The 461373-nt window shown below is 33.0% G+C and carries 486 protein-coding genes, 6 tRNA genes, 1 other RNA gene and 1 pseudogene (2 of these 494 cut by a window edge); 264 read left to right on the forward strand and 230 right to left on the reverse strand.

The features are described 5' to 3' along the window. Positions 1–129, forward strand: partial view of a primosomal protein N' gene (priA, locus tag DNJ73_RS02720; protein ID WP_158466177.1) — the 3' portion only. The gene continues 2106 nt to the left of window position 1, outside the view; only the last 129 of its 2235 coding nucleotides appear in the window; the start codon falls outside the window, past its left edge; the stop codon is at positions 127–129. A 15-nt stretch (positions 130–144) separates the two neighbouring features. Here the strand turns inward: priA and DNJ73_RS02725 are convergent, their stop codons facing one another. The 3 genes from DNJ73_RS02725 to DNJ73_RS02735 form a co-directional block, all read right to left on the reverse strand. After that, positions 145–1236 carry a DUF3153 domain-containing protein gene (locus DNJ73_RS02725; RefSeq protein ID WP_158466178.1) on the reverse strand — a complete coding sequence of 364 codons (1092 nt, stop codon included), beginning with the start codon at positions 1234–1236 and terminating at the stop codon, positions 145–147. Beyond that, complete coding sequence (gene argB, locus DNJ73_RS02730) at positions 1237–2082, reverse strand: acetylglutamate kinase (protein WP_374027161.1); 846 nt, start codon at positions 2080–2082, stop codon at positions 1237–1239. A gap of 61 nt (positions 2083–2143) precedes the next feature. Further along, positions 2144–2707, reverse strand: a complete 564-nt coding sequence (locus DNJ73_RS02735; protein ID WP_158466180.1) for a DUF2854 domain-containing protein — start codon at positions 2705–2707, stop codon at positions 2144–2146. A 53-nt stretch (positions 2708–2760) separates the two neighbouring features. Here DNJ73_RS02735 and DNJ73_RS02740 point away from each other — a divergent pair, with 53 nt between their 5' ends. Continuing rightward, the gene (locus tag DNJ73_RS02740) at positions 2761–2952 is read left to right on the forward strand and encodes a hypothetical protein (protein WP_158466181.1); all 192 of its coding nucleotides are present in this window, start codon (positions 2761–2763) and stop codon (positions 2950–2952) included. Between the two features lie 6 nt (positions 2953–2958). Here DNJ73_RS02740 and DNJ73_RS02745 read toward each other — a convergent pair whose 3' ends face one another. Continuing rightward, positions 2959–3396 (reverse strand): single-stranded DNA-binding protein, encoded by a 438-nt coding sequence (locus DNJ73_RS02745; RefSeq protein WP_158466182.1) that lies wholly within the window; start codon positions 3394–3396, stop codon positions 2959–2961. 31 nt (positions 3397–3427) lie between these two features. Here DNJ73_RS02745 and DNJ73_RS02750 point away from each other — a divergent pair, with 31 nt between their 5' ends. Then, the gene (locus DNJ73_RS02750) at positions 3428–4237 is read left to right on the forward strand and encodes a precorrin-6A/cobalt-precorrin-6A reductase (RefSeq protein ID WP_158466183.1); all 810 of its coding nucleotides are present in this window, start codon (positions 3428–3430) and stop codon (positions 4235–4237) included. Between the two features lie 16 nt (positions 4238–4253). Beyond that, complete coding sequence (cutA, locus tag DNJ73_RS02755) at positions 4254–4577, forward strand: divalent-cation tolerance protein CutA (protein WP_158466184.1); 324 nt, start codon at positions 4254–4256, stop codon at positions 4575–4577. An 18-nt stretch (positions 4578–4595) separates the two neighbouring features. On the opposite strand, the gene DNJ73_RS02760 is transcribed toward cutA, so the two are convergent. From DNJ73_RS02760 to DNJ73_RS02775, 4 genes are all read right to left on the reverse strand, one after another. Next, positions 4596–5597, reverse strand: a complete 1002-nt coding sequence (locus tag DNJ73_RS02760; protein WP_158466185.1) for an adenosine kinase — start codon at positions 5595–5597, stop codon at positions 4596–4598. A 40-nt stretch (positions 5598–5637) separates the two neighbouring features. Continuing rightward, positions 5638–6951: an adenylosuccinate synthase gene (locus DNJ73_RS02765; RefSeq protein ID WP_158466186.1), complete on the reverse strand. Its 1314-nt coding sequence runs from the start codon at positions 6949–6951 to the stop codon at positions 5638–5640. A gap of 95 nt (positions 6952–7046) precedes the next feature. Then, positions 7047–7481, reverse strand: coding sequence for a photosystem II protein Psb27 (gene psb27, locus DNJ73_RS02770; RefSeq protein ID WP_158466187.1), 435 nt, complete (start codon positions 7479–7481; stop codon positions 7047–7049). Positions 7482–7536: 55 nt separating this feature from the next. Next, the gene (locus tag DNJ73_RS02775; protein WP_158466188.1) at positions 7537–9321 is read right to left on the reverse strand and encodes a proline--tRNA ligase; all 1785 of its coding nucleotides are present in this window, start codon (positions 9319–9321) and stop codon (positions 7537–7539) included. Positions 9322–9495: 174 nt separating this feature from the next. Here DNJ73_RS02775 and DNJ73_RS02780 point away from each other — a divergent pair, with 174 nt between their 5' ends. From DNJ73_RS02780 to lepB (DNJ73_RS02800), 5 genes are all read left to right on the forward strand, one after another. Further along, positions 9496–9957 carry a resolvase gene (locus DNJ73_RS02780; RefSeq protein ID WP_158466189.1) on the forward strand — a complete coding sequence of 154 codons (462 nt, stop codon included), beginning with the start codon at positions 9496–9498 and terminating at the stop codon, positions 9955–9957. Between the two features lie 103 nt (positions 9958–10060). Beyond that, positions 10061–10357 carry a hypothetical protein gene (locus DNJ73_RS02785; protein WP_158466190.1) on the forward strand — a complete coding sequence of 99 codons (297 nt, stop codon included), beginning with the start codon at positions 10061–10063 and terminating at the stop codon, positions 10355–10357. Beyond that, complete coding sequence (locus DNJ73_RS02790; RefSeq protein WP_158466191.1) at positions 10299–10823, forward strand: inorganic diphosphatase; 525 nt, start codon at positions 10299–10301, stop codon at positions 10821–10823. Before DNJ73_RS02785 ends, DNJ73_RS02790 begins: the two co-directional genes overlap by 59 nt. Positions 10824–10880: 57 nt before the next feature. Beyond that, positions 10881–11228 (forward strand): Spx/MgsR family RNA polymerase-binding regulatory protein, encoded by a 348-nt coding sequence (locus DNJ73_RS02795; protein WP_158466192.1) that lies wholly within the window; start codon positions 10881–10883, stop codon positions 11226–11228. Positions 11229–11324: 96 nt separating this feature from the next. After that, entirely contained in the window at positions 11325–12002 is a 678-nt protein-coding gene (gene lepB, locus DNJ73_RS02800; protein ID WP_257473341.1) for a signal peptidase I, read from the forward strand. Here the strand turns inward: lepB (DNJ73_RS02800) and DNJ73_RS02805 are convergent. Beyond that, positions 11977–13251: a dihydroorotase gene (locus DNJ73_RS02805; protein WP_158466194.1), complete on the reverse strand. Its 1275-nt coding sequence runs from the start codon at positions 13249–13251 to the stop codon at positions 11977–11979. The genes lepB (DNJ73_RS02800) and DNJ73_RS02805 overlap by 26 nt on opposite strands. 4 nt (positions 13252–13255) lie before the next feature. Further along, positions 13256–14584 (reverse strand): histidine phosphatase family protein, encoded by a 1329-nt coding sequence (locus tag DNJ73_RS02810; protein ID WP_158466195.1) that lies wholly within the window; start codon positions 14582–14584, stop codon positions 13256–13258. A 110-nt stretch (positions 14585–14694) separates the two neighbouring features. On the opposite strand from DNJ73_RS02810, the gene DNJ73_RS02815 reads away from it, so the two are divergent. The 4 genes from DNJ73_RS02815 to DNJ73_RS02830 all read left to right on the forward strand — a co-directional run bounded on the left by DNJ73_RS02815 (position 14695) and on the right by DNJ73_RS02830 (position 19479). After that, the gene (locus DNJ73_RS02815) at positions 14695–16041 is read left to right on the forward strand and encodes a CPBP family intramembrane glutamic endopeptidase (protein WP_158466196.1); all 1347 of its coding nucleotides are present in this window, start codon (positions 14695–14697) and stop codon (positions 16039–16041) included. An 84-nt stretch (positions 16042–16125) separates the two neighbouring features. Continuing rightward, positions 16126–16590, forward strand: a complete 465-nt coding sequence (locus tag DNJ73_RS02820) for a hypothetical protein (RefSeq protein WP_158466197.1) — start codon at positions 16126–16128, stop codon at positions 16588–16590. 8 nt (positions 16591–16598) lie between these two features. Then, positions 16599–18389 (forward strand): peptidoglycan D,D-transpeptidase FtsI family protein, encoded by a 1791-nt coding sequence (locus DNJ73_RS02825; RefSeq protein WP_158466198.1) that lies wholly within the window; start codon positions 16599–16601, stop codon positions 18387–18389. Between the two features lie 91 nt (positions 18390–18480). Then, on the forward strand, positions 18481–19479 hold the full coding sequence (locus DNJ73_RS02830) for a transaldolase (protein WP_158466199.1): 999 nt from the start codon (positions 18481–18483) through the stop codon (positions 19477–19479). Here the strand turns inward: DNJ73_RS02830 and DNJ73_RS02835 are convergent. The 5 genes from DNJ73_RS02835 to DNJ73_RS02855 all read right to left on the reverse strand — a co-directional run bounded on the left by DNJ73_RS02835 (position 19474) and on the right by DNJ73_RS02855 (position 23959). Beyond that, positions 19474–20616, reverse strand: coding sequence for an NAD(P)/FAD-dependent oxidoreductase (locus DNJ73_RS02835; protein ID WP_158466200.1), 1143 nt, complete (start codon positions 20614–20616; stop codon positions 19474–19476). The two genes, DNJ73_RS02830 and DNJ73_RS02835, sit on opposite strands and share 6 nt — an antisense overlap. After that, positions 20613–21161: a ribosome recycling factor gene (gene frr, locus DNJ73_RS02840; protein WP_158466201.1), complete on the reverse strand. Its 549-nt coding sequence runs from the start codon at positions 21159–21161 to the stop codon at positions 20613–20615. Before frr ends, DNJ73_RS02835 begins: the two co-directional genes overlap by 4 nt. Before the next feature lie 53 nt (positions 21162–21214). Beyond that, positions 21215–21928, reverse strand: coding sequence for a UMP kinase (gene pyrH, locus DNJ73_RS02845; RefSeq protein WP_158466202.1), 714 nt, complete (start codon positions 21926–21928; stop codon positions 21215–21217). 97 nt (positions 21929–22025) lie between these two features. Next, complete coding sequence (gene cobO / locus DNJ73_RS02850; protein WP_158466203.1) at positions 22026–22718, reverse strand: cob(I)yrinic acid a,c-diamide adenosyltransferase; 693 nt, start codon at positions 22716–22718, stop codon at positions 22026–22028. Positions 22719–22798: 80 nt separating this feature from the next. Beyond that, positions 22799–23959, reverse strand: a complete 1161-nt coding sequence (locus DNJ73_RS02855) for a site-specific integrase (RefSeq protein WP_158466749.1) — start codon at positions 23957–23959, stop codon at positions 22799–22801. Between the two features lie 71 nt (positions 23960–24030). On the opposite strand from DNJ73_RS02855, the gene hemH reads away from it, so the two are divergent. From hemH to DNJ73_RS02870, 3 genes are all read left to right on the forward strand, one after another. After that, positions 24031–25206, forward strand: a complete 1176-nt coding sequence (hemH, locus tag DNJ73_RS02860; protein ID WP_158466204.1) for a ferrochelatase — start codon at positions 24031–24033, stop codon at positions 25204–25206. 143 nt (positions 25207–25349) lie between these two features. Continuing rightward, positions 25350–27116, forward strand: a complete 1767-nt coding sequence (gene ilvB / locus DNJ73_RS02865; RefSeq protein WP_158466205.1) for a biosynthetic-type acetolactate synthase large subunit — start codon at positions 25350–25352, stop codon at positions 27114–27116. 17 nt (positions 27117–27133) lie between these two features. Then, positions 27134–27481: a nuclease gene (locus DNJ73_RS02870; protein ID WP_158466207.1), complete on the forward strand. Its 348-nt coding sequence runs from the start codon at positions 27134–27136 to the stop codon at positions 27479–27481. Between the two features lie 32 nt (positions 27482–27513). On the opposite strand, the gene pgeF is transcribed toward DNJ73_RS02870, so the two are convergent. The 3 genes from pgeF to DNJ73_RS02885 form a co-directional block, all read right to left on the reverse strand. Then, a complete protein-coding gene (pgeF, locus tag DNJ73_RS02875; protein WP_158466209.1) occupies positions 27514–28272 on the reverse strand; it encodes a peptidoglycan editing factor PgeF in 759 nt (252 codons plus the stop codon). A gap of 61 nt (positions 28273–28333) precedes the next feature. Further along, entirely contained in the window at positions 28334–29221 is an 888-nt protein-coding gene (locus DNJ73_RS02880) for a Tab2/Atab2 family RNA-binding protein (RefSeq protein ID WP_158466210.1), read from the reverse strand. An 8-nt stretch (positions 29222–29229) separates the two neighbouring features. Continuing rightward, complete coding sequence (locus DNJ73_RS02885) at positions 29230–30525, reverse strand: S1 RNA-binding domain-containing protein (protein WP_158466211.1); 1296 nt, start codon at positions 30523–30525, stop codon at positions 29230–29232. 103 nt (positions 30526–30628) lie between these two features. Between DNJ73_RS02885 and DNJ73_RS02890 the strand changes: the two genes are divergently transcribed. The 5 genes from DNJ73_RS02890 to DNJ73_RS02910 all read left to right on the forward strand — a co-directional run bounded on the left by DNJ73_RS02890 (position 30629) and on the right by DNJ73_RS02910 (position 35156). After that, complete coding sequence (locus DNJ73_RS02890) at positions 30629–31426, forward strand: creatininase family protein (RefSeq protein ID WP_158466212.1); 798 nt, start codon at positions 30629–30631, stop codon at positions 31424–31426. Between the two features lie 74 nt (positions 31427–31500). After that, entirely contained in the window at positions 31501–32226 is a 726-nt protein-coding gene (locus DNJ73_RS02895; RefSeq protein WP_158466213.1) for an aldehyde oxygenase (deformylating), read from the forward strand. Between the two features lie 144 nt (positions 32227–32370). Then, positions 32371–33411: a long-chain acyl-[acyl-carrier-protein] reductase gene (locus DNJ73_RS02900; protein ID WP_158466214.1), complete on the forward strand. Its 1041-nt coding sequence runs from the start codon at positions 32371–32373 to the stop codon at positions 33409–33411. A gap of 20 nt (positions 33412–33431) precedes the next feature. Beyond that, the gene (locus DNJ73_RS02905; protein ID WP_158466215.1) at positions 33432–34421 is read left to right on the forward strand and encodes an acetyl-CoA carboxylase carboxyltransferase subunit alpha; all 990 of its coding nucleotides are present in this window, start codon (positions 33432–33434) and stop codon (positions 34419–34421) included. Between the two features lie 27 nt (positions 34422–34448). Next, positions 34449–35156 carry an SDR family oxidoreductase gene (locus DNJ73_RS02910; protein ID WP_158466216.1) on the forward strand — a complete coding sequence of 236 codons (708 nt, stop codon included), beginning with the start codon at positions 34449–34451 and terminating at the stop codon, positions 35154–35156. Between the two features lie 29 nt (positions 35157–35185). Here DNJ73_RS02910 and DNJ73_RS02915 read toward each other — a convergent pair whose 3' ends face one another. Further along, positions 35186–35860: a phosphoribosylanthranilate isomerase gene (locus tag DNJ73_RS02915; RefSeq protein ID WP_158466217.1), complete on the reverse strand. Its 675-nt coding sequence runs from the start codon at positions 35858–35860 to the stop codon at positions 35186–35188. An 80-nt stretch (positions 35861–35940) separates the two neighbouring features. Here DNJ73_RS02915 and DNJ73_RS02920 point away from each other — a divergent pair, with 80 nt between their 5' ends. Continuing rightward, entirely contained in the window at positions 35941–37161 is a 1221-nt protein-coding gene (locus tag DNJ73_RS02920; protein WP_158466218.1) for a site-2 protease family protein, read from the forward strand. Here DNJ73_RS02920 and DNJ73_RS02925 read toward each other — a convergent pair. Continuing rightward, positions 37152–37901 (reverse strand): lipoate--protein ligase family protein, encoded by a 750-nt coding sequence (locus DNJ73_RS02925; protein ID WP_158466219.1) that lies wholly within the window; start codon positions 37899–37901, stop codon positions 37152–37154. The genes DNJ73_RS02920 and DNJ73_RS02925 overlap by 10 nt on opposite strands. 266 nt (positions 37902–38167) lie before the next feature. Between DNJ73_RS02925 and DNJ73_RS02930 the strand changes: the two genes are divergently transcribed. Continuing rightward, the gene (locus DNJ73_RS02930; RefSeq protein WP_158466220.1) at positions 38168–38572 is read left to right on the forward strand and encodes a hypothetical protein; all 405 of its coding nucleotides are present in this window, start codon (positions 38168–38170) and stop codon (positions 38570–38572) included. 68 nt (positions 38573–38640) lie between these two features. Next, entirely contained in the window at positions 38641–39654 is a 1014-nt protein-coding gene (locus DNJ73_RS02935) for a protochlorophyllide reductase (protein WP_158466221.1), read from the forward strand. 15 nt (positions 39655–39669) lie between these two features. On the opposite strand, the gene bchL is transcribed toward DNJ73_RS02935, so the two are convergent. Then, positions 39670–40560, reverse strand: a complete 891-nt coding sequence (bchL, locus tag DNJ73_RS02940) for a ferredoxin:protochlorophyllide reductase (ATP-dependent) iron-sulfur ATP-binding protein (RefSeq protein ID WP_158466222.1) — start codon at positions 40558–40560, stop codon at positions 39670–39672. A 360-nt stretch (positions 40561–40920) separates the two neighbouring features. On the opposite strand from bchL, the gene DNJ73_RS02945 reads away from it, so the two are divergent. Next, entirely contained in the window at positions 40921–42177 is a 1257-nt protein-coding gene (locus DNJ73_RS02945) for a ferredoxin:protochlorophyllide reductase (ATP-dependent) subunit N (protein ID WP_158466223.1), read from the forward strand. 4 nt (positions 42178–42181) lie between these two features. Beyond that, positions 42182–43759: a ferredoxin:protochlorophyllide reductase (ATP-dependent) subunit B gene (locus DNJ73_RS02950; protein WP_158466224.1), complete on the forward strand. Its 1578-nt coding sequence runs from the start codon at positions 42182–42184 to the stop codon at positions 43757–43759. Between the two features lie 12 nt (positions 43760–43771). On the opposite strand, the gene DNJ73_RS02955 is transcribed toward DNJ73_RS02950, so the two are convergent. After that, positions 43772–44137 carry a hypothetical protein gene (locus DNJ73_RS02955; RefSeq protein WP_158466225.1) on the reverse strand — a complete coding sequence of 122 codons (366 nt, stop codon included), beginning with the start codon at positions 44135–44137 and terminating at the stop codon, positions 43772–43774. A 101-nt stretch (positions 44138–44238) separates the two neighbouring features. Here DNJ73_RS02955 and DNJ73_RS02960 point away from each other — a divergent pair, with 101 nt between their 5' ends. After that, a complete protein-coding gene (locus tag DNJ73_RS02960; RefSeq protein ID WP_158466226.1) occupies positions 44239–45015 on the forward strand; it encodes a BMC domain-containing protein in 777 nt (258 codons plus the stop codon). Here the strand turns inward: DNJ73_RS02960 and DNJ73_RS02965 are convergent. Continuing rightward, complete coding sequence (locus DNJ73_RS02965; protein WP_158466227.1) at positions 45012–45602, reverse strand: non-canonical purine NTP pyrophosphatase; 591 nt, start codon at positions 45600–45602, stop codon at positions 45012–45014. The two genes, DNJ73_RS02960 and DNJ73_RS02965, sit on opposite strands and share 4 nt — an antisense overlap. A 160-nt stretch (positions 45603–45762) precedes the next feature. Next, positions 45763–45993, reverse strand: coding sequence for a hypothetical protein (locus DNJ73_RS02970; protein WP_187152596.1), 231 nt, complete (start codon positions 45991–45993; stop codon positions 45763–45765). Here DNJ73_RS02970 and DNJ73_RS02975 point away from each other — a divergent pair. The 9 genes from DNJ73_RS02975 to DNJ73_RS03015 all read left to right on the forward strand — a co-directional run bounded on the left by DNJ73_RS02975 (position 45959) and on the right by DNJ73_RS03015 (position 53709). Next, positions 45959–46270 (forward strand): BMC domain-containing protein, encoded by a 312-nt coding sequence (locus tag DNJ73_RS02975; RefSeq protein WP_011130577.1) that lies wholly within the window; start codon positions 45959–45961, stop codon positions 46268–46270. The two genes, DNJ73_RS02970 and DNJ73_RS02975, sit on opposite strands and share 35 nt — an antisense overlap. Positions 46271–46342: 72 nt before the next feature. Then, positions 46343–47755, forward strand: coding sequence for a form I ribulose bisphosphate carboxylase large subunit (locus DNJ73_RS02980; RefSeq protein WP_158466229.1), 1413 nt, complete (start codon positions 46343–46345; stop codon positions 47753–47755). Between the two features lie 100 nt (positions 47756–47855). Beyond that, the gene (locus DNJ73_RS02985; protein ID WP_036906978.1) at positions 47856–48197 is read left to right on the forward strand and encodes a ribulose bisphosphate carboxylase small subunit; all 342 of its coding nucleotides are present in this window, start codon (positions 47856–47858) and stop codon (positions 48195–48197) included. Positions 48198–48296: 99 nt separating this feature from the next. Then, positions 48297–50684, forward strand: a complete 2388-nt coding sequence (locus tag DNJ73_RS02990; RefSeq protein ID WP_158466230.1) for a CsoS2 family carboxysome shell protein — start codon at positions 48297–48299, stop codon at positions 50682–50684. Between the two features lie 7 nt (positions 50685–50691). Then, complete coding sequence (locus DNJ73_RS02995) at positions 50692–52251, forward strand: carboxysome shell carbonic anhydrase (RefSeq protein WP_158466231.1); 1560 nt, start codon at positions 50692–50694, stop codon at positions 52249–52251. Further along, on the forward strand, positions 52252–52527 hold the full coding sequence (locus DNJ73_RS03000) for a carboxysome peptide A (protein WP_011294514.1): 276 nt from the start codon (positions 52252–52254) through the stop codon (positions 52525–52527). Next, positions 52527–52778: a carboxysome peptide B gene (locus DNJ73_RS03005; RefSeq protein ID WP_158466232.1), complete on the forward strand. Its 252-nt coding sequence runs from the start codon at positions 52527–52529 to the stop codon at positions 52776–52778. The genes DNJ73_RS03000 and DNJ73_RS03005 overlap by 1 nt, the downstream gene beginning before the upstream one ends. Positions 52779–52825: 47 nt before the next feature. Beyond that, a complete protein-coding gene (locus tag DNJ73_RS10250) occupies positions 52826–53374 on the forward strand; it encodes a BMC domain-containing protein (protein ID WP_158466233.1) in 549 nt (182 codons plus the stop codon). Positions 53375–53445: 71 nt separating this feature from the next. Beyond that, complete coding sequence (locus DNJ73_RS03015; protein WP_158466234.1) at positions 53446–53709, forward strand: 4a-hydroxytetrahydrobiopterin dehydratase; 264 nt, start codon at positions 53446–53448, stop codon at positions 53707–53709. Here the strand turns inward: DNJ73_RS03015 and DNJ73_RS03020 are convergent. The 3 genes from DNJ73_RS03020 to gloB form a co-directional block, all read right to left on the reverse strand. Next, complete coding sequence (locus DNJ73_RS03020; RefSeq protein ID WP_158466235.1) at positions 53706–53936, reverse strand: DUF3136 domain-containing protein; 231 nt, start codon at positions 53934–53936, stop codon at positions 53706–53708. The genes DNJ73_RS03015 and DNJ73_RS03020 overlap by 4 nt on opposite strands. Positions 53937–54000: 64 nt before the next feature. Continuing rightward, positions 54001–54429 (reverse strand): RidA family protein, encoded by a 429-nt coding sequence (locus DNJ73_RS03025; protein WP_158466236.1) that lies wholly within the window; start codon positions 54427–54429, stop codon positions 54001–54003. 43 nt (positions 54430–54472) lie between these two features. Beyond that, positions 54473–55228 carry a hydroxyacylglutathione hydrolase gene (gene gloB / locus DNJ73_RS03030; RefSeq protein WP_158466237.1) on the reverse strand — a complete coding sequence of 252 codons (756 nt, stop codon included), beginning with the start codon at positions 55226–55228 and terminating at the stop codon, positions 54473–54475. A gap of 50 nt (positions 55229–55278) precedes the next feature. On the opposite strand from gloB, the gene hisG reads away from it, so the two are divergent. From hisG to DNJ73_RS03045, 3 genes are read left to right on the forward strand one after another with little or no spacing between them, the layout of a single operon-like run. Further along, on the forward strand, positions 55279–55941 hold the full coding sequence (hisG, locus tag DNJ73_RS03035) for an ATP phosphoribosyltransferase (RefSeq protein WP_158466238.1): 663 nt from the start codon (positions 55279–55281) through the stop codon (positions 55939–55941). Continuing rightward, positions 55928–57724, forward strand: a complete 1797-nt coding sequence (locus DNJ73_RS03040; RefSeq protein ID WP_158466239.1) for an ABC transporter ATP-binding protein — start codon at positions 55928–55930, stop codon at positions 57722–57724. The genes hisG and DNJ73_RS03040 overlap by 14 nt, the downstream gene beginning before the upstream one ends. A gap of 14 nt (positions 57725–57738) precedes the next feature. Further along, positions 57739–58281 (forward strand): GNAT family N-acetyltransferase, encoded by a 543-nt coding sequence (locus tag DNJ73_RS03045; protein ID WP_158466240.1) that lies wholly within the window; start codon positions 57739–57741, stop codon positions 58279–58281. 23 nt (positions 58282–58304) lie between these two features. Here the strand turns inward: DNJ73_RS03045 and DNJ73_RS03050 are convergent, their stop codons facing one another. Both DNJ73_RS03050 and DNJ73_RS03055 read right to left on the reverse strand, forming a co-directional pair. After that, a complete protein-coding gene (locus DNJ73_RS03050; RefSeq protein ID WP_158466241.1) occupies positions 58305–59009 on the reverse strand; it encodes a TIGR04283 family arsenosugar biosynthesis glycosyltransferase in 705 nt (234 codons plus the stop codon). Beyond that, on the reverse strand, positions 58958–59698 hold the full coding sequence (locus tag DNJ73_RS03055; protein ID WP_158466242.1) for a TIGR04282 family arsenosugar biosynthesis glycosyltransferase: 741 nt from the start codon (positions 59696–59698) through the stop codon (positions 58958–58960). The genes DNJ73_RS03050 and DNJ73_RS03055 overlap by 52 nt, the downstream gene beginning before the upstream one ends. 222 nt (positions 59699–59920) lie before the next feature. Between DNJ73_RS03055 and dnaA the strand changes: the two genes are divergently transcribed. Next, complete coding sequence (gene dnaA / locus DNJ73_RS03060) at positions 59921–61324, forward strand: chromosomal replication initiator protein DnaA (RefSeq protein ID WP_158466243.1); 1404 nt, start codon at positions 59921–59923, stop codon at positions 61322–61324. Positions 61325–61358: 34 nt separating this feature from the next. Here dnaA and DNJ73_RS03065 read toward each other — a convergent pair whose 3' ends face one another. After that, positions 61359–62600, reverse strand: coding sequence for a glutathione S-transferase N-terminal domain-containing protein (locus DNJ73_RS03065; RefSeq protein ID WP_158466244.1), 1242 nt, complete (start codon positions 62598–62600; stop codon positions 61359–61361). A gap of 41 nt (positions 62601–62641) precedes the next feature. Between DNJ73_RS03065 and gorA the strand changes: the two genes are divergently transcribed. After that, complete coding sequence (gorA, locus tag DNJ73_RS03070) at positions 62642–64003, forward strand: glutathione-disulfide reductase (protein WP_158466245.1); 1362 nt, start codon at positions 62642–62644, stop codon at positions 64001–64003. 14 nt (positions 64004–64017) lie between these two features. Here gorA and DNJ73_RS03075 read toward each other — a convergent pair whose 3' ends face one another. Beyond that, the gene (locus DNJ73_RS03075; RefSeq protein ID WP_158466246.1) at positions 64018–65112 is read right to left on the reverse strand and encodes a calcium/sodium antiporter; all 1095 of its coding nucleotides are present in this window, start codon (positions 65110–65112) and stop codon (positions 64018–64020) included. A gap of 148 nt (positions 65113–65260) precedes the next feature. On the opposite strand from DNJ73_RS03075, the gene pyrC reads away from it, so the two are divergent. The 6 genes from pyrC (at position 65261) to DNJ73_RS03105 (ending at position 68407) form a co-directional block, all read left to right on the forward strand. Further along, positions 65261–66325 carry a dihydroorotase gene (pyrC, locus tag DNJ73_RS03080; protein WP_158466247.1) on the forward strand — a complete coding sequence of 355 codons (1065 nt, stop codon included), beginning with the start codon at positions 65261–65263 and terminating at the stop codon, positions 66323–66325. 141 nt (positions 66326–66466) lie between these two features. Next, positions 66467–66553 (forward strand) — tRNA-Leu (locus DNJ73_RS03085). Positions 66554–66573: 20 nt separating this feature from the next. Beyond that, the gene (gene ndhL / locus DNJ73_RS03090; protein WP_187152539.1) at positions 66574–66825 is read left to right on the forward strand and encodes an NAD(P)H-quinone oxidoreductase subunit L; all 252 of its coding nucleotides are present in this window, start codon (positions 66574–66576) and stop codon (positions 66823–66825) included. A 3-nt stretch (positions 66826–66828) separates the two neighbouring features. Further along, on the forward strand, positions 66829–67161 hold the full coding sequence (locus DNJ73_RS03095) for a DUF3007 family protein (RefSeq protein ID WP_158466249.1): 333 nt from the start codon (positions 66829–66831) through the stop codon (positions 67159–67161). 83 nt (positions 67162–67244) lie between these two features. Then, positions 67245–68045 (forward strand): tryptophan synthase subunit alpha, encoded by an 801-nt coding sequence (gene trpA / locus DNJ73_RS03100; protein ID WP_158466250.1) that lies wholly within the window; start codon positions 67245–67247, stop codon positions 68043–68045. A 92-nt stretch (positions 68046–68137) separates the two neighbouring features. Beyond that, positions 68138–68407, forward strand: a complete 270-nt coding sequence (locus DNJ73_RS03105) for a YciI family protein (protein ID WP_158466251.1) — start codon at positions 68138–68140, stop codon at positions 68405–68407. Here DNJ73_RS03105 and DNJ73_RS03110 read toward each other — a convergent pair. The 5 genes from DNJ73_RS03110 to hisIE all read right to left on the reverse strand — a co-directional run bounded on the left by DNJ73_RS03110 (position 68383) and on the right by hisIE (position 71507). Then, entirely contained in the window at positions 68383–68733 is a 351-nt protein-coding gene (locus DNJ73_RS03110; RefSeq protein WP_158466252.1) for a c-type cytochrome, read from the reverse strand. The two genes, DNJ73_RS03105 and DNJ73_RS03110, sit on opposite strands and share 25 nt — an antisense overlap. 12 nt (positions 68734–68745) lie before the next feature. Then, positions 68746–69087, reverse strand: a complete 342-nt coding sequence (locus DNJ73_RS03115) for a hypothetical protein (protein ID WP_158466253.1) — start codon at positions 69085–69087, stop codon at positions 68746–68748. Then, positions 69084–69449 carry a YkvA family protein gene (locus DNJ73_RS03120; RefSeq protein ID WP_158466254.1) on the reverse strand — a complete coding sequence of 122 codons (366 nt, stop codon included), beginning with the start codon at positions 69447–69449 and terminating at the stop codon, positions 69084–69086. Before DNJ73_RS03120 ends, DNJ73_RS03115 begins: the two co-directional genes overlap by 4 nt. A gap of 2 nt (positions 69450–69451) precedes the next feature. Further along, positions 69452–70375 carry a sigma-70 family RNA polymerase sigma factor gene (locus DNJ73_RS03125; RefSeq protein WP_158466255.1) on the reverse strand — a complete coding sequence of 308 codons (924 nt, stop codon included), beginning with the start codon at positions 70373–70375 and terminating at the stop codon, positions 69452–69454. A gap of 484 nt (positions 70376–70859) precedes the next feature. Further along, positions 70860–71507 (reverse strand): bifunctional phosphoribosyl-AMP cyclohydrolase/phosphoribosyl-ATP diphosphatase HisIE, encoded by a 648-nt coding sequence (gene hisIE / locus DNJ73_RS03130; protein WP_158466256.1) that lies wholly within the window; start codon positions 71505–71507, stop codon positions 70860–70862. A 78-nt stretch (positions 71508–71585) separates the two neighbouring features. Here hisIE and DNJ73_RS03135 point away from each other — a divergent pair, with 78 nt between their 5' ends. Further along, a complete protein-coding gene (locus tag DNJ73_RS03135; RefSeq protein WP_158466257.1) occupies positions 71586–72059 on the forward strand; it encodes a 6-carboxytetrahydropterin synthase in 474 nt (157 codons plus the stop codon). 47 nt (positions 72060–72106) lie between these two features. Here the strand turns inward: DNJ73_RS03135 and clpB are convergent, their stop codons facing one another. The 10 genes from clpB to DNJ73_RS03185 all read right to left on the reverse strand — a co-directional run bounded on the left by clpB (position 72107) and on the right by DNJ73_RS03185 (position 82920). Continuing rightward, positions 72107–74698 (reverse strand): ATP-dependent chaperone ClpB, encoded by a 2592-nt coding sequence (gene clpB / locus DNJ73_RS03140; protein ID WP_158466258.1) that lies wholly within the window; start codon positions 74696–74698, stop codon positions 72107–72109. A gap of 124 nt (positions 74699–74822) precedes the next feature. Then, positions 74823–75047 carry a Nif11-like leader peptide family natural product precursor gene (locus DNJ73_RS10265; protein WP_158466259.1) on the reverse strand — a complete coding sequence of 75 codons (225 nt, stop codon included), beginning with the start codon at positions 75045–75047 and terminating at the stop codon, positions 74823–74825. A 95-nt stretch (positions 75048–75142) separates the two neighbouring features. Beyond that, positions 75143–75493: a plastocyanin gene (gene petE / locus DNJ73_RS03150; RefSeq protein ID WP_158466260.1), complete on the reverse strand. Its 351-nt coding sequence runs from the start codon at positions 75491–75493 to the stop codon at positions 75143–75145. A 54-nt stretch (positions 75494–75547) separates the two neighbouring features. After that, the gene (locus tag DNJ73_RS03155) at positions 75548–76534 is read right to left on the reverse strand and encodes an NAD-dependent epimerase/dehydratase family protein (RefSeq protein ID WP_158466261.1); all 987 of its coding nucleotides are present in this window, start codon (positions 76532–76534) and stop codon (positions 75548–75550) included. Then, positions 76531–77589: a uroporphyrinogen decarboxylase gene (hemE, locus tag DNJ73_RS03160; RefSeq protein WP_158466262.1), complete on the reverse strand. Its 1059-nt coding sequence runs from the start codon at positions 77587–77589 to the stop codon at positions 76531–76533. The genes DNJ73_RS03155 and hemE overlap by 4 nt, the downstream gene beginning before the upstream one ends. A gap of 161 nt (positions 77590–77750) precedes the next feature. Further along, positions 77751–80018 carry a 1,4-alpha-glucan branching protein GlgB gene (glgB, locus tag DNJ73_RS03165; RefSeq protein ID WP_158466263.1) on the reverse strand — a complete coding sequence of 756 codons (2268 nt, stop codon included), beginning with the start codon at positions 80016–80018 and terminating at the stop codon, positions 77751–77753. Between the two features lie 56 nt (positions 80019–80074). Beyond that, positions 80075–81652: a CocE/NonD family hydrolase gene (locus DNJ73_RS03170; protein ID WP_158466264.1), complete on the reverse strand. Its 1578-nt coding sequence runs from the start codon at positions 81650–81652 to the stop codon at positions 80075–80077. 8 nt (positions 81653–81660) lie between these two features. Beyond that, positions 81661–81930: a hypothetical protein gene (locus DNJ73_RS03175; protein ID WP_158466265.1), complete on the reverse strand. Its 270-nt coding sequence runs from the start codon at positions 81928–81930 to the stop codon at positions 81661–81663. Between the two features lie 65 nt (positions 81931–81995). After that, complete coding sequence (locus DNJ73_RS03180; protein WP_257473308.1) at positions 81996–82394, reverse strand: DUF4332 domain-containing protein; 399 nt, start codon at positions 82392–82394, stop codon at positions 81996–81998. Then, on the reverse strand, positions 82387–82920 hold the full coding sequence (locus tag DNJ73_RS03185) for a Ycf51 family protein (RefSeq protein ID WP_307613569.1): 534 nt from the start codon (positions 82918–82920) through the stop codon (positions 82387–82389). Before DNJ73_RS03185 ends, DNJ73_RS03180 begins: the two co-directional genes overlap by 8 nt. Before the next feature lie 73 nt (positions 82921–82993). Here DNJ73_RS03185 and DNJ73_RS03190 point away from each other — a divergent pair, with 73 nt between their 5' ends. From DNJ73_RS03190 to DNJ73_RS03205, 4 genes are all read left to right on the forward strand, one after another. Further along, the gene (locus tag DNJ73_RS03190; RefSeq protein WP_158466267.1) at positions 82994–86959 is read left to right on the forward strand and encodes a translocation/assembly module TamB; all 3966 of its coding nucleotides are present in this window, start codon (positions 82994–82996) and stop codon (positions 86957–86959) included. A 150-nt stretch (positions 86960–87109) separates the two neighbouring features. Continuing rightward, on the forward strand, positions 87110–88426 hold the full coding sequence (locus DNJ73_RS03195) for a glutamate-5-semialdehyde dehydrogenase (protein WP_158466268.1): 1317 nt from the start codon (positions 87110–87112) through the stop codon (positions 88424–88426). Next, positions 88423–88812 (forward strand): dihydroneopterin aldolase, encoded by a 390-nt coding sequence (locus tag DNJ73_RS03200; protein WP_158466269.1) that lies wholly within the window; start codon positions 88423–88425, stop codon positions 88810–88812. The genes DNJ73_RS03195 and DNJ73_RS03200 overlap by 4 nt, the downstream gene beginning before the upstream one ends. After that, positions 88813–89415 carry an esterase/lipase family protein gene (locus tag DNJ73_RS03205; RefSeq protein ID WP_158466270.1) on the forward strand — a complete coding sequence of 201 codons (603 nt, stop codon included), beginning with the start codon at positions 88813–88815 and terminating at the stop codon, positions 89413–89415. It begins immediately after the preceding gene. Here the strand turns inward: DNJ73_RS03205 and DNJ73_RS03210 are convergent. From DNJ73_RS03210 to DNJ73_RS03240, 7 genes are read right to left on the reverse strand one after another with little or no spacing between them, the layout of a single operon-like run. Next, positions 89412–91523, reverse strand: a complete 2112-nt coding sequence (locus DNJ73_RS03210) for a M3 family metallopeptidase (protein ID WP_158466271.1) — start codon at positions 91521–91523, stop codon at positions 89412–89414. The two genes, DNJ73_RS03205 and DNJ73_RS03210, sit on opposite strands and share 4 nt — an antisense overlap. 17 nt (positions 91524–91540) lie before the next feature. After that, positions 91541–93094, reverse strand: coding sequence for an NAD(P)H-quinone oxidoreductase subunit 4 (locus DNJ73_RS03215; protein ID WP_374027156.1), 1554 nt, complete (start codon positions 93092–93094; stop codon positions 91541–91543). A 57-nt stretch (positions 93095–93151) separates the two neighbouring features. Further along, positions 93152–94099 carry a homoserine kinase gene (thrB, locus tag DNJ73_RS03220; protein WP_158466273.1) on the reverse strand — a complete coding sequence of 316 codons (948 nt, stop codon included), beginning with the start codon at positions 94097–94099 and terminating at the stop codon, positions 93152–93154. Positions 94100–94110: 11 nt separating this feature from the next. Beyond that, on the reverse strand, positions 94111–95154 hold the full coding sequence (locus DNJ73_RS03225) for a glucokinase (protein ID WP_158466274.1): 1044 nt from the start codon (positions 95152–95154) through the stop codon (positions 94111–94113). Positions 95155–95177: 23 nt separating this feature from the next. After that, positions 95178–97103, reverse strand: coding sequence for a threonine--tRNA ligase (thrS, locus tag DNJ73_RS03230; RefSeq protein ID WP_158466275.1), 1926 nt, complete (start codon positions 97101–97103; stop codon positions 95178–95180). Positions 97104–97109: 6 nt separating this feature from the next. Beyond that, positions 97110–98123, reverse strand: coding sequence for a tryptophan--tRNA ligase (gene trpS / locus DNJ73_RS03235; protein ID WP_158466276.1), 1014 nt, complete (start codon positions 98121–98123; stop codon positions 97110–97112). Then, on the reverse strand, positions 98124–98654 hold the full coding sequence (locus DNJ73_RS03240; protein ID WP_158466750.1) for a hypothetical protein: 531 nt from the start codon (positions 98652–98654) through the stop codon (positions 98124–98126). It abuts the gene before it with no gap. Positions 98655–98884: 230 nt separating this feature from the next. Here DNJ73_RS03240 and DNJ73_RS03245 point away from each other — a divergent pair, with 230 nt between their 5' ends. The 5 genes from DNJ73_RS03245 (at position 98885) to DNJ73_RS03265 (ending at position 104133) form a co-directional block, all read left to right on the forward strand. Beyond that, positions 98885–100240, forward strand: a complete 1356-nt coding sequence (locus DNJ73_RS03245) for a YcjF family protein (RefSeq protein ID WP_158466277.1) — start codon at positions 98885–98887, stop codon at positions 100238–100240. A gap of 74 nt (positions 100241–100314) precedes the next feature. Further along, complete coding sequence (locus tag DNJ73_RS03250) at positions 100315–101280, forward strand: metal ABC transporter substrate-binding protein (RefSeq protein WP_158466278.1); 966 nt, start codon at positions 100315–100317, stop codon at positions 101278–101280. Beyond that, complete coding sequence (locus tag DNJ73_RS03255; protein ID WP_158466279.1) at positions 101280–102077, forward strand: metal ABC transporter ATP-binding protein; 798 nt, start codon at positions 101280–101282, stop codon at positions 102075–102077. Before DNJ73_RS03250 ends, DNJ73_RS03255 begins: the two co-directional genes overlap by 1 nt. Further along, positions 102070–102942: a metal ABC transporter permease gene (locus DNJ73_RS03260; protein ID WP_158466280.1), complete on the forward strand. Its 873-nt coding sequence runs from the start codon at positions 102070–102072 to the stop codon at positions 102940–102942. Before DNJ73_RS03255 ends, DNJ73_RS03260 begins: the two co-directional genes overlap by 8 nt. Before the next feature lie 12 nt (positions 102943–102954). After that, positions 102955–104133, forward strand: a complete 1179-nt coding sequence (locus DNJ73_RS03265; protein WP_158466281.1) for a DUF4336 domain-containing protein — start codon at positions 102955–102957, stop codon at positions 104131–104133. On the opposite strand, the gene DNJ73_RS03270 is transcribed toward DNJ73_RS03265, so the two are convergent. Both DNJ73_RS03270 and lepB (DNJ73_RS03275) read right to left on the reverse strand, forming a co-directional pair. Beyond that, the gene (locus DNJ73_RS03270; RefSeq protein ID WP_158466282.1) at positions 104130–104474 is read right to left on the reverse strand and encodes a DUF760 domain-containing protein; all 345 of its coding nucleotides are present in this window, start codon (positions 104472–104474) and stop codon (positions 104130–104132) included. The two genes, DNJ73_RS03265 and DNJ73_RS03270, sit on opposite strands and share 4 nt — an antisense overlap. A gap of 62 nt (positions 104475–104536) precedes the next feature. Next, on the reverse strand, positions 104537–105103 hold the full coding sequence (gene lepB, locus DNJ73_RS03275) for a signal peptidase I (protein WP_158466283.1): 567 nt from the start codon (positions 105101–105103) through the stop codon (positions 104537–104539). Between the two features lie 63 nt (positions 105104–105166). Here lepB (DNJ73_RS03275) and menD point away from each other — a divergent pair, with 63 nt between their 5' ends. Genes menD through murF form a run of 4 tightly spaced genes read left to right on the forward strand, consistent with a single transcriptional unit; the run spans position 105167 to position 110832 of the window. Beyond that, a complete protein-coding gene (gene menD, locus DNJ73_RS03280) occupies positions 105167–106963 on the forward strand; it encodes a 2-succinyl-5-enolpyruvyl-6-hydroxy-3-cyclohexene-1-carboxylic-acid synthase (protein WP_158466284.1) in 1797 nt (598 codons plus the stop codon). Positions 106964–106976: 13 nt separating this feature from the next. Then, positions 106977–107870, forward strand: coding sequence for a 1,4-dihydroxy-2-naphthoyl-CoA synthase (gene menB / locus DNJ73_RS03285; RefSeq protein ID WP_187152541.1), 894 nt, complete (start codon positions 106977–106979; stop codon positions 107868–107870). A gap of 49 nt (positions 107871–107919) precedes the next feature. Then, positions 107920–109389, forward strand: coding sequence for a glycogen synthase GlgA (glgA, locus tag DNJ73_RS03290; protein WP_158466285.1), 1470 nt, complete (start codon positions 107920–107922; stop codon positions 109387–109389). A gap of 45 nt (positions 109390–109434) precedes the next feature. Next, on the forward strand, positions 109435–110832 hold the full coding sequence (gene murF / locus DNJ73_RS03295; RefSeq protein WP_158466286.1) for a UDP-N-acetylmuramoyl-tripeptide--D-alanyl-D-alanine ligase: 1398 nt from the start codon (positions 109435–109437) through the stop codon (positions 110830–110832). Between the two features lie 14 nt (positions 110833–110846). Here the strand turns inward: murF and glmU are convergent, their stop codons facing one another. The 4 genes from glmU to DNJ73_RS03315 are packed head-to-tail and all read right to left on the reverse strand — an operon-like array spanning position 110847 to position 116090. Next, positions 110847–112187 (reverse strand): bifunctional UDP-N-acetylglucosamine diphosphorylase/glucosamine-1-phosphate N-acetyltransferase GlmU, encoded by a 1341-nt coding sequence (glmU, locus tag DNJ73_RS03300; protein ID WP_158466287.1) that lies wholly within the window; start codon positions 112185–112187, stop codon positions 110847–110849. A 36-nt stretch (positions 112188–112223) separates the two neighbouring features. Beyond that, positions 112224–113120, reverse strand: a complete 897-nt coding sequence (locus DNJ73_RS03305; RefSeq protein WP_158466288.1) for an MnmC family methyltransferase — start codon at positions 113118–113120, stop codon at positions 112224–112226. Positions 113121–113134: 14 nt separating this feature from the next. Continuing rightward, positions 113135–114469 (reverse strand): 3-phosphoshikimate 1-carboxyvinyltransferase, encoded by a 1335-nt coding sequence (gene aroA / locus DNJ73_RS03310; RefSeq protein ID WP_158466289.1) that lies wholly within the window; start codon positions 114467–114469, stop codon positions 113135–113137. Between the two features lie 55 nt (positions 114470–114524). Then, positions 114525–116090: a UbiD family decarboxylase gene (locus DNJ73_RS03315; protein ID WP_158466290.1), complete on the reverse strand. Its 1566-nt coding sequence runs from the start codon at positions 116088–116090 to the stop codon at positions 114525–114527. 64 nt (positions 116091–116154) lie between these two features. Between DNJ73_RS03315 and DNJ73_RS03320 the strand changes: the two genes are divergently transcribed. Genes DNJ73_RS03320 through sds form a run of 5 tightly spaced genes read left to right on the forward strand, consistent with a single transcriptional unit; the run spans position 116155 to position 120616 of the window. Further along, positions 116155–116883, forward strand: a complete 729-nt coding sequence (locus DNJ73_RS03320) for a 2-phosphosulfolactate phosphatase family protein (protein ID WP_158466291.1) — start codon at positions 116155–116157, stop codon at positions 116881–116883. A gap of 29 nt (positions 116884–116912) precedes the next feature. Then, positions 116913–117737 (forward strand): carbon-nitrogen hydrolase family protein, encoded by an 825-nt coding sequence (locus DNJ73_RS03325; RefSeq protein ID WP_158466292.1) that lies wholly within the window; start codon positions 116913–116915, stop codon positions 117735–117737. Next, entirely contained in the window at positions 117737–118822 is a 1086-nt protein-coding gene (locus DNJ73_RS03330; protein WP_158466293.1) for an N-acetylmuramoyl-L-alanine amidase, read from the forward strand. Before DNJ73_RS03325 ends, DNJ73_RS03330 begins: the two co-directional genes overlap by 1 nt. Before the next feature lie 2 nt (positions 118823–118824). Further along, positions 118825–119622, forward strand: coding sequence for a glutamate racemase (gene murI / locus DNJ73_RS03335; protein ID WP_158466294.1), 798 nt, complete (start codon positions 118825–118827; stop codon positions 119620–119622). A 22-nt stretch (positions 119623–119644) separates the two neighbouring features. Continuing rightward, positions 119645–120616, forward strand: a complete 972-nt coding sequence (gene sds / locus DNJ73_RS03340) for a solanesyl diphosphate synthase (RefSeq protein ID WP_158466295.1) — start codon at positions 119645–119647, stop codon at positions 120614–120616. On the opposite strand, the gene DNJ73_RS03345 is transcribed toward sds, so the two are convergent. Further along, positions 120597–121298, reverse strand: a complete 702-nt coding sequence (locus DNJ73_RS03345; RefSeq protein WP_158466296.1) for an HAD family hydrolase — start codon at positions 121296–121298, stop codon at positions 120597–120599. The genes sds and DNJ73_RS03345 overlap by 20 nt on opposite strands. A gap of 91 nt (positions 121299–121389) precedes the next feature. On the opposite strand from DNJ73_RS03345, the gene acs reads away from it, so the two are divergent. Then, a complete protein-coding gene (acs, locus tag DNJ73_RS03350; RefSeq protein ID WP_158466297.1) occupies positions 121390–123366 on the forward strand; it encodes an acetate--CoA ligase in 1977 nt (658 codons plus the stop codon). Positions 123367–123368: 2 nt separating this feature from the next. On the opposite strand, the gene DNJ73_RS03355 is transcribed toward acs, so the two are convergent. Continuing rightward, on the reverse strand, positions 123369–124094 hold the full coding sequence (locus tag DNJ73_RS03355) for a DUF1350 family protein (protein ID WP_158466298.1): 726 nt from the start codon (positions 124092–124094) through the stop codon (positions 123369–123371). A 135-nt stretch (positions 124095–124229) separates the two neighbouring features. Between DNJ73_RS03355 and DNJ73_RS03360 the strand changes: the two genes are divergently transcribed. The 7 genes from DNJ73_RS03360 to DNJ73_RS03390 all read left to right on the forward strand — a co-directional run bounded on the left by DNJ73_RS03360 (position 124230) and on the right by DNJ73_RS03390 (position 129332). After that, a complete protein-coding gene (locus DNJ73_RS03360; protein ID WP_261792583.1) occupies positions 124230–125072 on the forward strand; it encodes a 3'-5' exonuclease in 843 nt (280 codons plus the stop codon). 153 nt (positions 125073–125225) lie between these two features. Next, positions 125226–125438, forward strand: coding sequence for a hypothetical protein (locus DNJ73_RS03365; RefSeq protein ID WP_257473309.1), 213 nt, complete (start codon positions 125226–125228; stop codon positions 125436–125438). Between the two features lie 127 nt (positions 125439–125565). Next, positions 125566–126837: a histidine--tRNA ligase gene (hisS, locus tag DNJ73_RS03370; protein WP_158466300.1), complete on the forward strand. Its 1272-nt coding sequence runs from the start codon at positions 125566–125568 to the stop codon at positions 126835–126837. Between the two features lie 21 nt (positions 126838–126858). Next, positions 126859–128262, forward strand: a complete 1404-nt coding sequence (locus DNJ73_RS03375) for a nucleotide sugar dehydrogenase (RefSeq protein ID WP_158466301.1) — start codon at positions 126859–126861, stop codon at positions 128260–128262. 170 nt (positions 128263–128432) lie between these two features. Next, complete coding sequence (locus DNJ73_RS10145) at positions 128433–128558, forward strand: hypothetical protein (RefSeq protein WP_257473310.1); 126 nt, start codon at positions 128433–128435, stop codon at positions 128556–128558. 66 nt (positions 128559–128624) lie between these two features. Continuing rightward, a complete protein-coding gene (locus tag DNJ73_RS03385; protein WP_158466303.1) occupies positions 128625–128951 on the forward strand; it encodes a TIGR02450 family Trp-rich protein in 327 nt (108 codons plus the stop codon). Positions 128952–129089: 138 nt separating this feature from the next. After that, positions 129090–129332, forward strand: coding sequence for a hypothetical protein (locus DNJ73_RS03390; protein WP_158466304.1), 243 nt, complete (start codon positions 129090–129092; stop codon positions 129330–129332). A gap of 50 nt (positions 129333–129382) precedes the next feature. On the opposite strand, the gene DNJ73_RS09740 is transcribed toward DNJ73_RS03390, so the two are convergent. Beyond that, positions 129383–129547, reverse strand: a complete 165-nt coding sequence (locus DNJ73_RS09740; protein WP_187152597.1) for a hypothetical protein — start codon at positions 129545–129547, stop codon at positions 129383–129385. Between the two features lie 375 nt (positions 129548–129922). On the opposite strand from DNJ73_RS09740, the gene DNJ73_RS03395 reads away from it, so the two are divergent. The 3 genes from DNJ73_RS03395 to DNJ73_RS03405 all read left to right on the forward strand — a co-directional run bounded on the left by DNJ73_RS03395 (position 129923) and on the right by DNJ73_RS03405 (position 133091). After that, positions 129923–130975 carry a chlorophyll a/b binding light-harvesting protein gene (locus DNJ73_RS03395; RefSeq protein WP_158466305.1) on the forward strand — a complete coding sequence of 351 codons (1053 nt, stop codon included), beginning with the start codon at positions 129923–129925 and terminating at the stop codon, positions 130973–130975. Between the two features lie 401 nt (positions 130976–131376). Continuing rightward, complete coding sequence (locus DNJ73_RS03400; protein WP_158466306.1) at positions 131377–132762, forward strand: sodium/glutamate symporter; 1386 nt, start codon at positions 131377–131379, stop codon at positions 132760–132762. Between the two features lie 71 nt (positions 132763–132833). After that, complete coding sequence (locus DNJ73_RS03405) at positions 132834–133091, forward strand: hypothetical protein (RefSeq protein WP_158466307.1); 258 nt, start codon at positions 132834–132836, stop codon at positions 133089–133091. 18 nt (positions 133092–133109) lie between these two features. Here the strand turns inward: DNJ73_RS03405 and DNJ73_RS03410 are convergent, their stop codons facing one another. Beyond that, a complete protein-coding gene (locus tag DNJ73_RS03410) occupies positions 133110–133775 on the reverse strand; it encodes a glutathione S-transferase (RefSeq protein WP_158466308.1) in 666 nt (221 codons plus the stop codon). Positions 133776–133923: 148 nt separating this feature from the next. On the opposite strand from DNJ73_RS03410, the gene DNJ73_RS03415 reads away from it, so the two are divergent. Continuing rightward, complete coding sequence (locus DNJ73_RS03415) at positions 133924–134472, forward strand: GIY-YIG nuclease family protein (protein WP_158466309.1); 549 nt, start codon at positions 133924–133926, stop codon at positions 134470–134472. A gap of 383 nt (positions 134473–134855) precedes the next feature. Here DNJ73_RS03415 and DNJ73_RS03425 read toward each other — a convergent pair whose 3' ends face one another. Together DNJ73_RS03425 and crtL are read right to left on the reverse strand one after the other, a co-directional pair. Beyond that, a complete protein-coding gene (locus DNJ73_RS03425; RefSeq protein ID WP_158466311.1) occupies positions 134856–135569 on the reverse strand; it encodes an SDR family NAD(P)-dependent oxidoreductase in 714 nt (237 codons plus the stop codon). Beyond that, a complete protein-coding gene (gene crtL, locus DNJ73_RS03430; protein WP_158466312.1) occupies positions 135566–136852 on the reverse strand; it encodes a lycopene beta cyclase in 1287 nt (428 codons plus the stop codon). Before crtL ends, DNJ73_RS03425 begins: the two co-directional genes overlap by 4 nt. A 285-nt stretch (positions 136853–137137) precedes the next feature. Between crtL and DNJ73_RS03435 the strand changes: the two genes are divergently transcribed. Then, entirely contained in the window at positions 137138–138157 is a 1020-nt protein-coding gene (locus DNJ73_RS03435; protein ID WP_158466313.1) for an SDR family NAD(P)-dependent oxidoreductase, read from the forward strand. A gap of 14 nt (positions 138158–138171) precedes the next feature. Here DNJ73_RS03435 and DNJ73_RS03440 read toward each other — a convergent pair whose 3' ends face one another. After that, positions 138172–139188 carry a mechanosensitive ion channel family protein gene (locus DNJ73_RS03440; protein WP_158466314.1) on the reverse strand — a complete coding sequence of 339 codons (1017 nt, stop codon included), beginning with the start codon at positions 139186–139188 and terminating at the stop codon, positions 138172–138174. A gap of 65 nt (positions 139189–139253) precedes the next feature. Further along, positions 139254–139862 carry an isochorismatase family protein gene (locus DNJ73_RS03445; protein WP_158466315.1) on the reverse strand — a complete coding sequence of 203 codons (609 nt, stop codon included), beginning with the start codon at positions 139860–139862 and terminating at the stop codon, positions 139254–139256. Positions 139863–139997: 135 nt separating this feature from the next. Here DNJ73_RS03445 and DNJ73_RS03450 point away from each other — a divergent pair, with 135 nt between their 5' ends. Then, positions 139998–140462, forward strand: a complete 465-nt coding sequence (locus DNJ73_RS03450; protein WP_158466316.1) for a Fur family transcriptional regulator — start codon at positions 139998–140000, stop codon at positions 140460–140462. 11 nt (positions 140463–140473) lie between these two features. On the opposite strand, the gene arsS is transcribed toward DNJ73_RS03450, so the two are convergent. Continuing rightward, complete coding sequence (gene arsS / locus DNJ73_RS03455; protein ID WP_158466317.1) at positions 140474–141418, reverse strand: arsenosugar biosynthesis radical SAM (seleno)protein ArsS; 945 nt, start codon at positions 141416–141418, stop codon at positions 140474–140476. Between the two features lie 90 nt (positions 141419–141508). Continuing rightward, positions 141509–142708, reverse strand: a complete 1200-nt coding sequence (stpA, locus tag DNJ73_RS03460) for a glucosylglycerol 3-phosphatase (protein WP_158466318.1) — start codon at positions 142706–142708, stop codon at positions 141509–141511. A gap of 163 nt (positions 142709–142871) precedes the next feature. On the opposite strand from stpA, the gene DNJ73_RS03465 reads away from it, so the two are divergent. Genes DNJ73_RS03465 through DNJ73_RS03485 form a run of 5 tightly spaced genes read left to right on the forward strand, consistent with a single transcriptional unit; the run spans position 142872 to position 148631 of the window. Further along, positions 142872–144413: a hypothetical protein gene (locus DNJ73_RS03465; protein WP_158466319.1), complete on the forward strand. Its 1542-nt coding sequence runs from the start codon at positions 142872–142874 to the stop codon at positions 144411–144413. Between the two features lie 8 nt (positions 144414–144421). Further along, positions 144422–145585, forward strand: coding sequence for a phosphotransferase (locus DNJ73_RS03470; protein WP_158466320.1), 1164 nt, complete (start codon positions 144422–144424; stop codon positions 145583–145585). Between the two features lie 55 nt (positions 145586–145640). Beyond that, positions 145641–146336 carry a hypothetical protein gene (locus DNJ73_RS03475; RefSeq protein ID WP_158466321.1) on the forward strand — a complete coding sequence of 232 codons (696 nt, stop codon included), beginning with the start codon at positions 145641–145643 and terminating at the stop codon, positions 146334–146336. A 53-nt stretch (positions 146337–146389) separates the two neighbouring features. After that, positions 146390–147715, forward strand: a complete 1326-nt coding sequence (locus tag DNJ73_RS03480) for an O-acetylhomoserine aminocarboxypropyltransferase/cysteine synthase family protein (RefSeq protein WP_158466752.1) — start codon at positions 146390–146392, stop codon at positions 147713–147715. 22 nt (positions 147716–147737) lie between these two features. Then, positions 147738–148631, forward strand: a complete 894-nt coding sequence (locus DNJ73_RS03485) for a homoserine O-succinyltransferase (RefSeq protein WP_158466322.1) — start codon at positions 147738–147740, stop codon at positions 148629–148631. A gap of 32 nt (positions 148632–148663) precedes the next feature. Here DNJ73_RS03485 and DNJ73_RS03490 read toward each other — a convergent pair whose 3' ends face one another. Further along, a complete protein-coding gene (locus DNJ73_RS03490; RefSeq protein ID WP_158466323.1) occupies positions 148664–149932 on the reverse strand; it encodes an FAD-binding oxidoreductase in 1269 nt (422 codons plus the stop codon). A gap of 86 nt (positions 149933–150018) precedes the next feature. On the opposite strand from DNJ73_RS03490, the gene DNJ73_RS03495 reads away from it, so the two are divergent. Next, positions 150019–151074 carry a sirohydrochlorin chelatase gene (locus DNJ73_RS03495; protein WP_158466324.1) on the forward strand — a complete coding sequence of 352 codons (1056 nt, stop codon included), beginning with the start codon at positions 150019–150021 and terminating at the stop codon, positions 151072–151074. A gap of 395 nt (positions 151075–151469) precedes the next feature. Beyond that, positions 151470–151739: a DUF2811 domain-containing protein gene (locus DNJ73_RS03500; protein WP_158466325.1), complete on the forward strand. Its 270-nt coding sequence runs from the start codon at positions 151470–151472 to the stop codon at positions 151737–151739. Here DNJ73_RS03500 and DNJ73_RS03505 read toward each other — a convergent pair. Continuing rightward, positions 151729–153372 carry a GMC oxidoreductase gene (locus DNJ73_RS03505; protein ID WP_158466326.1) on the reverse strand — a complete coding sequence of 548 codons (1644 nt, stop codon included), beginning with the start codon at positions 153370–153372 and terminating at the stop codon, positions 151729–151731. The genes DNJ73_RS03500 and DNJ73_RS03505 overlap by 11 nt on opposite strands. A gap of 391 nt (positions 153373–153763) precedes the next feature. On the opposite strand from DNJ73_RS03505, the gene DNJ73_RS03510 reads away from it, so the two are divergent. Then, a complete protein-coding gene (locus tag DNJ73_RS03510) occupies positions 153764–154234 on the forward strand; it encodes a pentapeptide repeat-containing protein (RefSeq protein ID WP_158466327.1) in 471 nt (156 codons plus the stop codon). Between the two features lie 8 nt (positions 154235–154242). After that, entirely contained in the window at positions 154243–156336 is a 2094-nt protein-coding gene (locus tag DNJ73_RS03515) for an ArnT family glycosyltransferase (protein ID WP_158466328.1), read from the forward strand. 37 nt (positions 156337–156373) lie between these two features. On the opposite strand, the gene DNJ73_RS09745 is transcribed toward DNJ73_RS03515, so the two are convergent. From DNJ73_RS09745 to DNJ73_RS09755, 5 genes are all read right to left on the reverse strand, one after another. Then, on the reverse strand, positions 156374–156544 hold the full coding sequence (locus DNJ73_RS09745) for a hypothetical protein (RefSeq protein ID WP_011295219.1): 171 nt from the start codon (positions 156542–156544) through the stop codon (positions 156374–156376). 626 nt (positions 156545–157170) lie between these two features. Then, positions 157171–157257: transfer RNA gene (locus DNJ73_RS03520), tRNA-Ser, on the reverse strand. A 94-nt stretch (positions 157258–157351) separates the two neighbouring features. After that, positions 157352–157534, reverse strand: a complete 183-nt coding sequence (locus DNJ73_RS03525; RefSeq protein WP_158466329.1) for a hypothetical protein — start codon at positions 157532–157534, stop codon at positions 157352–157354. A 15-nt stretch (positions 157535–157549) separates the two neighbouring features. Further along, positions 157550–157711, reverse strand: coding sequence for a hypothetical protein (locus DNJ73_RS09750; RefSeq protein ID WP_187152543.1), 162 nt, complete (start codon positions 157709–157711; stop codon positions 157550–157552). A 168-nt stretch (positions 157712–157879) separates the two neighbouring features. After that, positions 157880–158044: a hypothetical protein gene (locus DNJ73_RS09755; RefSeq protein WP_187152544.1), complete on the reverse strand. Its 165-nt coding sequence runs from the start codon at positions 158042–158044 to the stop codon at positions 157880–157882. Between the two features lie 706 nt (positions 158045–158750). Between DNJ73_RS09755 and DNJ73_RS03530 the strand changes: the two genes are divergently transcribed. Further along, positions 158751–159098: a hypothetical protein gene (locus DNJ73_RS03530; protein ID WP_158466330.1), complete on the forward strand. Its 348-nt coding sequence runs from the start codon at positions 158751–158753 to the stop codon at positions 159096–159098. 476 nt (positions 159099–159574) lie between these two features. Continuing rightward, positions 159575–159769 (forward strand): hypothetical protein, encoded by a 195-nt coding sequence (locus tag DNJ73_RS03535; protein WP_158466331.1) that lies wholly within the window; start codon positions 159575–159577, stop codon positions 159767–159769. A 38-nt stretch (positions 159770–159807) separates the two neighbouring features. On the opposite strand, the gene DNJ73_RS03540 is transcribed toward DNJ73_RS03535, so the two are convergent. Both DNJ73_RS03540 and nrdJ read right to left on the reverse strand, forming a co-directional pair. Continuing rightward, entirely contained in the window at positions 159808–160071 is a 264-nt protein-coding gene (locus DNJ73_RS03540) for an RNA recognition motif-containing protein (protein WP_158466332.1), read from the reverse strand. Between the two features lie 151 nt (positions 160072–160222). Then, entirely contained in the window at positions 160223–162559 is a 2337-nt protein-coding gene (gene nrdJ / locus DNJ73_RS03545; protein ID WP_158466333.1) for a ribonucleoside-triphosphate reductase, adenosylcobalamin-dependent, read from the reverse strand. A 112-nt stretch (positions 162560–162671) separates the two neighbouring features. On the opposite strand from nrdJ, the gene DNJ73_RS03550 reads away from it, so the two are divergent. The 3 genes from DNJ73_RS03550 to DNJ73_RS03560 are packed head-to-tail and all read left to right on the forward strand — an operon-like array spanning position 162672 to position 165804. Then, entirely contained in the window at positions 162672–163355 is a 684-nt protein-coding gene (locus DNJ73_RS03550; RefSeq protein ID WP_158466334.1) for a class I SAM-dependent methyltransferase, read from the forward strand. Positions 163356–163390: 35 nt separating this feature from the next. Continuing rightward, on the forward strand, positions 163391–165058 hold the full coding sequence (locus DNJ73_RS03555; RefSeq protein WP_158466335.1) for a peptide chain release factor 3: 1668 nt from the start codon (positions 163391–163393) through the stop codon (positions 165056–165058). Positions 165059–165114: 56 nt separating this feature from the next. Continuing rightward, complete coding sequence (locus tag DNJ73_RS03560) at positions 165115–165804, forward strand: CPP1-like family protein (protein ID WP_158466336.1); 690 nt, start codon at positions 165115–165117, stop codon at positions 165802–165804. A 4-nt stretch (positions 165805–165808) separates the two neighbouring features. On the opposite strand, the gene hslO is transcribed toward DNJ73_RS03560, so the two are convergent. Next, positions 165809–166708 (reverse strand): Hsp33 family molecular chaperone HslO, encoded by a 900-nt coding sequence (gene hslO, locus DNJ73_RS03565; RefSeq protein WP_158466337.1) that lies wholly within the window; start codon positions 166706–166708, stop codon positions 165809–165811. Positions 166709–166724: 16 nt separating this feature from the next. After that, positions 166725–167351: an ABC transporter ATP-binding protein gene (locus tag DNJ73_RS03570; RefSeq protein ID WP_158466338.1), complete on the reverse strand. Its 627-nt coding sequence runs from the start codon at positions 167349–167351 to the stop codon at positions 166725–166727. A gap of 115 nt (positions 167352–167466) precedes the next feature. On the opposite strand from DNJ73_RS03570, the gene DNJ73_RS03575 reads away from it, so the two are divergent. The 3 genes from DNJ73_RS03575 to DNJ73_RS03585 all read left to right on the forward strand — a co-directional run bounded on the left by DNJ73_RS03575 (position 167467) and on the right by DNJ73_RS03585 (position 169494). Continuing rightward, entirely contained in the window at positions 167467–167916 is a 450-nt protein-coding gene (locus tag DNJ73_RS03575; protein ID WP_158466339.1) for a DUF3531 family protein, read from the forward strand. Between the two features lie 6 nt (positions 167917–167922). Continuing rightward, a complete protein-coding gene (locus tag DNJ73_RS03580) occupies positions 167923–168687 on the forward strand; it encodes a 16S rRNA (uracil(1498)-N(3))-methyltransferase (RefSeq protein WP_158466340.1) in 765 nt (254 codons plus the stop codon). A gap of 63 nt (positions 168688–168750) precedes the next feature. Then, positions 168751–169494, forward strand: a complete 744-nt coding sequence (locus DNJ73_RS03585) for a TIGR00297 family protein (RefSeq protein WP_158466341.1) — start codon at positions 168751–168753, stop codon at positions 169492–169494. A 4-nt stretch (positions 169495–169498) separates the two neighbouring features. Here DNJ73_RS03585 and DNJ73_RS03590 read toward each other — a convergent pair whose 3' ends face one another. Genes DNJ73_RS03590 through DNJ73_RS03610 form a run of 5 tightly spaced genes read right to left on the reverse strand, consistent with a single transcriptional unit; the run spans position 169499 to position 174569 of the window. Beyond that, positions 169499–170146, reverse strand: a complete 648-nt coding sequence (locus tag DNJ73_RS03590; protein ID WP_158466342.1) for a GDSL-type esterase/lipase family protein — start codon at positions 170144–170146, stop codon at positions 169499–169501. A 24-nt stretch (positions 170147–170170) separates the two neighbouring features. Further along, the gene (locus DNJ73_RS03595; RefSeq protein ID WP_158466343.1) at positions 170171–171721 is read right to left on the reverse strand and encodes a PhnE/PtxC family ABC transporter permease; all 1551 of its coding nucleotides are present in this window, start codon (positions 171719–171721) and stop codon (positions 170171–170173) included. Between the two features lie 6 nt (positions 171722–171727). After that, positions 171728–172462 carry an ATP-binding cassette domain-containing protein gene (locus tag DNJ73_RS03600; RefSeq protein WP_158466344.1) on the reverse strand — a complete coding sequence of 245 codons (735 nt, stop codon included), beginning with the start codon at positions 172460–172462 and terminating at the stop codon, positions 171728–171730. Beyond that, complete coding sequence (locus tag DNJ73_RS03605) at positions 172459–173370, reverse strand: putative selenate ABC transporter substrate-binding protein (protein ID WP_158466345.1); 912 nt, start codon at positions 173368–173370, stop codon at positions 172459–172461. Before DNJ73_RS03605 ends, DNJ73_RS03600 begins: the two co-directional genes overlap by 4 nt. A 20-nt stretch (positions 173371–173390) precedes the next feature. Continuing rightward, positions 173391–174569 (reverse strand): pyridoxal phosphate-dependent aminotransferase, encoded by a 1179-nt coding sequence (locus DNJ73_RS03610; protein ID WP_158466346.1) that lies wholly within the window; start codon positions 174567–174569, stop codon positions 173391–173393. A gap of 91 nt (positions 174570–174660) precedes the next feature. Between DNJ73_RS03610 and DNJ73_RS03615 the strand changes: the two genes are divergently transcribed. The 4 genes from DNJ73_RS03615 (at position 174661) to DNJ73_RS03630 (ending at position 178274) form a co-directional block, all read left to right on the forward strand. Next, positions 174661–175074: a lactoylglutathione lyase gene (locus tag DNJ73_RS03615; RefSeq protein WP_158466347.1), complete on the forward strand. Its 414-nt coding sequence runs from the start codon at positions 174661–174663 to the stop codon at positions 175072–175074. Then, positions 175071–175634: a uracil-DNA glycosylase gene (locus DNJ73_RS03620; protein WP_374027157.1), complete on the forward strand. Its 564-nt coding sequence runs from the start codon at positions 175071–175073 to the stop codon at positions 175632–175634. Before DNJ73_RS03615 ends, DNJ73_RS03620 begins: the two co-directional genes overlap by 4 nt. 76 nt (positions 175635–175710) lie before the next feature. Next, positions 175711–176910: a (E)-4-hydroxy-3-methylbut-2-enyl-diphosphate synthase gene (gene ispG, locus DNJ73_RS03625; RefSeq protein ID WP_374027158.1), complete on the forward strand. Its 1200-nt coding sequence runs from the start codon at positions 175711–175713 to the stop codon at positions 176908–176910. Positions 176911–176966: 56 nt separating this feature from the next. Continuing rightward, a complete protein-coding gene (locus DNJ73_RS03630) occupies positions 176967–178274 on the forward strand; it encodes a S41 family peptidase (protein ID WP_158466349.1) in 1308 nt (435 codons plus the stop codon). Here DNJ73_RS03630 and DNJ73_RS03635 read toward each other — a convergent pair whose 3' ends face one another. Continuing rightward, positions 178275–178832 carry a DUF1543 domain-containing protein gene (locus tag DNJ73_RS03635; RefSeq protein ID WP_158466350.1) on the reverse strand — a complete coding sequence of 186 codons (558 nt, stop codon included), beginning with the start codon at positions 178830–178832 and terminating at the stop codon, positions 178275–178277. It abuts the gene before it with no gap. A 9-nt stretch (positions 178833–178841) separates the two neighbouring features. Next, positions 178842–179813, reverse strand: a complete 972-nt coding sequence (nadA, locus tag DNJ73_RS03640; RefSeq protein WP_158466351.1) for a quinolinate synthase NadA — start codon at positions 179811–179813, stop codon at positions 178842–178844. A gap of 62 nt (positions 179814–179875) precedes the next feature. Between nadA and DNJ73_RS03645 the strand changes: the two genes are divergently transcribed. Continuing rightward, a complete protein-coding gene (locus DNJ73_RS03645; RefSeq protein WP_158466352.1) occupies positions 179876–180712 on the forward strand; it encodes a TIGR04168 family protein in 837 nt (278 codons plus the stop codon). 42 nt (positions 180713–180754) lie between these two features. On the opposite strand, the gene DNJ73_RS03650 is transcribed toward DNJ73_RS03645, so the two are convergent. After that, on the reverse strand, positions 180755–181558 hold the full coding sequence (locus DNJ73_RS03650) for a TPM domain-containing protein (protein ID WP_187152545.1): 804 nt from the start codon (positions 181556–181558) through the stop codon (positions 180755–180757). Positions 181559–181587: 29 nt separating this feature from the next. Here DNJ73_RS03650 and DNJ73_RS03655 point away from each other — a divergent pair, with 29 nt between their 5' ends. Next, positions 181588–182793, forward strand: coding sequence for a class I SAM-dependent methyltransferase (locus DNJ73_RS03655; protein WP_257473316.1), 1206 nt, complete (start codon positions 181588–181590; stop codon positions 182791–182793). Here DNJ73_RS03655 and aroB read toward each other — a convergent pair. Beyond that, positions 182786–183898, reverse strand: a complete 1113-nt coding sequence (gene aroB, locus DNJ73_RS03660; protein WP_158466353.1) for a 3-dehydroquinate synthase — start codon at positions 183896–183898, stop codon at positions 182786–182788. The two genes, DNJ73_RS03655 and aroB, sit on opposite strands and share 8 nt — an antisense overlap. A 286-nt stretch (positions 183899–184184) precedes the next feature. Here aroB and DNJ73_RS03665 point away from each other — a divergent pair, with 286 nt between their 5' ends. Together DNJ73_RS03665 and ssrS are read left to right on the forward strand one after the other, a co-directional pair. Next, positions 184185–185330 carry a 5-(carboxyamino)imidazole ribonucleotide synthase gene (locus DNJ73_RS03665; protein ID WP_158466354.1) on the forward strand — a complete coding sequence of 382 codons (1146 nt, stop codon included), beginning with the start codon at positions 184185–184187 and terminating at the stop codon, positions 185328–185330. A gap of 19 nt (positions 185331–185349) precedes the next feature. After that, positions 185350–185530: non-coding RNA, 6S RNA (ssrS, locus tag DNJ73_RS03670), on the forward strand. A gap of 86 nt (positions 185531–185616) precedes the next feature. Here the strand turns inward: ssrS and DNJ73_RS03675 are convergent. Beyond that, positions 185617–185952 carry a hypothetical protein gene (locus tag DNJ73_RS03675; RefSeq protein ID WP_158466355.1) on the reverse strand — a complete coding sequence of 112 codons (336 nt, stop codon included), beginning with the start codon at positions 185950–185952 and terminating at the stop codon, positions 185617–185619. 224 nt (positions 185953–186176) lie between these two features. After that, positions 186177–186395 carry a hypothetical protein gene (locus tag DNJ73_RS03680; RefSeq protein ID WP_158466356.1) on the reverse strand — a complete coding sequence of 73 codons (219 nt, stop codon included), beginning with the start codon at positions 186393–186395 and terminating at the stop codon, positions 186177–186179. A 1149-nt stretch (positions 186396–187544) separates the two neighbouring features. On the opposite strand from DNJ73_RS03680, the gene DNJ73_RS03685 reads away from it, so the two are divergent. The 3 genes from DNJ73_RS03685 (at position 187545) to DNJ73_RS09765 (ending at position 188254) form a co-directional block, all read left to right on the forward strand. Next, complete coding sequence (locus DNJ73_RS03685; protein ID WP_158466357.1) at positions 187545–187724, forward strand: hypothetical protein; 180 nt, start codon at positions 187545–187547, stop codon at positions 187722–187724. An 89-nt stretch (positions 187725–187813) separates the two neighbouring features. After that, positions 187814–187960, forward strand: a complete 147-nt coding sequence (locus DNJ73_RS09760; protein ID WP_187152546.1) for a hypothetical protein — start codon at positions 187814–187816, stop codon at positions 187958–187960. 150 nt (positions 187961–188110) lie between these two features. Next, on the forward strand, positions 188111–188254 hold the full coding sequence (locus tag DNJ73_RS09765) for a hypothetical protein (RefSeq protein ID WP_187152547.1): 144 nt from the start codon (positions 188111–188113) through the stop codon (positions 188252–188254). Between the two features lie 188 nt (positions 188255–188442). On the opposite strand, the gene DNJ73_RS09770 is transcribed toward DNJ73_RS09765, so the two are convergent. Continuing rightward, on the reverse strand, positions 188443–188619 hold the full coding sequence (locus DNJ73_RS09770) for a hypothetical protein (protein WP_187152548.1): 177 nt from the start codon (positions 188617–188619) through the stop codon (positions 188443–188445). Positions 188620–189029: 410 nt separating this feature from the next. Here DNJ73_RS09770 and DNJ73_RS09775 point away from each other — a divergent pair, with 410 nt between their 5' ends. Next, positions 189030–189185, forward strand: a complete 156-nt coding sequence (locus DNJ73_RS09775; protein ID WP_187152549.1) for a hypothetical protein — start codon at positions 189030–189032, stop codon at positions 189183–189185. A 78-nt stretch (positions 189186–189263) separates the two neighbouring features. Here the strand turns inward: DNJ73_RS09775 and DNJ73_RS03690 are convergent, their stop codons facing one another. From DNJ73_RS03690 to DNJ73_RS03700, 3 genes are all read right to left on the reverse strand, one after another. Next, positions 189264–189725 (reverse strand): hypothetical protein, encoded by a 462-nt coding sequence (locus DNJ73_RS03690; protein WP_158466358.1) that lies wholly within the window; start codon positions 189723–189725, stop codon positions 189264–189266. A gap of 225 nt (positions 189726–189950) precedes the next feature. Further along, positions 189951–190361: a DUF1824 family protein gene (locus tag DNJ73_RS03695; RefSeq protein ID WP_158466359.1), complete on the reverse strand. Its 411-nt coding sequence runs from the start codon at positions 190359–190361 to the stop codon at positions 189951–189953. 203 nt (positions 190362–190564) lie between these two features. Then, positions 190565–190756, reverse strand: coding sequence for a hypothetical protein (locus DNJ73_RS03700; RefSeq protein ID WP_158466360.1), 192 nt, complete (start codon positions 190754–190756; stop codon positions 190565–190567). A 456-nt stretch (positions 190757–191212) separates the two neighbouring features. Between DNJ73_RS03700 and DNJ73_RS03705 the strand changes: the two genes are divergently transcribed. The 5 genes from DNJ73_RS03705 (at position 191213) to DNJ73_RS03725 (ending at position 194683) form a co-directional block, all read left to right on the forward strand. Further along, positions 191213–191482, forward strand: coding sequence for a DUF1651 domain-containing protein (locus DNJ73_RS03705; RefSeq protein ID WP_158466361.1), 270 nt, complete (start codon positions 191213–191215; stop codon positions 191480–191482). Between the two features lie 417 nt (positions 191483–191899). Next, a complete protein-coding gene (locus DNJ73_RS03710; RefSeq protein ID WP_158466362.1) occupies positions 191900–192364 on the forward strand; it encodes a nucleoside 2-deoxyribosyltransferase in 465 nt (154 codons plus the stop codon). A gap of 150 nt (positions 192365–192514) precedes the next feature. Then, complete coding sequence (locus DNJ73_RS03715; RefSeq protein ID WP_158466363.1) at positions 192515–193348, forward strand: hypothetical protein; 834 nt, start codon at positions 192515–192517, stop codon at positions 193346–193348. Positions 193349–194014: 666 nt separating this feature from the next. Continuing rightward, positions 194015–194218, forward strand: a complete 204-nt coding sequence (locus DNJ73_RS03720) for a hypothetical protein (RefSeq protein WP_158466364.1) — start codon at positions 194015–194017, stop codon at positions 194216–194218. A 129-nt stretch (positions 194219–194347) separates the two neighbouring features. Beyond that, positions 194348–194683 carry a hypothetical protein gene (locus tag DNJ73_RS03725; RefSeq protein ID WP_158466365.1) on the forward strand — a complete coding sequence of 112 codons (336 nt, stop codon included), beginning with the start codon at positions 194348–194350 and terminating at the stop codon, positions 194681–194683. Positions 194684–194715: 32 nt separating this feature from the next. Here DNJ73_RS03725 and DNJ73_RS03730 read toward each other — a convergent pair whose 3' ends face one another. The 4 genes from DNJ73_RS03730 to DNJ73_RS03740 all read right to left on the reverse strand — a co-directional run bounded on the left by DNJ73_RS03730 (position 194716) and on the right by DNJ73_RS03740 (position 196184). After that, positions 194716–194982 carry a hypothetical protein gene (locus DNJ73_RS03730; protein WP_158466366.1) on the reverse strand — a complete coding sequence of 89 codons (267 nt, stop codon included), beginning with the start codon at positions 194980–194982 and terminating at the stop codon, positions 194716–194718. Between the two features lie 187 nt (positions 194983–195169). After that, positions 195170–195565 carry a hypothetical protein gene (locus DNJ73_RS03735; protein WP_158466367.1) on the reverse strand — a complete coding sequence of 132 codons (396 nt, stop codon included), beginning with the start codon at positions 195563–195565 and terminating at the stop codon, positions 195170–195172. A 79-nt stretch (positions 195566–195644) separates the two neighbouring features. Next, positions 195645–195821 (reverse strand): hypothetical protein, encoded by a 177-nt coding sequence (locus DNJ73_RS09780; protein ID WP_187152550.1) that lies wholly within the window; start codon positions 195819–195821, stop codon positions 195645–195647. A gap of 147 nt (positions 195822–195968) precedes the next feature. Then, the gene (locus DNJ73_RS03740) at positions 195969–196184 is read right to left on the reverse strand and encodes a hypothetical protein (protein WP_158466368.1); all 216 of its coding nucleotides are present in this window, start codon (positions 196182–196184) and stop codon (positions 195969–195971) included. Positions 196185–196402: 218 nt separating this feature from the next. On the opposite strand from DNJ73_RS03740, the gene DNJ73_RS03745 reads away from it, so the two are divergent. Next, on the forward strand, positions 196403–197614 hold the full coding sequence (locus DNJ73_RS03745) for an NAD(P)/FAD-dependent oxidoreductase (RefSeq protein ID WP_158466369.1): 1212 nt from the start codon (positions 196403–196405) through the stop codon (positions 197612–197614). 460 nt (positions 197615–198074) lie between these two features. After that, entirely contained in the window at positions 198075–198629 is a 555-nt protein-coding gene (locus tag DNJ73_RS03750) for a DoxX family protein (protein ID WP_158466370.1), read from the forward strand. A gap of 12 nt (positions 198630–198641) precedes the next feature. Here DNJ73_RS03750 and DNJ73_RS03755 read toward each other — a convergent pair whose 3' ends face one another. After that, on the reverse strand, positions 198642–198956 hold the full coding sequence (locus DNJ73_RS03755; protein ID WP_158466371.1) for a hypothetical protein: 315 nt from the start codon (positions 198954–198956) through the stop codon (positions 198642–198644). Positions 198957–199215: 259 nt separating this feature from the next. Here DNJ73_RS03755 and DNJ73_RS03760 point away from each other — a divergent pair, with 259 nt between their 5' ends. Next, the gene (locus tag DNJ73_RS03760; RefSeq protein WP_158466372.1) at positions 199216–199419 is read left to right on the forward strand and encodes a hypothetical protein; all 204 of its coding nucleotides are present in this window, start codon (positions 199216–199218) and stop codon (positions 199417–199419) included. Between the two features lie 142 nt (positions 199420–199561). After that, positions 199562–199768 carry a hypothetical protein gene (locus DNJ73_RS03765; RefSeq protein ID WP_158466373.1) on the forward strand — a complete coding sequence of 69 codons (207 nt, stop codon included), beginning with the start codon at positions 199562–199564 and terminating at the stop codon, positions 199766–199768. Positions 199769–199792: 24 nt separating this feature from the next. Here DNJ73_RS03765 and DNJ73_RS03770 read toward each other — a convergent pair whose 3' ends face one another. Genes DNJ73_RS03770 through mnmH form a run of 3 tightly spaced genes read right to left on the reverse strand, consistent with a single transcriptional unit; the run spans position 199793 to position 202315 of the window. Then, the gene (locus DNJ73_RS03770; protein ID WP_158466374.1) at positions 199793–200869 is read right to left on the reverse strand and encodes an AI-2E family transporter; all 1077 of its coding nucleotides are present in this window, start codon (positions 200867–200869) and stop codon (positions 199793–199795) included. Between the two features lies 1 nt (position 200870). Further along, complete coding sequence (gene psb28, locus DNJ73_RS03775) at positions 200871–201221, reverse strand: photosystem II reaction center protein Psb28 (protein ID WP_158466375.1); 351 nt, start codon at positions 201219–201221, stop codon at positions 200871–200873. A 41-nt stretch (positions 201222–201262) separates the two neighbouring features. Next, positions 201263–202315: a tRNA 2-selenouridine(34) synthase MnmH gene (gene mnmH, locus DNJ73_RS03780; protein WP_158466376.1), complete on the reverse strand. Its 1053-nt coding sequence runs from the start codon at positions 202313–202315 to the stop codon at positions 201263–201265. A gap of 39 nt (positions 202316–202354) precedes the next feature. On the opposite strand from mnmH, the gene DNJ73_RS03785 reads away from it, so the two are divergent. Both DNJ73_RS03785 and DNJ73_RS03790 read left to right on the forward strand, forming a co-directional pair. After that, entirely contained in the window at positions 202355–203071 is a 717-nt protein-coding gene (locus tag DNJ73_RS03785) for a GUN4 domain-containing protein (protein WP_158466377.1), read from the forward strand. Between the two features lie 126 nt (positions 203072–203197). Next, complete coding sequence (locus tag DNJ73_RS03790; protein WP_158466378.1) at positions 203198–203590, forward strand: ATP-binding protein; 393 nt, start codon at positions 203198–203200, stop codon at positions 203588–203590. Between the two features lie 4 nt (positions 203591–203594). On the opposite strand, the gene DNJ73_RS03795 is transcribed toward DNJ73_RS03790, so the two are convergent. The 3 genes from DNJ73_RS03795 to glnA all read right to left on the reverse strand — a co-directional run bounded on the left by DNJ73_RS03795 (position 203595) and on the right by glnA (position 206513). Further along, positions 203595–203852 (reverse strand): DUF6439 family protein, encoded by a 258-nt coding sequence (locus tag DNJ73_RS03795; RefSeq protein WP_158466379.1) that lies wholly within the window; start codon positions 203850–203852, stop codon positions 203595–203597. A 38-nt stretch (positions 203853–203890) separates the two neighbouring features. Then, positions 203891–204952: a class I SAM-dependent methyltransferase gene (locus tag DNJ73_RS03800; protein ID WP_158466380.1), complete on the reverse strand. Its 1062-nt coding sequence runs from the start codon at positions 204950–204952 to the stop codon at positions 203891–203893. A gap of 139 nt (positions 204953–205091) precedes the next feature. Further along, positions 205092–206513, reverse strand: coding sequence for a type I glutamate--ammonia ligase (gene glnA, locus DNJ73_RS03805; protein WP_158466381.1), 1422 nt, complete (start codon positions 206511–206513; stop codon positions 205092–205094). A gap of 235 nt (positions 206514–206748) precedes the next feature. On the opposite strand from glnA, the gene DNJ73_RS03810 reads away from it, so the two are divergent. Then, the gene (locus DNJ73_RS03810) at positions 206749–207909 is read left to right on the forward strand and encodes a pyridoxal-phosphate-dependent aminotransferase family protein (RefSeq protein ID WP_257473317.1); all 1161 of its coding nucleotides are present in this window, start codon (positions 206749–206751) and stop codon (positions 207907–207909) included. Here the strand turns inward: DNJ73_RS03810 and DNJ73_RS03815 are convergent. After that, positions 207892–208404: a nucleoside deaminase gene (locus DNJ73_RS03815; RefSeq protein ID WP_374027159.1), complete on the reverse strand. Its 513-nt coding sequence runs from the start codon at positions 208402–208404 to the stop codon at positions 207892–207894. The two genes, DNJ73_RS03810 and DNJ73_RS03815, sit on opposite strands and share 18 nt — an antisense overlap. Positions 208405–208514: 110 nt before the next feature. Here DNJ73_RS03815 and DNJ73_RS03820 point away from each other — a divergent pair, with 110 nt between their 5' ends. After that, positions 208515–209885: a pyridoxal phosphate-dependent decarboxylase family protein gene (locus DNJ73_RS03820; protein ID WP_158466383.1), complete on the forward strand. Its 1371-nt coding sequence runs from the start codon at positions 208515–208517 to the stop codon at positions 209883–209885. Positions 209886–209997: 112 nt separating this feature from the next. On the opposite strand, the gene DNJ73_RS03825 is transcribed toward DNJ73_RS03820, so the two are convergent. From DNJ73_RS03825 to DNJ73_RS03835, 3 genes are read right to left on the reverse strand one after another with little or no spacing between them, the layout of a single operon-like run. Further along, positions 209998–211551 (reverse strand): DUF697 domain-containing protein, encoded by a 1554-nt coding sequence (locus tag DNJ73_RS03825; protein WP_158466384.1) that lies wholly within the window; start codon positions 211549–211551, stop codon positions 209998–210000. 10 nt (positions 211552–211561) lie between these two features. Beyond that, the gene (gene lspA, locus DNJ73_RS03830) at positions 211562–212062 is read right to left on the reverse strand and encodes a signal peptidase II (RefSeq protein ID WP_257473318.1); all 501 of its coding nucleotides are present in this window, start codon (positions 212060–212062) and stop codon (positions 211562–211564) included. Then, positions 212059–212568: a biotin transporter BioY gene (locus tag DNJ73_RS03835; RefSeq protein WP_257473319.1), complete on the reverse strand. Its 510-nt coding sequence runs from the start codon at positions 212566–212568 to the stop codon at positions 212059–212061. Before DNJ73_RS03835 ends, lspA begins: the two co-directional genes overlap by 4 nt. 167 nt (positions 212569–212735) lie before the next feature. Here DNJ73_RS03835 and DNJ73_RS03840 point away from each other — a divergent pair, with 167 nt between their 5' ends. Further along, entirely contained in the window at positions 212736–212957 is a 222-nt protein-coding gene (locus DNJ73_RS03840; protein WP_158466386.1) for an NAD(P)H dehydrogenase assembly family protein, read from the forward strand. A gap of 20 nt (positions 212958–212977) precedes the next feature. Here DNJ73_RS03840 and DNJ73_RS03845 read toward each other — a convergent pair whose 3' ends face one another. After that, positions 212978–214186, reverse strand: coding sequence for a M16 family metallopeptidase (locus tag DNJ73_RS03845; protein WP_261792584.1), 1209 nt, complete (start codon positions 214184–214186; stop codon positions 212978–212980). 41 nt (positions 214187–214227) lie between these two features. Then, positions 214228–215460 (reverse strand): M16 family metallopeptidase, encoded by a 1233-nt coding sequence (locus DNJ73_RS03850; protein WP_158466388.1) that lies wholly within the window; start codon positions 215458–215460, stop codon positions 214228–214230. A 372-nt stretch (positions 215461–215832) separates the two neighbouring features. Here DNJ73_RS03850 and DNJ73_RS03855 point away from each other — a divergent pair, with 372 nt between their 5' ends. From DNJ73_RS03855 to DNJ73_RS03905, 11 genes are all read left to right on the forward strand, one after another. Further along, a complete protein-coding gene (locus tag DNJ73_RS03855) occupies positions 215833–216558 on the forward strand; it encodes a phycocyanobilin:ferredoxin oxidoreductase (RefSeq protein ID WP_158466389.1) in 726 nt (241 codons plus the stop codon). 2 nt (positions 216559–216560) lie between these two features. Then, complete coding sequence (locus DNJ73_RS03860) at positions 216561–217472, forward strand: efflux RND transporter periplasmic adaptor subunit (protein WP_158466390.1); 912 nt, start codon at positions 216561–216563, stop codon at positions 217470–217472. Next, entirely contained in the window at positions 217469–218644 is a 1176-nt protein-coding gene (gene devC / locus DNJ73_RS03865; protein WP_158466391.1) for an ABC transporter permease DevC, read from the forward strand. The genes DNJ73_RS03860 and devC overlap by 4 nt, the downstream gene beginning before the upstream one ends. 32 nt (positions 218645–218676) lie before the next feature. Beyond that, entirely contained in the window at positions 218677–219369 is a 693-nt protein-coding gene (locus DNJ73_RS03870; protein WP_158466392.1) for a DevA family ABC transporter ATP-binding protein, read from the forward strand. A 37-nt stretch (positions 219370–219406) separates the two neighbouring features. Further along, positions 219407–219562 (forward strand): hypothetical protein, encoded by a 156-nt coding sequence (locus tag DNJ73_RS03875; protein ID WP_011293689.1) that lies wholly within the window; start codon positions 219407–219409, stop codon positions 219560–219562. An 85-nt stretch (positions 219563–219647) separates the two neighbouring features. Then, positions 219648–220580 carry a glycosyltransferase family 2 protein gene (locus DNJ73_RS03880; protein WP_158466393.1) on the forward strand — a complete coding sequence of 311 codons (933 nt, stop codon included), beginning with the start codon at positions 219648–219650 and terminating at the stop codon, positions 220578–220580. Between the two features lie 135 nt (positions 220581–220715). Further along, complete coding sequence (gene rpsB / locus DNJ73_RS03885) at positions 220716–221408, forward strand: 30S ribosomal protein S2 (RefSeq protein ID WP_158466394.1); 693 nt, start codon at positions 220716–220718, stop codon at positions 221406–221408. Between the two features lie 72 nt (positions 221409–221480). After that, positions 221481–222137: a translation elongation factor Ts gene (gene tsf, locus DNJ73_RS03890; protein ID WP_158466395.1), complete on the forward strand. Its 657-nt coding sequence runs from the start codon at positions 221481–221483 to the stop codon at positions 222135–222137. Between the two features lie 2 nt (positions 222138–222139). Further along, on the forward strand, positions 222140–223360 hold the full coding sequence (locus tag DNJ73_RS03895) for an adenylate cyclase (RefSeq protein WP_158466396.1): 1221 nt from the start codon (positions 222140–222142) through the stop codon (positions 223358–223360). Further along, on the forward strand, positions 223333–225873 hold the full coding sequence (gene recG, locus DNJ73_RS03900; protein WP_158466397.1) for an ATP-dependent DNA helicase RecG: 2541 nt from the start codon (positions 223333–223335) through the stop codon (positions 225871–225873). The genes DNJ73_RS03895 and recG overlap by 28 nt, the downstream gene beginning before the upstream one ends. Positions 225874–225980: 107 nt before the next feature. After that, a complete protein-coding gene (locus tag DNJ73_RS03905) occupies positions 225981–226736 on the forward strand; it encodes a M15 family metallopeptidase (protein WP_158466398.1) in 756 nt (251 codons plus the stop codon). Here DNJ73_RS03905 and DNJ73_RS03910 read toward each other — a convergent pair. Then, positions 226673–228472: an NADPH-dependent assimilatory sulfite reductase hemoprotein subunit gene (locus DNJ73_RS03910; RefSeq protein WP_158466758.1), complete on the reverse strand. Its 1800-nt coding sequence runs from the start codon at positions 228470–228472 to the stop codon at positions 226673–226675. The genes DNJ73_RS03905 and DNJ73_RS03910 overlap by 64 nt on opposite strands. Positions 228473–228991: 519 nt before the next feature. Between DNJ73_RS03910 and glyS the strand changes: the two genes are divergently transcribed. Further along, positions 228992–231154 carry a glycine--tRNA ligase subunit beta gene (glyS, locus tag DNJ73_RS03915; protein WP_158466399.1) on the forward strand — a complete coding sequence of 721 codons (2163 nt, stop codon included), beginning with the start codon at positions 228992–228994 and terminating at the stop codon, positions 231152–231154. Positions 231155–231174: 20 nt separating this feature from the next. On the opposite strand, the gene chlP is transcribed toward glyS, so the two are convergent. Next, positions 231175–232509 carry a geranylgeranyl reductase gene (gene chlP, locus DNJ73_RS03920; RefSeq protein WP_158466400.1) on the reverse strand — a complete coding sequence of 445 codons (1335 nt, stop codon included), beginning with the start codon at positions 232507–232509 and terminating at the stop codon, positions 231175–231177. 137 nt (positions 232510–232646) lie between these two features. Here chlP and DNJ73_RS03925 point away from each other — a divergent pair, with 137 nt between their 5' ends. From DNJ73_RS03925 to ccsB, 7 genes are all read left to right on the forward strand, one after another. Next, a complete protein-coding gene (locus tag DNJ73_RS03925; protein WP_158466401.1) occupies positions 232647–233357 on the forward strand; it encodes a M15 family metallopeptidase in 711 nt (236 codons plus the stop codon). A 134-nt stretch (positions 233358–233491) separates the two neighbouring features. Next, positions 233492–235297 carry a translational GTPase TypA gene (gene typA / locus DNJ73_RS03930; protein WP_158466402.1) on the forward strand — a complete coding sequence of 602 codons (1806 nt, stop codon included), beginning with the start codon at positions 233492–233494 and terminating at the stop codon, positions 235295–235297. Beyond that, positions 235294–235677 carry a DUF309 domain-containing protein gene (locus DNJ73_RS03935; protein WP_158466403.1) on the forward strand — a complete coding sequence of 128 codons (384 nt, stop codon included), beginning with the start codon at positions 235294–235296 and terminating at the stop codon, positions 235675–235677. Before typA ends, DNJ73_RS03935 begins: the two co-directional genes overlap by 4 nt. A 154-nt stretch (positions 235678–235831) precedes the next feature. Then, positions 235832–237388: a hypothetical protein gene (locus DNJ73_RS03940; protein ID WP_158466404.1), complete on the forward strand. Its 1557-nt coding sequence runs from the start codon at positions 235832–235834 to the stop codon at positions 237386–237388. Positions 237389–237463: 75 nt separating this feature from the next. Continuing rightward, positions 237464–238189, forward strand: coding sequence for an LPS export ABC transporter ATP-binding protein (gene lptB, locus DNJ73_RS03945; RefSeq protein WP_158466405.1), 726 nt, complete (start codon positions 237464–237466; stop codon positions 238187–238189). Positions 238190–238195: 6 nt separating this feature from the next. Then, a complete protein-coding gene (locus tag DNJ73_RS03950; RefSeq protein ID WP_158466406.1) occupies positions 238196–239383 on the forward strand; it encodes an LptF/LptG family permease in 1188 nt (395 codons plus the stop codon). A 37-nt stretch (positions 239384–239420) separates the two neighbouring features. Further along, complete coding sequence (gene ccsB / locus DNJ73_RS03955) at positions 239421–240368, forward strand: c-type cytochrome biogenesis protein CcsB (RefSeq protein WP_158466407.1); 948 nt, start codon at positions 239421–239423, stop codon at positions 240366–240368. Between the two features lie 18 nt (positions 240369–240386). Here ccsB and rpe read toward each other — a convergent pair whose 3' ends face one another. After that, positions 240387–241139: a ribulose-phosphate 3-epimerase gene (gene rpe, locus DNJ73_RS03960; protein ID WP_187152551.1), complete on the reverse strand. Its 753-nt coding sequence runs from the start codon at positions 241137–241139 to the stop codon at positions 240387–240389. Positions 241140–241339: 200 nt separating this feature from the next. Here rpe and glpX point away from each other — a divergent pair, with 200 nt between their 5' ends. The 7 genes from glpX (at position 241340) to DNJ73_RS03995 (ending at position 248396) form a co-directional block, all read left to right on the forward strand. Further along, positions 241340–242344 carry a class II fructose-bisphosphatase gene (gene glpX, locus DNJ73_RS03965; protein ID WP_158466408.1) on the forward strand — a complete coding sequence of 335 codons (1005 nt, stop codon included), beginning with the start codon at positions 241340–241342 and terminating at the stop codon, positions 242342–242344. 30 nt (positions 242345–242374) lie between these two features. Further along, positions 242375–243700, forward strand: a complete 1326-nt coding sequence (locus DNJ73_RS03970) for a glutamyl-tRNA reductase (protein WP_158466409.1) — start codon at positions 242375–242377, stop codon at positions 243698–243700. Positions 243701–243805: 105 nt separating this feature from the next. Further along, the gene (locus DNJ73_RS03975) at positions 243806–245101 is read left to right on the forward strand and encodes a glucose-1-phosphate adenylyltransferase (protein WP_158466410.1); all 1296 of its coding nucleotides are present in this window, start codon (positions 243806–243808) and stop codon (positions 245099–245101) included. Positions 245102–245262: 161 nt separating this feature from the next. Then, positions 245263–246681, forward strand: coding sequence for an NADP-dependent phosphogluconate dehydrogenase (gndA, locus tag DNJ73_RS03980; protein WP_158466411.1), 1419 nt, complete (start codon positions 245263–245265; stop codon positions 246679–246681). Between the two features lie 5 nt (positions 246682–246686). Beyond that, positions 246687–247403 carry a 6-phosphogluconolactonase gene (gene pgl, locus DNJ73_RS03985; protein WP_158466412.1) on the forward strand — a complete coding sequence of 239 codons (717 nt, stop codon included), beginning with the start codon at positions 246687–246689 and terminating at the stop codon, positions 247401–247403. 35 nt (positions 247404–247438) lie between these two features. Continuing rightward, a complete protein-coding gene (locus tag DNJ73_RS03990; RefSeq protein WP_158466413.1) occupies positions 247439–248014 on the forward strand; it encodes a CIA30 family protein in 576 nt (191 codons plus the stop codon). Further along, on the forward strand, positions 248001–248396 hold the full coding sequence (locus tag DNJ73_RS03995) for a coat protein (protein WP_158466414.1): 396 nt from the start codon (positions 248001–248003) through the stop codon (positions 248394–248396). Before DNJ73_RS03990 ends, DNJ73_RS03995 begins: the two co-directional genes overlap by 14 nt. A 1-nt stretch (position 248397) precedes the next feature. Here the strand turns inward: DNJ73_RS03995 and ilvD are convergent, their stop codons facing one another. From ilvD to DNJ73_RS04010, 3 genes are read right to left on the reverse strand one after another with little or no spacing between them, the layout of a single operon-like run. Then, complete coding sequence (gene ilvD, locus DNJ73_RS04000) at positions 248398–250068, reverse strand: dihydroxy-acid dehydratase (RefSeq protein ID WP_158466415.1); 1671 nt, start codon at positions 250066–250068, stop codon at positions 248398–248400. Positions 250069–250099: 31 nt separating this feature from the next. Beyond that, on the reverse strand, positions 250100–250399 hold the full coding sequence (locus DNJ73_RS04005; RefSeq protein ID WP_158466416.1) for a hypothetical protein: 300 nt from the start codon (positions 250397–250399) through the stop codon (positions 250100–250102). Between the two features lie 24 nt (positions 250400–250423). Continuing rightward, the gene (locus tag DNJ73_RS04010; RefSeq protein WP_158466417.1) at positions 250424–251041 is read right to left on the reverse strand and encodes a uracil phosphoribosyltransferase; all 618 of its coding nucleotides are present in this window, start codon (positions 251039–251041) and stop codon (positions 250424–250426) included. Between the two features lie 71 nt (positions 251042–251112). On the opposite strand from DNJ73_RS04010, the gene DNJ73_RS04015 reads away from it, so the two are divergent. The 5 genes from DNJ73_RS04015 to purQ all read left to right on the forward strand — a co-directional run bounded on the left by DNJ73_RS04015 (position 251113) and on the right by purQ (position 254072). Further along, the gene (locus tag DNJ73_RS04015) at positions 251113–251625 is read left to right on the forward strand and encodes a pentapeptide repeat-containing protein (protein ID WP_158466418.1); all 513 of its coding nucleotides are present in this window, start codon (positions 251113–251115) and stop codon (positions 251623–251625) included. Positions 251626–251645: 20 nt separating this feature from the next. Further along, positions 251646–252722, forward strand: coding sequence for a cobalamin biosynthesis protein CobW (gene cobW, locus DNJ73_RS04020; protein WP_158466419.1), 1077 nt, complete (start codon positions 251646–251648; stop codon positions 252720–252722). Between the two features lie 142 nt (positions 252723–252864). Continuing rightward, positions 252865–253050, forward strand: coding sequence for a hypothetical protein (locus DNJ73_RS04025; protein ID WP_158466420.1), 186 nt, complete (start codon positions 252865–252867; stop codon positions 253048–253050). Between the two features lie 91 nt (positions 253051–253141). Next, positions 253142–253414 (forward strand): phosphoribosylformylglycinamidine synthase subunit PurS, encoded by a 273-nt coding sequence (gene purS / locus DNJ73_RS04030; protein ID WP_158466421.1) that lies wholly within the window; start codon positions 253142–253144, stop codon positions 253412–253414. Positions 253415–253418: 4 nt separating this feature from the next. Next, the gene (purQ, locus tag DNJ73_RS04035) at positions 253419–254072 is read left to right on the forward strand and encodes a phosphoribosylformylglycinamidine synthase subunit PurQ (RefSeq protein WP_158466422.1); all 654 of its coding nucleotides are present in this window, start codon (positions 253419–253421) and stop codon (positions 254070–254072) included. 72 nt (positions 254073–254144) lie between these two features. On the opposite strand, the gene DNJ73_RS04040 is transcribed toward purQ, so the two are convergent. The 16 genes from DNJ73_RS04040 to hisA form a co-directional block, all read right to left on the reverse strand. Continuing rightward, positions 254145–255212, reverse strand: coding sequence for a class I fructose-bisphosphate aldolase (locus DNJ73_RS04040; RefSeq protein ID WP_158466423.1), 1068 nt, complete (start codon positions 255210–255212; stop codon positions 254145–254147). Between the two features lie 145 nt (positions 255213–255357). Further along, entirely contained in the window at positions 255358–256458 is a 1101-nt protein-coding gene (locus tag DNJ73_RS04045) for a Gfo/Idh/MocA family protein (protein ID WP_158466424.1), read from the reverse strand. 21 nt (positions 256459–256479) lie between these two features. Further along, complete coding sequence (locus DNJ73_RS04050) at positions 256480–256884, reverse strand: hypothetical protein (RefSeq protein WP_158466425.1); 405 nt, start codon at positions 256882–256884, stop codon at positions 256480–256482. After that, positions 256877–257761 carry an acetyl-CoA carboxylase, carboxyltransferase subunit beta gene (gene accD, locus DNJ73_RS04055; protein WP_158466426.1) on the reverse strand — a complete coding sequence of 295 codons (885 nt, stop codon included), beginning with the start codon at positions 257759–257761 and terminating at the stop codon, positions 256877–256879. The genes DNJ73_RS04050 and accD overlap by 8 nt, the downstream gene beginning before the upstream one ends. Before the next feature lie 518 nt (positions 257762–258279). Continuing rightward, the gene (locus DNJ73_RS04060) at positions 258280–259182 is read right to left on the reverse strand and encodes a phosphoribulokinase (protein WP_158466427.1); all 903 of its coding nucleotides are present in this window, start codon (positions 259180–259182) and stop codon (positions 258280–258282) included. An 88-nt stretch (positions 259183–259270) separates the two neighbouring features. Continuing rightward, complete coding sequence (gene leuB / locus DNJ73_RS04065; RefSeq protein ID WP_158466428.1) at positions 259271–260350, reverse strand: 3-isopropylmalate dehydrogenase; 1080 nt, start codon at positions 260348–260350, stop codon at positions 259271–259273. A gap of 24 nt (positions 260351–260374) precedes the next feature. Continuing rightward, on the reverse strand, positions 260375–261427 hold the full coding sequence (gene lpxD / locus DNJ73_RS04070; RefSeq protein WP_158466429.1) for a UDP-3-O-(3-hydroxymyristoyl)glucosamine N-acyltransferase: 1053 nt from the start codon (positions 261425–261427) through the stop codon (positions 260375–260377). A 46-nt stretch (positions 261428–261473) separates the two neighbouring features. Further along, positions 261474–262556 carry a glutamate 5-kinase gene (gene proB / locus DNJ73_RS04075; protein ID WP_158466430.1) on the reverse strand — a complete coding sequence of 361 codons (1083 nt, stop codon included), beginning with the start codon at positions 262554–262556 and terminating at the stop codon, positions 261474–261476. Further along, a complete protein-coding gene (locus tag DNJ73_RS10270; RefSeq protein WP_158466760.1) occupies positions 262553–263074 on the reverse strand; it encodes a YqeG family HAD IIIA-type phosphatase in 522 nt (173 codons plus the stop codon). The genes proB and DNJ73_RS10270 overlap by 4 nt, the downstream gene beginning before the upstream one ends. Beyond that, on the reverse strand, positions 263062–263598 hold the full coding sequence (locus tag DNJ73_RS04085; protein WP_158466431.1) for a DUF3727 domain-containing protein: 537 nt from the start codon (positions 263596–263598) through the stop codon (positions 263062–263064). The genes DNJ73_RS10270 and DNJ73_RS04085 overlap by 13 nt, the downstream gene beginning before the upstream one ends. Before the next feature lie 65 nt (positions 263599–263663). Then, entirely contained in the window at positions 263664–264098 is a 435-nt protein-coding gene (gene ruvX, locus DNJ73_RS04090; protein ID WP_158466432.1) for a Holliday junction resolvase RuvX, read from the reverse strand. Further along, complete coding sequence (locus DNJ73_RS04095) at positions 264095–265132, reverse strand: hypothetical protein (protein ID WP_257473320.1); 1038 nt, start codon at positions 265130–265132, stop codon at positions 264095–264097. Before DNJ73_RS04095 ends, ruvX begins: the two co-directional genes overlap by 4 nt. 20 nt (positions 265133–265152) lie before the next feature. Continuing rightward, positions 265153–266250 carry a hypothetical protein gene (locus tag DNJ73_RS04100; protein WP_257473321.1) on the reverse strand — a complete coding sequence of 366 codons (1098 nt, stop codon included), beginning with the start codon at positions 266248–266250 and terminating at the stop codon, positions 265153–265155. Between the two features lie 123 nt (positions 266251–266373). After that, the gene (locus DNJ73_RS04105) at positions 266374–266931 is read right to left on the reverse strand and encodes a thylakoid membrane photosystem I accumulation factor (protein ID WP_158466433.1); all 558 of its coding nucleotides are present in this window, start codon (positions 266929–266931) and stop codon (positions 266374–266376) included. Between the two features lie 69 nt (positions 266932–267000). Beyond that, positions 267001–268602 carry a DUF3685 domain-containing protein gene (locus tag DNJ73_RS04110; RefSeq protein ID WP_158466434.1) on the reverse strand — a complete coding sequence of 534 codons (1602 nt, stop codon included), beginning with the start codon at positions 268600–268602 and terminating at the stop codon, positions 267001–267003. 130 nt (positions 268603–268732) lie between these two features. Then, positions 268733–269503, reverse strand: coding sequence for a 1-(5-phosphoribosyl)-5-[(5-phosphoribosylamino)methylideneamino]imidazole-4-carboxamide isomerase (hisA, locus tag DNJ73_RS04115; protein ID WP_158466435.1), 771 nt, complete (start codon positions 269501–269503; stop codon positions 268733–268735). 93 nt (positions 269504–269596) lie between these two features. Between hisA and DNJ73_RS04120 the strand changes: the two genes are divergently transcribed. Then, entirely contained in the window at positions 269597–270514 is a 918-nt protein-coding gene (locus DNJ73_RS04120; RefSeq protein WP_158466436.1) for an NAD-dependent epimerase/dehydratase family protein, read from the forward strand. Here DNJ73_RS04120 and pgsA read toward each other — a convergent pair. After that, positions 270486–271055, reverse strand: a complete 570-nt coding sequence (pgsA, locus tag DNJ73_RS04125; protein ID WP_158466437.1) for a CDP-diacylglycerol--glycerol-3-phosphate 3-phosphatidyltransferase — start codon at positions 271053–271055, stop codon at positions 270486–270488. The genes DNJ73_RS04120 and pgsA overlap by 29 nt on opposite strands. A 212-nt stretch (positions 271056–271267) precedes the next feature. On the opposite strand from pgsA, the gene DNJ73_RS04130 reads away from it, so the two are divergent. Beyond that, entirely contained in the window at positions 271268–271879 is a 612-nt protein-coding gene (locus tag DNJ73_RS04130; RefSeq protein ID WP_158466438.1) for a PCC domain-containing protein, read from the forward strand. Between the two features lie 117 nt (positions 271880–271996). Beyond that, the gene (locus tag DNJ73_RS04135) at positions 271997–272884 is read left to right on the forward strand and encodes a GNAT family N-acetyltransferase (protein WP_158466439.1); all 888 of its coding nucleotides are present in this window, start codon (positions 271997–271999) and stop codon (positions 272882–272884) included. A 14-nt stretch (positions 272885–272898) separates the two neighbouring features. Here the strand turns inward: DNJ73_RS04135 and DNJ73_RS04140 are convergent, their stop codons facing one another. The 3 genes from DNJ73_RS04140 to nth all read right to left on the reverse strand — a co-directional run bounded on the left by DNJ73_RS04140 (position 272899) and on the right by nth (position 274525). Then, positions 272899–273102: a hypothetical protein gene (locus DNJ73_RS04140; protein WP_158466440.1), complete on the reverse strand. Its 204-nt coding sequence runs from the start codon at positions 273100–273102 to the stop codon at positions 272899–272901. Positions 273103–273123: 21 nt separating this feature from the next. After that, the gene (locus tag DNJ73_RS04145) at positions 273124–273792 is read right to left on the reverse strand and encodes an SDR family oxidoreductase (protein ID WP_158466441.1); all 669 of its coding nucleotides are present in this window, start codon (positions 273790–273792) and stop codon (positions 273124–273126) included. A 79-nt stretch (positions 273793–273871) separates the two neighbouring features. Beyond that, the gene (nth, locus tag DNJ73_RS04150) at positions 273872–274525 is read right to left on the reverse strand and encodes an endonuclease III (RefSeq protein ID WP_158466442.1); all 654 of its coding nucleotides are present in this window, start codon (positions 274523–274525) and stop codon (positions 273872–273874) included. Positions 274526–274707: 182 nt separating this feature from the next. Here nth and DNJ73_RS04155 point away from each other — a divergent pair, with 182 nt between their 5' ends. Both DNJ73_RS04155 and DNJ73_RS04160 read left to right on the forward strand, forming a co-directional pair. After that, positions 274708–275769 carry an ABC transporter ATP-binding protein gene (locus DNJ73_RS04155; RefSeq protein ID WP_257473323.1) on the forward strand — a complete coding sequence of 354 codons (1062 nt, stop codon included), beginning with the start codon at positions 274708–274710 and terminating at the stop codon, positions 275767–275769. A 165-nt stretch (positions 275770–275934) separates the two neighbouring features. Further along, on the forward strand, positions 275935–276486 hold the full coding sequence (locus tag DNJ73_RS04160) for a ferritin (protein ID WP_158466763.1): 552 nt from the start codon (positions 275935–275937) through the stop codon (positions 276484–276486). An 18-nt stretch (positions 276487–276504) separates the two neighbouring features. Here the strand turns inward: DNJ73_RS04160 and DNJ73_RS04165 are convergent, their stop codons facing one another. From DNJ73_RS04165 to DNJ73_RS04175, 3 genes are all read right to left on the reverse strand, one after another. Continuing rightward, positions 276505–276786, reverse strand: coding sequence for a pilus assembly protein (locus DNJ73_RS04165; protein WP_158466444.1), 282 nt, complete (start codon positions 276784–276786; stop codon positions 276505–276507). 6 nt (positions 276787–276792) lie between these two features. After that, the gene (locus DNJ73_RS04170; protein ID WP_158466445.1) at positions 276793–277389 is read right to left on the reverse strand and encodes a Crp/Fnr family transcriptional regulator; all 597 of its coding nucleotides are present in this window, start codon (positions 277387–277389) and stop codon (positions 276793–276795) included. Positions 277390–277676: 287 nt separating this feature from the next. Next, positions 277677–278735 carry a chlorophyll a/b binding light-harvesting protein gene (locus DNJ73_RS04175; RefSeq protein ID WP_158466446.1) on the reverse strand — a complete coding sequence of 353 codons (1059 nt, stop codon included), beginning with the start codon at positions 278733–278735 and terminating at the stop codon, positions 277677–277679. 253 nt (positions 278736–278988) lie between these two features. Between DNJ73_RS04175 and DNJ73_RS04180 the strand changes: the two genes are divergently transcribed. Then, positions 278989–279714, forward strand: a complete 726-nt coding sequence (locus tag DNJ73_RS04180; protein ID WP_158466447.1) for an AhpC/TSA family protein — start codon at positions 278989–278991, stop codon at positions 279712–279714. A 4-nt stretch (positions 279715–279718) separates the two neighbouring features. Beyond that, entirely contained in the window at positions 279719–279934 is a 216-nt protein-coding gene (locus DNJ73_RS09785; RefSeq protein WP_187152552.1) for a transcriptional regulator, read from the forward strand. A gap of 3 nt (positions 279935–279937) precedes the next feature. On the opposite strand, the gene DNJ73_RS04185 is transcribed toward DNJ73_RS09785, so the two are convergent. The 4 genes from DNJ73_RS04185 to DNJ73_RS09790 form a co-directional block, all read right to left on the reverse strand. Further along, positions 279938–280741, reverse strand: a complete 804-nt coding sequence (locus DNJ73_RS04185; protein WP_158466448.1) for an ABC transporter ATP-binding protein — start codon at positions 280739–280741, stop codon at positions 279938–279940. A 31-nt stretch (positions 280742–280772) separates the two neighbouring features. Then, a complete protein-coding gene (locus DNJ73_RS04190; RefSeq protein ID WP_158466449.1) occupies positions 280773–282107 on the reverse strand; it encodes a Rieske (2Fe-2S) protein in 1335 nt (444 codons plus the stop codon). A 193-nt stretch (positions 282108–282300) separates the two neighbouring features. Further along, positions 282301–282492, reverse strand: coding sequence for a hypothetical protein (locus tag DNJ73_RS04195; RefSeq protein WP_158466450.1), 192 nt, complete (start codon positions 282490–282492; stop codon positions 282301–282303). A 107-nt stretch (positions 282493–282599) separates the two neighbouring features. Next, positions 282600–282770: a hypothetical protein gene (locus DNJ73_RS09790; RefSeq protein WP_187152553.1), complete on the reverse strand. Its 171-nt coding sequence runs from the start codon at positions 282768–282770 to the stop codon at positions 282600–282602. Between the two features lie 335 nt (positions 282771–283105). On the opposite strand from DNJ73_RS09790, the gene galE reads away from it, so the two are divergent. Both galE and DNJ73_RS04205 read left to right on the forward strand, forming a co-directional pair. After that, positions 283106–284155, forward strand: a complete 1050-nt coding sequence (gene galE, locus DNJ73_RS04200; protein ID WP_158466451.1) for a UDP-glucose 4-epimerase GalE — start codon at positions 283106–283108, stop codon at positions 284153–284155. Between the two features lie 252 nt (positions 284156–284407). Beyond that, complete coding sequence (locus DNJ73_RS04205; protein WP_158466452.1) at positions 284408–285454, forward strand: hypothetical protein; 1047 nt, start codon at positions 284408–284410, stop codon at positions 285452–285454. Between the two features lie 75 nt (positions 285455–285529). On the opposite strand, the gene DNJ73_RS04210 is transcribed toward DNJ73_RS04205, so the two are convergent. The 6 genes from DNJ73_RS04210 to DNJ73_RS04235 all read right to left on the reverse strand — a co-directional run bounded on the left by DNJ73_RS04210 (position 285530) and on the right by DNJ73_RS04235 (position 292447). After that, positions 285530–286255 carry a restriction endonuclease subunit S gene (locus tag DNJ73_RS04210; protein ID WP_158466453.1) on the reverse strand — a complete coding sequence of 242 codons (726 nt, stop codon included), beginning with the start codon at positions 286253–286255 and terminating at the stop codon, positions 285530–285532. A gap of 1 nt (position 286256) precedes the next feature. Continuing rightward, positions 286257–287831, reverse strand: a complete 1575-nt coding sequence (locus DNJ73_RS04215) for a hypothetical protein (protein ID WP_158466454.1) — start codon at positions 287829–287831, stop codon at positions 286257–286259. Between the two features lie 21 nt (positions 287832–287852). Next, entirely contained in the window at positions 287853–289622 is a 1770-nt protein-coding gene (locus DNJ73_RS04220) for an ATP-binding cassette domain-containing protein (RefSeq protein ID WP_158466455.1), read from the reverse strand. Positions 289623–289652: 30 nt separating this feature from the next. Then, positions 289653–290741: a Gfo/Idh/MocA family protein gene (locus DNJ73_RS04225; protein WP_219045857.1), complete on the reverse strand. Its 1089-nt coding sequence runs from the start codon at positions 290739–290741 to the stop codon at positions 289653–289655. A gap of 108 nt (positions 290742–290849) precedes the next feature. Beyond that, positions 290850–291575 (reverse strand): class I SAM-dependent methyltransferase, encoded by a 726-nt coding sequence (locus DNJ73_RS04230; RefSeq protein WP_158466457.1) that lies wholly within the window; start codon positions 291573–291575, stop codon positions 290850–290852. 161 nt (positions 291576–291736) lie between these two features. After that, a complete protein-coding gene (locus tag DNJ73_RS04235; protein ID WP_158466458.1) occupies positions 291737–292447 on the reverse strand; it encodes a class I SAM-dependent methyltransferase in 711 nt (236 codons plus the stop codon). Positions 292448–292512: 65 nt separating this feature from the next. On the opposite strand from DNJ73_RS04235, the gene DNJ73_RS04240 reads away from it, so the two are divergent. Together DNJ73_RS04240 and DNJ73_RS04245 are read left to right on the forward strand one after the other, a co-directional pair. Further along, positions 292513–293223 carry a methyltransferase domain-containing protein gene (locus tag DNJ73_RS04240; RefSeq protein WP_158466459.1) on the forward strand — a complete coding sequence of 237 codons (711 nt, stop codon included), beginning with the start codon at positions 292513–292515 and terminating at the stop codon, positions 293221–293223. 10 nt (positions 293224–293233) lie between these two features. Further along, the gene (locus DNJ73_RS04245) at positions 293234–293995 is read left to right on the forward strand and encodes a hypothetical protein (protein ID WP_158466460.1); all 762 of its coding nucleotides are present in this window, start codon (positions 293234–293236) and stop codon (positions 293993–293995) included. 26 nt (positions 293996–294021) lie between these two features. Here DNJ73_RS04245 and asnB read toward each other — a convergent pair whose 3' ends face one another. Next, positions 294022–295833 carry an asparagine synthase (glutamine-hydrolyzing) gene (gene asnB, locus DNJ73_RS04250; RefSeq protein WP_158466461.1) on the reverse strand — a complete coding sequence of 604 codons (1812 nt, stop codon included), beginning with the start codon at positions 295831–295833 and terminating at the stop codon, positions 294022–294024. Positions 295834–295942: 109 nt separating this feature from the next. Between asnB and DNJ73_RS04255 the strand changes: the two genes are divergently transcribed. Beyond that, on the forward strand, positions 295943–297007 hold the full coding sequence (locus tag DNJ73_RS04255; RefSeq protein ID WP_158466462.1) for a glycosyltransferase family 4 protein: 1065 nt from the start codon (positions 295943–295945) through the stop codon (positions 297005–297007). A 62-nt stretch (positions 297008–297069) separates the two neighbouring features. Here DNJ73_RS04255 and DNJ73_RS04260 read toward each other — a convergent pair whose 3' ends face one another. Continuing rightward, positions 297070–297957: a sulfotransferase domain-containing protein gene (locus tag DNJ73_RS04260; protein ID WP_158466463.1), complete on the reverse strand. Its 888-nt coding sequence runs from the start codon at positions 297955–297957 to the stop codon at positions 297070–297072. 90 nt (positions 297958–298047) lie between these two features. On the opposite strand from DNJ73_RS04260, the gene DNJ73_RS04265 reads away from it, so the two are divergent. The 10 genes from DNJ73_RS04265 (at position 298048) to DNJ73_RS04310 (ending at position 309755) form a co-directional block, all read left to right on the forward strand. Further along, positions 298048–298635 carry an acyltransferase gene (locus DNJ73_RS04265; RefSeq protein WP_158466464.1) on the forward strand — a complete coding sequence of 196 codons (588 nt, stop codon included), beginning with the start codon at positions 298048–298050 and terminating at the stop codon, positions 298633–298635. A gap of 189 nt (positions 298636–298824) precedes the next feature. Beyond that, the gene (locus DNJ73_RS04270) at positions 298825–300162 is read left to right on the forward strand and encodes a nucleotide sugar dehydrogenase (protein ID WP_257473324.1); all 1338 of its coding nucleotides are present in this window, start codon (positions 298825–298827) and stop codon (positions 300160–300162) included. Positions 300163–300171: 9 nt separating this feature from the next. Next, positions 300172–301413 carry a hypothetical protein gene (locus DNJ73_RS04275; RefSeq protein ID WP_158466465.1) on the forward strand — a complete coding sequence of 414 codons (1242 nt, stop codon included), beginning with the start codon at positions 300172–300174 and terminating at the stop codon, positions 301411–301413. A gap of 42 nt (positions 301414–301455) precedes the next feature. Further along, complete coding sequence (locus DNJ73_RS04280) at positions 301456–302457, forward strand: glycosyltransferase family 2 protein (RefSeq protein ID WP_158466466.1); 1002 nt, start codon at positions 301456–301458, stop codon at positions 302455–302457. A gap of 5 nt (positions 302458–302462) precedes the next feature. Continuing rightward, entirely contained in the window at positions 302463–303731 is a 1269-nt protein-coding gene (locus tag DNJ73_RS04285) for a glycosyltransferase (protein ID WP_158466467.1), read from the forward strand. 31 nt (positions 303732–303762) lie between these two features. Next, entirely contained in the window at positions 303763–304794 is a 1032-nt protein-coding gene (locus DNJ73_RS04290; RefSeq protein WP_158466468.1) for a thiamine pyrophosphate-dependent dehydrogenase E1 component subunit alpha, read from the forward strand. Positions 304795–304796: 2 nt separating this feature from the next. Continuing rightward, on the forward strand, positions 304797–305807 hold the full coding sequence (locus DNJ73_RS04295; protein WP_158466469.1) for an alpha-ketoacid dehydrogenase subunit beta: 1011 nt from the start codon (positions 304797–304799) through the stop codon (positions 305805–305807). Positions 305808–305877: 70 nt separating this feature from the next. Next, entirely contained in the window at positions 305878–306981 is a 1104-nt protein-coding gene (locus tag DNJ73_RS04300; RefSeq protein ID WP_158466470.1) for a DegT/DnrJ/EryC1/StrS family aminotransferase, read from the forward strand. A gap of 2 nt (positions 306982–306983) precedes the next feature. Further along, entirely contained in the window at positions 306984–307715 is a 732-nt protein-coding gene (locus DNJ73_RS04305; protein WP_158466471.1) for a sugar transferase, read from the forward strand. Between the two features lie 528 nt (positions 307716–308243). Then, entirely contained in the window at positions 308244–309755 is a 1512-nt protein-coding gene (locus DNJ73_RS04310; RefSeq protein ID WP_187152554.1) for a polysaccharide biosynthesis protein, read from the forward strand. 80 nt (positions 309756–309835) lie between these two features. Here the strand turns inward: DNJ73_RS04310 and DNJ73_RS04315 are convergent, their stop codons facing one another. The 6 genes from DNJ73_RS04315 to DNJ73_RS04340 form a co-directional block, all read right to left on the reverse strand. After that, a complete protein-coding gene (locus DNJ73_RS04315; protein WP_158466473.1) occupies positions 309836–310990 on the reverse strand; it encodes a polysaccharide biosynthesis/export family protein in 1155 nt (384 codons plus the stop codon). Between the two features lie 34 nt (positions 310991–311024). Next, complete coding sequence (locus DNJ73_RS04320; RefSeq protein WP_158466474.1) at positions 311025–312698, reverse strand: GumC family protein; 1674 nt, start codon at positions 312696–312698, stop codon at positions 311025–311027. 103 nt (positions 312699–312801) lie between these two features. Beyond that, positions 312802–314682: a hypothetical protein gene (locus DNJ73_RS04325; protein ID WP_158466475.1), complete on the reverse strand. Its 1881-nt coding sequence runs from the start codon at positions 314680–314682 to the stop codon at positions 312802–312804. Between the two features lie 128 nt (positions 314683–314810). Continuing rightward, positions 314811–315800 carry a methionyl-tRNA formyltransferase gene (locus DNJ73_RS04330; RefSeq protein ID WP_158466476.1) on the reverse strand — a complete coding sequence of 330 codons (990 nt, stop codon included), beginning with the start codon at positions 315798–315800 and terminating at the stop codon, positions 314811–314813. After that, entirely contained in the window at positions 315800–316495 is a 696-nt protein-coding gene (locus DNJ73_RS04335; RefSeq protein WP_158466477.1) for a hypothetical protein, read from the reverse strand. The genes DNJ73_RS04330 and DNJ73_RS04335 overlap by 1 nt, the downstream gene beginning before the upstream one ends. A 78-nt stretch (positions 316496–316573) precedes the next feature. Then, positions 316574–316963, reverse strand: coding sequence for a hypothetical protein (locus tag DNJ73_RS04340; protein ID WP_158466478.1), 390 nt, complete (start codon positions 316961–316963; stop codon positions 316574–316576). 226 nt (positions 316964–317189) lie between these two features. Here DNJ73_RS04340 and DNJ73_RS04345 point away from each other — a divergent pair, with 226 nt between their 5' ends. Then, positions 317190–317384, forward strand: coding sequence for a hypothetical protein (locus DNJ73_RS04345; protein ID WP_158466479.1), 195 nt, complete (start codon positions 317190–317192; stop codon positions 317382–317384). A gap of 1 nt (position 317385) precedes the next feature. On the opposite strand, the gene DNJ73_RS09795 is transcribed toward DNJ73_RS04345, so the two are convergent. The 7 genes from DNJ73_RS09795 to DNJ73_RS04380 form a co-directional block, all read right to left on the reverse strand. Further along, on the reverse strand, positions 317386–317997 hold the full coding sequence (locus tag DNJ73_RS09795; protein WP_187152555.1) for a hypothetical protein: 612 nt from the start codon (positions 317995–317997) through the stop codon (positions 317386–317388). 203 nt (positions 317998–318200) lie between these two features. Next, positions 318201–318887: a histidine phosphatase family protein gene (locus DNJ73_RS04355; protein WP_187152556.1), complete on the reverse strand. Its 687-nt coding sequence runs from the start codon at positions 318885–318887 to the stop codon at positions 318201–318203. 613 nt (positions 318888–319500) lie between these two features. After that, a tRNA-Met gene (locus tag DNJ73_RS04360) sits at positions 319501–319577 on the reverse strand. Between the two features lie 52 nt (positions 319578–319629). Then, on the reverse strand, positions 319630–320592 hold the full coding sequence (locus DNJ73_RS04365; RefSeq protein ID WP_158466481.1) for an asparaginase: 963 nt from the start codon (positions 320590–320592) through the stop codon (positions 319630–319632). Positions 320593–320594: 2 nt separating this feature from the next. Continuing rightward, positions 320595–321092 (reverse strand): CGLD27 family protein, encoded by a 498-nt coding sequence (locus DNJ73_RS04370; protein WP_158466482.1) that lies wholly within the window; start codon positions 321090–321092, stop codon positions 320595–320597. After that, entirely contained in the window at positions 321085–321459 is a 375-nt protein-coding gene (rsfS, locus tag DNJ73_RS04375; protein ID WP_158466483.1) for a ribosome silencing factor, read from the reverse strand. Before rsfS ends, DNJ73_RS04370 begins: the two co-directional genes overlap by 8 nt. Then, on the reverse strand, positions 321452–322087 hold the full coding sequence (locus DNJ73_RS04380) for a DUF3318 domain-containing protein (RefSeq protein WP_158466484.1): 636 nt from the start codon (positions 322085–322087) through the stop codon (positions 321452–321454). The genes rsfS and DNJ73_RS04380 overlap by 8 nt, the downstream gene beginning before the upstream one ends. Before the next feature lie 120 nt (positions 322088–322207). On the opposite strand from DNJ73_RS04380, the gene carB reads away from it, so the two are divergent. Next, positions 322208–325516, forward strand: a complete 3309-nt coding sequence (gene carB, locus DNJ73_RS04385) for a carbamoyl-phosphate synthase large subunit (RefSeq protein ID WP_158466485.1) — start codon at positions 322208–322210, stop codon at positions 325514–325516. 224 nt (positions 325517–325740) lie between these two features. Continuing rightward, positions 325741–326844 carry a magnesium-protoporphyrin IX monomethyl ester (oxidative) cyclase gene (gene acsF, locus DNJ73_RS04390; protein ID WP_158466486.1) on the forward strand — a complete coding sequence of 368 codons (1104 nt, stop codon included), beginning with the start codon at positions 325741–325743 and terminating at the stop codon, positions 326842–326844. 16 nt (positions 326845–326860) lie between these two features. Here acsF and DNJ73_RS04395 read toward each other — a convergent pair whose 3' ends face one another. The 3 genes from DNJ73_RS04395 to DNJ73_RS04405 all read right to left on the reverse strand — a co-directional run bounded on the left by DNJ73_RS04395 (position 326861) and on the right by DNJ73_RS04405 (position 328005). Further along, the gene (locus DNJ73_RS04395) at positions 326861–327247 is read right to left on the reverse strand and encodes a 2Fe-2S iron-sulfur cluster-binding protein (RefSeq protein WP_158466487.1); all 387 of its coding nucleotides are present in this window, start codon (positions 327245–327247) and stop codon (positions 326861–326863) included. A gap of 7 nt (positions 327248–327254) precedes the next feature. Then, positions 327255–327590 (reverse strand): hypothetical protein, encoded by a 336-nt coding sequence (locus tag DNJ73_RS04400; protein ID WP_158466488.1) that lies wholly within the window; start codon positions 327588–327590, stop codon positions 327255–327257. 196 nt (positions 327591–327786) lie between these two features. Next, positions 327787–328005 (reverse strand): hypothetical protein, encoded by a 219-nt coding sequence (locus tag DNJ73_RS04405; protein ID WP_158466489.1) that lies wholly within the window; start codon positions 328003–328005, stop codon positions 327787–327789. 135 nt (positions 328006–328140) lie between these two features. Between DNJ73_RS04405 and DNJ73_RS04410 the strand changes: the two genes are divergently transcribed. Both DNJ73_RS04410 and DNJ73_RS10150 read left to right on the forward strand, forming a co-directional pair. Further along, positions 328141–329022 (forward strand): NAD(P)-dependent oxidoreductase, encoded by an 882-nt coding sequence (locus DNJ73_RS04410; protein WP_158466490.1) that lies wholly within the window; start codon positions 328141–328143, stop codon positions 329020–329022. 72 nt (positions 329023–329094) lie between these two features. Continuing rightward, positions 329095–329223, forward strand: a complete 129-nt coding sequence (locus DNJ73_RS10150) for a hypothetical protein (protein ID WP_257473326.1) — start codon at positions 329095–329097, stop codon at positions 329221–329223. On the opposite strand, the gene DNJ73_RS04415 is transcribed toward DNJ73_RS10150, so the two are convergent. Next, on the reverse strand, positions 329215–329619 hold the full coding sequence (locus DNJ73_RS04415) for a hypothetical protein (RefSeq protein WP_158466491.1): 405 nt from the start codon (positions 329617–329619) through the stop codon (positions 329215–329217). The genes DNJ73_RS10150 and DNJ73_RS04415 overlap by 9 nt on opposite strands. Before the next feature lie 96 nt (positions 329620–329715). Between DNJ73_RS04415 and DNJ73_RS04420 the strand changes: the two genes are divergently transcribed. The 3 genes from DNJ73_RS04420 to DNJ73_RS04430 are packed head-to-tail and all read left to right on the forward strand — an operon-like array spanning position 329716 to position 332298. After that, entirely contained in the window at positions 329716–330714 is a 999-nt protein-coding gene (locus DNJ73_RS04420; protein WP_158466492.1) for an ATP-binding cassette domain-containing protein, read from the forward strand. Next, complete coding sequence (locus DNJ73_RS04425) at positions 330711–331508, forward strand: ABC transporter permease (RefSeq protein ID WP_158466493.1); 798 nt, start codon at positions 330711–330713, stop codon at positions 331506–331508. Before DNJ73_RS04420 ends, DNJ73_RS04425 begins: the two co-directional genes overlap by 4 nt. Position 331509: 1 nt before the next feature. Then, entirely contained in the window at positions 331510–332298 is a 789-nt protein-coding gene (locus DNJ73_RS04430) for an ABC transporter permease (protein ID WP_158466494.1), read from the forward strand. Between the two features lie 59 nt (positions 332299–332357). Here DNJ73_RS04430 and DNJ73_RS04435 read toward each other — a convergent pair whose 3' ends face one another. Then, on the reverse strand, positions 332358–333671 hold the full coding sequence (locus tag DNJ73_RS04435; protein ID WP_158466495.1) for an NRAMP family divalent metal transporter: 1314 nt from the start codon (positions 333669–333671) through the stop codon (positions 332358–332360). 149 nt (positions 333672–333820) lie between these two features. Between DNJ73_RS04435 and DNJ73_RS04440 the strand changes: the two genes are divergently transcribed. Next, on the forward strand, positions 333821–334327 hold the full coding sequence (locus DNJ73_RS04440; RefSeq protein WP_158466496.1) for a josephin: 507 nt from the start codon (positions 333821–333823) through the stop codon (positions 334325–334327). A gap of 7 nt (positions 334328–334334) precedes the next feature. On the opposite strand, the gene DNJ73_RS04445 is transcribed toward DNJ73_RS04440, so the two are convergent. Next, positions 334335–334721: a phosphoribosyltransferase gene (locus DNJ73_RS04445; protein ID WP_158466497.1), complete on the reverse strand. Its 387-nt coding sequence runs from the start codon at positions 334719–334721 to the stop codon at positions 334335–334337. Between the two features lie 631 nt (positions 334722–335352). On the opposite strand from DNJ73_RS04445, the gene DNJ73_RS04450 reads away from it, so the two are divergent. Then, positions 335353–335640, forward strand: a complete 288-nt coding sequence (locus DNJ73_RS04450; protein WP_158466498.1) for a hypothetical protein — start codon at positions 335353–335355, stop codon at positions 335638–335640. Here DNJ73_RS04450 and DNJ73_RS04455 read toward each other — a convergent pair whose 3' ends face one another. Both DNJ73_RS04455 and DNJ73_RS04460 read right to left on the reverse strand, forming a co-directional pair. Then, the gene (locus tag DNJ73_RS04455; RefSeq protein ID WP_158466499.1) at positions 335641–336039 is read right to left on the reverse strand and encodes a cytochrome b6f subunit family protein; all 399 of its coding nucleotides are present in this window, start codon (positions 336037–336039) and stop codon (positions 335641–335643) included. It lies immediately after the preceding gene. Positions 336040–336164: 125 nt separating this feature from the next. Then, positions 336165–336359 carry a hypothetical protein gene (locus DNJ73_RS04460; RefSeq protein WP_158466500.1) on the reverse strand — a complete coding sequence of 65 codons (195 nt, stop codon included), beginning with the start codon at positions 336357–336359 and terminating at the stop codon, positions 336165–336167. A 153-nt stretch (positions 336360–336512) separates the two neighbouring features. Here DNJ73_RS04460 and DNJ73_RS04465 point away from each other — a divergent pair, with 153 nt between their 5' ends. Beyond that, positions 336513–336722, forward strand: a complete 210-nt coding sequence (locus DNJ73_RS04465; RefSeq protein ID WP_158466501.1) for a hypothetical protein — start codon at positions 336513–336515, stop codon at positions 336720–336722. Between the two features lie 51 nt (positions 336723–336773). Further along, positions 336774–337547, forward strand: a complete 774-nt coding sequence (locus DNJ73_RS04470; RefSeq protein ID WP_158466502.1) for a sulfite exporter TauE/SafE family protein — start codon at positions 336774–336776, stop codon at positions 337545–337547. Between the two features lie 12 nt (positions 337548–337559). On the opposite strand, the gene DNJ73_RS04475 is transcribed toward DNJ73_RS04470, so the two are convergent. Continuing rightward, on the reverse strand, positions 337560–338747 hold the full coding sequence (locus tag DNJ73_RS04475) for a glycosyl transferase (protein ID WP_158466503.1): 1188 nt from the start codon (positions 338745–338747) through the stop codon (positions 337560–337562). A 71-nt stretch (positions 338748–338818) separates the two neighbouring features. Here DNJ73_RS04475 and DNJ73_RS04480 point away from each other — a divergent pair, with 71 nt between their 5' ends. The 4 genes from DNJ73_RS04480 (at position 338819) to DNJ73_RS04495 (ending at position 342894) form a co-directional block, all read left to right on the forward strand. Next, the gene (locus DNJ73_RS04480; RefSeq protein ID WP_158466765.1) at positions 338819–340570 is read left to right on the forward strand and encodes an alpha-amylase family glycosyl hydrolase; all 1752 of its coding nucleotides are present in this window, start codon (positions 338819–338821) and stop codon (positions 340568–340570) included. A gap of 4 nt (positions 340571–340574) precedes the next feature. Then, entirely contained in the window at positions 340575–341375 is an 801-nt protein-coding gene (yedP, locus tag DNJ73_RS04485) for a mannosyl-3-phosphoglycerate phosphatase-related protein YedP (protein WP_158466504.1), read from the forward strand. Then, positions 341375–342385: a uridine kinase gene (locus DNJ73_RS04490; protein ID WP_158466505.1), complete on the forward strand. Its 1011-nt coding sequence runs from the start codon at positions 341375–341377 to the stop codon at positions 342383–342385. The genes yedP and DNJ73_RS04490 overlap by 1 nt, the downstream gene beginning before the upstream one ends. Positions 342386–342516: 131 nt before the next feature. Continuing rightward, positions 342517–342894: a GIY-YIG nuclease family protein gene (locus tag DNJ73_RS04495; protein WP_158466506.1), complete on the forward strand. Its 378-nt coding sequence runs from the start codon at positions 342517–342519 to the stop codon at positions 342892–342894. 266 nt (positions 342895–343160) lie between these two features. Here DNJ73_RS04495 and DNJ73_RS04500 read toward each other — a convergent pair whose 3' ends face one another. Further along, positions 343161–343442 (reverse strand): hypothetical protein, encoded by a 282-nt coding sequence (locus DNJ73_RS04500; protein WP_158466507.1) that lies wholly within the window; start codon positions 343440–343442, stop codon positions 343161–343163. Positions 343443–343528: 86 nt separating this feature from the next. Here DNJ73_RS04500 and DNJ73_RS04505 point away from each other — a divergent pair, with 86 nt between their 5' ends. Together DNJ73_RS04505 and DNJ73_RS09800 are read left to right on the forward strand one after the other, a co-directional pair. Then, positions 343529–344365, forward strand: a complete 837-nt coding sequence (locus DNJ73_RS04505) for an undecaprenyl-diphosphate phosphatase (RefSeq protein ID WP_158466766.1) — start codon at positions 343529–343531, stop codon at positions 344363–344365. A gap of 66 nt (positions 344366–344431) precedes the next feature. Further along, positions 344432–344590, forward strand: coding sequence for a hypothetical protein (locus DNJ73_RS09800; RefSeq protein ID WP_187152557.1), 159 nt, complete (start codon positions 344432–344434; stop codon positions 344588–344590). Positions 344591–344608: 18 nt separating this feature from the next. On the opposite strand, the gene DNJ73_RS04510 is transcribed toward DNJ73_RS09800, so the two are convergent. The 6 genes from DNJ73_RS04510 to DNJ73_RS04530 all read right to left on the reverse strand — a co-directional run bounded on the left by DNJ73_RS04510 (position 344609) and on the right by DNJ73_RS04530 (position 348092). Next, a tRNA-Pro gene (locus DNJ73_RS04510) sits at positions 344609–344682 on the reverse strand. 34 nt (positions 344683–344716) lie between these two features. Further along, positions 344717–345049 (reverse strand): hypothetical protein, encoded by a 333-nt coding sequence (locus DNJ73_RS04515; protein ID WP_158466508.1) that lies wholly within the window; start codon positions 345047–345049, stop codon positions 344717–344719. Positions 345050–345086: 37 nt separating this feature from the next. Next, the gene (locus tag DNJ73_RS09805) at positions 345087–345251 is read right to left on the reverse strand and encodes a hypothetical protein (protein ID WP_187152558.1); all 165 of its coding nucleotides are present in this window, start codon (positions 345249–345251) and stop codon (positions 345087–345089) included. Positions 345252–345253: 2 nt separating this feature from the next. Next, positions 345254–346000, reverse strand: coding sequence for a peptide-methionine (S)-S-oxide reductase MsrA (msrA, locus tag DNJ73_RS04520; RefSeq protein WP_158466509.1), 747 nt, complete (start codon positions 345998–346000; stop codon positions 345254–345256). A 4-nt stretch (positions 346001–346004) separates the two neighbouring features. Then, positions 346005–346250, reverse strand: a complete 246-nt coding sequence (locus DNJ73_RS04525) for a hypothetical protein (RefSeq protein WP_158466510.1) — start codon at positions 346248–346250, stop codon at positions 346005–346007. A gap of 96 nt (positions 346251–346346) precedes the next feature. Beyond that, a complete protein-coding gene (locus DNJ73_RS04530) occupies positions 346347–348092 on the reverse strand; it encodes an ABC transporter ATP-binding protein (protein ID WP_158466511.1) in 1746 nt (581 codons plus the stop codon). Between the two features lie 73 nt (positions 348093–348165). Here DNJ73_RS04530 and DNJ73_RS04535 point away from each other — a divergent pair, with 73 nt between their 5' ends. The 9 genes from DNJ73_RS04535 (at position 348166) to DNJ73_RS04575 (ending at position 358345) form a co-directional block, all read left to right on the forward strand. Next, the gene (locus DNJ73_RS04535) at positions 348166–348477 is read left to right on the forward strand and encodes a DUF3288 family protein (protein WP_158466512.1); all 312 of its coding nucleotides are present in this window, start codon (positions 348166–348168) and stop codon (positions 348475–348477) included. A 112-nt stretch (positions 348478–348589) separates the two neighbouring features. Next, entirely contained in the window at positions 348590–349627 is a 1038-nt protein-coding gene (gene trpD, locus DNJ73_RS04540; protein WP_158466513.1) for an anthranilate phosphoribosyltransferase, read from the forward strand. A 29-nt stretch (positions 349628–349656) separates the two neighbouring features. Further along, a complete protein-coding gene (gene carA / locus DNJ73_RS04545) occupies positions 349657–350811 on the forward strand; it encodes a glutamine-hydrolyzing carbamoyl-phosphate synthase small subunit (protein ID WP_158466514.1) in 1155 nt (384 codons plus the stop codon). Between the two features lie 69 nt (positions 350812–350880). Then, positions 350881–351228: an STAS domain-containing protein gene (locus DNJ73_RS04550; RefSeq protein ID WP_158466515.1), complete on the forward strand. Its 348-nt coding sequence runs from the start codon at positions 350881–350883 to the stop codon at positions 351226–351228. Continuing rightward, a complete protein-coding gene (locus DNJ73_RS04555; protein ID WP_158466516.1) occupies positions 351225–351629 on the forward strand; it encodes a Mini-ribonuclease 3 in 405 nt (134 codons plus the stop codon). The genes DNJ73_RS04550 and DNJ73_RS04555 overlap by 4 nt, the downstream gene beginning before the upstream one ends. A 9-nt stretch (positions 351630–351638) precedes the next feature. Then, positions 351639–352811 (forward strand): 23S rRNA (guanosine(2251)-2'-O)-methyltransferase RlmB, encoded by a 1173-nt coding sequence (rlmB, locus tag DNJ73_RS04560; RefSeq protein ID WP_158466517.1) that lies wholly within the window; start codon positions 351639–351641, stop codon positions 352809–352811. 225 nt (positions 352812–353036) lie between these two features. Continuing rightward, positions 353037–353267, forward strand: coding sequence for a DUF1816 domain-containing protein (locus DNJ73_RS04565; RefSeq protein WP_158466518.1), 231 nt, complete (start codon positions 353037–353039; stop codon positions 353265–353267). A 30-nt stretch (positions 353268–353297) separates the two neighbouring features. Beyond that, entirely contained in the window at positions 353298–354758 is a 1461-nt protein-coding gene (gene gatA / locus DNJ73_RS04570) for an Asp-tRNA(Asn)/Glu-tRNA(Gln) amidotransferase subunit GatA (protein ID WP_158466519.1), read from the forward strand. A 68-nt stretch (positions 354759–354826) separates the two neighbouring features. Further along, complete coding sequence (locus DNJ73_RS04575) at positions 354827–358345, forward strand: DNA polymerase III subunit alpha (RefSeq protein ID WP_158466520.1); 3519 nt, start codon at positions 354827–354829, stop codon at positions 358343–358345. Positions 358346–358354: 9 nt separating this feature from the next. On the opposite strand, the gene DNJ73_RS04580 is transcribed toward DNJ73_RS04575, so the two are convergent. The 5 genes from DNJ73_RS04580 to DNJ73_RS04600 are packed head-to-tail and all read right to left on the reverse strand — an operon-like array spanning position 358355 to position 361157. Then, positions 358355–358795: a PAM68 family protein gene (locus tag DNJ73_RS04580; protein ID WP_158466521.1), complete on the reverse strand. Its 441-nt coding sequence runs from the start codon at positions 358793–358795 to the stop codon at positions 358355–358357. Positions 358796–358822: 27 nt separating this feature from the next. After that, positions 358823–359092, reverse strand: coding sequence for a 30S ribosomal protein S15 (gene rpsO / locus DNJ73_RS04585; RefSeq protein ID WP_158466522.1), 270 nt, complete (start codon positions 359090–359092; stop codon positions 358823–358825). Positions 359093–359145: 53 nt separating this feature from the next. After that, entirely contained in the window at positions 359146–359820 is a 675-nt protein-coding gene (ruvA, locus tag DNJ73_RS04590) for a Holliday junction branch migration protein RuvA (RefSeq protein ID WP_158466523.1), read from the reverse strand. Between the two features lie 43 nt (positions 359821–359863). Continuing rightward, a complete protein-coding gene (locus tag DNJ73_RS04595; RefSeq protein ID WP_158466524.1) occupies positions 359864–360247 on the reverse strand; it encodes a glycine zipper 2TM domain-containing protein in 384 nt (127 codons plus the stop codon). A gap of 7 nt (positions 360248–360254) precedes the next feature. Further along, complete coding sequence (locus tag DNJ73_RS04600; protein ID WP_158466525.1) at positions 360255–361157, reverse strand: DMT family transporter; 903 nt, start codon at positions 361155–361157, stop codon at positions 360255–360257. Positions 361158–361205: 48 nt separating this feature from the next. Between DNJ73_RS04600 and dnaG the strand changes: the two genes are divergently transcribed. Both dnaG and DNJ73_RS04610 read left to right on the forward strand, forming a co-directional pair. Continuing rightward, entirely contained in the window at positions 361206–363233 is a 2028-nt protein-coding gene (dnaG, locus tag DNJ73_RS04605) for a DNA primase (RefSeq protein ID WP_158466526.1), read from the forward strand. Between the two features lie 26 nt (positions 363234–363259). Next, positions 363260–363559, forward strand: a complete 300-nt coding sequence (locus DNJ73_RS04610; RefSeq protein ID WP_158466527.1) for a hypothetical protein — start codon at positions 363260–363262, stop codon at positions 363557–363559. Positions 363560–363573: 14 nt separating this feature from the next. On the opposite strand, the gene DNJ73_RS04615 is transcribed toward DNJ73_RS04610, so the two are convergent. From DNJ73_RS04615 to DNJ73_RS04635, 5 genes are all read right to left on the reverse strand, one after another. Beyond that, the gene (locus DNJ73_RS04615) at positions 363574–364032 is read right to left on the reverse strand and encodes a serine hydroxymethyltransferase (RefSeq protein ID WP_158466528.1); all 459 of its coding nucleotides are present in this window, start codon (positions 364030–364032) and stop codon (positions 363574–363576) included. Between the two features lie 88 nt (positions 364033–364120). Then, positions 364121–365398 carry a Y-family DNA polymerase gene (locus DNJ73_RS04620; RefSeq protein WP_158466529.1) on the reverse strand — a complete coding sequence of 426 codons (1278 nt, stop codon included), beginning with the start codon at positions 365396–365398 and terminating at the stop codon, positions 364121–364123. A 10-nt stretch (positions 365399–365408) separates the two neighbouring features. Further along, complete coding sequence (locus DNJ73_RS04625) at positions 365409–365846, reverse strand: LexA family protein (RefSeq protein ID WP_158466530.1); 438 nt, start codon at positions 365844–365846, stop codon at positions 365409–365411. A gap of 66 nt (positions 365847–365912) precedes the next feature. Next, complete coding sequence (locus DNJ73_RS04630; RefSeq protein ID WP_158466531.1) at positions 365913–366350, reverse strand: 23S rRNA (pseudouridine(1915)-N(3))-methyltransferase RlmH; 438 nt, start codon at positions 366348–366350, stop codon at positions 365913–365915. A gap of 15 nt (positions 366351–366365) precedes the next feature. After that, on the reverse strand, positions 366366–366731 hold the full coding sequence (locus DNJ73_RS04635) for a hypothetical protein (RefSeq protein WP_158466532.1): 366 nt from the start codon (positions 366729–366731) through the stop codon (positions 366366–366368). A gap of 115 nt (positions 366732–366846) precedes the next feature. Here DNJ73_RS04635 and rsmA point away from each other — a divergent pair, with 115 nt between their 5' ends. The 6 genes from rsmA (at position 366847) to secF (ending at position 372675) form a co-directional block, all read left to right on the forward strand. Next, positions 366847–367707, forward strand: a complete 861-nt coding sequence (gene rsmA / locus DNJ73_RS04640; protein WP_158466533.1) for a 16S rRNA (adenine(1518)-N(6)/adenine(1519)-N(6))-dimethyltransferase RsmA — start codon at positions 366847–366849, stop codon at positions 367705–367707. Then, positions 367697–368656: a 4-(cytidine 5'-diphospho)-2-C-methyl-D-erythritol kinase gene (gene ispE / locus DNJ73_RS04645; protein WP_158466534.1), complete on the forward strand. Its 960-nt coding sequence runs from the start codon at positions 367697–367699 to the stop codon at positions 368654–368656. Before rsmA ends, ispE begins: the two co-directional genes overlap by 11 nt. After that, a complete protein-coding gene (locus tag DNJ73_RS04650; RefSeq protein ID WP_158466535.1) occupies positions 368643–369008 on the forward strand; it encodes a DUF3082 domain-containing protein in 366 nt (121 codons plus the stop codon). The genes ispE and DNJ73_RS04650 overlap by 14 nt, the downstream gene beginning before the upstream one ends. 194 nt (positions 369009–369202) lie before the next feature. Further along, a complete protein-coding gene (locus tag DNJ73_RS04655) occupies positions 369203–370192 on the forward strand; it encodes a pyruvate dehydrogenase complex E1 component subunit beta (protein WP_158466536.1) in 990 nt (329 codons plus the stop codon). 2 nt (positions 370193–370194) lie between these two features. Continuing rightward, complete coding sequence (gene secD / locus DNJ73_RS04660) at positions 370195–371688, forward strand: protein translocase subunit SecD (protein WP_158466537.1); 1494 nt, start codon at positions 370195–370197, stop codon at positions 371686–371688. A gap of 21 nt (positions 371689–371709) precedes the next feature. Then, entirely contained in the window at positions 371710–372675 is a 966-nt protein-coding gene (gene secF, locus DNJ73_RS04665; RefSeq protein WP_158466538.1) for a protein translocase subunit SecF, read from the forward strand. A 285-nt stretch (positions 372676–372960) separates the two neighbouring features. On the opposite strand, the gene DNJ73_RS04675 is transcribed toward secF, so the two are convergent. Next, on the reverse strand, positions 372961–373158 hold the full coding sequence (locus DNJ73_RS04675; protein ID WP_158466539.1) for a hypothetical protein: 198 nt from the start codon (positions 373156–373158) through the stop codon (positions 372961–372963). Between the two features lie 147 nt (positions 373159–373305). Here DNJ73_RS04675 and DNJ73_RS04680 point away from each other — a divergent pair, with 147 nt between their 5' ends. Together DNJ73_RS04680 and DNJ73_RS09810 are read left to right on the forward strand one after the other, a co-directional pair. Then, entirely contained in the window at positions 373306–374955 is a 1650-nt protein-coding gene (locus DNJ73_RS04680) for an ArnT family glycosyltransferase (RefSeq protein WP_158466540.1), read from the forward strand. Between the two features lie 47 nt (positions 374956–375002). Then, positions 375003–375146, forward strand: coding sequence for a hypothetical protein (locus tag DNJ73_RS09810; protein WP_187152559.1), 144 nt, complete (start codon positions 375003–375005; stop codon positions 375144–375146). A gap of 6 nt (positions 375147–375152) precedes the next feature. Here the strand turns inward: DNJ73_RS09810 and DNJ73_RS04685 are convergent, their stop codons facing one another. Beyond that, positions 375153–375551, reverse strand: coding sequence for a hypothetical protein (locus DNJ73_RS04685; protein ID WP_261792585.1), 399 nt, complete (start codon positions 375549–375551; stop codon positions 375153–375155). Positions 375552–375720: 169 nt separating this feature from the next. Between DNJ73_RS04685 and DNJ73_RS04690 the strand changes: the two genes are divergently transcribed. Continuing rightward, positions 375721–375990, forward strand: coding sequence for a hypothetical protein (locus tag DNJ73_RS04690; RefSeq protein WP_158466541.1), 270 nt, complete (start codon positions 375721–375723; stop codon positions 375988–375990). Positions 375991–376287: 297 nt separating this feature from the next. Here DNJ73_RS04690 and DNJ73_RS04695 read toward each other — a convergent pair whose 3' ends face one another. Further along, positions 376288–376590 (reverse strand): DUF2103 domain-containing protein, encoded by a 303-nt coding sequence (locus DNJ73_RS04695; protein WP_158466542.1) that lies wholly within the window; start codon positions 376588–376590, stop codon positions 376288–376290. Between the two features lie 113 nt (positions 376591–376703). Here DNJ73_RS04695 and petN point away from each other — a divergent pair, with 113 nt between their 5' ends. After that, positions 376704–376805, forward strand: coding sequence for a cytochrome b6-f complex subunit PetN (gene petN, locus DNJ73_RS04700; protein WP_158466543.1), 102 nt, complete (start codon positions 376704–376706; stop codon positions 376803–376805). A 138-nt stretch (positions 376806–376943) separates the two neighbouring features. On the opposite strand, the gene psb29 is transcribed toward petN, so the two are convergent. Further along, on the reverse strand, positions 376944–377549 hold the full coding sequence (psb29, locus tag DNJ73_RS04705; RefSeq protein WP_158466769.1) for a photosystem II biogenesis protein Psp29: 606 nt from the start codon (positions 377547–377549) through the stop codon (positions 376944–376946). An 86-nt stretch (positions 377550–377635) separates the two neighbouring features. On the opposite strand from psb29, the gene clpP reads away from it, so the two are divergent. Next, a complete protein-coding gene (gene clpP, locus DNJ73_RS04710) occupies positions 377636–378226 on the forward strand; it encodes an ATP-dependent Clp endopeptidase proteolytic subunit ClpP (protein ID WP_158466544.1) in 591 nt (196 codons plus the stop codon). 9 nt (positions 378227–378235) lie between these two features. Here the strand turns inward: clpP and ftsH (DNJ73_RS04715) are convergent, their stop codons facing one another. The 3 genes and pseudogenes from ftsH (DNJ73_RS04715) to pyk form a co-directional block, all read right to left on the reverse strand. Beyond that, complete coding sequence (ftsH, locus tag DNJ73_RS04715) at positions 378236–380158, reverse strand: ATP-dependent zinc metalloprotease FtsH (protein ID WP_158466545.1); 1923 nt, start codon at positions 380156–380158, stop codon at positions 378236–378238. A 143-nt stretch (positions 380159–380301) separates the two neighbouring features. Beyond that, positions 380302–381531 carry an ABC transporter permease gene (locus DNJ73_RS04720; protein ID WP_158466546.1) on the reverse strand — a complete coding sequence of 410 codons (1230 nt, stop codon included), beginning with the start codon at positions 381529–381531 and terminating at the stop codon, positions 380302–380304. A 35-nt stretch (positions 381532–381566) separates the two neighbouring features. Beyond that, positions 381567–382994: pseudogene (gene pyk / locus DNJ73_RS04725) on the reverse strand (pyruvate kinase); the annotation flags it as partial. A 78-nt stretch (positions 382995–383072) separates the two neighbouring features. Between pyk and DNJ73_RS04730 the strand changes: the two are divergent. Further along, the gene (locus DNJ73_RS04730; protein WP_158466548.1) at positions 383073–383402 is read left to right on the forward strand and encodes a nucleoside triphosphate pyrophosphohydrolase family protein; all 330 of its coding nucleotides are present in this window, start codon (positions 383073–383075) and stop codon (positions 383400–383402) included. A gap of 12 nt (positions 383403–383414) precedes the next feature. On the opposite strand, the gene DNJ73_RS04735 is transcribed toward DNJ73_RS04730, so the two are convergent. Genes DNJ73_RS04735 through ilvA form a run of 3 tightly spaced genes read right to left on the reverse strand, consistent with a single transcriptional unit; the run spans position 383415 to position 385840 of the window. Then, positions 383415–383717, reverse strand: a complete 303-nt coding sequence (locus DNJ73_RS04735) for a YggT family protein (RefSeq protein ID WP_158466549.1) — start codon at positions 383715–383717, stop codon at positions 383415–383417. Between the two features lie 23 nt (positions 383718–383740). Continuing rightward, positions 383741–384247, reverse strand: a complete 507-nt coding sequence (scpB, locus tag DNJ73_RS04740; protein ID WP_158466550.1) for an SMC-Scp complex subunit ScpB — start codon at positions 384245–384247, stop codon at positions 383741–383743. Between the two features lie 48 nt (positions 384248–384295). Further along, entirely contained in the window at positions 384296–385840 is a 1545-nt protein-coding gene (ilvA, locus tag DNJ73_RS04745) for a threonine ammonia-lyase, biosynthetic (protein WP_158466551.1), read from the reverse strand. A 119-nt stretch (positions 385841–385959) separates the two neighbouring features. On the opposite strand from ilvA, the gene dxs reads away from it, so the two are divergent. Further along, positions 385960–387846 (forward strand): 1-deoxy-D-xylulose-5-phosphate synthase, encoded by a 1887-nt coding sequence (gene dxs / locus DNJ73_RS04750; protein ID WP_158466552.1) that lies wholly within the window; start codon positions 385960–385962, stop codon positions 387844–387846. Positions 387847–387914: 68 nt separating this feature from the next. Here the strand turns inward: dxs and psaK are convergent, their stop codons facing one another. From psaK to DNJ73_RS04790, 8 genes are all read right to left on the reverse strand, one after another. Continuing rightward, a complete protein-coding gene (gene psaK, locus DNJ73_RS04755; protein ID WP_158466553.1) occupies positions 387915–388175 on the reverse strand; it encodes a photosystem I reaction center subunit PsaK in 261 nt (86 codons plus the stop codon). 70 nt (positions 388176–388245) lie between these two features. Then, positions 388246–388584: a DUF3593 domain-containing protein gene (locus DNJ73_RS04760; RefSeq protein ID WP_374027160.1), complete on the reverse strand. Its 339-nt coding sequence runs from the start codon at positions 388582–388584 to the stop codon at positions 388246–388248. Positions 388585–388586: 2 nt separating this feature from the next. Next, complete coding sequence (locus DNJ73_RS04765) at positions 388587–388895, reverse strand: DUF2499 domain-containing protein (protein WP_158466555.1); 309 nt, start codon at positions 388893–388895, stop codon at positions 388587–388589. After that, positions 388888–389442 carry a peroxiredoxin gene (locus tag DNJ73_RS04770; RefSeq protein ID WP_158466556.1) on the reverse strand — a complete coding sequence of 185 codons (555 nt, stop codon included), beginning with the start codon at positions 389440–389442 and terminating at the stop codon, positions 388888–388890. The genes DNJ73_RS04765 and DNJ73_RS04770 overlap by 8 nt, the downstream gene beginning before the upstream one ends. A gap of 18 nt (positions 389443–389460) precedes the next feature. Further along, positions 389461–389697, reverse strand: a complete 237-nt coding sequence (gene rpmB, locus DNJ73_RS04775; protein ID WP_158466557.1) for a 50S ribosomal protein L28 — start codon at positions 389695–389697, stop codon at positions 389461–389463. Between the two features lie 45 nt (positions 389698–389742). Then, positions 389743–391647, reverse strand: a complete 1905-nt coding sequence (htpG, locus tag DNJ73_RS04780) for a molecular chaperone HtpG (RefSeq protein WP_158466558.1) — start codon at positions 391645–391647, stop codon at positions 389743–389745. Positions 391648–391777: 130 nt separating this feature from the next. Continuing rightward, a complete protein-coding gene (locus DNJ73_RS04785) occupies positions 391778–392953 on the reverse strand; it encodes an ATP phosphoribosyltransferase regulatory subunit (RefSeq protein ID WP_158466559.1) in 1176 nt (391 codons plus the stop codon). A 36-nt stretch (positions 392954–392989) separates the two neighbouring features. Continuing rightward, a complete protein-coding gene (locus tag DNJ73_RS04790; protein ID WP_158466560.1) occupies positions 392990–393862 on the reverse strand; it encodes an inositol monophosphatase family protein in 873 nt (290 codons plus the stop codon). Between the two features lie 215 nt (positions 393863–394077). On the opposite strand from DNJ73_RS04790, the gene DNJ73_RS04795 reads away from it, so the two are divergent. Further along, positions 394078–394164 (forward strand) — tRNA-Ser (locus DNJ73_RS04795). Between the two features lie 37 nt (positions 394165–394201). Here the strand turns inward: DNJ73_RS04795 and pstB are convergent. Genes pstB through pstC form a run of 3 tightly spaced genes read right to left on the reverse strand, consistent with a single transcriptional unit; the run spans position 394202 to position 396905 of the window. Next, positions 394202–395005, reverse strand: coding sequence for a phosphate ABC transporter ATP-binding protein PstB (pstB, locus tag DNJ73_RS04800; RefSeq protein ID WP_158466561.1), 804 nt, complete (start codon positions 395003–395005; stop codon positions 394202–394204). Positions 395006–395036: 31 nt separating this feature from the next. Next, positions 395037–395951: a phosphate ABC transporter permease PstA gene (gene pstA / locus DNJ73_RS04805; RefSeq protein ID WP_158466562.1), complete on the reverse strand. Its 915-nt coding sequence runs from the start codon at positions 395949–395951 to the stop codon at positions 395037–395039. Next, positions 395952–396905, reverse strand: coding sequence for a phosphate ABC transporter permease subunit PstC (gene pstC / locus DNJ73_RS04810; RefSeq protein WP_158466563.1), 954 nt, complete (start codon positions 396903–396905; stop codon positions 395952–395954). A gap of 150 nt (positions 396906–397055) precedes the next feature. Between pstC and dnaK the strand changes: the two genes are divergently transcribed. The 5 genes from dnaK to DNJ73_RS04835 all read left to right on the forward strand — a co-directional run bounded on the left by dnaK (position 397056) and on the right by DNJ73_RS04835 (position 401864). Further along, positions 397056–399056: a molecular chaperone DnaK gene (dnaK, locus tag DNJ73_RS04815; protein WP_158466564.1), complete on the forward strand. Its 2001-nt coding sequence runs from the start codon at positions 397056–397058 to the stop codon at positions 399054–399056. Continuing rightward, positions 399040–399969, forward strand: a complete 930-nt coding sequence (locus tag DNJ73_RS04820; RefSeq protein ID WP_158466565.1) for a DnaJ domain-containing protein — start codon at positions 399040–399042, stop codon at positions 399967–399969. The genes dnaK and DNJ73_RS04820 overlap by 17 nt, the downstream gene beginning before the upstream one ends. Positions 399970–400025: 56 nt before the next feature. Continuing rightward, positions 400026–400418: a DUF3110 domain-containing protein gene (locus DNJ73_RS04825; RefSeq protein ID WP_158466566.1), complete on the forward strand. Its 393-nt coding sequence runs from the start codon at positions 400026–400028 to the stop codon at positions 400416–400418. Further along, positions 400415–401341: an N-acetylmuramic acid 6-phosphate etherase gene (gene murQ / locus DNJ73_RS04830; protein WP_158466567.1), complete on the forward strand. Its 927-nt coding sequence runs from the start codon at positions 400415–400417 to the stop codon at positions 401339–401341. The genes DNJ73_RS04825 and murQ overlap by 4 nt, the downstream gene beginning before the upstream one ends. Before the next feature lie 82 nt (positions 401342–401423). Further along, positions 401424–401864: a peptidylprolyl isomerase gene (locus tag DNJ73_RS04835; protein WP_158466568.1), complete on the forward strand. Its 441-nt coding sequence runs from the start codon at positions 401424–401426 to the stop codon at positions 401862–401864. A 15-nt stretch (positions 401865–401879) separates the two neighbouring features. Here DNJ73_RS04835 and ribBA read toward each other — a convergent pair whose 3' ends face one another. After that, on the reverse strand, positions 401880–403565 hold the full coding sequence (gene ribBA / locus DNJ73_RS04840; protein WP_158466569.1) for a bifunctional 3,4-dihydroxy-2-butanone-4-phosphate synthase/GTP cyclohydrolase II: 1686 nt from the start codon (positions 403563–403565) through the stop codon (positions 401880–401882). Between the two features lie 87 nt (positions 403566–403652). On the opposite strand from ribBA, the gene argC reads away from it, so the two are divergent. Continuing rightward, the gene (argC, locus tag DNJ73_RS04845; protein WP_158466570.1) at positions 403653–404732 is read left to right on the forward strand and encodes an N-acetyl-gamma-glutamyl-phosphate reductase; all 1080 of its coding nucleotides are present in this window, start codon (positions 403653–403655) and stop codon (positions 404730–404732) included. Here the strand turns inward: argC and purN are convergent. Further along, positions 404716–405414 (reverse strand): phosphoribosylglycinamide formyltransferase, encoded by a 699-nt coding sequence (purN, locus tag DNJ73_RS04850; protein ID WP_158466571.1) that lies wholly within the window; start codon positions 405412–405414, stop codon positions 404716–404718. The two genes, argC and purN, sit on opposite strands and share 17 nt — an antisense overlap. A 284-nt stretch (positions 405415–405698) precedes the next feature. Between purN and DNJ73_RS04855 the strand changes: the two genes are divergently transcribed. Then, positions 405699–407297 (forward strand): glucose-6-phosphate isomerase, encoded by a 1599-nt coding sequence (locus tag DNJ73_RS04855; protein WP_158466572.1) that lies wholly within the window; start codon positions 405699–405701, stop codon positions 407295–407297. A 2-nt stretch (positions 407298–407299) separates the two neighbouring features. On the opposite strand, the gene leuS is transcribed toward DNJ73_RS04855, so the two are convergent. Beyond that, positions 407300–409888 carry a leucine--tRNA ligase gene (gene leuS, locus DNJ73_RS04860; RefSeq protein WP_158466573.1) on the reverse strand — a complete coding sequence of 863 codons (2589 nt, stop codon included), beginning with the start codon at positions 409886–409888 and terminating at the stop codon, positions 407300–407302. A 135-nt stretch (positions 409889–410023) separates the two neighbouring features. Here leuS and dapF point away from each other — a divergent pair, with 135 nt between their 5' ends. The 4 genes from dapF to DNJ73_RS04880 are packed head-to-tail and all read left to right on the forward strand — an operon-like array spanning position 410024 to position 413943. Further along, positions 410024–410878, forward strand: coding sequence for a diaminopimelate epimerase (gene dapF, locus DNJ73_RS04865; protein ID WP_158466574.1), 855 nt, complete (start codon positions 410024–410026; stop codon positions 410876–410878). Positions 410879–410890: 12 nt separating this feature from the next. Further along, positions 410891–412072, forward strand: a complete 1182-nt coding sequence (locus tag DNJ73_RS04870; protein ID WP_158466575.1) for a cysteine desulfurase family protein — start codon at positions 410891–410893, stop codon at positions 412070–412072. A 7-nt stretch (positions 412073–412079) separates the two neighbouring features. After that, positions 412080–412703, forward strand: a complete 624-nt coding sequence (locus DNJ73_RS04875; protein ID WP_158466576.1) for a DUF1995 family protein — start codon at positions 412080–412082, stop codon at positions 412701–412703. 4 nt (positions 412704–412707) lie between these two features. Next, positions 412708–413943, forward strand: coding sequence for a D-alanyl-D-alanine carboxypeptidase (locus DNJ73_RS04880; RefSeq protein ID WP_158466577.1), 1236 nt, complete (start codon positions 412708–412710; stop codon positions 413941–413943). Here the strand turns inward: DNJ73_RS04880 and coaD are convergent. Next, positions 413940–414416 (reverse strand): pantetheine-phosphate adenylyltransferase, encoded by a 477-nt coding sequence (coaD, locus tag DNJ73_RS04885; protein WP_158466578.1) that lies wholly within the window; start codon positions 414414–414416, stop codon positions 413940–413942. The two genes, DNJ73_RS04880 and coaD, sit on opposite strands and share 4 nt — an antisense overlap. A gap of 67 nt (positions 414417–414483) precedes the next feature. Between coaD and DNJ73_RS04890 the strand changes: the two genes are divergently transcribed. From DNJ73_RS04890 to DNJ73_RS04905, 4 genes are all read left to right on the forward strand, one after another. Then, positions 414484–414966 (forward strand): flavin reductase family protein, encoded by a 483-nt coding sequence (locus tag DNJ73_RS04890; RefSeq protein ID WP_158466579.1) that lies wholly within the window; start codon positions 414484–414486, stop codon positions 414964–414966. An 18-nt stretch (positions 414967–414984) separates the two neighbouring features. After that, positions 414985–416907, forward strand: a complete 1923-nt coding sequence (gene uvrC, locus DNJ73_RS04895; RefSeq protein ID WP_158466580.1) for an excinuclease ABC subunit UvrC — start codon at positions 414985–414987, stop codon at positions 416905–416907. Positions 416908–416999: 92 nt separating this feature from the next. Then, complete coding sequence (hemJ, locus tag DNJ73_RS04900) at positions 417000–417563, forward strand: protoporphyrinogen oxidase HemJ (protein ID WP_158466581.1); 564 nt, start codon at positions 417000–417002, stop codon at positions 417561–417563. 5 nt (positions 417564–417568) lie between these two features. Further along, positions 417569–418228, forward strand: coding sequence for a PHP domain-containing protein (locus DNJ73_RS04905; protein WP_158466582.1), 660 nt, complete (start codon positions 417569–417571; stop codon positions 418226–418228). Positions 418229–418233: 5 nt separating this feature from the next. Here the strand turns inward: DNJ73_RS04905 and cobN are convergent, their stop codons facing one another. Next, entirely contained in the window at positions 418234–422007 is a 3774-nt protein-coding gene (cobN, locus tag DNJ73_RS04910; RefSeq protein ID WP_158466583.1) for a cobaltochelatase subunit CobN, read from the reverse strand. A 71-nt stretch (positions 422008–422078) separates the two neighbouring features. Here cobN and DNJ73_RS04915 point away from each other — a divergent pair, with 71 nt between their 5' ends. After that, entirely contained in the window at positions 422079–422993 is a 915-nt protein-coding gene (locus tag DNJ73_RS04915; protein WP_158466584.1) for a branched-chain amino acid transaminase, read from the forward strand. A 63-nt stretch (positions 422994–423056) separates the two neighbouring features. Beyond that, complete coding sequence (gene metH, locus DNJ73_RS04920; RefSeq protein WP_158466585.1) at positions 423057–426605, forward strand: methionine synthase; 3549 nt, start codon at positions 423057–423059, stop codon at positions 426603–426605. Positions 426606–426638: 33 nt separating this feature from the next. On the opposite strand, the gene DNJ73_RS04925 is transcribed toward metH, so the two are convergent. Continuing rightward, positions 426639–426866: a hypothetical protein gene (locus DNJ73_RS04925; protein ID WP_158466770.1), complete on the reverse strand. Its 228-nt coding sequence runs from the start codon at positions 426864–426866 to the stop codon at positions 426639–426641. 501 nt (positions 426867–427367) lie between these two features. Between DNJ73_RS04925 and DNJ73_RS04930 the strand changes: the two genes are divergently transcribed. Continuing rightward, positions 427368–428240, forward strand: a complete 873-nt coding sequence (locus DNJ73_RS04930; RefSeq protein WP_158466586.1) for an ATP adenylyltransferase — start codon at positions 427368–427370, stop codon at positions 428238–428240. Here DNJ73_RS04930 and DNJ73_RS04935 read toward each other — a convergent pair. Continuing rightward, complete coding sequence (locus tag DNJ73_RS04935) at positions 428224–428403, reverse strand: hypothetical protein (RefSeq protein WP_158466587.1); 180 nt, start codon at positions 428401–428403, stop codon at positions 428224–428226. The genes DNJ73_RS04930 and DNJ73_RS04935 overlap by 17 nt on opposite strands. 183 nt (positions 428404–428586) lie before the next feature. On the opposite strand from DNJ73_RS04935, the gene DNJ73_RS04940 reads away from it, so the two are divergent. Further along, complete coding sequence (locus DNJ73_RS04940; RefSeq protein ID WP_158466588.1) at positions 428587–429633, forward strand: molecular chaperone DnaJ; 1047 nt, start codon at positions 428587–428589, stop codon at positions 429631–429633. Positions 429634–430317: 684 nt separating this feature from the next. Here DNJ73_RS04940 and pheT read toward each other — a convergent pair. Further along, positions 430318–432792, reverse strand: a complete 2475-nt coding sequence (gene pheT, locus DNJ73_RS04945; RefSeq protein WP_158466589.1) for a phenylalanine--tRNA ligase subunit beta — start codon at positions 432790–432792, stop codon at positions 430318–430320. A gap of 117 nt (positions 432793–432909) precedes the next feature. On the opposite strand from pheT, the gene rpmG reads away from it, so the two are divergent. The 5 genes from rpmG (at position 432910) to lptC (ending at position 436938) form a co-directional block, all read left to right on the forward strand. Continuing rightward, positions 432910–433107 (forward strand): 50S ribosomal protein L33, encoded by a 198-nt coding sequence (gene rpmG, locus DNJ73_RS04950; protein WP_011823694.1) that lies wholly within the window; start codon positions 432910–432912, stop codon positions 433105–433107. Between the two features lie 27 nt (positions 433108–433134). Continuing rightward, positions 433135–433356 (forward strand): 30S ribosomal protein S18, encoded by a 222-nt coding sequence (gene rpsR, locus DNJ73_RS04955; RefSeq protein ID WP_011293874.1) that lies wholly within the window; start codon positions 433135–433137, stop codon positions 433354–433356. Positions 433357–433387: 31 nt separating this feature from the next. Next, positions 433388–434659 carry a ribonuclease catalytic domain-containing protein gene (locus DNJ73_RS04960; protein ID WP_158466590.1) on the forward strand — a complete coding sequence of 424 codons (1272 nt, stop codon included), beginning with the start codon at positions 433388–433390 and terminating at the stop codon, positions 434657–434659. Positions 434660–434735: 76 nt separating this feature from the next. Beyond that, positions 434736–436274 (forward strand): methionine--tRNA ligase, encoded by a 1539-nt coding sequence (gene metG, locus DNJ73_RS04965; RefSeq protein ID WP_187152560.1) that lies wholly within the window; start codon positions 434736–434738, stop codon positions 436272–436274. After that, a complete protein-coding gene (gene lptC / locus DNJ73_RS04970; protein WP_158466592.1) occupies positions 436261–436938 on the forward strand; it encodes an LPS export ABC transporter periplasmic protein LptC in 678 nt (225 codons plus the stop codon). The genes metG and lptC overlap by 14 nt, the downstream gene beginning before the upstream one ends. Here lptC and DNJ73_RS04975 read toward each other — a convergent pair. Beyond that, positions 436924–437541, reverse strand: coding sequence for a cofactor assembly of complex C subunit B (locus DNJ73_RS04975; RefSeq protein WP_158466593.1), 618 nt, complete (start codon positions 437539–437541; stop codon positions 436924–436926). The genes lptC and DNJ73_RS04975 overlap by 15 nt on opposite strands. A 133-nt stretch (positions 437542–437674) precedes the next feature. Here DNJ73_RS04975 and DNJ73_RS04980 point away from each other — a divergent pair, with 133 nt between their 5' ends. Further along, complete coding sequence (locus DNJ73_RS04980; protein WP_158466594.1) at positions 437675–438232, forward strand: bifunctional adenosylcobinamide kinase/adenosylcobinamide-phosphate guanylyltransferase; 558 nt, start codon at positions 437675–437677, stop codon at positions 438230–438232. Next, complete coding sequence (locus DNJ73_RS04985; protein WP_158466595.1) at positions 438229–438732, forward strand: tRNA (cytidine(34)-2'-O)-methyltransferase; 504 nt, start codon at positions 438229–438231, stop codon at positions 438730–438732. The genes DNJ73_RS04980 and DNJ73_RS04985 overlap by 4 nt, the downstream gene beginning before the upstream one ends. Before the next feature lie 2 nt (positions 438733–438734). On the opposite strand, the gene DNJ73_RS04990 is transcribed toward DNJ73_RS04985, so the two are convergent. Beyond that, the gene (locus DNJ73_RS04990; protein WP_158466596.1) at positions 438735–438920 is read right to left on the reverse strand and encodes a hypothetical protein; all 186 of its coding nucleotides are present in this window, start codon (positions 438918–438920) and stop codon (positions 438735–438737) included. Between the two features lie 232 nt (positions 438921–439152). Between DNJ73_RS04990 and DNJ73_RS04995 the strand changes: the two genes are divergently transcribed. Continuing rightward, positions 439153–439335 carry a hypothetical protein gene (locus DNJ73_RS04995; protein ID WP_158466597.1) on the forward strand — a complete coding sequence of 61 codons (183 nt, stop codon included), beginning with the start codon at positions 439153–439155 and terminating at the stop codon, positions 439333–439335. A gap of 2225 nt (positions 439336–441560) precedes the next feature. Here DNJ73_RS04995 and DNJ73_RS09815 read toward each other — a convergent pair. After that, a complete protein-coding gene (locus DNJ73_RS09815; RefSeq protein WP_187152561.1) occupies positions 441561–441716 on the reverse strand; it encodes a hypothetical protein in 156 nt (51 codons plus the stop codon). 702 nt (positions 441717–442418) lie between these two features. On the opposite strand from DNJ73_RS09815, the gene DNJ73_RS05010 reads away from it, so the two are divergent. From DNJ73_RS05010 to DNJ73_RS05025, 4 genes are all read left to right on the forward strand, one after another. Beyond that, positions 442419–442625: a hypothetical protein gene (locus DNJ73_RS05010; protein ID WP_158466600.1), complete on the forward strand. Its 207-nt coding sequence runs from the start codon at positions 442419–442421 to the stop codon at positions 442623–442625. Positions 442626–442640: 15 nt separating this feature from the next. Next, a complete protein-coding gene (locus tag DNJ73_RS09820; RefSeq protein WP_187152562.1) occupies positions 442641–442781 on the forward strand; it encodes a hypothetical protein in 141 nt (46 codons plus the stop codon). A 158-nt stretch (positions 442782–442939) separates the two neighbouring features. After that, entirely contained in the window at positions 442940–443062 is a 123-nt protein-coding gene (locus DNJ73_RS10155) for a hypothetical protein (RefSeq protein ID WP_257473328.1), read from the forward strand. A 1188-nt stretch (positions 443063–444250) separates the two neighbouring features. Then, positions 444251–444324: transfer RNA gene (locus DNJ73_RS05025), tRNA-Met, on the forward strand. 64 nt (positions 444325–444388) lie between these two features. On the opposite strand, the gene DNJ73_RS05030 is transcribed toward DNJ73_RS05025, so the two are convergent. Then, the gene (locus tag DNJ73_RS05030; protein WP_158466602.1) at positions 444389–444802 is read right to left on the reverse strand and encodes a hypothetical protein; all 414 of its coding nucleotides are present in this window, start codon (positions 444800–444802) and stop codon (positions 444389–444391) included. Positions 444803–444924: 122 nt separating this feature from the next. On the opposite strand from DNJ73_RS05030, the gene DNJ73_RS05035 reads away from it, so the two are divergent. Continuing rightward, positions 444925–445521: a peroxiredoxin gene (locus DNJ73_RS05035; RefSeq protein WP_158466603.1), complete on the forward strand. Its 597-nt coding sequence runs from the start codon at positions 444925–444927 to the stop codon at positions 445519–445521. A 15-nt stretch (positions 445522–445536) separates the two neighbouring features. Here DNJ73_RS05035 and ftsH (DNJ73_RS05040) read toward each other — a convergent pair whose 3' ends face one another. After that, positions 445537–447264 carry an ATP-dependent zinc metalloprotease FtsH gene (ftsH, locus tag DNJ73_RS05040; protein ID WP_158466604.1) on the reverse strand — a complete coding sequence of 576 codons (1728 nt, stop codon included), beginning with the start codon at positions 447262–447264 and terminating at the stop codon, positions 445537–445539. Positions 447265–447437: 173 nt separating this feature from the next. Here ftsH (DNJ73_RS05040) and rpmF point away from each other — a divergent pair, with 173 nt between their 5' ends. Beyond that, the gene (gene rpmF, locus DNJ73_RS05045) at positions 447438–447617 is read left to right on the forward strand and encodes a 50S ribosomal protein L32 (RefSeq protein WP_158466605.1); all 180 of its coding nucleotides are present in this window, start codon (positions 447438–447440) and stop codon (positions 447615–447617) included. Positions 447618–447623: 6 nt separating this feature from the next. On the opposite strand, the gene DNJ73_RS05050 is transcribed toward rpmF, so the two are convergent. Both DNJ73_RS05050 and DNJ73_RS05055 read right to left on the reverse strand, forming a co-directional pair. Beyond that, positions 447624–447953, reverse strand: coding sequence for a DUF565 domain-containing protein (locus tag DNJ73_RS05050; RefSeq protein WP_158466606.1), 330 nt, complete (start codon positions 447951–447953; stop codon positions 447624–447626). A 4-nt stretch (positions 447954–447957) separates the two neighbouring features. Beyond that, on the reverse strand, positions 447958–448704 hold the full coding sequence (locus DNJ73_RS05055) for an HAD-IA family hydrolase (protein ID WP_158466607.1): 747 nt from the start codon (positions 448702–448704) through the stop codon (positions 447958–447960). Positions 448705–448751: 47 nt separating this feature from the next. Between DNJ73_RS05055 and recJ the strand changes: the two genes are divergently transcribed. Next, complete coding sequence (gene recJ, locus DNJ73_RS05060) at positions 448752–450641, forward strand: single-stranded-DNA-specific exonuclease RecJ (RefSeq protein WP_257473329.1); 1890 nt, start codon at positions 448752–448754, stop codon at positions 450639–450641. Between the two features lie 3 nt (positions 450642–450644). On the opposite strand, the gene psb30 is transcribed toward recJ, so the two are convergent. Then, entirely contained in the window at positions 450645–450728 is an 84-nt protein-coding gene (gene psb30, locus DNJ73_RS10275; RefSeq protein WP_158466772.1) for a photosystem II reaction center protein Ycf12/Psb30, read from the reverse strand. 312 nt (positions 450729–451040) lie between these two features. Here psb30 and DNJ73_RS05070 point away from each other — a divergent pair, with 312 nt between their 5' ends. The 9 genes from DNJ73_RS05070 (at position 451041) to fmt (ending at position 459748) form a co-directional block, all read left to right on the forward strand. Then, on the forward strand, positions 451041–451394 hold the full coding sequence (locus DNJ73_RS05070; protein WP_158466773.1) for a TMEM165/GDT1 family protein: 354 nt from the start codon (positions 451041–451043) through the stop codon (positions 451392–451394). An 8-nt stretch (positions 451395–451402) separates the two neighbouring features. Beyond that, positions 451403–451696 (forward strand): TMEM165/GDT1 family protein, encoded by a 294-nt coding sequence (locus DNJ73_RS05075; protein WP_158466608.1) that lies wholly within the window; start codon positions 451403–451405, stop codon positions 451694–451696. Between the two features lie 81 nt (positions 451697–451777). After that, positions 451778–454087: an RNB domain-containing ribonuclease gene (locus tag DNJ73_RS05080; protein WP_158466609.1), complete on the forward strand. Its 2310-nt coding sequence runs from the start codon at positions 451778–451780 to the stop codon at positions 454085–454087. Next, a complete protein-coding gene (locus DNJ73_RS05085) occupies positions 454088–454696 on the forward strand; it encodes a flavin prenyltransferase UbiX (RefSeq protein WP_158466610.1) in 609 nt (202 codons plus the stop codon). Next, positions 454693–455247, forward strand: a complete 555-nt coding sequence (locus DNJ73_RS05090; protein ID WP_158466611.1) for a hypothetical protein — start codon at positions 454693–454695, stop codon at positions 455245–455247. The genes DNJ73_RS05085 and DNJ73_RS05090 overlap by 4 nt, the downstream gene beginning before the upstream one ends. Positions 455248–455314: 67 nt before the next feature. Then, positions 455315–455770 (forward strand): DUF2996 domain-containing protein, encoded by a 456-nt coding sequence (locus DNJ73_RS05095; protein ID WP_158466612.1) that lies wholly within the window; start codon positions 455315–455317, stop codon positions 455768–455770. A 134-nt stretch (positions 455771–455904) separates the two neighbouring features. After that, positions 455905–457350, forward strand: coding sequence for a TldD/PmbA family protein (locus DNJ73_RS05100; RefSeq protein WP_261792587.1), 1446 nt, complete (start codon positions 455905–455907; stop codon positions 457348–457350). A gap of 2 nt (positions 457351–457352) precedes the next feature. Then, on the forward strand, positions 457353–458741 hold the full coding sequence (locus DNJ73_RS05105) for a TldD/PmbA family protein (RefSeq protein ID WP_158466614.1): 1389 nt from the start codon (positions 457353–457355) through the stop codon (positions 458739–458741). Further along, positions 458738–459748 (forward strand): methionyl-tRNA formyltransferase, encoded by a 1011-nt coding sequence (gene fmt / locus DNJ73_RS05110; protein WP_158466615.1) that lies wholly within the window; start codon positions 458738–458740, stop codon positions 459746–459748. Before DNJ73_RS05105 ends, fmt begins: the two co-directional genes overlap by 4 nt. Here the strand turns inward: fmt and DNJ73_RS05115 are convergent. Continuing rightward, on the reverse strand, positions 459745–460467 hold the full coding sequence (locus tag DNJ73_RS05115; protein WP_158466616.1) for a TerC family protein: 723 nt from the start codon (positions 460465–460467) through the stop codon (positions 459745–459747). The two genes, fmt and DNJ73_RS05115, sit on opposite strands and share 4 nt — an antisense overlap. 84 nt (positions 460468–460551) lie before the next feature. Between DNJ73_RS05115 and DNJ73_RS05120 the strand changes: the two genes are divergently transcribed. Together DNJ73_RS05120 and mfd are read left to right on the forward strand one after the other, a co-directional pair. Next, the gene (locus DNJ73_RS05120) at positions 460552–461220 is read left to right on the forward strand and encodes a hypothetical protein (RefSeq protein WP_158466617.1); all 669 of its coding nucleotides are present in this window, start codon (positions 460552–460554) and stop codon (positions 461218–461220) included. Positions 461221–461288: 68 nt separating this feature from the next. Beyond that, positions 461289–461373 carry the 5' portion of a transcription-repair coupling factor gene (mfd, locus tag DNJ73_RS05125; protein WP_158466618.1) on the forward strand. The gene runs 3422 nt beyond the window's last position, so 85 of the gene's 3507 nt are visible here — the first part of the coding sequence; it begins with the start codon at positions 461289–461291; the stop codon falls past the right edge of the window.

Consider the following 461373-nt stretch of genomic DNA (forward strand, 5'->3'; position numbering starts at 1 on the left):
AGCCGTTGGCAACTGCTTTTATACGGTCCTGAATCAAGTCAAATTCCACTTCCTTATGGATCTGAATTATGGAAAGATTTGCCAAAAGGAGTAAGTCTTTCTATTGACCCTGATCCTCTTCAGCTTTGAAATGTGGAAACTTCGCTAAGGTGGCAGTTCAGGAAAACCGAATCCCATATTGAGACGAAATGTTTGAAGGAATAAGCTTATTAAAATCAGAGAAATTATTAAGATAAGCCCAACTGCAATTTGGTTCCATTTCCAATAGGAAACCTCTAATTGATTAATCTGTCCGATTTTAAGAGGTAATGATGTTAGCCCTTTTTTAAAGATAGGTTCTAGAGGTTGAGTTTTGAAGTTATTTTTATTTTGAATGCCATGTATTATTAAATTTAATTTTAATCCAGGAACTTTTGGAAGTTCTCTTAAGTCAAAATAAATTTTCAAATTTTGATTGGCGCCAATTATCCAATTTCGATTAGTTGTAGTTAGTTCAGGTTTATTAATATTGAATCCGCTGGTATTTGAAACTACTGAGGTTATTTGTTGAAGTAATTCATTTGCCTCTTCAAATCGAATAGTAGGTGATTCAAAATGTTGTTTATTTCCTTCGGCTTGGATTTTAAAAACACTATTTTCTTTAGCAAGATTATCTGCAAATTCTATTTGCCATGGAATTGATTTGCTAGAAATGCTATCAATATCAAGTGAAATTTTTAGTCGATTTGAACTAGTAATACTCAAGTTTGTTGATATATCAACACAACCACTCAAGAGAAAGGCTAACAACGAAATGATTAATAAAGTTATTATTGAAAATCCAAAGTCTAGGTTTTTGGTTGGACCAGTTGGAGGATGATTAACTTTTTTCTTTTTTCTTTTTGGTTTTCTAGATGATGACTTTAAAGATGACTCCATCTCTATTTTTGGTATTTCTACAGACCAGTTTGAAGGCCTTGGTAATGACGGTGCATCAAGTATTGAAAGGAGTTGTTTAGACTGTTGACGAACATTCGCATCTTTGCTATTGATTAAAGTCTGACAAATATTAATTGCATTTTGTTCATCACCTAGACCCATATAAGCAGTGACTTTTAGGAGTCTTAATTGTGATCCGATTGGTGTAGCTGTTGAGAAGGATAAAAGTAAGGGATCTATTATTTTTATGCAAAGATTATAATCACCTTTATCAAGGGCAGCTTCAGCAGCTTTTATAGCCGAAGCTGAGTTTGACATTTAACCTCTGCCCATAACCATTGTTCCAATACCGGCATCAGTGAATACTTCTAATAAAAGGGCATGAGGAGTTCTTCCGTCAATAATGTGTGCAGCATTGACACCTTGAGCGAGTGAGCGAATACAACATTCAACTTTTGGTTTCATGCCTTCTTTAACGATGCCTTGATCAATTAATTCTCTAGCTTCTGATAGACGTATCTTTTCTATTAAAGAAGACGGATCATTTGCATTCCTTAAAATACCAGGAGTATCTGTCAAAAGGATTAATTTTTCAGCACATAGTGCTGCTGCAAGTTCTCCAGCAACAGTATCAGCATTGATATTATGTGATCTGCTATCAGAGGAGTTGGCGACACTTGAAATGACAGGGACATATCCTTCTTCGAGGAGTGGACTTAATACTTTTATATTTACTTTTGCAACTTCTCCCACAAGCCCATGGGTTCCACCCCCAAAAGGTCTTGCTTCAATTAATCCCCCATCTATACCGCATAGTCCAACGGCTAAACTTCCGTGATTATTAATTCCACTTACTATCTGTTTATTGACTCTCCCTACAAGAACCATTTCAACTATGTCCATGGTTTTAGTGTCGGTAATACGCAGACCATCAAGAAAAACTGGCTTTATTCCTAATTTTTCTAACCATTGGTTGATTTCTGGTCCTCCACCATGAACGACTACTATTTGAACTCCAACAGATGCTAAGAGAGCGATGTCTCTTAAAACAGCATTCTGAAGTGATTTGTCTACCATAGCTGCGCCACCATATTTGATTACGATCCTTTTGTTTGCAAAACGCTGAATGTAAGGAAGTGCCTCGCTTAAGACAGAAACTCTCATTGAGTCTTTGTCACTAAAAGGCTTATTAAAATTTTTAGCTGAGCTAGTTTTTTGCTCTTTTCTATTCATTTTCTTTTTGATTTTCTTCTTGTTTTGGTGGAAGTAGGGTTAGATCAATTTCACCAGGTGTGGGGCAAAATAATTCAGCACATAAACCTTTAGCAAAAAATCTTCCTAACCGCTCTTTTTTATCATTCCATCTTTCTAAAGGTACGCCAGCCATTTCAAACCTCATTCGTAAGCCATAATTACCATCTTTAACTAATTCTTCTATTTCAATTAGTTGGGGTGGATTATCGATATCCCAAAGCTTTAATACTCTAAGTGATGCTTCAAGCTGGCAAGATTGCCCATAACGCCATCTGGTCACATCTTTAATTAATTTGCCCAGTTCTTCAGGGCCCTTTTCTCTTTCTTTGGCAAATTTATTTGCAGAAACCACTCTTAGGGCAGGAGGCACTTCAGTGGTTTTTAGTGATATGCCAATTAGAAAAATTGGTACTCCGTAGAAGAAAGTCGGAACACTTAGGTTTGTTGCATCAGTGAAATAGGCTGTTAAGCCTATTAAAGAGAGGGAAGCTCCTCCTATGGTGATGAGATTCCCCGGTGAAAGAAGTTTATTCATGAATGTAATTTTGGCTAAAATCTAGGGCAGATGTGTTTTAAGGAGACAGTCTTATGGCCTCACACACTCACAAATTTAATGAGTTAACTGAACTTGTTGAAAAATTAAATAAGGATAGGTCTTTGATCCTTGAACAATTAGATAAAGGCAGCTGGCCTGAATTTAGACCTGATCTGGCTGCGTTGGAGAGAGAGTTAGGTCATCTCTTGACTAGGGCTAATGAATACATTGAAGAAAATTCCTAATCCAATCTAGAATGGAATATCATCTGTATCAGGTATTAATGGTGAGCTATCCCATTTGACACTTTCGTTATTTGAAGAAGTTGCAGAATTGTTTTTTTGATTTGACTGGGTTTTGGAAGGAATTGATGAAAGAGCTATGTTTGTTGAAAGTGGGTGGATTCTAGAAAGAGTAAATTCAGCTTGTTTTTCTTTTGTACCATCTTGTCTAGTAACTGAATTCATTCTTAAGCGTCCTTCTATTACTAATTTAGAATTGACTTGAACTTTGTTTTGCAGTTCTTCTGCTAATTTCCCCCATCCAATAACTTTTATTGAGCTTGGAGGATCATCAGCACGAAGACTGTCGAACTCAGCTTCGATTTCGGCTAATGGAGTTTTGTTGTCTTGGGTAAAGCGAACTGTTGGGGCCTTTTTAACCAAAACCTCAAGCATACAATGATTCATTCTTTCTCTTTAGTTATTGAGGTTTATTTTGATGGATATAAGGAAAAAATGCCAGCCACATCTTTGGTTGTTAACAGGAACAGGTGAAGGTCATGCCTTTGCTAAGTCTTTATTAAAAGAAGGTTGGAAAATCACTGTGAGTGTTGTGTCGGAGAGAGCTTCAATCCCATATGAAAAATTAAATTTAGAGAAAATATTAATCGGAGCTTTGATAAGTGAGGAAGATATTCGAAGTGTAATTTTTAATGCAAGAAATAATCATGGTGGATTTCATTGTGTCATAGATCTTACTCATCCATTCGCTTTAAAAATAACATCGGCCATCTCAAATGTTTGTAAGCAACTAGATCAACCATTTATAAGATATGAAAGACCAAAAAATAAGATTTCAAATGCATTCCTAATAAAAAAATTTAGTGATTTGGGTAATTATAATTTAAAAAATAAATCTATTTTGCTGGCCTTAGGTGTTAGAAGCCTTCGGGAAGCATTGCTTCTTTTAAGAGATTCAGGAGCTAATGTATATGCAAGAGTTTTAGCTAATCCAGAGAGTATAAAAAAAGCTTTGTCTTCATCAATTATCCACACAAATTTTGCAGTTCTCAATCCATCAGGTTCAAGTAATGGAAAAATTGAACAAGCACTTATAAGACGGTGGGCTATAGATGGAGTTATTTGCAGGCAATCAGGAGGAGCTAATGAAATGTTATGGCATCGAATTTGTTCAAGTATTGGTATTGACCTTTGGTTATTGGAGAGACCATGTAAATATGAAAATATTAATTCAATAGATAGCTATGACAAATTAAGTGAAAAATTAAAATCTATTAATATGTTATGAAATAGATTAGAAATTCATGGTTTATTCTGATTTTAGTCAAGGAATTTACTTGATAATAACCACTGAAGCAGATAAAAAAAAAGCATATAAGATGGCGAATGTACTTTTGGAAAAGAAATTAATACCTTGTGTAACATTTAAGCAAGTAGAATCACATTTTTGGTGGGCAGGAAAAATAAATCAATCAAAAGAAGTACAATTAATAATTAAGTGTAAGGAGGAAAACCTAAATAAAGTTTGCAATAAGATATCTCAATGCCATAGCTACGAAGTACCAGAAATAATTTATTTCCCTGTTTCAGCTAATAAAGATTTTCAACAGTGGGTAAATTCTTTTTGATAATGAACTGCTTAGACATTACAAATGTTTGTTGATCAAATTTAAAAGATCAGTATTTGATCGAGAACCTAACTGTGTAACTATCTGTCCTGCGCAAATAGATCCAATTTTTGCAGATATTGCTGGATCTAGATTATTTGCTAGTCCTTTTAAAAAACCTCCAGCATAAATATCGCCTGCACCTGTAGTATCAATAGCATTGCCATGAATATAAGGATCTATAATTATTTCTTTTCCATTTACAATTAGAATTGAACCGTTTTTGCCTAATGTTATTGCAGTGATTTCACATTTTGGTTTCAATTTCTCAATTGCTAATTTTAGATTAGAAGTTTTATATAGTGATGTTATTTCTTCTTCATTTGCAAACAGTATATCAATGTAATCTTCAACTAGCTTTATAAAACTTTCTCGATGTCTATTCACACAAAATGAATCAGAAAGAGATAAAGCAACTTTTCTGCCTGCATTTTTAGCTATCTCTGCAGCTTTTATAAATGCATTTTTAGCGGCGGGGTTGTCCCACAGGTATCCCTCCAAATAAAGTATTTTAGCTTCTCTGACAATAGAAAGGTCTAGATCATTAGGTTCTAGTAAAACTGAAGCGCCTAAGTAAGTGCACATAGTTCTCTGAGCGTCTGGAGTAATAAAAATCAGACACCGTGCCGTTGATGGGCCTGCTGAAGAAGGTGGAGTCTTGTAAATGGTTCCAGTTCTTGAAATTTCTTCTGTAAAGATTTCTCCAAGTTTGTCATTTCTTACTCTTCCAATGAAAGCTGCCTTGCCTCCAAGTTGGGATACACATGCTAAAGAATTAGCAACAGAACCCCCTGATTTTTGGATACCATTGTTGACTATTTCATAAAGTTCTTTTGCTTTATTTTCATCAATCAAGGTCATTGAACCTTTTTTGAAAGATAGTTTTTCAAGAAGAGAATCATCTATTTTCGTCAATACATCAACAATTGCATTTCCAATACCTACAACGTCAAGAGAGGATTCGTTTATTCTTTCTTTCATCAAATTAATTTTTTAAAAATAAAAGTTGAATTCGCTCTTTTTAGGAATTTAGAAGAGCTCTTTTAGGTCCATGAATAGGGTCTTCAATGACAATTGTTTGATCTCTGTTAGCTCCTAAGGAAACTATTGCTATGGGAACTTCCATAAGCTCAGCAAGGAATCTTAAGTAACTCATTGCAGCAGGGGGAAGATCTTCTAGGCGACGACAATTTTCTGTAGAGCACCTCCAGCCAGGGAGCTTTTTAAGAATTGGCTTACATTTTTCAAAATCTTCAACACTACTTGGAAAATAATCAATTCTCTTACCATTAAGTTCATATGCGATACATACATCAATCTCATCAAGTTCATCTAAAACGTCCAGTTTAGTAATAGCTAGACAATCTAATCCATTAACCTCAACTGCGTATTTCCCAATTACGCCATCAAACCAACCACATCTTCTTCTTCGCCCTGTAGTAGTTCCAAATTCCCCCCCTCTATCACAGAGTTGATCATTAATACTTCCTTGCAATTCTGTTGGGAAAGGCCCTTCGCCAACTCTAGTTGTATAGGCTTTAGCAACTCCAATAACTCTATCAATAAGTGTAGGACCTACTCCAGCGCCAATACAGGCCCCTCCTGATACCGGATTAGATGAAGTTACAAAAGGGTAGGTACCGTGATCAAGATCTAAAAGAGTTCCTTGAGCGCCCTCAAATAATATATTTTTCTTTTTTCTGGCTGCTTGATGAATAGTTCTATTGCAGTCAACAATATGTTTTTGTAGCTGTTTTCCATAGCTTAAATATTCTTCAATTATTTCATCAAGGATTAATGGTTCAATTCCATAAATTTTTTGTAGCAATCCATTTTTCTCAGCTAAAGGGACTTTTAATCTTTCTTGAAGCTTTTCCCTGCTAAGTAGGTCAATAATTCTGATTCCGTTTCTTTGAGATTTGTCTGCATATGTTGGCCCAATTCCTCTACCAGTAGTACCTATTTTTTGGAGACCTCTTTTCTTCTCCATTGCCATATCAAGAAGCCGATGATAGGGCATGGTTACATGGGCAGTTGAGGCTAGTTTTAGTCCTGATATATCTATATCGTTATCCTCAAGCATTTTTATTTCTTTAATCATTACTTTTGGGTCAACAACTGTTCCTGACCCAATAAGACAAATCGTGTCTTGATACAAGATCCCGGAGGGTATTAAATGCAATTTGAGAACTTTGTTCTCTACAACAATTGTATGACCAGCATTCACACCACCTTGATAGCGAACAACAACATCTGCGGAGCGACTAAGCAAATCGGTGATTTTGCCTTTACCTTCATCACCCCACTGAGCGCCTATGACTACAACATTTGCCAAGGAAGAAAACTCGGCTCGAAACCGATTTACTTTAGAAGATCCAAGATTTGCAGACCGCCCTACCCTGAGTCAAAGAAATGAATTAAAGATTATCTTTAATTATTTCTAAGTGCTAATTTCTCTGCTTTGGATAATTCTTTGTTTAATCTATCTTTGAGATTTTCGGGAACTGGTCTGTTTGCGAAAGTTTTGTAATGACCTGATAAAGCGTTTAGTGCAGTTTGCATTGTTGTAAAGGTATCAGAGGTATTTACTTGAGATCGATTTCTATATCTAGAAATGTAATCGCTTATTAGAAAAACAGCTTCTTTTTCTGCTTCTGAAAGACCTTTATCTTCTTTAGGTAAAGTTATGGTTTCTTTTAAAACTGAGGAGACTGAAATAGTGTCTTTTGCAAAGTCTCCAGTCATTAGTGTTTTAGCTGCATTCACTTCTGAAGCGAATTGAAAGAGTATTAGGCATAAGCCAAGGCAAATAGCCAAAGCTGCCCTCACCATCCTGGTGGAGAGGTGATGAAAGGCAGAAATCATTTTTATTTTGCAGTTACATGAGACTCTAGAGTCCTTTGGGCGAAATTTATAGTTTTTACTTATTAAATTCTTCTGAAAGCTTTTTTAAAATAGATACTTGATCAAATGACTCTGTAAGTTTGGTTTTTCTATTGTGTAATTCAACTCTGCCAGAATTAGCTTCTCTCCCAACAACTATTCTCCATGGAATGCCAATAAGGTCTGCATCTTTAAACTTTGTTCCAGCCCTCTCATCTCTATCGTCAAGTAATGCATCAATTCGATTGTTTATTAACTCTTTGTATATTTCCTCAGCTAAATTTCTTTGATTAATATCCTTAATATTGGCAATTATAATTATCACCTCAAAGGGTGCAATTGATACTGGCCAAATAATACCTGAATCATCATGGTTTTGTTCTACTGCTGCTTGAGCTAATCTTGAAATTCCAATACCATAGCATCCCATCCAGAATGGTTTTTCTATGCCTTGATCACTGGTAAAATTAGCATTTAGTGATTTGGAGTATTTAGTACCTAATTGAAAAATATGGCCTATTTCTATTCCTCTACATTCTTTTAATTTTTGATTTTTATCATGGAAACACCTATCACCGGCTTTGGCTTTTCTTAAATCACATGTCTGCTGATTTGTATTAAGTAAATCCCAATTATAAAATACTCTATGTTCATCCTCAATATTATTTCCACATATAAAAATTTTAAGATCTTTGGCCGAAAAATCAGCAAGCCTTATAAATTTTTTTTCCCATACTTTGGCATTTGAGAGAACATTATCATTGAGATCGGGCCCTATAAATCCAAATGGGATATTTAAAATACCTTCTTTTAGCAGATCATCATTTGAAATAGCTCTAATTTCTAAAACGTTTTGTTTTAAATTATGACTTATTTCATTCGAAAGTTTTACAATATTTAACTCTTGGTCACCTCTAATACTAATAAGAACCGGGTATTTTTTATTGTCATCACAGGTTGCAATATAAGCTAGAACCTTTATGATTTGAGTAGGATGAAAATCATTATGATTGCATAATTCCTCTATCGTTTTTTGATTATAAGTTTTAATTATTGCAGGTTTTTTATTAATATCTAATAATTTTTCTTCGTCAATAATTGAAACTGCTTTTTCTTCGTTAGCCCCATAATTCCCATCAGAACTTATTAAAATCAAGTCTTCTCCGGTTTTAGCTGTAACCATAAACTCTTGAGAAGCAGCTCCTCCAATAGCACCACTATCAGCATCTACGCAAACAAAATCTAGGCCACATTGTGTAAAAATATTTTCATAGGCATTTTTCATATCTATGTAAGTGGATTTTAAATCATTCTCATTAGCATGAAACGAGTAAGCATCTTTCATGATGAATTCTCTGCTTCTCATTAATCCAAATCTCGGTCTAATTTCATCTCTAAACTTTGTTTGTATTTGAAATATATTTATTGGTAATTGTTTGTAAGAATGAATAGTTTGAGAAATTATTTGTGTTATTACTTCTTCATGAGTTGGTCCTAATCCAAGCTCTTTACCTTGTCTATCTTTTAAGCTGAACATAATGCCTTCTCCTTCTGTATAAGACTTCCATCTGCCACTCTTCTCCCATAATTCTGAAGGCTGTAGTTGAGGAAGAAGAGTTTGAAGACAGCCTTTTTTCTCCAATTCTGCTTCAACAATTAAGGTTATTTTTTTTAAAACTTTCCAAAGCAATGGCATATATGCATAAATACCTCCTGTGAGCCTCCTGATAAAACCTCCTCTTAAAAGTAATTGATGTGAAGTGATATCTGCTTCGGCAGGGACGTCTCTGAGGGTTGTAAGCATTAGGCGGGAGACGCGCATAAGCCTAAAATGTGAATCTTTCTGACATTAGTACTTCGAGCGAAAGCGAGAAGAAGATCAACATTGATTGTGCGGGAATCATGTTGTTTTTATAAAGTGTTCAAATGTACGTGGTGATAATTTGATTCATCTGCTAACTTCTCTCACATATTTCTTTAGACGCATCCTTTGGCAATGTTTAACGGTTCAGTAAATTCAGGCATTAACGGAAGAGCAGAGGAGTCTATAGATAAAGTATTGAATACAGTTGCCAACTCAGCAGACTCATTATTAACAATTGATGAAGTTCAAAAAACGTTGAATAGATCCAGAGCTTCTGTATACAGATATACAAATACCGACACAAGAAATCTTAATCCACCATTCAATCCCAAAAAATTAAATACAGAATTTAGAAGTGATCAAAAAGATCAATTGCTTTTTCATCCTAATGAAGTTGCTCGATTCGCAAAAGATATTCTTAGAATTAAGGAAGTAACTGTTGAAATATTTAATTCACCATCTTCAGAAACTCAAAATACTCTAAATGCAATACTTGAGGAATTAAGGATTATTAGAAATCAACTAGAAGGGAATTCTGAAATTAAACAAACTATTCCAAATCATCTAAAAGATACTGATAGAAAGGCTGCTTAGTTTTCTTGAATGTGGGATAATATTTATATAATTATCATCTGAATTAAATTCTTTAATTGATTTACGCACATTCTACTAACGGTTGATCTATTAAAAACCTTGCATGGATTTGGAACCTCATTTAATTAAGAAGCAATCTTCAGAGATTGATTCTTCCTTTTTCAATAAAGAAACTGATCAACTTTCTTCTGATGATGAAGATCCTTACAGTTTTAATAGTACCTCAACTTCTTTAATTGGTTTAGCAATAGTATTTGTAATGTTAGGCATTCCATTACTAGCAGTTATCAGTGAAAGACCAGATACACAAAAAAGTATTATACCGACTTCCATAAAACAGAATGGACTTGAGTCATCTTCCCCCATCACCATCACCTGGATTAGTAAATCTAGTTGTTGAGATTCCAGCTGGAAGTAGAAACAAATATGAATATTTTAGCTCTGCGGGAATTATGGCTCTTGATAGAGTATTGCACTCTTCAGTCAGATATCCTTTTGATTATGGATTTATTCCAAATACTCTTGCTGAGGATGGGGCGCCGCTTGATGCAATGGTTGTAATGGAAGAACCAACTTTTGCAGGTTGTTTGATCAAGGCTCGACCTATTGGAGTCCTTGATATGCATGATTCGGGGGCTTATGATGGCAAGCTTTTATGTGTTCCTACAGCCGATCCAAGACAAAGAGAAATAAATACTATTAAGCAAATAGCTCAGAACCAATTGGAGGATGTGGCTGAGTTTTTTAGAACCTACAAAAGCTTGGAGGGGAGAGTGATTGTAATTGACGGATGGAGAGATTTTGATGCTGTTGATGATTTATTGAAAAGCTGCATAAAGGCTCATCAATATGATCAAGGAAAATAATAATTATATTAATTTGATTTTTTTTTATTAACTTACTACTCTAATATTTTCAGAAATTTGAAATTATTTAGTTATTCTTCATGTTCTACTTGTCGGAGAGCTATTAAATGGCTTGAAAATAACGACATTCCCTTCGAATTAATTGATATTTTAGGGATTCCTCCTACTAAGGCAATGCTTGTCTCTGCAAGTGAGGTATATGGGGGAAGAAAATATCTTTTAAATACAAGTGGGCTGATATATCGGACAATTGGCTCAGAGGTTGTTAAGAAAATGAGTGATAAAGAATTTTTTGAGAAACTTTTTATAGAACCTAGATTAATAAAGAGACCTTTTTTATATAAGTCTAATAAATGCCTTTTAGTTGGATTTAAAGAAGAAAAGTGGGCTGAAAAATTATTATGAAATTTATATTAGGGCTAGCATTGACTTAATTAAGTAGTTTATAGAAATAAAGTAAGCTATATATTTAATATTCATAAACTAGTGCAGCCAAATCATTTGAACTTAAGGAAACAAAATAAGAAATCATGGTGGCGTTCTTTCTTTGATACGTGGGGACCTGTTTCTCTAACTGTTCTTTTATATGCTGGTATTCGTCATTTTGTCGCAGAAGCTAGATATATCCCGTCTGGCTCAATGCTTCCTGGATTGAAGGTGAATGATCGACTTATTGTTGAAAAAATATCTTTGCGTAACAGAGCTCCTTTTCGTGGGGAAATAGTAGTGTTTAACTCACCGTATTCTTTTGATAAGAAATTGATAGCTGATAGGAAAAAACAACTTCCGTCTGAATTTAAATGTTCTTTAATAACCTTCCCATTGATTTCATGGATACCTACTTTGAGAGATAGGGCTTGTGATGCTTATATCAAACGTGTAATAGCTGTAGGAGGTGATCGTCTCTTGATTAATGAAAATGGAACTCTTGTCTTAAATGATAAATCGATAGATGAACCATATGTTGAATACTTTTGTCCAAAAAAAGACAAATTTAATCTATGTCGTCCGATTACTACAATTGTTCCACAAGGACATATATTTGTATTGGGTGATAATCGAGCTAATAGTTGGGATAGTCGGTTTTGGCCATCGGGAGGATTCTTACCCGAGAAAGAAATAATTGGCAAGGCAACCTGGCGTTTTTGGCCTATTAGTCGTTTTGGTAAACTTGATTAATAAGCCCACAATCTATAACTTTCCCGCATATCTTATGATCTTTCATCGGTTGATTGGTAGCGGTTGTTAAATTATTTTTTTCATTAGATTGGACCCATTCTTTTTCAGGGTCAAACAATAACCATCGGTTACTATCTAAACTTAATTTTTCTTCAGGTTGGTTCATTACTTTAGATGGACCAAAACTTAGTTTTTCCCATAATTTCTCTACTTCCCAACCTGACTTCCTTATTAATTGATCCCAGAGCAAAGGCAGGACTAAGTTGTATCCACTAATACCTTTTTTTCTTCTATTTGCAGGCTGCTTGGTTTCCGAATCATCTGTAGGGGTGGAGTGAACAGATATTGCTGTTAAAACATTTTCTTCTAATCCTTTTATGAGTGATGCTCTATCTTTTGGAGATCCTAATGAGGGTGTTACGCTCCAACCAATGTCAAAAGGAGAAAGATAGGAGTTGTCGGTTACTAGATGCCACCATTGGACAGTTGTTAGTGGATTTAAGTAAGCATCCTTAAGTTTTGAAACACCTTCAGAAGTTGATATATTCATTAATCGCAGAGCAATATCAGGATATTGCTTGTGAAGCTCTAGTAATTGGACAAGAGGAAGAATTTCACTTTCGATAGGGTCAGGAGGCCAGCCTGCTCTTAGTGTATCTACGCTTTCCCTAGACATTCCTTCTGCTTGAAGGGATATATCTCTTGGTGCTAAAAGTACAGGCGATTTTTTCATTTCTCCAAGTGAAAACCCTTGCTTAAGAAGTTCTATGGGAGGAGTGAAATCGTCATCAGCTAAGCCAATGGCTCCATTTTGTAGTAGATCAGAATGTTTAGAGAGGGAAATCCCTTTTCCACCTAGACTAAAAGCTCCCCATATATGAATTAAAACCTCGCTATTGATAGTTTTTAAAGAAATAATTGATTCAATTTGATCTCTCCATAAATTACTTCTTGGCAAAATTCCTAATTGGCCATATCCAGCAACTGTTGCTTTTTTGATTAGTGTATATATATTCTCTGCTTTCCCTTTAAAAGGAGATTCCAAAAACGAGTGAGGGTCAACGAGGCAAGGTGCTAGAAGCATATTTTTAGCATTTTTTGGCTTTATATTTAAAAGTTCCGCATTTTGAAGAGCTTTTTTACCAAATGCTTTGATTACGCCATCTTTTATTAAAACAGTTTGATTCTTTAAAGTTGATCTGGATCCTTCAAGTGTTTGAATATTTTCGAAAAGATAACTACTTTTCATTAAATTAAAGCGCTCCAATAGCTGTTGTGTCGATAATCCCCCCTAAGTGAGAAGTAACATTTAGGCAAGCTATTTGATCTGGTTGCCCTTCTTTCTCGGAGATATCAATAACTGTAATTCCACCATTTCCTTGTTTGATCATCCAAATTTCAGATGGCGTTAAACCCAAGAGATGGCAAAGAATGGTTTTGTTTACTGCATCGTGAGCAACAACCAATGCAGTTTCATTGTCTTTAAGATCTTTACATATTTCTACCCAACCAGTAATGGATCTTGTGGAGACTTGATTTATATTTTCTCCTTCAGGCATTTGGACTTCTTCAGGAGAGATTTTCCATGTTTCAAGAAGATCTGGCCAGTCGGACTTAATCTCAGACTCTAGTTTTCCTTCCCATTTGCCGTGACCAATTTCTTTAAGGTTATCTTTTAGAGAGATTTCAATTCCTGGATGTTCTTTTAGAATTATCTCTGCTGTTTCTCTTGGCCTTGAGAGAGGACTACTAAAAGCTTTTTGAATAGAAATATGTTTCATAAATTCTCTTGCAGCATTGGCTTGTTCTTTTCCATTCTGATTCAAAGGAATGTCAATTTGTCCTTGGAACCTCCCTTGCTTATTCCAATTTGTTTCACCATGTCTCACTAAAATAATTCTTTTTTTACTATTATTTTTTGGAAGACTAGGTTTTAAATGGGCGATATTATTGAGACATTGAATTTGAACTTGCCTATCTTCCCAATTATTAAAGTCAATATTACAAATTGAGATCGAGGTGTTGTCTAATTTAATTCTTCTGAATCCTTTTGACGGCTCATTAATTAATTTGAGTATTAAGCATCTAAGAATTGCATTATGGGCAACAATTAAAATTGTTTTATTAGAATCACAAAAAGACTTAAATATTGACTTGAGAAAATTTTCTGCTTGGGTTAAAAGTTCTTTAATTGGCTGAAATTTAGAACCGTCTTCTCTATTTATAGTTAGTTCTTTTGGTTCTTTTTCCCATATTGCAAACTTATCAGGGTGAAGATTCTTTAGTTCATTTTTTGTTAACCCACTCCAGGGACCCAGGTCAACTTCTAAAAGATCATTCGTGTAAGTTGCTTGAAGTTTACTTTGATGTTGTTTGATAATAATTTTTGTAGTTTCTGAAGCTCTTTGTAAAGGAGAGCTGTAAACCGCATCTATTGGAATAGAAGAGATTATTTTTCCGGCTGCTTCTGCTTGCGATTGTCCCTCTTTAGTCAATGTTGAAAGGTCGTTTCTTCCTTGAATACGACCTTCCTTATTAAAACTACTCAATCCATGACGGACAAAAATTAGACGCAATGTCATTAAATAAAGTGTCTTCTAGATAATTATGGTATTAGCCATGGGGCCAATCTAATGTTCTTTTAGTAAAGATAGAAGTCTTTCTCCATGTCAGTTTTTACAAGTTGATTCTTATGGGACAAGCCAAAATTGGTTGGAAATGGGCTATAGCTCTATTTTCATTGCTTTTAACTGTTCTTATTTGGCGTCAAGGCTTGAAAGAAAGCTTTGATCGTCCATCAGTAGCACCAAGGATTTCATTGATGCAAACTGAAATGGCTGTGTCAGCTTCTTCCTCAGTACCTGAATCGATTAAAGATATATTTTTAGATTCAGAACCTCAAAAAAAACTTTATCAAACTCTTAAAAATATTTCTTTTGAACAAATTGATGATAGACAGAGGTTGTTGCTAGCTGTTCTTGAAGAGTCTGAGAGTGAGCAAAAACTAATATTAAAGAAAGACTTTAAGGATAAAAACTTTGAGACTGTTAAGAAATACTTACTAGATAGAAATAAAGGTAAAGAATTAGATGAATTTCCTGATTCTAATGAGATAAATTTAGATCCTTTACTTTATCAGACCTCTTGCTTAAGGCTTGGATTCTCTGAGGCAAAATGTATTAATAAAAGATATAATTCAAGAGTTGCTTTAAGGCTATTAACTTCTCAGCTATTACCATTTATTGCTTCTTTTCTAGGGACAATATTATTGATTAATTATATTTTGGTTTTTTTAAGAAAGAAAAATACTCAATGGCCAGAAATTATCGCTCCTCCTTTATCACTAATAGATATGGTTCTTTTAATTTCCGGTGGTTTTGTAGTTATTGGCGAGGTTGTTTTTCCTGCACTTGTAATACCAATAACTGATTTATTATTTAATAATTTATCCTCTCCTCTAAAAGATTCTTTAAGAGTACTTATCGGATACTGCTCAATGACTATAGGTCCTTTATTAATTATTAGATATCAATTAATGGGCATTGTTTCTTCAAAAACAGAAGGAGGATGGTTGCAATGGAAAATCAAACCTATCAAAGAAGGAATTCTTAAAGCACTTGCTGGATGGCTAATGATTATGCCTTTGGTTTTGCTTGTTGGGTGGCTAATGAATGAGGTTATAGGGGACCAAGGTGGTAGCAACCCTTTGTTGGAACTTGTTTTAAGTAGTGATGAATTTATCCCATTATTCTTTCTGTTGATTACAACGGTTGTTTTGGCTCCAGTATTTGAGGAGCTGGTTTTCAGGGGTGTTCTTCTTCCTGTATTAGTATCCAAGGTTGGCAAAATTAGCGGAGTTTTATTCAGTGCTCTGATCTTTGCTTTGGCTCATCTAAGTGTAGGAGAATTACCTCCTTTATTTGTTTTAGGTGTTGGTCTTGGATTAATGAGATTGAGTTCAGGAAGGCTGTTCCCTTGTGCTCTGATGCATTCTTTATGGAATGGAGTAACTTTTGCTAGTTTGATGTTGGTAGCTTGATATTAAATAAACAAAATATCAGCATTCCAGGTCTTGCAGTTGCTTGATCAAGGTGTTTGACTTGAACTACTTTCGAATTTTGAATTGGTTAGTCATACTCTATATGAAAAAAAAGTAGGACAATTTCAAAAAAAGAAGTTGCCAATTGTTTTTTCAAATAGTTTTTTTTCTTCAAAAAATGTACAGAGGAAATTTCCAATTCATACTGCTCTTCATATTGTTCTAGATGGAGCATTGGTAGGTGTACTTATAACAGTAGCGATAATGTCATCTGTTGCTCTTCATTCTCAATATCTTTGGACTAAATCTTATACCAAGCTTGAGAAAACTAGAGACTTGAATCGAAGGATATTGGAATCAACTTCAATTCTTGAGGGGTACCTATTGAAAAATCAAAAGTTGTCTAGATATTTAGTTCCTACTAAAGCTGAAGATCTTATTTATTTGGAGAGACCAAACCCACTAAATCCAAAATCTTTAGCTAAAAAGACATTCAAAAAAAGATTCTTAGAAAGAATTTCTTTCTTTCCTGTTAAGTCAGGTTATTGATAATACACATGACAAATTTTAATTCGAGAGATAAGAGAATGGGATTTAAGGTGAAAACTCTTTCGCCTCTATCTGGTTATCGGTTTAGAATTGTCTTTTTTATCTTGTGCCTTGGACTTGGAGGCCTTTTTTTTAGAGTAGGTTGGATTCAATTATTGCAGTCTGAAGAATTAAAAGCTAAAGCACGAGTAGTTCAAACTGAAAAGAAGAGCCCTCTTGGTACACGTCGATCTATTTTAGATCGAAATGGAAAACTAGTAGCAATAGATGAAAAACGTTTTAAGCTTTGGGCTCATCCTAGATATTTTAATTTTCCAGGTGATTCATATGGAACTGTGCGTAAGCCAGTAGAGGTGGCAAAACTTCTTTCTTTACCACTATCTAAAAGCGTAGATGATATTTTAAAGGATTTTGGGAATTATTCTTCTGGGGTAAAGCTTGCCGATGGGTTAACTCAAGAAAAAGCTAATGAAATTAAGAAACTTGGAATTAGTGGTATTGATTTAGAGGCTTATCCACAAAGACTTTATCCTCATGGATCACTTTTTGCAAATGTAGTTGGTTTTTTAGATTTAGATAGAAGACCTCAGGCTGGATTAGAGTTGAGTTTAGATAGAAAACTGAGACGTTTAGAAAAAACAAGTGTACTTAGCAAAGGTGCTGATGGAACACCTTTGCCTATTGGGATTAAGCGTGGTGTATTTGATGAAGACCAATTGAATTTGCAACTAACTTTAGATGTAAGACTTCAAGAGGTAGCCGTTAAAGAAATTTCAAAGCAAGTAAAGGAGTGGAATGCAAAAAAAGGTGTAGTAATAGTTATGAATATTGATAGTGGAGAATTGTTAGCATTAGCTTCTGCTCCAAGTTATGATCCTAATAAATACTGGGAATATTCACCATCTCTTTTTAAAGAGTGGTCAGTTCAGGAATTATTTGAACCTGGTTCTACTTTTAAACCTATCAACTTAGCACTCGCATTGGAAGAGGGCGTCATAAACCCAAATGGAGAAATAAATGATGATGGTCTAGTTACTGTTGGAGGTTGGCCACTCTCTAATTGGGATCGTAATCCCAATGGAATATTGAACTTTGCTGAGGTATTACAAGTCTCAAGTAATGTAGGCATGGTAAAGATTATGAGAAAATTAAATCCAACTAGTTATTGGCAAAGATTAAAACAACTAGGTATCGACGAGATGCCAGAGACTGATTTGCCTGGTGCAGTTGCTGGACACATAAAATCTAAGCAGATATTTGTCAATCAACCGATTGAACCTGCAGTTGCTTCATTTGGGCAGGGCTTTTCGATTACCCCTCTTAAGCTTGCGCAATTACACGCATTGATAGCTAACGGAGGAAAACTTGTTACTCCTCATATCACTAAAGGGTTGAAAGGTGATTACCAATCCTTTTCTACTCGCCTTCCAGAATCTAAACAGGTGTTAACACCAGAAGCCACTAAGACGGTTCTTGGATGGATGGAAACAGTTGTTGAGAAAGGAAGCGGTATAGAAGCAACTGTTCCCGGTTATCGAATTGGGGGAAAAACAGGTACGGCGCAAAAATCGCAGGATGGTAAAAACTATGATTCAAAAATTTGTAGCTTTGTTGCAAGTCTTCCTATTGATGACCCTAGATTTGTTGTTTTGGTGGTAGTTGACGAACCTCAAAAACCATTTGCTTATGGTTCAACCGTAGCAGTTCCTGTGGCCAAAAAAATCATTGAGACTTTGCTTGTTATTGAACAAATACCTCCAAGTACTGGGAGAATTGAGAATTTGGCAAAAAAAAGCTAAGAGATGGCTAAGTTTTGCTTGAAAACTCAATAGAGGGTGAAATCCATAAAAAATATAGCTAGTCTATTACTCATGAAAGACGTTTTTAATTATGCAATCCCTTCTTGAGAAGTTATCTTCAATGACTGTAGTAGTTGCTGATACTGGTGACCTTGAGGCGATTAAAAAATTTCACCCCAGAGATGCCACCACAAACCCTTCTTTGATTTTGGCGGCCGCACAGATACCTGCCTATCAAAATTTGATTGATAAAGCCCTGACTAATTCTAGAGAAATGTTGGGGACCGAAGCCTCAAATAGCGATGTAGTTAAAGAAGCTTTGGATGAATTATGTGTTGTCTTTGGGAAAGAGATTTTGAAATTAATTCCTGGTCGTGTCTCAACAGAAGTTGATGCAAGACTGAGTTTTGATACTGAGGCCACTATTTTGAAAGCTAGAAAAATAATTGCTAAATATAATCAAGCAGGTATTTCTAATGATCGTGTTTTAATTAAAATAGCTTCTACTTGGGAAGGTATTAAGGCCGCTGAAGTATTAGAGAAAGAAAATATTCATTGCAATCTAACTTTATTGTTTAATTTTTATCAAGCTGTTGCATGTGCTGATGCTGGTGTGACTTTAATATCTCCTTTTGTTGGTAGAATTTTAGACTGGTATAAAAAAGCTACAGGAAAAGATTTTTATCCAGGAATTGAAGATCCTGGTGTAATTTCGGTTACTAAAATATTTAATTACTTTAAGTCAAATGGTTATAAAACAGAAGTTATGGGGGCAAGTTTCAGGAATATTGAAGAAATCACAGAGCTTGCTGGATGTGATCTCCTAACGATTTCTCCTAAGTTGCTTCAGCAACTTAATGAAACTTATTCTGACTTGCCTATTAAGCTAAATGCACAAAACCCTTTAGTAATTGATGAGAAGATTCATCTAGATCAAACATCTTTTGAACTTATGATGGCTGGAGATAAAATGGCGACCGAAAAACTTACCGAAGGAATAAAAGGTTTTAGTCAAGCAATTGAGAAATTAGAGAATCAATTGAATGAAAGAATTGAGTTAATTGAAGAAGGAATTGCCCTTGCTTTATGACCTTGACTTTTGAAAGATTAATCTGTTAATTACTCTTTTTGCAATGTCTTCGTAGCTCATCTCACCAGAAAGAATTTGAGCAATTCTTTCTGGTGCAGTGGGTCTTTTAACTCCTAACTGATAACCGACTTTAGGAAAACGATAAAAAACTTGAGAAATTCTTTTTCCCCAAGCCATCGAATTGCCCCAGTTCTTTTTCATATTATTAGTGTAATTATCTAAATTATTAATTTCTCCATCTAACCAATTAACAAGACAGTTTGCGGCTTCATATCCGCTCATCAAGGCCGGTCTTAATCCCTCTGCTAAAAAAGGATCACATAATGATGCAGCATCACCAACAAGAAGAATTCCGTCTCCGCTTAAATTATTGTGGCCATTCCATATTCTCAATTTTTTCTCTTGACCAGTTACATCACAGGGCTCAAGTCCTAGATCAGGAAGAAAAGATTTTAGGATTTTATCAATGGGAATTGAATTTTTACTATCTAGAAAAGTTCCTATTCCAATATTTATTTCATCCTTTAATGGAAAGGCCCATGCGAATCCATTTTTTACGAGACCAAATTCGAATCTGGCAGTTTCACTTCTTAATTTTCCCTTTCTTTTAATTCTTCCTGAGAAAGTGGAAGCAAATTTCAGATTCTTTGGACCTAAATTAAAAGTTTTTGGCCACTGTGATTGGGATCCATCAGCAATAACAACTGCCTTGGCCTCTATTTGTCTCCCATCAAGAGCTGTTATTTGCCAAATATTAGAATTCTTTTTTATTATTTTAACGACGATAAAAGTAGTTAATATATTACAGCCAGAATTTAGTGCTTGACCTAATAAAAACGAATCGAGATTTTCTCGTTTGAGAATCCAAAAAGGAGAATCGCCAGAGAGCTCAGCAACAACCTTGTCAGTATTGCACCAACTAAATTCTACATTTGTTATTACTTCCTCAACAATTGACATAAGGTTAAAAGGAAACCATTTTTGTACTGCAGCAGACATCCCCCCCCCGCAGGTCCTTTCAGCAGAGGAATTGTTTTTTTCAAGAATACATACGCTTTTACCTTTATAGGCTAGATGAAATGCTGTTGTACATCCAGATGCACCCCCTCCAATAATGGCAACATCAATAATTGTCAAACTTTTAATATCTCAGCTTCTTTTTCTGCAAGTTTTTTTTCAATATCATTAATAAAGTGATCAGTCTCTTTTTGAATTGTTTCTTGTTCATCTCTGCTTTGATCTTCAGAAAGGTCACCGTCTTTTTCTGATTTTTTTACTTTTTCTATTGCATCACGACGTATATTTCTAAGGGCAACTTTTCCTTCTTCTGCATACTTGGAAGCAAGTTTACAAAATTCTTTTCTTCTTTCTTCAGTTAGAGGTGGAACATTTATACGGATTATTTTTCCATCATTATTGGGAGTGAAACCTAGATCACTTGTCGCTATAGCTTTTTCAATTGTGGCCAGTGAACCTAAATCGAATGGTTGGATTGCAATTGTTTGGGAGTCAGGTGTTGAGATGGTCGCAAGAGACTTTAGTGGTGTTTCGGCCCCATAGTATTCGACTGTTATTCTGTCTAATAATGATGTATTAGCCCTTCCAGTCCTTATGGTATTAAAGTTTCTTTGAGCAGCTTCTACAGATTTACCCATTGTGTGTTTAAGCTCTTTGTTTGACATTTTGATTTAAGTTATGGGGAAATTGATTATTAAAAAGGTTCAAAATTATGGTGTTAACTTGAATTAGATATTCTTGATCCAATTGGCTCACCTGAAATAGCCTTAGCGATATTTCCTGGCTGGAAAATATTAAAAACAACTATGGGTATTTTATTGTCTTTGCAAAGAGCAATAGCAGTACTATCCATTACTTCAATTTCGTTAGTTAAAACATCTTGAAAGGTGAGATTTTCATACTTGACGGCATCAGGGAATTTTTTTGGATCTCGATTATAAACTCCATCAACTTTCGTTGCTTTGAAGACAACCTCAGCGTTTATTTCAGCGGCTCTGAGGGCCGCAGTTGTATCAGTAGTAAAGAAAGGATTTCCGCATCCACCTCCAAATACAACTACCCTTCCTTTCTCAAGATGTCTGATAGCTCTCCTTCTAATATAAGGTTCTGCAATCTGTTGCATGTCAATAGCAGATTGGACTCTCGTAGGTACCCCTGCTCTTTCTAGTCCATCCTGAAGTGTAATTGCATTCATGACAGTAGCAAGCATTCCTACATAGTCAGCAGTAGCTCTATCCATTCCAGCGGCTGATCCTTTTAACCCTCTGAAAATATTCCCACCCCCAACTACTATCGCTATTTGCGTACCATTTTCTGCTACTTTTGAAACATCTTTGGCTATAGATTGAACAATTTCAGGATCAATCCCATAAGGTTTTTCTCCCATAAGAGCTTCACCACTGAGTTTTATAAGTGCTCTAGAGTATGTCATTAAAAATCAATATCCAATTGACAGTAGCAAGTTCTGAGAGAACGTCTTGATATCTGTATTGGATCCCTTGAGATGGAAATATTTTCAAGATTCAAATTTAGTACTCAATTCCTTCTTGTGCCTTTACCCCTTGCTCTCTAAAAGGATGATGGATTAATTTCATCTCAGTCACTAGATCAGCTGAATCGATTAATTTTTTTGAAGCGCCTCTTCCAGTTAGGACCACATGAGTAAGCTCAGGTCGCATTTTTATACCTTCTATAATTTCCTCTTCATCTATATATCCAAGTTTTATAGCAATAATTATCTCATCAAGTATTACAAGTTTATAGCTAGAATCTTTAATATAGGAGAACGCTTTTATCCAACTTGATTGAACTAATCGTATATCTTTATTTCTATCTTGTGTCTCCCAAGTGAACCCTTCTCCATATGCATGAAACTTTAAATTTCCTCCGAATTTTTTGAATGCCAATGACTCTCCAGGCTCCCAGCCGCCTTTAATAAATTGAATTATCGCAACTTTATGGTTATGACCAAGAGTTCGTATCCCCATACCCAAAGCTGCTGTTGTTTTACCTTTCCCTTGGCCAGTATTAATTATTATAAGACCTTTTTCTTTTTGTCTTTCTTTTAATCTTTGTGTTTGAACTTCCTTCCTTTTTTCCATTCTTTTACGATACTTTTCTTCGCTAATTTCTGGTATTAAATTACCACCCATTCCTATTTCTTCTGCATTCTTATCTAGGTTATTAAGTCTTGAATTTTGACTGGGAACCTTTTGATTCATATCCTTAGGTTAAATTTTAAAAGTTAATAAAAATAATAATAAAAGAATATGATATCTATAAATATTAATTATTCACTTTGTTAATATTTGACTCTAGATAAAGCACTGTCAACAGCAAGTTGCTGATCTCTTTTTGTTATCCAATGATGATAAGTTTTTGTATGGATCGAAACTGAGTGACCCATCATTTTCGCAGCTACTGTATTAGGAAGACCTATTAAAATTGTTCTAACTGCCCATGCATGCCTTAAATCATAGGGAGTAAAAGAAATTTTATATCTTCTAAATTGTTCAGATACCCTCCTTCCGATATGTTGAAGAGTGGTATCTTTTAAATCTGTTTTAATATTAGGGAGTAAATCTGATGTATTAGTTATATTATCCAACTCAAATAAACTAACCCATTCAGGGTGAAATGGCCAAACTTGATGTTCTCCTGTTTTTGTATTAGGGAAAACTCTAAGTATTTTATCTGCATCTTTTTTTAAGCAAGATAAATCACTAAAGAATACTTCATGATTTCTTAGCCCATAGGTAGCCATTAATCCAAAAACAAACCTCCATTTTGGATTTGGGATTAAATGAAAGCTATTAATGATTTCATCGTCACTAGGCAATTCTCTGAAATTAGATTCGTGAATTCCATACCCGCTTTGAAGTTGTTTCCAATTCTCAGGTAGTTCTAAATTGAGATGTCTTGCTAAAGCGCTTAAAGCGATGCCACATTGTTGCCTACTACGAGAATTTTCCTTGTAACTTAAAAGGATTTTCATCAGAAGTCCCTCGCCTAATTTAAGGTTGGATTGATTACTTACTCCAATTATTCTGTTCATATATGGTTTGTAAGCAGACTGCCAAGTGCTGATCATGCCTGCGGGTGATTTGCTTTTAGATGTATCAGAAAAAAATTTTTTTTTAAAGCTTTCTATTTCATTGACTATGTTTTGATTGTTACTTTTTGTTGAAGAGATAGTTTTTTCTTTTATCCAATGAGACCAGCTAAATTGATTTTTTTTGAGTTGAAAATCAATTAATTCTATTGCTTTTTTAGCTTCTTCTAAACCGTTAATGTCGAATGGGAGTTTAAGACTTACTCTTTGAACTTTTGAAAGATTTGGAGATTTCTTATCAGGCAATGAACCACGAATATTTAAAACTTTACCTCTTTTTTCAATTTTTAGAGTGATTCCCTTTGATTCAAGATCCTGATTGATATCTAGTAACTTTTGATTCGCGTCCATCATCCTGTAAATTTAGCTAGCCTTACCTTGATAAGGGTTTTTATAACCTTTTATAAGGAGTTTTTTCTAAAATGGCTCGGGTTGGTGTCCTCTTACTAAATCTCGGAGGTCCTGAGAGGATTAAGGACGTTGGACCATTTTTATATAATCTATTTTCTGATCCAGAGATAATTCGTTTACCAGTTCGTGCTTTTCAGAAACCTTTGGCTTGGCTTATTAGTTTATTACGAAGTAGCAAATCGCAAGAAGCTTATAGGTCAATTGGAGGTGGATCTCCTTTGCGCCGTATCACAGAGCAGCAAGCAAGAGAACTCCAAAGTTATCTTAGAAACCTAGGAATAGACGCAACAACATATGTCGCCATGAGATATTGGCACCCATTTACTGAGTCAGCTGTAGCGGATATAAAGGCTGATGGTGTAAGCGAGGTTGTTGTGTTACCTCTTTATCCCCATTTTTCAATAAGTACAAGTGGATCTAGTTTTCGAGAGCTCAAAAGGTTGAGAGATAGTGATTCTGAATTTGAAAAATTATCTATTCGTTGTATTCGGAGCTGGTTTGATCATCCAGCTTATGTATCTTCAATGGCAGAATTAATAAAGGGACAAATCCAAGCTTGTGATTTACCCGAAGAGGCCCACGTTTTTTTTACTGCCCATGGAGTGCCCAAAAGTTATGTAGAAGAAGCTGGTGATCCTTATCAAGATCAAATACAAAACTGTTCACTTTTGATTATTGACCAGCTTGAAACTTCACTTGGATTTAGTAACTCTTTCTCACTTGCTTATCAAAGTAGAGTAGGGCCAGAAGAATGGCTAAAACCATATACTGAAGACATTTTAGAAAAGCTAGGAAAATCAGGTGTCAAGGAACTTGTTGTTGTCCCAATTAGTTTTGTAAGTGAACATATTGAAACACTCCAAGAGATTGATATTGAGTACAAAGAAATTGCTAATAAAAATGGCATTGTTAATTTTAAAAGAGTCCCAGCACTTGATACTTACCCGTTGTTTATTGAAGGATTAGCTGATCTGGTTTCTTCTTGCTTAAGCGGCGAAGGAATTAGTTTAGAGGAAGCATCAAAATTGCCAGAAAGAGTAAAACTTTATCCTCAAGAGAAATGGCAGTGGGGATGGAACAACAGCTCTGAAGTATGGAATGGAAGAGTAGCAATGATTGTTTTTCTTTGCTTTTTGTTGGAATTAATAATTGGTGATGGACCTTTACATCAAATAGGCTTGTTGTGAAGAATTAAAATAACTTTAAGTATTAATTAACTACTAGTCTGAATAGTTCTTAAACAAAGAGAATTTAATTAATTTTTGCTTAACTTAGATTAATTGAAGTTATGCATACTAAGATTTATTGTTAACTGAGATTTTGTTCTGCCGTGACCCTGACTTCTGCGCCTAATGATATAGGAGATTCAGGCAAAATAACTCAATACGAGATGTCAGGAGCTGATGCACTGATGGATTCTCTTCGTAGACACGGAGTTGATACTATTTTTGGCTATCCAGGTGGTGCAATCCTTCCAATATATGATGCAGTTTTTAAAGCAGAGCAGGAGGGCTGGTTAAGACATATTCTTGTTCGACATGAGCAGGGGGGGACTCATGCTGCAGATGGTTTCGCAAGATCCACCGGAAAAGTAGGTGTTTGTTTTGGTACATCTGGACCTGGTGCTACAAATTTAGTCACAGGGATAGCTACGGCGCAAATGGATTCTGTTCCTTTAGTTGTCATAACAGGACAAGTCCCAAGACCAGCTATCGGTACTGATGCTTTTCAAGAAACGGATATTTTTGGGATAACACTCCCCATTGTTAAGCATTCATGGGTTGTTAGAGATCCTTCTGAAATTGCAAAAGTTGTTGCTCAAGCCTTTCTCATCGCCTCCTCAGGTAGACCAGGTCCTGTTTTGATTGATATACCAAAGGATGTTGGACAAGAGTTGTTTGAATATCGACCTGTTGAGCCAGGTTCAATAAAGCCTGCAGGCTTTGAACTTCCATTTGCTCCAGAACATAAAGCAATAAGTGAAGCTTTAGATTTAATTGAAAATGCTGAGCAACCACTTCTTTACGTAGGAGGAGGTGTTATCTCATCTGGAGCACATGAAACACTTGCTGCGATCGCTAATAAATATCAAATCCCCGTAACAACAACTTTGATGGGTAAAGGAGCGTTTGATGAACGTGAACCTCTATCAGTTGGGATGCTTGGAATGCATGGAACAGCTTATGCAAACTTTGCTGTAACTGAATGTGATTTGTTGATTGCAATTGGAGCAAGATTTGATGACAGAGTTACAGGTAAATTGGATACTTTTGCACCAAGAGCAAAAGTAATTCATTTTGAGATTGATCCAGCTGAAATAAATAAAAATAGAATCGTTGAAGTTTCCGTCCTTGGTGACGTTGGTATTAGTCTTGTGAAATTATTAAATCTTAGTAATCAAAGGAAAATTAATCCAAAAACTTCTAACTGGTTGAACAAAATTAAAAAATGGAAGAATGATTTTCCTTTGATTAAACCGCCTAAAGAAGGAGAGATTTATCCACAGGAAGTATTAATTGCATTGAGAGATTTAGCACAAGATGCTTTTATTACTACAGATGTTGGGCAACATCAAATGTGGGCTGCTCAATATTTGTTGAATGGACCAAGGCAATGGATTAGCAGCGCCGGGCTTGGAACAATGGGTTATGGAATGCCCGCTGCAATGGGAGTAAAAGTTGCTTTACCTGAAGAGCAAGTTATCTGTATCGCTGGAGATGCAAGTATTTTAATGAATATTCAAGAACTCGGAACTATTGCCCAGTACAAGTTGAATTTAAAAATAATTATTATCAATAATCATTGGCAAGGCATGGTTAGACAATGGCAAGAAAGTTTCTATGATGAAAGATATTCTGCTTCTAACATGTCAGTTGGGGAGCCTGATTTTATTTCATTATCTCAGGCTTTTGGAATTGAGGGCGTTGTAATCTCTGAAAGGGATCAGTTAATACCTCAACTGCAGAGAGCCTTAGCAAGTGAAGGACCTGTTCTCGTTAACGTAAATGTGAGGAAGGGTGAGAATTGTTATCCAATGGTGCCACCAGGAAAAAGTAATGCTCAAATGGTTGGAATACCTGATATAAATAGAGAATGAAAAATTAGATTTAGCTAATGAATAAGTTTCTTATGAAAATTGTTGTGTTATTAATATCTTTTTTTTGTTTTTTATCTAAGGTCTATGCTGCCGAAATTTTGCAAGTAAGTAGTTCTTCTGTTTTGCTAATCGGAGATCATAATCGAACTTACACTGTGAAAATAGCTTGTACGGAGGTTAGTCCTGATTTAGAGGAAAGATCGATTATTTGGTTGAGAAAACAATTACCTAGACATACAAAAGTAAACCTAAAACCTAAAGGGTCAGAAGATGGGGTGTTAATAGCAAAAGTTATTCCATTTAAGAGTAATATTGATATAGCTGAGGAATTTATAAATGAAGGACTTGCGACAAATAAATGCTAAATTTAATTAAGGTAATACATTTATAATTATTTCTATGAATATATACAACTCCATTGCCTTAGCTTTGTATTATTTCTTCTATATGAATTAAATAGTTTTGGATTTGAGTAAGTGCAAAGTCTGTTCAGATCGATTTGAGATTGTTTTATACCTTCGTTATATAGTTGTAATATAGCAGCAGCTTGTATATCGATTAATAACCTATCAGGATTAGGGTCTTTTCTATATAAATTTAATTCTTCTTCTTTAGGCCCTTCGATTTTATATAAATAACTCTCCATATATCCTTTCCCTGTTAGCTCAATAATTAAATCCTCAACATCTTTAGTCATAACTTGATAATTATCTCCTTTAATAGATGGTCCAAGGGCAATAATTAGATTGCTTTTCTTCGCCCCTAAAGCCGTAAAAATTTTTAATAATTTTGAGATAATATGTTTTTTAATACCTTTTAACCCAGAATGGCAAGCAGCAATTTGCCTTGTCTTTTTATCTGCAATTAGTATTGGTATGCAATCTGCTGTATATACCCATAAACTTTGAAATTTTTTTTTGGTTATTAGACAATCAGCAAAATTAGATTCTAAATCTAATGTGTTATTTACTTGAAGAATTTTATTACTATGCACTTGCTTTAAATAGTTAATATTTGAGACTAAGTTTAGTTCATTTTGCAATTCGCCTGGTTTGTTCTTTTTATGTCTTTTTGTAAAAAAAGCATTTATAAAACCATGTTCTTTTAATAGACTAGATTGAAAATATTTTGTATTATTGTAATTTATTAATTTCATTAATTTTATACTTCTTAGATAAGGTCAAATTAAGTTTTATCTTGGAAAAATATAATAATAATTATCCAATATCTCGTAGCATCCAAAAACCGTCAAGCGAGTTTTGTTCGGAACTTTTTTGGACTGAAATAAATTGAAGTCCATCAGCATCTAGCTTCGAACTTGAAAAATTATTTTCAATAGCCTTTTTTGCTTCTTCTTCGACATCCGTGACGAGCCACCTATCAGCTTGCCCAGCTTCTAGAATTATTTGTGTTCCTTCAATTAATAGTTTTACTGGTTCAAGTCCCCCAAGCCATGCTGCGAGAGCCAAGGACCTGTTTGAACTAAAAAGTCTAATACCAGGAATAGAAATATTCTCTTTAATTGATTCTTTTATGGGAATTAAATTTGAAAACTCTATTTCCCATTCATCAGCCTCTCTAAGTGTGTTAATTGAGAGTGAAGCAAAGCTCCAAGAGTCTCCTCTTACTTCCTCAGGTAATGGTATTGCTTGATTTTTGATTGGGTCCGATGGAGGTGCGAGGTTAACACCTATGTATCCTTTTTGTTGAGGATAAAAATTTCTTTCTCTATCAATAAGCCACTCCAACAAGGTATATGTTCTTTTACTCGATATAAGTTCAATGCCAACTTGATCTGCTGCACGTTTTATCATTGTTTTCATAGATGATCGCCAACAACGTAATACAGAAGGTGTTTCCCATCCTTGAGAATTGGCTTCATTAATAGCTTCTTCTAAGGCTTCTTTTAACCAAATTGAATTAACACTTGATGCGGGACATATTTTTTCCCATTTAAATGTTTTCTTATCTTTGAAATCATTTGTACTTGTTATAAGCAATTCCCATCTTTTTTTTCCATTTTCATCTAATATTGGTCTGGAATAAAAGTCAATTTCCCAGTCTGTTTTTTTTAAATTAGATTCCTTGGGTACACTTATAATCATTATTTTAGTTATGAAGGTAAATTGATATTTTTTTCTTCTTTTTGTGGTTCAACTTTTTCTTTGTTAAGACTATTTCGAGCTTTAATTGCTCTCTCCTCTGCTTCCTCCATTACTTTTGATTTATCAGTAATAAGTTCTCCTGGAGGACCTTCTAAAATTGCCGTATTTAATCCAATACGTCCACGCGAGGGATCTAAATCAGTTATCAAAGCTTTAATGGATTCACCAGTTTGAAAAACTTCTCTAAGACTCCTCATGCTTCCATTCGTAACCATTGAATGATGTAATAATCCGCTGACGCCTTTTAAATCTACAAAGAAACCATAAGGTTTAATTGTTAAAATTTCACCTTCGATAAGTTGTCCAATTTCTAACTCAGAAAATCTTGATGCAATTGCGGCTTTCTTTTCTGAAAGAACAAGTTTTCTTCTCTCTGGATTTACCTCTAAAAAAGCTGCATTAATTGTTTTTGAAACAAGCGATTGATGATTCTCTCCATCTTCAAGTTGAGATCTGGGAATAAAACCTCTTAATCCTTCGAAATCACACGTAACTCCTCCTCGGTTAAAACCATTAATTTTAACTCGAATTACTTTCCCTTCTTTTGCAAGATTTTGAACTTTGTCCCAGCTTTTTCTTAACTCTAAAGCCCTGCAACTGATTGTTACCATTCCATCTGCATTTTGTTCCCTAGTAACAAGGACTTCTACTTCTAAACCTTTTGGGAAACGCTCTTTTAAATTTGTAATTACACCTAAACCACATTCATTTTTAGGCATGAAGCCAGGAGCTTTTCCCCCTATGTCGACATAAATACCATCACTTTCAATTGCAATAACTGACCCTTTAGCAATTTCACCTGTAGTACCTATCGGTTGATTTTCTTCTAATGCTGCTAAAAACTCATCTTCGTCAAAATCAAATTCATCAACTTTTCTTTCTTGTTTTTCAAAAGCCTTTTGTTCATCAAAAGAGTTAACTTTTTTGATTTTAGAATTACTTTCTTCTGATCTTAGTAAATCTTCCATCGTCATAGCTGGAAAACTTTCGCTAGGACTTTCCTCGAGTACTTTTTTCGACTCAGGAGCTTTTTTTAGACGAGAAATGTTTTTTTCGACTGGAACTTTGTCAACTAACCTTTTATCTTTAGTTTGTTCAGAGAAATCTTTCTCAGATGGATTTTCACTAATGATCTGTTCATCAGTCTTCCGACTAATATGCATAACCTGCAATGGCTTGCGAGGTGTATTGTTTGCCGGCCTTGGGGGAGTAGCTTTTTTAGGCTGAGGATCTGACCCGGCCATAATATCCCTTGGTAATAAGTGAATCATTCTTACAGTCAAGGGTAAGTTGTTTTTGAATTAATAGGAGATTTCTATCATTTTTCAAAATCGTCGATTTGAACATTTGACCTGGCCTGAAGCTTCAAAAGCCGCTTCAGAGAAAGGATCTACATTGGTTTGGCCCTTTGGAGCATGTGAACAGCATGGACCACATTTACCTTTAATTACTGATACTTTTTTTGCAGAGAATATTTTAATAAAGACCCTAGAAGGATTGCCAAGAGAAATGCCGATATGGATGATGCCATCTCAATCAATTGGTTTCTCTCCTGAGCATCAGGCTTTTCCTGGAACTTTATCTTTATCGGCAAATGTTTTGCTTTCACTTGTTAGTGATGTTGGTAAGCAGATAGCTTCTATGGGATTCAAAAGATTAGTCTTTTTTAATGCTCATGGAGGACAAATAGGATTGCTTCAAGCTGTTTCCAGGCAATTAAGAATTCAATGTCCTTCTTTAGCAGTACTGCCTTGTTTTATTTGGAGTGGAGTCCCTGGCTTAGATGATCTTTTGCCTGATAAAGAGGTTGAGGAAGGTCTTCATGCTGCATTGGCAGAGACAAGTCTTATGTTGCACATGGCTGGAGATTTAGTTCGCAATGATTCTTACTTAGAAAAAGAAATTTCTAATGGTGAGATTGTTGCAACTCCAAAAGGTTGGAGCCTTGAGGGTGCGTCTCCATGTGCATGGCTTACAGAAGAATTGAGCTCTTCTGGGGTTATTGGGGATGCAAGTTCTTCAAATGCCAAATTGGGTGCCGCTTTGGAAAATGCACTAATAGATCACTGGAAGTCCCTATTTACAAGCCTTTTGGATAGTGATTGGCCACCAAATATGTCAGAAAAACCTGTTTCTAGCAGTTAAGATGTGGTAACTGAACTACCATTTTGTATTTATTTCTGTAAGATCACTCAGATTGATAAATTTCTAATAGATCTATGCAAGCTCTTGCATCCGACAATTTAACAGTAGAAAATAAAGAGTTAAGCTCTGACTCTCTTCCAGATTTCACTTCTGAATCTTACAAAGATGCATACAGCAGAATTAATGCAGTTGTAATTGAAGGTGAGCAAGAAGCGTATTCCAATTTTCTTGATCTAGCTAAGATGATCCCAGAGCACGCTGAAGAGCTTATAAGGCTTGGGAAGATGGAGAAAAAGCATATGAATGGTTTTTGTGCTTGTGGCAGGAATCTTGCTGTTAAGCCTGATATGCCCTTTGCAAAAACATTTTTTTCAAAACTCCACAATAATTTTATAGAAGCTTTTAAAGCTGGAAATACAACTACTTGCCTTCTAATTCAGTGCATTTTGATTGAATCTTTTGCTATATCTGCTTATCACGTTTACATTCGTGTGGCTGATCCTTTTGCTAAAAGAATTACTGAAGGTGTTGTTCAAGATGAATACTTGCATTTGAATTATGGTCAGGAATGGTTGAAGGCCAATCTTGACTCCGTGAAAAAAGATCTTATGAAGGCTAATAAAGAAAACTTGCCATTAATTAAATCAATGCTTGATGAAGTTTCTAATGATGCTGAAGTTCTTCATATGGATAAGGAAGAGTTAATGGAAGAATTTATGATTGCTTATCAGGACTCTCTTCTTGAAATAGGTCTAGACAATAGAGAAATTGCAAGAATGGCTCTTGCAGCAGTAATTTAAGATTTTAATTTTACATATTTCTCCTTTTATCAATTCCTCAAGAATTTAAACTTCTTGAGGAATTCTTTTTTTTGTCACCTTGGTGGTCTAACCTTCAATCTTGAATAAATAGTTAGTTTCAATTTTGATCTTGCTCGGTACCAAATGTTTGGGCTAATTGGACATTCAACAAGCTTTGAAGATGCCAAGCGCAAGGCATTGGGCTTGGGGTATGACCATATCGCTGAAGGGGATTTGGATGTTTGGTGTACTGCTCCACCTCAGTTGGTCGAGCACGTAAAGGTTGTAAGTGCCATAGGAAAGACAATAGAAGGGGCTTATATAGACTCATGCTTTGTTCCTGAGATGCTCAGCCGCTTCAAGACTGCTAGAAGAAAAGTTCTAAATGCAATGGAGTTAGCTCAAAAAAAAGGGATCAGCATCACCGCTCTTGGAGGATTTACATCAATAATTTTTGAGAATTTTAATTTGCTTCAGAATCAACAAGTTAGAAATACAACTCTTGATTGGCAAAGATTTACCACTGGTAACACGCATACAGCTTGGGTTATTTGTAGACAGCTAGAGCAAAATGCACCTCGAATCGGAATTGATTTGAGTAAATCTAAAGTAGCTGTTGTTGGTGCAACTGGTGATATCGGTAGTGCGGTATGTCGCTGGTTATCTAATCGAACTGGTGTTTCAGAACTTTTATTAGTAGCTAGACAGCAAAAGCCACTAGTTGAACTTCAATCTCAACTTGGAGGAGGGAGAATTCTTACTCTTGACGAAGCTTTACCCGAGGCAGATATTGTAATTTGGGTTGCAAGTATGCCCAAAACTTTAGAAATTGATCCAACTAAAATTAAACGACCTTGCTTGATGATTGATGGTGGATACCCTAAAAATTTAGGGGAGAAGTTCTCTGGTTCTGGCATTCATATTTTAAAGGGAGGAATAGTTCAATTTTTCAAGGATATTGGCTGGAGCATGATGGAATTGGCAGAGATGGAAAATCCTAAAAGAGAAATGTTTGCTTGTTTTGCTGAAGCAATGCTTCTTGAATTTGAGGAATGTCATACAAATTTCAGTTGGGGAAGGAACAATATCACTCTTGAAAAGATGGATTTTATAGGTAAGGCATCTGAAAGACATGGATTTTCCGCAGTTGGCTTGAAATCAAATATTCAGACATTAACCGTCTGATTATTTGATTTTTTTTTTTCATGGCTAGACGTTTTCTCCTCGAGTTTGAAAAGCCTCTTGTAGAGCTGGAAAAGCAGATTGATCAAATTAGAGAATTAGCAAGAGATTCAGAGGTTGATGTAAGTCAACAACTCCTGCAATTAGAGACACTGGCTGCAAGAAGGAGAGAAGAAATATTTAATGCACTTACACCGGCTCAAAAGATTCAAGTAGCTAGACATCCTCAAAGGCCTAGCACGCTTGATTACATTCAAATGTTTTGTGATGACTGGGTAGAGTTACATGGAGATAGAAACGGCACTGATGACCAGGCGCTCGTAGGGGGGTTAGCACGAATTGGAGAAAAATCTGTCCTTATTATCGGTCAACAAAAAGGTAGGGATACAAAAGAGAATGTCGCTCGTAACTTTGGAATGGCTAAGCCAGGAGGATATAGAAAAGCTTTGAGGCTAATGGATCATGCAGATCGATTTAATTTGCCGATAATATCTTTTATTGATACTCCTGGGGCTTATGCAGGGCTCCTAGCAGAAGAACAAGGCCAGGGTGAGGCAATTGCTGTGAATTTGCGTGAAATGTTTAGATTGAAAGTACCGATAATTGCAACTGTAATTGGGGAAGGTGGCTCTGGAGGTGCTTTGGGAATAGGTGTAGCAGACAGGTTGCTTATGTTTGAGCATAGTGTTTATACAGTTGCAAGTCCTGAAGCTTGTGCCTCGATTTTATGGAGGGATGCTGGTAAGGCGCCCGAAGCAGCATCTTCCCTGAAAATTACTGGACCTGATCTTTTGAAGCTAGGGATTGTCGATGAGGTCTTAAAAGAGCCTTCTGGAGGGAATAATTGGGCACCTCTTCAGGCCGGAGATACCTTGAAAAATGCCCTTGAAAAGCATTTGTCTGAATTATTGGCTTTATCCTCTGACGAATTAAGGAATAATAGATATTCCAAATTTAGACAAATAGGAAAATATTTGGAATCTCAATCTCTTGAGAGTGAAGTTACAGTTTAAAGTTTTAATGTTTGCTTCTAACTTGTCTTGCCAACAGTATTAATCACCGGTGCTTCTAGAGGAATTGGAAGAGCAACGGCTAAAGCTTTCGCTAATGATGGATGGGATTTACTATTGATATCTAGATCAGAAGAAGATCTGGTAAGTCTTGTTAATGAAGTTGACAATAAAAAAATCAAGTCTTACTACAAATGTATTGATCTAAGTAATTCAAAAGATATTTCTAAAGGGATCAATGAGTTATTGAAAAATGGCTTGGTCCCTTCGGTTGTAATTAATAATGCAGGGGTTGCTTGGACCGGTGACCTTCTATCAATGCCAATTGAGAAATGGGAATGGATAATGCAATTAAATCTCACTAGTATCTTTCAGATTTGTTCTGAGGTGGTTCCTTTGATGAGAAACAAAGGAGGATTGATTATAAACGTAAGTAGTCATGCCTCTCGAAATGCTTTCTCTCAATGGGGAGCCTACTGTGTTTCTAAAGCAGCCTTAGCAAGTTTTACTAAATGCTTAGCAGAAGAAGAACGTAAACATTGCATTCGAGCATGCACACTTACTCTTGGATCAGTGAATTCATCTCTTTGGGACACAGATACCGTTGAGATGCAATTTGACAAAGATTCGATGCTTACCGTTGATCAAGTTGCATATGAACTTCTACATATTGCTAATCAACCAAGTAATCAAATTATAGAAGATTTAACTCTGATGCCTTCTGGAGGAGTATTCTGATTTTTAATAAATAGAATTACTTTCTCTAACTAATTATTTTCTCTAATTACTTGAACAAGAGATCTAACTTTTTTAATATCTTTTATGCCTGGAGATATTTCTAGACGACTAGAAGCATCAATCCCATCGGGTTTCAGTTTAGAAAAAATTTCAGGAATTATTTCAGCAGATATTCCACCAGCTAAGATCCAGGGACTTTTAAAACTTTTATCAATTAATAATTCTATTGGAATTCTATTACCTGTTCCACCTAGGCATTTGTCATCCCAGGCATCTAATAGGATGGCGTCAATATTTTTATCATATTGACTTATGTTTTCTAAATCATTAAGAGATTTCAATCTGAACGCTTTCCACAACTTAATGGTTGGAAATTCTTTCTTCAATTCACGGCAATAATCAACTGACTCATCTCCATGAAGTTGTAATACAGAGGGTGGGTTTAATCTATTTGATATAGATTTAATGGATTCAAATTTCTCATTTGCTATAACTAATACTCTCTGAATACTTGTAGAAACTTTTTCTACTTCTTTAAAAATTTTTATACATTCTTCTTCTGGTACAAAACGAGGTGAATTTTTAACTCCAATAACTCCAAGCGCATTTATTTTGAATTGAGAGATAATTCTTGCTTGTGAAGTCTTTGTTATCCCACAAATTTTTATTGCTGTTGATTTTTTAGAAGTTGATTTTCTGATCATTACCAGAACTTTTATTAGGATTAATTTAAATAGATTTTTTTGAGAGCTCGGAGGCCTTTGGCGTGGGTAGTTGGGAAGTTATGAAAATTAGGGGCATTCCTTTGAGGATTCATCCTAGTTGGTTTTTTGTCTTCTTATATTTTACTTTGTCAGCCAGAGATCAATTTGAGACACTGCTGGATGGTCAAGCATCTAATTGGAATGGATGGTTAATTGGTGCGTTCACTTCATTACTTTTATTTTTGTCTGTTTTATTACATGAATTGGCTCATTCTTTTGTTGCAATTGGGGAAGGTTTAAAAGTTAGAGAAATCACACTTTTTTTTCTTGGAGGTATGGCAAATCTTGAAAAGGAATGTACGACTTCAAAAGGAAGTTTGAAAATTGCTATTTCAGGACCAATTGTTAGTCTTTTATTAGCTTTCTCAATGATTTTATTAAGTAATACTTTATTTGAATCAAGTTTAATTATTTCTAATTTATTTAAGCAGGTTGGCAGCCTGAATCTTTTAATAGGATTATTTAACTTACTTCCAATAATCCCTCTTGATGGTGGCGTAATATTGAAATCTTTAATATGGCATTTTACAGGGAGTAAAAAAGCAGGAATAAAAGTTGCTATTGCGTCTGCAAGATTCATTTCTATTCTTTCTATTTTTATTGGATTTCTAATTTTACTTAGAGGTAATCTTTATATCTCTTTTTGCTTTTTAATTATTGGTTTATTTATCTTTTCCTCCTCAAAATCTCAGAGTCAACTTATTAAGATCCAAAATATATTATCTATGTTTAAGGTTGGTCAGGTTTGCAGCAGATCATATAGAGTTCTCGAGGATGATTTACCTATAAAAGTTTTGTCTAAATATAATTCCTTGAATAAAGGTGGTTTCAGTGAAGAATGGTTTCTTTTGTGCAGAGATGGTAGATGGGTAGGTTATGTAACTGAAAAAATCTTGAAGAATATCTCTATACAAAACTGGGATAAGAAGTTTCTTTATGATTTTTCATTGCCTATAGATGATTTGCCTTCAGTTGGAGAAAAAGAATCACTATATAAGGCCATAATAAAAATTGAAAACACAAAAGATGCAAGACTCCTTGTTCTCTCAGTAGCAGGACTTCCTTTAGGTACTTTGGATAGGGTTGATATTGGAAAGGCAGTACTCAAAAAAATAGGATTAAATCTTCCAGATCAATTAATTAAAGTTGCAAGAAAAGAGAATATATATCCACTGGGCTTGAATTTATCAAGCATTGCAAAAACTATGGAATCAAGTTATGTAGAAGAAGATCAAAAATGATTTATTTCTTTGAAATTATCTCTGGCTAATTTATCTATTAATTCTTTATCTTTTTTATCTAATTTGTAATCAGACCATTTTAAGCTAGGCCATGTTTTAATTAATGATTCTTTTAAATAAAATATAATTCTATCTTTCTCTTTCAATTCATTTTTTATTTTGGGTGGATCAGCATTGAAAACTTTTTTCCATAATCTTTTTGATGGTTCAATTAATATCTCTCCATGTTGAAGCAGGTGACCCTTTTTCCAATATTGTGCGCTACCAATATATTTATTTTTTTCTTTATCTACTAAGTCAGCTAATGTTGAAGTCGCGAAACAATTGTTATTGGAGAGATTTATAGGTTGATTACCAAAAGTTAAATCCACTCCAATTTTTTTAAAACCATCTTTTAACCATTGGGCAGTCTTTAAATATGATTCTTTTTTATTTCTTGGTGGATATTTCCATACAATGGCGTAAGTGAGCCCTTTACTATGAAGAACAGATTTTCCTCCACTAGGCCTTCTTACTATTTTTAAGTTTTCATTTTTTGAAAGATTTATCCAAGTTTTTGGCAAAACTTTTTGATTCTTTCCAACCGATAACCAGTCTCCATTCCACGTATAAAAGCGAATTGCCATATTAAAATTTTTGTCAGTAAATGATTTTTCTAACAAGAAGAGATCAATTGCCATTTGTTCTGGCCCACTTAATTCAAGAGGATTTAAATAAAGGACTTTTTCTGGGAGGCTCATTCTTATTGTTCGTTAATTGTCGGCAAAATTTTTAGGGATCTATTAAGAAATCATCAACTTTTATTTTAAGGATAGTTAAATCTTTCTAATTGAACTACGAGCAAAAGTATGTAACAAAGAGATTTATTGGAAGCTCTAAAATATTAGTTTTTATACTCATGAATTTATTTTTTTTTGAATTTATAAATACATGGCAAGAAATTAAAGAATTGATTCCCTTATTAATTAAGTTACTATGAAAATAATTGGGCTGTTTGTATTTAATTTTGGGACAACCTCAACGAATTGACGAGTCATACAGAATAAAGCGTTCAAAAAAAATCAGAAAGAGAAATCCTTCTGGCATAGAAAAAATTGATGCCTTTACTCAAGTTGCTGAATTCCAAAAAGAAGAAGTTAGGCGGGAGCTTTTCTATAGTTATTTGGCATTGATTTTGAAATCAGGATTATTGATTGTATTTTCAACTAGTCTCGTGAATTTAGGACTTGCATCTCATCAACGTGTGAATAGAAATATTGAGTTGTCATATCTATTAGAAAAAGAATCAAAAAAACTTCACAGGTTAAGACGACGTTTTGATGAAATGTTTGTTATTGGTGGTGAAAAAAGTTTTTTCAAGGAGCAAGATCAGTGGATTACTCCAAATAGTGTCAGAGTTATCTGGAGATGAGTAACTTTGCTTCTCTTCGGTTTAGATTCGTATTTGAAACTTGATTAAAAATACCGTAAATAAAGAAGATGGCTCTAGTACAAGCTGCACCAGGAACTGTCTTAATTACTGGAACCACATCAGGGGTCGGTTTATATGCAACAAAGTCATTGGTAGAGAGGGGTTGGAGAGTTATTACTGCAAATAGATCCTCTTTGAGAGCTGAAGCTGCAGCCTCCTCACTAGGTTTGCCTATTAACAGCCCAAGACAACTAAAACATGTGGAAATTGATCTTGGCGACTTGAATAGCGTTCGCCATGGGGTAAAAAGTCTTCTAAAAGATTTGGATGAGCCATTAGACGCTTTAGTTTGTAATGCCGCTGTCTATCTTCCTCGTCTGAAAAAGCCTTTGAGATCTCCACAGGGATATGAAATATCAATGGCAACAAATCATTTTGGACATTTTTTGTTAATTCAGTTGCTCCTGGAAAATCTTAGTAAGTCTTCAAGACCAGTCTGGAAGGGAAGATCTTGGGGGGTGGAATCATCTCGCGTTGTAATCTTAGGAACCGTAACTGCTAACAACAAAGAACTTGGAGGGAAAATCCCAATACCAGCTCCTGCGGATCTGGGAAATCTATCTGGTTTTGAAGAAGGTTTTTGCGACCCAATATCAATGGCTAGTGGTAAAGGTTTTAAACCAGGCAAGGCTTATAAAGATAGTAAGCTTTGCAATATGATCACGACTCAAGAATTACATAGGCGATTTAATTCTTCTTCAATTCTTTTCAGCTCTTTATATCCAGGATGTGTCGCTAATACAAGATTATTTAGAAACACTCCAAAATTATTTCAATGGTTGTTTCCTTGGTTTCAGAAATTAATAACAGGAGGTTTTGTAAGTGAAAAACTTGCTGGTGACAGAGTAGCTCAAGTTGTATCAGACCCTCAATTTGGGATTTCAGGTGTTCATTGGAGTTGGGGAAATAGACAAAGAAAAGACAGACAACAATTCTCTCAAGAATTGTCCGATAGAGTGACTGATCCAGTGACTTCAAGAAAAGTTTGGGAGTTGTCTATGAAATTAGTTGGTCTGAAATAATCCTTGAATAGTTTTTTAATCAAAACCCAATAGATCAAATATTTCTCGATCTTTTAAAGGTTCAGCTTCCAAAGGTTCAACGTTATCAATCATTTTTTTTGCTAATGAAAGATATTCATTTTGTACTTCTAATACGCCCTCTTCTTTTTCATCCATCTCGAAAATTGTGCATTTTTTTAGTCTTGACTTGCGTATTGCATCTACGTTGCGGAAATGAGCCATGGTCTTAAGACCAGTTCTGTCATTAAACTTCTCTATTTGATCTAATTCAGCAGAACGGTTAGCTATTACCCCTCCAAGTCGAACTTTGTAATTTTTTGCTTTTGCATTAATGGCTGCAACGATGCGATTCATTGCAAAAATAGAATCAAAATCATTTGCAGTAACTATTAGGCAATAATTTGCATGCTGTAATGGAGCCGCAAAACCTCCGCATACAACGTCACCAAGAACATCGAATATAACTACATCAGTATCTTCAAGAAGATGGTGCTCTTTTAAAAGTTTGACTGTTTGACCTGTTACATAACCACCACATCCTGTACCAGCAGGAGGGCCACCACTTTCAACACACATAACACCATTGAAACCTTTAAACATAAAGTCTTCAGGTCTGAGTTCCTCGCTATGAAAATCAACTTCTTCAAGAATATCTATGACGGTGGGCACCATCTTGTGAGTAAGGGTGAAGGTGCTGTCGTGCTTAGGATCGCAACCAATTTGAAGAACTTTCTTTCCAAGTTTTGAGAAAGCAGCTGACAAATTTGAAGAAGTAGTTGATTTGCCAATACCTCCTTTGCCATATACAGCAATAACAAGAGCTCCTTCTTGAATTTGAGCTTTAGGATCTTGTTTTACCTGAACGCTACCTTCACCGTCCTCCTTACGAGTCAAAGTCGAAGTCATTAATTTTTTCTTTCGAAAGTCCTTATTTGTATTCTTGCAGGCAAATATCTCTTTAGGAAATGTTTAGAGAATTCGATACATTTAACATTAAAAATATATCTTTGAATAGAGATATACGAATATTTCACCCCTGAGAATGCGTATTTGTACTCATGCCTATGGATCGCTTTGTGAGTAACGAATTCACCTTTGAACTCTTTGCTGTCGCTAAGTGCTGATTGCTTTTAGCGGATCAAAGTCATCGTAAGCAGATATTAAAGTAACTAAAAAGTAACTAAATCCCAAAGAGATTAAGTGTTAGTTGACGGTTTGCCCTTTTTGGATGCAATTTGAATATATACATGTATTAATTTTATTTCTATGAGCGGTGCAACGCTCCTTAAGGAATCTGGTCCAAGAGAGGTTTTTTGTGGCTTGACATCTATTGTTTGGCTCCACAGGAGAATGCCTGATGCCTTTTTTCTGGTTGTCGGTTCTAGAACCTGTGCTCATTTGATTCAAAGTGCAGCTGGTGTGATGATTTTTGCTGAGCCGCGTTTTGGTACAGCCATTTTGGAAGAAAGAGATTTAGCAGGTTTGGCTGATGCTCATGACGAATTAAATAGAGTAGTTAAGAATCTTTTGGCTAGACGTCCAGAGATTAAAACCCTTTTTCTAGTTGGTTCATGCCCAAGCGAAGTAATAAAAATAGACCTTTCACGAGTTGCTGAAAACCTGAATATTGAACTTAAAGGTCAAGTAACAGTATTGAACTATTCGGGTAGTGGAATTGAAACAACTTTCACACAAGGCGAGGATGGAGCATTAAAGGCATTGATTCCATTAATGCCGAAGAGCAATCAAAAAAAATTACTTTTAGTGGGTACTCTCGCAAATGCTGTAGAGGATCGGTTAATAAGTATTTTTAATCGACTTGGAATAGACAATGTTGAAAGTTTTCCTCCTAGACAGTCCACGGAATTACCTTCCATTGGCCCAGATACTAAAGTCCTTCTTACTCAGCCATACTTAACTGATACGGCAAGAGAGCTGAAAAATAAAGGCGCTGAAATCATTGAAGCCCCCTTCCCGTTGGGTGTCACGGGAAGTACATTGTGGATTCAGGCGGCTGCGAATTCATTTGGAATAGAAAAAATTCTAGTTGATTCAATATTAAATCCCTTGATATCAAGGGCTAAGCAAGCTTTGCTTCCTCATGTAGAGAAACTTTCTGGCAAGAAATTGTTTCTTTTGCCCGAATCGCAATTAGAAATACCTCTGGCAAGATTTCTTAGTAATGAGTGTGGAATGAAGATTGTTGAGATAGGAACGCCTTACTTAAATAGAGATTTAATGAAAGCAGAGATAGACCTACTACCTCCCGATTGTCGTATCGTTGAGGGACAGCATGTAGAGAAGCAATTAGACCGAGTAAGAGATAGTTCTCCAGATCTAGTCGTTTGTGGAATGGGGCTTGCTAATCCACTTGAAGCAGAGGGGATATCAACCAAATGGTCAATTGAAATGGTTTTCAGCCCAATTCACGGGATTGACCAAGCTTCAGATTTGGCAGAATTGTTCTCAAGGCCACTTCGCAGGCATGACATTTTAAATCCTAAAACACTTACATCAAATTAATTTCATGGAATTAACTCTCTGGACATACGAAGGACCTCCTCATATTGGTGCAATGAGGATTGCTACCTCGATGAAGAAATTACATTATGTTTTACACGCTCCTCAAGGCGATACATACGCTGACCTTCTTTTCACGATGATTGAACGTCGTGGTAGTAGACCACCTGTAACTTATACAACTTTTCAAGCTAGAGACTTGGGAGGAGATACAGCTGAACTTGTAAAAGGACATATAAAAGAAGCTGTTGATAGGTTTAATCCAGAGGCCCTTTTGGTTGGAGAAAGCTGTACAGCTGAATTGATTCAAGATCAGCCTGGATCACTTGCTAAAGGTATGGGGTTCGATATACCAATTGTTAGCCTAGAGTTACCTGCTTATAGCAAAAAGGAAAACTGGGGTGGCTCTGAGACTTTTTATCAAATAGTAAGAAATTTACTTAAAGATCACTCGGGAGAATCAAAAGAAACTTGGCAGGAAGAAAAAAGAAGACCGAGAGTAAATCTTCTTGGCCCAACTTTGCTTGGCTTTAGATGTCGTGATGACATTTTGGAAATACAAAAACTACTTGGTCAGCACGGCATTGATGTCAATGTTGTGGCTCCTTTGGGAGCTTCACCTGCAGACATAATGCGAATGCCCGATGCAGATGTTAATGTTTGCCTTTATCCAGAGATAGCCGAATCCACTTGTATTTGGCTTGAAAGAAATTTAAATATTCCTTTTACGAAAACAGTTCCTCTTGGTGTTGGGGCTACTCAGGATTTCCTTAGAGAATTACACGAAGTTTTAGGGATGGAAATCCCAAAATCTGTAAACGAATCTAATAATTCGAAATTAACTTGGTATTCGAATTCAGTCGATTCGAATTATTTAACAGGGAAAAGAGTCTTTATTTTTGGAGATGGAACACATGCTCTTGCGGCAGCAAGAATTGCTAACGAGGAGCTTGGTTTTAAAGTTGTTGGTCTAGGAACTTATAGCCGTGAAATGGCTAGGAAGGTTCGTCCAGCTGCTAAGGCACTTGGCTTAGAGGCATTGATAACAAATGACTATTTAGAAGTAGAAGAAGCGATAAAAGAAACGTCTCCAGAATTAGTTCTTGGTACGCAAATGGAGCGACATAGCGCAAAAAGACTTGGCATACCATGTGCAGTAATCAGCACACCAATGCATGTTCAGGATGTACCAGCTAGATATAGTCCTCAAATGGGATGGGAGGGAGCAAATGTCATTTTTGATGACTGGGTTCATCCTTTAATGATGGGATTAGAGGAACATTTGATTGGAATGTTTAAGCATGACTTTGAATTCGTTGACGGTCATCAAAGTCATCTAGGCCATTTAGGTGGTAAAGGAAATCAAAATGTGAATCAAGAAGTTAAAACAAAAATTTCAAGTGATGCAACAACTTCAAATGCGGATCCTATATGGACACATGAAGGTGAAAGAGAACTTTCGAAAATCCCATTTTTCGTTAGAGGTAAAGTAAGAAGAAATACAGAGAATTATGCACGCCAAGCGGGATGCAGAGAAATTAACGAAGAAACTCTTTATGACGCTAAGGCTCATTATAAGGCCTAAAAATTGATCCCTCTAATTACGCCAATGAGAATTTTCTTGACTTGATTTGATTAATCTCCAAACATTTCTTGATATCTTTTTGGCAATGAGACCGCCTCTCTCAACTCTTGAAGAGCCTGGCCTTACGCCTAAAAGTTTTGATACTTCTGTAGTGCTAAGTGGAGCTCCCGTTTCAATAGCTAAAGAAGTTAGTTCAAGTCTTTGACGTAGCTCATAAGTATCACATTTTTCGTCTTCTTTTAACCAATTCAAGTTGTCAATACCTTTGTCAGACAATTTTTGCATAAGACCTAATGAGACCAAACCAAGCGCTTGCTCAGGGTTGATTTCAGTATTTGAGTTATTGTCTTTTGAATCCTTTGGCTGGGGTAATGACATTCTTCAATCAGATCAATATATATTGAATTTATCGGCTTAAATTCAGCATGCAAGTCTTAATTGCTAGCTAAAAAGGCAATCTTTGAGGTAGTATCCCGCGCATGACAAGATTCGCCACATTTGAAAATAATGAAAGGCGACTTGGTGGTAGCCAGAGAGTTACTGGTGCAGAAGTAAATGAATATCTTGCAGATGATCCAAAGAGAGTAATAACAACTGATTCAGAAAAATCTTTAGTTGCTCGTCAAGCAAGTCATGTAAAACAAATTGAATTAAGAACATATGTATTTCTAGATTCATTACAACCTCAGCTTGCTGCTTATATGGGAACTGCAAGTTCAGGATTCTTGCCCATACCTGGTGATGCTTGTCTTTGGATGGAGGTTTCTCCTGGAATGGCTGTGCACAGGGTTACAGACATAGCACTAAAAGCCAGCAACGTTCGATTAGGTCAAATGATCGTTGAAAGGGCATTTGGATCTCTTGCTCTTTATCACCGAGATCAAAGTACAGTTCTCCATTCAGGCGATGTCGTTTTAGATGCGATAGGAAGCACAATTGATAGAAGAACTAATCCTCAAGTTACATGGACTGAAGTTATCCGCTCTATTACTCCGGATCATGCTGTTTTGATTAATCGCCAAAACAGACGTGGCTCAATGATTCAATCTGGTATGAGTATGTTCATTCTTGAGACTGAACCTGCGGGATATGTTTTGATGGCTGCAAACGAGGCGGAAAAAGCATCAAACATAACAATCGTTGATGTGAAAGGAGTTGGTGCTTTTGGAAGACTGACTTTGGCGGGGAAAGAAGGCGATGTTGAGGAAGCTGCTGCTGCTGCTATGAGAGCTATTGATTACATAAATAGAAATTAATTATTTTTAATTCCTATAGCTTTCAAAAGGTAAGGAGCTAATTCTCTAGCTGCTTTACCTCTACTTCCATGTTTTGATAATTGTGCATTATTTAATTCTCCATAAGTACAGTTAGTTTCACGAACCCAAAATAATGATTCAAACTCACCATTGGGGTAAGCAGGCTTTTTTAAAATTTCACCCCAGCAAATACCTATTGCATTTTTAACTATCTCGCCACTGTTTGTGCATAGCACCATTACGCTGCATACTTTCGCACTTCTGTAAGGACTGTCGCCAAGTGCGGTAAGAATCTTTGCTATTTTTTCTTCATTTGTGTCTGCAAGTCGCGCAGAAAAGATACCAGGAGCATTTCCAAGAGAATCAATTTCAAGCCCAGAATCATCTGCAATAGTCCAACTGTTAGTTATCGCTGCGGCTGCTTTCGCTTTCAATATTGCATTGTCTAGGTATGTTTTTCCTGTTTCTTCAACATCTAGAGAGCTAGGTTGCTTTTTAACTTCAATTGGGAGTGGCCCAAGCATTGCCTCTATCTCGGCAACCTTCTTGGGATTACCACTAGCTATGGTTATTAGTGGCTTTTTCAAATCGAATAATTTAACTAGATCTATATAGTCTTACAGGAAGAAGTTAAAAACAATAGTCGTTGAATTTTTTAGATGATTTTGAGACAGTTTTGGGCGAACATTCCAACCCTGACATAGCCAGGAAGCTGTCTCGTGGGTAAAAATAACTACATTGACATGTTTACGCAATGCAATATGAGTATGTCCTAACCATTAATCGAACAGCGTTACTCAACTGTCGTAGCAAGGGTGATAAGCTCAGCTTATATGTGGAACTAGAAACTGTAATCAGCGCTATTAGGAAATCCCCTTGACTAATTGCAGTTTGACGGGCCATTGTCCCTCCTGAACATTCCATCCCTTTACTGAAATAGGACATGGCTAGCGAAACAATGGGTATTGCTCTCGGCATGATCGAGACACGCGGATTAGTACCAGCTATTGAAGCTGCTGACGCGATGACCAAGGCAGCAGAAGTGCGCTTAATTGGTCGTGAGTTTGTTGGTGGTGGTTACGTAACAGTTTTAGTTCGTGGTGAAACTGGCGCTGTAAACGCTGCAGTTCGTGCAGGCGCAGACGCTTGTGAGCGTGTAGGTGACGGACTTGTTGCAGCTCACATCATTGCTCGTCCTCATCGTGAAGTTGAGCCAGCTTTGGGTAACGGTAACTTCTTAGGTCAGAAGGACTGATTTTTGACTAAGTCCTAAGAGGAGAGGACTTTTTAAATTTTCAACCTTCTAACTAATTAACAGGAGCTATCAATGGCTAAAAAGTATGATGCTGGAGTTAAGGAGTATAGAGATACTTACTTCACTCCTGACTACGTCCCCCTAGATACTGACCTACTTGCATGTTTTAAATGCACAGGACAGGAAGGTGTACCAAAGGAAGAGGTTGCAGCAGCTGTTGCGGCTGAATCTTCTACAGGTACATGGTCAACAGTTTGGTCCGAATTGCTAGTAGATCTTGAGTTCTACAAAGGCCGCTGTTACCGCATCGAAGATGTCCCTGGAGACAAGGATGCCTTCTATGCATTTATTGCCTACCCATTAGATCTTTTTGAAGAAGGATCTATAACTAATGTTTTAACATCACTTGTTGGAAACGTCTTTGGTTTTAAAGCCTTGCGTCATCTTCGTCTTGAAGATATCCGCTTCCCAATGGCATTTATCAAAACCTGTGGTGGACCTCCTAGTGGAATCGTAGTAGAACGTGATCGTCTTAATAAGTACGGTCGCCCATTACTTGGTTGTACTATTAAACCGAAACTAGGTCTCTCAGGTAAAAACTACGGTCGCGTTGTATACGAATGTCTAAGAGGCGGTCTTGATCTAACTAAAGATGATGAGAATATTAATTCTCAGCCATTCCAACGTTGGAGAGAGCGTTTTGAATTCGTAGCTGAAGCAGTAAAGCTAGCTCAACAGGAAACTGGTGAGGTTAAAGGTCATTACCTTAATTGTACAGCGACTACTCCTGAGGAGATGTATGAGCGTGCTGAGTTTGCTAAAGAACTCGATATGCCCATCATCATGCATGACTACATTACTGGTGGTTTTACAGCTAATACAGGTTTGGCTAACTGGTGTCGTAAGAACGGCATGCTTCTTCATATCCACCGTGCGATGCATGCGGTTATTGACCGTCATCCTCAGCATGGTATTCACTTCAGAGTTCTTGCGAAGTGTTTACGCCTATCAGGTGGAGACCAACTTCATACAGGAACAGTTGTTGGAAAACTAGAAGGAGATCGTCAAACAACCCTTGGCTATATCGATAACCTTCGTGAATCCTTTGTCCCTGAAGACCGTACTCGCGGTAACTTCTTCGATCAAGATTGGGGTTCTATGCCTGGTGTATTTGCTGTGGCATCTGGTGGTATCCATGTTTGGCATATGCCAGCATTGCTCGCAATCTTTGGAGATGATTCATGTCTCCAGTTTGGTGGTGGTACTCATGGTCACCCATGGGGATCAGCTGCTGGTGCGGCTGCGAACCGTGTAGCTCTAGAAGCATGTGTTAAAGCACGTAATGCAGGTAGAGAAATCGAAAAAGAAAGTCGCGATATCCTTCTTGAAGCTGCAAAGCATAGCCCTGAGCTTGCAATTGCTCTTGAGACATGGAAGGAGATTAAGTTCGAATTCGATACAGTCGATAAACTCGACGTTCAGTAAAAAGATATAGAGGTAATTTTTAAAAGTTATCTCTAACTTTCTTAAATTCACTAGTCGATGACTCAGTCGACTTTCATTCATTCACTAACCTAAGTTCACCATGCCTTTCCAGAGCACAGTAGGTGACTATCAGACAGTCGCCACCCTGGAAACATTCGGCTTTTTACCGCCGATGACCCAGGACGAAATTTACGATCAAATCGCTTATATCATTGCTCAGGGTTGGAGCCCAGTTATTGAGCATGTTCATCCAAGTGGTTCAATGCAGACCTATTGGTCTTATTGGAAATTACCTTTCTTCGGTGAAAAGGATTTGAATCTTGTAGTAAGTGAGTTAGAAGCTTGTCATAGAGCATATCCTGACCACCATGTTCGTATCGTTGGATATGACGCATATACTCAAAGTCAAGGTACTTGCTTTGTAGTTTTCCAAGGCCGCTAGATTTTAGGCTTTGATAAATTTAGCCCTGAAAAACTTTCGGGGCTAATAATTCCTTAGAGAATTAAAAATTATTTTTTACGATCTCTCAATTGGATTGATATGGCAAAACAAACAAGTAGACAATTAGTTCTTGATCGCCGACAGGCATTGAGTCAAGGTGGTAAAAATGCCTCTATTAAAGGCTCAACACCTAATAGAGTTCGTTCCTCAAGTGATGCGAGGGCTACGAGGACTGATGCAGCTTTTGTTAAGCCTCAAAAAACTTTGGCTAATTCAAATAATTCTTCTTCTCAGATAAGTACTAGTAGTTATCAATCAGGTACTTCTGGAAGTTCAAAAGGTGCAAGGTCATATAAAAGTTCGGTAGCTCATTCTAGTCGCCAACTTGTTATTGCTAGACGGGAGGCATTATCTCGTAGAGGTAAATCTGCTGATCATACAAAAGATATAACTCGAGTTGATGTTGAAAGAAAAAAGGTTCAAAACGCTCCTTCTTATGATGCGAAAAAGGCTGAACATTGTTGTCCAGAATGTGAGCAAAAAGCATTAGAGGAGACAAGTAATACAACTTCAAAGCCTGAAATTAGTTTGACATTAAATAAAAGAAAGATTGATCACCGCTCAACTGTTAAAAGAAAAGCAATTACGAATTCAAGTAGAGCTTTTGTGCTGGCTCGAAGAGAAGCGCTATCAAAACATGGTAAATCTGCGGGGAAGCAGCCAACTACAGCTGCTTCAGTAGCGCGGCAAGGTAATCCTGATTTGACCACTAAAGAAATAGCTCAACGTGTTAGAGAGCTAAAAAGTAAAACAGGAGCTACTGGAAAAACTCGTACATCAGTAACACGTCCTTGTGGCCCAAATAAAAATGGTGCAAAGCAAAATGCTAGTGCACCTGATGCTCATTGGAAAGTGGGAATGAGTGAGACTTCTACGGGGCAACTTGTTACCGGAACTCAAGCAAATAGATCTCTAAAAACTACAGGAAATGAAGCAAGTACATGTCGTTCAATAACAGGTACTCAATACTTGGGTTCAGAAGTTATTGATTCTTTCTGTAATGGTTCAAATACCTCTATAAGTCAGCCAGCAAAAGTAGGCGTTACAAGTACTACTCATGGAAATTTAGTTACTGGTAACGAGGTGGGTAGATCAGAGAAAGTTACTGGTGATGAGCCTGGAACCTGCAAAAACCTAACTGGCACTGAATATATATCTGCTAATCAATCTAATAATTATTGCGGAGGAGTTATCCCTTCACCATCAAAAATTGGCTATAGTCAAACTATTGATGGTCAAAAAGTCAGTGGAACAATGACAGGAAGGTCAGAGTTGGTGACAGGAAATGAAGCTGGATCAAATAAAGGTTTAACTGGTGATCAATATTTAGGCTCTGACCCACTACCTTCTGGTAGGCCTGCAGAAAAGGTTGGCTCACTAACAACGATTCGAGGGAATGGTGTAACTGGTACTGATGTCTCTAGAAGAGAGAATGTTACTGGTAATGAGGCTGGTAGTTGCAAGAATGTGACAGGAGATGAGTATGTGGGTGCTGGACAATTTGATGCTTTTTGTGGAAGTAAGCCCGCTCCTGATCCATCAAAAGTGGGATTGAGTATTACTAATAAAACTCAATCTGTTAGTGGAACTATGACAGGTAGATCACCACTCGTAACTGGAGATGAACCTGGCACTTGTAAAGCCGTAACAGGTACACCTTATGCTGGATTAGATCAAGCAAATCAATGGTGTGATACGCCTGCATCATCTGAAATAGAGGCTAGAACTCCTAGGAAACTTGGTACGCCTGCTGCAAGATTGACTGGCCAGCAACCGGGCATCGGAGGAAAGATGACAGGTGCTCATAAAGGTGCTTGTGAGCCTTTAACTGGAACTCCTTATGTAGGAGGAGATCAATTAAAAGATAATTGTGGCGTTTCAAATATTCCTGAAGGTTATGCGCATCAAGAAAAACCTGAGAAAGCAGCTGCATGGACAAGTTTCAGCGTGAAATCTCCAGCTAGACAGGCTCATATTCAAAATGAAATTAATTCAGGTGTAACAGGTACGAGCTATGAAGACAGCTCAAGAATTACTGGTCCATTTGATATGGCTGCAAATAAAGTGACAGGAACTGAACAATTTCGCTTTGATCGAAAACCATCAAATTCTCAGAATAATAAAGTTGACGAAATAGTTAATGAAGAATCTAAGCAACGCCCAACTTCGCAAATAACAGGAGAAGGACAATCTGCAGGATTGAATATAACTGGTGATGATTGGGCTAGAGGAGAACATGTCACTGGAACAGAGGGTGCTTCAACTAAGCGTAGAAATCCTTCACGTCCAGGACCAATGAGTGCAATGAAAGCATCTGAATTAAAGAGAAACCAAGAGGTCCCCGAACCAGATTTCCTAATCACTGGTTCTAGTGGTAATACAAGGGATGGTCAACTGGTTACTTTCTCTGGTGGAGCAAGAGGTTAAATAGTTGATGGCCTATCGTAATTTGGCCAAGAAATCTCTTCGTGGGCCTACAGCTCCTATGAAGAGATTTGTCGACCTAGAGACAAAGAATTTTAATACTGAAGTTATTAAAACTACTAATTCTTTTTCCGATGAAATAAAAAATATTAGCTCTTTCTCAACTGATCATCCCTTAACTAATTCTCAGGAAAATCAGAAGTTAAATCAATACGAAAATAAGGTTAAAGGTCGATTTGATAATATTGTCCCTCTTTTAAAGAGAGTATCTAGTCTTCAAAATGATTTGAATTTTGTAGAAAGAGCTCAAAATCTATGTCGCTCAGAATTAGGGTATGAATTACCACTGCACATACTTGAAAAGGCTTGGGTTGGAAGTGTTGATATAAGTGCCTTGTTTGCATGGTGTGTTTTTCAATCACATCAATTGACGAGTAATGAATTTTTCAATTCAGATCCACTAGAGGGATCAGAAAATAGTCAATATGCCCAATCTTTTCAGTCTTTCCTTTATCAATGTGGCTTTCATCTTTTAGATATAACCCCTTGTGCCGATGGTCGATTAGCTCATGCTATTTCTTATGCACTACGTATACCTTTTAGTTCTGTCAGGAGGCGTTCTCATGCAGGTGCACTTTTTGATATTGAAAAAACAGTTAATCGTTGGATTAAAACTGAACATAGTAGATATAGAGAATCAACTCCGAATTCTGCAACTGAGCCAACAAGATATTTAAAATCAGTAATCTATCACTTTAGTTCTGTTGACCCTACTCATCAAGGATGCGCTGCTCATGGTAGTAATGATGAGTTAGCAGCATCAGAGGGCTTACAGAGATTATTAGATTTTAGAGAAGCAGTCGAAAATAGTTTTTGCTGTGGTGCATCGGTTGATTTGCTTTTAATCGGCATTGACACAGATACAGACGCGATAAGAGTACATACGCCCTCGAGAACTAATGAAGTTGATCTGAAATCATGGGTTTGTGCAAATGAAATATATAAAGAGACTCAATTTTTAAATGCTGAGGAGGCTCTTCAAAAAATCCAAGAAAATGTAATAAGTGTTTGCCCTGGAGAAACAGACCCTAATATGGTCACATTTATTACAAAGCTTATTTCAAATAATATTTCTCAAATTGACTATGTGAAAAATTTTCATTCCGGTAGATATCAAGATGCAGGTCATGCTGAAAGATTTATTGGTGTAGGTATTGGTTTTAAAGAAGTTCATTTAAGGAATCTTACTTATTTTTCTCATTTGGAGACTGTTGAACAAGGAGCTCCTGATCTCGATGTTGGAGTGAAAATTTTTACAGGTCTAAATATCTCGAGGAGTTTACCAATACCTATTGTTATTCGCTTTGATTACTCAGGGAGTGTCCCTCATGCAAGAAATAGAGCATTATCTGATTGTAATAGAATTAACGAAGCTATTAAGTCTCGTTATCGAGATTTAATAGATGATGGTTCACTTCACACATTTCTTACTATTCGAGATCGAGATAAAAAGGCTCCTGCAGAAGTTGTAGGTTCTTCCCTCGATCCAGTCACTCAGGAGGCTCACTAAATGCTCATTTGTAAAGTTCTTAAACCACTTGTCTCAACCAATCGTATCCCAGGCTTTGAACATAAGCATTTACAAGTAGTATTGGACGGTAGTTCAAAAAAAGTGGCGGTTGATGCTGTTGGATGTAAGCCAGATGATTGGGTTATATGTGTAGGAAGTTCTGCTGCTCGGGAAGCTGCTGGAAGCAAGTCTTATCCAAGTGATTTAACAATTGTTGGAATTATTGATCATTGGGATCCAGAGACACAACAACAGATCTCAGGAGGAGCAAAATAATGGAGATCATGCAAGTTATGGGACGTTTGGTTTGTACACAGAGAGTGGAAGGGTTGGGACATATGCATTTAAGAATATTGTGTAATAACAAAGGTAAAAGGCTTGTAGCGGTTGATCCTGTTGGTGCACGAGAAGGGAATTGGGTTTTTACAGCAACAGGAACTGCAGCTAGATGGGGATGCCCAGACCCTAATGTTCAAACTGATTTAACTATTGGTGGCATTATTGATAATTGGTCGCCTGATGATTAGTTTGCTCCTTTATTCAAAAAAGCTTAATTCTACAAAATCATTAATCCATGGCTAGACCCCCCAAACGTCAATCAAAAAGTAGTAATAAGAGTATTAAAGCTCAAGATCAGGTAGTTGATATTACTCCTGAAAATTCAACTGATGCATCAAATATCTCTGAGAAAAATAATTCCTCGTCAATTAAAAATAATTCAAGTGGTAAAAGAACTTCAATTCCTAAAAGCTTGTTAAATGGGGCAGTGGGCGTTGGGGCATCTAAAAGTCATATAAGAAACAATAAAGGTTATAAAACTAATTCAAATTCCGGCATTGCCTTAGGAATGATTGAAACTCGTGGATTGGTTCCAGCAATAGAAGCCGCCGATGCAATGACTAAAGCTGCTGAAGTTAATTTGATAGTAAAGGAACTTGTTGGAGGGGGATATGTGACTGTAATGGTAAGAGGTGAAACTGGTGCAGTTAATGCCTCTGTTAGGGCTGGTGCTGATGCTTGTGAGCGTGTGGGTGACGGGCTGGTTGCTGCGCATATAATTGCTCGTCCACATGTTGAGATTGAACCCGCCTTGAAAGGAAGCGGTGCGAAAAGAAGAAGCTAAGTACTTTTGATTGAAAATTATTTTTCAATCAATTCATTATGTAGTAGTTTTTAGAAAAGATAATTATTTTTATGGAAGGATGGAGGCAAAAAAATAGACCTGAGTGTCTTGAAAAAAGGTATGAGTTTGATTCTTATGAAAAAACAAGGGATTTTCTTGATGACTTAGGGGATTTTTGTGAGAAGGTAAATCGCTTTCCAGATATAAGTTTTGGTAAAACTTATATAAATATTACAATTAGGCCTTCGGAGAATAAGAAAAAAGAGGAAATATCAAAAGTAGATCATGAGTTCGCAATTCAAATAGATAACTTAAATAAAGAAATAAAAAATTAATTTTCCTCTTTCGGTTGCTCTAGATCCCTTTTTATAAGTGCCATTAGATAAGAAGGAGTTTTATATCTTCCCGGTAAACAACGATTAAGAGTTTCTAAATGGCTCCAACAAACTGTTCTTTGAATTTGATCGGCTGTTCGCCCTTGTTGTAAAAGCCGCCTGAGAGCTTTGCAGTAAAGAGGGTAACCAGCCTCTAGTTCGCCAATAGTCAACTTGGCAGTGGCCATTGTTTATCGCGAATCAATATTCAATTTAGACAATAAAGGGGCCACTTAGCAAAGTGGCGGGATTCTATTTAGTTATATTGCTGTTTTTTTCTTTGTTTCCTAGCCAGGCAACGCAATCTATCTCGACTTTTCCTCCTTTAGGAAGATTAGATACTTCAACGCATGCTCTTGCTGGGCTAACTTTATTGTTAAAGATTTCTGAGTAAATTTGATTAACTTTTGCGAAATCACTTAAGTCGGTCAAATAAATTGTTGTTCTTATTACATTTGAAGTCCCTCCACCAGCAGCTTCAACTACGGCAATTAAATTTTTTAAAACTTGTTTAGTTTCTTTTTCTATATCCCCATTCCCGATCATTTCACCAGTCTCAGGATCAAGAGCAATTTGTCCTGAGCAATACAACCAATTCTCTATTAGAACAGCTTGACTATAGGGGCCTACGGGGGCAGGAGCCGATTTTGTTTCGATTGGTTCTAATGCTGAACTGTTCATGAATGATTAGGCTTCAGTTAAGAATTTTATACACAATTGGAATTTAACATTTCCAATTATCTTTGTGTTCTCTAAGCATTGTAAATTCTTTTATATTTTTTGCTCTTACAAATAAATTTGTTTTTCTTTCTTCTGAGATCGAAGAGGGAAGACTTGTCAGTCCTTTCTTACGTATATTCTGAACTAGCTTCAATCTCTTGATAATAGAAATATCATTATTTTTTAAAGATAAAGCCCATTTTAAATTGTTTTCTGTATATTCATGTGCTGGGTATATTTTTGTGTTTTTTGGAAGAGAATTAAGTTTATTTAAACTTTCAAACATTTCAGTTGGTGTGCCTTCTAAAAGACGACCACAACCTGCTCCAAAAAGGGTGTCTCCAGGAAATAATATATTATATTCAGAATTTTCTTTTGATATATAAAAAGCTATATGGTTATTAGTATGACCATGTACTTCAATGACTTTTATTTCACTTTCCATTAAATTAAAAATATCATTATCATCAACCGAAAATGTTTGAAATGGTATTCTTTTAAGCTCCTTTTTAGATGCAATTACCTGTGCATCTGGCCATTTATTAATTAACTCTTTTGTTCCACCAATATGGTCCTCGTGATGATGCGTTTGCAGGATTGCTTTTAATGATAAGTTGTTGTCTAAAAGCCATTCTTTGACTGGATCAGAAATAGAGGGATCTACTACCACTGCATTGCAATTGTGGACCCATACCCATACGATATTGTCCTGCAAGACAGTAATTGGATGAATAGTGAATTCGCTTTTTTTCTCTAACATTTTTCATTTAGGTACTGGAATAGGTAGAGTCCATTTCAATAGTTTTTGACATGTTTACTGTTGCATTAGCTAAAGGTGCTTTATTAAAGGAATCAGTCTCAATGTTTTCGAACGTTGGACTTGATTTCTCTTCTGTTTTAGAAGATAGCAATCGACAACTCATGATACCTTCGGTGTGTGGCAGAGCTAAGGCACTTTTAGTTCGAAATAGTGATGTACCTGTTTACGTTGCTTATGGCCAAGCTCAATTAGGGATTGTCGGTTTTGATGTTTTGCAAGAGCAGAAATTGAAAGTAGCAAATTTAGTAGATCTGGGCTTTGGAGCTTGTCATATGTCTGTGGCAGTCAAATCGTGTAGCGGTTATTTAAGTGCTTCTGATTTACCTCCTAACTGTCGAGTAGCCAGCAAGTTTACAAATTGCGCTAAGAATTATTTTGATCAAATTGATTTGCCTGTCGAATTGGTCCATTTGAGCGGATCTGTTGAGTTAGGTCCTATTACTGGTATGGCTGAAGCAATTGTAGATTTAGTCGCAACTGGTCGTACTCTTAGAGATAATGGACTCATAGAAATTGAAGAACTTTTCAAATCAACTGCTCGACTTGTAGGGCATCCACTCTCTCTAAGGTTAGATGAAGGTACTCTTCAAGACATTATTGATTCAATTCAAACACTATCTCTGATAAAACACTCTCCTGATGGCAAAAAATGATTTTCGAAGAGTTAAGAAACTTGGAAGGTATTTAAAGAAAGAGAATAAACGTTTAATTCTTATACTTTTGATATTAATACCTGTTGCTTTGGCAGGTGCAATCCAACCGCTTCTTGTAGGTCAGGCAATTTCTGTTTTAAGAGAGGAAAATACTATATCCTTTTTTGATAACTTATCTAATGAAGTATCAATCAGATTAATAATAGTAATACTATTCATAACAGTATTACTAAGGCTTGGATTACAAGGCTTTCAGTCATACAATATACAGGCTGTAGGCCAGAGGCTGACTGCACGAATAAGAAATGATTTGTTTTCTCATTCCATGTCTTTGTCATTGCGTTTCCATGACAAAATGCCTGTTGGTAAATTACTCACGAGATTAACTAGTGATGTAGACGCATTATCAGAAGTTTTTGGAAGTGGGGCTGTTGGTGTTTTAGCTGATTTTGTAAGTCTAATAGTTATATCTATAACTATGATTTTAATTGAATGGAGATTAGGTTTATTGCTTTTAATTATCCAAATCCCTGTTACTTTGTTTATTCTTTGGTTGCAAAAACGTTATCGTAAACAAAATTATAAAGTGAGAGAAGAACTATCTCAGTTAAATGCAAATTTTCAGGAAAATCTTCAAGGACTAGAAGTAGTTCAAATGTTTAGAAGACAAACATTAAATGGTCAAAATTTTTTCAAAACTGGAACTAATTATAAAGATGCTGTAAATGGAACTATTTTTTATGACAGTAGTATCTCTGCTTTTATTGAATGGGTCTCCTTGGCTGCAGTTGCTTTAGTTATTTCTCTGGGAGGCTATATGGTTACAGCTGGTGCTATGGGATTAGGAACTCTCACAACATTTATTTTGTATTCCCAAAGATTATTTGAACCTTTAAGGCAACTAGCAGAACGATTTACGCAAATACAGGGAGGGTTAACAGCAGTCGAGAGAATAAGTGAATTACTTGAGAAAAAAATTGAGATTTATGATCAAATTCCCCAGGAAGTTAAAAATAAAAAGATATCAAATTCAATCAAAAATACTTTGGGTGAAGTTATATTTGAAAATGTAAGTTTTTTCTATAGAGAAGACGAACCAATAATCAACGATTTAAGTTTTACAATTAAACAAGGTGAACACGTTGCTTTGGTTGGCCCAACTGGATCAGGAAAGACTACTTTAATTAGATTATTATGCAGATTATATGAACCTCAAAAAGGAAATATATATATTGATGGTCAAAATATTAAATATATTTCTCTTGAGTCATTGAGAAAACAGCTTGGAGTTGTTCTTCAAGATACTTTTCTTTTTAGTGGTAATGTTGCAGATAATCTTCGTTTAGATTCTTCGGTAGATGATCAACGCTTAAAAGGCATATGCAGTGAATTAGGACTTGATAATTTATTGAGTAAATTGCCGAATGGATTAGATACTTATATTAGAGAAAGGGGAGGTAATCTTTCTTCGGGAGAGAGGCAACTTTTATCTATTGCTCGAGTGGCGATACGAGATCCAAAAGTATTAATTATGGATGAAGCAACTGCTTTTATGGATCCATCTACAGAGGCGACTTTACAACGAGATCTTGATAGATTATTGGAGAAAAGGACTGCGCTTGTTATTGCCCATAGATTAGCAACAATTGAATCCTCAGATCGAATACTCGTTATGAGAAAAGGAAGGCTTATTGAGCAGGGCACTCATAAGGAATTAAGGTCTCAAGGTGGACTGTATTCTCAACTGGCGGATTTACAAGAAAAAGGACTCACAACAATCTAGTTATTATTAATTTTATGATTAATTTTGGATCTAATAAACTAGGAATGCAAAGTGGGAGAAATCAAAATATTCTTCCGGATGAAATTTTAAAAAATTTATATGGTAATCAGGCGCTTCAATATATTAATAAAAACAATTCAACACCTTTTATTTTTAGTGATTCAAAATCTTTTGATTTAATTGAACTTGAGCAACTTCTTCAAGCAGTTGGCTGGGGGAGAAGACCACTAAGGAGGGTTAAAAGAGCCCTTGACAATAGCTTGATTAAAGTTGGTTTATGGCAACATGATCCTAAATTTCCAAGATTAATAGGATTCGCAAGATGCACTGGCGACGGGTTTATTGATGCAACGATTTGGGATGTGGCTATTAACCCTGTCTATCAAGGTTATGGTTTAGGAAAACAACTTATGTCATATTTAATGAGAAGCTTAAAAAGAGAAGGTATTACTAGAGTAACTTTGTTTGCTGATTCTGATGTTGTTACTTTTTATAAAAGACAAGGCTGGAATTTAGAGCCGAAAGGTAATAAATGTGCTTTTTGGTATTCAAATTGATTCGTTAATTTATCGTTTCTAAATTATGAATAATATTCTTCCGATAATCTATCATTGTTATAACCTTGCCTCCACTTTTTTCTTAATTTTGAGTTTTTAACTGCACGTTTAATAATATTAGATTTAGCCCATTTTTTATCATCTGTATATAGATTTTCTCTAATACGCTTCACTTCATTTGTTTTGGTCACCCTTGTGATCAAATCTAGATCTTCCATTATTTTTAAGCAAGAGAAACCTCCTGAATGGTAATAAAGATCTTTGTGTATTAGTAAGCCTTGATCGCCGTAAGGCTTCTGTAGGAAAAAACTTCTAAGTGCTACTGCTAATTCTAGTACTCTGAACTCTAAATTATTATTTTTAATCTTAAAGTCAAAATACCATGCAAAATCTTTTGATTTTTTGTTCATAATTATCTTTAGTACACTCTTTTCCCAACCTGGATCTAATCTGCTATCAGCATGGAGAAATAAAAGCCAATCTCTTCTTGCTTTTGAAGCTCCTAAACTTAGTTGATAACCTCGGTTTTTTTCAAGGCTTTCAATAACATTTACTCTATGTATTTGTGCTATCGAAATAGTTAAATCTGTACTCCCTCCATCAACAATGATTAAGTCAGAATTAGAGCGCAATGAATTTAGATCTGCGAAGAGTAGAGGTAGATGACTTGCTTCATTTAAAGTTGGTATGATGATACTGATAGTTGAAAACTTTTGTGATTTAACCATGGCGATAAATCGATAACACTATCCAAATCATTCTTGGTTTGAAGTAGTTGATAATTAACTTGATTTAAGGATGCTAATTGAATTGTTTTTTTAAGAACTTCATTAGTGCCCCAACTTATACCAGAGAATGGCCATGCACATATAGGATTTAAAAGTTTATTTGATAATCCTATAAGCCAGTAACCTCCATCATGGGAGGGACCTAAAACCATTTCTTTATGATTAAGTATTTGTATTGCTTCAATTAAGTCTAAATGAGATATGGTCGGCAAATCAGTCCCAATGAGTAGGATTGGGTTTGGAATTTGATAAGAATTATTTTTTTCGGCATAAGTCTTCAAAAACTGTCTTTTCATTTTTGTTCCTAAATTGCCAGGCCCTTGAGTCACGATTGTTTTGATTTCATTTTTTAGCGCCCATTTCTTAGCAGCTTGAATACCAATTCCATCGATGGCGACTTTTACATCTGCAAGACCTTCCTTTTGTAACTCGTTGGCTACATTAATTGTATGACTTGTTAATTTTTTTTGGATCTTTGCTGCTTTAAGCGCACCTATTTCCTCTGATAAGCGACTCTTACATCGATAGACAGCGTGCCACCTAGTCATTAAAACTATGGTTGGTTTGCATTTTTGTAGGAATTTAGTTGTCTTTGATTTTTGTATTTGTACTTGATGCTGATGATTCATAATTATTAATTTCTTAAACTTCATATATTGAAGGTTAAGTTACTATTTATTGCTTCTGATTAATTTATGTTCTGAAAAAAATAAATCTATATTCGCTGCTATTTGTCTAATCCATAGCTGAGATTGCTTTTTGGAGGTTTACGATTCAATTTTTACAACTGGATTCCCAAATTTAATAATGACTGATTAGAGTTTTTGGCTAAAATCATATTCCATTAGGTGATGCCGGTGCCAACTCGGAATGAGCTATGGATGAAGGTGCAGCAATTACTGCAAAAGAATTTAAGTAAGCCTTCATATGAAACATGGATACGTCCCGCTGAATTCTTTGATTTCAAAGATGGTTGCTTGACTTTGGTTGCTCCAAATAGTTTTTCAAGTGATTGGTTAAGGAAAAATTATTCTCAGACAATTGAAGAGATTGCAACAGAGATATTTGGGCATCAAGTTAAAGTGTACATAAAAGTTAAAGATGAGTTTTCATTAAACAAAAGCAATAAGAAAAAAACTTTTTCAGGTGTAGCTCAAAATAATTCGATTTCAGTTGGAGAAAGTTCAGATGGTAAATCCAAGCAAGCTCCGGTAAAAAAATTTTTACCTAGTTTGAATCTCCGATATGTTTTTAATAGATTTGTTGTAGGCCCTAATAGTCGGATGGCTCACGCTGCAGCAATGGCAGTTGCCGAGTCGCCTGGTCGAGAGTTTAATCCTTTATTTATTTGTGGAGGGGTTGGTTTAGGTAAAACACATCTTATGCAATCTATAGGTCATTATCGATTGGAAATTGATCCAAAAGCTAAGGTTGCATATGTTTCTACTGAGACTTTTACTAATGATTTAATAGTTGCGATAAGAAAAGATGGAATGCAAGCTTTTAGGAACAGGTATAGAGAAGCTGACTTGATATTGGTTGATGATATTCAATTTATAGAAGGAAAAGAATATACACAGGAGGAATTCTTTCATACTTTTAATGCTTTGCATGAGGCTGGGAGACAAATTGTTCTCACAAGCGATAGGCCTCCAAGTCAAATACCTCGATTGCAAGAACGATTGATTTCAAGATTTTCAATGGGACTGATCGCAGATATACAAGCGCCTGATTTGGAGACAAGAATGGCAATATTGCAAAAAAAAGCTGAGCATGAAAGGATGCGTTTACCAAGAGATTTGATTCAGTTTATAGCTGGAAGATTTACATCTAATATAAGAGAGTTAGAGGGAGCATTTACTCGCGCAGTTGCATTCGCTTCAATAACAGGGTTGCCAATGACAGTTGAATCAGTTGCACCTATGCTTGATCCTACTGGACAAGGGGTTGAGGTCAGACCTAAGCAAGTAATGGAAAAGGTGGCTGAGGTCTTTGGTGTCACTGAGGAGGAAATGTGTAGTACAAGTAGACGTAGACCTGTAAGTCAAGCAAGGCAGGTCGGTATGTACCTCATGCGGCAGGGCACAGATTTAAGTCTACCTCGCATTGGTGAATCCTTTGGAGGGAAAGATCACACAACAGTTATGTATGCAATTGAGCAGGTAGAAAAGAAATTATCAAGTGAGCCACAATTAGCAAGTCAAGTTCAAAAAGTAAAGGATCTCCTTCAAATCGATTCAAGAAAACGTCGTTGAATTTAAGTATAGATATTTATAAGAATTTAGACTCTTAACTAAAATGTATAGGGTTTTGATCTAGCCTATTTCTTGTAGGTATTTCAGGTCCTAGATCACTACCATCAATATTCGCTGTGCGTTCAATAGCTTGTCGAAATAATCTTGCTGATAATAAAGGCATATCTCTTGGAACTGAAATTCTATCTCGAAGGTAACGTAATGCAGAAGCACTATTCTTCTCTGGACGGCAATCTTTTTTTGTAATCATAGAAGTTAAGGCTGCTCTCAATGGTTGATCAAATAATTTATTCTTCATTGGGCTAACATCAATGATTCTCTCTTTGTGTTTAATAACTCTTTCTAAAGCTAATGCTTCAAATTGTTGTTCCGATTTTCGATCAACTTTGAAATCTACTAACTCTAATTGTCCTAATCCAGACCCCGTATCAATTTTTTTTGCAAATAATTGTTGGTTTGCATTTGAATAATTAAAGCAACCTCCCATTTGAGGAGGTAAATCATGAGCATGTGTGTGAAAATCACCTTGAGTTCCTCTATATTCATCAAGTTTTTCAAGATTTTTAAGCCATGCATTTATAAAAGGGTGCTCTTCTCTAAGTGAATATCCTTTGTAGTAAGCCAATGAGGCATTCATTCTTTCAACATATGGAATAAAAATTACATCTGCTGATCCAGGCTTTTCACCATTTTTTGTTGGGATTGGTGTGAGCCATCCTGAAGCATTTTTTTCTATTTCTTTTTCAAATTTTTTGGCAACATTTTTGAAATTCTCTTTCTTTTGTTCTTCTTGGGCTTGGAAAAGAGAGTTGCGACATAACCAGTTACACCATGATGAAAATAGTTCTCTTTCTAGTCTCCTAAGCTCTAAGACGTTCTTCTCATTTAGAGATTGACCTAAAGGACCATAAATTTCTTCTAACACAAATAGTATCTCATCACTTTCTGTGATTACATGATTTTCAATTTCTATGGCAGGGAGCATTCCAGAGGGTACTTTTTTTAAATACCATTTTTCCTTTTCTCCGTAGCAATGCATTGTGACTTTTTTAATCCGGTAAGGAATTTTTTTAAGCTCTAACCAAATCCAAACTTTTTGGCAATAAGGACACCAAGCATGATTGTCTCTGTAAAGAGTAACAATTGCTTCGGACTTATTTTTATTAAAAAGACGAAGTGAGGAATATGGGTTATTTAACCCATTGATTAGATCAATAGGTTCAGCTTTATATATTGCTAATTCTTCCCAACTCATTGCATTTCTGGTTGGATTCATTTATTTCAACGAGAATAGAGAAATAATACTAGGTTGCAAAATTGAAAAGGTCTTTTGATTTAATTGTCATTGGTGCAGGATCCGGTGGATTAGCTGCTGCAAAGAAAGCAGCCAGTTATGGAGCATCTGTAGCGATTGTCGAAGGTGATCTTGTAGGAGGAACGTGTGTAATTAGAGGTTGTGTTCCTAAAAAATTATTAGTTTGTGGCTCTTCTCTCTTAGAGAGTTTTTTGTCTGCACCATCTTATGGTTTTGATGTTGATAATTTAAAGATCAAGTCAGAGACTTTATTAGCCAATGTTCGAAAGGAAGTACATAGGCTTAATGAATTACACGAGAATTTTCTAAATAAGGCTAATGTTGAGCTTTTTAAAGGTTGGGGTGAGTTTAAAAATTCAAATTGTATCGCAATTAAAAATCGAATAAATGGAGAGACTTTAAATGAACTTTATGGAGAAAAAATTTTGATTGCAGTGGGAGGCAGACCTAAAAGACCAAGTATCGAGGGGGCATCTTTAGGTTGGACAAGTGATGATATGTTTCTTCTTAAAAGCTTTCCGAAAAAAATTACAATAGTTGGTGCAGGCTATATTGCTTGCGAATTTGCATGCATTTTGCACGGTTTAGGTGTTGAGGTTACTCAATTAGTTCGAGGTGATCGGATTCTAAGAGGATTTGACCTCGAACTTTCTTCAGCATTAACCGATGCAATGAAAAATAAAGGAGTTAGCATAAACTTTGGTGAAAAAATTTCTTCATTAAAAGGAACTCCTGGATCTTTAATGGTAAAAACAAATAAAGGTAAAGAGTTCGACTCGAATGGATTGCTTTTTGCTACAGGTAGAGAGCCATTTTTAGAGGGTTTGAAGTTAGAACAAGCGGGTATAGAAATTTTTGAAAATAAAATTAAAGTTGATAGTGAAAGTAAAACAAATATTGCTAATATCTTCGCCATTGGAGATGTAACTGACAGGATCAACCTTACACCTGTCGCAATTGATGAGGGTAGAAAGTTTGCTGATAGAAATTATGGTGAATCAGATCATAAAGTTAACTATGATTTTGTTCCTTATGCTGTATTTAGTCAGCCTGAAATAGCTTCTGTAGGCATGACTGAAGAGAATGCTATCCAGTCGATGGGGAAAGATAATATTAAAGTATATAGATCAATATTCAGACCCTTATCTAAATCATTGCCAAAGACTGGCTCTAAATGTATTTTAAAGCTAATAATTGATAAAAAAAATAATAAAGTTTTGGGATGTCATATGATTGGAGATAATGCATCTGAGATTATTCAGATGGCATCAATCTCACTAATGCTAGGAGCTAAAAAATCTGATTTTGATAATACAATGGCATTGCATCCTACAATTGCTGAGGAATTCGTGACAATGAGATGATTTATATACATGTATTAGTTATTTGAACTTTTTCTTAGCCTTAACCAGTAAGTAATTGTCTTATATATAATTATTATTATTGATAATGATATGGCTATAAAAACTAATTCTTTGAATACTGAATGTAAAGTTGGTAGAGTAAGAGGTATTATTTTGTCTGCAATGTAAAGCATATATAATCCTAATAAAATTCCACCTTCTCCTCTACTTATTATTCCTTTTGTCCAAAAAATTGGCATACACGCAAGTGTAGTAATAACCATGATAGGAATATCCTTAGTTATTAGTAAATTCTCAACCACTAAACCACTGCCTCCAGATAATACAGAACAGCTACCTAAAACTAGTAATTGATTTAATAAACAACTTCCAATTACGTTGCCTATTGCTAGATCAGTTTGACCACGAATAGCAGCCACTAGTGACGTGATTAACTCAGGTAAAGAGGTGCCCAACGAAACTATCGTTAACCCAATTATAGCTTCGCTTACCCCTAATAATCCTGCAATTGTAGATGCGCCTTCTATTAACAGCCGTGATCCAAGAGTTAGCAAAAAAATACCACCTAATAATTTAATGCCTGCATTTAATAAACTTGTTGAGTCTTTTTCTATATTGATTTCTGGCTCTGCTTCTTGGGTTTTTTGAGGTTCCTCTCTTGCTGTGCGAATTTCCCAAGTGGTATTTATTATTAGCGCCACTAGCAAAGCTATTCCAAATTGCCAAGTTATCAGCTCTGAAGCGGCCATCCCCCAAACGGCAGTTGAGACTGCTAAAAGAAGAGGAATGTCTCTCCTTACAAGACGACTTTCAACTCTTAAAGGTCGTAAAAGTGCACTACCTCCGAGAACTACCATCACATTGAAAATATTGCTGCCAACAATGTTGCTCAAAGCTAGACTATCTGATCCAGTGAGAGAGGAGTTGACACTCACAAATAGTTCAGGTGCACTTGTTCCGAGAGATACTATTGTTAAACCAATAACTAGTTGAGGGATCCCAAGGATTAAGGCTAAAGCTACAGATCCTTGAATAAAGAACTCACCACCGCTAAAAAGTAAAAGTATCCCAGTAATAAGCTCTAAAAATGACAATAATATTGATGGCATAATTGAGTAATTTATTTAGAAACTAAATTAGTGAATTAATTTAAATTATTTCCATTTGGTATTATCTTAATATCTTAGCCCTTTATTGATACTTGAAGACTTATAGATCAAGGTTGAATAAGATATACATTGAAAAAGCTTTAATCCTGTGATTGCCTCTGTTAACAAAATCTCATTATTAAAGCCGGACGATTGGCATCTGCATTTGAGAGATGGAAAGATTCTTAAAGGTGTTTTAAGTCATACAGCAGATGTGTTTTGCCGTGCAATCATTATGCCTAATCTTGATCCGCCCATAACTACTTTAAGTCAAGCACAGGAGTATAAAAAAAGAATTATCCAGTCTATCCCTGATGGAGTTTCTTTTACCCCGTTAATGACAGCATATCTTACAGATGATATTTCTGCGGAGGTCTTAGAGAGAGGCTTTAGAGATGGTGTCTTCCATGGAGCAAAGCTCTATCCAGCTAATGTGACAACTAATTCCTCTTATGGGGTTACAGATATCAGTAAAATCGACAATTTATTTGAGACGATGGAAAGAATTGGTATGCCATTATTGATTCATGGGGAAGTGACCGATTTCAATGTTGATGTATTTGATAGAGAAGCTGTTTTTATTGAGCGTCACCTTGAACCATTATTACGAAGATTTTCATCACTTAAAGTGATTTTAGAACACATCACGACAATTGATGCAATTGACTTTGTAGAAAATAGTGAGTTTGATATTGCCGCTACAATTACACCTCATCATTTACATATCAATCGGAACGCAATGTTCAATGGTGGGTTAAGGAGTGATTTTTATTGCTTACCAACAGCTAAACGAGAAATCCATCGTATTGCCTTAAGACAAGCGGCTACCAGCGGTAAACCTTGCTTTTTCCTTGGAACTGATTCAGCACCTCATACTCGTAGATTTAAGGAAAGCTCATGTGGATGTGCAGGAATTTTTAATGCCCCTTTCGCTTTGGAAAGCTATTTAAAAGTTTTTGAAGAAGAAAATGCTCTAGATAGGTTTGAAGCTTTTTCAAGTATTAATGGAGCAATTTTTTATGGATTACCTTTAAACATAGAGAGAATAACTTTAGTTAAAAAAGATATTTCTGTACCTCAAATGATTGACGTTGGACTAGATGGTGATCCCAATGATTTTGTAAAACCATTTCATGCAGGAGAAACTCTTAGCTGGGTAATAAGCGATGTTTAGTGAGATTGGTGAATGACTCTTTCAATAATTATTTAACTCTAGATATTCTTAAGAGTACTGATTTAAGCACATACGTTTACGCTAATATATAAATGGCTTAGAGTTGAATCTCTAGCATTGTGACAACCCTTGCTATCACTGGGGAGTGTGGCGGAATTGGTAGACGCACCAGACTTAAAATCTGTTGGCCGCTTTTTGGCCGTGGGGGTTCAAGTCCCCCCACTCCCATGATATTTTCTATTTCGATTGTGTCTTTAATCCCTTTTGGATTAATAGGAGCTGTTAATCCGATAATTACATTATCTGCTTATGTGGTATTGGGGGGGATGTATTTATTGGTAGTTCCTTTATTTCTTTTTTATTGGATGAATAATCGTTGGAATATTATGGGAAAGTTAGAACGCCTTTTTATATATGGACTAGTGTTTCTTTTCTTTCCTGGAATGGTTTTGTTTGCACCGTTTCTTAATTTAAGAATGAATGGAAAAGAGGAGTCTTGAACTTTGACAAGAGCACAGGTTTTCCAAATAGGTTTGATAGTTTTTGTTTTAGGCGGCTTGGGATATGAAGTGTTTCAGTTATTTGGATTTGAATCAATATCAGCTGGTATTGCAGCACAGTCGATATTAATCTTAATTATTTTTGTATGGACTGCTTCTTACCTTTTCAGGGTTTTTTCTGGGAATATGACTTTTATGGAGCAACGTAAAAGATACAGAGAGGCTTATGAAAAATTGACTGATGAAAAAATTAGAGAGAAGTTTGAGGCTATGACAGATGAAGAAAAAATTGAATTACTAAAAACCGTAGAGGAAGAAAGTATTGATCAAACTTAAGTTTTAATTACTAAATCTCAATAATTTTTTACTCTTAGGGATACAAAAATGATAAAAAAGATAGATACCCAAGGCTTAGAACATTGAAAAGTACAAATATTAGTAGGTCTTTTTCCAAAATAAAAAAGGAGAAAAGAATTGCATTAATGCCTTTCCTTATGGCAGGTGACCCTGATTTGGAAACTACAGCAAAGATTTTGTTAGAACTTCAGGCAAATGGTGCTGACATGATTGAGCTAGGTATCCCATACAGTGATCCTTTAGCAGATGGACCAATTATTCAATTAGCAGCTTCTCGAGCTCTCTCTGCAGGAACTTCTCCTGACAGGGTTTTTAAAATGTTATCTGAATTGAAAGATCAATTGACAATACCAATAATTTTATTTACTTACTCAAATCCACTTATTAATAAAGGTCTGGAAGAATTTTGCTTACAAGCTTCGAAAGTAGGTGTTTCAGGACTTGTTGTACCAGATCTTCCATTAGAGGAAGCAGAAAAACTTTCTGATATAGCAGAATCTAAGGAAATTGATTTGGTTTTACTTGTTGCTCCTACAACCCCCAGGGATCGTATGAAAAAAATCGCAGAGACTTCTAATGGATTTACTTATCTTGTAAGTGTTACTGGGGTAACTGGAGAAAGATCATCATTAAAGGATAATGTAGGATCGCTTGTGCAACAACTAAAAGATTCTTCATCTAGTCCAATTGCTGTGGGCTTTGGGATTTCGGAGGTAAAGCATATTGAACAAGTTAGAGATTGGGGCGCTGATGGTGCAATTGTAGGTAGTGCTTTAGTTAAAAGAATTGCTAATGCTTCGATCGAAATGAAAGTCGAAGAAGCTGGTTCTTTTTGTAAAGAACTAAGAGCCGCAACTAATTAATATTTTTTTAAATAGCAACAGATCAAGCTGAATATTGAATTCTTTTCTATGTTTTATCTTGAGAAATATTGTCTTTATTTAACTTGAAAACCATGGATCAATTTGTCCTTTGGGGGGCTTACTGTGAAGATGCTCTACTAAAAAGAACACCTTTTAGGGAAGAGCATCTTCTAAGGCTCTCATTACTTAAGGAAAAAGGTATATTAATAACTTTAGGACCGACAAAATGTAATAGATATGTTTTTGGAATATTTAAATCTGAGGATATTGAATATATAAGAAGTCTTATCAAAGAAGACGTTTACTGGAGAGAAGGAATATGGACTGATTTCGAGATTTACTCCTGGACCCAAGCTTTTTGAGCTTGCTCCAATATCCAATTAGCTACAATTTGATCGCCATTTTCTTCTAGCTCATCTTCATAGCCACTCATTATTCCTATACCTTGTCTTGCTATCTTCGCTATAGCTTCTGGATTGTCAATTCCATTACGCTTTAATGATGAAATCTTCAAATTCTTTGATCTTCTGATTATGTTCCCACCATTAATGTGACATCCAGAACAGTTGTGTTTAAAAAGAGCTTCCCCTGAATCTGCTTCAAAAGCATTGAGCTCATTCGGTAAACTTAAATAAAAAAATGTACAACAAAAACTGATTAGAAAAAAAGCTTTCAGTTTTTTTTTCATAGTCTTGAAAATTTATTTATCGAAATTAATTTTTGAAAGATCTTCACAAATTTCATCAAGAAGGTCAAGTTGACCAGAAGTATTTAATTCAATATTCTTTTTCTTATCTTTTGATATATCTTTCTCATCTTTTTTCCATAAATTTTCTATTTCACAAAGACGATTTGCAATTTTTGGGATTCCACCAGAAAAAAAATCTTTTTTTAAAAAGTCAATTAATATTGGAAATCTTGTTGAGGGAAGATTGAGACTTTGGCAAAGTTCCGATTGTGTTCTTCCTGTTTGCCTTAACCAATCTTTAATAAGAAGAATTAGATCTTCTTCTATATCTTTAGACCATTGATCATTAATCATATTGGGAACCATTTGTCTAATTTACATTTTGCTTTGAATTTTATCTCTGGAGTAATGTGATGCTGCCAAAGACTAATTACAGCTGTTAGTGCAACAAGATCGTCGCTAAAACCAGAAGCAGGAATAAAGTCTGGAATCAAATCAACAGGAACAATTAAATATGTTAATGCTCCCATTATGGATACTTTTACTTGAGGAGGGGTTGAATTATCCATGATGAGTTCAAATCCTTCTAGAGCAGGTTGAGCTATTGTTCTCCCCGCAGTTAATAAGATTTTTTTTAGTAGAGTTTCGTCTAAAACATAGCTTTCTAAGACTTCCGCTTCAAATACCTCTTTATTTGAGTTTCTTTGGCTTCCCATAATTAAATACTTGTTTCTAGTAGACCACTTTGGAGACCTGTCTTTCTTAGCTTCCTCAACGCTCGTTGAACTACTTGTCTGCAATATTCCCTACTGCAATTCATTTGTCTAGCTACTTCAGCTAAAGTTCTCCATTCATTAGACCCATCTAATCCAAATCGAAGGCTTAGTATCGTTCTCTCTTTGGGAGTGAGATTTGACTTGTCTAATAAAGACCATGCTGATGCACTTCTTTCTGCTAGTTCAGCTAATTCCATAGGTGGAACTTCTTCACTGGGAAGTATATCAACAAGTTCAGAAGGGTCCGCCTTTGATTTAACGGCACCTTGCAAGCTAACCGTGATACTTCTCAATTCGCATGCGAGTAATTCTTCTACTTCCTCTAAAGGCATTTTCATTCGCATGGCTATTTGGTTCGTTGAGGGATGAACCCCGAGTTCTTGCATTAGTCGAGATTTGGCTGCACGAAGTTTTGTTAGCTTTTCATTTATGTTTACAGGGATTCTTATTGTTCTACTTTGAGTGGAAAGAGCTCTATTTAATCCTTGTCTAATCCACCAGTAAGCATAGGTTGAAAATCTATGACCTCTTGTTGGGTCATATTTTTCAACAGCTCTAGTTAACCCTAAAGTACCTTCTTGAATTAAATCAAGTAATTCAAGTCCTTTACCTTGATATCGTTTGGCTAAGTTAACAACAAGCCTTAAATTTGCAGTGATCATTTGATTTTTAGCTCTCTCACCTGCTTTAAGTGCTTTTTTTTCTAAGATTGAATATTCGCACTCCGGTCCACTTCCTCCCGCTTGCTGGCAACGTTGATTAAGTGCAACCATGGCTTGCACTTTCCTTCCCATTGTGAGCTCTTGCTCAGGTGTGAGCAATTCGTGTCTTCCTATTTCTCCAAGAAAGTCGCTTAAAGAACTCACGATTTGTAACCCTTGTATTAATAACCTAGAGAAAAAATGTTTACTTTCAATAGGCGTAATAAAGTGTTCGGAATTTATTATTTATCCTTTATGCCTTAACCTTTGGAAATTTAGCAACAAATACTTTTATATATTTTGTTTACTGAATTATGTGAAAGAAATTAAATGCATTGTTTTTTACTTCCAAAGCCCTAAATGCCTTGCTATTAAAGAGTTTTACTAAATCATTTTTTGATCTATCAAAGTATTTAATGTTTTTTTGTCTCTAATCATTATTGTTATTCACTTATCTCTAATTAAGAGTATCGACGTTTTATCAAATATTGAAGAAAATCAGTTGATTTTTTTTGTTCAAGACTTTTTAATATTCTGAGACTTTTTCTTCTGCAGAAATAAGCCTCAGAGAAAGTGGATGAAATAATCTTGACTAGTAATTTAAGTTTTTTTAATAAGCTTTACATAAGTAGTTTAAGTGTTGATTTAATTATGATTGATTTCTTCTAGGTCCACCTCTTCTTTTAACTAAAATCTTTTGGACTTCAGTCCATGAAACGTTTTGATGGGATAACGCAACCTGCAAATGGAAGACCAAATCTGCAGCCTCATTTGCGATTTCAACCGGTTCTTGATCTTTACAAGCCATTACAAACTCTGCGGTCTCTTCTCCTATCTTTTTTAGAATTTTATTATCACCTTCTTTAAGAAGACTATTTGTGTAGCTTCCTTCCTCAGGATTGATTTTACGATTTTCTATAACTCTAAATAATTCACTACATGCATCAGATGGAGGTTGAGGACAATCTTGGCTCGTTTCTAAATCTCTAAAGAAACAACTTCTTTTGCCTGTATGGCATGAGATTGAACCAACTTGCTCAATTGATAAAAGTAATGTATCTAAATCACAATCAGCCATAATCCCTTTCAGTATTTGAAAGTGACCACTTGTTTTACCTTTGTGCCAAAGTTCTTTTCTTGATCGACTCCAGTAATGAACTTGCCCTGATTCTAATGTTTTTGTAAGGGATTCTTTGTTCATCCAAGCCATCATTAAAATAGATCCATCAATCCAATCTTGTGCTATTGCAGGTATCAAGCCATTTTGATCAAATTGCAAATTATCAATTAAAGACATTTTTAATTAAGCCAATCTGGCTTTGATAACTTTGTTTAATTAAATTTAGCTCTCTAATGGTTTTAAATTCATCTTTGTATGACGATTAAAGATATTCCATTTAAATGTTCAAAGCATTTTAGAGACTATCCTTGTTCTCATAGGCAATGGAGACACAAAGGTCATTGCCGCTATGTTCATGGATATAGTCGAAGCTTTACTTTTTGGTTTGCTTCAAATGAGCTGGATGAAAATGGATTTGTTGTGGATTTTTCAAGTTTGAAGGCTCTTGAAGAAAAATTGAGGGGATATTTTGATCATACTTTTTTAGTTAATTTTGATGATCCTCTTCTTGAAACATGGAAAAAACTCCATTCTGAAGAAGCCTTGGACCTTAGGGTTATGGATAATGTTGGCATGGAATCAACTGCCAAATTGATTTGGGGTTGGGCTAATGATTTATTATTTTCAAGAGAGAAAGGTAGATCTTGTTGCTTTAAAGCAATAGCGCATGAGAATGATATTAATTCTGCTAGTTATAATTTATGGCCCGATTGGTTTAGGCCTATTTAATATTTTTAAAGTTACTGATATGTATTAACTTTTTTAATTATCGAATACTAGTTGAAGATAAATTTCGAGTTTTTAGTCTCTATCTTTATAGTACTTCCATCTTTATACTTTCCTTTAAGAATAAATTTTGCTATTTCATTCTCTAATTCTCTTTGTATTACTCTTTTTATAGGCCTTGCTCCATAGATTGGATTATAACCAAGATCGGTAATTAATGAAAGGACATGATTATTTATGTCAATATTTATTCCTTTCGTCTCTAATTTCTCTCTCAATCTGTTGAGTTGTAAATCAACAATTTTATGTAAAGTTTCTTTATTTAGTTGTTCGAAGTTAATTATTTCATCCAGCCTATTTAGAAACTCTGGTCTGAAATGTGACTTTAATTCTTTGTCTATAATTTCATCTTTATTGGTCAAAATATTATTGCTGATTTCTGTATCATTGATTAATTGGCTCCCTAAATTACTAGTAAGAATAATAATGGTATTTTTAAAGTTTGTTGTTCTTCCTTGTCCATCTGTTACTCGTCCTTCATCAAGTATTTGAAGTAATATATTGAAAACATCTTTATGTGCTTTTTCAATTTCATCGAAAAGCAAAACGCAATAAGGTTTTCTTCTAATTGATTCTGTTAATTGTCCACCTGCTTCATAACCAACGTAACCTGGAGGGGCTCCAATTAAACGACTTATTGAGTGCTTTTCCATATATTCAGACATGTCTATTCTGATTAGAGAACTTTCACTATCAAAAAGTTGAGATGCCAAGGTTTTAGATAATTCTGTTTTACCAACACCTGTTGGTCCTAAAAATAAAAAACTGGCTATTGGTTTGTTTGGATCACTAAGACCAGTTCTTGATCTCTGAATAGCAGAAGAAATTGATTGAACAGCTTTGTGTTGACCAATAACTTTTTTATGCAGCTCATGTTCAAGGTTGAGTAATTTCTCAATTTCAGTTTGAGCGAGTTTTTTTACTGGTATTGATGTCCATTTCGCAATTATTTCAGCTACATCATCGGCTTCAACTTCTTCACGCAAAAGTGATTTTTCAGAATTTTTAGAAGAATTTTTTAAATTAATTTCTTTAGATTTTAAATTTTTCTGTAAATTAGCAAGTATGCCATATTCAAGTTCTGCAGCTTTGTTGAGGTCATAATTCCTTTTTGATTTTTCTATCTCTAGTTGTACTTTTTCAATATCTTCTTTGAGTATTGAAATTTCTTCAATTGACTCTTTTTCTTCTTTCCATTTTTTGTTTACTTCAATTTGATTTTTAGTTAATGAAGAAAGTTCTTTAGTAATTAATCCCAGTCTTTCTTGACTTGAAATATCAGATTCACTTTCTAAAGATAATTTTTCCATTTGCAGTTGGATGATTTTTCTATCAATTTCATCAATCTCTTCTGGTTTTGAGGTTATTTCCATTTTTAAACGTGAAGCTGATTCATCTATTAGATCAATAGCTTTATCTGGTAAGAATCTCTCGGAGATATACCTATCACTTAAGACTGCTGCCGCTATAAGGGCGTTGTCAGAAATACGAACACCATGATGAACTTCATATCGTTCTTTTAGTCCTCTTAATATTGAAATCGTATCTTGAACTGAGGGCTGTTTTACAAGTATTTGCTGAAACCTTCTTTCTAAAGCAGGGTCTTTTTCGAAATTTTCTCTATGTTCATTTATTGTAGTTGCTCCAATACATCTCAATTCCCCTCTAGCAAGCATTGGTTTTAGGAGATTACTAGCATCCATTGCACCACCACTGGCTCCTGCTCCCACAACAGTGTGAATTTCATCGATGAATAAAATTATTTTCCCTTCTGAATCGGTGACATTTTTAAGAACAGACTTAAGTCTTTCTTCAAATTCACCTCGGAATTTTGCACCTGCTATAAGAGCACCCATATCCAAGGAAATTAGTTGACGATTTTCAAGTGATGTTGGGACATCTCCATTGATAATTCTTTGTGCCAAGCCTTCAATAATTGCGGTTTTACCTACACCAGCTTCTCCAATCAATACGGGATTGTTTTTAGTTCTACGACTAAGTATTTGAATAGTTCTACGAATTTCTTCATCTCTCCCAATTACAGGGTCTAATTTTCCATCTCTAGCTGAAGCAGTTAGGTCTTGGCCATACTTTTGCAGTGCTTCATAGATATTTTCAGCATTTTTTTCGGTCACTTTTTTGTTCCCTCTAATATCTCTGATAGCCTTTAGAAGACTATCTTTTTTGATTTGATTTTGCTCGAATAATCTATGACAAACTCTCTTGTCATCAAATAGGGAAATCACTAAATGCTCACTTGATATAAAACTATCTTCATATGTTTGTTTTATATTTTTGGCTTTTTCAATTGATAAAGATACATTTTTCCCAAAGAAAATAGATTCTTGGGGCTTTTTCATACTTGGTTGTGAATTGATAAATTCTTTAGTTTGTATCATTAAATTTTGTATTGATCCGCCAGACCTTTCAATAGCGTTAATTGCAATTTGATTTTCTTCTAGAAGAGAATAAAGAAGATGCTCTGTTTCTAAAGTTTGATGTTTTTTTTTTATTGCTAAATCTTTGGCACCAATAATCCCCTCCCACGCAAGTTTAGTGAAATCGTCAGGATTAAGTTTCATCCTTCAAATCAATGACCTTTATTGTATTATATTAATTTATTTATTATATAAAATAGGAAAACCGACCTTCCATAAGTTCGAAAAATAATTCATAAAGTTAACCAATCTTTATTATGTAATCTTTTCAGCTATTTAATGGATTTATTCTGCTTTTTTTAAACCAAATTCCAAATTGAGTAGCAGTTTTATCGTAATTCAAATCTTCAATTGTAATTGAGTACCCGTATTTTTTTGCTAGTAAGATTATTTCTTGTGATGTTTTACATAGCTTTAGTTTCTCTTTTACAAGAAGATTATGCTCGATAGTGTTTACAAAATTTCTAAACTCTTCTCTACTCATTTGTATCATTAATAAATAAAATTAATTTTATTTGTGCATCTAATTTTTTCAATAAAAAAATGGGGTTTCCCCCATCTTTTTCTTGAACTTTTTTGGTTTTGGATTTAGTTAACTACGATTTTTCCAACCATACCTGCACCTCTATGAGGCTCACAGTAGAAATCGTATGTCCCAGCGGTACTAAATGTTCTTTCCCAAGACTCTCCAGGAGCAAAAGCTAGGTCTGGGTGACTTAGGTCATCATTACCGTCAAATACAGCATTATGAGGAGCTAGTTTGTTGTTGACAAACTTAACGGTATCACCGGCGCTTATGTTTAATGTGCTTGGCTCAAAAGCAAGCATTCCTGCATCAGTACCAAGCTTGACTTCTACTGTTGAAGCATTCACATTAGATACTCCAACAATTAGGAATGCAAAGAATGCAAATAAAGCTGTTGAAATAGAACGAATCATGAAATTAATTCTTTTCTTTTTTTAATTTTACTACTTTAGCTTCCATTTGCCATTTTAGTGTTTATGTAATCCAGAATTATGTAAAACTTGACTTAGTGTTTTGGCATAGCTTATACCTCCAAAAGTTTCAGGAGAGGTAACTGGCTCATGTATAAAGTGTCTTTGTCTCAGACTAAACTTATCCCAGTTTGTGATTTGAATAGGGAGCAAAATACTTAGAAGTTCAACAAGCCAGTTCCATAAAGGAATTTGTGGCACCTTTCTCATACCTTTCCATTCTAAAAGTGTCTGAATTGCAATATCAATACTTATGTAGGGTTGTCCTAGAACAAGTTTTTTTATTTTGTTTTTTTTAATGGGTTTAGTAGATTCGAAATGAGAAGTGACTAGATGCCCACAAATGAAGGCAATATCTGCTGCATGAATAAAATGAAACCTTGAAAAAACTTTTATCCACCTAGCTAGCCAGATCCATTTTAAGGCCTCTCTAAGGCCTTCGGTAAGATAGCTTGTTGGAAATATGCTTTGATCGTCTAAACGTCCTCCAAAAACAAGTGTTGGAAAAACAGCTATGATTTTTTTTGATAGTGGATGAGATTCAAGCTCAGTGAGACATTGTGCTTTCGTTTGTATGTATTCTGTTCCATATGTAAAAGCTTCTGGTAACAAATTTAAGTTCCTATCTAGAACACTTGCAGTGGAAAAATAGATGATTTGTTTGATTTTAGAAGGATTAAGTAAATTGAGTAAATTCTTTACTGCATCAATATTTACTTCTTTGGCTCTTTTGGGATCACCCCAAGCAGTAGCTGTGTGAATAACTCTATTTACTTCCGAAATTTCTTTCTTGAACTTATTTGTCTCTCGTAAATCTCCAACTAGAAGCTTAATCCTTGGATTTTTTAAATTTATTGAAGTTATTTTTTTTGGATCTCTAACCCATAAAAATAATTCTGAGCTTGAGTTTTCGATTAACCAATTTACTATATATTGACCAACGCATCCACTCGCTCCAGTGATAAGAATAATTTCTTTTTTCAAGATAAAACTTTTATAAGTTCATTTACATTTTTGCCTGCCTCAAAAAATACTCTTGCATTTTCTTCTGGTGTCCCGGGAAGTATTCCATGACCAAGGTTAAGAATATGTTTCCTGCCTTTTGCTTTCCTGACTACGTCAATAATTCTTGATCTAATCGCATCAGGTGTGCCAAATAAAAGTCCTGGATCAACATTTCCTTGGACTCCAATTGATTGAGGCAGCCTTTTTAAACCATCTGCCATATCAACAGTCCAATCTAAAGAGACTATGTCTACTCCAGTTTGCCCCATCCTTTCAAGAACTCCAGCACTACCTGAGATATATAAAATCATTGGTGTATCCGGATATTTCTCTTTTACTAAATTGACTACTTTTTGTTGATAAGGTGATGCGAAATTGTCATAATCTTGAGGACTTAATTGCCCTGCCCAGGAGTCAAACATTTGAACTACTTGTGCTCCAGATTCAATTTGGTAACACAAATAGTTCGCAATTGATTCTGCAAAATGATTTAAAAGTTGATGCAATAATTCTGGTTCTTGGAATGCCATCGCTTTTATAACTGCATAATTCTTGCTACTTTTCCCTTCTACAACATATGCAGCAAGTGTCCAAGGAGCACCAACAAAACCCAGAACAGCAGCCTCGTTCCCAACGCTTTCTCTTAGTCTACCTAAAACTTCACCAACAAAGCTCATGCTTTCTTCTGGTTGAAGAGGCTTTAAGTCTTGAACTTGCTTGAGGCTTCTTATTGGGTCATTTATCAAGGGCCCTTTACTTTCGACAATGTCAAAGTTAATTCCCATTCCAGGAAGAGGAGTCAAGATATCTGAAAAAAGTATTACTCCATCGGGTTGAAAAGCCTTAAAAGGTTGCATTGAAATTTCATAAGAGAGATCGGGGTTCTCTGATCTCTCCCTGAAACTTGGATGGTTATCACGTAGGTCACGATATACCTTCATGTAACGCCCTGCTTGGCGCATCATCCAAACAGGAGGTCTTTCAACATCTTCTCCGCGAGCTGCTCGAAGTAGTAGAGGAGTAGTTTCGTTCATTATTTAGTCCTTTTAAGCAAAAAACCTACACTAGGCGGTACCCGTAAAACCATGAAATACGTTCTTGGCGAATGTTCGTGATACCTTTTGAATTTTTACATCCAGACGACAGTTGAAATTAGTTTATGAGGCAAGTTTGAAACATTTCTATTCGCAGAGGCTTAAATATCCTTGGATTTATGCTTCAAAACAATAACGCTAAGAGGAGGGAGGCAAAGGTCTACAGAATTTTCATATCCATGTATGTTGAACAAATCTGTTGATTTTCCTCCCATATTGCCTAGGTTTGAGCCTCCGTATTGACTCGCATCTGAATTGAAGATTTCTTCATAGAAACCAGCAACAGGTACACCAATTCTATAATTAGAGTGGTTTTGAGGGGTGAAATTTGCCACTACTACTAACCATTCCCCATTGTTTTTTTCTCTTCTCATAAAACTAATTACTGAATTTTTATTATCATCACAATCGATCCACTGGAATCCATATTCGTCAAAATCATTTTTCCATAAAGCAGGTTCTTTTTTATACAGAGAATTTAAATCATCTACTAATTTCTGTATACCTTTGTGGGGTTGAAAATTTAGAAGATCCCATTGTAAATCATCCCAAACATTCCACTCTTGGCGTTGTCCAAATTCCATTCCCATAAATATTGTTTTTTTCCCTGGATGTGTCCACATATAAGAAAGTAAGGCTCTTGTATTTGCATACTTTTGCCAGTCATCACCTGGCATCTTATGAAGTAGATGACTTTTGCCGTGAACAACTTCATCGTGGCTTAAAGCAAGCATAAAGTTTTCAGTAAAGTTATAACAAATTGAAAAAGTAATGTTGTTTTGATTGAATTGTCTAAACCATGGATCAATCTCAAAGTAATCGAGCATATCGTGCATCCAACCCATGTTCCATTTTAGATTGAAACCTAGACCATTTATGTCAGTTGGCTTAGTTACGCCACTCCATGTTGTTGATTCCTCGGCAATAGAAAGTGCACCTGGAAAGTGTTGAAAAAGAACGTGATTAGCTTGTTGTAGAAATCTAACTGCTTCAAAATTTTCATTGCCTCCATCCTCATTAGGAATCCATTCACCCTCCGGACGAAGATAATCTTTGTAAAGCATTGATGCAACTGCGTCTACACGTATTCCGTCTATATGAAATTGATCAAACCAGAAAATTAGATTTGCAACTAGAAAATTACGAACTTCATTTCGACTATAATTGAAAATTAATGTTCCCCATTCTTTATGTTCTCCAATTCTGGGATCTGAATGTTCATATAGATGACTACCATCAAAATAAGCAAGTCCATGCTGATCTTTGGGGAAGTGGCCTGGAACCCAGTCAAGGATTATACCTATGCCCTCTTTATGGCATAAGTTAACAAAGTCACGAAACTCATCTGGGGATCCATATCTACTTGTAGGTGCATACCAACCAGTTACTTGATACCCCCATGAGCCATCAAAAGGGTGTTCTGAAACTGGCATAAGCTCGATATGAGTAAAGCCTCTTCCTTTGACATAGGGGATGACTTTATCTGCTAGTTCTTTGTAAGTAAGCAATCTTGATCCAGGTTTCATATCTGCCGCTGGAACGGGGGCTCTTTGCTCTCCGTTTGAGTTGATAAAAGGATCGTCTGTTGATGCATGCATCCAACTGCCTAAATGCATCTCATAAACTGATATTGGTTGCTCTAAAGGATCTTTTTTGTCACGCTTGGCAATCCAAGACTGATCATTCCACTGAAATGAATCAATTTTTGAGATGACTGAGCTTTTTGCAGGTCTTACTTCATGTTGAAAACCATAAGGGTCGGCCTTTTCATAGCAATGTCCTTTTTGAGTTCTGATTTCAAATTTGTATAAATCTCCTTCTTTTAGTCCTGGTATAAATAGTTCCCATATGCCTCCTAGGCGTTTTTGCATAGGGTGATGCCTGCCATCCCAAGAATTAAGATCCCCAATAACAGAGACACTTTTTGCGTGAGGAGCCCATAAGCAAAACATTACTCCTTTCTTTTGATCAATTTCTGTGAGATGAGCACCCATCTTTCTCCAAATGTGATGGTGATTTCCCTCAGCAAAAAGATGTCTATCAATTTCTCCCATCCATTCTTGTCTGAAGCTCCATGGATCATGCTGAATATGTTCAATCCCTCCTCTAATTACTTTTATTTGATAATCAGTACCAGGGTCTTTGTCTAAAACTCCTTCAAAAATCCATTGATGGTTGGGGTTGTTTAGCTGGATTTTCGTTTCTTTTATTAAAAGTTCAACTGCATTTGCCTCAGGCATCCATATCCTAATTATCCATTTATCTTTAAACGGTTGAGGACCAAGAATTGAAAAAGGACTTTCGTGTTTGCATTCAGAAAGTCTTTGACCGTCTTCTCTCAAAGAATCTAGAAGAATAGAAACGGTCATGACTCATTGCTGAAATAGCTAGTTAGCTTAATCCCATGCAAGTAAATATTGAACCCCTAAGAGGAAATAAGTGATTCAAATTTAAGTTTTGATTTTGAAAGTAAGAGTGAAATTGTAGTCACTAGGCAGTGAGGGCTTGGCCCTTCGGATAAATATTTGCTCTGTCCAGGATTTATTCCAATTGCTGGCCAACCAGATCCTGAGATCGAAATTCTTAAACGATCACCTTGTTTAAATGTTGCAAGTAATGGTTGAAGTCTTATTTCTCTTTTACTTTTTTTATTTATTTCGTTCTCAGAAATTCTAATTACTCCAGTTGAAATTTGAGTGACAATATTTTCAATCTCATTTGGGATTATTGATAATGCAACGAAGAGATCAAAAGTTTCTCTATCACACTTGGCTTCCAAAGAAAGAATGGGAATCCCTTCAAGCCTTAGATCTTTCGAAATAGGATTTGATGTGAATACAGCGACATCAGGCCGAGTATCGAGGTCGAATCTGTTCACTTCACCTGGTGTATCGCTTAGATGTCCCCCAATCGCTGGGAAGGGTCTCCATGGGTCATGAACTAAATTCACTTCGCCATCTGCTTCTAAATTAGAATTAGGGAATAGGGACCCTTCCTGATGGCTGATTGAGGCTAATCCCTCACTATGAAGAATCCATGTAGGAGTCTTCTTTTGATCTGAAATTTCCCAATTCTTTGTAGTTAGATTCCAAAGATTTATTTGAGGGAAAAGATGTTTTTTATTTTTTTCTTTTAAATGAGTATCAAAAAAGTTTAATTGAGTGCGTTGTGCCTCTTCCCACCATCGAAGATGAGTAGCAGGACCAATTAATAATTTTGGATCACCTCCAGCATGTTTAGCTTTCGAAAAAATATCTAATATTCCTTTCAAATGAGGATCCCACCACCCCCCAATTAAAAGTAAAGGTTTTTTTAACCAGCTATCTAATGGCTTATGACTTTTCCATTGAGGAGTTTTTCTATGAGAAAGATTTAACCATTTATTGGCCATTCCCTCTGGATCGATCTTTTTAAGTAACTCATGACCGTTATTTAAATACTTTTTCGATTCGAGATTTTCACGGATTTCATACCAAGCTTCCCAATCTTCCTCTCTTTGCGCTTTTTGTGCTGCTAATTGCAAACCCCATCCAATTCCCAAATGCCACCAAAAGGCTCCTCCTTCACAACTCCAATGTTCATTCTCTGAAAGACCTGTCATTGCTGGGATCATGCAATCTGGAGGAGGAGTTCCATCTTCTGCTAAGAGCTGTGTGAAGCCTTGATATGAAAATCCATACGTACCTAGTAAGCCATTGCATTCAGGCAAGGATCGAACCCAATAATGCGTTTCACTGGTGTCAGAAGCTTCTTGGCTAAAGCCAGAAAAACGACCTTCAGATCCGCCCTGACCCCTTACATCTTGTATGACTACTAGATAGCCATTGCTTGCCCACCAAGAGGGATGAGCATAGGTAACTACCGAAGCAATTTCCCTCCTATACGGCTGGCGCATGAGGAGTACAGGCCAAGGCCCCTTCCCGCTAGGCAACCAGATTCGAGATTTTAGTATTGTTCCATCTCTAAGTTTTAAGTCCTCGTCTCTGTATCTTATGGAATTCATTTGTTGCTTTAAAAAGTTTCAGGGCAATAAAGCCCTCTTACGTACATAGAGAGGATCTCCGCATCAACTTCGCTTATGTTCTTTTGAGTTGAGATTTTTTTAATAGATTGTGGAGAACCAGCAGCAATATTTTTCTTATTAAGTTCCTGAAAACTTTGACAGATTGATTTAGCTTCATCAGGATTTCTCTTTACTCCTTCAAGAAGTCTTGATTGCGCCAATGCTTCTGGATAAATGGCAAAGCAAGTAAATATTAATGTAATCAGCAATCTAATCATTACTTTGTGTTCCCTATATTTATTTTGGTTATATATATTCTATTATCTATTTGTTCTTGGGTAAATTAAATAATGGTTTTTTTAGCTTTTTCTATTAAAAAGTGAGCTTTTTTTAAATCTATTAGTGGAATACGCCCTGTTTGTAAACCCCTCTCAAAGCGCCCTGTCTTTTGAAGTAGCTCTTGAGGGCTAAGTCTTGAAATAGCTTTGTTAGAGATTAATCCTGAGTGCATTAACAAGGCAGCTTCATTTAGCTCAATATCTAAAGTGCATATAAAATATGCTATACATTTTAATCTTTTTAGGTTGCGAACACTTCCAAGACTTCCATTGATAAGTTGATGAATTCGTTCATCAGTAATAGATAACAAAGAATCCCATGTTTTTATATTATTTGAAAGGAGTATTTTTTCTTCTTTAGAAAAGCTTTTCGGGAGATTTTTTAAGAATAATTTATTATTCATAAGTTTCTAATGAATAACTATCCTTATTATTAGTTATATCCGATAATTTTTCCTTAGGAGAATAATTTCTATCAGGTAATTTTATTATTTCTGATTTCTTTAAATCATTCATGACTTCACCAAGAATAATTGGTTTACTTATTCCATCTCCCGCTGGCTCAATCTTTCTAAGCCTAACTTTGACTTGAGCACCATTTCTGCTGCCCCCTTTCAAATTACCAGCTATTTGTTGCAATGTTGGTTGTATAGCTTCTTCAGGAAAATCATTTGTTGCTTGTGCAACAACTAAATCGAAGCCATTGTCATAAACTATCGGGGCATATTTATATCCCTCTACGTTATATGGAGGGGTATAACTTTGTTCGAAGGCCCAACAACTAGCTGATAATAAAAGAGTGAAAATTGTTATCCCAGTTAATCGAAATTTAATTCCCCAACTAAATAAATAAGCTAAAATAGTTAAGAGACCAAGCCCTGCCCCCCCCCAGGCTAGCCATTTTGTTGCGTTTTGGATAACTTCACTCATAGACATAGGCTGGTTTCTCCTGAATTGATTCTTTATAGTTTGTTAGCTCCCCCAAGTTCGAGAAAAAAGTTTTATGGGAGATGAGAAGAGTTCTAAAAGATTAAAGCGGTGGGGACTGGCTGGAACCTTTGTGGCGTTGGGTGGTGTTTTGATTTGGAGTGGCGCAGATCTCTTGGTCGCTAGAACTATAAGCCGTTTTTCTCCTCAAATAGAAAAAAAATTATCTAATTCATTGGGACATCCTTTGAAAATTGGGTCATATAAGGGACTTAGACCGTGGGGTGTTGAGTTAGGCCCAACGAAGCTGCTTCCAGGTACAAAAGATTCTTCATCAGTTAATATATCAACTTTAACAGTTAAGTTTGCTCCACTTGCAAGTTTATTTAATTGGCAACCAGTAGCAATATTTAATCCAAGGGGCACTGAAATAGTTCTAAGTAAAAATGATAAAGGTTCTTTTTGGGTAATGCCCCCATCTGATGATTCTAAGCAATTAAACCTTCAGCTAAGGTTGAATTTAAAAGGTTCAACTAAAATTTTATTTAACCCAGAAAAAACTTCAGTATTAGTCCGAGGAAATATTTCTCTGAATTTTGCTAAGAAAAAGATTTATGGTGCTATTAATTTAGACTCTAAAAATAAAGGAAGCCTCTATCTTGCTGGAAAGGGTTATTGGGATGGATTAGAATTTCAGACTAAAGCAAGAATTAATAAACTTAAACTTGGAATAATTCGGGATATATTAGGTAATGATTCTAATGTTATTACAAAAGGAGATATTAATGGTAATTTAAATTTAGGAATAAAAAAAGGTTTTATCAAATGTAAAGGTGATTTATCGGTAAGCAATATGAGAGTGAGAGGAGGTAATATGATTGATACATTATCTACTAATAAGTCAAAAATAAAATGTGATAATAATAAATTAAGCATAACAGATTCTAATTGGAACTATGGATATTGGAATATAGCTAATTCACTTGAATTACCTATTAATAAAACAAGTAGAACTTATATAAAATCTACTACTGATATTAAAATAAAAGATCTTGATCATAAGCCACTTTCTTTGAAACTAAAGTTGCCAATTTCGATAGTGGATAGGCGCTTAGTTTTTGGAGATTTAAAAGCTAATTTTGATTTAGAATCTTTCCCTTTAGGTTCTTTAAATCAAATATTAAATGCTTCATTATCAGGCAAGTTGAATACAAATGGTTATTTCCATGGCCCATTATCATCTTTAGCTTCGAGGATAAATCTTTCTGTAGATAATCCACAAGTTAATGGAATTCGTTTAAGAGAGAAGTGGAAAGGGACTTTTACTCGAGTTCCAAATGAAAAGAATTGGGGTAGTCTAAAAATGTTTTCGGAAGGCGCCTCCATCCCTGGAAATCTTCAAATAAATTTAAATAAAGACGGTAATTTTAATGATTTAACTTTAGATAGATTAGGAGGCAAAATCACTTTATATCCTAAAATTAACTCTTATGAATGGAAGGCTAATAAATTCAGATTAGATCGAGTAGAGGTTGCTTTTCCTCCTGAAAAAAGTTTTAAAAGAATTTTTGGTGAAGTTTCTGGTGATGGAATTTTTTCACTTAATCCATTATTTGTTAATGGTGAATTGAATTTAGATTACTTTAGGTTATTAGGATTCAAATTAAAAAAAGCAAATGTTAAAGGTCAAATTAAAAACTCGAAAATTAATTTAAAAGGTGAATTAATACCATCTGAAAATGGAAAGATTCAATTTGATATCAATAATGAGTCTGAATTTTCTTTACTAGCCAATGTTAAGGATGTTAGTTCTAGGTGGCTTGCTGCTACAGCTTTAGAGATTCCTAAACTGGGATTGAAGTATTCCGAGGCAATGGGTAAAGCCGAAGATTTAGGGAAACTGATAATTGGTTCTTCTAATAGTTCAATAGATAATCAGTTAGATGCTTTAACTAAATCTCAAAATTCTTATAGAGAAGAGATCTCAAAAATAAATAGTCAGAGTTTTATTAATCCTTATGATCTTATTGGAAATGTAAATTCAGATATTAAATTAACTGGCTCAAGTCTTTCAGATTTAAGTTTAGATGTGAAAGCATTTGGAAAGGTCTGGACAAATAAGTTGAGTGTAGTAAGTGATAAGGAGGTAAGGCCTTTTAATATTAATTTTAGTGGTAATATTGGAACAGGTGATGGTAAATTCTCCTTCCTAAATTTGAATTATTCATTGTTATCTTTACTAGTCCCAATACCTTCATCTATTAATGGATATTTTGGCTTGAAAGGTATATATAGTCTAACAAATGGAACTCCAGAAATTACTGCAGATTTAATTATTGATGATACTAAAATTTATAATAGGGAAATTGTTTTAGATAATGGAAATATCTTTTTTAAAGATAATTATCTTGATTTTGATATTAATCTAAGGGATAAGACTTCTCTAAACCCTGTTAGACTCAGTGGGATTTACCCATTAACTAATTCTTTGCCTATTGACTTAAGAGTCGAAAGTCATGGGGATGGATTGGCGTTTTTAACTGGGCTAACAAAAGGAAGCCTTTCTTGGACTTCTGGAACAGCTGATTTAAGTTTGCTGATTAGGGGAAAACCTTCAAGTCCAATTGCAAATGGTTTTGTGGTTTTTAAAAATAGTGATCTTCTTTTTCAGGATAAAGAAATTAATAATTTTAATAGCACAATTGTTTTTGATTTCAATCGTATTGAAGTTAGAAAGCTCAGAGCGAGTATTGGTCCGAAAGGATTTATTGATGCTCAAGGTGGTATTTCGTTATTTGATGCTCGACAAAGTGAAAATGATCCATTGGCTTTTTCAATAGAAAAAACTCGTATTAAAACGGCATTTACTGATGTCAATGTTTCATCCAAGATTATTGTCAAGGGATCTATTTTGAATCCTCAATTAGCTGGTGAAGTATTGATATCAGAGGGATCGATTTTTGCAAAAAGAGCTAATAATTCTGGTATGACTACTTCAGACAAATTAAATCCCAAAAAAGATTCTAAGCTCAAGAAAATTCGTAGATTTCCCGAGCAAGACTGGGATCTCAGTGATCCCTTGATCTTATTTATTCAAGATGAGGATGCTCCTGCAAGTCGCATGGTGAGTGCTGGGTTGCCGAAAGGATTCGAGTCTATAATATTTGATAATTTAAAGCTGGTACTTGGTCCTTCATTGCGATTGGTTTCTCAACCATTGGCTAGCTTTGATACGAATGGATTTCTGTTTTTAAATGGTGCTTTTGATGAAACCCTTGATGTTAGTGGTGTTATTAAGCTTGTAAGTGGCTACGTTAATCTTTTTACGACTACTTTTAATTTAGATCAAAGTGAACCTAATGTAGCTGTATTTGTACCTTCTATGGGCTTGGTACCTTATGTAGATGTGACATTGAAAAGTAGAGTCCCAGACAATGTTAGAGAAACAAGTAATTTTTCCTCTAATGGAATGGCATCATTTGGTATTGGAGGATCTCGTTTTGTAAATGTAGAGGTGACGGCCTCCGGACCTGCTGATCGAATTAGTGAAAACTTTCAATTAAGAAGTACTCCAGCGTTAGGAAGAAGTGAGATTTTAGGACTCATTGGAGGAAATTCTCTTACAAATCTATTAACTAGTGGAGGAGATGGAGAAGTTATCACTAGTTTTTTGAATAGATCTTTTGCTTCATATATTCAAGGAAATATAAATGGATTTTTAAGTGATAAGCTTCAAATATCTTTGTATCCCACCTATATAAGTGGATCAGACTTGGATGATGATGTAACTGAAAATAGTTCAACAAGTACAGATCAAGACGATACAAGTCCAAGCCTTCTTGGTCAACAGGCATGGGTAACTGAAATAGGAATTGACCTTAGCGAGAAAATTAATTTTTCAGTTCAAGCTGCTCCTAACCGACAAGATATTCCACCGAAAGGAAATATTACTTTTCAAATGAATCCAAATATAGGCTTACTTGGTTCTTTTGATAAAAATGGGAATTGGCAAAGTCAGGTTCAACTCTTTTTTAGATATTAGGTCTAAAAATACTTGAAGAAATTTATCTACATTGAGAATTTCTTAGCTCGATTGAATTTTATCTTTTTTTATTGCTTGATTAGGTCCAAAGGAATAGTTTAAGGAAAGTGGATAAAAATTATCTTTGAATAAAAGGTAGATCTAAAACTAATGAGTACAAATTTATCAGTTCCTAATCCAACTCCTGAGTTGATTAAAGTTGCAGAGAATGCTAAAGAAGCCTCTATTCTGCTTGGTCAAGCCACTAATAAACAAAGGTGCGAGGTTTTGATAGAAATGGCAAATGCTTTGAATGATAATGCTGATAAAATTTTAAAAGCAAATTTAGTAGATATTGAAAGATCAGAAAAAGAGGGGTTGAATAAATCACTTTTATCCAGACTTCAGTTAACAAAAAATAAACTTGAAGGATGTATTGATGGCGTTTTAAAAGTTTCAAATCTTGCAGATCCAATTGGCAATAGGCAACTCCATAGAAAATTAGATGAAAATCTTATTCTTGAAAGAGTTACAGTTCCATTAGGTGTGTTAGGAGTGATTTTTGAATCCAGACCTGATGCATTAATACAAATAGCTTCTCTAGCGGTTCGCTCTGGTAACGGTGCATTATTAAAAGGAGGAAGTGAAGCAAGGGCCACAAATCAAGCCATAATGGATTCTCTTGATATAGGTTTAAGCAAATCAAATGTGGGCACAGGAGCATTGTCTTTGCTCACTACACGTCAAGAAAGTCTGGGTTTACTGCATTTAAATCGATTTGTTAATTTGATAATTCCAAGAGGAAGCAATGAATTAGTTCAATTTATTCAAGACAACACACGTATCCCTGTATTAGGGCATGCTGATGGAATTTGTCATCTATATGTAGATGCTTCTGTAGATATTGACAAAGCTATAAGTATTGCTTTGGATAGCAAGATTCAATATCCTGCTGCTTGTAATGCAATTGAGACATTATTAATTCATGAAGATGTCGCGGAAATATTTTTGAAGAAAAGCTTACCAATTTTTTCTAATTCAGGAGTTACTCTTAAGGGAGATAGTAAGAGCCAAGCTTTAGGGGTGAAAAACCCAGCTATTGATTTAGACTGGTCTACAGAATATCTTGACTTAATTCTTTCAATAAAAATTGTTAGCAACGTAGACGAAGCCATTGAGCATATTCGGAAATACAGCTCCCGTCATACTGAAGCAATAGCTACTAATGATAAGGACGTTGCTGAGAAATTTCTCCGTTCAGTTGATAGTTCAGGTGTTTATCACAATTGCTCTACTCGTTTTGCAGATGGCTTCAGATATGGTTTTGGAGCTGAAGTTGGGATAAGTACTCAGACCCTTCCCCCAAGAGGTCCAGTTGGCCTGGAGGGTTTAGTTACCTATCGTTACTTCCTAAGAGGTGATAGTGATCTCGTTAAGGATTTTGCCTCTGGAGATAGAATCTTTTCTCATACGGATTTGCCGTTATGAATTACTTTCTTAATTCCAATGCAATTCATATAAAAGATATAAATCTTTGGGCTCATGTAGGTGTTTTAGAAAGTGAACGTATTAATGGTCAGGATTTTGTCCTTGACATCAGCTTTTGGTTGGATTTGGATGAGTCATCAAAACTTGATCGATTAGATAAATCTATTGACTACTGCGAAGCGATTAAAGCAGTTCAAAAACTTTCATATGAAATTAAATGCTTAACGATTGAATATTTTAGTGATCAAATTTTGAACCTTCTTGAGTCTCTATATGGTCAAGTTCCAATTTGTATTCTGTTGAAAAAATGTTCTCCACCCATAAAAGGATTTACTGGAAGTGTTTTAATCGAAAAAAAAAGGAATTTCTCATCTCTAAATAATTAATTGAATCCAAACAAAAGACCAATTTTTCTTGTTCATGGTTTATGGAATAATCCTAAATTATTTGAAAAATTAATAAAAAGAATAAACGAAGATGATTATCAATTGTATAGACCACATTTGCCACATAAATTTGGGAAGACATCCCTTAGGCGTTTAGCTATAGATCTTGATTCTAAGATTGAGGAATTAGTGGGGCCAGAAAAAGAAATCGATATTGTTGGTTTCTCAATGGGTGGATTAGTTAGCAGGATTTGGTTGCAAAAACATAATGGCTTTTTAAGAACAAAACGTTTTTTTAGTATTGGTACGCCTCATTTTGGTACTTATACAGCTCAGATGATACCTTCTTCTTTTATGCCTGGGATTGCAGAGATGAAAAGAGGTAGTAGTTTGTTATCTCAATTAAATACTGATTTGAGTTCTCTAGAAAAGGTTGAATGCGTTAGCTTTTTTACAAAATGGGACTTGATGTCCTTTCCAGGTTGGCAAGCAAAGCTTTCTATAGGCGACTCTTATCACTTACCTGTATTGACACATAAAGAATTGATAACCAATTCTAATTCATTAAAAATTGTAGTTAAAAAAATTTTTAATGATACCTAATCAAGACCACTATGCCTTATTAAGGCTTTTGTAGAGGGGAGTCTTCCTCTAAATTTTTTGAAAACCTGATTGGGTGAACGACTACCACCAAGACTCAAAACTGAATCGCGATATTTTTTACCAATCTTTCGGATTTCATCTTGATTAGCAAGGCCTGCCTCCTCAAAGGCGGCAAAAGCATCAGAACTGAGTACCTCAGCCCATTTGTAAGAGTAGTACCCAGCTGCATAACCACCAGCAAAGATATGACTGAAGGCACACAGAAATTGATCTTCAGGAATGGGAGCAAGTACAGTTGTTTTTTTTGCGATTTGTCTTCGTAACTCATCTGGGGATATGCCTAGATCTTCATTCCATTGACTATGAAGTTTCAAATCAGTAAGGGCAAAATGTATTTGCCTTAGAGTCGCAAGCCCAGAATTAAATGTTCTGCTTTGTCTCAATTTAGTGATTTCTGATTCAGCTAATGGCTCTTTAGTCTTCCAATGAATTGCTATCTCTGAAATTGTTTGCTCCTCTAAGCACCAATTTTCCATAAATTGACTTGCTAATTCGACCGCATCCCATTCGACGTTATTAATACCGGCTGCTTGAGGGTAATCTACAGTTGTGAGCATATGTTGTAAGCCATGCCCAAATTCATGGAAGAGTGTTTCTACTTCCTCGAAACTCATGAGACTAGGTTCGTCCGCAATAGGGGGGGTTTGATTACAGACTAAATAGGCTACTGGAAGAATAATGTTATCTTTCTCTTTTTGATTTCTGCATAAACATTCATCCATCCATGCCCCTCCTCTTTTTGTCGCAGGGCGACTGAAAGGATCTAGATAGAAAGAAGCAATTTTCTGGCCATCTAAATTTTTAACATCAAAGAAACGTACATCTTTATGCCATAAAGGTACTATATCACTTGCTTCTTCTATTTCTATTTCGAAGAGTCTTTTGCATAAATTGAATAGACCATTGAGAACTTGATCCAAAGGGAACCATGGCCTTAGTTTCTCTTGGTCAAGTTCGTACTTTTCTTTTCGTAGAACTTCTGCCCAAAAACTTATATCCCATGGAGATAGATCGAAATCATCGTCTTCTCCATTTCTCTTGGCGCACTCGGTTAGCTGTATAAGTTCTTTTTTTGCATGAGGCATTGCAGCTAATCGTAATTCTTCGAGTAACTTCTCAACTGCTTCTTCATTATCAGCCATTTTTGTAGCTAAGCTAATTTCACACCAGTTTTTGTATCCCAATTGTCTTGCTTGTTTATTTCTGAGATCTAAAATTTCTTCAATTATTTTCTTGTTATTAAGCTCCCCGTGGCTAGCCCTACTTACAAAGGCTCTATAAACTTTCTCTCTAATGGGTCTATTTTTTGCATAAGTTTGAAAAGGAATGTACCTAGGTAAATCCAAGCCAACTCTCCAGGGGCCAGTGGATGCTGTGGGATCATTACCTCCTTCAGCTTTATCACCAGCTTCTTTCGCTGCAAGAGCCAATGTCTCAAGAGCTCTATCAGGAAGGCCTTCAACTTCAGAATTGTTTTTTAATAAAAGACTCCAATTCTTAGTCGTATCTAATACGTTGTTACTAAAAGTAGTTGATAATTTAGCTAATCGTTCACTGCGAGAATTGAAGAGTGTTTTTTCCTCAAGCTCTAGACCAATTCCTTTATTTTTCATAGTTATTAGCTCTGTTTCAATTATTCTTATTTGCGTTTCATTCTTTAAACCTCCCTGCTCTTTTAAATTTGAGAGCGCTTTAAAAATAACTTCATTTTGAGCAAGTTGATTACTAAATCTAACGATTTTAGGTTGTTGATTTGAATGGACTTCACGTAATTCGGAGGAATTGCATACTGCATTCAGATGACTTACAACTCCCCAGCTCCATCTAAGCTTTTCACCTATTTCATAAAGTTGAGGCATTACATCTTCCCACCTTAAAAAATTTTCCTTTAATAACTTCTTACCTAGTTGTTCTTCTAGTTTATTTAATTTTTCATTTAGATCTTTTATAAGTTTGGGTATATTTTCAGTAATCTCTTCAGGGGTGATTTTATCGTAATCAGGAAGGCCCTCACCTTTTAATATTGCTGCTGGCTTAATTGAAGTCATTTTTTAAGATTCAAAAACTAACTGATTGGTATAAGGTTATTCGTAATTAATGATTGTGCGAGAGCATTAGTTGATACCTCATATAAATCAATAGCTATTCTTGGCCAAAAACCAATTACCAATGTAGGAACTAAAAGGCTTAATCCTATTGAAAGCTCTCTCGCATCCATTTCTTTAACGATTGATAACGCTGGTATCCTAGGGCCAAAGAAGACTCTTCTACACATTGAGAGAAGATATATGGGAGTCAAAACCAGTCCAATCGCTGCGAGTAAGATTGTTATAGCTCTAAATAACGATGTGAATCCTTCTTGACTTGTTATACCTAGAAAAACGGTGATTTCACTTATGAACCCACTCATCCCTGGCAAAGCAAGAGATGCTAGAGAACTGGCTAGAAAGAATGCAAAAGTAATAGGTAAAGCTTTTGCTAATCCACCCATGTTGGGGATTGAGAGAGTGTTAGTTCTTTCATAAAAACTTCCGGTAACAAAAAACATTGCGGCAGCAATTAGTCCATGACTAATCATTTGGAGCATCGCTCCACTTATTCCAAGTGCATTAACTGCCCCAATTCCAACAAGAACAAAACCCATATGACTTACAGAACTGCAGGCTATGCGTCTTTTTACATTGTCTTGAGCAAAAGCATTTAGAGCTCCATAAATAATATTTACTATTCCAATAATGATTAGAGCTGGAGCGAGTATTAAATGAGTATCCGGTAAGATTTGTACGTTAAACCTTATGAGAGCATAACCTCCCATTTTTAATAAAACACCAGCTAATAACATTGAAACAGGTGCATTTGCTTCTCCATGAGCATCTGGAAGCCAGGTATGAAGTGGAAAGATAGGAAGTTTTACTCCAAAACCAATTAAAAAACCTAAATAACAAAATATACCAAAATTACCAGTAAAAGATTTAGATGCAATTTCACTTAAATTGAAGGTAAATTGATCTCCAGAAAGTGCTAAAGCAAGCCCACTAATTAATATTAAAAGTGAAGCTAGTGCCGTATAAAGTATAAATTTTGTTGCTGCATAAAGTTTTCTGTTGCCTCCCCAAATAGCAATCAAGAGATAGACAGGGACAAGTTCCAGCTCCCAGGCTAAAAAGAATAGTAAGAAATCCTGTGATAGGAAAACTAACGCTTGCGCAGAAGCTTGTATGAGTAATAAAGCAAAATATAGTCGTGTTTTTTGTTTTACTTTCCAGCTGGCTGCTGCGGATAAAAACGTGATGAGGCCGCTAAGTACAACTAGCGGAGCAGAAATTCCGTCTACGCCTAATGACCATTCGAGTCCAATTGAGGGAAGCCATTGAAGTCTTTCAACCAATTGAAGCCTTTCGCTCCCTGGATCAAAAAGATTTGCAAATGCCCCTATAATTATAAAAAAATCTGCTAATAAAATAACTAGAGATATATTTCTTGGAAGATTAGAATTTTTGCTTTCTTGCGTTGGAATGAATGGCATTATTAATGCTCCAACAGCTGGAAGGAGCACAATGAGTGAAAGCCATGGAAAAGCTGTCTGAGAATCTATGCTCATAGGCAGATTGGCATCCATAATTTGGGGCAAGTCAGCCATAAAGCTATCAGTTTTTGTTCGTTTTCATGAGTAAAACTACCCAATCGTGTTTGAAATGCATTCGCTTCCTCTTTGTTGGAGGCTCATTAAAGGAGCACGACTTGCTACACCAGCAGCTTCCCAGGCTTTGACCATCGCAACACTGACTTCTCGACCTTTAGTCGCTTTGCATAATGCCAAAATGCTTGGTCCTGCTCCGCTAATTGCACATCCTAAAGCTCCGGCTGCCTTCGCGGCCTCTCTTACCTCTAAACCACCTTTAATCAATCCCCATCTATATGGCTCATGGAGCTTGTCATGCATACCATCTGCAATTAAATCCTCATTTCCGGTCCTTAGTCCCTGAAGAAGAAGAGTAAGTGCGCCCAAGTTAATCACTGCATCATTTACAGGGATGTTCTCTGGCATGACGCGTCTTGCTTCGCTAGTGGAAAGACGAATAGATGGGATTGCGACCACTGCTTTTATCGATTGATCCCAATCGCAGCGAACAACACGCCATCTATCAGTTGCAGTTTTAGCTGTTACACATAGTCCCCCAATTAAGGATGGGACAACATTGTCTGGATGTCCTTCTATGTCTATAGCTAGTTCTAGAAGCTTCTCTTTAGGCAATGGATATCCAGCAAGTGCATTTGCTCCAACTAGGCCTGCCACGATAGCAGTAGCGCTGCTTCCCAGCCCTCTTGCTGGAGGTACAGCTAGTTTTACTCTTGCTTCAAGGGCAACAGGCTCTATACCTGCAGTTCTCCAAACTCTTTGAGCAGCTCGATAAAAAAGGTTCTCAGGGCCACCCCTTAAATGATTTCCCTCAGTACTTTCCATTATTAATTCAAATCTTTCTCCATTACCTTCAATTCTTCTGATAGTGAAGTGGTTTGAGAGATCTAATGCGGCTCCAAGGCAATCAAACCCTGGTCCAATATTGGCTGTAGTAGAGGGAACTTCTACTACGACAGTTTGTCCTATTTTTGGCGGCCCCATGTTTTTATCCTTTAACTAAGTCTCCCATTTGATTCGGCACTTAAGTGTGCTCTGCAAGCTGAACTGAATAATGTCGCTTCTGGATCTTTTAGAACAATCAATGGAATGTCCTTTAAATAAGATTGAAATCGACCTTTATTACTAAATGCATCAAGGAAGTTTGTAGAGTTTATTCCATTGAGGTTTTTTATTGCAGTCCCCCCTGCAATCCATAATCCAGAAGAGCAAAGTTCTTGTAAAGCAAGGTCTCCAGCTGCAGATCCATAAGCATTTAGCCATAATTGCATAGCTTCAGACATTAATTTGTCTCCGTTATTTGCTTTTTCCCAAACAAGTGCGGGTAAATCTGTGAAAGCAGATTGGTCAGTATCCATTTTTTTTAAAGTTTCCTGAAGTGGGTGGTTTTCATTTATTGGATCATCCAATTTCCATCTCGCAATCATTCCAAGGCCTGTCCCACTGACTATTCTTTCAATCGATACTCTTTGAATATTTAGCTTCTTTTTTAGCCATTTGACTAATTCCCATTCGTTTTCTGTTCTTGGGGAAAATTCCCGATGACCTCCTTCACTGGGAAATATAAAAATGCTTTTAGGTGTAATTAAGCCTCTGGACATTCCTAATCCAGTACCAGCTCCGATAATTGCAACTAATTCTTGGTTGGTTTTTGTCTCAGAATTTAATGTTCCTTGGATTACTTCATATTGGGATTTTTTGAAAAATGGTATTCCATATATTAAAACTGAGAAATCATTTATTAATTCAATATTATTTATTTTTGAAAGCTGAGATAATTCTTCTGTTTCTATATCCCAGCCTAGATTTGTAATCGTAACTTTCTGGTCTTTTATTGGGCCTGCTACTCCAATACATCCATATTCCGGGAGTGATATATGATCTGGTAAATGTTTGAAAAAATCTTCAGATATTGAGTAAAAAGATTCCCATTCTGAAGAAATATAGTATTTTTCAAATAATTTTTTTGGATAGTTCTCGTTTGAATAAACAGCTAATATAGTTTTTGTCCCTCCAAGGTCTCCAGCAAGTAAATTCATTAGTTATTAAAATCGTTTTTGATTTAGGATTGATTAACTTGTATACCTTTTTTGCTAATTGATTCGTCAATTATTAATTTAAACTTGTCTATACTCATATTTCCAAGATCTTTACCTTCTCTTGTCCTTACTGAGATTTCATTATTCTCTTCTTCCTTATCTCCAATAATTATCAAGAAAGGTATTCTTTGCATAGTATGTTCTCGTATTTTAAAGCCAACTTTTTCATTTCTAATATCAATTTCAGTTCTGAAGCCAAAGTCAACTAATTTGTTTTTAGCACTAAAACATGCTTCATTATTTCTATCAGTTATGCCCATAATCATTATTTGAACAGGTGATAACCATGTAGGAAAATTTCCTGAATAATTCTCAATTAATATCCCAATAAATCTCTCAAATGAACCTAAAATAGCTCTGTGAAGCATTACAGGTGTTTGTTTCCTTCCTGTAATATCGATATAACTTGCATTGAGCCTTTGAGGCATAGAGAAATCCACTTGAATTGTTCCGCACTGCCATACTCTGTTGAGACAATCTTTTAAGGAGAATTCAATTTTTGGACCATAGAAGGCGCCTTCCCCAGGGAGTAGTGACCAGTCTAATCCTTTTGAATCAAGAGCCTCAGATAAGGCTTTTTCTGATTTGTCCCAGATATCATCACTCCCAACCCTTTTCTCTGGTCTTGTTGAGAGCTTAATAAGAATTGAATCAAAGCCAAAGGTTTTATAAACCTCAAATACCAAATCAATAAAATTTTGGACTTCTTCTTGGATTTGTTCATCGGTACAAAATATGTGTGCATCATCTTGAACAAAATTTCTTACCCTCATTAAGCCATGCAGTGCACCAGAAGGCTCATTGCGATGACAAGAACCAAATTCAGAAAGTCTAATAGGAAGATCTCGATAGCTTTTTAAACCTTGATTGAATATTTGTATGTGGCATGGACAATTCATAGGTTTTATTGCATATTCCCTGTTTTCTGAAGTTGTAGTAAACATATCTTCTTTAAATTTATCCCAATGGCCTGATTTCTCCCAAAGACTTCTATCTACTACTTGCGGAGATTTAACTTCTTGATAATCATATTTTGTAATCGTTTCCCGAATAAAATCTTCTAAAATTCTATAAATAGTCCACCCTTTAGGGTGCCAAAAAACCATACCGGGTGCTTCTTCTTGTGAGTGAAAAAGTGAATACTTTTTCCCTAATTTTCTATGATCTCTTTTCTCAGCTTCTTCAATTCTAGAGATATATTCTTTTAATTCTTTAGAGCTTTTCCAAGCTGTTCCATATATTCTTTGTAGCATTTCATTGTTAGAGTCTCCGCGCCAATAAGCCCCGGATACTTTCATTAGCTTAAATACTCTTAGATGCCTTGTATTTGGCACATGAGGACCTCTGCACATATCAATATATTCTTGATGTTTGTATAACTTTATGATTTCATTTTCAGGGATATTTTTAACTATATCTAGCTTGAAAATTTCACCTCTATCAGTAAAAACTTCCGTTGCTTTCTCTGGACTAACTATTTCAACACCTACATTATAATCTCTGTTAACTAACTCTTTCATCCTTTTCTCAATTTTGAGAAGATCATCAGGAGTAAAGGTATCTTTATAAGAAATATCATAATAAAAACCATCTTCAATTACAGGCCCTATTGCCATTTTTGCTTCGGGGTATAATTGCTTTACAGCATGTCCAAGAAGATGAGCGAATGAATGTCTAATAATTTCTAGTCCTTCATCATCTTTAGATGTAATAATCTGTATATGAGAATTTTGAGTTATAGGAATACAAGTATCAATTAATTCCCCATTCACTCTCCCCGCTAGCGCTGCTTTTGCTAAACCAGGACCAATTTCTGATGCTATTTGGTCAATTGTGACTGCGGAATCATATTTTTTTTCAGTTCCATCAGGTAATGTAATTATTGGCATAATTTTCTACAAATTTGAATAAAATCCTAGAGCTTCTTTGACTCTATTTAATGTTAACTTAGAAACCTCCTCGGCAGTAAGTTTGCCTTTATTTAGTATTCTTTTTAGCTCTTCTGGATCATTCATTAGTTCTTTATATTTTTCTTGAATAGGTTTGAGAACGTTAATCATTGCCTCTGTAAATTCTGGTTTGAATTTACCCCAGCCCATTTCTGCGCAATACTCAGCTGCTTTTTCTCTGCCTAGGCCGGAAATTATAGAATAAATTGTTAAAAGATTATCAGCTTCAGGTCTTTCAGTATTTCCGAATTCTAATCCTAATTCTGAGTCGGTTTTTGCACGTTTTATTTTTTTAGTAATGATATCTGGACTGTCTAATAAAGTAATCCTACTATTTTCGTTTGGGTCGCTTTTACTCATTTTCTTTGTTCCGTCTGTCAAGCTCATGACTTTGGAACACTCTTTCAAAATTAAGGGATTTGGGACTTTTAGTATTGGATTCTCTTTTGTTCCAAATTTTGAATTAACTCTTTGAGAAGCAATATCTCTTGCGAGCTCTAGATGTTGCTTTTGATCTTCTCCAACAGGAACCAAATCAGCGTCATAGAGAAGAATATCCGCTGCCATAAGGACTGGATAATCTAATAATCCAATAGATACATTGTCGCCTTGTTTAATTGACTTTTCCTTGAACTGAATCATTCTCTCCATCCAGTTTAAAGGAGTTAAGCAATTTAATATCCAGCAAAGCTCGCTATGGGCGCTTATCTGACTTTGAATGAATATTGAGCATTTATCAGGATTCATCCCACAAGCGATATACAAAGCCGCTGTAGATAAAGAATTTTGATGAAGAGATTTTGGGTCATGCGGAGTCGTTATCGCATGAAGATCAACAACGCATACAAATGTTTCATAATTTTCTTGTAATTCAACCCAATTTCTTATTGCTCCAAGCCAATTACCAATATGAACATCTCCTGTGGGTTGAACACCAGATAAGACTCTCTTCTGATTCACTTATCCTTGCTCGCTTGTATTTGTGGAATCAGCTTCATTTGAACTTGCTTCTGTTGCTTGATCATTATCTTTTTCTGCAGGATCTTGAGCAACGTTGTTTGCCTGATCAGTATCAGCTACCTCTTGTTCTTTAGCTGGCTTTGCTGGTCTTGCAAAAGGGTTGGGCTTTGTGCTGGGTGAGTTGTTATTTTCACCGTTATAATTTCCCCTGTTACCCCTGCCTCTTCTTTGGTCATTGGCGGGCGCTTGAGACCTATATTCGTTGACTAAATTTTCAAGACTTCCATCTTCAAGCATTTGGGCAAGAGTTCTTACTGCGAAACCTAAAACAGCAACAGTAGAACGAAGATTAAAGGCTTCTTGTAATGATCTGGCTGCTCGCATTTCATTATCACTTAAGCGAATACGAAAGCCTCCCTCTCTATTGTTAGGACCTCGGCCACCTCTGAAATTATTACGACCATTTTGTCTTTGGTTTTGAAAATCTCCACCACCTGACTGATTATTGGTGTAAGAGTCACTCATGAACATATTTGCCAATAGGGGCAAGTGTGACGCATAGCCGGTACTTTTGCGACATATTTGAATATCTTGATTAGCACTTTCACATCTAATGATATTGATCCCAGCGGAATGATTTGATTTCTTTAGGCATAAATTTTTCTTCTTAAAAACGTAAAACCTTCTTTCTTTGCGGTTATTAAGGGAAAATTTGCTTTAAAATGAAAGTTAGCTAAGAAGAAACTGTATTTATTGAAATCGTGGAAAATCATTCATTAACAAAATCTTCTCTCTCCTTACCTTCTTTTTCGATTCCGAAAATTAGTCTTTTTATTGGGCTAACTATTACGGGGCAATGGGTTTTAAGTGATGTGGCCCATATCCCTGGGGGTGGACTTGGATTGCTATTAGGACTTGGTTGTATTTTTTATTTTTTAAAACCAGGAAAGGTTTCATTTGATGCTCCCTCTACTGTTCAAGGATGGGTAAGAAGATGCCATGACGTTTTAGAGAATTTTGAGTACTTGCTTGAGGATGGAGAGCAAAGTGAAAGAAAAAAAGAAAGAATTAATTCCTTGCAAAAAATTATTGATAGAAGCGAAGATCAAAGCATTGGCTTCTTGAAAACAAAAGGCGTAAAATTACCTGATAAAGAGCAAATGGAAAAAGTTTTAGGAATAAATAATCAAATAAAAGTTTCTTTTCCACCAGCTCTTCCTGTAAGAGATAGAAATTGGATTTTGCCAGATTTAATCCAAGAGCAAGATTTTATTGTTTATTCTTTGGCACTTCCAATGAGCGCAGCGGATCTTTTGTGGATTAAAAATATCCCTACAGATCAACCAGCCTGGCTAATGGTTGCCAGTAAAGAATCTACTGATTGGTCTGATGAGCGAAATGCATTAGAGGCTCAATTACCAGATAGATGGACTAACAGAGTATTGAAATGGGATGGATCTCAAACAGAAATGGCAACGGTTCTTTCTCCAGTTAAGAAACTTCTTGAAAATCCAAAGAAAAATACAGACATTACTAAGCAAAGACTTTTGTCTCGATTGCATACTTCTTGGCAAAAAGATTTAGAAAAATTAAGAAGAGAAAAATTCAAGGTTATTCAAACAAGATCTCAGTGGATAGTTGCAGGTATCGTTTTCGCCTCCCCTGTCGCCTCAACTGATTTGCTTGCAGTTGCAGTGGTTAATGGCTTGATGATCAAAGAAATGTCGAAAATATGGTCTTCCAAAATGAAGCCAGAATTACTTGAGGCAGTCTCACGACAACTAGCAATGGCTGCAATTGCTCAAGGAGTGGTCGAATGGAGTGGACAGTCCTTGTTGAGCTTGGCAAAGCTTGATGGCTCCTCTTGGGTTGCTGCTGGAACAATTCAGGCCTTGAGTGCTGCTTATTTAACAAGAGTGGTTGGGAGATCGATGGCTGATTGGATGGCTCTCAATAATGGAGTAACTCAACCTGATTTAGAACTTATTAAGCAACAAGCTCCTCAACTAGTATCAAAAGCTGCTGAGCTAGAAAGAGTTGATTGGGTGGCTTTTTTAAAGCAATCAAAAGAATGGATTCAGTCTCAATCTATTAATTACAAAGTTAAATCAGTTTAAGTTTATAACTTTTCTTCTGGTATATCTTTGACTTATATTTAGATAAAACATTAATATTTTCTAATTTCAAATATATGTTTAATAAAAAGGTTGTTTCTGATTATATTTATAAGAAAAACAAGATACTTAGTTTATCTATTTTCCTTGCTTTAAATATTTTATTCCTGACAGGATGTGTAAATAAAAACACTTATGGACCAAGTAATGATAAGCCTTTTGTTTTAACTACTTTTACAATTTTGGCCGATCTTGCTAGAAATGTTGCTGGGGATAGACTTCTAGTTAAATCAATAACGAAACCAGGAGCAGAAATCCATAGTTATCAATTTACACCTAGTGATATTGTAAAAACTAAAGGAGCAAAACTGATTATTGAAAATGGTTTAGGTCTTGAAGCGTGGTTTTCGAAATTTATGATTAGCACTGGCGATATTCCCAGTGTGAAATTAACCGAGGGGATTAAGCCATTATTGATAGAGGGTGATCTTTATTCAGGGAAGCCAAATCCTCATGCCTGGATGTCGCCCAAAAGAGCTATGAATTATGTAGATAAAATAGTTGATGCTTTTATCAAAATTGATCCTGATGGAGCTCTTGAATATACATCTAACGCTTCAACCTATAAAGCTAAACTTGAATTGCTTGATAAAGAGCTAAGAGATTCATTATCCTCTATTCCTAAAGAAAGAAGATTTTTGGTGACATGCGAAGGTGCCTTTACTTATTTAGCCCGTGATTACGGAATGAATGAGGCATATTTGTGGCCAGTTAATGCTGAAAGTCAAGTAACCCCTAGGAGAATGGTTAATCTAATAAAAACAATTAAAGAAAATGAAATCCCAACAATTTTTTGTGAAAGCACTGTGAGTGCAGAAGCACAAATGGAAGTCGTGAAATCAAGCGGAGCTGTTTTTGGTGGGACCTTCTACGTTGATTCACTCTCAGATATAAATGGTCCTGCTCCTACCTATATAGATTTACTAAGGCACAATGTTCGATTAATTATTAAGGGCCTATCCAACTCAGAAGTGACAAAATAATGAACCCAATTTTTAAAAGTCACGAGAAAGATTTTATGCGTATTGAGGCAGACCAAGTTTGTGTTGACTACAACGGTACAGTCGCTCTTTATGACGCAAGTTTAAATTTAAAAGCAGGTTCTATATGTGGTCTTGTTGGGATGAATGGTGCAGGAAAATCAACTTTTTTTAAAGCTCTAATGGGTTTTGTTAGACCATCAAGGGGAAAAATAAGGATTAATGGGATTAAGGTTAATCAAGCTCAAAAGGAGCAATCGGTTGCATATGTTCCTCAGAACGAAGGAATAGATTATTCATTCCCTGTGAGTGTTTGGGATGTTGTGATGATGGGGAGATATGGTGCGATGAATATTTTCCGAATACCAAGAGAGTCAGATAGAAGAGCAGTTGTTCATGCCCTTGAGCGAGTTGATCTTTTGGATCTCAGAGAACGACCAATAGGATCTTTATCTGGTGGACAACGCAAAAGAGCTTTTCTTGCAAGAGCAATTGCTCAACGAGCATCAGTGCTTCTTTTAGACGAACCTTTTTCTGGAGTTGATGTACCCACTGAAAAGCTTATGGCTGATCTATTTCTTCAGTTCCGACAAGAAGGACATACTATTTTGATATCTACTCATGACCTGAATCATGTGCGAGATTTTTGTGATTTTGTTGTCCTTATCAATAAAACTGTTCTTGCGTATGGTGAAACCTCGGAAGTTTTTACTTCGGAAAATTTAAATAAAACATTTGGAGGAATTCCACCAAATCCTTTATCAGGTCCAACTTCAAGTAAAAATTTTATAAATGAGTGAATTTCTAATTTCCATTACGCCAATTGATTGGTTATTGGATCCATTAACGCATGATTTCATGAGAAGAGCTTTAATGGTTAGCGCATTAGTTGGAGGTGTTTGTGGGCTTTTATCTTGTTATATGACATTAAAAGGTTGGGCCTTAATGGGTGATGCTGTTTCTCATGCAGTTATGCCAGGAGTAGTTGTTGCTTATGCACTAGGGCTCCCTTTCTCTTTAGGTGCTTTTGTTTTTGGAGTTGGTTCAGTTGCTTTAATTGGATTCGTCAAACAAAAATCTAGGATCAAAGAAGATACAGTTATAGGACTTGTTTTTACCGGCTTTTTCGCATTAGGTCTTGTATTGGTTTCAAAAATTAAAAGTAATATTGATCTAATGCAAATACTTTTTGGAAGTCCTCTAGGGATTTCACGCTCAGATGTTAACCAGACTTTAATAATTTCGTTTATTGTTATATCTATTTTGCTTATATTTAGAAAAGATTTAATGCTTTATTGTTTTGATGCTAAGCATGCAAGGTCTATAGGTATAAATACAGGCATGCTTCATTATTTATTGCTAACGTTGTTATCTCTATCTGCAGTAGTAGGTTTGCAAACTGTTGGTATTATTTTAGTAGTAGCAATGCTTATTACGCCTGGTGCTACAGCTTACTTGCTGACTGATCGTTTTGACAAAATGACTTTATTAGCAGTAATTAGCAGCTCATTTTCAAGCATTCTAGGTGTGTATATAAGTTATTGGTCAGATATTGAAACAGGTGGATCTATCGTTTTAGTTCAAACATTAATTTTTCTAATAGCATTTTTATTTGCCCCAAGATATGGAATATTTAAAAACCAGACTTTTATAAATAATAATTAAATTAAGCAAACGATGAGTAATTTTTCTAGTGAACAAAAATGGAGTTGGTGGCCACTTTTACCGCTCTATCCTTATGGCAGAAAAAGAACAATATTCAGGGAATTAGTTCCTAATCAGATTTGGAGTTTTGAACAACTTCAGGGAATTTATTATGTTGCTGTCCCTGTGAGGCTATTAGTTGTAAGAGTAAAGAATGAATTGATGATAATTAACCCTCTACCTCCCACGGAAGAATTGCTAAGAGACATTGATGTACTTGTAAAAAAAATCGGCCCTGTAAAAACTATTGTTTTACCAACGGCCTCTGGTTTGGAACATAAAATTGCTCTTCCTGCTTTGGCTAGAGCTTTTCCTGATTCAAAAATATGGGTTTGCCCAGGACAATGGAGTTTCCCATTTCAATTGCCTTTTGATTGGTTGGGAATTCCGTCTAAAAGAACAAATATTTTATTGGCGGATGGATTTCCTCATAGTGATTATTGTGACTGGCTCCCATTGGGTCCAATTGATATTGGACTAGGACGCTTTCAAGAAATATCTTGTTTTCATAAACCATCAAAATCTCTTTTGGTAACTGATGCACTTGTGGGTATTGAAGAGACTCCTCCAGAGCTCTTTGATTTAGACCCTACACCTTTATTGTTTCATTCAAGGGATAAGGGTTCTGAAGATCTTATTGACTCTCCAATCGCGAGAAGAAAAGGATGGCTTCGTTTGGTTCTTTTTGCTTCTTATTTAAGACCTGAAAAGTTGGAGATACCAAAAATAAAAGAAATTTTTGAAAATTCTTTCAAACCAAATTTAAGAAACAAAAGAGCACATTTTGGAATATATCCTTTTAATTGGCAAAAAGGTTGGGAGTTGTCTGCTAAAAAAATTGTTGGAAAAAACAATCCTTTAATACAAATTGCTCCTGTAATAGAAAGATTGGTTTTCCCTAGAGCACAAAAAGCTTTTATAACTTGGCTGAAGAATATTGAATCCTTACAGGGTATTTCTTGGCTAATTTCTGCTCATTACAGCGGTAAAGTTAGATTCTCAAAAAATGAAATACAAGCGTTAAAAAATAAAATTAATAAATCAGATTGGGCTAATAACGAAGGTGACTTTGGATTCCTAAGCTGGTTAGATCAAAAATTATTGAAAATTGGTGTAGTCCCTAAAAACCCGTTAGAAAAATTTGGCGATTAAATTTTATCCGGGTCGACTGACATATCCTCGTCAGATAAAAGTGTTTCTTCTAATTGCTTTCTTTGTTCCATTTGTCTTAAAAAATAACCAGTCATCATGGCTGAGGCTAATAAACTAGCAAGGTTATCTTTACTAGAGGTTACTTTTACCTCAAATTGTTCCCCAGGAAGCATTCCAAGCAAACCTTGGACGTTGTGTCTGATTATTTCTTGGATTTCAGGACTAGCAGATTTAGCAACTCTTTGCAAAACATCTGCAGGTTGATCTTGTAAGTATTGAATTAGCGCATTTGCCTCATGGCCTTCATTATTGTCAGTAGCTAAAAATTCAGGATTAAACATCCAGTTTTTTATATGTATTTATAGAATATCGCAAAAAGTACTCTTATAAAATTTAATTTAGGTTATGGGAACCGAATAGGTCCTATTTCTTTTAATGGCCAGTACCTTGCAAGTGCTGTGCCTATAAGATTTTTTTCAGGGAGAGGTCCCCAAATATGAGAATCTAAGCTGTTGTTTCTGTTGTCTCCTAAAACCCATAGTGAAAAATCAGGTACTTTTATTGCTTCCATTTCATATTGAATGGGTTCTTTAATCCAGGGTTCATTTATTTCTTTTTCATTTCTATATAGTTTTCCATTTGAAACTTTTATTTTATCTCCCGGTAATCCAACAACTCTTTTTATCAATGCTGAACCATCGCTATACCCAGCATCTGTAAGAATTTTTGGAGGTTTGAAAATTACAATGGTATTTAGAGATAAATGTTTATTTAGTTTTTTATTAAGTCTGGGGGTTATTTTCTCTATCAATATGCGGTCTTGAATTTGTAAAGTTGGAATCATTGATCCAGAAGGGATCCATCTAGGTTCAACTGCTTGCCATCTTAATAAAAGCGCAATTAATATCCAAATAATCCATCCTTTCCAGCTATTTTGGTTTTGATTTTTTTTTGATCCAGTTGATGTCATGAATTTTTTTTGTTTTAGTTTCTTGTTAGAAAAATTTCTACAAAATTTGAAATAGTTGTTCTTTTGGAAATTTCATTAGCACGATACAATTTTTTTATTAGCTTAGAGCTCCTCAAAACTCTAGTAGCAAAGGGAATGAAACATATTATCCTTTGCCCTGGAAGTAGATCAGGACCTCTTGCTTTAGCGGCGGCAAGTTTATATAAAAAAAAAGAATTAATTCTAATAACATCTATTGATGAAAGATCGGCTGCTTTCCTTGCATTGGGAATAAGTGCTGCAAGTGGTCAAGTGACTTGCGTTATTACAACTTCTGGAACTGCAGTCGCTAATCTTTTGCCTGCAGCAGTTGAGGCAGATAGATCATGCCACCCCCTTTTGTTTTTAACCGCAGATAGACCTTTGAGATTAAAAGAATGTGGTGCGAATCAAGCAGTGAATCAAGAGGATTTCTTGAAGTCTGTTTGTAGACATTATGATGAAACTCCTAGAGAAGGAATTCATTTAATTTCTAGAGAAAGACTTAATTCTCTAGTAGGAAAGTCGTTTGAAATGGCTAAAAATATTCCTGGTCCAGTTCATATAAACCTCCCTTATGAAGAGCCTTTGCACCCTTGTGTGCTTGATCAAAAAGAAGTTATAAATGGATGGGAAATTGATGGATTTTCAACAAAAAAAATCACTTCAAGTTCGGGAGATTTTCTTTCAAATGTTTCATCTTTGAAGCTTCCAAGATTAGATCCATTTTCATTAGGAATAATAATTGTTGGTCCTTGGAGGGGGAAAGCAAAACAACTTGATTCTTTTAGAAATGCATTAAAAAAATGGCAAAAATTATCTGGATGGCCAATTCTTGCGGATCCACTTTCTGGAGTTGAAAATAATCAAGAGGGATTGATAAAGCACTGGAATCTTATTCTCTCAACAAGTTTATTTGAAACAGTTAAGCAAATCCAAGTTTTACGATTGGGGCCATTACCTCCAAGTAGAGAATTACAATTTTGGCTAGAGAAACCTGGAAAAATTCAATTACTTATTACTGAGGGAGATTATAGAAATCTTGATCCTATTGGTGGTTCAACTCAATTTAGTGAAGGATTTTCTTATTGGGTTAATAAATCCATAGGGAGTATTTCAACATTGCCTAAAACAAATAAAAATATTATTAGTGAAAAATTTACTTCGGAACTAATAAAATATGATTTATTTATCAATAATTGGCTTGATAAAAGGTTATTGAGAAAAGCAATAATTACTGAACCTGCTTTGGCTAGATTGCTTCCTAGATTATTGCCAAAGTCTATTCCTGTAATGCTTGCCTCAAGTAGTCCTATAAGAGATTGGTTGAATTATTCAGGAGAGGGGGCTTTTTTAAGAAGATGCTTTGGGTTTAGAGGAGCTTCAGGAATTGATGGGACACTTTCAATGGGGATGGGATTATCAATAATTATGGGAAGGATGATATTAGTTACAGGTGATTTAGCACTTCTTCATGATACAAATGGATGGTTGTTTTCGAAGGATAGGAATATTAGTCTAATAGTAATAATGATAGATAATGGAGGAGGTGGTATTTTTAACCAGCTAAATATAGATCAGGTTGAAGAGGGTGATTTTAAAGAGATTTTTCTTATGCCTCAACAAGTTTGTCCTCTGACACTTGCTAAAGCTTATGGGGTGAAATATAAGCAGGTAGCATGCATAGATGATTTAGAGCAAGCGATTGAATGGAGCTTTTCTTTATCAACTAATGCATTAATAAGAGTTTGTACTAACTCTATTGAAGATCATAAATTGAGAGTAAGTTTACGTAATGATCTAAAAAAAAGATTACCTGAGAACTTATTAAGTTTTGATTAATGAGATTTAAACAATGGCCTTAGAACCTATTAATCCTAAAAATATCTCTAGAAGAGTTTTGCCTGGGGAAATTATTACCTCATGGGTTGCTATTGGTGAATACAAAGATATTTTCCTTGACGTTAGCCCTGAGGGGATTGCTCGAGTTGCGATAAATCGTCCTGAAAAAAGAAATGCTTTTAGGCCTCAAACTATTTCAGAACTTTGTGATGCGTTTATCAGAATCAGAGAAGATCCTGATATTGGAGTGGTATTACTTACAGGAGTTGGTCCTTCTAAAGATGGAAAGTTTGCTTTTTGTTCTGGTGGAGATCAAACTGTTCGGGGAAGTGGAGGTTATCTCGGTGATGATGGAGTCCCTCGTTTAAATGTCCTTGATTTACAGCGAATAATTCGTAGCCTTCCTAAAGTAGTTATTGCTCTTATCCCAGGTTTTGCAATTGGGGGCGGACAAGTTTTACATTTAGTTTGTGATTTGAGCTTGGCTGCTGAAAATGCAATATTTGGTCAGACTGGTCCTAAGGTAGGTAGTTTTGATGCTGGTTTCGGATCAAGTTATTTAGCTAGGGTTGTAGGCCAAAAAAAGGCCAGAGAAATTTGGTTCCTTTGTAGGAAATATGGAGCAAATGAAGCATTAGAAATGGGGCTTATCAACAAAATTTCACCATTGAATTTGCTCGAGTCAGAAGGTGTTAAATGGGCGAGAGAAATACTTCAAAACAGTCCAACTGCTATAAAATGTTTGAAATTTTCTTTTAATGCCGATACGGATGGTTTAGCAGGTATCCAAGAGCTTGCAGGTCAGGCAACACATCTTTTTTATACGACTGATGAGTCAAAGGAGGGAAGAGATGCTTTCATGGATAAAAGGGATCCTGATTTTTCTAAATCAAAATGGCTTCCATGATTTTATTTGATTTATCCAAAAAGATAAATCGTACTTTTTTATGAATTAAATGCGAATACTTTTTGCTGCTGCTGAATGTGCCCCAATGATAAAAGTTGGAGGAATGGGTGATGTCGTTGGTTCATTGCCTCCTGCCTTGAAAAAACTTGGACATGACGTTCGATTAATAATTCCAGGGTATGGAAAATTATGGACCTTGATGGATATTTCTCCTGAGCCTGTTTTTCGTGCTAACACAATGGGGGTTGATTTCGAAGTTTATGAAACAAGGCATCCCTCTAATGGGTTGCCAATTTATTTAGTTGGACATCCTTGTTTTGATTCTGAGCGTATTTATGGCGGAGAGGATGAAGATTGGAGGTTTACTTTTTTTGCTAGCGCAGTTTCTGAATTTGCATGGAATTCTTGGAAGCCGCAAGTACTCCATTGTCATGATTGGCATACTGGAATGATTCCAGTTTGGATGCATCAGGACCCTGAAATTAGTACAGTATTTACTATTCACAATCTCAAGTATCAAGGTCCATGGAGATGGAAACTTGATCAAATAACTTGGTGCCCATGGTATATGCATGGTGACCACACCATGGCATCAGCAATGTTATACGCCGATAGAGTGAATGCAGTTTCTCCTACCTATTCAAGGGAAATTTGTACATCTGAATATGGAGAAAAATTAGAGGGACTTTTGAATTATATTTCTGGCAAACTACGTGGAATTTTAAATGGAATTGATTTAGAAGAATGGAATCCAGCAACGGACAATTCATTACCAGCTAAATTTAGTTCTGATAATATTTCTGGTAGAGCAATTAATAAAAGAGTTCTTCAAGAAAGAATGGGACTTGAAGTGAATCCAGATAAATATCTAATGGGAATGGTTGGTAGACTTGTTGATCAAAAAGGTATTGATCTCTTATTGCAAGTAGCTAATAGACTTCTTTCTTATACTGACTCTCAAGTCGTTGTCCTTGGTACAGGTGATCGCTATCTAGAGTCAGCTTTATGGCAATTGGCAATTGAGTATCCAGGTCGTTTCTCAGTTTTCCTTACGTATGACGATGCATTATCTAGGCTGATTTATGGAGGCTCTGATGCATTCCTAATGCCTAGTCGTTTTGAACCATGTGGAATAAGTCAGTTATTAGCTATGCGTTATGGTTCTATACCTATAGTTAGAAAAGTAGGTGGTCTGGTTGACACTGTCGAGCCTTATAACCCTATGAATGAAACTGGTTCTGGATTCTGTTTTGATCGATACGAACCAATTGATTTTTATACAGCATTAGTTCGTTCTTGGGAAGCGTACAGGCATCAAAAAAGTTGGAAGGATTTGCAACTAAGAGCAATGTCAAATAAATATAGTTGGGATAGATCAGCTAAGGAGTATGAGTTGATGTATAAAGATGTTTGTGGGATTAAGGAACCCTCTCCAGATGCTGCAGAAATTGAAAAATTTTCTTATGGGCAAGAAGCAGATCCTTCAAGGAAAGGGTTAAGTAAAAAAATAAAATCATAGGATTTTTGATGATTTAATTGAATTTGCTTATTTCCAAATAGTTATATGGATATTACTTTTAAAGATTTAACAAAACTTTGGGGGAAACCAATTAATCAAGAGAAAATTGACCTTGATTTACCTATTGGTTTTATTTCTACTGATACAAGGACAATTGAAAAAGGAAATTTTTTTGTTCCTTTAGTAGGTGATAAATTTGATGGTCATGATTTTTTAGGAATGGCTTGTGATATTGGTATACAAGCAGCAATAGTTGCAAAAGAATTTAATGGTTTAGTCCCAAGTGGCTTACCTCATTGGTTGGTCCCAGATACTCTTTTTGCTTATCATCAGATCGCGTTGCTTCATAGGAGAAAATTAAATCTCCCTGTTGTTGCTGTTACTGGATCTGTTGGAAAAACAACTACAAGAGAATTGATTCGGTTAGTTTTGTCTTCCCTTGGTGAAATCGTTTCAAGTAGAGATAATGAAAATAACGATATTGGAGTCCCCAAGACTCTGCTAAGAGGGTCAGCAAGCGATGCTGCGTATGTACTTGAAATGGGTATGCGTGGCTTGGGTCAAATTGAACGTCTTTCAAAAGTTGCTGAACCTGACATCGCAATTATTACAAATATTGGGCAAGCTCATATTGGCATTCTTGGTAGTAGAGCTAATATTGCAAAAGCCAAGTCAGAAATAACTACAAATTTAAAACCTGACGGCGTTGTAATTATTCCATTTGGGGACAATCTTTTAGAGAAAGCTTTAAGAGAAAAATGGTCAGGTCGTATTGTTCGAGTAGCTATAGAGGATTATTCATTGGATTGGTTGGGATCTGGTGATGATGATTTTGCTTTTAATGATATAGAACCAGATTATATTTCTCAAATTGATATGCAAAATAATCTCATATATTTTGAGAAGCTTAAATTAAAATTGCCTTTAGAAGGTAGACATAATGCTATGAATTTTATGATGGCCCTTACTGTTGCAACTGAATTGGGGCTATCAATAAAGAATCTTAATAAATTTAATATCAATATGCCAAAAGGAAGAAATAGATTGGTCGATTATGGAAAGTTTTTAGTTTTAGATGAGACGTATAATGCTTCTCCTGAGTCTGTTATTGCATCGTTAGAATTATTAGTAAGTAAGCCTGGACGACACTTTGCAGTTTTAGGTACAATGCTTGAGTTAGGCTCAGAGAGTATTAAACTTCATAAAAAGGTTTTTCAAAGAGCCGTTGAGTTAGGTCTTACTGGAATTGTTTTTGTTTCTTGTGGTAAGGAATCTAATATCATAAAGAAAATAATCAAAGAATTACCAAAGCATGAAGTAGTTAGAACTCCAAAAGATGCAGCTTTAGCACTATTGTCATGGCTTACACCGGGAGATAATATTTTGATTAAAGGTAGTCGCAAATTGGAACTAGAAAAAGTATTACCTTATTTACAGCAATAAGCTTGATGTTCTAGTTAATTATTTTTTTTTCTAATTATTGCTTTTGATCTTTCAACTACTAAACTCTGATCTGGGATATCTTTACTTATAGTTGAGCCTGCTCCAATCGTTACATGAGAACCGATCTTTATAGGTGCAACCAAGACTGAATTTGCACCAGTTTTTGAATAATCATCAATTATTGTTCTATGTTTATTCTTGCCATCAAAATTAGCTGTAATAGTTCCTGCTCCCACATTAATATTTTTCCCTAGAGTTGAATCGCCTACATAGCTTAAATGATTGATTTTTGTTCCTTCACCAATAAAACTTTTTTTTATTTCTACAAAGTTCCCTATCTTAGAATTTTCGCTTATGCTTGATTCCGGTCTTATATGAGCAAATGGACCAATTGACGTATTGTTCCCAATCGTTGCTTCATTGATGAATGAATGAATGGCTAGAACATTTTTCTCAAGCGTTGAATTTGTTATGACACTGCCCGGTCCTAAACGACATCCATTCCCAATATTGCATTTACCACGAAGATGAGTTTGTGGCTCAATAATTACGTCTGTACCAAAATCTGAATCCTCGCTTAGCGAACAGCTAATAGGATCAATAAATGAAACACCCTTACTCATCCAAAAGGATTTAAGCGTTTCTTGGATATGTTGTTCGCATTCAGAGAGTTGATATCTATCATTAATGCCTTTAACCTCAAATGGATCATCGACTTCAAAATGCAATGCTTTTTTGAGTAATTTTATTGTATCAGTTAGATATAGTTCATTTTGACTATTTTTGCTAGATAATAAATTTAAAACATCTGATAATTGTTGCCAATTAAAACAATATATACCAGCATTTATTAATTTATTCTTTCTTTGTTCATTGGTGCAATCTCGTTCTTCAATGATTTCGCTAACTAGTCCTGATTCATTTGTGATTACTCGTCCATATCCTGTTGGCGATTCTAAACTTGCAGATAAAAAAGTAACACTCGCATTGGACTTTTTGTGAAATTTTAAAAGTGAATTTAAAGTTTCCTCTTTTAGCAATGGCACATCGCCATTTAAAACTAAAAGCTCTCCTTTAAATCCTTTTAATTGGGTACCTAATTGTTGAATAGCGTGTCCAGTTCCGTTTTGAGGTTGTTGAAGTACAAAATCTAAATCTTGATAATTTTTTAGAGAGTCTTTTACTACGTTGGCTTGATGTCCTACAACTATTAGTCTACGGTTTGGATTTAGTCGTTGAGTACAAGATAACACTCTATCAATGAGCGATTTTCCTGCTAATGAGTGAAGAACCTTAGGTAGGTCGCTTTTCATTCGCGTACCTTTCCCAGCCGCTAAAATTGCGATGGCAAGCATTAGAGTATTTTTTTTAGAAATCTAATTGCTTTATTGTCATTGCGCAGCATTCCATTTTTTTCTCCAGGAGGATGTGTTTATTAATTGACTTTTAGATTGTTCTATCTCTCTAGATAAAATGATTTCTTTAGAGTTACCTCTCCCGGTTGGATCTCTATATGGAATTGATGATCGAGTATTGAGATGTTCTAATTCCCTATCGCTCAAGTTTTTAATCTGACAATTTTTTGAAATGAATTGTTGTTCTAATTGTTGTTTCATAGCAACGGTTCCCAAGCTCCATTTGTTTTGCTTATCTGTTGAGGGGATTATTGAATAGATTTTTAAACCAGCTTTTTTTAAACTCGCTCTTATTGAAGCAGCACTTGAATAAGTAATCAAACGTCCATTTAAAGATAGCCTTGAGGATAATAAAGATATGAATTGTTCACTCCAAAGTTCTGGACACTTTTGTGGAGAAAAAGGATCAAGAAGGATCAAATCAAACATCAGTGAATCTTGTATTTCAGATATTTTTTGTCTTGCATCGCCCCAGTGGATAGTACCTTTATTAAGACCTTCTATCCATCTTTCTGATTTTTTTAAGCAATCGAAAAATCTCAATACTTTTGGAGACCAAAGCTTTTGAAATGTTTTTTCATTAAGACCAATATTTAAAGGCCTTTGATCAATCTCAAGACCATGCCACTCGATTTTATGATTGCGTTTAAGCAGTTCTTCAAGAATAGATCCAGTGTTATATCCCAAGCCCATACAAACATCTAAAACAACTATTTTTTTTGAGTTGGAAAATCGATCTAATTGAGCGGGTAAGAGATATTTATTAATTGATTCTTTAAGTGCTCCTTCAGTATCATGAAAACATTCTTCATAGTTCGAGCTATAAAGACTTAAACTTCCATCTTTTGTTGTTTGTTTCTTTAAATCATCCAACTCTAAAAAAGAAGCTAATATTTTTGTTGGAGTCTTTTGAGATCACTCCAAAAATCAGGATATGAGATTGCCGCAGCTTCACTACGTTTTAATGTTGAATTAGAATTAGCCATTATTGATGCTATCGCTAAGCTCATGGCTATGCGGTGATCATCTTCGCTATCAAGCTCGCATCCTCTTAAATTACTCCCTCCATAAATAGTTAAACCATCTTGGTGCTCTTCTACTTTTGCTCCCATTCTTTTTAATTGCCTGGCCATTACCGCTAAACGATCAGTTTCTTTGACTCTTAATTCACCTGCTCCTGTTATTTTACTGATACCGTTGCAGAAACATGCAGCTACAGACAATATGGGTATCTCGTCTACTAGTCGAGGGATTATCTCACCATCAAGATTAAATGGTTTCAAGTTCTCTTTGTAGAAGACCTCAATGTCTCCAACAGGTTCACCGGCAACATCTCTTTTGTTGGTTACATTGATTTTTGCATCCATTTTTTCTAGTACGTCCAGTATTCCAGTCCTCGTTGGGTTTAGACCAACATTTTCGATAATTAGTTCTGATCCAGGAATGATGCTACCTGCAACAAGCCAAAATGCTGCTGAACTAATATCACCTGGAACGATAATTGATTGACCTTTTAGATCTTTCCCAGGGTAAACAGTTATATGTCTACCCATTTCACCACCTACTTCTAGATTAGCTCCAAAGGCTTTTAACATCCTTTCACTATGATCTCTAGATCTGGCGGGTTCAATAACAGTGGTTGAGCCCTCTGCATTAAGAGCAGCAAGTAGGATTGCAGATTTTATTTGAGCACTTGCTACTGGAGTACCAATTACTGCACCTCTTAATTTATTCCCAACAATCGATAGCGGAGCGAAGTCTCCACCGCTTCTTCCTGAAACTTTACCCCCCATCATTTTTAATGGCTGTCCAACTCTTTTCATTGGCCTATTTCGAAGTGATTTATCTCCCGTAAGTATGAAATGATGATCTTCTTGGCCAGCTAATAATCCCATTATTAATCTCATAGTTGTTCCTGAATTTCCGCAATTCAAAATATCTTGAGGCTCTTGAAGACCATTTAATCCAACACCATCAACTTCAACAATGTCTCCTTTTTTAATGGGACTAATTCTTACTCCCATTGATCTCAGGCATTCAGCTGTACTTAATGGATCTTCAGCAGGTAAGAGCCCCTCAATTATTGTTTTCCCTTTAGCTATTGCCCCAAACAGTAGTGCACGGTGTGATATTGATTTGTCTCCAGGTACTTTAACCTTCCCGCAGAGCTCCCCTCCTCTATGAAGGTCTCTTAAATACTGATCTTTAGTGGGAACTTTCAATGAAAAAACAATATTTTTATTTTATTTTATTTATCAATAAGCTTTAATTCCTTATTTATGAATTGTTTATCTTTTTTTGACGCATTAGCTCATCAATAACGTAACCAAATAATTCTGGACTCGGTTGTTTATTTTCTAGCTCTGATAATCCTAGTTCGGCCCATCTTTCATCTACTTTGTCTTCAAGTTCTTTAGGCCTTGTTAATGGCTTACCCCAATCATGATTTTTTTCTGGGCCAATCTTTGTAGTTGCATCAATAGCTAATCTTCCACCTAAGCCTATATGTTCACTTGCGAAATCAAGAGTATCAAAAGGAGTATTTTCTAGTACAAATAAATCTCTTTGAGGGTCGACTTGGCTGGACAAGACCCAAACTACTTGTCTAGGGTCTCTTACGTTTATGGTTGAGTCGACGACGACGACAAATTTTGTATAGGTGAATTGGGGTAAAGCACTCCAAAAAGCCATGGCAGCTCTTTTTGCTTGACCAGGATATGCTTTGTCTATTGAGATAACGGCTAATTTGTAACTCAACGCTTCCATTGGAAGGAAAAAATCAATAATTTCAGGGATTTGTTGTTTGAGTATGGGTGTATAAATTCGATTCAGGGCTATTGCCAGCATTGCCTCTTCTTTTGGAGGCCTACCACTGAAGGTTGTTAAAAATATTGGGTTTTTCCTTTGGGTCATGCAGTGGAATCTGATTAAAGGTGAAGACTCAGCACCGCCATAGAACCCCATGTGGTCTCCAAAAGGACCATCCATCATTTCTTCTCCAGGAGAAATGAATCCTTCCAAAACTATTTCACTATGACTTGGTACCTGTAAATCGATAGTTTTGCATTTTGTTAATCGAACTCCCTCTCCTGCATATAAACCTGCAAAGAGCCACTCGCTGAGCTGTACTGGAATAGGAGTTGCGGCAGCCATTACAAGAAGTGGATGAACTCCAATAGCTACAGCAACTTCTAATTTCTTATTCATAGCAGCTGCTTTTCGAAGATGCCTGGCGCCTCCTCTAACACTTAACCAATGTACTGTCATGCTCTTGGCAGATTGTCTTTGTAGCCTGTAAACACCAACATTTGGTACTCCTGTCTCTGGATCTTTTGTGATCACTAGACCTAACGTGATGGCACCTCCTGCATCCTCTGGCCAGGGACGCAAAAGTGGTAAAAGATTTAGATCCAAATCTTTTTCATCGATTACTTTTTGATGGCATGGTGGTAAAAGATCAATATCAGGGCGAGCTTTAAGTAGATCCCAAGCAACTGAAGCAAATGCTTTGGTTTCTTTAAATCCTTTCGGTGGTCGCGGTTGCTGAAGAAGGGCTAATTTTTTTCCTAAGTCTTCCAACTCTTCTTGTTTGTCTAAGCCCATACTCCAAACCACCCTTTCCATCGTCCCAAGCAAATTAACTACAACAGGAATTGATGAATCTTTTACATTTTCAAAAAGTAGAGCAGGTCCTCCCATCCCTAAGACTCGGTCACTTATCGCAGCAATTTCTAAGTCACTATCAACTTGGCAGCTTATTCTCTTTAATTGACCTTTTTTTTCTAGAAGAGTAAGAAAATCTCTAATGTCCCGTGTAAGAGGTTCTTGACGAAATAATTTCATGAAGGTCTGCACGATTAACCTATTTATCTAGTTACTGTGACGCAAGTTATCAGCCTTTGTGGAAATGAAACTTTCTTATTTTTATGTAGCTGCGGATGTTCCTAGTGGAATTATTCCTGAATCTTCAGTAGTGATTGATGTTCTTAGAGCCACAACAACAATTGCCTGGGCCCTTGAAAATGGTGCTGATTCAGTGCAAGTGTTTGCAGATGTTGATGAACTTAAAAATCATGCTAAGAATTTTGACGATAAAGAAAAGATTCTTGTTGGTGAGCGAGGAGGAAAAAAATTAGATGGATTTGACTTGGGGAATTCTCCATTAGGAGTCTCAACCGAGCGAGTAAAAGGTAAAAGAGTTTTTATGAGTACTACCAATGGAACAAGATCACTTCATCGAGTTAGAGAATCAAAAAGTTTGTATACAATGGCACTTCCAAATAGAAAAGCCATTGCTGAAAGATTAAAAACTGACAATCCCCAGGAAGTATGGATAGTTGGTAGTGGGTGGGAAGGCTCTTATTCTTTAGAGGACTCATTGGCCGCTGGAGCTTTGGCCTCTCTGCTAATGGATCAATTAGAGTCAGTTCACATTTTAAATGATGAATTAATGTCCTCCATAGCTTTATGGAAAACATGGGAGAATGATGTTGAAGGATGTTTACGTATTGCAAGTCATGGACAAAGACTTGCAGGAATAGGTAATCATGATGATGATTTTGCTTGTTGCGCCTCTTTGGACAACCTTTCTGTTATTCCAAAACAGATTGAGATGGGCGTACTTCGCTCAAACTAACTTTTAAATTATTTTTATTTTTTAACTCAGTGTCAGATTTTTTGGCTGCGGCCTTACAGCTAACAAGTACCTCAGATATAGATGCAAATCTCAATGCTGCAGAAGAACAAATTGAGTTGGCGTCAAGGCGGGGGGCAGATCTTGTCGGGCTCCCTGAAAACTTTGCTTTTTTGGGGGAGGACCAAAAAAAACTAAAAATTGCATCCTCAATATACGAAAAATGTAATAGTTTTTTAGTGACAATGGCAAGGAGATATCAAGTCGTTTTGCTAGGAGGTGGCTTTCCTGTCCCCGCTGGTGATGGCGTTAGAACGTTAAACAGGGCAGAGTTGTTTGGAAAAGATGGCCAATCCTTGGCAAGATACGATAAAATTCACCTTTTTGATGTTGATCTTCCTGAAGGAAATACTTATAGAGAATCTGAAACAATAGTGTCGGGAAGTCAGTCTCCACCTGTCGTTGATGTTCCTGATCTTTGTAAAATAGGATTATCTATTTGTTACGATGTTCGTTTTCCTGAGCTTTATCGTGATTTGGTCAATAAAGGCGCTGATCTATTAATGATTCCAGCTGCTTTTACTGCTTTTACTGGAAAAGATCATTGGCAGGTTTTACTTCAAGCAAGAGCAATAGAAAATACCGCTTATGTTGTTGCACCAGCTCAAACAGGACGCCACTATGGCAGACGACAAAGTCATGGTCATGCGATGGTTATTGATCCATGGGGGACAGTTTTAGCAGATGCGGGAGTTGTTCAAGGGGCAGCAATAGCTCCTGCTGATAAAGAAAGAGTAGAAAGGATTAGAGGACAAATGCCAAGTCTTAAACATCGAAAAACAGAGCTTTTTAGTTGATGTTTAAAGATCAATCTTTAAAGTCCAAATTAGGATTGGTTGCGGGATTAATTTTTTGTTCCAACTTTTTTCTTTCTTTGCCTCTCAGATCCGCTAGTGCACTTGCTGCATGGGCATTATCTAGTGATGGCAGTCTTAAATTAAGAACTTCTTCTGGGACGAAATTAGATGCTTTTTTTCAACCATCTACTAATGATAAAGGTGAAAGAGTATGGGTTGATTTTCCTGGAGAATTAAGTAGGCCTAGAACTTTAAAAGGCAATGGATCTGTAAAGGAAATCAGGTTAGGAAAACCTTCTGATGGTATTACAAGGCTTGTTATTGAGTTTTTACCATCAGTTGAATTAGAATATTCAAAATTAAAATTAATTGGGATTTCTCCAAACACTTGGGAGCTGAAATTTATTGGTTTAGAAAGTAATTCTTTTAGCTCTATTGGAGAAGGTAATATTTTAAGAAACTCTATAAAACGAACTTTTGAAAAAATCAATATTCAGGATTTAGATATTTCATCTTTGCCAAATGTTCCTTATGGGAAGTATAAAGTTGTGATAGATCCTGGGCATGGTGGTTCAGATCCTGGTGCTGTTGGTATAAATGGATTAAGAGAGACTGATATTGTGTTAGAGGTGTCAAAGAATGTTTCTGAATTTTTAACAAAGAAAGGGGTTAAAACATTACTAACTCGTAATTATGAGAGAACATTAGATTTACAACCTAGAGTTGAAAAAGCTAATAACTCAAAAGCAGATGCTTTCGTTAGCATTCATGCGAATGCGACTAGAGGAAAAAGAAAGGAAGTAAATGGTTTAGAGACTTATTACTATTCTGGATATAAAGGCTATTCCTTAGCTAAAAATATTCATAAACAAATTTTAATAACTTCTACCCAAAGCCCAGATAGAGGTGTTCGGAGATCTCGTTTTTATGTAATTAGAAAAACATCTATGCCTGCAGCTCTTGTAGAGATTGGATTTGTTACTGGTATTTATGATGCCTCTTTATTACGTCAAAAAGCTTACAGATACAAAATGTCTTTTGCTATTGCTAAGGGGATACTTAATTATCTCAAAGTATCAAATTAAGTATGCGTCTTGGATTGTTTGATAGCGGTGTTGGCGGTTTGACAATTTTAAAAAAGGTTGTTGATTTATGCCCTAATGTTTCATTTATATATTTAGCTGATACCGCAAGAATTCCCTACGGAGTGAAAACATCTAATGAGATAATTCAATTTGCTGATGAAATATCAGAATGGTTTATTTCTCAGAATATCGATGCTTTCTTAGTTGCTTGTAACACAACAAATGCAATTGCCTTGGATGTTATCAAAAATAAATTAGATGTACCTGTTTTCGACTTGATTCGCTCTGCTTCCTCAACTATCCAAGAATCCAGAGTGGGGGTTCTTGCTACTCCTACTACAGTTAAAACTAAAGCTTATACAAATGCGATTTTAGAATTTAATCCAAGAACTTTTGTAATTGAACAATCTTGTCCCGAATTTGTCCCAATGATTGAAATGAATAAAATTAATTCAGATGAGATTATTGATTTAGCAATTGGATATTTAGAACCTCTTTTAAAGCAAAAAATTGAGTCTATTATCCTTGGTTGCAGTCACTATCCTCTTATAACTTCTTTGCTTACAGAGATATTACCCACTAGTGTCAAATTGATTGACCCCGCCCAGACTCTTGCTTTGAAGTTAAAGCTATATATGGATTCAAAAACAAGCAATTTTTCAAAGAAGAAATATTTAGTTGATTCAAAGTTTTATGCAACCTCTGATCCTAAAGACTTTTCTTACAGAGCTAAGCAATGGATGAATGTGTTTCCTGAAGTTAAACTCGTTTCGCTGCAGAAGAAGCGTTGTGTCTCTTAATATTGAAAAGTAGAGCGCTTTTATGACCACAGCCACTGAAATTCTTCAACCTGTAGAACTTGATCTAGAAGCATTGCTTTCAGATCTTCGCAGCCTTATTGGTGCTGGACACCCAATTTTGCAGGCGGCTGCAGAACATCTTTTTAGTGCAGGGGGGAAACGATTAAGACCTGGAATAGTTTTATTAATTTCCAGAGCTTTAACTTCTGAAAAAGATCTTCCTTTGAAACATCGAAAATTGGCCCAAATCACTGAGATGATTCATACCGCTTCTCTTGTGCATGATGATGTCGTTGATGAAGCCGATACGAGAAGAGGTGTTGAAACTGTTCATAGTCGCTTTAATCCAAGAATAGCTGTTCTTGCGGGGGATTTTTTATTTGCACAAGCGAGTTGGCATTTAGCAAATCTTGAGAATTTAGATGTTGTTAAGTTGTTAAGTAGGGTGATAATGGACCTGGCCGAAGGTGAAATAAAGCAGGGTCTTAATAGATTTGATTCAAGTCAATCTTTTGAGAGTTATTTAGAAAAAAGTTATTGTAAAACAGCTTCTCTTATTGCTAATAGTTCCAAGGCAATAGGTGTTTTATCTGATGTAAATTCTGAGAGCTTAAATTCATTATATTTTTTTGGAAGACAATTAGGTTTGGCTTTTCAAGTGGTCGATGATATTCTAGATTTTACTGGTAATGATGAACAATTAGGAAAGCCAGCGGCTAGTGATCTTCAGAGCGGTTATCTTACTGCTCCTGTTTTCTATGCTTTAGAGGATAATCCAACTCTTGGTGAACTTATTAATAATAAATTCTCAAAAAAAGATGATCTTGATAAAGCTTTGTCTCTCGTGAGAGATTCAAGTGCTATCAAAAAATCAAGAGAACTAGCTGAAAAATTTGCATCTGAGTCAAAAGATTCAATTTCTTGGTTGCCAGATTCACCATCAAAAAAAGCATTACTTGAATTACCGGAATTCGTTATAAGTAGACTTTATTAATTTGGTGCAAATCTAACATTTCTTCTATTTCTTTTAAGTCGTGAATTTTCTTTAAATTATTATTTTTTTCAAAGAAATCTTTTTTATCTATTTTCTGATCACTCTCTTTTAAAAATAAAACAAAACAGCCTGCCTTCAGTGCTGAAGATACACCAGAAATTGAATCTTCAACAGCCCAGCACTCTTTGGGATCAATATTTAATTTTTTAGCAGCTAAAAGATATGGATCTGGAGCAGGCTTCCCTTGAACTAGTGATTTATCATCGCCAAGAATCTTTACAGAAAATAGATTCATCCATTTATGATGCGCAGTTTTTATTTGTATAGATTCCGAGCTGCTACTAGTTACTAAGGCCATTGGAATATTATTTTTATGACATCTTTTGAGCAAACTTTCACTACCTGGCATTGCTTGTGCGCTGATAATGAGTCGTCTCGATATAGGCTTGTGAAGGTTGAGTAAGTCTTCTGTCTTAACCTTCTTGGGAATCATTTTAATAATTTCATTTGCGCAATCAATTCTTCTTCTGCCTCTTAAGAGTTTTAGTTGGCCATAAGTTAGATTTAGATCAAAAAGCGCGGCAGTTTCTTTCCATGCTTGTCCATGTAAGGGTTCTGAATCAATTAGAACACCATCAAGATCGAATAATAATGCTTTAGGAAAATTCCAATTTTTATTCATTATGAATTTGTTTTAAATAAGAGTTTCACTATTCAAGCCTTTTGGTCAGAAATAGCTTGAATGCAATAAATGAAAAGTTGTTTTATCTTTCATGAATTCAGACAATTCTAACTCTATTGAGTCTGTTCTTCAGGAGCAGAGAGTTTTTCCGCCTTCTGATGACTTTGCTAGTAAAAGTAGAATCTCATCTTTTTCAAGGTACTTGGAAATCTCAGAGATGGCTAAATCCGATCCAGATAAGTTTTGGGGTGATGCAGCTAGACAAGAATTACATTGGTTTAAACCTTTTGATAGAGTTCTTGATTGGTCAAAACCACCATTTGCTAAATGGTTTGATGGAGGAAAAACCAATATATCCTTCAATTGTTTAGATCGGCATTTAAATAGCTCAACAGCTGAAAAAATTGCTTTAATTTGGGAAGGTGAGCCAGGCGATCAAAAAAAATATACCTATAAACAATTACATAAAGAAGTTTGCAAGGCAGCTAATGCACTCAAGTCAATAGGTATTGGTAAAGGAGATCTTGTGGCTTTGTATATGCCTATGGTCCCTGAAGCTGCAATTGCAATGCTTGCTTGTGCAAGGATCGGAGCACCACATTCTGTCGTTTTTGGAGGTTTTTCTTCTGAGGCGCTTAGGGACCGATTGATTAACGGAGAAGCGAAAGCAATAATTACAGCTGATGGTGGCTTTAGAAAAGATAAAGTGATTCCTCTTAAGGAAGCTGTTGATTCAGCATTGGAAGGTGGTGCTTGTCCAAAGGTCCAATCAGTTTTAGTTGTTCAACGGACTAAAAAACCTATTGACATGAATGATGGCAGGGATTATTGGTGGCATGAAATTGTCGATAGTCAATCAGAAGAATGTTTGTCCGAACAAATGGATAGTGAGGATTGCTTATTTGTTTTATACACCTCTGGTTCGACAGGCAAGCCAAAAGGAGTAGTTCATACAACTGCTGGTTATAACCTATGGTCTCATTTAACTTTTAAATGGATTTTTGATATTCGTGAGAATGATGTTTATTGGTGTACCGCTGATGTGGGGTGGATAACAGGGCATAGTTATATTGTCTATGGTCCACTTTCTAACGGCGCAACCACTGTTATGTATGAGGGAGTTCCTAGACCTTCAAATCCAGGGGCTTTTTGGGATGTAATTCAAAAGCATAAAATCTCGATTTTTTATACTGCCCCAACCGCGATAAGGGCTTTTATGAAAGCAGGCAAAAATATTCCTAATCAATATGATTTATCCAGTTTGAGACTTTTAGGAACTGTTGGAGAGCCCATTAATCCTGAGGCTTGGATTTGGTATCGAGATGTCATTGGAGGAGGAAACTGCCCAATAGTGGATACTTGGTGGCAAACAGAAACTGGTGGAGTAATGATTAGCCCTCTTCCTGGTGCGACCCCAACAAAGCCAGGATCAGCAACTTTCCCTTTGCCTGGAATTGAGGCGGATGTAGTCAATTCAGATGGAAAGTCTGTAGCGAATAATGAAGGTGGCTATTTGGTAGTTAAAAGGCCATGGCCTGGGATGATGAGAAATGTTTATGGAGATGAAAAAAGATTTAGAGAGAGTTACTGGGAGTATTTAAATCCTTTAGATAACGGCTATATGTATTTTGCTGGAGATGGCGCCCGAAAAGATGAAGATGGTTATTTTTGGGTAATGGGTCGAGTTGATGATGTTATAAATGTCTCTGGTCATAGGCTTGGCACAATGGAAATAGAATCAGCTTTGGTTAGTCATCATTTGGTCTCAGAGGCAGCTGTTGTGGGTAGACCTGACAATTTAAAAGGAGAATCAATAGTAGCCTTTGTCACATTGAAAACCGGAGCAGAAGCAAACGAGAGTATTAATGCGGATTTGAAAAAACATGTTGCTAGTGAAATAGGTCCTATTGCCAAGCCTGACGAAATTAAATTCACTGACGCTCTTCCCAAAACTAGAAGTGGAAAAATAATGCGCAGAATTTTGAGAGCACTGGCCTCTGGTGATGAGATTAGTGGTGATACGAGTACGCTGGAAGATAGGTCGGTTTTAGATAGATTAAGAAGTTGATATTAAATATCCCAATGAGTTATTTGATCGACTAATGAATCAATTGTTTTATATTTTATAGCACCTTGTAAATTTGTTTTTAATAATTTTTCTCTTAGACCAAGGCTGACTGGGCTTAGATGGTTGCCATCGAGTTGAATGATTTTAGAATTATCAAAATCTCTTTCTCTTAATGATTTAATTAGTGAATTATTTTGATCCAGACTATCATTTTTAAATCTTATTAATAAATTATTTATTTGTTCATAGTGCTCTTTTATAAGATTTAATGTTTCAAAAGGACTAGGACTAAATTCAGTTTGAAAGTTTAGTCTCTGTGAAATCTTGTTAAGCATAGGTATAGATTTTTTTGCCCTGAAGTTATTAAAACTAATAGCTACCAAACCATTGCAATTTCTTCCTCCATCAGGAGCTAGTAGATGTAATTTACATCCAAGGCTATGCCCCAATCTAATTGACTTCGGTATTAAGCCTACTCTTTCTTCAAGGATTTTTCGAGATATTCGGAATTGCTTCCATGCCTGATTTGCTTGAATCTGATGATCAAAGTTAGGGATATAGCTCCATGAATGTACTGCAAAATTTCTTTGCAAAAGACCAGTAATTAGTCTTTTGTATGAAACTTCAGGTTTTATTGAAATATAGCTACCTCCAATTATTTCTATAAGACCAATTGGCTTTGAAGGCCATTGGCACAAAACATCACTTATACGTCTAATAGTACCCATTGATTAATAATTACTTTCTTAAAGAGAAATAAAAATGATTATAGATATAAGTGTCTTTTGTTTCTAATGTGCTGCTAAGTTTTTATTTAACTCTCTTTTTTGATGATAATAGAACTATGACTAATTAAATTTGAAGTGAAAGAAGAGCAAAATCATCAGAAAGAAAGTGAGCAGCTTGACTTTCTTAATGGAACAATTAAAAAAAATTCCATAGAAAAAGAGAGAGATCAAGGAGGAAAAAGTTCTTCCAAATTTATCGAAGGCCCTATTAAAATTTTAAATAGCAAGAAGCCTCCAGAGAATATCTTGATTTTGGATACTGAAACAACCGGCCTTGACAATGAAAATGATGATTGCATTGAAGTCGGTTCGATACTTTTTAATGTTAAAAGTAGATCAGTATTAGCCCAGCAATCTTTTCTCCTGCCAGTTCAAAATAATAATGCAGAAAAAATAAACAATATTCCTGCAGAAATAACAAGATTGCCTCAACCCCTATGTGAGGCGATTAAATATTTTGAATCTTTGGTTCAAGTATCAGATGTAATTGTTGCTCATAATGCCGAATTCGATATGAAATGGTTTGGTCTTAAAAAATTACCTCTGATTGAGAAACAATGGATTTGTTCTATGGACGACATCACTTGGCCAGCTGATAGACAATTGAAGACGCGACCTTCTGTTAGAGATCTTGCATTGGCTTATGGCATCCCAGTCTGGAATGCACATAGAGCTCTTACAGATTGCATATATCTGGCAGAGGTATTTAAAAGATGTAGTGAGCTCGAAGAGCTTTTGATTAGGGCTCTTGAACCTAAAGTGCTTCTTCGAGCTGAAATCTCTTATGAAGAAAGATATTTAGCTAAAAATGCTGGTTTTCGGTGGAATGATGCCATTAAGGGTGCTTGGTCTAGAAAAATGAGTCGTAGGGATATGGAAAAATTAGAATTCCCTGTACATGAGGTAGATTTTTCATAAAGTACTCATTTCAAATATTGGATATATATTTAATGTATAAAGTAACGAGTTTTCTAAAGCTTTTTCAATGATTGATTTATGAGAAAATATTTTACTAAGCAAAATATAGTCTCTCAGTGTCATCTGGTTAAAAGTAAGACTGATGGTAATGATTTGAAAAAGCGTCTTAGGCAATGGCAGCACTCAAGAAGTTGGGCTCGTTTGATTTGTGAAGCTGAAAAGATGTGGAGTCTAGAATCAAGAGAATTAAAAAGGTTAGGGGCTATGGAATTAATTCAACTTCAAAATGAAATGCCTTTTAATGTTCGAAGAAGAGTGAATTTTTGGTTGGTCAGATATTCAGGTGCTACTCGATTAGAAGATTAAGCTTAAATTACTTTTAGTTGAGCTTTACCCGTTTATTTTGCTCAGAAGCACAAATTAAATATTGAATTGCCAGTTTACGTAAACAATTACTATTAAACAAACAACAAATAATTTTTCTGAAGCTACTTTGACCAATCTCAAGAATTTAAGAGGAATGGTAGATCTTTTACCCGCTCAAAGTAGGGGCTGGCAGAAGGTTGAATCAATTGCCCTCAAGCATTTTAGTCGAGCTGGATTGCAAGAAATTAGAACACCGATCATTGAACAAACTGAATTGTTTTTAAGGGGCATTGGCGAAAACACCGATGTTGTGGGCAAGGAAATGTACAACTTTCAAGATAGAGGAGGTCGATTGTGCACTCTGAGACCTGAAGGTACAGCTTCTGTTGCAAGGTCTATTGTTCAGCACGGATTATTAAATAATGGTCCTCAAAGGCTCTGGTATAGAGGACCAATGTTTCGTTACGAGCGTCCTCAAGCAGGAAGACAAAGGCAGTTTCATCAGATTGGAGTGGAGTTTGTTGGATTGGCTTCAGTTATGAGTGACGCTGAGGTTATTTCAATTGGTTGGGATTTTTTAAAAGCTGTCGGCCTAAATGATTTGACCTTAGAACTTAATAGCCTTGGAAGTAATGAAGACAGAAATATTTTCAAAGAAAAGTTGAAAGATTGGCTAAATCAGAGATTTGATTTGTTAGATGAAGATTCTCAGAAAAGAATTAATGTTAATCCTTTGAGAATATTAGATAGTAAAAATAATTCTACAAAAGAACTTTTATATGAAGCTCCTTCTTTAAGTGAATTTTTATCTAAGGAGAGTAAAACTAGATTTGATTGTTTACAGGAATCGCTAGATAATCTAAATATCCCATTTAAAATAAATACTAATTTAGTAAGGGGACTTGATTATTATTCTCATACGGCTTTTGAAATAACAAGTGATCATCTTGGATCTCAAGCAACAGTTTGTGGAGGAGGTCGTTACGATGGATTAATAAGCGAATTGGGGGGACCTAAAGCACCTTCAATTGGTTGGGCAATTGGAATGGAAAGATTGATAATTCTAGCCGGAGATAAAATTTTGCATTCAGAATCTCCGGATGTTTATGTAATTCATAGAGGTGCAAATGCGGAAAAACTTGCTTTGAATATTACTTGTCAGTTAAGATCAGCTAATCTAACTGTTGAATTGGACTACTCAGGCTCATCTTTTTCTAAACAATTCAAACGAGCAGATAAAAGTATGGCTAAATGGGCAATAGTTATAGGTGAGGAGGAGGTATCAAAAGGACAATTCTCGATGAAGAAATTAAGAGACAATGAAAATGAAGTAGGTATTAGTCAATATATTTTTTTAAGAGAAGAGATAGATCAGTTAATTAAAAAATTGATTGATTAATAAAATGATTGTTTGTTTAAAATGAGCTCTATTAAAATCCGAAAAATTTGTTGCATTGGCGCTGGTTACGTTGGTGGCCCTACCATGTCTGTTATTGCAGATAAATGCCCTGATTTGGAAGTAAGGGTTGTTGATATAAATAAAGAAAGGATTGCTGCTTGGAATGATTCTGATTTAACTAAATTACCAATATTTGAGCCTGGATTAGATCAGATAATTTCAAGGACAAGAGGTCGAAATCTGTTCTTTAGTTCAGAAATGGAAAAGTCAATATCTGAAGCCGACATGATATTTATATCAGTTAATACTCCAACAAAAACAAAAGGTCTTGGGGCTGGTAAAGCAAGTGATCTAAGTTGGGTAGAAGCAAGCGCAAGGCAAGTCGCTAAATTTGCAAATGGACACACAATCGTAATAGAAAAAAGCACGCTTCCAGTTCGTACTGCACAAGCAATAAAAGAAATACTTAAGTCATCAAATTTAAAGAATCAAAAGAATCAAGTCTCAAAAACTTTTTCCGTTTTATCTAATCCTGAATTCTTGGCAGAAGGAACCGCAATAAATGATTTGGAAAAACCTGACAGAGTTTTAATTGGTGGAGAAGATCCTGCCGCAATAAATGCTTTAGTAAACATTTATTTGAATTGGGTTCCTAGTGAACAAATAATTTGTACTAATTTATGGAGCAGCGAGCTTTCAAAATTAGCTGCTAATGCCTTTTTGGCTCAACGGATCAGTTCCATTAATTCTATTTCAGCCTTTTGTGAAGCGACGGGCGCTGATATTCAGGAGGTAGCAAAAGCGATAGGAACTGATAAAAGAATAGGAAATCAATTCTTAAGTGCTGGTCCAGGATTTGGGGGCAGTTGCTTTAAAAAAGACATTTTGAATTTAGTTTATTTAAGTGAGTATTTTGGTTTGCCAGAGGTTGCAAATTATTGGAATCAAGTTGTGCTCCTGAATACTTGGCAACAAGATAGAATATATAAAATTGTTCTTGAAAAACTTTTTGGTACTGTTAATGGTAAAAATATAGCAATACTTGGATTCTCTTTTAAGGCAAACACAAATGATACGCGTGAATCGCCTGCTATAAGGATTGCTAGTGATTTGCTAGAAGAAGGTGCTCTTCTTTCGATTTATGACCCTAAGGTTTCATTTGAGAGAATAAAAGAAGATTTTGAAAAATTTTCTTTTAATAATCAAGGAATTTGGAAAATGGCAAATTCAATACCAGATGCATTGAAAAATGTAGACGCAGTTCTAATTCTGACTGCATGGGATGAATTCTTTGGTCTTGATTGGAATTATTTAGCTTCTTTAATGAGATCACCAGCTTGGGTGTTTGATACAAGATCAGTTGTCAATCGACAAGAAATAGAAAAAACAGATTTGAATTTGTGGAAGTTGGGCGAGGGGAGCTAAAGTATCCATAATGAGATTTTATGGCTGTGATGAGTCATTAAAAATATGAAAATTCGTTTGATGTTTACAAATTTTTTTAATATATAAAGATGTTCTTTAAATTTATTTTCAAAAGAAAGACAAAAAACTTTCAAGAAAAAAGAAAAGATAAATTTGATATAAATAATTGGATGGATTTAACTAAAGATGAGAGACTTGAAATAGATTCTAAGGAAAAGGATGAGTCAATGAGAAAAAAAAAGGCATTGTTAAAAAATATTAGAGAAGAATATGTTAAAATGAAGAATAAAAAATAAAGAAAAAATGGTTATAAAAGATTATGCAAAAAAATCTAAAATATATGATTCAATTAGATTATTTTTATGAATTGGCCTCCATTTAAAGCATGGACTTGTAGGTATGAAGTTGAGGGACACAGCCATTTTGTTGCTATAAACTATGGTGGTAAACATCAAGATAGATGGGTTCTCTTGATGTCTGTTCTAGATTCTAGTGTAGTATTAAAAGTTCCTTGGTTAGAATTAGATGACCTACTTTATTGGGAATGCGGTTGGAGCCCAAAACCTTCTAAATTAGTTAACAATAAAACTAAAATAAAAACTACTAATTGTATACATCTATCTATTGATTCAGGATTAACTATACCAATTACTAAAGATAGTATTAGACCTTGGTTTAATACTATATAAATCTTATTCGATAAAAGACTTCAATTAAATCTAATAAAAAATTAATTTTAAACTTTGTTTGAAATCTAATAAAGTGCGCAAACTATCTTTCTTTTCTTAACTTTTGATGATAAAAAAAAGATACTGACTTGTTTAAGCATGACAGAATCTTCTATGTGGTTATCAGGAAAAGAAGCTAGTGATGCTTTAAGAGTCGATGAGAAAACTTTAGAAATATTGAGAGAGAGGGGCTATTTAAAGCCAGGAAATCACTGGAAAAGTTCAAATGATCCTGAACAATTGCCTTGGAATCCAAAGGCTTTTTATCAAATAAGTGGATGCAAAAGAATTATTGAATATTTGAAGGATAATTATAGTTCTATTGATCAAATAGCAGCTTAAGCAGGAAATTAAAGGAATTTAAATCATTCAATATTTAGAGTGTTAATTCTTCATGCTACTAAATTTTCATCTTTACAGTCTTTAATAGATGACTCTAGGATGGGATAAAGAGAAATCATTTTTCCGTATTCCGGAGATGTTCTATAAAAGTTTGCTTTTTTTCTATAGTGGTCTTCTGTCTCCATTTCTAGGCTATTAATTCGTTGGAAGTTCATGATGCCGATCTTTATGTATTTAATTGTTTGATAGTTGTAAATAAAGACAGCAAATTGATCTTTTATATTAATTACATATTTCCGTGTATTTATATGGATTTTGAGGCTTGATTGGTTTCGATTGCCTGATATGAGTTTTATTTATGTATCAATTAATTCTTTAATTAAAAAATTCTTCTGAAGTTTTTCCTGATTTTATTTTGTTATTAACCCTACATAGTCTGTTTTTTTTGTATTTGAAAAACTTCCTTTTTGAATTATTTTTAGCTGTCTTTGGATTTAAATAATAAAAAAAATTTACAGATTCTTTCTCTTACATGAGTATTTGGTGTATTTGCAGTAACCTCAGATCGGTTTTGAAAAATAGCACTTCTAATGCAGACCTATGGAAATTCAGCCGTCACCTACGGGTGGTGGGCTGGTAACTCAGGGGTCACCAACCGTTCAGGCAAATTTATTGCTGCACATGCCGCTCATACCGGTTTGATTGCTTTCTGGGCTGGTGCCTTCACGTTATTTGAATTGGCTCGATTTGACCCTTCCGTACCAATGGGTCATCAGCCTTTAATTGCGCTTCCTCATTTAGCAGCTTTGGGTATAGGTTTCGATGAAACTGGAGCCTTTGTTGGTGGAAGTGCGGTTGTCGCAGTAGCTGTGTGTCATCTAGTTGGATCCATGGCTTATGGGGCAGGTGGATTGATGCACTCTCTTCTTTTCTCAAGTGACATGCAGGAATCTTCTGTGCCACAGGCCAGAAAATTCAAGCTTGAATGGGACAACCCTGATAACCAGACTTTCATACTTGGACATCATTTGATTTTCTTCGGTGTTGCATGTATTTGGTTTGTTGAATGGGCGCGAATTCATGGAATCTACGATCCTGCTATTGGTGCTATTCGTCAGGTTGAATACGACCTAAACTTGAGTCATATCTGGGATCATCAGTTTGATTTTCTAACTATTGATAGTTTGGAAGATGTTATGGGAGGTCATGCATTTTTGGCTTTCTTGGAAATAACTGGTGGTGCATTCCATATCGCTACTAAGCAAGTTGGAGAATATACGAAGTTCAAAGGAGCTGGTCTTCTCTCTGCAGAAGCTATTCTTTCTTGGTCATTAGCTGGTATTGGCTGGATGGCAGTAGTTGCAGCATTCTGGTGCGCACAAAATACTACTGTTTACCCTGTTGAATGGTTTGGTGAACCATTAGCACTTAAATTTGGTATTTCTCCTTATTGGGTAGATACGGTTGATCTTCCTAATGGAGCTCATACTTCTCGCGCTTGGTTATCTAATGTTCATTATTACTTTGGATTCTTCTTTATCCAAGGTCATCTATGGCATGCTCTTAGGGCAATGGGATTCGATTTCAAACGAGTAACGAATGCTTTAAGCAACCTTGATACTGCTTCAGTTTCATTAAAGTAGTTAATTAAATTTAACTCAATAAAAAAGCCCCACTTTTGTTGGGGCTTTTTTATTGGATGCTTTTTCCTTCTTCAGACTTAAGTGATATTTTTTAATTGGAAAAATCAGAGTTAAGTTTTAGTAAAATAAGAAAATAGATTTAATATTAAAATTTTTTGGTTTACTCAATCTTTTAACCAATTATTATTTGATTCGGTTGAGAGGTGTTGAATTAGTTATTCAAGAATTAAATTTTATTGACTTAAAGTTCTCCTCCTATTTATCTAATATTAACTAATACTTGATTCAAGTAAATGACTTAATTGAGATATAATAAGAATCTAATTTCCTTTCTATATAAAATATTAGTATGAGATAATATTTTTGAGTTGTTTCATTTATTTCCTTTATCGAATTAATTGATGAGTCAGTTGTTTTTTGGTTTTGAAGACCTATATAAAATTAATGCAATCCCAACTTTATTCCTCTCTTTAGGCTTGCTTGGAATTATAGGGATTCTTCTAACACTTGGAAGAAGATTAGATTCTGCAATGAAGTTGGAGAGATTTGGTATTCCAATAGCTCTTTTAGTTGGAGCAATTGGTTTTTTAATTGGTCCTTATGGACCTTTTTCATTATTACCAGAGAGGGTTTTGAATACTTGGATGCAATTACCAACTCCTTTGCTTACATTGGTTTTTGCAACTTTGATGCTAGGGAGACCCATCCCTAAACTAAGTGGCTTATGGCAACCAGTAGCATCTCAGGCATTATTGGGGCTTCTACTTGGTTTTGGTCAATATGTTGTAGGAGGAATAATTGTTTTGTTATTTTTGCTGCCTTATTTAGGGGTGGATCCATTAATGGGATGCATTATTGAAGTTGGTTTTGAAGGCGGTCATGGGGCTGCTGCAATTATGGGGGAAAGTTTTAGAAAATTAGGCTTTCCTGAGGGATTAGATTTAGGCTTCGCAATGGCTACTGTCGGCTTACTTGCTTCTACGTTGCTTGGAAGTGGATTAGTTGTTCTAGGTAGGTTTTTTGGATGGTTGGTTCCTGCTGATAAAGAGATCAAAAATGATTTAAGCGTCGTCGATCTAGAATTCAAAACAATTGAACAATTTAAGTTGCTTTTATATAATTTTGCTTTTGCAGGATTAGCTGTATTGGTTGGTATCTTTTTGCTCTATTGTTTAAGGTTTTCTTCTATGTATATGGGTGAAATAAGTAAACAGGTTATATTAGCTTTTCCAGTCTTTCCATTGGCTTTAATGGGATCATTCTTTATAAGGTTTGTCTTAGAAAAGTCTAAAAACACAAAATTAGTTTCATCTCTTTTTCAACGTGAGATTGGAATACTTTCCACGGATTTACTTATAATTACAGCTATGGCTGGATTGAATTTACCATTGCTAGTTAACTATTGGTTACCTATAAGTCTCTTAGCAATTGGTGGATTGATTTGGAACCTTGCAGGGATGTTGATTTTTTCTAGATTGTTTTTTAGAGAAGAGTGGTTTGAAAGATCAATCGCAGAGTTTGGTAATTCGACAGGAGTTGCTGCTAGTGGATTATTACTTTTGAGATTAGCTGATCCAAGAAATACCACTCAAACCTTACCTGTATTTTCTATTAAACAATTATTTCTTCAACCACTGCTTTCAGGTGGTTTAATTACTGTAATAGCCCCTTTATTTATTAGTAATTTTGGGCTTAAAGGATGGACAGAATTTTGTGGATTAATTTCATTATCTTTATGTGCGGTAGCAATATCTCTACAGTCGAAATATACAAAAGCTTCAGCATGACAATTAAGACACTTAAGAAAAGTTATAATCTATATAAAATATTATTTTAATTAACTATTAGTTTTTTTAATATGAACCGACAAATCTACAAAGATATTCCTCCTCAAGAATTAAAAGAAAAATGGTTTAAAAGTCATCTTTTAGGTAAAGAGGTTGAATTAAGAGAACTCTATGAATTACCTCAGGATCAGTTGGATTTAATCATGGCAGAAACTGCTGAGTTTAGAAGTGATATTGGAAACAGAGATAGGAATCTAGGGAAATTTTGTACGGCTGGTTATTTTTTAGAATTATCAAGAATTATTGATAAAAGAAGGGCTTCAGAATAATTTTGAATTCTGTCTACTTCATTGTCCAAAAAATATTGGTTTGCTTTCCTTATCCCAAGGCTTATTTTTCTTCATTACAATATGATATTTCTCGTGATTTAAAAAATAATTTAACCAATTCCTTAAGAATTCAATCTCATGATTTTGATCAAATCTTGAGATGTCAGCTATTCTAAATTGTCTTATAAATGGCCATATAGCCCAGTCAGCAATGCTTTCTTTGGCATCAACAAGAAAAAGTGGCTTCCCTTTATTTGAAAAGCTTTTTAATCTATTATTTAATGATAAAAGTATTTCATAACAAGCATCCCTATGAGTTTTTAATTCTTGATAGTTGAATCTAGACGCATATTTATATCGATCTAAATGATATTTAAATTCTTTATCATTTAGATCGATAAGACTAAGTATTTCTTGTGATTTACAATTTTTAAATAATAATGCATCCATATTTGATTCTTTCAAACTCCAGATCATAATGTCTATGCTCTCATCAATTACTTGATTTAAGCTTGTCTTTAATACAGGTACAGTTGCCTTCTTAGAAATCTCAATTAATTCAATAGGTTTCTTCTTTAAATCTACCTCTCTTAACTCAACCAATTGATTTGTATTTAATAAAGCCCATCTAGCTCTGATCGCATAGGGACATCTTCTGAAGCTATAAAGAATATTGTGCTTCATAACTTTCCTGTTAAGATCATATTGTGAGCTTTTTAAATGTATGATTATTCAATCCTAAATAGTAAATAGGATATACTCTATAAGTATATCCTATTTACTATTTATTTTTTTATATTCCTCAAGTTTCATTTATTAAAAAAATTCAATCATGTCAGAATTTGTTTATCTAATGAAAAACGGTGATTTATATAAACTTGGATGCACAAGTAATTTGGAAAGTGAGGCTAATAAAATGAAGCCAGGTGAAATAATTTCTTCTTTTAAAATAAAAAACCCTAAATCTTTTCAGGCAAGATTATTGAGGCTTTATAAGAAAAAAAGAATCCCGGATACAAATTATTTTCGTTTATCTGAATCAGAAGTTGATAATTGTAAAAAACATCTAGAAGGTAAAAGTAATTTACCTAAAAGCTTAGGCGATGAATTGAAAATTGGTTTAAATGGATCTTTATTGTTTGCTAGTTTAACTTTTTTCATTTCATTTATAATTAATAAGATGCTTATATTCAGTTTATTTCTTGCAATCTTATTAGCATCTCTTCCTATGTGGTCTCTTGCTATTCTTGGTAGCTTCGGGGGCTACGATATTGATGATCTTAAACTTTTTTCGACAATTTCTAATAGATTAAAGGGCTTTCTGATTGCTCTTTCAATGACTTCGTTTGCGTATGTTCTATATTCCTTTTTTCATTTTTAGATTGATAATTAATTTATATAAATTAATTATGATTTCTTGCTTAATTTTAAAACGGAGCTATAAAGATATTGATAAGCTAATGTCCTTTAGCGAGTATGAACATTTCCGAGTATCTTCAATTCTTAGAACCAATACAAGATCAGCTTAATAAAGTTTACTCAATTGCGTCTTTGGGACTAACTGTATTGATTTGCTTATGGCTTTTTAATTTTATTGTTGGTCTAATTCAAAGAACTTATTCCGTTGGTAAAGCTATAGGAAGTTTTTATAGAAATTATATTCATAAGTATATTAGAAGAGTAATTATTGGCACTTTTAATATATTTAAGAAACCTAGCAATGCAATTTAGTTAAATAATAAAAAGAGTTTTTGTTTTTTTTACTTAGATTGATGTTTCAAGTTTACAGTTTAGTGCGATTTCAAAAGGAACTGAACTGTTTGCTAAATTTAATAAATTAGAACAAATATTGGCAATATCATTTGGCTGAGTCATTTCCTCTTTTGGGAAACTATTTACTTCTTTTGCCATATCTGTATTTACCCAGCCTGGGCAAATTGCAGTAACTCTAATACCTTTATTCCATCCTTCATTTCTCATCGTTTGGCATAAACTCATTAAAGCGAATTTACTCATTGAGTAACTAGCTAAGCTACCTTTTGATCGTTTTCCACTCATTGATACTAATACAATAATTCTAGCTGAGTTATTCATTGATAAGTATTTCCAGGCATCTTTTGTTAATATCCATGGTCCCATTACATTAACTTTCCATAGATCTTCTATATCCTGTATTTCATTGTCTTTAAAGATTAGATTTGTTCTTTTAAAAATTCCAGCACAATGAATAATGGTATCAATACTTTTAAATGAATTAACTGTACTTTTCACCCATTCTCTTGATGATTCTCTTTTAGTGGCATCATAAGAATGTACAACAAAATTTTCTGGATTATTTGATTTAGGATCTAACGGTGTATTGAACAAATCTTCTTTTCTTCTTACTCCCAGGCTTATTGAATGTCCTTCTTTAAGTAACTTTAATGCGATCGCTTTACCTATACCTCTACTTGCTCCAGTTATAAGAATCTTTCTCATTTGTTATCAACTAATAATGCCTTAAACAATAGATTTAATTCTCTTCCATGCATGTTAATTAAACCTTGTTTAATTGTCCAAGGTGATTTCCTAAACATTTTCCACATAGCAGATATTAATTCTTTAAGGCTCAGTGTATTTGTTAGGAATCCATACCATTGTTTATTAGGCAAACTAAAAAACTCTACAAAAAAACCTCTAAGCAATTTCTCTTCGAAGCGCATTAATTTTTCTAATCCGAATTTGTATATAGCTTGTTTTCTTCTAAGTTCAGTAGGCCATAACACTTGCCAACCTTTCTTTGCTAATGATGCGGAGGAAGCTTTTTGGTCTTCCATAGCCAATGAGAGGGCTTTGGCAACTTTAGGAGCTCTTCTTAAAAGACTGCCAACCATATATCCCGATGCAGGATGAACCATTCCAGCAGAACCTCCAAAGCCAAGGACAGGTTGAGTCAGGTCAGGTATTGGCATATTCATTGGCAGATATGAACCATGTTCTTCATGCTCAAGACTTTTTATTTTCAAACCTCGAGTTTCTAATCTTTTTTCAAGTCTTCTTTTTAATTCATCAAGTGAGACTGGAGGAAATAGACCTAGAGATGTTTCTTCTAAAAAAAACTTCCCATTACCCATATCCATGGCATACAAAAATGTTGGAGCTTCTTTTCTCTCTTCTTGATCCAGATGATCACAGCGATAATCCATGAGTACAAATTGCCCTTTTTCGACAGGAGGTGAATTGAATTCCCCTACGATCCCGTAACAAGTTTGAACAGCGACTGGCCCTTGGTTTGGAGCTTTAATAAAAACAGGTTTGTAGCCAGTTGCATCAATGACTAATCGAGCATTGAGTTCTTTCCCCTTCGAAGTCTTAACCGTGCTGATTAATTGATTAGTTTCTAAGTCGATTGCCGAACCTTTATGCCATTCAATTTCCGCTTTATTGCATTGCTGAAGCCAATAGGCTTGCAATTTATTTTTGTCAAAAAGGCCATAATCTCTATTGTGCTTCGTTACTTCATTTTTCTTCGAATTTGGATCCTTGTCGCCTTCCCCAAAATAACTAACGGTGTTAATCCACCGATGCTCAAGCAAATGACTTAGTCCAAGCTCGTCTACCTCCTCCCCCCAAATGCCATAGGTAAAGGGCCATGGTTCATCTGGGGATTGTTCAGATAAAATTTCAACTTTTAAGTTTTCATTAGCTAAGGCAGCCGCTATTGATAATGCACCTGGGCCTGAACCTAGTACTAGAGCATCTTTTAATGCACTAGTCTTCATAGCTCCCCTTGAGGAATATTGACGTTAACTTGGAGTCGAAAATTTGAAGTTAAATTTTTGGAAAATGACTTAGTTATTTGATTGCCTCCCTGAATTACCACTTTAATCACCTCTGCCTATAGAATCAACAATAGCTCGTGATGGCATTAACAATGGATTGTATTAATGTTTTTTATCAACCTAACGATTTAATTCTAAAATTAAGTATATATGATGACTTTTTATTGAAAGTTAAAAAATAAACAATTTAATTTCATAATTATTGAATATTAAATGAACAAGTTGATGTCAAAAAATTCAAATATACCAAAACAAGATAAACCTTTAACAATTTTTATAACAGGTGGTTCATCAGGTATTGGTTATCAAGCTGTCATAAAATTAATTTCCCTTGGATATAATATAATTTTACCATGTAAAAATATATTACGAGCTAATGAAGTATTGACTAATATATTCAATCAGTTGCCACATTCTCTATCTAAAAAAGGGGATATTGCTACACCTATAATGGATCTTTCTGACTTGAAAAGTGTTGATTCACTTTGCAATGAACTTAAGAAAAAAAGATTAAAGATTGATATTTTAATTTTGAATGCTGGTCTTCAGTATACTGGATCAAAAAGACCTAGAAGGTCGATTCAGGATATAGAATTAACTTTTGCAGTTAATCATTTAGCACATTTTTATTTAACACAAAATCTCTTACCATTGATAAATATTAGTAATGATTCTAAAATAATTATCACTTCTTCAGAAGTTCATAATCCTAGTAGCTCTGGAGGTAAAGTCGGACTTAAGGCTAGCTTGGGAGACTTAAATGGATTAGCTTCTGGTTCAGGATTTGATATGATTGATGGTTCTAAATTTAATGCTGATAAAGCATATAAAGATAGTAAACTGTGTAATATTTTATTTGCTAAAGAACTAAGTAACCGTTTAAATAAAAAAAAATTACCAATCAAAGTAATAGCTTGGGCTCCTGGCTTAGTTATATCTAGAGATAGACAAGGATTTTTTAGGTATAGCAGGAAATACAATCAGATAGGACAAGTATTATTTGCTACTTTAGCTAGAGATCTTTTGAGGATTACTACATCAAATGAAAAAGCTGGAATGCTTCTAACTAGTTTAGTCTGTTCAGACGAATATGATAGATCTGATTTTAACTATTATAGTAATAAAATTATATCACCAGGTAAATTTATTTTTGAAAAAACTAACATTAGTGAAGAGGCTCAGATAGAAGGTTTATCGAACAAATTATGGTATTTATCTAAATCTTTGATTTATGATAAAATTTAGATAAATACATTTATTTATTTATTTATGTATATTGTTTGAGTTGGATATGCAAAACTTATATTTTCAATTTGAAACTTTTTCATTATCTCCAGATTGATTTCCTGTTGAGCTGACATTGCTTGAACGTAATCACTTGTTGGTATGTAATAAACAAGTTCAAAATCAAGGCTGCTATTTGCAAATTCGATAAAATGACATCTGTCAAAGATCGCATTTTCAGTTTTATCAACGATATTTTTAATCATTTCAGGTATATTTTTTGTCTGCTCATATGTGGTTTCATATACCACTCCTAATTTGTGAACAAGTCTTCTTTGCTTCATCTCAGCATAATTTGAGATAACCCCATTTGTTAGACGGCTATTGCTCATAACTATTGCTTCTCCATTAATGCTTCGCAAGCGTGTTGATCTAACACCAACGCTCTCAACTTTTGCCCATATTCCATCAATATGAATAAACTGACCACTTTGAAATGGTTTGTCAAGAAGGATAGTGATGTATTCGAAGAACTCTTGAACTGGCTCTTTTAAGGCCAGGCCAGCCCCAATACCTCCTGCACTTAAAAGAGCCCAAATTGCTGCCATTTGGACACCCATATTTTGTAGATAAAAAATAACTCCTATACTCCAAACAGATGCCCCAACCATTGGACTAAGTGAACGAATCATTTCACTGATCGATTGATCATTGATTTTGCTTGCCCATCTTTGAATTATTTTTAAAAAGACTCTATTTACAAATCGAACTAAATAAATAAGGCAGATAAATTTGCTTATGCCAATTAATGTTTTATCAACTATTCCACCAATTAATAGAACTTTCCATCCAATTATAAAACTTAAGATAAACCCTAAAGGCTTAATAGTATCAATTAAAAGAGAAGCTATGTAGTCATCAGTTTTGCTTTGAGTAGCTGATGTTATTTTCCTTAAAACTTTTTTTAAAATTTTTGGACTTACTAGAGAAATAATACAACCAATACTAAAAGTAAGTAATGAAATTATTAGGTTTTTATAAAAATCATCCATGATGAGATAACACTTCTCTTAAGACTGCCTGAAAAAAAAGATTTGTCTAGATATTATCTTATTATTTAATTTGAAAAAGAATTTTTTAAAATTTTACTAACCTCTTTAAACTCTTTTCTTTTGGCGGTTTTACATAATTCACAGATTAGACTTTCAGTTGTTGATGGAACTGCCCCAGACAATATAAGCCTTAGAAAAGCAGTATCATTGTCTATTTCATTTCTACTTCCAATAGCATCCCTTGGAATTAGAATATTAAAACCTTGTTCTAAGAGCTCAATCGATGTTTGGAGAACACAAATATGACTTTCAATTCCGCAAACTATTATATTTTTAAAACAATATTTATTAACATAATCACTAAAATTCTTATTTTTGCTACAACTAAATTCCATTTTTTCGAATTTAGGATATTCTTTTTTATCTAGGATTGATTCTAATGTTGAACCAAGCTTTAATGGATTCTGCTCTGAAAAGGCAATAGGAACGTTAAGTAAATTACACGATTTTATAAGCTTTTTTATATTAAATATTAATAGTTGATTACCTTTAATATTATTTAAAATTTTTTCTTGCAGATCCATTATAAGTAGCAATGTTTCATTTTCTATCAATAATTTATTGTCATTCTCTATTTTTTTTATTGAGGGGCTACTTTTAAAAAACTGCTCCATTATTAGGATATTTTTTCTTTTATTAAATATAAATCATTTAGTAAATCCAGGCATCATATTTTATTAAAAAATTTATGGAAAGCTTTTACAAGTTGCAACCTGTTCTCATTACGCTAGACTATTGAGAAAATAAAGCTGATATTGGTTGCTCCCAGTTCTTTTCGTGCTCATCCTTCTCCTTTGGAGTCTGGACTTCGTCTAGACGGTAAACGTATGACACCTCAAAGGAAAAAAGTTCTTTCCTTGTTTGAAGAAATAGGTTCCGGAATACATCTTAGTGCGGAAGAAGTTCATTCCAAGTTGACAAGTTCAGGGGAAAGAGTTTCTCTCGCAACTATTTATAGAACTTTAAGACTTTTAGTCAAGATGACTTTTCTTAATGAACTGGATTTAAGTGAGGGGGGAAATAGATTTGAGTTGCTGAGTCATGATCACCCTGATCATCATCATTTGATTTGTATTCGCTGCGGTAGAACAGAAGAGTTTGAAAATAATGCAGTTATTAATGCAGGAAAGGCTGCTGCCAAAAAATTTGGATTTAAATTATTAGAATCTTCTTTAAATGTAAGAGCATTATGTCCAATGTGTATGAATAAGTAAAACTTTGTTTTTCAAGTTAATTCTCCTCCACAACTAGAACCAGCTCCAGCAGTGCATCCGAAACAATGATCGCCTATTGCAATAGGGTTGTTTTTTAATGAGACTAGTGGAATCAATAGATCATCCAAATGCTTTATATTGCCCTTTTTCCTGATCCCAAGTTGTTGGTTGAAATCGCAGTCATACAAATGCCCTTTCCAGTCAACACTAAGAGTTGTCTTACACATTACTGAGTTAAGATTTCTAGAATTATGATTATCGTTAAGTAATTTCTTATATTCCTTTAGTTTCCCGATTACATTTAAATATTTTTCATATCTATTGATTGGCATATTTGCTAAAACAAATAAATTAGAGAAATAGATGCCATGCCTTTCCTTTAGTTCGTGCCTATAAATATCTTCTAATTCTTTCTGGGATGGTGGTAGCTCTGGACCACTTGGGTTATAGACTAAATTTAATATAAGGCCTTTATTCTTAATACCGTATCCATAAGAGTTAAGTTGTTTGAGCGCAAAAATACTTTTTTCAAAAACACCTTTTCCTCTTTGTTTGTCTACATTACCTTGTAGATAACATGGAAGAGAAGCCGTTATCTGTACTTTGTTTGATGCTAAAAAACTTGCTAAGTTTTCATGACCTGGCTCAGTAAGTATAGTTAAATTGCATCTATCCATAACTTCAACATTAAGACTCCGAACTTCTTTTACTAATTGTTTAAATTTAGGATGAAGTTCAGGAGCACCTCCAGTAATATCTAACATTTTAATATTGTTAGCTTTGATAACTTTTGGTATAAGTTTTATAATATCACTGCTCATCATCTCTGTTCTATTTGGGCCAGCATTAACATGACAATGGCTACATGATTGATTACATTTATAGCCTATATTTATTTGTAAAGTATCAAGATAGTCTCTTTTTATCTTGGGGAACTTTGTTTTAATTCTGTCCATAAAATTTAATATATAATTAATATCATAAAAATATTATAGTTAAATTATTTGTTAATATACGAAAATTTTATAAAATTTTCTAATAATAATCTAAAAGTTTCTAGCTAATTTTTTAAACCACTCTATATATTCTTCTGGACCATCATTAATCACCATATTGAACTTTAGATCATCATTAGGATCACTAATTCCTCTCATGTCAGAGCCAGAGATTCGTGGTCTCAATACTTGATCATTACAGCTATTCACGAATATAACTTGATTCGTTTTTTTGTATGATTCTCCTAATCTTTGAATCAATGTTAAGAATCCTCTGTCGCTTCCGCCTCTTTGCCAGACGTTGTTTTTAGTGTCTTTTGAACTTGTAACTGTATCACCAACACCTATGAGCATAGGCATTTGATCAATAGGAATCTCATCTCTGCATAAGTTTACTAATTCTTTAAGTGTCTTTGGAGCATCTCTAACGTTGAAATTTTTTCCAAAAGGGTATGTTCCTGTTTTATTGGATATGTACTTATTTAAGAGTAATAAAAGACCTGCTTCTTTTATTGCGCCATTAATAATAAACTGAATATCTGTTGTCCCAAACTCATTTTTAGTTGCATATTTCATTATCTCTGTGCCTTCTTTTAATCCTAGATTAGGCATCATATGTAGATAAAAGGAATTTTCTAATCCATAATTGTTCGATTCTTTTAGTATATTATTCATTATCTTTTCCATAGTTAATTGTAAATCTTTTACTTTCTCGAAATCTGCTTTTACGTAGGTAAAAATTTCATTGAAGTTTAATGTGGGAGTGAAACGAGTATCACATATAGCTACGTCAATCAATTTAGTTCTTTCTTCGTTTGACAGGTTAGGTAAAAATATTTGTAATTCTTTAGTTAACATTGATTTCATCATCTTTGGCACTTTTGCTAAAAAGTTAATCTCTTTATCTTTGAGTCCTGGATGTGATGAATTACCAAACCTGTCTTGAAACTCAACTCCGCAGGCGGCAAGGCCAGGCAAATAAAGTCCATTTTCTTTTGCTTTTGTTTTTGAGGCAAGTGCTTTTTCAACTAATCGATTAACTCCTCTTCTCCCTTCATGTTCGCCACAAGTTAATACTGAAAATTTTTCTCTTAATTTTGCAACAGCATTCACATATTCTTCATTGAGCCTTCTTTTGAGTGGGTCTTGAACTAGAGGAATACATACCCCATCAAGATCCTGAACTATTAGAATATTTTCCTCACTTATTATGGTGTTAATAACCTCTTCTTTTGTCCGGAAACTCTTCATTAATGATGCCTTAAAATGTCAATTTAGTCTAGATCAAATAAACTTATAATTCCAAGATAGTTCTTATTCTTAAATAAGTACATGGATACATATTCATTTACTTTAAAACTATTTTTAAAGTTTTCATATTATTGTATATAATACTAATGTATGCAAACAAAATGTGTTTGAAAAGAATTTAACTAATAGCTTCTTTAATGAACCTTATTCAAGTGATCATATAGCTATAAGAATTAATGAGGTTTTAAAAGGAAAAGTAGGATTTTATAGTGTTGGCTTATACCCAGCATCTCTTGCTTATAACTGTGCAATGCAAAATAATGATTTAAATATTCTTTTAGCACCTAGAAACGGCAGAGAGCTTTTTGGAGCTTTTTCTGAGAGAGATCTTTCTGACATGGATAACGACATAAAAAATAAAATTGAATCTATGGCGATTTCATTTGATAATAAATCACGGAGATATAATACGCTTAAAGATTTATTAATTAAATGTGAATTAGTTGTTTTAAGTTCAAATAGTAAAAATATTATAAATGATATCAATTTCGCTTTTAAACTAAGAAAAGAACTTGATCGTGAAAATGTTCTAATTGCCTGCTTAGTAGGTTCATTTTGTCATGATAATGATTTGAATGAGTCTTTTGTATTATGCGAAAAGTTAAATAATTTGGCTTTCTTTTCAGGATTTCATCGTCATGGAGCACTTCGTAATCCTTTAGATAGTTTCACCGCTAATTTTTGTCATCCTGATGCAATGAATGCAATATTAGGTGCAAAACTATTGAATAAGATTTCTCCAAATATTCAAGTCTCTGCAGGTGTTCATAATGTTGAAGGTCAATATATAAAAGCAGCTAAAAATATTTCTTCAATTTTAGCCGGTTTTGGTCATACTTATCATAAGAAAAATCCTGGATTGCTTCCAACTTTATTAACTCTTTTATTAGATCAATGCCTTGATCAGGCTGCCTATGTTTCTATGAGTCGAGAAGATAGAGAGAATTTATACAAAAAACAACCTTTTCCTATTACTGAACTTGGATATGGCGTTCAACTTATAGAAGCTTCTCTTTATAAGGATGGAAATTTTGTTCAAGTAAGAGACCATACTTTTAGTCAGTTGAAGGCAATGGTTGCCGATGTTAGGGGAAGCATGATGCTGCCTGTAAGTGGTAGCCCAACAAGAAATTTTCAAGCTGGGGAGGTCTTGGCTGAAAAGATGATTGAACATAAAAGATGTCCTTATGGGGTTGAAGAGTTTCTTGTATGGTGTGAAAATTCTGGACTTAAAAGAGGAGCTTTAGAAGGTATTAATTCTCTAAATTATTGGCCAGATATAATTAAAAAATATTTAATACCATTAAATGATTCCTCAATGATTAATCTTTTATATATGTGTATAATGGGTCCTATAGATATTAAAGATGATATTTATAATGTTATGACTAATAGTCGTGAACTAACAAATTACTGTCAGGAGTCTGTTAAATCATTTCATAGTAAAAAAATATCAGATTCTCTAAATAACTTTCATTTAAAGATAGCAATGGATTTCATTGCGGGTTCACTGACTGACCAAGATAGTTTATTTTTTGAATCCAATGATATTAATTTTACAGATCCTGTAGAATTAGAAAATAAACCAATTTATAATAAGGTTATAGATTATATAGAAAATTATTTCATTGAAGTTAATCCCTAAATTAAATTATGGATTTATCAAAATTAATTTTTATCACACAAAACTTTTTTACTAATACTAAAGTTATAAATATAGATTTTATAAGTTCTGGTTTAATTAATAAGACCTATATAGTTGAACATTTATATAAGGGTATAAAATCTAAATTTATTTTACAGAGTCTTAGTAATATTTTTGAATCTCCTGAAAAAGTTACAATGAATCATATGTTAATAACTGAGCATCTGAAAAATAAAATTAATGGTGGTTATTTAAAGTTCGATCAAAAAAGATGGGAAACACCAAATTTAATTAGATGCAAATCAAATAATCTTTTTATTTTCCCTTATCAATCTGAATTTTGGAGAGCGATGGTATATATAGATAAAACTTTTTGCTTGGATGTTTTAGAGGATGATTTAATGGCTTATCAAACAGGTATAGGTCTTGCTAAATTTCATTTATCTTGCTCTGACCTAGACAGTTCAAAATTAAAAGATAATATTAAAAATTTTCATAACACTAAGTATTATTTAGATCAATATATCATGGCAATTAAAGATTCTATGTATTTAGACTTAGACAATGAAATAAAAAAGAGAGTTCAATTTCTAATTATTTCTATATCTAATCATTTAAGATATATTGAAAGATTATTAATATCTTTAAATAAGGAATCAATTGATCATAATATTATTCATGGTGATCCTAAGCTAAGCAATTTTCTATTTGACGTTCCCAAAAAGTATGTTGTTTCTTTGATTGATCTAGATACAGTTTCCTCTGGCTATTTTCTCACGGATTTAGCTGATTGTATTCGCTCAATATGTAATTTGGCTGGCGAAGAACCAGCAAAAAATGAGAATATTTGCTTTGATATTACTTCTTGTAGGTATTTCCTGAAGGGCTATAGATCAATAATGAATGCAAAGCTAGATTCTTCTTTTAAACTTCTTCCTGAGTTTATATATTTATTAATATTTGAATTATCGATTAGATTTTTGACTGATTTTTTACAATCAAATAGGTATTTTGAAATTAGATATTCAACTCATAACTTATATAGAGCTGAGGTTCAATTTTCTTTACTTTCTAGTTTTCTTGACCAAATGCCTGATTTTTTATTTGTGCTTGATGAAATTGGGATTTCCCCTGGCTCAACTTTTGTCTCAGATGTACAAAATTTTGCGTAGGGTTTTCATAATACCCGACTTGTCACTAAAGTAAAAATTATAATTATTTTTTCTAGTGGCAAAGGAATTAACCCATAGGGCTGATGAGCTTAAACAATTAGGTTGGAATCAGGAAGATTTGTACAAATATATTGAATTATGGGATTACAGGCAGAGATGGGGCTCTATTAATTTAGAGAGAGAGGATAGGCAGTTTTTGAGAAAAGCTGAATCTTTATTGCCTGAAATTACTAAAAACAAAGTTTCTATTAAAAAACCACTTAAAGAAAAATCATATTATTGCTGGATTCAGTTTTTCCTTGATGAGATGAATAATTTCGAGTCAAAAGAAAAATTAGAAAGTGGCATGAGAGGTGTTTGGCCCATTTTTCTAGAAGAAGAACTTCGGGTAATTGATTACTATGAACCTGTTTTGGGTTTGCCAGATACTATAAAAGCTAAATCAATTGGTCCTATTAGAGAGGCATTAGCTCAGGAAGCTTTAAAGAAATATGAGAAATCAATAATTACTAGACAATTTGATTTTCTAGGGATTTTGCATAATGCGAAATCAAATGGTAGAAATGCTAGCTGGCGATCTCTAAGAGATGGTGAGTTTGAGGGAAATCAGGATTATCAAATTATTGATAAATCATGTGTTCTTGAATTCCGTAAAAAAGTTAGTGAAAAACTTTTATCATTCATCAAAGAAAATTTACCATCTTTAGCTGAAACAGATAAATCTTTACCTCCTAATGATTGGATACATTAGGTAGCCAATTCTCAGCTTATGTGGCTAAAAAGAAAATAGAGATAATTAATTATTTGACTTCCCAACGTTTTGAAACTCTTCAATTGCATGCAGGTCAAGTACCAGATCCTGCAACCAATTCAAGGGCTGTTCCTATTTATCAGACTAGTTCATATGTTTTTAATGATGTAGATCATGGTGCGAACTTATTTGGTTTAAAGGAATTTGGAAATATCTATACCCGCTTAATGAATCCCACAACTGATGTTTTTGAAAAAAGAATTGCAGCTCTTGAAGGAGGTGTAGCGGCTTTAGCTACAGCATCAGGACAGTCTGCACAATTTATCGCAATCACTAATTTTCTTACTGCTGGAGATAGCTTTGTATCAACTTCATTTTTGTACGGAGGTAGCTACAACCAATTTAAAGTTCAATTTCCACGTTTAGGCATCAATGTCAAGTTTGCTGATGGTGATGATGCAGAAAGTTTCGAAGAACAAATTGATTCATCTACAAAGGCAATTTATGTTGAATCAATGGGGAATCCTAGATTTAATATCCCTGACTTTGAGGGACTTTCTAGATTAGCCAAATCGAAAAATATTCCTTTAATTGTTGATAATACACTTGGTGCTGCTGGGGCTTTGATTCGTCCTATTGAACATGGTGCCGATGTAGTTGTTCAGAGCGCTACAAAATGGATAGGCGGTCATGGGACTAGCTTGGGAGGGGTAATAGTTGATGCGGGAACTTTTGATTGGGGAAGTGGGAAATATCCTTTAATGAGTCAACCCAGCGCTGCTTATCATGGTCTAGTTCATTGGGATGCTTTTGGATTTGGTAGTGATATTTGTGGGATGCTTGGAGTTCCTGCAGATCGAAACATTGCTTTTGCTTTAAGGGCCAGGCTGGAAGGTTTGAGAGATTGGGGCCCTGCTATTAGTCCATTTAATTCCTTTTTATTGCTTCAAGGGTTAGAAACTTTGAGTTTAAGAATAGAAAGGCATTGCTCTAACGCCCTTTCATTGGCCAAATGGTTAGATAATCATTCGAAAGTTGATAATGTTAGTTATCCCGGATTGGCTTCGGATAAATACTATTCAAGAGCTTCTTCTTATATGACCAATAGGGGTAAAGGATCCATGTTGATCTTTTCTCTGAAAGGTGGCTTTGATGATGCTGTAACTTTTATAAACTCTTTGAAACTTTCTAGTCATTTAGCAAATGTAGGCGACGCAAAAACATTGGTAATTCATCCTGCTTCAACAACTCATCAACAATTATCTTCTGAAGAACAGTTGTCTGCAGGTGTAACTCCAACTATGGTTAGAGTGTCAGTTGGAATAGAACATATTGATGATATTTTAGAAGATTTTGAGCAGGCACTAAATTTAATTTAAATTCATAAGGAGGTATATAGACATGGCTTTAATACTTCCTCGTAGTTATCATAAAATATCTTCAATTGAGAAAAATCATATTTCATGGATTGAGCCTGAGTTAGCAGAAAGACAGGATATTAGGCCTCTTAGAATTGGGATATTAAATATTATGCCCCTTGGAAAACAATATGAATTTAATTTATTGCATCCATTGGGTCTTTCCCCACTACAAATAGAACCTATATGGATAAGATTAAAATCCCACTCTTATAGAACTTGGGACCTTGAGCATTTAAAAAATTTATATGTTTATTGGGAGGAGGCAATGTCCCCAACGCCATTAGATGGTTTGATTATTACTGGGGCTCCTGTCGAGCATCTTCCTTTTGAAGAAGTTAATTATTGGAAAGAATTAGTAAGTCTAATTGAAGAATCAACTATTAAATGCGCAAGTACCCTTGGTTTATGTTGGGCTGGTTTCGCTATGGCATATATTGCTGGAGTAGAGAAAAAGAATTTCAATAAAAAACTCTTTGGTGTATATCCAATGAGGAGTCTTGTGCCAGGTCATTCTTTAATGGGGACACAAGATGATGAGTTCCTATGCCCACAAAGTAGGCATGCTGGCTTGCCAGACTTTGAAATGGAACAAGCAGAAAAAAAAGGTAAATTAAGATTATTAGCTCATGGAGAAAAAGTTGGATACACGATTTTTGAAACTCCTGACCAAAGGCAGTTAATGCATTTAGGGCATCCAGAATATAATGTTGATCGATTGAGATCTGAAATGGAAAGAGATAAAAAAAGAGGGGATGTTCCACCTCCAGAAAATTTTGATTTGGCTAAATCAAAAACCTCATGGCGATCACATAGGAACTTGCTATTTCAACAATGGCTATGGTTCTGTTATCAACATGTAAGCCTAAGTGTTTAAAAAATTTTTTTTCAGAGTTTAGATTTAATTAACTAATTTAAAGGTGGCATTATATTGTTTGGATCATAAAAGGATTTAATTTCTTTTAATTTTGGAAGCCAATTTTTGAATGCTGATGATAATTCTCTTTTATGCCAAGTCAAATGGGGATGTATTTGAGCTAGATGAATACCTGGGCATATGAATTCTAGATTGCTCCAACATTCCTCCATCCATTTAAGGGTCATATTTCTCTTTGATGGATCATTGGCTTCCCAAGACCCATTAATCCAAGGTTTCCATATTGAATCTCGATGAAGAAAAGATGTATCTATATCCCTTAAATGTGTTAAACCTCCTAGTTGTTGGGAAGCTATATAACAACTTTTATTAGGTCTTCTATCTATTAAATCGTTAATAATTTTTAAAACCTTTATATTATTGTCTTGCCAAGCAGGACCCAATAATCCAAGCACCTCAGAATGATTGGTGTTATTCCTTTGATTGTTGCCTAAGTTTAGGGCTGGCAACTTATTCAAATTTTTAACTTTAGTTATGATTCTATTAGATGTGAAGGGTAATTTTTCTAATAAATTAGTGAGGATGAATTCATGATCAGAATTTATAACTTCACCAATTGCATGTGCAAAAATATTCTCTCCCCAAATCCATTGTAAACTTAGTGAGCTAGGCCAGTTTTCAGCTTGATTAATACATTCTGATAGCTGAGAAAATGAAAGATTTGCTGTCCAACTCAATATTGGTTTTAAAGGTTGCGTTTTTAACTTAACTTTGGTGATTATCCCAAGAAAAATTGCTGCTCCACATAGGGCTTTCCATTCAAGCGTTAATTCTTTTGGTGTATTCGGTCGAAATAAATGAAACTCTTTCCCATTGCCCCAATAACCTCTAATCTCAAGTATCTGATCAATTGCTAACCCTCTATTTCTGCTAAGAGGACTTATTCCACCAGTCAGGATATATCCCATGCCTGTTTTTCCAGATAAACCTATTGGAAAACTTCTTTCATGCTGTTCTAAGAAATCGGATAAATCTCCCATCCTCACCCCAGCTTCAATTTCTACATGCTTTTTATCTAAATCAAAAGAAATATTTTGGTAGTTTTTTCTTAAGTCAACAATCCAATGATTATCTGCAGCTGCTCTACTTGTTGTGCCTCCACTAGATACCAAAAATGGGATAGAAGTTTTTTGAGATGAATTCAGAGATTGGAAAAATCCTGAGTTAACTTCTTCGAAAACTCCAAGGACATTACTATCATTGGAGTTACGATTTTGGAGTGGTAGTAAATTTTTAATAATTCTCTCCTTTTTCTATAATGAGTTTCTTAAGTTGATATTTTATAAAACTATATTCAATTAAAGTAAATTATTGTCTAAAAAGCGTTTTGATTAATTCGGCTTCAATCACTTATAAATATCCATCTAATATCGGCATTGTTTTATGTGGTCATGGTAGTAGGGATCCTCAAGCTGAAAAGGAGTTTATAAATGTAGTAGAAAAAATAAAGTCTAGAATACCTAATATTCCTGTCTTGTATGGATTCTTAGAATTTAATCGGCCAATAATTAGTTCTGCCTTAGATCAACTTAGAAATATGGGAGTTGAGAGAGTAATTGCTTTACCTGCAATGTTATTTGCAGCTGGACATGCTAAAAATGATATTCCCGCAGTTTTGAATAAATACTCAGCTGAAACTGGACTGCCCATTCAATATGGCAGGGAGCTTGGCTTGAATTCTTTGATGATCGGAGCAGCTGGAGCAAGAATTAAAGAAATAATTGATATTAATCCAGTTTTTCCTCTTTCAGAAACATTACTTGTTGTAGCTGGGAGGGGATCGTCAGATCCAGATGCAAACTCAAATGTTTGTAAAATCACAAGGATGCTTGTTGAAGGATTTGGTTTTGGATGGGGCGAAACCGTTTTCTCAGGAGTTACATTCCCTTTAGTTGAGCCTGGACTCAGACATGCTCTTAAATTAGGTTTCAAAAGAGTAGTTCTTTTACCTTATTTTCTTTTTTCTGGCGTTTTGGTAAGTCGTGTTAGAGACCATTCTATGAAAGTCTCAAATGACAATCCAGATGTTCAGTTTTTAAATGCTAGTTACTTATCAGACCAAGATTTTGTTATCGATACTTTTATGGAGAGATTTCAAGAAGTTTTAAAAGGAGAGAATTTTATGAATTGTGCTTTATGTAAATATCGGTCTAATTTATTAGGTTTTGAAAGTGAAGTTGGATATGAGCAGATCAGTCACCATCATCATTTTGAAGGCATTCTAGAAAATTGCCCTGATTGTGGATCTAACGAATGTGACTGTAAAAATAAGAAGAAAAATTCTTCAGAGAATAAAGAACAAGAACATTCACATCAACATTTTCCATATCCTCATGCTGAGCATCCTTTAGGACCTGTCACGCTTCGCTCTTTAAATAACTAGCAAATCTAAAAATAATAGGTTTAAATTAAAGACTCATTTGTCTCTTTCTTGACTGCGACACAATGGACTCGTTATTTATACATTTTTTTAATGTTTAGTTTCAGCTCTTTTCCCCAAGTGATTTCCACAGCTAAAGATGAGTTTTCCACTAGAAAAAATCAAAACACTAGTTTTCGTGAAGAGCTTGTGGGATTCAATAGAAATTTTAATAGTAATTTACACTTAGATGTTTTCAACGAATGAACTTGATTATTTTTCGAAGCTTCTTTTAAAAGTATTTGTATGACATGAGTCTATGGTTGTCTCAGATTTTTGGTACAGCTTTTCTTTATCTTTGACGTTTTATTGAAAATTTAAGATCCTTATTACATAGATTTTTGAACTTAAAAAAGGAAATGGAGTTTAATCAAATTGAAACTCGTATTGAAGAGATAAAAAACGATCGGATAAAATGCGTTGAAAATGACTTGGATCTAATGTCTATAAGTCTTGAAGCCGAGGTTCCTGAGGCTCTTTACGTTGGGATGAAAGATTTTATTAGCAGTAACGAGAAGTGGAATCAATCCAAGCTAATTAGTTCAGCTATTGCAAACTTTCTTTTTCAAAATGGATCTGATGATAGGGCAGTTGCTGAGAAATATTTAAATGATATCTTTAACCTTTAAAGTTGATAATTGCCTTTTCGCAAGCTCTTTTGGTTATGGCCATCATTGTTAGTGTTGGGCTCTGCCAAGAGGAAGTCGGCCAGCAAGCTCCATCTACTACTAATACATTTCCGCATTCCCATAAACGATTCCAATTGTCCACTACGCTTTTTTCTTTATTATTTCCCATTGGTGCGCCACCTACTTCATGAATGTAGTATCCAGGCGGAGGAGCATCATTTTTAATTGCAACAGATTTGTCTAGTATTCGTTTAACGAACGGAATGTTTAGGATTTCATCAATAGGAAGAGTAGTTCCATTACCACTATTGATAATAAGTTCAATAACTCTGTTCATTTCTATGACCATATTTTTTTCATTTTCACGCCAAGCAACTGATATGTGAGGGATAGAAACACCATTTCTGTCTGTTTCTGTTGACAAGGTCACTTTGTTTTTCTTATTAGGTAAGACTTCTCCATGACCGATAAGGAATCCCATCTTTGTATTTTTAGACCTTTTTAAAAACTCTGGTGGCTCAAATCGATCGATCCCTCCCCAGATTCCATATCCGCCTACAAAATTATTTTTAATTGATCGATTTCTACCGATAGGGATAAAGAAACTTCCAGCACCTGATAAACGTTGATGATCCTTTTTATCTGATAATTTCTTCGAATTTCGCTCGACTGGGACAGTGAAAAATCTACAGGTTGAGATATGGTCCATTAAGTTCATTCCCAAAGATTGAGAGGGATCAATAAGTCCATTAGAACTATTTTTTTCTTCGGAACTTAGTAAAAATCTAAGTGTTTGGATTGTCGATGAACACAGTATAATTAATTTGCTATCTAGTTCACTTCTTTCTCCTGTTGTCTGATTAATAACAATAACACTTTTTGCTGATTTTCTATCTTTATTGAGTACTAATTTATCTGCAACATGATTAGACAATATTTCTACTTTTCCTAAGCTAATGGCTTCTTTTAATGTACTGCCTAGGCTACTAAATTTGGGCCATTTCGTTTTGTCTTCATTAGGCCCAAAACCTCTTGAATGTATGAAAGGAAGATTTAATTTCTCTTTTATATTGGAGGCAAATTGTTTTTCACTTTCTGTAAAAGGAATACTACCAATATATTCACCACAAGGTAGTTGCTCTAACTCATCTCTATTACCATAAACTTTTAGGAATCTCTCGATTTCCGTATAATGAGACTCAAGATCTTTATAATTAATAGGCCATTTTAGGCTATATTCTTTTTCCTTTGATACTTCAAAATCTTCATTACATAATCTTAAAGTTATTCCACCCCAGGTCAGACTTCTTCCCCCTACTTGATTGCCTTGGGTCCACATAAATGGACTCTTTTGAGGATATGTATAGGGATTGGACTTTTTGTCTGCATACAATAATGGGTTTGATTTCCAAAAGCCTGGATGCTGAGTTTGACTTTGATACTTTCCATTCGCAATGCCTGTAAGTCTTCGAATCATATTGCAAGCTGCTGTTCCGTTTGCCTGCTTAATTTCAAGTTCAGGCCCTCTCTCTACTACCAATACTCTTACACCAGCCTTAGCCATCGTTAGAGCAGCCATACCTCCGGTTGCTCCAGAACCAATAATTATGACTTCATATGGCTTGTCGATCATTTTAGAGGATTTAGATCTTTTGAATTTAGTAGACTTAGTGAATTATTTTTGTTGAAATTAAATATATATTAAACCATAAGCTTTATTTGCTTCTAGTTAGGGAATTTGAAATTCTATTTCGTAATTAGCTAGCTTTTTAATTATTTGCTATGATCAATTTTTGTGAAATATTTCTAAAAGTGTTTAGATAAAATATCATCATTTAGGCTGATTTATCTTTTTTGATTATTTGCGATTTAATATAAAAATTTATATTTATTCTGGATGAATATAAAATGATTTTTTTTTGTTTGTATGAGTAGATTTCTACATCTAATATATATTAAATTCAATATTTAACTTTTTAACCTTTTTGAATTAAAATATAATCATTATTAGCTACTAGAAAGTTATGATTAAAAGCTTTATTCTTTTTTTAAGCTCAACTCTATTCTTCTTTTATTCTCTCCCAGCTTTTGCTGCTTTAGATTATGGAAAGCAAAGCTTGATAGGTGCTGACTTCTCTAATACTGATTTACAAGGGGCGACCTTTTATTTAAGTGATCTTCAAGATGCTGATTTTTCTGGCAGTGATTTGCAAGGAGCTAGCTTTTTTGATGCAAAACTTGAAAACGCAAATTTAAGTAATACAAATATGAAAGATGTAACAATGGATGCGGCAATCCTAAATGGATCAAATCTTTCAAATAGCGTATTGGAAGGTGCTTTTGCTTATAATGCTAAATTTGAAAATGTTATTATTGACGGTGCTGATTTTACTGATGTATTGATTGCAAATGATGTTAAAAAAAAGCTATGTAGTATTGCTGATGGTATCAATAGTGTTACTAATAAAAAAACAAGCGAAACATTAGATTGTTAGTTTAAAATATGCGTCTTAAGAAAAGTAATAATCAATCTAAATATATTTTTTGGATTTTAGTTATATTAATATGGATTATATCTACTTTAGTTGATCGAATTTGGTGGAATTTTTATAGTAATACTCCTTCCTGGGATCAAGCTGATTATCTTAATAGCGCACTTGATCATGCACGCGCACTTTCTTTTATCGGCGAAGCTGGATCTCTTGACTTTAGATCTGTTCTAGATAAGTCTCCAAAGATTCCTCCTTTAGCCTCAATTTTTAATGGAGCAGTTATTGCTTTTGCAGGTGATGCTCCTCATGAGGCTGCATGGTCTTTAAGTTTTTGGAATGGTTTTTTTATTTTCAATATTGCTTCATGGGGACTTTATCTAAGAGGACAAAAGTTCGCATTTTTCGCTGTTCTTATTAGTGTTTGCTCTCCTTTCTTATTTCATCTAAGAACTGATTATGTATTGGAGTTGCCTCTGATTTCTGCTGTTACTTTTTATTTGTTTCACTTAGGTAGATGGAGCGATAATCATAGGGGAGCTAAATGGACGCAATTGATAGTTGCTTCAATAGCATGTGCTTCGTCTTTACTAATAAAGCAGAGTGCATTATTAGTTATTATTCCTTCTTTTTTATTTATTTTTATTCTTTCTTTCAAAAGAGATAGAACATTTAGATTTCAAATTTTATGCTTATTGTTTATTAATTTCTTAGCTATTTTACCTTGGTTTTATCATAATTGGATAATGATATTAAGTGGGACCTATAGAGCTGTTTTTGAATCAGCAGCTATTGAAGGTGACCCTTCCATCTTTGAGTTAAAAAGTATTTTTTGGTACTTCCCATATTTGAAAAATCAGTTTGGTAGTATTATTTTCTTTTTTGGCTTATCTGGATTAGTATTTATTCTTTTAACTTATATAAGATCTTTTAAAACTCCAATAAAATTCGAAGATTTATTAAATAATAATTATTATTATAAATGGACTTGGATCCTATTTAATTTATTTACTAGCTGGACTTTTACAACTTTTATACCTAACAAGGATGAGAGGTATATAGCTTCTGTGATTCCATTAATTATATTATTACTAGCTCTCGGTTTTTGTAAGTGGAGTGATTGGCTAGATTCTTACTTTAGATTTAATGGCTTATTATTAATTGCACCTTTAAGCTTCATTTTTTCCGATGCTTTCACTAAGTTTAACTCATTAGAAGGGCAGAAAAATAAATACTATCCTGTTAAACAAATTGTTTCCATTGTTAAATCAGGTCAAGATAAATATAAAAAAGAAACTATTATTGTTGTTCCAAGCACACCTGATGTTAATCAGCATAATGTAAGTTATATAGGTAGAATGAAAGGGGGAAATATTTTAGGTAGACAACTTGGACAATCTCTTTTGCATATAGACCCAGTATTAAAATATTCTAACTGGATTATTTTGGCTGAAGGAGATCAAGGCTCTGTTTCTAGTAATTCTCTGGCTCTCGATAAATCGATTAGAGATAGTTATCTTTTTAAAAAAGTTCGACAATTTGATAGAAAAGAAGGAGGGAGCTTTTCTTTATGGAAAAGAAGTGAAAGATCAAATAATCCCATTGAATTCCATAATAGATTTATTAAACTTGCCAATGTAATGGATCAAGGTCCATTAGGCATTAAATTGATTTTTGATGAAATAGCTATAGAACATATGCTTGATGGCCACTTTAAATATCAAAATATAGTTAGAGATAAAGCCTTGTCAGAATTGAGTTTTAATCCTAAAAATATTGAATCTTTATGGACATTATCTCTTTTGGAGATATTATCAAATAGGCCTTATGAAGCTGATATTTATTTAAAGGATTTGGAAATATTGTTACCAAATAATCCATGGCCAAGTGCATACAGAAGTGTTGTTAATTTAGTGTCATGGAATCCTTGGAAGGCATCATTTATTGCTGAAAAAGCTAACATTAAACATCAGAATTACATTCTAAAGGCCCTCAGTGATATTAGTGCAATTTGTAGTGGATCCTTTTGGCGATTGACTTCTACTTTTGAAAGTGTTAACTCAGCCGCAAAAAATATAGAACGAGTTTTAAAACCCACTCCAAAATAGGTCTTATCTTGAACAATATGAATGTTAACTAATTCAATTAGAGTTGGTCTCTTTCAAATGTTTTAGTGATTTCTTTTAGAAACTCCACTATTTGTATATTTGTGTAGCCAAGCTCAGTTCTAAGCCCTTTGCAAGATGAGGTAATCTCTTTCCAAATATCTGCCCTCACAATAGCTTCTCTGTCTTTTAAGTAACGCTCTTCTTTCATTTTGATTTGATTAAGGATTTAGGGTGGGGTTGAATTTTGTTAAGAAAACAATCAAATAAATCTTTAGCATTACAAGGTTTATCAGATTGTTATTAGATAGTTCTTAAAAATCAAAAACCTATTTTAAAAAACACCATAACGAAAAAATAAAAAAATCATGAGCATTATATAATTCTTGTTGGCATTAAATATTTGATTTTCTTATGTAAAAAGGTATTAAAAATAAATCTTATTAAGACTTTATGGTTAATTGACCATTCGTTTGAATATTTAAAGCTAACTCTAGAAATTAAATTTTTCTTTATTTTATCTATATTCTAATTTTTAAGGAGAACCATGATTCTCCATGAAGAGAGGAGAGTAGGGTGATTAAAGCCCCCCTATAGAATCCCCTATGCTAGTTTTCAAGAATAGCGATATTTATCTCATGCCAATGGCTTTCAGCTGTGCTTTGAACAAAGAAGACCTACTTTGCCCGGAATATATTTGTAATCTTTTGTAGAGAAGATTTGTTCTTAATGAAAGAAAATATTATGTTGTCAAATTTTAGTCAACTTTTGTATTACGGATAACAAATAAAGAGATTAACAATATAATTAAATAATTCTAGCATCCCCGTAATAGAACGGAGAGTGGGGGATTCGAACCCCCGATGGAGTTGCCCCCATGCTAGTTTTCAAGACTAGAGCCATAAACCACTCGACCAACTCTCCACTTCTAATTTTACATCATTGGCTTTGGATTTTTTTTAATAAATTTTGAAAAAAGCAAAAATCTATAAGGAGAAAATCTAGTTAATGCAATTGTTTAGTCTTGTTCCTCTTCTTGGTGGTTAAGTTTGAACCAACCTTCTTCTTTCATTCCTCTTCTAATAGCAGTAAAAAATGCTCCAAGGAAAAAAGAGCCTACCCCAGCAAAAATTGCCAGAGTTAATAAAGGCTTAACTCCTGTTACAGCTGTACTTTGAAGGGCAGGATCTAACGGATCCATTAAAGCTTTGTTTTATTAGTCTTCATAAACTTTGCATGTTAAAGAAGTTGGGTGGATTTCACATTCTGCTTTCCAAAAATCTTCTCTTGTCTCAGCAGGAACTTTATAATTGAAATCATGCATTATTCGAATATCACTCAACGCATTTTTGATAAAAAATGGAGTTCTTAGCTTCATAAACCTCCTATTCGGATGATTATGTTCTACTTGATTCCTTGTGATTTAAACACCCCGGCTTTTACTCAAGTACTACTTACTAGTTATTCGATATCTAATTTAAAAAGGGCTGACCTTAGTCAGCCCTTTTTAAATTAGATATAAATCAGCAGCCAATTCAATTCTGAATTAAGAATCCATTGCTGCAACCTCTTCTTGAGCTTGCTTTTGTCTCCCTAGAAAAACTGAAGTTTTGTAAGAAGTAAATACTCCTTTCTTAAATGTTGCAAGTTGAGCTTTGTGTAGTCTTTTTGCTTTTAAGACTCTTTTTTTAGTTAGTACTAGGTTGTTCATGACCTTTTTAATTACTGGAAATCCCGTTCCCTACTTCCATGTAATGCACTCCAAATAGATGGAGCGAACGTACATTTAATTTAGCAAGCCAACCAGAACAACCGAAATGAAATTCAAGTACGGTTTCTTAGAAAGTCATCAATAAAACTGTCCTTAAGCACCCGAACTGGTTAGCCCTATCTAAACCGAACTTCATTAAATTAAATCTTCTTATGTTTTTTTCATTGGTGACCGGAATGTTCAAACTCTGTTTCATCGAAAAGCTTACTTCCTCTATATAAAATAACTTCCATTAATAATTCCTCAGCAGCTAAGTTTCTAGCTCTTTTCTGCATACCTGCGCTAATTTTGCATCAGGTCCATTTGATGCAGCTAAATCAGTAATTGAATCCAATTAAGTAATCAACGAGGGAACAATTTTTGCAAGCTTGGCCATACCTTCAATATTGTTCATTGGCTTTTCAACAATCCTTGTAAATAAACTTCGCCAGTGAATGTAATGACTATCTCCACTTCAGCTAAATCAAATAAGAAATCATGGTTCTGACCTGGTGAGATTATTGGTTAGACTTTGTTTGATCTATATGCTCTTTACTAAGCCATATGCCCAACGTGCAAGTATTTTCAGCAGTGCATGATTCGATAGTCTTTTAATACTTAAAAGTTTCTCATAATATGTAATGCTTTAGGTTCTTGTATATTATTGATGACCTCTAATTTTTATATCGTTCATCACGAATTTAGAGCTGGTACTTCATCTAAGTGGTGGGAAACTGCTTATGCAGCTATGGCACCTGGCGGTGGATGGGATGAGGCTGTAGCAGCAAATAAAGAAAAAGGTTTTTACAACCACTCTGCTAATGCTGTGACTTCTGAAGGCCCTGTTTACTGTATTTGGGAAACTAAGGAGAATATTACGGTAGAAGAATTTCAGGAATTCATTGATGGTCCGACAGGTCCTGGATTTGGTCTGAACGCATTAATGAATATCTGCAAACCAATAGATACATCATTAATGAACGGACAAACTCCATACCCAAGAGTTTTCTCTTGAAACAGTTAAATTAGAGTTGGTTGACAGCCGATTGTTATCGGAAAGAAAAGGGCTGACTTTGTTCAGCCTTTTTTACGTTGCTAGTCTTCATGACCGATATTGACCACTTTTTTGAAAGTTGCTCATTTTATTATAAAAAACTTTTGAGTATTAAGAATTAAATTATGGTGCTATAGAAAATAAATAAAGCTAGTTATATCAATAAAATTACTATAATTATTATTGTAATTAAGGCTTATTTTCAAGACTAGAGCAATAAACCACTTGACCAACTATCCATTTGAAAAATAGTTTTATTGGCTACTAAAATCTTAAATATATTCTTCAAAAAAAAAATTACTCCACTTTGAGCTGTTAATTCACTTTTAAAGGAGATCCCCACTCTATAAAAATTTCAGAACCTATAGATTCTCTTCTTGCATAAATATTAATGATATTATTTATGCCATAATTTATGACATTGGTAAATCACTTTCATGGCAAGCAACAAGAGCCCACAATCTCGTTTCCTTGGAGACCTTCCAATGGAGGGTGGTATTAGTCAAAAGGAAAAATACCGTTACGTTGCTCACTTGATGTTTTTTATAGGATGCGCTCTATTTTCTTTTGGGATTTGGGCTCTATCAGGTTTTACTGCTTCAAGCGGTTCAACTGGACCATTCCCTTTCTAAAATAAAGGTATTTAAAATTATTAGATTCCAAGAGAAGATTATTGAATAGACAGTTTTCTAATATTATTATCTCTATCTTCAATAAGAGTTAACAGCCATTTTGAGGCCAGTCCCCTTGAGATACTTCTATTTTTTAAAAGTTCGCAAATTCTTTTATACAGTTTGTCAGATTCAATATTTGAATTGAACCATTTTTCAAACTGAAGAATTTCTTCGGGATTTTTACATGCCCTTAGCTGATCAATAAGTGCATCATTAGTACTTGTGCTATTTATTTTTATTTGTTTGTTAGTTGTAGTCATTCAATTTTTAAAGAACACAAGACCTATTAAACATCTAGCTACTTTTTTTTATTTGGACAATTATTTTTAAAACTTCTTCTAAAAATTAAGCAAATATATTTTTGTAACTTTTACTTGAAGATAGTTAAAAATTCTAGACGAGTAAATGTCCTTAAGATGGTTTAGCAAGTGGTAGTAGGCACTTATCCGAATCACAACCTGCTGGTCCAGCTTCGGTAAGCTCTCCTTGGTCATATCGGCTAAGAGCATCAAAGAAATCACAATCTTCTCTTCTTTTTATTACCTCTGCTTGCAGTTTTGTGTATATTTCTTCGTCAATAGGTTCAAAAGGAAGTCTAGGGAATGTTGCATTTGCATCAAATCTTGCGAGCAAAGCAGCTGAAATATAACCTTTGTTTTCATTTATTGAGTTATGCAATGCTTTTGCTAAACCCTCTATTTCATTTTCTCTGAATTCGATCGTCGCTGAAGTGTTGTGGTCAGTGTAGTTTGTTTGAACTTGCATATAAAAATCAAATTGGGCAAGAGCTGAGAAATTATTAATATCAATTTGATCCGCACCAGGTATATTTGCCCAACTTACCTCAGTTGGTATTTCAACTAGCCACTCAGTACATTTCGGATCAAAAGGATTATCTAGTAGTTTCCCATTCTCATCTTTATCTGATTGTGAAGGAACTATCGTGTATCCATAGTCCATACAAGCTAATGCAACTGGATCGTTCTTACGAAAAGTAATTCTTCTAATAAAACGCTGAGCTTTTGGAGGGTGCCAACCTGGAGAAGCCCCGGTTAGAAGACTTTTTGTTCCTGCAGGTTGAACTGTTGTACAACGACTTGGGCGACGGATGTTATGTCTATCGCAATATTCAAAAACTGTGTCGTTAACGATTTTTTTCCATCGACTTAAAAAAGTAGCTTCTTGATTTTTAAAATCTTTCCCTTCTTTCGTATCTGGTCTTCCAGCTTCCCACCACTTAAGCCAAGATGTCCCAAAGGCATGGACAAAAAAGTCAAAAAGGCCTGTGAAGCTGACCCCAACGATTGGATCCCATTCTCGACTCTTTCTGTATCTTTTTACTTCAAATCTATGATTGAGTAGACATGCAACGGACAAGGCTGCCGCTTTGAAGGCATCTTCTTGTTGGCTTATGTCTAATGGATCGATTTGATTTAGATGGATTTCTGCAAGATTACAGTGGAAATCAGAGCCAAGGATTTCACCACATGGGTTAAGACCGTATCTACTTAGTCTATGGAAAAGTTCTTTTTCATCAAATGGACCGTAATTTGATTGAATCCATTTGGAAGCTTCTTTTTTACCTTGTTCGCAATAGATCTCAATAAATTCATTTCTTAATTCTACTGTTGTAAGTATGTCTGCATTTGAACGAGCAATTGCTTCTGGTGCAAATTGAATTGCTCCTTCTCCTGAATGAAATTGCTTAGTCACTGCTTCCACAAGCACTTTCAGCTCAGGTTTAGTGTGGTAAACGCGTGTATGGTTAGCCATTCGTAAAGCATCCTTCTCTGGGTCGATGCTCCAATTCCCATCAGAGTCTTGTTTCCATAAATTTTCTTTAGCACCAGCCGCTCCTAAATCTTCTGAAGAGAATTGACGCATACCTGCACTCCTTCTTATATTTCCAGCAACAATTGTCACTGCTGCTTCATCTATAAGTAGGCAACATTCTATTGAAGTTAGTTTTCTTCCTTTTGCTTTGTTTAAAAGATTCGTAACGCGAGGATATAAATCTTTGAGTTTGACGGGATTTGCCATTCCTCCGAACCCTTTAAGTGATTCGCCAGCTGGTCTTACATCTTTTAAATCTATAGATATGTTAATTACTCTAGAATTGAAACTTTCGTCACTGCTTAACTCAAGTATTTTTTGATAGCTATCAACCCATCCACGTCTACTATCACCAACACTTATTAGTACATTATTACCTTGAATAGAGAAAGTAGTTTTTTCATTTCTTTTTTCAGCGGGCGTAACTCCTATATCTGAAACATTTTGAATGTTAATTGTATTGATAATCTCTGGTAGTTGATCAATTAAATGAGGCTCAATTATTGCTCCAGTTCCGCAACCCATCATTGCTAGATCCATCATTAGTCCAAAGGCCTGCCAATCTATAAGGTTTGTTGAGGTGCAATTGTAGGCTCCAGAAAAATTCTTTTCTTTCTCAATCCAGTCTGTTCCTCCGATCCAAAGCCATCGACCTGAAGGAAGAGCTTTTTTCTCTTGTTGCATTTTTTGCATTAAATTTATTTCAGCTTCGTTTAACCCTCCAAGTTTTTTTAAGCCTTCAAGGTTTCTTGTGTTCACTTGTTCCCAACTTTCGCGACCCGCAGGAAGCTTCCTACTATAAGTTCTGTAAAAGACAGGATTTGCGGCAGGTGCAGTTATTGGAAAATCAGTTTTTGCATTTTTTCTACCCGAGGCTGAATTATTGGTTTCGGGCTGGCTTGGTGCGATTGTCAAGATCTTTTATCCCTTTAGTAACTACTACGCTAACGCCATGTATAGCGTTAGCAAGTTTTTTTAACACCATCTACAGGGGTTTAAGGAAAAAACAAAATTATTTCTTTCATTAATGAATAGAACACCTGAACCTGAACTTATGAAAATCCCTTCGCAGGTAAGGGCTTATGCAGATGCGGATTTTTCAAGAAGCGATTCTATGGTTGTTAAAGGACTTGAAAAATATTTAAAAAAAATAGGAAAAACTCTTAATAAAAATGATTTGATTTTGGATGTTGGATGTGGACCTGGAAATATTTGCGAGAGAATTGCTAAAAATTGGCCGTTTGTAAAAGTTGTTGGAATTGACGGATCAAAGGAAATGTTGAATGAAGCAGAAAAAAAACTTTGCAAAAGTTTTAGCAATAATCTTACTTATGAGTTGATTGAGATCAACTCAATAGCCACTGGTGAAAAAAAATTCGAGCTCAAAGCTGATGTATTGGTAAGTAATAGTGCTTTGCATCATTTTCATGATCCTTGCAGATTTTGGAATGCCTTAAAGAAAATTGGTAAAGAAAACTGTATTCATATTCATCGTGATTTAATAAGGCCCTCTTCATTAGAGAAAGCATTTGAACTAAAAGAAAAATATCTTTCAAATTCACCAGAAATTTTAAAAAAAGATTTTTATGCATCTCTCAAGGCATCATTTACAGTTGAAGAAGTAAACCAACAACTTGTTAATGCAGGCTTATCTCAATTAGAGGTTTTTCAAGTTGATGAGCTTTATTTTGAGATTATTGGGTGTATTTAATCTTTTCCTGAACAATTGAACCATCAAAAACAATAATGAAATCAACCCCTCAAGACAAGAAAAATTTAAATCCTAATTTAGAAGAAGAATTGTCGATTTCTCTTAGTGAAGAGGTTGGGAAAAGAAGAAATTTTGCAATTATTTCCCACCCCGATGCGGGAAAAACAACCTTGACAGAAAAACTTTTACTTTATGGCGGAGCTATTCAACAGGCAGGAGCAGTAAAAGCAAGAGGTGAACAGAGAAAAGTTACTTCTGATTGGATGGAGCTTGAAAAACAAAGAGGCATATCAATTACATCAACTGTTTTACAATTTGCTTATAAAGATAAGACGATTAATTTATTAGATACTCCTGGCCACCAAGACTTTTCGGAAGATACGTATAGGACGCTTGCCGCTGCTGATAATGCTGTAATGCTTGAGGATGCGGCGAAAGGTCTTGAGCCTCAAACAAGGAAGCTTTTTGAGGTTTGCAGAATGCGTCAAATACCAATTTTTACATTCATTAACAAGATGGATAGGCCAGGTCAAGAACCGCTTGAATTATTAGATGAAATTGAGTCTGAACTAGGTTTATCAACCTTTGCAGTTAATTGGCCAATAGGAAGTGGTGAGCTTTTTAGAGGTGTTGTAGAGCGTGCAACAAAAGAAGTTGTTTTGTTTTCTAGAGCGGAACGAGGGAAGCAATCTAGTGAAATACGTTTGAAAATTAATGATCCGGAACTTAAAAACCTAGTAGAAAAAGAACTATTAACAAAAGCACTTGAAGAGATAGAGATCCTTGATGAGGCAGGTTGTGACTTAAATCAAGAATTAATCTTATCTGGCGAATTAACCCCTGTGTTTTTTGGATCTGCAATGACCAACTTCGGGGTTAGGCCTTTTCTAGACAATTTTCTTGAGTTATCTCAGGGACCAGTTGCTCGAAATAGCTTTGATGGACCAATTGTTCCGACAAGAGAATCATTTAGTGGATTTGTCTTTAAATTACAAGCAAATATGGATCCAAAACATAGAGATAGAGTTGCTTTCGTGCGCGTATGTAGTGGGAGGTTTAAAAAAGATATGACAGTTCAACACGCTAGGACGGGCAAACAAATCAGACTTTCAAGGCCTCAAAAGATTTTTGGTCAAGATAGGGCCGTTGTTGATGATGCTTACCCTGGGGATGTTATCGGTTTGAATAACCCAGGGATGTTTTCGATTGGAGATACATTATTTATTGGGCCGAGAGTTGAATTTGAGGGAATCCCATGTTTTAGCCCCGAGATATTTAGTTGGTTAAGAAATCCAAACCCCTCAGCTTTCAAAAACTTTAGGAAAGGGGTCAATCAATTAAGAGAGGAGGGAGCAGTCCAAATTCTTTACGATAAAGATCAAAGCAAAAGAGATCCAATTTTGGCCGCAGTTGGTCAGCTTCAGCTTGAGGTGGTGCAACATCGACTCGCTAGTGAATATGGAGTGGAAACTAGGCTTGAACCAATGGGTTATCAAGTCGCAAGATGGGTAAAGGGGGGATGGCCTGCTTTAGATGAGGTTGGAAGAATTTTTAATTGCAAAACGGTTCAGGACCCTTGGCTTAGACCAGTACTGCTTTTTAAAAATGAATGGAATCTAAATCAGTTAAAGGAAGATCATCCTGAAATGGAATTAAACTCAGTTGCTCCTGTTGTCAGTGGTGTTGATCCTGTTTCTCTCTAAAGTAGATTAAAATCTAATTATTAAAGAGAGTTTATAAATCCTTTTTTGGAAAATCTATGGATTCTGGTACTAGTTCACAATCAAATTCAAACTCACAAGATCCATATTTGATACTTGGAATAAATGAGGGTGCAAGTTTTGATGCTATTCAAGAAGCAAGGGACAAAAAGTTAATTGAGGCTGGAGATGACCAAATCACTAAAGCAAAAATAGAAGCTGCTTATGATTCGTTGCTAATGGTAAGTCTTAAGTCGAGACAACTTGGTAACGCTAGCAACGAGGCGATAAATGCATCAAAGAAAGAAAATGAAGTAAAAAAAATTGGAGATATAGGACCTGGTTCGCTTCTCACTAGGTTGACAAATTTAAATCTGCCTAAATCCGAGGCATCACCATCTAATTTTTTACCAAGCTTAGAGTTGCCCTCTGGACAAGAATTAAATATAAGGCTTTCTTTGGGAATATTGGCTTTTTTACTTGTTTTAATTGTGCCTTCTGAAAGTGTTGAATTAATACTTTCATTCTCAACAATAGCCTTATTCATCAGTCAGTCACGTAGAGGTAGGCCTTTCTTTTCCTCTATCCTCTGGTGCATTCTTCTTCTCAGCATTGGACTTATATCTGGTGCATTACTTTTGGGCGGTGCTCAATCATTTGTTGATAACGCTGGATCATTTTCTCCTGACAAGTTTGAGGCGATACCGGCAGTATTTTTGATTTGGTTGGGAGTGATTTTCCTTGATTAATTCTTTAATCAATTAAAGATATCAATTCTTCCTCGTTAACAAGATAAACATTTTTGCAGAATTGACATGTAAGTTCTGCTTTCCCATCCTCCTTGATCATTTCCTCAAGTTCATGTTTCCCCAAGATCTTTAATGCTGATAGGCTTCTTTCCCTTGAGCATCTACATTTAAAACGAACTTCTTGAGAAGAGCTAATAATATCTGAATGTGATTGATCAAGATCAGGAAAAACTTCTTCAATAAGAGAAATAAGGTTGTCCCCATTTTTATTTAATAACTCACTAAAAGAGTTAATTTCTTTACATCGATCTTCAAGTAAGGCTATCAATGAATAGTCTCGTTCTGCTTTAGGTAGTATTTGTGCTAACAGTCCTCCGCTACAAACTATTCCATCCTGATTAATTCTTTCTCCAACAAACACAGCTGATGGTGTTTGTTCGGAATGTAATAAATAAGAAGCTATATCTTCACCTATCCCTCCGTTAATTAATTCAACTGTGCTGTTATGTGGCTCACCTTTCCCGTTATCTCTAATAACATGAAGATAGCCAATACCTGCAGCTTTTTTAAAATCAAATGTATAGTGATTATTTTTATTTTTAATTAGGTCTAATTCAAGACTTGGATCCCCTACGTATCCTCTCACACTTCCATCTCGACCTGCATCAATAGTTAATCCTTTTAGTGGTCCATTTGAACTGAGCCTCAAAGTCACTCTTCCATGATTCACTTTCATTGAGCTTGCAAGCAAGAGACTTGCACTCATCGCCCTACCTACAATTGCAGACGTTAGATATGAAAGAGAATGTCTTTCTTTTGCTTCTTTAGTTGATTCAGTTGTTGACACGGCGACTAGCCTGATCCCTCCTTTCGCAGCAGTAGCTCTAACTAGTAAATCTGTCATTGATTAGTTAAATTGTTTACTTAGGGATAAGTTGACCATTGTGCAACTCATAATTGTCGGTATTCAAATTTTTAAAAAGTTCGGGTTCATGAGTAACTATTAGGATTGTTTGCTTGTCTTTAAGCTTTGCGAGTAATTCTATAATTCCGTTTCTTACTGACCAATCTAAACCTGCTGTTGGCTCGTCCAATAAAAGTACTTTTGGACTTCTTAATAGTTGAACAGCAATAGCTAGTCGTCGTTGTTGTCCTCCACTAAGAGATTCTGGCGGCTTCTTTAAATCTAAGTTGATTAATCCCACTTTTGTGAGAGCTGAAATTTGTTCTTCAGTCGTTAACCTCTTATGTCCAAGACGTAATTCTTGAGCTACCGATAATCCAAGAAAATATCTTTCTGGAAATTGAAAAACTAATCCACATAACCACCTGCGCTGACGTGCATTTAGAGGTTTGTTGAACCATGTGATCTCTCCTTTTTGATATCCCGAAAGACCGCTAATGATTTCTACTAATGTAGTTTTTCCACTTCCACTTGGTCCTCTAACTATTGTGATTTTTCCAGAATTTGATTTTAAACACAAATCTCTAAGGATTGGCTTCTCTGATGTTGAGGGATGGTAATAAATATTTTTTAAACTAAGCATTCTTTTTTATTGAGGCTTTGATCAATTAAATAAAGATTTTTTAATTTCCTTTAATCAATTTACATTAGATTATGTTTGATATCTTTTAGAGTTTCTTTTTTAAGATCTATTGTTTATGGAAGTTCGATTTCGTGAAGTTGATCCTTTTAATTGTTGGATATGGCTTAGATATTCAGATGTCCCAAGTAAGGGAGAAAAAGAATACGTCGATGGTATTTTTGATTCTTGGTATGTGCTAGGCAGACTTGGGGGATTTAATTCTGAAAATTTGCAAACGCACGAAATGGGTTCTGATGTCAGTTGGATGAGCTATGAGAATGATGATAACTCCTCTAGTCTTCCATCATTAATGCATAATCTTGGAGAATTTGAATTTAATGAGTGTTGGGCTAGATGTTGGGTCGATCTAGGTACTTCTGACCTCATTGCAATTGATGTTTTGATAAATGTACTAAAACAAATGGATGTTGATGTTGTAAAAATAGAGGAACTAATTATCGGAGGAGAAAATCAAGATTGGCCAGTAGAAGAACATCCTGATGCAATTTTTTCTTCAACAGATTAATTTTCTATGGCTGAGAAAAGAAGATTATTTGTAAATCCAAATCGATTAAATGATGAAATCGATTCAAATGGAGAGTTGATTTTGACCTCTAATGAATCACATTATTTATCTAGGGTTATGAGGATGAGATCGGAAGATCTTTTAGAGGTTATTGATGGAAAAGGTCATCTTTGGAATGCAAAAGTTGTTGGGAGAAAAACTATAAAACTTACCAATGGTTTATATAAACCTCTTCAAGTCGTTTCAAGAGAGAGACCATTAATAGGCATTGCTGTAGTTATTCCTAAACAGGGGTTTGAAAACTTTTTGCAAATGAGTTCTGAAATAGGAGTTGACATTATTCAACCATTGATTTCAAAACGATCAGTAGTTAAAGAATGCAATAACGAAAAAATTATTAGATATCAAAAAATTATTCATGAAGCCGTTGAGCAATCTGAGAGACTCTGGAGTCCAGAACTAATGCAGGCATTGACATTTCCTAATTGGATAAATGATTTACCTTCCGAATCTCAAATAGGATTTGCCACAACTCGTATTGAAGAATTGCAGGATTGTGTGAATTGGTTAAAAGAAAGATCACACAAAGTCAATCAAGTTTGGTTAGTAGTTGGTCCAGAGGGAGGCTGGAATAAAGATGAAGAGGCATTAGCTTTTGACTCTGGCTTATCTGGGGTGTCTATGGGAGAAAATATTTTGAGGACATCAACAGCTGCCGTAAGCGCATGTCAGCTAATGATTTCATGGAGAAGACTTAAATCATCCCTTTAAGATTGAATATTTTTGATCATGAAACCGTCTATTGTTTAGAAATAGGCATGCTGATTAGCAACGATGGCTAACTTCTCTTTCTTTAACAGTATTTGGATTAATGCTTTTTTGATTAATTTCTTGTTGATATTTTTGGGACATAGGCTTCCATTTTTAACTAAGAAAGGTTGGATTCATGCTGGAATACTTGGAACACTTTTATTAGGATCTATTGGTTGGAATGGTTGGATATCAGTCTGTGTATATCTCTTGTTGGGAACTTTAGTTACAAAAATTGGATACAAAAATAAAGCTTCCCGAGGGATTGCTGAAGCCAGAGGTGGTCAACGTGGCCCTGAAAATGTATGGGGGTCTGCAGCAACAGGTTGCTCACTCGCTTTATTAAGTTGTCTTTGGCCGAATTTTTTAAATTTATTTATGGTAGGTTTTGCTTCTAGTTTCAGTGCAAAACTTTCCGATACTTTTTCAAGTGAAATTGGCAAAAGATTTGGTAAAAGAACTTTTCTAATTACGACTTTAAAGCCAGTATCACCAGGAACAGAGGGGGCAATAAGCATAGAAGGTTCGATGGCTGGTTTGTTAGGAAGTTTTATAATGACTGGCTTTATGCTTAATCTATCAATTATTTCTGGACTATCTGTTGCTTTTATAGTCTTCTTATCTGGCTATTTAGCCACTTTTTTGGAAAGTTATATTGGGGCAGTGGTGCAAAATAAGATTGATTGGATGACTAATGAATTAGTTAACTCTATCCAGACATCTATAGCCGCTATTATTTCTATCTTTTTATATTTGAATTTAATTTAAATATTTATTTTAAATCAGCCCAATTCTTTAATGCTGTCCATTCATTAATTTGTTCATAAATCCATTTATGACCCTTAGTATTCAGATGTATTCCATCTGATGAGAGTAATTCTTTAAATGATAATAAGTTGATCATTTTTTCATGGATAGATAAAAATGGGACATTTAATTCTAAGCAAGTTTCTTCAATTTTATTTTCATACTTAGAACAAGCTTTATTTGAATACCAAAGACATTCTGCAAAAGGCATTGAGTCTTCATTAACAGGTGTTAACCCAAGAACCATTATATGCACTTCATTCTTGATTTCGTTTACTAATTGTTTTAAGCCAAATTTAAAAGCATCTTCGGAAAGTTGTGGTCTGCCATCTTTTCTTCCAATTCTAGCTGTATCATTTAATCCAATTGATAGCAAAATACCTTCAGGAACTTTTCTCCTTAACTCTCCCCTTGTTGCCCACTCATTCTTTAATCTTATAGCAACTTTCTCTAATCCATCTCCTCTTACTCCAAGAGAATAAATGATAGGGGCACCGTCTAAATTTAACCAGTTTTGTCTTAATCTCTCAGACCATCCACCTCCCTCTCGATCTCCCCATCCGTAAACCCCACTATCTCCAATTATGATTAATTTTTTCTGATATTTATTCATAAGTCGATATGTTGAATAAAATAACTAACTAATGAAATTGTTGGTTGAATTCTTTAACCAATAATTTTGAGAAGTGTTAAATAAAAATTCTCCTGACATTGTTAATAAAGAGAAAGTAGTAGTTATTATAATGACTTGTGCCCAATCGAATGAGCTTAGTGATTCCTGTAATTGCCACCCTAATCCTACTCCTCCAACCGCACCTATAATTGCTGTTTCCTTTAGGATTACGTCACTTCTATATGCTCCATAAGCTAAGTAACTATTACTTTGGGGAGCTAATATTCCATAAAGTGTTGCTGATTTCTTGCTAGAACCATTGTTTTTAATTGCTCGATAAATACTTTTTTCTTGATTTAGTATGTTATCTGTAAGTAATCTTCCCATGACACCCATATGTGTAATTCCTAGTGATAATGCTGCTACAGATATATTAGGATTAGTAAAAAGAAGAATAAGTATAGTGGTCAATGGAGGAGGTATCAATCTAAAGAAGATCCAAATAAGATTTTGCACTTCTAGAGGGAATTTACCTGGGAATAATACTAATAAAAGTGGAGGTGTCCCTATTGCAATCCCAGATGCGAGAAAAGTTATTAAAATTGTTGTGATGATTAGTTTAAACAGAGGTAAGGTGTTAAATCCATTTCTTATCTCTACGAATGAAGGTAAATTTAAATACGAAAAGCTTAATGGAGTAAATATCTCAAAATTTAGCTTATAAAGCCAACTAATACCTAACGATAGAGATAGTGAAAATATTGAGATTGAAATTAAGAAAGACTTTTTCAAACTAATATTTTCAGATAAATAACTTCTTAAAAATCTTATAAATTTCTCTAATAAAATCATTACTAACCAAAGCATCCACAAACAAGTCCACATTTCATTGAATTCAAAGGATTTTAAAGTTAAATATAGTTCTGTTCCTATACCTCCTAATCCAAATATTCCAAGTAATGTTACACCTCTAATTGCACATTCAAATCTGTAACTTCCATATGTAGATACGATAGGTATTAACTTTGGTAGTAGAATAGTTATAAATGAGATCATAAAATTAGATCCAGTTTGCTTAATTGCTTTTAGAGGTTGTATGTCAAAACTATCTAGTTGCTCAGAAATTACTCTTGCTGTTAAGGCTGAATAGGGAATGACTATAGATATAATTGCCACCCAAATATTCAAACCTAAAATTTGTATAAATAGCAAGCCCCAGACTACTTCATGTATTGATCTTGGAATTGCTAATGAGTATTTTATTAATTTACCTAAATAAGAAAATTTAGGAATACTTTTCCAAAATAAATCTGTAGATAGTACACCTAAAAGAATTCCAATAAGCATACTTATAACCCAGCTAGTTAAAGCAGTAGCAATTGTTATTTGAAGTCCTTCCCATGCGCTTTTAACTACTTCTTGATTGAACGATGGTTTTATTGCTGAGCTTATGAATTGAAATATGATATTTAGACCCCCAATATGAAATCCTTTTATGATTTCTATTAGAATGGGAATGTAGGCTATTGATGGGATTAATGTTAATAAAGTTGATACTGGTTTTATTAATTTCATTATGAATTAAAATAGCCAATCAAACTCTGATTGATTAATATTATGAATTTCTCTATCTATTGCAATCTCTCCATCTTTTAACCCAATAACTCTATTGAAATTATTTATTAAATATATTTGGTGGAGACTTATAAGTATGGTCTCAGGGATTTTAATTCTATGATAATTTTTTTGATTAACAAATAAATTTAAGATATTTGTTGATAATAGAGGGTCTAAATTTGAGAAAGGTTCGTCTCCAAGAAGAATCTCTGGCTCTTGTCTTAAAAGACGTGCAATTGCTATTCTTTTTTTTTGCCCACCAGAAAGTTTATTTATATTGGAATAAATAGTTTTTTTAGGCAGAGAGACTGCTGCCAGGCATTCTTGGCATAAACCTTTTTCTAAAACTCCTAGGAGATTTTTTAAAGCCCATATAAAATTGTGTTTACCTAGTGCACCGCAGTTTATATTCTGAGCGACATTTAGCTCTTCTATTAAAGATAAATCCTGCCATATAGTTCCTATTTTTGTCGACTCAATATTTGAGATATTGTTAATGTTAGAACCTTTCCATATTACATCCCCTTCGTTTGGGATTAGTGATCCATTCGCGATCGAGATTAATGTACTTTTGCCAGAGCCACTCTTGCCAATAAGCGCTATCTTCTCACCTTGATGTATTGTTAAATTAATATCTTTTACTCTAATACTTTCTTTACTACTATGGTTTATATTCTTTAATTCTAGTAACTTATTCACTTAATCTTTCCAATTTCTCTAGCTACCTTTTCTATTTTATTATAATTCTCATTTTTTGATATTATAAATTTCTTTGCGCTAAATAATTCGAGAATTTGTTTTTGTTTTTTTGACTTTTCATTGAAACGTAAAAATACTTTTGTAAGCTCTTTCGTAAAACCTTTTTTGAACTTTTTATCTAGGTTTCCTTGAGCAAGCCAATGATAATTATGATAAGAAGGAGTCTTCCAAATCACAAAGACTTTTGAGGGGTCCACGCGTCCTCTCTCAAGATTTCTCTTCCATACTTCTTCGCTAAGAGCACCTGCCTCATATGAACCACTTTGCACAAGCATTAATGTTGCATCGTGGCTACCACTAAAGCCTGGGCTTGCACCTTTGAAATCTTTAAGTTGAACACCTGCTTTGTTTAAAAAATATTGTGGCATCAATCTTCCTGATGTTGAACTTTCAGAGCCAAAAGTAAAACGCTTGCCTTTTAGTGTTTTTAAGTCATTTATGTTATTTATTTTTTGGATTGAACTTTTCTTGTTTGCAATAAAAATACTATGGAATTTTTCATCAATATCTCTTTGTGCTATTACCTTGGATCCTTTGGTTTGAAGTCTTGCTTGTAAACCCGTTAAAGCACCGAACCATACCAAATCTAAATTCCCGGTCCTAAAAGCTGTTACAGCTGCAGCATAATTAGTAACTGGTTTATAACGGACTTGAATATTGAGCTGCTCGCTTAATTCTGAGGATAATACTTTATATAGACGATTCAGGTGCTCTGGGTTTTGATCTGGTATCGCCCCAATGCGAAGTATTTCCTCTGCTTTTAATGAACCAATATTAGATAAATTAAATATTGATAAGAGAGCAATAGTTATTTTCATGAATTTGATTGCTCTTGGTGCTTGATGCATTTTTTTTTAATTTAAAAAATCTAAAAATCATTTAAAAATGTTTCTAACCTATCAACCCCATCGTTGATCATTTGATTTGAGGATGCATATGAAATTCTTATACATTTGTCATCTCCGAAAGCAATCCCTGGAACTATTGCTAGGCCAACCTTTTCTAGTGCCAATTTACAGAAAGTTATTGAATCGATATCCTCTAGATTAATTTCTGGGAAAACATAGAAAGCTCCAGTAGGAGGGACAAAAGAAATATTTTTTATTTTTTTTAGTCTTTCTGTTATCAATAACCTCCTTTTGTTATAAATTGCTGCCATTTCATGAACGCAATCTTTTGAACCCTGAAGTGCGGCAATAGCTCCTTTTTGAGCAAAACTACATACATTGCTTGTACTTTGACTTTGTAAAGCAATGGCTTTCTTTATTACCTCTGTATTTCCTGTTAGGTATCCAATCCTCCAGCCAGTCATTGCCCAAGCCTTGGCAAAACCGTTGACTGTGAAAATTCTATTTTTTAAATCTGGTGCTATTTTTGCGAAACTGTGATGAACTTGATTTGGAGAAATAAGAAATTCATAAATTTCATCACTCATTAAAAAAATTCTTGGGTGTCTTCTTAAAAACTCAGAAATAGTATTCATTTCTTGCTCGGTTAAAATGCAGCCTGTTGGATTACTTGGAGAGTTAATAATTAATAACCTTGTTTTTTCAGTTACGTTTTCTTCTAGAGAATTGATATCTATTTTGAAATTATCTTTAGTTGAGGATTTAATTTTAATTGGCTTGGCACCAGCTAAAAGAGTTATCTCTGGATAACTAAGCCAATATGGCGCGGGTATGAGGACTTCATCTCCAGGATTCAAAACTACTTGAAATAAATTGTATATTGCTTGTTTTCCTCCATTAGTTACTAAAACATTATCTATTTTTGTTGGGACTTTATTTATATCTGATTGTTTTTGCGCAATGGCTTCTCTTAATTCAGGATCTCCAGCGGCAGGCCCATAACGAGTTTTCCCGTCTTTTAATGCTTTTAGAGTTGCATCGATAATAAATTCAGGGGTATCGAAGTCAGGTTCCCCTGCGCTTAAACTACAAATATTTTTACCCTCTGCTTTCAAAGCTTTAGCTTTTGCGCTGATCTCAAGAGTTAGAGAAGGTTTTATGGAGAGAGCTCTTATAGATATCTGTGATTTGTCAGTCATCTTCGAAGCATAACTTCAAAATGTTTTTCTTAGATTCACTTTTAAAGTGAAGTGACCTAATTACAAATTTACTACTTAATCTGATACTTGCATGCCTTTGATGAACATAAATTTTGTAATTGATTCAGAAAACCCTAAAGATTTGTCTTGTTTTTATGCCAAAATCAATTCTGACAAGGCAAAAAAAGGTTTTAACTCAAATCATTATTTTATTTCATTAAGCAGTCGATCTAAAATACATTTTTATCGTTCTAATAAAAATCGTGATTACCAAAGGGAAGGAAACATAACTTCGTTATGTTTTCAAGGTGAACCTTCTAAAGATCCAGGTCAAATTATTGAAAGGTGGACGTCTGAGATATTAAAAATAGGAGGAAGAGTGATGGGAAAATCTAAATTAGCAAAGTTTGGATCTGAGCAATGGATGCTTGATCCAGAAGGTAATCAATTCTTGATTTTGGTACCTTATCTTTCGAATGGTTCTGATATGGATGCTCTGATGTGACAAAAAAAATAAGTCCAGCAAAAGAATTTGAAGAAGGTTTTGTTTTCTTTAATTCTACAAAAAAAATTGTTGTAGCAAGGGGAAACCCCCAAGCCCAGTTAATGATTATTGGAGAAGCCCCAGGAGCAAAGGAAGATGAAATAGGAAAACCTTTTGTCGGAAGGTCTGGAAAATTACTTGATAAATTGCTTCAAAATGTCGGGATTGATATCAACCAAGATGTTTATTTTTGCAACGTGGTCAAATGTAGACCTCCTAAAAATAGACGTCCAACTAAAACTGAAATCAAAGAAAATCTTCCCTGGTTGTACCAACAAATAAAACTTGTAAATCCATTAGTTATAGTTCTTGTTGGAGCAACAGCATTAGAAGCGATTTTAAAAATTAAGTCTCCAATAAGCATTCTTAGGGGGAAATGGATTAATTGGGAGGAAAGACTCGTTATGCCTGTTTTTCATCCATCTTATTTACTTAGGAATCCATCAAAAGAGGAAGGTACTCCGATGAGTTTAACTAAATTGGATTTTTTGAAAATTAAGGAAAAAATTGATTTTTTATAATAGCCCTTAAATATGTCATTCTTATTTATTAAAGAGGCTCAATTGTTAACTCATGATTGCGACCCTGAAAAAGAATATGGAAGAAAATTATCTTTCTCAGCGATATAGCACCAGGATTATCCGTAGAGATACTAGACCAGTAATGGTTGGAGATATTGGAATCGGTGGGGATAATCCAGTTCGTGTTCAGTCAATGATTAATGAAGACACGATGGATGTTGAGGCTTCTACAGCTGCAATAAGGCGATTACATGAAGTTGGATGCGAAATTGTCAGATTAACTGTTCCAACTCTCGCAAGTGCAAAAGCGGTTGGGGAAATCAAGAAACTTCTCGCAAGCACTTATAAGCCTGTTCCGCTAGTAGCTGATGTTCATCACAATGGCATGAAAATTGCTTTAGAAGTTGCAAAGCATGTAGACAAAGTTCGTATTAATCCAGGATTATTTGTTTTTGAAAGACCTGATCCTAATAGAACTGAGTTTAGTAAAGAGGAAATAGATGCAATTAAAGAGAAGATTATTCTAAAATTCGAACCAATAGTTAATACTTTAAAAGAGCAAAATAAGGCACTTAGAATAGGAGTTAATCATGGATCATTAGCAGAAAGAATGTTATTTGCATATGGAGATACACCTTTTGGGATGGTTGAATCAGCTATGGAATTCATTCGAATTTGTGATTCATTAGACTTTCATAATATTATAGTTTCAATGAAAGCTTCCAGGCCCCCTGTAATGCTTGCTGCTTATAGAATGATGGCAGATAAAATGGATAAGGAGGGATTTAATTATCCTCTACATCTTGGCGTTACTGAAGCTGGTGATGGCGATTATGGAAGAATTAAAAGTACTGCTGGCATTGGAACATTATTATCAGAAGGGATTGGAGATACAATAAGAGTCTCTCTTACAGAGGCCCCTGAGAAGGAAATACCGGTTGCTTATTCAATTTTGCAAGCAGTTGGATTGAGAAAAACTATGGTTGAATATATTAGTTGTCCTAGCTGTGGCAGAACATTATTTAACTTAGAAGAAGTTGTGGCGAAAGTTAGAGACGCTACTATTCATTTAACCGGACTTGATATTGCAGTCATGGGTTGTATTGTTAATGGACCTGGAGAGATGGCTGATGCAGATTACGGTTATGTAGGGAAAGGTGTAGGAACCATTGCTCTTTATAGAAATAGAGATGAGATCAAAAGAGTACCTGAGGAAGAAGGAGTTCAAGCATTGGTTGATTTAATTAAAGAGGATGGTAAATGGGTGGACCCATAAACTATAGAAAATAAATTTTAGTTGCTTTGTTATTTGAAAAAACTTATTTAATAATCATGTTGAAGGGATTCTTTAAAGTATGCTTATCAATTGCTGCTTTTTCTTCACCATCTTTTTCTTTTCCAGCTAATTCTTCTACTTTAGTAACTGATAATCCAAAGGAGATTATTGATCAAGTATGGCAGATAATATATCGTGATTTTTTGGATTACTCAGGAAAATATAAGAAAGAGGATTGGATTAAATTAAGGAAGCAAATATTGTCAACTAAATATTTTGAAAATAGTGAAGCATACGAAGCCATAAAAGATATGTTAGCAAAACTAGATGATCCTTATACAAGATTTTTAGATCCTAAAGAATTCAATGAAATGCGAATAGATACAACTGGCGAATTAATGGGAGTAGGTATTCAAATTTCTCTAGATGAAGTTACAAATGAAATTGTTGTTGTATCTCCTATAGAAGGAACACCAGCCTTTTTTGCAGGTATTAAACCTAACGATACAATTGTATCTATTGATGGTAAACCAACAGAAAATTTTAGTATAGACCAGACAGTGAAACTTATTCGCGGTGAGAAGGGAACGAAGGTTGAACTAGGTATAATTAGAGATAATAAGTTTTTAAAAATATCATTAATAAGAGATAGAATCGAAATCAATGTAGTTGATAGTCGAATAAATAATACAAGTTTAGGAGCCAAAATTGCTTATCTAAGGTTAAAACAATTTAATGCAAAGTCTCCAAAAGAAATGAGTTTGTCGATTAATAAATTAGAAAAACAAAACCCTTTTGGTTATGTATTAGACCTTAGAAGTAATCCTGGAGGGTTGTTGGAGGCAAGTATAGAGATAGCTAGGCAATGGATTAATACAGGAACAATTGTTAGTACTCAAACAAAAGATGGAATTACTGATATAAGAAAAGCAAAGAGTAGGGCGTTGACTACTCGACCCGTTGTTGTCTTAATAGATGAGGGATCTGCTAGTGCTAGTGAAATCCTTTCAGGAGCAATTAAAGATAATAAAAGAGGCTTATTGGTTGGGAAAAAGACTTTTGGAAAAGGGCTTGTTCAGTCTGTAAGATCTCTTTCTGATGGATCAGGGTTGACAGTTACTGTCGCAAAATATTTAACACCTAATGGAAAAGATATTAATAAAAATGGGATAGAACCTGATATCAAAGTAGATCTTTTATTAGATGATAAAGTAAAATTAACTAATTCAGACCTTGGAACTTTAAAGGATAGTCAATATGTAGAAGCTGAAAATATTTTGCTTAGAAAATATAAATCCGATAGAAATAATAATAATTCTTATAATCCTAACAAAGCTAACATAAATTATGCATTGAAAAGATAGCTAATACTTATCAATTCTCATATATCCATACCAGTCTGGTATAAGTTCTTCACTTCTTTTCTCAGGGTCATTAATTAGCTCTATTTCCCAATTGTTTATTCTTTTAATAGAATGTATATCATCAACCTTCTCGAAATTATTAATTCCTGAGCAATCGTCATTATGCTTAAGTTTAAGATCTGATTCCCAATATTTTTTTGCTTTCTTTTTTGCATCTATAGCTTTTTTTGCTACTACTAAGATGAATTTATGCTCTTCATACATCTTTTTTGGACAATAGCCACCTAAATTGATAAACCAAAGAAGTTCATTCTCTTTTTTGTTATTAATTGACATATCTTTATTAGATTTAGATACGCTTATTTTGTATCCATCAACGTATTGTATTCGCTTGTAACTATCTATATGCAGTCCTTTTCTTCTCCCGAACCATTGTTCCCTAAGCTCAGGGAAAGTATCTTCTATTGATTCACCTAAAACCCATCTCACATCGTGCAACTCTATATTACTTTTTAAACTTCTTCCCCCTAATACAACAATAAAGAGGGATAAATTCATCTTATAAAATTAATTGCTCATATCCAGCATTTTTTTCATTGGCTTATATGCCATTGATCTGATTTCTTCATCCATTTTTAACTCTGGAGTCATATCTTTTAGACATTTATATACTTTCTCTAAGGTATTCATTCTCATATAAGGACATTCATTGCAACTACAACCATCAATTCCAGGTACTTCTAAATATGTCTTTAATGGATCTTTTAATCTCATTTGGTGTATTATTCCTGGCTCAGTAAGCACGATAAATTTATCGTTTGGACTATCTTGTGTGTAATTTAGTAATTTGCTTGTTGAGCCTATGAAATTAGCTAAATCTAAAAGGTTTTCTTGACATTCAGGATGAGCAATTACTTCAGCAGTTGGATTCTTGATTTTTAGTTTTATTAGAGATTCTTCATTAAAAGTTTCATGAACAAGACATCTTCCAGGCCATAAAGTTAATTTTCTTCCACTTTGACGTTCAACCCACCTACCTAGATTCCTATCTGGTGAAAATAATATTGGTAGATCTTTGGGTAATTTCTTTACAAGATCAACTGCATTACTGCTTGTACAAATTAGGTCACTTTTTGCTTTGACTGCGGCACTGCAATTTATATAGCTGATAGCAAAATGATCGGGATGTTTATCTAGGAATTTTTGGAAGTCATCAGCTTGGCAATCGTCGGCGAGTGTGCATCCAGCATCAAAATCAGGGAGAAGGACAGTTTTCTTTGGGCATAAGATCTTTGCTGTCTCAGCCATAAAATGAACTCCGCAAAAAACAATCACATCAGCATTTGTTTCCGAAGCTTTTCTGGATAACTCAAGAGAATCCCCAATAAAATCTGCAATATCTTGAATTGCTGGTTCTTGGTAGTAATGAGCAAGAATTATTGCATTTCTTTTTTCTCGCAAAAAATTGATCTCATCAGTGAGATTTTTGCGTTTATTTGAGACTGATGTATCAGTCTCGTAATAGGAAACAGTGGTAATTAGTTTCCAAGTGAACGTGTTGGGGCAGTATAGAGGTTAATTTCCAAAAAAATCTGTCAGTTATCCGAATTGCTATTGCTGGGGATCTACATGGCTCATGGAGTCAGGAAGATTTAGATTTGCTTTCGGAACTAAATCCTGATGGAATTTTATTTGTTGGGGACTTGTCAGATGGTGATTTGAGAATTGCTAGAGCAATAAGTAAAATCTCTATTCCCACGTCAGTAATACTTGGGAATCATGATAGAGGACAAGACAGATCTGGCGATATTTTAAGAGCTCAATTGGATTTGCTAGGAGAAAAGAATTGTTCATGGAATTTATCAAAATGGAATTTGAATGAACTGTCTGTTGTTGGCGCCAGACCTTGCAGTGCTGGTGGAGGATTCTTTTTGGCACCCGAGGTTAAGGAGGTGTTTGGTGAGGTGAGTCTTAATGAATCTGTTCTCCGGATTGTTTCTGCCGCCAAGTCAGCCCCATTAGATTTCCCTTTATTAATCCTTGCTCATTCAGGCCCAGTTGGTCTTGGCTCAGAGTCTTCTAGCCCTTGTGGCAGAGATTGGAAATTGCCGTCTATGGATTGGGGAGACAAAGATCTTGGAATTGCAATTGATCAAATTCGTAAATTTAGGATTCCAGAGTTAGTTGTTTTTGGTCATACTCATCATCAGTTGCGAATTGGTGGGAATAGAACAAGAAAAACTTTTGCTCAAGATCTATGGGGAACTTCGTATTTAAATGCAGCTTGTGTTCCTAGAAGAGGTATTGATTCTGCAGGTGAGAATTTGTGTCATTTCTCCTGGATTGAGTTTTCAAATGGCAAGCTTATTCATGCATCTCACAGATGGTTCAGGAATGATGCTTCAATCGCTTATAAAGAAATTTTATTAAATAAGTAATTTACTTAATAAAATTTATAAGATCTTAAAGTTAAATGGAAATTACTTTTGTTCATTTAAACCAGGATCCTTAAATTTTCTTTCTGCGATTAAATAAGCACCTATAGCAGAGCCGATAAATCCCAAAATATTTCTCATTAAGGGAAGTAATTCATTAGTTCTTGTTACAACAGGAGCAATGCCAAAAATTCCAAATAACATTATCCAAAGAGGGGAAAGGAGCAATAGCCAACCTATTGAAAACGATTCATTACCTTTTCTTGGTGATGCAGCAAAACCAGCAATAATTCCTCCTAATAAAGATGTTAATAATGTCCATTGCCATTGTTCCTGAGGTAAACCTGGGACAACTTCACACCCTCCTCGATCTAAACAAGTTTCTACAGCGTTTATTGAAGCTAAGATTGAACCATCTTCTCCATTATCCCTTACATAAAATTGGTTACCAAATCGTGTTTGTAATTCTACCCAAAAGATTCTGGGCATTAATGCAAAATATGCATCACCAACATTAAAACTAAGTAAGTTTCCTCCCCTAGGATCTGCAACTATAAGCAAACTTGTTTCATCAAGATCCCAATAGTCTTTGACTGCTAAACCAGGAGTTTTTTCATATTGCGATAGTACCCTTATTTTCCAACCTGTTTGCTTTTCGTAGGAATTTAGAGAGCTTTCCAAATCTAATCGTTGCTTCTCACTTAGAGTTTTTGCAAGATCGATTATTGGTGTTTGTTCTTTAGGTAATAGATCGGGATTATCGTAAGCAAATGTCTTCCCCTCCATGGAAAGTATTATTAAAAGTCCTAGAGAAAAAATTATGGCTTTCTTAATTAATTGTTTGAGCATGAACTTTTTGGACTCTATGGTTATTCTCCATGATGATTGACCCGACTGCGAGATGTCCAAAATGGTTAATTGGTCACATGATCGAACGTGGAGGTTCAATTAGCTTTTATGAATATATGGATTTAGTTTTAAATGATCCTGGCAATGGATTTTATTCAACTGGACGCTTGAAGATTGGAAAGGACGGGGATTTTTGTACTTCTCCATCTTTGAGTAATGATTTTGCACGTTTATTGGCTGTTCAAGTTGCTGAATGGTTTCTTAATTTAGAAAAAGGAAGAATTGATACCGATTTGTTTTCTCTTGTTGAGATTGGGCCCGGGGAAGGGTCTTTGTCAAGAGATTTAATTGATGCTATTTATGAAATTGCACCTGCTTTAATCAGTAAAATTGAGCTTGTTTTAGTTGAATTAAATGTTGGGATGCGAGAACGACAAGAAAAAGTAGTTGAAAATATAAAAGGGGTTAATTGTCGCTGGAGTAATCTTGATGAGCTCAGTTTAAAGCCAGTAACAGGTGTAATTATTGCTAATGAGGTTTTGGACGCTTTCCCTGTAGAGAGATTGGTTTTTAGAGATAAAAAAGTTTTTAGACAGGGAGTTTCTTTAAGAAAAATAGATGATAAATATTTTCTGAGCTTTGTTGACCTAAAGATAACTACTGCGATCAGTCAGTTTTTAAATGATTCTAAAAGTCTTTTAAAGGTTGAGTTCCCACCAAAGGATATTTGTAATGAATGGGTTACAGAATGGCATTGTGATGTACCGATTTGGTTTAGAAAATTATCTAAGGTTTTAATCAATGGCTCATTATTAGTTGTCGACTATGCTTTGGAATCTAAGCGCTATTACAACGCAATGAGGAAATCAGGTACTCTTATTTCCTATAAGAATCAAGAAGCTAATACTAATCTTTTAAAAGATGCTGGGTTTTGTGATTTGACAGCACATTTATGTATTGAATCAACTGTTTATTACGCCATAACTAATGGATGGAAGTTTATGGGTGAGGCAAGGCAGGGACAAGCTTTATTAGCATTAGGCCTTTCAAAATTTCTTTATTCTCTTCAAAATATGAACAATAATGATCTATCTACTGTTTTAGATAGAAGAGAGTCATTGTTGCGACTTGTTGATCCGATGGGACTGGGAGAATTTAGGTGGTTGGCTTTTCAGAAAGGTAATAGTAAAGACCTGATTTTAAGAAATCGTTTTCTTGAGGAGCCCATTAGCTAAGTTTAAGTTTTTGCAGGCATTCATCTATTTCTTGATTAGAGATATTATTAAAGATTTTCACGTCGCCAATTTTTACGGGCAAAACGAAACTTACTTTGCCGTTTTTGACTTTCTTGTCTCCTTGAAGAGAGCTTAGAACACTCTCAAGTTTAAGGCCTGGCCAATCAGTGGGTAAACCAGCTTTCTCTATTAATCTCTTCTGCCTTTTTGCATCAATCTCTTTCCATAATCCTCTTTGAACTGCCAACTGGCCGACTGCGACCATACCCATTGCAACAGCCTCACCATGAAGCCATTTCCCATATCCACAAAGATTTTCTATTACATGCCCAAATGTGTGCCCATAATTTAAAAATGCTCTTACTCCACTTTCTTTCTCATCTTTAATAACAATATCTGCTTTAGATTTTGCTGAACGCTTAATTATTTCTATTAACAATTTCTCTTTTATTTTTGATAGCTCAGAAATGAGATCTTGATTTTCTAGAAGTTCGAATAGCTCAAGATCTGATATTACCCCATACTTTATGATTTCAGCCATACCTGCTTTGAACTCTCTTCCTGGAAGAGTAACTAAGGTTTTAGGGTCTATTAAGACTAATTTAGGTTGATGAAATGCGCCTATTAGATTTTTACCTTTTGAATGATTTATTCCTGTTTTACCTCCAATAGATGCATCAACCATGGCAAGTAGGGTTGTTGGAATTTGGACAACATGAATTCCACGTAACCAAGTAGCCGCAGCAAAACCAGTCATATCACCAATCACCCCACCTCCAAGCGCAATCATTAGGGATCCTCTCTCTAGCCTTGCTTCATATGCGGCATCGTGAATTAAGCCTATAGAAGATTGGTTTTTTTGTTCTTCTCCAGCTCTTAATATGAATAGTTTTGGATTATAGTTACTTTTAATTAGACTATTAATTACTATATCTCCATAATGATCTGAGACTTCTTTATTTGATACGACTAAAACTTTTAATCCTTTCTTAAAACCAATTTTACTTAGCTCATCTCCTATACATTCAAGACTATTTTTTCCAATAATTATATTGTATGGGTTGTTAGTTAATGAGACCTTAATGTTGAGGTAGTCTTTATTCACTGTTGAGAGAGTATGAGATTTTTGATAATTTATTAGTTTAAATTACCAAAACATGTAAGCAATTATATGGTTGGCTATCACATGTTATAAACCAATGAAATATGTTCTTATACTTTCATCCTTTATCCCAGGATCAAAATAATTATAAAGTGGAATATTCTTTTGGTTGTGTAGGAAGGATGTTTTTATTAAAATCACCTTTCATACATTATTTGTAATTGTTTGTACGATTTTTTTGTTGTTTGCCATCTAGCGAGCAAAGCTCTAAAAATGAGGTCTTGAACTAATGATTGGGGTTGTAGGGGGAGGTCAGCTTGCCATGCTGCTAGTTGAGGCTGGTAAAAAAAGAGATGTTGATGTCGTTGTTCAGACCGGTGTCATTACTGACCCTGCTGCCAAAAAGACTAATCAAGTCATTTTGCATGATCCCACTAATGCAAATGGGACAAAACTTCTTGCTGAAAAGTCTCGCTTTATAACTTTTGAAAATGAGTGGGTTGATATACCAAGCTTAATTTCTCTTCAAAATAATGGAGTTTCATTTGTTCCTAGACTTCAGTCTATACGTCCTTTACTTAATAAAATATCTCAAAGAGAGTTGTTAAACAGTCTTGATATCCCATGTCCTGATTGGTTTCCTATACCTTTAAAAAACACATCAGGAATTGAGCTTCCTGCTGATTGGAGATTCCCTTTAATGGCCAAAGCTTCCAAAGGTGGATATGACGGTAAAGGGACAAAGATTATTAAAAATTTAAAACAACTCAGAGAATTGCTTGAATTTGAGACAGAGGAACAGTGGATGTTAGAGAAATGGGTCTCTTTCGAAAAAGAATTATCTATAGTTTCTAGTAGGGATTCGAAAGGTATAGTTCGCAGTTTGCCAATTGTAGAAACTTTCCAATCTAAACAAGTCTGTGACTGGGTCCTCGCCCCAGCAGATATAAATCATGATGTTGATCTTATGGTGAAAAATATCGTATCCTCTTTGTTAACTGAGTTGGACTATGTCGGAGTTATTGCTATCGAATTTTTTTACGGATCTGAAGGATTACTTGTGAATGAAATAGCACCAAGAACTCATAATTCAGGTCATTTTTCTATAGATGCATGTAGTAGCAGTCAATTTGATCAACAAATATGTATAACTTCAGGAATTAATGTACCTATGCCCGAAATGTTTGTTGATGGTGCTCTGATGGCAAACTTGCTTGGTTTGCAAAATGACTATCCAATATCAATCACTCAGAGGTTGAATGATTTACGAGGAATTCCTGGATTGAATGTACACTGGTATGAAAAAGAAGAAGAAAAAAAAGGTAGGAAGCTTGGTCACGTTACTTATCTTTTGAATGAAAAAGATCCTTTGTCTAGAAAAAAAGAAGCATTAGATGTTTTAAAAGCCATAAGATCAATTTGGCCTACCTCATGATGCTTTTTGTTAGATTGTTTTAGTACTGCTTTGTTGGTAAGGCCTTTTCAAGTGCTCTGATCTGACTCTCTTTCGATTTGGGGAAGCTGTCGTGAAAGTAACGTATACCGGCTTGTTCTGGAAACGAAGCTTCACTTTGAATCCCCCTCTGGTTCTTCCAGGTCGATGCTTCTTGGGTTTTACGGCTAAGTGGTACTAACTTTTAGCTGAATTCACTGAAATATATATAAGTTTTAAATAGTTAAATCTTGAAAATTTTCATTCCATATTAAAAAGTTAAAGATCATCAAACTTTGCGGGCCTTTCGCAATAGTTCATGATCTTCTCTTGCCTTCTTATCAAGAATGGCTAAATCTTTTCTTGCTTTTTTGTCGATTTTTTGGATGTCCTCCCTAGCTCTTTGGTCTAGAAGTGCAACATCTTTTCTTGCCCTTTGATCAATGTTCTCAAGGTCGGCTCTAGCGCGTTGATCAACATTTTCTAAATCCATTTTTGCTCTCTCTACCATGCTCGTCATTGAGTCGACCATCATTGATAAAGCTGCGGGCACTGGCTTCCCTGAGGCAGAAAGGGGAACCTGCTCATTAAGGCTAATACTAGAGTTTGCTCGATTCGAAGCCATAGGTTTGATTAAAATAGGCTTTCACTATTAGAAGCCTTTTCTTTATGCATCTATTATCTCTTTTTATTTGCCCAATTAATGAAAACCTTCTGAAGAAAAACGAGATGTAATAGTAAGTTTCAGATTTGGCATGCAGATCTTATTTCCTTTATTGGATTTCTTGTAGGACTAGATTAATTTAAGATTTTCAAGAAAATGAAGATACAATTAATTTAATGAAGATTCTAATTCTCTTTTGGATAAAGCCTAGCTATTTTTTTCTTCTGCTCTTCTTTTTCGAGGTTTTTTCTTTTTCTATCTTTATATGAAACGTCATCTTCATTAAGCTTGAAAAAGACAAAATAAAACATAATACCTGTAAATATAAATCCTATAAAAAGGACCCAAAACCCAATAAAACCTGTAGGAGATAAGTATTCCACTCTATAGAACCCATTTCCCATCTTTATTAAAGATAAATTTTATTCACACATATTATCCAATAAAAATAAAAAATGTATGAGTAATTGGCTTTTTTAAAATGGATTTTCCCCCTTGCCTCTGAAACTTTATTTTACGTAAATAAGAATTTTTACGCATTAACATTTAATCCAACTTAATTAAAATTTAAAAATATATACTTTTTTAGATGGAAGAAACACATAACTATGCTATGAATCTTGTAGTTCCATTAATGGGAATAGCACCTTTGTTAATGCTTTTTATATTGAAAGGTGATAAAAAAACAAAGCGGACTAAAATTTGGACAAGGTCTACTAATTAGTAATTTATAAAGTATATTAGATGGGTTATCTTTTTCATTTTAAACTAATATAAAGACTAAATAAGTTAGGGTAAGAATTATTGTAATCTCAAATTTATTAAGAATAATATAATGTGATAAATAATTTTTTGTATAATAATTAAATATTTAAAAATAATAATAATTGATTTTTACAATACACAATTTTCTTTTTATGTATTTTTCTTTTCTTTTTATTTATTAATAGGGATGATTTAGTTTTTATTTCATTGAAATAAAAACTAAATTAATCCAAGAATACCCTGTGTTCGGTTTTCACTCACACTATACTTTTCTTTTGGCTATAGTGATGATCATCAAAATAAATAATCTCTGAGATTCAATTCTCATTATTACTAATTTCCTTTATTCCCAATGCAAAAACAAAAAACTCAGCAATTTGCAAAATTTTTTCTTAAAGATATTAAAAGCAATTCTGATAAAATAAATAATGATGAATCAACATATAAAGAGATTAATTTATCTCTTACCTAAAATATTTTCTACAAAATCTTTTAAAAATATGATGTATTAAATAGTTTATTTATAAAGATATTATTCAAATCTTACATTAAAAAAAATATCTAAACAATTTTAGAATTTTAAACCAATTCCATTTAAGATTTTAAAATTTTCTATATGTTTAAAATACCTTATAAATTAGAATAGGTAAAAACACCTCCTTATTGCTGAATATATTTTAATATGTTATTTATACCTACAATTTTCCTTTAATAATAAAATTAATCTAAAAAAAAAGAATTAAATTATTAAAGCCGTGCTAGGTATTCCATAGTTTTATTGGAGGGACATGAACAAACCCATTCAAAGAAAAACTACTTTAAAATGGAGTTCTGATGGAGAGCTCTCTTCTATTGACATGGCTGGGATTTTAGAGCTTCTAGCAGATAAGGAATTAACACAGTGTGTATTAGCTTGTGATGCAAATAAAAAATCCTCAGAGATACTATTTCATTTAAAAGATCGATAATAAGTGCATTTACCTAAAAAAGTTTTGTAAATTTATCAAGAAATATAATCGTTAAACAGTATGTTTAGATACTACTAATTTTAAAAAATATGAAAACAGCACAAGATAGATATTTTGAATGCTTAGAAGTATGTATTGAAGATGAGCAAGGAATGTCTTGTCGGCAAGTTTGTGCACCTATATTGAATGACGATCCTTCAGACCATCCTACGGTTCCGTTAATTAATAATATGTAAAAATTATATAAATAAATAATTTGATTATTTTAAACTCATAGTAATTTTTATGTTTTATTTTGAAATAGTTAAATAGTCATTTATGGGTCACTTTGTTGACTGGAAGCTTAATTAATTATTTATTTAAGCTATGATTTAATTTTATCGCTTATGGATACTCCTATCACACACGTCAATTTGTTTAATGCTTTGTTAGCTCTATACGTTATTGGTTTTCAACTTACAATATGCTTAGATTGGAACTGGATTCCTATGAATGATGAGGATTATCAACTTCCATATCAAGACAAATAGAGTCAAATTAGTTAAAGTCTAATTTTTACTATTGGATATATATTTTTTATAAATTAATTAATTATTTAAAAACAATTTTTATCAAAAAAAATTAGATATTTTAAGCAATTTATTTTTTTTTAGAAAAACAGTAGTTATATAATATTATTCGATACTTGTTTTGAATTAGACTGTTTGCTGTACATAAATCAAATGTTTTGCACTACATGAAATAGACCGAATGAATATCCACCTATGAGTATCCAACCTAGAATTGCTGAGATTATTGTAGACCTTCTATTATGCCTTCTAATTGCGTTTTCGATCATTTCGTTGACCACATCTTTATCTATTAAATCTTTTGATTTTGGGTTGGTGGAAGTCATTTGTTTTGTGTGAATTTGTTCAAGTAAGTAGTGGTTGCCTAGCCTCTTGGCGATCGAGGGCATAACCTTATAGAAGAAGACAGCAAAACAATCAGGAATCTTTGTAAACAATTGTTAAGACTATAATAGATTATTTTGAAAATTGTGTAGGTAAAATCACTTTATTCTCTTTTTTTAGAGCTATGTTCTTTTTCATCATTAAAGGAGGTTCTAAATATTTCATCTTTTTGGACATAAAGGAATTATTTTTATTGTTTTTTTAAGAAATTGTGGAATATCAAATTTATTAATTCACACTTTTATTTTCAGGTTCATTCCTTAGGCATTAATTAATATAAATTTCAGGCGTATATTTTATTTCATCTGCATCCACACTTTGTTGTTTTGACTGTAATAATAAGAAAAAAACTATGTCTAATCATTCGATTATTGAGCGTGATTATCAGCTTGAAAAGTTAGAGTTTGCATTGGCTATCTCTCAAAGTAATGGAGACAAGATCAGATCAGACATTATTAAAGATCAAATAGAAAAGATTGGTTTTATTTTTCAAGAGCCAGGTACATAGAAAATGTAAACTAATAGATTTACTTTTATCAAAATTTATATTTTTGTATTCTATACATTTTATATACGATAAATCAATTCAGAAGTTATTTTCATTGCTATCACTATCTGACTCATTCTTTTCAAGAAGTTTTCTAGTTAAAAAAGAATACGAAGCTTGATGTTTTTCCTTCCACTCTTTGTGTTCTTTAATCTGCTGTTTTAATTTTTTAAGACTTTCTTTTTCTTCTGGGTAAACTCTTTCTAAGTATTCAGGACTTAGATTTATATTACCTTCAAATTCATATACCATCTCCTCAAATGACTCGCATATACCAAGGATGTCTGCCATGAAATCCTCAAACTCATCAATATTTATTTCTTGAAGAACTTTTCTTAATTTGCTTTGACTTGATTCTTCTGGCTCCCATTCTTTTTTTAGTACATGAAGTAGATTTAGTTGACCAATTCTATCAAGAAGGTCCCATTTAGATGCATCATCAGCCGAGTAAAAATAGGAACCATCGCCTGATTGATAAAATTTGTCTCTTTCTTTATCCATTTAAATTAGAAAGTGAATGTATTATTTTTTATAATTTGGTGTAAAATGGTAAAAAATTTGATTCTTTTACTAAACACTAAATTGTTGTTTAGTCTTTTATAAGACATCTATTTTATTTTATCAATAAAAGGATAGCATTTCATCCTTTATCTTAGCATTTTTTCTATTATGCTTTGATTTTGAAATTATTGATTGGATAATTAAACTTATATTATGAGACATTAATTATAATTTTTTATTAAAGAAATCTAATGGAAATGGACCAATTGTTTTTGAAGTTAATGAATCATCATTATTATGACAAGTAATTAATATACCTTCTCCTAAACCATATTCTATCCTTGCATGCATTTCACCAGTCTTTTGATTCGCTTTTAGGAAAACAGGACCATTTGACTCAGGGAGATTAATAGGTTTAGCCATATTGTAATTAAAAGCCTCTTCTATTTTTCTTACGGCATTTACTCCTTTTTCTAATGAAGGTGACATAATTCCTATTGTTAACCAATCTGAATTTAGAATAATTTGTTTAACTTCTTTGAATAATAATTCTTCTTGCTTTTTATTTAGATTAGGAGCAGATCTTAATTTATCAAGATCTTTCAATTCAACGATATCAGAATCTTTTTTCGACATCTAGATTTATTTTCTTATTTAACACACTAGCAGATTTTTTGTATGTTATCCATAAATAATATTTTAATAACATGAAAAAGTTAGATGAAATTCAGAAGTTATTTCCATGCGAATTTATATATATTTATGATTGTTTAAAAGCAATTAGAAAACATATTATCATTCTTGTGTAGTTCTAATACTCAATTAATTTAGATAATTACTCAATTAATATCGTTTGATTCTTTTATTCTTCTGGATTCATGCAACTGTTCTAATTCGTTATAAACGTCACGTAGTTTTTTCTGGATATGATCCAGATCTCCAATTGAACTAAGAGATTTCATCGCTTTTATGAGGCTTTCTTTCGCTTCTATTAATCCACGACATTCTGTGCTACCAGCTTCATAGGACATCTTAAGCTCTCTGATGGTATGAAAATATTATATCGACTCTGCTAAGCCAGTAAATCTCGTTTCACCTATTTAAATAATTATTCTTGCCCATTTAAAAACGTTAATCCATTTCTTCATTTATAAAATTTTAATTGTATTGAAATTGACATATTCTTTAATTATAGAAGGAAAGAAAGAAAGAGAAAACGATTTAGCTGGTTTTTTATTTTCTCTTCTAATTTATCTAGTTCTCTAGAATTTTTATTCAATAAAGGAAAATTCTGTTTAATTTAAATTTAATTTCTTGATTTGCTATCTATCTCTCTGCCTTGCTTTTCGCTCCTTCAAACAAAAAAGGTCATTCGCAATATCCATTTTTATTTTACTAACTATCATTTCTTTAACTTCGCTTTAGATTCTTAGACTTGACGAAGGGTGTTTTTTTAATTAAAAACAAAATTAAGACTTTGTTTTTTGATGGCAAAAGTAGAAAACTTAGATGCCCCTATTGGTTGGCTTATAGATCCCCACAATAAATGGGCTATTCATTTTGACTATAAAAAGGTTACCAATGATCAAATTGGTAATGATTTTACAATTGATATGTGGGGGGTTGTCCCAAATGGTAAACCTATGATATTTAAAAGTAGAAGAAAAGCGACAAGACAGGATTCAATGAAGACATGGAAGCAATTAATTTCATCAAACTGGGTTGAATTAGATATAGAAAAGACTAAGTCAGCCTGAAAATTAATTTCATTTAAAAAGTGAATTTAATTAGGTTAATGCTTTTCCTTATCTATGATTCTATAAATTGTTAAAAACTTTTCATAAATTATCAAATTTGATTCTTACCTTTTCAGCTGTGATTAGTTCATGGACATTAATTATTTTATTATCTAATACCACATATAATTTAGAGATTAAAGAAGTTTTGAATAAAATGTATTTTAATCAAAAATATTTTATTCTTAATGTAAAGGATTTATCAATACTACTGTTGAAAGATGCTAACGAGCGTTTCTCTGTTAATAACTCAGGTATTACGAAATAGAAAAAAAACTATAATAATTTAAAAGCTGCTCCTAAAAAAATTATTTTTATCAATTTTAATCTCTAATAAGATTGAGATTGATTTTTTTGATTAATCTCGTTAAAAAAACCATGGTAAATAAAAAACTTTATTTAGCATCTCCTTATGGGTTCTCCGATCATTGGAGATCAAAACTTTTACCTGAATTTATTACCAAACTTGAGTCGATGGGAGTGAAAGTTTTGGAACCTTTTGATCGCAATAGTGATATTGATCTTTCTGTACCTGGCTGGGCTAATAAGGTAGCTCGTTCAAACTTAAGAGATTTGAGGTCATCTGATGGCCTATTCGCAATAGTTAATGGCTCTCCGCCTGATGATGGTGTCATGGTTGAGCTTGGTGTTGCTATTGCCTTAGGAAAACCTACTTTTTTATTTAGAGACGATTTTCGCAAATGTACTGATTCTGATGAATACCCTCTTAATTTAATGATCTTTTTGGGCATTCCTTATGAATCTTGGAAAGATTATTACTATTCTTCAATTGATGAGATTGAAAGTAAAAATAAGGCAATTTATAAATGGTTACGAAATTAATTTTTTCCTTAATATTAACAATAATATGGATAAATTATAAAATATAAGAATCTCTAATCTTCTTGATCAATATAGCCTCATAAAAATTGATTATATGATAAAATACATATTTAACTAATTTACTTTATTGTATTCCAAGAGAAGGGTATTATGTATAACTTAAATAATATACGGACTGAAATATCTTTCAAATCATTTGATGAACTTAGATCTACGCTATCTTTTTATAAGAAAAATGATCTTTGTAAAATAAATATTCCGTGTAAAAATAATTTAAAAAAAGATTTTTTATTAGATTCAATTAAAATAGCAACAGAAGAGTTTCCTAATATAGATTTTATACCTCATTTTAGTATTATGCATGAGTTTAAAAGAAATAGCCTAAATACTCAGCAATCATTTATTGAATTTGTAAAGACAATAAATAATTTAGGTTGTCATGAATTACTACTGGTTTCAGGTTCTCAGAAACGATCAACATTAGATTCTGTTTCTGCTTTGGAATATGTCAAAGATAATACTTTATTCTCTAAGATTGATTTTTCTATTGGCGTAGCATTTAATCCATATCTACCTACTTATCTGTTTAATGATGAGATTTTAAGATTGGAAAAAAAACTTAAATCAGGTCTAGTAACTTCTATTTGGATTCAATTTGGCACTGATTATACACTTCTTGAAAGTAGAATGATAAAATTAAAAAATATCATTCATACGACTATAAAAAATCCCTTAAAAATATCAAATATAAATATATTCGCTAGTATCTTAATTCCTTCTAAGCAATTTCTATCTAGATTTAAATATAGGCCTTGGAAAGGAGTATATTGTTCTAATGAATTTTTAGAATCAGTAGAATTAGCTAACTATACGATCTCGAAATTGTTATGTACTTATAAGAAATATGAAATCTTCCCATTAATCGAAACACCTATTGCAAGTGAGTATCATCTAGAAAATTTAATGAAGATTCTTAAGATATAGATATAATTTATAAAACTAATACAAAAGTTTAGTACTTTAATATCTCAGAACATTGATTATATTAAAATCAATCTGATTAACTAGGTATTAGATGTATCAATTATGTAGTTGCTTTAAGCGAAGAAAACTTTAAAAAAGCTTTGCTAAGATATAATTTGACTTTAATTTTATTTTCGTAAAAAGTGTCAAAAGATTGAACTATTGGCTTGAAAGGATTCATTTCCATTTTGTTGAATATTAGAAAAAGATAATGTTGAATTTTCTGAGAGGGACGACGTATTATCTGAGGGTTAAATAGAAAATTCACTGTTTACCCAATCAATAAAAATCCAGTCCAAGAAAATATACTTGTAAAGTATTGTAACGCTAGTATGAACTTTTGTAAATCTTCTTTTGCGCTCTAGGGCTTCTAAGAGTTTCGTTTTTTGTTTTTAATATTGTTATTCTTCTTTGATATCCTTTTATAGCAGTCGTTTTCTGATTTCTATAATCATGTTCTTAAGCGAAGTCCATTCTGTTTTTTTGGATGAATCGAATAAGGCTTTTCGCCATTTTAGTGTCACACCTTAAAGTGCTTTTTTCGTTTTTGTGGATCCTTGAATTTGCTTGATTATTCACGGTCGATGAGAATTTCGTTTAATTTAAAAAGATAAAGATGTTTAAAAAATGTTTTCTTCAAGAAAAAAGGCAACTCTAAAGACAATTCCTCAGTCATCTTCTTTTGCTGAAGAAACTTTTTTGCTTAGAAGATTTCCTGAGCCTACTAGGTATAAATTAGCTGTTCTTTTGATGTTCGTTGCTGGTTTTGGTCTACTTACTTTAGGAACATGGGTTCTCAATGATTTCAATTTTCTAACTTTTACAAATTGATAAATAGGTTGATTATATTAATTTAATTTTATAAATATCTAATGGTTTTTTAAAATTCGAATTCTTTGATAACAATTTTTTATTTATGAATGTTATTCTATAAGTCGATAGCGGGTTTAATTATTTAATATGGCAAATTCATGGGATAATTACTTCTCTCATTATTCAGACTGGGATGATGCACATTGTTTTAATGTCAGGTTGGAACTTAAATTTGAGGAAAATATAAAGAGTTTAGGATACGTTGAAAATGTTAGTTCCGATGATTTGTTTATAATTGATAATAGTTTTTCAAATCAAGCTCTTCCTCAAAGTCAAACTTATATTAAAAGTAAAAACGAAATTTCTTTATCTTTTGATGTTCCCTATGATTGGTCGATAGATACTGATTGGGAGGACAAAGCTCTTGTTCTCCTTGGACTAAATGATGAATGGGTTATTGATTCCTCCGTGGAGGATAAATAAAATATATAGTTGTCTCCTTTTTGTATCTCAATTCATGAGTAAAAAATAAGAGCCAAACCTTTTTTAGTTAAATAAAATTCTTTTTCTTCTCTACTTAAATCCATTGATAATTGCTCACCTTCTTTGATTGCTTGATCATATGGAGGTTTTGAAGGCGAAATTCCTTTATATATTGCTGCAATACCTAGTGGAGTAGCGTTCCATGCGAAATTAGCTGTTTCTCCAATAGGTGGCTGATTTAATGCTTCTTCTAGCAGACTAGATGAGTTCGATTTTGGACGAATTGTTGTTGATGTCATATTTATATTTTAGTTTTCTTAAAAAAACTTTTAGTTTGCTGTAGAAGAATTAATACATCTACTTTCTAACGCATTAGTTTGTTATGTGCGTGATTTTTGTTGATCTCTGCATTCTTTCCTTTGGTTGAATTTTTGTTTTTATTTATATCGTTCATAGCTTTAAAGGATCTATTTAGAAGTTATATTTTCATTTTTCTTGTATCTTCTTTTTTAATAGAATAAACTGTTTGAATTGATCAAATAACTCTTCATTTAACTCATCGCTATTTTTGATAAAAATATCATCTAAATTGCGCCTGTATCTTTTCGTATTATAAGTAATGCCTTTGTCTGAGATCAATTCATCAAGTTCATGATATTTAATTGATGTATTAGTTATGCTTTTTTCTTTTTCATATCTATTTTCTCTATTTAAATCGTTTGTATTTTGTAAATCAAACTCTCCTCTTGCTAACAATGCCTCTTCAACTAATATTCCTACTACTTTTGATTGGCTTAGCTTTTCTTTACTTGCTATTTTGGAGATGATTTTTTGAATATTTACTGAAGGCAGGTAGCCAATCCTTTTTCTTATGGAGGGCATACCTCTTTGAGTAAAAATTTAACTTACTTTACCTTTTGCTTGAATTCAAAATATTTTACTTATTTCTTGACGTTTGGGTTTAAAAAATCCAATCTTCTAGCATTATTTTAGCTTTCTTAAATTCATTTTTAGCTTTGTGCTCATTTATTTTCTTTATTGCTGAATATGCCATTTCTCCTTTTTCCCAAAAAAGAATTTGATTTATGGGACTTAGAAGATTAGATTCTTCATCAGAAATTGAAAGCTTTTTAGTCATTAGTTCATCAGCTGAAGTATTTTTAAATTTGAATTATTAGTAGTTATTGATTACAGAATAGACTATTGAGCACCTCTTCAGAAAATTGAGTTAGAATCCCTTTTGTTTTTTATTTGTGTTATTGATTATCTAGTTGCAAAGATGCTGTCAATATTTCTTGTCTTCAGGGAATTCTGGTTTATCTTTCTTTTTTCTCCTGCCATCAGAAAGCTCTAGTAAAGTTGAAAGTTGTTCATATACAGACCTTAGTGAGGATAACTCAGGTAATAAACCGTCGTTTCTGAGATCTTCATCCATATATCTAAGCTCTTGCCTTACGTAGGAGAGAATAGATTTGGCTTCATCTCTTTTTGGTCCAGCCATATTTTTTTTTTATATGTGGAGAAGATACAACAAAAAAGAAGTAAAATATGATTTTGAACTGCGTATCAAGACAATGTGTTTGTAGATTAAATCTTGTTTCTTTAGTTAGAATTAAATATTATTCTCTTACAATCAAAATTTATCTTTGAAATAATTAATAAATAAAATATTTATTAATTATTTTATTAAAATTTAATTTAATAGAAGTTTATTATTTGATGATTTCAGATCTCGTTATTATTGGTGGGGGCGCCTCTGGATTTATGGGTGCCATTACAGCAGTAAGAAATGGAATAGGATCGGTAGTAATACTAGAAAGTACATCAAAAGTTCTTGAAAAAGTAAGAATTAGTGGCGGTGGTAGATGTAACTTAACTAACTCATGTTGGGATATATCAAATTTAGTCAACAATTATCCAAGAGGAGAAAAGCAACTTATAGGACTTTTTAATCGATTTTCTACAAGCGATGCTTTTGAGTGGTTTCAAGAAATGGGACTTAGTTTAAAAGTAGAAAATGATGGACGTATCTTTCCTTGTTCTGATTCTTCAGAGGATGTAATAAAATGTTTGAAGAATGTAGCAAGAAGATATGGTGTAAAGGTATTTATTAATTCACATGTGAAGCAAATAAGAGTAACGAGTGAGGGCTTTAATTTATTAGCTAAAGGAAATAATTACTTTAAAGCAAAAAATATTTTAATTTGTACAGGTGGTCATCCTAGTGGACGAAGATTGGCGAAGAGCCTTGGTCATACAATTATTCATCCTGTTCCATCTCTCTTTTCCTTTTCTACTTCTGACAACACATTAAAATCTTGTTCAGGTATAACTTTAAATGTTCAAATTAAACTTATTGTTAATAATAAGAAATTTACTGAAAGTGGGACAATTTTAATAACTCATAGAGGCTTTAGTGGCCCTGTGATTTTGCGTATGTCTGCATTTAGTGCAAGATATTTGTATGATAATAAATATTTTGGGGAATTAAGAATAAATTGGCTCTGTTTGAGTGAGGATGAGACTAGGTCAAAAATTGATTTATTCAAATTGGAAAATGGCAAGAAACTTGTTTTAAAGAATAAACCTTTTAATCATTTACCCAGAAGCTTATGGAAAGCTCTCGTTTTAAGTGTAAATATTGATAAACAATTAAAATGGGCTGATTTATCTAAATATGAAAAGGATACTTTAGTTAAATGTTTAACTATGAAAAATTATTTAATAAATAGTCGCGGACCTTTTGGTGAGGAATTTGTAACTGCGGGTGGAGTATCACTTAATGAAATTAATTTCAAGACAATGGAAAGTAAGATTTGTAAGGGTTTATATTTTGCAGGGGAGGTTTTAGATATTGACGGGATTACAGGTGGCTTTAATTTTCAACATTGCTGGACTAGTGGTTGGATAGCAGGTAATGCGATTATATAAATAATTATAAGTATTAATAATTATATATTAATTTTTTATATATATTAAAGACAAATGAAGGTTAACTTAGATGTTTAACCAAGAGATGCAATCAAAGCTGGAATTGCAACCGCTATTAGTCCCACAGCTGCTGTTGCAGTAAGTAGTGAAGTGCTCACTTTACATTTATGTACTTTAAATATTTTACACAACAGATTTGAATCTTTTTGTGAGTAATAATACTATTTGTAGTAACTTTTCTGGGTTTTCAGAGTTTGAAAACATAAAGTGCAAAAAATATATTTATATACTTTGCGAAAGGCTGTTATGACCTATCGATTTATTTAATTATTTTTATCACTAGCACTGCTAAATATCCTAGCGAGTAAGTACTAATACTCATTCGCTAGACTCTCTGATTTTTGTTTCCACGCTTTATGTCCTGGTACAACTAAAGTTCATTCAATTGTTATAGGTCAAATTGCTTAATTCAATTTTTTACGAATCAATATTGAAGGATTTTGCGTTTCTAGTTTTAAGGGTGTTTACAGGAGCTCTGCTAATCCATCATGGTTTTGAAAAATTAAATGACATAAACAATTTTGCTGATGCATTTGTCCGCCCTCTTCACTTGCCCTTTCCTGTGACTCTTTCTTACGTTGCAGCCGCCTCGGAAATTGGTGGCAGTTGGTTGTTGATTCTTGGCCTTGGTACCAGATTAGGTGCGACTGCAATATTAGGAACTATGAGCGTTGCTATTTACCATGCAGTCGTTACCTCAGGTTTTAACATATATTTGCTAGAGCTTCTAGCTCTCTATTTTGCTTCTGCTTTTTCAATAATTTTGTTAGGTCCTGGAATGTTTTCTGCTGATTATCTGATAAAAGAAATCTTTAAAAATAAATTTGATTTTACTGGTTACATTTTTAGTCAGAGATTATCTAATAGTAACTTACCAATTAATGAAAATAGATCAGTTTCTATAAAAAGGAAGAGATCATTTTCTTTTCCTTTAAGTAATTTCTTGTCCTCTTAGCGAAGTAATACATTATTTATCTCTAAATTCTTTTTTTTTCATTGACAAGTAAAACCACATCCAAGTTGGTAAAGTAATAAAAAAGCCTATTAAAATAATATAACTTTTGGTTGTATCCCATGCTGCTTCATCACAAGCTTCTTTTATTTTATAGGAAGGGTTTACTTTGCTGCCAAGGCTTCTACATATATTTAGCCCATGAATACTAAGTGTCCCATATGTTATAGCTGTAGGGACAGTAGCAAGAAATATTGCAAGTATTAAATTGCCTAGCCTCAGATTGAGGTCTTTCCTTTTTTGTTGATCCATATATACATTTTTATCCATATCTATGATAAGGCGCAGTATATTTCTTATTTTTTTACAAAACACTTGCCATTCTTTCGGTTTTTCTTTAATTCCTTCTCCTGTACTTTTTAAATTTAAATTTTTTTTTGTAATTATTAGCTTTATAACTTTTAAGTTGTTAACTAGCTAAAAAGTTTTGGTATAAGTTGTGCTTTTATAAACTTTGTTAATTTCCAGATGCTTAATATACTTATCTTAGGTTAAAGTTAAAGTCTAGTAGCGATTAATCTATTTTATAATGTCTACCAGCAAGAGAGAGGAAGTTAGTTCTCATTTGCGTTATATCAGGCAAGAACTTAGAGATTTGGATCAAATGCTTGGCCAACATGGTTTGCTGCCTGAGTTGTCAGAGCTGAAGGAGGTCTACAATTCTTTGGATGCTTTACATCAACTACTTTCAGGTAAAGTTAAAAAGAAACCTAAGCCTGAGTTTGATGATTGATATCATCAATAAATATTCGAATATGAATTGAAATTTTTGTGTTTATTTGACTTAATCTTTAAAATTTTGTTGAAGATTATTTTTTTAGACTTGCATAAAAAAAAACTAGTAACAATATATATAAAGGAAATCACTTGATTTAATGAGTGAAGAAACTTGGAAAACTCAGTATAAGCAATGGAAAAAATTAAAACCATATCAAATTAAACTGATTGATGATGGTCCTAAAAGTCAATCTCAGGCTTGGCTTCTAAATTCTATGTGGTGTGAATGGATGGATTTGAAAAGAATAAATGTCTCTGAAACCTTTAACAAAGGAGCTTCTTCCTGGACTGATCCTTGGGAATAATAAGTGGTGTTGCTTTCTTGTTTTTTAGGATTTATTTGTAAAATAATTTCTTTCTAATATGTCATGTATTATTACCTCTCTAAAGAATACTTGAATTACTACAGCCATTGGAATTGCTAATAATAAACCAAGTGGTCCCAAAATAATAGTGAATAAAAATTGTGCAGTGATTGTCAAGCCTGGAAGTAATTTGACTTGTTTTTGCATTATAGAAGGAGTAATTATATAGCTTTCTATATTTTGAATTACTATATATAAACCTAGAACAGCGAGCGATTTCCATGGGGTATCAAGCAAAGCAACCGACATGGGAAAAATAGTACTTATCGTTGGTCCAACATTTGGGATAACATTTAGAACCCCTGCTATTAAAGCATTAGCAATTACTAATTTTATCCCTAATAAATATAGTCCTATAGAAGAAAGTATTGCTACAAATATTGAACTTAATAAAACACCTGCCATCCAACTACTTAAGGAATTACCACACTTATATAATATATTCCTTGCACGTCTTCTGTAAAAAGATGGGACTAATAATATAGCTACCTCTCTATAGGAATTTGGCTGTAAAGTTATCATTAAGCCAACTGAAATTATAAAGAATAATTGAATTATACCTATGCCTACGTTGCTAGCTAAGCTGATAATCTTTGTAATACTTTCAGTTACTCCATTGGCCAGACTTGCACTATCAGGAATAATACTAAGCTTATTTGTTAATAATGACCTATCCGCTAATTCGGGTATATTATCTTTATATATGATTTCAGTGATATCGAAAAATGTATTTATTGAAAGTTCCCATAACTTGCTAACAGCTGATGGTATTTGATTTATAAGCTCCTCAAATTCACTAGAAAACTGTGGTATTATTATTACTATTGAAATACTTAATATTAGTATTATAGATATTAACGTTATGCCAAACGCGGCCCACCTGGGAATAGAGAATATACTTCGAATTTTTCCTATAACTGTACAAAGAGCCATAGATAAAATTATTGCTGCAAAAAATAGTATTAGTATTTCTTTTAAACTTAATAAAATCAATATTGAAGTAATTAATGCTGCAATTGATAGCCAGTTAGTTGATTTCAAATTATTTATTTTTTAAATGAGTAAGTGAATTAGAATACCTTTCTGAAAAACGCATAAACCTTTCAAATTCTTTTTCTGACTTCCAATTATACGTAGATTTAACTTCTCTTATATGCGTTTCTGATATGGAAAGATCTATTTTCCTTGTAGATAGCTCACCTTCTTCATCAATTAGGTACATTTTCTGTATCGAGTTGAAATTTTCAAAAGTTATGCTTGAAGGTTTATAGAATTTATATATTGCTTGACCTTTCTTTCCATCAAGATTTCTAAATAAGCGTATTTCAGGTTGATCTTCTTCATCTTTCCCCTTTATAAATTGAATTGCTACTTTTTTATTGATGTTAGTCATATTTTTTAGATTAAATTAATAGATATCTTCTTGTTAAAGAACTATAAGGGATTGAGCCTCTCATTAAAAATTTTAATTAATGATGATTTCAAGCTTAAACCACTAAGATCAATTGAATTTATATTAGTTGTTTTTTTAAGTTCATATTCATAGCATCTATCGTAATAATCAAGCATGGCTTCACAGGCTTTTGACCAATCTTTGTTTTCAATTGCCATTAGTGCATCATTTGTTCTTTGTGGTCCTAATCTTTTCCTTATTCTATTTACAGCATCTTTTAATTCGCTTTGAGAGTTTTTACTGTAAACATTTACCAGGTTATCTATGCGCTCACTCGTAGTTCTGATTATCTCAAGGATGGGTGCCTTTTTCATTTTTATATATAAACTATTTGGTATTCGACATTTCCCTAGATTACAACTTTCAGCCTCAATCCATATTTCAGTAGCATTGCTTTTATAAAAGTTTTCCAGACATTCAGCGAGGAGATTTTCAAATTGTTGACTTGAGGGTTGCTTCTCCATCCCTAAAGAACCAAAACTACTTCCTCTATGATTTGCAATTCCTTCTAAATCAATCACATATATATATTCAATATTGATGTGTTTGAGCAGATCTGTTTTTCTAGTACCTGTTTTACCTCCTAAAAGCCTTATAGGTAAATCAGCCTCAAATTGATTTAATACCCATTTTCGATAGCTTTTGTATCCACCTTTTAACAAATAAGTCTGAATTCCAACTGTTCTTGCAAGCCAGGCAAAAGAACTAGATCTCATTCCTCCTCTCCAACAATATATTCTTAATGATTTTTTTTCTCCGTTTTCTTTATTAGTTATCTCTAGGATTTTATGCAACAGATTTTTTATGTTTGGAATGATCAGTTTTAAACCATTAAATATTGCCTTTAAGCGACTCTCTTTTTTGTAGCTTTTTCCTATTGACTCTCTTTCGCTGTCAGAAAACAACGGAATGTTGATGGCACCTGGCCAATGACCTTGGGAGTATTCAAGTGGACTTCTTACATCAACAATTGGACTATTTAAATTCCGAAAATCCGTTACTGGATAATATAAATTGGTAGGTTTCTCTGACATAGTGTTACTTCTCAGGTCATTGTAGGCCGACATTTGATCATGACTGACGAAAAACTACATCCAAATAAAGAAAGCATAAACGAGTTCATGGAGTCATTTAAATTGGCTTCAGAAAGGAAGCGACTAGGTTTATTAACTGTTTTGGAAACACGAGTTGAGGAGCTTCTGGCCCTTGGCCCATCAGTAATGGCTGGATTTGATTCTGATGTATGTGATTGGACCCCTGGCTTTATTCTGCAACTCATCCATAAGACTGATGAGAATTTCATAAAAAATAATCTTGACTGCAATGACCTTGCTTGGTTTACTGCTCCATCTGAGGTCGGATATGATTATTCACCTCTACAAAGATATTTATTAAATGAAAGTTTTGAGGAGGCTGACCGCTTTACAAGTTCAAAACTTAGAGAGCTTGCAGGTGAAAAGGCAGTAAAAAGAGGATATGTTTATTTCTCTGAGGTTGATTCTATCTCTGGAATTGATTTGTCAACTTTAAATAAACTATGGATTGTTTATTCTCGGGGAAAATTTGGTTTCACAGTACAAGCAAAAATATTAGATTCAGTAGGAGGAAGATATGACAAATTGTGGCCTCGTATTGGTTGGAAAAAAGATGGTATATGGACTAGATATCCCAAAGCTTTTAATTGGTCGATTGAAGCCCCGAATGGTCATATGCCATTGGTAAACCAACTCAGAGGTGTTCGATTGATGGATTCTTTGTTGAATCATCAGGCTTTAGTAGCTAAAAGCTAACGAAATTAATTATTAATGTTATTTTTTTCCATAGAATACTATTTTGACTTAAGTTAAAAATATATATTTTATGATTAGACCAGTTTTTTAGTTAAAGATTAATTTACAAAAGATGTCTAAGTAATTGTGGAGTCTTCAAAAAATTGGGTTGTATTTATTCAGCCCTCTACTTTAAAACTAGCACCCTTTATTGAGACTCTTTTAGAGCCTGTAATTTGTAAAGAAACGGCAAAAAGAATTGAATTGGGACTGCATGAAGCTCTTGTGAACGCAGTGGTACATGGAAACTTATCAAATCCTAAAAAAAATATTCGAGTTAGAAGAATACTTACGCCGAACTGGTTTGTTTGGCAAATTCAAGATGAAGGAATAGGGATAGTTGAAAAAAAAAGAATTAGTTCTTTACCTCTTGAAATTGATGCTAATAGTGGAAGAGGGATATATTTAATTCATAAATGTTTTGATGATGTTCGATGGAGTAGGAAAGGAAACAGACTGCAGTTATCACTTAGGAAATAAATATTCAATGACTTTTGCATCCTGTATCTTTTATATCTTCTTTTATCCACAATATTGCTTGCTGAAGTAAATTTTCGACCTCTTCTTCATCTCCTTCGTTAATTAATTGTGATATTGCTGAAATAATTAATTCAGCGCTTCTTCTATATTTATTTCCCCTGAATTTATGCCAATTGTAATTATCAAGACTGATTTCATTATGAAGCTCTTTCGCAAGGATCTTTGCTTTCTCTGACCAAATTGATTGATTTTTTTTCATCATAATCTTTTATTTTATTTACATCTTATGATTGCTTATATTTAAGCAGGCTTGTTTGCTTTCCATACTTTAGTCATAAAGTGAGATTCAGAAGATATTGATGTGAATCCACTTTCCTCAAGTCTTAAATCGATATTATCTATTATGTAGTCCCTGTAATAAGGCTCATGAAATATTTTGTGGAAGTTTTCCATTATGTCAGTGAATTTTGGCGAATCCTCTATTTGGATTGAATCAGCAAGTATTAGAGTCCCTCCTGGCTCTAATAATCTAAAGCATTCTTTTAAAACATTCTTTCGTGCATTCCGAGGAAGTTCGTGAAATAGAAAAACACAGGTTAATGCTTGAAAACTACTTGATTCGTAGGGCATGTTTTCTGCATTACCTCTAGTCAACTGAACTAGATCGCCGCTTCTAGAACTTAAATATTTACTTGCTTGTTTTAAATATGATCCTGATAAATCAATTCCATAAAGTTCTACTTCAGGCAATGCACTTTGTATTTGTTGTAATGTTCTTCCAGTTCCAGTGGCGATGTCTAAAACTTTTATTTTCTTAGATTTTTCAGATAAATATTTTTTTACCCCTCTTTTTAATGGGGCTAAGACTCTTCTTCGCATAGAATCAGCAGTTCCATTAAAAAGAATTTCAACTTGTAAATCATAAATTTCTGCGGAATGCTCACTTAAGTAACCATCTGTTTGGTGATGAAAATTTTGTAAATAATAATTAGGGTAATCATCTTCGTTCACGCTTCTAGGAATTTCTCTTGTCTGATTCTTCTTACGCCTATTCCAAGTTTGAGGCATATCTAGCCAAACTAATGGATATTTCTTCGCCCATTCCAACCAAGGGGCTTCGAACAGTAGAGATTTTGGGTAAACCCCTGCTTCTGCTTCTTGCCAATCGATTCTTTCTAAATTTTCCATTGAGCGTCTAACTTCTTTAATTAAATCTTTATCAACTGGAAATTTTTCAGGTGCTGCTTCAGGTGCAAAAACTTCCATTAGTTTGGTACTTAACTCTTTATGAGCTAATCCAGCAAGTGTTTTACCCTGTTGAAGTGTGTGATACGCAATTTTTTTAAGGCTTGGCGCTGCCATGACCCTTTGAATAATTTCCTTATTATCTAACAGATTTGATTGCCTAGTGACGAATTAACTAAAAAAATTTTAAGGTCCATGTAAATTGTGTTGTTACTATGGACCTGAAAATTCGTACTTAAAAAATAATCAACAAAAATTATGCGTCGTAGTACATTGTGAATTCATGTGGATGAGGTCTTTGTCTTAGTTGTTGAACTTCCTCGTATTTGAGATCTATCCAGTTATCAATGAAATCATCAGTAAATACTCCTCCTTCAGTTAAATATTTGTTATCACTTTTTAATGCCTCTAATGCATCATTCAAAGAAGATGGGACAGTGTCTATTTTCGATAATTCATCGGAAGGAAGCTCAAAAAGATCAACGTCAACTCCATCTCCAGGATCAATTTGATTTTTGATTCCATCAATACCTGCCATCATCATTGCTGAAAAAGCAATATAAGGGTTTGCTAAAGCATCTCCTGATCGGAATTCGAGTCTCTTTGCTTTTGGACTGGGTCCAGTTAAAGGAATCCTTACCGCAGCAGATCTATTTCCTTGTGAATAAACTAAATTTACTGGAGCTTCGAAACCTGGAACTAATCGTTTGTAACTATTAGTGGTTGGATTAGTAAATGCGAGGAATGAAGGAGCGTGCTTAAGTATTCCGCCTATATACCATTTCGCTGTTTGGGAAAGATTTGCATAAGTTCCTTCCCCGTAAAATAAAGGTTCTCCGCTTTTCCATAAACTTTGGTGAACATGCATCCCAGTTCCATTATCATTGAAGACTGGTTTGGGCATGAAGGTTGCAGTTTTTCCATATTTCTTCGCCACATTCCTTACTATATATTTGTAAATCATCACATTGTCTGCAGCGTTAATTAGTGGAGCAAATTTCATCCCTAATTCATGTTGACCTGCTCCTGCTACTTCATGATGATGTTTCTCTATTGGTATTCCCAACTCACCCATCAATAGCAGCATCTCAGATCTCATGTCTTGAGCAGTATCGTTAGGTGAGACAGGAAAATAACCTTCTTTTAGTTGGATTTTGTATCCGAGGTTTCCCCCTTCTTCTACTCTCCCTGTGTTCCAAGGTGCTTCTATGGTGTCAACGCTATAAAAACTGCCACCTTCTCCTGAGTTATATCTAACATCATCAAAAATGAAGAATTCAGGCTCAGGGCCAAAAAATGCAGCATCGGCAACACTAGTACTTCCTAAATAATCCAAAGCTTTTTGAGCCAATGCTCTTGGACATCTGGCATAAGGTTGGCCGCTTCTGGGCTCTTGAATGGAACAAATTAAACTAAGTGTTTTGTGATTGTAAAAAGGATCTATCCAGCTGGTTGAAGGGTCAGGTACCATTGCCATATCAGATTCATTTATGGCTTTCCATCCACGAATAGAAGACCCATCAAATGCAAGTCCTTCTGTGAAAGAACTCTCCTCAATGAGATCGGAAGCAACAGTTAAATGTTGCCACTTGCCATGTAGGTCAGAGAATTTTAAATCTATTAGCTCAATGCCCTCGTCCTTAATTTGACGAAGAACATCTTGAGAGGTCTTGCTCATGATGAATTTAATTTGCAGCAGAGATACTTAATTATGAACGTAATTAGCAGTTGAATCTCTTTTTGTATCAACAAGTACTTTTTTTAGACTTTTAATAGAAAACTTCGATTGTTTTTCGACCTTTATAACCTAAAAAAAAAAATTCTAACTAATTCCTATTGCAATCCCTAAAAAAAACACCCCGACATTGCCTATCGCCTTTTAGGCTCTGATACATATAAACATATCTGTTTTCTTGTCCACTCAAATTCTTCCTTCTGTTGATAATCAACATCGCAAAGATTTTGGTCCAACTGTTTCTCCTGAACGGTTATTGCTTGGGCCAGGCCCATCAAATGCAGATCCTGCAGTTTTAAAGGCCCTTTCTCAACCCCCTATCGGTCATCTGGATCCTTTTTATGTCGATTTGATGAGTGAAGTTCAAGAGTTACTTAGATATGCATGGCAGACAAGCAATCGACTAACACTTCCAATGAGTGGGACTGGTAGTGCAGCAATGGAAGCTACATTAGCGAATGTTGTTGAGCCAGGAGATAAGGTTTTAGTTGCTATAAAAGGATATTTTGGGCATCGACTTGCTGATATGGCTGGGAGATATAAGGCAAATGTTGAAACCATTCATAAAGATTGGGGAAATGCATTTTCTCTTGAAGAGATTGAAACTGCTCTCAAAAAGCATAACCCTGCAGTCTTAGCGATTGTTCATGCGGAGACTTCAACAGGAGTTTGTCAGCCTATGAATGGGATTGGCGATTTATGCAGAAAATATAATTGTTTACTTTTAGTCGACACAGTAACATCTTTGGGAGGAGTGCCTCTCTACTTGGATAAGTGGAAAATTGATTTAGCTTATAGTTGTAGTCAAAAAGGATTAAGTTGCCCGCCTGGATTAGGTCCTTTTTCAATGAATGAAAGAGCTGAAGAAAAAATGAGTAATAGAAAAGATAAGGTTCCAAATTGGTACTTGGATGTCTCTTTGTTAAATAAATATTGGGGAAGCGATCGAGTGTATCATCACACTGCTCCAGTTAATATGAATTTTGGTATTCGTGAAGCTCTCAGACTATTAGCTGAAGAAGGTTTAGATGTTTCATGGGATAGGCATAGTAAAAATGCTAAATCACTTTGGAGTTCATTAGAAAATATTGGTTTAGAATTACATGTTAAAGAGGAATTGCGCTTACCTACATTAACTACTGTAAAAATCCCTAAGGGCGTTGATGGTAAAGCCTTTACAAAGCATTTACTAAATAATTTTGGTGTTGAAATAGGTGGAGGCCTAGGAGATTTGGCTGGAAAAGTATGGAGAATTGGTTTGATGGGATATAACTCAACTTCTATGAATGTGGATAAGATAATAAATATTTTTGAAACGGAATTACCTAAATTTAGATGAAAGATTTTTTTTAGCCAAAATTCTTTTGCTTTGAAACCAATCCACGATTAGTTTTCTTGATTCTTTTTCCATTACGCCTCTTTCAATCAACATTTTGTGGTGGGCACTTTTATGTTCGGCAAGATTAATAGTTCCGCCAAGTGCACCTCTTTTAGGGTCTTCAGATCCATAAATAATTCTCCCCATTCTTGCCTGTATTAAAGCTCCTGCACACATTGGACAAGGCTCCAGATTTACTATCAATGTACAGTCATTAAATCTCCAATCATTATTTATCCAAGAAGCTTGTCGGAGAGCAACTAACTCAGCATGACCTAAAGGATCTTTCATTGACTCCCTCCTGTTCCCTCCATATCCGATACATCTCCCTTTATTGTCGAGAATTACTGCAGCAATTGGTACTTCTCCTCTCTGACCTACAAGTTTTGCTTTAGATAACAATCTTGTCATCCATTCTATTTTTTCTTGCTTACTAAGTGAGATTGGGTTTGACAATTTTTTAGATGTTTCGAGAATTATCAAATAAAATGGTTACTAAAAGATTAATCATTTTTTTTTTGGTTTGAACTGGATCATCCAATACTACAAATACAGACTTATTTTCTTTGGACCCTTTCGCTTCGCCTCACAATTTAGATAAACAATTACACTCTTTACTTGTAGAAGCCTCGAGTAATCTCTGTGATTGGCTTGCTGAGTCTGGAACTCAAGGTCCAATGCCGGATTCATTTGATTTACCTGAGATTCCTCCACAAAGAGAGGGAGTTTCTAATAAAGATTTATTGAAGGAGCTTCAATTATTGATGGATGGGGCATACAGACCATCTCATCCAGGAGCGCTTGCTCATTTAGACCCACCTCCTCTATCGGCATCAATTGTGGGAGAGCTTATTTGTGCAACTTTAAATAATAATCTTTTAGCCGAAGAATTATCTCCTAGCTTGTCATCTTTGGAAAGAAATCTGTGTAAATGGTTTTGCGAGAAATTAGGTCTTGGAAAATCAGCAGGAGGTGTTGCGGCTAGCGGGGGAAGTTTAAGTAATTTGATGGCATTAGTAATGGCAAGAAATATAGCTGGTCTCGAGAGTGATTCAGGCGCAGTCTTTTTAGCTAGTGAAGATTGCCATGTCTCACTATTAAAAGCTGTTCGTATTATGGGTTTGCAGAAAGAAGCTTTAATAAAAGTCCCAACTGATGAAAAAGGTAAATTAAATATTTCTTGCTTATCTTCTATTTTAAAAAAAATAAAATCCAATGGTAAAAATTGTTTCGCCCTGGTTGCAACAGCAGGGACCACAGTAAGAGGAGCTATTGATCCATTAAGTGAAATAGCTCAATTTTGTCAAAAGAATAATATCTGGCTTCATGTTGATGGAGCTATTGGTGCAATTTATGGACTTTCATCAATCACTTCAGAACTTCTTCAAGGTATATCTTTCGCTGACTCCGTAACTGTCAATCCTCAGAAATTATTGGGTATTGCAAAAACTTCTTCTTTACTGTTAGTAGCTAATAAGAATCATCTTTCGTCTTCTTTTTCAACTGGATTACCTTATGTAGAACCACTCATAGGAAATGATTTTCATGGAGGAGAACTTGGAATTCAGGGAACTCGGTCTGCAGAGGCTTTGAAATTATGGATTGGTCTAAGACAATTAGGAGAAGAAGGTATTGAACAAATACTTTTGGATTCAATTAAACGAAGAAATTTTTTAGAATCAATTATTGATTCTAAAAAATTTCAAATAATATCTGGTCCGCTTCATCTCTTAGCATTATCACCCATCAACTATAATTCTTATCAGGCCTCTGATTGGTCTATAAAAACAAGAAAATACTTATTATCTAAAAAGTTTATGCTTTCAAGACCATATTATGGAGATAGGCATTATTTAAAAGCTGTTATGGGAAACCCTAATACTAAATTTAACGATTTAAAACTTCTAGCCGAGCTTATTAATCATTCAATTATTTGATATTAAATGAATAAAGATTTCTTTAATAAAAAAAATTTATTAGCTTTAATAACAGCTTCTATATCGATTCTTATTGGATTAATTTACTTGGCAATTGTTTTCTTTTTAGATTTTAGAGGACCGATGAGTCCCCCTCCCTCTGATGCCTTGATTTCGGTGGTAACTTTTTAAATTTTTTTTCAACTATCGGATCAATAACCCTTTCATAAGCTCTTCGAATAAAACTTTTAAAGTATTCATCTCTTTTATTTAAATTGTAATGATATTCAACAACTTCTTGTATACCTCCATCACCCCAATTTTGGTTTTGTTGGAAATAAGTTATAAAACTTGCTCCAGCAACTCTAGTAAGCCAAGAAACACTTACACCTTGAATTACTTTGCTAACAATAAATGTTGGCAATGATAAACTTAACGTTGAGCTTATTAGAGAAACTCCACCTTTAACTAAACCCATAGTAGCAAGTATTTTACATACAGAAATTGCTAAAGCCTTCGCCTTTTCATTGGTGATTTCAACTCCATAAATTTTTGCTATTTCAATTACCATTTGTGCATTTACAGCCGCTGCAGCGATCATATCTACAACCGGTAATGGTGTTAGTATTAAAGCTCCGCCACTGAGCCAACCATACTTATCAATACATTTTTTAGCTGATTGACTTCTTTGTTTGACTAATAACCTTTTTCCTTCTTTACCCAGATTACTGCACTGAAGTAAAATATTATCAGCGATTAACTCTTCACCTTCTTCATATAATATCTTTGCTAATCTTCTAATTAAACTATTTATTTCTGGAGTTGGCTGATAGGGCCTTTTCCCAGGTATTGCGATTGTCTGAGGTGAGGCGGATGTACAGATAATATCTTCCGGATTAATAAAATCATTACATCTTGCATTGAGAATATCAATTAATCTTTTTTCTTCATTCTCTCCTCTTAAATCAATTTTGTTAAGTACAAGTAAAAGCCTCTTTCCTACATTAGATAAATTCCTAATTGTTTTTGTTTCTTCAGATCGTAAATCACCTTCAATTACTACTAACATTAAATCAGCTTTACCTGCTTGTATTAAGGCACTTTTTTCCCTTTCTCTGCCATCTTTACCAGCTTCTAAAATACCAGGTGTATCAATTATCCTTATTCCCCTGTTAAGTCCTTTCAGTTTAAGTCTGAAGGATTTTTTTTCTTTTGTAGTGCCCATTTCGGGGCTAACTTCACCAACTATTTTATTTAGCAAAGCCCTTATTAGTGAAGTTTTACCACTCGAACCAATTCCAAAGACTACTAAAATAATATCTCCTCTCTCTAACTCTAATGAAACTCTATTCTTTTCATCTGTTAGAGCTTTAACTTTAACTTTGTCATTGATTAATTTGATTATCTCATCGATACCTTTTAATGATTTTCCTGCAGCTTCTTTCTTACTTGTAAGCGAAAATTTATGAATTTTTTTATCGCCTTTAATTTTGAAGAGGGAATTTACAATTCTTTTCCACCATTCAATTCTTTTGTAATAACTTAAGCCGGCAATTATTATAAATGTTATTAATATAGAAGGGATGTTTATTAATCTAATTATTGCTCCTATAATGCCTACAAGAATTAGGCAAATTAGGAATATTAATATAAAGAATAATATTGTTTTTGAGTTATTTTTTTTCATTTAATAAATATTATTTAATTTTTTTATTTCTTATAGTGTTCTTTAATTGATCTTTTGAAGTAATAATATCAATTGTAAAACATATTATGGCAATATTTATTGATATATCTGCTATATTAAAAATTGGGAAATGGATAGGAACTAATTCAAAAAAATCTATTACATATCCTTTTAAAAGTCTATCTATCCCATTCCCAGCTGTGCCGCCTAAAAGACATGCGATTCCAATAGAGTTCCAATAAGATCTTGGTGGAGATTTTAATATAATAATAACTAAGAGTAATGAAGCTATTAAACTTATAATAGTAAGAAATATGGTCGAATTGCTAAACAGACTAAATGCAGCACCCTTGTTTTTTACTACTGTGAAGTTCAATAATTTTGGAACAATATTTATAGATCTTTCAAACCCTAATAAGGTTAATACAGAGAACTTACTGATTTGATCTAATAAAATAATATAAAAAGAATAAATAATCAGTTTTATTCTTCTATTCTTAAATGTATTCATTTTAGTATTAATATACGTTTTAATAATATAGATAGTAGACTTACTGAAAGGCATAATAACAATTGACTTGGAAATGGAATAAAAGTATTTATTAAAATTAAATCAAATAAATTATCTGTCCAGTTGCCAAATATTTTAGCAATGACTAGGTAAATAATACCTATAATATGCAAAATGAATAATGAAAAAATCGTATAAAATGAATAATTGATTAAATTAGGGTATGAATCTCTTTTAGCTAGAAAACCGCAAGTCCATGCTGCAGGAATAAATCCTAATAAGTATCCAAATTCTTGAGTTAAAATATATCCAACACTCCCTCCTCCGTGAAACACTGGTAAATAGAATAAACCTATAAACAAATAGGAAATAGCGCTAATTGTTCCTATTTGTGGTCCGCATACAAGCGAAGTCAAAAGGAGCCCCTGAATTTGCCAATTGCTATGAAGTGGAATAATTGAAAGAGAGAGGTCTTTGTAAGGTAAAATTATCGATGATGGGATCATTGCGCAAATTATGATTAACATTACGCCTGTTATAGCTTTTGCCCAACTACTAAATAGGTGCAATGAATTTAATTAACAGATCTTATATAGTATTATTTACAAATTGATTGAGATGTCAATAAAATCATTTACAAGTTTTTAACTGCTCTTGAAATCATTTAATGATAATGAAATTTTCAATAGGTGAAAAGGTTTCCTTGCAAGTTCCTATGCAATATTTGAAAACGATAGATTCTATATCTATGTTAAGACCTCCAGACCTAGTATCACTTGATGAGGTCGGCATAATAATAGGAATAAGGCCAAATGATTTATTAGAGGTGAAATTTAGAAGAGGAGATTTTTTGATTCCTGCCGAAAGACTTAAGATTATTGAAAAAGATAACTAATAAATATCAGGATATATAATTCATATATTCCATTTCTTACATACCTTCTGAATAACTTCTTTATTGCTGCATATACTTAGACAAGGATCTTTTAAATATTTATTTGCTGCATTCCTAATCTCTTTGCTACTTATACGTTCAAGACGATATAGAATTTCTTTGTCATGATCCTTTGTGAGACCAATTCCTAAAAGATGTGCTTTATGTTCTGCTCTTTGACTAACACTCTGCAAAGAATGCGCAATTTGACCTCGATACTTTATCTTTAAAAGATGTAATTCTTCTGCTGATATTTCATTATCGATAATTGTTTCCCAACATTCTTTTAATAGCTGAAGAGTAAACACTGCTTTCTCTTCAGTGGTAGAAGCATGCATTAGAAATGGTGTTTTATTCTCTCTAATTGGATGATAAATACCTGCTTCATATACTACCCCATATTTTTCTCTAAGAACCTTAAATAATATACTTGACATTCCATAACCTAAGTAACAAGATATTAATCTAAGCAAAATATCTTCTTCATTGTTGTATCTAATTGTTGCTTTTCCTAGAAGAAGTATTACTTGTTGCGTTCTTAAAGATTTTGTGTAGATATTTTTATTTTGATGAATTATAAGGTCTGAACTTTTAAGAATCTCGCTTATATTTTTGTCTGCTAAATTACTTTGATTTATCTTCTCAAATGCTTTTGAATTCTTTATGTAATTATCAATGTCATCAGGAAAATGACCTGAAATTACTAAGTTTTTTTTTCTAATCAGTAAAGATTTAGCTATTGGCAATATGTGTTTTCTTTCTAATTTATTTATATCTTTAATTGATCCAAGTGGATCATGCCCATAAGGACCATTAGCGTATATCATTTTTCTCCAACCATCAAATGCTATTTGGTATGTACTTTCCTTTTGTCTTTTAATTGCTTTGATTGTTAGATCCTTTTCTAATTCAATCTGATCTTCTTCTAGAGTAGGTTGTGTAATCATCCAACCAATTAATGGGATAAGTTTGTATGCATCACTTTCAATGCATTTAAGACTTATGAGAAGGCCATCCTCATATGTATCGCAGTTTAGAATTGCTCCAGAACTTTCTACTATATCTGCAAGTTGATTATTATTATAGGGTCCGCATCCTCTAAGGATTGTTGAGCCTATAATTTGATGGATGCCTTTTTTATTTTTTGGATCAGATCGACTTCCATCTTCTATCCATAGTTTTGCTGACATTATATTTTTGATATTGCATTTGTCTAGAACTATGTTCATACTTATTTTCCGGGTTCAGCTATTAATGTAAATGAATTTTCTGGATTAAATAATGGAAAGATAAATTCATTTAAACGTTCTGATGTCCAATATGAGATCTCTTTTATAGATTCTAATATCGAATGATTCCGTCCCCAAAGAGCCTGACTACCTAAAGTTGAAGCAATTTGAGTACTTAATTCAAGATTAAAGTAAATATTATTTAAGACTAACTTTTTTGCTCGATCTAGCTCATTTTTATTGAATAAATTTTTAGTTGACTCTTTAAGAATATTATTGACTTCACTTTCAGCAATTTTAAGATTTTCTAATGAACAATATGTATCTAGAAGTATTAATCCACCTTCTTCAAGAATTTGTAAATCTATTTCAATTGATTCAATAATACGTTTTTCTTCTCTCAACTTTCTAACAATAAGACTACTTCTACCCTCGCACAAAATTGTGGCGGCAATTTCCACACCTAAAATTAGTCGCTGTTCTTTTGCAGGAGGTAATTTCCAAGCTTTCACGATTCTTGCCCCTTCAAGTCTAGGAACAACTTCTTTTTTGTAACCTTTATTAAAATTTAATTGATTATTTGTAGTTGAGTCTTCTTTTATTATTTTTAATTGTTGTAATTTACTATTATTAATTATTGAATAAATTTCTTTAGGTATCTTACCTGCTATGCATAGGGTGCAATTCTTACCAACATAATGATTTTCGTGAAATAGTTTCATTTGTTTGGGTATTATATTTTTAATAGTTTTCTTATCTCCTAAGATTGGCCTTGAATATCTATGAGGCGAACAACATTCTTTTAATAAGTTCATATAAATAATTTCATCTGGTTGATCAATATTTTGTGCGATTTCTTCTAAAACCACTTCTTTCTCCATCTCAAAGGCTTCTTTTTCGATTTTAGGAAATAATAATAATTCTAAAAGTAGGCTTAGTGCTTCTTCTAGTTTCTCTGGTGGCACTAGAACGTGATAGTGAACATCATCTAGTCCAGTTGCAGCATTACTACTCCCACCAAGTGATTCAATCTTTAAATCAAATTCACCTTCTTCAAGATTTTTGCTCCCTTTAAATATCATATGCTCTAAGAAATGTGCCATCCCTTCTTCATTTCTTGATTCACAATTACTACCCCCTTTGCACCAAAAATCAATACATGTCAATGTTGAGTCTTTCATATCAGCTACAATACATGTAGCTCCGTTTGGCAATAACCAATGATCGACATCCATTCCAGTTGATTTAATGATGGCTAATTATTTATGCTATATGAATATATACTAGTAAGATTTATGATCTTTAAAGAAGAGTAAGTTTTTAATTTCATAAATTGCTAAAAATATAAATTTAATATTTAGATATTTTTGATAGCTGTGTTGAATAGTATATTTTGATAGTTCTATTTATTGATTTTATTATTAAGCGGACTTTTTATATGATATGAGTAAAAACTTTGAAATTGCTCATTATTGACTTTTTTAGCTAAAAAGTTTCTTTCTTCCTTCGATAAAGCCAGATTAATTATATAATATTTGTTAGAGGTATCTATATTTAATGATTACTTATGACTCTTATTCAAACCCTTTTACCTCAAGTTCTAAGTTTTGAAGTCAATTTTTAGCGCTCAAAGTAAGTTTCATCCTATTTTGCTTGATGCCATAGAACTTATAAAAAGTAGAATCAATTCTTTACCTGATGTTGAATCTCTTGATTTTGATCCGAAATTGTGTGAGATCTACGGCAAGCTTGATAATGAGGATTTATTTATTGTTAATGAGTTTTTTCAAGCTAAAGGATTTAGAAAAATACATTTGGAAGTTGCACAACTCGGAAAATCATTACAGATACTACACTGTGTTTTTTTTCCAAACCCATGCTTCGAGCTACCTATATTTGGCGTCGATTTAGTTATTAGTTCAAATAAAATTTCAGCGGCCATTGTTGATTTATCACCTGTAGGAGAACAAATGGATCATCTATTAATTACTCAGATGGAATCATTAGAAGTTCCTAAATTTAAAGAACCTAGGATTCTGCCTGATTGGGGATATATTTTTTCTCCATATGTATGTTTCATAAGACCAGTTGATTTATGCGAACAAAAATCATTTTTAAAACTTATTGATGAATACTTATTAGTTTTACAAGTTTTGCTTATTAGTGTTAAAATCGATGAATATAATTCTTTAGATACTATTAATAGATTTAAATATCAAAAATTATATTGCTCAAATCAAAAACGTAATGATAAGACTAGGAGTATCTTAACTAGATTTTTTGGATCATCATGGGCTGATGAATACATTAATAAAATCTTATTTGAGTGTTAGAAATGTTTAAAAACTTCTCTTTTAAATTCATAGCAATTTCATGTTTAACCCCTTTCTGCTTGGTTATATTTTATGGATGTAGTAATAAGTTTCAAAAAACGAATCAACTTGTAAACAATAATGAAGTAATTGAAAAGGTACAAGGTGTGGCAGCTTTAGGTCAATTAAATCCCTTTGGGGAAGTTAGAAAATTAGCTGCTCCCACTAGTGGAATGGGTGGAACCCCAAGATTATCTAAATTATTAGTTCAAGAAGGCGATCTTGTTATTAAAGATCAAATATTGGCTGTTTTTGATAATCGTCCTAAACTTGAGGCTGATTTAGCAATTGAATTTGCTAATTTAAGTATATTAATGAATGAAATTATAATCCAAAAAAGGGAAATCAATAGATATCAAATGCTTGTAGATAAAGGTGCAGTAGAAATTATTTTTTTAGATAAGATGAAAGATGATTTAACTATTCTAGAGGTTAGGAAGATAAAGCTAGAAGCCTCTGTTGAAGCAATTAATTTCGACTTAGAGCAATCACAATTAAAAAGTCCAATTGATGGAATTGTTCTCCAAATTTTTACTCGTGAGGGAGAGAGGTCAGATTCCTCTGGTGTCCTTAGTGTTGGTGCTAATAAATTAATGGAAGCACTTATAGAGGTATATGAATCTGATATTGATCGAGTTGAGATAGGTCAAGTTGTTGATTTGATTAGTGAAAATGGAGGATTTAGTGGCTCTTTAACAGGTCAAGTGAGTTTGATCAGCCCGCAAGTGAGGCAAAGACGAGTCCTCTCAACCGATCCTACTGGCGATGCTGATTCAAGAGTCGTTGAGGTTAGAGTCAAGCTTGATAATTCATCAGCTGAAAAGGTTGCTCATTTGACTGGAATGAAAGTAATAGCTCGTTTTAAACCAAAGTGAATTTAAAAACAATTTTTGAAAAACGAAAAATACCTCTTGCTTGGCTGTTATTAACAAGACAACCTTTAAGAATATTGGTAGCTATTGCAGGAATATCATTCGCCGGAATATTGATGTTTATGCAATTAGGTTTTAGAGACGGTTTATTTGATGCAAGTGTTACTGTTCACAAGTTGTTTAATGCAGACCTGGTATTAATTAGCCCTCGTTCAAAAAGTTCAATAAGTATGAGTGGTTTTCCGCGAAGAAGATTAGTTCAAGCCATGGCTCATCAAGATGTTATTGGAACAACTGCAGTAAATTGGAATTTTCTACTTTGGCGAAATCCCGAGAATTTATCAACAAGATCTATTCTTGCTTTAGGTTTTGAACCAAGTAAGCCACTTTTAATTGATTCTGATTTTGAGAGAAAGGCTCAAACTCTAAAAAATAAAGGAAGGGTTTTGTTTGATGATCTTTCCAGAGATGAATTTGGTCCTATTGCAGAATGGTTTAAAGCTGGGCGTTTGGTAGAGACTGAAGTCGCTGGTAAAAGAGTAAGAGTGTCTGGGATAGTTAGTTTAGGTCCATCATTTGGTGCAGATGGGAATTTAATAACAAGCAGCGAAACTTACTTAGATTTGTCTCCAGGGAATCCTCAAGGAAGTATTGAAATTGGCTTGGTAAGATTAAAGAAAGGGACTGATATTGAAAAAGTTGTACGCTCCTTGAATTTAAGTTTACCAAGTGATGTTAAGGTAATGTCTTTAAATTCCTTTATAGAATTTGAGAAGAATTATTGGAAAAGTAGTACATCGATTGGTTTTATTTTTACATTGGGAGCTGCAATGGGATTCATTGTTGGGTGTGTAATTGTTTATCAGATACTTTATAGTGATGTAAGTGACCATTTACCAGAATATGCAACCTTAATGGCAATGGGGTATAACCTAAGAAGTCTTTTAGGGATTGTAGCTAGGGAGGGATTTATTTTGTCAATTATGGGATATATTCCTGCTTATATTTCAGGGCAAGCTTTATATGCTTTAGTTAGATCTTCAACTAAATTACCTGTCGAGATGAGTTTTAGTAGAGCATCAATTATATTTTGCTTGATACTTTTTATGTGTATGGGGTCTGCCTTAGCAGCTATGAAAAAATTGGCAGATGCTGATCCTGCAGAGATATTTTGATAAAAAGTTTCAATATCTAAATATAATTAATTATGAATAATTTAAATAAAAATACTTTAAAAATTGTTTCTTTGAATCATTGGTATGGGCATGGAGAAATGAGAAGGCATGTTCTTCAGTCCATTTCAATGGAAATTTCTCCAGGTGAAGTCGTTTTACTCACTGGGCCTTCAGGCTGTGGAAAAACAACGCTTCTTACTTTGATTGGTGCACTTCGTAAAGTTCAAGACGGTAATGTAAAGGTATTTGGGAAACAGCTTTACGGAGCCAGCAGGAAAACTAGGCAGAATCTTAGGAAAAATATTGGCATGATTTTTCAGGGGCATAATCTTTTGAGATGTCTTACTGCTGAACAAAATGTCCAAATGGGTGCTGACCTGTTAACTGGATTCTCATATAAAGCTAGAAGGGCACAGTCTAGAGAATGGCTCAGAGCTGTTGGATTAGAAGATCACATGTCTAAGCTTCCTCATGATTTATCAGGTGGCCAAAAACAGCGTGTTGCTATTGCCAGGGCACTTGCCGCCAGACCAAAACTGTTGCTAGCAGATGAACCAACTTCTGCTTTAGATAGTTCAACCGGTAGAGAGATTGTGGATTTATTAAAAAAACTAGCCTTAGAACAATCCTGTTCAGTATTGATGGTTACTCATGATCCGAGAATATTAGATGTAGCAGATCGTCTCTTACAAATGGAAGATGGCCAATTATTGCCCACTGTTTAGTAAATTATATAGATATTAAAATCTGTACTAATTAAGCATGTCTAAAAGACGAAATCTTAAGAAAGAAAAGCAAGAGAGAAATCGAGCTTATGCAAGGAAGTTCAAGAAGCGTAAGCTACGTAATGATGGGAGAGGTGAGGGGGCAGGTAATGGTGTGACGGGCACTGCCAATAATGGTGGGGCTGCTGACTAATTATTATTTATCAATTCAAAAAATATTTTCTTAAATTCTTTAATTAAAGTGTTTGAACAAAATCTTTTTAGTTTTTTAATTTAGAATGTTAGTAAGTGTTGTTATACCGACTTACAATAGGCTCCCGATACTAAAAAAGTGTCTGGAGGCATTAGAAAATCAAAGTTCATTAGGTTTGATTTATGAATATGAAATTGTTCTAGTGGACGATGGCTCAACTGATGGAACTACTAATTGGTTAGTTAATAATATTGAGGATTTTCCTCATTTAAGACTTTTTGAACAATCTCATGGTGGTCCAGCTTTAGGAAGAAATCTTGGTGTAGAAAAGTCAAATGGTGATTTAATTGTTTTTATAGATAGTGATCTTGTTGTTGATAAGTTTTTCTTGGTTAACCATGTAAATTCTTTAATGAAAGCATGGAAAAAACTTGGCAATAGAAAATGTTTTACTTATGGTTCTGTAATTAATACTTCTAATTTTAATAATCCAAATTCTGAGCCTTTTAAGCTACAAGATTTATCTTGGGCTTACTTTGCCACAGGGAATGTAGCAATTGATAAAAAGATTTTAGAAAAATCAGGTCTTTTTGACAAGTCTTTTGAACTATACGGTTGGGAAGATTTGGAATTAGGTGAAAGGCTTAGGAATATGGGAGTAAAGCTTATTAAATGTCCAAAAGCTATTGGATATCATTGGCATCCTGCTTTAACTCTAGATCAGATTCCTAATTTGATTCGAATTGAAAAAGAGAGAGCAAAGATGGGACTGGTCTTTTACCGTAAACATCCAACTTTAAGAGTGAAATTTATTATTCAATATACTTTTATTCATCGTTTCCTTTGGGAAATTTTAACTTTTGGCGGACTCATAAATACAAAAACACTTAGACCTTTATTAGTTTTTTTAATGAAAAATGGCCAATCTGGTTTAGCTATGGAATTGCTTAGACTTCCTCTTAATTTGATTAGTGTTAGACAAATTTTTAGAGAAGCATCATTAATAGGACTTCGATGAACCATCATTTGTTAGATTAGTAGTGCAAATTAAAACCGCACACCTGACTGTTTCGGGTGATAAATAAATATTGATGTTCTATCAATATTTAAGTTATCCCTGTTGGGTGGAGGCGAACCCGGAACCCACAAAAACATGGCTGTAGTTTCTCTCTCAGAGATGATGGAAGCTGGTGCTCACTTCGGGCATCAGACAAGAAGATGGAACCCCAAGATGTCTCGTTACATCTATTCCGCTCGTAATGGGGTTCATATTATTGACCTAGTTAAGACTGCTGTTTGTATGAATAGTGCTTACAAATGGACACGAGGTGCTGCAAGAAGCGGTAAGAGATTCCTCTTCGTAGGTACTAAAAAGCAAGCTTCCGAAGTAGTTGCTCAAGAAGCTATTAGATGTGGTGCTTCCTACGTTAATCAAAGATGGTTAGGTGGGATGCTCACAAATTGGACAACCATGAAAGCAAGAATTGATCGTCTCAAAGATCTTGAAAGAATGGAATCGAGTGGTGCTATTGCAATGCGGCCTAAGAAAGAGGGAGCAGTTTTGCGTAGAGAATTAGAGAGGTTGCAAAAATATTTAGGAGGCCTAAAAGGAATGAGACGTTTACCTGATGTCGTTGTATTGGTTGATCAAAGACGAGAAACAAATGCTGTTTTAGAGGCTAGAAAACTTGATATACCTTTAGTATCAATGCTTGATACTAATTGTGATCCTGACCTTTGTGAAATCCCAATACCATGCAATGATGATGCTGTTCGTTCTGTTCAACTTGTTTTGGGTAGGTTAGCTGATGCTATTAATGAAGGGAGACATGGCTCTAATGATTAATTAGCCTACTTACTTAATCAAAAAACTATTTTAATTATCATTTAACTCTTTTTTTATTACATCAAAAATTAAATGGCGGAAATAACAGCAAAACTCGTGAAAGAATTGCGAGACAAAACCTCTGCAGGCATGATGGACTGCAAAAAAGCCCTTGTTGAAAATAAGGGTGATATGGATAAGTCTATTGAGTGGCTAAGACAAAAAGGCATTGCGAGTGCTGAAAAGAAATCAGGAAGAGTCGCTGCTGAAGGTGCTGTTGGGAGTTATATACATACAGGTTCTCGTGTGGGTGTACTTCTAGAACTGAACTGTGAGACTGACTTTGTAGCAAGAGGCGATTTGTTTCAAGGCCTTTTGAGAGATTTGTCTATGCAAGTTGCAGCTTGCCCAAATGTTGAATATGTGAGCGTTGATCAAATTCCAGAAGCCGTTGCTACTAAGGAAAAAGAAATAGAGATGGGAAGAGATGACCTCTCAGGAAAACCTGATCAAATTAAAGCTAAAATCGTTGAAGGAAGAATAGGAAAAAGATTAAAAGAAATGGCTCTTTTAGAGCAGCCATTTATTAAAGATAGCTCAATAAATGTAGAAGAACTTGTAAAGCAAGTTGCTGGTAAAATAGGAGAAAATGTAAAGGTTCGTAGATTTACTAGATATACACTTGGAGAGGGTATAGAGGTTCAAGGCCCAGATTTCGCAGAGGAAGTAGCATCTATGACTTCAAGCTGATTTTGTCTAGCAATAAGTATTTATTGGGTTCTGATTTTGACCCTTTTGATCAATTAAGTTTGCTTAAAGAAAAATGCAATAAGTTATCTTCTCATTTATATAGAGTTAATTCTTTATATTTAAATGAAATAAGAGATATATTGCCTCAAGCTATAAGGACATCATTGTTTTGTCTGATTACTGATAGGCTTGGAGATGAATTTGGGTTTTCTACAGTTAAATCCAGAAAAAGATTTCAATTGAAAATAGATAAATTAGTTTCAGATAATATGTCTCTTATTACAATTGAGCATCTAAATGAATTAGCTAAGAAAATTGATGATGAAAATACTCGCCATTTTAATAATGCTAAAGATGAGATAACAAATGCTATTAATATAAAAAATAGCGCTGAAAAATCAAAACCATCTATAAGTATTAATTCAATTAATTTAAGTACAATTCCACCATTGGAGAACTTATCAATTATGGAAGGATGGAATGGAGAATTAAAAACTCCATATTCATTTGATGATCAAGAATCATATGTTACTAGTACTATTTCTGAAAATGAAAATGAAAATGAAAATGAAAATGAAAATGACATAGAAAATACTGAGATAGCAAATGAGTCAATAAAAGATGATGATAAAAATAGCGATACTTTAAATTTGAAAAGTAATGATATCTCAATTTTACAGTCAATATTTGCTTTGACTGATGAATCTAACTCAAGTGATCTAGACTCAAAAAATAAAGATTTTTATAATTTTGATACTGAACAAAATCTAAAAAATAATCGTTTGATGCCAGAATCTCCAATAGGTTTGTATGACTGGATGATATCTATAGATACGGCTTTGGTTAGAAGATTGCGCGATCTTTCTCATTCTATTAATACTGAACTTTTAAAATCAGGATTAATTAATACACTTGTTCCAATTAATATTTTAGATGCAGCTTTGACAGGTCAATTGATTTCCTCTCAATCTATATCCAATATTCTTACTTTAAAATTGCCTACAAATAATTCATTGGGTACAGGGGGTTTGGATATTGATTGTTTGTTGATTACTCCCTCGGACATGGAATTTGATAATCCAAGACTTAGACAATACAGAACTCAAATTAAACACTATCAAAATGTTCTTATGGGTATGATTAAACAACAAAGATATTGGCAGGCTCGCTCAATAGCAGAAGAGGTTAATAAAGAATGGTGGAAAGATACAACCCAAATATAAGCAGCAATGATTTAACAGCGACACCTGATAGCAAATCGGGTGAACTACTAGCTTGGATTAGATCTTTGCAACAAGCACTAACTGTTGAAGTTGATCATGGATTTACGGATATTCAAGGTAGAAAAAATAAATTCTCTTCATTTGTAAGTGATTATTTATTAAAGTGCCCTTCTTTAGATATCCCTGAGTATGAACTTTGTAAATTAAAGGAATTAGCATTTGAGTTTAAAATATATTCATCTATGTCTACAGACCGTAGACGTAGAATTATTGTTCAAACAAGACAATCTCTTCATGATTTACATAAATATAAGGAAGGGGCTGAAACAACAAAATTATTAAATTTAAAAATAAAAAAATCACAAGACTTGAATTTTAATAAGAAAAGTTCTTCTTCAGATATTTTATCTTTAGAAAGTCAAATATCTGCTATTAAAGGTGTCGGACCCAAGCAAGCAGAGAAATTATCTGGGATAGGCCTTTTTTTTATTCGTGATCTTATAAATTATTTCCCTCGTGATTATGTTGATTACACTTCATTGAAAACTATAGATAAAACTCAATCAGGTCAGAATGTAACGATAGTTGCAAAAATTAGACGATGTAGTTCATTTAAGAGTCCCAAAAATCCAAATCTTTCAATTCTTGAATTGTTTATTAAAGATAAAACAGGAGGAATGAAAATCACTAGATTTTTTGCAGGTCGTCGAAGTAGCAGTATTGCATATGTAAAATCTCAACAAAGTTTGTACCCTGTTGGTGCAACCATTGCGGTAAGCGGATTAGTTAAAGAGAGTAGATATGGTAAATCAATAAATGATCCTTTAATCGAAATTATTGATACTCCTAATAGTTATTTGAAGTCCAGGACTATTGGTCAAATATTCCCTGTTTATTCGTTAACTGATGGAATAACGGCTGATAAATTTAGAGATTTAATACAATCGATTCTCTATTTAACATCTGATATAAAAGATTCAATCCCCATAGACATACTAAATAGGCTAGATCTACCTTCTAAGAAAGATGCTTTTTTTCAAATCCATAATCCTCAGAATTCAAAAACTCTCGCTAAAGCAAGAAGAAGAATTGTATTTGAAGAATTTTTATTATTACAGTTGAGTCTTCTTTTAAGACGTGAATTACATAAGAAATGTAACTCTCCTCAGTTAAGTATTGAGCAAAATAGTAATGGCTTGGTTGAAAAGTTTTTAAGTATTCTTCCCTTCTCTCTTACAAGTGCTCAAAAACGAGTCTTGAAGGAAATTGAATTAGACATAGTTAAATCTGAACCAATGTCTCGACTACTGCAAGGTGATGTTGGTAGTGGAAAAACTGTCATTGCTATTTCTGCTCTACTTACTGCAGTTCAATCAGGATGGCAGGGTGCTTTTATGGCACCAACTGAGGTACTCGCTAGACAACATTATCAAACACTCAATAAATGGATTCCTCAACTTGAGTTGAACGTAGATTTATTAACTGGTTCTACACCAAAGTCTCGTCGTAAACAAATTCTTGCTGATTTATCAAATGGTGCTACAAAAATCCTTGTAGGTACTCACGCATTATTTGAAGATCCAGTTGTCTTTGAGCGACTGGGTCTAGTAGTTGTAGATGAGCAACATCGTTTTGGTGTTAAACAGAGGAACAAACTTTTGAATAAAGGCTTACAACCTCACTTGCTAACAATGACTGCAACACCAATCCCTAGAACTTTGGCACTTACATTGCATGGTGATCTTGATGTTAGTCAGTTAGATGAGTTGCCACCTGGGCGAACTCCTATCAGCACTCAACTGATTTCTCCAAAAGATAAACAATATGCCTATGATTTAATAAGAGGTGAAATCAACAAAGGACATCAAATTTATGTAGTGCTACCTTTAATTGAAGAATCTGAGAAACTTGAACTTAGTGCAGCAGTTGACGTGTATCATCAGTTGTCTACTGAAATTTTTTCTGAATTTACTGTAGAATTACTTCATGGCAAAATGAAAAGTCATGAAAAGCAAGAGGTAATAAAAAACTTTCTTAATAAGAAGAGCGATATACTTGTTTCTACTACGGTTATAGAAGTAGGTGTTGATGTACCCAATGCAAGCGTCATGCTAATAGAAAATTCTGATCGCTTTGGGCTGGCTCAATTGCATCAATTAAGGGGCCGTGTTGGGAGAGGTGCCTCTAAGTCTTATTGTCTCCTAAGCCATCAAAATAAAAATAAATTATCTCGACAAAGATTGGAAGTTTTGGTGAATTCAAATGATGGATTTGAAATTTCTGAAATTGACTTGCGTTTTCGAGGACCTGGACAGGTCTTAGGCACAAAACAATCAGGACTGCCTGATTTTGCGCTTGCATCATTAGCCGAAGATACTGATGTGCTTGAACTTGCTCGGAATGAGGCTCGAAACCTTTTAGATTCAGACCCTCAGCTTAAAAACAATTCCATGCTTCGCATGCTGATTAAAGCGAAGTGGGATAAACTAAAAATTGGGAATAAGTTAAATTAACTTTTTTAAAAAGCTTTTTGTCTTGAACTATAAATTTTTTGAGGATAGAATTAATTAAATATATTTTCTATACGATTGAAAACTGATACTTATATTATCTAATAATCATGAAACCAAGACCTTGGAATAATATTAAAATAAATGAATCTAATGAACCTTTGGTTTCTATACCGAAGTCAATCTTTCGATTAACACCTCATCCTTATATGTCGTTAGGGGCTCCATATAGAGATGGAGCTGATCCATGGGTTTTACGTAAAAGTGTATTAAATAGATTACTCGAAGCGCAGAAATTTCTTTCAAAGAGCAATCCTCATTTGCAGTTAGCTTTGTTTGATGCTTGGAGACCTATTTCTGTCCAGAAATTCATGTTTGATTACACCATAAAAGAAACTTGTAAGTCTAGAGGGATTGATATTAATAATGATTCTGAAAATGCAAATATCGATAGAATCATCCAAGAGGTTGGCCGCTTTTGGGCTAAACCATCATTGAATCCTTCTACACCTCCTCCACATAGTACTGGTGCTGCTATTGACCTTACTCTTGCTGATATGAATGGGAAACCTTTGGATCTTGGTGGAGAAATAGATTTCATTGGAGCTAAATCAAGCCCTAGCTTTTATGAAAGTGAGTCTTTAAGGTTCCCTTGTTCAAAATATCAAGTTTTTCATAATAGAAGATTTCTTCTGTTCTCAGTTATGGAACAGGCAGGGTTTGTCCAACACCCAAATGAGTGGTGGCATTTTAGTTATGGAGATCAATTATGGTCTTGGTTAAAAAAGCAACGTAATGCTATTTATGGAGCAGCATTTGAGGTGAGTAATGACATTACTTTCTCATTACCAAGTTTAGTCACATGATCTCCAAGACTTAATGAAGTTCCCCTCTCTTTCCAGCTAAGGAATAAAGGCTCTAATGTTTTTTCTAATTCATTGAGAGACATTTTTTGTAGATATGGAGTTGCTAACCTATTCAAATTAGTACTACCTCCGAGCCAGAGTTGGTATTGATTTAAACCACTACCAACTAGAGCCAATTCTGCCATGTAAGGTCGAGCACATCCATTTGGGCAGCCTGTCACTCTAATTAAAATTGATTTATCTATATCTAGCTTTTTTAATTGATTATTTATACGATCTATAAGTTCAGGTAGAAATCTCTCTGCTTCTGTCATTGCAAGTCCACATAAGGGAAGGGCAGGGCAGGCTAGGGCATGTCTTGACAATGGTTCAGGAAAACCTGGATTTGAAAATCCTATATTGCATAGATCTTTGTTGACACTGGATTTTTGATAATTACCAATATTGCACAATAATAGATCTTGGTTAGGAGTTAAACGTACATCCAATGCATATTTTTCAACTATATTTCTGAGCTCTTTTTTTACTTTCCCTGTAAGCCTACCTGACAATAGTGGTAGCCCAACAAACCATAATTTTTCAGATTGTTGATGCCATCCTAGATAATCTTCAAGTATTGTGACACCTTCATCCTTTATGGGAGCAATTTTTTTTGTAAAGTACTTATTAGTTAATTGTTTCTTGAACCAGGCAACACCCATATCATGCAAAACATATTTTAGTCTTGAGTGCCTTCTCGTTTTCCTATCTCCATAATCTCTTTGAAGAGCGAGAATAGATTGTACAAGTTCTAAAATATCCTTCCCTTTCACATAACCAATAGGATCTGCTATCCTTGCAAATGTGCTATCTAAGTTATGAGTCCTACCCATACCTCCTCCAACGTAGACATTACATCCTTCTAAAACCCCTTTTCTATTTGTAAATGTTACAAGACCTATATCATGAGTTAAGATATCTACAGAGTTGTCTCCTGGAACTGTGGTTGCACATTTAAATTTTCTTGGTAAGTAGGTCGATCCATATAAAGGCTCTTTGTTGTCCCCGCTAAAAACACCCGGATTTAGTTGTTTTTTTCTATTCCTCTTGACTTCGGGGGATGGTTTGATTGCATATTTTAATTCACCATCAACCCATAGATCTAGATAAGTGATTTCTGCTTGTTTAGGTGATAAAACATCTGCAATGTCATTTGCCAATTTCCTCGCAGCAGGATAAGAACCTTTTTCATATGGTGCAGCTGGAGCCATAACATTTCTATTGATATCTCCACATGCAGCGAGGGTTGAGCCCATTGATTTAACTATTGTTTCGATAACTTCTTTTAAATTTTCTTTCTTAATTCCATGCATTTGAAAACATTGACGAGTGGTCGCTCTAAGTGTTTTATTTCCTAATTGATCAGAAAGATCATCCAATGCTACGAAAAGTGGTCCCGGAACAAAACCCGCTGGATTCCTAAGCCTCAGCATCATTTGCCAATCTTTGCCTGTTCCTCCTCTTTTTCTATGCTCGCGATCATCTTGTTGATAACTACCATGAAATTTCAAAAGTTGAACTGCATCGTTTGTGAAGTGATCACTTTCATTGATTAATTCAGTTAGAAGGGGTTCATTTAAGTAATTACTATCTGCTTTAAATTGTTCAAATTTTGCTCGAGGAGAGTTATTCGCTATGCAAGGTGATGAAACAGTTTTTTCTATTTCTGCATCGCTTTCTTTATCTTCAAAATTCATCAAAGCTTCAATAGCTCCATTACTAAAACCTGCATTTTTTAGGTCTTTTTGAATATTTTTCGGAGATTCTTTTAAATAGGTATTTTTTACTGCTTCGACTCTTATTTCCTTTGGCAATGATTCGTTGATCTTTATTGCTTCTTCTTCCCTTAGCTTTTCTTCGAATTTTTGTTGAATAGCTATTTCTGCTGAACTTATATTTTTTTCAGCTTCTTTTCTAGTGTTGCCTATTTTTTTCACTACATCACAAGTTCCAAAAGCGTCTCTTAATTTACCTCTTGGTACGGCAACTCTGAGATAAAAACCTGATCTCCCTGGTATTTTTATGATCTTAGGCAAATGGTACCTACAACGGTACCTACACTGTATCATTTTTCATCTTGACTAGTGTCTAATTGTTCAAATGAAATTATCCTTGATCAAGAATAAATAAAGCGAGCGTTAGATTCTTTCTAGGACACAGAATGTAGATGTTATTCAAATTTAGATCTAATCTTTATAAGAACATAGGGAACTTTTTTGTCTACTTACCTTTTAGAAATTGGGACTGAGGAACTTCCAGCTGATTTGGCTGAATCTGTTATTTCTCAGCTTGAGTTAAATGTAAATAATGACTTGAACAATAATAAAATAAAATTTAGTGAAATAAGAGTTACTACTACTCCTAGAAGAATTGCATTGATAATTGAAGGGATTGCTCCTTTCTCTGAAGATAATGTTGAGGAATGTAAAGGTCCTCCTGTCTCCCAAGCTTTTTGTGATGGAAAACCTACAAAAGCAGCAATCGGTTTTGCCAAAAGATTTGATCTTCCTCCTGAAAAATTAGAGATAAAAGAAACACTAAAGGGCGTATTTGTTTTTGCAAAATTAATTGAAAAAGGCAAGCCAGTTGTTAGTTTGTTAGCTGATTGTTTACCTGGATGGATCAGTAAAATTCAAGGAAGAAGGTTTATGAGATGGGGAGAGGGTGATTTTCGCTTTTCAAGGCCTATTCGTTGGATTGTTTCTTTGCTTGATTCAGAAGTCTTACCTTTTGAAATTTCAGGATGTGATCCTGAAATAGAAATTGGCAATATTTCAAGACCTCATAGGTTATGTGGATCAGAATTTCAAATAAAGGATGCGAAAACTTATGTTGATCAATTACGAGATGTTGGTGTCATTGTTGATAGGTGCACTCGCCTTTCTTGTGTAAATGACTTAGTTCTTAATCATGAATTAAATAATAAGTTTAAGCCAGATTTGTCTGATGAACTTTTAAATGAGCTGACAGATTTAGTCGAGTCTCCTCTACTCGTGCATGGGAGATTTGATGAATCCTTTCTCGACTTACCCCCTGAGGTTTTATCCACTGTAATGAAGGTTCATCAAAGATACATTCCTTTATACAAGGAAAATGCTGATTTTGATCCATTAGCGCTTGATTCTAGAAATGTTTTACTGCCTAGCTTTTTGTGTATTAGTAATGGATTATCTTCAGCAAGAGAAAATATTATTTTAGGGAATGAAAAGGTACTTAAGGCAAGATTTTCAGATGCTTCATTTTTTATAAAATCAGATTTATTGATTAATAGCTCATCACGAATTAATAAATTAAAAAATGTAACTTTTGCAGAAGGATTAGGATCTTTATATGATCGTGTAGACAGAATAAAATGGCTAACTAAATTATTAACAATAAAACTTAAATTTGATCAAGACGATATTGAAAAATCTATTAAAGTTGCACATTTTTCTAAACATGATTTAGTTAGTAATATGGTCGATGAATTTCCTGAGTTGCAAGGAATTATTGGATCTAAGTACTTATTGCATGAGGGTGAATCAAGAGATGTATGCCTTGGGGTTTTAGAACACTATAAACCAAAAGGAACTGCAGACTCTCTTCCCTCAAATAATCTTGGCAATGTTGTTTCATTAGCCGAGCGTTTTGAATTGCTTTTTAGTATTTTTGCTAGGGGTGAAAGGCCTACTGGCTCATCTGATCCCTATGCTTTGAGAAGAGCAGCAAATGGAATATTATTAATTTTGTGGGATCAAGGTTGGCAATTAAATATCAATGAAATAATTAAAGATTCACTAATATATTGGAAAGAAATATTTCCTAATATTCCTTTTGATATTAATGTACTATCTGCTGACCTAATCGAATTATTTCGTCAAAGAATCAGTAGTTTACTAGAGGAGAAAGAGATAGATTCTGATGTTATTCAGGCAATTGCCGGTGATTCAACCCCAACATCAAAATTGTTGGGTGACTCTACAGATGTTGATTTTCGTGCTTCATTATTAATGGATATGAGGAAAAATAATAAACTTAACTTGTTGCAAGCTGTTGTGACTCGTGCATCTAAATTGGTAGCTAAAACCTCTATTTCTAAAGATGTAATAGATCCTTCGGACTTTGTTGATAAGTCACTATTTGAGAAAGATAGTGAACTTCAAATGTTTAATGTTCTGGAGAAATTAAAACCTCTATCTATAAATGGTGATCATACTAAATATAAGTTATTAGCTGATGGTCTCGTCTCAAGTGCTGAAATTTTATCCAATTTTTTTGATGGTGAAGGAAGTGTTATGGTTATGACAGATAATCTTAGCCTTAGAAATAATAGACTTAATCTATTATCTATCCTTAGAAATCAATCTTTAATTATTGCTGACTTCAGCAAACTCAGATAGTAATTACATTCAAATTGAGTTTACTTTTTACTAGTTTTTATACCACCTTTAATTGAACTAACGGCCAACATTTTATTAACTTCCTTATCATCTCTTACTGCACTTGGTACTGGTTTGTATGTGCTTGGAGCTAAGGCCTTTCCTCTTAAAACCGAACCAATTGTTAAAAGGGTTAGTTTCAATTGTTGTAGCGGCTTCATGGCAACTACCGTTTTGTATAGGTAGCTATCAAATGTAAGTCTTTGAACATCCATGTCACCACACATCTCTACAAAAGCTTCTCTAGCTCCGTCACTTGTATAGAAAATTCTTTGAAGAATATCTAAAACTGTGTATGTTGTTCCATACTTTTTATCCCATTTTTTTAAATATTTTTTGAGATCATTTTCTGAAGGTATTATTTTCCCATTTTGACTAGATTCGACAATCTGCTCAGCACACATCCTTCCACTTTTTGCAGCAAAATAAATCCCTTCTCCTGAGCTTTTGGTTACATAACCAGCTGCATCACCGACTAAAGCCATTCTTCCAACAACTCTTCTTGGTCTGGGATGTTCAGGAATTGGATGAGCTTCTACTTTTATAACTTCTCCATTTACTAGCCTTTTCTTTGCTCTTTCTCTTACACCAATCTGAAGGCTTTTTATCAAGCCACCATTTTGTTTCATTGTTCCTGTTCCAGCTGCTACATGGTCGTATTTAGGAAAGACCCAGCCATAAAAATCTGGAGAAACGTCAGTTCCTACATACATTTCGGCTCTGTCTTCATAATACTTCATCTCCTCTTTAGGAAGTTTTATTCTTTCTTGAATTGCTACCGCATAGTTGTAATCTCCAGCATCCATTGCTTTAGCAACTCTGCTTGTTGCACCATCTGCTCCAACAATTAGATCTACCTCTAGTTGCTTACCTTTCTCTTCAGATTGATCATTAAGTATTTCAGTGTAATGAAGTGTGTATGGCCCTTGTTTATTAGTACCAGTTTCTATTTTTGATACCAATCCATTTACTAATGTTGCGCCTAGTTCTGCAGCACGATTCCTCATGAATGAATCCATTACCTCACGCCTTAACATTCCTATGTATTCTTTATCACTCCCTGGATAGATGTCATCGAGAATAATATCAACTTCTCTATTTGATGGAGAGATCATCTTCATGTTCCTGACTTTTCTATCAATAATTGATTCAGGAAGATCAAATTCTGAAACCATACACAATGGAATTGCTCCACCACATGGTTTGGCATTATCAAGCTTTCTCTCGAATATCCAAGTTTTAATTCCCGCCTTCGCTAAAATCTCAGCGGCACATGATCCACTTGGACCACCACCAATAACAGCAACTCTTAACATCTTTGGATGAAAAATTTAGTTCTCTATATATAAAACTTACATCCTTATCTCATAGAAAGTATAAAGATTGGAGATACTCGTTACTATCGAAACATCATTTTTGTGAATTCCAATTGTTTTGCTCATAAGTAGATCGTATGAATTATCAAGATGACATCCCATTGGCTAAAAGGATTAAATCCATCAAAACCATTAGTACCAAATCTTTTGTTCGTATAGGACTTGTATCTTTTGGCCTTGGTCTCCTCTTAACGTTGCTAGCTAATAAATCAGTTTTACTTCAGATAAAATCTTCAGATAATTCAATCAATACCAATGAAACGATCCAAAATAAAAGTTTGTTAGGTCATCTTCCTTATCCTGAGGCGTCAAAAGACGAGTTGGTTTTGTTCTCACCAGGTATTTATGTCCATAAAGATATCTATGAGAATTTTAAAGAAATGCAATTATTAGCGGCCCAAAGAGGCATCTCTCTTCAATTATTAAGTGGATATAGATCAATTAATTTGCAAAGAGATATTTTTTATGAAAATAAATCCATTAGAAATCAAACAGCTATTGAGAGATCTAGGGACTCTGCTCCTCCTGGTTATTCTGAACACAGTACGGGATATGCAATAGATGTCGGCGATGGAAATTATCCAAATACTCATTTTGAGGTTGAGTTTGAGGAAACACCAGCTTTTAAATTCATGAAAAGATTTGCTTCTAAATACCATTTCGTTCTTTCTTTTCCACCTAACAACAAACAAGGAGTTACTTATGAGCCTTGGCATTGGAGATTTGAAGGTACTGTTAATGCTTTGAGGAAATTTGAAGCTGCCAATAAAATTACAAAATTCAAATAAGTTTGATTCCATAAAAATCTTTTTTCACTTTTATATTCGATATTTGTATTGGCATTTAAAAACTGCTAAATGAAGTCATGGTGAGATATTCTTTATGTTTCTATAAGAAAAAAATTTTTTAAATTTTTTAAATCATGAGTTTTGATATACAAGCCATAAGAAATATCGCAATTATTGCTCACGTTGATCATGGGAAGACAACTTTGGTTGATGCTCTTCTAAATCAATCTGGTACCTTTCGTGACAATGAGGAAGTCCCAACTTGTGTAATGGACTCGAATGATTTGGAACGTGAAAGAGGGATAACGATTCTTTCTAAAAATACAGCTGTTACTTATAACGATACTCGTATAAATATTGTTGACACGCCTGGGCATGCTGATTTTGGAGGAGAAGTTGAGAGGGTATTGGGCATGGTAGATGGATGTCTTCTTGTTGTTGATGCAAACGAAGGGCCAATGCCACAAACTCGTTTTGTTCTTAAAAAAGCTTTAGAACAAGGTCTAAGACCTATTGTTTTTGTGAATAAAATCGATCGTGCAAGGGTAGAACCTGAAACTGCTGTAGATAAAGTCTTAGATCTGTTTTTGGAACTTGGAGCTGATGATGATCAATGTGATTTCCCTTATTTATTTGGTAGTGGATTAGGTGGTTTTGCAAAGACTGAAGTAAAAAGTGAAAGTGATAATATGAAACCTTTGTTTGATGCAATTATTAGGCAAGTCCCCCCTCCAGTTGGTGATCAGAATAAGCCCTTACAATTACAAGTCACTACACTTGATTACTCAGATTTCTTAGGAACAATTATTATTGGGAGAGTTCATAATGGTGTAATTAAAAATGGCCAGAGAGCTAGCTTAATCAAGGAAGATGGGAGTTTAAAAAAAGGAAGGATTAATAAATTATTAGGATTTAAGGGATTAAAAAGAATTGAAATAGATGAAGCAAATGCAGGAGATATTGTCGCTTTGGCTGGATTTGATGATGTCTCAATTGGAGAAACAGTTGCATGTCCTGATGAACCTAAACCGTTACCTCTAATCAAGGTAGATGAACCTACTTTGCAGATGACTTTTGTTGTAAATGATTCCCCATTTGCAGGTAAAGAGGGCAAGTTCGTAACCAGTCGTCAGTTAAAAGATCGATTAAATAAAGAACTTCTTACGAATGTTGCATTAAGAGTAGAAGATACAGATTCTCCTGATCGTTTTTCTGTTAGTGGGAGAGGTGAGTTACATCTTGGAATTCTTATAGAGACAATGCGAAGAGAGGGGTATGAATTTCAAGTTTCACAACCACAAGTTATTTTTAGGACCATTGACGAAATTAAATGCGAACCTGTTGAAACCCTTGTTCTTGATGTACCAGAGGCTTCTGTTGGTGCCTGTATTGAGAGCTTAGGAGTTAGAAAAGGTGAAATGCAAAACATGGAAACAGGAACAGACCATAGAACTCAACTTGAATTTCTTATCCCATCAAGAGGCTTAATTGGATTTAGGGGTGAATTTATCCGCGCGACAAGGGGTGAAGGAATTATGAGTCATTCATTTTTTGAATACAGGCCATCTGTAGGAGATTTTGAGCAAAGAAGAAATGGAGTTCTTATTTCATTTGAAGAGGGTGTCGCTACATTTTATTCATTGAAAAATGCTGAGGATAGAGGTCAATTTTTTATTACCCCTGGAGCAAAAGTTTATAGAGGAATGATTATTGGAGAGAATAATCGCCCACAAGATCTTGAATTAAATATTTGTAAGGCTAAGCAACTTACAAACATGCGATCGGCTGGTGCAGATGAATTAGATCAATTGCAATCGCCAATTGAAATGACATTAGAAAGAGCCCTTGAATATATTGGACCAGGAGAGATGTTGGAAGTTACCCCAGAGTCTATAAGACTAAGAAAAATCAATGCAAAGAAAAACATGAAAAAACAATGACTTGGACATCTGAGCAAGATGAAACATTCATAAAGGATTCTCGTTTTGAAATAGGAGTGAAATTATTTAATTCTTGTCAATGGTATAAATCCCATGATGTTTTTGAGGAGATATGGCACGAGACTGGCGGAGCTGAAAGACAATTATTGCAAGCTATTTTGCAAGTTGCAGTTGCACAAGTACATCTTGAAAATAACAATATAAATGGTGCAACGATACTTTACGGAGAAGCGTTGGGTCGATTGAGAAGATTTCAATTAGCTAATTTAGGATTAGATATTGTGGGACTATGTAAATGCATTACTAAGAGATTGGAATATCTACAAATAGGAAAGGACCTCTCTGTTTGCAGCTTGCCTGTTATTTGTTTTCTCGAGTAAGTTTTCTGCCTCCCAAAACCTTGGCATTAAACCAGAGATGATTACACGTTATTTTCTTATTAAGCTTTTATTGTTTTATTAGTACTGTTAGTACAAAATAAAAGTAAAATTTTGATTAATTCAAATCAATAGATCTACATTTATCTGAATCAGAATGGAAATTAAAAGAATTAATCAAATACATTTACCTGCTCAACGTTTTTATGAAATAACAGTACCAATTTTATTTATATTAATAGGCTTATTCGCAGCATTTAATCATGCTCTTTGGAGAGATGAGATGCAGGGATGGCTTGTGGCTTGGCAAAGTGATAACTTGATTGATTTGTGGAAAAATAATGCACCATCCGGTCATCCTGTCCTCTGGTCACTCTTAATTTATTTTTCTAAGAATTTAACAGGAACCCCTTTAAGTATGCAATTAATGCATTGGCTTTTAGGTAGTTCCGCAATTATTATTTTTTGGCGATATAGTCCTTTTAATTTAATCACTAAATCGCTTTTTACATTTGGATACTTTCCTTTTTGGGAATATTACTTTGTTTGTCGTCATTACGTAATTGCGGAATTAATAATATTTATTTTCTGTTCTATTTTTCATTTAAAAAATAAAACCTACATACCATTTTCTTTATGTATTGGACTTTTAGCTAATACACAGGCTTTATCCTGGTCATTAGCTTTTGCGATTGGTGTGACGCTTATCTTTGATTGGTTTTTTAATATTAATCAAAGAATTAATTATATGAGTAATAAAAATTGGATTTATGATTTGATTACAAGTTTTGTTATTTCAATCTCATTACTATGCTTCGGTGCCTTTAGTCTTCTTCAGGTTAGAGATTCAGTTAAATTACTTTCTTCTTTTATCGATGTTCGACATCTATTTAGAGTGATTGGGCAGATTTTTGGAGGTTACATACTTATTATTCCTGACTCAAGTAGATTTATTGATTTAGGTATATGTGCCTTGATTACGTTTATTTTATTGGTCAGTACGATATCATTTATAAATTTCTATCGTCCAGCTTTAATATTCTTTTCTAGTGGTATTACATTCTTATTCCTTTTTAATTATTTTTTATTTTTGGGAGACGGATCTAGGCATTATGGATACTATTTTCTCTTTATTATTTCATCAGTCTGGTTAGCATTGTCTAATAAAGATAAACAACGTGCCTTTTTTAATAAATCAAATATTTTCACTAAAGGTAATTTATTTTATTTTCCTCGTTTACTAACTTTTTGTTTAACAATACATATGGTTGTTGGTATTCATATGGTCATCAATGATTTTCTTATACCATATTCAAGTGGAAAGGAAACTGCTGAGTATATACAGAATAAAGGGTGGCAAGATTTCCCAATCTTCGCAACTAGAGATGTTGAAGTAGCAACTGTCGCTGGATACCTTAATAGAGAATTTTACTTGCCTGAGTTGAAAGGATTTGGAAGCTATGCTCAGTGGGCTAACAGGGTTACATTAGATAGGAGTAAAACACTTGATGAAGTTCAAGTTTATTTAGATAGTTTTCCTAAAGTAAATAAATTATTACTTCTTTTAAGTAATCGATCATCTATTAAAAATTTGAATCCTGGTGAATCTCTTTACTTTGATAAATTTAATGTAATCGCCGATTCTAAATTTGAGAATTCCTTTCATGATTCAGAAAAATTTTACTTATATTGGGTTGAGCGGATTGTTGATTAAATCTGTAGATGTTAGTTATCATTTATTATTAGATAATTTTTATGCATAACCTTTTGATTAATAGGTTTTATTGAAATGACTCTATTTATTGAGAGTTTGGAGCTAACCCTTTCCAATAGAACTATTGTAAAAAACGTCACTTTAAATGTAGAGCCTGGTGAGGTAGTAGGTCTTTTGGGCCCAAATGGGGCTGGTAAAACTAGTACTTTTAATATGATTGTTGGGTTGATTAAGGCGAACCGAGGGAATATTTACTTGGAGGGCAATTCTATAAAAGACTTTTCTATGACTAAAAGAGTTCAATTAGGTATTGGTTATTTAGCTCAAGAACCAAGTATTTTCAGAAATCTTAAAGTTATTGAGAATTTGGATATTGCTCTTTCTCAATCTAATTTATCCACATCTTTAAAGAGGAAGAAGCGTGAGGAATTAATTGAAGAATTCAATTTGGTTTCTTTTCTTGATCGTTATGGTCATCAACTTTCAGGTGGAGAAAGACGAAGATGTGAAGTAGCAAGAGCTCTAGCTGTTGGACGCTTGGGTCCAAAATATTTGCTATTGGATGAGCCTTTTGCCGGAATAGATCCTATTGCTATTAATGATCTACAGAATTTAATTAGGAAATTAAAAAATAAAAATATAGGAATATTAATTACTGATCACAATGTTAGAGCAACATTGGCTATTACTAACCGTGCTTATATTCTTAATCAAGGTGAAATTCTTGCCTATGGTTCTTCTGACCAACTTACTAAAAATCAAGTTGTAAAAGAGCATTATCTTGGAAATTCATTTGATTAATAATCTATGCTTAATAACCTTTTTCAATTCTCTAGATTCCAAAAGTTTGTTGAAAGAAAGTGGAAAGTTATTCCATTGTTAGATAGATGGATCATTTTTGAATTATTGCCTCCTCTGTTTTTTTCAATAGCCGCTTTTACAGTCGTTTCCCTTTCAGTAGGCGTTGTTTTTGATTTGATTAGGAAAATAGTTGAGATTGGTCTTCCTTTCTCTATAGCTATTCAGATTCTATTGCTAAAGCTCCCTAGTTTTATTGTTATTTCCTTCCCTATGGCAATGTTACTTTCCACATTGTTAGCTTATGGAACCCTTAATGAAAATAGTGAAATTAAGGCCTTAAAAAGTATTGGTATATCTATTTATAGACTTATATTGCCAGGTTTAATCTTGTCTATATTTATGTCGTATATGACTTTCATTTTTAATAACAACATTGTTCCAAGTACAAATAGAAATGCTGAAATTATCTTAGCTAATTCCTTAGGAAGATCTTTTTCCAGTGAGCAAGGTGAAGATATTATTTTTTCAAAGAAAGGGGAAATTTTAGATCCTTATTCGAGCTACAAAAAAAGAGGAGTTACTCATCTTTTTTACGCTTGGAAATTTGTTGATGGACAGATGCTGGATGTTACCGTCATTGATTTCTCAAAACTAGGTTTTACTCAAATGCTCAAGGCGAAAAAAGGAATTTGGAATAATAATAAAAATAATTGGGAATTTTTTGAGGGAGATATTTTGACACTTAGTCCTGATGGAAGTAACACAAGGACAAAATTCTTGAGTTTTTTATATCCATTAGGTACTGATCTAACTAATATTGCACAACTTCCAAAAGACGCGAATGATATGAACCTTGGAGAAGCAACTACTGCTATGGAGTTGTATCAAAGAAGTGGGAATATTAAAGAAGCAAGAAGAATGAAGGTAAGAATTCAAGAAAAATTTACGTTGCCAATTGCTTGTTCAGTTTTTGCTTTGATTGGTTGTAGCTTTGGGGTAATGCAAAAAAAAGGAGGGGGTAGAAGTCAAAGTTTTGGATTAAGTATTATTTTGATACTTATCTATTATGTTTTGAGTTTTAGTTTTAGCTCTCTTGGAGTCAAAGGAATACTAAATCCTTTTATTGCTGCTTGGTCACCTGTATTTCTGTCTATGTTAGGAGGAGGTTTTTTGTTAAAACAGGCAAGTAAATGATCTGGCCTTTCTAAATAATCTTTAGTCCCTTTTATCAATGTTTGATTTTCGTTTAAATAATTTTTCTTTTGATCCTGTTGTTTTTCTTGGATTTGTTTCATTCTTTTCTTTATTAATTGCATTGCCTATTTCCTTTTGGTCAGTTGCAGGTAGTAAAAATTCTTCCAAAGCTAGATTTTTAGTCGCCACAGCAAATATTTTTCTAACTAGTCAATTGATACTTAGATGGTGGCAATCGGGACATTTCCCCATTAGTAATCTTTATGAATCACTTTGCTTTTTGACGTGGGGTTGTACTTTGACACAACTTTTTGTCGAAAGGGCTTGGAGTTCTCCTTTGATTTCTGCAGTAGCGACTCCTATCTCATTGCTATCAATTGGTTTTGCAAGCTTTGTTTTACCAGATAATTTGCAATCTTCTGCTCCTTTAGTACCAGCACTGCGTTCAAGTTGGTTGATAATGCATGTGAGTGTGATTATGTGTTCTTACGCTGCATTGCTAATAGGTTCTATTTTGTCTTTTGGTGTATTTATAGTTGACTGGAAAAAACAATTTAATATTCGTAATAGTTCCTTTGGATCTGGTGAATTCAGGCAAATTTCAGATCTTTATCCTTATAAAAAAAACGATAATTTAAATCTAATACAACCAGTTAAATTTACAAATGCTGAGCAACTTGATTCGTTAAGTTACAGATCAATAACAGCGGGATTTTTGTTGCTTACTGTTGGACTTATTAGTGGTGCTGTATGGGCTAATGAGGCCTGGGGTAGTTGGTGGAGTTGGGACCCTAAAGAGACTTGGGCTTTAATCTGTTGGTTGGTTTATGCAGCTTATTTGCATACCAGGCTAACGAAAGGATGGCAAGGTAAAAAGCCCGCTTTGCTTGCAATAGCAGGCTTTTTTGTTATTATTATTTGTTATATTGGAGTTAATCTTCTAGGGGTAGGTTTGCATAGCTATGGATGGTTCTTTGATGCTTAGCAATTAATAATATGTAAGCTATTTTTTTATAATTTTTCCATTCTGTGCATCATTTGCTACTTTTCTTAGTGCATCACAACCTTCCTTAAGGGTTGGGTAAGCAAACATACCGCTACCAGCTATAAAGCAATTTGCCCCTGCTGCGCAGCATTGAGATAAAGACCAATCTGCTTTTATTCCTCCATCAACTTCTATATCCACGTTGTATCCATTGTCTAAAATTAGTTTTCTTAATTGAGTAATCTTGTTAAGCATTGTTGGAATATAAGCTTGACCGCCAAAGCCAGGATTAACAGTCATAACAAGTACGTGATCAACCATATCTAGTACATCTTTCACCATGTCCATCGGTGTATGAGGATTAAGAGCTACTGATGGAGACCCTCCTAACTGTCTAATTTTTCCAAGAATTCGATGAAGGTGAATATTTGCCTCAGCATGAGCAATGACGACACCAGGTTCTCCATTTGCACCTTTACTTGCTTCTACATATCCCTCAAGCATGGTTTCACAGTTGTATTGACTAACCATTAATTGAGTCTCGAACGGAACGTTGCAGTACTTACGGCAGGCAGTGATCATTTCAGGTCCGAAGGTAAGATTTGGAACAAAGTTCCCATCCATAACATCAAATTGAATTCGGTCTACACCTGCTAATTCAAGGTCTTTTACGCACTGTCCCATATTTGCCCAGTCTGCTGGTAAAACTGATGGAATTATTTGAACAGGACGGTGCTCAGAAAAAATTGCGGATGAAATGGATTGGATCATTGTTTTTTGTCTAATGGCAAAGATTCTATTAATTCATGGTCACAAGTTCTAGTGTGACCTTGCACTGATACAGTAAATATCGCTTATCAACAGATAATAAGTTTTTTGTGAGTACTTTTTTCTAAGCATTTTTCAATGCCCTTAATTACTTACAATATTGTCTGCCTAATGGCGTAAATTTCTTTACCTAGCTGCAAAAAGTGGATCGTACTCTCGTCCAAGAAATTCTTGAAGTAGTTGAGCAAGCTGCAATTGCTTCTGCTCAATTGACTGGTTTGGGTCAAAAAGATGAGGCTGATGCAGCTGCCGTAGAGGCAATGCGAAAAAGAATGGGAACGATTCAGATGAAAGGAAGGATCGTTATTGGAGAAGGAGAAAGAGACGAAGCTCCAATGCTTTACATCGGAGAAGAAGTTGGATCAGGCACAGGCCCTGGTGTTGATTTTGCAGTAGACCCCTGTGAAGGTACGAATTTATGTGCTAACAGCCAGCGTGGATCTATGGCTGTTCTAGCCGCATCAGATCGTGGAGGCTTGTTCAATGCTCCAGATTTTTATATGAATAAATTAGCTGCGCCTCCAGCAGCTAAGGGCAAAGTTGATATAAGAAAAACTCCTACAGAAAATATAAAAATCTTGAGTGAATGCCTTGGTATTGCGATAAGTGATTTAACTATTGTTGTTATGGATAGGGCCAGACACAAAAATTTAGTTACTGAAATTAGATCAGTTGGTGCAAGGATTCAACCTATATCAGATGGTGATGTTCAAGCCGCAATAGCTTGTGGCTTTGAGGGAACAGGAACTCATTGCTTGATGGGGATTGGCGCAGCTCCAGAAGGAGTCATTTCAGCTGCAGCCATGCGGGCGCTTGGTGGCCATTTTCAAGGACAACTTGTATACGATCCTGCGATTGCTCAAACATCTGAATGGGCAGACTATACAAAAGAAGGAAATATCAAAAGATTGAATGAAATGGGCATAACTGATATTGATAAAATATATGAAGCAAATGAACTTGCCTCAGGCGAAAATGTTGTTTTTGCTGGAAGTGGCATTACTGATGGATTGCTTTTTGATGGAGTAAAATTTGAAAAAGATTGCACTAGAACAAGCAGTCTTGTAATTAGTACGCTTGATCAAACAGCAAGATTTACTAATACAGTTCACATCAAAGATGGTGCTCAAAGCATCTCTTTGAAGTGAGATTTAAGTAAATGAAGTAAGGGGCTATTTATGCATATTGCTGTCGTCGGTCTTAGCCATCGCACGGCCCCAGTCGAAGTGCGTGAAAAGCTAAGTATCCCAGAAGAGCTTATTGAAAAGTCTTTTAATAATTTAAAGAAAATTGATCAAATATTAGAAGTTTCAATACTAAGTACATGCAACAGACTTGAAATTTATAGCTTAGTTAAGGACCCTCAATTAGGAATAGAAGCTATTAAATCTTTTCTTCTAGATTTTTCCGGCCTCGAGGGAGATCTTTTGTTTCCCCATTTGTTTGATTTTGTTCAAGAGAAAGCAGTTTCTCATGTAATGAGAGTATCTGCTGGTTTGGATAGTTTAGTTTTAGGGGAAGGACAGATTCTTTCTCAAGTAAAAAAAATGGTACGTCTTGGGCAAGATCATCAAAGTTTAGGACCTATTTTGAATAGGTTATTAACTCAGGCAGTTAGTACCGGTAAGCGCGTTAGAAGCGAGACAAACCTTGGAAGTGGCGCAGTGTCTATAAGTTCAGCAGCTGTTGAACTTGCTCAATTAAAACTAGGTCAAACGCATGGAAAAGATCAATTAATGACTTTAGAGACCGAAAAGGTTGCAGTCGTTGGAGCTGGAAGAATGAGTAGGTTGTTGCTTCAACATCTTCAATCAAAAGGATGTTCTTCGCTAACTCTTTTAAATAGAACAAAAAAAAGGGCTGAGGATCTTTCTGCTGCTTTCCCCGAGATTCAAATTGATTGTAGATTAATTGATGAGCTTGATAGCTGTCTTTCGATTAGCACTCTTGTATTTACAAGCACAGCAGCTAATGAGCCAATTATTGATGCAGAAAAATTGATGAAAATTGAGAGGAGGCCATTATTAAGACTTATTGATATTGGAGTCCCAAGAAATATTTCTTCTGATGCGAAATCTATTTCTGGAATTGAATCTCATGATGTTGATGATCTTCAAGAAGTTGTTTCACGTAATCAAGAGGCAAGACAAAAACTTGCTTTAGAAGCAGAAGGCTTAATTGAAGAAGAATGTCGTATTTTTCTTGAATGGTGGGACAGCTTAGCGGCAGTTCCAACTATTAACTGCCTTAGATCTGGTTTGGAGTCAATCAGGAAAGAAGAACTTCAGAAGGCTTTAAGTAGAATGGGACCTGATTTTTCAGCTAGAGAAAGAAAAGTCGTTGAAGCACTAAGCAAAGGCATCATCAACAAAATACTTCATACTCCAGTAACAAAATTAAGAGCACCTCAATCAAGAAATGATCGTAGAGATTCTCTTGATGTGATTGAAAAACTTTTTAATCTTGATGTTTCAAGTTCTTTGAATAAGCCTAAAAACAGCTGATTTTATTATTTACTTCAGAAATTCTTACTACATATCACTTTTTTCTGGATTAATGAGCACTCTATCCAGTAAGTTTGCTCCGAATAGTCGATTGATAGTTCCTTCATGAAGAGAGTACTTGCCATCATTCTTGGCGGTGGGAAAGGATCACGCCTATATCCGTTAACGAAAATGAGGGCAAAACCCGCTGTTCCATTAGCGGGTAAATATCGATTAATAGATATTCCCATAAGTAATTGCATAAATTCGGACATCAGTAAAATGTATGTTCTTACGCAATTCAATAGCGCTTCACTTAATAGGCATATTGGGCAAACTTATAATCTGAGCGGTCCTTTTGGACAAGGTTTTGTTGAGGTCTTAGCTGCTCAGCAGACTCCAGAAACACCATCTTGGTTTGAGGGTACTGCTGATGCCGTAAGAAAATATCAATGGCTTTTTCAGGAGTGGGATGTTGATGAATATTTGATTCTCTCTGGAGATCAGCTTTATCGGATGGATTACAGCTTATTTGTTGAACAGCACAGAAAAACCGGAGCAGACTTAACCGTTGCCGCTTTGCCAGTTGATTCAGCTCAAGCTGAAGCATTTGGTTTGATGCGCACAGATGAAGCAGGGAATATTAAGGAATTTCGTGAAAAGCCAACTGGCGATTCTTTGAAAGCAATGGCTGTGGATACTTCTAGGTTTGGCTTGGAAGCAAGTGAGGCTTTAGAAAAACCTTATTTAGCTTCTATGGGTATTTATGTTTTTAGTCGTGCCACTCTCTTTGACTTATTAAATAAATTTCCTTCATATACAGATTTTGGAAAAGAAATCATTCCTGAAGCCTTAGGTAGAGGAGACAAGCTCAAAAGTTATGTGTTTAATGATTACTGGGAGGATATAGGAACTATTGGAGCATTCTTTGAATCAAATTTAGCTTTAACTCAACAACCAACTCCTCCATTTAGTTTTTATGATGAAAAGTTCCCAATTTACACAAGGCCTAGATATCTACCACCTTCAAAAATTGTAGATACGCAAATAACTGATTCAATAGTTTCTGAGGGATCAATACTTAAATCATGCAGCATTCACCATTGTGTTTTGGGAGTTAGGAGTCGGATTGAAAGTGACGTTGTTCTAAATGAAACCCTAGTTATGGGATCTGATTTTTATGAGTCTTATGAAGAGAGAATAGCTCTTAGAAATGGAGGAGGAATCCCCTTAGGTGTAGGACAGGGAACAACTGTTAAAAGAGCAATTCTAGATAAAAACGCTCGAATAGGTGACAACGTAACTATAGTCAACAAAGACAACGTTGAAGAAGCTGATCGAGCAGATCAAGGCTTTTATATTCGTAATGGAATAGTTGTAATCGTCAAAAATGCCACAATTCCTGATGGTACTATTATTTGATTTTTATTTAATGTTCTAAAAATTTAATAAGCCTAGTTTTTACAAGATTTAATTATCAAATATTTTTAGAAAGAATCCTTCATCCCTGACATTGAGCTCTTTAATGCAGCGAAATGATTCCACAGTCGTCACACTAGCTCAAGTATTAATTTATTAACTTAATGACCAAGGCACATTTTGGATTAGTCGGTCTTGGAGTAATGGGAGAAAACCTTGTTCTTAATGCAGAGAGAAATGGTTTTTCTAGTGTGGTCTATAACCGTACTTATCAAAAAACTGAAGATTTTCTTTTAGGTAGAGGATTAAATAAATCAATTCAAGGAGCGAAGGATCTTCAAGAATTTGTATCAAAGTTGGAACGTCCAAGAAGAGTATTGATGATGGTTAAAGCTGGAACGGCAACTGATGCTGTTATCAATCAAATTTCCCCTTTCCTAGAAGAGGGAGATTTGCTTATCGATGGTGGAAATGCTCAATTTATGGATACAGAAAGAAGAGTCAAAGAACTCGAAAGTAAAAGCTTTGGATACATTGGGATGGGTGTATCAGGGGGTGCGAAAGGTGCATTAGAAGGCCCCAGTATGATGCCTGGGGGCACAAAGACTTCATACGAAGCGATAGAGAGTTTATTGAATAAAATGGCAGCTCAGGTAGAAGATGGCCCTTGTGTTACTTATATAGGGCCAGGTGGATCAGGACATTTTGTAAAGACTGTCCACAATGGAATTGAATATGGGATCGAACAAATTTTGGCTGAGGCTTATGACTTAATGAAAAGAATTTGTGGGATGAATGGAGATGAGATGGCATCTGTCATGGGCATTTGGAATAAAACCGAAGAACTTTCGTCCTATCTTGTTGAAATTACAGAAGCTTGCTTACGAGTTAAAGATCCTGAGGATAGTTCTGATCTTGTTGAGAAAATAATGGATAAAGCTGGTCAAAAAGGTACTGGGCTATGGACAGTCGTTAGTGCATTAGAACTTGGAGCGTCTGTTCCCACTATCTATGCTTCTTTAAATGGAAGAGTTATGAGTTCGATGAAAGATCAAAGAAATCATGCAGAAACAATATTGAATGGCAATAAACCCTCTTTTGTTGATTTTGGAAAGCCTTCAGATGGCATGCCTTTGCTAATGGATGCCGTTGTATTAGCTACGATCGCTAGTTATGCACAAGGTATGGATATTTTAAGGCTTGCTTCTGATGAGTATGACTACAATCTTGACATGCCCTCCATTGCTCAAATTTGGAAGGGTGGTTGCATAATAAGGTCTACTCTTTTGAGTCGCATACAAGATGCATTTAAAAATGATCCTAAATTAAGTAATCTAATACTTGATGGTTGGTTTACTAATCAAATTAATAGCCGTCTCTCTGGATTAACCAAGGTAGTTTCTGGTGCTGCAAATGCTGGTATTCCAGTACCTTGCTTCAGTAGTACACTTGACTATTTAAATAGTTTTAGAACTTCTAGACTTCCTCAAAACTTAGTACAGGCAATGAGAGACTGCTTTGGATCTCATACCTATGAGCGTGTAGATAAAGCCGGATCATTTCATACTGAGTGGATTGACTGATATCAATGACAAAATACGTAATTCAAGTTTCAGAAGACAAAAACTCTCTAGCTTTTGCTGCCTCTGATTTGATTGCTCAGATTATTGAGTCGACATTGAGAAATAAAAGTAGAGCTAAAATTGCTCTATGTGGAGGATCTACTCCGAAGGCTGCCTATTCTTTGATAGGTAAGAAAAATCTTAAATGGAGTAACGTTGATTTGTTCCTTGGAGATGAAAGATGGGTTGACAATAAATCCCAAGAAAGTAATTGTTTTTTAATAAATAATTCATTATTTCAAGAAGGTAACCCTTCTCTATCTGCATCTTTTTTTAGTGTTTCAACTGTTGAATTAGCCTCTCCAGAGGAAAGTGCTGAAGATTACGAAACAATTTTGAAAAATAATTTCGATGCGAATCTACCAAGATTTGATTTGATTTTATTGGGCTTGGGAGATGATGGGCATACAGCCTCTCTCTTCCCTGGTTCGGATGCATTATTTGAAAGAGATAGCTTAATAACTGTTGGCGAAGGTAAAGGTCTTAAAAGAATTACTTTTACTAGTAAATTGCTGAGTTCAGCAGATAATGTCATCTTCCTAATCAGTGGAACTGCTAAGCAAACGGCTCTTAGACGTCTACTTGATAAATCAGAATCATGGGAGAGAACTCCTGCAAAATTAGTTGCACCAAGTTCTGAAATTATTGTCTTAGCTGACAAGGATGCTTACCCCTCTTTATAATTTGTTTATCTTATGAACAGAGAATTACTTCTTAATTGATTCCTGATTCACCACCGACAGAAATTTTAGTAACTCCTCTCATTAAAGGCTCAGAATTTTCAGATTGGAAATCTCTGAATGACACCATTATGGGTGGATCAAGTCATGCAAATTGTCGTTCTTCAGATAAAGGTTTATTTCTGGAGGGTAACTTAGTTGAAGAAGGAGGTGGCTTTGTTAGTTGCCGCTCTCCAATTTTTGATAAGCCTTTAGATCTATCAAAATACTCTGGTTTAATTCTTGACGTTGAAGGAGAAGGGAGAACATTAAAATTTGCGATAGCTTGTGAAAAGAAATCTTTATCACTATCAAATCTTTTAAAGGGCGATATTCGCTGGGTTGCATCAATACCTACAAAAAAAAATGGAGTTAGTAGAATCAAGATACCCTTCAATAATTTAGAACCTGCTCGTCGTGCAAAACCTGTTCGACTACCTCTTAGATTTGATCCCACTTGTATCAATAGATTTCAATTGCTTCATTCGAAATTTGGTCAGCCAGGCAAAATGAACACAGGTTTTTTTGAGGGTCCTATAAAAGTCTTAATTAAGTCAATTAGTGCATACTCCTGATTCAAAAGATAACTTGATAGCTGAAGTCGCCAAGGCAGCAGATCTTTGTTTGAAGCCATATGTGCATTCTGTGTTTTTAGAAAATCAATTTGATGATGACAATGATATTGATGACTTGATGTTTAAAATTCAATGCAGAAATATAGATGGAGAAAGAGAAGAATCTATGGATATTGAACTTGAAGTCTATAAAAGTGGAAATGAGGTGAATATGACTATATCTTGGAAATCTTTAATTGATAGGCCAATATTATGGCAAGGGAAGCATGCTATTTGGATGGATAGCTCTTCTGGTGTGCAATGCGAAAAGCCTTCAGATGGAAAACTTTTTGAGTCCCTAGCTAGAAGACTAAGGACTGTTTTTAAATCTTCATTGACCTGACCTATATTTGATCCGTTGTGGCTCCTTGGCTTGATGAACTTACTAGTCTGGAATACTTCCCAAGAATGCCAGTTTTATATCGAGGCTTTGGCTGCTTCCATTTCTTTTTTCTTTTAGCTAGTTCTTCGTCTTCGACATTTAATTGAATTAACAATTTATTAGCGTCAACGGTAATACTGTCTCCTTCTTCTACTAATCCAATTGTTCCTCCGACGGCTGCTTCTGGAGCAACGTGGCCAACCACTAATCCATATGATCCTCCACTAAATCGGCCATCAGTAATTAGTGCAACTTTCTCTCCCAAGCCTTGACCCACAATCGCTGAAGTTGGAGAAAGCATTTCCCTCATCCCTGGTCCCCCTACAGGACCTTCGTATCGAACGACTACTACATCTCCTGCTTTGACTTTATTATCAAGAATGGCGGTTAAGCATTCTTCTTCACTCTCAAACACCCTCGCAGGCCCCGTTAAAACTGGTGTCTTTACACCACTGATTTTTGCGACACTTCCTTCTTTTGCTAAATTCCCTTTGAGAATAGCTAGATGTCCTTTTTTATAAATGGGGCTTGATATTGGTCTTATAACATCTTGATTTTCTTTGGGTTTCGAAGGTATATCACTAAGAACTTCTTTAATTGTTTTCCCTTCAATGGTTTTGCATTCTCCATGGAGCATTCCTGCATCGAGGAGTAATTTCATTACTTGAGGAATCCCACCAGCTTGATGTAAATCTACAGTTACATATTTTCCACTGGGTTTGAGGTCGCAAATCACAGGAACAGTTTGTCTTATTCGCTCGAAGTCATCGATAGTTAAATCAACTCCGGCAGTCCTTGCTATGGCTAGTAGATGAAGGACTGAATTTGTTGAGCCACCAACAGCCATGATGACACTGATTGCATTCTCAAATGCTTCTTTCGTGAGTAAATCTAATGGTCTGATATTGTCCTTGACAGCTTTTACAAGCACCTGAGCACTCTTTGCCGCGCTTTCTGCCTTTTCATCGTCTACGGCAGCCATCGTGGAACTAAATGGCAAACTAAAACCCATGGTTTCGATTGCCGCAGACATGGTATTCGCAGTAAACATCCCCCCACAACTACCTGGCCCAGGAATAGCATTTTTCTCTACTGCTATTAGACGCTCTTCGTCGATTTTCCCGCTTGTTAATTGGCCAACGGCCTCAAATGAACTCACTACGGTTAAATCACAACCGTCTAATTTGCCAGGCTTAATTGTTCCTCCATATACAAAAATTGAAGGAATATTCATTCTTGCCATTGATAACATTGCGCCAGGCATATTTTTATCGCATCCACCAATTGCCAATACACCATCCATGCTTTGAGCATTGCAAGCTGTTTCTATTGCATCTGCAATAACTTCTCTTGAAACCAATGAATATTTCATCCCTTCTGTTCCCATTGATATGCCATCACTAACAGTGATGGTTCCGAAAGTTTGAGGCATTGCACCAGCCTCTTTTAATGCTGCTTCTGCTTTATTAGCAAGATCCATTAATCCCATATTGCATGGGGTTATAGTGCTGTGCCCATTAGCAATTCCAATGATTGGCTTATTAAAATCATTATCATCAAAGCCAACCGCCCTTAGCATTGCTCTGTTTGGTGAGCGTTGAATGCCCTGAGTTATCGCATTTGATCTAAGCATTTGATTTCTATTTAGTTGTTAAAAATTAGAATTAATTGGAAGACCCTAGGTCTTCTAATTGTTTGCGAACATCTGCTATTGCCGAATTAAGTTGTTCAACACGTTGCTCAAGTTGTTCATTACTTTGATTCCCCAGAACATCAGATGCTAATTCAGTTGCCTCAGAACCATCTTGAATTCTTGGGGCATAAAGCATTGCCTTTTGCTTTCTAGTCTCTTGCCTTTTCTCGGCCTCAGAAAGTAACCACCAAGCTAAACCTGCAGCTCCAAGTACAGCACCACTAATTAATGATGCCAAACTTCCTGAATTTGAATCTCGGTATTGGCCCATAACTTTGAATAACTTCGTTAGATGCTAGTCCGATGAGGTGACTCTGGTTTTGATACGTAATGATGGATCACCAATCCCAGGTGATAGTTCACTTTCTGATATTAATTCAGGATCTATACAAGCACAATAAATATTCAAATCTTGAATATTTTCTCCTATTTCTTTTAGCCCTTTATTAGCTGCTAATGCTGTAATTACTCTTATTCTTCTAGAATCAATTTTTTTATCTTTTAAATAATTTAAATCTTTTAAAAGATTTTCACCAGTAGTTATTTGATCTATATAAAAAATAATTCCTGCATTTTCTTCAATTTCTGTTGGTATACCTCCGATACACAAATTTGAGTTAGGGATTAAATTTCTTGCACCTCTATAAAGCTCAAGACCAGCTGGTAAATAAGGAATTGCCAAAATAGGTATATTTGGATCAATAATTGAGCATTCTGTGGTTCCTGATGAAGTAGTGATCTGTTCTTTTTTACTCGGTATCCAATCTCTCAGTGCTTCATAAGTTAGCCAGGTACCAAGTTGTTCAAGGCCTGTTGCATAGAGGATTTCTGGAGTAGTAGTGTTCCTTAAAATAGTTAACCAGTGTGATATGAGTGGATGTGGAGGGACTATTACTCTTAAGCTCATTGTCATGATTCATTCTTGGCCTTATTCGCCATAACGTGAATAATTAAATTACCTGTTAAAAGTCCTTTTAAGATCCAATGAACAAAAAAACTTCTTTCATCTCTCAATTTAAAGCAATTGGTTTGGCAGTTTTAATTATCTTGACTTTGATAGTTCCTGCTCAAAGTGTATTAGCTAAGAGACCTCCTGAGATTCGCAATCAAGAGGAACTCAATATTTCCTCAGATATGTCTAGCCAGGATTTGAGTGGTAATGATTTTGTAAAATTAGATTTAAAGGGAATAAATTTCAGTGAATCTAACCTTACAGGAGCAGTTTTTAATAACAGCAAATTGAATAATGCTGATTTGCATGGTGCTCAACTAAATGATTCATTAGCATATGCTACTGATTTTGAAGGAGCTGATCTAAGGGACGTAGATTTTACTGGTGCATTGTTGATGGAAAGTACTTTCACTAATGCTCTTATTGAAGGAGCCGATTTTACAGATGCGGTAATTAGTCGGATACAGCAAAAAGAACTTTGTTCCATGGCTTCCGGAACAAATTCAAAGACAGAAGAAGATACTAGTTATAGTCTTGGTTGTTGACTTTTTGAACAAAGATAAAGATGAGTGATTCACGTTTACCAGTTACTGTGGTTACTGGATTCTTAGGTTCTGGCAAAACAACACTTTTAAGACATCTTTTAAGTGAAGGACATCAACGTCTAGCTGTAGTTGTTAATGAATTTGGAACAGTAGGTTTAGATGGAGACCTTCTTAAAAATTGTGGATTTTGTTCTGATGATGAAGTAGGTGAGAGAATAGTTGAATTAAATAATGGATGCTTATGTTGCACTGTTCAAGATGACTTTCTTCCTGCTATGGAAGATTTGCTCCTTAGATCAGATCAAATTGATGGAATCATCATTGAAACTAGCGGTCTCGCTTTACCAAAGCCTTTAATTCAAGCTCTTAATTGGCCTGCAATAAGAAGTAAGGTTTTCATTAATGGAGTTGTTACTTTAGTCGATGGATATGCTCTCTCAAATGGAAGCCCAGTGGGGGACTTGAAAAGTATTAAAGAACAAATAACAAATGATAATAGTATTGATCATTTAACTCCAATAAATGAGCTTTTTAGAGACCAATTGATATCTGCTGATCTCGTTCTGATTAGTAGGTTTGATCTGCTTTCTGAAAAAGATTTTTCTGTAGTTAAGAATGAGGTTATAAAGCAAGGAAATTGCATCACTAATATTCTGCCCATATCTAATGGGAAAATTGAACCTTCAGTGATTCTCGGTATTTCTCATGAAAAAAATGATATTTCTCCTATAGATGATGACCATGACCATGACCATGACCATGACCATGACCATGACCATGACCATGACCATGACCATGACCATGACCATGTTGATGTAATTAGTGAGCATTTAAGATTGGAAACCCCTATTAATCAAGATGTTTTAAGAGAGAGGCTTTTGAGCCTTGTCCAGGAATATCAAATTCTTCGAATAAAAGGTAGATGCTGGATTGAAGGGAAAGCTTTGCCACTTCAGATTCAAATAGTTGGATCTCGATTTAATTCATGGTTTGAGATTGCGCATCAAGGTGCTTGGAAACCCTCTAAAGCTGGAATTGATTTAGTTTTTTTGAGTTTGAGACGCGGAGCAAAAGAGGCTTTTGAAGCTTCTTTTTAATTAATCTCTAATTAGGTGGTCAATTTTCCATATTTATATTAAAAATAGGTTGTTTTTTTGTTTTTTTTCGCGATTCTTTATCAGTTAGGAGATAATTCTCTTACATCCATGTGTTGATAGTTTCCAATCGGATTTTTTTGTCGTGAGTCAAGCTGTTTCTACTACCAAGAAAAATAAAGTTCACATTATTGCCAGTGCTTTGAATATGAAGACCTGCAATAAATGTGGTGGTAATGGTTATATGAAGACCAGTCCAAATTGTTATCATACTTGTCTTACATGCCTAGGGAAAGGACTAGTTAGTGTAAAAGTGGAAAATATCAATTAGAAATTTATCAAATATTATCTAGAATAATTTTGTAACCTTTTTCTTGGGTTAACCAAGGAAAAGGAAATAAAAATTCCTTTGATTTTTAAAAGTGTCTTTATTTCAAGCAAGAGTTTTTGTTCATTTAAGACCTTCTGTTTTGGATCCAGCTGGAGAAGCTACTAGGTCAGCCACCAAGAGATTGGGAATAGATGGAGTTACTCAGCTAAGAATTGGTAAATCTATTGAACTTGAGATCGAAGCAAAGAATAAGGATGATGCTCGATCCAAGATTGAGTTGATGAGTGATCGATTGCTTGCTAACCCCGTAATTGAGGATTGGACTTTGGAATTTAAGAACGAACAGAAAGCTCTTAAAAACTAAAAAAATGAAAATTGGAATTATTGTTTTTCCTGGATCGAATTGTGACAGGGATGTCAGGTGGGCTACTGAAGGATGTCTTGGAGTTACTACAAGTTTTCTTTGGCATGAAGCTACTGATTTAAATGGATATGATGCGATTGTTATACCAGGAGGTTTTAGTTATGGAGATTATTTACGTTGTGGAGCAATAGCAAGGTTTGCACCTGTTTTAAATTCTTTAATCTCTTTTGTTAATAAAGGTGGAAAAGTTCTTGGTATTTGTAATGGGTTTCAAATACTTACTGAACTAGGTCTCTTGCAAGGAGCTTTGACGAGAAATAAGAACCTTCATTTTATTTGTGATAAAGCAAATTTGTCTATTGAAAGCACAAAATCTTCTTGGATGAAAAACTATAAAAAATATGATGCTATTTCACTACCTATTGCTCATGGAGAGGGGAGATTTCAATGTAGTTCTGACGTCTTGAAAAAGCTGCAGGATGAAGACTCTGTCGCTCTTAGATACAAAGATAATCCAAATGGATCAATCAATGATATTGCTGGGATCACCAATAAAAATGGAAATGTTTTGGGTATGATGCCACATCCTGAAAGAGCTTGTGATGATGCTTTGGGAAATATTGATGGTAAATCAATTCTTAGTACTCTTCTTTCTTGAATTAATAAATTAATTCATTAAAAAAGCTGCTATCTAAATGAGAGATAGCAGCTTTTTGTTGGTTTTTTTAATTTAGTACTTGTATCCAGCTACAAATAATTGTTCATCAGATGAAGGCTGAGAACCTGCAACATATAATCCTTTTGATGCCTCAGAGTTCGCTTGAGCTCTTGCTATCAATGCCTTTTGTCCATCAGCAGTGTTTGAGCCTTTCCATGCTTTTAGACATGAATGTTGTAGAGCACGACCATATGAGAATGAAACATTCCACTTAGCCTTTCGGTCAATCTTATTCATCAGATTTAAATAAACTGATGCTGCTTCTTCGCTCAATCCACCTGAAAGGAAAGTAATACCAGGAACACTTGCTGGTACACAGCGTTCCATTGTACGGATTGTCATTTCAGCAACTTGCTGAGGATCAGCTTTTGTTGAGCTGTCAGCACCTTGTACTGTCATGGATGGCTTTAGAAGAGTTCCTTCTAGAAGTACGCCGTTTACCTGGCAAGCTAGATAAACTTCTTTAATGACTTCTTCTTGTACTGCTGCTGTCTTTTCAATTGAATGCGAACCATCCATTAGGATTTCTGGTTCAATAATTGGAACCAAGCCAGATTCTTGAACTGATCTGGCGTATCTAGCTAAACCCCAAGCATTTTCTCTTATAGAAAGTTTAGAAGGGCAACCATCATCTGTTATTTGAAGCACTGCTCTCCACTTAGCAAATCTTGCACCTTGCTCGTAGTAATCAGCAGCTCTTTCAACAAGGCCATCTAAACCTGAACAAAAAGTTTCTACATCATGTCCACCAGCTAATGGTCTTAGACCTTTATCAACCTTGATTCCTGGAATAATTCCTAGCTTCTCAAGCTTTTTAACCATTGGCTCACCATCTGGGTGGTTCTGGAAAAGCGTTTCTTCAAAAAGAATTGCTCCACTTATGAAGTTTCCAAGACCTTCTGTGGTGAAAAGCATACCTCTATAAGCTTTTCTGTTGTCCTCAGTGTTCTCAACACCTATTGATGCAAGTCTTTTACCTACTGTTTTCGTTGATTCATCAACAGCAAGAATCCCTTTGCCTGGCTGGGCTATGGCACTTGCTGTCTTCTTAAGTTCTTCTGCGTAGTACGAGAGTGCCATTTATGCAACAAAAATTTCCTTAAGATTATTCCATATCAACGGCCCCTTTTGTGGCTTATTACACCTAATAAGTTTTTTTTTTTTTTTTTTTTGGAACTACTTTCTGAAAATTGTGGAGTTTTAATTCGAAATTTATTGAATTTCTTTAATCAATTTCAATCTTTATTCCATTTAAATTTGATTCTTTTACTTTATCGCAAACCTTTTGGCTGGCTAATCCCTCCACTAATCCAGGGATGACAGGAGTTCCATCTTTTATGCTTTGAGCCCACCAATTTTGGATTCTTGCTACTGGGGCTATTCGTCCATCTGTCCAAATCTTTGAGAAAGCTAGGTCTGAATCTGGTTGAATATTTTTAAGAACTTCACCTTTATGAGAGAACCATAGCCCGAATCCGTGGACATAATCCTTTTGATTATCGCTACTTAGAATTAATGTTCCATTTTTGCCATAAATTTCAAGATTAAATCCTTTGCTTTGTTTCGTAACAGCAGAAAGATTTATTTGGCATGGAATTAAGTTGTTGTGGATACTTTTTATTTGTAGTTGAGAAATACTTACATCTTCACTTGTTACTCTTTTAGTTGTTTTTGATAGTGGGCAAAATCTTTCTTTGATTGAAGTTGAATTTATTGAGCTTAGAGAATAAGTAGGTCCAATGAGCCAATGGATCATGTCAAAAGCGTGCGTCCCTAATGCTCCTAAAACACCTCCACCAGAGTTCTCATCTGAATACCAATTCCATGGCCTATCGGGATTAGCTCTGCTACTCATTAGCCAATCAAGTTTGAGAAAATATGGTTCTTCAAGTTTTTTTTCATCAATTATTCGCTTTGCTTGCATGAATAAGGGAACAGCTCGATATTCGTAATCGACCGCTATTTGTAAATTTTTTTTGAGAGCGTTTCTTTGAAGCTCCATTACCTCATAAGCATTTAAGCAAGTTGGTTTCTCCAATAAAAGATGTTTGCCTGCTTGAATGGCTTGTATTGCTAGCTCGAATCTCGGAGCTGGTGGGGTAGCTATAATTATTCCTTCAATTTTGGGATCATTTACTAGACCATTCCAGGTTTCATAAGCACAAAGATTATGCTTTTTGCAGGCTTCCTCAAGCCTATCTTGCCTAGGATGCCACAAACCTACGAGCTCAATATTCTCATTAGATAATGATGCAGGAATGTGAACACTTTCCCCGAAACCTAATCCTGCAATTGCTATTCGTATCCGTTTGTACTTATTAATCATCTTTTTTAAAAATCAGTGAGGTCAAACATTTTTGCAGTTATATAAAATTACATCATTAATTAGTTTATCCCCACCTGGGGCTTTCCATTTTGCGCTTAAATTAATTGTTCCATTAACTGAAATATCTTTAAATTTATTAGTTAAACAATTGATTCTCATTATGTAAATGTTCTCATCAATTTCATTTGAAGTGTTAGCGTCAATTTTTAAATATTTCGTTGTTATTTCTATCACTCCTTTATCTTTCTTGCTTACACTATCTTTATCTAAATATTGAATTCCATTAGGCGTTTTAGTGATTTCAATCCAATTATTATTAGCGGCATAGACCTCACTTGAAATAGTTAGAAAAAATGTTAAAGTTAATATAAATAAATTTAACGAAAAATTAAATATCTTTTTAGTATTTTGATTTATTTTAAGCATTAGATTTTACCTTTATATCTTGTGATTTGTGAAGTCGTAATAGTTTTGCCAAAGTTTCTTTAAGCTGCGTTCTCGGTACAATAGTATCTACAAAACCGTGATCTTGAAGATATTCTGCTGTTTGGAAATTATCAGGTAATTTTTCTCTCAGTGTTTGCTCAATTACTCTTCTTCCTGCAAATCCAATTAGTGCTTTAGGTTCTGCAAGAATTAAATCACCAAGCATGGCAAAACTAGCTGTTACGCCTCCAGTAGTGGGGTGGGTAAGTAAAGGCATATAAAGTAATTCAGCATCTCTGTGACGTTCTAGTGCACCAGATATCTTTGCCATTTGCATCAGGCTTAACATCCCTTCTTGCATTCGCGCACCACCAGATGCACAGACAATTAACAATGGTAATTTTGCTTCTGTTGAGTATTCAATAAGCCTTGTAATCTTTTCTCCTACGACAGATCCCATTGAGCCACCCATGAACCTAAAATCCATTACGGCTAATGCCATTGGAATAGATTCCACCTCGCATGTACCTGTTATTACTCCATCTTTAAGTCCAGTACTTGCTTGACTTTCCCTCAGCCTGTCTGCGTAGGCTCTTCTGTCTTTAAAGCCAAGGGGATCAACTGGAGTTAAATGATTATTTATTGATTTAAATGTATTTGGGTCAGTAATTAGTCTTATTCTTTCGTTGCTATCTATCCGATTGTGGTGCCCACAGTTACTACAAACACTACAGTTATCTATTAAGTCTTTTCTATAAACGACTTGTCCACATTCTGGACATTTTTCCCAAAGGCCATCACTTTCTTCAGATTCCTGAGTGACTTTGCCAACAAATTGGCCTTTCCTTCTATCAGCAAACCAGTCGAATAATGACACAGCTTTTTAGTGATTGATATTAATTTAATACCTTGAGTGCCTTTAAGGTATTAGAACTTTTAAATCTTATCTGAAATAAAATAACCAAATATTCCAATTGATATGAATGTTCAATCAAATACTTAATAAATGATTTAAATATTTTAGTGATTTAAATTTAACCTTACTTCAATACTTTGCATTATTTTGGTTAACATATATGCTCTATATCACTATTTTTTCATAATTTTAACCAAAAAATTTTATTTTAATGCATAATTATTAAAGATAAGTAGTATCTAAAAAGAATTAATTATGATTTCTTTGAACTTTTTAGCTTTATCTTTAAGTTGATCTGAGGATTATAATTAAAAAATATTATATATCATGTGATATTTATAATTTCTTTTTGCTTTGGTAGTATAGAATTTAAACTTTTTTTTGAGAAAAAGGTATTTAATTGATAAATATAAAAATTAAATAATTAATATCTTTTTATTTATCTTATTAATAATTAGCCTAACTTTTAATTATTATATTTAGCCTGCCGCTTTTTTCTCCTCTATCATCTTATGAATAATTGGTGTTAGGATTAGTTCCATAGCAAATCCCATCTTCCCTCCATTTACAACAATACTTGTAGGACTTGACATGAATGAATCATGGATCATTCCTAATAAATACTGGAAATCTATACCCCATTTTTCTCTTGAACCTTTTCTAAAATGAATAATCACAAAACTTTCATCAGGCGTTGGAATATTTCTGCAAATAAATGGGTTTGAGGTGTCAATTGTTGGTACTCTCTGGAAATTAATATCTGTTCGGCTGAATTGGGGACATATGTGATTAATGTAATCAGGCATTCTTCTTAAAATTGTATCTACGATTGTTTCTGCTGAATATCCTCTCTCTGCGTTGTCTCGATGTATTTTTTGTATCCATTCAAGATTGGTAATTGGTACTACACCAACAAGTAAATCAGCAAAAGAAGCAACATCATAATCTTTTCCTACTACTCCACCGTGAAGTCCCTCATAAAATAAAAGGTCTGTTCCTGTTGGTATCTCTTCCCACGGAGTAAATTGACCTGGATCTAATTTTGTTCCTAGTCGAGTATTGTGTTCCTCTGCTTCTTCAGTGCTATGTAAATAGTATCTTTTCTGACCTCCGCCCGTTTTTCCATATTGACTAAATAACTCTTCTAATTTATCGAATAAATTTGCTTCTGGTCCAAAATGAGAAAAGTTCTCACCTCTTGAGAGTGCTTCGGACATCGCCTTCTTCATGGGCATTCTCTCAAATCGGTGGTAACTATCACCTTCAACTACTGCTGGGACAATATTTTCACGAGCAAATATATGCTCGAATGCTCTTTTAACGGTGCTAGTTCCTGCTCCGGATGAACCTGTTACAGCTACTACTGGGTGAAGCTTTGACATCGACGCTTATGTATTGAATATTTATTTTTACAGGTCGACAGACCATCAAAGGGAAAGTATTCAAAGAGTTTTTTAATTTGTGAACTTATTATTTCAATTTTTCGACTAAAAGTTCCCCCATTTGTTTGCAACCAACTTGTTTTCCTTTTCCACTGCTCATCAAGTCAGGAGTTCTATACCCTTCAGTTAAAAGTTCGTTAATTGCATTTTCTAAAAAATTTCCAGCATCAATCTCATTAAAAGCAATTTTTAACATCATTGCAGCCGATAAAATCATCGCTATTGGATTAGCTATATCTTTTCCTGCTATATCAGGAGCGGAACCATGAACAGGTTCGAAGACACCAGGCCCATCTTTTGTTAATGATGCAGAAGGAAGCATTCCAATTGATCCTGTTAGCATGGCTGCGATGTCGCTAAGAATATCTCCAAATAAATTACTTGTAAGTATCACATCAAATTGACTTGGGTTCCTAACAAGTTGCATCGCTGCATTATCTACATATTGATGAGTTAGATCTATTCCTTTGAAATTATTAGATACCAATATTGTTTCCTCTCTCCATAACTGACTTACATCTAGAACATTTGCTTTATCAACTGAGCATACTTTTTGATTTCTTTGTTGTGCCAATTTAAAAGCAATCTCTGCTATTCGTTTAACTTCTTCAGAAGTGTATGTCATCGTATTAAAAGCCCTTACTCCACTTTCTGTTTTTATTCTTCCTTTTGGTTCTCCAAAGTAAATACCGCTAGTGAGCTCTCTAACTACAACTAAATCAACTTTGTTAACATATTCCTCTTTCAAGCTGCTTGCTTTTGTTAAAGATGGAATTATTTTTACAGGTCTAATATTTGCAAAAAGGTCTAGAGAAGATCTTAACTTTAACAAACCTGTTTCAGGCCTTTTTTCTCTAGGTAATTGGTCATATTTGGGGTCACCTATAGCGGCTAGTAAAACAGCATCGGAGTTCTTACATTCTTGAAGAGTTTTATTGGGGAAAGGGATACCATCTGATTCAATAGCTGATCCACCAAAAGGCATTTCTTTGAAGTTGAGTTTAAAATCAAATTTATTTGAGATTAGATCAAGGATATTGTGAGTGACATTTGTTATTTCCGGCCCGATTCCATCACCTGGTAATAATGTTATTTTGTAAGACTTCATGTGTTCTTATAAATCAAGGGGAAATTACCTGGGGTTTCTTCGATTTAATTCACGAATAGCTTTAGCAATCTCAGGTAGTTTTTTGAAATTAGCAGAGCATCTCAACCAAAGTTTATTTGGAATTGCAGGGAAGCCGCTGACAACCTTATCTGCATCGATATTTGATATGATTCCAGATTTTGAACTTGCTATTACTCTGTCCCCAACTTTAACTTTATTACTTACTCCTACTTGTCCAGCTAAAATAACTGAATTACCAATATGTGCTCCTCCAGCTATACCTACTTGAGCAGCCATCGCACAACCTTTGCCGGTAGTTACTCCATGACCAATTTGAACGAGGTTATCTATCTTTGTGTCCTCTCCAATTACGGTGTCTCCGACTGAAGGCCTATCAACAGTTGAGCCGCTACCAATTTCAACTTTGTTTCCTAAAATAACTTTTCCTACTTGAGGCATTTTTTTCCATCCGTTTTTGGTAGGTACGAAACCAAAACCTTCACCACCAATAACAGCATTAGCATTAATTACACATTCATCTCCTAGTTTTGAGCCAGAGTGAATAACACTATTTGCGTGAATAATATTTTTGGCACCAATAATTACTTTTTTATACACAACAACTCCTGCATGAACAATGGTTTCTTTTCCAATTTCTGTATTATCTCCAATATAAACATTTGCTCCGATTGAAACTCCTGGACCAATTTTTACATTTTCACCTATTACCGCACTCTTGTGGATACCTTCTTTCTCTATCTCAGACGGGTAAAGAAAATTTAGTGTCTCGGCAAATGCAATCTTGGGATCTTTTAGTATCACCCAATCGATTGAGATGTTTTTTGTTATTTCACTAATATAACTTTCATCCGCTGGCAAAAGGAGAGCAGATGCATTTGACTTTTTGATGAGATCTCTAAGATTTAAAGGACTGTTTTTATCTAGAAAACTTATATCATTTTCTTTTGCATTTTCTAAAGACGCCGCAGCTAAAATAACGGGATTATTTTTTATTTTAGAGTCAACGACTCCTGATTGACCTTGCTTAAGTTTTTCGACAATTTCATTGAATTGCATGATTGAGATCTAATTGTGAAAGTGAAAATTACTATTGTTGAAAGATCTATTCACTGGTGAGGACCAGAACATCTCTATGAATAACGAGCGGAGATCCTGTTGTTGTATCGTGTGAATTAATCCCTATTTTTATAGCATCACTACTCATTGAGCAAATTCCTTTTGCAATTTCTGCTCCTTCGGTATTAATAACTTTTACAGGTTGATTTGAAATGAAATTCCCTCTAACTTTCTTTACGCCAACTAATAGTAGTGATGCACCTTTGTTTTTAATAGCTTCACTAGCTCCTTCATCTAAGTAGATTTCTCCAACTGGCTTAATTGCATGCGATAGCCAACTCTTTCTATTCCCTATGGGTTTAGGATGAGGGTGGAAAACTGTTCCTATCCTTTTGCCATCCAGTAATTCTCCTAAAGTTTCAGGATTTCTACCATCGGCTAATTGAACTTTTATTCCACTTTCAGTGGCTATCTTTGCAGCAGTTAATTTTGTTTTTATTCCACCAGTCCCCCAAGTAGTTTGTTGATCAACTAATTCTAAATTATTTAATTCAGTTGAATTATTTATATCTTTGATTGGTTTAGCCTTACTGTTGGTTTTAGGATCAGAGGAGTAAAGATGATCTATATCTGTAAGTAATATTAGTTGATCAGCAGATATAGCTGTTGCAACCAATGCAGACAAAGTATCATTATCTCCATATTTTAGTTCTTCATCTGAAGTAATATCATTTTCGTTTACTATTGGAATAACATCCCATTCAATTAACCTTTTTAATGTTTGAGAAGCAGATTTATAGCTATTTCTAGAACCCAGTTCTGAACTAGTTAATAATATTTGTGCAACATTATATCCAAATTTACTCATTGCCTTTTCATATAAAGCCATTAAATGTAGTTGACCTATAGCTGCAGATGCTTGAAGAGAAATAATTTCTTTTGGCCTTATCTTGAAGTTCATTTTGTGACATCCAAGTCCCACAGCTCCACTAGAAACCAATATAATTTTATCTCCTTTTTTTTGAGCTCTAGAAATGTATGAACAATAACTTTTAATGATGTCGAAAGTTGTATATTCATTGGTCCCTCTCAAAAGGCTTGTGCCAATCTTGATTACCCACGTTGTCATAAAAATTCTCCAGTTATAATTTTCGCTAGATACCTTTCTATGAATTGAAAGTTATTTCTTTCAATTTTTTTTCCATAATAATCTACTGAATCTACAAGTATTGTATACATTCCTAATCTATTGCCTACAAGAATATCCGTAAAAACTCTATCTCCAATTATTGCAATTTGATTAGATGAATAAGAAATAGAACTTAAGACCTTCTTTAATTTCCTTGTGCTTGGCTTCCCACCTGAGTATGTAAAATCTAAATTTAATTGATCAGCAATTTTTTTGATTCGGTTTCTAGATGGGTTGTTGCTGAATAGATAGATGAAAAAGTGCTCATTAGAGTTTTGAATCCAATTTTTAATATCGTTTGCAAGTACTGGATTATTCCCAGATATTAATGTGCCATCAACATCAAGTATTAACGCTTTTATATCTTTCGATAATAAGTGATTTATTGAGATCTCTGAAATTTTATCGTTTACTTTCCAATTGGGATTAAGTAATTCTTTGATATTTATTCTGATAATCCCCTCTCCTCAAGTTCAGCTTCAATGCCTGATTGAATCCTGTCAAACTCTTCGCCTTCAACTAGTCTTACTTCACCATTCTCTAGCTTTCCAACTATGAAGAAAGGATCAAGTGGGATGTATAAACCATACTCATTATTGTCTACTCTGAAATTTACCAGAAGTTCGTAAGTTTCGGACTCATCATCAATCTCCTCTTCTTCAATTTCTTCAGGCTCGGGCTCATCTAGTTCACCTGAGACTGTAAGGGTAATAGCTGAACGTACAAGTCTAAGATCATGCTCTTGAAGAACAACATCAGCTACTTCGAGTATTGGTTCATTCTTTTCAATCGTTTCTATTAGCTTGGGATCCTGATCATCAATTAATTGAAATAGAGATACGGGAGTGTCTACAGGTGTTAAAAGAGCGTATTCATTATTTTCTAAAGGCACAACTTGTTCAAGAAAACATAGGAGATCTGAACCTTGAGAATCTTTAACTAAAAGTGTAGGTACTTCGTCGTTTTTATTAGTTGTTGACATAGGTGAATTTTTATTAATCAGTATCTGGTTTATTTTTGATTATGTATGTACATCATATTCAAAATTTAATTTGAGTCATCCAGATCAGGTCCCTCAATAAGCCATTGTTGTAAAAGTATAGCGGCCGCGGCACTATCAATTTTTCCACTTTTGTCGCTTTTTAAAGAGAATTTCTCTTTAGCTTCGACTGTTGAGCAATGTTCATTTATAAAAACCAGAGGAAGGTTTAAACATTTCGCTAATTTAATCCCATATTTTTTACATCGAATTGATTGATTGGTTTCTTTGCCATACATATCAAGAGGATTGCCAATAACTAGTCCTTCAACTTTTCTACTAGCGCATATATTTTTGAATTTTTGAAGATCTTCTTCAAATCCTTTTTTAAATATTGCAGGAAGATGAGTTATTGATATTCCAAGTGGATCACAACCAGCGATACCTATCCTTTTATTTCCAATATCAAGACTTAAAACTGAACAAGGCTTGGGTTGAATCATCTATTATTTTTAATTTGAAAAGTAGAGGGTAATTCGGGTTGTTGTTGTAAGTTCCCAACAAGATTAGTTAAAAGCTCAGTTTCTATGGATTTAAATTTATATCCATTTTGCCTTTTCCATATACTTCTTCCCAGAAGAACTCTTTCTTCTTTTGTTACCCAATTACTTTTACTCATTATCTCATTCAATTTATTGTCTTCACTGGTTGTTTCTATGTAGTAGTTGTTTTTGGTAAGCTTAAAATTATTAATTCTTTGTGGAATAGATTGGTTCAGCCTCTCATCCCAAGCTAAACCCCTTATTAGTTCTAGGGAAGAATCATATTGGGGACAAATTGATGGTATTAAACCTGCTATCACATTGTTTTTTTGACACTTAATAACACCAGTTAAAATATTTCTTTTCTCATAGATATCATGCCATTGCCGATCAAAAATAGAACGGAAATTTATTGACTCTCTTGCTTGTTCAAGTCTCCAAATTAGTTGGCTATTTTCTTCATTGAGTCTTTCCCAGATGAAATTTTGTTTATATTCATTCTTTATATATTTCAAATCATCTCTTCTCTTCCAATATTTAATTATCTTGAACGGTTGAAAACCAGATTGCCTTATTATGGATAAGTTTTGATTGTCATTTGTATTTACTGAGATTAGGAAACTTTGAGTATTAATATTACTTTCATAGAGAATTTTTCGTAGCAAATTTTCTAATAGATTATAGCGACTATATGATATAGATTCTCCGATGAAATAAGGTTCTGATATTGACCAACAGGAACCTCTTTTATTTATTGGTGTAGCCAAAATATATGCAATTATGTTATTTCTTTCAATGGCTACAAAACATGTTGAGTTACGAGTTGGAATGATATTTGTAAGATTTGATTCTAATGAAGAAAACCATTTTTTACATAACAGTATTTGAAATATTCCAAGATATTTAGGCTTATTACATTCTTTAAGCATTGATAAATGTCTGAGCTTAAGTGGCTCAATTATCAAATCTGAAGGTAAAGCTTTATCTTTTCCCATTTCTTTATTTTATTATATTTTTAACTACCACGTGAGTTTGAACTTCTTTCATTTTGTCTGATTAGTACTAGTGGTGTAAGTTGATCAGCATTGCCAGCTGGATTAGAAGTTAAGGCTCTTTTTATTATTTCAATATTATCAAAATTATTTGTTGATAGAATTTTAACTTTGCCTAGATCATTCACATCTACAACAGCTACATTAACTTGTAATTCTTTTGAGGCTTTTAGGCAAAAATCTTTAGCATCTTGAGGTCCTAAAACTATACTTTTATCATAGGGAGGTGTTGTACCAGTAATATCATCAATTAATCGTGCTTGCTCTCCCGCTAAACGATAGAACATCCCTTTAATTTTAAATGATTTACATATCCCTCCAACTAGCCATGAGATTATTACGCGTGTTGGACCAGAAATATTTATTAGTGTTTGCATCCCGCAAGCAGTTGCTAAACTACTTGTTGGATGAAATCCTTTGCACAGTAATTTTGCCACCAAACTTACCTTGATGTTTCTATAATCTATATACTTACCTTGCATTATTGCTAGTGGTGATTCTCCAATGGTAAGAATGTCTGAGGATAAGCAATCTTTTGGCAAATATAATTTTAAAATATTAATAGGATCATCTAACTTTCCAAGAATGTGAGTTTTAATTGGCTGAACAAAATTATGGTTAGAGGTTTTATCAGAAATTATATTTGAAAAATTAGGTACAACGAACCCATCAAATCTTGTGAATTTACCAAATGGTCCATAATTACCCCATTGAATATCTAACCATAAACATTTCACCTTATCTAGGGCTGTATTTTTAGTCTGATATTCAACCTCAATACTAACCAATGTGGATTTTTTGCTTTTTAAAATATATGCAGACCAATAATCATTTTGTTGTTCCACTTCATCAGGGTGAATTGGTTTGATTTTTGTATGAATGCTTATTAATTCATCTTGGGAAATTCCTATTAATTTAGGTTTTACTTTGAAAAAAGGTATCATAACTTCCATTTCTTTATGAATATTTGATATTTCAACCAAAGTTGTATATTTAAGCTTTGATTCCGATGAATTTTTCTTAAATTCTTTGGGTTTTAGTCTTAATGGTGATTTAACCATTATATGATGATTAATTTCGATCAAGAACAAAATACTTATTCCGAGTATAAGAAAGCTTAGTAACATTTAGAGAAAGATTATTTGATAATTAAATTTTTAATTTTTAATCAGTTAGTATCATTTTTAGCTACCTCTAGGTTTAGTGTAACCTTCTTTAGAAGGTTCACTATTGTACTCATTAAAGCTTTTAACTGTAAGATTAAAATCAGGCTTTTTAAGACCAGTTCCTTTAGTTATTGCTTCATTAATATCATCAAAAGAAACCTGTCCCTCTTTGTCCAACAGGATATTTCCATTACCATCAAGAATTACTACTTGAGGGATTTTTCCGTGCCAATAGAATCCGGGATCCTTAAATGTTTTCTCGTCATTGTTGTCTAATTCATCAATTGAAAGTGGAATCAAATCGATTGATGAACTCCATAATAGTTTAATCCCTGAAACTACTGGGGCAAATTGTTTGCTAGTAGAACTATCATCTAGATAGAAAACTAAAACACTTGTTCTTTTATTTTTTAATGATTCTGACAATGTGCTTGGTGGCGGTACTAATGAACCGTTCCCTGCATAGATTGGGAATATATTTCCATCATAACTATTAGTATCTCTAGCAGAGTAAACTGGATTAATAGAGAAAATAAAAAGTATTAGTAATGACGATAATATTCGAAATAAGATCAAAGTAAAATACTAAATTTGTTTAATTCTAAAGTCTTAATGCTAATCTTGCTATATTTATTAATAAATAAATTATCCTTTAGATAGATTTTTTCCCATTCCCTGAGCAATACCTCTTCCTACTAATCCAATAGATCTTCCAATAACTTTTGTAAGAATCAAAACTATTAAATCACCTAAGTATTGAATTATTGACTGTACTTGAGGGGCTAGTGCATCTCTTAATTCAATGATAAATGCTATTTGTCTTTGGGCCCAATCTAATTTCCTTAATTCATCATCTCTAGGTTCAAGAATTATAATTTTTTCTACTGCATTATTATTAACAGTATAATATAATCTTTTACTCTCGTATAATCTAACTGGTTTTTTAAAAATATTTTGAATTTGATTCTTTGTATTTATTTGATTTCTCTTACGCTCTAATTCTCTCGTTGATATCAAGTCTTGATTTAAGAAGTATTTTCTTAACTGTGGCCATTCCGAGCATGATGATATTATCTCTTCACTAAGTAATTCTGCAGTCCTAAATATCCAATTAAGAATAAGCATTTCTAATTGAATAAAAGCTCTAGGGTCTTCTATTGATAAATATTGTCCATCTATTATGACAGGCTTATTATTTAATATAGGATCTAATATTAAATCAATTGAAGGCAGCTCATCGTCAATTATTCCGAGATTTGAGTTATTTATTATGTAATCTGAAATAGTGACCTCAACACCATTTTTTTGTAGGCGATGATAAGAATCTATAAAATTACGTAACGTATTAGCGCGTAATTCCGGTGTAATTGATTGTAAATCCTTCTCAAATCCTTCTTCTTGATCACTTTTTGAATCGAGTTTGCTTATTAAAATTGAAAATTCATACAAAAGAGTTTTTAAAAGATTTATTCTTTTTATGTTGTTTAATGAGAAAAGAGCTGAAAGCTCATCAGTAGAATTAGTAAGACTATCTTGAATTCTTTCATTTACTCGGCTATAAATTACTTTCCATAACTCTTTCATTGATGAGTTTTTTATGGTTATATCAGTACTATATTTTTTAATTATATTTGAATCTCCATTATTAGCATTCTTAACTGGAGAATCTATTAATACTTCTAGAGGTCCCCATAACCAGAGAATTAATCTTTTTGCTGTTAATAGTTCTCTTCTTCTACCTATTAAGATAAAAAGATAAAAAGTACTTACTGATTTCTTAGCTATGATATGTTCAATCGTATGTAAATCCTTATTTATTTGTGACAAACCACTGGTTAATAACCAATGCCCTAAACCATATGACTTATTAATTGAGTTGGTATTATAATTTGTTTCATTATTTATTTTAAATACTCTGCCACCACCTATTAAAGTATTAATTGCTTCTTTCAAAAGTTCGATTGTTGGATCTTGAATAACACCCTCACCACCAAAACTCATCAAATCTGCAGAAGATAGTTTAATATTTTTAGGGATTACAATTAAAATAGGAGTTTGATTCCATCTTTCTTTTAATCTAAATATTTCTAATTTAATTGAGTTTGAGATTTCTATATCTTCAAGGCAAAATAGAATAAGTTTAGGTAAACCATTTATATCGTTTACATCCAGGATTATTTCTAAATTATTATCTTGAGATGTTAGCTGCAAAGCTAATGACTCACCCAATAGAGAAGGTGCTATCATTAAAATCTGTATAGGTCTCTCAGCGATCAATTTAAATTCAAGTGGCTATCCTTTTTAAGATAACTTGATTTATAAATACTTCCAGCCCTAATCAATAAATCCTCAATACCTATATTATTCCTTTGAAATGTTAGACAAAAAATTTATCTTTATCATCAAATGAATCTTGAATAATTAAATTTTTTAGTGTTATTAGCGCTTCTTTTAGCTCTATAGAACCATCATATAACGCTCTACCTACGATAATTCCTTCAATACCTTCATTCTCTATATTTGCTAAGGAAATTAAATCAGCTATTGAACCTATCCCCCCTGATGCAATTACGGGGTTAGTACTTATTTGAGCGATCTCTTTTAAGGCCTGGACATTTGGGCCTTTTAGTGTTCCATCAGTTGAAATATCAGTAGATATTATTGCGGCTAATTCAAGATCATTGAGTTGTTTGGTTAATTCTAATGATGTTATTTTGCTTTGCTCTAACCAACCTCTAGTAGCTACCATTCCTTCTCTTGCATCAATCCCTACTGCAATTTTTCTTGGATATTCATTAGAAAGAACCTTAACTAATTCAGGATTCTCAATTGCAATTGTTCCCAAAATAATTCTATCTATTCCAATTTCAAATAATTCTTTTGCACGACCTATGTTCCGAATACCTCCACCAAGTTGAATCGGAATTGAAATAGATTTCTTTATCTTTCTAATTATTTGATCATTTACAGCCTGTCCCGTCTTGGCACCATCAAGATCTACTAGATGCAATCTTTTTGCTCCTTGCTCTTCCCATACTTGAGCTTGTTTTACAGGATCACTATTGAACCTTGTAACCTCATTATAATTTCCTTGATTTAGTCGAACACACTTCCCATTCAATAGATCTATTGCAGGTATGATTTCCATCAAAAAATTAATTATTACTATTCATCTAACATCATTTGTGAGGCTGCGGGAGCCTATCTGTAGGCTTTAATATATCTTTTTTAATAAAGGATCTTGAAAGTTCTTTTTTTTGGTGGAACAAGGTTTGTAGGAAAAGCTCTTGTCTCAAGATTGCTATCTAAAGGTCATGAAATATTTGTTTTTACACGTGGAAATTTACCTGTACCAAATAATGTAACCCATCTAAAGGGAGACAGGTCAAGTGATGAAGACCTTAGAAAAATATCTGGTCATTCATTCGATCTTATTGTTGATAGTTGCGGACGGAAATTGGAAGACACCCAAAGACTTCTAGAATTTTCAGGCTTACCAAGTTATAGATTTATATATATAAGTTCCGCAGGAGTTTATAACAATACACAATTATTTCCTGTTGGAGAAGATTGTCCAATAGATCCAAAAAGTCGTCATATTGGTAAAGCAAAGACAGAGGCTTGGTTGAAGGAAGAGGCTATTCCTTTCACTAGTTTCCGTCCCACATATATTTATGGACCAGGTAACTATAATCCTATTGAGAAATGGTTTTTTGACCGAATAATTAATCGCCGATTTATTCCTGTTCCACTTGACGGTCAAATTATTACACAATTAGGACATGTCTCTGATTTGGCTGAGGCGATTTCAAAATCACTTGAAACAGACCAAGCAATCAATCAAATTTATAATTGTTCAGGAACCAGAGCAGTCACTTTTAGGGGTTTAATTGAAACAGCGATATTAGCTACTGGTAATAAAGTGTCTGATTTTAATTTACGTTCTTTTGATCCTTCAAAACTTGATCCTAAGGCTAGAAAGGTTTTTCCTTTAAGGTTATCTAATTTCTTTACTGACATTTCTAAAATACAAAAAGATTTATCTTGGGAACCGAAATTTGATTTGTTAAACGGTTTGATCGATAGCTATAAGAATGACTATATATTAGCTAATCATGAACAACCTGATTTTACTTCTGATGAGTCTCTCTTTGATTGAATAGATATTTTATAGCTGAGCTAAAAGTAAGAAATAAACTAATCCAGAATAATATATATCCTATTTCATTGATAATATTAGTGATATAAAAACTTCCCCAATTTTCTGGCCAAAGTAAAAGAATTATACTTATAAATTGAAGTATGGTTTTAACTTTACCTTGAATTGTGGCGGGCATACCTGATTTTTTATCAGATCGCCAACTAGTTATTAAAAATTCTCTGGATAGTATTAACCAGACAGACCATAGTGGTACTAAATTCTCATGGACCAACCAAATCATTGGACCAATAAGAAGAATCTTATCTGCTAAAGGATCTAATCTGGCGCCAATAATTGATTGATAATTATATTTACGAGCAAAATATCCGTCAAGAAAATCAGTAAGAGCACCTATTAGGATTAGTAAAATAAAAATATCATTATTACCATTTACAAGAGCGAAAACAATAGGTAATCCAAGAAATATTCTAGAAATTGTTAGCCCGTTAATAATTATTGGCCAATTAATTAATCTTTTTGTGTTAATAAATTTCTTCATTTTATTTAAAATTCAATGTAGTAATCTTACTTATGATTTCTAATTTTATAGAATAGTCAACACATTATATTATAATAAGTTCTCATTAATTAAATCCATGACAACCTTTCTTATTTTTATGTTTTTCCTGTCTTTAGGAGTAATGGCATTTATTGTAAAGAAATTAGATCAAGAATAGTTTAAAAGCTTTAATTACTATCCTACTATATATTATGGAGCATTTTTTTTATAAGTTATCATCAGGAGCTGATGTATTCAATTCACTAATTGAATTACAGATAAAACATAATTCTTCATCTTTTCTAATAAGTGCTGTTGGTGATCTTTCAAAAGTTTCATTCAAATGCCCTTTAAATGAAAAGCCTGTAATACTTGAGAAAAAGCTTGAGATAATTACCTTAAGTGGTTATTTGACATCGTCAGATTCACATGTTCATATCAGTGTATCTGACGAAAATTGTGCTGTTTTCGGGGGACATCTTCTTTCTGGAACAACTGTTCTCAAATCGTTAGATATTTTACTGGGTGTAACTCCAAACCTTAGTAGGCAATCTATAAAGAACTTAAGTGATAATCCTGTATGCGTAGATATTTATGTTTTATCAGATTGCCCTTGGTGCAAAAGAGCTCTTAAACTTCTTGATTCATATAATATTGATTATAATTATAATTTAATTACTAATGATGATGAATTTAAAAAAATTAGCAATATAACTTCTGTTAATACCTTCCCTCAGATATTTATAAATAATGAATTTATTGGCGGCTATTCAGAATTAGCTAAATTATCTACTCTTGGGAGTTTAAATAAACTTATTAATTAGCTTTAATATTTAACGGTCTAATATATATTTTAAATATTTGATGTTTTTTTATGCTCATATTTATGGATATATTATTTAGTTTTATTAGAGTCATTATTAATAAAATAATTATAATTTATGGATAATCCTTTATCTATTAAACCTTTGAGCAAAGCTGATATTGATTTTGTTACTGAAATATCAAGAAAAGAGGGGTTTGCACCAGGAGTGGGTGATTTAGGAATTTATCAAAATACAGATAGTCAGGGACTTTGGGTTGGTTGGTTGAATGATACCCCTATTGGCTGTATTGCCGGTGTTAGATATAATGAAAACTATGGATTCCTTGGTTTGTTCTTAGTAATTGAGAAGTTTAGAGGTAGAGGATTTGGATTGCAGCTTTGGAAAAAAGCAATGGCTCATTTAAGTGATTTGCCTTGTGTTGGTTTGGAGGCCGCTCCTGAGAGAATTGCTGATTATTCAAAATGGGGTTTTACTGTTTCATCGAAAACAACAAGATGGCAATGGTTGGGAAATGGAAAATTCCTTGATGAATGTTTAACGCAGGAGGATTTAAATAATTTTAGTTTTGTTGAGGATTCTTCAATACCTTCGACTGCTGTTGAAAAATTTGATGAAAAAAGAGAAGCTACTCCTAGACCTCATTTTCTTTCAAATTGGCTAAATCATCCAGCTGGAAAGGTAATAGCAGTTATCGATAAAGAAGGAATATGTCATGGCTTTGGTCGAATAAGACCATGTCTTTTGAAAACTGGTGATGGGTGGAGAATTGGCCCTTTAATGGCTGACTCTCCAAAGCTTTTAAAAATTTTATTGAAAAAATTAATTGATAGTCATCCAGGACTGATAATTATTGATACACCTGGATTAAATAATTCTGCCACTGAATTATTTAAGGATCTTGGTTTTAAATCTGAATCAGAAACTTTTAGAATGTATAGAGGGTATCAACCACCTGTCTCTATGAATGATGTGTATGGATTAGCATGTCTAGAGTTGGGCTAAATATTTTCCTATTTTCATCTGTTGGAGTTTAATTTTTCTCTATGTATTTGTTTCTCTGAGTTTAATTGAGACTCTAATTGATCAATAAGCCTAGTAACTAATGATTGGAACTCTGGTTGGCAACCTCTGAAGGCAGCTTTATGTCTTATTGATTCGTTTCGTGTCCTTAGATCAGTAAGCATTAGCTGCAACGCATCAATTTTAGCGTTGGTATTCATGATGAATTTAAGATTTGGTATTTAAATTTTAAACGTCTTTATTGCCTTACTCATATTTGTTTTGGGATTTTCTTCGCTACTAGTAATCTCGATTATTTTTTCTATTGAATCTTTTGTTTTTAAAGCCTCTATGCAGGCTTTTGCGACTAGTCTTCTAGGGATCGAGCCTTCTTCTTGAGTTTTTTCACCGGAAAATAAAATATTTTGATTTTTTAAATTAGTTTCATCCTCATTTAGGCCTCCTGGACGAATCACAGTCCAATCAAGGCCACTTTTTTGTAGTGATCTTTCACCCAATCTTTTCCAAATGAGTATGAGACCAAATAAATTTAGAGGGTGTATTAATTTGCCTGCACAAAGAGAACTTACAAGTACAACCCTTTTTAGTCTTTGCCTTTTACAACTTTCAACTTGTTTTTGGATATTTAAATAATCTACTTTAGCGGGCCCTGTTAAATCGATGGATGGTCTTGCACCAGTAGCTATTACGAGACTATCACATCCTTTTAGAGCGTAATCAAGAGTAACGCCATTAGTATCTGACAAAAAGTACCTTTCACAGCCTTTTAACGAATTAGGTAGTTCTGATTGTGATCTAATTATTAATCTCACCTCATATCCAGCCGAGATGGCTTCTTCTGCTACTCGGTAACCTGTTTTCCCAGAAGCACCTGTTATTGCTAATTTCATAGAAAATTAAACTAAATTGATATATTTTCTAGCAAAAAATGGTACTTTTTGTTGAGATAATAAAAATCATTGAATAATATTAAGCCTTTAAACAAATAACTGGTTTTTTCCTGGAGGGGTAAAGCTCCTTGCATAATTTACATATTGTTCCGTTACATCCTCTTGCTGAGCAATATTCTCTTCCATAAAATATGATTTGTAAATGTAATTTGTTCCATAGACTTTTAGGAAATATTTTTTTAAGATCCTTTTCAGTTTGAATAACACTTTTTCCAGAACTTAAACCCCATCTTTGAGATAATCTATGTATGTGTGTATCCACAGGAAATGATGGTATACCAAAAGCCTGTGACATTACTACACTCGCTGTTTTATGTCCTACTCCTGGTAAAGACTCAAGGCTTTTAAATGAATTAGGTACTATATTATTATATTTGTTAATAACAATTCTTGATAAATTATATATATTTTTTGCCTTTGTCTTTGCTAGCCCAAGTTGCTTTATATAACTATAAATCTTCTCTTCACCTAATCTATACATTTCTTCTGCTGAGTTAGCAACTCTAAAAAGTTCTTTTGTTAATTCGTTGACTTTTTTGTCAGTAGATTGAGCGCTTAAAACTACTGCTATAAGCAAAGTAAAATCATTTTGATGATCCAAGGGGATATGTGTTTCAGGGTATATCTCTTCAAGTCTTTTTATTATTACTTTTACTCTCTCAGATTTTTTCATTTAGTATTAATATTTTTCTTAATTTAATTAATTAAAAATTGATAACGTGCAAGCCAGAACATAAAAACGGAAGCAAGTGTATCATTTTATACATTTACCCGTGCTTTTTGTCTATCGACTTTTGCTTTTGCTTAACTTTAACTTTAATTAGTTCTCAATGGATAGAATAAGCAAAAATAATTTTGGAGAATACTGAACTAGAAATCCAGAACTTATGGCATAAGTTTAAATCCAATAAAGATAGCAACTGGGTTTTAAAAGATATTAATTTTTCTCTGAACACTGGTGAATTAGTTGGTTTGCTTGGTCCTTCTGGTTGCGGAAAAACTACTCTGCTCAGATTAATTGCAGGTTTTGAAAAGCCAAATAGTGGATTTATAAGAAAAAATGGTCAAATAATTTCTGATAAAAATTACCTTCTTTTACCTGAAAGAAGGAAAATAGGGATGGTTTTTCAAGACTATGCACTATTTCCTCATTTAAATGTTTGGGATAATGTTTGCTTTGGTATAACCAAGAAAAAAACATCTATTGAAAGAGCAAATTGGCTATTAAATTTATTAGGTATTTATGAATTTAAAGGTAGATATCCTCACGAATTGTCTGGCGGTCAAAGTCAAAGAGTCGCATTAGCTCGAGCCCTGGCTCCAGGAACCTCATTGGTTCTGTTAGATGAACCTTTTTGCTCTTTAGATGTTGAAGTAAGAGCCAAGTTAAGATTAGAGCTTTCTTCTGTATTAAAGTCCTGTTCGGCTTCTGCTCTTTTAGTAACTCATGACCCTCAAGAAGCATTAGCTATTTGTAATCGAGTGGCTGTTATGAGAAAAGGTGAAATTCTGCAATATTCAACTCCAGTAGAAATGGTTTCTAGGCCATCTAATGATTTTGTAGGTCAATTTGCTTTGCAAAGAAATATTTTACCCATTCGACATTTTAATAATTCCTATTCAACAAGAATTGGAAAATTGAATATTTCTTTTGATAAATCAATCTCAACTAATTCTGTATGTATGTTCGATAAAAACTCTATTCTAATTGAGCCATGTCCAAATGGATTGTTCACTGTCATGGCAATAGAGTATCGTGTTAATCATTATGTCTATACAGTAATTACAGATGGTATAAAATTAAGCGTAGAAATGGGATTAGAATCTAAATTGAATATTGGAGATAATTGCAAGGTAAGATATATTTTAGGAAAAGAATTCTTAGTTCTACCTGAGAAAATCAAATCTAATTTCTAATTTAACTAACGATATTTTTTAATATAATTTTTAGCAATTGAGATTCATTATCAAATCAATAATTTTAAATTTTCGTTTTCACGGCAACAAAATGATACAAAAAGAGTTATCATTTGTTTGAATAAAAAATTAGTTTTTGCTTTCTTTGGCCTAGCTTTTTTTGTTATGCAATCAGCAACATCAAGTTCTATAAATCTCAATACTGGTCCTTCAGGTCGCGCTATTGCGCAACCTATGGACAAAGACCTTCTTGAGGCTTTGTATCAACATACTTCACTTGAAAGGGATTCAAGTGCTCAATATTTAGCCATGTCCCTTTGGCTACTAGAAAGAGAATTGCGAGGCTTTTCTAATTTTTTTAAAAAGGAGTCTTTATCTGAACAGGAGCATGGTTTTAACTTCGCAAAATATATAATCGCAAGAGGTCAAAGCGTTGAACTTGATGCGGTGACTAAACCAATACAAAATTGGAATTCAGTTGAAGAATTAGTAACACTATCTTTCCAAATGGAAGCTGACGTTACGACCTCTGTCCAGCAGCTATATTCCATGGCAGAGAGATCAAATGATACTCGTACTACAGTATTTCTTGATCCAGTTATAGACGAGCAAATTAAATCTGAGGATGAAATGGCTTATTTGCTTGGTAAAGTCAAATTTGCTAAAAATGATCCTTCTGCGCTATTTATTATTGATAATGAATTAAATATTGATTAATTAATTTTTATTTTATTCTCAAATTTCTTGGAAAGAATTTGATCTTTTAGTAACTTCTAATAAAAACTCTATAGATAATTCATTACAGTTTCTTTTAAACATATTTTCTGCAATATTTAATATTTTTAATCTATTAATGTTTAATTTATTAAGCTCTTTCTTTAACCTAGTTAATAAAATTTTGTTTTGACAAGTTTTAATTGAGTTATTGATATTATTTGTTCTATTTTTAATGTATTCCACTTCTTCGCAAAGTGAAAGAATAATAGATTCTGAATAGTTGAAAAGATATTTATTCATTATTTACTATGCAGTTAATGGTGATGACTCTATGAATTCAGGCGACAGGCTTAGAGTTGGATCCCCCGATGGTGCTTTTAGTAATTCTGCTGTTCTCAGCCTTGAAATTAAACGAGTTGAAGTAACTCTTGTAGATCCTATTAATTCTCCAATCCTTTCATGCGTAAGCCTAAATGGTAATTGACACCAATCGCCGCATCTTCTTCCGAGACGATTGACTAATAAGGCAAATAGAGCTTGTAATCTTTGCTCAGCGTTTCCTAAGTGTCTAATCCTAAGAAGTTGAAGAGTCCACTCATTGACAGCGTCATAACCTCCTGCTTCATCTGTTGACTCAGCATCACTTCTAAAGCAAAGAGGGGTTAAAGCCTCTACGCAGACCCCTTCACTGCATAATCGATCTGTTCTTAATTGGTCTCCTGATTGCAAGAAAGCAAGTGTCATTCCCTCTGTCTCTTCACAAGGACAATAAACACGTGCTATTCCATCCAGAACTTCAATGCAAGTATCTCCTCTTCTTGAGGAGGGGTCTATTAACACTGATTGGCCAGTAGCCATTCGAACAGCTGCTGAAGGAGAGTCTGCGTATGTTCTAAAGCTCATCGCATACAAGGAGCTTAATTGGATCTTTAACTTACACAAGAAAGGATCCTTTTTGCAACCGATTCTCAATAGCAACAAGCTCTTGAGATCTTTTTATGCTTTTTTACTGGAAAATGTATAAAAAATCACTATTGATAATGGCTTTTGCTCCTTTTATTTATTTTTCGTGTGTTAATTGTGACATTTGAGTGAATTGATTAACTAGTTTTTCTGGCAAAAAAAAAAGGTCCGCTTAAGCGGACCTTTTTTTATTCACTAAATAAGTGAATTAATGAACTAGGTATTAATCAACCGTTGGTGATTTTTGCGTTTTCCATATTGTCGAACGCTTTACCTACGCGTCTAAAGTCAAATCCCATAGCTCTTAATGCATGCCAGAGATGTCCCTGTATGAAGAAGAAGCCAAGATAGAAGTGAACATTTGCTAACCAAGCTCTTGCTGTATGAGCTCCAGTTGCAAGTGATGCATCGGTATCAACAAAATAAGGAGCGAAATCAAACTTGAGTTGAAGTACATCTCCAAAAAATTCTGTTGAATAAACAGTTGTATTTGTTGAGCTCCAGAAAGCAGCAACAAGAGCACAATAGCCAACACCAGCTAGTGAGTAAGAAAGTACAGCCTCTGCGGATAGGAGTCCTTTACCTTTGAATTCGGTATACTCACCAAATTGCTTAGTAATAATATGGAATGCGCCACCAATAATTTGGAAAAATGCTAAGAAAGCATGGCCACCCATAACATCTTCCAAGTTAGAAATCTGTAGGAAATCAGCTTGGTGATTCCAAATCATTCCTAAATCTAGGTTGTAGCTAACAGTGCGAGTAGCTCCAAGTGCACTGTCCCAAATTCCATGATATTGAGCCCATTCAACGAATTGAATGTTAGCTAAACCAAGGAAAATAAGGTGGTGTCCAAGGATAAAAGTAAGTTTGTCTGGATCATCCCACTCGAAGTCAAACTTTTTAGGGCGACTTCCTTCTGGATAATTTCCAAGATCTCCGTCATATCTTGTTGAGTGGAGTATTCCTCCAGCACCAAGCACACCAGAGAAAATCAGGTGAAGTACTGCAATAACAGTGCAGCCATAAGGCTCAGTAATAACACCGTTTTCGATTCCACCTATTCCAAGTTGAGCAAGGTGAGGCAAGCAGATCAAGTTTTGATTACCCATCGCAACGGATGAGTCGTAACGAGCTAGCTCAAATAAAGTGAACGCACCTGCCCAGAACATCATCAAACCAGCATGGGCAGCATGCGCAGCGATGAATTTTCCGGAGCGATTGGCCGTCCCTGAATTACCCGCGTACCAGTCATAGGTAACGTTGGGGTTCCCGTAGGTCTGCACGAGAAATAAACAAAGAACAGTAAGAGGATATATTTAGAGCTCTATAAGTTCCATATCCCTTCACATTGCTTATTGAAATTGTAGGTTTTGTACATATTTCATGTTCATCTGCTACTGATCAAGAACTTCGTGTTATGGGTCTATCAAGTAGTTAAATAGCAGACTTTCACTAAGTTTTTTAATTTTTAACCTCTGAAATTTGCTTATTTCACATTTAAATTTTGTTATTTTGAAAACATTATTGATTTGATTAATGGATTACATAAATATTCTAAAGGAGTTTTTTGTAGATGAAAGTATTTTCGTTTCAAGAAAAAAGCGTTTAATTGTATTTTTAGGATCTTTTGCGGATTTTGATAGTTTTGAATATTGCCAACAATTGGCTGACCAGTCAAAGTTGCTTTATAAATACTCAATCGATTTGATTATTATTGGTATTGGTAGTCAAAGTTCTAAAGAAAAATTCTGTGATTTTAATAAAATGGATATAAAAAATGTTTTTTCAGTAAATAATTCTGATCTTCATAACCAACTAAATTTTAATAAAGGACTTGTATCACCATTACCTGCCATTATTAATTTATTGATCATGTGCACCGGAATAAAATCGAAAGGAACTATCAAGGAAGTTCTGCGAGGTTATTTTGGCGATAGAAATGCAAATAAATTATTTAGTGAAGATGAAATTATCAAAATCGGATCAATCTCTTTATTTAAAGGAGAAATGTTTGATGTCTTTTCTAAAAATGATGTTTTACGGCCTTTCGAATTGGCGACAAGGAGACTTGTGAATATGATTGAAATACTTTCTAATTGGAACATTTACGTAACTGATCAGTCATATTTAACTCAGAGAAGTGCAACAATACTACTTGATGAAAACAACCAATTACTTTATGAATTCATTTCTGAAAGTCTTTTAGGATACTCAAGCAATATGAGTAAACCAATATCATTCTTAGAAGACTTCTTGAATTGATATCATGATTAAAAATAAATGTTTGGTTTGTGGTAGCTTTGATTTCAGGGCGGATCGTGCATTATCTGGAAGATTAATTTGTATTTCATGTGGCAATCCCTACGGAGTAAGAAAGTTTGCTAGGAATAAATCAAATAAAAAGTATTCTTCACCCAAAAACATTAAAAAATTGTTGATTATACTTTTATTAATAATTGTTTTTATTTTTGTTATTGTTTAGTTTTTATACAATTGACCGCCAATAACTTCCTTGCTTAATTACTTTGATTGAAATGTTATAAAGTTCACTTAATACCTCTGAATTAATAAGTTCTTCCGGAGTCCCATCATTTATGATTTTACCACCCTTTATTAACAGCACTCTGTTGGTTAATGGAAGTATTGACTCTAAGCTGTGAGTTATATATATTATATTTAATGACTTATCAATTAATTTGAGTAAAGTTTTATTCAGAATTGAATTTGATTTTATATCTAAATTGCAAAAAGGCTCATCAAGAACCAAAAGTTTAGGTCTATATACTAAAGCCCTAGCAAGCATTCCTCTTCTTTTCTGTCCATCAGATAATGAATGAAACTCCTTATCAACTATGTTCTGTATGTCTAACTGTATTATTAAACTCTCAACGTTTTTCATATCATCTTTTGATATCAACTTGGAATATCTTTCGTTAAAAGTACCAGTAAAACCTGATATTATTAAATCCTTCAATTTTACTCCTTTATTTACTCGGTTTTCCATATCTTTAAATAGAAAACCAATATCTTTTCTTAAATCCCATATATTAATATTTTCTTTGTTAAATAGCTTGAACGAACTACCTCTCTCTATAAGTGGGTATATTGATCGGTTAAGTAATTTTAGAAATGTTGATTTGCCAGATCCATTTGGACCTAGGATTAAAATGTTTTCACCAAAATTGAGATTTATATTTATATTTGAAAGTATTATCTTTTGATCTATCATTACATTTAAATTTTTAACCTGAGCCCATGATATTAATTTACTTTTAGGTCTATGTACCATCTATAAAAAGAATTTATAAAGTAATTTTTATTTATATTAATAATAAAATAAAGCTAATTGGGAATAATAATCTTGTTAAAAGTTTAATATATATAACTCTGTTATTTTTAATAGCCATATTAGGGTTCTCTGGAGGATAGAGCATTCCTCTATCATCATGAACAGAATTAGTTAATGAATTAGTAGGGTGTAAATCCCATGGTTTTTCTTTGTTCAGTGCATTTTGGAGCCAGTCCCAATAATATTGAACCATTTTATCTTCACCTAATAATTTAACATTATCTTTTTGTATGTAGCCCATTTGATCATTAAATGTTTGAGTTTTTAAAACCAAGTAATCTTCAGTGAAAATCTTATAAAAAGTTCTACGTTGGAGATGACTAAATAGCACAAACTTAGTAAATAATTTGTTTTTTAGAAATTTTCTATAATGTCTAACAATTACTCTTGCTTTGTTATTTCCAAGTGGAATATGATCAAGTACCTGAATGTATCTAGTACTTTCTGGAGAGCCTTTGTATATAAAAATCCTACCAGGAGGAACAAATTTTATTCTTATAAACTCTTCCTGACCATTTGTTTTATATGAATATATACTTTCTATTTGCCTATTATCTCGTTTTATTTTTTGATTGAAACTAGTAATAGTTTCTCTGTTTACGTTTTTATCTGGGATAGTATCTCCGTGCATCCAGAATACATGTAATATATCTAGATGATTCTCAATAATCCTTGCCCAATCTGCTTTAAAATCTACATATACTTCTTCATACTCATATTCTAATGAAGGAAATCCATATGAATCAGGTAGTAGGCTATTTAATGATGATTTGATTTCAAAATCTTCAATGTTTGCAAGAGGTGTACCAGTATAATAAATATATATATATCCTTCTTTCTCTACACATGGATATTGAAAAAGTTTTATGCTTTTTGCATAATTATCATAATTAGAATCTATGATATGTTGACAAGTTATTCTATCTAGATTTGTACAACTACCTTGCGATGAGAACCTTGCTCCATGGTAAGGGCAAACAAGTTGTCCGTTTATAACTTCACCGCCTAAAAATGATGCTCCTCTGTGGGGGCATACATCTTTTACACATCGAACAATACCTTCTCTATCGCGATACAAAACAAGTGGCTCATTATAAATAGTGAAATGATTTAATTTCCCCTCCTTTATTGATTCACTACTTGAAACTGAATACCAGCCTAATAGGCCATTAGTTAATTGATTGGATGGCTTTGGTGATGAAACCTCAAGATCTTTTACGTTTTCTTTCCCATTAAAACTTGAACTAATGAGATTATTAGTCTCAAATTCATATGATTTCTTATTTTTTTCTTTTTCGTCGTTCATAGTCGAGTAGATCTTTTATTGAGATAAAAATTGGCTCATTAAAAGATTATTCTCCTGATATGTTTAAAGACTCAAAAAAAATAGCACCTAAAGCCTTCGAGTATGGATTAAATTTACATAAAAAAACTTCAAATTTATATAGTTGTCTTGCCCAAGAGGTCAAGAAATAAAGTGTCTTCCAAAATTCTCTTGCTCAAATGATTTTCGGAGAAACCTCAATGCTTGATACAAATTCTGATGCTTCCTCAATATCATTGCAGAATTTGCATGTTCCAAGATAGCAACCTAGGTATCTCATGAAAGAGGTTTTTCCTCCAGTAAGTTGATATTCATGAATGGTACCGCCCTGTGGCGTTGCTTTTACTAGTTGTGGTAAAGGGGCCATTAACAAATTCCTTTTCTATAATTTGCTTTTATTAAGAGCTTTTCGCAATAGGTAAATTTACTAAAAATCTAATGAATTTATAAAGATTTTAGAAAAAGTAGAATGAACTAATCTGTATACCCATCATCGTCATCAGAATTAAGTATTCTAGGAGTTTTTTTCATATGTTCGTCCCATGGGTGCACATATGAATCTTTATCAGAGTAGACCTCACTTTTTAACTCTTCTATCAAAGTTTCAAAGTCCTTGATAATTCTTTTAAGATTGTCTTTTTTCATTTATATCGATAATTAATTGATATTATTATAATAATTAATTTATAAATTTACTATTTTTTACTAATTTCACTCAATGAATGATTAGTTGTTCTTTTTAATGTATTCAAAACCTATAATCAACAAGATTTTGTTTTGTGAAAACTTTTTGATGAAATTGAGAGTTCCTAAATTCATTTATTTTGTAATAATGCTTTTATCCCTCGAATTCTCAAAATTTAGGCAAATTTTATTGATTTTGTAATCAGTGGTTTACAATTATAAGATAAAAGGTTTTTCCTTTTTTTCTTATAACCAAATCAGTTGATGGTGAGTTCTTACGAAAACATCTAAATAGTATGCGAATACTACTTACAGGTGGAGCAGGATTCATAGGTTCGCACATATCTTTGTTGCTGCTTCAGAAAGGCTTTGATCTAGTAATCCTTGATTCTTTTGTTAACAGTTCCACAAATGTAATTAAAGTAATAACATCTTATGTAGAAAAAAAATCCTCAAAATGTAATTTAAAAATCATTAATGGTGACATTAGAGATAGAAATCTTTTAGAAAAAATTTTCATTGATTCTATTAAAGATAGCAAGCCTATTCAAGCTGTTATACATTTGGCTGGTTTGAAATCAGTCGCTGACTCTGTCCTTAATCCACTAGGGTTTTGGGATGTAAATGTATGTGGTACTAATAATCTCTTAGAAACTATGAGTAAAAATGAATGCTACTCAATAGTTTTCAGCAGCAGTGCAACAATCTATGGTTTACCGGATTCTCTTCCTATTAGGGAAGACCACAAAGTTTCACCAATTAATCCTTACGGCGAGACAAAAGTTGCAATAGAAAAAATGTTGGAAGGCCTTTATAAATCAAATATTAATTTGTGGAGAATTTGCTCCCTTCGTTATTTTAATCCTGTTGGTGCACATCCATCAGGTTTGATAGGGGAGGATCCTATTGGAATACCAAGCAATCTATTCCCTTATATATCCCAGGTTGCGGCAGGAAGAAGAGAATTTTTAAACGTCTTTGGAGATGATTGGGATACAAATGATGGTTCTGGTGTTAGAGACTATATACATATTATGGATTTATCAGAGGGGCATATAGCTGCAATAGATTATTTGACTTCTAAAGAATCATGTTTTGAATTTATTAATTTAGGATCTGGAAAAGGATACTCCGTCTTTGAGATTATTAATCAATTTGAACTTTCTACAGGAGTTCAAATTCCATTCATAATAAAGGGGAGAAGAGTTGGTGATATAGCAAAATGTTATGCAGATATTTCAAAGGCCAAGAATTTGTTAAATTGGTTTCCAAAAAGATCATTGGAAGAGATTTGCTTAGATGGATGGAATTGGCAAAAAAATAATCCAAATGGATATATTTTATAATGAAGTAAGCACGCTAAATAACTTCAATACATTTCTATTCTCTAACTGTATTCACATTAATTGTTTTGCTATTTAAATATTCTTTTAAAGAATTTGAATTCTTTAGTGATTTCTATTATTCTAGAAAAATAGTATGCATCATCTCGATTGAAACTCTATATTCCAACCGTCAAATGAAAATCAAATGTATTTTCTGAAAACTAGTGATATGTTTTCTAAAGGGTTCTTTTCTCATCGAATTAACTTAATAATATGAATATTGAAAAACTTTTTATTAATGGTGAGGTATCTTTATATGGTTACAATTATAAATCCTTACCCGAAGTTATTCCTAAACTATCTAAAAAGAAAATTTTAATTGCTTATCTTAAACATAGTATTCATCAAAATTATTTTTCATCAACTAATGTTAAATTACTTGATTCAATTAATCAAGTAGGACTTGAAGATAATGATATTAATAACACTTTCTTGTTGGATCAGTCATTCACAAAGTGTCTGATTAAGTCATATCCCAGCAATCCTCAATATGTTTTCGTTTCCCTTTCTAATCCCTTTTATTATCCATATATCCTAATAGGTATAATTAGAAGATTGCTTTTGCGAAAAATCAACATAATTGGTATAAGATCTTTAATAATTTCAAAATCCAATACTTATTGGATTTTATTAAGTAGAAACACCATTGCTAATGGCTTTACATTCTATTTATCAAGAGAATTTGGAATTAAGAATTTTTTAAAATTTCTTCATTTTGAGCATATAAACTATGTAATACTTAGATCTTACGACGCACTTCCAGTACTCTCTTCTTTGAGTTCCGATATTGATATGTTAGTCGACTCTAGAGATGTAGAAAAAGTTAAGACATTTTTAATCGAAAATACTGGCACACAAAGAATTGATATATGGAGCTCAAATAGTCCTGATTTCAATGGAGTCCCCTATTTTCCTGAAGATGTTTCTAAAAATGTTCTAGCTAGAAGTATTGATGGACCTTGCTTGTCAAAAATACCTAATAAATATGATGAATTAAATCTTTTGATATTTCATTGTCTCTATCATAAAGGTTTTAATAGTGGGATAAGGTCTAAATATAGATCTTATAATTGTGTTCCAATTCATGAGAAATATTCAAAGCGTATTAAAACAATGTCAAATAAATTGGGGATAAATATTGGTTCCAATATGGAAGATATGCATTTTTATTTAATTAAAAAGAAATTAACACCAAGAAAAGATCAGTTAATTAAACTATCAAAAAATAATGAGTGGATAAAATGTATTTTACGAGAATAATTTAGTAAAATATATTTTCCTATAGTTCTTGGCTTAATTATTTAATGCTTTTAATGAAATATATATAGTATCAATTTAATTAACATTTGCATTATAGTTTAGTATTTTACTACGCATTTTTTTAATGAGAAATTGATTATTACTTTCATAGCTATAAACAATAGATTTAATTTGTGAGAAAGTTAATCCTGGAAATCTTTTATTTCTATTTGTATTCATGTCTTTAATTGTATTGGTTAAACATTGGTCTTTTGTAGAGTCGCAGTAAATATAAATTGTATTTGTTTGATTTGAAATTGAATTCAAATTAATTATTATCTTTTTATATAGAAAATTAGAAATTTTTAATATATTAAGAGAAGGTAGTATATGGTAAATACCTTCTGAAATTACAAAATCATTCTTAGAATTATTAATCATATCCCAAGTGAATATAATATATTTAATTAGAAGCAATGTATATATTCTATGAATAGATTTTCTTCTTATAAAATGATAAAAATAAATCATTATAAAAATGATAACAAGAATTTTATTTTTAAAACTTGAATATATAATAAAATTTAAAAGAAGCTTATACTTCGCTATATACCCTCTACTAAATGAGTTGATTGTTTTATCTACTTTATAACCACCGGATATTAGATCTTTTTCTAATTTATTCATAAAGGTTGTCTTTCCTGAAGCGAAATTACCTAATAATTCTATTAGGATTTTATCATTATAAGTATCTTTCTTTTTTATTATATAATCTTTAATTGTTTCATATTTATATGAGTATTTATTTTCTTCTTCCTGCATTTTAGTGGTTTATTATCACCTTTATTATATTATTATATATCTCTATGACTGCATTATTTATCTTAGAATTAATTTTTAATATTCTATCTTGAAAGCTTATTTTTACTGTTTTTGCATTTCTAGCCATATTTCTATATTCATCTATTTGTTTTGGCAAAATTATTTGTAAATATTCTAGGGTTTCAATAGTATTATCCGTAGAATGAATTAAGCTACAGCTTGAATTATCAATTTTTTCTCTAAGTTTGTTTTTGATTCTTATTAGTTCTTGAGGATTTCTATTCCTTTTGTCTACAAAAATGATATACATATATGGATCATAATATGAACTACATGTTTTTATCATTTTCGGTTCTGAATCCCATATGCCACCGCGTAAATTTTTTTTCGTCAGATGTCTTTGTTCTTTCGTCATATATTGATAGTCGATAATTTCCATAGAGTTATCTTTTAAATATTTATTGATATATTTTTGTTTGTTTCCATATTTAATACCTTCCTTTAGAATGTAGATATATAGGAATTTATTATATTTAATAGTATATTTAAGATTACTTTTTACCCAGTCATTGCTATCACTTATTTTTACCAGAGTATCTCTTGCTGGTTTCCAATTTATTTTATTCATATATTTATCTAGATCTTCAAGAGTAGAAAATGAATTATTAATTCCTAATTCTTTTTTATATTTATCAATATATGTTTTAAATATTGATTCTCTAGGTAAATAATTTGTTTTATGATGAGAGCTATTTATTTTTGAATTGTAACCTTTATGGTATAAACTATAATATATCATTATATTTAGAGCATCAATACTCCTTGGTATAGATAATTTTTTATCATTACTTATTGTACTATTAATTATTGATTTCCCAATTCTAGGAGGTAAAAATGGAAGTCCATTTATACCTGGTTTTGTTATAGTCCATAGTTTTATTCTTATATTACCTTTATGACTATTTAGGAATCTTTCCATCTCATCCTTTCCTTTATCTTCTATTATTATATGTATATTTTCCTCTTGATTACTTTTTTTCTTCTCATCTAAGAGTGGGATTACATATTTTAATTTTCTAGTTTTTGTAAAACTATCAATTCCTTGTAAGCCTAATTTATCGGAGAAATGAAAGATATTGGTTTTAATTTGTACGTTTCTTTTTAGTACTATCCAAATTTTCTTTTTGTTGATTAAAGTTAATCCCTTATACTTTATCTGGTTGATTAATAAACGTCTAATTAATCCAATTATTGATATAGGATTTAATATTAAACTATTCAGAGAAACTATAACATAATTTGCTATTAGTGGATATCCTTTTATTAAACTCTTTACTGAACTCTGATCAAGAAAAATTAAATCACTTTCATCCCATTGAGTCTGTCTATAACTTTCATATATAAAGGCTTCTAAGTCATTTCTTATAAGTTTTTTATGTTTTTTTTCTTTAAAAAAAAATTTTACTTTATCTATATAGTTTTTTCTGATAACATCTGGAACTATCATATCTGAATAGCCATAAAAGCTGATTGTGGAATTATTCTTTAAGTTTTCTATAACATCAATTAAATTCATATTTTTATTTTTAGACTATTATTATTGTTTTATACTCTTGTAATCTCTTAACTTGCAAAGGTTTAATTCTCCTTTATCATCAATCCAAGCAACATCTGTATCTGGTGGCATAACTGTTAACTTGTGTGTTGCCATAATGACAAGAGATTTTTTTGATATTTCTAAAATAATATTATTTAGTTCTTTTTCAACTTCAAAGTCTAGTGAACTAGTAGGCTCATCAAGAATTAATATTTTTGGATTAAAGTATATTGCTCTAGCAAAAGCTATTCTTTGTTTTTGCCCTCCAGAGAAATTTTGTCCTCTTTCACCTAGCCTGAAATTTATTCCTTTAGGTAATGATCTAATATGAGACCAAATATTTGCTTTTTTTAATGAATAGATTAATTTAGCTTTGTCTATTAGTTCTTTATTAACCCCAAAAGCTACATTTGAACTTATTGTATCATCATATAGTGAATAGTCTTGATGAAGATATGAAATTAAGTTTTCTTTATTAAATTCTTCCGATATTATTATTTCACCAGAAGTAGCTGTAATTAATCCTTTAATAATATCTAAAAGTGTACTTTTACCAGAACCACTGTTTCCAATAACCAAGAGTAATCCTTTTTTTTCTAATTTTAAATTTATATTGTTCAAAATATTGATATTATTATTATTATGATGAAAATTCATATTTTTTATTTCTATAGATCTGTTATCAAATTTTCCGAAGTTAATATATTTAATAAAATTATTATTAGATGTATTTTCTTCTTTTAGTTCGGTTAAGATATTTTTAACAATTTTAGAACCATATTTAATACTACTTAAACCATGAAATATAGCAGTCAAGGAAGGTTGCAATCTGTAAGCAGCAAATGCAAATGTTCCCAACATAGTAAGACCATTTAATGAATTACTAGATTCAATTCTATAAAATACAGTTATAATCATTAAACCAGAAAACGCAAATAACTCTAATAGATATTTTGGACTTTCATTTATTGTTTGATAATCAGCTAATTTTTCGGCAAATCTTCTTGACGGTATTTTGAATCTATTTATAAAAAAATTTTCAGCAGCATATATCTTTATGTCTTTAATTGATTCAAATGATTCTTTAGCCATTTTGAATCTTTCTTTATTAGCTTCACTTGTAATTATGCCTATTCTTGCCGTTTCTTTCTTTACTATACTGTAAAATACAATATAGAAAATACCTATAAATGTTATTGATAGTAATGTAGCTTTTGGATCTGTAAAGTATAAATAAGTGGTTATAAATATAAGTATAATTACATTTGTCATAAGTAACATTGTTGGTCTAAAAACTTGTATAATAAATTGATCAACTTCGGAAAGTATTAATTTTGATATATCAGCTGAGTCTTTTTTATATATAAAATTATATTTTTTTGAAATATATTTTTTTAGTAATCTTACAGCTATATTATCTCTTATGAATTCAACAAATTTATTAATCTTATATTGAGAATATATTTTAAATAAAGTTGATAATGTTATTATAAATGTAGCAAACAATGCTATTAATATAGTTAATAGTTCTAAATTTATATCTCCAATGTTTATTATATTTAAATAATTAGTAATAGATTCATAATTGTTAAACGCATCTTCTTTTTGACTAATTATTTTAAGTACTGGTATTATTGATGCAATACTTATAGCATCCATTAATCCAACTATGCACATTAATATTAATAATTTAGCTAATTTAATTTTTTCTTTTAATTCAAGTATTGATAATACTTTTTGTATTAATTTAATTGAATGTTCTTGTTTCATTTTTATTTTTTAATTGTCTTAAATATGTATTTATTCTAAGTCTAATGGTATTTCAACTATTTGATTAGTATTGGCAGACTTATAAGCAGCTACAACAAGCTCTAGACTATTTAATCCTGATTTTCCACTACAAATTGGATCTTCCTTTCCATTTAATACATTTATCATATTGAGGTAATATTTCTCATGTCCAAACCCATAAACATTATCTATTTTATAATTATTAAATTCTACTTTCTCTTTATCATCCGAATTTATATCCTTAAAGTTCCAATATTTTATTTCATTTAAGGCAACACCTCCTATTTTCACACTTCCTTTTTCACCTAATACAGTAATAGAACCCTCAATATTATGTGGGAATGTAAGCATTGTTATTGCCATTGTTCCAAGTGTTCCCGACTCCCATGAAAATTGTAATGTTGCGGTATCTTCGCATTCAATTTCTCTTCCAAGAGTTGCTGTAAATGCATTTATTTTAATTATTGGTCCAATCAACCACTGTATTAAGTCAACATAATGAATACCTTGATTCATTAATGCTCCACCATCTAAATTTTTTGTGCCTCTCCATTTATCTTGATCATAATAACTTTGAGGCCTCTGCCAGAATACATTTGCATTGACTAAGTAGATTTTCCCAAACCTTTTTTTTTCTATCTGCTCTTTCAATAGTTTTAAGGTTTTATTCAGTCTGTTTTGTTTCATTATAAATAATTTAACATCATTATCTTCACAAGCTTTTACCATTTCTTTGGCATCCGTCCAATTAGTAGCCATTGGTTTTTCGGAACAACAATGAATACCTTTTTTAGCAGCCATAATTACCTGAGAGGAATGCATTCCACTAGGAGTTGCAATTACGACAAGATCAATTTTTAGTTCATGCCTTTCGTGAGACTCCAGCATATGTTTATAGCTAGTAAAGCTGATTGGTGATTCACCAATACCCGCAAAATCTTTTTTTATTGATTGAATTACTGTTTGTATTCTTCCTTCTTCTGGATCGCAAATTGCTATCAAAGTTGCTTTGCTTGAATGATTATATATAGCCTTAATGTGATTCTTCGAGATCCTACCGCAACCAACCAAGGCAATATTTATTTTGTTGTCAGCCATTATTAAGCATATATAATCTAATTCTAACATAAGACTAGAATACTAGTTTTCTATTATGATGAACTCGTGACTCAATTAGGTTTGAAATAATTAATTAATTAATTATTTTTAGATATTATTTTTTTTATTATTTTTAAATAAAAGAAAATGTGCATTATTCCTAAAGTATTGCGATTCTGAATATGGATCTGTCTTCTGTTTGAAAATAATACTGAAATCAAACTCTAAAAGTAAACTTTCGTAATCTAAAATATTATAGTTTCTATAAAGATAGGAGTCCTGTAGTGATTTCTTTTTATGGAAATCATATATTATTATATATTTAAATAAATTTGAATATTCATACAAATGTTTTGTTATTAATTTTTTATTTAGAAGGTAAAAAACTCTGTGATATATTGCACAATCAAAAGATTCTGATTTATAAGATGCAAGTGTATCTTTTATAATTGATTTTGATATTTTATTTATAAATTTATATGATTTATCAGAATACTTTTCTCTACATACATCTATAGCTTTATTACTTATATCATATCCTAAATATTTAATATCTTTTGAATGGTTAGTTATAATATTCTTTAGATTTGGAGCACTTCCGCATCCAAACTCAAAAAAGGTATTTAGTGAATATTTTTTAGATATATCAGAATAAATATTTCTTGACTTTTCCGTTGAATGATTATATTGATTATACCAAAATGAACTATTAATTATATGCCTATATTTCCAGTACATACTTGAATTGTATAATCTGTCAACAAGATTTTTAAAAATTTTTAAAGATTTTACTTTAGTAATTATTTTAATAATTATATGATTTTTAATAGACATAAATCAAATTAATTTAATTTTCTATATTACTATTATAGAGATATTCTTATTTAATATCAGTCAATGGTTATTGTATATTTACATATTTATAAACCATCTTAATTAGTTATAAAATATTTTAAATTAAAATTAAGTATAAATTTTATGAAATCGATACTTATTTATAGCTTTCTTAGTAATGTAACATTTCCCCCAACTAAAAATGGAAATAATGCACTTATTATAAAATATAAATATGGAAAATACCTAGATATTCTCCTTCCTAAAGGCGGAATCAAAGCTCCATTTCTTTGGCAAATGAGTTCTGTTAGAACACCAACTGAGAATATTTCTTTGATTCTTGATTTAGATAAACCATTGTAATTATGATTCCATGGCTTTGAATATCTCCAATCTTGAAGTATTATATATTTATTTTTTTTTGTAACTCTTATCATTTCCTTTGCTATTTCATCTGATTCAACCTTATCAATAGAGTGAATGAACATAGTTGATTCATTAACCAAATCAAAACTATTAGATTCGAATTCTAAATTGGAGGCATCATTTATCATAAAATTTAGATTTGGATACTGATTTTTTGCTTTTTCCAATCTTTCTTTTATTAATTCAATGCCGTAAACATTTGATGGTAAAAAGCCAAGCTGAATAAATTTTATTGTTCCATTCCCATCTCCACATCCAACATCCAATACTTTTAGAGTTTTTATTTTTCTTAAGTCGATAAAATTTAGTACTTTATAGAATGCAATATCACGAGCAAAAACTTGATAGAAGTTTTCTGGGTTAATTAGTGAATTTCTATATGCACCGCCTGTATTTTTTGAATATGTCTTGTACCAATCTATATTTTTTTGTAGATCTGTTGGCATTTATAAATCCAAAATACAAATGTTACTAGAATTCTAGTATGCTATGTCAATACTGAAATTCTTATATGAATGTAGGCGACAAGATAGAGACAGAGTCATCATCATGGAATTTTGCTGGCGATGTTCCTGAAAACTTCATTGAACATGCTAGAAAATCAATCCCTCTTTACAGAGAAGGACATAAATTAATAAGTGACTATAGCGATTTTTTTGTAAAGGATAATAGTGTTTGTTATGAAATTGGAGTATCCACGGGTGAATTAATTTCTCAATTAGCTAAAAAGAATAAAAACAAAAAAAATATTACTTGGATTGGTATTGATTCCGAAGAGAAAATGACAGAATTTGCTTCTAAATATACAGAAAATATTTCTAATATTAATATCATAAATCAGGATTGTGTCAATTTTGATTATGAACCATCTGATATAATCATTTCATATTATTGTATTCAATTTATTTATCCAAAATATCGTCAATTACTTTTTAATAGGATTTATAAAAGTCTAAATTGGGGTGGAGCTTTCTTCTTGTTTGAAAAAGTAAGAGGACCTGACGCGAGATTTCAAGATATAGCTACATGTTGGTATAATGAGTGGAAGGAATCTAACGGTTTTAGTCCAAGTCAAATTTTAAATAAGACTAAGAGTCTTAAAGGTATTTTAGAACCTTTTTCAACGCAGGGTAATTTAGATTTATTAAGACAAGCAGGTTTTAAAGATATTTCTACCATAATGAAATTTTCTTGTTTTGAAGGTTTTCTTGCTATAAAATAGTAAATTTGACATGATTAACATATTATATAGCATTATAAAATTTATTTTATTAAAGATAAAAAACCTATTTTTCTTTAAATTACCTAGATCGTTTGCTATAAATTTATGGCCTACTAAAAGTTATGAGGTTTGGTTACTTATTCAATTTATTCTTTTACTTATTAAACCTCGAAAGATTGTTGAGTTTGGATCTGGCAGAAGCACTCATTATCTAGCTGAATATACACAAAAGTTTAATTGTAAATTTTATTCAATTGAAGAAAATATATTTTTTATATTTAGAAACTTAGTTGGTCTAAAATTAAGTTACCTAAATCAATTTAATTTGATTCACGTACCTACCAATGATGATTGGTATAGTTTAAATAAACTTATCAAATATAACTACTTAAATGAAGCAGATTTTTTATTTATTGATGGGCCCAATGGATCTACAAAGTACTTTAAGAAAAGAAATGATAGGAATTCTTCAAAAGCTTTAAAATACTTTTCAGAAAATTATTCAAATCCTTTATGTATTATTATAGATGATTTACAAGACCAATCAGTAATGAATTTTAGTAATAGATTACTTATAAATAAAAATAATCTTTTTTTTATATTATTCAAATACAGTTCTAACAATTTAATACTCTTCTGTGTAGAAAATAATTATAATTTTCCAATCAAAGAGTTTATTAAACTTTCAAAAATGGAGGATTTGTATATGTGTGGATCTGCTAAATTCGATGAAATACAAAATTATATAGTTATGAATGATTTGATTTATTAGATTATATTATTTAAAGTAATTTATATTTAAATTACTTTAAATATTTTTTGCCATATAGCAACGTTATACAGTCTCCATCTTTCTTTTGAGTTTAATACATTCCATTTTTCTTCTAATTCCTTTATATTTGTGATTTCTAAAATTAAAGGTGAATTTCTTATAGTTGATAGCATTTCACGTGAGAACTTTTTGTCCCATGCTTTCTCAGGAGAATCATATCCTAACTTGCTTTTTCTCCACGCTATTTCACTTGGTAATTTATTTATGCTGCGTATTGGATACTTTGTCCATCCATTTTTGACTTTAGAATCTGATTTTAAATTTAGACAATACTCAACTAGTTTATAATCTAAAAAAGGGACCCTAGCCTCTACTGAATTAGCCATTGAGTTTCTATCTTCTGATCTTAATATTTGTGGAAGCGATGTTTTTTTTAATTCTATTATTTGAGAATTAACTATATGTCCTCTTTGATTTTTTAATTCTTCGTATAAATTATATGTTGGATCTATTGATAAATTAACAAAATTTAATCTATTTCTTAAATAAGATGTTCTTAACTTACTACTTCCCCCTCCTATTAAATATTTAATTAGACTCTTGTAATTTATATCGTTATTGTTATTATTTGAGTTTTTAATTTCATTTAGAAAACCTAATATACCATTTTTTCTGTATGTTGTTATTAACCTAGGTAATATTAGTCTTGTGTAACCTAGTAAAATTTCATCTGAGCCTTGCCCATCAAGCATTACTTTAAGACCTAAAGCTCTGGCTTTACTCATAACATTAAATTGCATAATGCTACTGGTTGACGCAAATGGTTCGTCTTGAAAAAAAATTATCTCATTAATAATTTTTTTAAAATATTCATAACTTGGTGTTACATTTATCAAGCTACATCCAGCATGTTTAGCAGCTATTTCTGCATAATACGATTCATTTGTATCTTCTTCAGTAGATTTTGCATGTATTCCAAATAGTTTGTCTTTATTTTTTCTTGAATAAAGATTTGAAGCGAGTGTTACTATTAGGGAGCTATCCAAGCCTCCAGAAAGAGCTGTTCCTAATGAGACATCACTCCTCATTCTGATTCTTATTGCATTATTAATGTGATATAAAAATTCATCAGGTTTAAATTCGTTTTCATCTATATTTATTTTTTTATTTAGATCGTACCAACATTTTATATACTTTTCTCCTTTACGATTTATTTTTAATGAGTGACCTGCTTCTAGTGAATTTATATCTTTAAAAAATGTATTATTTGTAGAATTAGTGCATCCACTATATAAAAAAATCGATAGTTCTTCATAATTTACTTTACTTCCAAGTTTATCAATTCTTAATTGTTTAATTTCAGATCCAAAGTAAAAGCAATCAGAGTAAATAGACCAGTAAAATGGTTTAATTCCATATCTATCTCTTGAGCAGAATAATTCCTTATATTCTCTATCCCAAATAGCAAATGCCCACATCCCATTAAATTTCTCCTGGCAATCTTCACCCCATTGAATATATGCTTTTAATAATACTTCGGTATCTGATTCTGTTTTGAATAAATGACCAAGCTTTATGAGCTCTTTCTTTATTTCTATATAGTTATATATTTCTCCATTATATATTAATACATATCTTTCATCGACATTAAAAGGTTGATCTGATTCTCTTCTAAGATCTATTATAGAGAGTCTTCGATGTGCAAGTCCAATATGTTCATCATAATAGTAGCCCTCTGAGTCAGGCCCTCTGTGTTCAATCGCTTGATGTAACTTCTCAAGATGTTCTCTATTTATAGGTTTATCATTAATTGATAATATCCCAGATATTCCACACATATATGTATTTTATCATAATAAGTTTAATTATTATATTATATATCCTAAAATTTATTAATTGAATATTGTTTAGACTTTGCTATATTATGATAAGTAATTTACCATTTAAGTGAAATTAATATATCTTGCGAATTTAAATTCTATTCATACTACTAGATGGATTAATTATTTTGCAGATATAAAAGATAAGGATGTTTTTGTAGTTTCTTCAGCACCTTCTTCAGATAATCAAATTAACAATAGTATTAATTATTTTATAATAAAATCTGTTTTTGACTTTTTTAAATTTTTTAAAGCAATTCTTACTCTTCGTTCTAGAAGTAATGACATTGTCCATATTCACTATTTAGGTTGGAATTCTTTATTTATTTTGTTTGCCAGCAAGTACAAAAAAATTATTCTTACTCCATGGGGTTGTGATATCTACGAAAATAGAAAAAATCTAATCAAGAGGATTTGGTTAAAGTATCTATTCCGGAAGGCTGACTATGTTATTTGTGATTCTATAAAGTTACTTAAATCCTCCTGTGAATTAGGAGCAGTAGAATCTAGGAGCTCAATAATTGCATTTGGTACTGATATAAAATTATATTCCAATATCAATAAACCTTTTTATGTTGATTCAACTAATCATAAAATTTTAGTTGGTACAAATCGGCTAATGGAGCTTATTTATGATCCTTTTACATTCTTAAAAGCAGCAAAAGAATTGCTAAATAAAAATTCTAATTATATGTTTCTTCTAGCCAATGAAGGCTCTCTCAAACCTTCGATAGAGCAATATATTCTTAATAATAATCTACAAGACTCTGTAAAGCTTATTGGGAGGCAGCTTGGCACACAAAATATTAATTTTTATAATTCATTAGACATATATGTTTCTACATCACTTCGCGATGGAGGTTTATCCGCTAGTGTTGCAGAGGCAATGTCATGTGAAAGATTAGTCATTGTTTCGGATAATTCTGAGAATTCAAATTACATAGTTCATGGAAAGTCTGGGTATTTATTTAGCAATAAAGATTTCTATGAATTATCTAGATTAATAGAACTCTCAACTTCTGATATATCTTTGTCGAGGGATATTGGTAAAAATGCAAGATCTATTATCAAAAAAGATTGTAATTTTCATATTGAGATGGATAAAGTTAATAAAGTCTATGATTCTATATAACCTTATACTCATGTCTTTTGATTTCTATTTATATTGTATTAGTTATAATTTTTTATTTAATATCATCTAATCCACCTACTTAAATCTTTGTTTATTAATTTTTCTAGTAATAAAATTTCTTCTTTATAATATATATTATTTAATTCAAGTTTTGTTTTATTACTTAATTTTTTTGGCTCTGTCATCAGATGCTTTCTTGAATATCTTACTATCCTTGAATAAAGTTTATTAGGAATTAGTTTTCTTATTATCTTAATTCTTGAATTAGTTCTATCAAATATATAGTTTATTAATTTATTTTTTGGAATTTTTATTTCTTCTTTTCCTTTTATGTGAAATTTGTTATTATGATTTGATTTGATTTTTAGGAAATTTAAAATCTCATTTATATATTTATGGCTATTTGTTCCATAAAGGTCTTCAAAGAGTACAAAATACATATTATCTTTTTTAAAATATTCTAAATAACGTTTAATTTGTACAGTATATAAACCCCTAGAAATATAATATGCTGGGCTATACCATTCGTTATAGGTACTATTATGCTTATCTATGTTCTCTGATTTTATTGCATTAATAAATGAAAGATTCTTCTCTACACCTTCCATCAAATGAAAGTTATATTGAGAATACGCTCTTTCAATTGGATTTCTTAAAATAAAAATTATTTTCAAATCCTCACCCAATGTTTTTTGGATTCTCTTAGGAACATAATTATATAACATATAATCAGGCGTACATTCTCCAATACATTTTTCATATTCAGCCTCTTTAAATTCATTTAAATACCACTCTAAACCTTTTTTATAGTTAGAATCTTTATCAAAAAAATGTATCTCTTTATTCTTTGGCATAAATATATTTTCGTTTTGAATTAGTATTTCATGAAAACTTGTTGTACCTGCTCTTTGTGTTCCAACACATATAAAATTAGGTAATTTATTTTTCATTTTTAATGTGTTGTATAAAATATTCTCTATGGATTCAGCTTAGTCGCAATTAATGGAGTATTTTATATTAAAAAGACAATCTGTTGATTCATGACTCAATTCAACAATGTTGTAATCCATAAAACTTCTATAGTTGATGATGGTGCTTCTATTGGCAGAGATACAAAAATATGGCACTGGGTGCACATTTGCTCTAAAGCAACTATAGGTAAAAACTGTTCAATAGGTCAAAATGTTTTTATTGGAAATAATGTTGTTATAGGTGACAATGTGAAAATCCAAAATAATGTATCTGTCTATGACAACGTAATCCTTGAAGATTTTGTATTTTGTGGACCAAGTATGGTTTTCACTAATGTTTCTAAGCCAAGATCAGCTGTTAGTAGAAAAAACGAATATCAAGACACAATCGTAAGAAAAGGAGCAACTCTCGGTGCCAATTCTACAATCATATGTGGTGTCGAAATAGGCGAAAATGCCTTTATTGCAGCTGGCGCGTTAGTTAATTCAGATGTAAAACCATATGCATTAATGATGGGTTTACCTGCAATTCATAGAGGTTGGATGAGTGCTTATGGAGAAAGAATACCCCTACCTCTTTCAGGTAGTAAAACATGGATCTGTAAAAAAACAAATTCTATTTATAGGTTAAATGGAAACAGTTTAGTCTCTGAATAAAGTTTTATTCCTACAATCTATTCATTTATTTATTAAAATAAATGAATAGATTGTTTTAAGCTATATTTTCTAAATGGATGCCCATGGTATTGAAATATTAAATATTGGTTTAAATGAAATTGATTGTTTTGGGCAACTATGCTAAATTTTATCTAGAAATCTAGTTACAATAGTTTGTATAACCCAAGCTTGAAGACCAGTATTCATGATAGTGGTAGCAAATTTAAGGAAATAATTATTCAAAAATTAAAAACTAATTCTGCAATTATAGGTGTAATTGGGATGGGGTACGTTGGACTTCCTTTGTCCTTATCTTTCGCCGAAAAAAAATTCAGTGTGATCGGCTTCGATATAGATAATAAAAAGATTGATTCACTTAATAGTGGTAAGTCATATATACATCATATTAAAACTAATAGGATACAAAATTGTGTTAATAAAAATTTGTTAAAGGCTTCCTCAGATTTCAGAATTATATCTGAGATTGATTGCATTATTATCTGTGTACCAACTCCATTGAATGATCACAGAGAACCAGACTTGAGTTATATAACAACAACATTAAATTCTATAGCTCCTTATCTTAGAAAATCACAAATATTAAGTTTAGAAAGTACTACATATCCTGGAACGACAGAGGAGATTATTAAACCAATTGTTGAGAGATCTGGATTAACTATTGGTGAAGACTTCTTTGTTGTTTATTCTCCAGAAAGAGAAGATCCTGGTAATGATAATTTTAATAATAAAAATACACCCAAGGTAATGGGTGGAATTACTAATAATTGCAGACATGTTGGGAATTTTTTATATAGTCAAATTTTTATAGATGTTGTTGAGGTAAGCTCTACAAGAGCAGCAGAGATGACAAAATTATTGGAAAACATTTATCGTTCAGTTAATATTGGTTTAGTTAATGAACTTAAAGAGTTGGCAGAAAAATTAGATATTGATATTTACGAAGTTATCAGAGCAGCTTCTACAAAACCATTTGGCTTCACACCTTATTATCCAGGACCTGGTTTAGGTGGTCATTGTCTTCCTATTGATCCATTCTTTTTAACATGGAAAGCAAAGCAATTTAATATTAATACTAGATTTATTGAACTAGCTGGAGAAATTAATAAGGCTATGCCTAAGTATGTAGTAGATAAAACCAATGATGCACTTAATCAAATAGGAAAACCTATTTCTAATAGTAGGATTTTAATACTTGGTATTTCATATAAAAAAAATATTGATGACATGAGGGAATCTCCTGCAGTAGAAATAATGGAGATTTTAAGAAATAAGTCAGCTGATATTCAATACAGTGATCCATTTTTTGATAAATTTCCTAATATTAGAAAGTATTACTTTAATTTAAACAGTGTTAAGCTTAATGAGATAAACCTAAGATCATTTGATGTTACCATTTTAATCACTGATCATGATAGTTTTGATTATTATGCTATTAGAAATTATAGTAATCTTTTAATTGATACTAGGGGAAGATTTCAACCTTCTGAAAATATTATAAGAGCTTAATCTTATATAATGAAAATTTCAAAGTATCTTCTTTATTCAATTATAATACCATCTGGATTTAAATTCTTTGGATTAACCCTCGCCTCCTTGTTATCTCTTCCTTTAGTATTAATACAATTATCTAAATGGAATTATAAACTTCCAATTTATTATAATTATTCACTTTTAGCTTTCATTTATTTTACTTATCTTATTATCCAATCAATTATAGGTGTAATAATTCTTTCTGATTTAAGAATTTTATATTGGTGTATATATTTTGCTATTGTTTATATTATATATATAGCTAATCAAAACTATATTCTTTATGATTGTAATTATAGAAAGAAATTTAATGATATTATTTTCGCTTCTTCCTTAACCTATTTTATTGTTTACTTTATAGTTTCTATTATAGGTTATTTATCTTATGGTAATTTCTACACACATCAAGATGATTTTTTTGTAGGTAGCTCAGGCGCCTTTTTAATGGGTGTTCCTTTATTAGCAAGTATATATAATCTTTGGAAAAAAGCAAATTTCAATTTAAACTCTAGATATATATTATATATATTATTTTATTTGATTAATGTAATAATTCATGATTCTCGCTTAGGTCTTCTGATACTTGTACCATTTCTATCTTTTTATATTATAGAAAGTGTTAAACCAAGTAATATTTTTAATATAATATTAGTTTTGTCCATTTGCATAGGCTCATGGGGCAGTATAGCTAAATTAGCGCCAGTTGAATCAAATAATTTTACAGGTTTAGGTAATAGTATAGGACAATTATTTTTTGACGAAAGATTGGAGACAACAGCAGATAAGTTGCAAAGCGATTATGTCAGATTGATATCTTTATCTACAGCTTACAAGAAATTGCAAATTGCAAATCCCTATGAATTTTTATTTGGTACAGGATGGTATACATCTCGTGAACTTCTGAAGCCATTAACAAAAGATGTACTTGCTGCATCAGAATCACGTGGATATTATTTTATTCTTGATGATTCAAGTCTTCAGGCCGAAGGGTTTGTATTGTTAATAACTGATTTAGGTTTGGTTGGTTTTACATTTACATTGATTTTTATATTTTTAACTTTTCGACGTATTTTTAGAGCTCATACTTCTTTGCCTACAAAGTTGCTTTTTTCATTTTATTTACTTATTGTATTCTTTACTTTGTTTATTGGTAATCCATTAAATATGGCCCCATTCTTTCTGCTTTTGCTTCCTAATGGGATCTTAGATAATCTCTTAATTGACTAGACTTTTTTTTATATCAAATTATAATAAAAAAAACAATTTATAATGAAAAATTTCTCTTTAGTTATGCCTGTTTATCTTAGAAACGATATTATACATTATTCTTTAGAATCAGTTAATAAGCAAACAAAAAAGCCTTATGAGATTATTATAGTTGATAATAATACAAATATTTATGAGACTAAAAAACTTAAATCTATTATTGAAACTTTTCAGAACGGTGTACCCATTAGATATTTTAAGTCTCTAATAAATAGTGGAGCTCAGGCTAGAAATCTTGGTGTTAAATATGTTACTACAGAAATTGTTGCTTTTTTAGATAGTGATGTAATCCTAGAGGAAGATTATTATGAGCAGTTACTTACCTTATTTGATTCTAGTCCAGATTGTATTGCCGCTCAAGGATTAGATATTGATTTAATTAAGATATCTAATAAAAATAGAAACTTATTTGAGAATTTACTCTACCAGTTTGAACAGTTTTTTGAGACGTCTTTACTTTTTGAAAAGACCCATCCATACGTTTCTCCTTCTCTAGCAATTTCTCATCCTGATGTTTCTAATGATTTTGTTTTAAAAAGTGAATGGATTTCAACTTGTGCAGGTATGTTTAAAACTTCACTTTTTAAAAAATACTCTTTTCCATCAAATTTTATTACATATTCTAATAACGAATACTTAATGTTTTCTTATTCCTTATTTTTAAATCGTGAAGGAGATATGATTTATACAAGTTCTGCAAAATATAAAGATCTTCAGACATCCTCTGGAAGAATAGCTCATTTGCCTTACTTATATCAATTACAAACATATGACACATTTATTTTCTGTAGGCTTTTTAGTATGAACATTTCAAATATATTTGTATTTATTAAATCTAGAATAGGTTTATTAATCTATAATATTTTGAAGTCTATTTATAATAGAAAAATTAATCCTTTTTATCTTATAAAAGTTATTCATTCTTCTATTTATCCTTTATTACATCTTAAAGAAATAATCAAAGGCGATTTATCCTTTTATGACGTTGATTTTTCTGATTTTTAATAAAAATGCATATTTGGATATTTCAAACTGGAGAGCCTCTTCATTGTGATACTGAGAAATATAGACCAATGAGGGCTGTTAATTTATCTAATATGCTAATTGAGAGAGGACATAATGTTGAAATTATAAGTTCAGATTTTTACCATCAACTTAAACTCCATAGAACTGGTAAATTTTCAAAGTTAATTATAAATAAACTACTCAATATTAATTTAATTCCTTCAACTGGTTATACAAAACACGTAGGAATAGCAAGATTATTTGATCATTTAATTCTATCCTTAAATCTTATAATATTTCTCTATTTTAAAAAACCTAGGACCCCTGATTTTGTTTTTATAGGTTACCCTCCCATTGAGTGTGCTTTTGTTTTACAGATTTGGCTTCATGCTCGTAATATTAATTTTTTATTAGATATAAAGGATAATTGGCCAGTAACCTTTCTCCAACCTTTCCCAAAGATTATACATCCTATATTAAAAATATTATTTTTTCCATATTATGTGATTTCAAAGTATACAATTAAAAATGCTTCAATTATATCTTCAATTACACCGAATTTTCTTAAGTGGTCTCAGCAATTTAGTAAAAGAAAATTAAATTCAGCTACTACTTACAACAGTGATTTTGTATTGCCTTTAGTTCGTCGTCCTATTGATATTAAACCTGATGATTTATCGCAATCTTTTATTTATTGGAAAGATTATAATTTAGATATTAGTTTAAGAAAGCATTTTACTTTTGTTGGAAGCCTAACAAATTCTTTTGATTTTGATATTTTATATCATGTGTCTAAATATATGTATATATACGACCCTTCTATCTCATTTGTTATATGTGGATCTGGTGATCAATTTCAACGACTAAAGAAATTGTTTAGTGATTCACTCAATGTTCTTTTAGTTGGAAAAGTAAATGAAATCGATGCTTATACAATAATAAATTCATCAATAGCAACTTTATCTCCATATAATAATTTTAACCATTTTAATATGAGTATTCCAAATAAAGTAATTGAAAGCCTTGAATATTCTACTCCTTTTATTACGACTTTATCTGGCGATGTTGCTTTTTTAGCTAGGGATTATAATGTGGGTATAGCTTCTTGTACAACTCCCGATCTTTTTAAAGATGCTTGTTTAAAATTATATAAAAATCCAAAATTAAGATCTATAATGTCAGATAATGCTATCAATTTGTATAATTCAAATTTTAACTATTACAAGATTTATGCCGATCTTGTTGATAGAATTGAAAAATTAACTAATTACTAGTCTTCCACCTTTTTTCTTTTAGCTTTATTCAATGTCTGATAATTTTAATTTAATTGACCCAAATTATTATATATCACCTTTAGATGTTTCTGATTATGAAATTGGTTTTTTGATGAAAATATTAAAAAAAATGTTACTTATTAGATTTACTGAGGAATGTTTAGCCTCTAATAAGAAGGAAGGAAAAATCGGATCTCCTGTTCATTTGGGTATTGGACAAGAGGCTATCGCAACAGCAATTTCTGAGTGTCTTAATAAAGAAGATTATATTTTTGGCAATCATCGTTCTCATAGTCATGTTCTTTCTTTGGGCACTAACTTACAATCTTTTTTTGCTGAAATTCTGTGCAAATCATCAGGCCTTTCTGGAGGAAGGGGTGGGTCTATGCACTTAATTGATGAATCTGTAGGTTTTTATGGATCTGTACCAATTGTTGCTGGAACTGTTCCACTAGCTGTTGGAGCTGGTTTTACATCTAAATTGAAAAAAAATAAATCAATATCAGTATCTTATTTTGGTGATGGAGCTATTGAAGAAGGAGTAGTTCATGAGTCTCTTAATCTTGCAAGAATTAATCAACTTCCTGTGATTTTTGTTTTAGAAAATAATTTATTTTCCAGCCATTTGCATATTTCTCAACGCCAGCCAAGTCCTTTTTCTTCTAGATATTCAAAAGCTAATGATATTGAATCTTTTTTGGTTGATGGTAATAATGTGTTAGAACTTTTTAAATGTGCCTCTAAAATAATTAGTAATTGTAGAAATAAGCATAGACCATATTTTATCGAAGCTGTAACCTATAGATGGTTAGGTCATGTTGATTGGAGAGAAGATATCGATGTGGGTGTTAGTCGATCTAAAACTGATATTGAAAAATGGAAAAGAAGAGATCCCATTAAAAGATTAGAAGATTCTTTACTAAATAAATGTTTAACTACTAAGAAAGATCTCAAAAATATAAGGGACGAATTAAAGTCTTATGTGGAAGAATCTTGGATTAAAGCATTGAATGCCTCTAAACCTAATCCTGACTCATTAATTGATCACGTTTATCGTCAATAAAAATGTCTTTTAATAATGATATTGAAATTAGTTATTGTGATGCTATTAGAGAGGCTTTTTCATATCTATTAAAGAACTATCCTGAGGTCTTTGTTATAGGACAAGGACTTTGGAGCCCATGGTATGTTGGAAATACAATGTTAAATCTGGATACGATTTATGGCAAAGATAGAGTTATAGATACTCCCGTTTCTGAATCAGCAACAACTGGTGCAGCTTTAGGAGCAGCAATAACTGGAATGAAACCAATTGTTGTCCATCCTCGTATGGATTTTATGCTTTATGCAATGGACACCATTGTTAACCAAGCAGCTAAATGGAATTATATGTATGCGGGCAAATGTAGTTCCCCTTGTCTGACAATTAGATCCATAATTAATCGTGGAGGAGAGCAAGGCGCTCAACATTCTCAAGCATTACATTCATTATTTTCTCATATTCCTGGCTTAAGAGTGGTTATGCCTGCTACTCCAACAGATGCCAGGGACTTGTTAATAGCCTCTTGTCTTTCACCTGATCCTGTTCTTTATATTGATGATAGATGGTTATATAGTCAAAAAGAGATATTATCGCCTATAAAAGAAATAAATCTCGCAGAACAAGGCCCATTAGTTTTAAATAATGGAAGTGATTTAACTATTGTAGCCTGTAGTTATTCTGTTTTGTTAGCCAAGCAAGCAATTAAAGAATTAAATTCAAGTAAAAATATAAATTCAATAGAATTAATTGATCTAAGAATATTAAACCCTTTACGTATGAATCTAATTATAAATTCTGTTAAGAAAACAGGACGGTTATTAGTTATAGATGGTGGTTGGGATAGCTGTGGAATAGGCTCAGAGATAATAAGTAAGGTTTGTGAAAACATTGATTTATCATTACTAAAGACTCAGCCACAAAAAATATGTTTACCTAATTGTGCGGCACCTTCGGCAATGAATTTAGAGGATGAATATTATCCTAATATTCAGAGAGTAATAGCTAAAATTAAATTTATTATAGTTCAAAATTAATTCTAAAAAAGATTTGAATTTAATAAGTTTCCTATTTATGCTAGATTTCTAGTTATATAAAAAAAGATGAATGACAGCAGTCCCTTTTTTTGACTATTCTCGTCACTATCTAGATGATAGAGATAACTATCTAAAGATTATCGACGAAGTTTCATCTAAAGGTGCATTTATAATGCAAAATGAATTGAGTCAATTTGAAGAAAATTTATCATCTTTTACCAAAGCTAAATATTCAATAGGTGTTGCTAATGCTACAGATGGTCTTGAGATGTGTTGGATGGCAATTGGATTAAATCCCACAGATGAGGTGATTATTTCTTCTCATACTATGCTAGCTACTGCTTCAGCAATTAAACTTGCAGGTGGTAAACCAATACCTGTTGATATTGGTTATGATAATTTAATTGATCCATTAAAAGTTGAAGAGGCAATAAATGAAAATACCGTTGGTATTATGCCAACGCAATTAAATGGTCGAACATGCGATATGGATAAAATAATGTCAATAGCTAATAAATATAATTTGTACGTTGTAGAGGACGCAGCACAGGCATTAGGTTCATCTTTTAATGGAAAGTTTGCAGGAACATTTGGTCATGCTTCTTCAATTAGTTTTTATCCTGCTAAAGTTTTAGGATGCCTCGGAGACGGTGGAGCGATTCTTACTAACTCTGAGAATTTATTTCAAACGATTTATCAATTACATGATCACGGAAGAGATTTAAATGGAATTGTTAGAAGATGGGGAAGAAATAGTCGTCTTGATAATTTAAATGCAGCAATATTAGATTTTAAATTAAAATCTTACAAAGATGTTATTAAAAGAAGAAGACAAATAGCCAGTATTTATCAAGAAAGATTATCTACACTCGAATACATAAATCTCCCACCTGCTCCTGGTTCTGAGGATAAGCATTTTGATATATTTCAAAACTATGAAATTACAGCAAGAAATAGAAATCAATTGAAGAAATATTTACATGATTTAGATATTGGAACATTAATTCAGTGGGGTGGTCAAGGGATACATCAATTTAAAGAATTAGGATTTGATTTGAATCTTCCTAATACTGAGTTATTCTTTAAGAAATGCCTTATGTTACCTATAAATTTATTTATCAGTGATAACGATGTAAATTATGTTTGTGATAGTATTATTAAGTTTTATAAGTAAGAATGAAGAGACTAATTGATATTATTTTATCTCTTACAGGATTGTTTTTATTACATCCGTTTATATTTATATGTTTATTTTGTGTTTGGATTCATGATTTTAAATCACCTTTATACATTTCAAAAAGAATAGGAATTGGAGGGCGTGTCTTTAATATGATCAAAATTAGAACAATGATTATTAATGCAGAGCATACAAAAGTTGATTCTACCGTAATTAATGATAGTAGAATAACACCAATTGGTTTTTTCATAAGGAAATATAAGATAGATGAGATTATGCAATTAATTAATATTCTCAAAGGTGATATGTCTTTAGTTGGACCTAGACCAAATGTTAAAAGAGAGACAGATTTATATACAAGTATGGAAAAAAAATTATTAAGTATTAAACCTGGACTAACAGATTTTGCTTCAATTGTTTTTTCTGATGAGGGAAATATTATTTCAAATACTTATGACCCTAATATTGCCTATAATCAGCTTGTTAGGCCAGGTAAAAGTATATTGGGCTTGTTCTATGTCGATAAAAAAAACATTTTCGTTGATATACTTTTAATTCTAATTACTCTAATAAGTTTTTTATCTAGAAGACTTAGTTTGGATTTAGTGGTTTTGTTACTTAAAAGACTTGGATCCAGTAAAGATTTGCAAGTTATTGCGAGTCGAAAGACAAAACTTGTTCCTTCTCCTCCTCCTGGCTCAGATGAAATAGTTACAAATAGGAGTATTTAATTAATCAATAATAAATATAAATTTTTAACTTTACAATTATTTTTATGTATTATATGCTAAATTTATAGATTTCTAGTAAAAAAAATTGGGTTGTTAATGGTCCTTCATTCTCAAAATCTTATTAGGAACATTATCTATTCTCTAGTAAGGTTTGTTAGTTATCTAAAGAAAGTCAGGTCAAGAACTAGATTTTTTATTCTTATAAGTATTGATTTTTTAGCTTTAGTTTTATCTTTTTCTTTGATCGAATATTCTAATAAATTTTCTAGTCTGTATTTTGATCCACCTTTTTTAATTATAAAATATGTAGTTTCTATATTAATTATGCAAATTATATATATATTTTTTGGAAACTATTCTCTTAGAACTTTATATTTTGATAGTAAAGCTTTTTATAGGACTGCATTTATAAATTTTCTATCAATCTCTTTCTTATATTTTTTATTTAGGCTTTTTATAAATGATTTATTTATAAATAAATTTCTATTTTTATGGTTAGTTTCTACTTTCTTTCTTTGTTTATCTAGAATGTTTATTAAAGATATACTTCTAAGCTCTTCACTTAGAGTTAATACTAAATATACAACAATAGCTATTTATGGTGCTGGTGGAGCTGGTGCTCAATTAGTCAATAGTTTGATTTTAGATTCAAAATATAAGATTTATGCTCTTTATGATGATAATCCTAGTTTATGGAATACTGAGATTTTTGGTATTAGGATTTCTCCCCCTTCAAATCTTTTATATGACAAAGATTTTATTGGAAAATTATTTATTGCTATGCCTTCCGTAGATGAATATAGTTATTCAAAAGTAATTAGGAAGGTCGAACAATATAAAATTCCAATTATGCAAGTTCCTTCTATTAATGAAATTACAAAAGGAATTGCAAATATTGATTCTTTAAGACCAATCCCTATAGAAAAACTATTAGGTAGAAAGGTTGTTCCACCTTTTACGAATTTGCTAGAAAATGCAATTTCTAATTTAAATATATGTGTTACTGGAGCTGGAGGTTCTATTGGTACTGAACTTTGCATGCAAATCCTAAGACTTAATCCTAAAAAATTATTGCTTATAGACTTTAGCGAAGTAAGTTTATATAATTTAATTAATAAAATTAATGAAGATTTATCTTCTAGAAATATAAATATTGAAGTTATACCTTTATTAGGTTCTACAACAAATTATATGTTTTTAAAGAACAATTTTATGAAGCATAAAATTGATGTTGTTTACCATTCAGCAGCTTATAAGCACGTTCCTTTACTTGAATATAATGTTTTAAATGCTATTAAAAATAACATTTTTTCATCGCTAAATGTATGCAAAGCCTCTTTATGTGCAAATGTTAAGAAAGTTACTCTTATTTCTAGTGATAAAGCCGTTAGGCCAACGAATATTATGGGGAGTACAAAAAGGATATCTGAACTTATTTTCCAGGCCTATGACAGTCAATTAAATAATAATTCTATAAATCAAAAGAAAAATACAATCTTTTCCATTGTTAGATTTGGAAATGTCTTAGAATCGTCTGGATCCGTTGTGCCTCTTTTTAAAGAGCAAATAAGTAAAGGAGGCCCGATAACATTAACTCATAAAGATATAATTCGTTATTTTATGACCATTCCTGAAGCTGCTCAACTCGTTATTCAAGCATCTCAGATATCTAAAGGTGGTGAAGTTTTTATACTAGATATGGGTGAACCAGTTAAAATCATGGACTTAGCAATAAAAATGATTCGACTAAGTGGATTAGAACTAAAAAATGCTGATAATTTACAAGGAGATATAGAGATTGTTATCACAGGTTTAAGGCCAGGGGAAAAACTGTATGAAGAATTATTGATAGGCGGTGATTGTTATCCTACTGAGCATCCATTGATTTATTTAGCAAATGAACTTTCAATTCCTTATGAAGAATTAATGACTAAAATTAATGATCTAAAATCTGCATATAATAATATGGATAGAACAAATGCATTAAATTTAATGAATGAATTATTACCTGATTGGCAAAGAAGTAAGATTAATTCGTAAAAATCAAATTTCTAAATTATATATATGATGATGGTTTTAAATTTTTATATATGTTATTATTTAATGTCTATTTAGAGAATTTAAAAACCATCTTTAAAAAGATTTAAAAAGGAATAAACACCAACAAATGGTCGTGTGATTTCAGATGTTAATTCTGAGAATGTACTTAATTTATTTTTTCCAATATAAATCATATCTCCCTCTCTCATATATGGATTATGTACTGAATTAGGTTTATTCTTTAAATTATATTTTATATTTAGATTAGTAATTACTCCATTATTTTCATATCTATAGAACCTTACAGAACCAGCTGAAATTTGTCTTCCTCCAGCCATTTGAATTGCATCGTTTAATGTTGATACTCTTGGCAATTTAACAATACCTGGCTCGTCAACTTTTCCATTTACAAATACATTTATAAATTTAGAGTTGATATTTGTTTTATTTATTTTAAGTATTAAATCAGTATTTATTGTTTTAGACTTTTTAATTTTAATTATATCTCCATCATATAATCTAATATTTTTATCCAATTGATTAGATGTAATTAATTTCATAAAGTTGATATTAGCTGTTATGAATCCTCCACCATTACTTATTGAATTTTTGCGAATTACTTTGATATTCGAAAGATCTGATGTTGCAAGGATTCCACTTGCTGCTTTTAATGCGTCATAAAGATTTGGATTATAAAAATTTTCTTGATTTATATCTTCTAAATCATTTATATTTACTTCGGCTCTTTCGTTTTTTATTATTTCTGAATTTAGTATTTTAGTATTTAAGGTATAGTATCCTGGCCTTACAATTTCTCCATCGATATAAACTTTTACAGGTCGTGGTTTAACTAATTCTATCTTAACATTCGGATTTTTGACATATTCTCTATATCTTATATTTAAAAGTTTTTCAAGTTCGGAAATTGTTAATCCAGAAATATAGATTGTATTTAATCTAGAAAGTTTAACATTACCATCTGAGTCAATATTTTTTACTGCTGTTAAAGCAATTATATCTTCAGATACCTCGATTTTAATATTATCACCTGGTCCTAATATATAATTACTATCCTGTTTTTGATAAAAATAATCTGTTGAAAGTACATTAGAAGGAAGATTATTATTTTCAAGTTCTTTTGAATACAACTTATTATATATATTTGAGCCTGTTGTAGCTAAGAAAAATAAAGCTATATATATATATTTAAGACTTTTATATTTAATTCTGGTCATATTAAATAATGGCTAATATAATTAATTATAACTCTTATTGGATCAATATCAATCCGAATGTTTTTAGATCAACCAGGTTTAATCTATTTTTAAGTTTGTTAATTTCTTTTTTCTTTACATTACCTTTGGCTGTTAATATTATTAATTCATCACTATTTTCTATTATTGAAATATTCTCATCATTATCTTCTATTAATATACGATTATTTATTATATTCAATTTATCTAATATTTCTTTTGTATCATTTGTTATATTACCAATAGGTATTATTCTAATTTTATTATTATTAATATTTATTCTATTTTTACAGATAAGTAAAATATCATCGATCCATTTTTCTTTTTCATAAAAATTTAATTCAAGTATTTTCTCTACTTCTAATTCTTTCATGATTTCCTTTGAATTATAAATTAATCCCTTTTTTATTTCAATTAGATATGAACATAGAGCACCAGTAGTTAATCCAAATAATGTACCTAATAATATTATTGCTTTTCCTCCAAGTGAAACTGGTTTGTCTAATATTGTTGGTTTTGTAATTAATTGCCATGGCTCTTTATTTTTTGCTTTTTCTAATGCTAAAATATTTAATTGATTTTCTAAATTATTTAATGTCTCTTGATTTCTGAATGACTGTCGGATTAATCCTTTATACTTTATTAGTATTTCTTTTGGTATTGTTGTTGCCTCTATTTTTGCTAATGCAAGGATTTTTTGTGCTTGCAAATATGCATTTGTCCTTCTTTTTAAAGTTTTTAATATAAAATTTCTTTTATCTACAAGTTCTTTAACTCCTTTGTCCTTTTCTGTGAAACTAGCTCTAGCAATTGCTAATTCTATATCTAATTCATCAAGTTTTTTTGATAAATTATCTTTTGATAATTCATCAATAGTCTTTCCGTAGAATGCAATAGCGTCATCGTTGCTTTTAATGTTTTCAAGTCTTTTTAATTGTTGCTCTGCTGATCTTACTTGATTTGTTGCTAAGTTTCTTTCATTTTCAATTGTTAGATAACTAATATCAGTATTCGCTTTAGGATTTTTATCGATAGTTACAAGATCTAGATCTTTTTCTATTGCATATTTATACATTTCTTCAAGATCTAATTTACTTTTTTTCTCGTAGTAAGCTATTTGATTCTTTATATATTTTAATCCATTGTTGACATTTTTTAGTCTATCACGACCTGAATAAACCTGATAGGATTTTGATATATTTTCAAGAACTTTTATGATAGCTTTTTTGTCTGTATCCTCATATGTAATATTAAGGACTGATGTTTTGGGTATTAGTCGAATCTTTAGATTATCTCTTCTCCAATCATTAAAGTTTATATTTTGTATTTTATATTTGTTTTTATATTCTTCATAAACATTAAATAGTAAGGATGGACTTTTTAATATTTCAACTTCTGTATTTAATTCGTTATTGCCTCCTATATCAATTAATGATAATGGAACATCAAGTCTTTCTTTTATACTATTTTTCATAGCTGATTGATTATCCTGAGGAGACTGTATTACTATCTGAAATTGACCTTGCCAGGAAGCTTTTTTTAACTTTGAATAAACAAATGATGATATGATGGATGCCAATGTAATGATTAATATGATATTTTTATTTCTCTGAACAAAACTTATGAGATCTTTGATATCAAATTCTGTATCAATTTCTGGATTGATTAAATCTTGATTTTTATTTTCCATAATCTTTTACGAATATTTTTCTATAATACTAGTTACCTAGTTTTATGTAAATAGCTTATTTAAATAAATTTCTTGTATTTAAGATTATATTTAATATACTTGTTTAAAAATTGTAGCTAACTTTAAATTTATAATTCAATTTATCATCTTTTAATAACTGCCCCATATCATTATTACTCAAATAATTAGATATTCCTAGACTCAACTTTGTTTCTTTTGTTATTTTTCTTTCAAGGTTCAGGCTATATGTATTATCACTATTACCTATGGCTTTATTTATATTCGGTATTATAGACATTCTGTTATTTAGATTATAAATAACATTTAATCCTAATGATGATAGTGTTCCATCCCCAGTAAATGCAAATTTAGGATTTACATTCATTGTAATGAATTCATTGATATCTAAACTGTTTGCTAATTCGGCAAATAAATATCCAGGTCGAGTTTTACCTAGCACTCTTCCGAATGTCATTCTTAGAGAATTTTTAAGGTTATAAAAATCTTTTTTAGTATTGTATAAAACTGTACCACCACCTCTGATTGATGGATTTCCTGGTTGTAAATAAGTTTTAATGTATTTATTATCGTAATTCTTCTTGCTAATATTTTCTGTTGCTATTTCAAATGTAAAATTATCAGAGAATCCTCTTGAAACAATAATATTTTGTGTTCCCTTGTTATCTACTCCATATACTATTTCTGTTTCTCTTTCATTTAAAAGATTTATATTGTTATTTTTATATATTTGATTATTTTGTTTTTTTGATTCTTTATCTTGACTTTTTATAATACTATTTCTTTTATTAGTAGGTGTGTATATGAATCTTCCTCCATAAATTATCTGTTTAGTACTAGGCATTGTCAATATAGATGTAGAAGGAGTAAGTCCAAAACTATTAGTTAAATAACCTTCTAATGTTATTTTATGATCTATATTGTAGTTTAGTCCTGCCGTATATACATTTTCTTTTGAGTATTCTAAATTACTATTGAAACTATTATAACCGTAAATTATTGGAATATAATATGAATAAAATGTCGTTATATTTTTTGTATGTTTATTACTGATACCTAAACCAATTCCAAGATTATTTCCATAGAAGTTTCTCTTACCATTATGATTACCTTGATTTTTTGGTAGTATCGATAATTTTGGTACTATTGAAAATTCTTTATTATCTAATTTGTATGTTATTGGTAAAGATATACTTCCAATTAAATTATTATTTAATATTTTTTCATTCTTACTATTAAATATATTTTTACTATTACTAGTACAATTATAACCAAAGCATCCACCGCTTCCTACTTTCCAATTTTCAATAGATCCATCTATACTAATTTTATAATATTCTTTGTTTAATATTTTATACTTTATATTACCTCCAAAATTTGTCCATAAATTTGCTGAAGATTCATTGTATTGACCTATTTTTTTAAATAAAGGATCATCCGCTTCGGTATAAAAAATTCCAAGTGTAATTTGACTATTTAAACCATATTGTATGAGTCCTGAATAATTCTGATTTCCTATGCCTCCTGAGTTTCCTGAGGAAAATGAAGAAACAGTATTTGTCTCTATTCTCAGCTCACCATTTTTAAGTGTACTTGCTGTTGGTATCGATTTACCCTTATTTAATAATATGAATCTATTATTTGATTTTTTAATTTCATTACTTCTTTTAATGTTATTTTCTATATTTTTGATGAACTTAATCTTCTCATCTTTTTCCTCTACTTGTATTTGTAACCATTTTACTTCATCTTCTTTTTTATTTTCTTCTTCATCTAATATATACCAATCTATATCATCTCCTTCTATATTTTCTTCTTCAATAGGTTTCCATTCTATTTTGTCATTTTTATTAGAATTATAAATCTCTGATGATTTAATCTTATTCTCATTAGTAATTGATACTATTATTAAAATAATCAAATATACGCAATTAGAGCTAATTTTACTTTTAAATAAATTCATCATCTTTATATTATGTTTTATTGTGTTCTGTTATTATAGCTGTTATTTTAGTTTTTTTATGATATATATTTAATATTCCATCCAGAATCTTTTTTGGTTTCATTCTAATAAATTTATTTTTATGTGAAGATCTATATATCATAATTTCCATACTTATTTAATTTAAATCTTTTTATATCTTTTTCTGGGCTATCCATATTTTTGCCTTTCTTGATTATATTTCTCATATCACTAATTGTTTCATAGTCATGAACAATTAATACTCCACCTTGACATTTTACAAGAAATTTATCATTTGGAAATACATCACATATCTCACCATTCTTAGCATTTATAAAAGAATGTGATTCAAGATCTGTATAGAATATATTGGCTATGTATATTTTAACCTTTATCTCTTTTATATAACTAAATGCTCCATAAAATGGTTTAGTTACTGCTCTGATTAGTCTTTCTATATTATAGATGCTGTCATTCCAGTCAATTATCCCATCATCAGCTGTTCTTTTAGGGTAAAATGAACCTTTAGTATCTTTTTGCTTCTTTACTTTTATATTTTGTTGTTCGATGTTATCCCAGTTTTTCTTTACTATATTAATAAATGCCAAAAGATTCTTATAGTGTAACGTCTCTGATGTGTCAAAATTATTTATACTAAAACATTCTTTTCCTACAACTGGACCATTATCTATACCAGCTTGATATTTAAATAGATTTGTATAAAAGAATTTTCTATCCTCAATTATTGACCAATTTAGTGGCGATCTTCCTTTACCAAACGGTAAGTCCATTGAACTTCCATGCATTCCATACACGCCGCAGCTAAAGCATTTAAGTATTCTCTCAGGTATTAGTCTTTGCCAACCTATAGCAAATGCGATTTTAAAGTTACTTTCTTTAAAAAATTTATAATCAAGCTCATCTTTTAAACTATATTTGTTAGCTATATAGATTGATTGATATAAATTTTTGTGCTCCTGTAAATCTGTATAGCCAGCAACAGATTGTTCATATCCTTTTTTTGGATTAATTGTTACTAAATTTATTTTACAACCTTCTTTTTCAAATATTCTACTTATATGGAGTGTTGTATTTTTACAACCAAACAGTGTAAATTCCATTAATTGTATAAAAAGCTCTTACAATTCTTTTTAGTTTCAAGAATTATAAACTCTTCATGTAATTTTATCCATTTTAGGAGTGTTTCTGTAGGTGAGCTTGTAACATTTGTCCACCATATAGGATGAATTAATATATGAAATTGCTTTTTTATATTTTGTTTTGTATTTAGATCTATTTTCTTTCTTATATCAACTCCAGCTGAATCTGAATAATAGCACATACTTTTAAAGTATTTATCCTGATATGTATGATCGACATTTGGTAGTTTTCTATTGTTGTTATTGAGAAATTTTCCAGGTCTATGTAATGAGACTAGCTTTATTTTTACTTGAAAATATCTTTCAAATATTTCTTTCTCATTTATCAATCCATTATCTATATCTTGATATGCTTCAGGATCAAAGTGTAGTGAGATATTATGTCCTAATTCTTTTATTTGTTTTATTATGTCTTGATTGTATTGGCTTAATGGATTGTATGTATTTGATGTAAGCATTATAAAGTAATTTGCTTTTATATTTATTTTATTTTCAAGTATTGCAATTTTTAAGGCTTCTTCTAATGAAAAGTCTATATCATGTCTTAGATTTATTATTTTATTCTTTGAATTTAGATCTTCTTCAAAACTTCTAAAGCTATAATTATTTTCAATAAAAAAAATTAAAAACTTTTCTAGAGAATTGATTCCATACATTATTTTCTTCCTCCATATTTTTTATTCATTTTATATGATTTTATTATATTTTGCAGTTTCTTTTCATTCATATATTTATTATATCGATAGAAGTAATTCATATGATTTGTTTAGTTCTGGTGTGATTTCCTCATCCAGGTAAACTATAGCAAGATAAGTTGGTAAATCATCGTATTTTTCAAGCAAATTTTTTACGAATTCTGGAGAAGGAATTAGTTCTCCTCTGAATATATATTTGTATATACGTATTGTTGTTTTATTAAATGTTTTAAATAGTATATTATTTTTTACAATTTGCCATAACTGGTTCCTATTGATATTCCTTTTTTCTGCTATTTGATTAAAAAGTTTTGCAATAAAATAATAGTAATTTGCTACTTTATATTTATCGATATTTTTTTCTGTTATGTTAGAAGTAGTATTTAAAAGATATTCTACTTGTGTTTTTTGAAGATCTTGCTCTCTCAAATAATCTTTTTTATTTTTATATGATCCTTTTTTAATTACAATATGTTTATTTAAAATATTGTGTATATATTCTTTAGTTGATAAACTGGGGTTATCGATTTCACTACTTATAATTTCCGCTAACGGATAAGTAATATTATATCTGTAGGCTGATAAATTTTCAGCACTTTTTTTTAGCTCTGTCAGTTTTTTAATAGATTTTTAAAACTTTTAACTATTTTATCTTATGTCTGCTAGTTTTGCTAGTAATCTAGTAAATAAATTTTTGGACTCTGATTTAACTATTGATATAAGCAATGAGTTATTCGTTGAACTTGAGACTTTGGCTAAGGATAGTGGTATCGATGTAGATGTGTATATCCAAGATGTCCTTGAAGAAGAGGTTTTGAAGAATATAACGCTAAGCCTAGTGAAAAAATAATTTATGAGTTAATTGGTTGTTTTGAGTGTGTATTAATACACTCAGTGATTTGAAATAGTTTTGGAAGTATGGGTGTTCTGCTCATAGATATAAAACAAGGTATTACTGGACACCCTCTATGAAATTTTATAAAAGCTATTGTTTCATCTAAATTTAGAACTCTTTCTCCCCTCAAAATATCCTGTATTAAATGAAGGTTGTCTTTGTTTATGTTTTTTGCATCTGCTTGCTTTGTAAAAACCCTCCATGCTTCTTTATCTGAAAGCATCTCTTCTCTTGCTATGTTTTTAAATTGCTTTTCTAGAAGATGTGAATATTGAATAACATCAGAATCCGAGAGAACTCTATTGCTTGTGTCAGTAGAGCTAATTCTTTTAGGATTATTGTTCAGATCTTTTATTTGAGATGATATTAAATTTAACTCTTTTTCAATAACTTCAATTCTACTTTCAAATTCAGTTCCACTCGGACTAAACCCTTGATTTTTTAGATAAGATTCTATTAGCTTGCTTACATAATCTCCAAGTGTCATTCCTGACTTTATTGCTTGCTGCTTTACGCTTCTAAGAAGATCAGGGTTAATATTAATGTTTAATTGAGTTCTTGTAGCCATTTGATAGAAAGATTGGCCTCTTTTAATTTAAATAATAATACGTAAAAGCGCGAAGTGTTAATAGTTATAGAAATATAGTTATTCTATAAATACTAGTGATCTATAACGGTTTCTTTAAGATCGTAGATTTTCTTCCTATAAGCTCGAATTGTTTCGAAATTTATTGAGAATATTCCTATTAATAAATTCCAAAATGTATACTTTTATCTTGGGTAAAAATGTCTCGAAAAATCATTAAAATTATTAAATCTATGCTCTAAAGTTAATTCATTGTTCTTTCTGGAAATAACAAAAAAGCCTCCTTCATCAACATACATACTATCAACCTTTGTATTTTTGAAGATATCTCTTATTACATCTCCATTATGAGAGCTAACTATTGTATTGTTCTTTTGTTCTATAGGCATAGATAAATATAATTTTTTTAATTTTTTAACTCGATTTAATTTATCTTCAGTAAAAGGACCTCTATGCACTAAATTGAAATCAATTTCATCATATTTTCCAAAAGCAATACTTGCCGTTTGCCTCGCTCTACAAATTGGACTAGTAATTATAAATCCGATAGGTACATTGATATTTCTCATGTGTTCACCAATGACTCTAGCCTGTACTTTTCCTCTTTTGTTAAGACAAGTACCTTCTGAGAAGTAATGAGATTCAGCAAATCTCGTACCATTTATTCCGTTTGAATGAACAACGCTCTCTAGCGCATCAAATATCACATTATCTTTATATGAATTTCTGTCTGCATGTCTAAAATGAAGAATATATCCTCCATTCTGAATTATATTAGCCCATTTTTTTTCGGCCTTCGTTCCTCTATAAGCAGCAATATCACTCGTTTTCTCTGTAAATAACTTCTGTTTAATTCTAGACTTGTTGTCCAATAAATATAAAAATGAGGCTGATGATGAAATTGTTAATGTAATAAAATAAAAATTAGTTTTATTACATTAAATACTTTTTGTGTCTGAATGTCACGATGCCTTTAAAAATTTTTTGTGGGAATATTTATTTTCTCATTTTATTTATAATTACTAGGATTTCTATATTTTCTATGATTTTGGAATATTTCATCAAATTTATAAGGTATTTAACAAGGAATATTACTCTAAATATTTAATCTACTAATTTCTTTGGAGTATTGTAGTTAATTTTTTAAAAGTCGCTAGGGTGACATATCCGATGATTTTATAGTTTGAAAACGATGTCTCAAGATGAGCTTTTAAGTTTCGAGTTTTAGTTATCCTTTTACTGATAGACCTTTATCACTGTATTTGGAGACATAGCATTTATAGGAACTTTGATTCTGAAGCCATCCACTAGACCCGATATCATGTGGTTTTTAGCTGTTTAGACAAGTATCAATGCACCAAAATGGGGCATTGAAAAAAAAGGATTCAGCTATAACTGTGATTTTCTATTTTCATCTCTTTATTTAACGTCCTCCTTGTATATAAAGAAAGGCATTAAAAAAGCCCCTGAGGGCTTGGTTTTAATTGGTGGCGGGGGGAAGATTTGAACTTCCGACCTTCGGGTTATGAGCCCGACGAGCTACCAGACTGCTCTACCCCGCGTTGCATTTAAAGCATACATCTTAGTGTGACGTTATAGATTAGTTTGTTTGAATTAAGGGACCTTTAATTGTCCTTCAACTTCAATATAAATACCAGGCTTTTTCTGAAGGATAATTTCATCAAGTTCTTCTAATGCAGTTGGGCTGATCCATTCAAGTTGTCTAAGAAGATGAATGGCTACAGCATGTTTTGCTCTTCTTGATCCGTCTTCAACCTTTATTGAGAGTCCTATTCCTTCTCCTAAAAGACCTATGCATTGAATACCTTCACTACCTCCTTTGCTAATTATTTGATTATGACCTCTTTTTATTAATTCCGAATCAAAACATCCCTTGCCAGCCACAAGATCAGGATTATTAGTCATTGCTCGAGCTATTCTTTCAAATTCTGGTTGATCTGACTTAGATAAATGTGCATATAAAACAGCCATTTGAGATAAATGCAAAAGTAATGTAGGTGCTCCACAGTCATCTCTTTCGGCAATGAGTTCTTCTGCTGGTATTTTTAGTAACTCTGAAACTCTTCTGAAAATTTCTTTTTGAAGCGGATGATGTCCCATCAAATAGCTATCTAAATCCCAATTCATTTTTTTGCATGTCGCTAGAAATGCCGAATGCTTTCCTGAACAATTGTGTTGAAGTTTGCTTTCTCTATTTGCTGGAATGGGGCATTTAAGCTCTTTTATATCAATATCTGCGTTCCAGAGTAACTTAAAAGCTGTTCTAGCTTGATCTGCTGAACCTTGATGAGAGCCGCATGCAAGAGCTAAAGCTTTATTGTCTAAATTGTATTTTTCTGAAGTACCACTTGTGAGAAAAGGTAATACTTGAAAAGGTTTAAGTGCTGATCTGATGAATGTTTCATATTCACTCAAGCCAGCTTTCATTAGAGTTCTACCTTTTGTATCACATATTGAGGCGTGAGCTCTATGAATTGATTCAACACTTGATCCTCTTTTTACTAGAACTTTCAGAGAACTTTTATTGTTATTTGATAAATTGTTTTGTAGATTCATTATCAATAAAATCTTAAAAATATAAATATTAATGAGATTAAAATAGTAGACAATACATATATAATTATTGTTTCTAGATGGTTTAGAATAGGTTTGACTTGGTGTTGAGCAATAAGCAAGTCTTTCGCTCTCCAGTCTATGGGCTTTTCCCAAATTTGCCCATCATACCAACCAGATTCTTCATACTCAATATTTTCAGCATTAAGTCGTTTATATATATAAAACCAACTTAACCATTGTCTTATCAATAATAATATAGGAAGAAAAAGAGATGTAGTTAGACTTATAATTGCAAGATCAAATATGTTATTTTTTAGATAATCACTTCCATAAGATATTGTTAAGCTGATTGGTGCAATAAAAATCCAACTAAATATTAGCTTCCTGTAGAAAAATTTTTTTTCGAGTAAAGGCCAAGATATTATCCATGAATTTCTAATGCTATTGAATTCATTCAATGGTCTTTGATTAGATGGAACAGGGCATATCATCTTATTCATCTTTTAATTCTATTAATCGATTATTAGCAAAATTATGACTTATTCCATTACTCCAAAATGATTCTAAATCGTAGAATTTTCTTTCATTCGGTTGCAAAACATTAATTATCAGATCTCCATAATCTAATAATGCCCATTTTGCTTCATTAATTCCTTCCTTTCTAAGAGGTAATATGTCTGCTTCTTCTTTTAGTGTCTTTTCAACATTACTAACTATTGCCCTTACTTGAACATCGGAAAGTCCTTCTGTAATTAATATCCAATCGGCGATACTTGAAACCGCATCAACTTTCAAAAGTTTTATATCCCCAGCTTTTCTATCATCGCAAGCAACTGCAGCTATTTCAACTAGCCTACTGCTATCCATAAACATTCTCACTAGTAACTGATTTTTTAGAACCTTCCTGAGATGCCATTTCTGCGCGCGCTCTTTCGGCACTTTTCCTTAGAGCTTCTAATCTATCTTCATAAAATGTTCTCTTTTTTTTCTTCCTAGATTTTTCTACTAAGTCTTTTAATGCACCACCAAGACTTTTATAAGCATTAGGAACGCTATATCCAAATCTGCATGCTAAATCAATAGCTCTTTCATCAGCTGATATCGCATCTTGTAAACGTTTCTCTGAATTATTCTTCAAATACAATCTATAGCCTGCAAAACCTGACAACCCTAATGCCATTAAGAGAAGCAATCCATCTTGTACCCATAATTCTCCTATGGCTCCACCTAAACCTATTGCAAGAGCAGCCATTTCCCAGCCATCTCTAGGAATAGTATCATTTTGAATACGTCCCACTTCATGCCAAAAAAGTAAATTCCTATGATCTTGGGCTAGATACTCCCATTGCTCAAGGTCAACTTGAATTTCCACTTCATCTCGCCCGATTTCTTCAAGCGTGATCAATGGTGGATCTATGGCTGCTGCGGCTTCAATAAAGACCCAGCTTTGGTTTTCTGGTGGCAGCAGCCCTTTAAGGCGCTGTAGTTCGCTCATGCTTTTTGTTTCTTGTTCGGAAAGTTAGCTAAACTTTAATGGTAATTTGCCGATCTAGACAGTAGATGATAAACAGATACCTAGAATGCGTGACATAAATGAAGTTTACAAGAAATTCTGATGCCACGGCGTAAAGATATACGTCGGATTTTGATACTAGGGTCTGGCCCAATTGTTATTGGTCAGGCTTGTGAATTCGATTATTCCGGAACCCAAGCATGTAAAGCTTTAAGAAGCGAAGGATTTGAAGTCGTTTTAGTTAACTCTAATCCAGCTTCCATAATGACTGATCCTGAGACTGCCAACAGGACCTACGTTGAACCACTTACATCTTCAGTTGTTCAAAAAATTATCGAAAAAGAAAAACCAGATGCTCTTTTACCTACAATGGGAGGTCAAACTGCTTTGAACATAGCAGTTGAATTGGCAGAAAATGGTGTTTTAGAAAAATATAATATTGAATTAATTGGAGCAGATCTTAAAGCAATAAAAAAAGCTGAGGATAGAAATTTATTTAAAATAGCAATGAATAATATTGGGGTAGAGGTATGTCCATCTGGTATAGCTTCAAATCTTCAAGAAGCAGAAATAGTAGGAAATAAAATCTCTTCATTCCCAAAAATAATTCGTCCTGCTTTTACTTTAGGTGGAAGTGGAGGAGGTATTGCTTATAATCAAGATGAGTTTTTAGAATTATGTAAAACAGGTTTAGACGCTAGTCCAGTTTCTCAAATACTTATTGAGAAATCTCTCTTGGGTTGGAAAGAATTTGAGCTGGAAGTTATGAGAGATTTATCAGATAATGTTGTAATTATTTGCAGTATTGAAAATGTTGATCCTATGGGTGTGCATACTGGTGATTCTATTACAGTAGCTCCAGCTCAAACCCTAACTGATAGAGAATATCAGCGATTAAGGGATTATTCGATTTCTATAATTAGAGAAATTGGCGTTGCAACTGGTGGAAGTAATATTCAATTTGCAATTAATCCTATTAATGGTGAAATAATAGTAATAGAGATGAATCCTCGTGTTAGTAGATCTTCAGCATTGGCAAGTAAAGCTACTGGTTTCCCAATAGCTAAAATTGCTGCTCTTTTGGCCGTAGGTTATAGATTAGATGAAATTATTAATGATATTACTGGTAAGACACCTGCATGTTTTGAACCTTCAATAGATTACGTAGTTACTAAGATTCCACGTTTCGCATTTGAAAAATTTTCAGGTAGTTCTCCAATACTAACTACATCAATGAAATCAGTCGGAGAGGCAATGGCAATAGGAAGATGTTTTGAAGAATCTTTTCAAAAGGCAATAAGATCTTTAGAAACAGGACTAAGTGGTTGGGGGTGTGATCGAATTGATAAAAAGGTCCCATCTGTTGAATTAGAAAGATTACTAAGGACACCTTCTCCTGAAAGAATAATGTACGTTCGATTAGCAATGTTGGATGGACGTACTGATGATGAGATATATTCTTTTTCAAAGATAGATCCTTGGTTCTTATCTAAGTTGAGGAATTTAGTTAATGCTGAAGCTCAATTACTTAAGTATAAAAATATTAATCATTTAAGTTCGAATTTTTTATTTAAACTAAAACAGCTTGGATTTTCTGATCATCAAATTGCATTTGCTTTGAATACAGATGAATTAACTATTAGATCAAAAAGAGCTTATTTTAAAATATTACCTGTTTTTAAAACAGTTGATACTTGTGCTTCGGAATTCTCCTCTAAAACACCATATCATTATTCAACATATGAAAGACCTGTCTACAAGATAGATAATTATGGGAATATAATAAATAATATTAATCTTAATGAGATTAATATTGATAATAAAAATAAGATTTTAATTCTTGGTGGTGGACCAAACCGTATTGGACAAGGTATTGAATTTGATTATTGTTGTTGTCATGCCTCTTATCAAGCTCAAGAGGAAGATTTTATAACAATAATGATAAATAGTAATCCAGAAACAGTTTCTACCGATTATGACACAAGTGATATTCTTTACTTCGAGCCTTTAACTCTTGAAGATGTTCTAAATGTTATAGAATTTGAGGAACCTTCTGGCATAGTAGTTCAATTTGGAGGACAAACTCCTTTAAAACTTTCCTTGCCAATTGTCAATTGGTTAGAAAAATCTGAAAACTCAAAATTACGAACTAAAGTATTAGGTACATCACCTAAGTCAATCGATTTAGCCGAAGATAGAGAGCTTTTTGACAAGGTTTTGAGGAAATTAGACATTAGGCAACCCAAAAATGGTATTGCTAGAACTTTTGAAGAATCATTAGCTGTAGCTAATAAAGTAGGCTATCCATTAGTTGTTAGGCCTTCATATGTTCTTGGTGGTAGAGCTATGGAAATTGTTTATGAACAAGACGAATTAAAAAGATACATAACAGAAGCTGTAAATGTTGAGCCAGATCATCCAATCCTTATTGATCAATATTTAGAGAATGCCATTGAGGTTGATGTTGATGCTTTGTGTGACGTAAGTAATGATGTTGTTATTGGTGGTTTGATGGAACATATTGAACCAGCGGGTATTCATTCTGGCGATTCAGCCTGTTGCCTCCCTGCAATAACGCTTTCTGATGAATCAATTAAAACAATTAAGGATTGGACTAAATCTTTAGCTATTGAATTAGATGTTGTTGGTTTGATCAATATTCAATTTGCTGTCAAAAGAGACAATGATGGTAAAGAGATCGTTTTCATTATTGAGGCAAATCCCAGAGCCTCAAGAACTGTTCCTTTTGTTTCTAAAGCTACTGGCGTCCCACTGGCGAAAATTGCTACTCAATTACTACTGGAGAAAAAACTAAAAGATATAGGGTTATATCAAGAGCCAATTCCACCTCTTCAAGCGATAAAAGAGGCCGTTATGCCATTTCGACGTTTTCCTGGCTCTGACAGCGTTTTAGGACCCGAAATGCGTTCAACCGGTGAAGTGATGGGATCTGCAAATAATTTTGGAATGGCTTATGCCAAATCTGAGTTAGCAGCTGGCGAAGGGTTACCTACTTCCGGTTTTGTCTTCCTATCTACTCATGATCGAGATAAACCGGCTTTAATTCCAGTTGCTAAAAAATTAATTGAACTTGGCTTTTCTCTTTTAGCAACATCTGGAACGGCTAAATATCTTGAGAAATTTGATTTGCTTGTTGAAACGGTTTTAAAAGTCCATGAAGGCAGACCAAATATTGAGGATCTGATTAGATCTGGGAAAGTTCAATTAGTAATTAATACTCCAATTGGAAGGCAAGCTATTTACGACGATAAATATCTTAGAAAAGCAGCACTTGACTACTCTGTTCCTACTTTAACAACCTTGAAAGGTGCTAGTGCGGCTGTAAAAGGGATAGAGGCATTGCAGAATCAAACCTTGTCAGTTAATGCGTTACAAGATATTCATTCATAAACTTTTTTAAGTAATTATTAAAATTATTTTTTGACTTTTATTATTATTTAATATATTCATTTGAATTGTTTAAATTATTAAATATTTATTCCATAGTAATTCTTTCAGGCATTGTTAATGTCTATTTTTTTGATGCTTAAGGCAAAGCTCTATTACTAGCTGATTAAAAATTCACCTTTTTTTCAAATTAAGTCATACAATTATTGTCTTGCTTGATATGGGTAATGACCGCAACAGCTTCTTCACCAAAACTAAGAGTTGATACACGAGGAACAAATCAGTTGCCGCCCCATTTGGATGAAAACCTTTTAACTCCTCGTTTTTATGTAACTGAATTTAAAAAAGCCGCAAAGACTGAATTAATTGATGCTCGTGAAGAGTTTGAAGCAATGCTTTCAGAAATGAAAGCTGATTATAACTGCACTCATTTCGATAGAAAAGCAAGTTTAGATAGGTTGCAAGAACTACCTCAGAAGTCTAAAGAAGTATATGAAAGTTATTTAGTCAGATCTGTTATTTCTGAGTTTTCTGGGTTTTTACTTTTTAAAGAAATTTCTAACAGACTAAAGAAAGAAGGTAATAGGGATCTTGGAAAGCTATTTCAGTTTTTAGCGAGAGATGAAGCTAGACATGCTGGCTTCTTAAGTAGGGCACTAGTTGCAGAGGGGATTGAAGTCGATCTACCTCATTTAGGCGGAAAAAGAGCTGCAACTTGGTTCCCAATTAGTTGGGTTATTTATTCTGTTTACCTTTCAGAAAAAATTGGGTATTGGAGATACATTTTGATGGATAGGCACCTTAAGGCTAATCCAGATCAGGCTTTTGCTCCCCTTTTTGATTTCTTTGAGCCATGGTGCCAAGACGAAAACAGACATGGTGATTGTTTTACAGTAATGATGAGATGCTGGCCAGGAATTACTAAAGGATTTAGAGGCAAGCTATTAAGTCGTTTCTTCTTGTGGAGTGTTTTTCTTACTCACACTTTGACAGTTTGCGAAAGAGGAGAGTTTTATGAATTGCTTGGCATTGATCCAAAAGAGTTTGATGAGGAAGTTATAAAAAGAACAAACCACACATCTAAAAATGCTTTCCCTTGGGTTTTTAACCTTGAGGATAATAAGTTTTGGGATTTGAGAAACAAAATTATTGAATCTTTCAGATCTTTTGTAAGTGCTAAAGGTTTAACAAAACCAGTTAAATTCTTAAAATTTGCAACTTTGATATTTAAGCAATTCGCACTTCCAATGGAGAAGACAAACGCATTGAGATATGATAAAGATGTAAATTTTACTGGTCAGGATATCTTGAATTTCTGGACTGACAAATAAGAGTATTTATAGAAATTTAAATGTCAAAGGGATTACCAGCTTGCGTATCTAGCCCTTTGAAATATTTTCCAAATTGAGCGTTGTAGACTTCGTCCTCTTCTTGTGTCTCACATTCTAAAGGTCCAATAGCTTTTGAAACGCATAGCAAACCGTATCCATTGTTTTTCATCTCTTTGGATAAACCTATGCAAGCTTTTTGATCCATTTGTCCTGAAATTATCTTAACCGCACATTCTGAGCAGCATCCATTACGGCAAGAGAAAGGTAATTTGTCTCCGATAATTTGTCCATGTTCGTCTTTAGATTCAAAATTTCTCAATATGTACTCTCCTTCAGGAACGTCAAAGGTATATGTTTTTCCTTCCTGTTTATGATGGATAGTAATTTTATGAACTGGTTTCATTGATAATTTATTTCTGAGGCGTTATATCTATTCTTTCTGGTGGGTCCGGGGGTTGACTTGCATGTTGCCAAAGCTCTTCAATATCAAGTGTTTTAGTTAGCCTTTCACCACCAAATCGAAGTTTTAACCAAGCAATTGTTTTTGAATCTTCAGCTACAACGGCTTCATATCCTTGTTGTTTAGTGATATTGAATTTGCTTACCAGCGATGAATTTAGGAACCACATAGGATAGTTTTCTCCTTTGCGATCCCTTCTCTCATGAAATGATTCTCTTAATTGTCCATTACCCTGTAATTGGCCTTCTGGGGCAAGAAGAATATTTAGGGTTTTGGTCTCCGACATTATTTAAAAATCAGAAATGGTATTGATCTTAGGCTTTATAGTTCCTAGGATCTAGATTAAATAACTTTAGTAAAAGGAATTACATTGACGCAAATAGTTTGATAGATCTTCACAAGATTTTCTTCTTATATGTAAGTAATCTTTCTAATTATTTAAAAGAGCTATATATATTTTTGCTTAATTGATAATTATTTATTTAAGACTCTTTTTTTGGTGCAGCTGCCTTGGCTTTCAGAGCTTCAGCTTCAGCTGCTTTCTTTGCTTCTTCAAAATCAATTCTGTTTTGTAGTTGACCTGACGCTCTCATCCAGTCATTTACACTAGCTTCCTTGCCAGCAGCCTCACATTCCTCTTGATACTTCAAGAATGGATACCAATGATGTGTAGCATTCTTGGAATCTGTAAAATTAGTCAATTTCTTAAGTATTCAATAAATTAATTATCGCATCATATTTTCTTCTTTTGGCAGCATATTAATTTTTTATAGTAATAGTTCAATCCTTTGTTGTACTTATTACTCTTAGTTCGACTTTAATAAAATCCGATTTTGATGAAACTAGCTTTTATTGGTCTTGGATCTATTGGGGAACCAATGGCTGAGCGTCTCGCTGATAATGGTTATGATTTGAATTTATATAAGAGAAATAAATTAAATATTGATGATAAAAAAAAATATTTTTTTGATCCTATAGAAGCCGTTATTGACTGTGATGGCCTTTTGATTTGTGTTACTGATAATAAGGCTGTTGAATCTGTTTTATTTGGTGCTAATGGAGTAGCAGATTCACTAAAGCCTAACTCTTTTGTAATTGATTTTTCTACTATAAGTCCTAATAAATCAATTTCTCTACATCAAAGATTACGCAAAAAAAACGTATTTTATGTTGATTGTCCAGTTTCTGGTGGAACTGAGGGAGCTCATAAGGGCTCCCTCTCTTTGTTTGTTGGTGCAAGTAAAAAAGAGTGTTTATCTTTCGAAAATATATTTGAAGTGCTCGGCGAATCAATAAATTACTTCAATGGCGTTGGTAAAGGTCAACAAGTCAAAGCTTTAAATCAGATATTAGTTGCAGGAACATATGCAGCAGTCGCGGAAGCAATGGAATTAGGAAAATTCCTTGAATTACCTATGGATGTTGTGGTTAATGCTTTAAAGGTTGGAGCAGCTAATTCTTGGCCATTAGAAAATAGATCAAAGGCAATGTTGATTGATAAACATCCTTTGGGATTTAAATTAGAGTTGCATCATAAGGATTTATCTATTGCCATTGATCTAGCTAAATCTTTAAATATTGATTTACCTATTACCTCAAGAGTAAAAGAAATTGAGCAGAGATTAATGCAAGTTGGGTTAGGTGAACTAGACGTTTCTGTGCTTCATAGATACATCTCATTAATGAAAAAAGAAGACGAGAATAATTGTATTGATTAGCTTTTAGTTACTTATTTGTTTACAATCTTAATTAAGCGTGTTATATTAAAAATTAATTTTTAGATATACGTTATGAAGTTGGGGAAGCAGCACGCGAAGCTAATAAAGTTGCAAACTAAAGCTGAGTCTTGCATGTCTCGTGATGAAGCTCAGAAGATTATTCGTAAGGCTGAAAAAGCTCAATCAAAAATCTCAGGATAATTTTTTATTTATTAAGTCATTAAACATTATCCCTTCATGTTTTTTGTATTTAACACTCCAAAGATTTGAGGATATTGATTTTAATTTGTCTATTAAAGTGTCTGTGTTACCTGTGTTAATCCAATCTGATTTGATTATAGGAAGATTATTTTGCATACTTTCAAAACTAATTTCTGCTACTAATAAGCCTGTTTCATCATTTGAGATTTTTAAATTACCTTCATTAGTTCTTTTAAATAACCTAAGCAATAAATCAAGTAGTATTTTTTCAGTTTCTTTTGAAGGAGGTTCATTTTTCGAATCTATTCCAGAATAAGTTTTTCCTCCAAGAGGCATTAACCTTTTATTATTTTGTTCAGCAAGGGCAATAGCTATTAAATATTTTTGTTCTTCCATTTAGTTTTAACAACCTATAGATTTTTCTTTACTTAGATTTTATCTGCTATGTAGGCAAAAATGTTTTATCTTAATGTTGAAGCATTCGACATTTAATTGCCTAATAATACTAGTGACTTGATCCTTGTAGATCAGCTGAGTAAATATTATCGAGTTGCAAACAAACAGCCGGGGTTTAAAGGTACTCTCAAGCATTTTTTCGATCGAAAGACTTATGACGTCACTGCTGTAAGGGATATAAGCTTCAAAATCACTCGAGGAGAAATAGTTGGGTTTCTTGGAGCTAATGGAGCTGGTAAGACCACATTATTAAAAATGATGTGTGGTCTTATTCATCCATCGACAGGGTTAGTTGATGTTGGTGGTTTCTCTCCTCAAAGAAGGCAAAAGGCTTTTCTAAAGGAGATAACTTTGGTTATGGGGCAAAAGCAGCAGTTAATTTGGGACCTTCCTCCCATGGACTCTTTGTATGTAAACGCTGCTGTATATGGTTTGTCTGACCAAGAAGCAAAAGTAAGAATTAATGAATTAGCAGAAATGCTTGAACTAGGAGAAGAACTTACAAGACCTGTAAGAAAGTTGTCTTTAGGACAAAGAATGAAATCTGAAATTCTTGCGGCCTTATTGCATAAACCATCTGTCCTTTTTTTAGATGAACCTACTCTTGGTCTAGATGTAAATGCTCAAGCTAGAGTTCGTAGTTTTTTATCCGAATACAACAAAAGAACTGGTGCGACAATTTTGCTGACTAGTCATTACATGGCTGATATCACAGCATTATGTCCAAGAGTTATTTGTATTCATAAAGGAAAGCTTTTTTATGATGGCGATCTTGATTCACTGGCTAATTCATTATCACCATCAAGAGAGGTAAAAGTTGAATTGAAAAATCCATGTGCAAGTGAACAATTTGAAAAATATGGTGAGATTCAAGATTTAAATGATCGTTTTGTAAGTTTGTTGGTTTCAAGGGATAAATTGACAGCTGTAGTAAGTAATCTATTAACTGATTTCGATATAATCGATTTAGAGATTAGTGATCCTCCTATTGATCAATTAATAGGAGAATTATTTATAAAAGGTGAAGTCAATTGAGAATATTTGGATTGTCTTTCAAGGTTATTAAGACCTTACTTACAACACAATATGCATACATGTTGGAATATCGCATTGAAATAGCATTATGGGCTCTATCTGGAGTACTACCATTTATTATGTTTTCTCTTTGGAGTCAAAGTGATGTTGGTAATTCATTCGGTCTAAATGATATTGGGTTGGCAAGATATTTTTTAAGTGCTTTTCTGGTTAGGCAATTTTCAGTTGTTTGGGTTGTCTTCTCGTTTGAGGAAGATTCTCTTTCTGGTCGATTATCACCATATTTGCTTCAACCTTTGCACCCTCTATTTAGATATGTAGCTTCTCATTTGGCAGAGCAAGCAACAAGACTTCCTTTCGCATTAGCCATAGCTATTACTTTTTTCATATTAAATCCATCATCTTTTTGGCTTCCCTCACTACCTCAAGTTTTTCTGGCGTACTTATCAACTCACTTTGCTTTTACTATAGCTTTCCTTCTTCAAAGTTTAGTAGCTGCACTATGTTTTTGGACTGAAAAATCGAGTGCTCTAGAAAGATTAATATTTGTTCCTTACCTTTTTTTATCTGGTTTATTAGTACCGTTATCAGCTTTTCCTTCTAACGTTCTAAAAGTTGCAATGTTAACTCCATTTCCTTATCTAATTAACTTTCCAGCAAAGATTTTATCCGGAATGCAAGTTGATATATTTAATGGCTTTTTAGCCCAAATCTTGTGGATTTCAATTCTCATCCCTTCTGTAAATATACTCTGGAAACTTGGAGTAAAAAGATATACAGCTATGGGAGCCTAATATGTATCGTTATTTTAAAACTATCAGATTATTTTGGTCTACAGCTTTTGCTTCTCAACTTGAATATCAATTAAACTTTTTAATTGAACTTTTAGCCATGTTGGGTACTCTTTTGGGAAGTGTATTTATATTGTCCCTTTTTTTTACTGGAGGAAGGCAACTGGGAGATTGGACTTGGGAATCGGCTTTAGTTATTCAAGGTGTTTATACATTTCTAGATGGTTTAACTAATGCTCTTTTACGACCAAATTTAACCGAAATCGTTAATTACGTGAGAGAAGGTACTCTTGACTATGTTTTATTAAAACCAATTGATAGTCAATTTTGGTTATCAGTTAAAAAGTTTTCTTTTGCAGGATTACCTGAAATCATATTGGGACTTTCCATTGTCTTTTGGGCGTCTTTTCAAACGGGCTACTCTGTTTCAATTTACTCCCTATCTGTATTCATTATTTCCTTATTTTTTGGTTTTGTTATTCTTTATTCAGTTTGGTTCTTAATTGCTGCATCAAGTATTTGGTTTGTTAAGACATGGAACGCAACAGAAGTACTTAGAGCTTTGTTAGCTGCAGGTAGATATCCCATTTCAGCTTACCCAGTTATTTTGAGATTCATATTTACTTTGGTTTTACCTGTAGCCTTTTTAACCACTTTTCCTGCTAAGGCAATTCTGGGAGAATTAAATCTTATTATTTTATTTTTTGGTCTGATATTAAGTAGTTTATTTTTTATTTTTAGCAGATTATTCTGGAAATTTGCTCTTAAACACTATACTTCTGCCTCAAGTTAATTATTTAACTAATTTAGTTAATGCTTTTATTATTTTCACGATATTTATAAATTTTAGAATTATTGTCCGATCCCTAAGAAGGAATTGAATATGAATAATAAACTAAAGATTGTGAGGAATGACATTCCAAACCAACAAACTGTTTTTAGAACAATGCCATAATGAAATTGGCTTTTTACTAATGAACTATTCATTGTATCCATAGCCATCCAAGCGAATAGAGGAGCCGACAGAAAACTTCCTGTCATAGCCCCAAATACATAGTCTTTAACTCCAATTCCTCCAGATTTGGCAATCAAAAGTGCACAAAGTGATGCAAAAACGTGAAATATGATCCATTTTTTTAGACGTTTTCTTTCTGACAAAGAAGAGCTATTTCCCTTATCTGATCGAGTTATCAAACCATGAGCTGATGAAATGCTTCTGGGATATGCGTCTAGACATGTAAGCGTGGTGCTAAACATTGCTGCAAAGGCTGCAGGAACAATGATCCACATTGCCCATCCGCCAATAGATTCTGTATACAAACGTATTAAATTCTGAGCAAAACTAACGCCTGAACCTGTAAGCATCTCATCGCCAGTGCCATACATTGTGAATGCACCAAGAGTTAGAAAGAAAATAGCAGTAATAACAGTGATGAAATATCCAAGATTGAAATCAAATTCTGCTTCTTTCAACGTAGCGGTATGATCTGTCTCTTTAGCTCTTGAAAACATCCATAGTGATGGCCATATACAAAGTTCTACCGGACCAGGCATCCATCCCATCAAAGGAATTAAAAATCCTAAGTTTGAAAGGGTCCATGGAGAGGGATTGCTATTTAATAATGAAAAATTGCCATCTCCAGCAGGTCCTTTTATTAGTAAAGATATAACAGCAAAAAATGTTAATAATGTAAGCAAAAATACAAGAATCTTGGATATTCTATCAAGGGCTTTATATTGACCTATAAATAATATTAATGAACATACTATTAATATACCTATCGCTAAATCTAAAGCAGGAAAGGATGAAAAAATTACTATATTTTTTAAAAGAAGACCTGTAACAAAACTAACGGCCGAAATAGTAAATGTACCAGTTATTAATCCAACTATTACATATATAGGCAAATAAAATTTATTACGTTTTTGAAATCCCTCTAAAAGCGATAGCCCTGTAACAGCTGTAAATCTTGTGCCAACAAGTAAAAATGGATATTTGACTAGATTCGTTAATAAAATAAGTCCAATAAGAGAAAATCCAAATTTGGCTCCAGCTGTAGTGGATGACATTAGATGTGATCCGCCTATACATGCAGCTGCTAGAAGGATTCCAGGGCCAAGACTTTTTCTATAACCTATGGATTTACTTGAGACTAATTTTTCCATATATTTGGGAAGATATTATTATTTTCACAATAAAAAAAATTTTTTCAATTTAAGTACATAAAGATTATTATTTTATAGAGAGATATCTTTTTATTAAATTAGCTTTTTCTAAGTTCTTTTTATTGCCAAGCTTCTATAGACTTTTCATAATGACTAAATCAGTTAATCTATATTTAGCATCAGGCGTGAGTGAAGGGATAGGCTTTTGGCTAGTTAACTTTACTGAGGATGATGATATTTGTAATTCTCTCGGTACTAAATTACTTGAGTGTTATAGAAAAGAGCTATTTGGTCTTGAAGGAGCAATTGAAGTTAAGGAAGCAATTAATACCACATTAGATATCCTTGCCTTCGATTCAAAATTTGATCGATATAAATTAGAATATTCTAATATAGGTTATTCCTCTGAGATCCCTATTAACATAATTGAGGATATATTTGACCTATGGGCATATAATTATAATAATAAGATTTTATGGAAAAAATATATTGGTTTATTGAAGTTCAGAAAAAAAATAAAAACAAATAATAATTATATTAATATAGGATTAAAAGGTGATATTTATGAATTTGCTATCAAATTAGAAGCATTAATAAATCTGAGAAAAGTAAATGCTTTATCAGGCCTTACTAAATTTAATGAATCAATGTGGTAATTATTATTTAGGCTCTAGATTGATAATATAAATCACTATCAATATCAGCAGCATTTATATTCTCCCATGGGAAAACTATCCATTCTTTACCTTCTATATATTTATATGAATTCCACCAAGTAGGTATTTTTTTACTTATCCATACGTGAGTTTGTGTGCCTTTCAAATGTCTAATTTGTTCAAGAGTTTGACCAGAATCATAAATATCATCAACTATAAGACAATTATTTTTTGGTTTTCCTAGCAAAGGTAATCCAAGTGAATGACTTAAGGCAACAGCAATACAAAGTCCACCTCTCGGAAATCCATATACACCTTCAAAATGCTTATTTTTACATTGTGTATATATTGAATATATACAATCTTCAAATTCATTCCAGCTTAACTTATTCATTTATGGGTTATTAATTTCTATTCTGTACAATTAAAGTTTAATTTTTAGAATTTTCTAGATAAACTGTAGTAGCCCATAAAGCCTCCTATAGTAAGAATCCCTGCGATTGGGGCGGATAAATTTAATGGTGTGGCCCATTCATGAACCATTAAAGAAGCTAAAATAGTAAACATTAAACTAATATTAGAATTTTAATAAAATAGTACATAAATGATTGTTTTGCTTTTTAAGTTTGCAATAATTTACAACTATATGTAATTATTTATGATTTTTTTCGTGATGAATTTATTTTTTATTTGACATTTACAGAAGTATTTAATTTATTTTAATTGTCATTTGATGCATTGTTTTCAAATATTTTCGCTACTTGGCTATATATTTTAGCAAATAGCCAAGAAATGAATATTATACTAAAAATCCCTAGAATTATTGTTATTGCTGATATCCCAGCATCATTTGGACCATAATTAATAGCGGGATCAAATCCTTCCACGATAATAGGCTTTTAGAATTATTAATATATTAATATCTTTTTTGATGCGATTAATCAATTTTAACTTTTTTGAAATCTGTGTAAAATATTTTTTTTGATATGATTTATGTATAATAGAAATTATCTAAATACATATTGATGAAGTGGGAATATCACGTTGTTCATCTAAATGTTGATGATACGCCAAGTGACAACATAGAAACTTCCAATCCTGAAGCTGCAAGCGAAAAACTTAAGGGATCACTTAGTCCAGATTTTCTTAAAGATCAATTTCCTGAACAATTTCATGAAAATGGAAATTCGGAACATCCTGCTATTCAACTTAGTAAGTTTCTGAATAAAAAAGGTCATGAACAATGGGAACTTTCCCAAACAGTAAGACTTGGACAAATGTTATTTCTTATTATGAAACGACCAATTGATTAATTAGAATATATCTTTTAAAGTGAATATTAACCAATTAAATATATTAAGTGGATTTGTTATAGTTTTTATATCTCTGTTTCCATCTATTTTGTAGTTGACTTTAATGATGCCTAAAATATGTTCGGCACTTTTTGATTTTGATGATTCATCTATAAAGTCGACTTTATATGCTTCTTTTGTCTTTGCATCTAATTCATTGCTGAAAATCCAAACTTTTTGATTGTTATTCGTTATTAATACATATCCAATACCCATACCATCTGTCATTTTATAATCTATGATATTACCAATAATAATTTGAGGTAAATTATCGAATAATTTTTCAGGTATCACATTTTCTATTTTTGACTTGTCAACTTTTATTGTTGTTCCAATTGGTATAAGTGGATTGAAGTCCATTATGAATAACTCCGGATCTAACTAAATTAACATATTTTATCGATCTTTGAATTAAAATACTTCTACTAATGTTTAATAGCTCTTTTAGGTGATATATTTTTGGATTTATAGTCAATCAATCGACTTCAGAATCCTTTATTCTTACTTTTAGGTTTCTTATCTAATTCTACTGCTTCTTCTTTTTGTAAGAAGTTTTCCTTTATATAATTTACTCCAATTATAGTTAATCTTATGACGACAAATCCAGTTGCTATAAATCCAATTAAGATGAATGTTGATAAGAGGGCTGATCCTAGATCTATTTCAGATATTTTGGGCATAAAAATAGCCTTAACTAAATAATTTAATATTTTATAAATTGATTTATAATTCCATAACTTTTTTTAAATAATTTTAATTTATATTGATTACAAGACATGTGTAGAAAAAAAAATCAAATGGATGCATAACAGAAATAGGAAAATAAATTGAAAATGAATCAGACTCAATTTAAAATCCCACTCTCAGGCCTAAGACCTTATACAGTCCATTACAGAGACTGTGAAAATCACCGTCTTGAAAATTGTTTTTATGCATGTGATGCATATGAGGCAAGATTGCTTGCAATGGAATTTAATAGATATATTCATGAGCACCCAAACTGTATTGATCTTATTAGAAGAGAAATGATCAAGAATATTTAGTATGATAAAGATTTAATCATCTTTATTTTTAAATTAATTTTTTAAATTTATATGTTTAATAATGATATTTTTTCTCAAATTTTTTTTGGGATTGTATCTTTTGTTTCAAACTTTATTTCTGCATTGTCCGGTGGAGGTGCAGGCCTAATTCAACTCCCAGCACTTTTACTTTTTGGCTTGCCTTTCTCTAAAGCTTTGGCTACTCATAAAGTTGCTAGTGTCGCTTTGGGCGTAGGAGCTTCAATACCACATCTTAAGCAAGGTAATTTACAACGAAAATATGCCCTATTGATTTTGATATCTGGAATACCAGGAGTTTTGAGTGGGGCATATATAGCTTCAATTATACCTAGTAATCTTTCAACTTCATTATTAGGTTTTTTGACTTTATTTATTAGTTTTTACTCAGTAAATAATAAAAAACTTGGTAATTCTAACTCAAGCACATCAAATTATAAGTTAAGAATAATAATTGGTTCTTTGGGACTTTTTGTGATTGGTTTTTTAAATGGATATCTTTCTTCTGGTACTGGATTATTTGTTACGATTTGGATGATAACTATATTTAATCTATCTTTTACTGTCGCTGTAGCCTATACCTTGATTTTTGTAGGAATTTTTTGGAATGGCGTAGGCGCTCTCTCTTTGGGATTGAGAGGCAATATTATTTGGAATTATATTCCTATTCTGATTTTAGGTTCTCTTGTTGGAGGCTACTTTGGAGCTTATTTCTCAATAGTTAAAGGATCTAAATTTGTTAAATTATTTTTTGAAATAATCACTTTTTCTGTTGGAATTTCGTTACTTATAAAAGCTTTTTTATGATTATTTAAATGTTTATAAGCCTCCAGCTTTTTCTAAATCATCTTGTAATTTACTCTCACAATCTAAAACCCTTGCCCAACATGGTAATTGTTGTTTTACAGGTGATTCGAGGAATTTATTAATTGCAGGTCTTAAAAGTTTTCCAAATGTATGTACAGCTAGTTCTTCTTTATGTCTACTATATGGCAGTTGATTAACTGAGGAATCTAAACTGAATTGCTTTACTCTGTCTTCTCCCGCTCTTCTATATAAAACTTCTAAATTTGCTAATTGAGAACTAGTAAGTGTCTTTGCTTCATGTTCCATTAACCCTCTCAAAACACTTGAAAGAATTTCTGTAGACATTTTTTGTAATCCCTCAGTAGCTTTAGAACCTATTTCTTTATGTTTGTGGTCAAAAATCCCTAAATCCACCTGAGCGATTCTTGATATTCTTACATTTTTATATACTTCTGATAGTAACCCTATTTCTAAGCCCCAATCACATGGGATTCTTAAATTCATTGCTAAGTCAGTAGTAAAAGCAAACTCTCCTGCTAATGGATATCTAAAAGACTGTAAATATTGGAGGAAGGGCACATTTCCTATCAATTGTTCCAAGCTAGAAAGTAATGGTCCTACAAATAGCCTTGTTGCTCTGCCTTGAAGTGCATTTGTCTCAAGTGATAAACGGCTATAAAAGGCTTTTACATATGAAATCCCATTTGATTTTTCGAGCAAAGGACCCAGCATCCTTGATGGATAATTTGAGTTGAATGTTCTTATATCAGCATCAAACAATGCTACAACTTCAGAGTTTTTAGTAGCTACACCGACACCTTGCCAGACAGCCCATCCTTTTCCAGGAACACCTAATAGGTCTAGTCCGTTTTTTTCTTGATCTTTTAGTAATTCAATTACTTTTGGACTATTAGTCCATTGGACGTGGACTGGGAAGGGCATTTCTTTAAAGAAATGCCTAGCCTTCAATACATCATCATGATTACTGGCTGAGAGGGCTATTACTAATTGATTTAAATTTTTTAATTCTTTTAAAGTATTTTTAATAATCTTTAAAGCTGGCCTATTGAATTCATCGAATAAGCAAGGAATAAGTATTGAAGTGGGTCGCTTTAGGAGGTCTTTATTTAATTGAGATACTGGATCTTTTGCTAATCCGTACTCATGAATAGTTGTGATTAAACCTTGCTGAAAGTCCATTCAAAAATAAAGTGCTACAGATTCAAGGTGAGAGCTACGATGATGTAGAGAAGATTGTTTTCCTTTTAAGAGTGTCTGAGTTGGATAGTAAATTAAAAGAGCTGAGACTGTCTCTCAGAGAAATTTATCCTGATCACTCTGAACAAGAAATCAATTCAGTGTGGTCTCAATTGTTGCAGATTCTCGATCCATATTATGTTAATCATGACAGTAATGATGTAGAAAACAAAACGATTTGGGATTCTTCTAGTGTTGTTTTGATTACTTATCCTGATTCAATTTATAGGAAAGGGGAATCAACTTTAAAAACATTAGCTGAATTCGTTAGGGACCGATTGAATGGACTTTCCTCCGTGATACATGTTTTACCATTCTTACCTTCTACAAGTGATGGGGGGTTCGCTGTATCTGATCACGAAAATATAGATGAAACTTTTGGTGATTGGAATGATTTAAAGAATCTGTCAAGTAATAAGAAAATAATGGCAGATCTTGTTTTAAATCATGTCTCATCTTCTCACCCTTGGGTTCATCAATTTATCAAATCAAATGAACCTGGTTCGGAATATATTGTTTCCCCGTCTCAAACAGATATTTGGGAAGAAGTTATTAGACCTAGAAATTCATCACTCTTCACTAATATTAAAACTAATAAAGGTTTTCAAAAGGTATGGACAACATTTGGCCCTGATCAAATTGATGTTGATTGGAGAAATCCCCATATCTTTTTAGAATTTTTGAAATTATTGGTTAGATATATTAATAATGGAGCTGAATGGATAAGACTTGATGCAATTGCTTTTATTTGGAAGGAACCGTATACAACTTGTTTACATTTAGACCCTGTCCATTTAATCGTTAAATTGTTAAATAAATGCTTAAAGATTATTAAACCATCGGCTGTATTAATAACAGAAACAAATGTTCCTGAGGAGGAAAATCTTTCTTATTTAATTGACGGAAATGAGGCTAATCTAGCCTACAATTTCACCCTGCCTCCTCTGTTATTGGAAGCAATTTATACTGGTAAAACTGATTTATTAAATAATTGGTTATCTAATTGGAATGAGTTGCCAACTTCTACATCTTTACTCAATTTCACTTCTTCACATGATGGTATTGGTCTAAGAGCTTTGGAGGGGATTATGGATGATACGAGAATGCATGACCTCTTGGTCGAATCAGAGAAACGGGGGGGATTAGTTAGTCATAGACGTTTGTCAAGTGGACAAGATCAACCATATGAATTAAACATTAGTTGGTGGAGTGCAATGTCAAATAGCGGATCAGATTTTACCTTCTTACAATTTGAACGTTTCTTGCTCAGTCAGGTTTTAACATTATCTTTAAAAGGAGTACCAGCTTTTTATCTTCCATCAATATTAGCTTCGCCTAATGATTTGGATACTTTTAGGAAGACTGGACAAAGAAGAGATTTAAATCGAGAGAAATTTGAAGCTAACAAATTACTTGAGCGACTTAAGAACTTTGATTCTCCGGCAAGTAAAAATATTTCATACCTCAGCCACATTATTAAAGTCCGATCAAGGCTATGTGCATTCCATCCTGAGGCGTATATGAATTGTATCTCAACAAATATTGATAATTGTGTAGTTATTCAACGAGGATTAGATGAAAATAGAGTATATGTAATTTGTAATATGTCTGACAAAAATCTATGTTTTCCAATCTTAAATGAAATAGATTTATTTAAATCAAGTTCTAAAAAGCGTTTAATTGATAACATATCCGGCTCTTATTTAAACTGTAATTCTTTTGACCTTAATCCCTATCAAGTAGTCTGGATCTCATTAACAGATTAGTCTTATGTCAAATAATTCAAAATTATGGATAGTTACAGATCTTGATGGGACATTAATGGATGAGAATTATGATATTTCTCCTGCAAGAAATACTTTAAACTTATTGAGAGAGTTAGCTATACCAGTAATACCATGTACAAGTAAAACAGCTTCTGAAGTAAGATTTTTCCGAAATGAGAATAGATTATTGGATCCTTTCATTGTTGAAAATGGAGCTGCAGTCTACGGTTGTCATGAGAATAATACTTCCGAATGGGAATTGCTATTAGGCAAAAGTTATAAAGAATTGAGAATTATTTTGATGAACATATCAGAAAAAGTTAACTACCATCTAACTCCTTTGAACGACTTAAATAATAATCAGATATTTGAACTTACTGGTTTATCAGATCAAGGAATTAAACGAGCGTTAGATAGGCAATGGAGTGTTCCATTCTTAAATCCTCCGGATGAGATCTTTGAAAAAGTTAAGCTTATTTGTGAGTCTTATGATGTGCATGTTTTTAAAGGAAATCGAATGAGTCATCTTCTTTCTAACGAGAGTCATAAAGGTAAGGCTGTTAATAAGTTAAAGTTATATCTAAATAATAAGGATGTAAAAGTTGTAGCACTTGGGGATTCTCAAAATGATCTTCCGTTACTTGAGTATGCTGATATATCAATTGTTGTACCTGGTATAAATGGACCAAATAAGTATTTACAGAATGGTATTGATAAAGGATCCTTTAGATTAGCCAATGCCCCTCATGCCCAGGGTTGGTCAAATAGTGTTGAAGATATTATTAATAACATTAATGATTTATAATGCTATATAAAAATGATTTACACGAATTCAATAATATTTTCCCTAGAGATATAAGTGATGAATTCCTTTTCTCTTTTGATGAATACTGTCTATTTCTTCAAGCCTTATCTATAAACCCATTAACTTTCCTAAGTACATGGTCTGATATTAACAGACAAGATATTATTTCTAAATATTGGAAGGAAAATACAAAAATAGATTGGAAATGGTCATTATCATTTCCATTGTTTTCTGTTTTGGAAAAATATATTGAGAATTTCACTAATCCAATAATAATAGGTTTTTCTGGTCTACCTGGATCTGGTAAATCGACTCTAGGCTTTTGGATTGATCAGGTCGCTAAAGATTTAAGTTTAGACATCAATGTAATATCTTTAGATGATTACTATTTACCTGGAAAAGAAATGGATATTGCTATGCAAGGCAATCCATGGAATGTTCCTAGGGGCTTTCCGGGAAGCCACTCTATTGATTTATTGAATCAATCATTAGATACTTTTTCCAAAACTGGGTTTTTGAAGTCTCCAGTTTTTGATAAATCTTTGAGAGAAGGTAAAGGTGATAGATCAGGATGGTGTGAACTAAGACCTAAAGTTTTGATTTTGGAAGGATGGTTTGTAGGTTGTGAGCCAATATCAAATCTAAGTGAAATTGATTATATATTGGAAGACAAATTTAATCTATCTCTTAATAATGTAGAAAAGCAGTTTCGTATTTCTATTCAAGAATCTCTAATTAGATATAGTCATATATGGACAAAATTTGATAAGATCTGGCATTTAAAATCTTCAAATTTTAATAATACAATTCTTTGGAAAACTCAGCAGGAACAGGAGATGATTAAATTAAAAGGATCTGGTCTAAAAGATAATAGATTAACTGATTTTATTCGTATGATACAAGCATCTATTCCACAAGAAACCTTATCCTGCATTAAGGCTGATACTAGAATTGAAATTAATCAGGATCGTAGGATTGAAAAACTTTTTAGTAATAAATATCAATTCTAATATCTAGTTACTGATTTACTTTTAATTGATTAGTAAATTTATCAATACCTTTTTTTATGTTTTGTTAAACTTATTTTTTTTTTCCTTTCTTCTACTATCATGATTAAATATATCTATTACATGCCTATAAGATGACTTCCTATGTTTACTTAGTTCAAAATGGTGATTTATTCAATATTGGTGTTTCAAATAATCTTGAGCGCTCTCGAATTAGTTTAAGACCAGGTGAATTGATTGCTTTTTCAATAACAGATAAGCCTGAAGTACTTATTAATAATCTAAGGAAAATATATGTTGATAATAGATTGCCAGGATCTGATTATTATCGATTAGCTAATTCGCAAGTTAAGGAATGTCGAGCATTATTAGAGGGAGATGGATCAAATAACTATTTCCAACCTTTTTTTAGGGGTCCAAGTTTATTTTTATTATTTATTTCTTCTTGGTTCTTAATTACTTATATAATTATTCAATTTGCTGTCAATCCTATTCTCTCCAAGTTTAGCTAATTTTCCTTTTTATTTGAATTGATAGATTAATATTGTTTACAGAATCTAGAGTTCATATACATGTTTTTTTTGTTAGATTATATTTGTAAATATTTCATTCGGATAATAGATTGATCTTATCAAATTTCTTGATTTTTGTGGCTGTACCTTTTGTTTTGTCTGCTGTTTTCTTTGGTACGAAAAATGGTTACTACAATAGTGATGACTATGAGGGTGATGGTTGTGCACATGATGTGCAGAGATAATATTTTGATTATTTGATATTTTTAATTATTGGAATTCTTGATACATGTCCACTTGCTATCAAATTGCCATACTGGTTTGTAGATATCATTCTCAATTTTCCTTCCAGCTTCGATACACATTTTTTCTGTTCCAAAGGGTATAGCAAATAATGATGGACTTGTAATACCACTTACTTGTGGTTTGCCACCTGGACCTTGTCTATAACTACCAATTACGAGCCAGTAATTGCCTTTAGCTAATGCTTGCAAACCTAATAATGAACTAAAAATAAAAACAAGTGAGATGACAACTCTTTTCCCCATGATTTATTTCCATTTTAGTATTCATATATATACTAATTGAAATTCCATGCAAATTAGTAAGAGTGTGTTTTTTTTGTTTTTTTAAGATTCCTGAGTTAAATCATTTTATAGTCGATTGTTTTCAGTCTTTTTTATTAGGAATTATTCAAGGTATTACTGAGTTTCTACCAATTAGCAGTTCTGCTCATTTAAAAGTAGTTCCTTATTTCTTAGGATGGAATGACCCTGGAGTTTCTATTTCTGCTTCTCTTCAACTTGGAAGCGCTTTTGCTATTGTATATTATTTTCGAAAGGATATCGGTTTAATAATTAATTCATTTATTGCTATTTACAATCATCGACAACCTTTTAAGGATGAAAATACCAAACTTGCAACATATATCTTTGTAGCAAGTATTCCTATTATGATTTTAGGTTTACTTATAAAAATATACTGGCCAGGTTTCTCTGATTCCTATTTTAGAGGTTTATTTTCAATAGCAATAATTTCAATAATTATGTCTTTATTATTAGCAATTTCTGAACTTTGTTGTGATAAGAAAAAGTTATTTAATGACATTAAATTATCAGATATTTTCTTATTAGGAATTTCTCAATCTCTAGCAATATTTCCTGGAGTATCAAGGTCTGGTATTACTTTGACATCGGCGTTATTTTCAGGAATCGAAAGGAAAACAGCTGCTAGGATATCTTTTCTTGTTGGTATTCCTGCTATTTCTATTTCTGGTTTTGTTGAGTTGTTTTCTATATATAGAACGTCCACAGCAATAGACATTCTCCCAACAATTATAGGTATAATTTCATCTTTTATTTCATCGATAATTTCAATTGACCTACTACTTAGATTTTTAGCAAGAAATAATACTTTTATTTTTATATATTATCGCTTGGCTTTTGGGACTCTTATATTATCGATTATGTAGATTTAAATTTTAAATTTGTTTGCATTAGTATTATTATTAGTTTATTGTGTTTGATTTTTTAGATTTATGCTTTTTGCAACTGATTTATTTTTAGTCTCTTTTGGTGAAATTGATATTCCTCCATTTGTTTTTGGATTGATTGTCTTTTTAAGTGTATTTGTTTTCTTAGCTGTTCTGATCAGTACAACAAAGTTGATTCAATCTTTAGTGAATGATTCTGATTAAGCATGAAATGAATTTTTATCGGAACGGCGGGATTTGAACCCACGACCCCCACTACCCCAAAGTGGTGCGCTACCAAGCTGCGCTACGTCCCGTTTTTTTAAATTATCACAACTACTTCCAGATCTTTTAGTTATTTAATGATTTCCATTTAATCCTTCTTTTTGTCTTTCTTACTATGCGCCTTATGAGAGAGTTCCTATTATCGCAAGAATAACCATGAATATGAAGTTGTTTAGCCATTTTCCTTAACTGATATATATTCATTTTCGAAAGTTTCAATTCAGTATTGTTTTCCCACTCTTCTCCTTCATCAGGCAATACACTTTTATATTGTGATGCTTCAATTGTATATATCAACTCCGCAAATAATTCAGGTATAATTACAATTATAATTGCAAGAATATTATATATATTTATTCTTGCTTTCTCTATTCTTTTCTGATAGTCAATATTTTTCATTTTGGTTAATTTACATTAAAGTGATTAAAAAATATTTTTAAACTGGAGATACAAATTCAGTATTTAGAGTACTATCCATCCATTGGATTGTTCTTTCTTGATCAATTTTCTTAGATTTAAAAGTAAAGGCTAAAAAGAATACCAATAGCAATGTTGCTAAAATTATTAGTATTACTGTCCTATCTGGTAATTGATCATTCATTATTAATTGGATTTAATAGGTGTATTTTCACCTCTAAGAATACAATGACTAATATCCCAATTGTAATAAGACCAAATCTTTTCATTAAGTTTAAAATTTGCACCTTTAAAATTCTTAAATATTACTTTGGTTGGCATTGCTGAGCAATATGGCCTGCTTCCTGGCTTTGCTAAATATTGTTGGTGGTATTCCTCAGCAAAATAGAACTTTACATCATTTGTAATCTCGGTGGTGATTTCACCAAAGCCATTGTTTTGGAGTTCTTTTTGGTAACTTTTTTTGCTTTCTATTACTTTATTTAATTGATTTTTATTTGTCGTGTAAATTGCTGATCTATACTGAGAACCAATATCATTACCTTGACGATTTCCCTGCGTTGGGTCATGACATTCCCAAAATAATTTTAACAAGTCACTTATATCAATTTCATTATTATTCCAAACAACTCTTACTACTTCTGTATGACCTGATAGACCAGTACATACTTCTCTGTAGGTTGGGTTTTCTTTATCTCCACCTGCATAACCGACTGCTGTTGATATTATTCCTGGCAGTCTCCAAAAACCTTTTTCTGCTCCCCAAAAGCAACCACATCCAAAAAGAATCTCTTGTTCATTAGCTTTTAATTCTGCTGAAAGATCATTTTTAAATATTGTATGGAGCACTTCTTTTTTGATTTTGATACTATTATTGATTAAATATAGCTTATTAAATATCTTTGATAAATATTCTCTTAGATTTTTAATCATGTTATTAATTTATAGTTTCTATTCTTATATGATTTATTAGTGTGGTAACAAATGCAAATAATAAGAATGGAAGGCTTAGTACAAGGATTAAGCCAACACCTAATAGTGCAAAAATAGGCCTTGAAGATCCCATTAAGGCAAGTCCTGCAGCTAAACTTACAAAAATTACTCCCATCCAAGCAAGAATTTGAATGTATATATCACCAAATTCAAGGTCACAAATAAGTCTATAATTTGTAAATGAGCTCATGATTTCTTGATTAATTTATTGAACATAATAGTTTTTCATTATTTTATCTTATTTATAGTGAATTGATTAAAAAACTTTAATAAGTAATAATTAGTTCTAAGATTGAATTTGCTCTTTAGCTTTTTCTCTTTCCCACATGCTTTTATACAAACCATCCTTATTAATTAAGTTTTGATGAGTTCCTTCTTGTATGATTTTTCCATCATTCATTACTAATATACGATCACATGCAGCAGCTGCTGATAGTTGGTGACTAATCATTAATACTGTTTTGTTAAACTGGCTTTTTATTGTTTGCAGTATTGCTGAGGCAGTTTTATTGTCGACACTTGCTAAAGCATCATCTAAGACTATTATTTTTGAATCTACTAATAATGCTCTACTTAAAGCAGTTCTCTGTCTTTGTCCGCCGCTGAGTGTAATACCTCTTTCCCCAACAAGGGTTTTTAACCCATCTGGAAACCCTTTAATGTCATCTGACATTCTGGCTTCATAGGCAGATTCCTCAACTTTTGATATGGAAGCTTCTGGATCTCCGTACCTAATGTTTTCTGTAAGTGTTTCTGTAAACAGGTATCCCTCTTGAGGTACTAATGCTATAAAGCTTCTTAAATCTTCCAGCCTTAAATTAGTTACATCGTAATCATCTAAAAATAAGCACCCCTCATCAATATTAACCATCCTCCCTAAAGCTCTTGCCAAGGTTGTCTTCCCACAACCTACAGGACCTACTAAGGCTACTATTTCGCCAGACTTTATTTTGAATGAAATTCCATCAAGTATCTTTCTTTGTGAATCTTCATATCTTATCGATAAATTTTTTGCCTCTAATTCACCAGATATAGGTTTATTTATATTAATAGCATTATCTTTATCTTTGATAGTTGGCTCATTATTTAATATTTCTTCTATTCTTTCTAAACTTACCTGCCCTAATTGAAAAGTATTAAGTGTAAAACCTAATAAAGCTGTTGGGAAAACGAGTCTTTCAACATAAAGAATTAAAGCAACTAGACCTCCTACAGTAAGACTTCCTTTAGAAAGCTGTCCACTTCCAATAGCAATAAGAAGTAGCAATGATATTGAGGATAATCCTTGAAGTAATGGAAATAATGTACTAGCGGTTCTTGCAAGATTAATTGCAGCATCTCTATATCTTATATTTAATTTCTTGAAAGCATTTTGCTCTGCTTTCTCTTGACCATATATTTTGATTGCACTAATACCTGAGAGATCTTCTTGTATCAATTCACTTAGTTCAGATAATGCTTTTTGTTGTCTCTTTCTTTGTTTAACCATTCTCCCACCAAACAATCCAACTGTGCCAAGCAATGCAGGATAAATGGATATGGCAAAAAAAGTTAGAACGGGGTCTATTGAGAGCATTGCTGGCAATGTGAATGTATAAGCCAATAAAGTATTTGTGAGGCTTAAGATGGTAAAACCGAGCAATCTTCTGATATTTTCTAAATCACTAGTAGCTCTAGTTATTACTTCTCCAGTTCCTATTGTTTGAACCCATGCAGGATCTTGTCCAAGCATGTGATCAAACAGCTTTTGTCTTAGTGAGACTTCTACTTGTCTTCCCACTCCAAAGACTAATTGTCTAGAGATGAGTCTTACTCCACCCATAACAGTTGCTAAAATTATTAACCATGTCGACTTATTCAAGACATCTGAAAATGTAAATCCCTTTTTGAGATCATCGACGATACTTCTTACTTCCATAGGAATAGCAACACTCAGGATATTTACAAAAATCAGACATAGGCCACCAATCAGCAACTCCTTCTTATGTGGTCTTAGATAGTTTTTTATTAGATCTAGTCTTAATGCAGCCATTCTTTTATTAATATGCTCATTAACCTAGGCAATATAAGCCCATGGACGTGAGCAAAAACTAATTAAGTTATTTATGATTGAAGCTCAAAATCATCCACTGTATTCAACAGACCGTGAAAATCTTGACCGATTAAGTGGTATTGATACTCCAGCACCTACTGATTTTGTTGAGCTTGCTAGATTACTAATTCGCTATCAAGACTTCAAAGGAGCTGATGATCTTAATTCTGACATGGATAAATTATTAAAAAAATGGAAAATCAACCGAGAAAAGTTAGAGACAATAACCAGAAAAATATGGTCCGATGGATTTAGACCTACCAGCTCTTCAGGTTCTGATAACGTCGGTTCTGGATTTGACACGTCCGATTCATCTCAAAACTAATGTTATGAAATTATTTTTTTATTTTAATAACTTCTATGACTTGTAATATTTATGTCTAAGTTAATAAAAATATTCATCTTGAAATTCTAAGCAAGCAGCTATTTTCAAATATATGAGCTCATCATTTCCTATAACTTTTCCACTAATTCTTGAATCCCTTCTCTCGTCTAATGATTTAACCAGTGATCAAGTTAACTTCTTAATGAATTCATGGTTAGAAAATAAAATTGAACCAGTTCAAACTGGGGCATTTCTAGCTGCATTTAGAGCTAAAGGGATTTCTGGGGATGAACTTTCTGTAATGGCTAAAATTCTTCAAGATGCGTCGAAAACTCCATTAAATCTTCCGTCTTTTGATTTGGTTGACACATGTGGAACTGGTGGAGATGGAGCTAACACATTCAATATTTCTACCGCGGTCGCTTTTGTTTCTGCTGCTTTAGGGGTGAAAATTGCCAAACATGGAAATCGCAGTGCAAGTGGCAAGGTTGGATCTGCAGATGTTTTAGAAAATCTAGGTTTGCCTTTGAAAGTTTCTTCTGAAAACGTTATTGAGGCTTTAAAAACTTTTGGTATTACTTTTCTTTTTGCACCATCCTGGCATCCTTCTTTAGTTAATCTTGCACCTCTTAGAAAAAGCTTAGGAGTTAGAACTATTTTTAATTTGCTAGGACCACTAGTTAATCCGCTAAGGCCAAAATCTCAAGTATTAGGTGTAGCTAAATCTAACTTGCTTGAGCCTATGTCCATCGCCTTAAAAGGAATGGGTCTAAAAAGAGCAGTGGTTGTTCATGGTGCAGGAGGTTTAGACGAGGCTTCCCTCGCTGGAGAAAATGAATTTCGGTTTTTAGATAATAACTCAATAAGATCTGAAATTATTCATCCTAGTGATATTGGACTTGATGAAATATCTAATGAAAGTTTAAAAGGGGATGATTTGCAAACTAATTCGAATATTTTGATGTCTTTACTCAAAGGAGAAGGAAATAAATACCATAAAGAAGTTGTAGCTTTAAATACTGCATTGGTTTTATGGGCTTCAGGCTTTGAAGATAACTTATCTTTTGGTGTCAAAAGTTCTTTAGATTGTTTGAATACAGATAAATCTTGGCTTCTTTTTGAGGAATTAAGAGATTTTTTAGCTAACTAATATTTTTTACCTTATATACCAATTTTATTATGTTTTTTGATACTGAATGCTCTGCTATATTGTTATTAGAGGATGGAACATATTTTGAAGGAATATCATTTGGTGCAGTTGGTACTATCTCAGGAGAAGTTGTATTTAATACAGGTATGACTGGTTATCAAGAGGTTATAACTGATCCAAGTTATTATGGTCAACTTATTACTTTTACTTATCCAGAGATTGGTAATACTGGGGTTAATCCAGAGGACAATGAATCTTTACATCCATCAGTTAAAGGTTTAATAACCAGACAAATATCAAATGTTTCTAGTAACTGGAGAAATAAAATAGATTTTGATCAATGGTTGAAAAATGAAAATGTTGTTGGTATTCGTGGAATAGATACAAGGGTTTTAGTTAGACATCTTAGAGAGTCTGGTACTTTGAATGGAATTATTTCATCAGATTCGAGCCTCACAATAACTGAACTATTCTCAGATTTAAAAAAATCTCCCAATATGAGTGGATTGAATCTTGTAGACAAAGTAACCACCAAAGATTCTTTCAAAGTCATTTCAAGTTGTCCTGTTGCATTTGATAAAAGAATCAAAAATATAAAAACAAATCCATACAAAATAATAGCCATAGATTTTGGAATAAAAAAATCTATCTTGGATCGACTAGTAGCTCATGGCTGTGAAGTTACAGTTTTGCCTGCAAGTGCATCTATATCTGATGTTTTAGATTTGTCTCCTGAAGGTGTTTTCCTCTCCAATGGCCCTGGAGATCCAGCGGCAGTTGATAGTGGTATTAAACTCGCTAAAGAATTAATAAAATACGAAAAACTACCTGTTTTCGGGATCTGTCTAGGCCATCAAATTCTTGGTTTAGCACTTGGAGGCAAAACATTTAAATTATCTTATGGACATAGAGGCTTAAATCATCCTTGTGGGTTGAATGGAAAGGTTGAGATTACAAGCCAAAATCATGGTTTCGCATTAAATTCAGAATCTTTAAATTCAGAAAGAATAAAAATCACTCGATTCAATTTAAATGATCAAACTGTAGCGGCTATTTCTGTAATAGATAAACCTTTCTTTGGGGTTCAATATCACCCTGAGGCTAGCCCTGGCCCTCATGACGCAGATCACCATTTTAATCATTTCGTAACCTTAATAGAAGAACGACGTAGATTCGTGGATTAATTTGGTTTCTATCACTACACTTCCATCAAGAAGTAATAGGGGATTGATCCCATAGCTGAATTACAACGAATTACTGTTTCTCTTAGAGGTGGTTTTAACCAGCAAAGTGGTTGTTTGGTGATAAATTTCACCGGCCAACTGGATGCTTATTCTGAGAAGCAATTCACTACATTTATCAATGATGTTTTAGACTTAAATCAACTATCAGTAGTTATTGACTTAAGTAATATCGATTTCATTGACTCTTCTGGATTAGGAGCAATGGTACAAGCAGTGAAAAAATGTACTCAGTCTAAAAGAGCATTTAATGTTGTTGGTAACCCTAGAGTTGTTCAAACTATTAAACTAGTACGGCTAGAAGAGTTCCTTCATCTTTCACCAGATTTGAATACTGCAATTAGTAAATTATCAGCTTGACTGATTGGATTCGCTCTTACAAATCAAACATCTCTCCAGATGGTTTAGGTCCATTGCAGTTAGCTTGGTTGGGAGATTCTATATGGGAAATGCATCAAAGGTTGCGTTATTGCGTTAGTCCAATGCGTTCGAAGGATTTTCATAATGCTGTCGTTAACGAAGTTAATGCTTCTAGTCAAGCCAGGGCAATTAGCCAAATAGAACCATTTCTTACTGATGCGGAAAAGGATTTACTTAGAAGAGCTAGAAACAAGGCTGGACGAGGCCCTAAAAATGTAGATGCTGCGACATATGCCATTGCTACCGGTTTTGAGACTATTGTTGGGTGGTTGTTTTTAAAAAATCCAAATCGACTCGCTGATTTATTTGATCTGCTTGATCGACCCAATAACTGGAAATAGTTTAAAAAAATGAGTTATCGTTTCAATAAAGATACAAAGAATTCTAAAGACACTTCTTTTAATAAACGAAGTAGTAATTATTATCGCAAGGATAATGATTCAAGGAAATCTAACTTTAATGATCGCAGAAGAACAAATAATAAAATTAACCGTCTTTCATCTGATCAAACAAATGAATATTCATATGAGAAACAACCTTCTGAAGATTTAAGAAGTAATAACAACTCTAATACCAATTACAGAGGAGCTAATCGATTTGAACGAAAAACTTCAAAGCCCTCTTATCGAAATCTTAATGCTCAGATAAGTAAAAATGATAAGAGAAGAGTGACAAATGACCCTATTGCATATTCTGAAAGCTTCACTAAAACACTAAGTGACGACTTGATTTGGGGGCGTCATTCAACTGAAGCAGCGCTTTTGGGTGGCAGAGCTATTCATAGGATTTGGTGCACGTCTGAATTAAGAAGTTCACCTAAATTCTTTCAACTTCTAAAAGATGCAAAAGCTTCTGGGGTGTTGGTTGAAGAAGTATCTTGGTCCAGGCTTGGTCAAATCACTAATGGAGCCGTTCATCAAGGAATAGTTTTACAAATTGCCGCATCAAAAACACATACTTTGACGAATTTAATTGAAGCTTGTAAACCATTTGGAGATACATCATTGCTTTTGGCTTTAGATGGCTTAACTGATCCTCAGAATCTTGGAGCAATAATTAGATCTGCAGAAGCATTAGGTGCCCAAGGTTTGATTCTTCCGCAAAGGCGAAGTGCAGGCTTAACAGGCTCTGTAGCAAAGGTTGCAGCAGGTGCTTTGGAACATTTGCCTGTTGCAAGAGTAGTTAATCTAAATAGGTCTCTTGAGAAATTGAAAGATGAAGGTTATGCAGTTGTTGGGCTTGCGGAAGAAGGAGCCTCAACCCTTTCTGAGATTAAATTTCAAGGTCCTTTAGTTGTTGTTGTTGGCTCGGAGGATAAAGGAATTTCTCTAATAACTAGAAGATTATGTGATCAACTTGTAAGAATCCCTCTTAAGGGAGTAACAACAAGTCTTAATGCATCTGTTGCCACTTCAATTTTCTTGTACGAAGTTGCTAGATGTAGGTGGATGCGTTCTATCTCTGGTCAGGATCCATCTCCTAGGTTATTGAAACCTCAGATTTCAACTGAAGTTAATAATTAATCTGTTTAAAACCCACTTTAATAGCTACTGTATAGTCTTTATAGTTTAATTATATTTTGATAAACTGAATAATTAAATAGAGTATTAATTACTTTGGGCACTCATTTTTACAAGTAACAATATGCTTCTAAAAAGTTTTGCTTCATCATCAAGTGAACATAATTTTGCTTTTTATTTGATAAATTTATGCTTAAGAAAGTAAAATAATAAAAATGCACTTTACTCATGGGTCCCATTAGGGCTCTTCGAAGCTTAGGTAATAGTTTTGGCTTGGCCTGGTGGGCCAAGGTTGAGACAAATCAACCTGATGTAACTTATTGGTTTGGTCCTTTTTTGACTCGACGCAGTTTAAAAGTCAGGTTAAATGGTTTTGTAGATGACTTATCTGCAGAGTCACCTCAGAAAATAAACCATAGTTTAGTTAGATGTCGTCGTAAAGAGCCTTTGACATCATAAGCTTGATAACAATTTTTTTATAATTTAATAATGACTTTTGCAGACTTACGCCAGAAATTGAAAAGTGGTGAAGTCTCGTCTAAAGAGCTAGTTCAAGAAAAAATTTTAAGAATTAAACAGCTTGATCCAAAACTAAATTCTTTTTTATCTGTCAATAGCGAGCAAGCTTTAAAACAAGCTGAGTTCATCGATAATCAACGATCTGCAGGAGAAATACTCCCACCTTTGTCAGGTATACCATTAGCGATCAAAGATAATCTTTGCACGAAAGGTATTAAAACAACTTGTGCAAGCAAGATTTTGGAGGATTTTGTCCCTCCTTATGAATCCACAGTCACAAAAAGGCTTTTGAAATCAGGTGCAGTAATGATTGGGAAGACAAATATGGATGAATTTGCAATGGGGAGCTCTACTGAAACTTCAGCATTTGGTCCAACCTTAAACCCCTGGGATATTTCCAAAGTGCCTGGAGGAAGCTCTGGTGGTAGTGCTGCTTCTGTTGCTGCAGGATTATGTTTTGGATCTTTAGGTTCTGATACTGGAGGTTCAATTCGTCAACCTGCTTCATTTTGTGGTGTAGTCGGTATGAAACCTACATATGGCAGAGTAAGTAGATGGGGCCTAATAGCTTTTGCTAGTTCTTTGGATCAGGTGGGACCATTTGCAAATAATGTTTCTGATGCAGCTGAAATCTTGCAAGTTATATCAGGCAAGGACGATTTTGATTCAACTACAGTTGATGTACCAGTACCAAATTATTTAGATAGTCTCTCTAAGTCAATCAAGGGGTTGAAAATTGGTTTGATTGATAATTGCTTTCAGCATGATGGCTTGGCAAAAGATGTAAAAGAATCTGTTCTGAGCGCAGCATCTCTCCTAGAAAAACAAGGTGCTGAAATTATCAATCTTTCGTGCCCTCGCTTTAACGATGGCATTGCCACTTATTACGTTATTGCTCCTTCTGAGGCATCAGCTAATTTAGCCAGATATGACGGTGTTAAATATGGATTTCGTTCTGATGATCCAAAATCACTTATAGAAATGACATCGAAAAGTCGAGCAATTGGCTTTGGAAGCGAAGTTAAACGAAGAATCTTAATTGGCACATATGCACTATCTGCTGGTTACGTTGATGCATACTACAAGAAGGCTCAGCAGGTGAGAACTTTGATTCGAAAAGACTTTGATAATGCTTTCAAAAAAGTTGATATCTTGCTGGCTCCTACCTCTCCAACTACTGCTTTCGGATCAGGAGAAAATGTAGATAATCCTATGGCTATGTACTTATCAGATTTATTAACTATTCCAGCTAATTTAGCTGGATTGCCCGCTATCAGTTTGCCTTGTGGTTTTGACAAAACAGGTTTACCAATTGGTTTACAGCTGATTGGCAATGTTTTTGATGAAGCCAAGCTTCTTCAAGTTGCGAGCCAATATGAAATAGCTGCTGATGTCTTTAAAAATAAACCTAAGAGTGATTTCACTTTTTAAATTTAAACACTTTATGTAGTGACCTGAATTCTGGCTACACTATATGCAGCGTTTCTCGCTGGATATTTATGTCTTTTGTCCCTATACACAATCATAGCGATTATAGCCTTCTTGATGGAGCTAGCCAGCTTCCATTAATGGTTGAACGAGCAAAGGAACTGGGAATGCCTGCACTGGCTTTGACTGATCATGGAGTTATGTATGGAGCTATTGAATTATTGAAGCTATGTAAGGCAGCTGATATCAAGCCAATAATTGGCAATGAGATGTATGTTATTAATGGTTCCATAGATGATCCTCAACCTAAGAAAGAGAAAAGATATCATCTTGTTGTTGTTGCAAAGAATCAAATTGGATATGAAAATCTCGTTAAATTAACAACTCTCAGCCATTTAAATGGAGTTAGGGGAAGAGGGATATTTTCACGACCGTGCATAGATAAATCATTATTAAAACAATATAGTGATGGATTGATTTGTTCAACAGCTTGCTTAGGAGGAGAGATCCCGCAAGCAATTTTAAAAGGAAGAAATGATGTTGCTAGAGATATCGCATCTTGGTATAAAGAAATTTTTAAAGATGATTTTTATCTTGAAATTCAAGATCATGGATCAGTTGAGGATAGAATTGTTAACAGTGAAATAGTCAAAATATCTAAAGAACTTGATATTCAGATTATTGCTACAAATGATGCACATTACGTCTCAAAGAATGATATTGAAGCTCACGATGCATTGATATGTGTATTGACAGGGAAGTTAATTAGTGACAAAAAAAGATTGAGATATACAGGTACCGAATATATAAAATCTGAGGAAGAGATGAGATGTTTATTTACTGATCATTTGGATAAAGTTATAATAGATACATCTATAGAAAATACCGTAAAATTAGCAAACAAAGTTGAAGAATATAAAATATTAGGAACATATAAGATGCCAAATTTTCCTATACCAAATGGATTTAATGCTATCGATTATTTAAAAGAAACTAGTATAAATGGACTTTTAGATCGATTAAATATATCTGATTTTAATTTAGTTCCTAATGTCTATAAAGAAAGACTTGATTTTGAATTAAATGTTATCGAGCAAATGGGATTCCCAACTTATTTTCTAGTCGTTTGGGATTATATAAAATTTGCAAGAGAACAAAATATTCCTGTTGGTCCTGGTAGAGGATCTGCAGCAGGTTCTTTAGTGGCTTTTTCACTTCATATAACTAATATTGATCCAGTCGAGAATGGATTATTATTTGAACGTTTTCTTAATCCAGAAAGGAAGTCAATGCCAGATATTGATACTGACTTTTGTATTGAGAGGCGAGGTGAAGTTATAGATTATGTTACTAAAAAGTATGGTGAAGATAAGGTTGCCCAGATAATTACATTTAACAGAATGACATCTAAGGCAGTTTTGAAAGATGTAGCTCGTGTACTTGATATTCCTTATGGAGATGCGGATCGTTTAGCGAAATTAATACCTGTTGTTAGAGGCAAACCTGCAAAATTATCTTCTATGATCTCCAATGAATCTCCAAATAAAGATTTTTTAGAAAAATATAATAATGATCTGAAAGTAAGGAAATGGGTTGATATGGCAATGCGAATAGAAGGAACAAATAAAACTTTTGGTGTCCATGCAGCTGGAGTAGTAATAGCCGCTAAATCTCTTGATAATTTAGTACCTCTACAACGAAACAATGATGGCCAAATTATTACTCAATATTTTATGGAAGATATTGAATCACTTGGTCTTTTAAAAATGGACTTTTTAGGACTAAGAAATCTTACAATGATAGAAAAGACTATTAACTTAGTTCAGGAATCAATAGGTAAAAGATTAGATCCTGATTCTTTGCCTTTCACAGATAAGAAAACATTTGAATTACTTACTAGGGGAGATTTAGAAGGTATTTTTCAACTTGAATCTAGTGGAATGAGACAAATAGTTAAAGATTTAAAGCCTTCATCACTTGAAGATATTTCTTCTATTTTAGCTCTTTACCGACCTGGACCTCTTGATGCAGGATTAATTCCTAAATTTATAAATAGAAAACATGGTAAGGAGAATATTGATTTTCCACATCAGTTACTTAAACCCATTTTAAGTGAGACTTATGGAATCATGGTTTATCAAGAGCAGATCATGAAGATTGCACAGGATTTAGCTGGATACTCTCTTGGTCAAGCCGATTTATTAAGAAGAGCAATGGGAAAGAAGAAAGTTTCTGAAATGCAAAGACATAGAGAACTCTTTGTTGCGGGTGCTGTTGATAATGGAGTGACAGAATTGATTGCAGATCAGTTGTTTGATCAAATGGTTTTATTTGCAGAATATTGCTTCAATAAAAGCCACTCGACTGCTTATGGCGCTGTTACTTATCAGACAGCGTATTTGAAAGCACATTATCCCGTTGCCTATATGGCGGCATTGTTAACAGTTAATGCTGGTTCAACTGACAAAGTTCAGCGTTATATCTCGAACTGTAATTCGATGGGCATAAATGTAATGCCACCAAATATAAATACTTCTGGTGTTGACTTTACTCCCAAGGATAATTCTATTCTTTTTGGATTATCTGCTATTAAAAATTTAGGTGATAGCGCAATTAGAAAAATCATTGCTAGTAGAGAAACAGATGGAGAATACAGATCATTAGCTCAATTCTGTGACCGCATTTCATTATCTTCTGTTAATAGAAGGGCTCTTGAAGCTTTGATTCATTGCGGTGCTTTCGATTGTCTTGATGAGAATGCTAATCGAGCTCAACTTATATCTGACTTGGATTTAGTAATTGAATGGGCTTCTTCAAGGGCGAAAGATAGAACTAGTGGCCAAGGAAATCTTTTTGATCTGTCTACCTCCTCCTCAACTGAAGAATCATCAACTAATGATTATCTATCAGTTCCCAAGTCTAAAAGTGTTAATGAATACCCCCCATCCGAGAAACTTAAATTAGAAAAAGAACATGTTGGCTTTTATTTATCTGATCACCCTTTGAAACAGCTATCTGAGCCTGCAAGATTAATTGCTCCAATTAGTTTGGGATCTTTAGAAGATCAAAAAGATAAGTCTAGAGTTAGTGTCATTGCCATGATTCCTGGGATGAGAGAGGTTACAACTAGAAAGGGTGACAGAATGGCGATCATTCAACTCGAGGATCTAACTGGTTCTTGTGAAGCCGTTGTCTTTCCGAAAAGTTATGAAAGGTTGTCTGATCACTTGATGGTTGAAACGAGGTTATTAATATGGGGGAGCGTTGATAGGAGAGATGAAACTGTTCAATTAATTGTTGATGATTGTCGTGAAATTGATGATTTAAGATTTTTACTGATTGACCTTCTCCCTGATCAAGCAACTGATATAAATGTTCAGCATAAATTAAGAGAATGTCTTTCAAAAATTAGGCCTGATAGAAATGAATTAGGTGTTCGTATCCCAGTTGTGGCTTGCCTTAAGGATAATATTAATACTAGATACGTAAGATTAGGTGATCAATTTTGTGTAAAGGATACAGAGCTTGCTTTGAATATTTTGTCCAAGAATTCCTTCAGTGCAAGATCTAGTAAAAGACTTGTAAATTAAATTTAATTGTTAACTGGTTATTTCATTTTTAGAACTCTTGAATGCATCCTTCATCCTATTGATATTTGGTTTTATGTTTTCAAAACCTAAAAAACTGCCTGGGCTGATATCCCAACTAGCAGAAAGTATTCCGTAGCTTAGTCCCAGTAAACCCACAAGGAAACACATTGCTGAACTGACGAGCGTAACTGTCGGCGAGATTTCTGCGATACCTTTGCTTATAAGAAAATAACTGCCAATAAATACTCCCATACCACTAATTGTTGGTATTCCTGTCGTAAATACAATCCTCCTCGCCATTCTGTTGGCTACATATTTTGGTATTCCAGATTTAGTATTAGAATTTTTTGAGGGAGTTTTAATTTCAATCTTTGGTGTCGAGCTGCTACTCGAAAATCCTATTTTTGCTTCTTGAGATTGTGTTTTTTTGGTTTTTTTTGCTCCTTTCATTAGCTTTTAACTACGTAATACCCGTCATTATCCTCTAATAGATAGTTTTTCTATTATCTCAGTATATCTTTTTTCACTTTTATTTCGCACATAACCCAAAAGTCTTTTGCGCTGACCAATCATTTTAAGTAAGCCTTGTCTTGAGGAAAAATCATGAATGTTTCCTTGAAGATGTTTGCTTAATTTCGAGATCCTTGTTGTCAGCATGGCAACTTGAACCTCTGCTGAACCAGTATCAGTTGGATGTATTTGATGTGAGTTGATTAGCTTTTGTTTCTCTTCTGTGCCAAGTGACATTTTGATTTGAATTCTCTTAATACAATAAGTCTATTTTAATCCCTAGCCTTCTATCAAGTGCTCTTTTGACTTAATCTTATAAGAATCTCTTTAAGATGCTTATCCATCAGCTCTTTTTTAGCTTCTGTGGATAGTGTATTTATTAGCAATGTATTTTCTTTTTCGTTGATTGTTAAATATTTTATTGAATCTTTTATTTCATTATCCATATAGCCCAGTGAATTTAGAATTGATCTAATTTCTTCTATATATGTACCAAAGCTGTTTAAGTTTGAACTTTTTTGATTATCTACATTTATTTTAGTATTATCAGTAAATTCTTGAAGTTTATTTTTGAGTTCCACTACTAATCTTTCTGCTATACGTTTACCAATGCCCTGAGAATTAGTTAATAAACTTAAATCTTGTTCTTCAATAGCATTAACTAATTGATAAACCTCTAAGTCCTGTAATAAAACCATAGCAATTTGAGGGCCAATACCATTAATGCTAATGATTTTTCGAAATAAGTCCCTTTGATTAATCTCCCTAAAACCATATAGGTTTGTACAATCCTCACGATTTATTTGGTGAATCCAAAATTCTTTAAAATCCGAATTCTCAATCTTATCTATTTGCTTTGATAATAGTTGTACTTCATAACCAACACCACCAACATTTAGAACTACTCCCCTTTTGGAGGATATATGCCAGTTTTGTATTATTTGACCTTTTAACCAACTAATCATTATTTATAAATTTATTTGAAATTATTTTGATAGCTAAGTTGATTTAACCACCGTCTATTTCACACCCCACCATTGACCCCCCTATTATGCCGGCTGGAATTGCCCACCAACGATCCTTACCTCTGGATATTGCTGTGGCTAATCCACCACCTAATATTCCTCCAGCAATTGTACCCTCAGAGCAATCATTGTTATCAAATTTATTTTTATTTGTCGTTGAACTAACTCCTGGGCAAGGCACCTCCACTGTCTCTTCCCATTTCTTGATATATCCAGGATTATTTCTTGTCCCTGGTATGTATTCCTCTCTATATTCATTTCTAGTGCAAGTTCTGCTAGAGGAGAACCCCTTTTGATAATCATCAGCAAAAACAGATGTTGATCCAGTAATTAGAACCATTGATAAGATCGCAGAATTTATTTTCATATGTAATTTACGCTTTTGAACTTTTTGATGCACTTATACTAATAATAGTGGATATAAGTACGCAAAGACCACCCAAATAAACTGAAGTTGATATTGTATCTTTAAAAATCAATAGACCCCAGATGCTTGAGAAGATTACTTGAGAATAATTAAGTGAGGTAGCTTGCCCTGCTGGAATAAGTCTTAGGCCCTCAGTTATGCAAACTTGACCAATTTGTGTAAAGAAACCAATACCTAATATCCAAATCCATTCAAATCCAATTGGTAATACAAAATTATTAATTATAAGTGGTAAAGATAATGGAATAGATACCAATGGAAAATAATGAATAATAACTAGAGGGTGCTCTTTAGCAGATAATTTTCTTACGCAAATATAGGCAAGCGATGTCAATAGAGCTCCTATTATTGCTATAGTTAATGCTATAAAAGTATCTATTACATTTCTATTTGAAATAAATTCTGGTTGACTAACTAATATTATTCCTATCCATCCAATGATGATCGAATAAACTATTCTTTTTAATATATCTTCTTTTAAGATAAAGTGTGCACATATAACTGTAAATGTAGGATAAATATATTGTATTACAGTAGCTGTTGCTATAGGTAAAATTGTTAGAGCCTTAAATATACAAAATAGAGCTAATGTTCCAAGTAAACCTCTAATAATTAATAATTTTTTTTGATTTCCCCAAGGATTTATATTATTTTTAAATAACACTAGTCTAGTTATCACCAAACTAATTGATGCTCTCGCGAACACCAATTCTGAAACTGGTATTCTTCCATTAATTGATTTCACACATACGCTCATAAGACTAAATGCAAGACCACTTGCTATTAAAAATTTGATACCTCTAAAATTTCTATCTTTTTCAATTTTTTTTAGAATTTGTTTTTCTCTCAATTTCTAAAACTCTTAACTAAATATTTCTGTATCAATTAAAATTATCATATGGCTTCAGTTCGACTTCATCCCAGGACAATAGAATCTGTAAAAGATCGTGTAGACATAGTTGATGTTGTTGGAGATCACGTTGTTCTAAAGAAAAAAGGAAAAGAATTTGTTGGCATTTGTCCTTTTCATGATGACAGTAAGCCTTCGATGTCAGTGATTCCTGGTAAACAATTTTATTACTGTTTCTCTTGTGGTGCAGGTGGAAATGCAATTAAATTTTTAATGGAGTTTGAACGGAAAAGTTTTAGTGATGTTGTTCTTGAACTCGCCAAAAAATACCAAGTTCCCGTTGATACAGTTGAGGGGCCACAACAGGAAAGACTAAAACAACAGATATCTCGTCGTGATACTTTATACCGTGTTTTAAAACTCGCTACTGGTTGGTTTCGTAATCAATTAAATTCTTCGTGCGGAGAAAATGCTCTTAACTATCTTCAAAATTCACGTAATTTGAGTGATGGAGCTCTAATTAACTTCGAAATCGGGTATGCACCAGATAATTGGGATTCATTACTTAATTATTTTGTTGATATTGAAAAAGTTAGTGTTGAAATACTTGAATCCTCTGGATTGATTGTTCCTAAAAAGGGAGGAAATGGTTTCTATGACAGATTTCGCAATCGTATTATTGTTCCAATACATGATAGACAAAAAAGAGTTATTGGTTTTGGAGGAAGAAGTCTTGATGGATCTGAACCTAAATATTTAAATTCTCCTGAGACTGAAATCTTTGAAAAGGGAAAAAATCTTTTTGGGTTAGATAAAGCTGCTCTTTCTATAAGAAAAAAAGACTATGCAGTTGTGGTTGAAGGTTATTTTGATGTGATAGCACTTCATGATTCCGGTATTACTAATGTTGTAGCCTCCTTAGGGACAGCATTAAGTCGTAATCAAATAACGCTTCTCTCACGATCAACAGATAGTAAAAAGATCCTTTTAAATTTTGATTCAGATAGTGCAGGAATACGAGCAGCCAATCGAGCCATCAATGAGGTTGAAAACCTTGCTATTCAAGGACAGCTCGATTTACGAGTTCTCCAATTACCCTCTGGTAAAGATCCAGATGAATTTCTCAGAGATAATTCTTCTTCGGAATATGAAGCATTAGCTGCTAAATCACCACTTTGGATGGATTGGCAAATAGATCAATCACTGAAAGATTTAGATTTAAGTAAATCTGATCAATTTCAGATTGCTGTTAGTGATTTAGTAAGTCTTCTTGGGAAGCTACCGCAAACTGCTATAAGAACACATTATCTACAGAAAGTTGCACAACGTCTTAGTGGAGGTCAAGGTAGATTCGCTTTACAACTTGAGGAAGATTTACGTAATCAAATTAGAGGTCAAAGATGGCACGGTCGATCTAAGAAATATGAGAAAGATCAGGAAATAAGTCATAGAGAGCGAAGTGAGGCTGATATATTGTTTATATACATTCATTGTCCTAACTCTAGATCTTTCATTCGTAATGAACTCCGATTAAGAGATCTAGATGATTTTGCTATTAATCATCATCGAGTAATATGGTCGACAATAAGTAATATTGAGGAGAAAAGATTTGGTTTTGATAAAGTTGAGAATATTAATCGTGGCAGTGATACAACTAACGTCTTAGCAGAGGTCGATTTAATTAAACATCTGTTAGATACTTTCCTTGTAAGTAATAATGAACATCTATCAAAACTAACTCTTTTACTTGAGGCTGATGAGCTTCGTCAGGCAACTTTAAGTGAGCCTGAGATGCAAATTCGTGGTTCATTAGCTGTCCTTGAAAAACAAAAATCATTAAAACGCTGTCGACATTTAATTGATGCGTGGAGCTCACAGAGATTACAGACACTAGAGAACTGTATTGCATCTCTTATTGTTCAAGAGAACTCAGAGCCTAGTAATTCATCAGATATGGAAGAACGGGTGATTAAAATGTTTGAAGAGTTAAACAATGATGCTATTAATTTTCAGGATCTTTACTATGCTGAAAGAAAGCACATTTTACATCTAGATCAGCAGAGATGTTTTAAATAATATTTTTACAGTTATATTTTTTTTTAATGAAAAATTCTTCCTATTTTGATCTAGATAAATGTTCTTTATCTAACCATATTTGGCCTGATTTTATTAATAAAATTGGTATTTTTAAGGCAAAATTAGCAGTTCGTCAGGCTCTCGATCTTCAGAAAATGCAGGGCAACTCTTCTACCTTACCTGTTCTTATTCTTGAAACATGCGGAACTGCTCTTATCAGCTCCAGTGCTATCAAGACCTATATTGGCTTAACTTGTGTTGAACAAGGAATGCTTTTGATTTACAGTAAAAAGTTAGATGCTATTCAATTACTTAGAGATTATTAAAAACGAAATAATTATCATAGACAATACTTTATTAATTCTTTTTCTACTAATCTTGGTTTATCTTCTAATATATATGCTTGTCTTTCTTTTTCTTCCTCTCCTGATATTTTTGTAGAACCTTTTAAAGCTTCAATTTTTGCTGGATTCATCGTTAAATTTTTATTTATTTTTAATAAGTTCCCGTTATTGCATTCTTGTGTTACGTGAACAGCTTCATGTCTTAATGCTTTTTTTATAAGTGTTGCTGTCCGCTCATAAGTATCAGTATATTTCTTACTTAGACTTTTATAGCCTCCTATCCTTTTAACATTATCTGTACATATAACAATCTTTTTTTGTCTCTTTTTTAAAAAACCTACGTATTTTTGACTTAATAAACATAGAGATGTATTTTCCTCTGTTGAATATCCTGCTTTTTCAACATGCTCTATTATCTTAATTTCTATTTTATCTAAATATTGAATGAACTCCATTATTCTAATCTCTAATAATTATATTATTTTTAATTTACCATATTTTTTTCACATATGTTTATTGTATATTTTAAATCTCATAGAAACTTTAATTTGCAAATACAGTAGGAATACTTTCTATATTAGTTACTTTTGAACCGGATAGTTTACTACGACGTGGCCTCCATTCCCTCTCTATAATAGATGAGCCCCATCCTAATAAATCTTTTCCATTTTTTTTGTTAATATTATCTATTACACTATTTAGTCTTTCTAGATAGAATTCTTCTTGTAAATCATTATTACAAAATAATAGTTTTTGTTTGTATTGATTGCTACTGAGGTTATGCAATATTACACCAGCTTTTATAAATTTCTTATATGGTTTAAATATTCTATTTGTTAATTCAATACTGTTTTTCTGGATAATTATTGAGTTCGAACTTGGTGTCTGTAATTTTATACTTGCTTCACTTCTATAAAAATCTTTTGAATGAGTATTGGTTGTTGTAAAGACTGTAATTGCAGAAGATAATTGATTGTATTTTCTAAGCTTTGCAGTTGCTATGAGAACATATTTACTTATTGATTGACTCAGCTCCTCTAAGCTATCTATTGGATATGCAAAACTCCTACTCACGCAGATTTCTTTTCGAGCTGATGATTTTTCATTAATAGGAATACAGTATGTACCTTTCAATTCATTTTGTATGCGTAAACCAATTACACCATATTTGGATTTAATTTGATTGCTTGACATATCTCTAAGTTCTCTTGCGTTGTTTATGCCTCTAACTTTTAGCCATGTCGACATTTTTTTTCCTACACCCCAAACTTTATCTACCTTGATTTGTTGAAGATAAGGATTCTTATCTTCAACTATACCTATATCAAATATACCTGAATTACTTTGTATTTCCTTTGCTATATAATTAGAAATTTTTGATAGAACTTTTGTTTCACCAATACCAATAGATATTGGTATTCCTATGTTCTGATAAACTAAGGCTCTTAAATCTTTTCCCCATTGATATAGACACTTATCTTTTGGTCGTTTCATAGTCGCAAATGCTTCATCTATAGAGTAAATTTCTAGCTCTTCACAATTTTCTTTTAGTATCTGCATTAATCGATTGCTTACATCACCGTAAAGTTCATAATTTGAACTTCTTACATTTATATTTAATTGATTTAGTTTGCTTTTTAATTTGAAATAAGGCTGACCCATAGGAATTCCCATTTTTCTAGCTTCTGAGCTTCGGGCTATAATGCATCCATCATTATTCGAAAGTATAACTAAGGCCTTTCCTCTAATTGATGGATCGATCATTTGCTCACACGAAGCATAGAAATTATTGCCATCAATTTGAACTATAGCTTTGCGCATAATTATTTATTTATCTTTCTAGTTTGTGTATTGAATAAATTGCTACTCCCCAAATTTGTATATCTAAATATTCATATAAATTTATTGCTGGATAGTTTTTTTTATCTGCTTTTAGATAATAATTATTTTTTTCTTTTATAAGTCTTTTTAATGTGAATTCCCCATCCAACAGAGCAACTACAACATGTCCAGGAGTCGGATTTATGCTTCGATCTATTATTAATAAGTCATTATTATAAATTCCTGCGTTATTCATAGAATTACCACAAACGCGTAGAAAGAACGTACTTATGGGGTTTTTGATTAAGTATTGGTTTAAGTCGATGCCTAGCTCTATATAATCTTCTGCGGGAGAAGGGAACCCTGCCGAAATTGTTTCTTTTACTAATGGAACTAATAAGTTCGACGGCATCTCTTTTGAAGAAGAGTGAGAGATCTTTGAATACATGAACCCAGCGTGACCTGATTTTATTATAGTTCACTTGTACTATCGCGTATTGTGTCGGTGTAGTCTTTATTCTTTGTGGTATGGGGAGCCTTGAGTAATAGTTTTTGCCCGATACAGTTGCTCTATAAGGAGAAGACGAGCTATTTCATGCGGAAAAGTCAGTGGTGAAAGACTTAATTGCAAAATAGCGAAATTATTTAGGGACTGGCTAAGACCGGTAGCACCTCCAATAACAAAAGTAATGTTTTGATTATTAAAATTAAGCAGCTTTCTTGCTAATAGTTTTGAAGAGAAAGATTGTCCATTCTCGTTGAGAATGACAAGGGCCTCATTTTTTTTTAAGATTCCTTTAATCGTATATTCTTCTTTTATTTGAGTACTGTCTTTGATTTCTATGACTTGTAAACCAGGCAATCTTTTCAAGTACATTTCTATACCTGTCTGAATCCACTTTTTCTTTATTTTCCCAATGGCAATGATTTTATATCGTGAAACATTAAGCATAAAATTTATATTTATCTAATAATTATCATCTTCAAGGAGAAATTGTTTAAATTGTGTATAAAGCTCTAGTGATTCGTTAACAGAAAGTTCTTGAGGATTTTTATTCTTATCTGGTGTAATATTTGAATGATTTTTTACAGTATTTGATTCAAGTGTTTTCAGTCGATCTAATAGATGGGGTGGGACGTTCCCATCTGGGCTTATTTCCATAAGTTCTCGAAAAAGTTGTTGAGGATTGGTTTCAATTTCAACTGGATGAAGTTTGTGTTGTTTAGTCGAATTAGTTTTTTTTGATTCTGTTTGTTGAGATTTGGATATCTCTTTAGGAAGTTTACGTCCAAGTTCTTTTAAACGTTCAAGGCTGTGACTATCAAAACTCATTTTTCTGGAGAAGGATATATTGATTGAAAATCTTTTTATGATTATATTTTAAATAATTTATTTTTACTTCAGTAAAAAATGTGATTATTTCTAATGTGGTTTGGAGATTGTTCGTGTGGGTGATAAAACATTGAATGATTTTAGACATATTCCTCGAAAACGCTTTGGCCAGCATTGGCTAAAAGATCAGGGTGTTCTAAATAAAATAGTTAAAGCTGCCAAATTGAATTCTGATGATTGTGTATTAGAAGTTGGCCCAGGTAGAGGTGCTTTAACTGAAAAATTAATTGAATCTCAAGCAAGATTCATTCAAGCAATTGAACTTGATAGAGATTTGGTAGCTGGTTTGAAAAAGCGTTTTATTGATCAAAACAAATTCAGTTTGAGAGAGGGAGATGTTCTATCTGTTCCATTGAATGCAGCTAATGGAGAAATTATTAATAAAGTTGTTGCTAATATTCCTTACAACATAACAGGACCAATATTAAGAAGATTAATTGGTGAACTATGCAATCCACCAGAAAATAATTTTGAAACTTTAGTTATCCTTATGCAAAAAGAAGTGGCTCAAAGAATTTTAGCCCAACCAGGCAATAGCAATTATAGTGCTTTAAGCGTAAGAATACAGTTGTTAGCAAAATGTCAATTTGTATGTGATGTTTCTGCTAGATGTTTTCAACCTTCTCCAAAGGTGGATTCCAAAGTCGTGCTGTTTGAACCTCATTTATCTCTTGGTCATGAATTTTATGAAATTGGGAATTTATTAGAGAAACTTTTAAAACTTGCTTTTTCTGGTAGAAGGAAGAAATTACGTAACACGATTGGAAGTTTTGTAACTTCAAACGATCAAATAAAAGAATTTTTTGCCTATAGAGGTATTAGTCTTGATCAACGACCACAGGAAATTTCTCCTTCCAATTGGTTTGCCTTAGCCAAAGCTTTAAAAGAAACTTCTGTTATTAAAAATGACTTCTAACAATGTTAATGATAATTCTCTCATAGCAATTGCAAATGCAAAAATTAATTTGCATTTAGAGGTTTTAGGTATGAGAAATGATGGCTTTCACGAATTGGCAATGGTCATGCAAAGTATTAGTCTAAGCGATAAATTGAAGATGATAAAAAGGCAGGATAATAATATTAGCCTTAAATCTAATAATAAAGAGATCAGTAATGGTGATGATAATTTAATAATAAAGGCTGCAATGATTTTGAGAAAGGAAGTTGGAAATACAAAATTAGGTGTTGATATAGAACTTGAAAAAAACATACCAATTGGTGCAGGATTAGCAGGAGGATCTACAGATGCAGCAGCGACTTTTGTTGGTTTAAATAAACTCTGGAACTTAAATCTAGAGGGTTATCAATTAGAGAAAATATCACAGCAGATTGGATCAGATATTCCCTTTTGCGTATCAGGAGGTAGGCAAATTTGTTTTGGACGTGGTGAAGTTCTAGAAAAATTAAAGTGTAAAAAGTTTGATCTGGGTCTTGTTTTGGTAAAAGATCCTTCAATTCAAGTTTCTACGCCAGTCGCATATAAAAAATATAAAGAACAGTATGGTCATACTTATCTTGATGATGATAAGGATTTTGATCTCAAAAGAAATATGATCAGGTCTATAGATTGGTCTGATAAGTCTATATTTGATAATCGAATAGAAATACAAAATGATTTACAAAAAACAGTTCGCCCTATGACACCAGAGGTTGAAAAGTCATTGAAAATATTGTCTGGTTTGCCAGGTTCTCGCCTTGTATCTATGAGTGGCTCTGGACCAAGCTGTTTTGCTTTGTTCCCAAGCTATGATGTTGCAAATAAAGTGTTAACAGAACATTTTAATGAATTTGAAAGAGCTGGTTTATCAGCTTGGGCATGTTCAATGATGTCTAATGGAGTTAACTTGGAAAATGAATTTACCTAGTAATGGATTTAAAAAAGAATCAGAAGAATTAGGGAATTCAGAATCAATTCCCATTGATAGTATTAGTGCTGATGTGCAAAAGAAGGGACCATTCAGCTTTTTTTCTGGTTCGATTACGAGTTTAGCTTTTAGTTTTTTAAGCCTATTTATAAGTAAGAAAATAGTTTTGTATTTCTCTATACATAGTCCTAATTACTCTTCACCAATTGCTCAAAGTATAGCTTCCGGTTTTAAAACGCTAATTATAGGAATTAGCTTTCTTGCAACTTTTACATTTGGTTTTATAGGTCTTGGTTTGTTTTTAGTATTTATTCGAAGTTTGATAGCAGGCAATAAGGTTAAAACGGACTAGTATTTAAATATTAAATTGTAATATTTAGGTCTTTTTATGACCCTTCATGATTTAGGACTTCTTGTTTTATTACTCGCTCCTGGTATGTTGCTTTCCATATTGCTGTTATCTACTTTTGCGGCGGGTGGGTAATTAGGCACAGTTTGAGATAGCTTGGAATAACAAACCGGTAATCCGGGCTTTCTGTTAAAGCTGTGAAAGGTACTCTTTTATTTAATGCTCTTCGTGAAGCTATTGATGAAGAAATGGCTAGAGATCCTATGGTTTGCGTAATGGGTGAGGATGTTGGCCAATATGGAGGTTCTTATAAAGTCACGAAAGATTTATATGAAAAATATGGAGAGTTCAGAGTATTAGATACTCCAATTGCTGAGAATAGTTTTACGGGAATGGCAGTTGGTGCAGCCATGACAGGTTTAAGACCAATTGTGGAAGGTATGAATATGGGTTTTTTGTTGCTTGCTTTTAATCAGATATCAAACAATATGGGAATGTTGAGATATACAAGTGGTGGTAATTTTACAATTCCAACAGTTGTTAGAGGCCCTGGGGGGGTTGGAAGGCAATTAGGAGCTGAGCATAGTCAAAGGCTTGAAGCGTATTTTCATGCAGTCCCTGGAATAAAAATTGTTGCTTGCAGTACTCCTACTAATGCGAAAGGTCTCATGAAAGCAGCTATTAGGGACAATAATCCGGTGCTTTTCTTCGAGCATGTCCTTCTCTATAACCTCACTGAAGAATTACCTGAAGGTGAATATGTTTGCGCTTTAGATCAAGCTGATCTTGTAAAAGAAGGAAGTGACATTACAATTTTGACTTATTCAAGAATGCGTCATCACTGTTTAAAAGCAGTTGAACTTCTTCAAGTGAAGGGAATTGATGTTGAATTGATTGATTTAATTAGTCTTAAGCCTTTTGATATGGATACAATTTCTAAGTCCATTAACAAGACCCATAGAGTTATAATTGTTGAAGAATGTATGAAAACAGGTGGGATTGCTGCAGAATTGATGTCCTTAATAACTGAGAATTGTTTTGATGATTTAGATTATCCTCCTGTGCGTTTGTCCAGCCAGGATATTCCTACTCCTTATAATGGAAACCTTGAAAATTTAACTATTATTCAACCTCATCAGATAGTAGATGCAGCCGAGAGAATTATGGGAAATGACGGAGTTGATTAACAATGGGACGAAAGAATTATTGGTTTCTTTTTGTCATTATTTTTGCAGTATTAAGTATATTTATCTGCATTAATATACCTTTTCAATTAGGACTTGATCTTCGTGGAGGTAGTCAATTAACATTAGAAATTAAGCCTACTCCTGAAGTAGCAAAAATAACTCCTAATGAAGTTGAAGGAGTTAAGGCTGTTCTTGATAAGAGAGTTAATGGATTAGGCGTTTCTGATTCTCAACTTCAGACTATTGGAACAAATCAATTATTATTAGAGCTACCAGGAGAACAAGATCCTTCAAGGGCAGCCAAAGTACTAGGAGAGACCGCTCTATTAGAATTCAGAATTCAAAAAAATGGGTCAGAGCAGGAATTAAGAAATTTACAAACACAGAGAAATAGTATTGAATCTATAATTAAATTATTAGAAGAAAATAATAATTCAGCCCAATTGATAAAAGAGATCAATACAAATAATGAAATTAACAAATTGTTCGAAAAATATAATTTTGATACGAACCAAATTCTTGAATTAGATAAATTTATTCTCCTAAGGAATAATTTAAATACTGATATTGCTGCTTTGTTTGACTCAACATCTTTGACTGGTCAATATCTTACTAATGCAGGTAGAAGACAAGATCAAAATACAAACAATTGGGAAGTAACTTTGAGTTTTAATAATGAGGGAGGTGAAAAATTCGCAGAAATTACTAAATCAATAGCAGGTACATCTAGACTGCTAGGAATTGTTATTGATGGGATGTCATATAGTGAGGCAAGTGTTGGTAGACAATTTCAAACAGCAGGAATAACTGGTGGTGCCGCGACAATAAGTGGAAACTTTACTGCAGATGACGCTAGAAATTTAGAAGTTCAGCTTCGAGGAGGTGCTTTGCCTCTCCCTATAGATATTATTCAGATAAGAACAATTGGTCCTTCTCTTGGAATACAAAATATTCGACTTAGTCTTTTTGCTGCTTTAACAGGTTTGCTTTTTGTAGGTATTTTTATGATTTTTATATATAAATTGGCTGGATTTGTATCTGTACTTGCTCTGTCTTTTTACTCTTTATTTACTCTTTCCATTTATGCCCTACTCCCCGTGACTCTAACGCTTCCTGGTATCGCTGGATTTATATTAAGTATTGGAATGGCTGTAGATGCTAATGTTCTTATTTTTGAAAGACTGAAAGAAGAATTACGCAATGGTAATACATTAATTCGATCAATAGATGCAAGTTTCAAAAATGCTTTTTCTTCTATAATTGATGGACATTTAACTACTTTAATTAGTTGCGTAACTTTATTTTATTTGGGCACTGGATTTGTTAAAGGTTTTGCAGCTACATTAGGTATTGGAGTTGTATTGAGCTTATTTACAGCCTTAACCTGTACAAAAGCAATATTGAAGTTTCTAATGAGTTATCAGGGGCTTAGAAAAATTTCTAATTTTATTAATCTTAATCAGATTCCTAAACCATCTATCAACATTCAACAGTAACTAATTCACATAAAATAAATTATGAACTCTAATTTAAATGTACAACTTTATAAAAATCGAAAAGTAGTTTGGCTTATTTCTTTATCTTTATCTTTATTATCAATAATGGGAATGTTGATATGCTATAAAAATCCTCGTATTAATGCCCCTTTAAATCTTGGCTTAGATTACACGGGGGGTACTCAAATAATCTTAGACAGAAGTTGCAGTAACGAATGTCTTGAATTAAATACAAGTGACATATCCAAAAATATTATTGCGTTGAAAAATGTAGATAAAAATTTTGAATCCAATTCCTCCCCTAATCTTACTAGATCTCAAATACAACTACTCGACAATTCAAAATCAATTTCTATTAGATTACCTTTCCTTTCTGCAAGTCAATCGGAATCTGTAGTAAATGAAGTCACTAAATCTTTTGGACCATTTATAAATGAAAATACTTCTGTGGAAATAATTGGCCCTAGCCTAGGCAAGCAATTGCTTAAAAGCAGTTTAATATCATTATTCTTTGCTTTTCTAGGCATAGCTTTATATATAAATTTTAGATATGATCGAAGATATTCTTTTCTAGCTCTATTTGCACTTTTTCATGATGTACTTATTGTTTGTGGTGTATTTTCGTGGTTAGGATATTTTTATAATATAGAGGTAGATTCTTTATTCGCTGTTTCATTGTTAACCATTGCAGGTTATTCAGTTAATAATACTGTTGTAGTATTTGATCGGATTAGAGAAAAAAGCATAGTTGATAATAAATTGAGTTTTAAATATCAAATTGATAAAGCAGTTGGTGCAACTTTGACAAGAACTCTATATACAAGTTTTACGACATTACTTCCATTGATTTGCATATTGATTTGGGGTGGATCTACATTATATTGGTTTGCATTTGCTTTGGTTATAGGAGTTATAGCTGGTTCCTGGTCTAGCATAGCTTTAGCACCCTCCCTCTTATCAATAACAAGTAATAAAGAAATTGATTGATAGACATGATATTTATTTTTAGACTTTATAGATTTTTTAAATATAACTGGCTTCAAATTACATTAATTATACTTTCATTATATGATTTAAGAATTGACATAAGACTTCTATTTGACTTTTTTACTTTATCTACACTTTTTTATACTATTTCAGACCATCCGTTAGCAATAACTATTTTAATTATGATTCCATCTAGGTTTAATTCGTTAAAGACAATTAATAAATAAAAAAATTATATAATTAATAATAATTTTGCCTCTCTATAATAAAGTAAAAAGTATAATATTATTTTTTTGATTTTTTTGATGACTTTGGTTCAATTACTGTAAGAAGTTCCTCCATTTGAGTCATTAATTTTTTGACTTCTGTTGGTTCTGGAAGAGTTAGTTCTTCTGTAACACCTAAATGCATTTTTCTTAGCTCAGCTCTTAAAATCTTTAATGAGGCTTTTACCTCCTCCTTTTTTTCCTTAGCAGTAGCCATCTTTTATAGCTATAAAACTTTTTTATTATACATTATATTATTATTAATTTCACTCTTTGATTCCCAAACCAAATAACAAAGGATATAATTTTGTTTAATGCATAGTTCATTTTTAAGTGAACTTAGGATTTCTAATCATATTTGATTATGAAAAAGATTGAAAATAATCCTTTAATCTATAGGAATAATAAACTAGGTATCTTTAATTTATTTTTAAGGCATCAAGGTATATTTGTTACTTTACTTTTTATCCTTTCATTTGTTCTACTTTATTTTTCGATAGATTTCTCGACTCAAAGTCTAGTAGCCCATGATGAAGGACTTTATGCAAGAAGATCGCGATTAGTTGAAGAATCATCTAATTGGTTCTCTCCAACATTCTCTTCTGTTCATCATAAGACACTAGGGAGTTATTGGTTGATTGCATTATCAATAAGATTATTTGGCTTCAGTGAACTAGCACTAAGACTTCCTAGCATTTTATCCTCATTTATTTGTTTATTTATTTCATATTTGATTGCATGTAAAGTTACAAATAAGAAGTCTGCTTTGATCTCTGTTTTTTCACTAGCATCAATGCCACTATGGATACAATATTCTAGATATGCCAGTCCTGACTTACCCTTTGTATTGTGTATACTGCTTGTTATTTTTTTCTTTTTGAGTTTTCTAGATTCTAATAAATATATTTATAAGTATTTTTATATTTTCAATTCTGGCTTGTTTTTTACTTCTGCTTTTTTTATTAGAAGTTATATGGCATTTGTTCCTCTCATAGGACTTTCACCATTTCTTCTATTTCACTTAATTAGATCAAAGAATATATTTAAATATATCTTTTCTTTCGGAACTTTATTTGGTTCTATCCCCACTTTGCTTAATCTTTATTTCTCCTATAAAAAATATGGATTATCAGGTATTACAACTCTTTTTGATTTTGCAAAGAAACAGGCGATTGGAGGATTTGATCTTAATAATTATATATTTACTCCTATTAATTTTCTATACCTGACTTTCCCTATTGGTTTTTTATTTATACTTCTTATTGTTTTTACTAGAAGTACTAAATCTCAAAAATATCCTTTATTAGTATATTTTTATCCTATTTCCTCAGTATTAATTCTTTTGTGTATGTCTACTTCATATCCCCATTACTATTTATTCCTACTTCCATCTTTGTCAATTTTATTCTCAGTCAAATTAAATTATGAAGACTTTCGATTTTCGTTATCAGCATATTTTATTAAATATTTATTATTTTTCATTTGTATATTAATTATCTCTATTTTATTTTCATTTTTATTATTTTTAAAAGATTCTCTTATAGAGTATTCTTATGGTAACCTATTTATAGTATACTTATTACCTTTAATATTAATCTTATCCTATATATCGTCAATTTATATACTTTTAATAGATAAAAATTATAAGACTCAATTACAAAATTTCTTCTATACTGTTGCCATTCCTCAAGTTATTTCTTTATCATTTTTATTTAATTTTGGTATTCTTGGTAATCCAAATTATAGAATAAAGAGTTTTTTAAATGATGTATCTGTCTCTTCTATCATAAATTCAAATACTATATATTTATTAAACGTAGAGAGTAAGATACAGACTTTATTATCTTATTATTTACCTTCATCTAAGATTATCAACCAAAATCATGATTTCTCTGAATACAAGTATATTATTACTTCTAATACTAGTGATTTTGAAACTTTCAATGACAATATCATCTTCAAATCAATTAGTAGATTTCCCAATCATGTTTTATTAATTAATATTAGTAAATAATGTTATATAATTAGAAGTTTTAAGCTAGAGTATTTAAAAATAATTAAATGCTAAAAAGCGCATACAAAAATTTCTGGGTTCCTGTTATGGGAAGGCTAACTTCCAAATTAATTCCATTCCTTGAAGGCAAGGAACCTGATAAACATCCAACCTATGATATAGATGGTGATAAAAAAGGAAAAGCTAGATAATTGTGATTACTTTGGAAGTGAACCGCCATGACAATATCCAACTGCTAGAGAATTAATATCCATTTCATTTTGAGACTTATTTATATTTTTGGACTTTAGATATTTTGTTGTATTATTTATGCATGATGCACTTGAAGATGTATACCTTACTATTGGGTATATGTATAATATTCCTGCAATTAAGATTATAGAATATGCTATATATTTTTTATTTTCATCAATAAATATCAATGTTTCTTTTTTCTTTCTTAGATATTTAGAAAGCCATGCATCAGGTAATCCAATTTGAACAAATAAAAGTTCAACCCACCATGGAAGATTTGTTTGATTTTTATCTGAATTACTTTTCATGGTGATAGTTAGATTTGATGGCCCTCGATAAACATTCTTTTGGGTTGTTATCACATCCTTATTGTACCAACTAAAATATATCCCATATTTATAAAAATGGAACACTCATATGTTTGGTATATGAGTATTTACTCTTATTCTTGTGGTTTTTAGATTCCCTTCCTCCTCTGATTGATTTTTAGATTAAAGATAGTGTATTATTTTTGAGGATAGAATGTATTCAATGGCAAAAAGACGACGGAAGCTTAGCCCTGAATTAGAAAAGAACATTTCATTAGCTAAGAAAGAGATTGAACTAATTACAGCCATAATTCACGATATCGACGAAGAAGATATACAAGAAGAATATAAAACAGCTTTTTTACCCGTAATGTCAGCTTATATGTCGCTTGATCAAATGTATAAAGAAGTAGGTTTTAATGATGAAACTACTAATCTTTATGAGCTTTATTTGTCGAACTTAGATAAATTTAAAGGTGAATATGAAGTTTAGATTTATATTTTTACTTTGAGTTCTTTCTGAATTTTATCTTAATAAGCTTTTACTTGATCGATTTATTCTAATTAGATTCTTATAATTTTTTTAGCTTTATATAATTCTGTTTATTTTATTAATTATTTAGTTATTTCAATAATAATGATTAATATTAAAATTATTTATAAATCATTATGACAGATAATCTATTTGAGATTGATTCAGCAATGAATATGATTAAAGAAGACATTATAAGAGATCTTTCAGAATCTGTTTCTAAGCAAAATAGCAGTTCCTATATTAAGGACCAGTCATCTAGTGCCCTCCCTTTCTCCGAGAAGAGAATGGATTAGTTTGTTGAATTATTTGTTTTATTTCCGTTTTATTTAGGCTAGTAACAACAAAAACTTCTTGTACAAGCTTACCTTTCCTCGCTAGCAGCTTAAAACCATCAATCGTCTCAACAGTTATTTTTAGTATTAGTTTTTCCCCTCTGCCGTTAGTTTTATAGAGAGAGGCCGGAGTAATTGTCTTTATTTCTTGGTATTCTGCTATCCTCTTTAACCATTTAATTAGACCTTCTATGTGTGTGCTGTGGTTTTGAACTAGTCTTCCCATGATTCTTATGTTTTGTGTTTTGTTGATTCGGTTTCAATTTCTCTCATCTCTCTTATCAATGAAACAATTTATACCTTTTTAATAAGTTATAATTTGGGAAAATAATTAATGTAATGATCTTTTCTTTAGGTTGGGCTTCATTGGCAGCAATTTTCACATTTTCAATTGCAATGGTTGTATGGGGGAGAAATGGAGATGGATCTATTGATATTTAGGGTTTGTTATGTCTATAGAATTTAACCTCTATAGCTTTCTATCTTTTTTATCAATTTTGCTTTTGTCTTTTATCACAATTGGTGTGATATATATAAGTTATATTGATTGGAAAGATAAAAAAAGAAAGTAGCAAATAATTATTTTTTATTTGAAGATAAGTTTAGTGCAATAATTTCTAATGCTTGTTTCATTTTCTCTATATTAGATTTATACATACTTATATCTTTCTCGACTCTTGAGTATTGATATCCTAATGAATCTGTTATGTTTATTATTTCATTATTTAGTTCTTCTGCATTTATATCTTTGCAATATGATAACTCTGTTGCTAATTTGTATATTCCAATAGCATTGATACGACTATAATAGTCTGACTCTTTCGTATAGTTTTCAAGTTTGGATAGAAATTTACTTAGATTCTCTTTTTCTAATAAATTAGCTTCCCTAATTAATTCTTCTGACATTTTACTTATTTCAGTAGGATTGAATCCATTGCAATTACATATTGCATTAAAAAGTTCTTCAATATGTTCAGTTGGTTTATATCCGCTTGTGAATTTATTGAATATTTCTTTTAAACCAGTAGCAAATAACTTATTATTATTAAAATTTTTTTGATGACTTAATAAATGTAATTCTACAAGCAGTTCATCCGCAAGTTTTCTATAAATAGGAGGAATGACGTAAGGAAATTCCTTATGGAAATCAGATTTACTGTCTGAAATTGTTGCTCTAACGCTCAATGCCAAACCTAGATAATTCTTAAGAGACCTTAGCTTACCTCGTGACTTAGCTAGGATCATGAAAACCGACCATCCCACATCGTTTAATGATTCCAATAGTTATTGAAGAATCTGGAAGAGGAGAAAGAGCCTTTGACATTTACTCCAGGCTTTTAAGGGAAAGAATTGTTTTTCTGGGTGAACCAGTAACGAGTGATTCTGCAAATAGGATTGTTGCGCAACTCCTTTTTCTAGAAGCAGATGATCCAGATAAAGATATTTTTCTCTATATCAACTCACCTGGTGGATCTGTTTATGACGGTCTTGGTATATTTGACACAATGCAGCATGTAAAGCCAGATATACATACCGTATGCGTTGGCCTCGCAGCGAGTATGGGTGCTTTTTTGCTTTGTTCTGGAGCGAAGGGAAAAAGAAGTAGCTTGCTTCATTCCAGGATCATGATTCATCAACCACTTGGTGGTGCTAGAGGTCAGGCGAGTGATATCAGAATCCAAGCTGATGAAATTCTTTTTATTAAGGACAAATTAAATCAAGAATTATCTGACAGAACTGGTCAACCTATTGAAAGAATAAGAGAGGATACTGATCGAGATTTTTATATGTCTCCTTCGGAAGCTGTTGACTATGGAATTATTGATAACGTTTTTAATAAAAGGCCAATAAACTCAGTTTAGAATTAAGTGTTATTTTGGATCTTGCAGAACAGGAATAAATCTATCCTTTTCAGGAATGACTGTAAATTCAGAGAGAATTTTGCAAAATTCTTCTCCATCCATTGTTTCTTTTTCAATTAAAATTTCAACTAATTTATCCATGGCAGTTCTATTATTTGAAACTAATTCAAGTGTTTCTTTATAGCACTGTTTAACAATCTTTCTAACTTGCTCATCAATTTGTTTGGAAATTTCGTCTGATATGTCTGAAGTATTCATTAAACTTCTACCAACAAAAACTTCTTGACTGTCACCTTCTAAAGAAACTGGTCCGAGACTACTCATTCCAAATCGGGTTACCATTTGACGTGCCATTGATGCAACTTGTTGCACATCACCACCTGCACCAGTTGTTACCTCTTCCCTTCCGAAAATAATATCTTCAGCAGCTCTTCCTCCTAATGCTCCCATTATTCTTGCTTTTAATTGTGCCCTGCTTATTAATGTTTGATCGTCATCTGGGGAGAACCATGTCAGGCCTTTTGCTTGTCCCCTAGGAATAACAGTAACTTTTTGTACTGGATCATGATCTTTTACTAAAGATCCTATTAATGCATGACCAACTTCATGATAAGCAATAAGTCGTTTGCTCCTTCCATCGACAAGAGGTTGGCCTTCCATTCCTGCGATTATGCGATCAACTGCATCATCAATTTCAGATAGTCCTATTTGGTCCTTTCTTCTTCTTGCTGTAAGTATTGCTGCTTCATTAAGCAAATTTGCAAGATCGGCACCTGTAAAACCTGGAGTTCTTCTGGCAATACTTTCTAAAGTTAAATCCTTTTCTAATTTTTTATTTCTGGAATGAACTTTAAGTATTGATAATCTTCCAGAAATATCTGGTGCATCAACAGTTACTTGTCTATCAAACCTTCCTGGTCTCATCAATGCAGAATCAAGTACATCTGGTCTGTTAGTTGCTGCAATGATAATAATTCCACTGTTTCCTTCAAAACCATCCATTTCAGTTAGTAGTTGATTAAGTGTTTGTTCTCTTTCATCATTTCCCCCACCTATACCTGCGCCCCTCTGCCTACCAACTGCATCAATTTCATCGATGAAGATTAAGCAAGGATTATTTTCTTTTGCTCTTTTAAATAAATCTCTTACTCTGCTTGCTCCCACACCAACAAACATTTCAACAAATTCTGATCCTGAGAGGGAAAAAAATGGAACACCAGCTTCTCCAGCAATCGCCTTTGCTAAAAGGGTTTTTCCTGTTCCGGGAGGGCCAACAAGCAATACACCTCTTGGAATTTGAGCTCCAACAGAAGTAAATCTCTCTGGTTGTTTTAAGAAAGTAACTACTTCTTCCAAATCTTGTTTGGCTTCATTTACTCCAGCTACATCATCAAATTTGACACCTGTTTCTGCTTCCATAGCAAATCTTGCCTTGGTTTTACCAAATTGCATTGCTTGACCTGGCCCACCTGGCATTGAATTAGATCTCCTTGAAAGAAGAATCAATCCACCAATGAGTATTAATGGGAAGAGGAGATTGCCAAGTATTCCTAAACCTGCTGGAGCTGTTTTCGGTGGATGAATATCAAAACTTATTCCTTCATCTTTGAGGGAAGAAACTAATTCAGGAGCTAATCCTGGCAGGTCAACTCGTAATCTTTGAACTCTATTATCAATTTCAGGATCGATTGATTCGACTATTGCATTTCTACCTCCTTCGTAAATATCAACAGAAGTGACCCTCCCTGCTTTTACATAATCGAGGAACCTTCCGTAGCTAATTCTGGCTACTGGTGCATTTCTTGATGCGTTAGAAGAATTTGTTTGATTAATTTGAGTATTGGTTGCTGAGCCAAGTATTTGCCAAGTAATTAAAATTACTATTGTTATTGGAAGTACCCAAAGAGCTATAACTTTCCATTTCTTATCCATGAATTTTTAGAACTTTTCGACAGATTCTAATGGGGTAATGCCCCTTTCTGTTGAATGATTTCAACAGTTCCTTAAAAATAGTGAGAAAAAATATTCAAAAAAATTTAATTTATAATCTAATTTAACTATTTTAAATTAACTATTTATAGACTTCTAAGTGCGGTAATTGGATCTAGTTTTGCAGCTCTTTTTGCTGGTAATACGCCAAAGGTTAAGCCTATTGTACCTGAAATCATTACTGTTATAAATACTGTTCCTAAACCAATTGTTGCGGGTAGTGGTGTTAGAAAAGAAACAATTTTTACAGTTGTAAGTCCTAAGCCAGTACCAGCAATTCCACCTAGGCTAGAGAGGATTAATGATTCAATTAGAAATTGTGTTGAAATATCAAGTCTCCTAGCTCCTAGTGCCTTCCTAAGGCCTATTTCTTCAGTCCTTTCACTTACAGATACCAACATTATATTCATAATGCCTATTCCTCCAACAAGTAATGATATGCCGCCTATTGCCGCTAACATTAGTGTTAGTCCACCTGTAATACTTGATACTATTTGCAAGGCATCTTTTTGAGATCTAACAGCGAAATCATCATCTCTAATTATTTTATGTCGTTGTCGCAATAAATTAGTTATTTGGAATTTAGCAGCTTTTGTTGAATTTTCATTTATTGCTTCAACGCTTATAAAACTAAGACTTATTCCATATGTAGGATCCTTTCCAGTAATGCGGCTAACCATTGTTGATAGCGGGATATATGCATTTTTATCTTGATTATTTCCAAATACAGCTCCCTTAGGTTTCATTACTCCCACAATTTCAAAAGACTGGTCTTTAATCCTTATTCTCTCTCCTAAACTATTTCTTTCATTAAAAAGCTTTGCCTCAAGATCAGGTCCTATAACTACAACATTTTTAGCTCCTTTTGAATCTTGATCATTTATAAAACGACCTTTAGCTATTTCGAAGCTTCTTACAATTAAAAAATCTCTAGTCACTCCTGAAATTGAGCTACTAGTGCTTTTAGATCCTGCTTGAATGACTTCACTTGATGAAATTTGAGGTGCAACTCTTTTTACAGTTGGGACTTGTTTCTCTATTGCTATTGCATCTTTAAGAACTAGATTTCTAGGAAAAGCAACTCCTCTTCTTCTGGTGTCATTATTTCCAGGTACAACAAATAATACGTTTGCACCTAGATTGCTTAATTGATTTTCCGCAAGGTTTTGAGCACCTCTTCCTACTCCTACAAGTGTTATTACCGAGGCATTACCAATAACTATTCCTAGCATTGTTAATAGGCTTCTAAATTTATTAGATTTAAGATTCTTAATTGCCATTCCCGAGGTTTCAGCTAACGGGAGTTTTCTTTTCATATGTATTAAATAAAAGAGTTTTTAGGCTCTTCTTCCGAGCTAACTATCCCTACTTTAACTAAATCAGTTGAACCGCTTACGCCAGTTAAGGTACCTGCTGTTTCAACAACCAGATCTCCTTGTTTAAGTATTTTCATTTTTTTGGCCATATTCATTGCATCATCAAATGTTTTTGATGTACTTGTTTGATTCTCAATTAGGAGTGGAGTGACACCCCAAACAAGTTGAAGAGTGCTAGCAACACTCTTTTCATTGGTTACCGCTAAAACTGGGGTTGCGGGTCTAAATTTACTCACGTTTTTTGCAGTCGCACCACTTTTTGTAAGTGGAATTATCGCCGCAGCGTTTATCTGTCTAGCAATGCTACTAACAGCTGCACTTATTGCATTAGGTATTGTGCTTGGAAGATGACTTTCTAAGGCCCTTTGTGGATAATCTCTTTCAATTCTTTTTGCAATTGTGGCCATAGTTGCGACTGCCTCAATTGGGTAATCGCCTACAGCAGTCTCATTTGAGAGCATTACCGCATCTGTGCCATCTAGGATCGCATTTGCTACATCACTAACTTCAGCTCGAGTAGGCCTGGGACTTGAGGCCATTGAATCAAGCATTTGTGTGGCAGTGATAATTGGTATTCCAAGGCTGTTTGCTTTTTTGATGAGTTGTTTTTGTAACAATGGAACTTCTTCTGCAGGCATTTCTACACCAAGATCTCCCCTTGCCACCATGACTCCATCACAAAGTTTTAAAACAGAATCGATTTGATCAATTGCTTCGAATTTTTCTATCTTTGCTACTACTGGAGTATCAAAACCATGATTTCTAATTAAATCTTTTATCTCTATTAAATCTGATGGATTTCTTACAAAACTAAGAGCGACCCAATCAACTCCTTGTTTTAATCCAAATTCTAGATCTTTTTTATCTTTATCTGTTAAGGCCCTAATTGATAATTGAACGTCAGGAAAATTTACGCCTTTGTTATTAGAAAGAACTCCACCTACAGTTATAGAGCAAATTAATCTTTGCTCTTTCACATCAACTTCTTCTACTTTCATTTCTACTCTTCCGTCGTCCAATAAAATTCTATTTCCAACTGTAACTTCTTCGGCTAATTTCTTATAAGTAACATTTGCTTGATCCTTGTTACAGTCAATAGTCTTTGATGTAAGAACAAATTTATCTCCATTTTTAACATTAACAGGACCATTCTTAAATCTACCTAATCTAATTTTTGGTCCTTGTAGATCTTGAAGTATTCCTATATGAATTCCAAGTTCTTCTGAAACTTGTCTAATTGTTTTTATTCTTTGAGCATGTTCATCATGGTCCCCATGACTAAAGTTTAGACGGAACGTTGTAGCGCCAGCTTCGACTAATTTAGTTATTTGGCTCGCACTCTCAGTTGCGGGGCCTATCGTGGCAACAATTTTGGTCCTTCTAGCGAGATCGAGTATTGTCATTTAGTGGACTTGTGATAACAAAAAACTAACATCTGATTGTGATTGAATTGTCAACTTTGTTTTTTCAATAAAATAAACATGGAATTAAATCATTATCAAAGGGAATCTCGAAAGACTGCTCTTTATCCTAATGTTGGTAGCAATGCTGTTTATCCAACACTAGGTCTTGTTGGTGAAGCAGGGGAAGTTGCTGACAAAGTCAAAAAAATTCTAAGAGACAAAAAGGGTGTATTTGATAAAGATAGTAAGGATGCAATTAAATTTGAACTTGGTGATGTTCTTTGGTACATCTCACAGCTTTCTACCGAATTAGGCTACGAATTAGAGGAAGTTGCTAATGCAAATTTGCAAAAGCTTGCTAGCCGAAAAAATAGAGGAAAAATTCAAGGAAGCGGGGATGATCGTTAATCTTAAGATTAATTATCCATACATCTGAAATCCTCCCATGGCCAATGCAGCTGCGTTGCCAAGTATTCCTTGAACAACTCTAATAACTACAAAAGCTAATATAGGGGACAAATCTAAACCACCTAATGGAGGGATTATTCCTCTGAAAAAATTTAAGTATGGATCAGTAATAGCACATAAGTTTAAAAGTATTGGGTTACTCATATCAAGATTAGGGAACCAAGTCAGCAAGACCCTAATAATCAAGATTGTTGAATAAATTCCAAGTGTTTTTAGAAGTACAAGCAAAATTGTAGGAATAATTTCGTAACCCATTAGTCAGAAAATTTATAAATATATTATGCCGCATTTTTATCTTCTGTTTGATCTGGTTCAGGTAATACAGAAAAAGTTTGATGAAATTTTTCCGAAAGTGTTAACCAGAATGATCGTCCATCCTTTTGTCTTCTTCTCTCTACAAAATTTTTTTCAACAAGTTCTTTTATGTGGTCGTATGCCCCTGACCCTCTTAAATCAACTAATTCGGATTGAAGTATTTTCTTTTTTAATGCAACTGTTGCAAGGGTTCTGAGTGTTGCGATTGATAAATCTGCTGGCAATAAATCTTGCACTAACTCACCTAGTCCTTGTCTTAGTTCTAAGCTGTAATAATTTTTACTTTCATTTATTTCTAGAGCAGTATCGCGTTGAGCATACCCTGCTTTTAGCTCCCAAAGTGCATTTTCAACTTCATTAATATCTTTATCAAGTAGATCAGCCATTTCTTTTGACGATGTAGGTCTTCCTTTGAGATAAAGGATTGCCTCAATCCTCGCCGGTAATGAGATTTGTCTGGTCTCATTCATGATTCTTCTTGTTGAATTTATTTTTTTTGATATCCAAAATTACCGTGTCTAATTAATCTGTGCACCTAAAAATAATTTATAAGCGGGATTATCTGTTTCTTTCCAGTTTTTGTAACCTACTTTATGAACAAATTCATTCCAAGCTGGAATATCGGAATCTTTTACTAGTACTCCTATTACTATTCTCCCAGTGTCTGCACCATGATTTCGATAATGAAAAATGCTTATTGTCCATTCTGGTCTCATAGAGTTAACAAACCTCATTAAGGCTCCTGGTCTTTCTGGAAATTCAAATCTGTAAAGCAATTCTCGGTATTCTCCTTTAGATATTTCGCTGATTGATCTGGGGAGTCTTCCTCCTACCATGTGTCTTAGATGTACCTTAGATAATTCATCATTACTTAAATCATGACAATCAAAACCCTTCCTTTTGATCTCGGCGATTAGTAATTCCCTATCATCAATATTTGAAACTTCTACACCCATAAATATTTGAGCTGTTTTTCCTTCTGACATTCTGTAACTAAATTCAGTTAAACTTCGAGACCCAAGTGTTTCGCATAAAAGTTTTAAACTACCTGCTTTTTCGGGAATTCCTACAGCAATCATTGCTTCTTTTTCTTCTCCTAATTCAGCCCTTTCTGCTACAAACCTTAGGCGTTCAAAATTCATATTTGCACCACAAGCTATTGCTACTAGGTTGTTATTTTTTAACTGATTATTAACTACATGTTTCTTTAAACCAGCAATGGACAATGCACCTGCTGGTTCAAGAATCGATCGTGTATCCTCGAAAACGTCCTTTATGGCTGCACAGATTTCGTCAGTATTTACCGTAACCATTTCATCAATATTCTTTTTACAAATCGAGAACGTCTTTTCTCCTACCTTTCTTACCGCTACACCGTCTGCAAAAAGGCCAACACTTTCAAGCTCAACTGGCTTGTTGGCTTTTATAGAAAGTGTCATTGCGCAGGCATCTTCAGGTTCAACACCAATTATTTTTGTATCTGGCCATATTGATTTTACGTATGCACTTACTCCTGCAATAAGTCCTCCTCCTCCCACAGCGATGTAAATAGCGTCAGGTTGTTTATGACTCTGTCTAAGTATCTCTAGACCTATCGTGCCTTGTCCCGCTATAACTTCAGGGTCATCAAATGGATGGATAAAAGTTAGATTTTCTTTTTTTGAAATTTCTAGTGCTTTTTCGTAGCATTCATCATATGTTTCACCGAAAAGAATAACTTCTGCTTTGTGTGATTCCACTGCTCTTACTTTCATTATGGGAGTTGTAAGAGGCATTACAATCACTGCTTTGCATTTAAGAAAGGATGCACTTAAAGCAACTCCCTGTGCATGGTTCCCAGCGCTTGATGCAATCACTCCTTTATTAAGCTCTTCCTTTGTTAGCTGAACCATGCGATTAAATGCACCTCTTAACTTGAATGAAAAGACAGGTTGAAGGTCTTCTCTCTTAAGGAAAATATGATTTTTGAATTTTTTACTTAAGTTTTTTGCCCTTTCTAATGGGGTTTCTTCGGCAACGTCATAAACACGAGCTCTTAGTATTTTTTGTAGATAGTCCTCCATATCTAGTTTTTCACCGATTTTTGGTTTATGTATTTTCTACATTCCATTTGTTCTTGTGCAAGTTTTATCAAAATGTAGGGTAGACCTCGTAGATTGGAGGGATTCAATCTCAGAGTTATATGCGTCTGAGCCAGTTAAGTCATCCGAATGAGCTCCATGGCTTGGCCATTAGTGAATTGGAAGATGTTGCTTGCCAAATAAGAGAAAGGCATCTTCAAGTTGTTTCTACTAGTGGTGGGCACTTAGGTCCAGGTCTTGGTGTTGTTGAGTTAACAATTGCTCTCTATCAGACTTTAGATCTAGATGTTGATAAGGTTATTTGGGATGTTGGACATCAAGCTTATCCACATAAGTTACTTACTGGAAGATATGAGCGATTTGATTCGCTTAGACAGCAAAAAGGAGTAGCTGGTTATCTAAAAAGAACAGAAAGTAAATTTGATCATTTTGGAGCAGGGCATGCGAGTACCTCCATTTCAGCTGCTCTTGGTATGGCTATTGCTAGAGATCGAAAAGGTGAAGATTATAAATGTGTAGCAGTTATTGGTGATGGTGCTTTAACTGGTGGTATGGCTTTAGAGGCCATAAATCATGCTGGACACTTACCAAAAACACCACTTTTGGTTGTTTTAAATGACAATGACATGTCAATTTCTCCGCCTGTTGGTGCATTGTCGACTTATTTGAATCGCATGCGTCATAGTCCACCTGTTCAATTCATTTCGGATAGTGTTCAAGAAAGTGTCAAAAATCTTCCATTTATGGGAGATGCCATCCAAGAGGAATTTAAATCTCTTACTGGGAGTGTTAGACGTCTTGCAGTTCCTAAAGTTGGAGCAGTTTTTGAGGAATTGGGGTTCACTTACATGGGCCCTGTAGATGGACATGATATTGCTGAATTGACTAGGACATTTAATGCTGCTCATAAGGTTGGAGGACCTGTAATGGTCCATGTCGCTACTACGAAAGGAAAAGGTTATCCATATGCTGAGGCTGACCAGGTTGGCTACCATGCTCAGTCTTCCTTTGATTTAACTACAGGAAAATCTATTCCCTCTAAAACCCCAAAACCTCCTAGTTTTAGTAAAGTTTTTGGTCAAACATTGGTAAAGCTTTGCGAGCAAGACACCAAGATAGTAGGCATTACTGCAGCGATGGCTGAAGGTACTGCTTTAAATCTTTTACAGAAAGCTATTCCTGATCAATACATAGATGTTGGTATAGCTGAACAACATGCTGTAACTCTCGCTGGTGGAATGGCTTGCGAAGGCATCAAGCCAGTTGTTGCGATTTACAGTACTTTTTTGCAACGAGCATATGATCAGTTAATACATGATATTGGAATACAAAATTTACCTGTTACTTTTGTATTAGATAGAGCAGGCATAGTTGGTGCAGATGGCCCGACTCATCAAGGGCAATATGATATTAGTTATTTAAGATGTGTCCCCAATTTCACTGTTATGGCTCCAAAAGATGAGTCCGAATTGCAGCGAATGTTAGTTACTTGCATTAATCACAATGGTCCATCAGCTCTAAGAATTCCTAGAGGCTCTGGAGAAGGTGCAGCGTTGATGGAGGAAGGATGGGAGTCTCTAGAAATTGGTAAAGCTGAGATAATAGAAGAGGGGGATAATTTATTAATAATTGGCTATGGTTCTATGGTTTGCCCAGCTATTAAAACAGCCGCAATACTTAAAGAATTTGGCATCAATAGCACTGTTATTAATGCACGCTTTATAAGACCATTAGATGAGGAAACTATTCATAAAGCTGCTATAACGATAGGTAAAGTAGTAACAATGGAAGAAGGAACATTATTGGGAGGTTTTGGATCAGCAGTCGTTGAATCTTTTAATGACAATGATATTTTTGTTCCTACATTAAGAATTGGAATACCAGACAAACTAGTAGATCATGCGACTCCTCAACAAAGCAAAGAATCACTTGGCTTGACTCCGGAAATGATGGCTGATCAAATTAGAAATAAATTTAATTTTAATTAATTATCAAACAATAAAAAAGGATTATTAAAAAAATAATCCTTTTTTTCTATTGAATTTTAGAAACTAAATTATAAAACGCCTCTGGCAGCAAGGCCCAAAATTGAGCCTATTCCCAAAACATGACCTAAGCAGTTTGCAGCAACAAAAGAACCATGACTTAGACCGCCATAGAATTGTGAATTAGGCATTGGAAAACCTTCGTTTGGCTTTTCAATGTTTGACCTTGCAATTGCATAAGCAAGTAAATTGCAAATGATCATCACAACGGCACATTTTGGAGACCACTGAAATGTCACTGGATCAGCTGCTGCTAATAGAGTTGTGATCATCTTTTATCCCTATTGAATAATTCTATTATTGACTATAAAGAATGCTTTTGCGTCAAATGTTACTCACCTCTTAAGAGTTTTTTACTTCCGTTTTCGTTTTCAATGACTGGAGCATCAAAACAAAACCATAAACAACAAATGCATCGCTAATCGTTAAAAACGATTCTGCAAGTCCGTGCAGTACATCTACATTTGTTAATTCATCCCCAAAATAAATTTGTGCGATTATTGCAAAAACTATTGTCATGAATACAAATAACAGCGTTAACTTAAATCCTAAAAATGATAATTTTGGTATCGCTTTTGTTTTTCCTGCATAACGCAGGAATACTAGATAAGGGATTAGTGAAAGGATGAAAAATGGACTAGGATCAATTCTTGCAATTGACTGAAGACTAAGGATTGACATATTCATTGGTTTGGTTGTGATGACTCAGATCTAAACAAGTTCCAAGCAGCAAATGCAAGACATATATTTCCTAAAGTTGTAAGTGCTGCCTGTAGTACAACTAGTCCTTTTAATTCAAGACTGTTGTCAAATATATGCCAAGTGATAGCGGCCATAGCACTAGCAAGGTTTGGCAACATTGCCAAAGCAAAATAACCCAATGCCTTGTTATTGGATATTGATGAAATATGGTCAATTACTATTATTGCAATCACCCACTCAAATAGAGTTGCAATGTGGATAAACCATGTTCCTAAGGAAAGTTCATGCATATATATTCTTTTGTTTAATAAGTTCTTCTAAAACTTCTTGAGCATGCCCTATGGGTCTTACTCCTATCCATTTATAAACAACTATACCCCTTGGATTGATCATAAATGTATTTCTTTTTGAATAGGGATCCAACCATGAATCATATGATTTACTTATTTCACCTGTTGTATCTGATAGTAGGGTATATCCAAGTTTTGCGGATGTACAAAATGATTCATGTTCTTCTTTATTGTCAGCTGAGATTCCAACTACAGAGGAATTAAGTTTTTTAAACTTAGAAAGGTTATCTTGAAATCCTTTGGCTTGTAATGTACAGCCACTTGAGAAATCTTTAGGATAAAAATATAAAATTAACCATTCACCTGAAAAATCATCAAGAGACCATTCCTTTTGATTTGGATTATTTTTATTGAAACCATTTAATAAAAAATCAGGTGCTTTTTTACCAAGACTAACGGAATTTATACTTGCTAATAATCTTGAAGGTTTAACAAATAAAATACTAGAAAATAAAAAAAATGATTTTATAAATTTTCTTCTTTTCATTTGATTAACAAATCAAATTTAAAGTTTGTTTAGATCTACCCCTAGTGTTTTGGCATACTTTCCTAATCCTTTCTTTTGAATAGTTTTTAGTGCTCTTGTCGTTACTCTTATATTGATCCATTTGTTTTCTTCTTCCCACCATAATCTCCGCTGCTGCAAATTTGCTTGCTGCAATTTTTTGGTTCTAATATGGGAATGGCTGACTGACATTCCATTGTTAGCTCTTGTGCCTGTAAGTTGGCAAACCCTAGACATTTTTTAAACTTAATCGTTTTTTTATTCTATCAAATGAGGTTGAGATTATACGAATTTTTGCATTAATTTCCCTAACACCTCAGCATTCCTTGTTTGAAAAGCTGCGATATCTTTATTCTCTAGACCTCCTATTGACAATTTAGCCATCTCATAAACATGGATAGCGATATCACTGGCTAATTGACCTTCCTCTGATTTGCTCGATCCTTCAATAACTATTGGGTTGGAATTTAACTTGATTAATCCTTTAATAAGTGGATGGTTTGAATTGACGATTAAATTATGATATTCAGGTAGACCAGGAAGTTTCTGTTCCATTAATGCTGTTATATCATTAATCCTTCTCATTTGTTCTGGTAATAATATTAATGACGGTGGAGAATTCTCACCTTTAAGGCTTTGAACTTGTACGGTCACTTTCTCGTTGTTTAGAGCTGAACTAATAATCTTTTTGAGTGTTTCTGACTTTGTATTTCCATCTTTATCTGCAATTTCAGGCGAATCATCTTTAATACTTTCATCAAGTTCGGAATCGACTCTAACAAAATTTATTTCTTTATTTTTTTCTTCTAACCAAGGAATAAATTGGGTGTCAATAACAGTATCAAGTTTTAGAACTTCTTTTCCTTGTGAAGTCCACATGTTGAGTGCTGTTGATTGTGAGACTTCATCAGTTGAATATAAAACCTTTTTGTTCTCATCAGTTAGCCTATTCTTATAATCTTCAAGGGTGGTGAAAGTCTTTGAACCAGATTTTATTAGTTCATTAGTATCTTCCTTATCTGCTGAAGTGTTTTTTGTTGTCGAATATAAAATTATCTCTTTTACTTGTTCGGCAAATTTCTCATCTTCCATAGCACCTATTTTTATAAAGGGTGATATGGAGTCCCAAATATCTGCATAAAATTGGGTTTCATCTTTCTTTAATGTTTTAAGCTTATCGGCTAGTTTCTTAGCAATAAAGTTACCGATAGATTTAACTCTTCTGTCTGATTGTAATGCGCTTCTACTTACATTTAAGGGAATATCGGGTGAATCTATTACTCCCCTCAAAGGTAATAAGTATCTAGGTACAATTTCTTTAATTGAATCGCTAACAAATACCTGATTACAGAATAGTTTTATTTCACCACTTTCCCAATCGGCTCTTCCACTTATCTTTGGAAAATATAATATACCTTGCAGATTATATGGATAGTCTGTGTTTAGGTGAACCCATAGAAGAGGATCGCCTTGAAAAGGATAGAGATATTTATATAGTTCAATATAATCTTCGTCTTTTAAGTTTTGTTTGCTTTCTCTCCATGGTGGATTCATTTTATTGATAACTTCTTCTTCAAGTGAGATTTCAATAGGCATGAAATCACAATATTTTTTTATTAATGTTTTAATTCTGCTTGGTTCAATATATTCAATTTCTTCTTCCATTAAATGTAAAATTATATCAGTACCTATTTCTTTTTTATCTGATTCATCAAGTGAATATTGAGGAGATCCATTACATTTCCATTGAATAGCTTGTGAATCATTCTTTGCTGATTTAGTTATAATTTCAACTTCTTCTGCAACCATAAAACTCGAATAGAAACCGAGTCCAAAATGACCTATAAAACCGTCATCTGGTTGTTTATATTTTTCAAGAAATTCTTCTGCACTTGAGAAAGCTACTTGATTTATATATTTCTTTATTTCATCACTGGTCATTCCTATTCCATTGTCACTAATTGTCAATGTCTTATGTTCTCTGTCAATTGAGATTTTTATTTTTTCATCTTCAGCTGCGACACAATCTCCGGCAAAGGCGGCCATTTTCCTTTTCTTGATTGCATCTACGGAGTTACTTATAAGCTCTCTAATGAATATTTCATGATCTGAGTAGACTGCTTTTTTTATTATTGGAAATATATTTTCTGTGTGAATTAGAATAGTTCCTTCTTCTTTAACAGGCATGACTTATTAAAATTTTTATCATCATAGCGAGATACATTTATATTTAGGCATTAAAAGCAAAAGTATTATTGTTTACAGCTCGATAGTTTTCGATCCCTGACAATTATTGAGAATATTTAGTTAATTTATATCAATCTATCCACTCAATCTTTGTGCATCTATTGGATTTCAAAAGTTGATTTGTTGCATCATTAGTCTTTAGAGGTTCATGGGAAATTACAGAAATAATTCCCTTTTTGTGCCATTCCTTTTGTTGTTTTAGTGCTTTATATAGACTTTCACTTTGCTTGTATGCGATTAATACTTTTTCGTTTATACCTTTAATTTCCTCGTTTGAGGAGACTAATTCCCTGATTTTATCAATGCTAATACTAAATCCAATTCCGAAGCTATTATGCACGCTAGAACTGAATTTCTTTACCAAATCATCATATCTACCACCTTTAGCAATAATAACAGGAGCACTTGGGGATGATGAAACGAGTGAAAAGGTTAAACCACTATATAATTTATATTTAGTCCCTAATGTAGGGTCTAGTTGCACTTCTATACCTTTCTCTTTAGCTAATGGCTCAATAATAGTAAACAATTCTTTTAGGTTTTCAATGTAAGAATTCGATCCATATATATTTTCCAGATCGGTTAATACTTTTTCTGGTTTTCCTCTCATATTCAAGATCTTTTTTATAAACTTTCTTTGTTCATCTTTTAAATCTAGTTTACTCAATCCAATGTAATCAAGATCGCAGAGTATATTTTTTATTTGATCTATTTTGGTTGAATCAAATGAGCTTAAAATCATCTCTAATAGATATGTATTTCCAATTAGCAATGTCATTTTATATTCCTTATCAATTTCAATTATTTTTAATGATTCAATCAGTAGAGAAAGAAGTTCTATCTCGGCATTAATAGCTTTAGTTCCTATCAATTCTACTCCACTTTGGAATGATTCCTCAATATCTATACCACCATCAATACTTTGATTGCATTTAAATGATGTGCCTGTCGACCAGAAACGAAGTGGCCTTTCATATTCATTAAATCTAGTAGAAGCTGCTCGAACAATTGAAGCTGTTATTTCAGGTCTTAATCCAAGAGGTTCATCGGAAACAATTTTTAGTATTTCATTGTTCGAAATTCCACCAGCTGCCATAAGTGTGTCTAGACGTTCAATATGTGGCGGTGATATTCGCTCATATCCCCATAGTTGATATAAAGATGAAAGTTTTGATGCAATGAGATGGTTCTTTCTTACTTGCTGAGGATTTAAATCGCGTGCACCCGAGGCAGGTTGCAATGTCATTATTTGAATCTTTTTATTACTTTAGGATCACATAAATTAGGACAATTTTCCACCATAAGAGTTAGGAGTTAATGGCCTAATTTTTTCGAGTTCTTTCATGAGCTCATTTTGTATCTTTGGATTGCAAGCAAGAATTCTGCCGGTATTTAGATCAAAATTTCCGGAAGGATAGTTGGATACTATTCCACCTGCCATCTCAACTAGTGGTACTCCTGCTGCCATATCCCATTTCGCAAGCCCGCGTTCCCAAAAACCGTCCACTTTGCCTGATGCTACAAATGCTAAATCTACTGCGGCTGCTCCTCCTCTTCTGACGCCATGGGTACGATGTGTTAGCCAACAAAATTCTGCATAATTATTATCTAGTATTTCTCGTCTGTCATATGCGAAACCAGTAACTAAGAGTGAATTAGATAAGGAATTTGTGCTCGTGACATTTAACTTTTCGCTATTACAAAATGATCCATGCTCTGGAGAGGCATAATAAATTTCATTTAAAGAAGGTACAGATATTGCTCCCAAAATTGGATTGCTATTCCAAATTAAACCAATTGAAGTCGCAAAGAATGGATAGCCATGGGCATAGTTTGTTGTTCCATCAAGAGGGTCTATACACCATTTTAATTCTCCAGCTTTTAACTTATATCCACTTTCTTCAGCAAGAATAGAAATGTTAGGAGTCTCTTTTTCTAAATAATCTATAATTATTTTTTCACATTCTATATCTGCATTAGTAACAAGATCTCCAGCTGTTCCCTTACATTTTATTGTTTTAATCCTTCCATAATTTTCCATTAGTGATGCTCCTCCTCTTTCAGCCGCATGCTTTGCAATTTCTAGTAATTTATTAATGTCATCTTTAGTTAGGCCTGCATTCAACGATGCCGTTTTACATGAGGGTATACCCATAACAATTTTTTTTAATTATATTAATCATCTTCTATTGGATGATTCTATTTATCTTTAAATCAATTTATTCTCATTAGTACTTTAATTGTTACTAGCACCTTCTTTATTATAAATAAACTAAATAAATAAATTCGACATTTAAATTTTTAACAAGAGCTCTATTGTGGTATATATTTAAATTCAGCATTTGAGAGATATTTCATTGCTGAATTTAAGGAGAGGTGGCCGAGTGGTTGAAGGCGCAGCACTGGAAATGCTGTATAGGGGCAACCCTATCGAGGGTTCGAATCCCTCTCTCTCCGTCCCATAAAGTTACTTTTAATATAAAAGCTTTAAAGTTTATCCAAATTTTCCAGAGATATAGTCTTGAGTTGATTTTTGCTTCGGCGAATTGAACATTTTTTTTGTTTTATCAAATTCAACTAAAAATCCTATTTTTCCACCTAAATCGTTATCTTTTTTCTCTGTGTTGAAAAAAGCTGTGTAATCACTGACTCTATTAGCTTGTTGCATATTGTGCGTAACAATAATGATTGTAAAATTCTTCTTTAACTCATGAATTGTCTCTTCAATTTTTAATGTAGACAAGGGGTCAAGTGCTGAACATGGCTCATCCATTAGTATCACATCAGGTTCAATAGCAATTGTCCTTGCTATGCATAATCTTTGTTGTTGACCGCCAGATAATGAATAACCACTTTCGTTTAATTTATCCTTGCACTCATCCCAAACAGCTGCCTTTTTAAGAGATTCTTCTACTAATTGATCCATATTACCTTTATATCCATTAACTCTTGCACCAAAGGCAATATTTTCGTAAATACTTTTAGGAAAAGGATTGGGTTGTTGAAAAACCATTCCAATTCTCCTTCTAACTTCAACTGGATCTATATCCTCTGCATATATATCTATCCCTTCAAAAATAACACTGCCTGATAATTTGCAACCTTCTATTAAATCGTTCATTCGGTTGATTGCTCTAATGACGGTTGATTTACCACATCCTGATGGACCAATAAAAGATGTAACTTGATTCTTTTGAATATCACAAAACACATTTTTAACTGCAAGTGAATTGCCATATGTTATTGATACATTATCTAGTGAGACTGAAGATGTAGATGTTATATTTTTTTTATTCATTATCTTATTTTATCTTTAGTTTTGATCATAATTATACTTTGTTTTTTGAAAAAGCACCAAGTGTGACTATCCATCTTGAAAGGATATTAAGACTTAAAAGTACAACAACTAATATGAATGATGCTGCCCATGCTAGTTGATTTTGGGCTTCATATGGTTCAAGAGCGAAATTGTAAATTAATACTGATAATGAACCCATTTCATAGAAAAGATCATCAAGACTTGTAATGTAGTAACGGGAGAAAAGAGCTGTAAATATTAATGGAGCTGTTTCTCCTGCTGCCCTGGCGAGTGCTAATAATACACCTGTAGAAATTGAACTAAATGCAGCTGGCAATGTGATATTTGTTATCATTGTGAATTTTGATGCACCAACTCCAAATGCAGCTCTTCTCATGTCATTTGGAACTAATTTAAGTGCTTCATCAGTAGTTTTAATTATTGTTGGAATCATTAAAATTGAAAGTGATATTCCGCCTGCTATACCGCTGAACATTGATCCAAATAGTATTTTGGTAGAGACAATTATTGCGTATATAAATACACCAGCAATTATAGAAGGAATCCCAGCAAGTACATTTGATCCAAACCTTATAAATTTAGCAAACTTTCCAGATTTTGAATATTCGGCAAGATATATTCCACCTCCGACTCCAACAGGTATTGATATGATTGAAGCAATAACAGACATTATAAAAGTCCCAGTAATTGCTGGCCCTATTCCTCCTGCTGAGAGAAGATCATCTCCTGGTGGCTCGGGTTCAAGTATTAAGGTATCTAAGTTTATATAACTACCACCTTTAATTAATACATAGCTTATGACTAATATTAAAGGAAGTACAGAAATGATGGCAAAAAGAGCAGAAGCTATTGTTAAGGCTTTGTTCCCAATATTTCTTGTTAGAGAGGGATTATAAGTTAGTGATTTTTGTGAAGTATAATTCATTTACTGATATTTTAAGCTTAATCTTTTAACAATCCACTGAGCAAATACATTAACCAATAAAGTTAATATCATTAGGATTAATGCAGCATACATTAGAGAGGAGACTTGGCTTCCATCTGCTTCACCAAATTGATTGGCAAGCATGGATGAAATTGTATATGAAGGAGCAAATATTGACCAACTAAAGTTATTTGAATTGCCAATAATCATTGTTACTGCCATTGTCTCACCCATAGCTCTTCCTAGGGCAAGTAAAACTCCTCCTGTTATTCCAGAAATTGCGGCTGGAATAATAACTTTAAAAATAGTAGTCCATCTTGACGCTCCAATTCCATAGGCAGCTTGCCTAAGTTTTGATGGAACTTGATTTAGAGAATCTTTTGAAATCGATGTAATTATAGGTAATATCATTACCACAAGTATTAATATTGCTGGCATCATTCCAGCGCCCAAAGGTTGTGTGCCAAAAAATGGTATAAATCCAAATAGTTCGTAGATTATGTTCAAAAATGGTCTAATAAAAGGTTCCATAATAAATACAGCCCATAGACCTAAAACTACTGATGGAATAGCGGCTAAAAGCTCAACCATTATTCCAATTACGTTTCTTATATATCCGGGAATTATATTTTCAGTTATAAATATTGCAGTGCCAACGCCCAATGGAATTGCAATTAATAATGAAGCAATCGATGTAAAAAGGGTTCCATAAATAGCTGTGAATGCACCGTACTCATCTGTAACTGGATTCCATGCAGAGCTAAAAAGAAACCTAAGTCCATATCTTGAAATCGATTCGGTTGATTCATAATAAACAACTGCAAATATGGAAAAAAGCACTATTGCTACCATTGAAGCCATGGCAACAACAATATTTTTAAAACCAACATCTACCAACTTCTCTGAAGTTGGTCTTGTTCTCAGTGAAAATTTCGATGTCCTTGCTTTGTCCACGCGCAAACGCAATATACATATGAATCTATATCTAATTTCAAATTTTTCACTAAGAGAGGGTTAATGATTGGCTTTAAGTGTTGAAGGGTACATAATAAGTATTGAATACCCTTAAATGCTAGTTACTGTAGGGCTCAAATAAGTATTGCCATGGGGAGAATAGTTGGCATTGACTTGGGAACGACTAATTCCGTTGTAGCGGTGTTGGAGGCTGGTAGGCCTGTTGTTATTGCTAGTGCTGAAGGAGCTAGAACTACTCCATCAGTAGTTGGCTTTACTAAGGAATCAGAATTATTGGTGGGTCAACTAGCAAGAAGACAGTTGGTTCTCAATCCTAAAAATACTTTTTCAAATTTAAAAAGATTTGTTGGTAGAGCATGGGATGAGCTTGAAGATACAAGCCTCTCAGTTCCTTATAGTGTTCGATCAAACGATCAAGGCAATGTTCGTATAACCTCTCCAATAACCAAAAGAGAATATGCCCCCGAGGAATTGATAGGAAATATTATTAAGAAGTTAATAGATGATGCCGAAACCTATTTAGGAGAAAATGTTGATTCAGCTGTAATCACAGTTCCAGCTTATTTCAACGATTCACAAAGACAAGCGACTCGCGATGCTGCGATTTTGGCAGGCATCTCTGTTGAAAGGATCTTGAATGAGCCTACTTCAGCAGCTCTAGCTTATGGGTTTGATAAAAGCTCTTCTCGTAAAGTTTTGGTTTTTGATTTAGGTGGGGGCACATTTGATGTATCTTTAATGTCAATTTCCAACGGCGTTTTTGATGTCAAAGCAACTTCTGGTGATACACAACTAGGTGGAAATGATTTTGATCAAAGAATTGTCGATTGGCTCGCTGAGGAGTTTTTAAAGAAACATAAAATAGATCTAAGAAGAGACAGGCAGTCTTTACAAAGACTTACTGAAGCGGCTGAGAAAGCTAAACAGGAACTTTCTGGTGTTCAAACCACTCCAATATCACTTCCTTTCATTTCTACAGGTAAAGATGGTCCATTACATATAGAGACTACTCTTAGTAGAAAAAACTACGAGGGTCTTTGCAATGATCTTCTAGATAGATTATTTGATCCTGTTAATACTGTTATTGATGATTCAGGTTGGGATCCTGATGACATTGATGAAGTTGTTCTTGTCGGAGGCAGTACACGTATGCCAATGGTAAAACAATTAGTTAAAACTTTAGTTCCAAACCCACCTTGTCAATCTGTCAACCCTGATGAAGTAGTTGCCATTGGTGCTGCAATTCAAGGTGGGATTCTTTCAGGAGAGTTGAGAGACCTTTTATTAAATGATGTCACCCCCCTTTCTCTAGGACTTGAAACTGTTGGAGGTTTAATGAAAGTTCTTATTCCTCGAAATACCTCTATTCCAGTAAGACAATCAGATGTTTTTAGTACATCTGAGTCAAATCAATCATCTGTTGAAATTCATATCTGGCAAGGAGAGAGGCAAATGGCCTCAGACAACAAATCACTTGGTAAATTCAAATTAGCCGGTATTCCTCCTGCCCCAAGAGGAGTTCCTCAAGTTCAGGTTGCTTTTGATATTGATGCCAATGGCTTATTAGAAGTCAGTGCTACTGATAGAACTACTGGAAGGAAGCAGTCTGTAAGTGTTACCGGAGGTTCAAACTTGAATCAAAATGAGGTTAATAAATTGATCGAGGAGTCCAAAATTAAAGCATCTGAGGATAGAAAAAAACGAGCTTCAATTGATCAGAAAAATAATGCTTTGACGCTTGTTGCACAAGCTGAGAGGCGTCTAAGAGATGCATCACTCGAGTTAGGACCTTATGGCGCTGAAAGACAACAAAGGGCTGTAGAAGTTGCGATGAGGGACGTAGAAGATTTGCTTCAAGATAATGATTTGCAAGAACTTGAATATGCAGTCGGATCTCTACAAGAAGCATTATTTGGTTTGAATCGTCGCTTATCAGCGGAAAGAAAAACAGAATCTAATCCCATTCAAGGTATAAAAAATACTTTTGGATCTTTAAAGGACGAATTATTTTCAGATGATTACTGGGATGATGACCCATGGGATTATTCCCAAAGAGGGCAAAACAGAAATGTCGACGATAATTATGGGAGAAGGGATATAGATCCTTGGGATAATGACTACTACCGTTGATCCTAATTATTGGTCATTATTAGGAGTCTCACCTGAATGCGATTCTAATGAACTTAAATCAGCCTTTAGAAAAGAGGCAAGAAAGTGGCACCCTGATTTAAACAAAAATGATGTTAATGCCGAAGAAAGATTTAAATTAATCAATGAAGCCTATGCCATTCTTAGTGATCCAAAGAAGAGAAGAGAATGGGAGAAAAAAATTTATAAAGAAAAAGATATCTTTGAGAATAGATTTCCAAGTTATGAGGAATATTTAGATGTTGTACTAGGAATTAAGACCAATATTGAAAATGAAGATGATATCGAAAGTCAGTTTGTTGATCTTACTGAAGATGAATATAAAAATTTTGATGAATCTGAAATAGATTTTAATCAAAATATTCCAGCTACGAGCGAACCATCTCCACCACCTACTTTAATTTATGAAGATCAGGAATCAATTGTTGAAATAACACCAGAACAGGCACTATACGGTTCATCAGTTGATATTCAATTACAAGATGGAACACTTGTTGAAGTTTTAACCCCGCCTTTTGCGGGTGATGGCTGGAGATTAAGAATCGAAGGTGCAGCAATAGGTTGTCGTGATCATTTTGTTCAATTGAAAGTCCAAACAGATGATGGTTTAAGAGTAGATGGATTAAGAGTTATGTACCGACTTGAGCTTTTTCCTCATGATGCTTTATTGGGCTGCGCAGTTGATATACCAACTCTTAATGGTAATGTAACTTTACAAGTACCTCCAAATTCTTCTACTGGTAGATTGTTAAGACTTAGAGGGCGTGGTTTGGAGTATGAAGATTATCGTGGTGATCAAATTGTTGAAATTATTATTGTCTTACCTGACAGTTTAAGTGATTCCGAAATCGCATTGTATCAACGTCTAAATGAAATATCTTTGGAAAAATATTAGAAATATATTGTTTAATCTTTTTATATATTTATAATGAAAAAGATTGTTTAAATATTATGTTGGTTCACGTCCTTTTGTATGAAGCGGGGACTGAAAGTGAGGGGATACATTCCCTAGAGCTAAAGGGTTCAACTGTAATCCTTATGTTCCAAGATAGGGACGATGCAGAAAGATATTGCGGTCTCCTCGAAGCTCAGGATTTCCCAACTCCATCAGTCGAGGAATTGACTCGAGTTGATATTGAGGCATTTTGCGTTGAGGCTGGATATGAAGCTCGTTTTGTCGAGAAGGGTTTTATTCCAAGTACTGATGAAGAGCGACTTATGATTTCTCCACCTCTTTCTAATTTAGAAGTAGGAAACTGGAATAATCAAGAAAATATAATAGATAAATCTACCTCTAATGATCAACTCGATGATATAAAAAAACGTTTGGAAAATCTTTTATGATTAATTCAGTAAATGATAATTATCGAATATTAACCGAGCATATTAATTTAACTTCAATAGATTTAGATACTAAATCGACTAATGAAATAGTAAAGATTTTTTCAGAAGCTGATAAAGAACCTCAAAAGGCTGTCGAGAATTCAATTCCAGAAATAGTTAAAGCAATTGATTTAATTACATTGAGGCTTCAGGATAATGGTAGATTGTTTTATATTGGTACTGGTACATCAGGAAGATTAGGTGTACTAGATGCCTCAGAATGCCCTCCAACTTTTTGTACGAATCCAGATTTGGTTCAGGGAATAATCGCTGGAGGTATACCATCCTTAACAAGAAGTTCTGAATCTTTAGAGGATATATCAGAGATTGCAATCTCTGATCTTAAAGATAGAAATTTTTCAAATCGAGACGTCTTAATAGGTATAACAGCAAGTGGCAGAACTCCATATGTTTTCGGAGCATTAAACTATTCTAAAAGTATAAATGCACTAACTATTTCTATTTCATCAGTTCCAGAAACTGATTCAACTTTAGATAATGATATCGATATTAGACTCATTACTGGACCAGAGGTTCTTGCTGGTTCCACAAGATTAAAAGCTGGAACGGCTACTAAGATGGCTTTAAATATAATTTCTACATCTGTGATGATCAAATTAGGAAAGGTTTATGGCAATAGAATGATTGATTTATCAGTGAGTAATGATAAATTAATTGATCGAGCAATTGGCATCCTATTTGATATTGCCTCAGTTGATAAAGAAACTGCTGTTCAACTTTTAAAGGATACAAACGGATCTGTAAAATTATCTTTATTAATCGCTTTGTCTGGTATGGATGTTATTGATGCTAAGCAATTACTTAATGATTCAAAGGGCAATTTAAGAACAGCACTAACTACGCTAAATGTTATTAAATTATAGTTAAACTAAACTTTTAATAATACTAAGATATTTTCTGCATTAAATTTTAAAAGGAGTTATTATAAAAAAAATTATTTGAGCTATGTCTAAAGTATTGATGAACACAGATAAAGGCCAATTGACTATTGACCTGTTTGATAATGATGCACCCAAAACTGTAGATAACTTTTTGAAGTTAGTTAAAGAAGGTTTTTACGATGGACTTTCTTTCCACAGAGTAATTAATGGCTTTATGGCTCAAGGCGGATGTCCGAATACTAGAGAGGGATCAAGAGGGATTCCTGGAACTGGTGGGCCTGGATATTCTATTGATTGTGAAATAAATTCTAACAAACATGTTGCTGGTTCTCTTTCTATGGCTCACGCAGGAAAAGATACTGGCGGCAGCCAATTCTTTTTAGTTCATGCTCCACAACCTCACTTGGATGGAGTACATACTGTCTTTGGTAAAACTGAAGATATGCAAATCCTTCTATCTATTACTAATGGTACAAAAATTAATAGTGTAAGTCTTTTAAAATAGAATTTTTATTTATTATTAACTCCATTCAATAGTGCTTGTTTTATCTTTTAAATCCCAATCAAATAATGGCGAGTTTTCAAAATTTGAAAGTTCGCTAATTTCTTTTTCTTCAATTAATATGTTTTGAGAAGGATGTAAAAGCTGTTCATAATTATCCGTCTTAATTATTCCAACTCTTTCAGTATTTTTCCAATTGCTAAGTTCTTTAAGAAGTGATTCAAGTAATCTTTTATCTATTAAGTTTCCTTCTAAATGAGTCTTAATATCTCTATGTCTAACATTCCATATAAATAAAGGGTTTTCACATAGAGCTATTAATCTAGGTGCATTTTGAATTGAAATATTTAAAAAATGATTTTCAGACCATTTATTTGCTTTATTTTCAAAATGTTTTAATTCATTATCATGAACTTTTCCATCCCAATAGACTACTATATTTTGTCTTTCATTAGTTAAATTATTCTGAATATTATTACCTATTAAGTGACCAAGTTTTTCTCTTTTTACTTCAAGATATGCTGCATTATGATCCCCAGGGCAAATCACTAATGGAACTCTCGATTCAACTTGAAGTCCATATCCTCCAAGACCAGCTATTTTTCTTGGATTATTGGTTAATAACTTAAGCCTGTTTATTCCTAGATCTGTCAAAATTTGTGCACCTACTCCATAATTTCTTAGGTCTGCTGGAAAACCCAACTTCTCATTGGCCTCAACCGTATCTAATCCTCCATCCTGGAGGTTATATGCTTTTAACTTGTTAACTAAACCTATACCTCTTCCTTCCTGTCTTAGATATACAACAACTCCTTCACCTTCTTCAGAAATTCTTGATAAGGCAGCCTCTAATTGAGGCCTGCAGTCGCACCTTAATGATCCGAATGCATCTCCAGTTAGACACTCTGAGTGCATCCTTACTAAAACAGGCTCTTTTAATTTTTCTGGATCACCTTTAATTATTGCGACATGTTCTGAGCCATCCAATTCGTTCTTATAACCAATTGCCTTGAAATCACCAAATAGGCTAGGCAACTTTGCAATTGCTTGTCTGTAAACAAAACGCTCATTTTCGAGTCTGTAATGAATTAAATCTGCAATACTTATCAACTTTAAATTTCTTTCCTTCGCGTATGTTTTCAATTCCGGCAGTCTTGCCATTGAGCCATCTTGATTTTGGATTTCACATATAACGCCTGCAGGAGATAGACCAGCTAACAACGATAAATCTACTGCTGCTTCCGTATGTCCAGCTCTTTTTAATACTCCTCCTATTTTTGCTCTTAATGGAAAAATATGACCCGGTCTCCTCAAATCTATTGGTCTCGTTTGACTATTAAGAGCAACTTGAATTGTTTTAGCTCTATCTTCAGCTGATATACCAGTTGATACACCAAATTCAGGACCAGCATCGATACTTACAGTGAAGGCTGTTTGGTTTGAATCGGTATTTCTGTCGACCATTAAAGGGAGATCTAACTGGTCTAATCGTTCCCCTTGCATTGCTAGACATATCAAACCTCTAGCTTCAGTTGCCATAAAATTTATTTGCTGAGGAGTTGCAAATTGAGCAGCACAGATTAAATCTCCTTCATTTTCTCTCTTTTCATCATCAACTACAACAACACATTCACCGTTCCTAATAGCAGCAAGAGCATCCGCTATATCATCAAATTCAATTTCATAACAATCTTCGGATTTCAACTTATTCCTCGTGTTTGTGGTGAAATGGTTCTTTGCTACTTATTCTCAAATGAATATCTCAACATTCTACGAAATAACCTTGATGTTATGGCAATTAGTACATCGAAAGCTGGGAGGATCGCAATCATTGGAGCATCTGGATATGGAGGACTTCAACTCGTTAAATTGATTAATGAGCATCCAAACTTTGAGATTTCAACTTTAAATGGAGAGCGATCAGTAGGTAAAAGCTGGAATGAAATTAATCCTTATATAAAACTTTTGAAGGATAAAGAGATAACAAAAAGCAATATTGATGAAATCGCACAAGATTCTGATTATGCAATCTTGAGTTTGCCTAACGGCTTATCATCACAGTTAACCCCCTCATTATTAGAAAAAGGTATTAAGATACTTGATTTATCAGCCGATTACAGATTTAAATCATTAGATAAATGGAAGGAAGTCTATTCCAATGAAGCTGCTAAATATCAAAGACATGATTATGAATTATGTGAAGAAGCTGTTTATGGTTTTTCAGAGGAATTTAGTAACGAAATCGCAAAGTCTAGATTAATTGCTTGTCCAGGATGCTATCCAACGTCATCTCTAAGTGTACTTATTCCATTCCTAAAACAAGGATTAATAGAAAGTGAGGGAATTATTATTGATGCAAAATCCGGGACATCCGGAGGCGGAAGAAATCCAAGCGAACAACTTTTATTGTCTGAATGCTCTGAATCTATTAAGCCCTATGGAGTGATTGGGCATAGGCATACGGCAGAAATAGAAGGTATCGCTAGTTACTTTGCTGGTCATGAAGTCAATTTACAATTTACTCCTCATTTGGTGCCGATGGTTCGAGGGATTTTAACGACAGTTTACGCTCGTTTAAGAGATCCTGGCTTAACAGCAGAAGACTGCAAAACTCTTATTGAAGCTTTTTATAAAAATCAAACATTTATTGATATTTTGCCTGTGGGAACTTATCCAGCTACTAAATGGGTTAAAAATACTAATAAAGTTATGATTTCAATTGAAGTTGATAAACGTAATGGAAGAATAGTACTAATGAGTGTTATTGATAATCTTCTAAAAGGTCAAGCAGGACAGGCTATACAAAATTTAAATATTATGCACGGACTTGAATCAGATATTGGGCTCCCAAAAATTACTTTTTATCCTTGAAGTTAGTTCTTATGTCCTTTGCTACTGTTGCTATCGCTAAAGGTAATATTATATGTTCCATTTTTTGAATTCTTTTTTTTAATGAATCTTTAGTATCTTGTTTTTTTATAGGGACTGCCGCTTGAATAATTATTGAGCCAGAATCAACTTCTTTTTGCACATAGTGAACTGTACAACCAGTAATAGTTACTCTATGATCTATTGCCTGCTGTATTGCATCAATACCTTTAAATGATGGTAAAATTGATGGATGAATATTAATTAGTCTGTTTTTATACATATTAATGATTTCCTTACCTACAATTCTCATCCATCCAGCCATAACAACTAGTTCAACTGATAATTCTTCAAGTTTTTTCATTACCAACATGTCATGTTCAACTCTCGAATCACAATCTCTATGATTTATAATCACATAAGGTATTTTGTATTTGATCGCTTTTTTTATTGCTAAGCAATTAGGATTATTGACAATTAATATAGAAATTTCAGCATTAAGTTGTTTGTTTTGAATGGATTTAATAATGTACTCGAAATTTGAACCATTACCTGAGGCAAGAATACCTAATTTTATTTTTGGCTCAAATAATGGGATTTCTGAATCTAAGGGACTAATTAGGTTCAGATCATTTAAATGATAAGATAATTTCTTATCCGTATATTCTCTATTATCTTGTTTCATCAAACAATCTATCTTTACTAATAAATATATGACCTTTAGAGGAAATTACAATATCTAAATATAAAGACATATTTAATAATTATTAATCTTAAATAAAATATAGATATATTCAACCTTATATAAAAATAACTATAAAGCGTATTTACATTCCTATTTGTCAATTACTAAACATTCGCCATTTGAAAACCATTCTTGACTAATATAAATTAAACCAATTTGTTTAATGGTTCTCATTTGAGAATTCCTGCTAACAGAATTCATTAAGGAGTATTCTTTTATTAATAATGACAATAACTGACATCTTACAGATGAATAACAAAGATAAATGGATAAGGTACTGCGACCTTTTATTTAGCGATGATTCATTAGGTTTTTGGCTAGATATAAGCAGAATGGATGTTGAGAAGAGCGATTTTGAAAAATTTAGGGACATTTATTCCAAAGCTTTTGATTCTATAGAAAATCTAGAGAATGGTTCGATTGCAAATATGGATGAAGGTAGACAAGTTGGTCATTACTGGCTTAGAAATCCGCAAATCGCTCCAAGTGAGAAAATTTCAGATTCTATTTCCAAAGAAATTAATGACATATCAAAGTTTGGTGCATCAATATTAAATGGAGAAATAACTAACAGCGATGGAAAAAAATATACAGATGTTTTTTGGATAGGTATAGGTGGTAGCGGTTTAGGTCCCTTACTTATTAAAGAGTCATTTAAAAAAGAGTCAATCGGATTGAATCTACATTTTCTAGACAATGTAGATCCTGAAGGTATTTCCCATAAATTAAATTCTATTCTTCCCAATATTGAATCAACTTTGTTTGTAATTGTCAGTAAATCTGGTGGAACTCCAGAACCATTAATTGGAATGGAGCAAGCTATGAAGTTTGTTTCTGATAATAACCAAAACTGGTCATCTAGAGCTATTGCAATTACATCAAAGGGGAGCAAATTAGATCAACTAGCAGTTATTGAAAAATGGTTAAATATTTTTGATTTACCCGATTGGGTTGGTGGAAGGACAAGTATTACTGGTGCTGTGGGTTTATTACCTGCAGTCTTGATTGGTGCTGACATAAATAAGTTTTTAGATGGAGCATCTAAAATGGATGGACTGACAAGAGTAAAAGACATTAAAAATAATCCAGCTGCACTTTTATCCTTAGCTTGGTTCAAATCGGGAAACGGAAAAGGGCTAAGAGATATGGTTGTACTCCCTTATAGAGACAGATTAGAAGTTTTTAGTAGATATCTTCAGCAACTTGTGATGGAATCTTTAGGCAAGAAGTTAGATAGAGATGAAAATCAAGTTAATCAGGGTATCGCAGTTTATGGAAATAAAGGTTCTACGGATCAGCATGCATATGTTCAGCAATTAAGAGATGGCATAGATAATTTCTTTGTTAATTTCATTGAGATTCTTCGCGATCCAGCTGAGATAGTTGAAGTGAAAAATAAAAGACCAGGTGATTATTTGTCCGGATTTCTACAAGGAACGCGTTCCGCTTTGACTGAGGGTGGCAGACAGAATTTGACAATTACATTTAAATCATTTGATGAATCAAGTCTTGGCGCTTTAATTGCATTATTTGAGCGAGCAGTAAGTCTTTATGCTGAATTGATTAATGTGAATGCCTATAATCAACCTGGAGTTGAAGCTGGGAAAAAGGCTGCTACAAATATAATTAATCTTCAGAAAGACATTGAGAAACTTTTGGATGATAAAAAAGAAAGAACTTTACGTGAGATCGATGAGGCTTTGTCTACTGATTCAACTGAGTCGATTTATTTAATTCTTAGGAAGCTTTCAGAAAATTCCGAACATTATTTTATGAATGGTAATCAATCAAATCCAGATGAACTAACTATATCAAAATGTTGATTTTAAATAACTATATTCACTAATTTATTCGGAACAACAATTATTCTTTTTGGTTCTTGTCCATTCATCCATTTTAGAGCTGCATCACTTTTAATAGCTATAGCCTCTAATTTTTCTTTAGAAAGGTTTTTACTAGCATCTATTGATCCTCTAACTTTTCCATTAATTTGAATCATAAGTTTAAAAGTATCTTCTTCAATTGCACCTGGATCGAAATTTGGCCACATTTGAAGATGAATACTTTGAGTATTTCCGATTGTCTTCCATAATTCCTCTGCTATATGGGGAGAAAATGGGGAAGTTATTTTAACTAAAATAGAAATAACTTCATTTAGAGTTTCATTACTACAATAATTAACTATTGAATTTAGGCCATTAACAGCTTTCATTAGTTCAGAAATTGCTGTATTAAATTGAAGATTATCAAGATCATCTGTAATTTCTTTAATAGCTATATTAATTAGACGTAAAGCTTCTTCATCTTTAGCCTTTTCTGTTTCAATCTTTAATCTTGAATTACTCTTAGTTAGATCTAAAGTATTAATTACAAATTTCCATAGTCTTTGTATAAATCTATATTGCCCTTCAACATCTGAGTCATCCCATTCTAAATCTTTTTCTGGAGGAGCTTTAAAAAGTATAAACATTCTAGCTGTGTCAGCTCCATATTTATCTATCACTACAGATGGATCTACACCATTATATTTTGACTTAGACATCTTTTCATAGATGATTTCAATATTTTCTCCAGTAACTGGATCTCTTGGATCATTAATATCTTTAATTTGTTCTTTTGAAAAATATTTATTTGTATTGGGATTTTTAAAAGTAGTAGCTTGAACCATCCCTTGAGTTAATAGTTTCTTAAAGGGTTCATCTATATTGATTAATCCACAACTCTTCAAAGCCTTGGTTAAAAATCTTGAATAAAGTAAATGTAAAATTGCATGTTCGATACCTCCGACATACTGCTTAACTGGAAGCCATTTATCTATTTCGCTTTTAAGAAAAGGAATCTCATCATTACTAGGGTTTATATATCTTAAAAAGTACCAGGATGAACACATAAAAGTATCCATTGTATCCGTTTCTCTTTTGGCTGCATTTCCACATTTAGGGCAACAAGTATTTATCCACTCCAATTTAGTAGTTAAAGGTGACTTACCTTTACCAGTTAATTTAATATCTATCGGTAGAGTAACAGGAAGATCTTTATCAGGGACTCTTACTTGTCCACACTTCTTACAATTGATAATGGGAATTGGGCAGCCCCAATAGCGTTGTCTAGATATAAGCCAATCTCTTAACTTATATGTGACCTTTGGCTTCGCCCAGTTAGCATTTGAACCAAATTCTAGTATTTGTGTTTTTGCGAAATCAGACTCAATTCCATTGAACCTATCTGAATTGATCATGATACCCTTATGAACATATTCAGCATTTAAATAGCTATCATCTTCATTATTATTGGGCTTTATTACATAATTAATTGGTAAATTATATGATTTAGCAAACTGATAATCTCTACTATCATGTGCTGGTACACCCATGACAGCTCCAGTTCCATATTCCATAATCACATAATCGCCAATCCAAATAGGTATCTCTTTATTATTTGCTGGATTGACTGCATTTACTCCTAAATACATTCCAAGTTTTTTTCTACTATCTGAATTACGTTCTAGATCACTTAACTTTTCTTGAGTTTTTCTGAATTCCTTTAATTGATCAATATCTTTAGTACTTATTAATTTATCGATTAATGGATGATTTGATGCTAAGACAAGATAACTTACTCCATATACTGTATCGATTCGTGTGGTGAAAGCGACTACTTTCTGGGGATTATTTTTTATATCAAATGTTATTTCAGCTCCGATTGATTTACCAATCCAATTTTCTTGCATAACCTTTACTCTTTCTGGCCAATCTTTAAGTTTAATTAAATCCTTATTTAAATCTTCTGCAAAACTAGTAATTCGTAAGAACCATTGATTTAATTCTTTTTTCTCTACTTTTGCACCAGATCTCCATGATTTACCATCAGCATCTACTTGTTCATTAGCTAGAACGGTTTGATCAATTGGATCCCAATTTACTGTTGCTTTTTTTTGATAGGCTAGATTATTTTTATGTAATTGATTAAATATATATTGAGTCCACTTATAATAATCTTCTTTGCAGGTAGTAACTTCTTTAGACCAATCTATGGATAATCCAAGTCGATCTAATTGATCTTTCATTTGTGAAATATTTTTATCTGTCCAGTTTGATGGACTTGTCTCTCTTTCTATTGCTGCATTTTCAGCCGGCAATCCGAATGCGTCCCACCCCATCGGATGAAGAACGTTATAACCTTGCATTCTTTTATATCTAGCCAGTACATCTGTAATGACATAATTCCTCACGTGCCCCATATGTAAAGAACCGGAAGGGTATGGGAACATCGACAAAGCGTAAAAGGTATTATCTTTGTTTACATCCGTTCTTGTTTTATACAGCCCTAGATTTTCCCACTCTTTTTGCCAATAAGCTTCTACAACACGAGGCTCGTAACGCTGGTCAATAATCTCTGAAGTAGTATTATTCAAGGAAGATCTCCTTCAGTAGTTGATTTGCCAATCAGATAATGTTCTCATAAATTGATGCCCAAAATGCGAATAGTTCTGAAATTACTACCAATAAAGCTTTATTTTCTAAGAACATAGTTAAACAAACTTTAAATCATGAAAAATAATTTCTCAAAATATCAAGGAATAGGTAATGATTTTATTATCTTTGATGCTCGTGGTAATAAGATAGATAATTTATTTTCTGAAAATAAAGATAACTTAATTGAACATCTATGCAATAGAAATTTTGGCATCGGAGCTGATGGGATTATTCTTATATTAGAATCCAATAATAATTGTTTTGCGAGAATGAGGATATTTAATTCTGATGGTTCTGAACCAGAAATGTGTGGCAACGGTATAAGATGCTTGATTTCTTTTTTAAATGATAATAATGAAATTACAGATAAGTCTGAGATTCGAATTGAAACTAAAGCAGGTAAGATTCTTACCTCTATTGATGCTAATGAAAATATCAAAGTTAATATGGGCGAACCTATCCTATCTCCTGAAGATATACCTACTAAATTGTTAAAGAATAATTTAAAAGTTCCTAATGGAAGGATTACAATAAATGATCAAATATTGAATGTTTATGCTGCTAGTATGGGGAATCCTCATATGGTCATATTTGTTAATAAAATTGAAGATATACCGTTTCAAGAGTATGGCAGATACCTTGAAAAACATAATACATTTCCCAATGATACAAATGTACATTTTGTTGAATTAATTGATAAAGCAAATATTAAAGTTAAGGTATGGGAAAGAGGTTGCGGGCCAACATTAGCTTGTGGTACAGGAGCTTGCGCATGCCTAGTCGTAGCATCCATGATTGGTAAAACTTTAAATAACGCTAACGTTTATTTACCAGGTGGCAAATTAGTAATTGAATGGCCAAATCAATCAGGCCCAGTTTTTATGCAGGGACCTGCAATAAAAGTATTTAGTGGAGTTATAGATATTTAAAAATTTTTCAATATGAATAATATTTATCTCGATGCATCTGCGACCACACCGCCACATATAGATGTTATCAATAAAATAAAGGATATTCAATTTGAATGCTGGGGGAATCCATCAAGTATCCATAAAGTTGGGGTTATTGCAAGAGAGATTTTGGAAAGATCTAGATTATCAATAGCTAATAAATTAAAAGCTTCATCTGATGATATTTTTTTCACATCTGGTGCAACTGAATCAAATTATCTTTCTCTTAAAGTTGTATCTAATAATCTTGATAAAGGAAGACTTGTTATAAGTAGCGTTGAACACCCTTCTATTAACTTAATAGCCAATCAATTGCTTAATGATGGTTGGGATATTAAATACTGGCCCGTAGATCGTTATGGAATTATTGACTTAGATCTTTTGGAGGAGATGTTATCTCCTCCAACAAAATTGGTTTCGATAATCTGGGGCCAAAGTGAGATTGGGTCCATTCAGCCCATAAATCTCATAGGTTTGGAATGTAAAAAACGAAATATACTTTTTCATACTGATGCTACACAGGTGCTGCCTAGCGGTCTTATTGATTGGAGTGATTTAAATGTTGATATGCTTAGTGCCTCAGCGCATAAACTTCAAGGCCCTAAAGGTATTGGATTATTAATGTTGAGAAAGGGTGTCCGAGATTTATTAATAAAGAATCCTTCATATGGATTTAAGAATGGCTCTATAAGATCTGGTACTGAGTCAGTCCCCCTTATTGCAGGTTTTTCGACAGCAATTGACCTACTAAATGAATATATAGAAGTAAATGCTAATCAAACTTTATTTCCTGAGAATAACGTTTCCAAAATGACTTCTCTTTTAAAAAGAAATCTAGTTAAGAATAAACAACTTACTTTTATTGGTCCTCACAAACAACGACTACCGAATAATCTTTCATTTCTATGTCATACAAGATCAATGGTCCCAATTAATGGTAGAGAAATTGTTCGATTATTGTCACAACATGGTGTTTATATAAGTAGTGGTAGTGCTTGCTCATCATCTATTCAAGCTCCAAATCCCATACTGGTAGCAATTAATGTTGATAAACCACTTCAACAATGTGGATTAAGAATAACTATTGGTCCCTGGATTTCAAATGATGATATTAGCTCAGTTTCAAATATAATATATGAATCATTGCAATCTATAGAACTCGAAAAACAATGATCATCAAATGAATAATAAACTACCCTCAGATCTTAGAGAAGCAGAATCAAATGTATATGAATCAATTCAAAGTTATTTTTTAAGTAATTCTGAGCAATCATTTCTTTCTATCAATCTTAAATTTGAGGGATTAAGAATCAATCCAATAATTTTTCGTTTATCTAATAAACTAACTGAAATTAAATTAGATAATATTTTATTGTGGGCTGATGCTGGTGGAGCGGCTCTCGCTAAAAGAGATAATCCTAACTTGACTAATAAGATTTTTACATTTAAGGAGTTTATTAATTCTACAGATTCTTTGAATTCAGTTTTATTAGTCTGTTCCCCCCAACCATATGATATTGAGACGTTTGAGCAGGTGTGTTCTCATACTAATTCATCCGTTATTATGATTAATGGTAAGTTAGAAGATCCAATAGTAGGAATCGGAAGTGTCGGGAGGGAAATGAGAAAAAGATTTGCCAAAAAATGGCAAGTGCTTTATTTTATTCAACCATTATCTATGGGTGCATTATTAAAAAGATATCCTTATAATTGGGAGCTTTTTAAATTAAACGCTAATGGATATTCTTTTGTTAAATCATTTGATAAACGTCCCGACGACGAAACTATAATTCTAAACTTATAACTGAATGTTCAAAAAATTATATCTATATATTGGTTTAATTATATTATCAACAAATATCGTTAATGGTAATTTATTCAGATTATATTCATACATAAGACAAAAAGTTAATATTAATACTATAAGTCCCGAAAAGTATAATATATGTGAGCTATTACAAAATAAACTTGAGGATTATACTTATAACTTTAATTCAAATATTAGCATTAGTATTTTAGATGATTCTGGTGACTTTATTGCAGATATTAATGGCCAAATACCTAGGATTCCTGCCTCTAATCAGAAGATACTTTCTAGTGCTTTCTCTTTAGATATTCTAGGACCTTATTATACTCTTAAAACATCTATTAAAGAGATAAATGATGGTAGCTTATATATAGATGCATCAGGTGATCCTGATTTTGATAAAAGTCATTTAGAGGAGTTAATTAGTGATCTTAATAATACTAATTATAATTTACGTTTGAAAACGCCAATAGTCGTTAAAAAAAGCAATCCAAAAAATTGGTGGCCTTCAAGCTGGTCGTATGCCGATAGAAATGAAGAATATGGTGCACCTATTACTAAATATTCAATAGCTAGTAATTCAAGTGTTAATTCTTTAAATAATCCAATTGATAATTTTATTTATGAGCTAGAGAATGCTCTAAGAAAAAAGAATTTATCAAAAAAATATTTTGTAAAATCAGTTAACGAAAACTATCCTATTGATTATATTTCGACAATTAAAGTTATAAATTCTGCTCCTTTATATATTTTACTAAACCTTGTTAATTCTGAGAGCCACAATTTTACTGCTGAAGTTATTTTCAGACATTCTATAAGTGATTGGTCTCATGACTTCCCTAATTTAAAATACAATAATTGGATAAAAGAACAAAACTTTAATTCTGACAATTTTATTTTCTCAGATGCTAGTGGCTTATCGAGAAAGAATAGAGTAACAACTTATGGTTTATCTCAGTTTTTGAGAAGAATGAAACTTAATAGATATTCTGACTATTATTTCTCATCATTTTCTATATTAGGTGTTAGGGGCTCGTTAGCTAATGTAAAAGCTCCAGTAAACCTTAAGGGTAGAATTTTGGCTAAATCCGGGAGACTTAATAATGTTAGATCGGTTTCTGGTGTTATTTTAGGAGAAGGCAAATTTTTTAGTATTATAGTTAACAATATGGATAATTCGACAAAACATATAATAAATATATTATCAATAGTAGATAATACTGATAATTGTAATTAATTAGTATTTAGTGCCATTAGATCTTTGGCTATAAACTCAGGAACCATATGACGAATCTCTCCACCAAATCTTGCGACTTCTTTAACTACAGAACTACTTAAAAAACTATGATGTGTTTCTGTCGCGAGAAAAATTGTTTCGTATTGATTATTTAAAGACCTATTTGTATGAGCAACCTGTAGTTCATATTCAAAATCACTCATAGCTCTTAAACCTCTTAAAATTAGATCTGCATTATGTTCACGAGCACAATCCACAGTTAGACCTTTAAAAGCTATTGTTCTACAACCTGGTATATCTCTGGTAGCATTTTTAATCTGCTCTATTCTTCTCTCGCAGGAGAAAGTTGCCTTTTTCGAAGGATTTTCTAATACCGCAATGAGAACTTCTCCAAATAAATCACTTCCTCTTTGAATTAGATCAAGGTGTCCAAACGTTAAAGGGTCGAAGCTACCAGGATAAAGTGCCTTCATGGTTTTTTAACTTTAAAAAAGTCCATTTCTTTCATAGAATCTCATATATATAAACGTATCAAAGCGCATGACTCTTGATCAGGATGCCAAAAAAGTTCTTTTGCGCAAAATCCCTCATGGATTATTTATATGTGCAGTAAGAGAAGGAGATGAAATAAATGGTTTTACTGCTAGCTGGGTAACACAAGGATCATTTACGCCACCATTAGTTGTAATGGCTGTTCGCGCTGATGGATCTAGTCATGGAATTATTCAAAGAACTAAGATGTTTTCTCTCAATGTTTTGAGAGAAGATCAAAAGGATCTAGCAGCTGTGTTCTTTAAGCCGCAAAAAGGATTAGGTGGACGATTTGAAGCTTGTAAATTCACTTATGGAGAGTTTGGTATGCCCTTAATCGAAGATGTAATTGGTGGAGTTGAATGTGAAGTTATTTCAGGCGTAGAACACGGTGACCATACAGTCTTTGTCGCTGAAGTAAAGAGTGCAGTATTGAATAAAGATGGATCTGCCTTAAATTTAGCGAGTACAGGTTGGAACTATGGCGGCTAATTTAATGAGACAAGATCGGTGGAATTAACGCCGTTAATTAAGGACAAGTCAAGACTATCGAATTTTTTGAAGGATATACCAAATGATCCTGGTTGTTATTTGATGAAAGATCGTGAGGATAGATTGTTATATGTTGGTAAGTCAAAAAAGTTAAGAAATAGGGTTAGAAGTTATTTTCGAGCAAGTGATGAATTGAGTCCAAGAATCTCTTTAATGGTTAGGCAAGTTGTAGATATTGAGTTGATAGTTACTGATACTGAAAGTGAAGCCTTAACGCTAGAATCAAATTTAATTAAATCTAATCAACCCTATTTTAATGTTCTATTAAAAGATGATAAGAAATATCCCTATATTTGTATAACTTGGGGTGATAAATATCCAAGAATCTTTTTAACTAGGAAAAGACGGGAAAGACAGAAAAAAGATAAATATTATGGTCCATACGTTGATGTTTATTTACTTAGACAGACCCTATTTAGTATAAAAAAACTGTTTCCTCTTAGACAAAGAAGAATACCGCTTTACAAAGATAGAACGTGTCTTAACTATTCAATTGGAAGATGTCCAGGCGTTTGTCAAGAAGAAATAAGTTCAGAAGATTATAAAAATACACTAAAAAGAGTTGAAATGATATTTCAAGGTAGAACTGAAGAATTGAGACTATTATTAGAAAAACAGATGCATTCTTTTTCAGAGTCATTGAAGTTTGAAGAAGCTGGATCTGTCAGAGATCAGCTGAAAGGTATAGATAGATTGTATGAATCTCAAAAGATGATTATTCCTGATTCATCTGTATGCAGAGATATAATCGCATTGGCATCAGAAGAGAATATATCCTCTATTCAAATTTTTCAAATGCGCTCAGGAAAATTAATTGGAAGACTTGGGTATTTCTCAGATAATAATAATCTCAGTACTTCTCAAATACTTCAAAAAGTTGTAGAAAATCATTACTCAAATGTAGATCCGATTGAAATACCTTCAGAAATATTAGTTCAACATGAATTACAAAATACCGATATAATATCGGATTGGCTAAGTGAACTAAAAAAACAAAAAGTTAATATAACAATCCCAAAAAGATCTAAGAAGGCGGAAATTATAAAATTAGTAGAAAAGAATGCAAATATGGAGTTGCAAAGAATTAGACAATCTAAGGATAAAAATTTAGTTGAGCTTGACGATTTAACCAATATACTTGAGTTAGTAAAAATTCCAAAAAGAATTGAATGTTATGATATTAGTCATATTCAAGGTAGTGATGCTGTCGCTTCTCAGGTAGTATTTATTGATGGTATTGCGGCTAGGCAACATTACAGAAAATATAAAATTAAAAGTTCAAATATAAAACTAGGACATAGTGACGATTTCGAATCAATGGCTGAAGTTATTACTAGGAGATTTAGAAGATGGGCTCGTTATAAAGATGATGGTGGTGATATGAATCAACTATCAAGTAATGAATCTAGTGTATTAGACAAGGATAATTTGAATGACTGGCCTGATTTGGTCGTAATAGATGGAGGTAAAGGGCAATTAAGTTCGGTATTAGAGGCTTTACAGCAGTTGAATCTTGATCAAAATATAAATCTTATATCTTTAGCTAAGAAGAAAGAAGAGATATTTATTCCAAATGTTAAACAATCATTAGACACTGAGCCAAATCAACCAGGAATGCTTTTATTACGAAGGCTTAGAGATGAAGCTCATAGGTTTGCAATTACCTTTCACAGGCAAAAAAGAAGTCAGCGTATGAAACGTTCACAATTAAATGAGATTCCTGGATTGGGGCCACAAAGAATTAAATTATTATTGGAGCATTTTAGGTCTATAGAAGCTATCCAAATGGCATCTCTCTCTGAACTTTCAACAACACCTGGCTTGGGAACATCTACAGCTGTTGTTATTAGAAATTATTTTCATCCTGATGAAAATAAATAATCTATTTATAAAATATTAAGGAATTAGGGACAGCTAATCTTTATTATAGTAATGTATAGAGTGATATGAATGCACGAAACATTTAATAGAATATGATTTTTTCGCCGGAGACATATTTATGGTTTAAATCCTTTCATATTATCGGTGTAGTAGTTTGGTTCGCAGGCTTATTTTATTTAGTCAGGTTATTTATTTATCATGTAGAAGTACAAAGTGAGAATGAAGAAATTAGGGATTTATTTAACAAGCAATATACATTAATGGAGAAAAGACTAGCTAATATTATAACAACGCCTGGAATGATTTTAGCTGTCATCATGGCATCTGGATTATTATATATGCAGCCTTCATATCTTTCTCAGGCATGGATGCAGATTAAACTATTGTTTGTTTCTTTTTTACTTATATATCATTTTTATTGCTATAAAATCATGAATGAATTAACAAACAATCAGTATAATTATAGTGGCCAACAACTACGAGCTTTGAATGAGTTGCCAACACTATTATTGGTAGTTGTTGTTATGCTTGTTGTATTCAAAAACCAGTTCCCTACAAGTGCAGCTAGCTGGTTAATATTTGGATTGATTCTCTTTATGGCAGCAAGTATACAATTTTATGCAAAATGGAGAAGGAATAGGAAACAACTTACTTAATTTATATGTCTAATATTGATTCTATTAAATTAAAAAAAATAATTAAATCAATTACAAAAGAAAGTTGTCCAAACACTATTAATTTCCATATTCATTCAACATATAGTGATGGAAGTTTGACTGCTAAAGAAATTTATAACCAGGCAATTGAGCTCAATATTGATCATTATGCAATCACAGATCATCATTCAGTTGATGCATATATTGAATTAAGTAAATTGGAAGACGCTACACTCAACTACAAATTAAGTTTTCCTAAACTTTGGACTGGTATAGAAATTACTTGTTTATTGAAAGGGTGTTTGGTTCATGTTTTAGGTCTTGGTTTTGATCATAAATCAAAATACTTATCACCTTATATTGACAATAAGTCTGCTATTGGTAATGAATTATTGGCTTCGACTGTGGTTGATTCGATTCATAAAGCTAATGGTATTGCTGTGTTGGCTCATCCTGCAAGATATAAGCTTCCATTTGATATCTTGATTGATGAAGCATCAAAACTTGGTTTTGATGCTGTTGAAACTTGGTATAACTATGAAAGAGCAAATAATTGGATCCCTTCAGAATTTGTCTGCGATAAAATATTTGATTGTGCAAACTCTTATTCTTTATTATCAACATGTGGAACCGATAGCCACGGATTATCTCTTCTTAGACGTTGAATGATTTATAAATTATTTTTAGAAGAATAGGTTTCAATTTTACTATCTACATCTGATAATAATGTTTTTATAGATGATATTTCTTCATTAGTTGGATTTGTCCAAAGTTTTCTATTAGATGCTTCTAGTAATCTTTCAGCGATATCTCTTAAAGCCCAAGGATTATTATCACTAATAAAATTTTTCGTATCATTATTCTTTAACCAATTATTCAAAATAGATTGATAACACCAATTAGGAACTAAGTTTGTAGTTGCATCAAAAGAGAATAAATAGTCAAGACTAGCTGACATTTCGAAAGCACCTTTATATCCATGTTTTTTCATCCCCTCTATCCATTTTGGGTTTAATAATCTGCTTCGAACGACTTTATCAATTTCTTTTGAGAGTTTATGAATTCTTGGACGTTGATACCTTGAATTATCGGCAAAATAAGCTTGAGGATCTGTCCCACTAGTTTTTTTTATCGCGGATATCAATCCACCTTGAAATTGATAGTAATCATCTGAATCAAGGATATCGTGTTCTCTATTGTCCTGACTATGAAGTACTACTTTTACCTTTGACAAATTATTTTCTAATCCTTTTTTGTCTTTTATGATTTTATTTGAATCTTCATATCTCCATTTACTCCATTCGATAAAAGCATCAGCGAGTTCTGATTGATTCTCCCAAGATCCACTATTAATTATTTCTTGTAATCCTGCTCCGTATGATCCAGGTGCTGATCCATATATTCTTGATTTTGTATTTCCATTTCTATATGACTCCGCAAGTGGATTCATAGAAGAGGATTCTTTTAAATTCCCAATAAGGTTTTGACCTCTTCGAATCAATTCAATTATCTGAGGAAATGCATCCCTGAATAAACCAGAAATTCTTAATGTTACGTCTACTCTTGGCCTGTTCAATACACTGATGGGAATGACCTCTACGTCAACTACTCTTCTTAAGGTCCCGTCCCATATTGGCCTTAAACCCATGAGAGCAAAAAGCTGACAAATGTCTTCTCCACCATTTCTCATTGTTGAAGTACCCCAAATTGAAATAGCAAGATGTGAAAGGTGTTCTCCATTTTCTTGTAGGTAAAGTTCCATTATTTGTTCAGCGCTTCTTTTGCCTAAGTCCCAAGCTGTTTCAGTTGGTATTGCTCTTATATCTACAGAAAAGAAATTCTTACCTGTTGGTAAAACCTCTAATTTCCCTCTTGTAGGCGCTCCAGAAGGACCGCTAGAAATTCTTTTTCCTTCTAAAGCACTGAGAAAATTAGTTTTTTCGTTGTCTGAACTGGTTAATAGTTTGGGTAAAATATTATTTAATAAATGATTTATAAAAATATTAGGTTTTTCATGATCTAGGTAATTTAAGATTTTACTGTCAATTTTTATCTTCTTTTTTGACTTAATCTTGTAATTAAATATTTTAAAACAATGAAACTCTATTATATATTTTCCGATGTCATTCAACCAGTCAACTACTTTACCGACTTTCCTAGCATTAATTGCTGTATAAGCTTTAAATAAATCAATGTCTACTTGTTTTAGGTTTTCACTCTCTTCATCACTCCAAGGGTCAAACGTAAAACCTAAATCTTCAGCTAAGCATTGAGTAAGACCGAGATTAGTTCCTGTCGGGACATTAGAAATTGTGAGTGTTAACTCTATTAATTTATCCATACTCTGATTGACTCCAAAAACATGAAGACCAGTTCTTATCTGGGAATTCTTAATTTCACATAAATAACTCTCTGCGTTATCTATTAGATCTTGTATAATTAAATTTTCTTTTTCTGTTTTTAATTTATTTGATTCAATACCTGGCCATGAATTTTTAATTAAAAGATCTACTATCTTTTTTTCTAATAATTCACTTCTATTATCATTAATTAGTTTAGATTCATAATATTCATCTATTAAGTTCTCAATTATTAGTAGGTCATTAAAACTCCCCGAATGAGACAATGGAGGAGTCAAATGATCTATAATAATTGCATGTGTTCTTCTTTTTGCTTGGGAGCCTTCGCCAGGATCATTTACAATAAATGGGTATATATTTGGAATAGGAGGACAAAGAATAAATGGGAAACAATTATGACTTAAACCAACCCCTTTTCCTGGTAACCATTCTAAACTTCCATGTTTACCCAGATGTACAATTGCATTCGCTTTAAATGTATTATATAGCCAACAATATTGTGCAATATATTTATGTGTAGGAGGTAAGTCGGGCGAATGTAAATCAGATAAATTATCGCTCTCATAACCTCTATTTGACTGAATTAAAATTGTTATATTTCCAAAGTTTATTCCATTAATCGGAAATCCAGACTTTTCTAATTGAAAAGAATCATTTGGGTCTCCCCATCGATTTGATATCTTTTCTTTAACCTTAGATTCGAGTTTGTTCCAATAAATTAAATAATCTTGAATATTTAAATATGATTGAGGTTCATTTGAGATTGTCTCTTCAGAATTAGTCCTATGACTTAATATAAGGTTAATTAATTCTTTACTATTATCAGGAATATCTTCATTTCCTAGATTATATCCCTCGTCTTTAAGCCAGTTCAAAATATTTAAAAGGCTTTCGGGTGTATCTAAACCAACTCCATTCGCAATTCTTGAGTCTTTTACTGGGTAATTTGCTATTACCAGAGCTATCTTTTTATTTGAATTATTCGTTTGTTGTAGATAAGTTAGATTTTTTATATATTTTATGCACCATTCAATATGTTTTTCATATGGCTCTGTTTTATATACAGCAATTGATAATTCATTATCTGTATAAGTAAGGTTTTTAAATGCAACTGGAATTGTACAGATTCGACCATCCACTTCTGGTAAAACAACTTGAATTGATAAATCAATGGGGTTAAGACCTACTGTGGATTCGTTCCATTCACTTATAGATGAGCTAGATATTAGTAATTGATATACAGGTATATTTAATCTATCCCACAAGTTTTTCTTCACATCATCATGTTTATATTCCACTGATGAAAATGAGGTTGTAGTTATTATTGCTTTTATGTTCTCTTTTTCTAATAAACTTATTATTTGATTCTCTATATTTTTAGATTTAAAACTTGTAATCCATATTATTTTAGCATTTAATTTGTATTTATTAGATATATCATTTATTTTATCAGCTATCTCTGTATTGCCCGATTGTAAAAGTGATTTATAGAGAAATACGGCAATAGATGGATTATCATTATTTTTCCATTTCCATTTTATTAACTCATCATGATATTCAATTAAATCTGAATTTAAAGTAATTTCTTCAACATCAATTATTTTCTGTAAGGTTTGAAGCATATAATTATAGTTTTTTAGTCCTCCTTGATTTAAAAGTGTTTGAATTAACTCAACTTTCTCTTGATTTAAGCTACTAATTTCTTGAACATCATTTGCTGTACTTTCAATTCCAGAGACTACTATAAGATGTCTAGTTGGTTTCTCTAATTGCCATAAACCTAATTGTTCAAATCCATAAGACCAGTATGATCTTGACCCTAAAAACCTAACAAGAATAATTTCAGCTGTATTACATGTATTAGTTATATAATGATCAATTGATGCATTTGAAGATAAATAAGCTATAGGTAATGCTCTTATTTTATTTTTCCATTTACTATTGTCAGGGAGTTTTAATACTGTAGACAAACAGGTTATATCAGATGTAGCGCTAGTTAGGAAGATAACTGGAGCTGATGGCTGTTCGATAAATGTATTTTCTTCTTGAGGTTCATTCCCTGGAAGGGTGGAAATTCTATGCATTCATTTATTATGTGTAATAAGAGCAGTAAAAACTAAAATGCTGATTGTTTTCATCTTAGCTGGAACTAATAATGCATAATTTTCTTCCATTCGCTTGGTTTGAAGGGCAATGTATCCCATTTAATGAGGCGAAGCTATCCATAGCTACTCATGCTCTTCATTATGGAACTGCAGCTTTTGGAGGAATGCGGGCTATTCCTGATCCAAATAATAGTAAATCATTTTTATTATTTAGAGCAGACAAACACGCAAAAAGATTATGTCAAAGTGCTAGATTTTTGATGACTGAATTAGATGAGGATTTTGTATTAAAGTCTCTTGAAGCATTTCTTGTTAAAAACAAACCAACTCAACCTGTATACATCAGACCATTTGTATATACTAGTGACTTAGGAATTGCACCAAGGTTACATAATATAGAAACTAATTTCTTTATTTATGGAATAGAACTAGGTGATTATCTATCACCTGATGGGGTTACTTGTCGCGTTAGTAGCTGGACTCGTCAGCAGGACAACTCACTTCCATTAAGAGGTAAAATTAGTGGAGCTTATATTACTAGCTCCTTAGCCAAAACTGAAGCAGTAAAAAGTGGATTTGATGAAGCACTATTATTAAATAGTCAAGGTAAAATCAGTGAAGCCAGTGGTATGAACATTTTTATAGTACGTAATGGTGAATTAATTACACCTGGTGTTGATCAAGATATTCTTGAAGGTATAACTCGTTCAAGTGTTATAGAACTGGCAAAAAAAGAAGGTTTGAAAGTTATTGAAAGACCAGTAGATAAAACAGAATTGTTTATATCTGATGAAGTATTCCTTACAGGAACGGCGGCAAAAATTACTCCTATAAAAATGATTGAAACTACATCAATGAGCAAAGATATGCCAATAATGAATTCATTGAGAACAAAATTGACTAAAATTACAGAAGGTTTAGATCCTGAATATGAAAATTGGGTTAAACGTGTACATATAGATTAAAATAAGATTATATAACTTATTTAAATTAATGATTTTCATTTTTATAAGTTAAATATATAATTTATGAATGATTTTTTAGGCTATCTCAACTCTGAAAAGAGACCGATATTAGTCTTTGATGGCGCTACCGGCACGTCTCTGCAAGATCAACAACTTAATGCAGATGACTATGGCGGAGCTTCATTAGAAGGTTGTAATGAAAACCTTGTATTGACATCAGTCTCCAGCGTCGAAAAAGTACATGAATCATTTTTAAATGCAGGTTGTGATGTAATCGAAACAAATACATTTGGTGCTACTTCAATTGTTCTAGATGAATATGGAATTGGTAATAAAGCTTATGAGATCAATTTAAAAGCAGCACAAATAGCAAGGAATGTAGCAAATAAATATCAATCAGAGGAAAAACCACGATTTGTAGCTGGATCTATTGGACCAACAACCAAGCTACCAACCCTAGGTCATATCAGTTTTGATGAGCTAAAAAATTCTTATCTCGAGCAAGCTAAAGCACTAATTGAAGGTGGAATTGATCTTTTTATTATTGAAACTTGCCAAGATGTCCTTCAAATCAAGGCTGCTCTGCAAAGCGTAAATGAAGCTATTGGTTCTGGAAAGAGAATTCCATTAATGGTGTCTGTAACCATGGAAACGACCGGCCAGATGCTTATTGGTAGTGATATTTCTTCTATTACAACAATACTGGAGCCTTTTAATATTGACATTTTGGGCCTTAATTGTGCAACTGGCCCTGAAGAAATGAAAGATCATATTAAATATTTATCGCAACATTCACCATTTCATATAAGTTGTATACCAAATGCAGGACTTCCAGAGAATGTAGGTGGCAAGGCTCATTATCGATTAACTCCAATGGAACTTAAGTTCCAACTTAGTCATTTTATTAATGATTTAGGAGTTCAACTAATTGGGGGTTGTTGTGGAACTAGACCGGAACATATTAAGCAACTTTCAGATTTATCTAAAGAGCTTTTATGTTCTGAGCAAAGATTGGATACTCTTTCAAAAGAAAGATCAATAATTCCAGCTGCATCATCAATATATGAGTCTATTCCGTATGTGCAAGATAACTCTTTCTTGATCGTAGGTGAGAGATTAAATGCTAGTGGATCTAAAAAAGTAAGAGAACTCCTAAACGATGAGGATTGGGACGGACTTGTTGGAATTGCAAAATCTCAACTGAAGGAAAATGCTCATGTATTAGATGTAAATGTTGATTTTGTTGGAAGAAATGGGATCGAAGATATGTCTATGTTAGTCAAAAGACTTGTTAATAATATTAATTTGCCTTTAATGCTTGATTCAACAGATTATGAAAAAATGGAGAGTGGGCTAAAACATGCTGGAGGAAAATGTATTTTAAATTCTACTAATTATGAGGATGGACCAGATAGATTCTATAAAGTAATTGATCTTGCTAAACGATACGGGTCAGCGGTCGTAATCGGAACAATTGACGAAGATGGAATGGCTAGATCTGCTGATAAAAAAGCAGAAATAGCTACCAGAGCCTATAAGGATGCGACTGATTCTGGATTAAAATCTTATGAAATTTTTTATGATCCGTTAGCATTACCTATCTCAACAGGATTAGAAGAAGATAGAAAGAATGGTTTAGAAACTATAAAAGCAATTAAGTTAATAAAAGATAAACATCCAGAAGTTCATTTAATCCTTGGAATTTCAAATGTAAGTTTTGGTTTATCTTCTAGTGCAAGAATTGTTCTTAATTCTATCTTTCTTAATGAAGCAATTAAGGCCGGTCTTGATTCTGCAATTGTTTCTCCTTCAAAAATTTTACCTCTAAACAAAATAAGTGAAGAAGAGATAAAAATTTGCATTGATCTTATTTATGATAGAAGAATATTTGAAAATAAAGTATGCACATATGATCCTTTAACAACCTTAACTAGTTATTTCGATGATTCAAAGACACTTTTAAATAAAAGTACTAATAATGATGATATTAAATTACCAATAGAAGAAAAACTAAAGAATCATATTATTGATGGTGAAAAAACTAATTTACATTCAAATCTTGATTTCGCATTAAAGAAATATAAACCTTTGGTAATAATTAATGAATATTTATTAGATGGCATGAAAGTAGTTGGTGAATTATTTGGGTCGGGTCAAATGCAATTACCCTTTGTTCTCCAATCTGCGGAAACAATGAAATTTGCTGTTTCATATTTAGAGGATTTTATGGATAAATCTGAGGTTAATCAATCAAAAGGAAAATTTATTATCGCTACAGTTAAGGGTGATGTTCATGATATTGGCAAAAATCTAGTAGATATAATTTTATCAAATAACGGTTATGAAGTTATTAATTTAGGAATTAAGCAAGAAGTCAATTCTATAATTAATGCTCAGAAAAAGCATAACGCTGATTGTATTGCCATGAGTGGACTACTAGTTAAATCAACTGCATTTATGAAAGATAATCTTAAAGCATTAAATGAAGAAGATATATCTGTGCCTATTATTCTTGGTGGAGCAGCTCTGACTCCAAAATTTGTTAATCAAGATTGTGCAAGTGTTTATAAAGGCAAAGTTATTTACGGTAAAGATGCTTTTACAGATTTAAAATTTATGGATTCATATATGAAAGCAAAGGAATTAAATAATTGGGATAATTTCTCAGGCTTTAAAGAAGGTGCTCCCGAGGGGATTACTATTGGTAATTATAAAAATACAAATACTCATCAACAAATCAATCTCAACAAAATCAAAGAAAAGCCTATTGAAGATACCTCAAGATCAAAAGATATATCTCAAATAGATCCTATTAAACCACCATTCATTGGCCCAAAGTTTTTACTAGAGAAAGACATAGATATAACTAAAGTTTATAAATTCTTAGACCGTAATGCATTATTTGCTGGCCAATGGCAAATGAAACGTTCTAAGAAAATGTCTGCTTCGGATTATAAAGACTTTTTACTTAAGAAGGCAGAACCGAAATTAGATTACTGGATGAATAAAATAATAAATGAAAAACTAATTAATCCATCATTAGTTTATGGATATTTTCCATGTGGCAGAGTTGGTAATAATTTAAATGTATATGATAAAGATCACAAAAGTTTGTTAGGTGATTTTTTATTGCCTAGACAAAGATCTGGCAAAAGATTTTGTATAGCTGACTTTTATAATGACTTAAATAATAATCAGCCTACAGATTACTTGCCAATGCAGGCTGTAACAATGGGAGAATCAGCTAGTGAATATTCTCATAAACTATTTAGTCAAGATTCTTACTCTGATTATCTATTTTTTCATGGTTTAACCGTACAACTAGCAGAGGCACTTGCTGAATATATACATTCTGTTATTAGGATTGAATGTGGATTTGAAGGCTGTGAACCAGCTAATATAAAAGATATCTTAGATGTTAAATATCGAGGATGTCGTTATTCTTTTGGGTATCCAGCTTGTCCTGAAGTTTCAGATTCTAGAAAACAATTGTTATGGCTTGATGCTAAAAAAATTAATATCTCTATGGATGAAAGTGAGCAACTTCATCCTGAACAAAGTACAACTGCTATTGTTGCATTACATCCGATAGCCAAATACTTTGGTATTTAAGATTTCAGCTAAATTGTTAATTATCAAAACAATTTAATTATTTATTTCATTCATCGATTCTAAAACCTCCATCTGAAATTCAGCCATTGACTCTGAATCACTTAAATCTATACCTTCTCCTGCTGCATTTTGAGTTAATTCCTGAAAGTGAAAAGCACCTTCACCGGTTGCCAAAAATTCCATAGGGGATGATTCTCCGCTTTCGCGAAAGGCATCACATAGAGCTAAGAATGCTCCGTCATCAGAAAAGTCCCAATCCATCGAGGACACATTACTGTTTGAGGTTTTAACTCCTTCCCCCCTGCTTTCGTCAACCTTATTTGACAATAATCCGAAACTATTTTGCAATTTGATAAATTTATTTTTTAATTGGAGCGCCTAAAAGTCTTCCTACACAATGGATATCAACGGCTAGAGGCTGAATGAACAAATTATGATAAAGCTCATTTTTTCAAGCGTTTTTTATTTAGCTTCTTACTAAAAAAGTTTTATTATCAAAGCTCATCATCATTGAAGGCGTCATCGGACCTGTATGAGGCTTTAAATCGTCTCTAGTGCGTCAAATTGATTATGGTTATCATTTAGCTTCTTTGCCCTACGAAAGCCTTGTTAGGCATGAATTCATACATAACAATTAAAATACTCAGCAATTTCATGAACCAAGAGAGTAATGATCATTTATTTGTTAAAAAGTTTTTATTTAACGTTTTAGATTTTAGATTAATATTTATATAATTAAAATACTGTTAAAGGTCTTTCGATGTGAAGAAAGAATTAATATGGTCAAAAGCTCTTGAAACTAGTAGAAAAGCTGTAAATTCTGGAGCCGTAATCCCATTAGACACCATAAAATATAAAAATAATCATGATAATTGTGATTATGAATTACGTTTTCTTAACAGTCCTATTCCAAAATATTTAATTGAATATGGTCCTAAAAATAATCCATTTATTCCATGGGATTCTAGACTTGAAATTCAACCTATAAATGACAAACATACGCTGATCCTAAATAAGTATCCTGTACAAATAGGACATATGTTATTGATAACAAATATCTGGAAGGCTCAAAATGGATGGCTTAATATTGATGATTTTAGAGCTATAGTAGATGTTGATAATGATACAACAGGTTTATGGTTCTTTAATAGCAGTAAAGAGGCTGGAGCAAGTCAGCCTCATCGACATTTTCAATTACTTCGCAGGCATACTAATGAGAGTATTTGTCCTAGATATAAATGGTTTTGCTCTTTATTAAATAACAAAAATAATATCAATTCTCTAATATCACATTGTATCTCAATAAAAGCACGAGTTAAAGATATAAATTCTCAAGCTAATGGTCTATATAAATCTTATAAATCTATGGCAGTAAGTATGGGCTTAGGGGAAATAGGTAAGATTAATAAACCACGAAAAGCTTATAATTTACTTATTACCTCTGAATGGATTGCATTAATAACACGAGAAAAAGATATATCAAATGGATTCAGTATAAATGCCCTTGGTTTTGCAGGATATTTTCTTGGAACAAAAAAATCAAATATTAATTATCTTATAAAATTTGGACCAGAAGAAATATTAAAAGATGTAGTAGAAAAATTAGATAAAAGGGAGGCTAACCTTCAATACTAGAGTTGTTTACATTCATCTGCTCCTCAAGTTTAGTAATTGAAGCTGTTATGGCAGCAAGCTTTCTTTCATAAGATTCTTTGATTGAAATTAAAAAATTTAATTTCCTTGACTGAAAAAATTTTTTTCTTTCACTCCAGTTTTGAGATGAATCGCAGAATTTCATTTCAGAATAGTATCTTATGAATCTTAAAAATAATACATAATAATATTGATCTATGTGGATATATCATATTTTTTTTATAAAATATCCAAATTCAAATATATTGACTAATTTAAGATAAATTATTTTAATTCTAAACTAAATGTTTGTTGAATATTAAAAGCCTATTACTATGTGTCTAGTTATATGTCTATTGTGACGGAAGGAGAGGACAAGGAAGTTAAAAGAATTTCAATTGACTTACCGATTGAGCTAATAGACGGCGTAGATCGTCTTCGAAAAGAGTGGGGATTAAGAAGAAGGGGACTAGTCTTTGAAAGGTTATTACAGGTAATTTTATCAAATGATATTGATGAGGAAGTAGCTGAAAATGAGCAATTTGATTTCAAACAAAGTAGCAAACTAGACAATCTAACTGATAAAAATGGAAAAGCTAATAATAATAATGAAGAAAAAGCACTAGTTATATTTGGGAATAAGAATGTCGAAATAAAAAATGTAGTAGTTAATCAAGTAAAAACTAATGAGATGCGACCCGATCAAAAGGAATTGAGTTCCACAGGTATTGAATTACCTGGTTTTATAAGGAAACAAACTACAAATCTAAAAAGAAGTTTGAGTAAAGATAAAACTATTAAAAACATGGAAGATACTTCTATTACCACTATTGATATAAATGATTTAGTTAAAGCAAAAGATGCTGCAGAAAAACATTGGATCTACCTTTATGGGCAAAAACCTACTGAAAGTGTCATAGAGGCATCAATGATTTGGTTTGCAAGGGATATTTGGCCTAATGTCGATGGTACTGAAAATATCCCTTTTACATGGAATGCGGCCTGTAAAATGCTTAATTCCTATTGTAATGATTGGAAAATAGATTCTTTAACATTTGATCATGTAATTATTTTAGCTGGAGCATTAGAAGATCCCTTTTCAACTAAAAACTTAAGAAACAGAATACCGACAATTATTCGCAGATTCGTAAATAAATTCAAACGTAGTCAAAATGTGACTTCATTCCAAACCCTTGAATCTACAATGACAGTTCATGGAGCACTAAAGTTATTGGGCTTACCCACAAAAGCTGGTTCTTCTCTAACTCTTTCATTCATAAGAGATGCCTACAAGGAAAAAGCACTCTCCAATCATCCTGATGCAGGGGGATCAAATGAAACAATGAGAAAACTAAACGAGGCTTACCAATTACTTAAGGATCTATACAAAAATTAAGCATCTCATGCGTCTCATATGAATCTACACGTGAGTCTCCGTATGCAACTCATATGAGATACATTGGATAGTATTTAGTTTAGATTTTAAATTTAGATCTAACTAATTCGGAAATATTTGTTTATCAGCCAATTTGATTGGTTGAATATCGATTTAAAATAATTTAATTGATTGAGAACTCCTTAATGACAATTTAAAATGATTGTTTTTTTTATTTTAAATATTTAGAATTCCTAGAAAGCATGCCAATTAGTAGATTAGAAATTTACTTGTCCAAAACTCGTCCATTTTAATTAGCTCCCATATAAAACCTTTCACTGTAAGCATTTTTGAGCTTGCATAACTGCTTTAAAGACAGTTATGCCTATGTTAATGATTTTTTTGTTTCTACTTGAATACGTATATACTCGGAGAAGGGCGTCTCAACTATCTATTGCTGGACTCATTGTTAGTCCTAAGATGATTTGAATACAAGACTATATAGATCTATGTATTGCGATGAACGTATAGCGCTGAGTTTTTTTACAAAAAAGACAGTTTCTTGAATTGATTTAATAAAGAACATATTAAAAAACCTAAAACGGTGATATTTGAGGCCATTCTTCTTATGCGATATTTGTCTAAACAGTCTCAATAGAGTCTAGGTGCAAGTCTCACCTAAAGAAAAGAATAAGACCCGCGAGACTAGCTTCTTAAGTCTGCTTTTAATTTCTCTTTAAGAGCTTTTCTTATCTTTTCATGTATGGGATTTATATCTTCTTCTACAAGAGTTTTTTTAGTATCTCTATATCTAATTCTAAAAGCCTGGCTAATCTCTTCTTCGGGAATCGATGATCCTTCGTAACGGTCGATCAATTCCACTTTTTCTAATAGTGGTCTTCCAAATTTTTTTATTAGATTGATAATTTCTAAGGATGTGTGCTTTTTTGAATGAATAAGTGCAATGTCTCGTTCCATGTAAGGAACAGTAGGATAATCTTTGTAAATTCTTGTCCAATTAGTTTTCCTCGTTGCAGCTTTTATCAATGGATCAAATTCGAGATTAAATAAATAAGTTTCTTTAATGAGATTAAATTTCTCAGATAGAGAAGGATGAATTTGACCAAAGAAACCGATACTTTTACCTTCAACAAATAATTCAGCAGTTCTACCTGGATGCATGAAATGCTTATCAGTTAATTGTTTATCAATAGTTTCTATTGGTAAAACATCGAGAGATTGTTTTAGTTTTCCTCTTGCTTCAAAATAATCTATTGATAAATGTTTTGATGATACACCCCACTTACTAAGTCGTTTATTGCCAGTTATTGCACCTGATAATAAATTTGTTTCTACAAAAAATTCTTTATCTTTTTTATAAGTTTTAGCTATTTCAAAAATCCAACAGCCCTCAGCTCCAAAAGAAATATTCCTTTGGAGAATTTTTAGATGTTCATCCCATACATTTGTTCTTAATCTACTTGTTTCTGTTAGTAGTGGATTTTTGATCAATACAGCATTTTCACCAGAACTGTCAGGGCCAACAAGTGAAGATGTAACTACTTCCTGAAAACCATTATGAATAAATGAATTTCTTAGACGTCTTTCAACTAATTTCGAGGGAGATAATACTCCAGGCTCAAGAGGATCAGGCATGTTCGAATCAAAATTATCATATCCAATTAGTCTCGCTATTTCTTCTATTAAATCAATTTCTCTTGTTAAATCAGATGATCTATAAGGAGGTATTTCTACATTCCAACCCCAGGAATTAGAGGTGATCTGGCAACCAAGTTTAGTTAGAAAAGTCTCAATCTCATCGTTATTAAGATAACGGGTTCTATTAGAACTTCTATCATCAGATAGATTATTAGTGCTTATTAATTTACCAAGTATTCTATTTATTTTCTCAATCCTAAGACCAACACTAATACTTTTCCTTTTAAAATCATTATTCACATGAGTCGATTTAATACTTCCTCCTAATTCTAAAGAAATAAGTTGACTAGCCCTTTTTGAAACTGCAATTGTCATATTTGAAGAGATTCCTTTTTCGTACCTACTACTTGCATCTGTCCTGAGACCTATTTCTCTACTACTATTTCTAATTGATGTGGGTGTAAAAACAGCAGCTTCTAGCCATATTCTTGTAGTTTTATCACTTACCGAACTATTGTTTCCACCAATAACACCAGCTATTGCAATTGGGATATCATTGCATGTAATTAAGTTTATATTAGGATTTAATTTATACTCTTTTTTATCAAGTGCTAAAAACAACTCACCTTCTTCACCATTTCTAATTCCAAAATCGTTAGGTTTAACTTTTCTACCGACAATCTCATCTAATAGATCTGCATCAAAAGCATGTAGTGGTTGACCTTGTTCAAGCATTAAATAGTTTGTTATGTCAACAATTGGATTTATTGAGTTTTGTTTTAATGAACTTAATTTATTTAATATAGTTTTATTTATCTTGTCTGTATTATCTATACTATCAATATACGTAAGAGAGTAAATACAGTCTGATCCAAAAGACTGAATATTTTTTATCTTTGGTGTAAATTTATTAAAGTCATCATTGAAATCTAATTTTGGTAATGTTAATTTAGAATTTGTTATTGTAGATATTTCGCGGGCTATACCAACCATTGACATACCATCAGGTCTATTAGCAGTAATAGCTAATTCAATAATAGTGTCATTCAAACCAAGGTAATCAGCAGCATTTGTACCAATAGGGGGTACATTCGATTCATTTTCCTCAAGTATTTCTATCCCTTCATTATTACTTTCTATCCCTAATTCTCCAAGCGAGCAAATCATTCCTTCGCTTTCGACACCACGCAAATTAGATAATTTTATATGTAATGAATTTGCGGATAAATAGGCTCCTACCTTAGCCACTAGAACGTGATAACCGGCTTTTACATTTGGTGCTCCACAAACAATGCTTAATTTTTTGGGTAAACCAACATCTACAGAACAAACTTTTAGCTTTTCCGCATTTGGATGCGGTTTGATTTCGTCAACAAAACCAATAACAACATTCCTTGCTCGTTCTGATAAATCTTCTAATGATTCAACCTCAAAGCCAGTCATTGAAAGCCTTTCAGCCAAATCGTCAATATCATTGTTAAATTCGACAAGATCTTTTAGCCAAGAAACTGATACCTTCATGATTTGCTCTCATACGAGTTAAACATAGATGTTCAAATGAATTTATTAAAAAGGGTGCTTAGCCTAGTAAGATTGTACTTTGTTTCCTAGACTCACAAAAAGTTTAGCTAAGTTCATATGGCAAAAAAAGGAACCAGAATAGTGGTCACTTTAGAGTGTACTGAGTCTAGATCTGTACCTAGCTCAGAAAAACGTTCTGCAGGAGTATCTAGATACACCACAGAAAAAAATCGTAGAAATACTACTGAGAGACTTGAACTTAAAAAATTCTGTCCTGAATTAAACAAGATGACTATTCATCGAGAAATCAAATAATTATTTTCTTTTATAAACTTTTAAAAAATGACTAATTCACTATTTAAACAAAAGCTTTCTCCTATAAAGCCAGGTGATCCTATTGATTATAAGGATGTGGAATTACTTAAGAAATTTATTACCGATCGTGGAAAAATTTTACCTAGAAGACTTACAGGATTAACAGCAAAGCAACAAAGAGATTTAACTACAGCTGTTAAAAGAGCAAGAATTATTGCTCTTCTACCTTTTGTTAATCCAGAAGGATAATTCTTATAGTAAATATTCTATTAATAATAGAATGTGCAAAAAAATAATAAATAGAGAAATTAATAATATAATATCTAAAAATAAGCAATCAAAAAATATAAACGATTCAGTTAAAGACCTTACTCACCTTAATACATATACCATTGACGAATCTCATACTATTGAAATAGATGACGCAATTTCAATAGAAAGAAAATCTGATCACTATAAATTGTGGGTTCATATTGCATCGCCTACTTCATATATTGAATATCAATCAGCTATTGATATGAAAGCTAGGCAACTTATTTCAACTTTGTATTTATCAACTAATACTTTATACATGCTTCCTAAAGTTTTGATTAACAGTATCTTCAGTCTAAGTGATAAAGAAAAGAGAGTTTCAATAAGCCTAGGTGTTATTTTTAATGAAGACGGTAGTATTAAATCATCAGAAATTGTACAGAGTTTAATAAAAGTAAACTATCAATTAGATTACGAAGAAGCAGATGAACTTATAGATTATGCACCTAAAGAAGAAGAAGATTTAAGTATTATATCAACTATTTTACAAAAGAGAAACTGTTGGCGGAGAAATTTAGGGGCCATTGAAATTCTCGAACCATATGGAAAAATTATTGTTAATACTAACATTCCCAAGATTAAAATAATAGAGCCAACTATATCAAGACAATTAATAAGTGAAGCAATGATTTTATATGGAAATATAATTTCAGTTTTTACTGAAAATAATAAAATACCTGTTCCCTATAGAGTGCAACAATGTACTAATCAAGCTATTACAAATAATATTAAGAATTCGGAAGATAATGTTCTATATAATTTTTTACTAAAGAAAACAATGGGTAAGTCATATTATTCCATAAACCCACTGCCTCACTATAGTCTCGGGCTAATATATTATTTACATGCTACATCCCCTATTAGAAGATATGCAGACTTAATAGTTCATTATCAATTAAATCGCTTTCTTAATAATAAAGCTCTAATATCTGAAGAGGAAATATATAAAATTATAATAGATATAAATAATTTAAGTAAACAAAATATAATGAGATATAGAGAAGATCAAAAAATATGGCTTAATAAGTGGTTCGAAATTAACACGTTAATGGATTATCAAGTCACATTATTAAATTGGATAAATAGATATAAGGATATTTGTATTTTGTACTTTATTGAATATAAATTTTCTTCTATATGTAAATTGAAATCAAAGACACATATAAAAGTCGGTGATAAATTTAACGTCAAAAATATAACTCAAAATTATAATGATATTATTTATTTTCAATTAATTTGATCATCAACATAAAAGAAAATTAGCAGTATGCAAAAGTTTTAAAAATATAATATAATAATCAGAATATATAATAAATATGAAATACACAATTACAACACCGCTATATTATGTTAATGACAAGCCTCATCTAGGCAGTTCTTATACAACAATTGCTTGTGACGCGATTGCTCGATTTCAAAGACTAAAAGGAAATACTGTACTTTTTCTTACTGGTGTTGACGAACATGGACAAAAAATTGAACGAACTGCAGAAAGTAAAAACCTTCAACCTCAACTACATTGTGATGATATAACTGAGAAGTATAAGTATTTATGGGACAAATTAAATATTAGCTATGATCGCTTTGTAAGAACAACATCTAAAGAACATACTTCTTTGGTATATGAATTCTATTCCAAAGTTTTAAAATCCGATGATGTTTACATGGGAAGGCAAAGTGGTTGGTATTGTGTTGGTTGTGAGGAATATAAGGATGTTGAAGAGAATGATAAAAGTCCAATTTGTTCAATTCATAATAAGGAATTAGAATGGAGAGATGAGGAGAATTTATTCTTTAAATTATCAAAATATCAAGAACAAATTGAAAAACTAATCCAAATTGATGGTTTCATTTCACCGAAAAGTAGAAAAAATGAGATTATAAATTTTGTCTCTAAGGGGTTAAGAGATTTCTCTATTTCTAGAGTAAACTTGAAATGGGGAATAAATGTTCCTGGAAATAAGGATCACACTTTTTATGTCTGGTTTGATGCTTTATTAGGTTATGTTAGTGGCTCTCTTCGTGATCAAAGTACTCCTGAATTAACCGAAGATTCCTTATGTAATTGGCCTGCAAATATGCACGTAATTGGTAAAGATATTCTCAGATTTCATGCTGTTTATTGGCCTGCAATGCTTCTTTCCGCTGGTATGAAAACACCTCGAAGCGTCTTTGGTCATGGTTTTTTAACTCGAGAAGGTCAGAAAATGGGTAAATCATTAGGTAATGTACTAGACCCCATTGAACTTTTTGAATATGGGGGAATCGATGCTATGAGATGGTATCTTCTAAGAGATATTGAATTTGGTGAAGATGGTGATTTTCAAATGAGAAGATTTGTAGACATCGTCAATAGTGATTTAAGCAATACCATTGGTAATTTATTAAATAGAACAATAACAATGTCTAAGAAGTGGTTTAAGGATAGTATTCCTATAAATGATCCTTCTTTAATTAAATCCACCTTGCATGATGTATCGAGAATCAAAATAAAAGAATATATGTCTGCCTTTGAAACTAATAATTTTAAGCACTCTGCAAATTCAATAATAGACTTTGCTAATAGTGCTAACCTATTTCTTAATGAACGAGCTCCATGGAAACTTATTAAGGATAATTCAAATAAAGAAATCGTAGCTCAGGATATTTATTCTGTTTTAGAAGCATGCCGTATAATTGGAGTACTATTAAATCCATTTGTGCCGGATTTAAGTAATAGGATATTAAATCAACTAAATATTAGCTCCAACTTTATTACATTTGATAATTCATTAAAATGGGGCCTACTTGATCCAAAAAATAAACTTCAAGATCCCAATCCTGTAATGAATAAGATTGAATATGAAGTTACATAAACATTTGAGAAAAGTTTACTCATACATTTTTATCTTCATATCAATTCTTACCCTTTTAGGATGCCAAAAGAGTAAATATAAAATTCAGGAAATAGATCAAAAAAGCTATATTAGTGATTTTGAGCTTTTACAAGAAAACCCTACAAATAAAAATAGTATAAGGATTACAAGCCCAAAGGCGATTATTGATCCTATAAAAAATGATATTGAAATATTTACCAGTAAAATTGAATTATTAAATAAAAGTAATATTGAACTATTAGTTAAATCAGGTAATTCTACTCTTAATAATGCTTTAAATATAATTAGAGTCTTTAATAATGTAAATATTACATTCCTAGAAGCACAAGACTATTATATAAAAACTGATTCTTTTAACTGGGATTTAAACAACTCTAATATTCTGTTAGATAGTCCGCTAGATATTAATTTTGATACTACTAAAATAATTTCGTCAGGTGGTTCGTATAATCTAAATACTGATATTTTATCGCTCAATAATAATAAACTAAATAGAAGTATATTTAATAATATTGGTATTGAGAAATATCAAATCGAAATTATTTCGGATAATATAGAATGGTTAAAAAATAACAATACATTAGTATTTCAATCTAATAATAAACAGGTAGAGACTTATATTAATTTTCTAAGTATTAAGTAAATCTGATAATTTATCAGACCAACCTGAAATCCATTTCTCATCTGAATTTGTAAAAGCCCTTTTTGACCAGCCACCTACTATAGTTAGACCTCTATTAGAAAGTGGATAAACAATAACCGATGGTAGATCCTTTAATACGCAATCAAATTCTTCACTACCAGGAAATAAATCTGTATTTACTAAGGAAATCATTCTATTTTGCTCAATCGCTCTATTACAGATCTCTCCTGGTCTAAACAAATTATTAGTTATTAGACCTCTTCTAAGTACTACTTCATTATCCCAAACTATTAGAATAGTACTTGCGGCTGTAGCAGTTAATATTTGATGACTTCCCCAAGCTAATTCATATTTTTGACCTTCAGATAAGTCCTCACTGATATCAAATCCTTCGATACCTTTTAATATAGCTTTTGTTGGCGGATTGGGTTTGATTTCAGTCCAGAGATAACCAATTGTTATTAATGCAATTGAAGCTATTCCAGATATAGTTTCTCCTCTTACTAATGATGGATTTAACTCAGTTGCTGTTATGATATTAATAATTGATAGAACTAATAGAAATACCCCAAATAATATTACTAAATTAGAAATTTTATACATGTACTTTTAAAATTGAGTTGAATACTGATTATATTAAATCTATATTATAAATATGATATTTATACTTTTATTTAGAATTATTATAATAGGTGATAATATTGAGTTAATAAAGAGAGATCTTACGTGTAAAAATATGCTAAAACCATTACAAGGGAATTTTAAAGGTCTTATTTTAATTAGTGGTCCGACAAATAGTGGTAAAAGCAAATTAGCTGAATTTTTAATAAAGGATCAGGAATCAATTACTTATATAGCCACATCAAAACCTAGAAAAAATGACCCAGAATGGCAAAAAAGGATAAATAATCACATTAAACGAAGACCAACTAAATGGAAATTGATTGAGTATCCGCAGAATATCTGTAAATTAATAAAATGTTTTGATAAAAACGAATCAATTTTGATTGACTCGTTAGGTGGCCTTGTTGAACAATACCTAATACATGATGATGATCAATGGAATATTTTCCAAAATGAATTTGTTAGTAGCCTTTTAAATAATGATACTGGATTTATTATTGTAGCTGAGGAAATAGGATGGGGAATTGTGCCAGCCACTCCCATTGGTCATTTATTTCGAGAAAGATTAAGTAAATTTTTGCAATTACTTAATTCTCATGCATCTAAAAAGTGGTTAGCTATTAATGGTATAGCAATAGATTTAGATAATATTGGTTGCACAATTCCATGAATTCAATAAGAAATCAATTTAGACCACGTGTGGCACTCTTTGAACCAAGAATTCCACAAAATACTGGAACAATTGGTAGGTCATGCCTTGCGTTTGAGCTCTCATTAGACATTATTAAGCCTACTGGTTTTAGTTTTGAAGATAAATATTTAAAGAGAGCGGGCTTAGATTACTGGTCAAATGTTGATTTACATTTATATGAATCATTTGAAGAATATAAGAAAAAGTTTATTACTTCAAGATTTATTGCCTTGACCAAAAAAAGTGATAATTCAATATCTAATATAACCTTTAAAAATACAGATATTCTTTTATTTGGAAGGGAAGATACTGGATTACCAGATAAAATTATGAGAGAATGTGAGATTATTTCTGGAATACCAATGCCTGGAGGAGAAAAAGAATTTAAGACTGGTGGAGTTAGAAGCTTAAATCTTTCTGTGGCTTGTGGTATTGTTTGTTATGCTGCATGCCTTCAGCTAAATCTATTAAATAATTAATATTATCCAAGATAATTGCAATATAAAACTCCATCATTAATAACATTAGTTTCATCAACTTCTAACCACTCCTTATACTCATCATACAGGGCCTCTCTATTCATACCTTTCAAATCGTCAAGCCTTGCTAAAGACCTGTTGAGCATAACCTCAACAGACTGTATAGCTCCAGATTGCCTTGAAGACATAAAAATTATTTATTTTTTTTAATATATATCTTTCTGAGATTTAATTCGGTTTCATTTTTTACATAATAAGAAATATTGGTTAAAACATAAAAACATCAGAAAATAAAAACTCACATATTTTATTTAAAGTCGTGAAATATTTAAAAATTGTCTAATGTATGTAAGACATACGGTATTTACTAATTCTCAAAGAATTTAAAAAAATTTATATTTATAAAAATTAATTTTATTCATGTCCAAAACTCGTTTAATTGGAACTGTAGAAGTGACAATTAATGATATCTTAAATAGGCTATCAAAATTAGACGGTGAGGATAAACAATCACTTCAGGAAGAATTTAAAGAATGGATAGAGGCTGTTGGAGACGATACCAATAATTATGATGTCCTTTTTATTAATAGAATTAGTAATTAATTAATTCTTCGAAGTTCGATGATAAAATCTTGAAATAGAATCAATGAGAATTGATATAAATATAATTCATAATTATTTAGAAGCATTTAATAAACACATATTTTAAATTCGAAAAAGTAAGAACTAGTTGTATTTTAATTTTTATAACTCAAAATAGCTATAATACAAAAGAGGGTGAAGGGTTATTTAGAAATACTTTATTATTTTAACTTGAACTACTCGGTGTAAACATTTTTTATTTTAAAACTAATATAAACCGATAAAACACTAATTAAATTACTCAGACAAAAGTCATAAATTTTACAGAAAATATTATTACAATCTATTATTATTGATATAAAATAAAATTATTGCTTTTACCAGATAGAATTTTTTCATAACAGAGCTTTAACATGGCATACTTTAAATAAAATAATAGAATAAGATAATGATAATCAAAGGAGCAACTGACATATGAAACCTATACTAATAAATATCAAAAACCTCCTTCCCTATCTATTACTAATAATTATATATTTCTTATTTATTAACATTGAGGCACGCAATAACAAAGGCAAAAAAATTGATGATAATAGAATAATTGAGCCAATATTAAATAATAGTGAAGAGAAATCCAATTCTACTAATAAAAAGAAAAGAATAAAAATACCTGTCATTCCATATAATTAAATCTTCTACCTAATAATTAATTTCGTACTCCTTTCCTTAAATAAATCTGCTTGCATTCTTTCGGCTCTATCTAGCTGTTTTTGTAATTCCACGCAGTGCTGGCAGTTACAAGTCATTTTATGAGATGTTGTGAAAAACTACTTTTGTCAATTTTATATCTATTGAACTCACAAACAAGTCAATAGAATTTTGATAATTGTTTTCAATTTTAATCTAGCAAATATAAAAATAAAAACAAGTTGGCATTTATAAATGTTGGATCAATTGTAAATTTAAAGGATAGTATGATAGAAGTTAAGAAATCACTTGAATGATATTGTACCTATTAGTTTTAAAAATTTAAAGTAAAATTATTACTTATAATATTAACACTATTATTTTTGTAGAGCATTCTCATAATAGAGATCTAATGTTGAATTTAAATCATCCATTAATTTGTTTATCCTCAACTCTGTTTTAGATTTTATTTTAACATTAATGTTAATCATAGGTAATAGCAAGAAGATTAGATTTATTTATAAGAACTAATAAAAATAGCTTATTAGAATAAAAGTTCTTATTTTTTTTGTTGATAATGCGATAATATTACTAAGATCAGCCTTTATACATGAATTAATATTGTTCGGTTAACATTAAGTCTAGATATATTGGTTAATGGTAGAAGATTAAGTATGTATGAGAATTCTAGTATTAAATGATGAATTTATTTAATTGTTTTCTTTAATGTATTAGAATAAAAAAAACATTATTAGAATCATGGAGCGAAAGTTATTTGATTTAGGCAATAAGAGTTCCTTTTCATTGATAGGTCTTGATAAAAGAGCTGCTTTAGCCATACAAAATCATTTTAAACTTAGCAATTATCAAATGCTTATTTTGAGTTGGATAAAGGGATTGTGGACAGGGATTTTAGTTTGCCTTATCCTTCATTATTTAATTCGTCACTAAGGTGATTATATTTACTGATTCTTTAAAGCTTATTAAAATCAACAATTGAAATTATATAAATAAATCGGTAATTTTTTCCTTCAAACAAAGATAAGTCTCACCTATTATTTCTTTTATAATGTTTACATAATACTGAATATACTCTCTATTTTAATTACATATTATATACTATTTAATTTAAATATATTGTGCTAATTAATAAATAATATTATCTTATTACGTGTTTAATCGTTTTTATTAAGTTATTTATTAATTAAAAAGCTGTCTTTTCACTCTCACACAATTAATAACTATATTATGTAGAATAAAATTAAAATTATAACTACATTATTCAATAATCAAGTCCAAATATTTTTTTGGTATTATATTGATTGTCCCAGGAATTATTATTACGGCGGCAACAAATTATAAATATAAAAACGTAAGAGAGTTAGACAAAAAAAGTGATATCTAGATTGCACTCCCAAAACCAGATATTTTTTTTACTTATAGATTTATATTTAATTATGGTTTAACTTTATGATTAAAAAATTAAATAAAGTTATATAATTTTATTTTTTGTCTTTTTGTACATGAACAACATAATAATGATTCCAAAAGACAATATTTTAAATATTATTAGCCTTTTGAATGACTTTTTGGGTTTCTTCCCTTGAGAGTGAGGCTTCTATTTGGGCTAGGACTTGCTGCAATTCTGCTGATCTATGTAATGAATTTTCTGCCATGGCCCTTAGCTTTTTAAGCTCTTTTGATGCTGTTTTCATAGAGAAAATGAAAAAAATCAATTTTTCCGTGGAAATTTGCAATTGCTGTATCTATGAATGTAGTCTTCCTAGACACACGATCAAATTTGCCAAATATTCTCTCTATGTCAAGAGGTTAGTTTAAAACCAATTGATTATGTTTATTTAAAAAAATTGAGTATATAAAAAAAAGAACATAAATCACAACTGATCTATGTTCTTAAGAAAAATAAAGTATCTTTAATTCATTACAATAACTAATCTAATAGTTAACTAATGATTAATTGTCTTTACCTTTTTTTTCAGAATCCACTGGGCGAACTGGCTTAGGCAAAAGCATGATAAAAAACTAGTCTCTATATTCATTTATAGTTCGTTTTCAACAGACGTAAATAAGAATTAAAGGTTTGAAACTTCTTGATACATGAAAAACCATTAGTTTTTAGACTTTTTCAGAAAAAATTAGATATTCATGGCGTGATATGTCCAAATCAATTTTTGCTGTTATTTTTTGTGTTTGAGCAGTTTTGCAAAATGTAGATTTGGCCTTCGCTCTATATTTTTGAATTTCTTCTGATGAATCTTTCATATTTTAAAAAGTTATCATTTGAGCTAGGTTCATTTAAGTAAATGAAGAAACCAAGACACTATTAACTTTCTAAAAGCTAATATCTGATGGATGACGAAAAATTCCATAACCTATCTTTATAAAGGAGATATTTTATGACTGAAGAATGGAAACCAGTAGATTCTCAAGTTTTAGTGGACGCTTGGGAGGAAATAAAAGACTGTGCTGAGGGTATTCAGAAAGATCTTGCATGCCCAGATGAAACCATTTCAAAAATGCTTAGATCAGTTGCCGAAACTTTTGATAATACAGTTGAAGATATTCTCAATAAAGCAGAAGAAGAGTGGGAAGAAGATAAATAGATGTATTATTGAGTCATGATTCCAGACTTCTTCCAACCACCAGAGCCAATAAATCAAATTAGCGCCTGGAAAACAATAGTAGGTATATTAATAGTACTATTTGCAACTTTTGTTGGAGTTGAAATTAGGTTAGGTAATGATGACGAAGAAATTTAATATAACAATATAGTATATTTATGATTAGATTATATTCGTAGATGATTTATTATTAATCAATTAAATTATAAATTTATTTAGCAACAATTATCAAATACTTCCTTGATTAGTTCAGATTAAAATCTCAGAATAATGAATCTAATCTTCATTCCAATAGTTTGCTTCAATTAGCAACTGTTAGTCATGATAGTAGGCCAAGATTAAGAACAGTAGTTTTTAGAGGATGGACAGATTCTTACAATATGAAAATTTATTTAGATAAAAGAAGTAGGAAATTCTAAGGAATTAATATAAATAATAATATAGAAATATGTTGGATATTTCCTGGTTCTAAATATCAATTCATATTACGCGGAATAGCCACTATAGATAAAGGGACTAATCCTTTTGATCAATGGAACAAATTAAATAATGAAGCAAAATCAAAGTGGATTTGGCCTAATCCTGGTGAATAGTTTGAATCTGAAAAAAAGTCAAGTATAAACTTAATTCAAAAGAAAAAGAGGAATAGATAACTTTGTTTTATTAAAAATGAAAATCTTCCATGTTGATCAATTACTTCTTCAGAAACCTATTTATTTTAGAAGGCAATGGTTAAGAAAAAATTATTGGATAGAAGAAAGTAAAAACCTAAAAAATAGTTGAGGATGACGAAGCTTGCTGTTGGGGAAGCTTCTAAATGTTCCAATCACCCTCAAATAATTAATAGCAAATTTGTTCTACTTTGGCAATAAATTTAAATCGTAATAGAAGAATTTCATATTTACTTACTATTTATAGGCAAGATATAAAAAAGAATTCTTAATATACTATCCACTTTATGAAAACTGGTTTGGTATTACATCGTTTTGCCCCCAGGTTTTGTGCTTTCTATCTAAATCAGAAATCGAATTACTCTGTGCCTTCAATTTTAATAAATATGAGACTTTAGAAATTTTGGTTGAGTATATTTTTTCTGATTCATTAACAAGAGATTGGTAAGCTTGTAAGTAGTCTGAACTCATTTTTTACAGCATATGGTTTTTTCTTTCTACTAAATATTCAAACTAAGTATAAAATTTTTAATAATCTCTTCCTCTTTCCTTTACAAGAGAGGTATCATTTAGAGAATTTATCCCATTTAAGTAATTATACTATAAATTAACTTTTTTAATTCAGGATAAGACAAGTTGATTGTTTTCAAGCTGTGTAAGTATTTATTTAAAATAATCAATTTAAATTTTTAAAAAACTATATGATTATCGAGTAGAGTTTTTACCATTAGCAAAGCTGTCAATTAATAAAATAGATGTTTTATCCCAAAATAATGTATTAAATAAATTGGAATTTGAGGGATTTCTTCCTTACAAGGCCATACTGAATTAATATAGAAAAGGAGCACCTACGGACATCAGATGAAAAACAAGGCATTTCAATGTTTTTTACTTGAATAGACCCCTTTTAGTCTGTAAAGTCAGATTGTTCCAATTGTCAGTGTAGCTCAGCTGGTTAGAGCACAGCATTCATAACGCTGAGGTCGAGAGTTCAAGTCTCTCCACTGACACTATGATTTTTAACCAGTAAAACTGCTACTAAAGTTAAAGCAGTAAGATTTGTGAAAAGTGTCTTTATTTAAGATCTATTTGATCTAGTCGCTCTTTAAACGTTGAGGTTGAAGAATCATTATTTTCAGTATTTGATTCTATTAATGCACTTTTTATCTCATCCTTGGGGAAATCATTATTATGATTATAAATAGAAAAATTCTTAGCATTATTAAAACTCACAGTAGATTTTTTGGTAGGCAAATCATTACTAACATTCGAATTAATAGAAGATATTAATTCACTATCAATTTTTTTTGTATTATCTTTACTTTTAGTCTCAAATTTACTATCTTTACTTATATTTGAAGATAAATTATTTTTCTTTTTTAAAGGGTACTTTATAACTTCACTTCTTAATTGATTTATCAATTTTAAATGGTTTGATGAACTAAATTTTTTTACAAGGGAAGCATCCCAACTTTTTTGTTCATTCATTTGTAGGTATTATGGCAGTTAAGCTTAAAGAATAATTTTCTTTGTGCTTACATGATAAATTATAATTAGGAAAAGGGGAAGTTCTCTTGCCTCTAAACCAATCAAAATACCCATCAATTTCCATGACGACAAATGAATGCCTAAGAGTTGGCATGCAAGCACCTGACTTTTCAGCCACTGCAGTCGTTGATCAAGAGTTTAAAGACATAACCCTATCTCAGTACAGAGGTAAGTACGTGGTTTTATTCTTCTATCCGTTAGATTTCACATTTGTATGCCCAACTGAAATTACGGCATTCAGTGACAGATATACTGATTTCAACAGCAAAAACACAGAAGTTTTAGGTGTATCAGTAGATAGCAAATTTACACATTTAGCTTGGATCCAAACCCCTAGAAATGAAGGAGGAATTGGTGATATTAACTATCCATTAGTATCAGATCTTAAGCGAGAAATTTGCACAGCATATAATGTACTTAATGATGATGGAGAAGCCGATAGAGGATTGTTTATAATCAACCCAAATGGTGTGATTATGCATTCAACAATCAACAAAGCTCCAGTTGGTCGAAATATTGATGAAACACTAAGAATTTTACAGGCTTATCAGTACGTAGAATCTCACCCAGATGAAGTCTGCCCAGCGGGTTGGACTCCAGGTGACAAAACAATGAAGGAGGATCCTAAAGGAAGTAAGGAATATTTTTCAGCTCTATAAATTAATTACTAGTTATTAATTACTCGATAGATAAGAGTTAAGTTTTTCAATAATATATTCACCTTCAAGTGTTTCTTTATCTATTAGCTCATTAACAAGTAAATCCATTAGTGGAACTTTATCTAATAAAAGTTTTATTGCATGGTTATTAGCTTTGTTTGCTATAGCTATAATTTGCTTATCAATTTGTTTACTAGTTTTCTGAGAGTATTCTTTTTTATTTTGCATAAAATCTCTGCCAAGAAAAATAGAATCGTTTTGTGAATCATAAGCAATAGGGCCAAGTTCAGAAAATCCAAATTTTGTAACCATTTGATTTGCCCAAAAATAAACATCTTCAAGATCTCTTTGTGATCCTTGGGTTACTTCTTTTTCTCCGAATATAATTATTTCTGCCGCTCTAGATCCAAGTGAAATGACAATTTTATTGTATATATAGCTTCTAGTTAAAAGTCCGCTATCAATTGTCTCTTCGTCAGGAGTTAAATAAGATATTCCGTTCAAACTTCCAGGTGATTTAAACAGTGAAATTTTTTCTAATTTATCTTCAGATGGTATTAATAATGCTACTAAAGTTTTACCTATAATCTGATATGCGATTTGCCTTTTTTTTGTGCTATCAGTAATTGGTCTAGAAAGTAAACCAAACCGTGTTTTTTCTAGTGCTCTATCAAGCTCTATGCTGCTGATGTTTTTTTTATCTTTTCTTGCAGCATAAATAGCAGCCTCATTTAGCAAATTTTGCAAATCTGCTCCTGAAAATCCAGGAGTCTTAGCTGCCCAATCCATAAGATTTACTGAATCGGCTAGAGGTTTTGTCCTGGCATGAACAGACAAAATTTTATATCTAGCTTTTCTATCTGGAAGTAAAATATCTATTCGGCGATCAAACCTTCCTGGTCTAGTAAGAGCTCGATCGAGTATATCTGGCCTATTAGTAGCAGCAATTACAATCACTCCGCTATTAGATGCGAATCCATCCATTTCTGTCAAAAGTTGGTTAAGCGTTTGTTCTCTTTCATCATTTCCTCCACCTATACCTGCACCTCTTTGACGGCCAATGGAGTCAATTTCATCTATGAAAACAATGCATGGTGATTTGGCGGTTGCACTTTTAAAAAGATCTCTAACTCTTCCAGCACCAACGCCTACAAACATTTCAACAAATTCTGATGCTGATATTGAGAAGAATGGAACATTTGCCTCACCTGCAATTGCTCGAGCCAATAATGTCTTACCTGTACCAGGAGGTCCAACCAATAAAACACCTTTTGGAGTAATTGCTCCAAGATCAATAAGGACCTGTGGATTTTTTAAAAAAGTAACAATTTCTCTCAATTCCTCAGATTCTTCACTTAATCCAGCGACATCATCAAAAGTAATTGTATCAATTTCATCTTGTTTAACCTGAGATGATCTTCGAGAAAAACTCTGCATATTATTAATTAACTTTGAGGACCTTCTGATTAAAAAAGAGAGAGAGAATATAAATATCAAAACAAGACCTAGTCCACTAATTAAATTAGCTAAACGTTGTTCAGATCTTAAATCTTTAACTGTAAGAGGAACGTCAAATTGTTCAGATATTCGAAGTATTTTTTGGTCATTATAAAAAATAGGAATAGATTTTTTTTCTCCATTCGTAAATTCAACAATTACTTCTCTTCTATTTGGAATTAAAATAATAGAAATTATTTCTCCATTTTCAATATCCTTTAATAATTGACTATAACTTTTACTCATTAGATAATTAATTCAAATAATTCAGTAGAATTTATAGATAAACTATAGTCAAATTGGATCTTAACTTCAGTTTATATAGAAAAAGAGACAAGAAGTTAGTTTTTCCTCAAATCACTTTTGTTAAATTGGTGCTTGACGTTATAAAATACAAATATTAGTAAATGTTGTGAAAAATGGCGGTACCCAAGAAAAAGACCTCTAAAGGGAAAAGAAATCAAAGACATGCAATATGGAAAGGTAAAGCTGCTATAGCGGCAGAGAAGGCTTTATCAATAGGCAAATCAGTACTCACAGGTAGGGCGCAAGGCTTTGTTTATCCAATGAATGAGACTTCAGAAGAAGATTCTGAATAGTCTTGATTAAGAACCTAGCTTAAAAGCCTCGAGTATGAGTGCATAAGTTGAACCAATTCTAAAATTATTAATTGAAAGTATTAATATATATATTTTTAAGAATTTAGTAAAAAATAATAATCTAACTGACAATTCCATTATTAATAAAATTGATATTGCCAGAAAGATTGTATTAACTGATTTATCCAGTAAATATGAAATCAGACTATTAGTAAAATAAAAACCAGACAATAGTGAAAGCAATAAAATACTTCTCTTACTCCAAGAACCAGAGATAATAGGATTTAAAAATAATAAAAATGATTCAATAGATTTCCAAAATTTAGTTTTCTGCATTAAATCAATTATTAAGTTTGTTTAGATACGCAAAATCAACATAATTACTAATAAGTGGTTTGCCATAAAACAATTTTGTACAATTATTATCATTACCAAGACCATCAACACATGCAGTAGCTTTATCTGTTATGTTTTGAAAATTATTTGACCATGGTGGCAAAGTCATAAGGCAATTTATATTTGCGGCTTTAGCGGCCTCAACACCAACATTGGAATCCTCAATGGCAATACAATTTAAATTAGAATTTTGACTTAATTTTACTGCCAAGTTATAGGCATCAGGAAAGGGCTTATGGTTAATTACATCCTCATAAGTAATTATTTTAGAAAAATAATTTAAATAAGAATTTAATGCTTTATGCAAAAAGGGTTCCAATGAATTTCTCCCACTAGTAGTAACAATAAATTGCTCGACATTAAATACTGCAAGTTCATGTATAAGACGGTAAACTCCCTCCCTAACTTTGATCTCTCCCGCATCTATTAATTCTTTATAATGAAAAGCCTTTCTTGATTGAATTTTTACACAGAGATCATCTGTGATGTCACTATATATTTCATTCCGATAGTTGATTATTCTATTTAAGCCGCCTGATATTCTCAAAAGATCTAAATATTTAGACTTATCCCAATACCAATTTAAATCAAAATCTTTAAAAGCTAAATTAAATGCAACTCTATGCCCACAAAGCTCTGTGTCAGCTAATGTTCCATCAACATCCCAGAAAACAGCGGATAATTTATTCATATTTTCCTATTATAATTATGATGACAATAGAATCAAGGGATTAAGCTTTGAGAAATGAATACAATCAAATCAAGAAATGGATATTACCTAAACCTATAGATAAAGATGAGATTATTAATTGCGAAATAAATTATACATTACAGAAAATCTTAACTAGGAGGGGAATAGATGTAGAAGAAGAATTGAAAGAATTTATTACACCATCTCAACTTCCAAATCCAAATGATCATTTCATTGAATTGGACAAAGCGACTAAAAGGATAATTGAAGCTTGTCAAAAGAATGAAACGATAGCTATTTGTGGGGATTATGACGCTGATGGCATAACGAGCACAGTACTTTTAGTTGAGTTATTTACCAATTTAGGTGCAAATGCTATAGCATTTATTCCTTCAAGACAAAACGATGGTTACGGTCTAAATAAAAAAATAATAAATGAAATATATAATAAACAAATAAAGCTTATTATCACTGTTGATAATGGTATTTCAGCCCTTGACGCAATAGAAAGATCAAATGAACTTGATATTGATTTAATAATCACAGATCATCATAAAATACCGAAAAATGACATTGATATTTTTGCATTAATTCATCCAGAACTTACCCCTAATAATTCTCCTTATAAATATTTAGCTGGAGTTGGAATTGCTTATATGCTAGCTAAATATATATGTGATAAGTTAAATTATAATATAGATCAAACAACAGCAAAGGTATTATTTTGTATAGGAACAGTAGCTGATATGGCTCCACTAGTTGGAGCCAATAGAAAATGGCTAAAAGAGTACTTACCTAGAATTTCGTCTACAAATAATAATGGCATTAAGGCAATTATCAGTAGATTGGGAATAAATGGTATTGAAATTACTTCTGATGATATAGGCTACAAAATAGCACCATTAATTAATGCTGTTGGAAGGATAGGTGATACTAAATTAATAATTGATCTTTTAACTAATTCCTCTGAGAGTTCTGTAAAAAAACTCATGAAAGAATGTTTTGCCATTCATGCCGAAAGAAAAAAGTTGACAGCAAATATTGAGGTGGAAGCAATTGAAATCGCACAAAAAGAATATAATAATAATAAAAAGTTTCTTGTCATAACAAAACGTGACTGGCATCCTGGAATAATAGGAATCGTAGCCGCAAGAATACTTGAAAAATTTAACTTACCAACCGCAATATTATCTGAAGCAAAAAAAAACATATTTACGGGATCTATAAGATCCAACAACTTATTAAAGGTAAATTTGGCTTTAGATGAATGCAAAGAGATTCTAATTTCTCATGGTGGTCATTCAGCAGCAGCAGGTTTTTCAATAAAAGAAGAAAATATACCTGAGCTAAATGAAAGGCTAAATAATATTGCAAAAAGAGAAATGAAAAATTGTGATATATGTAAATCAATCAAGCCAGATGCTTACGTCTGTTTTAAAGATATTAATTATGATTTTTTTAGGCAATTGATGTATTTAGGACCATTTGGGGTTAAAAATCCTGCTCCAATATTTTGGACTAGAAAATGTAGAGTTATAGACCTATACTTAATAAAAGGAAACCATTTAAAAATCACATTGGATGATGGTTCAGCCTTAATTGAAGCAATACATTGGAATTCATCAACTAAATTAAGGAAGAATGATTTAATAGATATTGCTTTTTACATTGAAATGAACAATTGGAAAAGACTAGAAAAGCTACAATTAAATATATTAGATATAAGAAAATATTCTAAGATAATTGAATTACAATTACATAATAGAATCTACAAATGTGAATTAACAAAAAACAAAAAAATAATAATAACAAATACAAATGGAGATTCTATAACCTCAGATTTATCAGGAAGCATTAAGAAAAATAAAAAAGCTCAAAATATTTATGTTCAAAAGATACTTAGCTTTGCCGAGATTGCACTAGGTACAGCTGCGTGACTTTTACACACCTCTTCTATAGTAGATCAAAGCAACAATGGCTGGTCCAGCAAGAAAGACGGCTACTAGAGGCAAAAGGTTTCCCATGTCAATTTAAAAACTTTTAATATAGTACTAAACAAACAGACATTGGTTCACAATATTTAAAGAAATTTGATCTTCTCTCGATTAAACCTCAGCTTTAATCGATTAGATCAAATTATTATGAATAGGCAACAAGAAGAAAACTACGCTGATGGAATGATCTTTTGATTTTCGTCAAGTATATTCTTCAGACCTCTATAAATGAATTTTAGGGTATGCTGGATAAATTCACAACTTGATTATTTAGATGTTTTTTATATAAGATATATATTGTTCAAACATAACTGTAAAGATAACATCAGTCCTTCGGAAGTAATGGGTCAACCTAATTCAAATTCTAATAATAAGATTAGTGACCAAAAGGATTCATCAACTTTTATCAGTATATTAATTACTTCATTTAGTACAATTTTTCTTGCAGAGTTAGGAGATAAGACACAGCTAGCGACTCTAATGCTTTCAGCTCAGTCGGGAAGACCAATAATTATTTTTATAGGTGCTGGTCTTGCCCTTATCTCAACTAGTCTGATTGGTGTACTACTTGGACAATGGATAGCAAATAATTTTCCAAGACAACGATTTACAGTTGTATCAGGGATAATTATGTTAAGTTTAGGATTATACCTAGTATCACAAGGTTTTATAGAATTTCTAAAAGTTAGAAATTGAATTAATTTATGCTACTCACGCTCCTTTTTACAACTTTTTTCACAGTTTTTCTGGCTGAGATGGGAGACAAAACTCAGTTAACAACAATAACTTTAAGTAGTACAACCAATAAACCAATAGCGGTATTTATTGGATCGTCAATTGCTCTTATTTTGGCTACCCTTTTAGGAGCATTGGCTGGCGGCTCAATAGCTAGCTTAATACCTGCTTTCTTGTTAAAACTGCTTTCTGGGATAGTATTCTTAATTCTAGGGATTAAACTTCTTGCACAAAGCAGTAAAGAAACTACTAGTGAAAGCTAGTATTAAATTAATTATTCTAAATGAACTATTATTATTAAAGAATTAGATCCTATGAATTTACATTAATTAGCATTCGAGATTATGACTACAGTTTCAAAGATACTAGAAAATCTTGAAAAAGAAGATGGATTAGAAGTACCTAGACTAGAAAAGTCTTTGAAACTTTCAAGAAAAATTGATAGAGATAATTTAGAGATAGCAATCAAAGCTCTAACAAAACTTGGAATAGTTAAAAGCATTGAAAATGAGAAGTTAGTTATCAATAAAGAAATTGATTTTGTTCGAGGTAGAGTTCGTTGCAGTAGTAAAGGCTATTGTTTTGTTGTTAGAGAAGATGAGGGTGAAGACATTTATATTAGAGAAACAAATTTAAATAATGCCTGGCATGGAGATTCTGTTATTGTATTAATTACAAAAGAGGCTCTTAAGAGAAGAGCCCCTGAAGGTTCAATACAATGTGTTTTACAAAGATATAATGAGACCTTGTTGGCAAAGATTGAAAAGGATAATGCTAATGGAAATTTAAAAGCTTATCCATTGGATGACAGGATACCTGCAATTATTGATGTTGAAGATGGTGAAGAAATTATTACTAATTTATCGAATAAAGATTTTATTTATGAAATAGAAATAAGTAAATATCCAATCGCTCAATTTAAAGCAATAGGAAAAATTATTAGAGAATTTCCATTAAATGCAGGAGTCGAAGGTGATGTTGATATATTACTTTCGAAAAATAATATTTCTAGAAATATTGATCCTCCAAAAGTATCTCCTAAAAAAATTCAATTAAAAGGCAGAGAGGACTTGACATGCCAACCCTCCTTGTTATTTAGCAGTTGGGAATGCAAAAATTCTCCATCTTTACCCGCATTATTTGCTCAACCTTATGAAGGTGGAAATAGAATATGGATTCATTCTCCTAGCGTATCAGAAAGGTTAAATATTGGAGGTAAATTGGACAAATATCTCATGGATAAAGGTGAAGCAATATGTTTAGGAAATAATTGGCTTGAGTTCTTAAATGAAACATTAGTTTCAGCATCTGCCTTCAAACTTAATGAAGAACGTGAAGCTATTTCTTTAATGATTGATATAGATAGCAAAGGTATAGTAATTGATTGGAAGTTTTCACTAAGCATCATTAAACCTGTAAAAGAAGTGACAGATAAGCATTTACAAACTATTAATAATAGAAAAGCAACATCCAAATCTATACCAATTGCACTTAAATCATTAAAAGAAAATCTAGAAGTTATTTACACTATTATTCATTCATCAAAACTAATTAATCAGATAAATAATAGTTCTATTAAATTAGATCAGCATATTCCCAATTTAGAAAGGCTAAGTGAATTACAAAAAGCTTTTCCAAGCAGAGACTTTCATGGATGGACAAAATCATATGACAGCTGTGATCCGCAATCAATATTAGATATATATATCAGATTATCAAATAATATTCTTGCTAAACATTTATATGAATATAAGCTACCTTTTATATTTAAAGAACATGAAGGAATTGAACAATCATCTATAAACGAGCTAACCAAATCAGCCTTAGTACTTGATAGTGACATAACAGTGAAATTAGACGGATCACAATCTGCAAACGATTTAATAAAATCATTCGACTCTAGCTCTGAAAAGAAAATCCTTCATAAATTAGTAAAACATATTATACCTGGTATTCATTTAAAACTTTTTAATCACGCTGATAGTATTAATTATGATGAATTAAATAAAAAGTCATTCATTAGTAATGTTGAATCTCCGTGGTGCTGTCCATCATTAAATTATTGGAATATATTTAATCAATTTATTATCAGTTTGCTATTAAATGATGGTAAAAGTAAAAATTCTAGTAGAAGTAAAGATTCCGTAAATTTAGGTCAGAAAGATAGTTGGAAAGATGTCTCATGGAAAATTTTTAGTTCTAAAATCAATGAAATTATTGAGAAGCAAGCAAATTTAAAATTAATACAACATTTAAATGATAGAAGGAAACAATCAAAATCTTTTAGGAACAATATTATTTCAATAGCACAAGGAAGAGAAGCTCAAAAAATTATTGGTAAAGAAGTACCAGCTATTATTACTGGCGTCCAAAGCTATGGTTTTTTTGCAGAAATAAACGAGTTAACTTCAGAAGGGTTAGTTCATGTAAGCACTCTTGGTGATGATTGGTACGAATACAGGTCACGACAAAACCTTTTAATTGGACGTAAAAATAAAAAGACTTATCAACTTGCACAAAAAATAAATGTTAGAGTTTTAAAAGTTGACATCTTAAAAAATCAAATTGATTTAGAATTGATCAAAAATGAAGATAGTGATTTAATTAATAATAAGAAAATGACTAGTGAAAATAGATCTGATGATAAAGAATAAATGAAGAGAATAGTTATTGCTATTACAGGTGCCTCTGCTATGCAATTAGGAGAAAGATCTATACAATTATTATTAGAAAATGATAAATCTGTAGATTTAATATTAAGTAAAGGTGCATACGAAGTTGCAAAAAGTGAGCGTAATATCAATATCCCTGTGGAACCAAAGGCTCAATCTGAATTCTGGAGAAATAAACTTCGTGTTGAATCAGGTGATTTGAATTGTTATAGATGGAATGATCATTCAGCTTCTATTGCTAGTGGAAGTCATAAAACAAAGGGTATGGTAATTGTTCCTTGTTCAATGGGAACGTTGGGACGTATAGCATCAGGTTTTTCATTAGATTTAATAGAGAGATGTGCCGATGTCCATCTTAAGGAAAATAGACCATTAATTATTTCTCCAAGAGAATCTCCTTTTAATTTAATTCATATAGAAAATATTAAGCGAGTGGCAACTGCTGGAGCTATCATTGTCCCACCAATACCAGCTTGGTATACCAACCCAAAATCCATTGAAGATATAATTGATTTTATAGTTGTAAGACTTTTTGATTCTTTAGGTGAAGATTTAGATAATATAAAAAGATGGGTAGGTCCAAATAAATGAAAATTATTAATCTATTAAAAATCATACCTTTTTTACTAACTTTTCTCGCATTATTTTATCTAAATATTAATAGCAATAGAGAAAACACTAAATTAAAAATACTTATTTGGAATACACCATCACTATCTTTAGGAAAGTACCTTGCATTCTCTACAGGAACTGGATTTCTCCTTTCTTATTTAGTAACCACAAAATTCATAAGAAGTAATCAATACAAATTGAATAGAGAAATTAAATATAAACCCGATTTTTCAAATAAAAAAACAGCTGTCAAAAAAGAAATAGATAATACATTTACATATGATAATACTTTGATAGAAAGAGATATAAGAGACCCCTCACCTACTATTAATGCAAACTTTAGAGTAATAAGTAGAAACAATAAAATGGATGATTCATCCTACAATATACGAGAACAAGAATTTGATACATCTGGATTCATAGATGATTCTGATGATATGTATTTTAAAAAAGAAACAAACAATGATTTTGAATACCTAAATGAACCAGCTTTAAATGATTGGGATGATGATACATATTCAAAATGGTAAAATTAAAATAAAATGTTTTAATTTAATTTTAATTATCATATTTGAGTCGTTTTGCTAAAGTAACTATATGGAAAACACTTCAGCTGCCAACAACATAACAACAAAAAATGAAAATTCTAATGTAGACAAAACAGACATTCCCAAAAAACCTGTCAAACCTCCCAAATTAGAAGATAAACCTTTTGAGGAATTTGTATCAGATCACTTAATTCCTGGATTGAAAAAATCAATCCAAGATAAAGGATCTATCGTCAGAAATATTGATTTAATTGCAGGAGATAGACCAGTTGTAGGAGGTAAATGCTGGATGGTATTTTGTGAACTAGCAGACGATAGAAAGTTCTGGCTTTGCTTTAACAAAAAACTAATCACTTCAGATAAGACTATATTATTAGCTGAATCAAATTCTGCTCCAAGTATAGTAGAATCATTCTTAATTGACGAAAAAAAGACTACTTTACCCCTACTGATTTCCCGAGTTCTTCAGAGATTAAATGGACAGAAATGGATTGGTGCAAATTAAAACTAGATTAATTTATTACATTAAAAATGCTTGAATTAATATTCTATTAAATGATTTAATTACAATTAAATATAATATTAATTTAGTAATACGCACTTATGCCTGTTAAATGCCATAATAATAAAAAAAAAAAATTGACTAATTCATTATTGACTAAACAGAGTGAAAATCTATTATTTCATACTTTTGATGAAACATTAAAACCTCAAATTGAAGATTTGTTATCCCTAGGTAAATCTGCTGGTGCTGACATTGTTGAAATTTTTCTTGAAAAATCAGACAATATTTCACTTTTAGCAGAACAAGATGCCATTTCAAGTGTCAGTCCATCCTTTGGAATAGGAGCTGGTATTAGAGTGTTTCTTGGAAAGAAAGACGGCTTTGTAAGTACAAACGATTTATCAAAAGCTGGGCTGTTGTTTGCTCTTACTCAGGCGTTGGGGATGTTAGGGCTCGAAATTGGATCCCAAAACAAAAATAATTTTGAAGGCTTAAAGAACTTAAAAGATTTTGGAATAGATAAAAATACTTGGCTAAATGATTCACCGGATCTAAACGAATCAACAATTAAGTTACTGGAATCTACGAAATTACTTGCTAGCAAAAACAAAAATCTCCAGGTTCGAAGAGCTAGTTATTCTAGAAATTGGCAAGAAGTAATTGTTGCAGCTACTGATGGAGTTTTTGCTAGAGATATTCGTCTCCATCAAACAGTTGGAATTAACGTAATAGCTATCAAAGACAAACACAGATCAACCTCTGCCAGAAGATATGGAAGTTCTGGAAACCCAAACGATTTAAGAAACTGGGACATTGATAAAAGTTCTTGTGATTTAAATGAAAGTGCACAAAAAATGCTTCATGCTGAATATGTTGAGGCAGGTCAAATGCCTGTAGTACTCGCAAACAAATTTGGAGGAGTTATTTTTCACGAAGCTTGTGGTCATCTATTAGAAACTACTCAATTAGAAAGAGGGACTTCTCCATTTCACGACAAGGTTAATAAGCAAATCGCCCATAAAGCAGTTAGTGCTGTGGATGAAGGACTTTCAAATTATGCTTTTGGATCAATATCTATGGATGATGAGGGTATGGAACCTCAAAATACTCTTTTAATTGAAAATGGAATTTTAAAAAAATTCCTTTCAGATAGAGCAGGTTCATTGAGAACTGGTCATCCAAGAACTGGAAGTGGAAGAAGACAAAATTTTTCTTTTGCCGCTGCAAGTCGTATGAGAAATACATATATTAAAAAAGGAAATTATTCGCCAGAAAAATTAATAGAAAGTATTGAAAATGGACTTTACTGCAAATCAATGGGAGGAGGAAGTGTAGGGCCCACAGGCCAATTTAACTTCTCAGTAGAAGAAGGTTATTTAATTAAAAAAGGCAAACTTGATAAACCCGTAAAGGGTGCGACCTTAATAGGAGAAGCAAAAGAAATACTCCCAAGAATATCTATGTGTGCAAATGATTTAGATCTAGCTGCTGGTTTTTGCGGCTCGGTAAGTGGCAGTGTTAACGTAACCGTTGGTCAACCACATATAAAAGTAGATTCAATCACAGTAGGAGGTAGATAAAGATGATGACTTCAGAAAATAAAACAACTATCGGAGAATTAAATCCAGCTTTACTAAATAATCTTTTAGAAAAGTATAGTAAAGAGTCTAAAATCTCAAAATGGGATCTTGGAGCATCATCAAGTAAAGATATATCAGTTCAAGTCCAAGATGGAAATGCTAAACAGCTTAAGGGTTCTCAACGTAATTCATTGACATTAAGAGTATGGAATACTAATAATAAAGTTGGAATAACGAGTACATCTGATTTAACAAGTGAAGGTATTAAAAAAGCCATGAAAGGTGCAATTGAAGCTAGCAGATTTGGTAATTATAAAGAGACTCCTGAATTTTCTAGTTTAGCAAAATCACCATTAAAAAATATTAAATCAACTGTTAAGAATAATCATAGAATAGATGAATTATTAAGTATTTTAAAACAAGCAGAAAAAAAGCTAATAGAAACACACAAATCTATAGATTCGGTTCCTTATAATGGGTTAAGTGAGAATTATATAGAGAGGTTATATATAAATAGTGATGGAGCAAATAGATATATGAAATTATCTCAATCATCAATATACTTATATGCTAAGGCGCAAGAAAAAAATAAAAAACCAAGAAGTGCTGGTGGCATAAGAATAAATTCAAACTTAGAGGAACTGGATATCGAGGCATGTATCGATGAAACATCAAATAAGTTAATTAGTCATCTTAATTATCAACCTATTGAAACTAAAAAATATTTGATTTGTTTTACACCTGATGCATTTCTTCAATTGATAAATGCATTTAGTTCAATGTTTAATGCTCGTTCAATTATAGATGGATTAAGCTTAATGAACGAAGAATCCTTAGGTACACTAGTAGCAGTAAAGAATCTGAACATAAGCGACGAAGGATTACATCCAGAGAATGTTGGGGCATTCAGTTTTGATGGAGAAGGTACTCCTACACAAAATATTAATTTGATAAAATCAGGTGTTTTGCTTAATTTGATTCATTCTGAAGCAACAGCTAGAAAGTTTGGAGTTAATCCTACCGGCCATGCAGGACTTGGAGCCAAAGTCTCTGTTTCTCCAGATTGGCTAGTTGTTAGCAAGTCTGATAATGAAATTGATAAAGATGAAACTTTAAGTGTAAAAACAACATTAAAAGAATATATTTTAATAGATGAATTATCTGCACTTCACTCCGGAGTAAAAGCAAGCCAAGGCTCATTTTCCTTGCCATTCGATGGATGGATTGTTAAAGATGGCAAGAAGACATCCATAGAAGCTGCAACAGTTGCTGGAGATATATTAAAAGTACTTAAAAATATAATTAAAATTGAGAATGAACAGATTGTTACTCATCAAGGGATAAGCCCACATATCTGGGTTGATAACATATCTATTACTGGAGAAGCGTGAAAATAATTTTTTGGGGAACACCAAAATATGCAGCGGATAATTTATTAACTTTAATTAGTTCTGGTCACGAAGTAACTGCTGTAGTAACTCAACCTGATAGAAAACGAGGAAGAGGAAAAAATATGTCTCCATCACCAGTGAAAAAAGTGGCAGAAGAATATGACATTCCTGTATTTACAACTAAATCAATCAGAAATGATCAAATCACAAAAGATAAAATCATTAATTTGAATGCAGATGTTTATGTAGTTGTGGCCTTTGGTCAAATTCTTCCAATAGAGATATTAAAAAGGCCCAAACTTGGCTGCTGGAATAGTCACGCATCCTTACTACCAGAATGGAGAGGAGCTGCTCCGATCCAGTGGAGCATAATTAATGATGACTCAAAGACTGGAGTTTGCATTATGGCTATGGAATCAGGACTAGATACAGGTCCGGTTATTGCAAAAGAATCAACAGAAATTGATGATAAAGATAATCTCGAGATACTTACAAATAGATTATCTAAAATGTCTTCAGAGTTGATAATTAAATCTCTAAGTAAGATTAAGCTTACCACTGGATTAAATGAAATTGATAGATTAAAAAAATTAAATGCAATTGAACAATCAAAACTTACAGGTATTCCAAGTTATGCAAGGCAAATCGTAAAAGAGGATTACTTAATTGATTGGAATCATACATCAAGAAAAATTTTTAAAAAGATTCAAGGACTATTTCCAAACGCATATACTATATTTAACGGTAAAAGAATTAAGATTTTTAAAGCCTGTATAATAATTAATTATGAAGATTATATGGATAGTGAATTAATTGAAAAAATATCAAAAAAGAAATATAAAACAGGTGAGATAATAATGATAAAAAAAGAAAGTGGAATCTTTATAATGTCTAATGATTATCCTCTAATAATAAAAGAAGGACAATTAGAGGGTAAAAATAAAACTGATTCTTATACCTTATCAATTCAATGTAATTTAAAAATAAAAAATTGCTTTGGAATTTAAACTTCCCCAAAATCATTCACTTTACTTGAAAAACCCCAAAGAAAAACGCAAAGCATAATTAAAAAGAATAGATACTCTGGAATAAAAATATTATATAAAATTAATTGTAAAATTAATTTTATACCAATTAGTGCAACAGCTATATATCCAGCTTTCTCTAAATTTATATATATTTCAAGCCATTTAATGAATAATCCGGATGTAAATCTTAGGGCAATTACACCGATAATTGCTCCAGTAATTACTAAAAGAAATTGATCGCTTATTGCAACTGCAGCAGTAATGCTATCAATTGAAAATGCTAAATCTGTTAAAGATAATAGTAAAATAACATTAAATAATGAAAAATTCTTTTTCAAATCACTCTTATCTTTATTTTCAGAGTGAGTTTCTTTATTGATATTAATAAATTTAGAAATAGAAAGTGAGATCAAATAAAGTCCACCAGCGAGCTTGAATGGCCAAAAATTTAAAAAGAATTGTGCTGTAAGAATTACAACAATTCTAAGTAGTAAAGCAATTAATATTCCAATATTTAAAGCTTTTTTTTGTTGATCAAGATTATTTAGATTTTTTGTAATGGATGCAAGTGCTACTGCATTATCAGCAGACAAAACAAGCTCAAGTGAAACAATCACAGGTAAAAGAGGAGCTAGCTCGACCCACCTGTCAATTCCATCAAGTAACGGAGTTAAGGATCTAAGAGATGCTGAATCCATTAAATTTAAAAAAAAGTGCTATGTTTTGAAGTGACTGATATATGTTAACTCTAATAATTATAATTAGGGTCACTTAAAAAAGTTATGAGAATTGAATCTGAACTATGCCATTTATCGGAAGACAAGGCCATCGTTAAGGTAAGTGGATGGGAGAATGAAAAAAATATAGGAAGTGCACTGGGAGAAGGCTCAACTGTAGAACTGGCAGAAGATAAAGCAATATCAAGATTAAAAGATAGGGTTAGCCTTAGTACTAAAAATAAAGATATTACTAATATAAATAAAAGTAAGGATAGAAATATTTCAAATACAAATAATAGCGAATTATCTAATAATCAAATAACTATTAATCAGAATCAAAACCAAGAACCAAAAGATTGGAGCACCGACTTGGCTGCAATAGATCAAGAAATAAAAAGATTAAGGTGGTCTCGAGAAGATGAAATAAAATATCTACAAAACGAACTGGGATATAATAATAGAAATAAAATTACTAAATATGATGAGCTACAAAATTATTTATCTAAATTAAAAATAATTAAGAATAATAATTCATCTACATCAAAAATAATAAGCTCAGATAATCTAATTGATGAATCTGAAATTATACTTAAGCAATTATCATGGGATCACAAAAAAGGAAGAGAATTCTTACAAAGAGAATTTAATGTGTCGACAAGGAAAGAACTGAATGAACAACAATTAATATCATTTGTTTCTAAGCTGAAATCAATTAAAAATAAACTTATTTGAAAACAATACTTCACCAGAAGACATTATCAATGTTAAACTTATAAATAATTAAAATATATAAACAAATAGTGTCACTTGAGTCAATTGCAAAAAAAATTGAAAAACATCCTTTAACGAATGAATTATTAGACAGGTCAAATAGAAGTGAAAGAT

It is taken from the genome of Prochlorococcus marinus XMU1408, from assembly GCF_003208055.1.
Taxonomy (GTDB): Bacteria; Cyanobacteriota; Cyanobacteriia; order PCC-6307; family Cyanobiaceae; genus Prochlorococcus_B; species Prochlorococcus_B marinus_A.

Excerpts from the sequence above, each read along its gene's own strand:
- DNJ73_RS02725 (WP_158466178.1), bottom strand. The coding sequence starts at position 1,236 with ATGTCAAACTCAGCTTCGGCTATAAAAGCTGCTGAAGCTGCCCTTGAT.
- argB (WP_374027161.1), bottom strand. The coding sequence starts at position 2,082 with ATGAGAGTTTCTGTCTTAAGCGAGGCACTTCCTTACATTCAGCGTTTT.
- DNJ73_RS02735 (WP_158466180.1), bottom strand. The coding sequence starts at position 2,707 with ATGAATAAACTTCTTTCACCGGGGAATCTCATCACCATAGGAGGAGCT.
- DNJ73_RS02740 (WP_158466181.1), top strand. The coding sequence starts at position 2,761 with ATGGCCTCACACACTCACAAATTTAATGAGTTAACTGAACTTGTTGAA.
- DNJ73_RS02745 (WP_158466182.1), bottom strand. The coding sequence starts at position 3,396 with ATGAATCATTGTATGCTTGAGGTTTTGGTTAAAAAGGCCCCAACAGTT.
- DNJ73_RS02750 (WP_158466183.1), top strand. The coding sequence starts at position 3,428 with ATGGATATAAGGAAAAAATGCCAGCCACATCTTTGGTTGTTAACAGGA.
- cutA (WP_158466184.1), top strand. The coding sequence starts at position 4,254 with ATGGTTTATTCTGATTTTAGTCAAGGAATTTACTTGATAATAACCACT.
- DNJ73_RS02760 (WP_158466185.1), bottom strand. The coding sequence starts at position 5,597 with ATGAAAGAAAGAATAAACGAATCCTCTCTTGACGTTGTAGGTATTGGA.
- psb27 (WP_158466187.1), bottom strand. The coding sequence starts at position 7,481 with ATGATTTCTGCCTTTCATCACCTCTCCACCAGGATGGTGAGGGCAGCT.
- DNJ73_RS02775 (WP_158466188.1), bottom strand. The coding sequence starts at position 9,321 with ATGCGCGTCTCCCGCCTAATGCTTACAACCCTCAGAGACGTCCCTGCC.
- DNJ73_RS02780 (WP_158466189.1), top strand. The coding sequence starts at position 9,496 with ATGTTTAACGGTTCAGTAAATTCAGGCATTAACGGAAGAGCAGAGGAG.
- DNJ73_RS02785 (WP_158466190.1), top strand. The coding sequence starts at position 10,061 with ATGGATTTGGAACCTCATTTAATTAAGAAGCAATCTTCAGAGATTGAT.
- DNJ73_RS02790 (WP_158466191.1), top strand. The coding sequence starts at position 10,299 with ATGGACTTGAGTCATCTTCCCCCATCACCATCACCTGGATTAGTAAAT.
- DNJ73_RS02805 (WP_158466194.1), bottom strand. The coding sequence starts at position 13,251 with ATGAAAAGTAGTTATCTTTTCGAAAATATTCAAACACTTGAAGGATCC.
- DNJ73_RS02810 (WP_158466195.1), bottom strand. The coding sequence starts at position 14,584 with ATGACATTGCGTCTAATTTTTGTCCGTCATGGATTGAGTAGTTTTAAT.
- DNJ73_RS02815 (WP_158466196.1), top strand. The coding sequence starts at position 14,695 with ATGGGACAAGCCAAAATTGGTTGGAAATGGGCTATAGCTCTATTTTCA.
- DNJ73_RS02825 (WP_158466198.1), top strand. The coding sequence starts at position 16,599 with ATGACAAATTTTAATTCGAGAGATAAGAGAATGGGATTTAAGGTGAAA.
- DNJ73_RS02830 (WP_158466199.1), top strand. The coding sequence starts at position 18,481 with ATGCAATCCCTTCTTGAGAAGTTATCTTCAATGACTGTAGTAGTTGCT.
- frr (WP_158466201.1), bottom strand. The coding sequence starts at position 21,161 with ATGTCAAACAAAGAGCTTAAACACACAATGGGTAAATCTGTAGAAGCT.
- pyrH (WP_158466202.1), bottom strand. The coding sequence starts at position 21,928 with ATGACATACTCTAGAGCACTTATAAAACTCAGTGGTGAAGCTCTTATG.
- cobO (WP_158466203.1), bottom strand. The coding sequence starts at position 22,718 with ATGAATCAAAAGGTTCCCAGTCAAAATTCAAGACTTAATAACCTAGAT.
- DNJ73_RS02855 (WP_158466749.1), bottom strand. The coding sequence starts at position 23,959 with ATGGACGCGAATCAAAAGTTACTAGATATCAATCAGGATCTTGAATCA.
- hemH (WP_158466204.1), top strand. The coding sequence starts at position 24,031 with ATGGCTCGGGTTGGTGTCCTCTTACTAAATCTCGGAGGTCCTGAGAGG.
- DNJ73_RS02870 (WP_158466207.1), top strand. The coding sequence starts at position 27,134 with ATGAATAAGTTTCTTATGAAAATTGTTGTGTTATTAATATCTTTTTTT.
- pgeF (WP_158466209.1), bottom strand. The coding sequence starts at position 28,272 with ATGAAATTAATAAATTACAATAATACAAAATATTTTCAATCTAGTCTA.
- DNJ73_RS02880 (WP_158466210.1), bottom strand. The coding sequence starts at position 29,221 with ATGATTATAAGTGTACCCAAGGAATCTAATTTAAAAAAAACAGACTGG.
- DNJ73_RS02885 (WP_158466211.1), bottom strand. The coding sequence starts at position 30,525 with ATGGCCGGGTCAGATCCTCAGCCTAAAAAAGCTACTCCCCCAAGGCCG.
- DNJ73_RS02895 (WP_158466213.1), top strand. The coding sequence starts at position 31,501 with ATGCAAGCTCTTGCATCCGACAATTTAACAGTAGAAAATAAAGAGTTA.
- DNJ73_RS02900 (WP_158466214.1), top strand. The coding sequence starts at position 32,371 with ATGTTTGGGCTAATTGGACATTCAACAAGCTTTGAAGATGCCAAGCGC.
- DNJ73_RS02905 (WP_158466215.1), top strand. The coding sequence starts at position 33,432 with ATGGCTAGACGTTTTCTCCTCGAGTTTGAAAAGCCTCTTGTAGAGCTG.
- DNJ73_RS02915 (WP_158466217.1), bottom strand. The coding sequence starts at position 35,860 with ATGATCAGAAAATCAACTTCTAAAAAATCAACAGCAATAAAAATTTGT.
- DNJ73_RS02920 (WP_158466218.1), top strand. The coding sequence starts at position 35,941 with ATGAAAATTAGGGGCATTCCTTTGAGGATTCATCCTAGTTGGTTTTTT.
- DNJ73_RS02925 (WP_158466219.1), bottom strand. The coding sequence starts at position 37,901 with ATGAGCCTCCCAGAAAAAGTCCTTTATTTAAATCCTCTTGAATTAAGT.
- DNJ73_RS02935 (WP_158466221.1), top strand. The coding sequence starts at position 38,641 with ATGGCTCTAGTACAAGCTGCACCAGGAACTGTCTTAATTACTGGAACC.
- bchL (WP_158466222.1), bottom strand. The coding sequence starts at position 40,560 with ATGACTTCGACTTTGACTCGTAAGGAGGACGGTGAAGGTAGCGTTCAG.
- DNJ73_RS02945 (WP_158466223.1), top strand. The coding sequence starts at position 40,921 with ATGAGCGGTGCAACGCTCCTTAAGGAATCTGGTCCAAGAGAGGTTTTT.
- DNJ73_RS02950 (WP_158466224.1), top strand. The coding sequence starts at position 42,182 with ATGGAATTAACTCTCTGGACATACGAAGGACCTCCTCATATTGGTGCA.
- DNJ73_RS02955 (WP_158466225.1), bottom strand. The coding sequence starts at position 44,137 with ATGTCATTACCCCAGCCAAAGGATTCAAAAGACAATAACTCAAATACT.
- DNJ73_RS02960 (WP_158466226.1), top strand. The coding sequence starts at position 44,239 with ATGACAAGATTCGCCACATTTGAAAATAATGAAAGGCGACTTGGTGGT.
- DNJ73_RS02975 (WP_011130577.1), top strand. The coding sequence starts at position 45,959 with ATGGCTAGCGAAACAATGGGTATTGCTCTCGGCATGATCGAGACACGC.
- DNJ73_RS02970 (WP_187152596.1), bottom strand. The coding sequence starts at position 45,993 with ATGCCGAGAGCAATACCCATTGTTTCGCTAGCCATGTCCTATTTCAGT.
- DNJ73_RS02980 (WP_158466229.1), top strand. The coding sequence starts at position 46,343 with ATGGCTAAAAAGTATGATGCTGGAGTTAAGGAGTATAGAGATACTTAC.
- DNJ73_RS02985 (WP_036906978.1), top strand. The coding sequence starts at position 47,856 with ATGCCTTTCCAGAGCACAGTAGGTGACTATCAGACAGTCGCCACCCTG.
- DNJ73_RS02990 (WP_158466230.1), top strand. The coding sequence starts at position 48,297 with ATGGCAAAACAAACAAGTAGACAATTAGTTCTTGATCGCCGACAGGCA.
- DNJ73_RS02995 (WP_158466231.1), top strand. The coding sequence starts at position 50,692 with ATGGCCTATCGTAATTTGGCCAAGAAATCTCTTCGTGGGCCTACAGCT.
- DNJ73_RS03000 (WP_011294514.1), top strand. The coding sequence starts at position 52,252 with ATGCTCATTTGTAAAGTTCTTAAACCACTTGTCTCAACCAATCGTATC.
- DNJ73_RS03005 (WP_158466232.1), top strand. The coding sequence starts at position 52,527 with ATGGAGATCATGCAAGTTATGGGACGTTTGGTTTGTACACAGAGAGTG.
- DNJ73_RS10250 (WP_158466233.1), top strand. The coding sequence starts at position 52,826 with ATGGCTAGACCCCCCAAACGTCAATCAAAAAGTAGTAATAAGAGTATT.
- DNJ73_RS03015 (WP_158466234.1), top strand. The coding sequence starts at position 53,446 with ATGGAAGGATGGAGGCAAAAAAATAGACCTGAGTGTCTTGAAAAAAGG.
- DNJ73_RS03020 (WP_158466235.1), bottom strand. The coding sequence starts at position 53,936 with ATGGCCACTGCCAAGTTGACTATTGGCGAACTAGAGGCTGGTTACCCT.
- DNJ73_RS03025 (WP_158466236.1), bottom strand. The coding sequence starts at position 54,429 with ATGAACAGTTCAGCATTAGAACCAATCGAAACAAAATCGGCTCCTGCC.
- gloB (WP_158466237.1), bottom strand. The coding sequence starts at position 55,228 with ATGTTAGAGAAAAAAAGCGAATTCACTATTCATCCAATTACTGTCTTG.
- hisG (WP_158466238.1), top strand. The coding sequence starts at position 55,279 with ATGTTTACTGTTGCATTAGCTAAAGGTGCTTTATTAAAGGAATCAGTC.
- DNJ73_RS03040 (WP_158466239.1), top strand. The coding sequence starts at position 55,928 with ATGGCAAAAAATGATTTTCGAAGAGTTAAGAAACTTGGAAGGTATTTA.
- DNJ73_RS03045 (WP_158466240.1), top strand. The coding sequence starts at position 57,739 with ATGATTAATTTTGGATCTAATAAACTAGGAATGCAAAGTGGGAGAAAT.
- DNJ73_RS03050 (WP_158466241.1), bottom strand. The coding sequence starts at position 59,009 with ATGGTTAAATCACAAAAGTTTTCAACTATCAGTATCATCATACCAACT.
- DNJ73_RS03055 (WP_158466242.1), bottom strand. The coding sequence starts at position 59,698 with ATGAATCATCAGCATCAAGTACAAATACAAAAATCAAAGACAACTAAA.
- dnaA (WP_158466243.1), top strand. The coding sequence starts at position 59,921 with ATGCCGGTGCCAACTCGGAATGAGCTATGGATGAAGGTGCAGCAATTA.
- DNJ73_RS03065 (WP_158466244.1), bottom strand. The coding sequence starts at position 62,600 with ATGAATCCAACCAGAAATGCAATGAGTTGGGAAGAATTAGCAATATAT.
- DNJ73_RS03075 (WP_158466246.1), bottom strand. The coding sequence starts at position 65,112 with ATGCCATCAATATTATTGTCATTTTTAGAGCTTATTACTGGGATACTT.
- DNJ73_RS03105 (WP_158466251.1), top strand. The coding sequence starts at position 68,138 with ATGGATCAATTTGTCCTTTGGGGGGCTTACTGTGAAGATGCTCTACTA.
- DNJ73_RS03110 (WP_158466252.1), bottom strand. The coding sequence starts at position 68,733 with ATGAAAAAAAAACTGAAAGCTTTTTTTCTAATCAGTTTTTGTTGTACA.
- DNJ73_RS03115 (WP_158466253.1), bottom strand. The coding sequence starts at position 69,087 with ATGATTAATGATCAATGGTCTAAAGATATAGAAGAAGATCTAATTCTT.
- DNJ73_RS03120 (WP_158466254.1), bottom strand. The coding sequence starts at position 69,449 with ATGGGAAGCCAAAGAAACTCAAATAAAGAGGTATTTGAAGCGGAAGTC.
- hisIE (WP_158466256.1), bottom strand. The coding sequence starts at position 71,507 with ATGTCTTTAATTGATAATTTGCAATTTGATCAAAATGGCTTGATACCT.
- DNJ73_RS03135 (WP_158466257.1), top strand. The coding sequence starts at position 71,586 with ATGACGATTAAAGATATTCCATTTAAATGTTCAAAGCATTTTAGAGAC.
- clpB (WP_158466258.1), bottom strand. The coding sequence starts at position 74,698 with ATGAAACTTAATCCTGACGATTTCACTAAACTTGCGTGGGAGGGGATT.
- DNJ73_RS10265 (WP_158466259.1), bottom strand. The coding sequence starts at position 75,047 with ATGATACAAATGAGTAGAGAAGAGTTTAGAAATTTTGTAAACACTATC.
- petE (WP_158466260.1), bottom strand. The coding sequence starts at position 75,493 with ATGATTCGTTCTATTTCAACAGCTTTATTTGCATTCTTTGCATTCCTA.
- hemE (WP_158466262.1), bottom strand. The coding sequence starts at position 77,589 with ATGAACGAAACTACTCCTCTACTACTTCGAGCAGCTCGCGGAGAAGAT.
- glgB (WP_158466263.1), bottom strand. The coding sequence starts at position 80,018 with ATGACCGTTTCTATTCTTCTAGATTCTTTGAGAGAAGACGGTCAAAGA.
- DNJ73_RS03170 (WP_158466264.1), bottom strand. The coding sequence starts at position 81,652 with ATGAATTCCATAAGATACAGAGACGAGGACTTAAAACTTAGAGATGGA.
- DNJ73_RS03175 (WP_158466265.1), bottom strand. The coding sequence starts at position 81,930 with ATGATTAGATTGCTGATTACATTAATATTTACTTGCTTTGCCATTTAT.
- DNJ73_RS03180 (WP_257473308.1), bottom strand. The coding sequence starts at position 82,394 with ATGAATAATAAATTATTCTTAAAAAATCTCCCGAAAAGCTTTTCTAAA.
- DNJ73_RS03185 (WP_307613569.1), bottom strand. The coding sequence starts at position 82,920 with ATGAGTGAAGTTATCCAAAACGCAACAAAATGGCTAGCCTGGGGGGGG.
- DNJ73_RS03190 (WP_158466267.1), top strand. The coding sequence starts at position 82,994 with ATGGGAGATGAGAAGAGTTCTAAAAGATTAAAGCGGTGGGGACTGGCT.
- DNJ73_RS03195 (WP_158466268.1), top strand. The coding sequence starts at position 87,110 with ATGAGTACAAATTTATCAGTTCCTAATCCAACTCCTGAGTTGATTAAA.
- DNJ73_RS03200 (WP_158466269.1), top strand. The coding sequence starts at position 88,423 with ATGAATTACTTTCTTAATTCCAATGCAATTCATATAAAAGATATAAAT.
- DNJ73_RS03210 (WP_158466271.1), bottom strand. The coding sequence starts at position 91,523 with ATGACTTCAATTAAGCCAGCAGCAATATTAAAAGGTGAGGGCCTTCCT.
- DNJ73_RS03215 (WP_374027156.1), bottom strand. The coding sequence starts at position 93,094 with ATGGATGCCAATCTGCCTATGAGCATAGATTCTCAGACAGCTTTTCCA.
- thrB (WP_158466273.1), bottom strand. The coding sequence starts at position 94,099 with ATGGGGCCGCCAAAAATAGGACAAACTGTCGTAGTAGAAGTTCCCTCT.
- DNJ73_RS03225 (WP_158466274.1), bottom strand. The coding sequence starts at position 95,154 with ATGAATTTACTTGCTGGAGACCTTGGAGGGACAAAAACTATATTAGCT.
- thrS (WP_158466275.1), bottom strand. The coding sequence starts at position 97,103 with ATGCCAATAATTACATTACCTGATGGAACTGAAAAAAAATATGATTCC.
- DNJ73_RS03240 (WP_158466750.1), bottom strand. The coding sequence starts at position 98,654 with ATGTTCATGAGTGACTCTTACACCAATAATCAGTCAGGTGGTGGAGAT.
- DNJ73_RS03250 (WP_158466278.1), top strand. The coding sequence starts at position 100,315 with ATGTTTAATAAAAAGGTTGTTTCTGATTATATTTATAAGAAAAACAAG.
- DNJ73_RS03255 (WP_158466279.1), top strand. The coding sequence starts at position 101,280 with ATGAACCCAATTTTTAAAAGTCACGAGAAAGATTTTATGCGTATTGAG.
- DNJ73_RS03260 (WP_158466280.1), top strand. The coding sequence starts at position 102,070 with ATGAGTGAATTTCTAATTTCCATTACGCCAATTGATTGGTTATTGGAT.
- DNJ73_RS03265 (WP_158466281.1), top strand. The coding sequence starts at position 102,955 with ATGAGTAATTTTTCTAGTGAACAAAAATGGAGTTGGTGGCCACTTTTA.
- DNJ73_RS03270 (WP_158466282.1), bottom strand. The coding sequence starts at position 104,474 with ATGTTTAATCCTGAATTTTTAGCTACTGACAATAATGAAGGCCATGAG.
- lepB (WP_158466283.1), bottom strand. The coding sequence starts at position 105,103 with ATGACATCAACTGGATCAAAAAAAAATCAAAACCAAAATAGCTGGAAA.
- menB (WP_187152541.1), top strand. The coding sequence starts at position 106,977 with ATGGCCTTAGAACCTATTAATCCTAAAAATATCTCTAGAAGAGTTTTG.
- glgA (WP_158466285.1), top strand. The coding sequence starts at position 107,920 with ATGCGAATACTTTTTGCTGCTGCTGAATGTGCCCCAATGATAAAAGTT.
- murF (WP_158466286.1), top strand. The coding sequence starts at position 109,435 with ATGGATATTACTTTTAAAGATTTAACAAAACTTTGGGGGAAACCAATT.
- glmU (WP_158466287.1), bottom strand. The coding sequence starts at position 112,187 with ATGCTTGCCATCGCAATTTTAGCGGCTGGGAAAGGTACGCGAATGAAA.
- DNJ73_RS03315 (WP_158466290.1), bottom strand. The coding sequence starts at position 116,090 with ATGAAATTATTTCGTCAAGAACCTCTTACACGGGACATTAGAGATTTT.
- DNJ73_RS03320 (WP_158466291.1), top strand. The coding sequence starts at position 116,155 with ATGAAACTTTCTTATTTTTATGTAGCTGCGGATGTTCCTAGTGGAATT.
- DNJ73_RS03330 (WP_158466293.1), top strand. The coding sequence starts at position 117,737 with ATGTTTAAAGATCAATCTTTAAAGTCCAAATTAGGATTGGTTGCGGGA.
- murI (WP_158466294.1), top strand. The coding sequence starts at position 118,825 with ATGCGTCTTGGATTGTTTGATAGCGGTGTTGGCGGTTTGACAATTTTA.
- sds (WP_158466295.1), top strand. The coding sequence starts at position 119,645 with ATGACCACAGCCACTGAAATTCTTCAACCTGTAGAACTTGATCTAGAA.
- DNJ73_RS03345 (WP_158466296.1), bottom strand. The coding sequence starts at position 121,298 with ATGAATAAAAATTGGAATTTTCCTAAAGCATTATTATTCGATCTTGAT.
- acs (WP_158466297.1), top strand. The coding sequence starts at position 121,390 with ATGAATTCAGACAATTCTAACTCTATTGAGTCTGTTCTTCAGGAGCAG.
- DNJ73_RS03355 (WP_158466298.1), bottom strand. The coding sequence starts at position 124,094 with ATGGGTACTATTAGACGTATAAGTGATGTTTTGTGCCAATGGCCTTCA.
- DNJ73_RS03375 (WP_158466301.1), top strand. The coding sequence starts at position 126,859 with ATGAGCTCTATTAAAATCCGAAAAATTTGTTGCATTGGCGCTGGTTAC.
- DNJ73_RS10145 (WP_257473310.1), top strand. The coding sequence starts at position 128,433 with ATGGATTTAACTAAAGATGAGAGACTTGAAATAGATTCTAAGGAAAAG.
- DNJ73_RS03385 (WP_158466303.1), top strand. The coding sequence starts at position 128,625 with ATGAATTGGCCTCCATTTAAAGCATGGACTTGTAGGTATGAAGTTGAG.
- DNJ73_RS03390 (WP_158466304.1), top strand. The coding sequence starts at position 129,090 with ATGACAGAATCTTCTATGTGGTTATCAGGAAAAGAAGCTAGTGATGCT.
- DNJ73_RS09740 (WP_187152597.1), bottom strand. The coding sequence starts at position 129,547 with ATGAACTTCCAACGAATTAATAGCCTAGAAATGGAGACAGAAGACCAC.
- DNJ73_RS03395 (WP_158466305.1), top strand. The coding sequence starts at position 129,923 with ATGCAGACCTATGGAAATTCAGCCGTCACCTACGGGTGGTGGGCTGGT.
- DNJ73_RS03400 (WP_158466306.1), top strand. The coding sequence starts at position 131,377 with ATGAGTCAGTTGTTTTTTGGTTTTGAAGACCTATATAAAATTAATGCA.
- DNJ73_RS03405 (WP_158466307.1), top strand. The coding sequence starts at position 132,834 with ATGAACCGACAAATCTACAAAGATATTCCTCCTCAAGAATTAAAAGAA.
- DNJ73_RS03410 (WP_158466308.1), bottom strand. The coding sequence starts at position 133,775 with ATGAAGCACAATATTCTTTATAGCTTCAGAAGATGTCCCTATGCGATC.
- DNJ73_RS03415 (WP_158466309.1), top strand. The coding sequence starts at position 133,924 with ATGTCAGAATTTGTTTATCTAATGAAAAACGGTGATTTATATAAACTT.
- DNJ73_RS03425 (WP_158466311.1), bottom strand. The coding sequence starts at position 135,569 with ATGAGAAAGATTCTTATAACTGGAGCAAGTAGAGGTATAGGTAAAGCG.
- crtL (WP_158466312.1), bottom strand. The coding sequence starts at position 136,852 with ATGAAGACTAGTGCATTAAAAGATGCTCTAGTACTAGGTTCAGGCCCA.
- DNJ73_RS03435 (WP_158466313.1), top strand. The coding sequence starts at position 137,138 with ATGTCAAAAAATTCAAATATACCAAAACAAGATAAACCTTTAACAATT.
- DNJ73_RS03440 (WP_158466314.1), bottom strand. The coding sequence starts at position 139,188 with ATGGATGATTTTTATAAAAACCTAATAATTTCATTACTTACTTTTAGT.
- DNJ73_RS03445 (WP_158466315.1), bottom strand. The coding sequence starts at position 139,862 with ATGGAGCAGTTTTTTAAAAGTAGCCCCTCAATAAAAAAAATAGAGAAT.
- arsS (WP_158466317.1), bottom strand. The coding sequence starts at position 141,418 with ATGGACAGAATTAAAACAAAGTTCCCCAAGATAAAAAGAGACTATCTT.
- stpA (WP_158466318.1), bottom strand. The coding sequence starts at position 142,708 with ATGAAGAGTTTCCGGACAAAAGAAGAGGTTATTAACACCATAATAAGT.
- DNJ73_RS03470 (WP_158466320.1), top strand. The coding sequence starts at position 144,422 with ATGGATTTATCAAAATTAATTTTTATCACACAAAACTTTTTTACTAAT.
- DNJ73_RS03485 (WP_158466322.1), top strand. The coding sequence starts at position 147,738 with ATGGCTTTAATACTTCCTCGTAGTTATCATAAAATATCTTCAATTGAG.
- DNJ73_RS03500 (WP_158466325.1), top strand. The coding sequence starts at position 151,470 with ATGGAGTTTAATCAAATTGAAACTCGTATTGAAGAGATAAAAAACGAT.
- DNJ73_RS03505 (WP_158466326.1), bottom strand. The coding sequence starts at position 153,372 with ATGATCGACAAGCCATATGAAGTCATAATTATTGGTTCTGGAGCAACC.
- DNJ73_RS03510 (WP_158466327.1), top strand. The coding sequence starts at position 153,764 with ATGATTAAAAGCTTTATTCTTTTTTTAAGCTCAACTCTATTCTTCTTT.
- DNJ73_RS03515 (WP_158466328.1), top strand. The coding sequence starts at position 154,243 with ATGCGTCTTAAGAAAAGTAATAATCAATCTAAATATATTTTTTGGATT.
- DNJ73_RS09745 (WP_011295219.1), bottom strand. The coding sequence starts at position 156,544 with ATGAAAGAAGAGCGTTACTTAAAAGACAGAGAAGCTATTGTGAGGGCA.
- DNJ73_RS03525 (WP_158466329.1), bottom strand. The coding sequence starts at position 157,534 with ATGGATCCGTTAGATCCTGCCCTTCAAAGTACAGCTGTAACAGGAGTT.
- DNJ73_RS09750 (WP_187152543.1), bottom strand. The coding sequence starts at position 157,711 with ATGAAGCTAAGAACTCCATTTTTTATCAAAAATGCGTTGAGTGATATT.
- DNJ73_RS09755 (WP_187152544.1), bottom strand. The coding sequence starts at position 158,044 with ATGAACAACCTAGTACTAACTAAAAAAAGAGTCTTAAAAGCAAAAAGA.
- DNJ73_RS03530 (WP_158466330.1), top strand. The coding sequence starts at position 158,751 with ATGACCTCTAATTTTTATATCGTTCATCACGAATTTAGAGCTGGTACT.
- DNJ73_RS03535 (WP_158466331.1), top strand. The coding sequence starts at position 159,575 with ATGGCAAGCAACAAGAGCCCACAATCTCGTTTCCTTGGAGACCTTCCA.
- DNJ73_RS03540 (WP_158466332.1), bottom strand. The coding sequence starts at position 160,071 with ATGACTACAACTAACAAACAAATAAAAATAAATAGCACAAGTACTAAT.
- DNJ73_RS03550 (WP_158466334.1), top strand. The coding sequence starts at position 162,672 with ATGAATAGAACACCTGAACCTGAACTTATGAAAATCCCTTCGCAGGTA.
- DNJ73_RS03555 (WP_158466335.1), top strand. The coding sequence starts at position 163,391 with ATGAAATCAACCCCTCAAGACAAGAAAAATTTAAATCCTAATTTAGAA.
- DNJ73_RS03560 (WP_158466336.1), top strand. The coding sequence starts at position 165,115 with ATGGATTCTGGTACTAGTTCACAATCAAATTCAAACTCACAAGATCCA.
- hslO (WP_158466337.1), bottom strand. The coding sequence starts at position 166,708 with ATGACAGATTTACTAGTTAGAGCTACTGCTGCGAAAGGAGGGATCAGG.
- DNJ73_RS03570 (WP_158466338.1), bottom strand. The coding sequence starts at position 167,351 with ATGCTTAGTTTAAAAAATATTTATTACCATCCCTCAACATCAGAGAAG.
- DNJ73_RS03575 (WP_158466339.1), top strand. The coding sequence starts at position 167,467 with ATGGAAGTTCGATTTCGTGAAGTTGATCCTTTTAATTGTTGGATATGG.
- DNJ73_RS03580 (WP_158466340.1), top strand. The coding sequence starts at position 167,923 with ATGGCTGAGAAAAGAAGATTATTTGTAAATCCAAATCGATTAAATGAT.
- DNJ73_RS03585 (WP_158466341.1), top strand. The coding sequence starts at position 168,751 with ATGGCTAACTTCTCTTTCTTTAACAGTATTTGGATTAATGCTTTTTTG.
- DNJ73_RS03590 (WP_158466342.1), bottom strand. The coding sequence starts at position 170,146 with ATGAATAAATATCAGAAAAAATTAATCATAATTGGAGATAGTGGGGTT.
- DNJ73_RS03595 (WP_158466343.1), bottom strand. The coding sequence starts at position 171,721 with ATGAAATTAATAAAACCAGTATCAACTTTATTAACATTAATCCCATCA.
- DNJ73_RS03605 (WP_158466345.1), bottom strand. The coding sequence starts at position 173,370 with ATGCATCAAGCACCAAGAGCAATCAAATTCATGAAAATAACTATTGCT.
- DNJ73_RS03610 (WP_158466346.1), bottom strand. The coding sequence starts at position 174,569 with ATGACTGACAAATCACAGATATCTATAAGAGCTCTCTCCATAAAACCT.
- DNJ73_RS03615 (WP_158466347.1), top strand. The coding sequence starts at position 174,661 with ATGCCTTTGATGAACATAAATTTTGTAATTGATTCAGAAAACCCTAAA.
- ispG (WP_374027158.1), top strand. The coding sequence starts at position 175,711 with ATGGAAGAAAATTATCTTTCTCAGCGATATAGCACCAGGATTATCCGT.
- DNJ73_RS03630 (WP_158466349.1), top strand. The coding sequence starts at position 176,967 with ATGTTGAAGGGATTCTTTAAAGTATGCTTATCAATTGCTGCTTTTTCT.
- DNJ73_RS03635 (WP_158466350.1), bottom strand. The coding sequence starts at position 178,832 with ATGAATTTATCCCTCTTTATTGTTGTATTAGGGGGAAGAAGTTTAAAA.
- DNJ73_RS03650 (WP_187152545.1), bottom strand. The coding sequence starts at position 181,558 with ATGCTCAAACAATTAATTAAGAAAGCCATAATTTTTTCTCTAGGACTT.
- DNJ73_RS03655 (WP_257473316.1), top strand. The coding sequence starts at position 181,588 with ATGATGATTGACCCGACTGCGAGATGTCCAAAATGGTTAATTGGTCAC.
- DNJ73_RS03665 (WP_158466354.1), top strand. The coding sequence starts at position 184,185 with ATGATTGGGGTTGTAGGGGGAGGTCAGCTTGCCATGCTGCTAGTTGAG.
- DNJ73_RS03675 (WP_158466355.1), bottom strand. The coding sequence starts at position 185,952 with ATGGCTTCGAATCGAGCAAACTCTAGTATTAGCCTTAATGAGCAGGTT.
- DNJ73_RS03680 (WP_158466356.1), bottom strand. The coding sequence starts at position 186,395 with ATGGGAAATGGGTTCTATAGAGTGGAATACTTATCTCCTACAGGTTTT.
- DNJ73_RS03685 (WP_158466357.1), top strand. The coding sequence starts at position 187,545 with ATGAACAAACCCATTCAAAGAAAAACTACTTTAAAATGGAGTTCTGAT.
- DNJ73_RS09760 (WP_187152546.1), top strand. The coding sequence starts at position 187,814 with ATGAAAACAGCACAAGATAGATATTTTGAATGCTTAGAAGTATGTATT.
- DNJ73_RS09765 (WP_187152547.1), top strand. The coding sequence starts at position 188,111 with ATGGATACTCCTATCACACACGTCAATTTGTTTAATGCTTTGTTAGCT.
- DNJ73_RS09770 (WP_187152548.1), bottom strand. The coding sequence starts at position 188,619 with ATGACTTCCACCAACCCAAAATCAAAAGATTTAATAGATAAAGATGTG.
- DNJ73_RS09775 (WP_187152549.1), top strand. The coding sequence starts at position 189,030 with ATGTCTAATCATTCGATTATTGAGCGTGATTATCAGCTTGAAAAGTTA.
- DNJ73_RS03690 (WP_158466358.1), bottom strand. The coding sequence starts at position 189,725 with ATGGATAAAGAAAGAGACAAATTTTATCAATCAGGCGATGGTTCCTAT.
- DNJ73_RS03695 (WP_158466359.1), bottom strand. The coding sequence starts at position 190,361 with ATGTCGAAAAAAGATTCTGATATCGTTGAATTGAAAGATCTTGATAAA.
- DNJ73_RS03700 (WP_158466360.1), bottom strand. The coding sequence starts at position 190,756 with ATGTCCTATGAAGCTGGTAGCACAGAATGTCGTGGATTAATAGAAGCG.
- DNJ73_RS03705 (WP_158466361.1), top strand. The coding sequence starts at position 191,213 with ATGGCAAAAGTAGAAAACTTAGATGCCCCTATTGGTTGGCTTATAGAT.
- DNJ73_RS03710 (WP_158466362.1), top strand. The coding sequence starts at position 191,900 with ATGGTAAATAAAAAACTTTATTTAGCATCTCCTTATGGGTTCTCCGAT.
- DNJ73_RS03715 (WP_158466363.1), top strand. The coding sequence starts at position 192,515 with ATGTATAACTTAAATAATATACGGACTGAAATATCTTTCAAATCATTT.
- DNJ73_RS03720 (WP_158466364.1), top strand. The coding sequence starts at position 194,015 with ATGTTTTCTTCAAGAAAAAAGGCAACTCTAAAGACAATTCCTCAGTCA.
- DNJ73_RS03725 (WP_158466365.1), top strand. The coding sequence starts at position 194,348 with ATGGCAAATTCATGGGATAATTACTTCTCTCATTATTCAGACTGGGAT.
- DNJ73_RS03730 (WP_158466366.1), bottom strand. The coding sequence starts at position 194,982 with ATGACATCAACAACAATTCGTCCAAAATCGAACTCATCTAGTCTGCTA.
- DNJ73_RS03735 (WP_158466367.1), bottom strand. The coding sequence starts at position 195,565 with ATGCCCTCCATAAGAAAAAGGATTGGCTACCTGCCTTCAGTAAATATT.
- DNJ73_RS09780 (WP_187152550.1), bottom strand. The coding sequence starts at position 195,821 with ATGACTAAAAAGCTTTCAATTTCTGATGAAGAATCTAATCTTCTAAGT.
- DNJ73_RS03740 (WP_158466368.1), bottom strand. The coding sequence starts at position 196,184 with ATGGCTGGACCAAAAAGAGATGAAGCCAAATCTATTCTCTCCTACGTA.
- DNJ73_RS03745 (WP_158466369.1), top strand. The coding sequence starts at position 196,403 with ATGATTTCAGATCTCGTTATTATTGGTGGGGGCGCCTCTGGATTTATG.
- DNJ73_RS03755 (WP_158466371.1), bottom strand. The coding sequence starts at position 198,956 with ATGGATAAAAATGTATATATGGATCAACAAAAAAGGAAAGACCTCAAT.
- DNJ73_RS03760 (WP_158466372.1), top strand. The coding sequence starts at position 199,216 with ATGTCTACCAGCAAGAGAGAGGAAGTTAGTTCTCATTTGCGTTATATC.
- DNJ73_RS03765 (WP_158466373.1), top strand. The coding sequence starts at position 199,562 with ATGAGTGAAGAAACTTGGAAAACTCAGTATAAGCAATGGAAAAAATTA.
- psb28 (WP_158466375.1), bottom strand. The coding sequence starts at position 201,221 with ATGACTAACATCAATAAAAAAGTAGCAATTCAATTTATAAAGGGGAAA.
- mnmH (WP_158466376.1), bottom strand. The coding sequence starts at position 202,315 with ATGTCAGAGAAACCTACCAATTTATATTATCCAGTAACGGATTTTCGG.
- DNJ73_RS03785 (WP_158466377.1), top strand. The coding sequence starts at position 202,355 with ATGACTGACGAAAAACTACATCCAAATAAAGAAAGCATAAACGAGTTC.
- DNJ73_RS03795 (WP_158466379.1), bottom strand. The coding sequence starts at position 203,852 with ATGATGAAAAAAAATCAATCAATTTGGTCAGAGAAAGCAAAGATCCTT.
- DNJ73_RS03800 (WP_158466380.1), bottom strand. The coding sequence starts at position 204,952 with ATGGCAGCGCCAAGCCTTAAAAAAATTGCGTATCACACACTTCAACAG.
- glnA (WP_158466381.1), bottom strand. The coding sequence starts at position 206,513 with ATGAGCAAGACCTCTCAAGATGTTCTTCGTCAAATTAAGGACGAGGGC.
- DNJ73_RS03825 (WP_158466384.1), bottom strand. The coding sequence starts at position 211,551 with ATGAAAAAAAATAACTCAAAAACAATATTATTCTTTATATTAATATTC.
- lspA (WP_257473318.1), bottom strand. The coding sequence starts at position 212,062 with ATGAATACATTTAAGAATAGAAGAATAAAACTGATTATTTATTCTTTT.
- DNJ73_RS03835 (WP_257473319.1), bottom strand. The coding sequence starts at position 212,568 with ATGATCCCATCATCGATAATTTTACCTTACAAAGACCTCTCTCTTTCA.
- DNJ73_RS03840 (WP_158466386.1), top strand. The coding sequence starts at position 212,736 with ATGAAATTTTCAATAGGTGAAAAGGTTTCCTTGCAAGTTCCTATGCAA.
- DNJ73_RS03845 (WP_261792584.1), bottom strand. The coding sequence starts at position 214,186 with ATGTCAGCAAAACTATGGATAGAAGATGGAAGTCGATCTGATCCAAAA.
- DNJ73_RS03850 (WP_158466388.1), bottom strand. The coding sequence starts at position 215,460 with ATGGATGTCGATCATTGGTTATTGCCAAACGGAGCTACATGTATTGTA.
- DNJ73_RS03860 (WP_158466390.1), top strand. The coding sequence starts at position 216,561 with ATGTTTAAAAACTTCTCTTTTAAATTCATAGCAATTTCATGTTTAACC.
- DNJ73_RS03870 (WP_158466392.1), top strand. The coding sequence starts at position 218,677 with ATGAATAATTTAAATAAAAATACTTTAAAAATTGTTTCTTTGAATCAT.
- DNJ73_RS03875 (WP_011293689.1), top strand. The coding sequence starts at position 219,407 with ATGTCTAAAAGACGAAATCTTAAGAAAGAAAAGCAAGAGAGAAATCGA.
- DNJ73_RS03880 (WP_158466393.1), top strand. The coding sequence starts at position 219,648 with ATGTTAGTAAGTGTTGTTATACCGACTTACAATAGGCTCCCGATACTA.
- rpsB (WP_158466394.1), top strand. The coding sequence starts at position 220,716 with ATGGCTGTAGTTTCTCTCTCAGAGATGATGGAAGCTGGTGCTCACTTC.
- tsf (WP_158466395.1), top strand. The coding sequence starts at position 221,481 with ATGGCGGAAATAACAGCAAAACTCGTGAAAGAATTGCGAGACAAAACC.
- recG (WP_158466397.1), top strand. The coding sequence starts at position 223,333 with ATGGTGGAAAGATACAACCCAAATATAAGCAGCAATGATTTAACAGCG.
- DNJ73_RS03905 (WP_158466398.1), top strand. The coding sequence starts at position 225,981 with ATGAAACCAAGACCTTGGAATAATATTAAAATAAATGAATCTAATGAA.
- DNJ73_RS03910 (WP_158466758.1), bottom strand. The coding sequence starts at position 228,472 with ATGAATTTTGAAGATAAAGAAAGCGATGCAGAAATAGAAAAAACTGTT.
- chlP (WP_158466400.1), bottom strand. The coding sequence starts at position 232,509 with ATGTTAAGAGTTGCTGTTATTGGTGGTGGTCCAAGTGGATCATGTGCC.
- DNJ73_RS03925 (WP_158466401.1), top strand. The coding sequence starts at position 232,647 with ATGAATTATCAAGATGACATCCCATTGGCTAAAAGGATTAAATCCATC.
- typA (WP_158466402.1), top strand. The coding sequence starts at position 233,492 with ATGAGTTTTGATATACAAGCCATAAGAAATATCGCAATTATTGCTCAC.
- DNJ73_RS03935 (WP_158466403.1), top strand. The coding sequence starts at position 235,294 with ATGACTTGGACATCTGAGCAAGATGAAACATTCATAAAGGATTCTCGT.
- DNJ73_RS03940 (WP_158466404.1), top strand. The coding sequence starts at position 235,832 with ATGGAAATTAAAAGAATTAATCAAATACATTTACCTGCTCAACGTTTT.
- lptB (WP_158466405.1), top strand. The coding sequence starts at position 237,464 with ATGACTCTATTTATTGAGAGTTTGGAGCTAACCCTTTCCAATAGAACT.
- DNJ73_RS03950 (WP_158466406.1), top strand. The coding sequence starts at position 238,196 with ATGCTTAATAACCTTTTTCAATTCTCTAGATTCCAAAAGTTTGTTGAA.
- ccsB (WP_158466407.1), top strand. The coding sequence starts at position 239,421 with ATGTTTGATTTTCGTTTAAATAATTTTTCTTTTGATCCTGTTGTTTTT.
- rpe (WP_187152551.1), bottom strand. The coding sequence starts at position 241,139 with ATGATCCAATCCATTTCATCCGCAATTTTTTCTGAGCACCGTCCTGTT.
- DNJ73_RS03970 (WP_158466409.1), top strand. The coding sequence starts at position 242,375 with ATGCATATTGCTGTCGTCGGTCTTAGCCATCGCACGGCCCCAGTCGAA.
- DNJ73_RS03975 (WP_158466410.1), top strand. The coding sequence starts at position 243,806 with ATGAAGAGAGTACTTGCCATCATTCTTGGCGGTGGGAAAGGATCACGC.
- gndA (WP_158466411.1), top strand. The coding sequence starts at position 245,263 with ATGACCAAGGCACATTTTGGATTAGTCGGTCTTGGAGTAATGGGAGAA.
- pgl (WP_158466412.1), top strand. The coding sequence starts at position 246,687 with ATGACAAAATACGTAATTCAAGTTTCAGAAGACAAAAACTCTCTAGCT.
- ilvD (WP_158466415.1), bottom strand. The coding sequence starts at position 250,068 with ATGCTTAGATCAAATGCGATAACTCAGGGCATTCAACGCTCACCAAAC.
- DNJ73_RS04005 (WP_158466416.1), bottom strand. The coding sequence starts at position 250,399 with ATGGGCCAATACCGAGATTCAAATTCAGGAAGTTTGGCATCATTAATT.
- DNJ73_RS04010 (WP_158466417.1), bottom strand. The coding sequence starts at position 251,041 with ATGACAATGAGCTTAAGAGTAATAGTCCCTCCACATCCACTCATATCA.
- DNJ73_RS04015 (WP_158466418.1), top strand. The coding sequence starts at position 251,113 with ATGAACAAAAAAACTTCTTTCATCTCTCAATTTAAAGCAATTGGTTTG.
- cobW (WP_158466419.1), top strand. The coding sequence starts at position 251,646 with ATGAGTGATTCACGTTTACCAGTTACTGTGGTTACTGGATTCTTAGGT.
- purQ (WP_158466422.1), top strand. The coding sequence starts at position 253,419 with ATGAAAATTGGAATTATTGTTTTTCCTGGATCGAATTGTGACAGGGAT.
- DNJ73_RS04040 (WP_158466423.1), bottom strand. The coding sequence starts at position 255,212 with ATGGCACTCTCGTACTACGCAGAAGAACTTAAGAAGACAGCAAGTGCC.
- DNJ73_RS04045 (WP_158466424.1), bottom strand. The coding sequence starts at position 256,458 with ATGATTAATAAGTACAAACGGATACGAATAGCAATTGCAGGATTAGGT.
- DNJ73_RS04050 (WP_158466425.1), bottom strand. The coding sequence starts at position 256,884 with ATGCTTAAAATAAATCAAAATACTAAAAAGATATTTAATTTTTCGTTA.
- DNJ73_RS04060 (WP_158466427.1), bottom strand. The coding sequence starts at position 259,182 with ATGTCAAAGCTTCACCCAGTAGTAGCTGTAACAGGTTCATCCGGAGCA.
- leuB (WP_158466428.1), bottom strand. The coding sequence starts at position 260,350 with ATGAAGTCTTACAAAATAACATTATTACCAGGTGATGGAATCGGGCCG.
- lpxD (WP_158466429.1), bottom strand. The coding sequence starts at position 261,427 with ATGCAATTCAATGAAATTGTCGAAAAACTTAAGCAAGGTCAATCAGGA.
- proB (WP_158466430.1), bottom strand. The coding sequence starts at position 262,556 with ATGACAACGTGGGTAATCAAGATTGGCACAAGCCTTTTGAGAGGGACC.
- DNJ73_RS04085 (WP_158466431.1), bottom strand. The coding sequence starts at position 263,598 with ATGTCAACAACTAATAAAAACGACGAAGTACCTACACTTTTAGTTAAA.
- ruvX (WP_158466432.1), bottom strand. The coding sequence starts at position 264,098 with ATGATTCAACCCAAGCCTTGTTCAGTTTTAAGTCTTGATATTGGAAAT.
- DNJ73_RS04095 (WP_257473320.1), bottom strand. The coding sequence starts at position 265,132 with ATGGGAAAAGATAAAGCTTTACCTTCAGATTTGATAATTGAGCCACTT.
- DNJ73_RS04100 (WP_257473321.1), bottom strand. The coding sequence starts at position 266,250 with ATGGTTAAATCACCATTAAGACTAAAACCCAAAGAATTTAAGAAAAAT.
- DNJ73_RS04110 (WP_158466434.1), bottom strand. The coding sequence starts at position 268,602 with ATGATAGCACCTTCTCTATTGGGTGAGTCATTAGCTTTGCAGCTAACA.
- hisA (WP_158466435.1), bottom strand. The coding sequence starts at position 269,503 with ATGGAAATCATACCTGCAATAGATCTATTGAATGGGAAGTGTGTTCGA.
- pgsA (WP_158466437.1), bottom strand. The coding sequence starts at position 271,055 with ATGAAGAAATTTATTAACACAAAAAGATTAATTAATTGGCCAATAATT.
- DNJ73_RS04130 (WP_158466438.1), top strand. The coding sequence starts at position 271,268 with ATGGAGCATTTTTTTTATAAGTTATCATCAGGAGCTGATGTATTCAAT.
- DNJ73_RS04135 (WP_158466439.1), top strand. The coding sequence starts at position 271,997 with ATGGATAATCCTTTATCTATTAAACCTTTGAGCAAAGCTGATATTGAT.
- DNJ73_RS04140 (WP_158466440.1), bottom strand. The coding sequence starts at position 273,102 with ATGAATACCAACGCTAAAATTGATGCGTTGCAGCTAATGCTTACTGAT.
- DNJ73_RS04145 (WP_158466441.1), bottom strand. The coding sequence starts at position 273,792 with ATGAAATTAGCAATAACAGGTGCTTCTGGGAAAACAGGTTACCGAGTA.
- nth (WP_158466442.1), bottom strand. The coding sequence starts at position 274,525 with ATGAAAAAATCTGAGAGAGTAAAAGTAATAATAAAAAGACTTGAAGAG.
- DNJ73_RS04160 (WP_158466763.1), top strand. The coding sequence starts at position 275,935 with ATGCAATCAGCAACATCAAGTTCTATAAATCTCAATACTGGTCCTTCA.
- DNJ73_RS04165 (WP_158466444.1), bottom strand. The coding sequence starts at position 276,786 with ATGAATAAATATCTTTTCAACTATTCAGAATCTATTATTCTTTCACTT.
- DNJ73_RS04170 (WP_158466445.1), bottom strand. The coding sequence starts at position 277,389 with ATGAGCTTTAGAACATACGCAGACTCTCCTTCAGCAGCTGTTCGAATG.
- DNJ73_RS04180 (WP_158466447.1), top strand. The coding sequence starts at position 278,989 with ATGGATTACATAAATATTCTAAAGGAGTTTTTTGTAGATGAAAGTATT.
- DNJ73_RS09785 (WP_187152552.1), top strand. The coding sequence starts at position 279,719 with ATGATTAAAAATAAATGTTTGGTTTGTGGTAGCTTTGATTTCAGGGCG.
- DNJ73_RS04185 (WP_158466448.1), bottom strand. The coding sequence starts at position 280,741 with ATGGTACATAGACCTAAAAGTAAATTAATATCATGGGCTCAGGTTAAA.
- DNJ73_RS04190 (WP_158466449.1), bottom strand. The coding sequence starts at position 282,107 with ATGAACGACGAAAAAGAAAAAAATAAGAAATCATATGAATTTGAGACT.
- DNJ73_RS04195 (WP_158466450.1), bottom strand. The coding sequence starts at position 282,492 with ATGGCCCCTTTACCACAACTAGTAAAAGCAACGCCACAGGGCGGTACC.
- DNJ73_RS09790 (WP_187152553.1), bottom strand. The coding sequence starts at position 282,770 with ATGAAAAAAGACAATCTTAAAAGAATTATCAAGGACTTTGAAACTTTG.
- galE (WP_158466451.1), top strand. The coding sequence starts at position 283,106 with ATGCGAATACTACTTACAGGTGGAGCAGGATTCATAGGTTCGCACATA.
- DNJ73_RS04205 (WP_158466452.1), top strand. The coding sequence starts at position 284,408 with ATGAATATTGAAAAACTTTTTATTAATGGTGAGGTATCTTTATATGGT.
- DNJ73_RS04210 (WP_158466453.1), bottom strand. The coding sequence starts at position 286,255 with ATGCAGGAAGAAGAAAATAAATACTCATATAAATATGAAACAATTAAA.
- DNJ73_RS04215 (WP_158466454.1), bottom strand. The coding sequence starts at position 287,831 with ATGAATTTAATTGATGTTATAGAAAACTTAAAGAATAATTCCACAATC.
- DNJ73_RS04220 (WP_158466455.1), bottom strand. The coding sequence starts at position 289,622 with ATGAAACAAGAACATTCAATTAAATTAATACAAAAAGTATTATCAATA.
- DNJ73_RS04225 (WP_219045857.1), bottom strand. The coding sequence starts at position 290,741 with ATGGCTGACAACAAAATAAATATTGCCTTGGTTGGTTGCGGTAGGATC.
- DNJ73_RS04230 (WP_158466457.1), bottom strand. The coding sequence starts at position 291,575 with ATGTCTATTAAAAATCATATAATTATTAAAATAATTACTAAAGTAAAA.
- DNJ73_RS04235 (WP_158466458.1), bottom strand. The coding sequence starts at position 292,447 with ATGCCAACAGATCTACAAAAAAATATAGATTGGTACAAGACATATTCA.
- DNJ73_RS04240 (WP_158466459.1), top strand. The coding sequence starts at position 292,513 with ATGAATGTAGGCGACAAGATAGAGACAGAGTCATCATCATGGAATTTT.
- DNJ73_RS04245 (WP_158466460.1), top strand. The coding sequence starts at position 293,234 with ATGATTAACATATTATATAGCATTATAAAATTTATTTTATTAAAGATA.
- asnB (WP_158466461.1), bottom strand. The coding sequence starts at position 295,833 with ATGTGTGGAATATCTGGGATATTATCAATTAATGATAAACCTATAAAT.
- DNJ73_RS04260 (WP_158466463.1), bottom strand. The coding sequence starts at position 297,957 with ATGAAAAATAAATTACCTAATTTTATATGTGTTGGAACACAAAGAGCA.
- DNJ73_RS04265 (WP_158466464.1), top strand. The coding sequence starts at position 298,048 with ATGACTCAATTCAACAATGTTGTAATCCATAAAACTTCTATAGTTGAT.
- DNJ73_RS04275 (WP_158466465.1), top strand. The coding sequence starts at position 300,172 with ATGAAAATTTCAAAGTATCTTCTTTATTCAATTATAATACCATCTGGA.
- DNJ73_RS04280 (WP_158466466.1), top strand. The coding sequence starts at position 301,456 with ATGAAAAATTTCTCTTTAGTTATGCCTGTTTATCTTAGAAACGATATT.
- DNJ73_RS04285 (WP_158466467.1), top strand. The coding sequence starts at position 302,463 with ATGCATATTTGGATATTTCAAACTGGAGAGCCTCTTCATTGTGATACT.
- DNJ73_RS04290 (WP_158466468.1), top strand. The coding sequence starts at position 303,763 with ATGTCTGATAATTTTAATTTAATTGACCCAAATTATTATATATCACCT.
- DNJ73_RS04295 (WP_158466469.1), top strand. The coding sequence starts at position 304,797 with ATGTCTTTTAATAATGATATTGAAATTAGTTATTGTGATGCTATTAGA.
- DNJ73_RS04300 (WP_158466470.1), top strand. The coding sequence starts at position 305,878 with ATGACAGCAGTCCCTTTTTTTGACTATTCTCGTCACTATCTAGATGAT.
- DNJ73_RS04305 (WP_158466471.1), top strand. The coding sequence starts at position 306,984 with ATGAAGAGACTAATTGATATTATTTTATCTCTTACAGGATTGTTTTTA.
- DNJ73_RS04310 (WP_187152554.1), top strand. The coding sequence starts at position 308,244 with ATGTTTATTAAAGATATACTTCTAAGCTCTTCACTTAGAGTTAATACT.
- DNJ73_RS04315 (WP_158466473.1), bottom strand. The coding sequence starts at position 310,990 with ATGACCAGAATTAAATATAAAAGTCTTAAATATATATATATAGCTTTA.
- DNJ73_RS04320 (WP_158466474.1), bottom strand. The coding sequence starts at position 312,698 with ATGGAAAATAAAAATCAAGATTTAATCAATCCAGAAATTGATACAGAA.
- DNJ73_RS04325 (WP_158466475.1), bottom strand. The coding sequence starts at position 314,682 with ATGATGAATTTATTTAAAAGTAAAATTAGCTCTAATTGCGTATATTTG.
- DNJ73_RS04330 (WP_158466476.1), bottom strand. The coding sequence starts at position 315,800 with ATGGAATTTACACTGTTTGGTTGTAAAAATACAACACTCCATATAAGT.
- DNJ73_RS04335 (WP_158466477.1), bottom strand. The coding sequence starts at position 316,495 with ATGTATGGAATCAATTCTCTAGAAAAGTTTTTAATTTTTTTTATTGAA.
- DNJ73_RS04345 (WP_158466479.1), top strand. The coding sequence starts at position 317,190 with ATGTCTGCTAGTTTTGCTAGTAATCTAGTAAATAAATTTTTGGACTCT.
- DNJ73_RS09795 (WP_187152555.1), bottom strand. The coding sequence starts at position 317,997 with ATGGCTACAAGAACTCAATTAAACATTAATATTAACCCTGATCTTCTT.
- DNJ73_RS04365 (WP_158466481.1), bottom strand. The coding sequence starts at position 320,592 with ATGAATCTACAAAACAATTTATCAAATAACAATAAAAGTTCTCTGAAA.
- DNJ73_RS04370 (WP_158466482.1), bottom strand. The coding sequence starts at position 321,092 with ATGAATAAGATGATATGCCCTGTTCCATCTAATCAAAGACCATTGAAT.
- rsfS (WP_158466483.1), bottom strand. The coding sequence starts at position 321,459 with ATGGATAGCAGTAGGCTAGTTGAAATAGCTGCAGTTGCTTGCGATGAT.
- DNJ73_RS04380 (WP_158466484.1), bottom strand. The coding sequence starts at position 322,087 with ATGAGCGAACTACAGCGCCTTAAAGGGCTGCTGCCACCAGAAAACCAA.
- carB (WP_158466485.1), top strand. The coding sequence starts at position 322,208 with ATGCCACGGCGTAAAGATATACGTCGGATTTTGATACTAGGGTCTGGC.
- acsF (WP_158466486.1), top strand. The coding sequence starts at position 325,741 with ATGACCGCAACAGCTTCTTCACCAAAACTAAGAGTTGATACACGAGGA.
- DNJ73_RS04395 (WP_158466487.1), bottom strand. The coding sequence starts at position 327,247 with ATGAAACCAGTTCATAAAATTACTATCCATCATAAACAGGAAGGAAAA.
- DNJ73_RS04400 (WP_158466488.1), bottom strand. The coding sequence starts at position 327,590 with ATGTCGGAGACCAAAACCCTAAATATTCTTCTTGCCCCAGAAGGCCAA.
- DNJ73_RS04410 (WP_158466490.1), top strand. The coding sequence starts at position 328,141 with ATGAAACTAGCTTTTATTGGTCTTGGATCTATTGGGGAACCAATGGCT.
- DNJ73_RS10150 (WP_257473326.1), top strand. The coding sequence starts at position 329,095 with ATGAAGTTGGGGAAGCAGCACGCGAAGCTAATAAAGTTGCAAACTAAA.
- DNJ73_RS04415 (WP_158466491.1), bottom strand. The coding sequence starts at position 329,619 with ATGGAAGAACAAAAATATTTAATAGCTATTGCCCTTGCTGAACAAAAT.
- DNJ73_RS04430 (WP_158466494.1), top strand. The coding sequence starts at position 331,510 with ATGTATCGTTATTTTAAAACTATCAGATTATTTTGGTCTACAGCTTTT.
- DNJ73_RS04435 (WP_158466495.1), bottom strand. The coding sequence starts at position 333,671 with ATGGAAAAATTAGTCTCAAGTAAATCCATAGGTTATAGAAAAAGTCTT.
- DNJ73_RS04440 (WP_158466496.1), top strand. The coding sequence starts at position 333,821 with ATGACTAAATCAGTTAATCTATATTTAGCATCAGGCGTGAGTGAAGGG.
- DNJ73_RS04445 (WP_158466497.1), bottom strand. The coding sequence starts at position 334,721 with ATGAATAAGTTAAGCTGGAATGAATTTGAAGATTGTATATATTCAATA.
- DNJ73_RS04450 (WP_158466498.1), top strand. The coding sequence starts at position 335,353 with ATGAAGTGGGAATATCACGTTGTTCATCTAAATGTTGATGATACGCCA.
- DNJ73_RS04455 (WP_158466499.1), bottom strand. The coding sequence starts at position 336,039 with ATGGACTTCAATCCACTTATACCAATTGGAACAACAATAAAAGTTGAC.
- DNJ73_RS04460 (WP_158466500.1), bottom strand. The coding sequence starts at position 336,359 with ATGCCCAAAATATCTGAAATAGATCTAGGATCAGCCCTCTTATCAACA.
- DNJ73_RS04465 (WP_158466501.1), top strand. The coding sequence starts at position 336,513 with ATGAATCAGACTCAATTTAAAATCCCACTCTCAGGCCTAAGACCTTAT.
- DNJ73_RS04470 (WP_158466502.1), top strand. The coding sequence starts at position 336,774 with ATGTTTAATAATGATATTTTTTCTCAAATTTTTTTTGGGATTGTATCT.
- DNJ73_RS04475 (WP_158466503.1), bottom strand. The coding sequence starts at position 338,747 with ATGGACTTTCAGCAAGGTTTAATCACAACTATTCATGAGTACGGATTA.
- yedP (WP_158466504.1), top strand. The coding sequence starts at position 340,575 with ATGTCAAATAATTCAAAATTATGGATAGTTACAGATCTTGATGGGACA.
- DNJ73_RS04490 (WP_158466505.1), top strand. The coding sequence starts at position 341,375 with ATGCTATATAAAAATGATTTACACGAATTCAATAATATTTTCCCTAGA.
- DNJ73_RS04495 (WP_158466506.1), top strand. The coding sequence starts at position 342,517 with ATGACTTCCTATGTTTACTTAGTTCAAAATGGTGATTTATTCAATATT.
- DNJ73_RS04500 (WP_158466507.1), bottom strand. The coding sequence starts at position 343,442 with ATGGGGAAAAGAGTTGTCATCTCACTTGTTTTTATTTTTAGTTCATTA.
- DNJ73_RS09800 (WP_187152557.1), top strand. The coding sequence starts at position 344,432 with ATGCTTTTTGCAACTGATTTATTTTTAGTCTCTTTTGGTGAAATTGAT.
- DNJ73_RS04515 (WP_158466508.1), bottom strand. The coding sequence starts at position 345,049 with ATGAAAAATATTGACTATCAGAAAAGAATAGAGAAAGCAAGAATAAAT.
- DNJ73_RS09805 (WP_187152558.1), bottom strand. The coding sequence starts at position 345,251 with ATGAATGATCAATTACCAGATAGGACAGTAATACTAATAATTTTAGCA.
- msrA (WP_158466509.1), bottom strand. The coding sequence starts at position 346,000 with ATGATTAAAAATCTAAGAGAATATTTATCAAAGATATTTAATAAGCTA.
- DNJ73_RS04525 (WP_158466510.1), bottom strand. The coding sequence starts at position 346,250 with ATGAGCTCATTTACAAATTATAGACTTATTTGTGACCTTGAATTTGGT.
- DNJ73_RS04530 (WP_158466511.1), bottom strand. The coding sequence starts at position 348,092 with ATGGCTGCATTAAGACTAGATCTAATAAAAAACTATCTAAGACCACAT.
- DNJ73_RS04535 (WP_158466512.1), top strand. The coding sequence starts at position 348,166 with ATGATTGAAGCTCAAAATCATCCACTGTATTCAACAGACCGTGAAAAT.
- trpD (WP_158466513.1), top strand. The coding sequence starts at position 348,590 with ATGAGCTCATCATTTCCTATAACTTTTCCACTAATTCTTGAATCCCTT.
- carA (WP_158466514.1), top strand. The coding sequence starts at position 349,657 with ATGTTTTTTGATACTGAATGCTCTGCTATATTGTTATTAGAGGATGGA.
- rlmB (WP_158466517.1), top strand. The coding sequence starts at position 351,639 with ATGAGTTATCGTTTCAATAAAGATACAAAGAATTCTAAAGACACTTCT.
- DNJ73_RS04565 (WP_158466518.1), top strand. The coding sequence starts at position 353,037 with ATGGGTCCCATTAGGGCTCTTCGAAGCTTAGGTAATAGTTTTGGCTTG.
- gatA (WP_158466519.1), top strand. The coding sequence starts at position 353,298 with ATGACTTTTGCAGACTTACGCCAGAAATTGAAAAGTGGTGAAGTCTCG.
- DNJ73_RS04575 (WP_158466520.1), top strand. The coding sequence starts at position 354,827 with ATGTCTTTTGTCCCTATACACAATCATAGCGATTATAGCCTTCTTGAT.
- DNJ73_RS04580 (WP_158466521.1), bottom strand. The coding sequence starts at position 358,795 with ATGAAAGGAGCAAAAAAAACCAAAAAAACACAATCTCAAGAAGCAAAA.
- rpsO (WP_158466522.1), bottom strand. The coding sequence starts at position 359,092 with ATGTCACTTGGCACAGAAGAGAAACAAAAGCTAATCAACTCACATCAA.
- ruvA (WP_158466523.1), bottom strand. The coding sequence starts at position 359,820 with ATGATTAGTTGGTTAAAAGGTCAAATAATACAAAACTGGCATATATCC.
- DNJ73_RS04595 (WP_158466524.1), bottom strand. The coding sequence starts at position 360,247 with ATGAAAATAAATTCTGCGATCTTATCAATGGTTCTAATTACTGGATCA.
- dnaG (WP_158466526.1), top strand. The coding sequence starts at position 361,206 with ATGGCTTCAGTTCGACTTCATCCCAGGACAATAGAATCTGTAAAAGAT.
- DNJ73_RS04610 (WP_158466527.1), top strand. The coding sequence starts at position 363,260 with ATGAAAAATTCTTCCTATTTTGATCTAGATAAATGTTCTTTATCTAAC.
- DNJ73_RS04615 (WP_158466528.1), bottom strand. The coding sequence starts at position 364,032 with ATGGAGTTCATTCAATATTTAGATAAAATAGAAATTAAGATAATAGAG.
- DNJ73_RS04620 (WP_158466529.1), bottom strand. The coding sequence starts at position 365,398 with ATGCGCAAAGCTATAGTTCAAATTGATGGCAATAATTTCTATGCTTCG.
- DNJ73_RS04625 (WP_158466530.1), bottom strand. The coding sequence starts at position 365,846 with ATGTATTCAAAGATCTCTCACTCTTCTTCAAAAGAGATGCCGTCGAAC.
- DNJ73_RS04630 (WP_158466531.1), bottom strand. The coding sequence starts at position 366,350 with ATGCTTAATGTTTCACGATATAAAATCATTGCCATTGGGAAAATAAAG.
- DNJ73_RS04635 (WP_158466532.1), bottom strand. The coding sequence starts at position 366,731 with ATGAGTTTTGATAGTCACAGCCTTGAACGTTTAAAAGAACTTGGACGT.
- ispE (WP_158466534.1), top strand. The coding sequence starts at position 367,697 with ATGACTTCTAACAATGTTAATGATAATTCTCTCATAGCAATTGCAAAT.
- DNJ73_RS04650 (WP_158466535.1), top strand. The coding sequence starts at position 368,643 with ATGAATTTACCTAGTAATGGATTTAAAAAAGAATCAGAAGAATTAGGG.
- secD (WP_158466537.1), top strand. The coding sequence starts at position 370,195 with ATGGGACGAAAGAATTATTGGTTTCTTTTTGTCATTATTTTTGCAGTA.
- secF (WP_158466538.1), top strand. The coding sequence starts at position 371,710 with ATGAACTCTAATTTAAATGTACAACTTTATAAAAATCGAAAAGTAGTT.
- DNJ73_RS04675 (WP_158466539.1), bottom strand. The coding sequence starts at position 373,158 with ATGGCTACTGCTAAGGAAAAAAAGGAGGAGGTAAAAGCCTCATTAAAG.
- DNJ73_RS04680 (WP_158466540.1), top strand. The coding sequence starts at position 373,306 with ATGAAAAAGATTGAAAATAATCCTTTAATCTATAGGAATAATAAACTA.
- DNJ73_RS09810 (WP_187152559.1), top strand. The coding sequence starts at position 375,003 with ATGCTAAAAAGCGCATACAAAAATTTCTGGGTTCCTGTTATGGGAAGG.
- DNJ73_RS04690 (WP_158466541.1), top strand. The coding sequence starts at position 375,721 with ATGGCAAAAAGACGACGGAAGCTTAGCCCTGAATTAGAAAAGAACATT.
- DNJ73_RS04695 (WP_158466542.1), bottom strand. The coding sequence starts at position 376,590 with ATGGGAAGACTAGTTCAAAACCACAGCACACACATAGAAGGTCTAATT.
- petN (WP_158466543.1), top strand. The coding sequence starts at position 376,704 with ATGATCTTTTCTTTAGGTTGGGCTTCATTGGCAGCAATTTTCACATTT.
- clpP (WP_158466544.1), top strand. The coding sequence starts at position 377,636 with ATGATTCCAATAGTTATTGAAGAATCTGGAAGAGGAGAAAGAGCCTTT.
- ftsH (WP_158466545.1), bottom strand. The coding sequence starts at position 380,158 with ATGGATAAGAAATGGAAAGTTATAGCTCTTTGGGTACTTCCAATAACA.
- DNJ73_RS04720 (WP_158466546.1), bottom strand. The coding sequence starts at position 381,531 with ATGAAAAGAAAACTCCCGTTAGCTGAAACCTCGGGAATGGCAATTAAG.
- DNJ73_RS04730 (WP_158466548.1), top strand. The coding sequence starts at position 383,073 with ATGGAATTAAATCATTATCAAAGGGAATCTCGAAAGACTGCTCTTTAT.
- DNJ73_RS04735 (WP_158466549.1), bottom strand. The coding sequence starts at position 383,717 with ATGGGTTACGAAATTATTCCTACAATTTTGCTTGTACTTCTAAAAACA.
- scpB (WP_158466550.1), bottom strand. The coding sequence starts at position 384,247 with ATGAATGAGACCAGACAAATCTCATTACCGGCGAGGATTGAGGCAATC.
- ilvA (WP_158466551.1), bottom strand. The coding sequence starts at position 385,840 with ATGGAGGACTATCTACAAAAAATACTAAGAGCTCGTGTTTATGACGTT.
- dxs (WP_158466552.1), top strand. The coding sequence starts at position 385,960 with ATGCGTCTGAGCCAGTTAAGTCATCCGAATGAGCTCCATGGCTTGGCC.
- psaK (WP_158466553.1), bottom strand. The coding sequence starts at position 388,175 with ATGATCACAACTCTATTAGCAGCAGCTGATCCAGTGACATTTCAGTGG.
- DNJ73_RS04760 (WP_374027160.1), bottom strand. The coding sequence starts at position 388,584 with ATGTCAATCCTTAGTCTTCAGTCAATTGCAAGAATTGATCCTAGTCCA.
- DNJ73_RS04765 (WP_158466555.1), bottom strand. The coding sequence starts at position 388,895 with ATGCATGAACTTTCCTTAGGAACATGGTTTATCCACATTGCAACTCTA.
- DNJ73_RS04770 (WP_158466556.1), bottom strand. The coding sequence starts at position 389,442 with ATGAAAAGAAGAAAATTTATAAAATCATTTTTTTTATTTTCTAGTATT.
- rpmB (WP_158466557.1), bottom strand. The coding sequence starts at position 389,697 with ATGTCTAGGGTTTGCCAACTTACAGGCACAAGAGCTAACAATGGAATG.
- htpG (WP_158466558.1), bottom strand. The coding sequence starts at position 391,647 with ATGCCTGTTAAAGAAGAAGGAACTATTCTAATTCACACAGAAAATATA.
- DNJ73_RS04785 (WP_158466559.1), bottom strand. The coding sequence starts at position 392,953 with ATGACATTGCAACCTGCCTCGGGTGCACGCGATTTAAATCCTCAGCAA.
- DNJ73_RS04790 (WP_158466560.1), bottom strand. The coding sequence starts at position 393,862 with ATGGGTATACCCTCATGTAAAACGGCATCGTTGAATGCAGGCCTAACT.
- pstB (WP_158466561.1), bottom strand. The coding sequence starts at position 395,005 with ATGAATAAAAAAAATATAACATCTACATCTTCAGTCTCACTAGATAAT.
- pstA (WP_158466562.1), bottom strand. The coding sequence starts at position 395,951 with ATGAATTATACTTCACAAAAATCACTAACTTATAATCCCTCTCTAACA.
- dnaK (WP_158466564.1), top strand. The coding sequence starts at position 397,056 with ATGGGGAGAATAGTTGGCATTGACTTGGGAACGACTAATTCCGTTGTA.
- DNJ73_RS04820 (WP_158466565.1), top strand. The coding sequence starts at position 399,040 with ATGACTACTACCGTTGATCCTAATTATTGGTCATTATTAGGAGTCTCA.
- DNJ73_RS04825 (WP_158466566.1), top strand. The coding sequence starts at position 400,026 with ATGTTGGTTCACGTCCTTTTGTATGAAGCGGGGACTGAAAGTGAGGGG.
- murQ (WP_158466567.1), top strand. The coding sequence starts at position 400,415 with ATGATTAATTCAGTAAATGATAATTATCGAATATTAACCGAGCATATT.
- DNJ73_RS04835 (WP_158466568.1), top strand. The coding sequence starts at position 401,424 with ATGTCTAAAGTATTGATGAACACAGATAAAGGCCAATTGACTATTGAC.
- argC (WP_158466570.1), top strand. The coding sequence starts at position 403,653 with ATGGCAATTAGTACATCGAAAGCTGGGAGGATCGCAATCATTGGAGCA.
- purN (WP_158466571.1), bottom strand. The coding sequence starts at position 405,414 with ATGAAACAAGATAATAGAGAATATACGGATAAGAAATTATCTTATCAT.
- DNJ73_RS04855 (WP_158466572.1), top strand. The coding sequence starts at position 405,699 with ATGACAATAACTGACATCTTACAGATGAATAACAAAGATAAATGGATA.
- dapF (WP_158466574.1), top strand. The coding sequence starts at position 410,024 with ATGAAAAATAATTTCTCAAAATATCAAGGAATAGGTAATGATTTTATT.
- DNJ73_RS04870 (WP_158466575.1), top strand. The coding sequence starts at position 410,891 with ATGAATAATATTTATCTCGATGCATCTGCGACCACACCGCCACATATA.
- DNJ73_RS04875 (WP_158466576.1), top strand. The coding sequence starts at position 412,080 with ATGAATAATAAACTACCCTCAGATCTTAGAGAAGCAGAATCAAATGTA.
- DNJ73_RS04880 (WP_158466577.1), top strand. The coding sequence starts at position 412,708 with ATGTTCAAAAAATTATATCTATATATTGGTTTAATTATATTATCAACA.
- coaD (WP_158466578.1), bottom strand. The coding sequence starts at position 414,416 with ATGAAGGCACTTTATCCTGGTAGCTTCGACCCTTTAACGTTTGGACAC.
- DNJ73_RS04890 (WP_158466579.1), top strand. The coding sequence starts at position 414,484 with ATGACTCTTGATCAGGATGCCAAAAAAGTTCTTTTGCGCAAAATCCCT.
- hemJ (WP_158466581.1), top strand. The coding sequence starts at position 417,000 with ATGATTTTTTCGCCGGAGACATATTTATGGTTTAAATCCTTTCATATT.
- DNJ73_RS04905 (WP_158466582.1), top strand. The coding sequence starts at position 417,569 with ATGTCTAATATTGATTCTATTAAATTAAAAAAAATAATTAAATCAATT.
- cobN (WP_158466583.1), bottom strand. The coding sequence starts at position 422,007 with ATGCATAGAATTTCCACCCTTCCAGGGAATGAACCTCAAGAAGAAAAT.
- DNJ73_RS04915 (WP_158466584.1), top strand. The coding sequence starts at position 422,079 with ATGCATAATTTTCTTCCATTCGCTTGGTTTGAAGGGCAATGTATCCCA.
- metH (WP_158466585.1), top strand. The coding sequence starts at position 423,057 with ATGAATGATTTTTTAGGCTATCTCAACTCTGAAAAGAGACCGATATTA.
- DNJ73_RS04925 (WP_158466770.1), bottom strand. The coding sequence starts at position 426,866 with ATGGATTGGGACTTTTCTGATGACGGAGCATTCTTAGCTCTATGTGAT.
- DNJ73_RS04935 (WP_158466587.1), bottom strand. The coding sequence starts at position 428,403 with ATGAAATTCTGCGATTCATCTCAAAACTGGAGTGAAAGAAAAAAATTT.
- DNJ73_RS04940 (WP_158466588.1), top strand. The coding sequence starts at position 428,587 with ATGTCTATTGTGACGGAAGGAGAGGACAAGGAAGTTAAAAGAATTTCA.
- pheT (WP_158466589.1), bottom strand. The coding sequence starts at position 432,792 with ATGAAGGTATCAGTTTCTTGGCTAAAAGATCTTGTCGAATTTAACAAT.
- rpmG (WP_011823694.1), top strand. The coding sequence starts at position 432,910 with ATGGCAAAAAAAGGAACCAGAATAGTGGTCACTTTAGAGTGTACTGAG.
- rpsR (WP_011293874.1), top strand. The coding sequence starts at position 433,135 with ATGACTAATTCACTATTTAAACAAAAGCTTTCTCCTATAAAGCCAGGT.
- DNJ73_RS04960 (WP_158466590.1), top strand. The coding sequence starts at position 433,388 with ATGTGCAAAAAAATAATAAATAGAGAAATTAATAATATAATATCTAAA.
- metG (WP_187152560.1), top strand. The coding sequence starts at position 434,736 with ATGAAATACACAATTACAACACCGCTATATTATGTTAATGACAAGCCT.
- lptC (WP_158466592.1), top strand. The coding sequence starts at position 436,261 with ATGAAGTTACATAAACATTTGAGAAAAGTTTACTCATACATTTTTATC.
- DNJ73_RS04975 (WP_158466593.1), bottom strand. The coding sequence starts at position 437,541 with ATGTATAAAATTTCTAATTTAGTAATATTATTTGGGGTATTTCTATTA.
- DNJ73_RS04980 (WP_158466594.1), top strand. The coding sequence starts at position 437,675 with ATGCTAAAACCATTACAAGGGAATTTTAAAGGTCTTATTTTAATTAGT.
- DNJ73_RS04985 (WP_158466595.1), top strand. The coding sequence starts at position 438,229 with ATGAATTCAATAAGAAATCAATTTAGACCACGTGTGGCACTCTTTGAA.
- DNJ73_RS04990 (WP_158466596.1), bottom strand. The coding sequence starts at position 438,920 with ATGTCTTCAAGGCAATCTGGAGCTATACAGTCTGTTGAGGTTATGCTC.
- DNJ73_RS04995 (WP_158466597.1), top strand. The coding sequence starts at position 439,153 with ATGTCCAAAACTCGTTTAATTGGAACTGTAGAAGTGACAATTAATGAT.
- DNJ73_RS09815 (WP_187152561.1), bottom strand. The coding sequence starts at position 441,716 with ATGAAAACAGCATCAAAAGAGCTTAAAAAGCTAAGGGCCATGGCAGAA.
- DNJ73_RS05010 (WP_158466600.1), top strand. The coding sequence starts at position 442,419 with ATGACTGAAGAATGGAAACCAGTAGATTCTCAAGTTTTAGTGGACGCT.
- DNJ73_RS09820 (WP_187152562.1), top strand. The coding sequence starts at position 442,641 with ATGATTCCAGACTTCTTCCAACCACCAGAGCCAATAAATCAAATTAGC.
- DNJ73_RS05030 (WP_158466602.1), bottom strand. The coding sequence starts at position 444,802 with ATGAATGAACAAAAAAGTTGGGATGCTTCCCTTGTAAAAAAATTTAGT.
- DNJ73_RS05035 (WP_158466603.1), top strand. The coding sequence starts at position 444,925 with ATGACGACAAATGAATGCCTAAGAGTTGGCATGCAAGCACCTGACTTT.
- ftsH (WP_158466604.1), bottom strand. The coding sequence starts at position 447,264 with ATGAGTAAAAGTTATAGTCAATTATTAAAGGATATTGAAAATGGAGAA.
- rpmF (WP_158466605.1), top strand. The coding sequence starts at position 447,438 with ATGGCGGTACCCAAGAAAAAGACCTCTAAAGGGAAAAGAAATCAAAGA.
- DNJ73_RS05050 (WP_158466606.1), bottom strand. The coding sequence starts at position 447,953 with ATGCAGAAAACTAAATTTTGGAAATCTATTGAATCATTTTTATTATTT.
- DNJ73_RS05055 (WP_158466607.1), bottom strand. The coding sequence starts at position 448,704 with ATGAATAAATTATCCGCTGTTTTCTGGGATGTTGATGGAACATTAGCT.
- psb30 (WP_158466772.1), bottom strand. The coding sequence starts at position 450,728 with ATGGGAAACCTTTTGCCTCTAGTAGCCGTCTTTCTTGCTGGACCAGCC.
- DNJ73_RS05070 (WP_158466773.1), top strand. The coding sequence starts at position 451,041 with ATGGGTCAACCTAATTCAAATTCTAATAATAAGATTAGTGACCAAAAG.
- DNJ73_RS05075 (WP_158466608.1), top strand. The coding sequence starts at position 451,403 with ATGCTACTCACGCTCCTTTTTACAACTTTTTTCACAGTTTTTCTGGCT.
- DNJ73_RS05080 (WP_158466609.1), top strand. The coding sequence starts at position 451,778 with ATGACTACAGTTTCAAAGATACTAGAAAATCTTGAAAAAGAAGATGGA.
- DNJ73_RS05085 (WP_158466610.1), top strand. The coding sequence starts at position 454,088 with ATGAAGAGAATAGTTATTGCTATTACAGGTGCCTCTGCTATGCAATTA.
- DNJ73_RS05090 (WP_158466611.1), top strand. The coding sequence starts at position 454,693 with ATGAAAATTATTAATCTATTAAAAATCATACCTTTTTTACTAACTTTT.
- DNJ73_RS05095 (WP_158466612.1), top strand. The coding sequence starts at position 455,315 with ATGGAAAACACTTCAGCTGCCAACAACATAACAACAAAAAATGAAAAT.
- DNJ73_RS05105 (WP_158466614.1), top strand. The coding sequence starts at position 457,353 with ATGATGACTTCAGAAAATAAAACAACTATCGGAGAATTAAATCCAGCT.
- DNJ73_RS05115 (WP_158466616.1), bottom strand. The coding sequence starts at position 460,467 with ATGGATTCAGCATCTCTTAGATCCTTAACTCCGTTACTTGATGGAATT.
- DNJ73_RS05120 (WP_158466617.1), top strand. The coding sequence starts at position 460,552 with ATGAGAATTGAATCTGAACTATGCCATTTATCGGAAGACAAGGCCATC.